The sequence below is a fragment of the Pseudomonas sp. TH04 genome, assembly GCF_016651355.1.
Classification (GTDB): Bacteria; Pseudomonadota; Gammaproteobacteria; order Pseudomonadales; family Pseudomonadaceae; genus Aquipseudomonas; species Aquipseudomonas fluorescens.
Genome location: NZ_JAEKEA010000001.1, coordinates 402,128 through 863,500 on the forward strand (window position 1 = coordinate 402,128; position 461,373 = coordinate 863,500).

Here is a 461,373-nt window from a genome sequence, read left to right on the forward strand (position 1 = left end):
CACATCGGTGGGGATTTTGGTCTGCACCTCACCCATGGCTTCGTAGTTGTAAATCGGCAAGTCACTGACCGTGCCGCCGCCTTGCGGGCCGATGACGTTGGCACACCAGCGATACTGGGCGAAGCTGTCGGACAACCGGCTGGCAAACGCAAAGGCGGCATTGCCCCACAGGAAGTCGTGGTTGCTGGTGTTCACGCTTTCGTTGTAGCGGAACTTCCTGACGGGCACCGTCTCTTCCCCGTAAGGCGTACGCAGCAGGAAGTGCGGCAACGTCAGCCCCACAAACCGCGAGTCTTCGCTCTCGCGAAACGCATTCCACTTGATGAACTGTGGGCCTTCGAACACGGCTTGCAGGTCTTTCAGGTTGGGCAGCTGGGAAAAACTCTCGACGCCAAAAAACTGCGGGCCCGCCGCTGCGATGAAGGGCGTGTGCGACATCGTCGATACGGCAGCGATGGACTGCAGCAGCTTGATGTCCTGCGAGCCAGGGTTGAACTCGTAATTGCCGATGATGGCGCCGAATGGCTGGCCGCCGAACTGTCCGAACTCTGCGCTGTAAACCGCCTTGTAGAGACCCGAGCGCGTGATCTCCGGGGCGTCTTCAAAGTCGTCCAGCAACTTTTGCTTGGACACACTGAGCATTTCCAGGCGGTTGTTTTCACGAAAATCGGTACGGTCGACCAAAAATTTCAACGAACGCCATGACGCTTCGAGTGCCTGGAAACGCTCATCGTGCAAAATAGCGTCGACTTGACGGCACAGCTTGGCGTCCAACGCTGCAATCATGTCGTCGATCAGGTTGGCACTGACTTTTTCTACCGCGCGGCTGGGTTCCAGCAACTGGGCGACAAACGCCTCAAGGCCTTGACGCGTCACCGCGTAGGCCTCGTCGCCAGGTTTTATTCGCGCGGTATGGATCAATTGATCGAGTAGCGAACCCTCCTGGTGCGTGGTAGATACTTGCGTGGCCGGGTTTTGCGTTGCTTCTTGGCTCATGGCTTTACTCCTTTTCCTCAACGCCCAGCTCACCGAGCAAGCGGGCACGCGAACCGTCGTCGCCAATCAATGCCTGTAATTCCTTACGAAAGTCGGGCACGTTGCCCAGTGGGCCTTTCAACGCCTTGAGTGCATCGCGCAGGGCGATCAACCGGCCGAGCTCCGGCACCTGCTCAACCAGGGCGTCCGGTTCAAAGTCACGAATCGATTCGAACTTCAGCGTCACCGCCAGGCGTTCGTCTGGCGTCGCGTTGTCCGAGAGGCGGTTGGCGATGGACAGTTGCAGGCTCAGGTTCTGGCCTTTGAGCACGTCGGTGAAGTTGTCTTTGTCGACGCGAATCGGTTTGAGTTCTTCGACAGGGGTCGGGTCTTCACGCAGGGTGAAGTCCCCGATCACCAGTTGCTTGAGCGGCAGCTCGACCTGTTCCTGGGCATCGCCCGTCGCAGGTTTGTAGACAATATTGACGCGCTCTTTAGGCGCGACGGAACCGTCACTTGCCATGGTGTTTCTCCTCAGTGAGCGACGCGCAGAGGCCGTCGCGTCTTGTCAGGGGTTCAGTCGGTTGGCGCGCAGGCGCTGCGCTTGCGCCAGAAACCATCGAGGTCCAGGCGTGACAGGCGCCGTGACCATTCAGACGAATTGCTGTGCTCAAGCATCATTTCCAGCAGCGGCTTGACCAACTCAGGCTCCCATTGCTCCAGATTGAGCTCGTCGGCGCGGGCCAGCAGGCCTTCGAGCGCGATACGCAGATCGGGGTGGGGGTCGAACCGATAAACCAGCACGCACTGCGAGGCGCTCAGCCTGAAACGATCGCGCGCGCTGGCGGTTTGGGCGATGCAGCGCTGCAGTTCGGCTAGCCCTTCATTCAGCCGACCGTCATTGGCCATGCGCCGAGCGTCTTCGACACAGGCCTCGATAGCATCCTTGGGAGCGGCCACGGGCGTCGTCGGTGCCAGGCTTTCCAGCCACGCGCGGGTGGCACCATCGGCAAAGGGCATGCCGTCGGCAAAGTTCAGCTCAATAACCCCGGGCAAGCGGCTGACCAGCCCGTGCACCTCGTGCGCTACGGCCTGGGCAGCAGCGCACGCACCCGCCTGTAAAAGGGCGGTGTGGCTGATGCGATTAAGGTCGAGCCAAAACGGGTAGCTGCTCAGCCGCCCCTCACAGAAGCGCGCGATATCCAGCGGCTCGGCGATCTGCTGTAAACCCAGGACACTCTCGCGCAGCGTCAGGGGCGGAGAGGGCAGGCGAGTGCTTCGACCCTCGCTGGGAGGAAGCGCTTCGACGGTGATCCAGATTGCCTGGCGATTCAGCCGATAGGTCAAGGGCAGCGCCGGGCGCTGATGCAGACAGTAGGCCTGCACCGGACGCAGCGCCTCGAACACCGTTTCTACGTTGCTGATGATGGCTTCATCATCGTCCAATGCGGTCAACCTCGGGCTGATGACACTGGGCGGGGCGCCGATTGCGAGGTCGGCGAGCGCGGGCTGCGGGGCGGGCGACGCCGAGTCCGGGGCGGGCTGTTGGGTTTGGCTACGGGTTAATTGCTCCAGGCGCCGACGGACTCTGGCAAAGCTCGGGGCCTGGTCGTCCTGCGTGCGCCAGAATGCCTCGATGGCATCCCAGTCGCTGATCAAGCGCTCAGCCGCCGGTGCGTCCAACGATTCGAAAGGCTCTGTCAGCGTCTTGTCCAGCCACTCGATCAGCCATTGCGCCTGATTGCGCCGTGCGCGCAAGCGCGAAGCGGGTGGCGTCAGGGTGTGCCAATAGAGGTCGAGCATTTCTCTGAGCAGGTGGACCCCAGCGCTTAGCCCGGCCATTGCGCGCAACCGCGTCCAGGCACACAGCAGCCATATGGCGACACTGAGGTCTTTACCTTCAGACTTGAGAATGCCCTCGCAGAGTGTCGACAACCGCTGCCAATCCACCGCTTCAAGCGCATGGATATTATTGAGCTTGTCGATCTCTGCCTGAGCCGCAGCAAACGCATCCCCGTCGCGAGGGTTGTGACCCGCCGGGTACTGCTCATTGATGGGACAAGCCCCCAACTGATCCTGGTCACCGTGCATAGTTCGTTTGCCTTCTACTGCCTGCTTAAAGGAGTCGTGCGCAGGCCCGAGGCAATACGCGAAGGGCCTGGGGCTTGACGACTAAGCAGTACCGTAGGGGATGGGGGCGAATCATCCCATCAGGTCAACACCTGAAAGCGCAGGCCAATAGTGCGCTGATTTCGGTCCGACACGGCGCCTCACGTTGGCTTCGTCTTGCCGGTCATCGCTTCGGGTGAAACCACCCACACACTGCAGGGCATTTTGTAGAGCAAATCCTCCACGGTATTGCTTTCCAATCGTTTCATGCCGCCGTGGTTGAGACGGCCCATCACAATGACGTCAATGTCATAGGCATAGGCATAACTGGAAAGCACTTTGGCCGGGCTGCCCATGATCATGCGTTGGTGTTCCGGCGCAATACCGTTGCGGTCGGCGAGCGCTTGAAAGGCCTCGGCCTGTGCGTCGAAGAGGTGCTTGATCTTGCCGGGTGAGAGCAGCATCGACGCATAATCGCAGCCGTACTGTTCAGCACTGCTGGATGAAAACTCGTGCGCATAGATCACATCCAGTTCGGCGTTGCAGGCACTCGCGAGCCTGCCGGCTTCCTGGACGAGCCGATCGTTAAAAGCTTTGTATCGATCATCTCGGTGGAACGGGTTGACCGCCGCGACGATTTTGCGTGGCAAGGCATTGGTCATATGGCTGACAAAGTGCAGGGGCACCGGGCATTCGCACAGCAGATGGATATCCAGTGGCGTAAACATCAGGCGTGAGATCAGCGAGTCATGCTCGACCGCCTTGATGAGCGCCGTTATGCGCTGCACCTTCAGGTGAATGATGATTTGCTGTAACGGCCGTTCCACCCACAGCACCTCGGTGGTGATCGCTACGCCGGTCTCGCGCAGGCTGCAGGCTTGGGCTTCAAGCCATAGACGATGCTGCTCAAGATAGCGTTGGCGCAGCTGCGTCAGCACCGGCTCCTCGAGCATGCTGACCGCCGCCAGCCCTTCCAGGTAATCAAACGCCACAATGTGCAGCGCCGCGCCCGCGGCCTTGGCCAGCGCGGCGGCGCGAGCGAATGCCGGGCTGGTTTGCAGCAGGGGCGAAACGATCAGCATGAAACGCAGTTGCTCAGACATGACAGCACTCCCGTTGATGATCACGCGCTGCAGTGTTCTTCAGGCGTTAACCTGCCGACGCGTGCAGCAGGCTGAAGTGGCAGGTATTTCAGCCGCTTTTTTTGGCCTGGTACATCGCGCTGTCTGCCTGTGCGAGGAACTGTTCAATCCTGACGCCACCCGCAGAAAACAGGCTGATGCCGACGCTGATGTACGTATTGATGCAGTGACCCTCGATCACGAAAGGCTGGTTGATCGCGGCGACCAGCTTTTCAGCCAGGGCTTCGACCTGAGCGGCTTGGTCCATGCCGCTCACGAGAATCGCGAATTCGTCGCCGCTCAAGCGACACACCACGTCGGACCTGCGCACTGACTGGCTAAGACGTTCCGCGACCGCCACCAGTAACTTATCGCCACACGCATGGCCCAGGGTGTCGTTAATGGACTTGAAGCGATCCAGGTCGATGAACATCAACGCCAGGGGCTGTTGTTGCCGAGTGGCTTGGTTGACTGCTTGAGTGAGCAGGCTGAGGAACAGGCTGCGATTGGGCAACCCCGTCAGCGCATCGTGGAAGGCCAGTTGTTGCATGCGGATGCGGTCCTCATCCGCGACCCGGAAGTTGTGCAGGACAGCGATAAAATGCGTCACCACTCCCTGAACATCGAATACCGGGGTAATGACCTGATTGACCTGGCAATTGGAACCGTCCTTGCGGCGCTCGATCAGTTCGCCCTGCCACGTCAGGCCCGCCATGATGGTCATCCAAAGCTCGCGATAAAACGTGGTGGTTTGTCTGCCCGAAGACAACAGATGCGGTGTTTGACCGATCAATTCCGCCTTGGAATAGCCACTCATGAGGCAGAACGCTCTGTTGATCCAGACGATGCACCCCGTCCTCTCGGTGATCAATACCGGGTTGGTCGCAGCGTCCAATGCCCTCACCAATAATTGTTGGTCATTTTCGATCATGGTGCCCTCCGACGGAGCCCGTCACGCGGCAAGCGCTGGTTCAGGCTAGGGCAACGGGCAGGGCGGCGATTGACCAAAGTCAACTTTTGCTGGCGCAAGCTGATAAAGATCAACTGGGTACCGAACCGGAACGCTCAACCTGAAGGCTCATTCACGTCGTGAGATGGCCGCGTGCCGAGGTGCCCCATGTTGCAGACTCAGCGTTTGTTGTTGATTGCCCCTTCCTCCATGACGCGCACAGCGGCGTTTGAGCGTGCCGCTGCCCTGGCACATGCAATGCAATTGCCATTGCATATCGTGGCGTTCGATTATTTGCAGGCACTGGCGGTGGCCGGCCTGTTTGCGCCCGAGCAGATCAGCCGGGCGCGCGAAGGGTTCCTGGAAAACCACCGCAAATGGCTCGCCGAACAAGCTGAATTGATCAGCAAGCACGGGCTGAAGGTCACCAGCGAGGTGGTGTGGGTTCATCATCCTTATGAGGAGATTTTGCATTTCGTCAACGAGATGCCGCTGGCCCTGATCGTCAAGGATGCCGAGCACGTGCCAACGCTCAAGCGCGTGTTTTTCACACCGCTGGACTGGCAATTGCTGCGCGATTGCCCGGTACCGGTACACCTGGTCACCGATGCGTACCCACCATTACCGCGCAAGGTGCTGGTCATCGTCGATGTGCTGCGCAGTGAAGACCAGGATGCGGTGTTTAACGACCAGATTGTGGCGGCTGCCAGCCAGTTGGCCGACCAGTGCCAGGCGCAACTTGACCTGTTGCACGTTTATGACTGGGCCGCGGTATACGCCACCGACATGGGGTACGGCGCAGTCCCCCTGGCCGAGGGGCTGTATGAAGCGCTGAACGAAGCGCAGCACGAAGCGTTTGCGTCCCTGGCCGAGCGTCAGGGCGTGCCACCTGACCGGTGTCACTTCATCGAAGGTTCACCGCTGCTGAGCATCTGCGACTTTGCGCGTACGCACCAGAGTGACGTGATCTTCATGGGCACGGTACAGCATTGGGGGCTGGACAAACTCTTGGGCACTACCGCCGAAAGTCTGCTGCATCAGGCGCCCTGCAGTGTCTGGGCAGTCAAACCGCCGCGGGACTGAAACACGTCGTGTGAAATGAGCCAATCCCTGCATCAGGCGTTCACTGCCCTGGCTGACCGTTACGGAGTACCGCCGCAGCGCCGCGACGTTGTGATGGGCCAGGCGGTCCCGGTGATTGATGAGTTCGTCGAACAGTTCCAGGCCGATGTGGTGGTCATGGGAACCGTTCACCGGTTCGATCTCGACCGCCTGATCGGCAGTCACACAGCGCGCGCGTTGTATTCGGTGCCGGGCAGCATTCTGGCGATCAGCCTAACGCCTTGGACGGCAGTGGGTTTGTTGATAAAGATCAGAGGCCGTGCCGACCAACGCCAGATACTGGGCCGGTACTCAACTCATTTGAACCACGGGACAACCATGAACAAATACCTTTGCACTTCATTGCTGGCACTGTCGTTGGCAATGTCTGCCGGTTGCAGTCATCAACATGCCAAAGAGCTGGAGGCTCGCCTGGATGGCGCGGAAAACAATGCTGCCAGCGCGCGACTGCGGGCGGATGAAGCCTACATCAAGGCTGAAAAAGCCGCGGCGGCAGCTGACCAGGCACAACGGACTGCCGATGAGGCCAATGCGCGGGCTATTCGGATGCTTGAGAAAGCTACCCGCAAATAAGCATCTCTGCCTGGTTTGAACCGGGACCGACTGAAACAGGGCAGGCGTATTCATGGGCACTGACTCCATGCCTGCCACCGATCACCCGACTATTTCCCGGCGCGCCCCGCGATGAGCCGTTGGCCTGAACATCGCGGGGCGGGCGATCACAAGTGCAGGCGATGAATGACCTGGCGGGAATCTTCCGGATCATGGTGTGTCTCGAACCCCAAGGCACTGGCCAGATCGCGCATTGCGGTGTTTTCGGCGGAATCGACCGAGTACATCTGGGTAAAGCCATTCCTGCGTGCCGCCTGGATCAAATGCTTCATGAGGTGTGTGCCTAACCCCAGGTGCGTCCATTCATCGGCGACGGTGATCGCGCACTCACACGTCTGTTTGCCGGTGGCCGCATAACGGCTGACGCCGATCTCGATCAATTCGCCGTTTTCATGGGTGAGCGCGACATAGGCCATGCGTTGTGCGTTATCGGTGTCCATCAACTGATCGAGCATTGCTGTACTCGGTTCATTGATCTGCGCGAGAAAGCGCATATGTCGCGACTCGGGAGACAGGCGCTGGATAAACGCGTACTCGCGATCACGATCTTTTTCCGTCAGCGGGCGGATCAGTACGTGGCGACCGTCTTTGAGCGATTCGATCCAATACTGGCCGGCCACTTTGGCGTAGATATCGACGGCGCGGTCGTTGTGTGCTTTGATAGTTTGCATGGGGTGATCCTCCATCCGGTTCCGATCGGCGCGCCGTGAATTAACCGCGCGGGCCATTCCTTTTACGTCGATGGCGCGGCGTGATGCTGATCTGGATCAGCAACCCGTGAGGCGGGCGCGTAAAGTCGTAGTAGGCGCGTCAACGCACCAGGACGATTGCGCCGTTGAATCCACCGGCGCGCAGCTGCGCCAGGGCCTGATGGGCATCGTCGAGCGCAAAGCAGGTGACATCCCAGTGCAAGGGGGTGTGCTGTTGCTCTGTGAAGAACGCGGTACCGTCGCCTCGTGAGGTTGGCCACCGAACGAATGCTGCGCTCGCCCACAGCAGCCGGTAAGGAGCGTCAGAGCGTGACAGGGCGATGGCAGCCTGCGACGAGTTGCTTGAGGCCTTCCATGTCCTTGATCTTGACGTTCCGGGCGGCGATATCCACCAGGCCCTGGTCGCGCAGGTGCGCGATGCCCCGGCAGATGGTCTCCAGGCGGAGCCCGAGGTAGGAGCCCATTTCTTCGCGGCGCATTTTCAGGACGAAGTCCCTGGAGGAATAACCACGCGCGTTCAAACGTTGCGACAGGTTAAGCAGGAAGGCGGCAAGGCGCTCATCCGAGTTCATATTGCCCATCAGCATGAGCATGGTGTGATCCCGGACAATTTCCCGGCTCAACAAGCGATTGAGATTGTGTTGCAGCGACGGCAGGCTCTGCGCAAGTTTCTCCAGTTGTGCAAAGTGAATGGGGCAGACTTCGCTGTCTTCCAAGGCAAACGCGCTGCAGGCATGTTCGTCGGCACTGATCGCGTCCAGGCCGAGCATCTCGCCGGGGATTTGAAAACCGGTGACCTGCTCGCGCCCATCGACTGACACCAAGCAGGTCTTGAATGAACCAATTCGCACGGCGTAAAGCGAGCGCAAAGGGTCGCCGGCGCGGTACAGCGCTGCGCCTTTTTTGACCTTGAAACGCTGCACGATCAGCTTATCCAGGCGTTCAACTTCATCACCGGAAAGGCCGATTGGCAGGCAAAGCTCAAGCACACTGCATTGTGAGCAGGCTGACTTGAGGCTCTGGACCTGGAGTGCACGGGTTTCGGGCATGGGTGTTGCTCCACCTGGGTATCCCCTGAGCTTAGGAGCAGGGTGCGTAACCGGGCACTCAATTTACGTCTTATCAGCGGCAAAACGACCAGTGGAGGAAAAAGCTGTACGAATGGATTGTCGTTGCATAGGTCTTGCGTGCATTTGGATAGTGGCCCTGTCCAACACTCATTCATTTGGATACAGCGGCGTCTTGGCTAGTTGATGTAAATCAACAGCTGAACGTTTCAGGCTCCCACAATCGTTCGAGGCAAATTTGCTTTGTGCATTGGGTGGAGACCTTCATGGGCGACTTTCTGAGTCAAGAAGAACTGAGCGGGCTGGATGCCTATTGGCGGGCCTCCAATTATCTGGCAGTCGGACAGATTTACCTGAAAGACAACCCTTTGCTGAAGGTGCCGCTGAGCCTGGCGCACATCAAACCGCGGTTGCTGGGGCACTGGGGCACCACGCCGGGGCTCAACCTGATCTACACGCACCTGAACCGGTTGATCAACCAGTACGACCTGAACATGCTGTTTGTGGCCGGCCCAGGCCATGGCGGGCCGGCGGTGGTCGCACAGACTTACCTGGAAGGCACCTTTACCGAGTGCTGGCCGGCGGTGGAGCAAAACACCAACGGGCTGTTGCGGCTGTTTCGGCAATTTTCATGGCCCTATGGAATTTCCAGCCATGTTTCGGCGCTGGTCCCAGGTTCGATCCACGAGGGGGGCGAACTGGGCTACTGCCTGGCCCATGCCTATGGCGCCGCGTTTGATAACCCGGACCTGATCGTCGCCTGCGTGATCGGCGACGGCGAGGCGGAAACCGGTCCACTGGCCGCCAGTTGGCACGCCAACAAATTCATCAACCCGGTGCGTGACGGGGCGGTCCTGCCGATCCTGCACCTCAACGGCTATAAAATCGCCAATCCTACGGTGCTGTCCAGAATCAGCGAAGACGAGCTGTCAGCCCTGATGTATGGCTATGGCTACGATGTGTATTTCGTTGAAGGTGATGACCCGGCACAGGTGCATCAAGCCTTGGCGCGCACGCTGCACACGATGGTGCTGAAGATTCGTGAGGTTCAGCACACGGCGCGTCAGCCGTGGCGCGCCGAAGCGCCAGAACGGCCGCTGTGGCCGATGCTGGTGTTGCGCACCCCCAAAGGCTGGACCGGCCCGACGTTTGTCGATGGCCATCGGGTCGAGGGCACGTGGCGCGCCCATCAAGTGCCACTGGCCAGCTTTGAACAGCCGGCTCACCTGCAGCAACTTGAGGATTGGCTGAACAGCTACCGACCCGCCGAGCTGTTCGATGCCAACGGCGCCGTGCTGCCCGAGATTGCTGCACTGGCCCCCACCGGCCACCGGCGCATGAGTGCCAACCCCCATGCCAATGGTGGGCAGTTATTGCAGGCGCTCGACTTGCCACAGTTTGCCGATTACGCCGTAAAAGTGGAGGTTCCTGGCAGCCTGCGTGCCGAAGCGACTCGGGTGCTGGGGCATTTTTTGCGCGATGTGATGAAAAACAATCGCAGCACTGGCAACTTCCGCCTGTTCGGCCCGGATGAAACCGCCTCCAATCGACTGGAGGCGGTCTACGACGTCAGCGCCAAGATGTGGATGGACCCGCTGGAGGCCGATGACCTGAACCTGGCGGCCGATGGCCGGGTCATGGAGATCCTCAGTGAGCACCTTTGCGAGGGATGGCTTGAAGGGTATGTGCTGACGGGGCGCCACGGCCTGCTGTCCTGTTACGAGGCCTTCATCCACATCGTCGATTCGATGATCAACCAGCACGCCAAGTGGCTGAAAACCGCTGCTGACGTGCCGTGGCGCAAACCTGTGGCCTCGCTCAACCTGCTGCTGACGTCCCATGTGTGGCGCCAGGATCATAATGGCTTCTCCCATCAGGACCCGGGCTTTATCGACCTGGTGGCGAACAAGAAATCCGACGTGGCGCGTATCTACCTGCCCCCCGATGCCAACTGCCTGCTGTCGGTGGCTGACCACTGCCTGCGCAGCCGCAATTACATCAATGTGATCGTTGCCGGCAAGCAACCGGAGTGGCAGTGGCTGGATATCGATGCCGCCCGGCGCCATTGCCAGGAGGGCATCGGCCGCTGGGCCTGGGCGTGTCGGGATGATGAGGAGCCGGACGTGGTCATGGCCTGTGCCGGCGACGTGCCGACCCTGGAAACCCTGGCGGCCGTGACCTTGTTGCGCGAGTCCGTACCGGACCTGCGGGTGAGGGTGGTGAATGTCGTGGACCTGATGGTGCTGCAACCCGCCTCGCAACATCCCCATGGCCTGTCGGATAGCGCGTTCGATGCACTGTTCACCGTCGATAAACCGGTGATATTTGCCTTTCACGGGTATCCGGCGCTGATCCATCGACTGCTGTACAAACGCACCAACCATGGCAATTTCCATGTGCGCGGCTTCAAGGAGGAGGGGGCTACCACCACCCCGTTCGACATGGTGGTGATCAACAATCTGGACCGCTACCAGTTGGCACTGGATGTGGTCGAACGCGTGCCCAGGTTGCAGGCGCAGCGACCCCTCGCGCAGTCGCGCTACTGGGCGATGATGGAGAAGCACAAGCTCTACTTGATCGAGCACGGCGAAGACATGCCGCAGGTGTTGAAGTGGCAATGGACGCCGGCGCCGTCGTGAAAGAAGGCGCTACTTGTGCTTCCAGTACTTCTGCATTTCAAGGAACAGGAACGACGCCGTCCAGGTGATCAGTACCAGGCCGGTGAGGGCTTGCAGACCGGTCAGGTACTTGAGGTTGCCTTCGGGAGTAATGTCGCCAAAACCGATGGTGGTGTAGGTCGTGAACGAAAAGTACACGCAGTCCATGAAGGAACCATCAAAATTGCCCTTCAAGTGCCCCCATGCACCGGAGCGCGTCATCAGGTAATAAGCCAGCGCGAAGCACCACACTTCGATGGCGTGGGCCAGCAGGGCGCCCAGCACACCCGCCACCACCCTGAATCGGTTCGAAATTTTGAGCCTGGGCAGCCAGTCATTCAATCGCAACAGGCATTCGTAATGGATGACCACCGCCATGATGACCACCAGCGTGTTGATCAGCGTGACAACCAGCATGGCGAGGCTCCGGGGGATTGACGCGGTCAGGCGATCAGCAGGTGATCCTCAACCCGCATGACACCCGGAACGGACCAGGCCGCACGCTCGGCAAGCTTGCGCTCGCGCCACACGTGAACCTTGCCTTCGAGCCTGACCACATCACCGTCCACTCGGACGAAAACGTTCTTGTCATCGATTTCGGCATTGCGCTTGAGGGCCTCTTCGATGCGCTGGCGGATATCGGTCACCTCGGCATTCGGGCGCAAGGCCAGCCGGTTGTTCACGCCGACCACGCCGGATAATTCATGCACCGCACGCTCCAGGGTTTCCTTCTGGTATTGCCAGTCCACGTCGCCGTCCAGGGTGATCCAGCCTTTTTGTACAGTGACTTTAATGTCGTTCTGAGGAACGTCGGCGCTCCAGTCGATGATGTTCAAGACTCGCTCGGCAAGGGTGTCGTCCGCCGTACCGGCGTGTTTGTCCAGCCGCACCTGAATTTCCTGCGCAATGGCCCGCACCCCTTTGACGCCCTTTGCCGCGCGCTCGGCATTGACTTTCTGGGGGTAACTGCTGACGTGGCCGGACAGCGTGACAATGCCGTTTTCCACCGATACCCCAATACTGGCGGCGTTGATCTCCGGATGAAATTCGAGTTCTTCCATTACGCTTTTACGCAGGCTCAGGTCGCTCATGATGTTGTCCTCGGTCGAGTTCGATGGGTATCACAGGCAGTCAGGCCCGGTCCGTGTGTTCTACGCCTGGGCGACGGAAAGTCATTGAGCTAAATCAACAAGCCAGGTGTGAGCGGCAACCGGCCGGCTGCACGGTATTTAGTTGATAAAAATCAGCGCCTGCCTTGGGTTGAACCCAATACTGAACAGACAGCGCCGCAGGGAGCCCGACCGCGACATCGGGTTTGCAGTCGAGCGCACCGCCGTTGTCAGGAGACCGCTGTAATGCCCACACTCAACCGTATTTTATTAATCGCCCCGACCGAAATGGCCCGTACTCCGGCGTTCGACCGTGCGCAGGCGCTGGCCTGTGCCACCGGAGCGTTATTGCACATAGTGGCGTTTGATTACGTCCAGGCCCTGGCGGTGGCCGGCCTGTTCGACCATGACGCCATGGCACGCGCGCGCGAGGGTTATTTACAGGTGCATCGGCACTGGCTTGAGCAGCAGGCACGCCTTGCGGGGGGCCAGGTGACCAGCGAGGTGGTTTGGGCCAAAGCCAGCCTGGAGCATGTGCTTGAGTACGTGAATGACTTCCATGCAGACCTTGTGGTCAAGGATATCCACCACGTGCCCGCACTCCGTCGGGCCTTTCATCAACCACTGGACTGGCACTTACTGCGTGACTGCCGCTCGCACCTGCATCTGGTGACCGAAGCCAGGCACCCAAGGCCCGTGAAAATACTCGCGACCATCGACCTGTCCCACCTTGAACAGTTGACCCATGGGGTCAATGAGCGAGTGCTTGACCTGGCGTCCACACTGGCGGCCTCTTGCGGTGCCAGGTTACACCTGCTGAGTGTGAGTAATTGGTCGGTGGTGGGGGAGCGGTCGATGAGTGTGCCCACGCTGACCCTGGACGACAGCCTCAGAGACGCGGTCAATGACGCGCAGGTCGAGGCATTCGAGACGCTTGCATCACGTTATGGCATTGAAGAGAACCACCGGTATCTGCTCACGGGAGTCCCTCATGCGGTGATTGAACGGTTTGCCGAGCAGAATGCGTTCGATATCGTGGTACTGGGTGCGGCCCATTCCCGTGGTGGCGGCCGGTTCAGCGGCAGCACCAGCGAACGTGTGCTCAACCACCCACCGTGCAGCTTGATGATTGTGCAGCCACTGGTCTGATCCACGCGTACAAAAAAACCTGGCCGGGTAACCGGCTAGGGGCTTAGCAATGCGACGGGCCTGGGTTCAAGTCTTCGCAGGCTGCCAGTCGGCTGGCTTGGAGCGAGAGGAAGGATGCGGGCGCAATGTGCAGATCGATGCCATGGCGAAGTCTCCACAACACAGGCGAACGTGTGCTGGGCACTAAACCACCGCGCCAAACAACGCCCCCACGGCGGCGGTAATGCCCATGGCCAACGCTCCCCACAGCGTCACGCGCCAAGCGCCTATGATGATTTTTGCCCCGCCGGCCTTGGCCGCAATGGCGCCAAGGCCGGCAAGAAAGACCAGCGACATGCCGGATATCCACGGGACTACGCTGTGGGACGGGGCGCCGAAAATGACCGCCAGGGGCAAGGCGGCACCGAGCACGAAGCTGGCGGCCGAGGCCAGCGCTGCTTGCAGCGGTTTGGCCGCGAGTGCTGCGCTGATGCCGAGCTCGTCTCGCGCGTGTGCGCCCAGTGCATCGTGTGCCATTAATTGATCGGCGACCTGATGGGCCAGCTCGGGCGATACCCCACGGTGCATGTAGATATGGGCAAGCTCGCTGTGCTCGGCTTTCGGGTTGCTGTCCAGCTCCGCCCGCTCCCGAGACAAGTCAGCCCGCTCGGTATCGGCTTGGGAGTGCACGGAAACATATTCACCCGCCGCCATGGACATCGCGCCCGCCACCAGCCCGGCAATGCCGGTAACGATCAGTGTGGAGTGGCTGGCGTTGGCGGCAGCGACGCCGATCAACAGGCTGGCCGTGGAGACGATCCCATCATTGGCCCCCAGGACAGCGGCGCGCAGCCAGCCGATCCGGTCACTGCGGTGATGCTCGGTGTGCCGGTGCATGAATTTCATGGTTTGATGGCGCTCAGGTTATTCACGGGTTTGGATTGGCGGCTCAAGCCTGCGCTTGCAGGGTGCCGCCTACAATCGAAATTTCTGTTAGTTCGTCACCGTCGCGCAGCACGAACAGTGCGTCCATCCCGCGTTCCTGTGCCAGGCGTGGGCCTTCAACTTCACCCAGCACCATCAGTGCCGTGGCCCAGGCATCAGCGAGCATGCACGAGCCCGCCACGACGGTAACCGCTGCGAGCGCGTTGCGCAGCGGTGCGCCGGTGACGGGGTTCATGGTGTGGGCGCAGGATTGCCCACTCATCTCCACCCAGTGGCGGTAGTCCCCGGACGTGGCGATGGCGGCGTCGACGAGTTCCATTACGCCCATGACTTGCCGCACGCCCCGGCAGGGTTTTTCAATGGCCACGATCCAGGGTTGGGCATCTGGCTTCATGCCCCGGGCGCGCATTTCGCCGTCAATGCCGACCAGGTAGCGGGTGATGTTTGACGCTTCCAGGCAACGGGCCAGTTCATCGACGCCAAAGCCTTTTGCGATGCCGTTCAAATCCAGGTTCAGCGGCGCCCGTTTGCGCACCCGATTGCGTTGCGAGTCCACCACCAGCGCCGCGCTGGCGGAGAGTCGCGCGCGTGGCAGTGGCATCGTGAGTGCTTGCGCGGTGATCGTCTGTTCGCCGGGGCCGAAGCCCCAGGCTTGCACCAGATCGCCGACGGCAATGTCGAAGGCTCCGCCGGATTGCTGGCTGACCCGTAACGCAGCGGCCAGCACCGTGCTCAGTTCCTTGGGCACTGGCAGCCATTCCTGCTCGGCGGCTGCGTTGAGGCGGTTGAGGTCAGAGTCGGCTTTCCAGGTAGACATTTGCCGGTCTACCCGGCTCACAGCGTGGGCCAGGCGCTGGCCGATTTCGTCGGTGTCGATGCCCGCCGCCGCATAGAACACCGCGGTGTAGCGGGTGCCCATGGTCTCGCCGTTCAGGTTGTAGCGCTGCACATCAGTAGACATCTTCACGGTAGCGTCCTTGTGCCTTGAGGGTCAGTACGCTCAGGTTCAGCGGAGCCAATATTTCATCCAGGGCCTGCATCACGCCTTTGGCCATTTCACGACTGCCGCAGACCAGCACCTGGGCGCCTTTTTCCACCAGGCGGCGCAAGGACAGTGCATCACTGCGCAGCCGGTCCTGGACGTAGCCACCGTTCTGTACCTGGGAAAAAGCCGCGCGCAATGCGGTAAGTCGCTGGTCTGCCAGGTAGCGGTTAAGTTCAGGCTCGTACAGAAAGTCCGAGGCCGGGTTGCGCCCGCCCCAATACAAATGCATCGGGTGGCGGGCAGTGTTGTTGCGAATGAAGCCCGCCAGCGGGCCAATGCCGGTACCGGCACCGATCAGGATCACCGGGTGTGCCCCCGACGCAGGACGAAACTGTGGGTTGGGCTGGATAAAGGCTTCGACCGAAGCGCCGAGGTCCAGGCCATGCAGGAGTTGCGAGCAGAGGCCTCCTTGGTGTTTGCGTACGCAAATCTCGAGCACGCCGTCCGTGGAACTGCTGGCCAGTGAATAAAAACGCGGTACCGGGCTATTCGCCGGGATAATCCCTACCAGGTCTCCTGCCTGGAAGCCCGGTAGCTCGCTGTGCGCCTTGAAGCGCAGGACGTGGGTTGGCGCATTCACTTCTTCGCCATAAACGATGCGCTCGGCCAGCTCCAGTTGATAGGTGCGCGGGGGCTCCGGTGTATGGGCCAGGGCCAAGTCATGCCCCAGTGCTGTGGCCAGGGCGTGGCCCCAGCGCGCAAATTCCTGGGAAGACTGGCGGTTGACGGTTTCCAGCCCCAGCAACGGTGAGGCACCGGCCAGTTCCAGCGCGGCCTGCACCCGATGGGCATACTGACAGAACTGTGGAAACTGGCGGTCCCCAAACCCCAGTACTGCAAAGGGCAGGCCGGGTTTGACGCCCTTGTGGTTCAGCCGTGCCAGAAACTGCGCGGCCGACGCCGGTGCATCGCCATCACCGTGGGTCGCGGTGAGGATCAACAGTCTCTGGGCGTTGCGGTACTCGCCTTTCCATTCATTCATCGGCGCGCTGTGCACGTGGTGCCCAGCCTGATGCAAGGCCGCATGTAACGTGTTGGCAAACCCCCATGTGGTGTTGTTTTCAGTGCCTACCAGAATCACGCTGTCGGCCGAGTGAGCGGGGCTGTTGTGGCGAATGTTCGGACCGGCTTTGCGACGGCGCCACCAGAGCAGGATGCCGGTCACGCTCATCAATGGCACACAGAGGGCACAGAGCCCGAGTGGCAAGCCCAGCCACCAGAGGCCTTCTGCGGTGTGGAGCTGATAGACCCATTGGTAGACGGTGTGCATGGAGTCGTGGGGTTGATAGGACAGCAGGGCGCCGCTGACCGGGTCTACGTAGCCAACACCCTGGGCCGTGCGCAACGAGAACACATCGTTTGGGTTGCCCGGGCTCGGGTAGACCAGTTCGCGCAGGTCATTCAGGTCGATGGCCTGCAAGGCCTGCAGGTTCGCCACCGGTAACGCCGGGCCGGCGCTGAGGTGGGTGGGGAAGGCCGGTTCACCCTGGCTGCCATCGGCGATCAAGCCGAAGGTCGTGGCGGCCATGTACAGCCCGCTTACGGCCGACAGCAGCAGCCCGAGCAAAGCCAGGCGCCCGACTTCCGCATGCCAGCGTTGGCTGAACGTGCCGCGCAGTGGCCGCAGCAGGTTGCGCCAGCCACCCAGGCGCCGGGCCAGCAGCAACGCGCCGGACACTGCCAGGATCAACATGAACAACGCACCGACGCCCGACACGCCATGGCCCGGTGTGCCCATGAACAGCGCGCGGTGCAAGTCTTTCACCCAGCGGGTGAAGGTGGACGGCGCGTAGGGCGCGAGGCCCTGGCCGGTCAGTGGGTCAACCGTTTCCGCCCCGGACTGGCCATCGCGGTTGTAGTAGACGATGACCGTGCCGGAGGCGGTGCGCTGGATTTGCTCCACGCCTGGAAAGTGATGTGCGACGCCTTCCGCCAACTGGCCGACATTAAGCTGGCCGGCAGCGGTGGACGTGTTGTGCAGGCGTTCGAGCGCCGGATCAACCGACAATACCGCGCCACTGATGGCCAATATCATGACCAACAGGGCGGCGATCAGACCGGGCAGCGAATGAAACTGGCGAAGCATGTTCAGCCTCCTGAAGGGGTGGGTGCTACAGGTCGTAAGTAAACGCGTTGACGTAAGTGCTGCCGGTTGCCGGCTTGCCTGATCCTTGGGTGGTCAGGGGGACGCTGATGTCGGCTCGTCCTTCACGCTGGTTCTCCACGGCGCTGTCGATTCGGATCTGATACCCGGCATCAATCAAGGTGTCAGCCAATTCAACACTGACTTTGAGGGTGCGTCCGCTGCCCACACTGGCACCGCTCACCCCATCAAACTCCCTGGGGTTCTGGCCGCTGCCGCGGGCCCAGTCAGTCAAATGCCGGTAGTACTTGGCCTTCTTGCCGGCGACCCACAGGGTTTTCTGGTACTGGCCGTTGGCATCGGTGAGGTAAATCGCCAGGTACGCATCGTTACCGTTGTAGTCCTTGAGCTGGGTCGTCAGGGTCACTTCACGGGCCTGGGCCAGCCCCGGCAAGGCAATGGCGCCGGCGAGGCAGGTTGCAGCGATGAATTTTTTCATGAGGATGTCCTGGTTGAGCGTTGTAGCGAGAGCCTGGACTTGCTGGCTGACAACAACCTGAAAGCCCGGGGAGAAATCGAAATGCTCATTCAGCACCCGGGCTGACGAGGTAGTCCCGGGCATCGCCGTCGTCGCCGAAATTGACGTGCAACGTGCGCAGACGTAGGGAGGCGGGTGCATAACGCGCCTCGATGGCGTTGCCCCTGCGGTCAGTGCCCCTGAGCGTGTAGCAACCGTCGTCGACCTTGATGCGCTGCACGCTCCAGCTGTATTGCTGCTCTACGCGTTGACGCAAGGTCTCTCGCGGTTGCCAATCGCTGACGGGCTCGCTGCAGTCGTCATCGGCCTGCACGCTACCGCTGAGCAACAGGCTCAACAGCGCGGTACGTGCAATAAATGCGGTTTTCATGATCTGTCTCCTGCCGGATAGGCCTCTGTGGCCTACCCTAAGGGGCATTCCTGACAACCAGCTGAATCTTCAGATTCACCTCAGGTCTGGCGGTTAAGGTGCTGCACGACACTCATCAGGATAGGTAGCAGATGCGGGTTTTATTGGTTGAGGATGCCCCCGGGTTGGGGGAGGCAGTGCGCGAGCAGATCGCCGACGACGGCCATGCGGTTGATTGGGTGCAGCGCCTGAACCACGCAAGCAATAGCGTGCGCACCACGCCTTATGACTTGATCCTGCTGGACCTGATGTTGCCGGACGGTCGCGGGTTGGACTTTTTGCGCGAGCAGCGCTCAGCAGGCAACGTGACCCCGGTGATTATCCTCACCGCCCAGGACCAAATATCCGATCGCATTGCCGGCCTCAATGCCGGCGCTGACGACTACTTGGTCAAACCGTTCGACCTGTTTGAACTCTCGGCCCGGGTGGCAGCCGTGGCCCGACGTTACAGCGGTAACCCCAACCCGCAGATCAAACTCGGTGAACTGCAGATCGACATGAACGCTCGCACAGTCCAGCGCGCCGGTATCACCGTGGATTTGACCGCACGTGAGTGGGCGCTGTTCGAGGCATTCGTACAGCGCCCCAATGCGTTGCTGTCGAAGTCCCAGCTCGAAGAGCGCCTGTACGCTTTTGGCGCGGAGATCGAGAGCAACACCATTGAGGTCTATATCAGTCGCCTGCGTAAAAAACTGGGACGCGACCTGGTTGAGACCGTTCGTGGCATGGGTTATCGGTTGACGCCAGTATGAAGTCGCCGATAAGCCTGCAAAAACGCCTCGGCCTGGGATTGACCCTGGGTATGACCTTGCTCTGGCTGGGAGCGACCGTCGGTGCCTGGTTGGTGGTGCAACATGAACTGAACGAGGCGTTCGACAGCGCCCTGGAAGAGACCGCGCAACGCATCCTGCCCTTGGCCGTGCTGGAGATCAGCAACCGCGAGGCGCCCCGCGAAGCACAACACGTGGCCCCCCTGAAAATGCACAAGGAATACCTGACCTATCTGGTGCGTGATGCACAGGGCCGGATTTTGATGCAATCCCACGATGCCAACCCGAAGATCTTCAACAAACATCCGGATGAAGGGTTTTCCACCACTGAAAAGTACCGGCTGTATGGGGCTAGCGCGCTACGTAAAACGCTGTTCATTGAGATTGCCGAACCGCTGGCGCATCGCCGTGAAGCGGCGCAGGAAGCCTTGTTTGCGTTGTTGCTGCCGTTGTTGGCGTTGGTTCCTATCAGTCTGTTAGGCACCTGGTTATTTGTGCGCATCAGCTTGCGCAGCGTGTTGACCTATCGCCGTGCCCTGGAAACCCGCGGGGCCGGGGATTTGTCACCGATCAACGTGACACGCTTGCCGGCGGAAATCGACCCATTGGCCGAAGCGGTCAACCACTTGCTTGAGCGCCTGCGCAAGACGTTGGAGGCCGAGCGCAGCTTTACCGCAAACAGCGCCCATGAATTGCGTACGCCGCTGGCCGCGACGTTGGCGCAGATTCAGCGCTTGCGCCAGGAAGCGCCAGAAGGCCCGTTGCGCGTGCGGGCGGCGAAGATCGAAAACGCATTGCACGATTTGGCGCGGCTCTCGGAAAAGCTCATGCAACTGGCCAAGGCCGAGGGTGGTGGGCTGTTATCCGAGGCGCCCCAGGACCTGATCCCGTTATTGGCCCATGGGGTGGACGAGTGGAACCGCAACAATGGGCAGCGAGTCCACTTGCGGCTGCCGACCCAGCCCAGTGTTTACACTGTGATTGACCCGGACGCGTTTGGCATTTTGCTGCGCAACCTGATCGAAAACGCGTTGAAGTACGGTGCCGTGGACCAACCGGTCGAAGTCAGCCTCACGGACCAGGCGCTGCTGCAGGTGATCAACGGCGGTCCGCCGGTGCCGGCGTCGGTGTTGCAACGCCTGACCGAACGCTTTGTGCGGGGTAACAGCGAAGCCAGTGGTTCAGGGTTGGGCTTGGCGATTGCCAAAACGATTGCGCTAGGGGTCAAAGCAACGTTAACCCTGGCCTCGCCCGCAACAGGCCGGGAGGAGGGGTTTGAAGTCCGCGTCCAGTTTTTTGCGCCTGCCAACGTAAACGTCGCTTGAGCCTCGACGACACGCATTGAGCGCGGGTATCAAATACGCCTTGGCTCACACCATTCGCTTTCATGGCTATCACCTTAATCAGCGCGTGTGACGGTCCAACACCGCAAACAGGTACATACCGGCCAACATGGCCAATACGAACAGGATGATTTGCGTGTGCCCGGTCAGCAGAACAGCGACCGCTGGGCCAGGGCAGATCCCCGCAATGCCCCAACCGATACCGAACACCAGGCTGCCGACAATCAAGCGGGCATCCAACGCCCTTTTCGTCGGTAACTGCAGGGCGGCGCCGAGCAAGGAATGCGTGTTCCTGCGCGCCCAATTCAGAGGGATAACCGCCACTGCGATGGCGCCTCCCATCACCAGTGCGAGTGACGGATCCCAGGCCCCGGCCACATCAAGAAAAGCCAGTACCTTGGCGGGGTTTGCCATGCCGGCCAGGAGCAGGCCAAGGCCGAAGATCAGTCCTGCAAAAAATGCGCTCAACTTGATCATCTTTATATGCCCACCACGTGACGAAGGGTGTACACCGTGGCCACGCCAGCGAACATAAAGCACACAGTTGCGGCGATGGAGCGGGGAGACAATCGAGAGATCCCACAAACGCCATGACCGCTTGTACAGCCGGAGCCGTAACGGGTTCCCAAGCCGACGAGCAGGCCCGCAATAATCAGGGCCGGCCACTCGGCCTTAATCTCGATCTGCGGCAATACGGCGAACGCCCCCCACAACAATGGCGCAATCAACAGGCCAAGCAGAAATAGCGCCTTTTCGCTCCAGCCTTCACTGCCAACATGCAACACGCTTCCAAGCAGACCACTGATACCTGCGATACGGCCATTGGCGAGCATGAACATGCTCACCGCCAGCCCTATCAAGGCCCCTCCGCCTAACGAAGCCCAAGGCGTGAAGTTGACCCAATCAATGCTCATGTTGCATCTCCTGCGCAGAAGGGCGGGTAAAGGACTTGGATCGCCGCGAGCGCGGCAGGCTGGCTGATTCGGCAATAGAATCGACCGCAGAATCATTTTGTATTTGTATAATATATATTTTTACATATTGAAAGGCCCGAGCCATGTGAAGCGGCCCGGGAAGGTCTTTTATCAGGTCAGCGTTGAAGGGATTTGTTGCGTCGGCAACGCTCTGAGCAGTAGCGCACCTCATTCCAGCAGCGAGCCCATTTCTTGCGCCAGACGACATTGAATCCGCACACCGCACAGGTTTTTACCGGGAGTTCGCTCTTCTTCAAAACGACTCCCCGGCATCGAGCCTGGCGAGCAGTGTCTGGCCACGATCCCAGAGCGCCTGTTGTTTGGGTTCAGCCATCCGGTCGAGGTTTTTGTAGACCATGCCCAGGCGCTGGTTGCTGCGCAGAAGGTCTGCGTGACGCATCAGGAAATGCCAGTAAAGCGAATTAAACGGGCAGGCGTCGTCGGTCGTGCTTTCGCTGACCTTGTACGCGCAGTTGCGGCAGTAGTCAGACATGCGCTTGATATATTGGCCACTGGCGCAGTAAGGCTTGGAGCCCAGGTACCCGCCATCGGCGTGCATGACCATGCCTAATGTATTGGGCATCTCGACCCAGTCGAACGCGTCCATGTAAATCGCCAGGTACCAGTCGCAAATCTGAGTCGGCGTGATGCCGGCCAAAAGCGCAAAGTTGCCGGTCACCATGAGCCGCTGGATATGATGGGCATAGGCGTGTTTCAAACTTTGGCCGATTGCCTGGCTCATGCAGTTCATTTTGGTGTCACCCGTCCAGTAGAACCCTGGAAGCGGCCGGCTATTGCCAAATAGATTGCCGCTGGCGTAATCGGGCATTTTCAGCCAGTAGACACCCCGTACATATTCACGCCAGCCGATGAGTTGACGAATAAAGCCTTCGGCGGCGTTTAATGGAATCCGGTGCGCCTGATACGCCGACTCGACGTCGTTGCACAGCTGACGCAGATCCAACAGGCCAATATTGAGCGCGGCGCTGATCCGCGCATGAAACAGGAAGGGGTCATCACTGGCCATGGCATCCTGGTAGTCGCCGAATGCTGCCAACCCCCAGTCGAGGAAATACTCCCACAACGCCTGGGCGTCGGCGTGTGTCACCGGGTAGTCAAAGGTGCCCAGCTCGCCGTAATGGCTGCTGAAGTTTGTTTCGACCAGGGCCAGCACCTCCTGGGTGATGGCATCCGCCGTAAAGCGCAGGGGCGAGGGGGCCCTCACATTGTTGGGCAGGGCCTTGCGGTTTTCCGCATCAAAGTTCCAGGCACCGCCAACCGGGCTGCCGTCGCCATTGAGCAGCAGAGCACTTTTGCGCCGCATCTCACGGTAGAAATACTCCATGCGCAGCTGCTTTTTGCCTTCGGCCCAGGACGAGAATTCGGCGCGTGTGCAGAGAAAGCGGCTATCGACATGCCACTCGATGGCCAGGCCGCAATCCTTGAGGGACTGTTCCAGACGCCAGTCACCGCATTCCGTCAGATGCAGCGACTGCGCCTGCAGCCGCGACTGCCAGCGCCGTAACTCGCCCGGCACTGACCCACTGTTGTGCGGATCATCGAGGCGGACGTACTGCACGCGGACGCCACGTGCTTGCAGCGCCTCGGCAAAATGGCGCATCGCGCTGAAGATCAGTGCAATTTTCTGCGGGTGATGTGGCACGTGGCTGGCTTCCTCCATCACCTCGACCAGCAAAACCGTATCGTGCTCGGCGTCCAATGCCTGCAATGAGGCCAAGTCAAAACACAACTGGTCACCCAAGACCAGGCACAGTCGCTGTGTCTTGTTCATGTGACACCCCGTACCTACCACGGCAGCCGCTCTCCGTTGTAAGCAAAAAACTCGCCGCTGTCGGCAGGCTTCAAGCTGTCAATCAGCAATAACAATTCGCGCGCCGCCGTGCTGGCGGGCCTGGCGGCAGATGCCCCGCGAAACGGCTGAGACAGGCCCGAAATAACCGTGCCGGGATGCAGGCTCAGCAAGCGCGTCTGAGGGCGGGTTCGCGCCAGTTCGATGGCCGCCGTTTTGATCAGCATGTTCAGTGCTGCCTTGGAGGCACGATAGGCGTACCAGCCACCCAAGCGATTGTCGCCGATGCTACCGACCTTGGCGCAGAGCATTGCCATTGCGCCATGAGCGTCCAGTAACGGCAGAAAATAACGCAACACCAGAGCAGGCCCCAACGTGTTGACTTGAAATACCGACTGCAATGCGTCTGCCTCAATGGCGGTGTAACTTTTTTCAGGTTTTATGCCGTCGCGATGTAGCAACCCGGTCGCCTGCACGATCAACTGGTACGGCGCTTCTTCAGCCAATGCAGCTGCCGCTGCGGCGATACTGCCGGCATCCTCCAGATTCAGGCAGGGCACACTGTTACGCCCCAGTTCACGCACGTACGCGCAGTTTGGATCCTGATTGAGCCACTCACAAAAAGCCGAGCCGAGCGCACCACTGGCGCCTATCACCAAGGCACGATAACCCTCGCCAAGGGAGTTCATCTTGAAGGAACTGTTCATTCGGCCTCTCCCACGCTCTGAAGCGATTGGTTGGTGTTAACCCGCACGCCCTATCAGTTGTAGAAACTCCTGACGCGTAGCGGAGTTGTCGCGAAAGGCCCCCAGCATCACCGATGAGGTCATCACCGAGTTTTGTTTCTCCACCCCACGCATCATCATGCACATGTGCTTTGCTTCAATGACGACCGCCACGCTGGCGGCATCGGTGGCGCGCGCAATGGCGTCGGCAATTTGCTTGGTGAGATTTTCCTGAATCTGTAAGCGGCGGGCGAACATGTCCACGACTCGCGCCACTTTCGACAGGCCCAGCACCCTTCCAGTGGGGATGTACGCGACATGCGCCTTACCGATGAAGGGCAGCAGGTGATGCTCACACAATGAGTACAGCTCGATGTCGCGGACCACGACCATCTCATCGCTTTGCGATTCGAATAGCGCGCCGTTCACCACGTTCTCCAGATCCATCGTGTAGCCATTGCACAGGTACTGCATCGCCTTGGCCGCTCGCGCGGGCGTGTCCAATAACCCCTCTCGCTCGGGGTTCTCGCCCACACCGACAAGGATTTCACGGTACTGATCGGCTAATGACGGTTTCATGTTGAGTCCTCGCAGCCATGCTGCACTTCGTGTGACGATAAACCTTGGTGTTCGGCAGGGGCGGCTGCGTACCGTCTGACGCAGATCACGGGGCATTGGCGAGTTCAGATTTGAAGCAGGCTCTGCGCCCGACCCGTGACATCGCAACGCCTGCGCGATCGGCTTGTTTCAACGTGGCGGCTTGTCGGGTGCCGATTTTGCCGCCGGCAGCGCGCAACGGTTATCGACACAGCGACGACCGCCCTCAGGGTGAGGTAACCACGCCAAATGCGGACGTAAACGGCAGAACAGGCGATAACCGAATTCAAACAGCGGGCGCAACGCGCGCCATGTCAGTGGCGCCGCCCAACCCCCCAGCCCCGCAGCTCGCCAGCTCCACAGGGTGGCGTCCAGGCCGGTCAGCCAGCGACCATCGGCGAAACGGGCATGCAGCACCGACTGCATTTGCGCGAAGGTGAACCCTAGCGCCTCGGCGTCAAACGCCACGCTGCTGATGTCAACAAACAGCAGTCGAGTGTCTGAGGCGTGCCCTTGCAGGAGCTTGATTTCGCGCGCGCACAGCGGGCAATCACCATCAAAGTACAGCGTCAGTGGCCAATGGGTTTTGTTGTACATCGAGCATGCCCGTGTATAAGTTTTGTACAAGATATGCTGAAATATACCGACTGACAATGGGCACTTTTTTTTGCTGTGCTATGGGTGAGGATGCTCAAACGCCTCGGCAAACAGGTCAGGTCGATAGCCGGCTGCGGCAAATAGATGCTCACGGGATTCGTCGATCGCCGCACGCAGCCGCTCACTGTCCACGCCCAGTACGTTGCCGCCGCGTTTGACGATGCGACCGCCGATCATGACCGTGTCAACATTGCTGCGTTCGGCCGCGTGTACCACGGTGCCGAATGCGTTGCCCGACGGGTAAAGGTTTATGTCCTGGGTATTGATAAGAATCAGATCAGCCTGTTTGCCGGGGGTCAGGCTGCCGATTTTGTCCTGTAATCCTGCACAGGCTGCGCCGTCAGCCGTGGCGGCTTTGAGCAGGCTATGAGCCGGCAGGGTCACCAGATGATGCGCTGAACCGCAGCAACGCTGCGGGTGCATGCCCATGACGCGTTGCAGGTAAAATGCCACCCGCATTTCCATAAACATATCGCCGCTATAGGACGTTTCGTTATCGACGCTCAGTCCCGGGCGGATACCGTGACGCAGCGCGGCCTGCATGGCGAACATTCCATCCTCGATGCCGTAGTGCGCATCGGAGCGCGGACATACGTTCACGCGCACACCCGCCTCGCGCAGGATTTGCCAACCTGCGTCCGGCAGTGCGGTGCAGTGGTTGAAGATGTTATCCGGCCCGAGCAGTCCTTTGCGATGCAACCCTGCCAGCTCGGTTGCCATGTCTGCGCCAAAAAATTCGGTGACGATCGGCAGGCCCAGCCGCCGGGCTTCAGCCCACAGTTCGGGTTCCAGTTGGGCCATCATGGCCAGCGAAACCAGGCTGTTGTCTGCATTTTTGAAATATTTCTGTTGCAGGCGTTCGAGGTTGCCGGGCCAGTGGGCTTTATCCCAGTCCCCGGAGACCGGCGCACCGCAGGCGTGAATCGAGCGAATACCTGCGTCAAGCAGCGCCTCGACAGCGGCATCGGAGTGCGCGCCGGTGCGGCTGTTATGGGAGTTATCAATCACGGTGGTGATGCCGGCGTCAATGCAGCCTAATGCGGTCAGCAGGTTGCCGATATACATGTCACCTGGGCGATAGAATTTGGCGAACGAGTAGTGCGTGGCGTTGCAGTAGTCCTCAAGCGTTTGCGCGTTCGGATTAATCCGGCGCAGTTGCCCCTCCCAGGCATGGCGATGCGTATCCACCATGCCTGGCATGGCAATCATGCCGGATGCGTCGATAACAATGGCGTCGTCGAGCTCAATGTGTGCCTTGATCGATGTGATTGTGCTGCCTTCGATAAGGATATCGCCGCGGGCCAGGTTGCCTGTTTCACTGTCCATGCTGAGCACAGTGGCGCCGCGGATAAGGGTGCGGGCGGCTGGCGAGGCGGGCGGCGCGACGATGTTTCGGGTATATCCAGTCATCTTCTGCTCTCCGTTTGAGTGGGGTGAACAGACGGTACGGAAAGTGATACTCCCGACAAAGACGGTTAAACTGTTTTAATTATTCAGCAAATACGAACAATACTGGCCGTTCGGCTGCTGCTGTCTTGGTTTATGGAAAAAGAATATGGACCGCATCCAGGCAATGCAGGTTTTCGTCCGTGTGGCAGAGGCGGGGAGCTTTATTCACGCGGCGCAAACGCTGTCGTTGCCGGCCTCTACGGTCACCAGCAGCATTAAGGGTCTTGAAAAATATCTGCAGGTGCGCCTGCTGAACAGAACCACGCGGCGGGTCAGCCTGACACCTGAGGGCGCGCGGTATCTGGCGCAATGCCGGGAAATCCTCGAACTGATCGAGCAGACCGAGGCCAGCCTGACGGAGTCCGCAAATCGGCCGCAGGGGCGATTGCGGGTGGATATGCCCGCAGGCATTGCGCATTTTATCGTCATGCCAAAGCTGAAAGACTTTTACACGCGGTACCCGGATATCTACCTGATGATAGGCGTCAACGATCGGCAGGTTGATCTGATTCAGGAGAACGTGGATTGCGTGATTCGGACCGGGCAGCTCAATGACTCCACGCTTGTTGCACGCCCGCTCGGCCAGTTCCGCTGGGTGACGTGTGCGTCTGCGGCCTATCTGCAAGATAACGGCATTCCGCAGACTCCGGACGACTTGTCACATCACCGGGCTATTCATTATTTCTCGGGAAACGCCAGGCGAACCGGTGAAATGTGCTTCGGCACCGGCACTGAACAAATGTCAGTCCCGGTCAGCGGCGCTGCGGCCGTCAATGAGACAGGGCTCTACATAAAAATGTGCCTTGAAGGTTTCGGCCTGGTGCAGCTCGCCGAGAGAGTGGTCTCAGAGCATCTGCGGGAAGGGCGGCTGATCGAAGTCCTGGCAGATTGGCAACCCGCGTGCGTGCCGGTGACCTTGCTCTATCCGCATCAGCGTTTTCTCTCACCGGCAGTGCGAGCATTTGCTGACTGGGTGACCGAACTGATCCGCGACGGCAACTCGGCAAGTTGAGTGCAGCGGATGGGTCACGGGTGGATAAAGCCGCACGGCCAAACATATAAGACCTTGACCTACGTGGACCCGGAAGGTGTTGCTGAGCCGGTTGCCTCGGCGGAGGATACCCGTCGAGGCAACCGGCAGTCATTCTACTGGCACCGACCTTCTTCGCTTGCTTGTCCTATCCAGGCTTCCAAGGCCTTGGCGCTCATAGGCTTGGCTATCAAGTAGCCCTGTGCTTCGGAACATCCCCACTGTATTAACAGGTCGAGGATTTCCTGGTTTTCTACTCCTTCTGCAACTACCTGGTAGCCGAGCCCCTTGGCCAGCCCGATGAGGGTTTTAACCAGTTGCTTGTCATTCTGATTGCTGCCCAACCCGCTGATCAGCGACTGGTCAAGCTTGACGGTATTGGCCGGGAGTTCTTTCAAATAAGCCCAGTTGCTGTAGCCGGTACCAAAGTCATCAACCGCTACCTCTACGCCAAACTGACGCACGCGCTCCAACTGCCGGATGACTTCGTCAGGGTCGGTCATGAGCATGCTTTCGGTAAACTCAAGTTCAAAGCTGGCGGGGTCCAGGCCGTATTGTTGAATTTCATGAATCATCGCATCGACGAATTCGGCGTTTTCAAGATCGCTGACGGTAATGTTCATCGCAATACGCAGGTGCACGCCTTGCGCTTTCCAACTAATCGCTTGCTGGATGATTGCGTTGAGCACCCACAGTCCCACGGAGGGTATGAGTGCGGTTTTTTCAGCCAGGGGGATAAATTCAGCCGGGCTGATGGGGCCCAGTAACGGGTGCGTCCAACGTAATAGTGCTTCGACTGAGTGACACTGCCCTGAGGGCAGTTTGACTTTGGGCTGGTACACCAGGCTGAACTGTTTATCGGCGCTGACCGCTTCCGGCAACGAACTCAACAACATGAACGCGCGTTGTTGAGCCGCATCAAAATGGGGTTCATAGAGCGACCATCCCAGCTTACGGTCACGGGCCTCATCCGCCGCACTGACCACCAGGCGCAGCCAGTCTTGCTGGAGCACAGCGCTGTGAATCGGCAGAACGCCAATCCCCACTTGCATGAGAATGGGGATGGCGTGGCACTCGACAGGCTTTTTGAAGTCCTTGAGGATGCTTTCACAAATGTGCTCGGCCGTCTGATCCTCCTCAAGCAGGAAACCAAACCGCGTCGGGCTTATTTTATAAAGTAGGCACTGTGGCGGTAACAGTTTTTGTAGACGCGCTTTGATTGCCAGGATCAAGTCTGCGGCAAAACTGTAGCCCAGCGCCTTTACGATATCGTTGAGGAACTTTGGCGAGACGATATCAACGGCATACACCTGGCACGCGCTGTCAGCCTTTAGCGCCTGGCGTATATCTTCCTCAAGGCGCAGTCGATTAAACAGCCCCGTGGGTTGGTCGACAAAGTTTCGAGAGCGCATGCCGCGTATGCGCATCATCACCAGTTCAGCGAAACCTTTGAGCATCTCGCTATCACGCTCACTCATCGCAGGGCGTGAGATCGTATCAATGATGCACAGGCTTCCCAGCGTAAACCCCTCTTCGGTAATCAGTGGAGTGCCCGCGTAATAGCGAATATACGGAGGCCCCGTGACCAGGGCATTGTCTGCAAAGCGCGGATCAAGAGTTGCGTCCAATACCTCCAACGGGGTGTTGTCCAGCGTCGAGTAAGCGCAGAAGGACACTTCCCGTGATGTCTGGGCTTCTTCAAGCCCTACGCGCGCTTTGAACCATTGCTGATGCTTATCAACGATCGAAATCAGCGCTATGGGGGCGTTGTAGTAAGCAGAAGCCATCTCGACGATTTTATCGAAGACAGCATCGTAATCGCTGTCAGTTGGACAAAATTTTTCGACCTCTTTAAGCCGTTCAATTTCATCCGGCGGAATAGGAGCGCCTTGGCCCATGACAATCCTCGGAATACCTGTGGTCATATACACCGTATCAGACAGTGCCATCATTATGATGTTGTTTTTTTCTATCCTCGGATAAATGAACGGTAGGCAGGCGTGCAGCCACCCATCGACCACACGGATCACTCCATGGACTGCTTTATCTTGTGACCCGGCCTGCGATAAAGGTACTTTTTACACGCCTAGCGCTTTAAGACACCGGGTGGAGCAGGGCTCCGACGTGAATAAATAAGGAGTATGAGATATGCCCATTCAATCGCGCCTCAGCCCACTGTCTGAAGCACACATGGATGAAGCACAGAGAACCGTCCTCAGACAGATCATCAGCGGCCCACGAGGCAACCTTGACGGCCCGTTTTTAGCATGGATTCACAGCCCCGAGCTTGCCGATCATGCTCAACGGCTGGGAGCGTTTTGCCGATACGGCACGCGCCTGGAGCCTCGATTGACCGAGCTCGCTATTCTGCTCACTGCCGCTTGGTGGCAGTCCCAGGCTGAGTGGCAAATTCACGAACCCATTGCCCGTAGCGCTGGCGTGCCAGACAGCGTAATAGCCTCGCTCAAACAGCAGGTATTGCCCGAGTTTCAAAGGGATGACGAGCGCATTGTGTATTGGCTTGGGAAGACCCTCTATGAATCTCGTCGTGTGGATGACGCCCTATACGCCCAAGCCGTTAGTTCGCTGGGCGAGCCAGCCGTTGTCGAGCTGATCGGGGTCTACGGGTACTACGCGTTAGTCGCGATGACGCTGAATGTTTTTGAGGTGCGTCGGGATGGCGATGTACCACTGCCATTTCCCGAATCCTAGCGGTCGCTTCGAGTGACGCGAATGGTGGGTATGAACCCGGCCGGGGGCTGACCTGAAAAAGTTCGGTTGTTGGAGTCATTAGGCGTGCCTGGCCCTTATTAAATCAGATTAATCTCGTGTATTTCTAGGCGTTCGAATATATGCGCGATCTGGATCTAGACATAGAGTTGTGTGGGGTAAAGGTGTCCTTTCGCGCCTTGGAACCACATTGTCCAACGCGATAATCATCTGGAAAGAGGCCACGCTTTGGCTGGATATGGAACGCACAAAAGCATCGTTTTTTGACTGATACACAGCAGATACTCGAAAAAGCACGAATGAGAATGAGTGGCAAATGGGAATCACTGGTATATCATGCCTCGCGAAATTCCCGGCAGGTTGACTTTCCCGTCCGCTCATCCATCAGGTCAAAAATCCATGCGTCGTACCCTGATTTCACTCTGCGTGCTTCAGTCGTTTTCCACGTTTGCCTGGGCGCAGGTTGCGAGTACCGAAAATACCAGCCTTGAACTGCAAGCCATCAATGTCACGGGCGAATCAGTCCCGGAGACGGCGCAAGGGCCGGTCAAGGGGTATCGCGCCACACGCTCTGCCAGTGCGACGCGCACTGACACCTCAATTCATGAGACGCCTCAGTCCATCAGCGTCGTGCCCAAAGACGTGGTCGAGGACATCGGTGCGACTCGCTTGCAGGAGGCCCTGGACTATGCGGGCGGCGTCGGCCGCGCGAACAACTTCGGCGGCCAGGGACTTACCAGCTTTACGGTGCGAGGCTTTACCACCGCCGAGTTCTACCGCAACGGTTTTCCGATTAACCGTGGCTATCCAAGCATGCCGGACGCCAACAGTATTGAGCGCCTTGAAGTGCTTCGCGGACCGGCGACGATGCTCTATGGGCGTGGCGATCCCGGCGGTACCTTCAATGTGGTCTCCAAGCAGCCATTGCCTGAGCGCACGGTCACATTGGGTAGCCAGCTGGATGATCAGGGTATGAAGCGCGGCACCCTGGATGCCTCCGGCCCACTGGACGAGCAAGGGCGCCTGGCCTATCGCCTCAACGTGGTAGGCGAGGGCGGTGACACCTTCCGTGACCATGTCTCAACCGAACGCTATGGGGTAACGCCGGTACTGAGTTGGCAGGTCAATGACGACACCAAGGTGATTTTCGAAGGCGACTTCATGCGCAACAATCATCCGCTCGATCGAGGCCTGACTCGTTTCGCCAACCAACGCGGCACCGCGTCCCGCGACACCTTCTGGGGTGAAAAATACGCCGGTAACCTGCACAACGATAACAACATGGCTCAGTTGCGGTTCGAGCACATGCTCAACGACAACTGGAGCCTGGGCGGCGGTTTCCAGTGGTTGGACGGTACGATGAAGGGCAATGCGGTTGAGGCCAACGGCGCTACCAGCTTGAATGCCGATGGGCGAACGCTCCAGCGCAATTTCAACTACCGCAAGTTGGACTGGACCGACAAAGACTATCAACTGAACCTGACCGGGCACTTTTCCACGGGAGCCTTTGATCACACGTTGCTGACCGGTGTCGAGTACGAAGTGTATGACTACTCGTCGATCATCCAACGCTCCAGCGGCGCGGCGGGGGCTTTTCCAATCGACATCTTCAACCCGGTCTATGGCCAGCCACGTCCGGCGCTGACGCGTACGCCTACCCACGACAAAGAAAACCTCAAAACTTACGCGGCCTTCGTGCAGGATCAAGTGGCGCTGACCGAGCGTTTAAAAGTACTCGCCGGTGCGCGTTTTGAACGCTTCGAGCACGCGTACGAATCCTACGTGCCCGGCGTGAAAAACTGGAACGCCGCCGACAACGCCGTCACTCCGCGCGTGGGTGTGATGTATGACCTCACTGACACTGTCGCGATCTACGCGGATGCCGCACGCTCGTTCAAGCCCAACACGGGCGCCAGTCGCCAAGGCGGCGGGTTCGCGCCGGAGAAGGGCAAGTCCTACGAGGTGGGTGTGAAGTGGGAAGCGCTTGACCGGCAGTTGAGTGTCGATGCGGCGATCTATCAGATCGACAAGAGCAATGTCCAGGGCGTCGACCCCGTTGATTCAGCCTTCAATGTCGCGACAGGGCAGGTACGCAGTCGCGGCTTTGATCTAAACGTGGCCGGCAACCTGACGCCCGAGTGGCGGATGATCGGCGGCTATGGCTACGTGGATGCCGCAGTGACCAAAGACACCACGGTGCGCACCGGCACGCGCCTGGCGAATATTCCGCGCAATAGCTTCAGCCTGCTCAACGTGTATGAATTTCAGGATGGCGCGCTCAAGGGATTGGGCCTCGGCGCAGGTGGAAAATACGTAGCCGAGCGTGCCGGGCAGACCGCCAACAGCACCTTCACGATGGGCGCTTACACCGTCGTCGACTTGCTCAGCTATTACAAAGTCAACGAAAAGGTCAGACTCAACCTCGACGTGAAGAACCTGTTCAACCGTGAGTACGAAGAAGGCTCGTTCCTGAACTTCTACGCTTACCCCGGTGAACCTCGTACGGTGCAAGTGGGCGTCACTTACACCCTATAGACGCAGCAATCCATCAGACCCTAGCGCTCCAGTATGGGGCGCTTGCCAGATGTTCACGCTCAGGGTTGGCGGCGTAACCTAAATCGGTGTCCAAGATAACGTGCCTTTCCACGACTACCAGCACCCATTCACAAACTGGTTACGTCCCTGCGCCTTAGCGTTGTACAAAGCCTGATCTGCTACCTCAATCAACCCTTGCAAATGCTCCAGTTGAGACCCTGTGGCTGTCGCAATGCCGATGCTCACACTTAGCCGTCCAAACGGGCTGGTGTGATGCGCAATATTTTCTTTCTTCAACAGGTCGAGAATGCGCTGTGCAACCGCTGTGGCGCCGTCACTGTCGGTGTCTGGCATGATGATGCCCATCTCCTCGCCGCCATAACGTGCGACCAGGTCTGACGGTCGCCTTAAACACGCCTCGAAAATTCTGCCAACCGTCTGCAGGCACGCGTCGCCTGCCACATGCCCGAACGAGTCGTTAAAGCGTTTGAAGTAGTCGATATCGATCATCAGCAAAGCCAGCGTCGTGCCCTCACGCTTTGCTCGCAGCGCCTCCATGGCGAGGCTCTCATCAAAACAGCGCCGGTTTGCCAAACCCGTCAAGGCATCCTTCATTGCCAGCAGTTCAAGCTGCCTGTTCGAGGAGAGCAACCGCTGCTGAGTTTCACGCAACTGATCCTCTGCCTCGGTTCGACGACGGATATCCAGGATCAAAAACCAGCCGATAATGCCGATAAGCCCCAGCAACCCCGAAACGACCACCGCCGAGAGCAGGGCCTCTGTTCGCCACGCGGCGAGGGCTTCGCGTTTACCGAGTGCCACTGTCGTGATCAGCGGCAGCCGGTCACTCTTGCGGAAGGCGTAGAGCCGCTCCACCCCGTCCAGGCTGGAGGTGAACGACGCGGTGCCGACTGACCGATCGACAAGGTACTTTGAATAGATCGGCGACGAGGAAAAGTTGCGCCCCATGTCCTGCTCGCGGAAGGGATAGCGAACCAGCAACGTACCGTCGGTGTGGGACAAGCCGATAGCACCCTCCTGTCCTACATCGATTTTTCCAAACAGCCGCAAGAAGTTTTCGATCCCCAAGGTGACTGACACGACCCCGGCAAATTCGCCGTCAGCACCATTAAACCGTCGGCTGATGGTCATCACCCACTCCCGATTAGAGCGGCTGATGATCGGTGGACCGATAAAGATCTCGGGGGATGGATCATCACGATGATGGATGAAGTAGGCTCGATCAGAGCTGTTTGCCCCGGCAGGAATCGGCCGGTTGGAGGACATTAACCAGTGCCCCTTATTATCGTAAATGGTGATACCGCTCAGCTGTGGCATCAGCGGCTCCTGGCGGCCTACCAACGCCCGCAGCCGCTGAATTTGCGCAGGTCCGCTGCCTTCGGTTTCCAGGCGTTCGACAAGCCCGAGCAACAACAGCGCGCTCTGGCGGACGATGCCTTCGGAATAAGTGGAGAGCGCCTGAGTAAGGTTCAAGCCATGGACGTTGACTTCCTCCAGTGCTCGATCTCGAGAGGCAAACACCTTCCAGACAGTCAATGACGCCAGGGAACAACCAATAACCAGCAGTAAAAGCACAACCAAGTGGGTATCACGCTTCACGTTACTACCTTATGGAAAGCACGGTTTCCATTACAGCGGATATCGGACCTGGGCGTTAGCAGCCGCCACTCGGCTTTGTATCGGCCAAGGATACAAGTAGTTATGGAACACTGCAGCAAGAGATCATGAGCGCGAAAAAGATTTTTTTCATCGCTTCATAGTGTTTAGAAGAGGGTGTTCAAACGGCTGGTAAAGAGGGGCACGCGTGTTAACACACGAGTAAGAATATGGGCACGTAACCGCGTTACCCCTGAGAACTAAAATGAGCCGTGCTATTTTGCCGCAGGCCTTGTTAAAGGGTTTTGCTCGGTATCATTATTGGTGGCCCTTCGTGGCCAAGGTCATACTCCGTGACGCGACTGCTCACCGCACACTAGAGCGTGTTGCGTCAGATATCGGCGCTTCTCAGGCAAGCGTTTTAGTGACATATCATTCAGCGCACGTTGTCGCCTGACCCTTGTTTTGACGTTGCATGCCATCGAACCTCAATGGGAATCTGCTCGGGTGATCAAACCGTTATTGTTGCTGCGCCGTCGCTTCGCCTCTATCCGCTGGCGTACTCGCATCACGCTCTGGGCCGCGGCCACCCTTGCGGGGCTGTTGGTGGTGATGTTCGCCCGCCTGGCCGACCTGGCACTGATGCAGTTTGCTCAGCAGACAACCGAGCGGCCTTGGTTGCCGTTTATCTACACACCGTTGATCGGGATGCTGGTGGTCTGGCTGACCACGCGCTTTTTTACCGGGGCCCAGGGCAGTGGTATTCCCCAGGTGATCGCAGCCACACGGCTGGCCCACCAAGGCAAACCCGTCAATCATTTGCTGTCTTTGCGTCTTGCGTTCGCCAAGATAGGTCTTGGCACGCTGGCATTGACGGGGGGCTTTTCGGCAGGGCGCGAGGGCCCCTCGGTTCAAGTGGCCGCTTCGATCATGCACTTCTTTCACCGCTACCTGCCCAATGCGCGGATTATCCGCCCCGAGGACCTGATCCTGGCCGGAGGCGCAGCAGGCATTGCTGCCGCGTTCAACACACCCTTGGCCGGCGTGGCGTTTGCGGTAGAAGAGTTGGGGCGAAAGCTGGAGACCCGCACCAGTGGCGTGTTGCTCAGCACGATCATTCTGTCGGGGATGGTCGCGATCGCGTTACAGGGCAACTACAACTATTTCGGCCACTTTGACGTGCAAGCTGTCAACCTCGATACCGTCGTTCTTGCGCTGGCGTCCGGTATCGGTTGCGGCCTGCTGGGCGGGTTGTTCAGCCGCATGCTGCTGTGGCCACAACGGCATCAGCGATTCGTCCTCTGGGAGTGGCGCCGCTTACACCCCGTCTGGTTCGCCGGTGGCTGTGGGCTGATTGTGGCCATACTCGGCTGGCTCAGTGGCGGCATGTCATTCGGCAGCGGTTACGGCATCACCTCGCAGCTTATTGTGACCGACATTGGCCTGCCATGGCATGCCCCGATCACGCGCTTTCTGGCCACCGTCGTGACCTATTTTTCTGGTATCCCCGGCGGTATCTTTGCGCCATCCCTGGCGGTAGGTGCTGCGGTGGGCGCGAATGCCGCCGACTTTTTTAACGTGGCGGCGCAACCGATGATTGCGCTCTGCATGGTCGGTTTCCTGGCCGCGGTAACCCAGTCGCCCATCACGTCCGCAATTATCGTCATGGAGATGATCGACAGCCATGGGATGGTGATCAGTCTCATGGCCGTTGCCCTGATTGCCAAAGCGGTCAGTGCTCGAATGGGGCCGGAGCTATATCAGCAGCTGGCACGCGGCTTTCTGCAAACGCCCGCCACTGCTCGGGCCGACAAGCATTAGGTTCTGGATCGGCACGATACTGCGGCTATGACCCTAGGGGGGACGAGTCGCCCCCCTCTAAAGGTTTCAGTCGAAACGGAACGAGGCGCCATAAGCTGACGCGGGCAAATGGCTTGAACCGTCACGCCGTAACCGAGAGCGGAAGGTGCCGCTTTGCGGCTGGGTTCGGTAGAGGCCACGTTTTTGCAACTCTGGAATGACCAGCTCAACGAAATCTTCAAGACTGCCCGGGCTGAGCAGCGGATTGAGCATGTAGCCGCTGGTGCCAGAAATACGCGCGTGTTCCTCAATGCGTTCGGCTACCTGTTGTGGAGTACCCACAAGGATAAGGTCACTGCCTCGGGTTACATTGGCAAAGCGCTGTTTCACATCACCGGCGGTCAACGGTTTGCCACTGCCGTCAGGCCGCATCACGTAGGAGGTCATTCCTTCGGTGTGGGTCGAAAGCGCCTCACTGTCAGCGTAACGGCTGATATCGATACCGGTGTCGCCGGCGTAGCTCACCAATTGGGCCTGCAAGTGATAGTTGCTTTGCAGCTCATCATATTTGCGCTGAGCTTCGATCTCGGTCCTGGCGGTGACAATTCGCAGCACTGTTAAAGATTTCACGTCCTCAGCCTGCCGGCCGCGCGCCTGGGCTTGAGCCCAGATTTCTTCCAGCCCCTGACGAATTTCCAGAGGGCTGGATTTGGCGATGAAGATCAATTCAGCATGCTTGGCCGCGAATTGCCGTCCACGTCCTGACCAGCCGGCCTGGATCAGTAAAGGTGTGCGCTGGGGCGATGGAGAGGTCAGGTGCGGCCCGGCCACCCGGTAATGTTCGCCAACGTGGTTGATGGGGCGTACACGATCACCCTGCGCGTAGAGCTGGCGAGTCTTGTCGGCGACCACCGCGTCGTTGGCCCAACTGCCTTCCCAGAGCTTGTAGACCACATCCATAAACTCTTCAGCGCGCTCGTAGCGATCATCGTGCTTGATCATCTGCTCCAGGCCGAAGTTGCGGGCTGCGCTGGACAGGTATGAGGTAACGATGTTCCAGCCCACCCTGCCATTGGTGAGGTGATCCAGCGTACTGAAGCGTCGGGCGTGAGTAAAAGGATGCTCGTAGCTGGTGGTCACGGTGACCCCAAAGGCTAGGTTTTCTGTCACTGCCGCCAATGCCGGTATGATCATCAACGGGTCATTCGCCGGCGCTTCCACGGCCCATTTCATCGCCGCGTCAGCGTTGCCACCAAACACGTCGTAGAACCCCAGGACGTCCCCGAAAAACAACATGTCGAGGTGAGCCTGGTCTGCAATGCGCGCCAGGTTCGACCAGTAACCCAACGAGTTGATGGCCAGTCGTTCGTCAGCCGGGTGCGTCCAAAGACTTGGCGCACCGCCACAGCCCACACTGGCTTGCTCATAGAGCGCGAACAACAGAGGTCTTGGATCTGACATGGTGGTACCTGAAAAAGAGTAAGTGGAGGAGCGTGTCACCGCTGATTCTTGAAGCCTTTACCGTAGTGGCGTTCAAGTCTGTGCTGTATCAATTCAAGCCCTATGGACAACAGCCAGTAGATGACGGCGGCGGTGGTCAGCATTTCGATGTAGCGGTAAGAAGACCGCCCATAGGACTGCGCCAGGAACATCACCTCCCAGACGCCCATCACCGAAATCAGCGATGAGTCCTTCAGCATTGAAATGAACTGACTGGTTGTCGGGGGAATGATCGTGCGCATCGCTTGCGGCAGGATAATGTGCACGAAGGTCGCCGTTGGGCTAAGACCCAGAGCCATCGCCGCTTCGCGTTGTCCGGGGGCGACAGCCAGGATACCGGCGCGAAAAATCTCACTCAGATAGGCACCATAATTCAGCGAGAGCGCAATTATCCCCGCGCTGATCGCCCCAGGTACGACGCCCAACTGCGGCAAGCCCAAGTAGATCAGCAGAATCTGGATCAGCAGCGGCGTACCGCGAAAAAAAGACGCATAGAAGCTCGCGATACCGAACGCCACTGCGCTACGTGACAGGCGTGCAAGCGCGGTCATGAAGCCAAGAAGCAGCGACAGCCAGATCGAACAGAAGCACAGAAACAACGTCAGCGCGGCACCCTGCAAGAAGCCGTTAGGCCCCAAATGCAGGCCGACCAGATTTGGCCACTTCTCCAGAATGATCGAGAACTTCAGATCGAAGCTCATGAAAAACATCGCGCACACGCCGAACAAGCCTAACCACGTCAAATACAACCGAGTGCGAAAGCCAAAGAGCTGCCTCAATCGACGCGAATCGTTTGCGGATGCGATATTTACCTTGGCTGGGAGAGGGGGAAGGGCTGTCATTGGCTGATATCAGAGCCGATCCACTTTTGCGAAATCTTGCTCAGCGTGCCGTCGGCTTTAAGTTGAGTAATCACGTCGGTGACTTTGGCATTCCACTGAGGGTCGCCTTTTTCGATGGCGACTACGTTTGGTTCGGCGTACAGCGTATCGCCCGCAATTTTGAAGCGAGGGTCCTGAGCAATTCGCTCGCGGGCAGTAATGAGGTTGGTGACCATGGCATCAAGACGCACGCCAGTACCCAGCGCTAGATCCTGGAAAGCCACTGTCTCATTGTCGTAGGGCGCCACCTGAACATTATCGAATGGATAACTCAAAGGCTTGTCCTCGGCGCCCTCGATCACCAGGTTTTTGTTCAAGTAGGCTTCGTAAGTCGACGCACTGATCACGCCAACTTTTTTGCCGGACAAGTCTTTGCTCGCCCTGATGTCGTTGTCCTTGGCGTTCACCACGATCACCGCGGGCGACTGGTAATACTCGACAGGGAAATCGAACACTTCGGCGCGGGCCTTGCTCGGGGTCATCGAGCAGACGCAAATGTCATAGCGCCCGCTCCAGCGGCCAGCAGCAATCACATCCCAGGACGGTGTTTCCAATGTGAGCTTCACTCCAAGCCGTTGCGCAACAGCCTTGGCGACATCCACGTCAAAACCGTCCAGCTGGTTCTGTTCGTTGAGAAAAGAGAAGGGTGGATAGTTTTCCATCAAGATACCGGTCAGCTCGCCTTTTTGCGTCACGCGATCCAGAACGGGGCCTGCGAAAGCCGTTGAACACGTAGCGAGCAACGCCAAGCCAAACGGTAGAAATGCCGTAGTTTTCAAAGACAAATACCCCAATCAATTCAAAAATCTGAATAGATTAAAACGCACTATAAAACACGTTTGTACTTGTTTTATGGAATAAGAGGCTTGCTTAAGGCTATATCGTAGGGCGCCGGCGCACACACCTTCAGAACTCGAGTCTCAAGGACCATGCCGTCCGAGGCTTTTCAGCGGTCGCGACAGAGTGGCGAGCGTGCTCTATCTGGAAGGTTGATTTTAGGTGCGAAGCTCGAATAATAAGCAGCCCTGGGGCGGGACGTGCAGCGCTCTAACCCAACCATACTCCACGCATAAATGGCCCCAGAGCGAAAATGGCGTTAGCATTCCGTCCATTCGGCTTAAACAGCCTGTTTTTCAGATCAGGGTCGCATCGTGGAAAAGCTAAAACGCCTCCAAAGTGGAATCGAAGGGCTCGACGCTCTGCTCAAGGGCGGGCTGGTAGCAGGCTCTTCATACATTATCCAAGGGCGCCCAGGGTCTGGTAAAACGATTCTGGCCAACCAGCTTGGGTTCCATCACGCCGAAAATGGAGGCCGGGTTTTAGTCGCAACGCTTCTGGCCGAGTCACATGACCGTCTTTTTCAATTCCTTTCGACGATGAGCTTTTTCGACGCGTCCAAGGTCGGGGCTGAAATCCAGTTTGTCAGCGCATTCGATACGCTGGAAAACGAAGGACTGGATGAAGTAGTCAAACTGCTCCGGCGCGAGATAAGCCGCCAGAAAGCTACCGTTATGGTGGTGGATGGTTTGCTCAATGCGCGCTCAAAAGCTGATTCGCACATCGACACCAAAAAATTCATCTCTGAACTGCAGGGGCACGCCGCTTTTGCGGGTTGTACCGTGCTGTTTCTGACCAGTTCCCGCCTCGACGATGGCAGCCCAGAGCACACCATGGTTGATGGCGTGATTGAAATGGGCGAGGAGCTATATGGCACGCGTTCAGTGCGTAGAATTCAGCTGCGTAAGACGCGCGGTAGCTCGGCAATGACGGGGCTTCACGAGTGTGAAATTACCGAAAATGGCTTGGTGGTTTACCCAAGGCTGGAAAGTCTCTATAGCCACCCATCCTCTCCTGATAGCGCCGACATGACGCGTATCGCCAGTGGCATTCAATCACTGGACGACATACTCGGCGGAGGCCTGCACAGTTCCAGTGTGACGCTGGTCATAGGCCCCTCCGGCATTGGCAAGACAACGCTCGGCCTCAAATTCCTGTCTGAGTCGACGGTGGAAGCGCCGGGCCTGCATTTTGGCTTCTACGAAAGCCCACAACGGCTGCGACTCAAAGGCCAATCACTGGGTATCGATATCAAAGACATGGAGGACCGTGGCGCCCTGTGCATTGCCTGGCAGCCTACGACTGAGGGATTGCTGGATGGGTTGGGCGCACGACTGCTGAGTCTCGTTGAAGAAAAGGGTATCAAGCGCCTGTTCATCGATAGCTTGAGCGGTATGAACCGCGTCACCACAAATCCGGCGCGAATTAATGACTTTTTCAGTGCGCTGATGAACGAACTGCGATCCAGGGGCGTGACGGTATTTGCCTCGTGGGAAATGCGCGATCTTTTTGGCTCCGAGGTCAGTGCACCTAACTCTGACCTGTCCAGTATCGTCGACAACCTTATGCTTATGCGGTTCTCTGAAAATCAGTCTGAACTAAGCAGGACGCTTTCCATTCTTAAAGTACGAGACAGCTCTTACGACCCTTCGCGTTTCGAGGTCGTCATTCGTGATCAAGACGTTTTCCTGAAAAAGGCTTCGAGACATGAACCATCAGTCCCCACTGAGTCATCGCCCGGTTCAGCATCTTAAGTCTTTGTGCGGGTTGAATTAACATGACCACCATCCTGGTCGTCGACGACGAATATCTGATCGCTGACATTCTCAGCTTCGCGCTGGAGGATGAGGGGTTCATGGTGGTAACGGCCAGCAATGGTCGAAAAGCGCTCGAAGTGCTCGATCGAGAGCGGCCTGCGTTAATCATTACCGACTTTATGATGCCGGTCATGGACGGCCTGGAATTCGCCACAGCCGTTCGAGCACTGCCTGGCGCGAATCACTTGCCGATCATCTTGATGAGCGGCGCTCAGGCACACATCGGTATGCAGAGATCCGATCTGTTTGATGCGGTATTGGCAAAGCCATTCGACATCGACTTGATCATTGCCGAAGTTAAAAAGCTCTTGGCTTCTGAAGAGTAGCTGTTCGATCCACCAGTGAGGGTGACTGGGGTGAATGTGGCTTCAACGCCCTCGGAGAACACCTGACGCAGTTGCTGCGGTGCACTTACCGTGCGATCAGGCGCTGGCGTTTCACTCTCTAAGTGCGCATGAGCAAACGCCGCGGTGGCAGTTGCAAAGGATGCAAGCAACGCTACGGAGCGTCAGGTTTTTTCCAAAATGAGTGGCATCTTTATTACCTCTGCTTAACGACGAGTAAAGGTTTGCTGCGAATTCGTATTCTGTATCGCTGAGGCCAAACAGGGCCCCAGCGGTTACCCACATCAAAAGTCCAGGGTAAGCCCGGCGTACAACGCGCGCCCATCACCGGGTGAGTGCAGGGACGCTTGGGCACCGTCCGGGTCGTACCAGACGTATTCGTAATAACGGTTGGTGAGGTTTTTCAACTGCAGGTCGACGCTCACTGACTCGCTCACTTTGTAGGTGGCACCGAGGTTCATCAGCACGTATCCGCCATACGTTCCTTGGGTGTTTTCTCGTTCCAGGTAGGAGTGGGTCTGGCCGTTCATCCAGGCGGTCAACTGCAAGGCAGGTGTTGCTTCATAGCTGATGCCAGCGTTGTAGAGGTGATGGGGGATATGGTCGATCTCCTGGCCTTTGCTGTTGGGCAAACTAGTACTTGGCTGGAGTATTTTCGAATACTGCCAGGAGTAGGCCATCCAGATGTCAGTGCGTTGGTCAGGGTGCAGGTTCATCTGTAAGTCGTAACCCCAACGTCGGGTTTCACCAACGTTATCTGAGTCGCCGCTCGGGTCGTTGAGGCGGCGACTGACTTCACCCGAGGCCTCTTGCTGCCAGTAGGCGATGCGACCGTCAATCCAGTCCGCCGGGGTGAACTTGATGCCGGTTTCCCAGCCTTCATTGATTGAAGGTGCCAGATCGGTATCTCTTGGCGGGATTTTGTAGGCGGCCGCGCCGGTGCCAACCTGGAAGGTACGGCCCCAGTTGGCATAAAAACTGGCCACGTCCCACGGCGAGTAGACCACACTAAGCTTGGGCTGTTTGATCAGGCCATAATCGTTGATGTCGTAGTCCAGGCCGGTCATTTCGTTGGTGAAATCACCCTGAATTTTGTCGACCCGATACGCCGGTACGATCTTCAGCGACTCGAAAGGTTTGATCTCCGCCTGGACGTAAGCGCCGTAGGTGTCGAAATCGAACTGCTGGTCGCGGGTAGTTGCCAGGCGAGCACGGTCTTTGGTGCGATAGCGTTCACTCTTGTTCTGCTGTTGTTGTACGTCTGCACCACCTTCCAAAGCGAAGTCATACAGCCAGCTAACTTCAGGTCGCCATGTCAGAGATGTAAGGGCGCCATACTGGGTTTCGTAGGCATCACGTTCCTGTTGGGCGCTCGTGCGCCAATATTGCGTCCAGCGTCGATCATCGAAGGTGTTGACGTAAGTCTTCGCTGACCACGCGAGGTTCTCAGCCACGTCTGTATCGAAATGCAGGCTGACCTGATTCATACGCCGAGTGCCCTTGTCGGTGGCGTTGAAACGGTTGGTCATGCTCGGATGATGGCGGGCGTCATCTTCGGTCAAATAGCCGGGTTCCTGAGCCTCAGCTTCGTAGTGACGGGCGATCAGGCCGATTCGGTAGCTGTCGTCATCCGGTGTGTAGAACCACTTACCAGACATCGAAAACCTGTCTGCCTGGGAATGATCCCGGTAGCCATCGGATGTTTGATAGGCAAAGAAATAGTTCTGAGTCCAGTTGCTGCTTTGCATGCCCTTGGCAAGTTGGGTTTCCTGAGTGTTGAAGCTGCCGTAACGAATCCGCGCCTTGCTGTAGTCCCCACCGGTGCGGGTCAGCATGTTGACGTTACCGGCGATGTTATTCAGACCATAGCGCGCATCACTGGTGCCTCGGACAACCTCGATGCTGTCCAGCTCCATGGGGAAAATCATGTCAATGAACGGCATGTTGCCGTCGTTGCTGTTGCTCGGAATCCCGTCGATCAACAGCTTTACGGCGTTCACTTCGCCTTCGCCGTTAAAGCCCCGGAAGGAAATTTTCCCTGAGGTCGTGCCCTGGTTGAACTCGGTGAGCATCACGCCGGGAGCTCGGCTGAACAACTCCCAGCTGTAATTGACTGGCATTTTTTCCAAGATATCGCCCCCGAGGATATCCACCGAGCTGAGTACACTGCTGGTACTCAAGGGGCCGCTGGCTGAGCCCTGAACGTTCACGGTGCCCAGCGTCAGGGTCGAGTCTTCGACTTTACCGACGTCGGCCAGCGCCGCGCACAAAGGGTCCATTGCGAATAGGCCAACCGACATCAACGGCCATAGGGAACGGGACACAGACAAACGCTTTGCAGGACGCAAAGTAAGTGAAGCAGGCATGGCACGCACTTCCTGGTGATCAAGAAACTTTAAAGGCGTCTAGCGTCCATCGAGGCCGCTAAAAGATTTAAATACGCAGCACCGGACAATGTCGCGGTGTTGTGATCAGGCGAAGGGAGAGGCGCGTGGACTTAGGCTTGGCCACCGAATCCTGGGATGGAGCGTCGGCAGTTCAGGATTGTCGAGGGACGTGTCGGATGTGTATTGCGGTAAGAAGTGGCGGTAGTAGTTGGAGGGAAGCGCTGCCATTCCCGCATGGCCACAGCAGCAATCACCGTGCTGCATAACCGTTTTTGAAGGGGCTTGCTGGACAGTCTCGAGTGTTTTCTTGAACCCGGGAGGTAAAGCTTGAGAACTACCTCCCGAGCAGAATCCCCCCCAAAGCATCAGCTGAACATCCGGCGTCTGCATAGCGCGGCTCAGCGGCATGGCAAACATGTTTAGCAACACGGCCAGGCAGGCGATCCAAGGGCTGATGCGTTTCAACGAGGACATGTGCAAGGTCAGCGTAGAGGGGCGCTTATTTAGCCGCAATTAAGGAGCGATGTAAAAGTTTCACACGTGCGCTATTTCGCCGCAGGCGCGTCATGTCGTTGCCGAGATGGCTGATGGGCTGACGAGTAGGAGGCGAGGGCGCTTGATGCCATTGCACCTTCAGGTGCCATCGAGAAAACCCGCCGAGGCGGGTTTTCCAGACGCAGTAACATTTGCCTGTGGGGCTCTGACTTACTGAGACATGTCATTCTTTTTCATATCGTCTTTTTTCATGCTGTCTTTGGACATTGAGTCCTTCTTCATCGTGTCCTTACCCATGGAGTCTTTATGCATTGCATCCTTTTTCATCGTGTCCTTTTTCATCGTATCGTGGGACATCGTGTCCTTCTTCATCGTGTCATTGCCCATCGTATCGTCGGCGTGTACAACGGCGACGCCCACTGCCAGGCACATACCTAGGATTGCAGTAGTAAACCTTTTCATAGTGAAGCTCCTTGATACTCAGGTTGCGAATAAGCGCAGCCCGGGCTGCGCAATGGAGTTGCCACGGGCGTCAGCTGCCACCGAACCAGTTGTAGCCTTGGTCTTCCCAGTAACCACCCGGGTAGGTATTAGTGACGAAAATCGCTTGAATGTGTTTTGGGTTCTTGTAGCCAAGCTTGGTAGGCATGCGCAGCTTCATTGGGAAGCCATATTCGCGCGGCAGGACGGCACCGTCGTAGGTCAGCGTCAGCAGCGTTTGAGCATGGAGTGCCGTGGCCATGTCGATACTGGTGTAGTAATCGTCGGCACATTTGAAACCGACGTACTTTGCGTCGGTATCGGCCCCGACGCGTTTTAGGAAATCACTGAAGCGCACACCGCCCCAGCGCCCGATGGCGCTCCAACCCTCGACACAGATGTGCCGGGTTATCTGGTCGCTCTGTGCCATGGCACGCAGTTCCTCAAGCTTCCAACTGCGCTTGTCGGCGACCATGCCGGTGACTTCCAATCGGTAGGTTTCTTCATCGACGACAGGCGCTTCGTCGATGCCGTAAAAGGCGTTGAAGGGGAATGGCCGCGTAATCATCGACTCAGCGTAGGTGGGGGCCATGGCGTTCGGGCTGAACAACCAGCCTTGCACCCGGTCATTGAAGCGCGACATGGAGGACAGCGCCGTTTCAACTTGATCGTTATCGGAAATGTTACATCCGGACAGCATCGCCACTCCGCCCAGGGTCAAGCTACGCAGAAGAAAGGCGCGCCGTGAGCGATCTTCGACCTGGAGCGAAATAATTTTGCGCGCATCCATCAAAATGGACGACTCATCCAGCTCTGGACTTTGTTCACGCTTCTTCATACGCGCTCCTTATGGCCGGCAATCATGGCCCATAACGTCTTTGGAACCAGTGCGACCATCACCAAATGCACTGCGATGAAAGCCACCAACAGAGACATCGCAATGAAGTGCACATGCCGAGCGCTGTCGTAGCCGCCCAGCAGTTCACGTAGTAGCGGAAACTGAACTGACTTCCACAAAACCAACCCGGAAATCACCAGAACTGCAATGTCGAGCATCACAAACAGATACGCCACACGCTGCACATGGTTGTAATGGCTTATATCGTCATGCCTCAGCCGCCCATGGAGTGCAGACCGCAGGTCATGAAAAAAGCCTTTGGGTGATACGGGAAAAAAACGTCGCGATAGGCGGCCGCTGAAAAGATTGAAAAGTAGGTAGAGAAGGCTGACTACGACCAACATCCACATTGCTGCAAAATGCCATTGCAACGCGCCCCCCAGCCAACCACCCAAGGTAATCGATGAGGGAAAATTAAAATTATAAAGAGGAGAGGCGTTATAGATACGCCATCCACTGGTGACCATTACCAACACCGCCAAAGCGTTCAGCCAATGGGCCAATCTCAACCAGGCTGGATGGCTGCTTTGCGGTGTCACAGGAGCAGCCCGGGTTGTTTCAGGTGCCGCTTGCATTGGAGGAGACTCCAAACAGGAATAACGTCATAACCATTTGATCGAGTGTAGACGCTGACTAAAAACACGACGCACCTTCGAGACGGGCGAAGCGTTCCGTACGTCCAATAGGCCTCTCAGGCAGGTGGCCTTGATCCGAAAGCTTTAATTGACCCCGACAAATTGACGGGTTGATGACAAAGCCGAACACGTTGAAGGGGGGTTCACGCTCGAAGCGGCATTCAGGGGTTTACGGCGAGTCAACATCATTTTCGTAGCCTATGTCGCCAGCCAGCTAGGCTTGTAACGTCAGAAGGGCGTTATCGATGAGGGTGCGTTTATGCCAACTGTAAAAACTGCTCTTGTACTTGCGGGTGGTGGGAGCCTTGGCGCGGTTCAGGTCGGCATGTTAAAGGCACTCGTTGAGGCTGAGGTTGCCTTCGACCTGGTGGTGGGAGCGTCGGTCGGCGCCATCAACGGTGCCTACTTCGCAGCCAGACCGAATGCCAAAGGCGTGAGCGAACTCGCGGACTTTTGGCGCGGTCTGCGTAAGTCGGATGTGTTTCCGTTCTCGGCGCTCGATACCCTCAAGGGTATTCTTAATCGACGTGGGCACTTGCTGAGCGCATCCGCATTGCATCGTTTAGTGAGCCGGTCACTGCCGGTCAAATGGATCGAAGACACCGAGTTACCGCTTTATATCGTCACCACCAATTTGCTCAGTGGTGCCGAAGAACTTCTGTCGAGTGGCAGTGCTGAGCAGGCTTTGCTCGCCAGCGCCGCAATTCCGCTTGTGTTTCCCAGCGTGCGAGTCGGAGAAAAGTTCCTGGTCGATGGCGGAGTCAGCAGCAACACGCCGATTGCCAGTGCGGTGGCATTGGGCGCAACGCGGGTTCTGGTTCTACCTACCGGATTCGGTTGTGCCTGCCCATGTCCGCCCAGTGGACTCGTTGCGCTGGCCTTGCACACGCTCAATTTGATGAGCATGCGTCAACTGGTGCGTGACATCGAGTTGTACCGCACACGCGCAGCCATCCATGTCGTCCCGCCGTTGTGCCCACTGGACGCTTCAGTGTTTGACTTCAACCAGACAGACCAATTGCTGCAGCGTGCTTATCAGTCAACCCAAGCCTGGATAGAAGAGGGCGGATTGGTTCGCGACGGGATACCCGATTCGTTACTCGCCCATACTCATCATTTTGGTAAAGAGTGATCTTCGCCTTTCAAAAGGCAGGTTTACCGATTGCCTGCGGCGGTAGATGACCCTGGCGCTGAATGGTGGGTTCACGTGCGCCGCCTTTTCACGGGATGTGGAAGGATGCGAGCCGAGATCAAAAACTGACCAGTTCTCGTTCTTCCAGTCGAGAATGCTTCCGTGCGCCTCTCTGGTCAGTGACGCTCGGAGGTGTGGAATTCGTTTTGTGGTGATCGATACAAAACCTGTGCTATGGTCAACGACAGTTCTCAAGCGCGTGCGAAAACCATGGCCCGTCCCCGTACATTCGATGAGTCGACTGTTTTAACAGCAGTCGCTGAAGCGTTCTGGACACAAGGCTATGAGGGTACCTCGACCCGAGACCTGGTCAATCGCACAGGGCTCAATCAGCCAAGCCTTTACAACGCGTTTGGCGACAAACGTAGTCTTTATCGTCGCGCCCTCGTGCACTATCTGGAGTGCAGTGTGCGTGATCGAATTCGGCGCCTTGAAGCGCTGCCAAACGCTGGAATGGCCATAACCAGGTTCTTCGCAGAAGTGTTGAATCGCACACTGAACGATCCTTTTCAACGTGGGTGTCTGCTGGTGAATTCTGCCCTCGAAGCCAATGCAGAAGACACGGATTTGCGACAGGCCGTTGCCGAAGAGTTCGAGTCCATTCGCAGTTTTTTTGAAGGCCGCTTGCAAGCCTTCCACCTGCAATCTGCCGATTTTGTTGAGATTGATGTAAAGCAGGGGGCGCATCATTTGCTCAGTGTGTTACTGGGGATTCGAGTTTTGTCTCGGATTAATCCCGACCCGGTGTGTGTAATAGACGCCATTGGTATTGCCATCAAAAGCCTTGGTCTTCCTCCCTTGGCTCTAGCGATGTTCACTGAAAACCACTGCACGGAGTCAATATGATCAAACTCTACTATCACCCGTCTCCTAACCCCGCGAAGGTTGCGCTGTTCTTGGAGGAGTCAGGCCTTGAGTACGAACTCATCCCTGTTGATACGCGCAAGGGTGAACAGCACGATCCGGCGTTTCTCAAGATCAATCCGAATGCCAAGACACCGGCTCTGGTTGATGGTGACAACGTGGTATTCGACAGCAATGCCATACTGCTCTATCTGGCTGAAAAGACCGGGATGTTCCTGCCTGCTGACAACCTCAAGGCGCGAGGTGAGATGTATTCCTGGCTCATGTTTGTCGCGACCGGCATCGGCCCGTACTCTGGACAGGCTGTTCACTTTAAGCACTTCGCCCCCGAGCCAAAAGACTACGCCGTTACCCGCTACACCTTCGAAGCCTGGCGTCACTGGACGATCATCAACGAACATCTGGCCAAACAGCCTTATATGCTCGGAAGTGAGTACACGCTGGTGGACATGGCCGTATGGGGTTGGGCGCGCGCGGTACCGTTCATCCTGGGTAATGACGCTTGGGCAAAACTTCCAAACGTAAAACGGCTCCTTGATGACATCAATGCTCGACCGGCAGCACAGCGAACTGAAGAACTGAAGACCCAGCACAACTACAAGACTGAGATGGATGCTGACGCGCGTAAAGCAATGTTCCCTCAGATTACTCAGTAGACGCGCCAGATCTTGATCGACTGGCATTGCTGGACGCCCGGCTAATGGGCAGAGATTTACTGCTCTTTAGGCATCCGGGCTACCGCACGTCACTGCCCCGTGAGTATTGGTAAAGTGGCGCACTGTGCTTGGTTAACGACTGCGGGCCCCGGAAAGGGGCCCGCACCGTATGGCCTTTACCTATCCGTTGTAGCGCGACCTAGGGTATCAAGCGCATCGCGCGGAGTTTGTCGAACACATCAAAGAACGCTTGATCGCTCGCCTGGTAGGCGGTGAAGCCCATTGCACGGCTTTTCGACATGTCAGTGACGACTTCGATGGGTCGACCTAGGTCTGCGTCGGTATGCCATGGGGAGATCAGGCGATCTATATCGGCTTCTTTCAAGCCGTGCTCCGCGACTATTTGCGTCCACGCGGCTTGGTCTTGCGCCATTTGCGTCTCAAGCGGTGAGAGTGCGGCGGGATAATCGGCAGCAGGTACGTCGAAGTATTCGGCAATTCGGCTCCACATCCATTTCCAGCGAAACACATCGCCATTAGTGACATTGAATGCCTGGTTGGCCGCAGCCGGCGTGGTGGCCGCCCACAGTTGTTGTTTCGCCAACTGCCGTGCATCCGTCATATCGGTGAGGCTGTCCCACTGCACGCTTGATCCCGGAAACACAAAAGGGCGATGGGTGTGTTTGCAGATCGAAGCGTAGACGGCGAGGGTGGTGGCCATATTCATCGCGTTGCCTACGGCAACTCCGGTGACCGTGTGCGGGCGATGAACGCTCCATGTGAAGCCGTCCTTTTCAGCCGCGGCGAAAAGTTCGTCCTCTTGGGCGTAATAGAAATTCTCGACATTCAGACGACCCTGCTCTTCGCGGAACGGTGTTTGCGCAAGGCGGCCTTTACCATAGTCTTCGAAAGGGCCGAGGTAGTGTTTCAGGCCAGTAACCAGTGCTACGTGCTCAACGCTCTTGGCTGGGCGAATGGCGGCGAGCACGTTGCGTACCATGGCGGCATTGACGCGAATGTTTTCGGCCTCCGTGGCTTGCCGTGACCATGTGGTGATGAACACATGCGTCGGTTGCAGATCCGCAAGCGCATGTTCCAGCGCCGCTGGATCTTGGAGGTCTGCCGCAATGGGGATCACACCTTGCGATGGCGACGGGTGCCGCGATAGCGCGGCGACCTGCCACGTGTTGTCGATCAGTAACTGAGTGATGGCGCTGCCGACGATGCCGCTGGCGCCAACGACCAAAGCTGTTTGGCTCATAAGTTCCTCCTAGATGTAGGTTTGGGAGTCCACCTAAGCCACAGAGGTTCAACCTAAACAGGATCGGTATGGGCGGCCGTCATAGCCTCTATTCCTGGATAAAGCGCTACATCAAAACCAGGTCCAAACGCGCAATCGAGTATCGACGTAACTTGGCTGGTCATGGGTACGTGTTTCATCCTCGCGGCAGCGCTGCCTCTCTCAAACGCGTTCTTGCGCCAGCCAGGCGCGCTGAAAATGAAGATATCTTCATCTGCTTGTAACGGGCGTGTCCGGCACCTAGCATCGTGCAAACCGAAATCATTACCATCTTCGTCGGATGCCATTATGCGTTTGTGTGACCTGCCTCACCGCCAAAAAGCTTGCGTAACCCATGTGGAAGGAACCGGCAATGCTGATCCGCTGAGTCAGCGGTTACAGGACATCGGCTTCGTGCCGGGCGAGCAGGTTACGGTGGTGGCGCGGGCGCCCTGGGGCGGTGATCCGGTGCTTATCCAGGTGGGGGGCAGCCGGTTTGCGCTGCGCCGCAACGAAGCCCAAATGATCCTCGTCGAAGTGAGCGTTTGAATGGCCACCATCCGTTTAGCCTTGGTGGGTAATCCGAACTGTGGAAAGACCGCGCTGTTCAATTTGCTGACCGGCGCCAGGCAAAAGGTTGCCAACTACGCCGGTGCTACGGTGGAGCGCAAGGAGGGTGTTGCACGTACGGCCAGTGGTCGCACATTCCGTGTGCTGGATCTGCCGGGGACTTACAGCCTGGCCTGCGTCAGCCAGGACGAACAGGTCACCTTGAACGTGCTGCAGGGCTTGTACCCCGGCGAGGAGCGCCCCGAGTTGTTGCTGTGCGTGGTCGATGCCACCAATCTGCGCTTGCACCTGCGCTTCGTGCTTGAGCTGCAACGCCTGGGATTACCGGCGGTCCTGGTCCTGAACATGGCTGACGCTGCACATCGCCGAGGTATTCGCATCGATACCGCTCGACTCTCGACCGCGCTCGGGATGCCGGTGATAGAAACGGTCGCCGTTCGCCGTGATGGTGCGCGGGCGTTGTTGAACGCGGTGGATGGCTGCGATGACATCCAACCGGCACCCGCCCCGGAGCAGGGCGCCGACTTACATGCGCGCGTGCGTGACATCCTCGAGACATGTGTGAAAACGCCGCACCTGTCCGATGCGCGTGTTGATACGCTTGATCGATGGTTGATTCACCCGGTGGCAGGGCCGCTGGCACTGGTCACCATCATGTTTCTGGTGTTCCAAGGGGTTTACCTGATCGGCAAACCTGTCACCGACTGGATCGGTGACAGCTTCAGCGCGCTGTCCGTCCTGGCTGGCACCTATCTGCCAGAGGGGCCATTGCGCGGGCTGATTTGCGATGGACTGATCAGCGGGCTGGGCACCGTGCTGGGGTTTATGCCCGAGATCCTCGTGCTGTTCTTTTTCATCTTCATTCTTGAAGAGTCTGGCTATCTGCCGCGGGCTGCTTTCATTCTGGATCGGCCGATGCGTGCCGTCGGCTTGACGGGGCGTTCGTTCATCCCGCTGCTGTCGAGTTTTGCCTGCGCGATTCCAGGCATCATCGCCGCGCGCAGTATCAGTGATAAATACGATCGGCTCACCACCATACTGGTGGCGCCGCTGATGACTTGCTCAGCGCGGCTGCCGGTCTATGCCCTGTTGATCGGCGCGGTAATTCCAGACATCCGTGTCGGCGGCGTGTTCGGCCTGCAGGGGTTAGTGTTGCTCGGTTTGTATGGCGTAGGCATCGTCGGCGCCATGGCAGTCGGCTGGGTGTGCAAGCGTTTCAGGCCAACGACCCAGCAGCAACCCATGCTGATGATGGAGCTGCCGGCCTACCGTCTGCCGCGCGCACGTGACCTGATCCAAATGCTCTGGGAGCGCGGTTACTTGTTTCTCAAGAAACTGACGGGCGTCATTCTCGCGCTCACGGTGATCATGTGGTTTATCTCGAACTTCCCCAACCCTCCGGCTGGCGCGACCAACCCGGCGATTGATTACAGCTTTGCCGGGTATTTGGGCGCTTCGCTTCAGCACGTGTTCGCGCCGTTGGGTTTCAACTGGCAAATCACGCTGGCACTGATTCCAGCGTTCGCCGCGCGCGAAACCGCAGTCGCGACCTTGGCCACGGTGTATGCCGTGGCCAATGGCGACGATCTCACCTCGCTGACCCAAACCCTGGCCGCGCAAGTGCCGCTGGCCAGCGCGTTATCCCTGATGATGTGGTTCGCCTTCGCGCCGCAATGCATGTCTACCCTGGCGGTGATCCGCAAGGAGACCGCCAGTTGGGGGCAGGTCGCCCTGGCGTTCAGTTACATGTTCGCAGTCGCCTATGCTCTCGCGTTCATTACTTATCGAATCGCAGAGGCCGCCTTATGACCCTGGGACTCATGGCTCAATATACCGTGATCGGCGTGTTGCTGATTGGCGCGGTGTTCAGTGTGTGGCGACGCTTGGCGCCCTCCAAGGCCGGAGGCTGCGCCAGCGGTTGCGGTACGTGCTCTTCCGGCTGCCAACCCACCCAACGCATCGCGCTGCGCACCCTGGATACGTCGACAATCGACGAGGCTGAGCGTAATGGCAGCCGTTCTATAACTGTGCCGTCTGACGATTGAACCGCGGCGGCTCTCCAGTGATCGCCCGGCTCAACGGCGTGCCAATCAACAGCCGTTGCGTTTCATCCAGCCTGCAAGGGTATTAAATTGCGCCGATGAACATTGGCCGAAGCTACCGATCCCCCTAGCTCAAATCATGCAGGTCTCGCCCGAGAGGCTGGCTCAACGACCACTCAGAAAACCGTACCCTCAACCCCTGTCGCTGCGGCGTGCAGCACATTGGGCCAACTGTATAGCTTTGCGCCGCTGGAAATGGTGCAAGCCTGAGCAATGGCCAAGTCATGCCGTCCGTGGAGTATTGCAAGCGCAGCACGCCATCGGACACGGTCACGCGAAGCCAAAAATCGGTTGGGTCGCCAGAAAAGCAACTGGGCGCCCAATCCGACGTGCCGTGTGTCAGCACGCTACTGATCATCGGCATGCCATCGTTATATTCAATGCCTGCTTTGAGCCAAGTCTCCTCATTGAGCCTGACCATAATGCCCGCTTGATCATAGAGCTCGCGAAAATCGGCGTTAACTCGGACTTGGGCTGTAAAGCTTGCTGAGGTTGCAAACCCTAAGAAATGTCCGCTGTCGCGTATGAATCCGTAGTGCGTTTTACGCCAGAAGTCGGTTTGGGAATCGGTAACCACCTCCAAGGTGCCGTCGCTAAAGGCTTGGCAAGAGCGCGGTTTATTCAGCCAGTCAGCCGTTCGCCAAATTGACGCTTCACTGTCCTGACTGAGCTCTGCGTTCTGCTTCCTGTCCATCATGTTACCTCGACAATTTATCGGATGGATCGGCGCTGCAATCCTGCTCTCTCTGCACTGGCTCGAAGGCCACCTGCCGAGCATCGGTGCAGGCTCAAATCACCGGGAGCGTAGACGTTGCCATTCATTCCAGCAGTCCTGCGCAATGAGGTCTGGATAGCCGCGCTCTTCTTCCATGGCTAAAGCCGTGCTGAAGGGTAGAGCGATACACGTAGATGCGTCTCGGATTTCGCAAACCTCAGCCTCGGTCAGTGGCGCGCCTTTTTTATCCTCGGCGGCTCGCAGCACTGCCGCCAGAGCCGGCACAAAGACGAGACATAGCGGATCTGCAGTCATCAGTTTCCTCCCTGAGTCGATTAGAAATTGCAGGGTTGGCCAGTGTCGGACATCAACATTACCTTGGCGTGCGAACCGCAAAGATCGCTTCGCCATTTGATCAACTGAGCGCCCAACAATCAACTTTGAACTAATCACTACGCCCGCCCCCCTAATTCTGTGCAAGTTGCCTCAAGCCCAGGCAACGCCTGGGTTACTCAATCACACACGAAGGCTTGGTGAATCATGAAAAGCGAACAAGTTGAAGGCGCTGTAGAAAAAGTTGCCGGCAAGGCGCAGAGCGCAGTGGGTAAACTCTTTGGTGATTCGAAGCTGGAAGCTGAAGGCGTGGGACGTCAAGCTGCTGGTCAGTTGACCCAAACCTATGGCGATGCACTGGACAGCGTATCGACCTTTGTTAAAGAGAAACCAGTTGCTGCAATCGCGATTGGTGCCGTCGCTCTGTTGGTTCTAGACCGTCTCTTGCGCCGCTGATTTAGCAAAAAAGGACGTTTCGACAGCGGCGTTCTTTTTGCGTTTGTCTATCGCCCGGCACCCTTGGCTCTGTCAATCAGTGGGCCTCGGGCGCGCGGGCGGTATGCACGGCTCACCTCCATCGTGCGCTGACCGCCGGTGCTAAGGTCAAGTCAGGAGAGGAGGGCGTTGAAAATTTGTGCGGGTGCTGACCGCGCTGTATTGATTTTTGGTGGGCAACCCAAGCTCACGCTGAATCAATCCCGCGTTTTTGCACGCCCGCACAGCAGTTAATTTTTCTTCAGAAACCTGAGCTCCGGACGGACTCGGTACACGCTGGTCATTTCCCATCTGCCTTGCGAAATCGGCCAGGATTTTGGGAAAGAAAACGGGCACAGTTCCTTAGCTAGATTTTCAGCGAGCGGCAAGTTATTGCGGCAAGCAGTGAATCGCCAGCGTCATAGTGGTGAAATCTTGAATGTTGCTGGCGGCAGATAATCCTAGGGGAGCTACTCCTTAAGAGATGATGATGGACACTCGACTTAGATCATTCATTCCACGATTTTGACGGCTATTCGGCCTTCGAGTCGTCCGCACCTTATGCACAGCTAAGCTCGTCACTCCGTAAAATAATCCAATAACCAGGTGCTGCCGCCAGACTGAACAGGGACAACAATCCTGAGCAGACGATTAGGAACTGGTGACCAGACTCCAGATCCAGAACGTGGCTGAAAGGGAACGTGGCACGTTATGAACCTATCTGACGTAGTACATGATTTAACATAATATACATTATGCGAACCATCCTATAAGGCCTGAGGGGCTCTGGTGGTCAGATTTGCAGGCAGGCACTGCTTCTTACGCATCACCTGGTCCAGCTTGCTGCTTGGCGATGTAACTCACGATGAATGTATCCTGCGATCCACGCTCCTTGTGATAACCAACCACGTTGGCCAGCGTCCACCTCAACATCCTCATAAGAATCGAGTCAGAAAATTTCGCGCTGTCGGACTCATACGGATACCGGCTGTTGGTGAATACATTGCGGTATCTCTCAAAGCAATCTTCTTGGCTGTCCAAGGCCAGGCTGCAACGGATCTGGTCAGGAACGGCATAAAACAGTGTCAGCAAATCATGCTTGTCAGGGTTCTTACGGTTCGTTTTGCCGAGACTCAGCAGCTGCTGGTGAGCCTTGGCAAGTGCTGCCGGATCAAGCTTATAAGTTTCGCCTGATGTCCCTGGGTTCTGATCAGGCAACGAGATGAAGCTTTTGAGCAGGATCTCCATGCCGATTGCTGCATTGACTTGTGCTACGTGCGGCAAGTGTTGAGCGTCAAGCACCTCGGCTGCTTTCAGGTAGCTATGAGCGCTTTCAATCATCCAGCCTGGGAAGTGAGCCATCGCAGTAATCCATTGCGTTATGAACCGATTTACGGGATGAGCCAAGTCTTTTGTGATTAGAGAAAACGAAATAGTATCGGCCAGACAGGGATAATTTGTGCTTCAGCGCACCGTCGTTGTTTGTTTTCAGCGCGGTAAATTGAGCGAATGAAGACTTAAAATACCGTCAACATTTCACAGTACCCTTCTCCCTTTATTATTCGATTTAATTATAACTAAACTAAATGAGTATTTAGTCGAGTTATAACCATAACCTGCCAGCATTGGCAAACGCGTATATTCCCTCCTCTACGCTATACCTACGCGCAACACGTTGAGGTTGCGTTTAAACAAGACAAAGTCGGCATCTCATATTCGCCCTCATAACGGCACTACCCGCCCAGGTTTTATCGCCAGCACACTGCACGGCGCCTGATGCAAGAGTTGCTCGGCAGTACTGCCCAACCGTTTTTTAAGCCCTTTGTGCTGCACGGTTCCCATCACGATGACATCGGTAAGATGGTCCATGGCAAACGCACAAATACTCATCAGGGGCGCGCCCTCGATGAAGTGGCGACATTCCACCGGTACGCCGTGGCGCTCACACAAGGCAGCGAATGCCTCCTGCTGAACCACGCCCAACGTGTCATAAATGCCGGTGGCCAAGGGTAGCGCGCCGTAACCCATGTCTTTTGCATACACGGCCGTCCAGTCGAACACGTGCACGACCTCCAGCCTGGCATCACACTGTTCGGCCAACTTCGCGCCGGCGTCGATGATCTGGTCGTTAAACACAATGTCCTGTTCTTCACTGCGCAACAGATCAACGATAGCCAGCACTTTGCGTGGCAGTGGGTTAAGGCTGTTAGTCACTAGATGAACCGGTGCAGGGCAATCACGCAGCAGTTGCCAGTCCAGTGGCGTAAAGAAGATACGTTTCAACACGGACTCTTCCTGAGCATCTTTGATAATCAGCGCCAGTTGTGTCTCGTTGACAAACTTCAGGATTTCTTCGTACGGGTGCTGAACCCAGATCACTTCACTTGTGGCATGAATGCCCTGCTGGCGTGCCAGTTCGGCTTGCTTCTCCAGCCACAGGCTGTGGGTCTGCAGGTACCCTTCCCTCGCCTGGCCTATTTGTTCGGGAGCGAACAGACCGGCCACCGCCAAGGCTTGTAAATAATCAAATGCGACGATATGCAGCGGCAGTTGCATGGCTTTTGCCAACGCATTCGCCCGGTCAAACGCCGCTGTTCGGATCATGGCCGCCGGGGCAATCAACAGTAATGGTGGGCAGGACATGGTGCACCGCAGGGTCATGAATAAGGCTCCAGACTGAACGGTTCCAAACCCGATAACTTGATCCTTGTCAGTTAACGTGCCGTGGGAGTCGAACCGTTCGCGAGCCAATACCGACGATACTGAGGTTCATCGACCCTCTGAGCTTCGCAAGCATGCGAAGCACCGCAAGCCCCTTCAGTAACCGCTCGCCGCCGTCATCGCGCCGCCCACGATCGCAATTCCCGAACTGCTGCCCAAGCGCGAAGCCCCGGCCTCAATCATTTTCACCGCAGTCGGGTAATCACGCACCCCACCGGACGCCTTGACTCCAACCCCGGCGCCCACGGTTCTGCGCATGAGGGCCACGTCTTCGACCGTGGCGCCGCTTCGGCTGAACCCGGTAGACGTCTTCACGAAAGCCACACCCAAGTCCCGGCAGATTTCGCACGCCTGGACTTTCTGTTTGTCGTCGAGCAGGCAGGTTTCCAGGATGACCTTCAACGTTACGGTGCCGCAGGCCTTGTGGACCAGGGCAATATCATCGCGTACCGCGTCCAGCAGCCCCTCCTTCAACCAACCGATATTGAGCACCATGTCGATCTCCCCTGCCCCGGCGGCAATCGCCCGTTCAGCCTCAAATGCCTTGGTGTCACTCAGGCCAGCGCCCAGCGGGAAGCCCACCACCGCACAAATCACCACGCTATCGTCGCTCAGGCACGACGCGGCGTAAGGTACCTGTCCCGAATTCACACACACCGAATAAAAGCCGTGTTCCCGGGCTTCCTCGCACAAGGTGCGAATCTGCTCACGGGATGCGTCGGGAACCAGCAAAGTGTGATCGATGTACTTTGCCAATGCTGTGGGTTGAAGAGTGTTCATTTAACGGCCCCTTGCCTGTATGTTGCCAATGATCGTGTGCCGCTTGTCACAGCGCTCACAAGAATGCGTTATAATAGTCACAATTAATGTTACTTATTTAACAGAAACAATCAAGCCCTGGAATACTCGTGGACAGTAGAAAAGCCGAGCGACTCAAGCTTATCCAACAAGCCTTGCAGGACCAGAACGCCATTCACTTGAGGGAAATGGCTGCGTTGCTGGACGTTTCCGAGATGACCCTGCGCCGCGATCTCAATCACTTCAGCGATCACCTGCGTCTTCTTGGCGGCTACATCACCCGGGGCGGCAGCGAGGTCAGCGAATACCGGGTCGCCGACCAGGGCACGCGTCACGTCGAGGAGAAACGCCGCATCGGCAAGCTCGCTGCCGGTTTGATACAGGCCGGTGACACAGTCTTCTTCGACTGCGGCACCACCTCGCCCTTCGTCATTGACTTCATCCCCGACGAGTTGGAGTTCACTGCCGTGTGCAGTTCGTTGAACGTGTTGCTTAAGTTGCACAACAAACCCAACTGCCACATCGTCTTGTGCGGCGGCACCTTTCACCGCAAGAACCAAGTGTTTGAAAGCAGCGCCGAAAGCAGCATTCTCGACAGCGTGCGCCTGACGTGGGCCTTCGTGACGGCGGCGGGCGTCAGTCAGGAGTTCGGTGTGACGTGCTTCAACTTCAATGAAGTCGAGGTCAAGCAAAAGGTCCTGCGCCAGGCCCAGCAACGCGTGTTGCTCGCCGACTTCAGCAAGTTCGACACGGTGCGCACCGCCCATTTCGCCACCCTGGAAGACTTCCAATACGTGGTCAGTGACAAGAAAATCCCCCGCGCCTATCAAGACGTCATCCAGGCACGCGGTGCGCAATTGCTGGTTTAACCCAACAGCCTCTGCCGTTCCTGTTCAGTCAAATAGCCGGTGGTCACGCTGAATGAAGCGCTCGCCCCGGCCGCCAGCTGCCGCACGTGACCTTTGGCTTTCTCCGCGGTGTAGCCCTCCGGCTCGCAGGTCGACGGCAGCACGAACGCAGCCACTTGCTGATCCGGTGTGTGCAGGACCCAGCGTGCAGCGTGTTCGAATTGCTCGGGGCGATAACGGGTGTAGAACGCAGCGCCGTCGGGATGCTCAAGCAGAAAGTGCGCGTGGCCGGTGGCGTCGGTGCCGACACCATCGAGGAAAAACACAATTTCAGGGTCATACAGCGCAGGCGTTTCGAGGCAGGCCAACTGGCCGGGATGCTCGGCCAGTTGCGCCATGTAGGCACTCCAGGCGGGCGTCGGCTTGACGTGGTCCGGCACGCTGGTACGCAGGCGCAGACGCTGCATGCCCAGTGGCTCGACGAACCGCGCACCGTCCACATAGGCGTAGTTCATGTGGGCCATGTACATCAAGTCCATCGGCTTGCCGGCCAGGTTCGTCACGTGCATCTCAATATCGAACAAGGCCGAATCGGCGCGCAGTGTCACGCTGGGGCAAGCCCGGTAACGATCACCGAACCCCTTGGCAAACTCATAGGAACCGCCCAGGCGCACAACGCCCTCACCCAGCTCCAGCCAGGCTGTGTCCATAGGCGCACAAGGCATTTCGCCATGCAAGGCATGCGTGTCATCCGGCGCCGGGCAACCGTTGCGCAGCAAGCCACTGTGAAACATGAAACAGCCATAAGTATCAATGACCGTCGGGCTCGGCCGGGGCTGCTCGAACAGGTTGCTCATGGTCAGGTCGCAGCCATCGAACACGGCCGACCAGATCATCTGCCCTTGATAAGGCAGGATCACCAGGCGTCCACGGCTGTTCTCCAGGCTCACAGCCAACACGCCGGACGCATAGGTCCAGGCACTGACCTTGAACGCCTCAGACTGCAAAAGGATCTTTTCCTGCTCACCAAACACCGCACGATACAGCGGGATGCGTGTGTTCATGAGGCCACCGCCGCTGCTGCGCTCGATGGCAAGGGGGCGGACTGGCGCAAGCATTTGATCGCATACATCACAATCACGATAAAGCACAGCAACGGCACGCTGTACGCCAGCTGCATGTTGCCGCCGCTGGCATCGGACAACAGGCCCTGAAAGATCGGGATTACCCCGCCACCGACAATGCTCATCACCAGCAACGACCCGCCGACGCCGGTGTCTTCACCCAGGCCATCAATGGTCAGGCCGTAAATGGTCGGCCAGCATGGGCCGAGAAAAATACTCACGCCAACCGCTGCGTACACCGCCGAAATGTTTGGCACCAGGATCGTGTAGGCCAGCAGCACAATGCACAGCACGCCATAAATCGCCAGCACCCTGGCCGGGTGCAGCCGGCGCATCAACAGGTTGGCGATCATCTTGCCGACAAAGTACGCGGCGAAGGTGGTCAGCAGAAACCATGAAGCGCTGCGTTCATTCATACCGCCCATTTGCATGGCCAGGCGAATGGTAAAACTCCACACCCCCACCTGCGCACCCACATAGAGAAACTGCGCCAGTACGCCAAACGTAAAGCGCGGGTTACGCCACAGCCGCCCCAGGCTTTGACGCAGGCTGCCAGGCTTGCTACCGGCCGGCTTATTGCCCTTGCACGCAGGGAATCGGGTAATCGCGATCAGGATAAACATCAGCACCAGAACAGCGATCATCCACTTGTACGGCAGCAGCGTGGACTGGATCATTTGCAACTGCTGCACCGCCGCCTCGGAGGCGCTCATTTGCTTCAGTTGTTCTGTGGTGGCGTCGGAGTCCTTGAACATCACGAAGCTGCCCACGTAAACCCCGGCCATTGCGCCAAAGGGGTGAAAGGTCTGCGAAATATTCAAGCGTCGCGTCCCGGTTTCCCGCGGGCCCATCAGCGTCGAGTAGGTGTTGCACGCGGTTTCCAGGAACGACAGGCCGGCTGCAATCACAAACAGTGCCAGCAGGAACATGCCGTACTTGGCGGTGGACGCCGCCGGAAAAAACAGCAGGCAGCCGAACATGTACAGCAACAGCCCGATCAGAATCGTGCTTTTGTAGCTAAAGCGCCGCACCACCATCGCGGCCGGAATTGCCACAAAAAAATAGCCCAGGTAAAACGCCGACTGCACGAAGGCGGTCTGGAAATCACTGAGCAAGAACGCTTTCTTAAAGTGTGCAATCAGCACGTCGTTCATGCTCGCCGCTGCGGCCCACAGTGCAAAGATGCTGCACAGCAGGATAAAGGCGAACCAGGGCGTGCGGTTCAGGTAGAAACCGTCGGGGGTTTGTTGCAGCGCAGGTTTGTTCATTATTGTTCTCCGGGCTGGTGGGGGTGTTACCGCTGTTGCTGGAAGCGGGCGAATGCTTCGCTGTCGGGATAGGAAGTCTGCGTACCCAGCGCCATCACCGAGCAGGCGGAATACGCCACGGCCTGTTCCATGGCCTGACGAATCCTGCCGTCGCGGTTCCAGTGTTGAATGAAGCAACCAATAAAGGCGTCACCGGCACCGGTGGTGTCACGGGCGGCAACCCGTTGGCCCGGCACCTGGCATTCACCCTCCTCGCCGATATACAGCGCGCCGTGCTCGCCAAGGGTGACAATCACGTGGCGAACGCCGCTGGCGACCAGGGTTTTTGCGGCCGCACGGGCTGACTCCGGCGAGTCCACGTTCTGGCCGGTGATCAGTGCCAGTTCCGATTCGTTGGGGATCAGGAAATCCAATTTCGCCAGGTGCTCGGCGCTCAATCCGGCCATGGCCGGTGCCGGATTGAGCAGTACCGCAATGCCATGCCGGTGAGCGAATTCGATGGCGTAGTAGACCGTCTCCAGGTTGATCTCCAGCTGCAGCACGATCAACGTGCACGCGCGCAGGTCGACTGCCGCCGCATCGATATCCGCCGGCGACAAGTGCGCATTGGCGCCTTTGACGATCAAAATGCTGTTATGGGAGTCGGGCCGGACAAAAATCGGCGCCACGCCGCTGGAAACACCAGGCACCCGCTGCACGTAACGGGTGTCGATACCAAAGCGCTGGAAGTTGGCCAGTGTGTTGTCGGCAAACATGTCGTCACCGACCTTGCTCAACATCAACACATCCGCCCCAAGCTTGGCTGCCGCCACCGCCTGGTTGGCCCCTTTGCCGCCGCAACCGAGGGCAAAGCCCGGTGCTTCCAGGGTTTCGCCCTGGCCCGGCATGCGGTCGATGTAGGTAATCAAATCCACCATATTGCTGCCGATGACTGCGATCTTGCTCATTGCTATTCCACCTTGTTGCGGCACAACCAGGCAGGTTGTGGCGCTCTTGTTTTGTTATTTAAATAACATTAGGTGTGAATATTCAATCTTTTTTTACGCCGAAGGATCAACGGAGCGCGCAAAGGCGCGGCGGCGCCCTTGGGTCGTCGCTGATTGACTTCGTCGGCGCGGCTGCAAAGCCCGGCGCCAGAAGGCTCGGGACGCAATTATGTAGCGCGTGTGTAAGCGTCACCTTGTGCCCCAGGGGAGCGCTCACTAAGCTGGCCGATCTTTTTTGATGCAACCCGGAACCACCATGTCTCGAAGTATTGCCCACCTCGCCTTGCTGCTGGGGTTGATCACCGCCATCGGCCCATTCGCCATCGACAGCTATTTGCCCGCGCTGCCCACCCTTGGGGCCAGCCTGCAGGCGTCGCCAGCGGCTGTGCAGATGAGCTTGACGGTGTTCTTCATGATCATTGGCGTGTGCCAGCTGTTCTACGGGCCCATCAGCGATGTGTTCGGCCGCAAGCCGCCGATTTATGCAGGCTTGGTGATTTTTGCCGTGGCCAGCGTCGGTTGTGCGCTGGCCCCCACGATTGAAGTGCTGATTGCCTTTCGTGCCCTGCAAGCGTTTGGTGCGTGCGCCGGCATGGTTATCCCACGGGCCATCGTCCGCGACCTGTATACCGGCCACGAAGCGGCGCGCTTGATGGCTTTGCTGATGCTGGTGATGAGTGTTTCACCGATCCTGGCGCCCTTGGCCGGCAGCGTGGTGATTTCACTGTGGAGCTGGCGTGAAGTGTTCGTCGCGCTGGGCGTCGTCGCGGTGCTGTGCCTGGTGATGACCATCGTACAACTGCCGGAAACCCATCCGGCCGAGCGCCGTTTGGGCAAGACCTTGGGCAGTGCGTTCGGCAGCTATGGCGCCCTGCTCCGTGACCCGGTATTCACTGGCTTGTCGGTGGTGTGTGGCTTTGGCCTGGCGACGTTCTTCGTGTTTATCGGCAGCGCGCCGTTCGTGTATATCGAGTATTTCGGCCTGACACCTACGCAATTCAGCCTGTGCTTTGCGGTCAATGCGGCCTCGTTCTTTGCCATGAGCCAATTGACGGCACGCCTGAGTGCGCGCTTTGGCCTGCCCCCGCTGATTCGCTGGTCGGTTGTCGGCGTTGCCGTGGTCATGACATTGCTGGCCACCTCTACGCTGTGGAGCGACAACCTGGCGCTGATGATGACCCTGCTGTTTATCGGTTTCGGTTTTCTCGGCCTGTTACTGCCGGCCGCGGGGGTGTTGTCCATGGAAGACCATGGTGCCGTGGCGGGTTCCGCGTCGGCGCTGCTCGGTGCGATCCAAATGATCACCGCCGCGGTGTCCATGACCCTGGTCGGCGTGTTCGCCGACCACACGCCGGCGCCCATGTTGGTCGGCATCGCGCTATGTGCCGTCGCCGCAATGCTGGTCACCCTGTGGACCCTGCGGCGTTTGCCGACGCACCTGGCCTGTGCAAGGCCCTGACATTGTTTTGATTGATAGCCGTTATTGGCCGGAATCCGTTCTGGGGCGGGAGCAGGCTTTATAGAATGGCGACCACACTCAAACCACCACCGATGGGTGCTGGAGGTCGTCATGCGTTACCTGCTTATTCTAATGCTGAGCATGGTCAGCACGTTAGCCGCCGCCCAGGGCGAGCCCAATCCGGGCGCTGACACACCGGCCAATCAAACCGACGATTACGCCGAAGACCTCGATATCGCCAAGGCCGTGCGTACCACCAACGCTGCATCCACCACTTGCGGCCCGGTCAAGGGCCATGTTGTGTACGTGGACAGCCGGGGCGTGCGCCACGAACTCGACTACATGCGGCTCGCAGACAGCTGCCCGCACAGTTGAGCGCGCTTACAAATCAAACCGATCCACCGCCCGCCGTCGCTCGTTGTCATCGCGCACGTCATAGCTGGCGGTCGTCTGGATATTGGTGTGATGCGCCAGTTTCTGCGCAATCGACAGGTCATGCTCTTCGATCACCCGGGTGATGAACGAACGCCGGAAATCATGCGGCATGATCTTCACGCCCACCTGTTCGCCGCGCTGACGGGCGATGTAGTAGATCGCGTGCTTGGTAATGCGTTCGCGCGTGATATGGCTGCCGCGACGGATACGATTGAACAGAAAGCTATCGTCCTGTTCGCCGTCCTTGAGGTGCGCGCGGCGAAACTCCAGCCAGGCTTGCAGCTTGGCAAACGCCCAGGCCGGCGCGTACTTGACCAGTTCCTTGTTGCCCTTGCCGATCACGCGCAAGCTGCGTTCGTCGAAGTTGACCTGCGCCAGGTCGAGGTTGACCGACTCCGACTTGCGCATGCCAGAGCCATACAACAGGCCGATCACCGCCGCATCCCGCAGGCCTTGGGGGCGCGGGTCGGCGGCGCAGACTTCCATCATTTCGCGGATCAGTGTGCGGCGCAGGTTACGGCCCTGTCCCAAACGGGTGCCGGGCGTGGCCTTGACCGAGCGCATCTTCAACAGGTGGTCCTGGCTGATCAAGCTCAGGCGCCACGCCTCGTTCATTACCCCGCGTACCGCGTTCACATACAACGAAGACGTGTTCGGCGCATAGCCGTCCTCACGCAACGCGGCGACCAGGGCAATCACCTGTTCAGGTTGCAGCAGGTGCCAGTCGATCTCGTCGAGGTTGATGTCTTCAAAACCCAGCCGGTCGGCCGCGTCCTGCAGCACGTAGCGCATGGTCAGTTGGCTGGAAGGGGCCAGACGGGTGAGGTAGAGGGTCAGCGGGTTGCGGATGGACTCAGTCAAGGTAGATCAGCCTTTGGATTAAATACCTCGACCAAGCCATTGTTTAATCGAGGTATTTAGTGAATTGGCGAGCACCGAGTCTAACGCACGACCGGCCCCTGCACAAAATCACGGGGCCGACTCGTCATCCTCTGTGGCGTTTTCCGGCTGAGGCTGGGCCTGGGATTGGCTCCATTCGGCGTCCTGTTTCTGCATCAGCCCAAACCAATGCTGGCGCATGAACGCCAGGTAGCCGTCCGGCGCCTTGGCGAAGTCACTCTCGTCGCCATAGCAGCCCGGGAGCGGCAACTCGGTGCCCTGCTCCTTGTACTGGCTGACCAGCGCCTGTTGCGCTGCAATAGAGCAGTCCGTCGGCAGCGGCATGCCACGCAGGGCGCCGGCTTCCTCGTCCCACCAGCTCGCGCCAACGCGATCGACACCGCGCAGGCGGTACTTCTGGGATTTGCCCACATGCATGATCAGCTTGAATTCACGAGGGCTGACGTCGCTGGTGCAGGTTCGCGAATAGCCCACCGTGGCCTGGGTCAGGCCATCGCCGGTCAAGTCGGTGACCTTGGTTGCCGCCATGTCAAAGTGCAGCGCTGCGTCGAATTGGCAATGCTGCACATCGTCATACAGCATCCACACGCGTTTGGGATGGTCGCCCGCCAGCAGGTATTGGGCCGCGTAGACGAAGGCCGACTGGGTGCCGTCATCGTCACGCTCACCCACTTGCTCGGCGAGTACCAACAGGTTTTTGCCTTGGCGGTCGTCCCAGGTGTAAGCGGCGACCTGCTTGCCACGCACTTCCACGCCCTCCGGTACCTGCTCGATACTTGTGAGCGCCACCCCGTCGTCGGCCCTTACGGTGGTGACACAGGCCACAGCCATCAACAATCCCAACAACGCAGGCCGCAATTGGCCGCGAAAAAGCTGCACGCTATTCATCCGAGTACCCTGGCAAGAGATGGCTTACTTTACCGGCACTTGAAGGGCATTGCAGAGAAGATTGTTGAATGACAATCGGTCGGCGGCGCAACGCTTTAAAATCCCAGCGGTTTTACCCGGTAAACCTATTGCCTGGCGCTTCAGTCACTTAGCTGAACCCTAGCTGTCTACCTGTCAAATAAACGAGTTTTTCATCCGCCTTTCATATTCGTTCAACATTTTTCCGCTTAACCTTGGCCGCAGAACTTGAGAACAAACCGCGTTTTCCCCGACTAACCTGTTGATTACGCTTTACCTTTCATCTATTTCGTCTTTAATCTGATAGCTATGGAAGAATCTGTTACCCGTCTGCAGGAAAGTCGAATGAATGCCGCAAACCCACGCTACGTTTAATCAGCCAGCGTTTATCGGACTGATTACTGCTGTTTTCACGCTTCAATTGCTCTAGCCCCGAGGTCATGAATCTTTGAAACCCTACCCTATTCATTGCGTGTCGATCGTTATCCCGGTCTACAACGAACAAGAGAGCCTGCCTGAATTGCTGCGTCGCACGACGGCAGCCTGCAAGCAACTGGCTTACGAATACGAAATCATCCTGGTGGATGACGGTAGCCGCGACAACTCGGCCCAATTGCTTGAAGACGCCGCCGCTGAAGACGGCAGCAACGTGGTAGCGGTGATCCTCAACCGTAACTACGGCCAGCATGCAGCGATCATGGCCGGCTTCGAGCAGTGCCGCGGCGAGGTGATCATCACCCTCGACGCCGACCTGCAGAACCCGCCGGAAGAGATCCCGCGCCTGGTGGAACAAGCCGCCCTGGGCTTCGACGTCGTGGCGACCGTGCGTAACAACCGCCAGGACTCGGCCTTCCGTCGCTGGCCGTCGCGCCTGATCAACCTGGCGGTGCAACGCTCCACCGGCGTGGCCATGACCGACTACGGCTGCATGCTGCGCGCCTACCGCCGCACCATCGTCGACGCCATGCTCGCCTGCCGTGAGCGCAGCACCTTTATTCCGATTCTGGCCAACGGCTTTGCCCGGCACACCACCGAGATTCTGGTGCATCACGCCGAGCGCGAACACGGCGAGTCCAAATACAGCGCGATGCGCCTGATCAGCCTGATGTTCGACCTGCTGACCTGCATGACCACCACCCCGCTGCGCCTGCTGAGCATCGTCGGCTTCAGCCTGGCGGCGCTGGGCATGCTGTTTGCCTTCGCACTGGTGTTCCTGCGATTGGTGTTTGGCGCCGAATGGGCCGGCTCAGGCATGTTTGTCCTGTTTGCCGTGTTGTTCGTGTTCACCGGTGGTCAATTCATCGGCATGGGCCTCTTGGGTGAATACCTGGGGCGCATGTACAGTGACGTGCGCGCCCGCCCGCGCTTCTTTATTGAAAAAGTGCTGCGTAACCAACCTGCAGCACCCGCTCCGGTCGTCGTGGTCGACGGCCTGACAAGTTCTCACACTTCCACTTCTCCTTCCGATCAGGTTTCGTCATGAATTCAAAAGCTGTTGTCTTCGCTTATCACGATATTGGCTGTGCAGGCATCGAAGCCCTGCTGACCGCCGGTTACGACATTGCTGCCGTGTTCACCCATGCCGACGACCCCAAGGAAAATAATTTCTACGGCTCCGTCGCTCAACTCTGTGCCCGCAACGGCATCCCGGTACACGCACCGGAAGACGCCAACCACCCGCTGTGGATCGAGCGCATTGCCAAGCTGAACCCGGATTTCATCTTCTCGTTCTACTACCGCAACCTGCTCAGCGAAGCGCTGTTGGCCACCGCCAAAAAAGGCGCGTTCAACCTGCACGGCTCGCTGCTGCCTAAATACCGTGGCCGCGCACCGGCCAACTGGGTGCTGGTCAACGGCGAAACCGAAACCGGCGTGACCCTGCACCGCATGGTCAAGCGTGCCGATGCCGGCGCGATCCTCGCCCAGGAAAAAGTCGTTATCGACCGCACTGACACTGGCCTGACCCTGCACGCCAAGCTGCGTGAAGCGGCCACCAACCTGCTGCGCGATGCCCTGCCACAACTGGCCCAAGGCAAGCTGGCGGAAACTGCCCAGAACGAAAGCCAGGCCACCTACTTCGGCCGCCGCACCGCTGCCGATGGCAAACTGGACTGGAAAAAGCCGGCTGAAGAGCTGTTCAACCTGGTTCGCGCCGTTACCCAACCTTACCCGGGCGCCTTCTGCGCCGTAGGCGAGCACAAACTGATCGTTTGGCAAGCCGACGTGGTCAAGGGCAACGAAGGCATCGCGCCAGGCCGTGTGATCAGCGTCAACCCGCTGCGCATCGCCTGCGGTGAAGATTCCCTGGTGGTCAAGTTTGGCCAGCGCAACGAAAACGGCCTGTACCTGGCCGGTCCGTCCCTGGCCGACGAGTTGGGCCTGGTAGACGGTTCCGTACTGCGCGGCGCCGAGTCCGGCCGCAAGCCACGTCGCACTCGTGTACTGATCCTGGGTGTGAACGGTTTCATCGGTAACCACCTGTCCGAGCGCCTGCTGCGTGACGACCGTTATGAAATCTACGGCCTGGATATCGGTTCCGACGCTATCGAGCGCCTGCGCAGCCACCCGAACTTCCACTATGTGGAAGGCGATATCAGCATTCACTCCGAGTGGATCGAGTACCACATCAAGAAGTGCGACGTGGTCCTGCCGCTGGTGGCCATCGCTACCCCGATCGAATACACCCGTAACCCGCTGCGCGTGTTCGAACTGGACTTTGAAGAGAACCTGAAACTGGTTCGCTACTGCGTCAAGTACAACAAGCGTGTGATCTTCCCGTCGACCTCCGAAGTCTATGGCATGTGCCAGGACCAGTATTTCGACGAAGACACCTCCAACCTGGTGGTTGGCCCGGTCAACAAGCAGCGCTGGATCTACTCGGTCTCCAAGCAATTGCTCGACCGTGTGATCTGGGCTTACGGCGACAAAGGCCTGAACTTCACCCTGTTCCGTCCGTTCAACTGGATGGGCCCGCGCCTGGACCGTCTGGACTCGGCACGTATCGGCAGCTCCCGCGCAATCACCCAGCTGATCCTGAACCTGGTGGAAGGCACGCCGATCCGCCTGTTCGACGGTGGCGAGCAGAAGCGTTGCTTCACCGACATCGCTGACGGCATCGAAGCCCTGGCCCGCATCATTGATAACGACAACGATGTCTGCAACGGCCAGATCATCAACATCGGCAACCCGGAAAACGAAGCCAGCATTCGTCAGCTGGGCGAAGAACTGCTGCGTCAGTTCGAAGCTCACCCGCTGCGCAGCAACTTCCCTCCGTTCGCCGGTTTCCGCGACGTAGAGAGCAAGGCGTTCTACGGCACCGGTTACCAGGACGTGGCACACCGCAAGCCAAGCATCGAAAACGCCAAGCGCCTGCTGAACTGGGAGCCAACCGTTGAGATGAGCGAAACCATCGGTAACACCCTGGACTTCTTCCTCAAAGAAGCCATGCTCGAAATCGCGGACAAGCGCTGATGCAGGCAGGTCTTCGCATCGACGTCGACACCTACCGTGGCACCCGTGAAGGTGTGCCACGGTTGCTGGAGTCCCTGGATGAAGCCGGGGTGAAAGCGACGTTCTTCTTCAGCGTTGGGCCGGACAACATGGGGCGCCACTTGTGGCGCCTCATCCGTCCGCAATTCCTGTGGAAGATGCTGCGTTCCAATGCCGCCGGGCTGTATGGCTGGGATATCTTGCTGGCCGGCACCGCCTGGCCGGGCAAGCCGATTGGTCGTGACCTGGGGCATTTGATGCGCCAGGCCAAGGCCGCCGGCCATGAAGTCGGCCTGCACGCGTGGGACCACCACGGCTGGCAGGCCAACACCGGGCGCTGGAGCGACGCACAACTGGTCGAGCAGATTCGTCGCGGCGTCGACACCTTGAGCGACATTCTCGGTGAACGCATCGACTGTTCTGCCGCCGCCGGCTGGCGTGCCGATGAACGCGTGGTGCAAGCCAAGCAAGGTTTCAACTTTCGCTACAACAGTGATTGCCGGGGCACCAGCCTGTTTCGACCCACCTTGGCCGATGGCAGTGCGGGCACCCCACAAATTCCGGTAGACCTGCCGACCTTCGACGAAGTCGTCGGTCCGGTGGTGGCTGCCAACAATTTCAACAGCTTTATTCTCGACCGGTTTACCGAGTCAAAGCTGAACGTCTACACGATCCACGCAGAAGTAGAAGGGATTCTGATGGCTGAAGATTTTCGCCAATTGCTCGCCCAGGCCGGGCAGCGCGGCATCGACTTCAAACCCTTGGGCGATCTGCTGCCCGCGGATGTGACCACCCTGCCCCAGCAACACCTGGTGCGCGGCGCGTTAAGCGGCCGCGAGGGATGGCTTGGAGTGCAGCAGGCATGATCCGCCGCTGGGCATTGCCCCTGCTCCTGTTGGCGTTTGGTGTGTTTTATCTGTTACCGCTGGCCAGTCATGGCCTGTGGATTCCCGATGAAACCCGTTATGCACAAATCAGCCAGGAAATGCTGCTGACCGGCAAGTGGGCTTCGCCACACTTCATGGGCATCCGCTATTTCGAGAAACCCGCCGCCGGCTATTGGATGATCGCGCTGGGCCAGGCGATGTTCGGGCAAAACCTGTTCGGCGTGCGCTTTGCATCCGCCCTGAGCACCGGGCTGAGCATCCTGCTGGTGTACCTCGTGTCTCGTCGGCTGTGGAACGACCCGCAAAAAAGCCTCGTCAGCACCGTGCTGTACATGAGCTTTGTCAGCGTGGCCCTGCTCGGCGGTTATGCCAACCTGGACCCGCAATTCACCTTCTGGGTCAACCTGACCGGTGTGGCGCTGTGGTTCTGCTTCGACAGCACCACCCGCCGCGGCCGTTTGTGGTCGTGGGCCTTGCTCGGTTTCGCCTGTGGCATGGGTTTCATGACCAAAGGCTTCCTCGCCTGGCTGCTGCCGGTGTTGATCGCCCTGCCCTACGCGATCTGGCAAAAACGCTTTCGTGAATTGCTCGGTTACGGCGTGGTCGCCGTGGTCGTCGCGATTGTGGTCAGCCTGCCGTGGGCACTGGCCGTGCACCTGCAAGAGCCGGACTACTGGAACTTCTTCTTCTGGCACGAGCATATCCAACGCTTTGCCGGCGATGACGCCCAGCATGCCGAGCCCTTCTGGTTCTACCTGCCGCTGATGGTCGCGTTCTCATTGCCGTGGATCGCGCTGCTGCCGTCCACGGTGAAACGTGCGTGGCTGGAAAAGCGCCTGCCTAAAACCGTGTTCCTGCTGTTATGGCTATTGATGCCCCTGGCGTTCTTCAGCCTGGCCAAAGGCAAGCTGCCGTCGTACATCATGCCTTGCCTGCTGCCGTTGGCCCTGCTGATGGGGTCGACCCTGAGCGACAAGCTTGCCCAGGGCCAGGCTCGCGCACTGCGCATCAACGGCTGGCTGAACCTGGGTATCGGTATCGCGGCCTTGTTGGCGATCAGCTGGTTCCAATTGAAGAATCCGGTGTACGAACGCGGTCAGGAAACCCTCAGCCTGGTGCTGGTGTTTACCTTCCTGTTCGGCTGGATTGTGGTCAACCTGCTGCAGGCCGCGCGCCCGTTGAAACTGTGGGCCGCACCGGCGATCGGCAGTTGGTTGCTGGTCGCCTTGGTGCCCGCCGCCCTGCCCCATTCGGTGGTTTACAACAAGACGCCGGATCAGTTCATCATCGACCACCTGCCGGAGCTGCAACCGACCGCCGCCCTGCTTAGCAATGACCTGGGCGCCGCGTCGGCCCTGTCATGGCGTTTGGGCCGCCCGGATGTGAGCCTCTACAACACCGTCGGCGAAGTGAAATACGGCATCGCCTACCCCGACACCGCGCATCGCAAGATCGATACCAGCGAAGTCCAGCAATGGATGAGCGAGGCGCGCAAAAAGGGGTCTGTCGGTGTGGTGATGCGGGTCAAGGGCGACGACGAGGTTGCTGAAGTGAACCTGCTGCCCCAGGACGGTAAACGCTACGAGCAAGGCAATATCGTGATCCTGATCTTCCCACAGGCTGCGCAATGATCACATTGCTTCTGCTATTGAGCGCCTGCCTGCTCACCTGTATGGGCCAGGTTTCGCAAAAGTTTGCCGTGGAAAGCTGGCGCGGCCAGCCGCACGGATGGGCGCCGAAACTGCGTTCCCCGTGGCTGTGGTCGGCACTGGTGTGCCTGGGCCTGGGCCTGTTGGTGTGGCTGCTGGTTTTGCAGCGCCTGGAGGTGGGCATCGCCTACCCGATGCTCAGCTTGAATTTCGTGCTGGTGACGTTGATGGCGCACTTTGTCTTTCATGAGCACATCGATGGCCGTCATTGGCTCGGTGTGGCGCTGGTGATCGGCGGCGTCGTACTGCTCGGGCGTCACGTATGAGCCGCGCGCAAGGGTTTGCCCTGGCCTTGGGCAGCGTCGGCCTGGTGAGCGCCGCTCAACTGGGCATGCGCTGGAGCATGACGCGCCTGCCACTGCCGGACGCCTGGCTGAGCGCGTTCAACAGCAACGCCATTGATCTGGGCGCCCTCGGCGTGGTCATCCTGGCAATCATCGCCTATGCGCTGTCGATGGTCTGCTGGCTTGGCGCGCTCAAGCATTTGCCGCTGGGTCGCGCCTATTCGCTGCTCAGCATCAGCTATGCGCTGGTGTACCTGCTCGCGGCCAGCCTGCCGGTGTTCAACGAACATTTTTCGCTTTCAAAAACCCTGGGGGTGGCGTTGGTCATCCTCGGTGTTCTGGTTATTAACTCTCGTCGTGCTAGCGTTGCAAGCCCCAGGAATGCCCCATGAAAATCAGTGTATTTGGTAGCGGTTACGTCGGTCTGGTACAGGCCACCGTATTGGCCGAAGTCGGTCACGATGTGATCTGCATGGACGTTGACAAGAGCAAGGTCGAGTCGCTTCAGAAAGGCCATGTGACGATCTTCGAACCGGGCCTGGCTGCCATGGTCAAGGAAAACCTGGAAAGTGGCCGCCTGCACTTTACCTATGATGAAAAACTCGCCGTTGAACACGGTGAAGTGCTGTTTATCGCCGTGGGTACACCCTCGGATGAAGACGGCTCGGCCGACCTCAAGTATGTGCTGTCGGTCGGTGACGCGGTGTCCCGCCATCGTGTGGAACCGGTGATTCTGGTGGAAAAATCCACCGTACCCGTCGGCACCGGCGACACCTTGCGCGCCCATATCGAAAAAAACCTGCACATCGCGGGCCGTCACCTGGAATTCGATATCGTCTCCAACCCGGAATTCCTCAAGGAAGGCACGGCCGTCGCCGATTGCCGCCGCCCGGACCGCATTATCATCGGTTGCGAACGTGAAGAAGTGCGTGAAGTGATGCGCGACCTGTATGCGCCCTTCAACCGCAACCACGACCGCATCATTTTCATGGACCTGCGCAGCGCCGAACTGACCAAGTACGCCGCCAACTGCATGCTGGCCACCAAGATCAGCTTCATCAACCAGATCGCCGAGCTGGCCGAACACCTGGGTGCGGACATCGAAGCCGTACGCCTGGGCATCGGCGCCGACTCGCGGATCGGCTACCACTTCATCTACCCGGGTTGCGGCTACGGTGGTTCGTGCTTCCCCAAAGACATGCGCGCCTTGATCCACAGCGCCAAGGAAGCCAACTGCTCCAGCGACCTGCTTGAAGCGGTCGAAGCCATCAACCAGCGCCAGAAGAGCAAGCTGTTCGAACGTATCAACGCTTACTTCAAGGGTGAACTGAAAGGCAAGACGTTCGCGTTGTGGGGCCTGGCCTTCAAGCCCAACACCGATGACATGCGTGATGCACCGAGCCGTGTGCTGATGGAAGCCCTTTGGGCCGCAGGCGCCAATGTCCGTGCGTTTGACCCTGAAGCCATGCAGGAAACCCAGCGCATCTACGGTGACGAGTCGCGCCTGACGTTGCTGGGCACGCCGGAGTCCGCCTTGAGCGGCGCCGATGCGCTGATCGTCTGCACCGAATGGCAGCAGTTCAAGGCCCCGGATTTCGACCTGATCCTCGACCGTCTGAAAAACCCGGTGATTTTCGACGGTCGCAACCTTTACGACGGCGAGCGCCTGGCGCGCAAAGGCTTCAAATACTTCCCAATGGGTCGTGGCGATTCCTGCGAGTTGCCGATCCCTCAGCAAAACTGGGTAGCGCCGGTCAAGGAAGACTGACACGTGAACAAAGCTCAACCGCCCTTGCTTACTGCAACGATCCGCAACCAGTCGCTGGGGCTTGGGCTCCTTGCGCTGGTGCTGTTTATCGTCGGCAATTGGCACCAGGCTATCATCGGGTTCGACTCGCGCTTCGTGGTGTTTGCACAAGAGATGCTGCGCCATGGGCCGAGCTTCTTTCCCACCACCTATGGCCAGCCCTACGCTGACTATCTGGCGACCTCGACACTGCTGACGTGGCTGTTGTCCTTGCCGTTCGGCCAGGTCACCAGCCTGACGGCATGGCTGCCGACGTCGATTGCGTCGGCACTGATCGTAACCCTGGTGTACCGCCTCACGGCGCCCTACTCCACGCGCTGGGGTCTGTTGAGCATCGCGATGTTGCTGCTCAGCAGCACCTTCATCAGTGAAACCCGTGCGGTGTCCCTGGACCAGATGCTCGCCGCCATCGCCCTGACGGTGTTCTACCTCGGTTATGCCCACGATCACTTCGGTGCCGCCAAGCGCCTGCATTGGTTGTTCCTGCTGGTGATTCTCGGCTTTGCAGTGCGTGGGCCAATCGGCCTGGTGATCCCAACCGGCGTGCTCTGCAGCTATTACCTGATCAATCGGCAATGGCGCCAACTGTTCACCTTTGGTGTGCTGGCGCTGGCCCTGTTGGTGGCGTGTGTCGGCCTGCTGTTGCTGCTGGCCAAGCTCAGCGGTGGCGAAGACTTCATGCAGGACGTGATCCGCATGCAGTTCCTCGGGCGCATGGACGGCACCGAAGGCTCCAGCGGCGTGTTGTATTACTTCACCAGTTCCATGGGCAACTATGCGCTGGCCTACCCGCTGGCGCTGTTGGTGCTGGTGGCGGTGGTCATCGGCGGGCGCCGCGCGCCGGACCCGGCGCTGAAACTGGTGGTGTATTGCGCAGCGGCCGGTCTGCTGGTGATGCTGGGCTTGTCGGTACCCCAAGCGAAAAAGGCGCGCTACATCCTGCCGATGCTGCCCATGGCGGCGATCATTGCGGCCTACCCGTTCCAGGTCACCCAGGGGCGGCTGTTCGCGGCGCTCCGCGGCCTGATCCTGGGCATCTGGACGCTGTTGCCGGCGCTCCTGGTGATAGGCTTGGTGGTGGCGCGCAAGCGCTACCCGGCCCAGTTGGACAACCTTGGGTTGATCTTCACGTTACTGGGCGTGCTTCAGGGGTTGGCATTGCTGTCACTCCTCAAAGCACGCCTGCGCACGCTGGGGCCCGCATTCGCGGCGGTGCTGGCGCTCTGGTCAACCTACATCGTGGTGGTCGAACCGCTGGAACGTACGCTCTACGACACCCGCACCTTTACCCTCGCAGTCAAGGCGCACATCATGCAGCAACCGGCACCGGTGGTACTGCATGGCTTGGGTAAAGACGCGAAAGCCATCAAGTTCATGGTCAACTTCAACTGCGATAAGGTCCCGCTGTTCACCCAATCGCCCGCCGATCTGGCCCCGCTGCAAGGGCCGGCCTGGCTGGTGATGAGTGCTCAGGACTTCGAAAAACTGCAAGATCCACGCTTGCGCTCGATCACACCGACGCTCAGCGGGGAGTTCGACAAAGACCCTTATGTGTTGCTGCATCTGAAGAAAGCTTCCGCGCCTTGATCGCAGGCGCTGAACGCTGTCACAGCGGTCTGACAGAAACAACGCCCACTCCTCAAAAAGTGGGCGTTTTTCGTTATTAGCGCCAGGAAAGCGCCTACGTCGCTATGCGTAAAGGCTGGTGCGCTTTGCCTTCCGATGCCTGGAACCGAAATGTAGACTCGTTCGCCAAGTGCGTTAACTATTTACTTCAGGACGCTGCCATCCCCTCTACGCACAGTGGCTGCCATTATTAAAAGGGCAATACCGTGCCAGAAGATTTGTTGCTTATTCCTGCGCCGCGGCTGGATCGGCTGATGGAGCTGCGCGACGCGCTGGTGGCGTTGAAAGGCCCATTGGCCAACAACACTGCGCTACAGGAGAACCTGCAAAGGCAGTTGTTCAATGAAGAGACCCGTACACGTGTGCTCGGGCGGATCAACCGGCCGTTCACCCAGAACACACGCTTAACCCCTTGTGGCGAGGCGTTTTAACTCACTCTTTTTGCATTCAACCTTCATTAATATGCATTGGCACCCCTGTGCTCCGGTCGGCACACTGTTAAGGGTTCCTCCCCCAACTATTGGAACGCTCAAAGGGCTTTCGCGGGAAACCTGCCAAGCCCTTTTTTTCGCCTGTTATTTACGGACTGCTCCGATGCTCGCTCGCTGGTTACCCGCTGCAATCAATACCCGCCCTGCCGAATGGAGCCGCGCCGCAATCGGCATGGCCTTGGGCACGCTCTTCAGTGTCTGGGTGTGTGCTCGGCTCTTTGGCATGGACGTCGCGCTGCACCTGCTCGGCCCCCTGGGGGCTTCCGCCGTGCTGCTGTTTGCGGTGTCGTCCGGTGCGTTGGCGCAGCCCTGGTCGATCATCGGCAGCTACTTATGTGCCGCGGTGGTGGGGTTGCTGGTCGCACGGGTGCTCGGGCGTACCCTGGGCAGCGCGTGTCTGGCGGCCGGCATGACCGTCATCCTGATGTGCTGGCTACGTTGTTTGCACCCACCGGCCGGTGGCCTGGCCATGACCCTGGTCCTTGCCGATCCGGCCTCAATCGCGCTGGGTTGGCACGAGTTGGGCCCGGTCATGCTCGGCGCGAGCGCCCTGCTCGCGTGTGCGCTGGCCTATAACAATGCCACGCGCACGCGCTATCCCAAGGGTCCAGTCGAGTCGCCTGCGGTCATCATCGGCCGTGCTGCACCGGCGCTGGACGCCTCGATCACCGCAGCCGACCTGAAACAGGCCATGGCCGAAATGGAGCAGTTTTACGACGTGCAACCTGCCGAGCTGGAACAACTGATTCACGCGGCCGAAGGCCATGCGCGGCGGCGCAGCATTGGCGAGGTGCTGGCCGGCCGAGTCGCGTGAGCTGATCTGCATAAATGCAAAAACGACCTGCATGATTCCGGGTTGTACGGGGCAAATTTGCACTGGTACGATCGCGAGAAGGTTCGTTCACGGACATCTTGATAAAGAACAATAAAAGCAGGGAGTTACAGATGACTGCTCAGGTTTCATCCGAAGCAAGCCACGCCGAGGCTCTTCAACCGGAGGGCCGCCAGCACGAGGTGCTGGCCGAGGTGCGCAACCATATCGGCCACCTCACCCTCAATCGCCCCGCCGGCTTGAACGCCATCACCCTGGAGATGGTCCGCAGCCTGACGGCGCAGTTACAGGCCTGGGCGGATGATCCGCAGGTTTACGCCGTGGTCCTGCGCGGCGCCGGTGAAAAAGCCTTCTGTGCCGGTGGCGACATCCGTTCGCTGTACGACAGCTTCAAGAACGGCGACACCCTGCACCAAGCCTTTTTCGTTGAAGAATACGCACTCGACCTGGCCATTCATCATTACCGCAAACCTGTCTTGGCGCTGATGGACGGGTTCGTGTTGGGCGGCGGCATGGGCCTGGTGCAAGGTGCCGACCTGCGCGTAGTCACTGAGCGCAGCCGCCTCGCCATGCCGGAAGTGGCCATCGGCTATTTCCCGGATGTGGGCGGTAGCTACTTCCTGCCGCGTATTCCGGGCGAACTGGGGATTTACCTCGGCCTGACCGGCGTGCAGATTCGCGCGGCCGATGCACTGTATTGCGGCTTGGCGGACTGGTCTATCGACAGCGCCAAACTCAGCGACCTCGACCACAAGCTCAATCAACTGCAATGGCAGGATTCACCGCTCAAGGACCTGCAAGGCGTATTGGCCAAACTGGCGGTGCAGCAATTGCCCGATGCGCCCCTGGCCGCACTGCGACCTGCGATCGACCATTTCTTCGCCTTGCCGGATGTGCCGAGCATCATTGAGCAATTGCAGGAAGTCACCGTCGCCGACAGCCACGAATGGGCCCTGAGCACCGTCGAGCTGATGCAAACCCGCTCGCCGCTGGCCATGGCCGTGACCCTGAAAATGCTGCGCCGTGGCCGCCGTCTGCCGCTGGAGCAGTGCTTTGCCCTGGAACTGCACCTGGATCGCCAGTGGTTCGAGCGCGGCGACCTGATCGAAGGGGTGCGGGCGCTGATCATCGATAAAGACAAAGCCCCCCGTTGGAACCCGCCGACTGTCCAAGGGCTGGACGCCAGCCATGTCGACAGCTTCTTCCGCGACTTCGTGCAGAGTGGGAAATAGGTCATGCAAGATATTGAATACACTGAAGAACAGGTAATGATCCGTGACATGGCGCGCGACTTTGCCCGTGGCGAAATCGCCCCGCATGCGCAAGCCTGGGAAAAGGCCGGCTGGATCGATGACGCTCTGGTCGCAAAAATGGGTGAATTGGGCCTGTTGGGCATGGTGGTGCCTGAAGAATGGGGCGGCACCTATGTCGACTACGTGGCGTATGCGCTGGCGGTAGAAGAGATCTCCGCCGGTGATGGCGCGACCGGCGCACTGATGAGTATCCATAACTCAGTGGGTTGCGGGCCACTTCTCAACTACGGCACACACGAGCAGAAACAAACCTGGCTGCCTGACCTTGCCAGCGGCCAAGCCATCGGCTGCTTCTGCCTGACCGAACCCCAGGCCGGCTCCGAAGCCCACAACCTGCGGACCCGCGCTGAACTGCGTGATGGCCAGTGGGTCATCAATGGCGCCAAGCAGTTTGTCAGCAACGGCAAGCGCGCCAAGCTGGCCATTGTGTTTGCGGTGACTGACCCGACGTTGGGCAAGAAGGGCATTTCCGCGTTCCTGGTGCCCACTCAGACGCCGGGCTTCGTGGTTGATCGCACGGAGCACAAGATGGGCATTCGCGCCTCGGATACCTGCGCCGTCACACTCAGCGAGTGCACCGTGCCCGAAGCCAACCTGCTGGGTGAGCGCGGTAAAGGCCTGGCCATTGCCCTGTCCAACCTCGAAGGCGGGCGCATCGGGATTGCCGCCCAAGCGCTGGGCATTGGACGGGCGGCGTTTGAGGCGGCGCTGGCGTATGCCCGTGATCGCGTGCAATTCAACCAGGCAATCATTGAGCACCAGAGCATTGCCAACCTGCTGGCAGACATGCAAACCCAGCTCAACGCCGCACGCTTGCTGATCCTGCACGCCGCGCGCCTGCGCAGTGCCGGCAAGCCGTGCTTGTCGGAAGCCTCCCAGGCCAAGCTGTTTGCCTCGGAAATGGCCGAAAAGGTCTGCTCTTCAGCGGTGCAGATTCATGGCGGGTATGGGTATCTTGAGGATTACCCGGTGGAGCGTTACTACCGGGATGCGAGGATTACACAGATTTACGAAGGGACCAGTGAGATTCAGCGGATGGTGATTGCCCGAGCACTGAAGGACTACCAGCTCTGACAGATACGCCGCTCCCACCTGTGGGAGCGGGCTTGCCCTAATGCCAGTCAGTTAAGCGAACGAAATGCTCAATGCAGCGAAGATCAAATGTGGGAGCGGGCTTGCTCGCGAAGGCGGCCTGAAGCAAACATTGATGTTGATTGACCCACCGCTTTCGCGAGCAAGCCCGCTCCCACCATGGGGTCTACCGTGTTTTTGGGGTCAGCTTACTGGTCCTTGAACTCAGGCGCGCGCTTGGCCACAAATGCCGCCATGCCTTCCTTCTGGTCTTGCGTCGCAAACGCTGCGTGGAACACCCGACGTTCAAAGCGCACGCCTTCGGACAGGCTCACTTCAAACGCACGGTTCACACTTTCCTTGACCATCATGCTGATCGGTACTGACTTGCCAGCAATCAGCGTGGCGACTTTCAGCGCCTCTTCCAGCAGTTCATCGGCCGGCACAATGCGCGCGACAATCCCGCAGCGCTCAGCTTCCACCGCATCGATAAAGCGCCCGGTCAGGCACATTTCCATGGCCTTGGCCTTGCCCACCGCGCGAGTCAGGCGCTGCGTGCCGCCCATGCCCGGCAAGACACCGAGGTTGATTTCCGGCTGACCGAACTTCGCCGTATCACCGGCCAGGATAAAGTCGCACATCAACGCCAGTTCGCAGCCGCCGCCCAAGGCGAAGCCGTTAACGGCCGCAATGATCGGCTTGCGGCGGTTGGCCACGCGGTCACTGTCGCTGAACAGGTCGTCGAGGTAGATTTGCGGGTACGTCAGCTCGGCCATTTCCTTGATGTCGGCACCGGCGGCGAAGGCTTTTTTTGAGCCGGTCAACACGATGCAGCCGATTTCCGGGTTAGCTTCCATGCTGTCGAGGGCCTGGTTCAACTCGCTGACCAATTGCGCGTTCAAGGCATTCAGCGCTTGCGGGCGATTAAGCGTAATCAGCCCGACGCGGCCCTGCACTTCGAGCAAAATGGTTTCGTAACTCATGTATTGGCTCCTTAAAGATTGCGTGAGATGACCATGCGTTGAATGTCGCTGGTGCCTTCGTAAATCTGGCAGACCCGCACATCGCGGTAGATCCGCTCCAACGGGAAGTCGTTCAGGTAACCGTAACCGCCCAAGGTTTGCAAGGCGGCCGAGCAGACTTTCTCGGCCATTTCCGAAGCAAACAGTTTGGCCATGGAGGCTTCGACCAGCGCCGGCTTGCCGCTGTCGCGCAGGGCGGCGGCGTAATGCACCATCTGCCGGGCCACCGCGATTTGAGTGGCCATGTCCGCCAGACGGAAGGCCACCGCCTGGTGTTCAATCAACGCTTTACCGAAGCTTTCGCGCTCGCGTGCATAGTCGCGTGCCGCTTCAAACGCGGCGCGGGCCATGCCCACCGATTGCGAGGCAATCCCCACGCGGCCGCCTTCGAGGTTGGCCAGGGCGATTTTGTAGCCTTCGCCCTCCTCGCCCAAGCGATTGGCGACGGGCACTTTCACATCCTCAAACAGAATCTGGCACGTGTCGGAAGCGTGTTGGCCCAGCTTGTCTTCCACCCGCGCGACCGTGTAGCCCGGCGAGTCGGTCGGCACGATAAACGCGCTGATCCCACGTTTGCCGGCTGCCGGGTCGGTGACTGCAAACACAATCACAATGCCGGCGTTCTGCCCGGAGGTGATGAACTGTTTGCAACCATTGAGCACGTAATACTCGCCTTCAAGGCGCGCACGGGTTTTCAGGCTGCTGGCATCAGAGCCTGCCTGTGGCTCGGTCAATGCGAAGGCACCGAGCATGGCGCCACTGGCCAAGGGTTTGAGAAACTGTTCTTTCTGCTGATCGTTGCCGAACTTGAGAATCGGCACGCAACCCACCGAGTTGTGCACGCTCATGATGGTCGAGCAGGCGCCGTCACCGGCGGCGATTTCTTCCAGCGCCATGGCATAGGCCAGGTAGCCGGTGTCGCAACCGCCCCACTGCTCCGGCACCAACATGCCGAAAAAGCCCAGCTCGGCCATTTCGCCGATGGCTTCCTTGGGGAAACGGTGCTCGCGGTCCCATTCGGCGGCGAACGGTTTCAGGCGTTCCTGGGCAAATTGCCGGGCCGCCTCGCTGATTTGCACTTGTTCGTCATTGGGCAGCATGTTGAGTCCTTAATACAGACATTCGACGGCCATGGCCGTGGCTTCACCACCGCCGATGCAGATGGCGGCAACGCCGCGCTTGAGGCCTTTCTGGCGCAGGGCCGAGAGCAAGGTCACCAGGATGCGCGCGCCGGAGGCGCCGATCGGATGCCCCAACGCACAGGCGCCGCCGTGCACGTTGACCTTGCTGTGGGGGATTTCCAGCTTGCTCATGGTCACCAGGCTGACGACCGCGAAGGCTTCGTTGATCTCGAACAAGTCCACCTCGCCCAGGTGCCAGCCGGTCTTGCTCATCAGCTTGCGAATCGCGCCCACCGGCGCCACCGGAAACAGCCCCGGCTCATCGGCAAAGGCCGCATGCCCGTGGATCACTGCCAGCGGCTTGAGACCACGTTTTTGCGCCTCGGACTGGCGCATCAGCAGCAACGCCGCCGCACCATCGGAGATCGAGCTGGCGTTGGCCGCCGTCACCGTGCCGCCTTCACGAAACGCCGGTTTCAGGCTGCTGATCTTGTCCAGCCTGGCCTTGGGTGGTTGTTCGTCATGCACGATGGTTTTTTGCTCTTTACCGACAGTCACCTGTACCGGGACAATCTCCGCAGCGAAGCTGCCGTCGGTAATCGCCGCTTGCGCCCGGGTCAGCGAGGCGATGGCAAACGCGTCCTGGGCTTCACGGGTAAACCCGTTGTGCTCGGCGCAGTCTTCGGCAAAGGTGCCCATCAGGCGACCCTTGTCATACGCATCTTCCAGGCCGTCGAGAAACATATGGTCGATCACCTTGCCGTGGCCCATGCGGTAGCCGCTGCGCGCACGGTCCAGCAGGTACGGCGCGTTGGACATGCTCTCCATGCCACCGGCGATCACCACCTCGACACTGCCGGCCAACAGCGCGTCGTGGGCCAGCATGGTCGCTTCCATGCCTGAGCCACACATCTTGTTCAGCGTGGTGCAGCGGGTGGCCTTGTCCAGCCCGGCACCCAGGGCCGCCTGACGCGCAGGCGCCTGGCCCAGGCCTGCAGGCAGTACACAGCCGAACAGCACTTCATCCACGGCATCGGACGCAATGCCGGCCCGCTCGACCGCCGCGCGAATCGCGGCGGCGCCCAGTTGCGGCGCGGTCAGCCCTTTGAGGTCGCCCTGGAAGCCGCCCATGGGCGTGCGCACGGCGCTGACAATAACGATCGGATCGTTCATGGATAATCCTCCTTACCTGGCAGCCATGCGCAAGGCACCGTCGAGACGGATCACCTCGCCATTGAGCATGCTGTTTTCAATGATGTGTCGCACCAGCGCAGCGTATTCGGACGGTTTGCCCAGGCGTGGCGGAAACGGCACGCCGGCGGCCAGGGAGTCGCGCACTTCGGGGGTCATGCCCGCCATCATTGGCGTTTCGAAAATGCCGGGGGCAATGGTCATCACCCGAATGCCATAGCGCGCCAATTCACGCGCGGCGGGCAAGGTCAGGCTGGCGATGGCGCCTTTGGAGGCGGAATACGCGGCCTGGCCAATCTGCCCGTCAAACGCTGCCACCGATGCGGTGTTGATGATTACACCGCGCTCACCGTCGGCATCCGCCTCGGTGTCAGCGATGGCCGCAGCGGCCAGGCGCAGCAGGTTGAAGCTACCGATCAGGTTGACGTTGATCACCTGGGCGAAGCTGGCCAGCCCGTGGGGGCCGTTCTTGCCGAGGATCTTCTCGCCGCGTACCACACCGGCGCAGTTAATCAGGCCATGTAAACCACCAAAGGCTGCAACGGTGGCGTGAACGGCAGCTTCAGCCGCGGCTTCCTGGCTGATATCCGCCACCACGCTGCAGGCGTTCTCGCCAAGCTGTTGGGCTTTGGCCGCCACGGCCTCGGCGTTCAGGTCCACCAGCATCACTTTGGCTCCGGCGGCGATGAGCATTTGCGCGGTGGCCGCGCCGAGGCCCGAAGCACCGCCGCTGACCAGGAATACCTTGTTTTCAATCTGCATCACTGTTTCCTTAAAAGTGGATCAAGCCAGTGCCGCTTGGGCCTTGGCGATTTCCTGATTACGCAAAATAAAGCGCTGCAGCTTGCCGCTCGGGGTCTTGGGCAAGTCACTGACGAATTCGATTTCCCGTGGGTAGGCATGGGCGGCCAGGCGTTGGCGCACATACAGGCGCAGCTCCTCGGCCAGTTGTGGGGTGGCGCGGTATTGCGCGTTGAGCACCACGAACGCTTTCACCAGTTCGGTGCGCTCCGGGCAGGGTTTACCGACGACTGCTGCCTCAATGACAGCCGGGTGCTCCACCAGCGCGCTTTCCACGTCGAACGGCCCCACGCGGTAACCGGAGGTGGTGATCACATCATCACTGCGCCCGACAAAACTGATGCTGGCGTCCGGGTTCAGCTCGACGGTGTCGCCACTGAGGTAGTACTTGCCCACAAAGGCTTTGGTCTTGACCCCGTCATAACCGGCAAACCAGCACATCGGCGATTGTTCACGGTCGATGGCGAGGATTCCCGGCTGCCCGGCGGGCAACTCCTGATAATCGTCATCCAGCACCACGATGCGATGCCCCGGTGAGGCAAAGCCGGCCGAGCCAACATGCACCGGGTGCGCCAGGCCATGGTGGTTGCACAACACCATGCCGAGTTCGGTCTGGCCGTAGTGGTCGTGAATGGTGACCCCCAGGTTATCGGCGAACCAACGGATCACCTCCGGGTTCAACGGCTCGCCGGCGCTGCTGACGATGCGCAGCTTGCCCTTGATCGAACGGGCGAACTGCTCACCACCGGCAATCAGCAGGCGATACGCGGTGGGAGAGCCGGTCAGGTTGGTAATCCCGTATTTATTAATCACCCGGCAGGTACTGTCGAGGGTGAACGGGCCATCGTAGAAGGTGATCGGATGGCCCATGGACAACGGCCCGGTCACGCCGAAATAGATGCCGTAGGCCCAGCCTGGGTCGGCGACGTTCCAGAACGCATCTTCGGGGCGCAGGTCCACCGCGTCACGGGTGTAGCTCTGAAACGCAACAATCGCCTTGAGCGGCACCGACAGCGCTTTCGACGGCCCGGTGGTGCCCGAGGTGAACATCAGCAGGAACGGATCATCGCCGCCCAGCAACACCGGCTCGCACACTGGGGAATAGTGGGGCAATTGGGCCCAGAAACTGTAATCTCCCCGCACAATGCCTTCACCCTTGGCCCCGGCGACCGTCACAATGGTTGGGCACCCCTGCACCTCGGCCAGCTTGGGGCGGTTGACCGCATCGGTGACCACCAGTGCCGATGCAGAGCTGCTCAGGCGATGCTCAATCGCTTTGGGGCCAAACGCGGTAAACAACGGCTGATAGACCGCGCCGATGCGCCACGTTGCCAATACCACCACCAGCAATTCAGCCGTGCGCGGCAGCAGGCCCGCGACCTTGTCACCGCGCTTGACGCCCTGGGCCTGCAGGAAATTGGCGAAGCGCGCCGCCTGCTCCTGCAACTGGGTAAAGGTGTACGTGGCGCTCTGCCCGTCCTTGCCCTCCCAGAACAGGGCGATGCGCCCCGGCAGCGCGTGCCGGTCGCAGCATTCCACGCAGGCATTGAGCGCCTGAAGATTGCCGGCCAGCGCGGCGTCGACGGTGTGCTGGTAATCGAATTCGGTCGTAGCGGCCAGGTAGTCACGCATTGCTTCAAACCCTTCTGTGTTTTTATTTTGATGACGGTTTTGAGGACAACAATCGTTGAAATAGTCGCTCTGGAGCGACGACGCAGCAATGGTCAAAGCCTTCAACTTCGCTGACTGGTTTGGCCAATCATTGATTGCGCTGATCAGCCGGTCAGTCCAAGTGATTGGACGCCCACGGCGCTTGCTTCTAACCTGATGGCCTGCGCCACCACAGAAGCCTTCCATGATCGTTCGCCCCAAACCCAACCTGCTGGGCATCCTGTTTTCCCTCAAGGGCTCGATTGCCAAGCGCATTGCCCTGCGCAGCCTGCTGGTCACGTTACTGGCCTCAGTGATCGTGTTGGTGGAAACCCTGCACCCGGCGTATTTCTCCAAGGTCAACGCCACGCCCTTCACGTTGCTTGGGCTGTCGCTGTCGATCTTCATGAGTTTTCGCAATAACGCCTGCTATGACCGCTGGTGGGAAGGCCGCAAGCAGCTTGGGCAAATGGTCATCGAGGTGCGCTCGCTGATTCGCGAAACCCAGGTGCTGGTCGATGCGCTTGAGCGCGCCGCCCTGTTGCGCGGTGTGTGCGGCTTTGCCCATGGTTTGATCGCCCGCCTGCGTCATGAAGATGAAGCCCGGGCCATCAAACCGTGGATCAGCATCGAGCAGGCGCACCCCAACCTCCCCGACCGCGTATTGCAGCAACTGGGCGGGCAATTTTCGCGGCTGGCAGAACGCGGCACGATCAGCGAGTGGCGCTACACCCAGCTGGAAACCCGGCTGGTCAGCCTGAGCCAGGTGCAAGCGTCGTGTGAGCGCATCAAAAGCACGCCGCTGCCCTTCCCCTATACGCTGCTGCTGCACCGCACTATTTACCTGTTCTGCATTCTGTTGCCGTTTGCCATGGCCGAGCCATTGGGCTGGCTGACGCCGCTGTTCACCGCCATCGTGAGCTACACCTTCTTTGGCCTGGATGAAATCGGCGACGACCTGGAGGACCCGTTCGGTTTCGATGAAAACGACTTGCCGTGCAATGCGATCGTACGCACCCTTGAGCGCGAGATTCTTGCCGCCCTCGGCGAAACAGCGCTGCCAGCTGCGCTGGAGCCGGTTGAATACGTGCTGAACTGACACGGGTTTGACACTCGCCGTGGTCTGACCGAAGCTGATGGCTTTGCGATAGCCGCCCCTGCTTTTGGACGCCTGCATGTCAAAGTCACGCCGTTACTCCATCATCGGCCTGTGCGCCCTGTTATTAATTGTGTTGGTCACCTGGTTTTTCTCCCGCTCCAGCCCAGTGGCCGTGCCGCCGGCGATTGCGCATGGCTACTCCAAAGCCTTGAAGCAGGCACGTAATGGCGAGCCGGGGGCCGCGCGAGTGCTGTATCAACAGCTCGGCCGGCCGGACCTGTCCCCCGAGCGGCGCGCGGCATTGCATGCCGAACTGCCCAATTACCCCAGCCCACAGGCGCTGAAACTGGCCGATAAAGACCTGGCCGATGAGTCTCCACTGGTCCGCGAGGCGGCCATCCACAGCATTGTCGGCCTGGTACCCAGCGGCCAACGCACGCTGTTACTCGGCCCGGTGCTGGATGACCCTGAACAAGACGTGCGCTTTGCCGCCGCGAATGCCTTGCTCGGCCTGTCGCCGGATACCCTGGGGCTGTATTTCGGGCCCTTGCAGCAAGTGCTGGATGAGTTTGTGAAAAAGCTCAAGGGCCAGCCCGAAACGGCTGAAGGCTGGATTCAACTGGCGCGCCTGTACATCCACAGCGCCTTGCTGCCGGAGGCGCAAAACGCACTGGAGCAGGCCATGCGCATGCAGCCGGACAATCTGCAGGCGGTGGTCGCACAAATCGAGCTTTTGGACAAACAAGGCAAAACCGATGAGTCGCGCCAGTTGCTGGCGCGCCAATTGGCGGCCCATCCCGAGTCGGCATACTTGCAACACGCCCTGGGCATGTGGCTCTTGCACCACGGCGAACGGCCCTACGCCCTGCTCGGTTTGTCCAAAGCGGTAGAGCTTGAGCCGGACAATCAGGATTACCGTTACGACCTCGCCACCACCCTGCACGCCCAGGAGGAATTGGAAGCGGCTCAGCGTCAGCTGGAAGAAATCATCCAGCGCCACCCGGCCAATCGCAAGGCGCGGGTGCTGCTGGTCAATTACTGGAAAGAGAGCGGCCAGTTGCAGAACGTCCAGGTGTTACTCGCCCAACTTGAGCAACAAAACCCGGATGATCCCGCCCTGCAGCAAGGCCTGTAGCCGCACCGAAAAGTTATAAAAGTTAGCCAGGCTTGTACAAATTGCGCAAAACGTTGAACCGCTACGGGCCACTACGGTCAAGTGAATATGGCGCGCCCAAGGCGGTGCGCTCCTCTACTTGTTGTACGTGACCCGAGGGCACTTCTTGTCTACATCCAAAGCGCTGTTCAGTGAAAAGGCGGCCACCGGCATCGAAGGTCTTGATGACATTCTTTCCGGCGGGCTATCGCGCAGCCACCTGTTCCTGCTGGAAGGCGAACCTGGCACAGGTAAAACCACCGTAGCGCTGCATTTTCTGCAGGCCGGCGCTAAAAACGGTGAACGCTCCTTGTACATCACCCTGTCCGAAACCGAGCGGGAGTTGCGCCAAGGCGCCGAGTCCCATGGGTGGGACCTGGATGACAATATTTGCATCTTCGAACTGACCCCGCCGGAGAGCCTGCTCGATGCTCAGCATCAGCAAAGCCTGCTGTATTCCTCCGACCTGGAGCTGGGCGAAGCCACTCGGCAGATTTTTGAAGAGGTGGAACGCGTCAAGCCGACCCGGGTGGTGATCGACAGCCTCTCGGAAATCCGCTTGCTCGCACAAAGCTCGCTGCGCTATCGCCGGCAAATCCTGGCAATCAAGCACTATTTTGTGCGCTACAACGCCACCGTGCTGCTGCTGGACGACCTGACCACCGAGTCCCTCGACAAAACCGTGCACAGCGTGGCCCACGGCGTGATTCGCCTGGAAGAATTGACCCCCACCTACGGCGCCGAGCGGCGTCGGGTGCGGATTGTGAAATACCGTGGCCAGAAATACCGCGGCGGGTTTCATGACTTCACCATCATGGGCGACGGCATCCACGTATTCCCCCGCCTGGTTGCGGCCGAGCACCGGGGCGGTTACGTACGCCAGACGTTGAGCAGTGGCATCCGCGAAATGGATGCCTTGATCGGCGGCGGTGTCGAGACCGGCTCCAGCACCCTGATCCTCGGCCCTGCCGGTACCGGCAAATCCTTGATATCGATGATCTTTGCCGCTGCCGCTGTGGCCCGTGGCGAGAAAGCCGCGCTGTTTATTTTCGACGAAGAACTGGGCCTGTTGTTCGAACGCATGAACAACATGGGTATCGACCTCGCGGCCCTGCAAGCCACCGGCAACCTGCTGATCGAACAGGTGGACGCCGCCGAGCTTACGCCTGGCGAGTTTTCCCACCGCGTGCGGCGCTGCGTCGACGAACGCGGGATCAAAACCGTGGTGATCGACAGTATCAACGGCTACCAGGCTGCAATGCCGGAAGAAAACTCACTGATCCTGCATATGCACGAACTGCTGCTGTACCTCAACCGCCGGGGCGCCGCGACCTTTATGACCGTCGCCCAGCACGGCCTGGTCGGCGATATGCAGGCGCCCGTGGACATCACCTATCTGGCCGACACCGTGATTCTGCTGCGCTACTTCGAGGCGCTCGGCAAGGTTCGCCGGGCCATTTCGATTATCAAGAAGCGCACCGGCGCCCACGAGTCGACCATTCGCGAGTATCGAATCAGCGGGCGTGGCCTGACGATCGGCGAGCCCCTCGACAACTTTCAAGGCGTACTGCGCGGCATCCCGACCTACATGGGCGCCGGTTCCCCGCTGCTCAAGGAAGACGGCGTGTGACCGGTCTTTCCCCCGTCTCCGAACGCGCAATCATCCTGGCGCCATTGGGCCGTGACAGCGCCCTGGCGCTGGCGATGCTCAACGAAGCCGGCTACAGCGGCGTGATTGCCGGCAACCTCACGGCGCTGTGCGAGGCCCTGGAGCAAGGCGCCGGCATGCTGTTGATTGCCGCTGAAGCCTTGCGCGGCGTGGATTTGCAACCGCTGCTGGAATACCTGCATGAACAACCGGCCTGGTCAGACCTGCCCATCGTACTGATGACTCACCACGGTGGCAGCGAACAGAATGGTTCATCCCATCTGAGCGGGCTGCTGGGCAATGTGACCTTTCTGGAGCGGCCCTTCCACCCGGTGACCCTGATCAGCCTGGTGAGCGCGGCCCTGCGCGGTCGGCGCCGGCAATATGACGCGCGTGACCGCCTGATCGACTTGAGCGAGAGCGAACTGCGTCTGCAACGCACGCTGGAGACCCTTGAGCAGCAGGTTGAAGAACGCACGGCGCAGTTGCGCAGCAATGAAGAAGCGCTGCGCCAGTCGCAAAAAATGGAAGCCGTAGGCCAACTGACCGGCGGCATCGCCCATGACTTCAACAACATGCTCACCGGGATTATCGGCAGCCTGGAGCTGCTGCGCAGGCGCGTTTCGCGCGGGAAACTGGATGATCTGGACAGCCTGATCGACCTCGGCGTGACCTCCGCCAACCGCGCCGCCGGCCTGACCCATCGGCTGCTGGCGTTCTCCCGTCGCCAATCCCTCGACCCCAAGCCCGTGGAGATCAACCAGTTGGTCACCTCCATGGGCGAACTGCTGCAACGCAGCATCGACGAAAGCATTAGCCTCGACATGCGCTTGGCCGACACGCTCTGGACTGCGGAGGCCGACCCTAATCAGCTGGAAAGTGCCCTGCTCAACCTGGTCATCAACGCGCGCGATGCCATGCCCAATGGCGGTCGGCTGACCGTGGAGACTACTAACCGCCACCTCGACAGTGTGTTCACCGCCGCCTACGGCACGTTGCTGCCGGGCGATTATGTGGAGCTGAGCGTGAGTGACAACGGTTGCGGCATCCCTGAAAGCGTGATTGGTCGCGTCTTCGACCCCTTCTTTACCACCAAGCCAATTGGCCAGGGAACGGGCCTGGGCCTGTCAATGATCTATGGCTTTGCCCGACAATCCCATGGCCATGTGATCATCCACAGCGAAGTCAACAAGGGCACGACCGTCAGCCTGTTTCTTCCGCGCTTTATCGGTGAAACCGTGGCGGCCGCCGCAGTTAACCCGGCGCTGTTGCCATTTGCCAATCCAGGCGAGACGGTGCTGATCGTCGAAGACGACCCGGCTGTGCGCGTGCTGGTCAGCGCGGTTCTCAAAGAGTTGGGGTACGGTTTTGTGGAAGCGGGCGATGCCAGCGCGGCGGTACCGATCATTGAGTCTGACCAGCGCATTGACCTGTTGATCAGTGATGTCGGCCTGCCCGGCATGAATGGGCGGCAACTGGCGGAAATCGGGCGGCAACTGCGCCCGGAGTTGAAAGTGCTGTTTATCACCGGCTATGCCGAGCATGCAGCCGTGCGAGGTGGCTTCCTCGACCCGGGAATGCAACTGATCACCAAACCCTTCACCTTTGACCTATTGACGGCCAAAGTGCGCGAGATGATCAAGCAATAGGGCTGCAGGGCAGCCCTGGTGCGTTTCAGGCCAGCAAACGCTGGATATGCTCTTGCAGCGTATCCAGGTCAAAGGGCTTGGCCAGGATCGGCGCATTGAGCGTGATCGGGCTGTTGCAGTCGAGAATTTCCTGCGGGTAGCCGCTGATAAAAATAACTTTCAGCTCCGGGCGCAGCATGATTGCCGGCTCGGCGATCTGCACACCGGAAATGCCACCGGGCAAACGGTAGTCCGTCACCATCAGGTCCAGGTGCGGCTTGGTCGCAAGGATTTCAAAGGCCTGCTCCCCATCGATCGCCTTCAATACCCGGTAGCCCAGGCCGGCCAGGTACTCACCCAGCACGAACATAATGGATTCGTCGTCTTCGACGATCAGTACGACATCTTGTGCATCTTCACTCATGGGAAGCCTTTGTCCGGTCAGTTGCTGCAAGTACGACCATGGGGTCACGCAGAGGTTGCGTCGAGGTGACGATTGATTTCATACCGGCGCCTCAAGCGGCAGGCACACCCGAAACAGGGCGCCCTCGCCTATACGGCTTTCGACCTCGATGGCCCCGCCATGGGCGGTTACGATCTGCTCGGAAATAAACAAGCCCAAGCCCAGGCCTGCCGCTACATGGCTGGCCGAAACACGCTCGAACTGCTGAAAAATACGCTTCTGGTTGTCTTCGCTGATACCGATGCCACGGTCACGCACTTCGACGCGCGCCTCTCCATGTTCGGTATACACCCGCACATCCACAGGGCTCTTGGCCCCGTAGCGCAACGCATTGGTGAGCAGGTTGGTCACCACCTGCTCGATACGAAACTCATCCCAATGACCCACGACGCCCTCTTCGGCCTCCAGGTGCATGGAAGAGTCCGCAGCAGCCACCTGCGGTGCGAAGTTTTGCACCAGGTTACGCACCAGGTGGGTCAGGTCGACGCGCGCGGGGCGAATCGACAGCTTGCCGGTGCGGATGCGCGACACATCGAGCATGTCTTCGATCAGGCGAATCAGGCTCTGAATCTGGCGCTCATCGCGGTCGACCATCGCGTGCATCTTGTCCAGCGTAAACGCGGCGGCGTTGTCGCGGGCCAGGTGCATCTTGCGCAGCTGGGTTTCCAGGATCAGCCCATTAAGCGGCGTACGCACTTCGTGGGCGACGATCGACATGAAGTCGTCACGCATGCGCACCGCCTGTTCCAGCTCGGCCTGGGTGGCCTGCAGGCGCGTCAGCAACAGCTCCTGCTCACGACGGCTGCGCTCCAGGGCTTCGACCTGCAGTTTCATCGCCTTGCTTTGGCGATACAGGTCCACAAACACGTTGACCTTGCTCTTGACCGCGTGGATATCCAGCGGTTTGTGCAAGAAATCGACGGCGCCGCTTTCATAGCCTTTGAAGGCATAGTTGAGTTCACGGCCGGCGGCGCTGACGAACACAATCGGGATATTTTTGGTTTTTTCAGTGCCGCGCATCAGTTCGGCCAGCTCGAAACCGTTCATGCCGGGCATCTGCACATCGAGAATCGCCATGGCGAACTCGTGCTCCAGCAACAGTGACAAGGCCTCGTCGGCGCTCAATGCCTTGAAGACCTGGCGATCCTCGCGCTTGATCAGCGCTTCGAGGGCGAGCAGGTTTTCCGGCAGATCGTCGACGATCAGCAGTTTGGCCTGGACAGTACTTAACATGGGGAAGGTTCCAGGGAAGCCAGCAATGAGCCAATCTGGCTCAACGTGAGAATATGATCAGGTGTATGCAAGGCCAGGGCCGCCAGGGGCATCACGGCGATGCGTGCTTCGGTGGGTTCTTGTACAACGGTGGTGCCACCCGATTGTTTGACGTGGGCAAGGCCTCGCGCGCCGTCGTGATTGGCGCCCGTCAACAGAACCGCCAGCAAACCGCTGCCATAGGCATCGGCAGCGGACGCAAACAAGTAATCGATGGCAGGTCGGGAATGGTGCACGCGGTCTTCCTGGCTCAGGGACAGGCTGCGGTCGTTTTCCACCGACAGGTGATAACCGGGCCCGGCGAAATACAAGGTACCCGCCGCTATCACTTCCTTATCGCGTGCCTCTTGCACTGGGATGCGCAGGCGCCGCGCAAAGACTTCGGCCAACTGACTACGGCGCTCATCCGGCAGGTGCAATACGGCAATGATTGGCACGCTGAAGCTACCCGGCAACGCGCCAAAAATATTCAGCAACGCCTCGACGCCGCCGGCGGACGCGCCGACGACGATGGCTTCAATCCCGCTGATTGGGTGGGTTGCGGCGTCGCTCATGATTTTCGGTAGATCCGTTCCTGCTTGACCAAGGGTTCGAACTGCTTGCTGTAAGCGGAAAAATCCAGGGTTTCTTTACTGCCCAGCACCAGAAAACCGCGGTGGCAGAGCGACTCATGAAACAACCCGAACGCCCGATCCTGTAATTTTTTATTGAAATAAATCAGTACGTTACGACATGAAATTAACTGAGTTTCTGAGAACACACTGTCGGTTGCCAGGCTGTGATCGGCAAAGGTGACGTTCTCGCGCAGTGATTTGTCGAAGATCGCGTAATCGTAGGCCGCCGTATAGTAATCGGCAAATGAACGCTGCCCGCCAGCCTGCTGATAGTTAGCGGTGTAGGCCCGCACATTCTCCAGGGAGAAAATGCCTTGCTTGGCTTTTTCCAGCGAGGCCGGGTTGATATCCGTGGCATAGATGATCGTGCGTTCCAGCAAGCCTTCTTCGCGCAGCAGGATGGCCATGGAGTACACCTCCTCCCCCGTGCTGCAACCGGCGATCCAGATCTTGATCGACGGGTAGGTCTTGAGCAATGGCACGACTTCCTGGCGGATCGCCAGGAAGTGCGACGGGTCGCGAAACATCTCGCTCACCGGGATAGTGAGAAATTGCAGCAACTGCATGAACGCGGCGGGATCGTGCAGCACACGCTCCTGCAACGCGGAAATGGTCGCGCAGTCAAACTGGCGCAAGGCATGGGCCACGCGGCGCTTGACGGACGCACCCGAATAGTCGCGAAAGTCATAGCTGTACTTGAGGTAAATCGCCTCGATCAGCAGGCGCAGCTCAATATCGCTGCTTTTGTCCAAAAAACTTCGCTCCACTTAAATGCGTTCCATCTTCGGTAGCCATACACGTATCAGCGAGAACAGACGGTCGAGGTCAATCGGCTTGGCCAGGTAGTCGTTCGAGCCCGCCGCGAGGCAGCGTTCCTGGTCGTCTTTCATGGCCTTGGCCGTCACCGCAATGATCGGCAGCTTCTTCCAGCGCGGGTCCTGGCGGATCAAGGCGGTCGCCTCGTAACCATCCATTTCCGGCATCATCACGTCCATCAACACCAGGTCCACATCGTCAACTTCATTGAGCCTGTCGATCGCCTCACGGCCGTTACGCCCGATCACCACCACGGCGCCCTTGTGCTCCAGGGCACTGGTCAGGGCGAAGATGTTGCGCACATCGTCGTCCACCAGCAGGATCTTGCGGCCTTCGAAGACCTTGTCGCGGCTGCGCGCGGTCTTGAGCATCTTCTGGCGGTCATGGGACAGCTGGGATTCGACTTTGTGCAGAAAGAGTGTCACCTCGTCCAGCAAGCGTTCAGGTGAGCGCGCGCCTTTGATGATGATCGAGCGCGAGTACTTGCGCAGCTCAGCCTCTTCGTCACGGGTCAGGTTACGCCCGGTGTAGACGATCACCGGCGGGAACGAACAGATGTCCTCGGTCGCCATGCGCTTGAGCAGCTCATTACCCAGCATGTCCGGCAGTTTGAGGTCGATGATCATGCAGTCATAGATGTTGGTGCGCAGCAGATCCAGGGCGGCCTGGGCGAAGCCTACGTCGGTGATTTCAATGTCATCGTCGCCGATCAAGCGGGCAATGCTGTCGCGTTGCAGGTCATCGTCTTCCACCAGCAGGACGCGTTTGACCTTTTGGGTCAATTTGGCTTCCAGACGCGCAAACACGTCCTTGAGCTCTTCGCGGGTGGTCGGCTTGACCGCATACCCGATGGCGCCCATGTGCATCGCAGCCTCGACGCGATCTTCCACGGAGATCACATGCACCGGAATGTGGCGGGTATTGGCGTGTTCCTTGAGGCGTTGCAGCACGGTCAACCCGGAATGGTCGGGCAGGCGCATGTCCAACAGGATGGCGTCGGGAATGAACTCCTCGGCCAGGCTGTAGCCTTCGTCCGCGCCATGGGCGACCAGGCAGTTGTAGCCCAGCTCATGCGCGAGGTCGAACAGGATGCGCGCAAAATTGGGCTCGTCTTCCACCACCAGAATACAACGGGTGGTAAACGGTGCCTTGTCGCGATCATCGGCAAAACGCGGGATCTGTTGTGCGTCGGCAATCGGCAGCGCAGACACCACAATCGGCTTCGGAGCAGGCGCTGCGACGACTTGGCGTGGCTGTTCAATCGGCGCGTCGTGCTCCGTGCGCTCCACATAGTGCTCCGGCAACACCAGGGTAAACACGCTGCCCTTGCCCGGCTCGCTGGTGACGCTGATGTAGCCGCCGAGCAACGTCGCCAGGTCGCGGGAGATCGACAGCCCGAGGCCGGTCCCGCCGTAGCGGCGGTTGGTCGTGCCATCCGCCTGACGGAACGCTTCGAAGATGCTTTCCTGCTGGTCGGGCGCAATGCCGATCCCTGAGTCGCGCACGGTAAAGGCAATGCCCCCCTCTGCGGCACGGGACACCGAGAGGCTGACCGCACCTTGCTCAGTGAACTTGACCGCATTCGACAGCAGGTTCTTCAGGATCTGTTCCAGACGCTGGCGGTCGGTAAACAGCATGGTCGGTGAATCTGCCTGCACTTCAACCTGGAAGCCCAACTTGCGGTCGGCGGTCAGCGGCTCGAACATCACACGCAAACCATCCACCAGGCGCGCGACGCTGGAGTTTTCCGGGCGCACCTCAAGCTTGCCGGCTTCCACCTTGGAGATATCGAGGATGTCGTTGATCAGGTTGAGCAGGTCATTACCGGCCGAATAGATTGATTCGGCGAACTTGACCTGTTCGGCGCTGAGGTTTTCCTGAGGGTTTTCCGCCAGCAGCTTGGCCAGGATCAGCGAGCTGTTCAGCGGTGTGCGCAACTCATGGGACATGTTGGCGAGGAACTCGGATTTGTACTTGCTGGAGCGCTGCAATTCGTCGGCGCGGTCTTCCAGTTCGATCTGGGCGCGGTTCAGCTCGACGTTTTTGCGGTCCATGGCATCGCGCTGCTCGGCGAGGGTTTGCGTCTGCGCGGCCAACTGCTCGTTGGTCTGCTCAAGCTCGGCCTGCTGGGTTTCCAGGTGAGCCTGGGACTCCTTGAGGATGCGCGACTGCTCTTCCAGCTCCTCGTTGGCGGTCTTGAGCTCTTCCTGCTGGACTTGCAGCTCTTCGTTGAGTTGCTGGGTTTCGGCCAGCACTTCCTGCAGGCGCTGGCGATAACGCGCAGCTTCAATGGACGTGCCAATATTGCCGGCAATCAGCTCCAGCAACTCGACATCACGCTCTTGCAGCGGGCGCAGGAAGCCCAGTTCAATGACCCCGTTGACACGGTCATCGTCGCTGGTCGGCATCACCATCACGCTGCGGGTTGCCCCCTCGCCCAGGCCCGAACTGACCTTGAAGTAGTCCACCGGCACATCGTCCAGGCGAATCAGGCGATTGAGCTGGGCGGCCTGCCCGACAATGCCCTCATCGCTGTAGATCGACTGTTCACGCTGCTCCTGTTCACGTGAGAAGCCATACGTGGCCACACGCTTGAGGCCGCCGTGTTCTTCACGCACATACAGCGCAGCCACCGCCGAGCCCATGTATTGGGCACAGAAATGCAGAATGTTGCGCCCCAACACATTGAGGCTGAGTTGCCCCAGCACCTGTTCGGCCAGTTCGGTTTGACCGTTGCGTAGCCAGGCCTGCTGTTCCAGGCGTCGGGCAATCTTCTGTTGTGACGCGAGGTTTGCGCTGTAACTATCTGATAGAGATACTAAATTCTTTCTTCCGCTGTACGCCAGGAAACCACTCAAGCCGAGCACGAAGATCAAATACAGGGTGACACTGACGACCGTCGTGCGGGTGACGTCTGCGTTGCGGGCGACACGGAACTGCTGCTCCATGTCCACCGCGTTTGCATATTCCTGGCGAATGGCGTCGGTCAGGCTCTTGCCTCGGCCAGACTTGACTGCGCCGCGGTAATCCCCGCTCTGGCGCTGCAGGTCAACCATTGATTGAGCGTACTTGTTCCATTCGACCTGCATCGACTCCAGGCGTTTGAGGCGATCCACTTGTTGCGGATTGTCTGCCACCAGTTCCTGCAGGTTACGTAAGTCGCCAATGATGCGCGGCTTTGCCACTTCATACGGGTCGAGGAAATGCTCGTCACCGGTAATCAGGAAGCCACGCAAGCCGGTTTCCAGGTCAACCGTCAGCTTGGACGACTCATTAAGGTTGTTAATGACCCGATCGGTGTGCTCAACCCACTGGATCACCGACAACAGATAGGTAATCAAGACGACAAAAAAAGCCGCGCTGAGCACGCCCACGCCCAGGGGCAAGGCCACGTTTCGGCTCAGGAGTTTACGGAAGCTCTTTTCATCGACAGACGGAGCGGGAGTCATGGGCATGCCTTGGCCAAGTGCGGAAAAAGGGGGAGTTTGCCCGAATACCATCGCCCAGGGCTACGTTTGTGCGCTGATTTGAAGCAAAAGCCTACTCATAGCAGGTGAATTTCAAGGTGATTTGGTGCGGTTGATTCAACTGATTAACACACCTCAAAACATGTTCCTACAACAAAGGAGGAACGCACGTTCATGGTTCTCGCACTCAGGACTGCGCCTCAGGAACACGGAAGATCTTTTGGAAGGCGTCTTTTCATGGCCCGCCAAGGTAATTCAAATGAACATCACCCACCTAGCACCCCAACCTGACATTACCGCCCACCGCCAAACTGTCACTGAGCCTGACATCACCCCGCAAGACGCCTCAGGCACGTCAACAGCGACACGTTCGGATAACAGCATCGCTCAGGCGCCCACCACGAGTTCCTTGCAGCGCCTGCTGGCTGACCAGGAAAACCTGAGGAGCCTCGCCCTCAGACTCCGGGGTATTCTTCCCTGGGTTAACGACGGCTTCTCAACGGCTGCCTGGTTGAACAAAAACACCCTCCCGCTGAATCCGAACTCATCCCAGGCCTTAGCGCATACAACGCCGCCAACCTTCACGAGCCTCATTACTGAGCTCGGTTATGACCTGCCGCGCACTGCGGATGAGTTCACTGCGTTGGCGCAAAAAATCGAGCAAAAAGCCTTATTGCATCCGTTGGGAGATTTAGGTGGCGCGCTGTCCTGGCCAGTCCCCCTATCGAGAGCAGACGAACTCAAGCTCGACCGCTTCCTCTCTTCCGACAATACCGGAGTGCCAGGCCTGCCGTTGCCGCGCGATGGCAAGGCGACTCTGGGTTACCTGTTGAGCGCCAGCGCGTTGACGCCAAGCGATCTGCAGGATCCGGTCAAGGCGTTACAAACATTGCTCGACACGCCCAGCGCTCAGGCGCTCGGGCACGCGATACAGGCGCACTTGGGAGGGGTGTCTTCGGACACCAGTATTTACGACTATCTATTAACCGCGATTAACGTTGGCCTTGACCCGAAATCCGCAACGATCTCGCGGGATCGTAACAATGTGGCTGATTATGACCTGGCGCACCCTGACAATATTGGACGGTTGCCGTCCTCGATTGTTGAAAGTCTGAGCCAGAAGCTTGTCTCAGACGGCAAAGCCACACAGGCAACGGCTAAACTTGCGAGCCACCTGCTGCTGGCCAGCCGGTACCCACACTTTCTCATCAAAGATATCCCTGCCAGTGTGACCTACGGCAGCACCGTCTGGACGCAACTGAGCCTTGCAGCCGCCAAGATCGAAGCGCAAACACCTGGCCGGGTGCAAACCATGACCTACGCCGAGGTATTGGTCGCAGCGGAGTCCATGCCGGCGAACAACCACGCGGTTCAGTTTGCCCAGCGCGAAGCCCTGCGAGATTGGGGCGGCAGCCAGGGCGTGCTGACGGCGCCTGACAGCGAACCTTCGGAGGCCGACATCGAAAGGGTCAGGCTCGCCTATAACGATCAGTTGACGGCGCTGCCGAACATTTCTTCGTCGATGCAGACCGCTTGGCCCAGTCGCGAGAAGATGGCGCTCAGCCTACTTGAAGCTGCGTTTCCGGGGGTTGATCCACACGTTTTTAAAGCCAGGGTTTTAAAAAGATTCTACGAAGGTGGCGGCCGCGCTCCCGGGGTTTATCCAGAGTTGCGCTCCATGCTCGATATCGTGATGGAGGGCGTAAAGCTGAAGAAAAATTATCGCTGGATCATCACCAGTAACATCGGTGTGCCGATCAACGACTTCAACAACTTAGTCCGGTCCGATAAAGCGAGCGTTGCCGACCTGTTCGACACAGCGTACGCAGAGACGAAAAGTGCCCAAGCCGATGGGCACCGCGGGATGGTCAAATACCTGATTTCCAAATTGCCACTGGCGGACCGCAGGAACCTTGAATCCGGCAAACTCGAGTTCTTCCACACCAATGACTACAAGATAGCGATGGATTTCACGTCGCCGCTCGCCTTGTCAAAACGTGGGAATACACTGCATGTAAAAACCACGCTCGCCGGTGAAGTCAATATTTACCGGATTGACACCAGCAAGGGAACTATCGAAAAAGACAACCACCTGACCCGTACATTCACCGAGCCTTACAGCGGTGAAAAACTCGATAGACGACATGCAAACACAGTATCCCGAACGACACTTCTGGCCCCCCCGTACCCTGGCAACCACGCCGACGAAAACCCCCAACCTCCTGCGATCCCCAACAGCTATGGCTCCGAACGCACCGCTTTTATTGCCGATGCTTTCCTCAAGGCTCTCGCTCTGGATAACGACGATCTACTGAACCACGCCAGGGGCGTGTCGTCGTTCGACGCAGACCGGTTGTTCAACGCGGCGATTGGTGAGTTTTTTCTCAACCTGATTCCGCTTCGGTCTGCCATCGTCAACTTCAAAAACAACAAGATTTCCGACGGGTTATTTGATCTGTTCTTCGATGTGATTGGGCTGGTCACACTGGGCTCAGGTAAAGCCGCACACGCCGCAAAAGCGCTGGGTACAGGCCTGAACGCAACCAGCAAGGTCGTGAAAACGGTCAAGTTCATTGGCACGGCCACCCTTGAGGCGCTCAATCCGCTCAGTGGTCTGGGCGACTTGGCGGTTGGCGGCGGTAAGCTACTGGGCAACAGCGTCAATTATCTATCGGCCAAAGGACGCGATGTCATCATCAAGCTCAAAGGCCTCACAGGTACATTCGATGGACTGAAAGCGGCCAGCAAAACCCACGGCGTCGCCGCGACAGGTTCCTATAAGGTTGCGGGGCAGACCATCGAAGGCGGTGCGGTATTTCATGAGGGCAAATGGTATGCCTATGACCCGATCAGCGACCGCCAATACGGTCCTGCGCTCAAGGACTTCATACCCAAAGTCGCCGCCCATGACGGGGAAGTCCGAGCGTTCACCGATAGCTGGCTGGGGAAAATGATCGGCGCCGTAGTCGCCCCTCCTGCGGTCAATGCAAATTTCCTTAAAGACTTTGTGTCCGCGTTATCCAGAGCCAAAGCAGAGGACAATGCCGCGTATATAAGGGGTCAGAACACGGGGAAACCAGACGCGATCTTTGGCTACTCCCCAGCGCTGAAAATTGATGATTTGAAGCGTCTTGCAGTCGCTGAACGGCGTACGCCGACGGAGCTCGGCAGCCTGGTCAAGCGCATAGATGAACTGCAAGCGCTGCCCGACCGATTCAAAACGGCCCGTGAAACGGCGCAACTCGTTGACGCTGATGCCTATAAGAGAGGGTATGAGGCCGGTAGCCCAGAAGGTATCAGTGGGTTCGCAGGCACGTTGACCCTGAACCAGTGCGCAGAACTGGCTATCGTGCGCGGCCGTACCCCCGAAGAGCTCGGCCGCTTGGTCAAATATATGGAAAACCGAAGAATTGCCGTCGGCCTGGAGAATTTCAGGGTATTCAACGCGGAGATAACCGCTGCGGGTGGCAAAGCAGTTCCCGTTCCGCAAGGCTTTTACCTCAGCCAGGTCTCCCTGCTGTCGGACGGCGAGTGCGCAGCGATCTCTAACGTGATGGCATCCGCCGCTGCGCACCTGAGCCCCGGCAAACAAGACGTCTTTATGAAAAACATGTATGCCGCGATGGTGCCTGCGCTGAGCCCCGGCGACATCGCTGAATTGAGAAAAATTGACCCGAACAAAGCCACCATCGAACAGCGTCGGGCAGCAGACGTCAGCAAGTTCCGCGTGCAGTTGAACCAAATGCAAGAGGTGATGGGCACCCGTTTTCATCACGGAATGCAGGCTAGACAAGTCCCCCACACTGAAATCATTGCGGAACTCGCCAAAGCGGGTAAGGCCTCGACGTCAAAAACGCTATTGATCAATGGCCCAGGGCACGGCATTACGGCCGGTTACAACGCCAAAAAGCGCGAATGGTTTTATTTCGACCCTAACTTCGGGAAAGCCACATTCACCAGCGAAGCGGCGATGAGTGCTGGGCTGGAAAGCACCTTGAATCGTGGTCTTAGTTCACAATTAATGCCGCACTTTCCAGGCACCACTCGCGACACCCCCCAGTATAAGATTTCGGTATTCGACGAAGCGAACCTGAACGCTACGCTCAGTGGTTCAGGCGTCGACGTGTCATTCCTCTACCAAGAGAATTTATTTAAAACCACCCTGTAACCCTGACTGAAGACCCAGCGCTGCCGCTGTGGCGGTGGTTTTTTCTGACGGCCATCACCTTGCGTCAATGGTGCTTCTGGAACATGCCATTGACGCCCCGCCCCTGTTGATGACAGCCGCTCGCAGGCAACGCGACATTTCCCCCCATTCCCTTCACAATGCCACAGCCTACGGAACTTGCCGAGATTGACGCGACTCATTAGAGAATGGTCTTTCAACCGCTAAAGACCTGCCCTTCCATTTTTCGGGAATTTTCACTATGTCCGCTACCTCCTCCACCATCCTTGTAGTCGAAGACGACGCCATCGTGCGCATGCTGATCGTCGATGTACTTGAAGAATTGGAGTTCACAGTGGTTGAAGCTGCAGACGCTGAGGAGGCCTTGAAAATCGTCGAAAATGCTGGCCTGGTAATTGACCTGATGATGACTGACGTGGGCCTTCCGGATATGGACGGCAAACAACTGGCGACCAAAGTGCGTGAACTGCGCCCCAGCCTGCCGATTCTGTTTGCCAGCGGCTATGCCGAAAACATTGATGTATCGCCCGGTATGCAGGTGATTGGCAAGCCGTTCTCGATCGATCAACTGCGTGACAAGGTCAAATCGATGTTGCCCGCTGCCTGAGCCGACCTCGTTCGACGCCGCCCAGCAGTGGCGGCGTTTCGCCCTCTTCGCAACACCCTGCCCGCCCCCCATAAGCCCATCCATGCATACGGCTTTCCAGCAAGGCGGGATATTACTGCCAGCTTAAAACGACGTGCGCGACCCGACATCAGAATGACTGCGATCTACTTCAGTTGAGCGTGTTTGAAGGGATTAACGTGACGTGCGGCCATTAAAAATGGAAACTCGGCGTTTTACTCTACACCGCCCTTTAAAAAGCACTCTGGAAGGACGCAACAACATGATTGGAAAACCGACGCGCCTGCTGTTGGCGAGCCTCTCGATTCTGATGAGTACCGGCGCTTGGGCCGATTTTACCGCAACCCCTGCCGAAGCCCGGGCCATCGCCAAAGAAGCCTATCTCTATGGCTACCCGGTGGTGGCGATGTACAAGAGGCTCTACACCCAGGCCGTTGATAAAGGCGGGGCCAAATTCAAGGCGCCGTTCAATCATATCGCGAGTACCGCCCAGATCTTCACGCCCAAGGACACGGCGTTCGCCACCCCGAACGCGGACACACCCTACTCGTTCGTATGGATGGACCTGCGCAAGGAACCTCTGGTACTGACCCTGCCAAAGATCGAAGACAACCGTTACTACTCGGTGCAGTTGATCGACCTTTATACGCAGAACATGGCTTACCTGGGCACCCGCAGCACCGGCAACAATGGCGGCCACTACATGATCGCCGGCCCGGACTGGAAGGGGCAGCAGCCGGTTGACATCGACCGAGTGATCTACAGCGAAAGTAACATCGCCTACGCTTTGTATCGCACGCAATTGTTCGACGACAAGGACCTGAACAAGGTCAAGCAGATTCAAAACGGCTACAAAGTGCAGGCGCTGAGCAGCTATGTAAAACAGCCCGCACCGGCGCCGGTGCCGAAGATTGAATGGCCCAAGCCTACTGCGACCATGACCGAAGGCCCGCAGCTGTTTCGCTACCTGAACTTCATGCTGGCGTATGCCGCGCCCCAGGACAGCGAAAAAGACCTGTTGGCCCGCTTTGCCAAGATCGGTATCGCGCCTGGCGCGCCGTTCAAGGCCAAGGCATTGACCGCCGAACAGCGCAAGGCGCTGGAAGATGGCATCGCCGATGGCCGGGCTGAGTTTGCGGCATTCAAAAAGGACAAGATCGACACCCATCAAGTGTCCAGCAGTGACCTGTACGGCAGCCGCGATCGCCTGAAAAATAACTACCTGTACCGCTATGCCGGGGCCGATCTGGGGATTTTCGGCAACTCCCCCGACGAGGCCATCAACCTGACCTACTCGGTTGACAGCGAAGGCAAGCCGGCCAACGGTGCGCGCCACAGCTACACCGTGCACTTCAACAAGGACCAATTGCCGCCCGCCGATGCATTCTGGTCGTTGACCATGTACGACGCGAAGACCAAGTTGCTGGCGCACAACCTCAAGAAACGCTACCTGATCAATTCGCGGATGCTGTCCGACCTCAAGCTGGACGCCGACGGCGGGCTGACCCTGGCATTGCAGCACCACGAGCCGCCCAAAGCCGAACAGAGCAACTGGTTGCCGGCCCCGCCCGGCCCGTTTTATGCCGTGCTGCGGATTTACCTGCCCAAGCCTGAAGCGGCGCAATGGACGTTGCCACCGCTGACACCGCTCAAGTAACACCCGGTGCCCGGCCGAAACCACGCTTTGGCCGGGTACGCCCCTCCTCCATGAAATGACTGCAGCCCTGACCTCACTGACGCAGGGCTTGCGAGCCTGCCTGATTCGCCGCCCTGCCCGGCTATAACAAAGCTGGCGCCGGCAATGCGTGCAACCCTCAGCGGTTCTTCAGCTTCACATAAGACTGATACACGTCTGCCGCCCAGCCATCGATGACGCTTTTAACGTCATCAGCTTTCATCACTTGAGAATCGTTGGACAACGGCTTGCCGGTGCCTTTGCGAACCACCTGCGCGAGCACCTTGCCCGTTGCGCCATCCAGAAACTGCGCCTCAGTGCCCAGTGTGGTTTCCTGGTCACGAATACCGGTTCCGGTACTCACCGCGGCCACCACCAACGCCACGGGAATGTACTCGTAAGGCTTGAGGCTTTCGGTCTTGCTGCTCACTGCGGTAATGGCTGCGCGCACCACGATCACGCCAGGGCCGGGGGCATTGGCCAACGGCATTGACCTGGTCAACTCGCGCTTGAGCGCCGCGCTGTAGTAACGGTTGATGCCGTCCAGGGTACTAGACGGGATTTTCGTAGTGGCCTGGGGTTTGGGATAGAACTGAGTGGGTTCGATATACACCGCGGTGTAGCGTTTGAGGTCCAGGTGGGGATCGACCCAGCGCATCACCTCGGCCCCCGAAGGCGACTTGGCCGCTTTCAGTTGGCTGTAGTCCGCGAGAAAACCGGAATACTCGCCCGGTTGGGGGACCTTCGAGGCGCAGCCGGACACTGCAACCGTAGCGACGCACAGCGAACTGAGCATTAGCCTTAGTTTCATCATTGAACTCCCTGGCGGTCATCGTCGAAACAACGGTCCCTAGGTATAGCTAACACGGAAGGAAATTGCTCAGCCACGTTCGCGCGGGATCAGGCTTTGTAACTGCGCAGCCAGGAAGTTGGCGTCGAAGGCGAACGTGTCCGGGTCTTTCAGGCCATTGGTTTTCTTCCATAGCCAGTCATGTTTTTCCGGCGGCAGCACCAGCGAGATACTGCCGTGCCGAGCAGCGGTCAGGCCTATCACCGAAACGTTAATCAAGCCGCCTGTGCCCATGACTTCCGGCACGAACTCGACGGCTTTGCCGGTGATCTGCACGGTGAGCTTCTCGGTCTTGAAGGTCGAGCTTTCGACCGGCAGGCTTGGGCTGCTGGCGACATAGGCTTCGCGATGGACGTCCAGCAGGCCGACGGTCTTGACCGGCTCCAGCCACTGTTCAATCTGCCCGAACAACTCACCGAGTTTTTGCGCCCAGCGTGCCGACTGCAGGTCGAATTGCTGTTTCTTGTGCGCTTCGCTATCGGCGTAGTGACGAAGCATCTCGCCCAGTTGCTGTACATCGTCCATTGCAGATTTCCTTGGGTGAGCCAGGTTGCGAAGTCAGATCATGGCAGAAGTGACGGCTTGCCGTATGGCTTAAAACTGCTCCGGTCATTTAGCCGGTAACTGCATATGACTAATCTGCAGGCGCTGAGTAAGGTAACGCGACATTCCTTGTCAGGAGCTTCGCATGCGTACCATCGGCCTAATCGGCGGCATGAGCTGGGAGTCCAGCGCCGAGTATTACCGCATCATCAACCAACGCGTGCGCAACCAGCTTGGCCCACTGCGCTCTGCGCAGGTGTTGATGTACAGCGTGGATTTCGGCCCGGTGGAACAGGCTCAGCATGCCGGCCGCTGGGATGACGCCGCGCTGATTCTGGAAGATGCCGCGCGCCGCCTGCAAGCCGGCGGTGCCGAGTGTGTGGTGCTGTGTACCAACACCATGCACCGGGTGGCGCCACGCATCGAAGCGGCGGTGTCGATTCCGTTTCTGCATATTGCCGATGCCACCGGGGCGGCGGCCGTAGCGCGCGACACGCTGAAGGTCGGCCTGCTGGGCACCGCGTTCACCATGGAGCAGGATTTCCTCAAATCGCGTCTGGCCGCCCAGGGCTTGACCGTGCTGGTGCCCGACGCGGACGAGCGCCAGGCCGTGCACCGGATCATCTATGAGGAGTTGTGTGTCGGGGTGATCAAGGCGGCTTCGCGTCAGGTCTATCAGCGCGTAATCGCGAGCCTGGCCGCACGGGGTGCCCAGGCGATCATCCTGGGCTGCACGGAAATCGGCCTGCTGATCAAGCCTGAACACAGCGACCTGCCATTGCTGGACACCACCGAGCTGCATGCGCAGGCTGCGGTGGCGTTCGCGCTGGCGGATTAAGCCGATTTGCGCAGGCGCGCCATGCTCAGGGTGTCGACAAACACACCGTCACGCAGGGCGTAATCGCGCAACCGGCCTTCGACTTCGAAGCCAAACTTGCGGTACAGGTTATGCGCCGCCTCGTTGTCGGCGTACACCGTGAGTTCGACGCGGTGCAGGTTCATCCAGTTGTCGGCTACATCCAGCGCGGCCGTCAACAACCTCGACCCCACACCCTTGCCCTGCCAGGCCGTCGCCACGCCCATACCGAATGAACCGACGTGGCTCTGGCGTACGCGCAGGTACTGCTCCATGCCGAGCTGACCAATCACCTCGCCGCCATGCATCGCCACCAGCTGTAGCCGCCGCTCGTTGTCCATCACCAGGCGCTTGCGCCAGGCCTCGATCGACTGAAAAGGCATTTGCAGCACCTGACGACACACAGCCGGTTCGTTATAGAGCGCAGTCACACCTTCAAGGTGGGCTTCGGTAAAGCGCTGGATCACGATGTGGGGTTCAGGTGTGTGCATTGTGTTTCATCCTTTGAAAGACAAGTGGCAGGCCAGTGTAGGGGCAAACCCGCGTCTCTGACGAGCGCGAAGTCCTCGCGCAAATCAGCCGGCGATGCCTGCGTCGCTACGAAAACGGTTGCACCCGGGCTGGATCGAGCCGTTGGCGCACGGGGTTGCCGATTAAACCTTGAGCGCGGCCAGCCGCCATAAGCGTGCGATGTCCGCGGCCCGCTCGCGTAACAAACGCGGCGCTTCACTGCAGGCCTGTTCCAGGCTCATCGGGCCCGAAGGCAAGGCGAAGGCGGCGTCCACACCGTGAGCGTACATTTGCTCGTAGCCCTCGCCCAGCGTGCCGGCAATCACGATCACGGGCACGTTGTGCTGGCGGGCGATGCGTGCCACGCCGAACGGGGTTTTGCCGCGCAGCGTCTGGGCGTCGAAACGGCCTTCGCCGGTAATCACCAGGTCGGCACCGCGTACGGCCTGGTCCAGCCCGACCAATTCGGCGACCACCTCAACCCCGGCGCGAAATTGCGCGCCCAGGAAGGCCTTGGCGGCGAACCCGAGGCCTCCCGCCGCGCCACTGCCCGGCTCATCGCGCACATCGTTGGGCAGCACCTTGGCGCAGTGATCGGCAAAGTGGCCGAGGGCGGCGTCCAAGTGTTCGACCTGCTGCGCATTCGCACCTTTTTGCGGGCCGAAGATCGCAGAGGCGCCGTGTGCACCGCACAACGGGTTGTTGACGTCGGCGGCAATCTCAAAACGCACGTGGGCCAGCCGTGGGTCCAGTTGTTCGAGGCTGATGCGCTCCAGCTGAGCCAAGGCCAGGCCACCGGGCGCAAGTGCCTGGTGGTGAGCGTCGAACAGTTGCACCCCGAGCGCCTGCATCGCGCCTGCGCCGCCGTCGTTGGTGGCGCTGCCGCCAATCGCCAGGATGACGCGCCGGGCGCCGGCATCCAACGCCGCGCGTATCAGTTCGCCGGTGCCGTAGGTGCTGCTGGTGCAGGCATCGCGCTGAGCCGGCGGCACGCGTTGCAAGCCGCTGGCTTCGGCCATCTCGATAATCGCGGTGTGGCTGTCGGCCAGCCAGCCCCAGTGCGCCTCAACCGCCCCACCCAACGGGCCTCGCACGGTGTGGCTGCGCAGTTCGCCATGGCAGGCGGCGAGGATCGAAGCCACCGTGCCTTCACCGCCATCGGCCATCGGGCACTGGATCAGGCGTGCCTGCGGCCACACGTGGGCCAACCCTTCGGCAATTGCCTGGGCGACGCCTTCGGCACTCAGACTGTCCTTGAATGAGTCGGGGGCGATGATGATTTTCATGGGGCTTCTCCGTTTTTTATAACGCCCATGCTGCCAGTTGGCTGCGGCAATGACGCCGGTCAGATGCACAAGGGTGAGCGAGGTTTGTTGTTCATTTCGACAAAACCTGGGGCAACAGCTGTACGCCAAGGTAAAGGGCAAGCATGCCATCGAGGGTCAGTGGGTCGACACCACTCAACTCGGCTATGCGCTCCATCCGATACCGCAGGCTGTTGCGGTGAATACCCAACGCATCGGCACACGCCTGACTCTGGCCGTCGTGTTCGCACCAACTGCGCAAGGTCGTCAGCAACTGACCGTTGGCGTCCTTGGCCAGCACTTTGCGCAACGGGTTGAGCAGTTCGTCGAGGGCGTCTTCATTACGGTGTCGCCAGAGCATCACGGGCAGGCGATAACGGTTGAGCGTCAACAACCGGGAGTGCGGAAGAATGTCGCGACCATAGGCGAGCAAATCCCCCACGCGACGGTAACAACGGCGCAACCCCGCCAAACCATCGGCCTGCCCGCCCACGGCCACTCGCAGGATATTCCAGCCGAGGCCTTCGAGCTTCTCCAGCAAGCGCAGGTTATCCACGTGCACCGCTGCAGGTCGGCACCACAGCAGGGAAAATTGCGCGCAGCTCACGCACCAACTGTCCGGGTAGCGGCTGGTGAGCCAGGTGCTCAACGCGTCCGCCGATTGGCCCACGCCCAATTCGAACAAGTACGGTGTGCGCGTCATTTGCGGTTTGAGCCCCAGCTGTTGCGCTTCATCGACCAAGCGCGGCGAGTCGCCGGCGTCGGCCAGCAGCAACGCCAGCAGATCATCACAGCGCTGGCGCCGCCATTGCTGTTCGGCTTGTTGATGACGATGGCTGACCAGCATTTCGGCGGTCATGCGCACCAACTCGGCGTAAGTACGCAGCAGCTCCGGCTCACCGGTAATGCCGAGCACGCCGATCAGCCGCTGGTCGTGCATCAGCGGCAGGTTGATGCCCGGTTGCACGCCCTTGAGGTGTTTGGCGGTCTGGCCGTCGATTTCCACCACACGACCATTGGCCAGCACCAACTGCGCGCCTTCATGACGGGTGTTGATGCGCTCCGGCTCGCCGCTGCCGAGGATCAAGCCCTGGCTGTCCATGACGTTGACGTTGTAGGGCAGGATCGCCATGGTGCGATTGACGATATCCTGCGCCAGGTCATGATCCAGCTCGAACATGGGGCTAAGTTCCTTGAAAGGCAGGGTTGTTCATCGGCACAGCGCAAAGGCTGCTTGACTGTGCGCTGGCACAAAGACAGCGCCCCGGCCGGTGGCCGAGACTCTTTGGGCGATCAACGTTACCCTCGCATCGCGAAAAATCATAATAAAGAGAGACTGCCATGTCACAGAGCGCCGCTGCCACACTGGCCACCGATGACGATAAAAACGCCATCTACAAGCGCATTACCCTGCGCCTGATCCCCTTCATTTTTATCTGCTACCTGTTCAACTACCTTGACCGGGTGAACGTTGGCTTTGCCAAGTTGCAGATGCTCGACGCCTTGAAATTCAGTGAGACGGTGTACGGCCTCGGTGCCGGGATCTTCTTTATCGGCTACGTGTTGTGCGGCGTGCCAAGTAACCTGGCGCTGACCAAGTTCGGCCCGCGCCGCTGGATTGCGTTGATGATGATCGTGTGGGGCACCTTGTCCACCTGCCTGCTGTTCGTCACGACACCGACGCATTTCTACGCCCTGCGCTTATTGACCGGTGCGGCTGAAGCCGGCTTTTTCCCTGGCGTGGTGCTGTACCTCTCGCAGTGGTTCCCGACCTTTCGCCGTGGGCGGATCATGGCCTTGTTCATGTCGGCGATTCCGGTCTCCGGCTTGCTCGGCAGCCCATTCTCCGGCTGGATCCTCAACCACTTTGCTGCAGGCCAGGGTGGCCTGGCGGGCTGGCAGTGGATGTTCCTGCTGCAAGGGGTCCCGACGGTGATACTCGGTGCACTCGCGTACTTCCTGCTCAGCGACAGCTTTGCCAATGCCCGGTGGCTCACCGCCCATGAGCGTGCGGTACTGGAAGCCGATCAGGCGACAGACTTGGCCAACAAGCCGAAAACTGCCACCGATTCGCTCGGCGCGGTGTTCAAGAACCCGGCCATCTGGGCGTTCGGCCTGATCTATTTCTGCATCCAGAGCGGCGTGTACGCGATCAACTTCTGGCTGCCGTCGATCATCAAGAACCTGGGTTTCAGCGATAACCTGGTGATTGGCTGGCTGAGTGCGATTCCGTATCTGCTGGCCGCGGTGTTCATGCTGCTGGTGGGCCGCTCCGCCGACCTGCGCAAGGAGCGTCGCTGGCATTTGGTGGTGCCGATGTTGATGGGCGCGATCGGCCTGGTGATCGCGGTGAATTTCGCCACCACCCCGGCAATTGCGATTCTCGGTCTGACCATCGCCACCATGGGCGCCCTCACCGGCCTGCCAATGTTCTGGCCGGTGCCAACCGCCCTGCTCAGCGCGGGCGCGGCGGCAGGCGGTTTGGCGTTGATCAACTCCATGGGCCAGATGGCCGGCTTCCTCAGCCCCTACATCGTAGGGTTTGTGAAGGATGCCACCGGGTCCACGGACATCGCGTTGTACCTGCTGGCGGCGGTGATTGTCGCCGGCAGCGTGCTGGCATTGCGCATGACGCGGACCTTGAAAGTCTGACGACAACACCGCCAACCTGAGCGGTGCGCCTTGCCATCGAGCCACACCCCTCAGGCCGGCTGCTGGGCCGCCGTGCGCGGCCCTTTGATCGTTTTGGTGTTGATCTCAGCCGCCACGGCGGATAAACCGCGCATGTCTGCTGTGTTTACAGCAACCCCCCGCCATCGATATCCAGCACGGCACCGGTCATAAATCCATTCTCCATGGCCAGCACATACCCCGCCGCAACTTCCTCAGCCTGGCCGACTCGCCCCACCGGCAAGCCCCCGCCAGCCTTGGCGAACATCGCCAACCGTTGCTCCTCTGCCAGGCCTGCATAAGCCGGCGTATCAATCACACCCGGGCTGATCACATTGACCCGACGTGGCGCCAACTCTTTTGCCAGTTGCTTGCCCAGCGCCTCGGTCGCTGCGTTGATGCCGGTCTTGATCAACTGGCCGGGCGCCAGTTTGCGGCCCAGTTGGCCCGAGGTCAGGCTGATGCTGCCGTGCTCAGCCAAAAACGGCAGTGCCTGTTGGATCGCCCGCAGCGCGCCCCAGAGTTTTACATTGAAGTTGTCCTGGGCTTCGGACAGGTCGGTTTCACTGAGGTTTTTGGCGCGCACCGACGGCCCGGCGGTAAAGACCAGATGATCAACGTGTCCGACCGATTCGAACAACCGCTGCAGGGAGACGCTGTCGGTGACGTCGACCGGCTCGCTGCGCACACCGTTGTCGACACTCGCGGTCAACCGGCGCCCGGCCAGCACCACCTGGGCGCCACGTGCTACGGCGGCCTTGGCCACTGCTGCGCCGATACCGCTGCTGCCGCCAATCACGATGACGGTTTTACCGTTGAGGGAGGATGTCATGAGGTTGATACCTGAGTGAGAAAGTGAGCGTTGATCTTCTCAGCTTGGCAATCGGCGAAAAATCCCGGTAAAACGACAAGATCTTTAAAGGATTTTTACAAATGAGCTCAACCCTGGACCTTGAAGTGTTTGTGCGCACCGCTGACACAGGCAGCCTCTCGGCAGCCGCGCGTAGCCTTAACCTCACGCCGGCAGCGGCCAGTATCGCCCTCAAACGCCTGGAAACCCGGCTGGGCATCCGCCTGCTCGCCCGTTCCACCCGCAGCATGCGCCTGACCGAAGAAGGCCGGCGTTATCTGGACAGCGTACGCATAGCGCTGGAAGCCTTGTCCGAGGGCGAGCAGGCGATCAAACAACAAGGCCAAAGCCTCAGCGGCCTGTTGCAGTTGGCTGCCCCCTCGGATTTCGGGCGCAATGTGCTGCTGGGTTGGCTGGATGAATTCAAACTCGAGCACCCGAACATCCGCCTGCAGTTGCTGCTTAACGACAGCAACGCCGATCTGTTCCGCGACACCGTCGACATCGCCTTGCGCTTTGGGGTGCCACGCGACTCCAGCCTGGTGGCATTGCCCGTCGTGCCCGGCCATCAGCGCATGCCTTGCGCGAGCCCTGACTACCTCGCGCGTCACGGCACACCGCGTACGCCTGCCGACTTGGCGCAGCACAGTACGTTGCGCTACATGCGTCGCGGGCAGCCAAATAACACCTGGTACTTTCGCCAAGGGGCACAGCTTCAGGCAGTTGAAGTGAGCGGGGATTACCTCAGCGACGATGGCGAAATTGTTCGCCGCTGGGCCTTGGCCGGCCACGGGATTGCGTATAAGGCCAACCTGGATATCGCCCGGGATATCAAGGCCGGGCGCCTGGTGCCGCTGCTGCCCGATTGGCAAGGTGAGCCCACCCCTTTCAACCTGATGTGCCCTCACCGCCTGCAAGTGTCGGAACGGGTCAAAGTGCTGCACCGCTTTTTACAGGAACGCTGTCAGACCTTGCTGAACACATGAAGAACGCCGCGCAGGGGTTGTTCCAGAGCCCTTGAGTCTGGTATTGCATCACTCACGTTTCCCAGCCATGAGGATCTTTGAATGATTTATCGCACATTGGGCCAGTCCGGGTTGAAGGTCAGCGCACTGACCCTGGGCACCATGATGTTTGGCGAACAGACCAGTACCGAAGACGCGCTGCGCATCATCGACAAGGCCTGGGACCAGGGCATCAACTTTATCGACACTGCCGACGTTTACACCGGCGGGCGCTCCGAGGAAATCGTCGGTGAAGCCATCGCCCGCCATCGTGCGGATTGGGTGGTGGCGTCGAAAGTCGGCATCGGCCCGTTGGACGGTTTACCCAACCGCAATGGCTTGAGCCGCAAGCGCATTTTCAACGCCCTCGAAGCCAGCCTCACCCGCCTCGACACCGACTACCTGGACATCTATTACCTGCACCGCGAAGACCACGACACGCCGCTGGAAGTCACGGTGTCAGCAATAGGCGACCTGATCCGCCAAGGCAAGATTCGTTACTGGGGCCTGTCCAACTACCGGGGTTGGCGCATCGCTGAAGTGATTCGCGTGGCCGAGCGTTTGGGCGTAGACAAGCCGATCATCAGCCAGCCGTTGTACAACATCGTCAATCGTCAGGCCGAGATCGAGCAAATCACCGCCGCAGCCGCCTATGGCCTGGGCGTGGTGCCTTACAGCCCGCTGGCGCGTGGTGTGCTCAGTGGCAAATACGCTCCGGATGTAACGCCCGAAGCCGGCAGCCGCGCAGCACGTCAGGACAAACGCATTCTGGAAACCGAATGGCGGGTTGAGTCGCTACGTATCGCCCAGCAGATTCAGCAATACACCCAAGGGCGTGGCGTGGGGATCGTCGAGTTTGCGATTGCCTGGGTACTGAACAACTCGGCGGTCAGTTCGGCGATCGTCGGGCCGCGTACCGAGGCCCAGTGGGATGCGTACACCGGGGCGCTGGATGTGAAGATCAACGCTGAAGATGAGGCGTTTATTGACTCGCTGGTGACACCGGGGCATTCGTCTACACCGGGGTTCAATGATTTAGGCCATTTTGTGTCGGGGCGGATTAGCCGATAACAACAGCCGCCGACACTCTCCAGTGTGGGCGGTGTTTTCGTTGCAGGCTTAGGGTTTTATTTCTACTTTAACGTCTAACCCATGGGCAGCCTCTCTGATGTCCTGTTCTGTCAAAGGCACTTGTTTTAATATCTTCGCGATCACGGCGGCGACAGTCCTGTAGGTGCCATAGCCAGGTACAAAGCCTTGAGCGGTAGTGGCGAACACTGTAAGCGCCTGGTCCATTTCACTTTTTGGCAGACCGAACACCTTACCGATATCATTATTTTTATTTAAAAACAGCAACACTGCATTGACTGGATTGTCCAGGCCCTGCTGAACAGTGTCGGCAGTGGCTTTATCTACACCCAGCATTTGCAAAAAAGCAGACACGCCGGTAAATGGTTTTTCGAGAAAATTGGCAACGACATTGATCACAGCACTCAGGTCACCACGCTCCCTGAAAACGAGCGCCCTGAATTGTGCCAGTGTTATTGGCACAAGCGGCAATTGACTGTGAGCACCATTTTTGAGGAAGTAAAAATTACCTCTATTGCCAGAACCCAGCAAGTTACCGTGGTAGTCGTACCGATAGACCACTTTCTCGCCATCGGGTCGTACACCACTGAAGGTAGGCTTGCCTGCATCAATCGACTCGAGTTCCTGATTAACAAGGCCATTCACAAAAATACACTGGGTGGGATTTGCGCTGAATTGATTCAGGTGTTCAAACACATTCCCAATGATCTGTTTCCCTGGGCCCATCAGCACCTTGGGGGCGCTGCCTTCAGGCGCGTAGGCCAGTGCCTGCACGGCGGCACTGACCGGTGCAGATTCTGCTTTATCTCCAAAGTGGGCAAGAAAGGCGTTAAACGTTTCAGGCTTTTTGGGTAAATCTTTCAAAAAATTATCTATTTCCCGATAACTTTTAAATTCATGATTTGACTTAAAGTCTTTCTGCTGCATCCACAGTACGAAGTTAACTTTGCCTGGCACGATAGGTTCGCGCTTGACCATGAACATATCCTTGGCCTGATGACGCCCCACATTAAACGTGTAAACCGTTACGTGGGGCTGCTTCGCGGCATCTGGCAATACCAGCGCATCAAGCAATTCTTTGCCGCCCGGCGTCAGTACGCCGCGTTCTGTATCGCTTGCCAACGATGCGGAGAATTCTCTATAAATATTAAGCTTTTTCCAGGCCGGTATATCATCCTTGGGAAATGCGTGGCTTTCGCCAAATCGACCGATAATGCCAGGCAGGCCGCTGAAAGAAGCTGGTGAGGAGCCATAATAGGGTGAGATACCGCGCATGCCGTCTACTCTCTATCAAAAGTCTAAACCATTAATTTGCTGAGCGGTTTTCCACGCGCACCGTCGTAACAGGTGCGGTGACTGACACTCAGGAAGTTGCCATTAATCCGTTGGGGTCGAGCGGTTTCCATGGCTCGCCTAAATGCAGCAGCGCTTTAGGCAAGAGAACGTTCAGCCAGGCTAACTAAACGTTGTAAAACCTATGTGATATCTGCGTAGGAGTTTGTTCCATTAAATCGGCTTAATCGTCGTGACAAACAATGTCATGCACCCTATATTCCCCCCAGATTTCCTGTCTTTTGTATCCATGGGTTTTGGCGAGGACGCTGTGTCTAAAGGTGTTGTGTTATCGGTATCGGCCTCGGTGTTATTTGCCGTGATGTATTACTTCACTTCGTTGCTCACGCCATTGAGCGGCCTGGAGATTTTCGGTTGGCGCATGTTGCTGACCATGCCCTGCATGACCGTGTTCATGATCGTCAGTGGCGAATGGCGGCGCGTGTGGGAGCTGGTGCGCAGGTTGGTGGCCAAGCCGAGGCTGATCGGCGGCGTGCTCGTGTCATCGGCCTTGCTGGGTTTGCAATTGTGGTTGTTTATGTGGGCGCCGCTTAACGGGCGCAGCCTGGATGTGTCGGTGGGGTATTTCCTGCTGCCGCTGACCATGGTGCTGACCGGGCGCCTGGTGTACGGCGAACAACTGTCGCGCCTGCAGCAGATCGCGGTTTTTTTCGCCGCGCTCGGGGTGCTGAACGAGTTGTACCAGGCCGGTGGTTTTTCCTGGGCGACACTGGTGGTGATCATCGGTTACCCGATCTATTTTGTGGTGCGCAAATACCTCACCACCGACCACCTGGGCGGGCTATGGCTGGATATGGCGCTGATGCTGCCCGTGGCCTGGTGGTTTGTGCAGCACGGCGAACAAGGTTTTGCGGTGATGGACATTCATCCCAAGCTGTATGCGTTGATTCCGCTGCTGGGGGTCATCAGTGCCTCGGCGTTGGTGAGCTATATCGTTGCCAGCCGCTTGTTACCCTTCAGCCTGTTCGGGCTGCTCAGTTATGTAGAGCCTGTGTTGCTGCTGGTGGTGGCGTTGAGCTTGGGAGAAGGCATCAAGGGCGGCCAATGGCTGACTTACATCCCGATCTGGCTGGCGGTGATGGTGCTCGTGTATGAGGGGTTCAAACACCTGGTACGCCAGCGCAGAGCGTAATTGGCAGGCAATAAAAAGCCCGCCCGAGGGTTAACCTCGGGCGGGCTTTTTTACGCTTAGTCGGCGGTCAGGACGCCACGACGCACCTGGTCACGCTCGATCGACTCGAACAGTGCCTTGAAGTTACCCTCGCCGAACCCATCATCGCCCTTGCGCTGGATGAATTCGAAGAACACCGGGCCCATCAGGGTTTCCGAGAAAATCTGCAGCAGCAGACGCTTGTCGCCTTCAATCGAGGAGCCGTCGAGCAGAATGCCGCGTGCTTGCAGTTGGTCCACCGGCTCACCGTGATTCGGCAGGCGGCCTTCAAGCATTTCGTAGTACGTGTCCGGCGGCGCCGTCATGAAGCGCATGCCGATTTTCTTCAGCGCGTCCCAGGTCTTGATCAGGTCGTCGGTGAGGAACGCCACGTGCTGGATGCCCTCCCCGTTGAACTGCATCAGGAACTCTTCGATCTGGCCGGCGCCCTTGGAGGACTCCTCGTTCAGCGGGATGCGGATCATGCCATCCGGGGCGCTCATGGCCTTGGAGGTCAGGCCGGTGTATTCACCCTTGATGTCGAAGTAACGCGCTTCACGGAAGTTGAACAGTTTCTCGTAGAAGTTGGCCCAGTAGACCATGCGCCCGCGATAGACGTTATGGGTCAGGTGGTCGATAACCTTGAGGCCGGCGCCCACCGGGTTGCGGTCGACGCCTTCGAGGAACACGAAGTCGATGTCATAGATCGAACTGCCCTCACCGAAACGGTCGATCAGATACAGCGGCGCGCCGCCGATGCCCTTGATCGCCGGCAGGTTCAGTTCCATCGGCCCGGTTTCGATGTGAATAGGCTGGGCGCCCAGCTCCAGCGCACGGTTATAGGCCTGTTGCGAGTCTTTGACCCGGAACGCCATGCCGCACACCGACGGGCCGTGCTCGGCCGCAAAGTAAGACGCGAGGCTGTTGGGCTCGTTGTTGAGGATCAGGTTGATCTCGCCCTGGCGGAACAGGTCGACGTTCTTGGAGCGGTGGGTGGCGACTTTGGTAAAGCCCATGATCTCGAAGATCGGCTCCAGGGTGCCCGGGGTTGGCGATGCGAATTCGATAAATTCAAAGCCCATCAGGCCCATTGGGTTTTCGTATTGGTCGGCCATTTTCGGCGCCTCATTCTTGTAGTGAACACACAAATAGTCAGTTGCGAGCAAGGATGAGGTGGGAGGGAGGCGCACAAGAGAGGCCCCGCACGCTGCGTGCGAGGAAGTCACCAAAGATCAGGGGGGAGCCGAGTAGCTTCATGGTTACATCAGTCTCTGACAGCCGAGGCTTGCGTGAGCGCAAGTCCATATTCTTGTATGCGTAAATCGATTCTACACAGCGTAACAGTATTTGTCCGCACTCTTATCAAATCCCCATTGGCTTGGCCTGCGCAAGGGGTTTGTTGCACAGGTATATGCCGCACAGGATCACCGCGCCGCCCAGCCCCATGGCCACGGTCAATTGTTCGCCCAGCAGTAATGCGCCGCAAATCACGGCTGTCAGAGGGTTCAGCGCAATAAACACCCCGGCACGGGTCGCGCCGATGCGCCGAATGCCGTCGTAATAGCCGATGTACGCCAGGGCTGATCCCAACACGCCCAGGTACAACAAACTCAAGACCTGCGGCAGATGCAGGCTGCCGAGCCCGGCGACAGTGAAACGCCCCATAACCAGGCTGAGGAGCGTCAGCATCAAGGTGCCCAGCAGCACTGACCAGGTGACGGTTTGCAACGGACCGAGGCTGCGATTCAGCTCACGGGAAAACAGCGAGTAGATCCCCCACCCCACGACGCAACCAATAATCAGCCCGTCGCCGCGCCAGTTGCTCGCGGTACTGTGCAGCACCTGCGGGTTGCGACTGACGATCACCACGGCCGCGCCCGCCAGGCATAAGGCGATGCCCGCGACTTTGCCGGCACTCAGGCGCTCTTTGAAGAGCCACCATCCGGCCAGGCCGATCACTGCCGGATTCAACGCCACGATCAACGACGCGCGCGAGGCGTTGACGTAATGCAGGCCATAGAAAAAACACAGGTTATAAAAAAAGATGCCAAAAAAACCCAGCACGAACAGCCGCACCAGTTGGCGAGCACTGGGTCGCGCCAGAGGGACCCGCGCGCACAGCATAAACAGCAACAGTGCCAGGCTGGCCAGGATAAACCGCAGGCTGGCGGCCAGTAACGGGTCGACCCGATCAGCCAGGTAGCGCCCGGCGACAAACGTGCCGCCCCATAGCATGGTAACGGCGGCAAGTTTCAGATAGGTCAGTCGATCGGACACGGGTTGCATGAGGATTTGCTCGGGGCACTGAAGGATTGGCGTATTCTTCGACTAATGATCGGTAATCGTAAAATGAGCCTTTACTCATGACCCTGACCCAGTTGGAAATCTTTTCGTTGGTCGCCGAACTGCAAGGTTTTACCAGTGCGGCTCACCGCCTGGGCATCAGTCAATCGGCGGTGTCGCATGCAATCAAAGCCCTGGAACAAGAGCTGGGCGTGGAATTGTTCCGGCGCCACCAGTCGTTGGTGGAACTGAGCGATATCGGCGCGCAATTACTCGGGCGCGCCCGCGCGATGCTCGGTCTGGCCAATACCTTGCAACAGGAAGCGGCCGACGCCCGTGGAATGAAACGCGGCACGCTGCGGATTGGGTCGTTCGGGCCGACGGCATCAATCCGTCTGCTGCCGACCCTCCTGCAGCAGTTTCGACAGGCTTATCCGGGTATCGAAGTGCACGTGGACGAAGGGCCCGACCGACAGGTTATCCAGTGGCTGGATGAGCGACGCATCGATGTCGGGTTCGTGGTGCTGGATCACGAACGCTTCGACACCGTGGCCTTGTTCGAGGACCAACTGGTGGCACTGCTGCCCGCCGCTCATCCACTGGCCGCCAACGCGGCGCTGCCCCTGGCAGCGCTGTGTGATGACCCGTTTATTCTCACCGAGGCCGGCTCCTCGGAACTGGTGATGCGCTTGTTCAGCGAGGCACGGTTAAGGCCTAAAGTGCGTTATCGCTGCGCCCAGCTGCTCAGCACGCTGGACGCCGTCAGCCGTGGTGATGGGTTGAGTATCGTCGCGCAAGCGTCGCTACCGGAACGCGTCGACCCGCGCTACGCTGCGCGGCCGTTGACGCCGGCGGTGCCCCGCCGGATCGGCCTGGCCGTGCTTGACCGTCGCCAATCCTCGCCGGCCACCCTGGCATTTATCGCGCTGGCGCAAAAGTGCACCGCCCCCGGACTTATCGCACTGAACGATACCCCGTCAACGCTGGCTTGAACGGCTGAGAGCGACAGAAGAAAGCATTGTTGGTGGCGCGCCTACTGTTCGCAGCGATGTTTATCGTCCCAGGATGAGAGACTCGCCACAACTGACCCAGAGGCCCGGGGCATGGGCTTTAAACAACCGAGCGCCCCAGCGCAATGCCATCTATCATCGGCATACCTCCCTGTGTTTATCGTTATTGGCTGCCCCTATGCCCCTCACCGCCAAAGGCCCAAGAAGCCGAACTGCACGCGCCCTTATCAGCGGCATCTGTGGCGTGCTCCCGGTTTTACTCGGGGTTGCGATTCTTTATTGGCAAGCCGAACGTACGCTTGAACAAAGCACGGAGCAAACCGCCCACGAAGCCGTTCGCCAATTCGACTTGATGCTCGACAACACGGCCCTCGCCGCCCGGGCCTTGCTGCCGCTGGCCGGCCAACCTTGTGACAACGGCACGCAACTGGCGCTGCGTGAGCAGGTGACGCGTCGGCCGTTTGTGCGAGCGACGACCCTGTCCTGGCAGAAAAACATCTATTGCAGCTCGTTGTTCGGCGGGACTTACCAGTCAGCGGTCAACCCGGACGATTACGTTGATGGCGTGCTGTGGTTGATGAACGGCAACCCGGTGACGCCGGACACCGCACTGCTGGTTTACCGCCTGGTCGACGGCGACAAAGCTGCATTTGCCTCTGTCGACGGCTACCACCTGACCAACGCCTTGCGCCTGATCAGCCGCTACACGTACCTGATCCTGCAAGTCGGCCCCAACTGGCTGGATGCCGACGGCAAAGTCCACAACACAGCGGTGCCGGAGTTTGCCGTGGCCCATCATCACCTGGCCTCTGAGCGATATCACTACAGTGTCGACGCAGGCATGCCCGACGGTGAGGTCTGGCGTTATATGGAAGCGCGTTACCCGGCACTGTTCAGCCTGCTGGTGTTCTTTGGCGTACTGGCGGGCATGCTCGCGCACTGGCTGCAAAAGCGCTCGTCCGCCCCCACCCACGAGCTGCAGCGCGCCTTGGGTGCCAACGAGTTCATTCCCTATTTCCAACCCGTGGTACGCGGCGATACCCATGAATGGGCCGGCTGTGAAGTGTTGATGCGCTGGCAACACCCGAAGGAAGGGTTGGTGCGCCCCGACCTGTTTATCCCGCTGGCCGAGCACTCCGGCCTGATCGTGCCGATGACCCGCTCACTGCTGCGCCAGACCGCCGCGCAACTGGCCCCGCACGCCGCGCGCTTCAGCCCGGGCTTTCATGTCGGCGTGAACATCACGGCGCACCACTGCCTGGATCTGGACCTGGTCCAGGATTGTCGGGAGTTTCTCGCCGCCTTTGCCCAAGGCCAAGTGACCCTGGTGTTGGAGCTGACCGAGCGCGACCTGATCCAGCCTACCGACATCACCCGCCGCTTGTTCGACGCCCTGCATCAACTGGGGGTGATGATCGCGATTGATGACTTTGGCACCGGCCACTCGAGCCTGGCTTACTTGCGTAACTTCAACGTCGACTACTTGAAAATCGATCAAAGCTTTGTCGCCATGATTGGCGCTGATGCACTCTCCAGGCATATTCTTGACAGCATCATCGAACTCTCCGGCAAGCTGGACCTGGGTATTGTCGCTGAGGGTGTGGAAACCACGGAGCAGTGCGAATACCTCGCGGCACAAGGTGTGGATTTCCTGCAGGGTTACCTGTTCGGCCGACCGTTACCCTGTGAAGAGTTCATTAAGTCGCTGGCCAGCCATTGAATAGCCATCTACTGCGCTCAATGAAATAATCTTATTTAAGCAACGGCGTGATTTACTCGTGCGACATTAACTACTACAATTTTTCCTGCCTGTGCTGAACTCGCAGAAAGGCCTCTTTCTTTGAGTCACCTTAAGCTCTTGGCTTACTAGCTTTGTCTGCAGTTGATATCAGCCAACTACACTATTGGAGTACAGATTTTGTCCAGACTCGCCGAATTTCGCGCAGCAGAAAAAGCCCTTCAAGAACAGCTTGCCCAGCTGGAATCACTGAAGAACGACGCCGGCCTGAAAAAAGAAATCGAATTTGAAGAAAAGCTGCAGGGCTTGATGAAGCACTACGGCAAAGGCCTGCGCGACATCATCTCGATCCTTGATCCGAACCCGGGCAAAGCCGGTGCTGCCGTGACCGCACCCAAACAGCGCCGCGCACGCGTGGTCAAGGTCTACCATAACCCACATACCGGCGAGCTGATCGAGACCAAAGGCGGCAACCACCGCGGCCTGAAAGCCTGGAAAGAACAGTATGGCGCCGCCACTGTAGATTCCTGGCTTCGCGGCTGATCGACAACGTCTGGCAAAAAGCCCCGCATTGGCGGGGCTTTTTGTTGGCGGGTTCAAAAACGAATCCAACTAACCGTTCACTTTGTTCAAAATCGATCAAAATGGATTGTTCAAAGTTTCAGACTGTCGCGCACCGAACTCACTTCGCCCCGACTCGCCTCATAGGCTTCGGCTTGCCCCGCGTATGAAAAAACATACGCTTTATCGGTATCAACCGCGCCCACCAATGTTTGTGACAATACGTGTCGCCCGTTCTCGGTAATCACGCAAGTAGTTTCCATCGCGTCAAGACCACTCAATGTGGTTGGGTGCATTTTGCTGCACACGCTTTGATAACCACTGCGGGCAAATTCTTTCTGGATGGATTTACGCATGTCCAGCAACACACCCTGAAGATTAACTTTATGCCCGGCCTCAATCGGTGTGCCGGTCAACTCCATGACCATCAAGGTATTGCCATTTTCATCATTCTTGATCGCGCGTTGCCGAGACACCGCCTGAGGGGTTGCCGGTGCCGCGTCGTCGGGCACCACCTCCTCGACTTGCCAGCCGCTGGGCCAATGAATTTCCGGGTCTGCCGCTTGCACGAACGAACTGCCCAACAGTGGACCAAACAGCACACACAACGCACTTAACAGCGGTTTACGGAATTCAATCATTACGAAAAACACCCAAGGTTCAAGCGCCAAAGTTTGACGCCCGACACCCGCAAGTCGCAAGCGCTGTGTGACCTTTTCATTTGGCGCAGCAGGCAGGCCTTGCGTATCATGGCGCGGCTGCATGGATGCTTGCCGCAAGCCAAGGGAACGCTACTCTCACTTCAAGCCGAGCTTGCCCGATTTTTTCTGGAGGGCCCATGAGCCTGCACGATCTGAACACTTTCCCGGGCGTCACCGCCCAACCCGACACCGCGACCACCCACTTCGTGTTCAACCACACCATGCTGCGGGTCAAAGACATCACCAAGTCGCTGGATTTCTATACCCGCGTCCTGGGTTTTTCCCTGGTTGAAAAGCGCGACTTCCCGGAAGCCGAATTCAGCCTGTACTTCCTGGCCCTGGTGGACAAAGCCCAGATCCCGGCAGACGCCGCTGAACGTACCCAGTGGATGAAGTCGATCCCGGGCATTCTGGAACTGACCCACAACCACGGCACTGAAAACGATGCCGATTTTGCCTACCACAATGGCAACACCGACCCTCGCGGCTTTGGCCATATCTGCATTTCGGTGCCGGATATCGTGGCGGCCTGCGAGCGCTTTGAAGCCTTGGGTTGCGATTTCCAGAAACGTTTGACCGATGGCCGCATGAAAAGCCTGGCATTCATCAAGGACCCTGACGCGTACTGGGTTGAGATTATTCAGCCGGCGCCGATGTAAACCGCCGATAGGGGCGTGCGCAGTGTCACTGGATGCCTGCCCACGCAACGCGCAAGCACAAAAAAAACCCCATGATCACTCATGGGGTTTTTTATTGGCCGGTGTGGTTTTATGCCGGCGCGGAGGTTCGGATCAAGTGATCGAATGCACTCAGGGAAGCCTTGGCACCCTCGCCTACCGCAATCACGATCTGCTTGTACGGCACAGTGGTGACGTCGCCGGCAGCGAACACCCCTGGCAGGGACGTTTCGCCACGGGCATCGACAATGATCTCGCCACGAGGCGTCAGCTCCACAGTGCCTTTGAGCCAGTCAGTGTTGGGCAGCAAACCGATCTGCACGAAGATGCCTTCCAGGTCGATGGTGTGGAACTCACCGCTGTCGCGATCCTTGTAGGCCAGGCCCGTGACTTTCTGACCATCGCCTTTGACTTCGCTGGTCAGCGCGCTGGTAATCACGTCAACGTTCGACAGGCTGTAGAGCTTGCGCTGCAACACCGCATCGGCGCGTAACTTGCTGTCAAATTCAAGCAACGTTACGTGGCTGACGATACCGGCCAGGTCGATGGCCGCTTCAACGCCAGAGTTACCACCGCCAATCACCGCTACACGCTTGCCTTTGAACAACGGACCATCGCAGTGCGGGCAGAAGCACACGCCTTTGGCTTTGTATTCTTGCTCGCCCGGTACACCCATTTCACGCCAGCGGGCGCCGGTGGCCAGGATCACGGTCTTGGACTTGAGGGTCGCACCGCTTTCAAAGCGAATCTCGTGCAAGTCACCGGCATTTTTCGCGGGGATCAAGCTGCTGGCACGTTGCAAGTTCATGATGTCCACGTCGTACTGACGCACATGCGCTTCAAGGGCGCTGGCCAGTTTCGGCCCTTCGGTCTCTTGCACAGAGATGAAGTTTTCGATGGACATGGTGTCCAGCACCTGGCCGCCAAAGCGCTCAGCTGCCACACCGGTGCGGATACCTTTACGCGCCGCGTAGATGGCCGCCGACGAACCGGCCGGGCCACCGCCGACGACCAGCACATCAAAGGCGTCTTTGGCGCTGATTTTCTCGGCGGCTTTTTCGATGCCGCTGGTGTCGAGTTTAGCGAGGATTTCTTCCAGGCCCATGCGGCCCTGGCCGAAGTTCACCCCGTTGAGGTAAACACTGGGCACTGCCATGACCTGGCGCTCATCGACTTCAGCCTGGAACAGCGCACCGTCGATAGCGACGTGGCGGATGTTCGGGTTAAGCACCGCCATCAGGTTCAACGCCTGGACCACGTCCGGGCAGTTCTGGCACGACAACGAGAAGTAAGTCTCGAAGCTGAACTGGCCTTTTAAAGCGCGAATCTGTTCAATCACTTCGACACTGGCCTTCGATGGGTGGCCACCCACTTGCAGCAGGGCCAGCACCAACGAAGTGAATTCATGGCCCATAGGGATGCCGGCGAAACGCAGGCTGATATCGGCACCCGGGCGGTTGATGGAGAACGATGGCTTGCGCGCATCATCGCCATCGGTTTTCAGGGTAATCAGCGTGGTGAGGCTGGTTACGTCCTGCAAAAGAGCAAGCATTTCCTGGGATTTCGCGCCGTCGTCGAGGGAGGCGACGATCTCGATCGGCTGGGTGACCCGTTCCAGGTATGACTTCAACTGAGCTTTAAGATTGGCGTCCAACATACGGGCGATTTCCTATTAATTCGGTTTATTGCAGACAAAAAAACGCCCGAGCGAATCTCGCCCGGGCGTTTTGAGGGCGGTGCAGCTTACTTAAGGTGCGGCAGAGCCCGCCCTGAGGTCGTTCACAGGTTTAGATCTTGCCGACCAGGTCCAGGGACGGAGCCAGGGTAGCCTCGCCTTCTTTCCACTTGGCTGGGCACACTTCACCTGGGTGAGCAGCAACATACTGAGCAGCCTTGATTTTGCGCAGCAGTTCGGAAGCATCGCGACCCACGCCACCATCGTTCAGTTCAACGATTTTGATCTTGCCTTCTGGGTCAATCACGAAGGTGCCGCGGTCAGCCAGACCGGCTTCTTCGATCAGTACGTCGAAGTTGCGGGAAATGGTCAGGGTTGGGTCGCCGATCATGGTGTACTGGATTTTGCCGATGGCTGGCGAAGTGTTGTGCCAGGCAGCGTGAGCAAAGTGAGTGTCGGTGGAGACGCTGTAGATTTCGACGCCCAGTTTCTGGAATTCGGCGTAGTTGTCAGCCAGGTCTTCCAGCTCAGTTGGGCATACGAAGGTAAAGTCAGCCGGGTAGAAGAACACGACAGACCATTTGCCTTTCAGGTCAGCATCCGACACGTCGACGAAGTTGCCGTTTTTGTAGGCGGTAGCTTTGAACGGTTTTACTTGGCTGTTGATGATAGGCATCGATGACTCTCCGTCAGGGGTTAGTAAGTTGATGAGATGAATCCTACCCACTCTTTCCGACGATGGCTCATTGGCAAACCTGATGCTGACGATTGGTTTTCGCTATCAAGTGGCGCTATTAATAGAAGAAATCTCAAATCAGCGGTTGGGTGGCCAAGGTCATGCCAAGAAAGGGCGTCGCTTCAACATAGCGCATGGCGGATTTCATGTCGCTCCAGCCGACGTAGCTCATCAACGACTTCAAGTCCCAGCCGCTGCGGTGGGCCCAGGTGGCAAAGCCTCGACGCAGTGAGTGGCTGGTGTATTGATCGGCCGCGATACCGGCGCGTTCCAAGGCCTGGCGCAGCAACGGGATGACACTGTTGGGGTGCAACCCCTCCTCGCCCAAATTGCCCCAGCGGTCGACTCCGCGAAATACCGGGCCGCGCACCAGCGCCGACGCGCTGAGCCATTCGCTATAGGCCTGCACCGGGCACAACCGCAGCAACGCCGGGGTCTGGTAGGTCTTGCCGAGGTTGTCGCGGTCACTTTTGCTGCGCGGCAGATACAGGCTGATGCCGGCGCCCGGTATGGCCTGCACATGCTCGATAGCCAGGCGGCACAGTTCATCACTGCGAAACCCGCGCCAGAAGCCCAGCAGGATCAATGCCGTGTCGCGCTTGGCGCGCAGCAATCGCGACGGGTCCTGATCAGTCCGCGCCTGAATCGCCTCTGCCTCAAGGCAGGCGACCACCTGCTCAAGGTGCTTGAGTTGCAGCGGCTCGGCCTGTTTCTCCTGCGCCGGGTGCACCGCACGAATGCCCTTGAGCACCTTGCGCACCACCGGCGCCTTGGTCGGGTCAGGGAAACCCTGGCTGGTGTGCCACTGCGCCAATGCCGAGAGCCGCAGCTTCAAGGTGTTGACCGCCAGCACCCCGGCGTGTGCCACCAGATAACGCGCCACGCTGTCGCTGGTCGCGGGCAGGAACCCACCCCAACTCACTTCAAAGTGCTCAATGGCCGCGCGATAGCTACGCCGCGTGTTATCGCGGGTGGCGGCATTGAGATAACGCTCCAGATCGCTCATGAAAAGCCTATGCGTACTGCTGACGGGTGAATTGACGCTCAATACCGCTATGACACGGGATAATACGCCAATATCCCATCTGTTGAATCATGAATTTAAACGAGATTTTATTCGTGTTACAGTATGTATCTACATAATACGTACCACAGTACTAAATCGACGGAGACTCCATGGCTCGCGGCGGCATAAACAAAGCAGTAGTTCAAACGGCACGCCTGGCGATCCTTGCCCGCGGCGAGAACCCGAGCATCGACGCAGTCCGCATCGAAATGGGCAATACCGGTTCAAAAACCACGATTCATCGTTATTTGAAGGAGTTGGACGAGAGCGAAACCCGGCTGACGATCACCGAGGCACCCATCGACGACGAGCTGGGTGAACTGGTTGCACGCCTGGCCCAACGCCTTAAAGAAAAGGCCCAGGAGCCGATTGACCTGGCGCTGGCGCAGTTCGAACAACAGAAAGCCGCCCTGCTCGCCCAGCTGCAAGCGCTAGAAGAGGCTCATAGCCAGCTCAGTCAGCAATGTGCTATCCAGGCCGCCGCCCTCGCAGAAGAAAGTGCCGCCCTGCAAACCGCGAGCACCAGCCTGCAAACCGAGCAAACCCGTAACGCCGGGCTCAGCCAGGCGTGCAGCGATTACGAATTACGCATCAACGACAAGGACGAACAAATTCGTTCGCTGGAAGAAAAACACCTGCACGCACGGGAAGCGCTCGAGCATTACCGCAATGCAATCAAGGAGCAGCGCGAGCAGGAACAGCGACGTCATGAAGGCCAGTTGCAGCAGGTCCAGGCGGAACTGCGCCAGGCCCAGCAAAGCGCCATGGTGCGCCAGGATGAGATCACCCAACTGCACCGTGACAATGAGCGACTGTTGATCGAGCACCGCGTCACGATCAAGGAGCTGGCCGCCCTGCAGGCGCAAACCCGCCAGGATCAGGCCGCGCAGCAAAAACTCAGCGAGCAGGTCAGCCTGATAGAAAGCGAGCGCACCCTGCTTCAGGAGCGCCTGCGGGTTGCCCTACTGGAGAGCCAGTCACGCCAGCAAACGCTGAACGAACACCAGATGGCGAACAAGAGCCTGGAACTGGACCTCATCAAGGCCCAGGCCAGTATCGAGGCATTGCGCCTGGCGGCCGTCGTTGCAACGACGCCAGAGGCAACGCCCGACACATGATCAGTCCGCCACAGGCGTGCGCATGGTGACGAACTCTTCCGCCGCCGTAGGATGCACGCCGATGGTTTCGTCGAAATGCTGCTTGGTCGCGCCCGCCTTGAGCGCGATCGCCAGCCCCTGAACGATCTCGCCGGCATCCGGCCCGACCATGTGGCAACCCAGGACTTTATCGGTGTCGGCATCGACTACCAGTTTCATCAGGTTTTTTTCCTGGCAATCGGTCAGCGTCAGCTTCATCGGCCGGAAGCGGCTTTCAAAGACCTGCACCTTGTGGCCCTGCTTCTTCGCGTCTTCTTCGCTCAAGCCGACGGTGCCGATGTTCGGCAGGCTGAACACCGCCGTCGGAATCATCGCGTAATCCACCGGGCGGTACTGTTCTGGCTTGAACAAACGACGGGCCACCGCCATGCCTTCAGCCAGGGCTACCGGCGTCAATTGCACACGACCAATGACGTCGCCAATGGCCAGGATCGACGGCTCAGCGGTCTGGTAAAGGTCATCCACCGTAACAAAGCCACGCTCGTCGAGGCTGACGCCGGTGTTCTCCAGCCCCAGGTTGTCGAGCATTGGGCGGCGACCGGTGGCGTAGAACACGCAATCGGCCTCCAGCACACGCCCATCTTTCAGGGTTGCCTTTAGGCTGCCGTCTGCTTGCTTGTCGATACGTTCGATATCGGCATTGAATTGCAGGTCCAGGCCGCGCTTGGTCAACTCTTCCTTCAGGTGCGTACGCACCGAGCCATCAAAACCGCGCAGGAACAAATCGCCGCGATACAGTAGCGTCGTCTGTGCGCCCAAACCGTGGAAAATACCCGCGAACTCAACCGCGATGTAACCACCGCCAACGACCAGCACGCGCTTGGGCAGTTCTTTCAGAAAGAACGCCTCATTGGAGCCAATGGCGTGCTCACGCCCCGGGATCTCCGGGATCTGCGGCCAACCACCGGTAGCGATCAAAATGTGCTTGGCGGTGTAACGCTCGCCATTGATTTCCACCTGGTGCGGGTCAACCAGCCGCGCATGCCCTTCATGCAGGGTCACGCCACTGTTAACCAGCAGGTTGCGGTAGATACCATTAAGGCGATTGATTTCACGGTCCTTGTTGGCGATTAAGGTCGCCCAATCAAAGTTCGCTGCACCCAGGGACCAGCCAAAACCGCTGGCCTGCTCAAAGTCTTCGGCGAAATGCGCACCGTACACCAACAGTTTCTTCGGCACGCAGCCGACGTTAACGCACGTACCGCCCAGGTAGCGGCTTTCCGCCACAGCCACCTTGGCGCCAAACCCTGCGGCAAAGCGCGCCGCGCGAACACCGCCGGAACCGGCGCCAATTACATACAGATCAAAATCGTAGGCCATTTCACTCTCCTCGGCAGGGCATCAGCATACCGATTTAGATGGGGCTAAAAAACGAAAAAGCCACCCTAAGGTGGCTTTCTCTTAAAACAGGTCAGGCAACCGTGAATCAGTAAGCCTTGCCAGTTTTGTAGAAGTGCTCATAGCAGAAGTTGGTCGCCTCGATGTAGCCTTCAGCGCCACCGCAGTCGAAACGACGGCCTTTGAACTTGTAGGCAATCACGCAGCCGTCTTTGGCTTGCTTCAACAGAGCGTCAGTGATCTGGATCTCGCCGCCTTTGCCTGGCTCGGTTTCTTCGATCAATTTGAAGATGTCCGGGGTCAGGATGTAACGGCCAATGATAGCCAGGTTCGAAGGTGCATCTTCCGGCGCTGGCTTTTCAACCATGTCACGCACACGAATCAGGCCATCACCAATGTCGTCGCCAGCGATTACGCCGTACTTGTTGGTTTCCAGAGGATCGACCTCTTGAACTGCAACGATGGTGCAGCGGTATTTCTGGTACAGCTTGACCATCTGGGTCAGTACGCCGTCGCCTTCCAGATTGACGCACAGGTCATCCGCCAGTACCACAGCGAACGGTTCGTCACCGATCAGTGGGCGCCCGGTCAGGATCGCGTGGCCGAGGCCTTTCATCTGGGTTTGACGGGTGTACGAGAACGAGCACTCGTCGAGCAATTTACGGATACCGACCAGGTATTTTTCCTTGTCGGTGCCCTTGATCTGGTTTTCCAGCTCGTAGCTGATGTCGAAGTGGTCTTCCAGCGCGCGCTTACCACGGCCGGTAACGATGGAAATTTCGTTCAGACCGGCATCCAGTGCCTCTTCGACGCCGTACTGAATCAGTGGCTTGTTCACCACCGGCAGCATCTCTTTAGGCATGGCTTTGGTCGCTGGCAAGAAGCGAGTGCCGTAACCGGCTGCTGGGAACAAGCATTTCTTGATCATATGAGTCCTTACAAAGGGCTGTGCGTACGGAATTCGGCGCAGTCTAATGAGGCCGCAGTCACCTTACAATGGGTCCTGCTGGCGTTGCGATGTCAACATAGAGAAAAAATGTGCGCGTAAGTTCCGCTGATCCTACAAGGGCGTTACCAACGGCACGACAAACCACGCCTTGACCCCTTTGATTAAGAGGGCTGTCAATGTTTTAGCACGCTTTTCGACGCAAGGCACTGACCTGCAACAACTTGCCCGCTCCCAGCGCGTTTGGCGCTATGATTACGCACTTGAACCACACCACGAGATTGATAGATGTCAGAACCCAAAGGCGTAAACGGCTACCTGATCACAAAGCGAGCGGACGGCTGGCACCTGATCAACTTCCACGGTGACAGCGTCGCCGGGGCATTTGCGACCGAAAGCCAGGCTGTTGCAGTCGCCGAGGTGTTCGTGGATGAAGCTGGCCACGCGTCGAGCAAAAGACCCAAGGGCAAGTAAGCCTGCAGGCCCTTTGCAAAAAGCCCCGATGATCGGGGCTTTTTTGTGATTGGCTGTACCTAGGTGGCAGTTCGCTATAATCTTGCGCAAACGCCCCACGACAGTGTCAGCGCCCTTCCAACACCCTCGACGACGATTCCACTATGAACAAGATTCTGGCACTGCCTGCACTACTGGCGCTGATGGCCGGCTGCACCACCACTTCCGATACTTACCTGAAAAATGGCGAGCAAGGCCTGACCATCGACTGCTCGGGCGAGGCCAACTCGTGGGCCAGTTGCTACGAAAAAGCCGATGCTTCCTGCGCCGGCACCGGCTACCGCATCGTCGGCACCGAAGGCACGCCTGCGTTGAAGGAAAGCGACAAGACCCTTGGCAAAGACGTGGGTAACTTCAAGAGCCGCAGCGTGGTTGTCGTTTGCAAGTAAGCCTGAGGGCTACAGGTGAATTTCTGCGAACTTGATGCCAAGGCCGCGCAGGATTTCTATCAGGTCATCCAGGCGCGCAAATGATTCGACTTCATCGTGCTCATCCACCAGGAAATAACTGCGACCGCCGCTTTTCTTGAAGAACACGATCCACTCGCCCAGGTCGGCAGGATTCTGGATGACATGGGTGGCCGAGATTTCGCCCTCGGCATGGCGGGCTGTGACGTGTTCACGTTTCATGACGATTTCCAGAAAAGACAAATGCCGCGCATTCTCAAGGCTTGCGCGGTATTTTTTTGGATTGGATAACCAACAGTTTAACGGATCTGCAAACCCCAGGGTAATGATCCTTTGTCGACGACACCTGACATCAACGCCAAAAAAAACCTGATGCCACTATCGCAGCGTCAGGCTTTTTTATCGGATTCAACGGCGTGGGTGAGCCTGAGGCTCAGCCGGAAATACACGCCTCAGCGGCTTTCTTGATATCACCCGGGCGGATCGGGACATTGGACATGCTCTCGTAGAGCTTGATGCTGCTGCCGCTGGAGCGATCTTCAATCTCGAAGATTGCCGAAGGGTCGGCCGAGAATTTCTGCGGCACAATCACCTGTATACCATCCTTATGGGGCTCGATCTGCGGCGGGCGACGGGTGTCGGCCAGCTTGCGCACCACACAGGCGGCATATTCCGGCGGTTTTTTCCCGGAAATCACCACCAACGTTGGCGGGGTCTGCTTGATATCTGCAACCGAAGCACATCCACCTATCGCCAAGGCCAGAACCAACACACTCCACTTCATACTAAAACCTCCGATAAAGACCCTACGACAGCTTAGAGAGTAAATTTCTCCCGCCAACGTAGGATTTATCTCTGAAAACTCGGTAAATAACTGTTTTAAATTGTCGAAGTCGTCGACGACGACCCGATAATAAACGCGCTGGGGCTGATAAACTCTATCTTAACCTACGTATCATTCTGATTTTTCAGAAAAAGCCCTTCTGGAGACACCCCATGAAATTCATCCACCAGCGCGAGCACCTCAACGAGGGCGACATCGTTGTCATCGAATGCTCGCAGACCTGCAATATTCGCCTGATGAGCGATGCCAATTTTCGCAGCTTCAAGAACGGCGGCCGCCACACCTACCACGGCGGTGCGTTCGACAAATTCCCGGCGAAAATTACCGCGCCCAGCACCGGTTTCTGGAACATCACCCTGGACGTGGTGACACGTCGCGCCATCAGCGTTACCCGTAAACCCGCGTTGTCCCACAAGATCCGCATCGTTCGTCGCACCAGCACCAAACTGAGCTGAGCCGAACCCTCGACAGGAAACAAGCTGTGACCACCACGACCAAATACGTCATCAAGTACAAGCTCAACGGCGAACGTCGCTTTGAGTTCGCGCAATTGCACACCAACAGTGTCGAAGAGGCCAAGCAAGCCCTGGCGAAAATCCACGATGCCAGTGACGAAATCACTGACATCAACGTGAGTAAGGCGCTGTAAACCATGCCTGGGCCGACTGCCGACCTGTTCGCCGAGGATGCGTTGCAGCAACCTGCGCGGCGCGAACAGATTGGCGAAGAGTCCTACGTACTGAGGGGCTATGCCCTGCCCTGGATTGAGCGCCTGCTGCCTGAGCTTCGCCAGGTGCTGGCCCAAGCGCCGTTTCGGAAAATGGTCACGCCCGGCGGCTTTACCATGTCAGCGGCGCTGAGCAGTTGCGGCGCACTGGGCTGGACCACCGACACGTCTGGCTATCGCTACAGCCCCCTCGACCCGCGCAGCCAACAACCCTGGCCAGCCATGCCCAGCGCGCTGCGCCAACTCGCCACACGTGCGGCAGCCGAGGCCGGCTTCAGCGCGTTTTCCCCGGATGCCTGCCTGATCAACCGCTATGTGCCTGGGGCCAAGATGTCCCTGCATCAGGATAAAAACGAGCGCAACTACGACGCGCCGGTGGTTTCCGTGTCGCTGGGCCTGCCGGCGATTTTCCTGTTCGGCGGCGCTGAGCGCAGCAGCAAGCCCCAGAAGATCGCCTTGTTCCACGGTGATATCGTGGTCTGGGGCGGCGTTGATCGCTTGCGTTTTCATGGGGTGATGCCGATCAAGGACGGCGTGCACCCGATCATGGGCCCACAACGCATCAACCTGACCTTTCGTACCGCCGGCTGATTTGACCGCAAGCTTCGGAGTGCCGAGTATCCCCGCAGCGGCTAATCTGCCCGTGATCCGTCAAGAGTGCAGGCCATGAACAACGAACATGACCCACGCTGGGCCGCCATCATCGCCCGCGATGCCAAGGCAGACACGCTGTTTGTCTACGGCGTAAAAACCACAGGCGTGTATTGCCGCCCCAGCAGCGCCTCGCGTTTGCCACGCCCACAAAACATCGAATTCTTCGACACCCCCGAGCAAGCCGAGGCTGCCGGTTATCGCCCGAGCAAGCGCGCCGCCAGCGACCAGACCCAACTGGCTGCCCACCATGCGCACTTGGTGGCGACGGCGTGCCGGTACATAGAACAGGCCGAAACGCCGCCCAGCCTGGATGAAGTCGCCCGTCTGGCCGGGCTGAGCGCCTTTCATTTCCACCGCGTATTCAAAGCCATCACCGGCCTCACCCCCAAGGGATACGCCAGCGCCCTGCGCGCGCGCAAAATACGCGACGGCCTCTTGAACGAGCACTCGGTCACTGACGCGCTGTATGACGCAGGCTTCAACTCCAACAGCCGCTTCTACGAGTCCGCCGATCAATTGCTGGGCATGACGCCGACGGACTACCGGGCCGGCGGCACTAACAGTGAGATTCGCTTTGCCGTCGGCCAATGTTCACTGGGCGCGATTCTGGTGGCACAGAGCCAACGCGGCGTGTGTGCGATTTTGCTGGGGGATGACCCGGACAAACTGGTGCGAGACCTGCAGGATCAATTTGCGCAGGCACAATTGGTGGGCGCGGACCGCCACTTCGAACAGCTGATTGCCCAGGTCGTGGGCTTTATCGAAGCGCCTGCGCTGGGGTTGGATTTGCCGCTGGACTTACGCGGTACCGCCTTTCAGGAGCGAGTATGGCGGGCGCTGCGCGATATTCCGCTGGGCAGCACCGCCAGTTATGCGCAGATTGCCGAGCGTATCGGCGCCCCCAAATCCTTTCGCGCCGTGGCCCAGGCCTGTGGCGCCAACTGCCTGGCGGTGGCGATCCCCTGCCATCGCGTGGTACGCAGCGACGGCGAGCTGTCGGGCTACCGCTGGGGCGTAGCGCGCAAGCGGCAGTTGCTGGAGCGCGAACGCCAGTAATGGCCTAGCGGATGCCGATATAAATTCGCGCCACTTCGTCTGCCTGATAGACCTCGAAGTCAGTGACAAACGCCCGCGACTCGACACCCGGTTTTTCGAAATAAGCCCAGACCTGTTGCCAGGTGGCAATGATTGCGTCCGGCATTGGCCCGCGCGCCTCAAACACCAAATACCGGCCCGGCTCGATCACCAGGCTTTCAAAGCCTTGCGCCGCTGCGGTGGAGGCAACACCCGCCATCACATCAAAAAAACCACTCGCATCCGACTCATAGCCGCTGTACACCCCGTACACCGGCGAGTCGGGGTGCTTGCCCGGAATTGCCTGGTAAAGCCCCTGCTCAAAAAACCGTTGCCACAGCGGGCCGATTTTCGCGCTCGCGGGCAGCATTTCATCGGCATTGCGGGTCCGCACTTGCAAGCCCGAGACCCTGGTTGCTGCCACGACCTGTTCCTTGATTGCTGGCAAAGCCCTCTCCTTTCAACGCTGCAATTGACGTTTACGGAATTCGGCGACTTTATGCCGGTTACCGCACAAGGCCATGCTGCACCAGCGACGCTTATGGGCCTTGGTCCGATCATAAAACCACAGCACGCATTCCGGATGCTCGCACCGCCGGATCAAATTGAAATCGCCGGCCACCAATAAATTAGCTGCAGCTTCGGCAATCGGCGACAAAAATTGCTCTGCCGTCTGCGATTTGCGTTGACGCTCCAACAGCGGCGCCCCGGACGCCGGCCAGACCAGCTGTGGATGGCTGACTGCCTTGCGCAAAAAACTGTTGAGCGCCGTGGGATTGCCGAGCTGACCGAGCTTGCGCGTCACGACGAGGTCACGGACCACCTCGCGCAACTCACGTGCGGCGGCGAGCAAGGCGCCCGCTTCAAACGCAGGCATGGCCGCTGGCTGAACCCACTCCAAACGCACTAACCAACGCTGGACGTCAGCGTCGGTCTGCCAGAAATCCCACGGCATGCCATCGATATTCGCCAGGGTATTGAGCATGTCCAACACCGGGTCATCGGCAAGCACATAGGGTTCCAAGGGTGCCGCTGGGGGCGTAGGGATGGCCATGATTCGTCCTCGTGTTCATCGCGCAATCGTAACCACTATTTTTGTGCATGGGTAGTTACATTCGACAAACAGCTAACCTGAAATATTAATTTGACAGGTTACATAATTCAGCGCAGCGTTTAAATGGTAACCCGTAATAACCACTAAACAAGTTACCTAAGGTATGCCTGCCATGTCGATCCAAGCCCCTGTCGTTCGCTACCATCACGTCGATGCCGATGGTGTGCGCGTGTTCTACCGTGAAGCCGGCGACCCGGCCGCACCGGTGATATTGCTGCTGCACGGCTTTCCCAGCTCCTCGCACATGTACCGCGACCTGATCCCGCTGCTCGCCACACGCTTCAGGGTTATCGCGCCCGACTTGCCGGGCTTCGGCTTCACCGAAATACCTGCCGAGCGCGCTTACCACTACAGCTTCGATAACCTGGCGGTGACTGTCGGGCATTTCGTCGATGCGCTGAAGCTGTCCCGCTACGCGCTGTACGTGTTCGATTACGGCGCACCGGTAGGCCTGCGGCTGGCCGTGGCGCACCCAGAACGGGTCAGTGCGCTGATCTCGCAAAACGGCAACGCTTACCTGGAAGGCTTGGGCGATGCCTGGGCACCGATCCGGGCCTATTGGGCCGAGCCGAGCCAGGCCAACCGGGACGTGATCCGCACAGCGGTGATCAGCCTGGACGGCACGCGCTACCAGTACCTGCACGGCGTGAGTGAACCGCAACGGGTTGCGCCCGAGTCCTACATGCTGGATGCGCTGTTGATGCAGCGCCCCGGCAACGCCGAGATTCAGCTGGACCTGTTCCTCGATTACCGCAACAACCTCACGCTCTATCCGGCGTTCCAAGCGTTCTTCAAAGCCAGCCAGGTACCCACCCTGGTGATCTGGGGCCAGCACGATCCGTTCTTCATCCCGCCCGGCGCCCTTGCCTACAAAAGGGATAACGCGAATGCCGTGGTCGAGCTGCTCGACACCGGCCACTTCGCTCTGGAAACCCACGCAGTGCTTATCGCTGAGCGCATTCATGCGGTGCTGGGCGAGGCGATTGACTGAAGTCGCTACACGAAATCTCGGCTTCGTCCAGTGAATAAAACAGACTGGCCGGGTGCCAAGGGCCCTGCTAAAACAGCGAAAAGACCGACGACTGCTGGAGACGCATCCCATGAGCACCTGGCCAGACACCCGAATCCTCGACCTGCTGGGCATTGAAGTGCCGATTATCCAGGCCCCAATGGCGGGTGCGACCACCACCGCCATGGTCATCGCGGCCAATCACGCAGGCGGGCTGGGCTCTGTGCCGGCGGCCGCGCTGAGTCTCGAGCAACTGCGTGAAGCCTTGAGCACCGTTCGCCAGGCAAGCTCGCGCCCGATTAACGTGAATTTCTTCTGCCATCAACCGCCCGCTGCGGATGCGGTGCGTGACCGCCACTGGAAGGCGTTGCTGGAACCTTATTACCGCGAACTCGGCGCCGATTTTGATGCGCCAACGCCCCTCTCCAACCGCGAGCCGTTCAGCGAGGCCACCTGCAAAGTGGTCGAGGAATTTCGTCCCGAGGTGGTGAGTTTTCACTTTGGCCTGCCCGAAAAAGCCTTGCTCGACCGGGTAAAAGCCACTGGGGCCAAGGTGCTGTCATCGGCCACTACCGTAGAAGAAGCCATCTGGCTGGAACAGCATGGCTGCGATGCAATTATTGCGATGGGGCTAGAGGCTGGCGGGCATCGTGGGTTGTTTCTCAGCGACGACCTCAATACCCAGATCGGGCTGATGGCACTGGTGCCGCAAATTGTCGACGCAGTGAGCGTGCCGGTGATTGCCGCTGGCGGAATAGGTGATGCGCGCGGGATTGTTGCGGCATTCGCCCTGGGCGCGTCAGCCGTCCAGATCGGCACCGCGTACCTGTTCACGCCGGAAGCCAACGTAACCGCCTCCCACCACTTTGCACTGCGTCATGCCCAAGCCAGCGAAACGGCGCTGACCAACCTGTTCACCGGCCGCCCGGCACGCGGGATCGTCAACCGCGTGATGCGTGAACTCGGCGCGATCAACCCGGCCGCGCCTGCCTTCCCGACCTCCGGCGGCGCCTTGATGCCCCTCAAGGCCAAGGATGAAGCGGGTTTCAGCAACCTGTGGTCAGGCCAGGCACTGCGCCTGGGTAAAGATCTCTCCACTTATGACCTGACGCGGCAGTTGGCGGAGCAGACCCTCGCCAAGCTCACGCGCGACTGACCTGTGGGGCAACTTTGCACTGTACCGGCAATGGCCAACCGCTATATATTCCCGTACATAGCGGTAGAGTCTTCCCCCTATAACAAGCCGTACACCGCCCAAAGGAGCTGCTTCATGATGATCCGCGCCTCACGCTTGGCCCCCACTGCCCTGGTAACCGTTATTGCCGCCCTTGCCTGCGGCTCGGCCCAAGCCGATGAAGTGCAGGTCGCCGTCGCCGCCAACTTCACCGCGCCGATCCAGGCGATCGCCGCCGACTTCGAAAAAGACACCGGCCACAAACTCGTTGCAGCCTACGGCGCCACCGGTCAGTTCTATACGCAGATCAAGAACGGCGCGCCGTTCGACGTGTTCCTCAGCGCTGACGACACCACCCCGCAAAAACTCGAAACCGAGGGCGACACGCTCAAAGGCTCGCGCTTCACCTACGCGGTCGGCACCCTGGCGCTGTGGTCGGCCAAAGAAGGTTATGTGGATGCCAAAGGCGACGTGCTGAAAAAGAATGCCTTCAAGCACCTCTCCATCGCCAACCCGAAAGCCGCTCCATACGGCCTGGCCGCCACTCAAGTACTGGCTAAAGAAGGCTTGACCGACCAGGTCAAGGACAAGCTCGTCGAAGGCCAGAACATCACCCAGGCCTATCAATTCGTGTCCACCGGCAATGCTGAGTTGGGCTTTGTTGCCCTGTCGCAAATCTACAAAGACGGCAAACTCAGCAGCGGCTCGGCCTGGATCGTCCCGGCGGCCCTGCATGACCCAATCAAACAGGACGCCGTGATCCTCGCCAAAGGCAAAGACAGCGCCGCCGCCAAGGCCCTGGTCGAGTACCTCAAGGGTCCGAAAGCCGCAGCGGTCATCAAGGCCTACGGTTACGAGTTGGCCAACTAAAATGCCGCTGTCGAGTGCCGATTTTTCCGCAATCTGGTTGACCATCAAACTGGCGTCACTGACCACCGTGATCCTGCTGGTCATCGGCACTCCGATTGCGCTGTGGCTGGCGCGCACCGGTTCGCGGTGGCGCGGCCCCATCGGTGCGATTGTCGCGTTACCGTTGGTGTTGCCACCGACGGTGATCGGTTTCTACCTGCTCTTGACCATGGGCCCCCATGGTTACTTCGGCCAGTTCACACAGTGGCTGGGCCTGGGCACCCTGACCTTCAGTTTTGCCGGGCTGGTGATTGGCTCGGTGATCTATTCCATGCCGTTTGTGGTGCAACCGTTGCAAAACGCCTTTTCTGCCATCGGCACTCGCCCACTGGAAGTGGCCGCAACGCTACGCGCCAATCCTTGGGATACGTTTTTCACGGTGATCCTGCCCCTCGCGCGCCCCGGGTTTATCACCGCGTCGATTCTCGGTTTCGCGCACACCGTCGGCGAGTTCGGTGTGGTGCTGATGATCGGCGGCAACATCCCGGATAAAACACGCGTGGTCTCGGTGCAGATCTACGACCACGTCGAAGCCATGGAATATGCCCAGGCCCATTGGCTGGCGGGCGCCATGGTGGTCTTCGCTTTCGTTGTGTTGCTGGCGCTCTATTCCAGCCGTAAAACCAAGATGGGCTGGAGCTGATCGATGATTGATGTACGCCTGAACCTGCACTATTCCGGCTTTGCGCTGGATGTCGACCTGCATGTGCCCGGCCGCGGCGTCACCGCGCTGTACGGGCATTCCGGCTCGGGCAAAACCACATGCCTGCGCTGTATCGCCGGGCTGGAGCGCGCTGAAGACGCGCGGGTCCAGGTCAACGGCGAGGTCTGGCAAGACAGTCGCCTGGGGCTGTTCGTGCCGCCGCACAAACGTGCCTTGGGCTATGTGTTCCAGGAAGCCAGCCTGTTTCCCCATCTGTCGGTACGGGCCAATCTGGAGTTCGGCTTCAAGCGCATCCCACGCAAGCTGCGCCGTGTGGACATGGCTCACGCGACCGAGCTGCTGGGCATCGGCCACCTGCTCGAGCGCCACCCGCAGCATTTGTCCGGCGGCGAGCGCCAGCGCATCGGCATCGCCCGCGCATTGCTCACCAGCCCCCAGTTGTTGTTGATGGATGAACCGCTGGCGGCGCTGGACAGCCAACGCAAAAGCGAGATCCTGCCGTACCTCGAACGCCTGCACGACGAACTGGAAATCCCCCTGCTGTACGTCAGCCATGCCCAGGACGAAGTGGCACGGCTGGCCGATCACATTGTGTTGCTCAGCGACGGCAAGGCCCTGGCCAGCGGCCCCATCGGCGAGACCCTGGCGCGCCTGGATTTGCCCCTGGCCCTGGGCGATGACGCCGGCGTGGTCATCAATGGCAGCGTCAGCGCCTATGACGCGCACTATCAATTACTCACCCTGCAATTGCCCCACAGTGCGTTGTGCATGCGCGTGGCCCATACACCTCTGGCGTTGGGCAAACAGCTGCGAATCAAAGTGCAAGCGCGCGACGTCAGCCTGAGCCTGCAGGCGCAAGAGCACAGCAGCATCCTCAACCGCCTGCCGGTGACGGTCACTGAGGAGATGTCGGCGGATAACAGCGCCCATGTGCTGGTGCGCCTGGATGCTGCGGGTACGCCGCTGTTGGCGCGCATTACGCGCTTCTCCCGCGACCAGTTGCAAGTGCATCCCGGCCAGACACTGTGGGCGCAAATCAAGGCGGTGGCGGTACTCGCATAACTTTTTTGCACGCGCGCAAAACCCTGCGGTCAATCAGTCATACCGGCCTGATCCGTTGCCAAGGAATTTGCACGATGCCCGACTCCGCCCCGACTGCCGAGCTGCCCCGCGACCTGCATTACGTTGACGACACGCAGCCCGGCATTCGCCGTAAAAAGCTGCGCGGCAAGTTCCAGTATGTCGACGCCAAAGGCCAACGCATCACCGATGCCGAGGAAATCAAACGCCTGAATGCCCTGGCCGTGCCGCCGGCCTACACCGACGTGTGGATCTGCGCCGACCCGCGTGGCCATCTGCAAGCGACCGGCCGCGATGCGCGCGGTCGTAAACAGTACCGCTACCACACGCGCTGGCGAGAGGTGCGCGACACCGACAAGTATTCGCGGCTGCAGGAATTCGGCAATGCCCTACCCAAACTGCGCAAGCAACTGGAGGCGCAAATTGCCGCCCCAGGCTTCACGCGCGAGAAAGTCCTTGCCACGGTGGTGATGCTGCTGGATGCGACGCTGATCCGTGTCGGCAACACCCAGTACGCCCGCGACAACAAATCCTATGGGCTGACCACCCTGCGCAACCGCCATGTGGACGTCAAGGGCAGCGAAATCCAGTTCCAGTTTCGCGGCAAGAGCGGCGTCGAGCATCAGATCAGCGTCAAGGACCGACGCCTGGCCACGGTGGTCAAGCGCTGCCTGGAATTGCCGGGGCAGAACCTGTTTCAGTACCTGGACGAAGCCGGCGAGCGCCACACGGTCAGCTCCCACGACGTGAATGCGTATTTGCACAGCCTGACCGGCGCCGACTTTACCGCCAAGGACTATCGCACCTGGGCCGGCACCGCGATGGCACTGGCGGTGCTGCGGGAATTGGCGTGGCAACCGGAATCCGACGCCAAGCGGCATGTGGTGGCGATGGTCAAGGATGTCGCCAAGCAACTGGGCAACACCCCGGCCGTGTGCCGCAAGTGCTATATCCACCCGGCGGTGCTCGAGCATTTCAGCCTGGGCGAACTGTCCAGCTTGCCAAAACCGCGCAAGCGCACCGGCTTGAAAGCCGAGGAAGTTGCCTTGGCGATGTTCCTCGAACAACTGGCCGCTGACTTGCCGAAAAACGCCAAGGTGGGGTAGCCTTGGCGTCCCTTCTGACTCACGGGATGACCGCCGACGTGAACAACTAAGCCTTCCAAAATGTAGCTGCAATGAGCCGCCCGGCGCGCTTGTTGGCCTGTTCGACATTTTTTTGGAGGTGCTGATGACTGACGTCAAACGGCTGCCCGTACTCGTATCCCTGCAACACGTGAGCTTCCAGTTCGCCAATGGCGAAACCCTGCTGGAAGATTTGAACCTGTCGATTGATCACACGCCCACCGGGATTGTCGGCCGCAATGGTCGCGGCAAAAGTCTCTTGGCGAAGCTGATCGCCGGGGCGCTGACGCCCTCCTCCGGCACGCTCGACCGTAAGGCCCGCGTGGCGTACGTGGCGCAAACCCCGGAGATTGAAACGGGCGCAAGCATCGCCGGTTTCACCCGTACCGCCGAGGCCCTGGCCGCGCTTGCGCGCATGGCCAGGGGCACGCCCCAGGCCAATGACCTCGAAGTGATCGACGATCGCTGGGACCTTGCCGAACGTCTGCGCGCCGCCCTTGATGCCGCCGGTTTGCAAGCACTCGGTGTTGATACCCCGGCCGATCAATTGAGTGGCGGCCAACAGGCCCGGGTCGCCGTGATTGGTGCGCTGCTGGCGGCGCCGGATCTGCTGGTGCTGGATGAGCCCACTAACCACCTCGACAGCGCCGGCCGCGACTGGCTGCTGAACCGCCTCGCCGATTGGCGTGGTGGCCTGGTGGTGGTCAGCCATGATCGGCAGTTGCTCAACACCCTGGCGCGCATCGTCGAGCTTTCGCCCCTCGGCGCACGGGTGTACGGCGGCAACTATGATGCCTATCGCCGGCAACGCGACAGCGAACACCAGGCTGCGGTTGCGGCAGTTGAGCACGCGCGCCTGGCGCGCAGCCGCGAACGCAAGCGCCTGCAAAAGGATCACGACAGCCTGCAACGCAGTGCTGCCCGCGCGCGCAAACACGCCGAGACCGCCAATGTCTCGCGGTTTACCAAAGCCCGCTGGAAAGGCGCCGCCAAGGAAATCGTCAGCACGGTACGCAGCGCACATCATGCGTATAAAAACGAGCTTGATGGGCGCGTGCGCCACGCCTACGAGCGTGTTGTCGATGAAACACCCACCCTGCTTGCGCTGCCTGGCTCGGCACTGCCCAACGGCCGACACGTACTGACAGTGGAGAACGCCCAACTGCCATGGCTCGACCCACGGCAGCCGTCTGCCTACGTCACGCTTGACCTGTCGGGCCCGGTACGCGTGGCCGTGCGCGGCCCCAATGGTTGCGGCAAATCCACACTGCTCAAACTGCTGGCGGGCCAATCGCAGCCTGTCAGCGGCGACTGTGCGGTGCACGTGCCCTGCGCGTATATCGATCAACAGCTCGCGCTGCTGGACGACCAACGCTCCCTCGTAGAGCAACTCAACCTGCTCGACACGCCGCTGGCCGAAGCGCAGTTGCGCACGCGCCTGGCCTTGCTGCAACTGGATGCGTTGCGCGTCACTCAACCCGTAGGCCGATTAAGTGGTGGCGAGCGTTTGAAGGCCGCGATGGCGATTGCCTTGTGGCGTGAAGTACCGGCGCAACTGTTGCTACTGGACGAGCCGACCAACCATCTGGACCTGGAGTCGGTGCTGGCGTTTGAACAGGCGCTGCAAGGGTTTAGCGGCGCAATAGTCGCGGTGTCCCACGACGAAGCGTTTGTGCAGGCGATTCGACCGACCCATCACTTGATCTGGCAGCCAGCGGGATGGCACCTGGAGTATGTCTGAGGTCATTGCATGCGCAATCAAAGCGCACTACGGTGGTGGCCGAATAATCTCACCGAGGAGCCCGGCCCCATGCTGCCTTCGTCCCAACGACTTTACGCCAGTGCCGCACTCGCCCATCGCCAACGCTGGCGCGGGCGCGTCGGCATGATGCTGGTGGCCAGCCTTTCCGTGCTGGCAGGCATGACCGATGCGATTGGCTTCATGGCCAGCGGTGATTTTGTCTCGTTCATGAGTGGTAACACCACGCGCCTGGCAGTGGCCATCAGCGCAGGTGACCTCGGCCTGACCGGGCGCTTGCTGTTGCTGGTGCTGGTGTTTGTGGTCGGCAACGCCTTGGGCGTGGTGGTCAGCCGGCTCAGTCGGCGGCATGCACTGCCGTTGCTAATGTGCATCGCCACCTTGTTGTGTGGCGCAGCCGTGTGGCCCTACGACAATGACTTGCCTGCGTTACTGGCGGCGATTACGGCCATGGGCATGCTCAACGCCGCAGTGGAAGAGGTCAACGGCTTGCCGGTGGGCCTGACGTATGTGACGGGCGCGCTGTCCCGCTTTGGCCGCGGGCTGGGGCGCTGGATGCTCGGCGAGCGCCGCAACGGCTGGCGGGTGCAACTGGTGCCGTGGGCCGGGATGTTTGTGGGGGCGGTGATCGGCGCGGTGCTGGAGCATCAGCTTGGCCTCAAGGCGCTGCTGGTCAGTGGCGCATTGGCCGCGTTGCTGGGGTTGGTGTCACTGAAGATTCCCAGGCGCTGGCACCTGGGCTACATGCCACGCTAGGAAGACAGGAGGCTCGCCCGACGTTTCGGCCTCGACATCCGTGTGCTGGTAAAGAGCTATCACGTCGAGCGAGCGGAAAGAATGATAAGCCAATGCCCGCCAGTTGTAGCGCCGGGCATTTCCGAATATCACTAAGGCAAAGGATTACAGACAGGTCGCGAGTGCCGCCAAACGGCGTTTAGCCGGCATCGTGTCCTCGGCCGCGTAGTACGTCACGCTGGAGCCTGCGCCAGCGACGCGCACGTCGACAAAGTAATCGCCGCCGGTGGTGTAGACGGTAAACCCACCCGCCTCAAGCGGCTCCTTGAAGCCCCCGGCGTCCACGCCGAATACCGCTTCGTCCTGCCAGCCGAACTGAATACATTGGGCAACCACCAGCGTGGCCTTGTCCGACGCCAGGGTCTTGTAGGGCTGACCTGCGCGCGCGTCTTTCATCTTCGAGCCCGCGCAACCGGACAGTGCCGCCACTACCAATGTGCCAATTACCAGCTTGTGCATGCCATCGCCTCCTTGTAAAAAATGCGACTCTACCATTAGCCAGCGACACCCAAGGATTATTCAGTCACCCTGTCGCCGACTTGCAACCTCGCTTCTACCTGGAAACCCGATGACCCCCAACGCCGAGCGCTACAACCCTTCCACCGACTACGCCGACAAGCTGGTCAGTCGCATCGGCCAGACACCTGCGTGGATCGCCAAGCGTATCGGTGTCACGGACAAGCGCATTCGCTACATTCTCGATGGCGAGCGCACCGTCAAGGGTGAGAGCACGCCGATCCAGATGACCTACACCGAGCAGTTCGCTCTGGAATGCCTGGCGGCCGAAGCCAAGGCCAGGAAGAAGCCGGTACCGGCCGCCGAATGAATTTAGTTTCACTGTGAAGGGAGCGCACACTGCCTATAGTCAGCAGGCTCATTTTTAAGAAATCTCCCTTCTGCCCGCTCTCCCGCGGGCTTTTTTTTGCTGCTGATTCAGCGCCACCAGCGAAACAGATAGAACAACGCCATGCTGAGCAGCACGGTGATCAGGACGCTGCGCGTCCAGTACATCAATGCCACGGCGCAAATACCGGCCAGCAAGTAAGGGTTGGCCGGGCTCAGGTTGAGCGTGTGATCCGCGAGGAAAATAATCGGCCCGCAAATCGCCGTGAGCATGCCCGGCACTGCAAACCCGAGAAACTCGCGCGCACCGCGGTTGAGGCGCACCGGCAGGCGTGGCTCGATAAACAGGTAACGGTTGAGAAACACCGCCAGGCCCATGGCCACGATCATGATGTAGATCATTTCAGCCCGACTCCCAGTCGTTTGCAGGCAAACCCTGCGCTCATCCCCAGCACACCGGACACCACCACCGCCGATTCCCAGTGCAGGTAACTCAACCATACCGAGCACAGCAAGGACACTGCGACGCACACCACGGTAGGCACGTCGCGCACGACGGGGGTGATTAACGCGATAAACGTCGCGGCGATGGAAAACTCCAGCCCCAATTGATCAAGGCCGGGAATGCTTTTGCCAAGCACGATGCCGGCCAGGGTGAAGAGGTTCCAGATGATATAGAACGTCAGGCCGACGCCCAGGGCATACCAGCGGTTGAAGGTCTCACGGTCATAGTGGTTGACCAGGGCGAAGAACTCATCGGTCAGCAGAAATCCCAGGCTCATGCGCCAGCGGGTATTGAGCGATGAGAGTGTCGGGCGCATGTGCATGCCGTAGAGCAAGTGCTGGGAAGTCAGCAGCAAGGTGGTCAGCACAATCGAAATCAGGCTGGCGCCACCCTTGACCATACCGATAGCCACCAACTGGGCCGCACCGGCGAACACAATGGCGGACAAGCCCTGAGCCTGCAGCGGGGTAAATTGCGCATCAATGGCCATCGAGCCGGCCAGCAGCCCCCAAGGTGCACAGGCCAGGGAGAGCGGAATAACGGCAATGGCGCCGCGTCCGAACGCGTAGTGAGGTAAGGCTGTAGGCATGGAGACGGCTCATCGACAGACAGTCGACAAGCATGCCAGCGTCATGCGCGGCCTGTCTTGAACGATCGTGCTCAGGCGAGCCTTACCAGGACCTGTTCAACCGAGTCGCGCGCTTCGCGCAGCTCATGGGCATCCTGATTAAGCCGGTGAATGGTATTGAGCAACCGTTGGCGCAGCACTTCATCACCGAGCTTTTCAACGGCGCGCATCAGGTCAAACGCGGCGGTTTCGTTGTTATCCGCGACGGCGTCGAGGGTCTTGCGCAGGTTGCGAGTGGCACGGGTCACGCGGGTTCTTCCTTCATCAGCAATGGGCAGGCACTTTAGGACATTCGTGTTTCAGTTTAATTTCAGTCACTTGTGGTTGATTTGGCGGCGTTTGATCCACGTCAAACGAATTCAGGATTTGACCTACATATATGGACATCCGTATATTCGAATAAACATATGCATGAAGACCATGAGCATGTCTGACCTCCTCTCCCCGCCCACCCTGTTCAAATGCCTGGCCGATGCTACCCGCGCACGCTTGACGTTATTGATCCTGCGCGAGGGCGAACTTTGCGTGTGCGAACTGATCCATGCTCTGGACGACAGTCAACCAAAAATCTCCCGCCACCTGGCGCAACTGCGCAGTTGTGGGTTGTTGCAGGACCGTCGCCAGGGCCAATGGGTCTATTACCGCATTAATCCAGCACTGCCCGCCTGGGTGACACAGGTGCTGGAGACTACTTTGCAAGCCAACCAGCCATGGTTGCAAAACGACGCGCTGCGTCTTGATGCAATGGGCGACAGACCACAACGGGCCAGCAGTTGCTGCTGAGCCATCGGAGCGTTTACTCATGCTTGTCGCAATTGCGATTTTTATCTTCACCATCGTACTGGTCATCTGGCAGCCCAAGGGCCTTGGGGTGGGTTGGAGTGCAACAATGGGGGCAGTCCTGGCCCTGGCCTGTGGGGTCATCAGCCTGGCTGACATTCCGGTGGTGTGGCACATCATCTGGAACGCCACCGGCACGTTTGTTGCGCTGATCATCATCAGCCTGTTACTCGATGAGGCCGGTTTTTTTGCCTGGACCGCGCTGCATGTGGCGCGTTGGGGCCGTGGGCGTGGTCGACGGCTGTTCGCCTACATGGTGCTGCTCGGCGCACTGGTCTCGGCACTCTTTGCCAACGACGGCGCGGCGCTGATCCTGACCCCCATCGTGATGTCGATGCTGCTGGCGCTGCGCTTTTCCCCGGCGGCGACCCTCGCATTCGTCATGGGCGCCGGGTTTATCGCCGACACGGCGAGCTTGCCGTTGGTGGTATCAAACCTGGTGAACATCGTTTCGGCCGATTACTTCAAGATCGGTTTCAATGAATATGCCGCCGTCATGGTGCCGGTGAACCTCGTCAGTGTGGCTGCCACCCTGGCGGTGCTGCTGTGGTTTTTCCGCCGCGACATTCCTCAGGTCTACGACCCGGCCGACCTCGAAGAACCGGCCAGTGCCATCCACGACCGCGCGACCTTTCGCGCCGGCTGGTGGGTACTGGGTATTTTGCTGATCGGCTGTTTCGCCCTGGAACCGCTGGGCATTCCCATCAGTGCGATTTCCGCCGTGTGCGCCGTATTACTGCTGGTCATCGCCGCCAAAGGCCACAAGATTTCCACGCGCAAAGTGCTCAAAGACGCGCCGTGGCAGATCGTGGTGTTTTCGCTGGGCATGTACCTGGTGGTCTACGGCCTGCGCAACGCCGGCCTGACCACCTACCTGGCGACCTGGCTCGACACCTTCGCCACTTACGGCGTGTGGGGCGCGGCCATGGGCACCGGTGTGCTGACGGCGCTGTTGTCATCGGCGATGAACAACCTGCCCACGGTATTGATCGGCGCGCTGTCCATCGAGTCCAGCCATGCGGTCGGCGTGATCAAGGACGCGATGATCTACGCCAACGTAATCGGCAGTGACCTGGGCCCGAAAATCACCCCCATCGGCAGCCTGGCCACCTTGCTGTGGCTGCATATCCTGGCGCGCAAAGGCATCACCATCACCTGGGGTTATTACTTCAAGGTCGGCATTGTGCTGACCTTGCCGGTGCTGTTGATCACCCTCGCCGCCCTCGCTTTGCGCCTGAGTATCTGAAGGAGATACCGAAATGAAAGTCCTGTTCATGTGTACTGCGAACAGTTGTCGCAGCATTCTCTCCGAAGCGGTATTCAATCACTTGGCGCCACCCGGCTTCGAGGCGATCAGCTCCGGCAGCTTCCCCAAAGGCCAGGTCCTGCCGCGCAGCCTGAGCGTATTGCAGGCGGCGGGCATCAGCACCGAAGGGTTGTACAGCAAGGGCAACGATGCCTTTGAAGGCAGCCCGCCGGACGTGGTCATTACCGTCTGCGACAAGGCTGCCGGAGAGGCATGCCCGGTGTATTTCGGGCCGGCACTGAAGGCGCACTGGGGCTTGGAAGACCCGTCCGATGTTGAGGGCGATGATCAACGTCTCAACGCTGCGTTCAGCGCAACGATGGACATCATCGCCACCCGCTGCCAGGCGTTTTTCGCGCTGCCGTTTGCCCGCCTGGGCCCGGTGGAACTGAAGGCTGAGCTCGACCGCATCGCGCGGTTGTAGGCGGAGAACCTGATGACGACGCTGCCTAACCTCGACACACGCTTGTCAACACCCCTGCATACCGGGCCGACTCACCCGCCGCGCATCCTGCTGCTTTACGGCTCTACCCGGCCGCGTTCGTTCAGCCGTTTGCTGGTGGAGGAAGCTGCGCGCCTGTTAAGCCACTTCGGTGCCGACACACGGATTTTCAACCCGTCGGGGCTGCCTCTGCCGGATGATGCCCCTAACGACCATCCCAAAGTCCAGGAGCTGTTGGACCTGATGCAATGGTCCGAAGGCCAGGTCTGGTGCTCCCCCGAGCGTCATGGCTCGATGTCGGCAGTGTTCAAGGCGCAACTTGACTGGGTGCCGCTGGCGTTGGGTGCCGTACGGCCGACCCAGGGCAAGACCTTGGCGGTGATGCAAGTGTCAGGCGGCTCGCAATCCTTCAACACCGTCAATCAACTGCGTGTGCTGGGGCGTTGGATGCGCATGTTCACTATTCCCAATCAATCCTCGGTGCCCAAAGCATTCATGGAGTTCGACGACCAGGACCGCATGAAACCCTCGGCGCTTTACGACCGCGTCGTCGATGTGATGGAAGAGCTGGTGAAGTTCACGCTGTTACTGCGCGATCGCCCGGACCTGGTAGACCGTTACTCAGAGCGTAAGGAAAGCGCTGACGAACTGTCGCAGCGCGTCAACCAACGGTCGATTTGATCGGCCCCGCCAGCGTATGCTCAAGCCCACCTCTTTACGAGCTGAATGATGAGCGCTATTCAACACGCCTGGCTGGGCAACTACGAAGTCAGCAGCACCACCTGCACCGGGCTGACCTTTGCCCGTCACAGCCATGATGAATGCGTGATCGGCGTCAACCTCATCGGTGAGGAAAAGGTCTGGCTCGATCGCCGCGAGTTCGAGGCCGGGCCGGGCACCATCACTTTGTACAACCCGGGTCAGATCCAGGGCGGCGGCGCGGCTGAGGGAGCGCCCTGGCATTTTGTCAGCCTGTATGTGACTGCCGACCAACTGGCAACTGACCTGGGGCTGTCGCACCTGGAGTTTGATCGCTCGCTCTGCTTTCAACCTGACTTGGCGCAACGCGTGGCGGCGGCCGTGAAAGGCGCCTTGAGCGGCGATGCATGGGTCCGCGAAGCCCATGAGGAAGCCCTGGTTTTACACTTGGGAGACGTGGTCGGCGTCAGCGGCGTACGCCTGCCCGGCAGCCCCCGCACCGGCAACCGCATGATCGGTCGCGCGCAGGAATTGCTCGCCGCGCAACTGCAGCAATCACTGCCCCTGGACGAGCTGGGCAATGAATTGGGGCTGTCGAAATTCCATCTGTTGCGTGCCTTTCAGAAAGAAACCGGGCTTAGCCCCAGGCAGTGGGCCATGCAACTGCGAACGTGCCGCGCCAAAGGACTGTTGCGCAACGGTGTCTCGGCCAGTGATGTCGCCCACGGCCTGGGCTTTGCCGACCAGAGCCACCTGAATCGACACTTCCGCGCCGCCTATGGCATCACCCCTGGCCGCTATCAAAGCGTGTTGAAACGCTGAACAGCGCAATCTGGTTCAAGACGCCCTGCCCGACCATCACCACACTGCTCGCCTCTTTTGAAGGAACGCGGGCATGTTGACGATCTTTTTTTACGCGCTGGTATTCGGCTTTGTGTTTTGCCTTTCGCCGGGCGCGGTGCTGGCTGAGACATTGCGCCGTGGCTTGCTCCACGGCTTCATACCGGCCCTGCTGGTGCAGATCGGCTCACTGGTGGGCGACGCGGTGTGGGCGGTGATTGGCCTCACCGGCATCGCCCTGCTGATTCAACATGACGCGGTGCGCGTGCCACTGACCATCGTGTGCGCGCTGTACCTGGCGTGGCTGGGCGTGCGCAGCCTGATCGATGCCTGGCATTTGCCCGCACCCAGCCACGCACCCGCCAGTTCCGGGTGCAACGCACTGGCAGTGGGTGCGGCCATTTCCCTGGCTAACCCGAAGAACATTATTTACTGGGGCGCACTGGGCAGCGCCTTGTCCGGCATCGTCGGCACCACGCCCAGCCACGGGCAAACCCTGATGTTTTTTGCCGGCTTCATGTTGGCGTCGGTGTTGTCATGTTTTCTGATCGCCGCGCTGGTCAATTTGTTACGCCAGAACGCATCACCGTTCTGGCAGCGCGTCAGTTATGGCGCATGTGGCTTGGTATTGATCTATCTGGCCGCTCTGGCGGCACACGGACTATGAAAGTTATATAGGTTGTAACTTCAAGGTGCGGCTTAACTGAATGAACTCTGAACACCGGATAATTTAATTAATCATGCGTTGACATTTTGTAACCGTCTGAGTAGATTGCCCCTGCCCACAACTGGGGCCTTTTTTAAACCTCACAAAAGAAGCCAATGGACACAGTATCTAGTCGCTGTCCGAGCACCGCATCAGCGGGCATCGGGCGCCAAACCCAGAATATGACAGGACTCGCCTTCCAGGTCCGGTAAGCTGCGCTAGAGCTTGATGCTCCACCGTAACTGCCTCACCGGTCGTCCGTCCGGTCCCGAGGTGTGTTATGACCTTCCAACTCATTGCTTTACCTGATGTGCGTACACTGGCCGCAGCCTTGCGCGCCAAGCTGTGCCGCGAGCCCGTCGGTTTTTCGCCGACCCGCTCGGCCTTTGCTGCACCCTCTCCCCAAGTGCGCCCGGCTCCTCCGCTGGCGCACTGGCGTGTCTGCCCTGCCAGCGGCCAATTGCTGCAGCAATGGGATCACGCCGACCCTCAAGACCCACAGAGACCGATGGTTTCCAGACTGACACACGCCGGCCTGATGCTCGGACTTTACGTGAGCACTCGCGCCGCTTAAGCCGGCTGGAAACAGTAACTTCCCAATTCATGTTCTGGAGTTCTTTATGAACACGTCCAGTAGTAGCCCGCTGCGCGTTAGTTAATTAACGCGCGTGTGGCGGGCACACTAGAAGTTAAGTAGTCACCCTATTTAAACCGATCGCGAAGTCCGCGGCTCGGCATGCTTTCGCTCGCCTGTATTCAGGTAAGTACCGGGTATGTTTTGTCGAGAATTGGCGACAGGAGTACAGACAATGAGCGCCGTAAAAAACACGCCTCTGCACAAGAAAAATGGCACCGCCGCCGACACCAAACTGTCGATGCGTGCCGCCCGTGAAGCCCAGAACGGCCTGTCGGCCACCCTTGCCAATGTGCGCGCCACCCAGGATGGTTTAACCGAACTGGATGCCTCGGCGCGTCTGCAACGCGAAGGCTACAACGAAGTGGCCCATGACAAGCCGCCTCACGCCATCGTCCAATTCCTGCAGGCACTGAACAACCCGTTCATCTACGTCCTGCTGACCTTGGGCGGCATCAGCTTTGTCACCGACTACTGGTTGCCGCTGCAGGCCGGTGAAGAAGTCGACCTGACCAAAGTCATCATCATCATGACCATGGTCTTGCTCAGCAGCCTGCTGCGTTTCTGGCAGGAGCACCGCTCGGCCAAATCCGCCGAAGCCCTCAAAGCCATGGTGCGCACCACGGCCACGGTGCTGCGTCGTGAGCAGGTCGGTGCCCAGCCGACCCTGCGTGAAGTACCGATGCGCGACCTCGTAGCGGGCGACATCGTGCAGCTTTCCGCCGGCGACATGATCCCGGCCGACATCCGCCTGATCGAGTCCCGCGACCTGTTTATCAGCCAGGCCGTGCTGACCGGCGAAGCGTTGCCGGTCGAGAAGTACGACACCCTCGGCGACGTCACGCAGAAATCCGCAATACCGGCAGCCGCCGACCAAGGCAACCTGCTGGACCTGCCGAACATCTGCTTCATGGGCACCAACGTCGTCAGTGGCCGCGCCAAGGCCGTGGTGGTCGCCACCGGGCCACGCACCTACTTTGGCTCCCTGGCCAAAGCGATCGTCGGCTCACGGGTGCAAACCGCGTTTGATCGTGGGGTAAACAGCGTCAGCTGGCTGCTGATCCGTTTCATGCTGGTGATGGTGCCGATCGTGTTTTTCCTCAACGGTTTCTCCAAAGGCGACTGGGGCGATGCGTTCTTGTTTGCACTGGCGGTCGCCGTTGGCCTGACACCTGAAATGCTGCCGATGATCGTCAGCGCCAACCTGGCCAAAGGCGCCAACGCCATGGCCAAGCGCAAAGTCGTGGTCAAGCGCCTCAACGCGATTCAGAACTTCGGCTCAATGGACGTGCTGTGCACCGACAAGACCGGCACCCTGACCCAGGACAAAATCATCCTTGAGCATCACGTCAACGCCTTTGGCCAACGTGATGATGCGGTGCTGTCCCTGGCCTGGCTGAACAGCTTTCACCAGAGCGGTATGAAAAACCTGATGGATCAGGCCGTGGTGCAGTTCTCGGCACAGAACCCGAAGTTCCAGGTGCCGTTTGCCTACAGCAAAGTCGATGAACTGCCGTTCGACTTTGTACGCCGTCGCCTGTCGATCGTGGTCAAGGATGCCGCCGGCGACCAGTTGCTGGTGTGCAAGGGCGCGGTGGAAGAGATGCTGAGCATTTCCACACACGTCATGGAAGGTGGCGATGCCGTACCGCTGGATGAGCGCCGCCGTGAAGCGTTGCTGACGCTGGCGAACGACTACAACGAGGATGGTTTCCGTGTGCTGGTCGTCGCCACCCGCAACATCCCGAAAGCATTGGCTCGCCAGCAGTACACCACGACCGATGAGCGCAACCTGGTGATCCAGGGCTTCCTGACGTTCCTTGATCCACCCAAAGAAACCGCAGGCCCGGCGATTGCCGCGCTGCAACAAATCGGCGTAGCGGTGAAGGTGCTGACCGGCGACAACGCAGTGGTCACCAGCAAGATCTGCCGCCAAGTCGGCCTTGAGCCCGGCCAGCCGCTGCTGGGCGTAGAAATCGAAGCGATGGATGACGCAACCCTGTTGCGCCGCGTGGAAGAACGCACGGTGTTTGCCAAGCTCACGCCACTGCAGAAATCCCGGGTACTCAAAGCGTTGCAAGCCAACGGCCACACCGTGGGTTTCCTCGGCGACGGCATTAACGATGCACCGGCGCTGCGCGATGCCGATGTGGGCATTTCGGTGGACAGCGGCACGGATATCGCCAAGGAATCGGCCGACATCATCCTGTTGGAAAAGAGCCTGATGGTGCTGGAAGAAGGCGTGCTCAAGGGCCGCGAAACCTTCGGCAATATCATGAAGTACCTGAACATGACGGCCAGCTCGAACTTCGGCAACGTGTTCTCGGTGCTGGTCGCCAGTGCGTTTATCCCGTTCATGCCGATGCTGGCGATCCATCTGCTGCTGCAAAACCTGATGTACGACATCTCCCAGCTGGCCTTGCCGTGGGACAAGATGGACAAGGAATACCTGGCCAAACCGCGTAAGTGGGATGCGAAAAACATCGGCCGTTTCATGATCTGGATCGGGCCGACCTCGTCGATCTTCGACATCACCACCTTTGCGCTGATGTGGTACGTGTTCTCCGCCAACAGCGTGGAAATGCAGACCCTGTTCCAGTCCGGCTGGTTTATCGAGGGGCTGCTGTCGCAAACCCTGGTCGTGCACATGCTGCGGACCCGCAAGATCCCGTTCTTCCAGAGCACCGCCGCGTGGCCGGTGTTGATGATGACCGCCATCGTCATTTGCCTGGGGATCTATGTGCCGTTCTCGCCCCTGGGCACCCTGGTGGGCCTGGAGCCGCTGCCGCTGGCGTACTTCCCATGGCTGGTCGGCACGCTGTTCGCCTACTGCTGCGTCGCCCAACTGATGAAGACGATCTACATCCGCCGCTTCAAGCAGTGGTACTGATCACCCCCGCCGTTTAAACGGTGGCGGTCGCCCGGCCGCCACCGTGCAACACAAGGACACTCACGATGCGCGTCTTGATCTGTGCAGGTCGTCATTACGCCGACACCAAAAAGTCCCGCCAAGTGCTGGACGCTTACCACCGCCTGCGCCCCGTGCAGGTATTGATTCACGGCGGCAACCAATTCCTGGGCAGCGACATCGAGGAATGGGCGCGGGAACTCGGCATCGACGTGGTGCGCTACCCGCCCAATTGGCAACGCCATGGCAAGCAGGCGGAACGCCAGCGCAACCATTTCATGCTCGTCGACAGCCGGCCCGACGTGATCATCGCCCTACCGGGTGGTGACGACACTTCGGAGTTGGTCTGCCAGGCCAAATCCAGCGGCATTTCGGTGCTGACCGTAGAAAGCTGAATTCAAGCGAGGTGCATCATGCACAAAAAACATACCCCTCAACACTCGGACGGGTTTGCCAAATATCGCGCGCGTCATTACCGCGGAGCCCGCCATACCCTGCTGCTGTTGCCACCGGCCAAGCGCCGCGCACTGCTACGTAACCTGATCTTCATCGGCACAACCCTGGGCCTGGTTTTGCTCGCTGCGTTGTTCTCCAAGGCCCAGGCGGCCGGCGGCGCCTATGTGGTCGACGACGGCGCGGTGAACGCGCCGGGCGAATGCAATGTTGACGCCTGGTACACCGCCGATCGCCACCAGGGCAACAACCATGGCCAAACCCTGAACCCGGCCTGCACGTTCAGCGCACTCCCCTCTGTGCAATGGAGCGCCGCACTGTCGCGCGCCAGCAACGCAGGCGATGCCGAGACCCAGGTCAGCCCGCAAGTGAAGGCGCAGGTGTGGTCTCAAGATGCGTTGGGGCTGCAGGTAGCCGTGTCGGCCACCAGCCATTTTGCGCTGGACCGCCACCATGCGTTCGACGGTGCGGACTTGAATGTGCCGTTGACCTGGCAACCCGTATCAGCGCTGCGCCTGAACCTCAACGGTGGCTGGACACATGCCTACAACGGCGGCGAGCAACACCATCGGCTGACGTGGGGCACCGGCTTCGAGTATGAGCTGGCGGATGCGCTGACGCTGATTGGTGAGCGCTATGGCCAGGAAGGCGGCGACCAGGCCTGGCAGGCCGGGCCGCGCTTCCATGTTGGCAAAATGGTCGACGTGGATGTGGTCGTCGGGCAAAGCCTCAGCGGGGACCGCAATCAGTGGTTGACCACAGGCGCGACCATGCGCTTCTAAGGGTTGGCCTGCTGCTCCAGGTGCAATTGCAACTGTGGGTCAAGTTGCAACTGCGCCGCCAGTTCGTCCAGGTAGGCGCGCTCCGCAGCCTGCTGATCATTGACCAGCATCACGCTGGCCAGGTAGATCTCCGACGCCAGCGCCGGGTCGTGGGCATACTCGGCAAAATCGGCTGCACTCAGGGGTTTGGCGACTTCGGCGTCGAGCCACTGTTGCAACTGCGGGTCGTCGGTATGGCGGCCGATCTCGGCGGAAATCATCTGTTGTTCCTGATCGTCGATCTCGCCGTCCGCCTTGGCGGCAGCGATCAGCGCACGTAACAGCGCATGGCTGTGGGCCTCGGCTTCCGGGCCTTGCAGTTGGTCGACCGTCTGGAAGGCTTGCTGCGGAGCGCTTGCCTGTTGGCGCTGCCACGCCTGGTATGCCTGAAAAGCCGCCATTCCCAACGATGCCAGCGCTGCATAGTTCATCCCGCCGCCACGCGCTTGCGTCGTGCCGCTGGCGGGGGCACCGCCCAACAAACCGCCAAGCCCGCCGAGCAAGCCCCCCAGACCACCGCTGGCCGGGGCATTGCCGGTGTTGTTACCTTTCAACAAACCACCCAGCAGACCGCCCAGGCCGCCTGAGGAGGTGCCGCCTGACTGCCCGGCGCGGAGCAGTTGTTCGAGTAGATCGCTGGTGTTCATCGTGTTGCTCTCCCGGAGCACAGTAGTAGCGTTCATCAACCATAGACCGCTCCCGCAGGAACACCATGACCGCCCGGCGGGCACGCTTTATCATGGCGTGATCCCGCCAAGAGAGCACACACGTGAACCGCATCGAGCACATTGCGTTGATGGCCACCTACAACCAGTGGATGAACCGCAAGCTGTATGACGCCGCGAGCACACTGACCGACGCGCAGTTGGCGGCGGACCGGCACGCATTTTTCGGTTCGATCCTGGGCACGCTGAATCACCTCGCATTAGGCGATACGGTCTGGCTCAAGCGGTTTGCCCAGCACCCGGCAGGCTTTGCGGCGTTGGCGCCGCTCAGTAGCGTGGCCATGCCTGGGGATTTGAAGCAGGTCGCCTTCGGCACGTTGCGCGAACTGTCGGACCGTCGCGCCTGGCTGGACCAACTGATCATTGATTGGGCACACAGCCTTCGCGAGCCTGAGCTGGATCATCGCCTGCACTACCACAACATGCGCGGTATGCCGGCGGACAAACCGTTCTTCAGCTTGCTCGTGCATTTTTTCAATCACCAGACGCACCACCGGGGCCAGGCAACAACGCTGCTGACCCAGGCGGGTGTGGATGTTGGTGATACGGACCTGCTGGCACTGATTGACTGATTTCAGCCGGCGCTGAACGCGGCGTAGGCCTGCATCAAGCGTGGAAAGTCTTGCGGCTCGGGCAACTGCGCAAAGCTTTCAACGGCTGGCGTGGCCGCCCAAGGCAGTTTTTCACAGGTCCAGGTTTCCATAAACGGCACATAGTCGCGGGCGTTATCCAGTAAGGTCGCCCGCACGTTGACGAACTCGTCGATGCCATGCGGGCGTGTAAACAGCCAACTCATACAATGCGGGCAGCAATAGTGACGGTCTACACCGTGCAGGCCGCCGATAACCGGGCAGCCCTGGGTGACGGTAAAGCCGGCCGCCGGAATCAGGGCGCTGAGGGAGAACGCGCTGGAGGTCATTTTCTGGCAACCGCTGCAATGGCACGCCATGGTGATCACGGGTGGCAGGCTGACGCTGAAACGCACCCGGTTACAGCGGCAACTGCCTTCCAGCGGCAGGTTTTCGACGCTCATCATTCATTCCTTTTTTATGTTTTTTGGCCTGACAGGGTAACGTGAACACGCGTAAGGGCAAAACCGAACGCTGCGCCGTACGTGGGGTCGTAACTATACGGCGCCGGGGTTCATTGCCCGGCCCCGCTTGCGCGTAGCCGCTGCTTTTGGGATGCGCGCTCCCCCATAAGAAGGAGACGCTTACATGGTCACTCACTTCAAGGTCGCCGGGCATCTAGCCTGCGGCCACCACGGCACCGACCTCCCTTCCAGCACCGAGCTGAACCGAGTCAAATGCCGCACCTGCCGTAATACCGACGCCTACAAAGAAGCCCGTCGTACCCAGCGCAACGCCGCCCGCCGCACCGCGCGCAAAGCCAAGACCTCTACGGCCATTGACTGGCGCAGTGCCTGGACGCAACGCCTGACCGACCTGCCCGGGTTGCAGCGTCTGCCACGCGGGTTCAGCGGGCAGCCATTTGTTTGATTGCTCGACTTATTCAGGTGTTGAAAAGATGTTCAACAGGTTCCCCTCAGGATCCTGAAGCAGCGCGGACGTATTGCCCCATGGCATGTTCGTCATAGGCATCACCACTGCCGCGCTGCCGACCTGAAGCACCAGCGCCGCCACATCAGCCACGTGAAACTCCAGGATCGCCGAACGATTGCTGGCGGCGACGGCCAGCCCGTTGTTATGCAGGCGGATCAAGCGTTCGTCGCTTATCGCCAGGACGACACCCTCGAAGTGAAACTCAGCGAACCCCGGTGCAAGGTGCCGGGCCTCGATGCTTGAGAGTTTTTGATAGAACTGGACGAGGGCGTCAAACTGCGCGGTAACCAGACGTACAGATGCAAATTTCATGGCCGGACCTGTGTTTAAAGTGAGCACTCACTCTAAATGAGCCGCCTACCGGTTTTTGACAGGAGTGTTTCGCGAGGTGGGAAAAACCTCGCCATAGCGCCGGGTTCCCTGTGTAGATCACTGATCTGACAAGCTTTTTCAGCTTTGCATGAGTGCAACAAACGCAGCTTTCAACCTTGCATCCAAGCGCTTGGGTCTATATATTCCCAACCCTGCTGCACCGCGCTACCGCCCGAATGGCGAAACTGGTAGACGCATGGGACTTAAAATCCCCCGCTCGTAAGGGCGTCCCGGTTCGATTCCGGGTTCGGGCACCATCCTTTGTTCTACTGACGGCCATAAATGTCCGTAGAGCCGTCTAAAACTCGCTCTCTAGCGAGTTTTTTCGTTTATAACAATCCGTCAGCTTCCAAGCGATTCCAGCGATTTCAAGGGTAATATTTTGGGTGCAGGTCAGTTCCGTAACTGGTAGTACCCTTATGTCGCGCACTAAAACTCCACTTTTCTGATGCAGCTTGTCGCACTGCCAAACCTCGAGACCGCGCCTATCAACTCTTCGATGGTGAAGGTCTCTATCTCTTAGTGCAGGCCAACTGTTGGAAAGGTTGGCGCATGCGATACGTCAAACCCGATGGCAAGGTGGTCCTAACCTCTTTCGGCAATTGAACTGTGATCAGCCAATGGATGCGCGGACCAAATGGTTAGAGGTCAAAAAGCTCCTGGCGCAATTGACCCGTACAAAACAAGCCGTCGTTATAGCGACTGGGTCGCCGTTGATGTGTTGCCACGCAGTGGGCGATGCTTGTATGTATTCAATGCGGTTTTTTCGCATTGCCAGCTACCCGCTAATGCTTTGAGAATATCCGTGTGCCTTATAGCTAGGCGGACTGAAAAAGACTAAAACCCGCCTCAAAAAAACTAACTCACTGTCAATTCTAACAGTAGAAATTATAAGATTTCCGGCGGATTCTGGATATCAACATCAAATCAAAAGCAGGATTAAAATGGCAAAGATACGTATAAGGCTTACAGTGCATATTGGGCAGGGCTATTTGTATTAGCGCCTGGAGTTGACAGTGATTGCGCCATAACAGCTTATGGCCTGGCCATAAATTAAGAGAACTTTGAAAACCACAACCACAAGTTTCAGCATTTGATCAAACCAATGAGGCACTATCATGAAATGGCCAATAGAGATCCACAACGACGATGAGTTTCAAGCTTTTATTTCGAAGAAAACGCTTCCAGTTATACTATTTTTCTTTAACGGAGCATGTGACTTCGACGGAAATGACACCTACGTAATAGATATTATCAATGCAGCCTACAATGGAAAAGCCATATATCTGTGTGTAACCGAAAACAATCTTGACCCCGCCACAATTGAATTATTCAAGAAGTACTCAATCAACAAACTACCCTCTTACGCTTTTGCTATCCCCCACCGTCCAAATGAGGTGTTCACGCTCGAGAAACCTGACTGCTTTGAACTTGGCGATTATTTAACAAGATTCTTAAGTTTTGATTATGGAACGAACTCATAATAAATGATAATGCTACCAAGCTTTACGGTTTCGCTACGTTGTGTCACCTTTTCATCGAGACCTAAAGATCGCCCGCTTGATCGGACGTACGTCGTAAATCGAGAAGTTTCGAGCCGCTGGCAACATCAGAGAACTGTTGCCAGCGATTTGATCCGAGCATTGTCAGTGGCTCAAAAAAGCAGACGTGTAGTGCTAAGGGAAAGTCTGAAGTACCCACCGGGTTTTGATGTCCTCGCTGCCCGAGGTTCAAAAAATACTGAATCGGTAAAGAACGTATACCATTGCTGCCATTCCACTCGCCCCATACAAGCCAATTGCTCAACGCCCTGCCGTTGCTCCGAAAGCACCTCCACCGCCCCCCAAAAGTTAATTCTATTACAAACCAATAAGGCGGCAGAGTTCGTGTGAATGATGCTAAAACTCTTTAGTGCAACCGTCATAACCACACCACCTTGCAACTTACCCTTTAATTTTTTTCAGCCTCTGGTTGACGCGCTTTACTTCAAAAGCCGTGGGTTCGAAGTCATCTCTGTGCCACTCCAACATATTTTCGTATTTTGGGTGGCTAGGGAATGCCATCACCTCAAGGTAATCGAATTACCCTGGCCAACCGCCAATATCCTCTGGTGGGCAGGCATTGGCATCTTAGACACAATATTGCAATTGAGAGCATGCCGCAGCAGGCAGTCTCTTTTCGACTTTAATACGGCGTTCTGAATCGCCCGAGCCACTTTAGAGATTCTCCGGAGGGCCAACTCAAAATGCTTTTGGGGCATCGAAACCTCCAACACCTCAATATTCGGACATACGACACCTCGTAAAATTGCTCATGAAACGGCTAGATGTACCAGTTTTTTTGCCATGAACCTGCGTGATTCCAAACATGCCGAGTGCCTTCAGGAAAGGATATGTTTAGTGATAAAATCCCAAACGCGAAAAATAAAAACATTAAAATTCAAAAAGTCACAGATTTTTCCAATCCAGATTTTCCACCATAAATATCAAGGGCTTGCATGATGAACTTCATGCAGGTCCTTATCTTTTCCGCTGCGCAAATCCACCCCCGCTTCGTAGCGCTTCCTCGGCGTCCTGCCGACTGAACACCCATTCCTCGCGGCGCTGGAATGATCCTGAATGACGGGTCACGGTCGCGCTTACTGGTCCAGCGCTGGCAATCATCTCGCGGCGCATGCCGATTGAATTGCGTGGGCGCGCTGACAGTCGGCAAATTCCCTCCTTGATACGTTCTTTTCAAAATTCTTACAAAATCTGTAACGCACCGCGTTGAACTAACTCTAGGTCTACAACACTGACTGACCTTTAGGAAATCCCATGCTCTCAACACGCTATTCCCGTTTTCTTCGCCAGTCGTTTGAAGTCGAATTCATGCGCTGGGTGCTGGTCTTGATATTTCTAATGTTTGGCTACACAAAATGGTTTGATTACGAAGCCCAGGCATTGGTCCCGCTGATCAGTAACAGCCCCCTCCTCGCCTGGATGTACGGCGTGTTTGGCACTCAGGGTGCAAGTTATGCGCTAGGCGCAGCTGAATGGACTATCGGTCCGGGCCTGGCTGTCGGTGCGTGGTCGCCACGGATCGCGCTGATTGCCGCCGCCGCGTCCGCGCTGACCTATCTGACAACCGCCAGCCTGCTGCTGACCACGCCGGGCGGCTGGGAGGCGTCGGCGGGTGGTTTTCCCGCCATGGGCGGCGCCAGCTCTTTTCTGATCAAGGACCTGGTGTTGCTGGCCGGTTCGTTGGTGCTGCTCAAGAACGCGGCGCAACAACTGAAAGCCTGCACCCAATAGCCTGACGCCACACAGGCCGTCGTGAATGAATTGAGACCGCGCCTGGCCACGATTGTCTAAGCTCACAGCGACTGAGGGCTAAGCCATGTGCGGAAGACTTTCACAGTATCGGGGCATTCATGACTTCGTTGCCGCGCTCAGCATGCCCAATGCACTAGCGAACAACGCCGGTGAGCAACCGATCGAGCGTTACAACGTGGCCCCGACCAACCAGGTAGCCCTGCTGCACGTCCAGGGCGAACGGCTGTTGGCCGATCCGGTGCGGTGGGGATGGCGGCCACATTGGGCAAGGGATCGCGTCACGCCAATCAATGCACGCGTCGAAAAAGTTGCCCACAGTGCGTTTTTCCGGGCGATCTGGCCGCACCGGGCAATCACGCCGATCGACAATTGGTTTGAGTGGGTCGATGAAGGTGGGCCGAAGAAACAGCCATACCTGATCCGCAGGCGCGACGGTGCGCCGGTCCTGTGTGCGTCCATTGGCCAACTGCCGGATGCCGATGAAGGTCCGGGCGAACATGACGGCTTTGTGATTATCACCGCCGACAGCGCTGGCGGGATGGTCGACATTCACGACCGCCGGCCGGTGGTGCTCACGCCGGAACTCGCGCGCGAATGGCTGGACCCGGCCACGTCAAAGGCGCGCGCCGAGCAGATGGCGTTGCACCAGGGTGAGCCCTCCACGGCTTTCGAGTGGTTCAAGGTTGACCCCGCCGTGGGCAACGTGCGCAAACAAGGGCCGGAACTGATCCGGCCAATCAGCCGGCGATAGCCTGAAGCACGCCTGGCAAGTCTGATCGGTCTTAGACCATTAACCGCAGGCGTCTACGTGCAAGCCAATGCCCGTCTGTTTGGCCATCATGGTCAACATCAATTCCGCCGCCGCCGGGTCTCCCTGATGCAGTTTATGGAATAACGCTTCCATCAGGGCAACCGTCAGAAAGTCCGCATTGGCCGGCGAATGCTCAACAAAAACCAGTCCTTGGGAAGCAAATTCACTGTTTGCGCTCGCCTCTACGCCGGCAATCAAGTCCATCGTCTGCTCAACCAACTCGTCGACACAGGACGCCAGCTTATCCGACAGATAAATAGACTCACTTTCAGTAAATTGCTGCTCCATCGTTAAGCCTCCTATTCACACCCAAGAGCCTGCGCGTTGCCCAGCCAAATGGCCGCGCCTCGAACCCTGCGGCACGCATCCTGATCGCGAGCCCGCATGTTGTCGATAGTGGGGTTTCCGGTTTTTTCGAACTCGCGCCTGACGGGCGTACCAGGGTGGTTGAGCGCCTCCAGCCCCTCGCTAGGTAATTCACGGGGTACAGGCTTCGCCTCGGGAGGCGCTGCCGGTTTAGGCAGCTCATTGATGGCCGCACCAAATCGCTGGAGTAACGGGCCCTCCGGCAATTCATCGGCGGCAACCGTGGTCGACATGAGCAACGTCAACAACGCCGTGCTGTATCCCTTAAACACTTTCAACACTTGACCCTTTGAGCGAACTGACTGAGTAGCCCGAGCTCAGCCTTCGCTGCACCCGAACAAGCAAACACTGCCCGCCCGACGGCCTGACGCCGGGTGATCGTTCGTGCGTCATGGCCGGGCGGGTAGCCGATTCTGAGCGAAACCGTTCGGCTGTGCACTTATTGAACTGTTATTGAACTGTAAATCCGCACGTCAACGGCAGCCGCTGTCGCGGCAAGCACCGTTATCGGCGTGCCACCGGCGAGCAATCACCGCGATCGGTTATGGCGGGCAGCACACGATTCAAGTTCGATATAAAACTCACCGCACCCACCTTATAAAGTCCCATAAAGCGGCGCTCGCTCATGCGCGCGCTACAACAGTTGGGCAGTTTTCAACCTGCAGTTGGGCCGGCGTCTTAATTACGCGAAACATTAGCATTAACATCTGTAACCGCAGCCGTACTATATCGAGCTTAGATAGCTCTATTTAACGCTTCCAGCGGCTTGCTTTAATAGCGCTATAAACCTTACCCTCGCGCCCCAATAAAGTCTAACTACTACCGTGCAAGCGGTGTTTTCGCACGGCGAGACGAGTCTCCATTTCAACTAGAGAAACAACACATGAACCATGAACAGTTCTCTGACGAACCTGAAGACGAAGGTTATAGTCAGCTCGAGCGTGCAGCGGCCGCCTCCCGGTGCACCTGGGTCAGCGTCATCGTCAATACCGTGCTCTCGCTCACCCAGATTGCAGTAGGCGTACTGTCAAAATCCCAGGGGCTTGTAGCCGATGGGATTCATTCACTCTCCGACTTGATCGCTGATTTTGTGGTGCTGTTCGCCAGCCATAAAGGTAAAGAGGATGCCGACGACGGTCACCCGTATGGGCACCTGCGTTTCGAGACCGCAGCCTCCATGGTGTTGGGCCTGTTACTGTTGATCGTGGGCATCGGCATGATCGTCTCCGCAGTGTTCAAGCTGCAAACCCCTGAGTCGATTCCTACGGTGCACGTTGCGGCCTTATGGGTGGCTGTTGCTGCGCTGGCGGCCAAGGAGCTGTTGTTTCGCTTCATGCTCAGGGTCGCCAAAAAAGTGAAGTCCAGCTTGCTGGTTGCCAATGCCTGGCACGCCAGGTCCGACGCCGCGTCCTCCTTGGTTGTCGGTGTTGGCATCGTGGGTAACCTGGCGGGTTACCCGATCCTTGACCCCATTGCTGCGCTTGTCGTCGGAGGCATGATCGCCAAGATGGGTGGGCACTTTACCTGGGACTCATTGCACGACCTGATGGACCGGTCTGCCGACGAGCAGGAAGTAGCAACTATTCGCGCGACGCTGCACAACACACCCGGCATTAAAGGTGTCCATGATCTACGCACGCGAAAAATGGGGGATATGATCATTGTCGACGCGCATATCGAAGTGGACGCCTCAATCAGCGTTGAAGAAGGGCATGCGATTGCAGTGTGTGCCAGAGAACACGTGATGCGTATCCCTCGCGTTTTGAACCTGATGACGCACGTGGACCCGTGGCGGCGTCCAGATCTTGATCATTAACCGGGCAAACCGATTGCCGCATAGATTATCAACAGTAGCGGCGGGTAACCCTTCACACTTCATTAAGACGCGTTAAGTTGCCCAACCAAACTTAAGCCCGGGAACCGATCTCAATTATTTTTATTCATGCGTCCGTCGATCAAAACACCTAAACATTAAAAAACCTCGCCGATAGTATGAACTCACACTGCAACTTCTTAAGGGGATCAACATGACATCGGCCATCACGGGTACGACCCACCTCACACCCGGCCAACCGGCAGCCATCAAGCCTCAAGTTCGCCCAGCCGTGCAGGCAGACAGCGACGGCGATCATGACGGCAGCACGCCAGGTGAAGTCGAACAACCCAAAGCGACCTCGGGATCGATAGGTACGCAAGTCAACACGACGGCCTGACCGTCAGCAGAAATGGACGCGGGGACTAATCCCCCTGCGCCTTTGAAGAATTTGCATCAGGGCCTGCCGCGGTAGAGAACGTATCGCCACGCAGCGCCGCAGCCGGTGCACTGAAAGCAGCTCTCGCCTGCTCACGCTGAGAAAGCCTGTCATTTTCAGGAACGTGAATGACCGTCTTCATCCCCGTATGCTAGCTGGCTAACGCCATCCAAGCGGCGCCCTGCAGAACCCGCGAACGTCAGACAACCGAAGCGAAATACCCAGCATAAAACCCTGAGTTTACTGGCCTTAACCTGAAATAAAGCTATACCTAAATTGCACTCAATCAGGGGAACATCATGCTGTGCCTTAGGTTACTTTTCTTCACTAGCCCGAAATTCCGCTCCTTTGTCAGAATTGATCAAAACGGCGTCTGCTCAGGGCTCATTCGATGCCAACAATCGCCTGGCGAATCATGGGTGGAAGTCGATGAATTCTGCTTGAGTTGGCTCGGCAAACCGCTACCGGGCCACGCCTGTCAAACAAAGCGCGCTGCATGGGTCTGATGAAGACCGACGTCGCGTGACGTTCAACGTAAGGTCTAGATGCACTAGCGCAAGATGATCCATTGAAGCGCGTCCTCAACCGATTGGCCGACGCCACCGGGCGTGACGTTGTGCCCCAGCTCGGGATAGAGCCGGTATGCAAATGCCTGGCCCTTGGCACTCATTGCGTCCAACCGCTCCATCGCCAGGAACGCCGGTGTTTGCAGGTCCTTGCCACCCAGCAGCCAGAGCCCTGGAATCGAAACCCGGGCAAGCGAGTCGCGGGGGTCCGTGTCGGCAAACGCGTAGCGGTCAGGGTCTTCAGCGATATGCGTGCGTACGTCGGTTTCGCTGTGGTTATTCCAGAAGTCCGCTTTGCCCTGCGTCAGGAACTGAAACCGCAGTTGCTCACGCGTTGTGAGCAGGGGCCCGCTGAACAACACCATGAAGCGCACGCCGGGGTTGTGTGCTGCCGCGATGGGAATGATCCAGCCAGCCTGGCTGAAACCGACCAGCCCAACCGGCAACCGACTGGCCGCCAGCGTGCTGGCTAAGGCCGCGACGGCTGCGTTCGCATCACCCGCCAACACCGTCAGGTTCGACGCATCCAGGTTGTTGGTGCCGACCTCCGGGCCTGCATAAACACCGGCAGATTGGCCGACACCCCGCTTGTCATAGGTCAACACCGCGATACCCCGCGCGGCCAATAGCGTCGCGAAGTTTGTCATGCGTTTTTCCTGCCCGGAACCGTCCACCAGGACCACGCCGGCCTTAGGATGCTCAGGCAAGAAGACCGTGCCGGCCAGTGAAATACCGGCACTGGTGAAGGTAATGTCCTGTGTTGCAAAACCAGTCGGTTCAGCCAGGGTCAAACGGGGCAACAGCACACACAGCCCAAGTAAAACACCCATGGATAGGCGCATGATTCAATCCTGAAAGGGGAACAGCCGAGTAGCGGTGGTGCTACGTTGCCATTACCCGGTTGCGATCTCGTGACGCGAGTCGTTCATAAACGCACCCGATCGAGGATTAAACGCCTATAACTGATGTGCCATCGCACAACCGTGCAAACACCCACCTATCGGAGCATCACGATGAACCCGACTAAAACCGCGCTGGTGTTAATTGAGTTCCAAAACGATTTCACCACCCCGGGCGGCGTCTTCCACGACGCCGTCAAGGGTGTCATGCACCAAACCGACATGCTGGCGAACACCGCTACCACGATCCAACAGGCACGCAAGCTGGGTGTGAAGATCATTCACATGCCGATCCAATTTGCCGAGGGCTACCCCGAGCTGACGAACCGCTCTTACGGGATTCTCAAAGGCGTGGCAGACGGCAGCGCCTTTCGCGCAGGCAGCTGGGGCGCCGAGATCAGCGCCGCGCTGCCCCGTGAGCCCGCCGACATCGTGGTAGAGGGCAAACGCGGGCTGGACGCCTTTGCCACCACCGGCCTGGACCTGGTGTTGCGCAACAATGGCATCCAGAACCTGGTGGTTGCGGGCTTCCTGACCAACTGCTGTGTCGAAGGCACGGTTCGATCCGGTTATGAAAAGGGCTACGACGTCGTCACGTTGACCGACTGCACCGCGACCTTCAGTGAGGAGCAACAACACGCTGCCGAGCACTTCACCCTGCCGATGTTTTCGCAGACGCTGAAACACACCGCGTTTCTGCACGCGTTGAACGCCATCCCGTCCTGAAATAGCGTTACGGCGGCCTCAGCCCAACGCCCGATGCAACGCATCGGGCGTTTTGTATGGCGTCGACGAGTCAATACGTGTGTTCAGCACCTACAGCATCGGCGAATGACTGACCACCCGCAGCGCCAGCCCTTCGTAGGCATCCAGCGTGATGGTGAAATCCCCCTCGGCGGTGAGATCGCCTTCAACCCGCTCATTGATGATGTCCACCACTGGCCCCGGCGCGATGTTCGGCAGGTGCAGGGTTTCAGTGATCGGTGTGGCGCCGAAGTTAAGCGCGGTGATTTGCGTGCCCTTCCCGGCCGGCAACTCGTGAACCATGATCAGCAAACCAGGATGCTCGACATCCGGCACCAGAATCTGGCGGCTGGCTGCGATCCCGTAGGCATTGCGCACCGCGAGGATTTTCTGCAGCTGTGCGGCAAATGACTCCGGGTCCTGCAATTGGCGGTTGAGGCTGCCGTACAAGGTTTTCGAACGCGGCATTTGCCCTGCGGACAGCTCGGCATCCGGGTTCAGGTCCACCAGGTCATAGGCGCCTCGATGGATCCAGCGGGTGTCCCCATCGCCCATCAAGTGCGCCACCTCATCGGCCGCCAGTGGCAACGCGCCCACCAGGTCCCAGCCGGACAAGGCAAACACCCCCGGCTGCATGGCGTTGTACATCACCAACAGCAAATGGATCTGGCGGATCTGCTGGATGTCGGCCGGCGTAATCGCCTCCAGATCACGAATGCCAAGGGCGGCGGTGATAATGCTGGCGGTGGTGCAGGACACGCCGTTGGTCACGAATTTGAGGTTATACGGCGCATGGTCACCGGCCAGGCGCTCATACATCTGTTCGCGAATATGCTCGCGCAGGATGTTGCCGGGGAACGTCTGACCTTGATAGAGGTAGCTGTCGTGGGCGTGCAAGGTCCAGAAATGCACGAGTTCCAGGGTCAGCTCATCGTGATTCTGCAACGCATGGATGAGTGAACCGGGATCGATTCCCTGGCTGTGCATCTCACGCAACATCAGGCGCAGAAACTCGGTGTCGCCCATCAGCAACGCATGCTGGTAAGCCGGCCGCGTGATGAAGTCATAGGAAAGATCGGCGCCGCCGTGAGACATGGCCGCGATGTCGTCTACGGTCAGGTTCAGCTCTTGAAAGCTGAACCCGCCCGCCTTACGGATCGCCCCGCCCAACAACTGGTTGCCGGTAATAGACAGCGGATGGCTCTCGGACCAGGCGGTGCCATCCAACTTGCGCTCCACGCCGAGGAAACCATTGGCATCGAGGCGCAGGATCTTGGCGCCCATCACATCAATGGCATGCAGGGCATCGCCGATGATCATCTGCTGCGCCGCAAACGAAGGGTCCAGCCAGTTCAGTGACGGCTGGCCTTCCTTGAAGTAATGCAGGTACACCCAGCGGCGCGGCTTGCCATCCACGCCGACGACCACCGGTGTTGCGCTCCAGTCGGTTTCCTTTACACCGGGTTCGAAGAAAATCACCCGCTGTAACTGGCCAACGATGTAATGCTTGTCGCGCAGCGCATCCACCTGCAGCGGGCTGAGGTTCTGCGCATCACGGCCCTGCGCCACTTCAGGTAGCAGCGGCCAGTCCTCTTCGCGGATTTCCACCATGTGGTACAGGCCGGGATAGTCCTCGTACGCCATCTCGGCCAGGCGAAAATCGGCGCCCTTGCCGGTATGGGAGGGAATCACGTCGTCAATGATCACCGCATTATGCGCGGCAGCCATGCGCGTCAGCGCCTGCAACTGTGCTTCGGTGCCGAGTTGCGGGTCGATGTCGAAACTGATGCGGTCGAAATTACCGTCGATGGTCGGCGTATGCCGGGTGCCGGAAAGCCCACCGGACTTTTTCAGCGGGCCATTGTGAATGCCCTGGATGCCGATCTTCGACAGCGCATGCCACAGGCTCTCATCGCCGAGCGCCTCGAGCACCGTGCCGTGCTCACGGGTCACAATCGACGCCGGGTACGCGGTAAACCACACCGACGACAACGCGGTGGCATCACGGGGCCGGGTCTGCGCATACGGCTGCTGCCACAACCGCCCCTGCCCCGAATAGAGCTTGGCCCGTTGACGCGCCGCGTTGAGCATCGATTGTTGCACCAGCCAGTTCACATGATCGTTGTCAGCCGCCGTCATAAGCCCAATACCTGTGTTCGTGAAAAGGTTACTCGTAAGCATAGGAGGGGCGACGGGGGCGATTCGTTGCATCGCAATACGTGCAACTACTCCAGCTGGCGATATTGCCTTGGCGTAAACCCGGTCAACGCCTTGAACTGGCGGGTAAATGCACTGTGGTCGGTGTACCCGCATTGCAACGCCACTTCGGTGATGGGCAGGTCGGTGTGCAGTAACCGATGCGCATGCTCCAGGCGCACTTTTTGGATCATCTGCCGTGGCGTCAGGTGGAACACCCGTTTGCAATAGCGTTCCAGCTGCGCCACGGAAATCCCGGCGATCCGCGTCAGTTCGCCAAGGGTGACGCGCCGGTTGAAATGCTCACGGATGTGCTCATCCACGGCCGCCAGACGCTGGTACGCCGGGTGCGTTTCACTGGCTGACTGAAGGTCCACCGAAATACCCGCCAAGCCAATGATCTCCCCGCGCTGGTTGTACAGCGGCCATTTATGGGTCAGGCACCAGCCGGGTTCACGGCTGCCGTAAAGATGCAGTTCCAGCTGATCTTCAAGCACAAACCCTTGCTCCAGCACGCGCCGATCCTGCTCGGTATAACCCGGACCCAGTTGAGCGGGGAACACCTCGGCGCTGGTCTTGCCGAGCAATGGTTGCAGTTGCTTGAGGCCACAGCGTTGCACCAGCGTCCGGTTGGCGAGCAGGTAGCGGGCGTCGATGTCCTTGATGAAGATCGCGGCATTGGGGATCACATCCAGCAGCGGCAACAGCTGCGCCGCTCCGGCCAATAGCTGTTCGATGCTGTGGGGACGAGCCCCCTGGAATAGGGCCGTAAACGCGCTCTGCACCATGACGTTGATTGCTCATTCATTCGTCGACGCCAGGCAGATTGCGCCATCTGCGCGGCACTGTCGAGCACCGCAAAGTGTGCTGAATTCGTCATCCATCGCCATGCAAAACATCAATCGCCGCCGCGTTCGTGGGTTCACGATAGCGCCACTGCATGCCTATCCAATAACTCACAAGAAGGCGCCGCCATGTCTGCTCAAGGCAAGTTCAAGAAACAACTTTCACTGATGGACCTCACCTTTATCGGGCTGGGCGCCATCTTCGGTTCGGGCTGGTTGTTCGCGGCCAGCCACGTGTCCGCGATCGCCGGGCCTGCCGGGATTATTTCCTGGCTGATCGGCGGTTTCGCCGTGCTGCTCTTGGGTATTGTGTACTGCGAACTCGGCGCCGCCCTGCCGCGTGCCGGTGGCGTGGTGCGTTACCCGGTTTACTCCCATGGCCCACTGCTGGGCTACCTGATGGGCTTTATCACGCTGATCGCGTTCTCAAGCCTGGTGGCGATTGAAGTGGTCGCCTCGCGCCAATACGCAGCGGCCTGGTTTCCCGAACTGACCAAGGTCGGCTCCAACGACCCGACCCCCCTCGGCTGGCTGCTGCAGTTCGCCCTGCTGTGCCTGTTTTTTATCCTCAACTACCGCAGCGTAAAGACCTTCGCCATCGCCAATAACCTGGTGAGCGTATTCAAGTTCATCGTGCCGCTGCTGGTGATCGGCGTGCTCTTCACCTTCTTCAAACCGGCGAACTTTCAGGTCCAGGGTTTTGCGCCATTCGGCTTGTCGGGCATTGAAATGGCGGTATCGGCCGGCGGTGTGATTTTTGCCTACCTGGGCCTGACGCCGATCATCTCGGTGGCCAGTGAAGTGAAAAACCCGCAACGCACCATTCCGATTGCGCTGATTCTGTCGGTGCTGCTTTCGACGGCCATTTATGTGCTGCTGCAAACCGCGTTCCTTGGGGGCGTGCCAACCGCGATGCTCGCCGACGGTTGGGCCGGGATCAGCAAGGAGCTGGCGCTGCCCTATCGCGATATTGCGCTGGCTCTGGGCGTGGGTTGGTTGGCCTATCTGGTGGTGGCCGATGCTGTGATCTCCCCCAGCGGCTGCGGCAATATCTACATGAACGCCACCCCGCGTGTGGTGTACGGCTGGGCGCAGACCGGCACGTTCTTCAAGCTCTTCACGCGTATCGACGAAAAATCCGGCATCCCGCGCCCAGCGTTGTGGCTGACCTTTAGCCTGTCGGTGTTCTGGACCCTGCCGTTCCCGTCCTGGGAAGCGCTGATCAATGTGGTGTCCGCAGCGCTGATCCTCAGTTACGCCGTCGCCCCGGTCACCGTCGCTGCGTTGCGCCGCAATGCACCGGGTATGGCGCGGCCGTTCCGGGTCAAGGGCATGGCGGTACTGGGGCCGCTGTCGTTCATCATCGCCGCGTTGATCGTGTACTGGTCCGGCTGGAGCACCGTGTCGTGGCTGCTCGGCCTGCAAATCCTGATGTTTGGGGTGTACCTGCTGTGCGCGCGCTGGGTGCCGACTGCGCACCTGAACCTCAAGCAACAAGTGCGCGCCTCGGCGTGGCTGATCGGCTTCTACGCGGTGACCATCCTGCTGTCCAAACTCGGCAGCTTCGGCGGTATCGGGGCGATCAGCCACCCGTTTGACACGCTGGTGGTCGCGGTCTGTGCCCTGGGTATCTATTACTGGGGCGCCGCCACCGGCGTGCCTGCGCACCTCGTGCGCCTGGAACACGAAGATGACGAAAGCGAAGCCGTCAGCGACCTTCATCACCACGCCTCATTGTCCCCGGCCACCCACTGATTGGAGCGTTTTATGAAACGGTTGCACGTTATCGACTCCCACACCGGCGGCGAACCCACACGCCTGGTCATGACCGGTTTTCCTCAGCTCACGGGCACCACCATCGCCGCCAAGCTCGACCACCTGCGCAGCGCGCACGATCAATGGCGGCGCGCCTGCCTGCTGGAACCGCGCGGCAATGACGTACTGGTCGGCGCACTGTACTGCGAGCCCATCACGCCGGGGGCTACATGCGGGGTGATCTTTTTCAATAACGCCGGTTACCTCGGCATGTGCGGCCACGGCACCCTCGGCCTGGTCGCCTCCCTGCACCACCTGGGGCACATCGCGCCTGGGGTGCACACCATCGACACGCCGGTGGGTCCCGTCGCCGCCACCTTGCACGAAGACGGCGCCGTGACCCTGCGCAATGTGCCCGCCTACCGCTATCGCCAGCAGGTGCCGGTGGACGTGCCTGGCCATGGGCGGGTGTATGGCGATATCGCCTGGGGCGGCAACTGGTTTTTCCTGGTCTCGGAGCATGGCCAAACCCTGCAAATGGACAATGTCGACGCCCTCACCGACTACACCTGGGCGATGCTCAAGGCCCTGGAGCACCAAGGCATTCACGGTGCAGACGGCGCGCTGATCGACCATATCGAACTGTTCGCCGACGACGCCCATGCCGACAGCCGCAACTTTGTGATGTGCCCCGGCAAGGCCTACGACCGTTCGCCGTGCGGCACCGGCACCAGCGCCAAACTGGCGTGCCTGGCCGCCGATGGAAAACTCGCCCCCGGCGCGCCGTGGGTACAAGCCAGCATCACCGGCAGCCAATTCGAAGCCCGTTATGAATGGGAGGGCGAGCGCATTCGCCCCTTCATCACCGGCCGCGCGTACATGACCGCCGACAGCACCCTGCTGATCGACGAACACGACCCTTTCGCCTGGGGCATCTGAGCCCCCGATCTATAGTCCAAGGAGTTAGCACAATGAGCGACAACATCTTTACCGGCTGCATCCCCGCGCTGATGACCCCGTGCACCGCCGAGCGCAAGCCGGACTTCGACGCGCTGGTCGCCAAAGGCCGCGAGCTGGTCGATATCGGCATGAGCGCCGTGGTGTATTGCGGTTCCATGGGGGACTGGCCGTTGCTGACCGAGGCCGAGCGCCAGGAAGGTGTGGCCCGCCTGGTCGCCGCCGGTGTGCCGACCATCGTCGGCACCGGCGCGGTGAACAGCCGTGAGGCGGTGGCCCACGCAGCCCATGCGGCCCACGTCGGTGCCCATGGTTTGATGGTGATCCCGCGCGTGCTGTCCCGTGGTGCGTCTGCAACGGCGCAAAAAGCGCACTTCTCGGCCATCCTCAAGGCCGCGCCCAACCTGCCGGCGGTGATCTACAACAGCCCATACTACGGCTTCGCCACCCGCGCTGAGCTGTTCTTCGAACTGCGCCGCGAACACCCGAACCTGATCGGCTTCAAGGAATTCGGCGGCGGTGCCGACCTACGCTACGCGGCGGAAAACATCACCTCCCAGGACGCTAACGTGACCCTGATGGTCGGTGTCGACACCCAAGTGGTACACGGTTTCGTCAACTGCAACGCCACCGGTGCGATTACCGGCATCGGCAACGCTCTGCCTCGGGAAGTGCTGCAACTGGTCGCCCTGAGCAAGCAGGCGGCCAAAGGCGACGCCAAGGCCCGACGCCTGGCGCGTGAACTGGAAGCCGCGCTGGCCGTGCTGTCGTCCTTCGATGAAGGCTGCGATCTGGTGCTGTATTACAAGCACTTGATGGTGCTTAACGGCGACCAGGGCTACGCCCTGCACTTCAACCAAACCGACATGCTCAGCGACGCCCAGCGGCATTACGCCGAGAACCAGTACACGCTGTTCCGTCAGTGGTACAGCAACTGGTCGGCCGAACAGAACCTCGACTGATCGCTTCGCGCCGCTGTGGTGCGCACAGCGGCCAACCCTTTTTTACCAGGACGACCCCATGATTCTGACGGGCAAGATGCTGATCGGTCAGCGCGCAGTTTCCGGCAATCGCGATGCGATCCGGGCCATCAACCCTGCGACCGGCACGCCAATGGAACCGGCCTACGCCGGCGGCCATGGCGAGCACGTTGAGCAGGCGTGCGCGCTGGCGTGGGCCGCTTTCGACAGCTACCGAGAAACCTCACTGGCGGAGCGCGCCGCGTTTCTTGAAGCGATTGCGGACAACATTGAAGCCCTCGGCGATGCGTTGATCGAACGCGCCGTGGCCGAAACCGGCCTGCCGCGCCCACGCATTCAAGGCGAACGCGGCCGGACGTGCGGGCAGTTGCGAACCTTTGCCCGCACTGTGCGCGCGGGTGAATGGCTGGATGTGCGCGTGGACACGGCGCAGCCGCAACGGCAGCCGCTGCCGCGTGCGGACCTGCGTCAACGGCAGATCGCGCTGGGGCCCGTGGCCGTGTTTGGCGCGAGTAATTTCCCGCTGGCGTTCTCGGTGGCGGGCGGTGATACCGCGTCAGCATTCGCAGCCGGTTGCCCGGTGATCGTCAAGGCCCACGGCGCGCATCCCGGCACCAGTGAGCTGGTCGGCCGCGCAGTGGCCAAGGCGGTTAAAGACTGTGGGTTGCCGCAAGGTGTGTTTTCGCTGCTGTACGGTTCGGGTCGCGAGGTGGGCATTGCATTGGTCACCGAGCCGCGTATCAAGGCCGTCGGCTTTACCGGTTCGCGCAGCGGCGGTATCGCGCTGACCCAGGCGGCACAGGCGCGGCCGGAGCCGATTCCGGTGTATGCGGAAATGAGTTCGATCAACCCGGTGTACCTGTTTCCTGCCGCCCTGGAGGCGCGCGCGCAACGCCTGGCCGAGGGCTTTGTGGCTTCGTTGACCCAAGGCGCCGGGCAGTTCTGTACGAACCCGGGGCTGGTGATCGCGATCGCCGGCGCGGCCCTTGATCGCTTCGTCGCCACCGTGAGCGAACGGCTCCCGGGCTGCGCGGCGCAGACCATGCTCACACCCGGCATTTTCAATGCCTACACAGCCGGTGTGCGTGCACTCGCAGAACACGCTCAGGTCGTCGCAAAAGGCTTGGCGGCCGAAGGCCCTAACCAAGGCCAGGCACAGGTGTTCATCACCCGCGCCGACGCGTTTTTAACCCATGCGCCGCTGCAAGCGGAGGTGTTCGGCGCGGCCTCCCTGGTGGTGGTGTGCGCCGACGATGCGCAAGTTCGCCAGGTTTGCGAACACCTGGAAGGCCAACTGACCGCCACGTTGCACTTGGATGAGGATGACCTGATACGCGCCAAAGCCTTGCTCCCCGTGCTGGAACGCAAGGCCGGTCGCCTGCTGGTCAACGGCTGGCCGACGGGCGTGGAGGTCTGCGACGCCATCGTCCACGGTGGCCCCTTCCCTGCCACATCCGACTCACGCAGCACCTCGGTCGGCACGGCGGCGATCCTGCGGTTCCTGCGCCCGGTGTGCTACCAGGATGTCCCGGACAGTTTGCTGCCGAGCGCGCTGCAACACGGCAACCCGCTGTTGTTGCGGCGGTTGCTCAATGGCCAGAGAGAGGCTTAGGCAATGCCTCACTCCAACTCAGCAGATATCGCGGTCATCGGCGCCGGCATCATTGGCGTCGCGTGCGCCCTGCAATTGGCGCGTCAAGGCCGCCGAGTGGTGGTCATCGACCCACAGGACCCGGGCATGGGCGCCTCCTACGGCAACGCCGGGCACCTGGCCACCGAGCAGGTCTTTCCGATTGCCGACGTGTCGATTCTCAAACGCCTGCCCGCCATGCTGATGGACCCCATGGGCCCATTGCGCCTGGACTGGAAATACCTGCCCCGTGCCCTGCCCTGGTTTGTGCGCCTGTTGCTGAACCTGCGCCCGGCGAACTATCGGCGCACGGTCGCGGGCATTCGCGCGCTGAATGAGCCCAGCCTGGGCGCGTGGCAACGGTTGCTGCACAGCATCGACCGGGCCCACCTGTTGCGCCAGGACGGCTCGTTACTGGTGTTTGAGCGCGCCGCCTCCCGTGAGGCGCTCGATGCGCTGCGCCAGCGCATGCAGCAGCAAAACGTGCCGGTGGCTGACTGGTCGGGTTCGGCTGTGCGCGCGGCGGCGCCGCAGTTGAGCGACGAGATCCAAGGCGGCTTGTTTTTCCCGGCGACCGGGCATTTTGTTGACCCGTACACGGTGGTGTGCGAACTGGTGAACGCCGCCAAGGCCCACGGCGTGCAATTTATCAAGCAGCACGTGGTGGATGGGCGGCTGGCGCCAGAGGGTGTGTCACTGCTGACCGAACAGGGCACGTTCACTGCACGCCAGGTACTGATCGCCTGCGGCGCGCACTCGGCGAAACTGACTGCGGCACTGACCGGCAAAAAAGTCCCGCTGGACACCGAGCGCGGCTACCACCTGATGTTGCCGTTTGAGCCGCACCGCCTGCCCTTTGCCGTCACCTCGTTCGAACGCAAGTTCATCATGACGCCCATGGCCACCGGCTTGCGCCTGGCAGGCACCGTCGAATTCGCCGGGCTCGATCGCCCGGCAAATATGCAACGCGCATGGCAGTTGCACCGGCTGAGCAAGGGATTGTTTCGCCACGACCTTAACGTGCAAGGCGCCACACCGTGGATGGGGTTTCGGCCATCGCTGCCTGACTCGCTGCCGGTCATTGATCGGGTGTGCAATGGCAAGGTGCTGCTTGCGTTCGGGCACCAGCATTTGGGCTTGACGCAGGCCGCAGTGACCGCGGAAATCGTCGTGCAGCTGGCAGCCGCAACGCCATCGCTATCGGGCCTGCCAGCGCTTGAGTGCTTCCGGTTGGATCGCTTCCAGGCCAACCTGCTGCGTGAGGCGTTTTAGTCACGGGCTTGGGATGCGCCCAATAGAGCATCGGCCGTCGCTTGAATCTCATCGCGCATCCACAGCTTTCCAGCCAGCCCGCCGGGATACCTTGAACGCCATAATAAGCGCCCGCCAACTGGCCGACGATGGCCGCCGTGGTATCTGCATCATCCCCCAGGTTCGCGGCCGCGAGCACGGCATCCGCAAAGCACTCGGTGTGCTGAAAACACCAGAACGCGGCTTCCAGGAGCGCTGATCCAGGCACCCGGTTATACCACTCGACTGACCGCCTCCTCCGGGGGTTGAGCGCGGCCTTTGCAAAGAATCAGATAAGTCCTGCGCGGTCTGTAGGAACGACCTCCCAGGATGCTTGCCAGTTGCAGACATCCCGCCAGCACACAGGCGCCGCGCGAAAGCGCCGGGCCGATCGCGCTCTGCGCCGGCGGCATGTCCCCCCACCCAGATGGCTGACTAAACATCAGGTGACGATTCTGACGGCCCCAACCCAAAAAGTAGCTGATAAAACCTACGCATTCATTGTGTACGAGACCGCTGTCTTGAAAAATAAGTCTTCACCTGCTTCATCCAACTGGTGCTGGGTTGGCAAGCTGACACCTCCTTTTACATTGCTGACCTCCTTGCCTCGCCAGGCCTTGATCGCTTCTTTTCTCGCGCGAATCGTCGGCCCTCTGGTGTTGGTGATAGCGCCTGCAGGGTTTGGCAAAACGACGCTGTTGATGCAGTGGCGACAAGTCCTGCTGTCAGCCTCAACACCTTCGACCGTCGCTTGGCTGTCATTGGATGAGGCGGACTGCGACCCTAATCGTTTCCTCGCCTATCTGATCCTGACGCTGGACCACGCAGGCCTCGATCTGGGCCACCTTACAGGCCTTGCCCATGCACAGGCGCTGGAAGCCCAACCGCAGCGCACGATAACGGCGTTGCTCCACGCACTGGCGCGTTCAGACCGAAAGGTCACGTTGTTCCTGGACGATTATCACGCGGTGGCAAACCCTCAACTCGACGCCATCGTGCAGGCCTTGCTGGAACAGGCTTCGCCGTGGCTCGAATGGGTTGTGTCCGCACGCCAGCGGCCCGTCTGGCCGCTGGCGAAGTGGAAAGCCAACGGCTGGGTGCACGAAGTATCCGCCCACGCGTTGACGCTCACCCCCTCGGAAACCGCAGCCATACTGGGCGCCGATATACCGGCCGCCGAACTGCACGACTTGCACGAGAGAACCGAAGGTTGGGCGATGGCCGTGCAATTGGCCAAATTGTGGCGCAGCAGTGGTGATGCATCGTTGTATGGCCTGCATGCTTTTTCGGGGCGTGTCACCGACATGGCCGAGTATTTCACGGGGCAGGTGGTACAGCGCCTGTCACCGCAGTGCCAGGATTTTCTGCGGGACATGGCGTTGCTCGAGCGCTTCAACGCCGAACTCGCCGACGCGGTACGTGGCCGCAGCGACAGTGCGCAGTTGCTGGCGCAGTTGACACACCTGGACGCCCTGCTCGTCCCCTTGGATGCCGGTCGCCAGTGGTTTCGTCATCACCGATTACTCCAGGACTTCCTCAATCAACGTATCGATGCGGGCGCAGCACGTAACATTTATAACGCCGCCGCCCAATGGCTGGCTGAAGAAAAGGACTGGGTACAGGCCATACGCTATGCGTCGCGTGCCCGTAACACCCGTCTCGCGGTTGACCTGCTGGTGCAGGCCGGCGGATGGGAGGTGGTGCTGCACAACGGCATTCGTTACGCAGAAAGCCTGCGTCAGCAATTCGATGAAAAGACGCTGCGCACCGAACCGGACCTGTTGCTGCTCCAGGCGTACTTGCACGCCAAGCTCGGCGAACACGCCCTCGCCAATCAATTGCTCGATTTGATCCGCGACCGGGTCCAGGCAGATCGACGGCTTGCGCGAGACTTTCATGTGGTACGCACGCTGGCCGATGGCTATATCGATCGATTCGATTTGCCAAGCTGCGAAAGCGCTCCAGGCGACACTATGCTCACCGCCGGTACCCTGGAATGCGCGCGTGCCTTGCAGACCCTCAAGCAGGGTCAACTGTTGCTGTCCCTGCAAGTGATTCGCTCGGCGCACCTCAAGATGCGTGTGGTCGGCAGCTCACGCGGTGAGAGTTACTGTCGCATCCACGAGGCCCAAGTCCTCGCCTTGACAGGCGATATCGCCGGGTCCGCACAGGTCGTCGACATCGCGGTGGCTATCGCCGACAGCCAGTTCGGCAGCGAGAGCTCTGTCAGAGCAGTGGCGGGCTGCCTCAAGGCGCAGCAGCTGTATTGGCAAGGTGCCTGGGCCGAATCCACACCCTGGGTTCGCGACGGTTGGGCCTCGCTCAAACAGACCGACGCCTGGCTGGATATCACGGCCGTCACCGCGGAGGTTGCCTGGCGCACTTCGCTGCGCAATCTTGGACTGCAACCGGCGTTACTCGAACTTGCGCAGGTGGCCGAACTCGCCACTGCGCGCAACTGGCCGCGGTTGACACGGCTGGTTAACGCCTGGCGAGTCGACCTTCTGGTGCAAGGCGGCGCGTTGACGCAGGCGCGGCAGGAGGCGCTGGCCAATCACCTGGAACGCGCGGCAAAGAGCCCTGATGACTGGCGCAACCATGAGGCCGCAACGTTGGCACTGGCCAGGTTACAGTTCGCGACGGGGGCATCGGCTGACGCACTCAATCACCTGCAGCGCGGCGCGCAACGCCTGCAAGAACGCGGCTTGCAGTTGCCCGCCTGGCGCCTGCAACTGCTCGCGCTGGCCGCCCAGGGCAAGGGCCGTCCACCCGAGCAAAACGCGATCCTGGCCTCGATACCCGCCCTGGCACTGCCCGGCCTGCTGCTGGAAGCAGGGCCTTGCATACTGACGGCGCTGGAAGCCTGTGCCAATACCGCCCACAACCAGCACGCGATCATCACGCGCCTGCGCGGGTGGCGCGCCCACCCGGTGCGTTCGCGCATGTCCTTCAGCGCCAAGGAAACACAGATTCTCACCTTGCTCGCCCAAGGCCAATCGAACAAAGCCATAGCCCTGGCGATGGATATTTCTGAAAACACCGTGAAGTTCCATCTCAAGCATGTGTTTACCAAGCTGTGTGTCGACAGCCGCACCGCCGCCATGGCTGCAGCGTTGCGTCTTGGGCTGCTTGACGCGCCTCACTGATCCACCAACCTACCCAGGCGGGTAGTCGATGCGCCCCAAACCTCGTCACCTACCCGCCCTGCTCATAGCCTGCGCCGCGCAGCGCGCCCTAGCATGCCTCAACACCAGCGAAAGGCTCTCGCCTGGCGCCCCTCACAACGTAAGTACAGCAGGAGATGCCCTGTGGGTATGGACGGCAAAACAGTGCGTGTGGCCACCGACGTCGGCGGTACTTTTACCGACCTCGTGTATTTCGAAAACAACCCGGCCACCGGCGAACAAACGATTCGTACGGCCAAAGTCGACACCACGCCACCGAACTTCGCTCTAGGCGTGCTCAATGTCATCCGCAAGGCTGACGTGGATTTGGCGGCCGTAGACTTCCTGGCGCACGGCACCACTGTGGTAATTAATGCCCTGACCGAACGCCGGGGCGTCAAGACAGGATTAATAACCACCCACGGCTTTCGCGATGTGCTGGAGATCGCCCGTGCCAATCGCCCGGATTACTTCAACCTGAAATGGGTAAAGCCAGCCCCCTTCGTACCGCGCTATTTGCGCCGCGAAATAACCGGACGCTTGCATACCAATGGTCAGGAGCGGCAACCGCTTGAACTGGCGCAAGTCGCCGCAATCATTGAAGCGTTCCGCGCCGACGACGTACAGGCGATTGCGATTTGCCTGCTGCACGCCTATGCCAATCCGGCCCATGAACAGGCCGTACTGAATGAAGTGCGCAGGCTCTGGCCAGACGTGTCCGTCGTCGCGTCCCATCAGATCACCCGGGAATGGCGTGAGTATGAGCGCTCCAGCACGACCGTGCTGTCCGCCTATGTCCAGCCCATCGCCGCACGCTATCTTGACGAGTTGGCCAGCGGTTTGCGCGACAGCGGCTACAAGGCCCCGTTGTACATCATGCAGTCGAACTGTGGCATCGACAGTGTGGAGCATGCGCGGGAAACGCCGATCACCATGGTCGAATCGGGGCCAGCCAGTGGCTTTTGGGCGGCTGCCGAGTTGGGACGGCTGATTGACGAACCGAACGTGCTGGGCCTCGACATTGGTGGTACCACAGCCAAATGTGCACTGATTCGCAACGGCCAAGTGTCGATCAAGACCGACTACTGGATTGAACGTAACCGGATCAACGCGGGTTACCCGATCATGGTACCCGTAGTGGACCTGGTGGAAATCGGCAACGGCGGCGGTTCGGTCGCCTGGGTGGACGACTTCGACAAACTGCATGTTGGCCCGCATTCCGCCGGCGCCGTGCCGGGGCCTGCCGCCTACGGCAACGGCGGCACACAGATCACCACCACCGATGCCAACCTGATGCTCGGGCGCATCAACCCGGATTACTTTTGTGGCGGCAACGTGGTGGCCGACCTGCCTGCCGTTGTGCGTGAACTGGACGCCCTTGGCCAACGCCTGCACTTGCCGCCGGATGAGATCGCACGCGGCGTCGTGCGCTTGGCCAACGACAACATGGTCAATGCGTTGAAGCTGGTGTCTTTGAGCCGCGGGCATGACCCGCGTGAGCTGACATTGATGGCATTCGGCGGCGGTGGCGCCATGCATGCCGTTGCACTCGCGCAAGAGTTGGGTGTGCGAAAGGTCATCGTCCCCCGCAATGCTTCGGTGTTCTCGGCTTGGGGCATGACCCTCTCGGACTTGCGACGCGACCTGTTTATCAACCGCTTTGTGCAGACCGCCCACCACGGCGAACGCCAGCAGGCTCAATTGTTTCTCGAAGAGTTGTCGGGGGCCGCCCGCGAACAGTTCGTCGCGCAAGCCATCCCCCCTCAGCACGTCGAAATCCAGATGCATTGCAAGTTGCGCTATCAAAACCAGGAGCACGCGGTCGAAGTACCGCTCGACCCGCACGAACGCATCGACACCGACTGGGCCGTGATCGAACAACGCTTTCACACGCTCTATGAGCAGCACTACACCTACGCCCTACAAGCCCCGGTGGAAATCATCGGCTTTCACCTGGTGGCCATCGCTCAAGTCGGCAAATTGGCGCCCCAGGCGCTGCCCGTCACCGGGCGCCTGATCGGTGATGCCTGCAAGGGCCAGCGACGCGTCGACTACGCCCAGGAAGGTATTCATGAGGCAAGCCTCTATGACTACGCCCTGCTTGAACCATTGATGACATTTTTCGGTCCGGCCATTGTCGAGGACGCAGGCACAACCGTGGTGGTACACCCCGGCAACCGCGTGCAGGTGGATCGTCTTGGCAACCTGCACATCATGATCAACGGCTGACGGAGTATTCACCATGCACACCCTCGATATCTTTACGCGCGACATCATCCAGAACTCGCTTCAGGCGATTGCCGACGAGATGTTCACCGCCATGCGCAAGGCTGCCATGAGCCCGGTGATCTACGAAGTGCTGGACATGGGCACAGGCATCACCGACGCGCACGGTGAGATCGCCAGTTCCGGCGCAGGCATTCCAGCCTTTGTCGGCGTGCTGGACAAAGCCGTGAAAAAAATTCGCCAGCATCATCCGTTGCCGCAGGATATTGAAGAGGGTGATGTGTTCATCAGCAACGACCCTCACGATGGTGCAGTGACTCATCTGAACGACGTGGTATTGGCCATGCCGGTGTTTGCCGACGGCCTACTGGTTGCCTGGACCGCGAACATTGCGCACTGGAACGATGTGGGCGGCCGAGTACCTGGGTCGTTATCGACGGATGCCACGGATATCTTTCAGGAGGGCCTGCGCCTGGGCTCGGTAAAGCTGATCAGCAAGGGCCAACCAATCCGTTCGGTGTTGCAGATATTGCGGGCCAACACCCGTATGCCGGACTTCATGGAAGGTGACCTTTGGGCCGGGGTCGCCGCCGTACGCGGTGGCGCCGCACGGCTGCGCGAGCTCACCGAAAAATACGGCACCGTGCTGTTTTTGCTGGCGATGAAAGACTTCATGGATTTGGGCGAAAAGATGTCGCTCAAAGCCCTGGCAACATTGCCTGCCGGGCAACTGAACCTTGAAGAGCTGCAAGACGACGGCAGCCTGTTCAAGGTTCGGATTGATATCCGCAGCACTGAGTTGGTGATCGACCTGCGGGACAACCCGGACCAGTGCCTGGGGCCGACCAACCTGAGTCGCGACGGCGCGGTGGTCGCCGCACAAATGGCGTTCAAGGCCTTGACCACGCCGCAAGGCATCACCAATGGCGGTACTTTTCGACCCCTGCGGGTACTGACTCGCCCAGGCTCGTTATTCGACGCCATGCCGCCTGCCGCAGAGGGCTTTTACTTCGAGAACCTGATTCGGGTGCACGACCTGATCCTGTGCTGTCTGGCCCAGCAGTTTCCCGATCGTTTGCCCGCCGGCAATTTCGCTTCCGTGTGCGCCACAATCATCGGCGGCGTGCACCCGGACACCGGCCGCGTGTTTACCCTGGTGGAGCCGGAAATCGGTGGCTGGGGCGCAGAACCCGGGCGCGATGGCAACAATGCGGTTTACTCCGGTTTGCATGGTGAGACCTACAACTGCCCCGTTGAAGTCTGTGAGGCGCGTTATGGGCTGTATGTAGAGCGCATGGCGCTGAATGACGAACCCGGCGGGCACGGCCAGTTCCGCGGTGGCCGCGGCGTGTGCATTGACTACCGGATTCGTGCCGATGACAGCTTCATGACCTGCGGCTACACCCGTTCGGTCATCCCGCCCTGGGGCCTGGACCAAGGTGGCGAAGGCACGCCCAATTATGTCGAAGTCATCCGCAAAGACGGTCAACACGAGCGTTACTGCATGGCCAGCGGCATTGCATTGAATGCCGGAGACCTGGTCAGAGTTCGCACCGGCGCAGGCGGCGGGTATGGCCCTGCCAGCCGGCGCGACCCGCACGCCGTTCGCGAGGACCTGAAAAATGGCTATATCGACGCTGCGACCGCCCGCTCGGTTTACGGCCTGACACTTTAGCCCCGGGGCGCCTCGAACCCACCTGACGCGCGGCTTGAAAACAACAACAAAAAAGAGAGCACAACCATGAAACCGCAACACTCATCGCGTTTATGGGTAGCGCCCGCGCTTGCCCTAATTTTGGGATTCACACCCTCGGCACAGGGCGATCAGTTCATTGGATTCGCCCAGCCGGGAATACCCGGAAAGTGGGCATTGGAATCTTTCCCCGTGTTCAATCGCACCAAGGATGGCGACGTGCGAGCGGGCAGTAATACGGTCCTGGCGTACTTCTCCGAAACCGGCTTGACCGGAACGCAGCGCGATCAGGTGCAGTTCTGGGTAGGCGCCGATGCGGGTTACACCGGCGCTAATGGCACACGCAGTAATGGTTCGTGGGGCGTCGCCTCCCCCAACCTGGGCCTGGCCTATTACTACAACGTGCTAGAACCCACCAGCCCGTATGGCTCCGACGACTTCACCACGTTCTGGGTCAACCCAACCCTTTCGCTGGAGTTTCCCAACGGCAACGATGAAGGCACGGGATATGGCGCCTTCGCCAACCGCTACGGTGCCAGCTTCAGCGTCGCCAACTACCTGCGTGTAGGGCGTTTCGCTGCCACATTCACGCCGGTCGGCATCCATTACGCCGCGCGCAATCGTCACGCTACCGACCTTGGCGACGGTGCCCCCACGCGGCTTCAAGGGGGTGTCAGCTGGTGGTTCGCAAACGTTGCGGCCGGGTATCTGGTGACCGACGACTTATGGCTCGGTGTGCATCACGCCTATCACATCAACAACCGTACGGCCTCGGACTTCAAGGAATCGCGCCAAGGCAAAATCGGCCCGGCGATGACCTACACAGGTTTCAGCAAACAGGGCTTCTTCCTGTCGACCAACCTGAACGTCGATTACTACCACAGCGACAACCTGCCCCATTCCAATAGCTTGACCATGGCGCTGGTTAAATTTTTCTAGCGCCACTCACTCGCCTATGAGGAATACCGTATGGACAGCACTCCCCCCACTCTTGCGCCCCACGACATGCCGGTCATCGTACGCTGGCTCAACCCCATCGGGTGCCCGACCTTCGACGCGCCTATCGCCGAGCTGCTGCACAGCATCAAACAACCCTCCACCGAAGTTGAGGTCGTGTCGTTCGACATGGCCTCAAGCCCCACCCACCTGGAATACCGCGCCTACGAGGCTCTCACCTATGAACGCACCGTGCGCGTTGCCCGCGATTGTGCACAGTCGGGCGTGGATGCATTGGTGCTGGGCTGCTTTTACGACCCGGCATTGGCCGATGCCCGCGAACTGTCCGGTAAGACCCTGGTCGTGGGGCCCTGCCAGGCCAGCCTGCAAGTGGCGGCGCACCTGGCGAATCGGTACTCGATCATTGTCGGGCGTACCAAATGGATTGAGCAGATGCGCAGCCTCGTCCAAAGCTACGGTGCCGGCGACAGATTGGCGTCCATGCGACCGCTGGGCATGGGCGTGGATGAGTTCCAGCTCGACCACGCGGTGACGCGCCGCAAGATCATCGAACAAGCCCGGCGCGCCGTCGAAGATGACGGCGCCGAGGCCATTATCCTGGGCTGCACCATCGAATTCGGCTTTTTTGAGGAGGTGCAGCGGGAGGTCGGCGTACCGGTGATTGACCCGGTAGTGGCGGCATTCAAAGTGGCCGAAGCCATGGCCGGAATGAAACGCAGGTTTGGCTGGCGCCCGAGCCGCGTGGGCAGCTGTGAGCCGCCACCCGAGGCCGAAATCAAACGATTCGGCTTGTTCCAGGGCCCCGCCCCCATCGGCAATCGCGTCAAAGCCTGACCACAAAAAGGATAGCCACTATGAGTGAGATTCCCTCGACGCCACACACTACAGCGGCGCTCAATCGCAACGTGGGTGATGTGTTCAGAGACGTTCCGCTAACCCGTAACCACCTGCGGTGTTGCCTGGTGTTGTTCCTGGTATTTGCGATTGAAGCGTGGGAGATGATGATCATCGTCTACACCGCGCCGCTGATTGCTGCGGATTTTTCCCTGGATGCACTCGCACTGGGCCATCTGATCGGCGCGATGTTCATCGGCATGCTGCTGGGGGCGTTGGCCTGGGGCAAGCTGGCCGAACACATCGGTCGCAAACGCGCGATTATCTGGAGCCTTGGCAGCTATGGGGTGATCTCGTTGGCCAGCGCGTTTGCACCGGACTATTCGAGCTTGTATGCCCTGCGATTGCTCTCCGGAGTTGCGGCCGTGGGCATGATAGTGGTGACATTTGCGCATTTTCAGGAGCTGCTGCCGGTACGCCATCGCGGCGCGTTGACGGTGTATCTCGCCTCGGGCTGGCCGATCGGAATGTTATTGGCCCTGGGCGCCACGGTATGGCTGATGCCATATGGTTGGCGCGCCGTTATCGTCTTGAGTTCGCTGGGCGGGTTATGGGCGATTGCCGTAGCGCGCTGGGTACCAGAGTCGCCTTACTGGCTGGCGTCAGTCGGGCGCCAGGAAGATGCCAAGGCAACAATTTATACATTGAGCCAAGGCTCGATGCTTATACCCGAGGGGTGCGAGCTGCAGGTCGATCGGACAACATCCGGGCGTCAACGCGACATGTTCACGGGCGCACTGCTCAAGGTCAGCCTGCTGCAAATAACCGTTAACTTTACATTTTCGTGGGGTTACTGGGGCCTGCAAACATGGCTGCCGACGCTGCTCCAGCAACGCGGCCTGAGCCTGCCGCAAAGCTACGGTTTTATTGCGCTGTCGGCGCTGTGCATGATTCCGGGGTACATGGCGGCGGCTTATTTGACCGCGCGGCTGGGGCGTAAAAAAGTCATCCTGAGTTTCATTGGCGCAGCGGTGCTCGCCGGGTACGGATTCGCCAACGCCCATAGCCTGGAAATGCTCTACCTGAGCAACTTCGCCCTGGCCTTTTTCAGCCTCGGTGCCTGGGGTGTATGGGGTACCTGGATTGGCGAACTGTACCCGACGGCCCTGCGCACAGCGGGCTATGGCTGTGCCATCTTCGCCCAGCGCGTGGCGAACGTGCTGGCACCCTCGCTGATCGGTGCACTGATCGCCTATGGCTCCTCGTTCAACCTGACCGCCACCATCATCAATGCGTTCCTGCTGGTCACGATGTTGCTCGCCGCGTTGATTCCCGAAACGGAAGGCGAGGCATTGCGTTAAAGCCCCCTGGCTTCACCGTCGAATCCGACTGATCCAAGCGCACGCTACTGGCATTCACGGGCTGGAATAGCAGATTGAATAGGCGCCTTAAACGGCTCCCGATATCGGTCGGGAGCCCCGGATCACCCTTGGAAACGGAGTTCCCATGGACAGCAATCCACCACCAGACCGTTTGGTTTTCCCCATGCAGCGCGGGCCTTTTCAAAACAACGGCGCCTCGCCGTGGTACTGCACGCTCAATCTTGGCACGCCAGGGCAAAGGCTGAAGTTCGCGATCGACTCAGGCACTAATATCAATTGGGTCACATCGACGCTCTGCCCGCATGATCAATGTGTCCATTTCGCGGATGGCCGTTTTGACGTTGCAGCGTCCAGCACCTTCCGTTTTACCGATTGCCTGCGTCGGCCTTACAGCTTTGGCCCATGGGGCACGATGCAGGTCGAGACGGCTTCAGACGTATTGGCCACGCCAGCCGGCGCTCGCTTGGATACCCAGCTGTTTGTAGCCGCGAACTATGCGGGTGAGCAATTCAAACAGCTCGACTGGGACGGCGCACTGGGCCTGCCTTGTAGCAGTGCGTACGTAGAAAGTCGCAACTCGTTTGTGCTCCAGTCATTGATGCGTGAGGGGCAACTGTCCCCGGCCTACCCGTTTGTGGCGTTTGACTGGAACCGTCATGAGCGCAATGGCACCTGCCAAATGGGCGCGGTTGACCCGTTAAAGACTCAGGGCCCACGCCTGTTTTTACCCTGGTCCGCCTACACCGCCTTGCCCGGGGTTGAATACATCTGGTCGACCGAACTCAAGTCTTATACCGTCGGCACAGAACAGTTGGCCGCCGATATCAAGTTCGCGATCGATTCCGGTTCTTCGCGGTTCAAGGGCGACGATACATTGATGCGCCAGACACTGGCCCGTATTGCCCAGGGAGGCGAACCTGACGTTGTGTTGGGATTTGCCGACGGCGAACTCACCTTGGGAGCCAATCTCTACAACTGCCTGATCGACGAAGGTCCGCAAAAAGGCCAGGTGCTGCCACAGTTCAATGCACTCGGCCTGACCGATCTCGTGCTGGTGGGGTCGGTGGTCATGGAGCATTGCTACACGGTGTATGAATACCAGGTGGTGCAATGCTCGAACACGGTTTACTCCCTGTCACCGGTGGGCGTCTGGCTATTCAATCGCCCGGATAGCCCGCAAATCATTACCCAATCTTCTTCGCGGCGCTTCGCCCCCGGCGAACGAACGGTGCTCGACGGCAAGACCACCCTGCTCAGGGTTGCCAGTGAAACTGTCTCGGTCGCAGGCACCTGGCAGAACGACTACGGCTCACTGATGAGCCTGAACGTCTCGGACCGGCAAGTTTGCGGCTCTTACCAATCTTCAACCGGCTCAACTGGCCGCTATGCCATCCGCGGATTTACAGCGGGAGCAGGTGCCACACGCATTAAAAACCAGCCGTTGGCATTGGCCATTGAGTGGCACGACCTTGGCGACGAAACGAGCGACCCCAGTTGGAACTGGGTCTCGGGATTGAGCGGGCAGTTGAGTACTGACGACAGAGGTGATGTGCTGACACTGTCGCACCTGCTGGTCGCATCCGGTGACTTTCCTGACCTTGCGAGCCGGGGAAACTACCTCGACAAGCTGGTGTATCGCCGAGTGGCAGAACACCCCCCAGCCACATCCTGTGAGCCTATCGAAGTGATGCCGGTCGAGAACGCGTTAGCCGGCCAATGGGTCGCCCTTGATCAAACGATCCTGTCATTGACGGTTGAGGCTGACAGCCAACATCGATTCGGGATGGTTCGAGGCTTTCTAACCACAAACGACACCGCTGTCGAACTCACCGGCTTTACCGACATCAACGCCGTCACCAGCAAGCTCGCGTTGCAATCCGTTAGTTTGACCGTAACAACTACGCAGGACGGTGCCGTCTCGACACTCTGCGGCACTTTGGATTTTGTGCAGCAAACGTTGAATCTGCTGGTACTGGCAAGCTCGCCAGTCCCGCCCGCACAGGCCTACCTCGCAACGAAAATTTCCTCGTTGAATTTCATCCGCGCTACTTCACCAGTCTCTTTTCCTTAGACGGTCTGTACCCGAAATACGCGCTATAGCACTTGCTGAAATGACTCGGTGAGACAAACCCGCACGCCACCAGCACGTCCACTTGCGACAGTTCGGTGTGCTGCAACAGGCGCCGCGCCTCGGTTACACGTAACTCCATGTAATAGCGTTGCGGTGTGGTGCCCAGTTGCTCTTTGAACAGCCGCTCAAGCTGGCGGCGCGAGCGGCCGGCGTAGACGGCCAGTTGATCGAGCTCCAGCGGTTCTTCGAGGTTGGCGTCCATCAACTTGACCACTTCGCGCAGCGGTGCGCTGACGCAGACATTTTCCGTCGGTTTGATGCGTCGGTAGCGCGATTCTTCGAAGGCGAGGATGTCTTCGATGCCTTCGACCAGCGCCTTGCCGTGCACGCCTTTGATCCAGTCCAGCGCCATGTGGAATGCACCCGACGGGCTGGAAGCGGTCAGTCGGTCGCGGTCGATCACGTAGGGCTCACTGGTGACCTGGGCGGCCTTGGACACTTCTGCCAGTGCCGGGCGATGCTCCGGGTGGATGGCGCATCGATAGCCTTGCAGCAGCCCGGCGCGGCCCAGGAACCAGGAGCCGTTCCACAAACCGGCGAGGCTCACACCCTGTTCGGCCGCGCTGCGCAACAGCTGGATGAAATCTTCGCCCGCTTTGAGCTCGGTGCGAAAGCCACCGCAGACGACCAATAAGTCCAGGTCGGGCAACACCGACAGCGCCAGGCGCGCATCGGGACGGATCACCAGGCCCAGGTCACTGATGACTTCACCGTCGCCGCAACCAAACGTACGGGTGGCGAACAGCTCGGGGCGCAGCAGGTTGGCGGTGATGAGTGTATCGAGGGTCTGGGTGAATGCGGGCAGGGAGAAGTGTTCGAGCAGCAAAAACCCGACACGCGTGACCTGCGGCGGCTGCTGGGTGTTTTCATTGAGGTAGCGCAGGTTCTTGCCTTTCATGCCACCGCTGAACTGGCGTCTTTCCATCGAGGGTTGGCCCACTCTTATTGTTGATGCAGTGGGCGCTATCTTAGGGGCAAATGCGCAAACTGTCCCGGTGCTTTGCCCGGACGGTTAATGGCTGATCTTTAGAAAACCGCCGGCCTTGCGGCCCCGCAGTCGCAGCGTTGCCGGACCATCTGATACGGTTTTTTCTTTTCTATCTGCGCCTGTATCGAAATGCCGCCGAAGCGGACAATGGCGCCATCCCGACATTCCTGTCGCTCCCCTTCCCTTCGGAGGCCTTATGACCAAGATGGCAATTTTTCTGTTCGGTTTTTTGGTGTTGACCATTGGCATTGGCTTGCTGGCGACCATCTCGCCGGTGTAACCGCGGAACCGGGCGGGCCGCTTGCGGGGGCATCGACGCAGCCGATCAACTGACAAACAGCATCGGGTACAACGACAACACCAGCAAGCCGGCCATCGACCAATTGAACACCCTTATCCAGCGTGGCTCGCGCAACACGTTACGCAGGCCGGTGCCGAAGCCCGCCCATACGCACACGCTGGGCAGGTTGACCACTGCAAACACCAGGGCAATCACCAGCACGTTGGTCACATACCCCTCAGCCGGCGTGTAGGTGGTGATCGCGCCCAACGCCATGATCCATGCCTTGGGGTTGACCCATTGAAAGGCGGCTGCGCCTAAAAAGGTCATGGGCTTGCCGTGCTCACCGCTGCTGTCGGACATGCCTCCAGACGTCGCAATCTTCCACGCCAGGTACAGCAAGTACGTCGCGCCCACATAGCGCAGTACGGTGTAGGCCCAAGGGAAGAGTTTGAACACCTCACCCAGGCCCAGGCCGACCGATATCACCAACAGCATGAAACCAATACTGATCCCCAACGCATGGGGCATCGAGCGGCGGAACCCGAAGTTCACGCCTGAGGCGAGCAACATCGTGTTGTTGGGCCCGGGGGTGATTGAAGACACGAAGGCAAACAGCACAAACGCTGACAGTAGGCTGGTAGACATGAACATGGCGCGGCATCCAAGCGGTGATGGTATGCCTGCGACAGTAGTCGGTTGCGGTCACAACCGCCCCGTACAGCTAGGGGCGGATCGAGGAATACACTTTGGCCCTAGTCAACAAGAGCCCATCCGGTTTGCCACGGGTGACGCAGTTTCAACCTGACTGGAAACGGTTCCCGATGGTTGCGCCGGGAACCGTCTATCTTGGCTGACAACACACGGGGCTCAGTTTTGTGGCCGTTGCTTGGTCGAGTCCAGCTCGGCTTTTTTACCGGTGGAAATCTCGGTGATTTGCGCGGACTTGGCGATGGCGAAATCAAACGTGTCCTGCATTTTGGCGATGGCGTCGGTCGACGTGCCGTTCAACCCACCGTTGGCGGCCCAATCGAAGTTCCACACCCCCGACAGGTTATCGGCACCGGCTACGTCGTGAGTTTCGATGGCGGTGAACACATCCGGATGGCGCTCCATGTACTTGGCAGCATCGGATACATCGGTAGGCACCTTGCCAGAGGCATTGTTGGCCAGCTGCGTCAGTTCCTGCTTGGTAATCGCTGACTTGCCGGTCTGGCGCAGGTAGTCGGCAATCACCTTGCTGGACTTGGCAATGTTCAACTTGTCATCGAACGTAGACGGTGAGGACTTTGGAGTGTTCGGCCCGCCGGCTGCGGGCGTTACGGTAGTAGACATCGGCGCTGCTCCCTCAATGGAACGAATGAAATCGTCGTGCTGACGATACCCCGACGCGGACGTTAGCATGGGCAAAGAGCCATTCCCCACGCTTCACAACATTTCACAACGGCAGGCCGGTTTTCGCAGCGCGTTCGCCGGTTTAACCAGGCTAATCAGAGGATGCGCAGTTGCTCAAGGATTTCGCCTCGCAGGATAAGGCCCTTGGGCTAGGCTGGACGCTATCAAGGGCTGCACACTCATCAACAGGGAGGCACATGATCCACATTCGTGAAGCGACCAACGCCGATATCGATACGCTGCGTGAGATCGGTTGCGAAACCTACCGCGAACACTTTTCGACGTTATGGTCTCCTGCCGGCCTGCAAGGTTTCCTCGATCCAGACTTCTCAGCCAGCGCGCTGGGCCGGTCACTCGACTTACCCGAACGCCAGCTCTGGCTGATGGCTGCAGACGAACACGGTAAGGCAGTTGGATTTGCCAAGGTCAATTGGTCAACCCCCGCGCCTTTAACCGGTGACGTGGGTGCAGAGCTGCAGAAAATCTACTTCCTGAAATCCGCCGCCGGGATGGGTTACGGAAAACGACTGTTGCAGGTCATTCGTGATAAAGCCGCCCAGCGCGGGGAACGCTGGCTTTGGCTGGACGTGCTCAAAACCAATGCACCTGCGCAGCGCTTTTACCAGACGGTTGGGTTTCAACGCATCGGCGAAATTCCGTTCAGTACGGACCTGGCTGAAATCGGTATGGTGGTGATGGCGCTTGAATTGCAGCCATAAACGGGGAAGCAAATGGAAGCATTGATCCATGGGCTCGATGGGCCCAGAACCGCTCAGCAGGAACTGTTTTACGACCTTGAAGACGCGACCGCTGTTATCGGCTGGTCGCTGGTTGAACTGACGGCCATGGCGCAAAGCGGCAGAACGCCGGATGAAGCCGTGGCGCTGATGAAAGTATGCGCGCAGTTGATCGCTCAACAGCAAAAGCTTGGCGTGTACGCAGAAGAGGTCAAGGTGCACCGTATCGTCCGGGCAGAGGCCCCGTGAACACCGGCCGGTCGCTTAGGTGATCCGCCACCCTAAAAGGAATGTATGCATGCCGTTCTCACCGCAAGAAAGCCGCGCGTTACTCGCCCTCAAGGGTGTCGGCCCCACCGTCATCACACGGTTGGAGCAGATGGGCATCGACTCACTCGACGCGCTCGGGAAATCCGATGTGAATGACATCCTGGCTCAGGTATCGGCGGCGCTCGGTTCGACGTGCTGGAAGAACAGCCCTCAGGCCCGCGCGGCGATTACTGCCGCGATAGCGCTTGCGAGGGCTCAGGCTGAAGAGGCGTGAGCGCCCCTGGGGGGCCCATGCCTGAAATGAGCGAGCCAGACGGTTGATCATGCATCATGATCGGCTACTCGATGTGATTGAGGCGTGGGTGTGGCTGGCCGAGGCTCACATGCTTGCTCGCCGGCTTATCACTTGAATTTGTCTAAACCCTCTAACCGGGCACTTATCTGCTGACAATTTTTCCGAAGGGAATCAACAAAATGTTCCACGGTAGACGATTCGGGGCGGTGCAACGGCCGTACGACACTGACACAGTAAGAAATTGAATGTGAAAAGCGACGAATCTGCAAACCTCGCCCGACATAGTCGAGGGCGGTGATCGGATTCACAATGGCAACGCCCACCCCCAGGTTAACGGTCGCACACACGGCGCTCGCGCTATGTGTCTCTACCGCGAGCCGTCTTTCAATGCCTGACTGGTGGAAGATAGCGTCCGTTTTTCTTCTGTAGGGATCATCCGCCGCAAGGTAAACAAAATTTTGCCCCTCGAAGTCTTGTGGTGTGAGGACTGTTTTCGCATTTAATTCGTGATAAGACGGTAAAACACACACCACGTCGAGGTTCAAGAGTGTTTCGATGTAGGTGCCCGGGGGTGTTTCCAGGGTTTCAGTCAACCCCAGGTGATAACGCTGAGCAGTCAGCGACTCCTCGAGGGCGGGCGATTCCTGGGGCGTGATATTGATGCTGACGCCCGGAAATTCACTGCAGAAATCCTGGCAGACCTGTGGCAACAAGGCATTCGAGAAAGCCGGTATGCACGTCAACGAAATTTGCCCTTGCCGAAAATGCCTGATGGCCTCGACGGCATTTTTCACTCGGGCTAACCCCACATAGCTGCGTTGAACTTCATCGAACAACATCAGCCCATGCTCAGTCGGAATCAACTTTGCACCCGCGCGCTTGAACAACGTCAACTGAGTCAGCGTTTCGAACCGGCTGAGCTCTCGGCTGATGGTGGGCTGCGAGGTATGCAGAAGTTCAGCGGCACCCGTCGCGCTGCCTGTCGTCATTACCGCCCAAAATACTTCCACATGGCGAAAACTGAAATTCATGAGCCAACCCGCGATGAATCGAACAAGCCATACCATATCAGAAATGAATAGCCAGCCACTAAATTGATATTTTTACTTTGTTTTTTTGCTGAGCATACTTTCCAGGTACTCGAGACTTTAATGATCAGGATGATCGCTACATGAGTGCGCTTATCGCGTCCTGAATAAAATAACCCTACAGCGAGCGGGCGATGAAATACCGGCGATTTGGACGACTGGAATGGAATGTTTCTGAAGTGGGATATGGAATGTGGGGGGTCGCGGGAGGTGAAGGGGGTTGGACCGGCTCATCCGATGTCAGCGGCATGGCGGCGTTGGAGCATTCGATTCAACTAGGCTGCAACTTTTTCGATACGGCGTGGATTTATGGTCGTGGCCACAGCGAAAAAATGCTGGGGGAAGCATTACGAAACCACCCAGGCAAAACCTTATATGTAGCCACTAAAGTCCCCCCCAAGAACCGCGAATGGCCTTCTCACCGGGGCGACCGTTTAGACCAGATTTTCCCGCCCGACCATATTGAAGAATATGTCGAGAAAAGTTTGCAGTCACTCGGCTTGGCGTCCCTGGATTTACTGCAATTTCACGTCTGGGAAGATGCGTGGGCTCATGATGAATCCTGGATACGCGTGGTGGATGACCTCAAACGGCAACGCCTGATTCGCGGCATCGGCATCAGTGTCAATCGCTGGGAACCCACCAACGTACTCGACACACTGAAAACAGGAATGATCGACGCGGTACAGGTGATTTATAACGTCTTTGATCAAGCGCCTGACGATGAATTACTTCCGTTATGCCGCGAACTGGACATTGCCGTCATCGCCAGGGTGCCGTTCGACGAAGGCTCTCTGACGGGGAATTTAACGATCGACTCAACGTGGCCTGCCGGTGATTGGAGAAGCAGCTATTTCGTGCCAGAAAACCTGGCAGCGACGGTGGCGCGGGTCGAGTCTTTGAGACGGGCTCTTCCCGCCGATACTCAGCTATCGGACGTCGCGCTGAGGTTCATTCTGTCCAACGATAACGTCGCAACGACTATTCCTGGCATGCGCTCTATTCCACATGTCGAAGCGAACATGGCGTGTTCTGACAAGGGCAAGATAGAGCCTGCGTTAATGACGCTACTACGACAGCACCGATGGGACCGTGAACCGACCGCGTGGTCGCAGTAACAGGCGTGAAGCGAAACTGTTAATAACAACAACTCTCTAAAGGACTACCGCGTGAAATTCTCGGACTTGAAAGGTAAGAAAGTTGGCATCTGTGCCTCCGGTGGCTTGGTCAGCTTATTCATCGCGCAGCGTTTGAAAGAGGAGCACGTTGACGTCGAACAGTTCATTGTCGACATTGGTCAACCGGGCGATGAAGCACACGAGTTTTGTGCAGACAACATCGAATTGATGCAGGCCGTTAATGTCATTGATTTGAAGGAAGACATTGCGCTCAGCTTTCTCCACGCTGTACGTGCCCAGGCGCAGTACGACGGTGGCTACTGGAACACGACTGGCATCGCCAGAGCCCTAACTGTTAAAGGCCTGGTTGATGCATTGCGCGAACGTCAGTGCAGTGTATTGGCCCACGGCGCCGTTCATGGCGGCAACGATGAATTCCGCTTCAATTACTACCTGAAAATGTTTGCGCCAGAGATCACGCCCTTTTCTCCCTGGGAAGACCCAACCACGTCAGATCGTTTTCGAACCCGCGTAGACATGGGCGACTTTGTTGCCGACGCCGACGAAACCATGATGCGTACGAAAGCCCATCACTCCGTTGATGCCAACGTCGGCGGTGTGTCGCATGAGAACCGCGAAGTTGAGGTGCTCTCAAATTCACCCGACATGATCAGCCCGATCATGGGCGTCAAGGTCATGGATGCGCCCGACGTGCCAGAGACTTGCAGTATCACCTTTAAGCAAGGTATTCCCGTTGAGATTAATGGTCAGTCAGTGAGTTACTACCAGGCACTCGCTGAAGCCAACAGGATCGCAGGCCGCAATGGGGTGGTCTTGAAGAACGTATTGGAAAACCGAATGAACGGCACTAAAGGCCGTGGCTTATACGAATCTCCGGGGCTGGATATGCTCGGCATCGCAGCGAAACATCTACTGCAAGCAACGGTCGACAAGGACTCGTGGGAGGTCCTGCGGTTTTTGTCACCCTTTATCGCACGTCAATCGTATGCAGGTCGTTTGTATGACCCCGCCACGCAGGCCGCATTGGCCAACGTAGCCACATTGACTGAACAGGCGAATGGCACCGTCGATGTGATCGCTTATAAAGGCAACTACATGGTTGACCGCGTACGCGAATACTCCAAGTCGCGCTTTACCGCACAGCAATTCCGTTTCGCTCATGGCGGGCAAAAGTGGATCACTGAATCCGTTTAAGCCATGAGGGGCTGACTGTCCTGGCATCCTGCACATATTGCTGAAATAAAGGTTAACTATGCAGCACAGACTAATTGTTTTGTGGGCCCCTCCACGCTCGCTTTCCACCGCATTTGTACGTGTGATCGCCGCGCGTGGTGACTTCACTATCTTGCATGAGCCTCTGTGCGATCTGTCGGCGTGTGGTATATACAGCCATCCGCAGACGGATCATTCAACTCAGACGTTGAACAATTCAACCGAGCTTTTCAATTATGTACAGGCATTGCGCGCGCAACGTGCTGTGTTCATCAAGGACACCTGTGAGTTTGACTATCGTCATCGACTGACGGGAACGTCTTATATGCGCGAAGCACAACATGTGTTCATGTTGCGCAATCCGGAAAAGGTTATTAACTCACACTACTATATTAACCCAGACCTTACCTGCAGCGAGGTGGGCTACCAACACTTGGCTGAACTCTATGATGCCGTGAAGGCGGAGTCGATACATTCGCCCTTGTTCGTTGATGCGGACGACATGATCCTGAGCCCTGAGTGTGCAATTTCGAACTTTTGCAGGGATGCTAACTTGCAACACCTGCCCGCTGCTCTCCAGTGGCAGAGCGGACACTTGGATGTGTGGGAGCGAACCCAGCATTGGCATTTGGATGCAGCAAACAGCACAGGCATTGCGCCGATCAAAAAGCAATACAGCACGCGCGTCGACAACCACCCGGTACTGCATGAATTCTACTTAGAAAATATGCCGCATTATGAGTATTTGAAGCGTGAAAGGGAGGCTGTACTAAACAAGCACCTTGGCGACCTAGGGTAACGAACGAAATGCCTATATCTGATGTGGCCTGTGACCTGACCTGGCAATTATTTCCCGTGGAACAATCTATGCGCAGCGCTAGATTGAAACAAAAACCTTGTGTGCTTTGGTTTACCGGCTTGAGTGGGGCTGGAAAGAGCACCGTGGCCGGTCTGGTAGAATCGCTGTTATTCCAGAAAGGTTACCTGACTTACGTGTTGGACGGGGATAACGTACGTCATGGGCTATGCCGTGACCTGGATTTCACCCACCAAGGGCGAAGTGAAAATATTCGACGGGTGAGTGAAGTCAGCAAGTTGCTTGCTGACGCGGGCTTAATCGTATTGACCGCATTTATTTCTCCTTTTCGACATGATCGCGCCCAGGCAAGAGCGCTGATTGGCGACAGTGATTACGTGGAAATCTTTATCAATGCCTCTTTTGATGTGTGCGAGGCACGCGATCCAAAAGGGCTCTATAAAAAGGCCAGGGAGAAACAGGTCGCCGAGTTTACCGGCATCGATTCTCCATATGAACCACCGGTACATCCCGAACTCATCATCAATACGGACACTCAAACCGCAATTGCTTGCGCTGAAAAGATTGTCAACTATTTGTACAGCACGGGTCGGTTGTTATTGGAATCAACGGATGACTGCTTATCCCGCGAGCGGGTCAGTGCACGCAGTTAAGCTCATCAATTGGAGGAAGCAAGATGGACTATTTTAATTTTGTCGACGGTCATTTACATGTGGAGCACCTTGATGTTCGTCAGATAGTCGAACAGCATGGAAGCCCCGTGTATGTCTATTCAGCACACACCTTGAAAAATCACTACACCGTGCTGAAAGATGCGTTTTCTGCCCTCTCGCCGTTGATTTGTTTCTCAGTTAAAAGCTGCAGTAATCTCAGCATCCTTAAGCTCTTGGTCGATCAAGGATCAGGGCTGGATGTGGTCAGTGGCGGTGAGCTCCACCGGGCACTGATGGCGGGAGTGACTGCGGACAAGATTGTGTTTGCCGGGGTCGGCAAGTCGCGTGAAGAAATTCGCTACGCGGTTGAAGCTGGCGTTTTCCTTTTTAATGTGGAGTCTGAAGGCGAGCTGCTGCGTCTGGATGAGGTCGCCAGGACGGCCGGTAAGCGTATAAAAGTGGCCATTCGTATCAATCCGGATGTGGCGGATGCTGGCACCCCTGAGAAAACCTCAACAGGCGGCCGCCAGACAAAATTTGGCATACCGATGGAACGCGCCTACGAACTGTTCGAGCCGAAACGTTACTCAAGCGTCGATGTCGTTGGGATCCATATTCACCTTGGATCGCCGATTCCATCAGCTCAGACCTATTTGTCTGCCATCGATAAGATCGAGGACATGATCAACCGACTTAAGGCGACTGATTGTGCGATCGAATTTGTCAACATTGGCGGAGGTTTTCCAGCGCAGTACGGGACCGAAAGCAATCCCGTTGGCTCATTAACTGAAACGGGAGCACTTATTTGTCAGCGTCTGCAAGGGCTGAAACAGCGCGGTATCCGCTTCATCATTGAACCGGGTCGTTCGATCAGCGCAAATGCCGGTATTTTGCTGACCACCGTCGAATACATTAAACAAGGCTGGGATCGAAAGATCGCTATTGTCGATGCGGGCATGAACGTACTGCTGCGGCCCACCCTGTATGGTGCCAACCATGTTATTTGGCCAACCCATTTTGAAAATTTTTCTGGCCATTGGACGGCGTTAACCCACAGCGCTCAGCAGTCCGACGCCACTCACTTGGAGGAGACCGATATTGTTGGGCCTATTTGTGAGACCGGCGATCACTTTGCATTAGGTCGAGCATTACCGGCGTTTGACAATGGCAGTGTATTGGCGATTTTTTCATGTGGTGCGTATGGCATGAGTATGGCCAGCCAATACAACTCCCGTGGGCGCCCACCCGAAGTCCTGGTTGAGGGAATCAATGCCAAGTTAATACGGACTCGTGAAACTCACGAAGATTTAGTGGCTCACGAATTATGTGGCTTGGACAACGCTTGACGCTGACGCACTGCGGCGGCTCTCTAAATAGATTGGAATGTGACCATGACTCACAACATTGCAGTAATCGTCGATGCGTATTCCACTGGCGCGAAACTGGCCGCTAAGTTTCATGCAGAGGGCGTAGCGGTCCTGCACGTCCAAAGTGCCTCGCCCATCATTGATTTTTATATCAACGATTTCAGGCCCGACGACTTTATCGCCAACGTGGTATTTAACGGTTTGGCGGAATCTCTAGTCGAAATCAATCGATGGTTGAACGGCATCAAGCCTATTTGTGTTTTGGCCGGCGCCGAAACGGGCATTGAACTTGCGGATCTGCTCGCCGGCGAACTCGGCGTGGAGGGAAACTCCACAGAGACGTCGCGTGTTCGGCGAGATAAATACGCAATGGCCTGCGCGCTTAAAGAGGCGGGGTTAGCCACACCTTATTTTCTGCGCACAGACAATTTACACACGTTGACTGAATGGGCCTCAGGCCACGGCTGGCCAATTGTGCTGAAGCCCTTAGCCAGTGCAGGTAATGACAGTGTATTTTTCTGCAATGACCGAGCCGAACTGGAAAGTGCTTTTCACTCCATCTATAACAAAGCCAACCGCTTTGGTGGGCACAATAACCATGTGCTGGCACAGACCCTTTTGAAGGGGACGCAGTACGTCATTAATAGTGTTTCAATCGACGCGCAGCATTATATTTCTGATATGTGGATCGATCGCCGCAAAGTGATTGCCGGCGCCTCAAATATTTATGATTGCGAAGAACTTCTGCCCTATGAGGGCGAGGTGCAGGCGGCTTTAGTCAGCTATATGAAAAAAGCGCTTGATGCGCTGGGTGTGCACAATGGGCCCGCTCACTCCGAAATCATGATGACGGCTGAAGGGCCGGTGTTGATTGAAACCGGCGCCCGCCTGCAGGGCGCAATGCTTGAAGAAGCGGTTATTGAGGCGCTTGGCGAGAGCCAAATCACGCTGACGATCGAACGTTATTGCCACCCTCACCTGTTCAAACGGCGTTTGGGCCAGCAGTACGTTTTATCAAAACATGTCCTATGCGTAGCGATGATCTCCGACCAGGAAGGCGTCGTTGTTGATACAACCGGCTTCGAGAGGATTCGCTCGCTTTCTTCCTATGCCTGCCATTTCCACCTGCCCGAAAAGGGCGACACGATTACACGCACCATCGACTTATTTTCGATTCCGGGCGTTGTTTACCTGAGCCATGAAGAACTCGCCGTTTTACAGGCTGATTACGCAACGATCCGTCGGCTTGAGAGTGCACACCAAGTGTTTTCTCTGAATGAGAACGTACCTGTATAAAACCGGGTTCACTCGGCCCTAGCTGAGTTGAGCGAGTACCACAACCTTTTCTCGCTTGCCGGTTGACCACTTACAGCATCTCTGACGAACGCACATAGCGCTTAGATTGTTTATACATTTCTATTTACAGGAGTATTAGATGATTATTGGTCAACGCGAGCATTCACCCCTGAGTGGCTGTCAGCCAGACAGGCTAAGTGTACTGGCGATGGTGTATAAGGCTGCACACAGGCAGGGAAGCAAAACAGCAGTCACCTGCGGTGATCAATTCCTTACTTATAATGAACTCATAGCCGCTGCACGCGCCAACGCAAAGCGTTTGCACGCCTGCGGTGTGAGCAACAAAGATATTGTGCTTTGTGCGTTACCGACCGGCGTCGAGTTACCCATTGCGTGGTTGTCTGTGATGATGACCAACGCCATTATTATTCCGGTGGATGCCAAATGGCCGGAAAATAGAATACACGCAGTCGTTGAGGCCAGCCAGGCAGCATGGGTTATCACGAATGGAGAACAGCCGGCCTTAAGAAGTGCCGGCCTGAACCTGTTTGAAATAAGACTCGACGGCACGACTGACTTAAATGCTGAAACACACGCCCAGTGTTTCTCAGACGACCTGCTCTATGGTTTCTTTACATCGGGATCAACCGGCCGCCCGAAATGCGCCTTGAATTATCATGCCGGGCTTGTGAATCGCTTTACCTATATGACCAAGCGATTTGGTGGCGGGCACACTGTCTATCAGAACAGCGCGCCGTTGTTCGACTCATCAATTTGGCAAATGCTGTGGCCGCTTACCAACGGCGGCGTGGCGGTATTGCCTAAACAGCGCGATCACTGGAATGTCGAGTCGCTGGTAGAAGAGATTGAACGTCATCACATCACGATGACTGATTTCGTACCCACCCTCTTCAAATTATTAACTCGTGCGCTGGAGAATGGGACCCTTGCCGCAAAACGCTTGGACAGCTTGCGGCATGTCTTGATCGGCGGAGAAGAGATTGACGCTGCATCCGTGCACACATTTAGGCGCTTTTTCCCACGTTGTACGGTCATCAATACCTATGGTCACACCGAGGCATCGATCGGGATGGTATTTCATGAGGTGTGCGATCACGACAATGACAAGATTCCACTCGGTCAACCTATCGATAATACGTATGTCAAAATTGTCGACGACCAGTTGAGGCCCGTGACGGATGGCGTCTTTGGGGAAATCGTTGTTGCCGGTATTTGCGTCGGAGGTGGCTACCTGAATGCCCCGGAACTGAGCGCACGATCCTTTATACGTAATCCCTTTTCAGACCTGCCTGGCGACAAGGTTTACTTGACTGGGGACATTGGCCGTATACGGCCCGATGGTTGCCTTGAATATGGCGGCAGAGCTGACGACCAAGTCAAGGTGCGCGGGGTGCGTATCGAGCTCAACGAAATAGTGTCGGCAATCAAGGCCGGCTTCGACGCCGTAAACGACGCACTGGCATTTGTCTTGCCCACTCAGCAGGGCGATGCGAGTTTGGCGCTGGTCTACGTGGCGCCACACGCATTGGATTTACAGCATGTACGACGCGAACTGGCGCGGCATCTGCCAGCGACACACATGCCACAGTTAGTGCATCACTTGAAGACTCTGCCTATTTCACCGAATGGGAAGGTAGACCGTAAACGTATAATCAATGACTTGAAAAACGATCATTCTGAAACGCTGCAACCCTGTAGCAACAGTACCCTGCTGGAAAAAATTATTGCGTGTTATCGCACCGTACTGCTGAACAATCAGATAGGGAGTGAAGACGACTTTTTCGAATGCGGTGGAGATTCGCTAGCAGCCGCTAATCTATCACTGGCATTGTGCAAGCATCTTGGAACCGATGTTCCGATGACCGCCATTTATCAGTTCGCAACGCCGTCGCAACTGGCCGACTTTATGAGCGGCTGTGAGCAAACGTTCGAAGCCACGCCAAGCGACAGTTTGGCGAGGGTCGCATTCAATAATCACCAGCCGACAGCGACAATGAGCTCGACGCTCTTATTGACCGGCTCGAGTGGTTTTGTAGGCATTCATATTCTTGCGCACTTATTAGCCACCACCCACCTGCACGTGACCGTCCTGTTACGTGGCAGCAACAGAGAAAGCGCTCTATGCCGCTTGGAGAAAGTGTTCCTGAGCGCGTTCCCTGCACGCGTATTACAACGCCAACGTATTACTGTCGTGCTAGGTGATTTGGCCTTGCCATGTTGGGGCTTGGATCCAGACGAATGGCAACATCAATGTGCTTCTATTGATGAGGTGATTCATTGTGGCGCGGCGGTCAATTTCCTGTTCCATGCCTCTCAATTGTTCTCAGCTAATGTGGGTGGAACCCAGGAACTCATCCGATTCTGTAATGAAGGTAAGGCCAAGAGGTTGCACCACATTTCATCGTTGGCAGCCAAGCTGCCAGCCGTGTCTGGCCGCGATCCGGAAGGCATTGTCTCGGCCATCGAGGCAGCAGCATTGGGTGTTACCGGGTACGGGTATACCAAATACCTGGCAGACAACCTCGTCGTTGCCGCACAGCAGCAAGGGCTGCATGCCAGGATTTATCGTGTCGATGATGTGCTGCCGTCAATGAGTACCGGCTACTCAAATGGCCAGTCCCTTTTTCATTTATTGCTTAAGCAATGCGTTCAGATGGGCGTGGCACCTGCGGGCTGCGGCAGCCTTGGCCTATTGTCAGCGGATGCGTTGGCCGAGTGGTTGTGCACGTTTGTGGGTAGCCAGGAACGGTTCCAGAGCGGAGCCCCCCTGATTGATGTTGTTGGCCAACACTATGTCGAATTTGACGACATTGTGCGCTATACCGCGCAGAGAACGGGTCGTGATATAGCCTGCGCCTCCTATACAGAATTTTTGTCGATGCTAACGCACGCGGGTCAAAGCGAAGCGACGCTGATACAGCAAATATTACCGCCCGTGAATGCTGACAAAGTGGCATTCACCAAAGCGCCCCGTTGCCTGCCAGCAGATATCCCTCAAGCTCATCTACTTACAGCGGACCTGAATAGTTTTGATGCTTTTATTCACCTGTTCAAAGCCGAACTGGATGAGCGTTCAAACAACCAATGTTGTGTGCTGAGCTAACGCGCGAAGCGTGGGCTTTAACATTCAAACGCGCTTTAACTATTTATCTGTATTTTCCAGGAGAGACCTGTGATGCGTCGCTTAATTATGATCGGTGGTTGGACAGAAATTTATGTAAAAGCCAAGGCGTGTGGCTTCCATCTGACCGTCGTACAGCAAAAAGAAGATATTACCTTCGAAGACTTTCTTATCGCGGATCAAATTATTTCCTCTCCCATGGGCGAAAAAGTAGTCGTCGACCTGGTTGAGACGCTGCACCGGCGGGAAGCCTATCACGCGGTCGTTTCCTTTCAAGAGTTTGGCCTCTTGAACGCAGCGCTGATTCAGGAACGGCTGGGCATTTTGGGCAACCCTATTGGCCCGGTTTTATTAACGCGCGACAAAGGGCATATGCGCGCGCACATGAAGGCAAACGGCATACCATCGATTCCATTCGCAACCGTTAACAGCCCTGAAGAGGTGATCGCTTTTGCACAGCAGTGCGGATGGCCCATCATCATCAAGCCGGTGAACGGTGCGGGGAGTCTACAAGTGCACAAACTGTTTTCAGAAGATGAAGTCGTGCCAGCCTATAACGCGATCAAACAGGATTTTTTGACCACCGATTTAATTAAATACGACTTTCCTGACATCGGGATCATCGCGGAAAAGTTTATCGAAGGGCCAGAAGTCAGCGTCGAGGCTATTTCCTGGGACGGTCAGCACACGATACTAGGCGTCACCGACAAAATCACAACCGGCTATCCTGGTTTTGTAGAGACCGGGCATAGTATGCCCTCGGCACTTGCCCCTGAAAAAATTGATGCCATTAAACAGCTGACCATCTCTTTCCTGACCTCAATTGGTCACCTGTATGGTCCCTCTCATTCGGAAATCATCTTTTCGGAAACGGGGCCCGTCATCGTCGAGTCTCATACACGCACGGGCGGCGACCGCATTTTTGAAATGACCGAGTTAGCGTGTGGCGTCGACATGTTTACCGCTACGCTTCAAGGCTTGTCTGGGGCATTCCCAGACATTCAAATGACTAAAACCAACGGGGCCGCTATTCGGTATCTATCGTTGCCGACTGGCCGGGTGACGAGCATTTCAGGGCTGGATACCGCTCACCAATCGCCTGGCGTCGTCAGGTGCGATATCACGGTTAAGGCGGGAGACATCTGCAAACGCCCTCAGAACTCAGATGAAAGGGCTGGGTACATTCTTGCGAACGGGGACAGTGGACCGCAGGCCATTGAAAATGTGATGCGAGCCTTAGCCAAGGTCACGGTTGAAGTGGAGCGCCTTAATGCTTAGCTTGCTCTCGCTCATTGCCGGCCGCGAATTCAGGAAATACATAGCCGCGTCGATATTAACCGCCATTGGCAGCGGCATGTATTTCGTTGCCATTTCTTGGTACATCTACACAACCTCTGGCTCCGCAATGGCAGTCGGTTGGGTGTTGATCGTTTCTTCATTGCCGGGTTTGTTGTTTTCACCGTGGATTGGGGTGCTGGTTGACCGGTGGAACGTTCGATCCATTTGCATAGTGGCCGATTTTGCGCGTGCGCTGATTTTGCTGTTCGTTGCGGTTTCGATGTACTACGGGGTATTGGGGCTCACAGCAGTTTACCTGGCGACCTTTCTGATCGCGCTGTGTGAGCACTTTTTCCAACCGGCCGTGGGGGCGTTGATACGCGATATTGTCCCGAAGGAGCGCCTGCTTGAGGCCAATGTTTCGAGCAGTATGAGCATGCAAATCGGTTTGCTCATTGGAGCAAGTATTGGCGGCTTTTTAGTTGCGCTTTTCGGCACGCAATATGTGGTAATCATTAACATCATTTCCTTTTCCATCTCTGGTGTCCTTACCCTATGGATAAAACACACGCCCGCCATCAAACATGCAGTCGAAAGGTTAGTCACGCCCGGCGCCATGAGAGAGTTTTATGACGCGATTCGCTATGCGATTGGCACACGTTTTGTAATTGGGCTGGCGCTCCAGCAGATGTTTATTTATGTAACACTTTCTGTGTGCAATACACTTCTGCCAATTTTCGCTGATAGAGAGCTTTCAGCGGGCGCCCAAGGGTTTGGGTTAATTGATGCCGTGTGGGGAATGGGTGCCATCTGTGGCGGTTTTTCACTGACCTATCTTGTGAAAAAAATACACGCTGAGTGGTTTGGCGTGTTCGGCCTGGGTGCGATTTCCTTTTTGCTGTTTGTTTTCTTGACGGCAAACAGTGTCCCTCAAGCGGCGGCGGCTTATTTCCTGTTAGGCGCATTTGTCGTCATGATTCGGGTCAATTCAGACACCCTTATTGCTACAGGCGTAGAGCCCTCGCAGTTTGGAAAAGTCAAAGCAGCCATTTCGATGTTTATCTCTTATGTGAGCCTGATTGCTTACGCCGGTGTGGGTTACCTGGGAGATATAATGTCTGTTCGTTGGATTTATTTCATATTGAGCGTAGTTATTTTATGCTCCGCGTTGGGAATGACATGGAAAAACATATTAAAAGACAGACACTTGTTATTGATGGATAAAATCAACAACGCTAATTAAACCGTCTAAAAAACTAAACCTTTAGTCTCTGGACTGGCCGCTATCAAATCGGATAATTGCACTGCGTTAATTGGATTCCGCTGCAAATACATAAGGACGGTCTGAAGTACCCACCGATTTTTGATGCCCTCACGACTTGAGGCTCAAAAAATCATAAATCGGCGAAAATCAGACCTTGCTTTTCCTTATTCCACGGTTCTTCCCTTTGGTTGCGGTAGGGATGACAGTTACTGGGCGCTTGATCACGCGAAACGGATGCTCAATCTTCGCCCGCACCTGCGCTTTCGCGTATTCGATCTTGCGTAGCATGCGCCTGATCAGACTATTTTTTGCGTGCTTTTTGTAGCGGCTTGACCGGGGCGGCAATCGACCAGGTCATCCTGCGATTCTGATGCTCTGGACTGTTGGCGCAGATTGAAAATCTGACCCACCCTGCCGATTGTAAATTGACTCAGGACGGATTGCTGTCTCTTGTCCCAACAATTGTGAATAAGCTTAGTAGCAGTGTTCCGGTTGAGAGAATATAAGTGGTGTGAGGAAAAACGAGTTTAGATTTTTAATGGTCCACTACGAAAAACCGTGTCGAGCGCAAGCAACTCGAGATTGAACGGCCGCTTCTGGCCGATTCTGTTGAAAAAGTCGACCATGGTTTCCGCAGCAGAAAAGTATGCGTTCGAGATTGAAATCTTTACTTTCGGCAGAGGCTTACGGACTCAGATTTTACGTAGCAGTGTGCAAAAAAGGTGTTTTAACCAGTCAATGACCTGGCTGTTTGGGCGAACCGACTTTTTCAACAGAATCGGCCGATTGCTGCCCGTCACAAACGGCAAAAATCGGCCAAAAGGAGCCGGTCACCGAGAAAAGAACTCCGCCGCGTTTTAATACTATCGGGCGCCCTTACCTTTGGCACGATACCGACATTAGGTTCTTCTGTGTTCGACAGAAGCGACTTTGATCAGCTCTCCACTGAGCAACTGACTTTTTGGACCGCGCACAATGATTGCCCCGGTATGGACTCCCGCTGTGCCTTGGGAGGAAGGCTATCTCACCTGCTCTGCATTGATTGGCGCCAGCCTCCTTTTCCGGTCCTTTCAATTTGTAACAACGTCCTGACGCAATTACGATAGAGTCTTTTCACACCAACAGGACTCTCCAAGCAATGGACATGCGTCGCCTTTTATCCTTCTCCTGCAGCAAAGCTATACTTCCTCTTTTCCTCGGACTGTGTTCCGGTAATGCACTGGCCAGCGGCCTCAGCGAAAGCCTGGTCTCGTGTGAGCCGTCATTTTTCAAACACCTGTATTCCCAGCGCGCCGATCTGGGGAAGACCGTCAAGCTGGCCCGCAACGATCAGCACGGCCTGGCCTGGCCGCCAGTGCTGGACCGCCGCAACTTCAACACTGCTTTCCAGCACTTCACCCCCGCTGTCGACGACCAGGGCCTGCGCCTGACTAGCTACTACGACCGGATCATGGACCTGGGCGAGCAAGGCATTTACTACTTCTGGGGTTTCGAAATCGATGCCAGCCGCGAGCAAGTCATGGCCAAGTTGCCGCATGCGGAATGGCAGGAGGCAGGCGAGTACTTCATTTCTAAACCACGGATCAAGGCGGACGCCAATTCCGCCTGGCAGAACAACCCTGCGGCGGCCTCGGGCATCGCTCCGGCGGCGGGTTCCGCGGAAAAGCTCCTGATGCTGAGCGTCGAGGACGGGAAGACCCGCCTGCTCTGTTCGTTGCAGGGCAGCGTCGATGAGCTTCTGTTGCAGCAGGAACGCCCGGACCTGGCACAGGGAACCACACGATGAGGCGCCTGCCATGCCTAGCAGCGGTATTGCTGCTGGGTGGTTGTGCCCACGGCACTGTGCCGCAGAAAGCCGTGGCCGAAGCGCCGGCCACGACGCCTGCTGGCATGTTCAAACTGCTGGAGGACGCCAAACTGGCAACCTACTTCGACGCACACTCCGTCGCCTTGTACCAGGGCAATCCGCATTTGCGCCAGTTCTACCTAATCAACAATTACCTCGGACTCGCCGCCCCTAGCGGTAAACTTCCAGAGATTCGCAGTTCGCGGGCGATCCAGGTGATCAACTGCGAGCGGGACGAAATGGCGCAGTTCGGCCGGGTTTATTTCTCCGAACCCTTTGCCCTGGGGCATGAAGTGACGCGCAAGAGCGATACTCCGCAATGGGGACCGTTGGAGCGGCAGTCGTTGATCGGGAGGTTGCGCGATTCGGTATGCAAGATCGATGCGGCGCATCTTCGGGCGGGTAATCCGGGGTAGCTGTATCTTTGCATGAGCAGGCGGCTATCACGGCGTGCCTGCTTTCAGGTGGCAGGGGTGGTGTCTTTCCTCTAAACGACGGAACTGGCCGTTTTCGGCCATTTTGCGCTGCTAGGTCCGCAGCCAATAGTAGAGGTCGTACTTCGACTTCATGTGTTGAGGATGCTGGTTATCGGAGTCGGGATCTGGAATGGCGACTCGGCGAGTCCAGAGTGGGAACCACTCACCATCCCGCACATCGCTATCGCTAACCATTCGCACATTCTTCAGCATGGTTCGCTCGCAGGCACCGAATTGGACGAAATTGACCTGCGCCTCGATCAAGCTACATCTATTCGGTCCATCCACTTGGTGAGGGTAATAGAGTTGGAACACGTCATCCTCCCAGAAACAAATTGGGCAAATATCGTATGACCCTGGGTGTTCCTCGAAGACTGCATATCCGCAGCATGGGCAGGTAAACATCAATTTTCACTTATGGGTGGCAGTCTACTCTTGGTCGATTTTAGCAACATGCTGAACGGCTGCAATGGGTCGATTGCTGCCAGTCAGGCGCAAAATTACAAGCTTTATCGGTGATGAATTGGAACTGCTGATCCTGTAAGCCAGGTATTCCTTGCCTTACAGAGCCGACCTGAAACCTGCGTACCACTCGCGTACCAACACTACTTCCACGCAGTGACACCCTGCCCCTCAAGACACACGGCAATCAGCCAAAAATGGTCGCTCTTACACCGACCCGTACATTATCGGCCAAGCGACATGGCTTCTTCGTCAAAATTGAAAGCACATGCCCGGTCGGCTAGTACAGCCGCGTCATAGTATGATTGCGGCCATCAACCATCACAGAATATGGATGTTACAAATGCGTTTACTCTTGCCGATGGCCGTAAGCCTGACCCTTATCGGCTGCGCCACTACTAAAACCGATGTTCGCAACGAAGCACAAATCAGCCAATATGACCCGGCTAACACTGCTCGCGTGCGCCTGATCACGGGCGACACCACCCATGCGGGCTTCATCAGTGGACAGACCTGCGAGGCGTTTTACAACGAGTCCCTGCTCACCAAAACACCTGAAGAAGCAGGATGGCAAACGGCGCATGTCGACTCGGCCGGACTCTACCCTTTTCGGGCGACAGACAGCCAAAACAGCGTGATTGGCATGCCTGCCAGTAAGGCGAGCAAAGCCATCAATCAGTCACCCAAGGTGTTTGACGAGCATGTCATCCCGGCCGGGAAACCCTTTATTGCAGGGTTCGCCATGGGGGGCTCGCAGATATCATGCTTTCCCGCGCCAGTCACGCTCATTCCCGACCCCGGCAAAGACTATGAAATGGAACTTCAAATTATTAAAGTCAGCACGTGGAAAGCAGGCTGCGTGATTGCCGTTCGACAACTATCCACTCAGGCCAATACCACCGTCGAAACACCATTAAGACCGCAAGTGTGTGCAAAAACACCGTCGGGCTGGTATACGGCCAACGCAGCACCTTCGCCTTAACAGTTGAGCGAATAGTCATCCCCCAAGATCTGCTGCAGCTCAAGTCGCGCAGGCTGCCATTGGCCATTCCCGGTCACTTGCTGCCTCTCGCCACCGTCCATTCTGGTCGGCAGTGTACGAGTCGGCCGATGTTTTTGAGTGGTTTAAGGTCGACGTCCCGTTGGACAACTTGAAAAACAAAGGATCCTGTTTGGTCCAGCCCGCGCGTTAGAAAAGGCCGCCGAACGCATTCTGCTCCCAGTTCATGATCACCAGTTCACCGCTAACCTCACTCCTTCCTTGTCGTTGGTTAGACGTGGTGTATCGATGTAGCGGATTTTGCCGTTCGTCCCTGGGACATGCAAACAATGTCGGTGTCTCAGAATTATCCCAATTACCGGGCCGGGCATAATCCGCAGGCATAAAAAAAGCCCCGCAAGCTCAATGGCTGCGGGGCTTTCAAGAGTGGAGGCCGAGGTCGGAATCGAACCGGCGTAGGCGGATTTGCAATCCGCTGCATAACCATTTTGCTACTCGGCCTCAAACGATCAATGTCATTAGCATCAACATTCACCGCATAAAAACTTGAGTGGGCTATAGAACCCTGCCTCTACTCTAACTCATTGAATACATTGAAGTTTTTAATGCTTCGTTGCGTTCGATGGGCGCCATTATGTACTCATTTGCTTTTTGCTGCAACCCCTTGATTTCAAAAATATTTCGTATTGGCATCAAGGGGTTGCGCACCTGCCCTACTCCTTGATGACGTGCTCATGGTACTGCGGGTCGGCCTTTATCTGGGCTTCGGTGAAGGGCAGTCGGCGCAGTTTTTTCTCGGAGAAGGCTTGAGTCTGGTCCTTCGAGTGTTTCGACGCGGGATTGCTGGATTCGGAGAATGCCAACACGCCCAGGGCTTGGGGGCCTTGGTCGTCGAAGGTGACGATTTGCAGGTAGCTGGTGCCGCTGACCACTTCACGTTTGCCGTCGGCACGCGGCACGCTTTGCATGGCGTTGTAGATGCCCAGTTGCTGCGGGCCACCGTGCATGGGGGTTTGGCCGGAGATTTGGATCTCGCCCCAGCGGCTCAGGCCGTGTGTGCTGACGTCGGCGGTGGAGGCCAGCATGGCTTCGCGCAGGGCGTTGGCGACCGGCTCGCGCTCAATGGCCAGGCCGCTCGGCGTGGTCAAGGGGTGTGCGGGGTCGAAGGCGACGCGCCAGGCGTCAGGGATTTGCTGCAGGTGTTCGACCAGGTTGATGAAGTGTACCAGACCGATACCGCTGTCGAGGTTGGCGTGCCGGTCCCAGGTTTTCAGGCCGGTGCACAGTGGTTCAAGCGCAGCCGCGTCAGCGCCCAGGTGCTTGGCGCAGAATTCAAGCAGGTCGGGCATCACCAGGCCCGCGAGGTACACCTCGTTGTCCATGACCATGTCTTGCAGGTCGGCCACGCTGATCGGTTGTTGTTCCAGGGACTGCAGGCGCTGCACGGCAAATCGCGCACGGGGGCCGAGGCCGATGTGGTCCTGGCTGATCACCGGGGAGAAACCGCTCAATGGCGCCTTGGGGTTGGCCATCCATGCCGAGTCGTTGGCATGTTGCACATAGTCGGTACGCTGCAATTGCGGCAGTTGGTCGGCCGCGAAGATGCCCGGTTGCGCCGCACGCGGGTCGATGTCCCAGGCACAGGCGCTGCGGGAGCCGTCGAGCATGATCAGTTGCAGGCCGGCGCGAGGATCGCTGCATTGCGCAAGTTTGGCAGCGCTGACGTTGGGCACCACCGACAGGTTCATGTACAGGCTCTGGCCCTGGTCATCGGCAGCCAGGGTGTTGACCCACGGGATACCTTGCAGGGTGTGCACCGAGGTTTGCAGCGCCTTGAGGCTGCCGGCGCGGTTCATCGCGTCCCACTGTTGCAGCACGCGGTCATTGCCCAGGTTGGCATCACGCAGGCTGAACGCGTAATGGTTGTCCCAGTCGAGTTTGCGGGGCCACTGCACCACCGGGCCGAATTGCGAGCTGTAGACCGTATGGCTCACACTTTTGACGCTGCCGTCGGCTTGTTTGACCTGCACCTTGACGGAGGTCTGGTCGAGGGGAATGGACTTGCCATCCAGCACATAGCGCGTGGCATCCTTGGGGTCCAGGGTGAGGCGATACAGCGTGAAGTGCTTGGAGGTATCGACCGTGTGCGTCCAGGCCACATGCTGGTTAAAGCCGATGTTGATCACCGGCAAGCCCGGCAACGCGGCGCCCATCACGTCCAATTGGCCGGGGATGGTCAAGTGCATTTCATAAAAGCGCATGCCACCGGCCCAAGGGAAATGCGGGTTTGCCAACAACATGCCGCGACCATTGAACGAACGGTCACGGCCCACGGCCACCGCGTTGCTGCCCCTGTCCAGGGTGAAGCGCTGCTGGTGGGCGGCGGCCAATTCAAACGCTTTGGTGTTGGACGGTACGCTGGCGGTGGCTTGAGGCGGTGTCGCGCCGACCAAGGCTTCGGCGAATTGGCCGACACCGCCTTCAACCAACAACCTGCGCGTCAGCTTGACCAGGTCTTCAACGTTCAAGGGCCTTACCCACGCCGCCTGGCACTGCGCCGGCGCACCCTGCTCTTTAAGGTAGCGGTTGTAGCCAGCCACATAACCTTCAATACGCTGCTGAATCTGCGGCGGCTGCGCCTTCCAGAAAGCGGCAACGGCTTGCGGCGTATTCAGCCAGGTGAAAAACACATCACTGGCGAGGTTGTTACGCGCTTCCAGGGTCGACTGGTCGGGGCCGAAAAACCGTGCGCGCTCACCGTTCACCGTGACCACTTCATTGGCCAACAGGCACAGGTTGTCCTGGGCATAGGCGTAACCGATGCCGTACCCCAGGCCGCGCTCATCCGAGGCGCGAATGTGCGGTACGCCGAACGTGGTGCGGCGAATATCCGCCGACGTCTGTGCCACTGGCTCGCGCGCCGATGCGGCAACGCTTAACCCCAGCAACAGTCCCGCCACACACGCCCTGGACAACCCGTTGGAAATAATCACGCAAACCCCACAGTCAAATTGAACACCCTCACAGGGCGCTGTGCCCCCCACGTAAGGACGCAGACAGCCAGGAATAATTTAGACGCGAGCATGTTCATTGGCGGCGATTGACGTGTGACAAACAGGATACCGACAAATTTTCTACATGAAGGACTTCATGATTTCCGTGGCTGGTTCGTCTAATTAACCAAGAGCGCCATCATTTTCCTGATCAGGCTCTGATAAGGAGTTTTTCGCATGTACAACTCGCACCTGCCCACGGACGGACCTTCACCGGCGGCCGACGCCAATTTTGGCGGCGGCGCACACGCGTTCGGCAAAGCGCCGGGCAAGCAGCCCGAGCAACAGGGCAACCAGCGTATTCGCCACTTGCTCAAGTGTTTCGGTTTGCGCACCAGCCTGATTCGGCTCAAGGTCATCGACGCCCTCCTCACCGCTGCCGACAACCAGCGCACCCTCGGCGTGCGTGGCGTGCACAGCCATTTGTTGGAGCTGGGCATCCCGTTGTCGTTTCTAAGCGTGCGTGAGGTCCTCAAGCGCCTGTGCGCCGAGGGCGTGATTACCCTCAATGCCGATAAAAGCTACAGCCTCCATGCAGAGGCCGCCAAACTCCTCAACGGGCACGCCTGACGCTCTTGGCCGAATCGCCTGGCGGACTCAGAAGTTAGGCTTGACCTTGCGACGCATGATGCCGTTGATCACCACCACAGTGACCGCCACGGCGATGGCAATGTACTGGAACGTTTTCTCGCTGATGACGCCGGTGTTCTGCAGGTAGGACAGGCCAAACATCGTCCCCAGTACCACCAGAGAAATCAGAATCGAATATTTCAAACGTTGCTTTTGGGTCATGACGGGGTCCTGAAGCTGATAAATGTATCCACTGTGTATCGCCGAGCATGCCAAGCGCATACCCGGTAACGGGGATGGCGCGGGGTCGGCAGGGTCCTATGTTACAGGCGCTGAAAATTTTTGGCTTGTTCCACGCCTGATTGAACCTGTCGGTACTTTAGAGGATTTCAAAATGCTCCGTCGAATCACCCTGCTGATTCCATTGCTGATCATGCTGAGCATGAGCGGCTGCTTCTTTTTCCCCCACGGCGGTGGCGGTGGCTGGCACGACCACCGCTATGACGATGGCCACGGCTACGAACGCCGCTGATAGCCTGTGAGTCTCGCTTTGCATTGCGCAAAGCGAGACCCTTGCCGTTCAGCCGGCGTGCACCCATCGCTGGTGCAGCCACCGCGCAAACGCATCCAGGGCAAACCCCAATAGCCCGATCAACAGCACCATCGCCATCAACTCCGAATAGGCCAGGCGATCACGCGTGTCGAGAATGTAATACCCCAACCCGGCACTGACCCCGAGCATTTCGCACGGCACCAACACAATCCACAGAATGCCGATGGCCAGGCGCACGCCGGTCAGCACATGCCCCACTACGCCGGGAATAATCACTCGCCGCAAGGTTTCCCAGCGCGTCGCACTCAGGCTTTGACTCAACTGCAGCCACCGCGGGTCCAACTGCCGCACGCCCGCGGCCGTATTGAGCATGATCGGCCACACAGCGGCAAACGCCAGCAGGAAGTAAACAGGTGAGTCACCCACGCCCATCAACATCACCACGATAGGCATCCAGGACAGCGGCGAGATCATTCGCAGAAACTGAAAGGCCGGCGTGGTGGCCGCCTCCAGGTTGCGCGAACTGCCCACCAGCAAGCCCAGTGGCACCCCCACCAGTAACGCGAGAAACAACCCGACGAAAATTCGCTTGAGGCTAACCGCGATGTGCAGATAGAGCTCACCGCGCCCAAGCAATTCCCACAGGCTGCTCAAGGTCGCCGCCAGCGAGAAACGTGCCGACAGGCCATCGGCCGCGCCAAACACCTTTACCCCCAGCCACCACAGCACCAGCAAACCTGCCAGGCCGCTTATTCCGAGCAACCAGCCAGGCCATATGACGGTTTTGCCGTTGTTCAAACGCCAATCTCCTCGTGCCGCTCGTAACCGTCCGGCAGACCGAAGGTCTGCATGCCGCCCACCGACTCGATCGCCTGACGGACAAAACGGTCGTCGACCAGGTCTTTGGCCACGAAGGCCGGGTCCAGATCGGCGAGAAAGCGCTTGTCGCCTTCGATCAACGTGTCCTTCAAGCGCCGCACCAGTTCCTCGGTGTAGCTGGGGAACGGATAAGGTTGGAAGTCGATGCGGTGCTCATCCCAGTTGGCGTGCTGGATCGCGCCGTCGGCGAGGTAAGCGGCGCGGTCGGCAGCCGCCGGCGCGAGGACTTTGCTCAATGCGGGTTCAGCATGCGGGGTGTAGCGGTTCGGGCCGTCCTTGGACAGCAGTTTCACCGCCTCTTCGCGGTTATCACGCGTCCACACCTGGGCCTTGACGATGGCATTCACCACCTTCTGCGACCATTCCGGGCGGTTGGTCAGGTCATGCTCGTGCATGAACACCACGCAGCACGCATGGTTGCGCCAGACGTCACCGGTAAATCGTTGCACGCGCCCGACCTTGAGGTTTTCCGCCAGCGCGTTGAACGGCTCGGCGACGATATAGCCATCGATGCGTTTGCTGGCCAGGGCCGGCGGCATGTCGGAAGGCGGCAGCACGATCAGGTTGACTTCATTGGCCGCAATCTCAGTACCGGCAGCACGTGCCACGGGCGTCAGGCCGTTGTCGCGGAACAACTGCTGCACTACCACGTTGTGAATCGAATACCAGAATGGAATCGCCACCGACTTGCCGCCCAGTTGCTTCACCTCGGTAATGCCTGGCGACACGGTCAAGCCGGAGCCGCCGACGTGGTTCCAGGCCACCACTTTTGCCGGGACTTTGCTGCCGTAGCGTGCCCACACTGTCATCGGCGAGAGCAGGTGAATCACGTTGACCTGCCCGGAAATAAACGCCTCGATCACCTGGGCCCAACTGCGCAACAGCACAGGGCGCTCGGCCTTGATGCCCTCGGCTTCGAACAGGCCGTTGTTGTGCGCAACCAGCAGCGGTGTCGCATCGGTGATCGGCAAGTAGCCGATCCGCACCGGAGCATCCGGCTCGCTGGCGGCGCGGGCGTGCAGGCTGCTCAACAGCGGCATGGCACCGGCGGCACTGAGCACGGCGGACAGTTTGAGAAAGTCACGGCGCGAGTGAGTGAGGTCATCCAGACACATGTGAGAACTCCGGTTGTTCAAGAGGGTTGGGTTGAGGGCGGCTCGCCTGCCGTAAGGTTTTCAGAATCTCGATACGCAGTGCGCCGATGGCCTCCACCTGTTCCTCGCGCGGTTGCGGCAGGTCGATGTGCCATTCGCCCAGGGTCCGCGCCGGGCGGTTACCCAGTAGCAGGATGCGGTCGGAAAGCAGCAACGCCTCATCAATATCATGGGTAATCAGCACCGCCGCCGAACCTTGCTCGCGGTTGACCTTGAGCAACAGGTGCTGCATGTCGGCGCGGGTGACTTCATCCAGTGCGCCAAAGGGTTCATCCAGCAGCAACACTTGCGGTTGCCGTGCCAGGCAGCGGGCCAACGCCGTGCGCTGGGCCATGCCACCAGACAACTGCGCGGGGAACTGCTGACGCGCAGGGTGCAGCCCGACCGCCGCGATAGCGTGGTCGACGCGGCGGCGGCGCTCTTCGGGACTCAGCTGCGGTTGGCGGGCGAAATCCAGGCCGAAGGCGACGTTCTTTTCCAGACTCAACCAAGGCAACAGGCTGGGGTCCTGAAAGGCTACCGCGACCCTTGGGTGCGGCCCGTTCAACGGCTCGCCCAGCACCTGCACTGTGCCGCCCTGGGGCGTCTGCAAACCGGCCAGTACGCGCAACAGGCTGGATTTTCCGACGCCACTGGGCCCGAGGATCGACACCACTTCGCCAGGCCGCAATTGCAAGTCGAACCCTTGCAGCACCGGCCCGCTGGCGTAGCCCAGGCAAATCCCCTGGGCGCTCAATACCATCGGTATCATAGATTGGCCTGTCGCTGCAACTCGGTGCGCAGTTGCACCAGGCTTGGCGTGACAATCGGCACAAAGGCCGACTCGCGCCAGCGCCGGGCAAAGCCGCTGCCGTGTGCGGTGAGGTACGCCTTGCCGCCGCTGGCCTGCAGTTCAAGTTGCACGGCGCTGGCGGCTGTTTCTGCCAGGGCAATACGCAGTTTGAACAGCGGCACCGGCTCTGCCGCAAACCGTCCGGCCAGCAACCCCTTTTTCAACTCGGTGACCAGATGGTCCAGCGTTACCCGCAAGGCCTCCAACTCATCACGCAACACCGTGCGGCTCGCGCCCAGGTGGTTGGCCACTTCCGCCAGCGAACGGCGCGCCAGACCGATGGACATGCCGCATTGCAAGCCCAGGAACGCCGGGCGTACTGCCGGCAAAAATTTGCTCGCGTCTTCATGCAGCAACCAGTCACGGCTCAGCTCGACGCCTTCCAGCCCCAGTGCCGCCGTGTTGCTCGATTGCAGCCCCATCAGCTCCAGGTCGCGGGAACGCTGCAACCCCGCCACCGAATCGGGGATCGCCAGAATAAACGGCGCGCCGCCACCGGCCTGCTCGATCGCCGCCGCCGCAACAAACCCGTTCTTGCGCAGGTTGGTCACCCAGTGCAGGCGACCGTTGAGGGTCCAGCCGTGGTCGTTCGGCTCGGCGCTGATTTGCAGCGCCTCGATCCCCGAGAGAAACTTCATTGCATTCGACAGCCCCGTGGCGCCGGCCAGTTTGCCGCTGAGCAAGTCCGGCAGTAGCTGCTCGCGCAGCCGCTCATTCGGGCTCTGCAGCAAATACTCGATAAAGGATCGCTGGCCCCAAAAGACAAATGCGGCCGCCAGGGAATGGCTGGCGACATTGGCGATGGCGTCCACCGCACCGGTTACATCGCCGCCCAGCCCGCCGAGTGCTTTCGGCACGCCGATACGTAATACATTGGCGTCTGCCAGCCGTGGCAGCACTTCCTGTGGATCGCAACTGCCCACATCCAGGGCCTGCGCTTGAACATCGAGCCAACGGCTCAAGATTGGGTCAAGCATTCGTGTTTCTCCTTGTTACTGCAGGTGGACCATCGCCCATTCAGCTTGCCGGTTTTTCCCAACGGTATTGCGCCAACTCCGGGTTCAACGGGGTACGGGCAAACACGTTAGCGAAGTTGCACAACGTTGCCAGGCTCACCCCTAAAATAACTTCCAGCGCCTGGCCATCGGAGTAACCGGCGGCACGGAATGCCTCGAAGCCGGCATCGCTGACATCACCGCGGGTGGCGATCACTTCACGGGTGAAGGCGGCGAGTGTCTCATACCGGGCATTGGGCAATTCACCGCGCTGGCGCAACGCATCAATGACGTCTTCCGGCAGCTTGGCTTTGTTGCGAGCAACGGCTGTGTGCCCGGCGACGCAGAAATCGCAGCCGTGGGTGGTGGCGGCAATCAGTTGCACCACCTCGCGGTCGGCCAGGCTCAGTTCAGACTTGGCGTTGAGGCCGGACACCGTGATATAGGTTTCCAGCGCGGCCGGTGCATTGGCCAAGACGGCGAGCAGGTTGGGGATGAAACCCGAGCCCTTGAGGGCGTTTTCCAGGAACGGCTTGGCCGCTTCAGGTGCGGTTTCAGGGGTCAGCAACGGTACGCGGGACATGGAGTGGTCTCCTCATGGGTTGATGGCTCCAGTCTGTTGGTTATAAAAAATCCCCTCAATAGGCTAAAGTAGCGATTACTTGCTCTTGAGTCTTTACGTTAGATGAATTCGTCCAGTGCTCTCGTCGATTGGTTATTAGACAGCCTCGAGCTCAACACCAGTCTGTTCCACGTTGGGCGCTATTGCGGCGACTGGCATGCAAGCACGCATGGCCTGGCCAGCGCGAGTTTCCACTTGATTGTGCAAGGCCAGTGCTGGCTGCATATCGACGGAGAATCCGCCCCCCAGCACTTGAACAATGGCGATGCGCTGTTTCTGCTGCGCGACCTTGAATATCGGCTGTCCGGCGAAGCCACGGCGCAGGGCGCGCAGGAATCTCCACGCCGTGCGATGCTGGCGCTGGATAACGAGGCCGGCGATGGCGTCGGGCTGGTCTGCGGTTTCTTCCACTTCCATTCCGGCCTGTCGGCGATGATTGTCGACACCCTCCCCGCCTGGATCATCCTGCGTGCCGGCGACCCCTCGTTGACCGCCGCGCGCAACCTGTTCGACCTGATCCTGCAAGAATGCCAGCGCACGCCCGCGCCTTCCTCGGCGTTGCTTGAACGTCTTTGCCACTTGTTGTTTCTGTATGTGCTGCGCCAGCAAGTGCTCGACAACACCGCCCTCGGTGGCCTGGCCGCATTGGGCCGGCAGCCGGCATTTGCGCACTTGCTGGAACAGCTTATCGCTCGCCCGGCTGAGGCCTGGACCCTGGAAAGCATGGCGGCCTGTACCGGGCTGTCGCGCTCGGCGTTTTTCAAGCGGTTTAACGAGCTGTGCGGCCGCTCGCCCGGCCAGGTGCTGTTGATGATGCGCATGCGCCATGCGTGCCAGCTGTTCAAGCAAGACCAGACGGTGGCGGAGGTCGCGTTGGCGGTCGGCTACCAGTCGGTGGCCGCGTTTACCCGCGCATTCCACAAAGTAACCGGGCAACAGCCGGGGGCCTATCGCAAGGCTCAGGCCTAGCGTTGCAAGCCATTGCCCGGCCGCAACGTCACTGCTGGCTTGTCTGATCCTGGCGTTGCAGGCCGGTGCCGGGCTGACTACACAGCTCGACCAACCAATCCACGAATACCCGCACCCGTTGCGACAACTGGCGGTGCGGCGGGTACAGCGCGGTGAGTGCCATGGTGGGTACTGGCAGCTGTGGCAGCACCGGCACCAGCGTGCCCTTGGCCAGTTGCTGCATGGCGTGATAGTGGGGAGCCTGGATCAGGCCATACCCGGCTTCGCACGCAGCGAAATACGCGTCGGAACTGTTGACTGCGACGACCTTCGCCAGGTTGACCACGCGCAACTCGCTGCCAACCTGAAACTCCAGGCCGAAGCGTTTACCACTGGCACTGGAAACGTATTCGACCATCTGGTGATGGGCCAGATCGTCCAGGCTCGCGGGCACGCCCATGCGCGCAAGGTAATCGGGGCTGGCCAGCGTGAGCTGATCCATCACCGCCAGGGGCCGCGCCACCAGCGACTCGTCCAGTGCCAGGCCACCGCGCAGCACGCAATCCACACCTTCACGGATCAGGTCCACCGGGCGGTCGTTAAGGCCGATTTCCAGTTCGATCTGCGGGTAGCACGCGGTAAACGTCGGCAACGCGGGGATCACGATAAGCCGGCCGATACCGGATGGCATGTCGATGCTTAACGTACCGCGCGGGTTCTGACGGCGGTTTGAAAACACCGCCTCGGTTTCTTCAAGGTCCGTCAGCAACTGCACACAGCGCTGGTAATACGCCGCGCCGTCCGGGGTCGGATTGACTTGCCGGGTGGTGCGCTGCAACAACTGCACGCCGAGGTGTGCCTCCAGTTGTTTGATCATGATCGTCACCGAGGCACGCGGCAGTTGCAGGCTGTCGGCGGCCTTGGCGAAGCCGCCCAACTCAACGATTCGGGTGAAGACGCGCATGGCGTTAAATCGGTCCAAAGCTGGGTAAACTCCAGGGATTATTTAGAAAATCATAATAGTGATAGCGGTTTTAGCCGCTTTATCCCTGAGTTGTCGAGGAGAACAATGGGCCTTTCCCATCAAGGAGCTCCCCCGATGCACACTCGTCAACTTGGCAAGAATGGCCCTCACGTCTCCGCCATCGGCCTCGGCTGCATGGGCATGACCGATTTCTACACCACCGGCAGTGATACCCAGGAAGCGCTTGCGACCCTGCACCGCGCCCTTGAGCTGGGCGTCACCTTGCTGGACACCGCCGACATGTATGGCCCCTGCACCAATGAAGAACTGATCGGCAAAGCCATCGCCGGCAAACGCGATCAGGTGTTCCTGGCCAGCAAGTTCGGCTTTGTGCGCGACCCGGCAAACCCCGCGGCACGCGGTGTGAATGGTCGCCCTGAGTACATCCGCACGGCGATTGACGGCACCTTGAAGCGCCTGGGCGTAGACACCCTGGACCTTTACTACCAGCATCGCGTGGACCCCGAGGTAGCCATCGAAGAAAGCGTCGGGGCCATGGCCGAGTTGGTCAAGCAAGGCAAGGTGCGTTACCTGGGCCTGAGTGAAACCTCGGCCGCCAGCCTGGAACGTGCCCACAAGGTGCACCCGATCAGCGCCTTGCAAAGTGAATACTCGCTGTGGAGCCGTGACCAGGAAGACAACGGTTGCCTGGAGGCGTGCGAGCGTCTGGGCATCGCCTTTGTACCCTACAGCCCACTGGGGCGCGGCTTTCTCACTGGCACCTTGAAAAGCCCGGAGGACTTCGCGGCCGACGACTATCGCCGCTCCAGCCCAAGGTTCCAGGGCGAGAACTTCGCAAAAAACCTGTTGCTGGTGGATAAGGTGCGGGCGCTGGCCGCCGAAAAAGGCGTGACGGCCGGGCAATTGGCATTGGCCTGGGTACTCGCCCAAGGCGATTACCTGATCCCGATCCCGGGCACCAAACAGCGCAAGTACCTGGAAGAGAACGTGGCGGCCGTCGACATCGTCTTGAGCCCTGCCGAATCGGCAGCGCTGACGTCGATCTTCCCCGCCGGCGCGACGGCAGGTTTGCGCTACAGCGAAGCCTCGATGAGCCTGGTGAATCAGTAGCCGGCGTGACCCGGGCGCCCGCGTGTGGGGGCGCCCGATTTTTCTTGCACCATGGTACCTAAAGGTCCGTCTTACCAAGCCGATAGCCCGATGAAGCTCTAACAAAGCCGCGTCGATAATAAACGCTTCGTAAGGACGACCTCATGCCCCCAATTCGCTCCATTCAAACCCGCTATACCCTGTTTCTGGTGCTGTTCGTCCTGGTGCTATTGGTGCTGACGGTGGTGGGTATCGGCCAGTTGGTGGCCCCCAAGCTACGGCTAACTGAAGAGCAGGTGGTGCTCAACCGCGTCGCTGAGGTGGCCGAACAGATCAAGGGCGAGCTGAACAAGGTCCAGGCCCAGCAACGCAGCATCACCCAAACCATCCCTCTGCTCGACAGCGATGCCATCGACAAAGTCCTGCCCGGCCTGGTGGACCAGTACGGCGAGCTGAAAGTATTCGGCGGCGGCATCTGGCCGCTGCCTAACCAACGTACGCCAGGGCGCAACAAGCACAGCACGTTCTGGCACCGCGATGCTTCGGGCAAGCTGGCCGTCAATACCTTCTGGAACAGCGACGCCGCGCCTAATTACTACGACCAGAGCTGGTACAAAGGCGGCCTCGCCTCGCCGCGCGGGCAATGCGCCTGGGCCGCCGCCTATAAAGACGATGCCAGCCAGGAGCCGCGTACCAATTGCGCCATGGCGATCCAGCGTGACGGCGCCGCGTATGGCGTCGCCACCATCGACGTGACACTGGGGTTCTTCAATGACCTGGTGGCCAACAAAGAGAAAGACATCGGTGGGCAGATGCTGATCGTTGAAGGCGACGGCAAGATCATCAGCAACAGTTCACGCATCAACAGCCCGGTGGTGTTGAAGAACATCAGCGAACTGGCCGGCACCTCGGCGTTTGCCGCTCAGGTCAGCAAAGCCCTCGCTCATCGCGACCAGGGGCTTCAACGCGCTGAGTTCGACAACCAGGGCGTGGCCAGCACCTTCTACCTGCGGGCGATCGAAGGCACCCCTTGGTTCCTCGCCACCGCCTTGCCGACGGCGCTGATCACGGCCCAGCGCGATGACGTGCTCGGCAGCCTGGCCATGCTGCAAATTCCCATGGTGCTCCTGCTGGTGCTGCTGGCGTTCTTTGCAATCCGCCAACTGGTGCAGCGCATGAAGACGCTGAAAACCAATATCGACGCGCTGTCTGCCGGCGATGCCGACCTGACGCGCCGCATTACCATTCGTGCCGAAGATGAACTGGGCGCCATCGGCCACTCGGTGAACCACTTTATCGTCTACTTGCAGAACATGATTGGTGAAGTCACCCAGGCCACGGGGGCCATGTCTTCGGGCCTTGAGCAACTGCAAAAAACCTCGGCGCACACCAACCAGATCCTGGTACGCCACGCCTCGGAGACCGACCAGACCGTCACCGCCATCACCGAAATGAGCTCGACCGCCGACACCGTTGCGCAAAACGCGGCGGAAACCGCCTCGTTCACCCAGCGCGCCAACGAGCACGCCGACCGCTCTCGCGTGGTTGTCGGCGAAGCGTCCAGCAGCGTCAGTGCCCTGATCGGCGAAGTCGCCAGCGCGACCCACACCGTTGAAAACATGCGCCAGGATGCTGCGCGTATCACCGAAACCCTTGGCGTCATCGGCGCGATTGCCGGCCAGACCAACCTGTTGGCACTCAACGCCGCGATTGAGGCTGCCCGCGCCGGCGAGCAAGGCCGCGGTTTTGCGGTGGTGGCCGACGAGGTCCGGGCGCTGGCCGCACGTACCCAGGCCAGCACCTCACAGATCAACGAGATGCTGGCACGCCTGACGACCGGGGTAAGTTCGTCGGTGGCCGCCATGGAAAACACCCAGGCCAGTTGCCAATCGGCGGCGGATGCTACGGCGCGGGTCAACACCGGGCTTGACGAAATGGCGGGGTCGGTCAGCCATATCAACAACCTCAGCACCCAGATCGCCACGGCCGCCGAGCAGCAAAGCGCGGTGACCGAGGAGATCAACCGCAGCATGGTGCAGATCCGACATATGGTCGACGAGTTGGTGGAAAGCGGCCATGCCACTGAAACCAATACGCAAAGCCTGTTGAATGCGAATGGCCGGGTGATTGCGCTGATGAGTCGCTTTAAAGTCCGTTGATCAATTGCCTCAGTACTCCCGTGCAAAGCGCGGGAGTCGGACTATTCTGACAGCTGCGATAGGGTGCCAATACTCGCCACACAGGAGGTGTGTCATGCACGCTGCTGAGCCTTCGGTCCGCTTGGAACAGATCAGTCAGGAATGCTTTATTCAGGCGCCTCCCGAGGTCGTCTACGACTATGTGACCCAGCCTGATCGCTGGCACGAATGGCACCCCTCTTCCCTCAGTGCCGACACCGGCACCACCGGTTCGCTTGCGGTCGGCGCGCGCTTTAGCGAAATCATCGACTTGCTCGGCGTGCGCGTCCCCATGAGTTATCGCGTGCAGGTAGCCTGCCGCCCCAGTGAATTCAAAACCGTCTTCACCTCCCTGGCCGTCGACGGCACCATTCACTATGTCTTACAGGCTGACAGCGGCGGCACCCGGTTCAAGCGCGTGTTGACCTACGAGACCGAGTTGCAGCTTGCCACCTTGCATGAACGCATGGTCGCCCTGTCAGCCATTGCGCTGGACCAGCTCAAACATCGGTTGGAAAACACTGCCTTCGTATAATTTTGAAACATTACAACCGCGTCCTGCTGGAAAAAGCAGGGAGAATGCCCGGCTTATTGCCCTGCATTCAGTGAGACATCCCATGAAAACCACCTTGCGCCTGGCCCTGCTTTCAGCCCTGTTCACCACCACCCTGGCGCAGGCCGCCGACCTGATTGCCATTGACGTCCATCGCGACGCCAACTGCGGCTGCTGCAAGAAGTGGATCAGCCACCTGGAAAGCAACGGGTTCAAGGTCAATGACCATGTGGAAGCCGACATGAGCGCCGTCAAGCAGCGCTTGGGCGTAGCGCCGCGCCTGGGCTCGTGCCATACCGCGGTGATCGACGGCAAGTTCGTCGAAGGCCACGTGCCCGCCGAGCAGGTACTGGCCCTGCGCAAGCGCGACGACTTGCTGGGGATTGCCGCGCCAGGCATGCCCATGGGTTCGCCGGGCATGGAAATGGACGGCATGAGCGATGCCTATCAAGTCATCGGCCTGACCCGGGAAGGTCAAGACGTGGTGGTGGCCGACTACCCGGCCCGTTGATTGATGCTCGCCGGTTACCTGGGGCTATTTTTCGCCGCCTTCGGTGCGGCCACGCTGCTGCCAATGCAATCGGAGGCGGTGCTGGTGGGCCTCTTGATCAGCGGGCATTACAGTGTGTGGGGGCTGCTGTGCATCGCCACCGTCGGCAATGTACTCGGCTCGGTGGTCAATTGGTGGCTGGGGCGCTCGGTTGAGCGTTTCCAGACGCGGCGCTGGTTTCCGGTCAGCCCACGGCACCTGGAAAAGGCCCGCGTGCATTACCAGCGCTGGGGGCATTGGTCGTTGTTGCTCAGTTGGGTGCCCATCATCGGTGACCCGCTGACCCTGGTGGCCGGGGTCATGCGCGAGCCCTTCTGGCGCTTCCTGCTGTTGGTTACCGTTGCAAAAGGCGCCCGCTACAGCGTGCTGGCCCTGCTGACGGTGAACCACCTGGCAGCCGCATAACCCGGCTTGAATGCCTCTGACGGATCGCTGGCGCAGCGCCGGCCTATCTCGCTGCGCTGCGTTAATCCTCGCTTAATCCCCTCGCCACAGCATCCGGACACTGTTGTTTTCGGAGCCTGACCCATGACGCTGATCCGTTCACTGTGCGCTGCCGGCCTGCTGCTGGGCAGCGCCCTTCCCGCCTTCGCGGCCAGCGAAAGTCCCGCCTACGGCCCTGAACTGCAAGGGTTTCAATACCCCTACCCGGTCGAACACTTCACCTTCGAGTCCCAAGGCAAACCGTTGCAGATGGGTTACATGGATGTGCCCGCCGAGGGCAAGGCCAACGGGCGCACGGTGGTGTTGATGCACGGCAAAAACTTCTGTGCGGCCAGCTGGGACGCGTCGATAAAAGCCCTCAGCGCCGACGGTTATCGGGTGATTGCGCCGGACCAGATCGGCTTTTGCACCTCCAGCAAGCCGGATCATTACCAATACAGTTTCCAGCAATTGGCGATCAACACCCACCAACTGCTTGAACATCTCGGCATTCAAAAGGCCACCCTCGTCGGCCACTCCACCGGTGGCATGCTCGCCACCCGTTACGCGCTGCTCTATCCGGCGCAAACCGAGCAACTGGGGCTCGTTAACCCCATTGGCCTGGAAGACTGGAAAGCCTTGGGCGTGCCCTACCGCAGCGTCGACCAATGGTATGCGCGCGAGCTTAAACTCAGTGCCGACGGCATTCGCCAATATGAGCTCAACACCTATTACGTCGGGCGCTGGAAGCCTGAATACGAGCGCTGGGTGGAGATGCTCGCCGGCTTGAATAAGGGGCCGGGGCATACCCAGGTCGCCTGGAACTCGGCGTTGATTTACGACATGATCTTCACCCAGCCGGTGTACTACGAGTTCAAGGATTTGCAGATGCCCACCCTGCTGCTGATCGGCACGGCCGACACCACCGCCATCGGCAGCGATATCGCACCGCCTGCGGTCAAGGCCAGGCTCGGTCACTATGACGTGCTCGGCAAACAGGTGGCCAAACTGATCCCCCACGCCACCCTGGTGGAATTCCCCGGCCTGGGGCATGCGCCACAGATGGAAGAACCGGCGCGGTTTCACCAAGCGCTGTTACAGGGCTTGAATGCCCTTTAATCCAACCTTTTTCGAGGCACGCGTGAATGTCGGTACAGATCGCAGTCATTGATGATTGGCAAAATGTGGCCAGTGGCGTGGTGGATTGGTCGCTGCTGGCGCCCGTCGGCGACGTGCATTTTCTTCACGACTACCCGGCGGATACCGCCACGATGGTCGAGCGTTTGAAGGGGTTCGAGGTGATTTGCGTCATGCGCGAGCGCTCCACCTTCGATAAGGCCCTGCTGCAAGGCCTGCCGAATCTGCAATTACTGGTGACTGGCGGGATGCGCAACGCCGCCATCGACATCCCTGCCGCTAAGGCCCTGGGTATCCAGGTCTGCGGCACTGATAGCTATAAACACGCGGCCCCGGAACTGACCTGGGCGTTGATCATGGCCTCTACCCGCAACCTGCTGGCCGAAGCCAACTCGCTACGAGAGGATGGCTGGCAGGTTGGCCTGGGGGGTGATCTGTATGGCAAAACCCTGGGCGTGCTCGGGCTGGGCAGCATTGGCCAGAAGGTCGCGAAATTTGCCCAGGTATTTGGCATGCGGGTGATTGCCTGGAGTGAAAACCTCACCCCTGAACGTGCGGCCGAGTCAGGCGTGACCTGGGTGAGCAAGCGTGAACTGTTTGAGCAGGCGGATATCCTCACCGTGCACCTGGTACTCAGCGACCGCAGCCGTGGCCTGGTGGATGCCCAGGCACTGAGCTGGATGAAACCGTGCGCGCGCCTGGTGAATACAGCGCGCGGGCCGATTGTGGATGAACAGGCGCTGGTGCAGGCGCTGCAAGCCGGTCGATTGGCAGGGGCCGCTCTGGACGTATATGGCGAAGAGCCGCTACCGGCCGAGCATCCGTTCCGGCGCTTGCCGAATGTGCTGGCGACGCCCCATGTCGGGTATGTAAGCGAGCAGAATTATCGGCAGTTCTATCAGCAGATGATCGAGGATATTCAGGCGTGGGCAAACGGCGCGCCCATTCGCGTGCTGGGCTGACGCACCAATCAGGTGCACACGCACCCCTATGGAGAGGGCCCTGCTCCTCTCCACACCCATCGCGCTGAGCCCCTGAATCAGCGCAGGCTGGCAAACTTGCCTATCGTTACAAGTTTTTTGTCCTACAAAATCCCCACATAAACCGTACAGCTTCTTGGATCTGGCCTAGACTCATGACCGATGGGTCCGTTCCAAAACAAAAACCCCGCAAAAAATCGAAACTTTCCAACTCTGCCGTAGGTCCAGTTTTTAAGGGAGGCGAGTGCACGCGGCTCACGCCAAATGCCCGTCCATCCAATCTTTTTTAGCAATCAGTGCAACTGGCATACGCCTTGCCAGTTTGTACAGTGCTTGTGCGCCTGGCCGCAGGATGTGGCCAATCGGAGCCGATGGCAGCGGGCCATTAGCCGACCAAATATGTGGGAGAGAACTATGATCAGTGCCGCTGTAGATACTCAGGGAGAGCGTTTTAGTCAGGTGGCAGGGGGACCGACTACGTTGGCCGACCTGCCCAATACTGTGCGGCCGATCGTGAGTCAGAACCCTAATCGCAAGAAAGTCCTGTTTGTGACCTCGGAATTTGCCGACCTGGTGAAAACCGGCGGCCTGGGCGACGTGTCCGCCGCCCTGCCCCGCGCCATGGCCCACTTGCATGATGTGCGGGTATTGATTCCGGGCTATCCGCAGGTAATGGAAAGTGACAACCCGATCCATATCATTGGCGAGCTGGGCGGCCACGCGGCGCTGCCGCCCTGCAAGATCGGGCGCATGGACCTCAAGGACGGTCTGGTCATCTACGTGTTGATCTGCCCTGAGCTCTATGAGCGTGAAGGTACGCCCTACGGCGCCAATAACGGCCGTGACTGGCCGGACAACCATATCCGCTTCGCCCGCCTGGGCCTGGCCGCCGCTGACATCGCCGCCAACCTGGCGCAGATCCACTGGTGCCCTGACCTGGTGCATGCCCACGACTGGCCTGCCGGGCTGGCGCCCGCCTATATGCACTGGCGCGGGTCGCGTACGCCAACGCTGTTCACTATTCACAACCTCGCCTATCAAGGTGTGGTCAGCCTGGCCTCCACGCCTGAGCTGGGTATTCCGCCGCATGCCCTGCAACAGGAAGGCATGGAGTTCTACGGCAAAATGTCATTCCTCAAGGCGGGCATGGCGTACTCCAGCCACATCACCACCGTGAGCGCGACCTACGCCCAGGAAATCACCACCCCGGAATTCGGCTGTGGCCTGGATGGTTTCCTGGCCAGCAAGACCCAGCAAGGTCTGCTCAGTGGCATTCCCAATGGTATCGATGAAAGCTGGGAAACCTCGACCGACACGCACCTGACCCATAACTTCAATATCGGTGACTGGGCAGGCAAAGGCATTAACGCCGCCCACGTGCGTGAACTGTTCGGCCTGGCCGACTCTACCGGTCCACTGTTCGCCGTGGTCTCACGCCTGGTGTATCAAAAAGGCCTGGACCTCACCGAAGCGGTCAGCAGCTTTATTGTCGAGAACGGTGGCCAAATCGCGATTATCGGCCGCGGCGAACCGGAAGAAGAGCAAGCCATGCGCGAACTGGCCTTGCGCTTCCCCGGCCAGGTCGGCGTGCGTATTGGCTTCAACGAAACCGATGCACGGCGCATGTTTGCCGGCAGCGACTTCCTGCTGATGCCGTCGCGCTATGAACCGTGCGGCCTGAGCCAGATGTACGCGCAACGCTTCGGCTCATTGCCGGTGGCGCGCAATACCGGCGGCCTGGCAGACACCATCGAGAATGGCGTCACCGGGTTCCTGTTCAATGAATCCACGGCGCAAAGCTACGAAGAAGCGTTGAGCCGCGCGTTCAGGGTATTTGCCAACAAAGGCCTGCTCAATGCCATGCGCAGCCGCGCCATGACTCAACCTTTCAACTGGTGCCAGGCGGTAGAACCCTACGCCGAACTGTACGAACAGCTTGTCGCCAAGGCGCTGGGGAAATCGGCTAAATAATCAAGGGAGGGCTTCATAGATGCCGTCACGGAATCTGGAAACCTGGCCCCACGGCGCAATCATGTTGGACGCGCAACACACGCGTTTTGCCTTGTGGGCGCCAGACGCGTTTTATGTCAGCGTTGAATTGGAAGACGGCAAGTCCATCGCCATGCTGCCCCAGGCAGATGGCTGGTTTGAAGTGGAGGTGAAGTGCCCGGCGGGCACTCACTACCGCTATAACATCGACGGCGAAACCGATGTACCCGACCCGGCATCCAGGGCGCAAGCCGACGATGTGCATGGTTGGAGCGTCGTCGTCGACCCGCTCGCCTATCAATGGCGACACCCTAACTGGCAAGGCCGCCCCTGGCATGAGGCGGTGATTTACGAGCTGCACGTTGGCGTACTGGGCGGGTACGCCGCTGTTGAACAGCAACTGCCGCGCCTCGCCGAACTGGGCGTGACCGCGATTGAATTGATGCCCTTGGCGCAATTCCCCGGCGAGCGCAACTGGGGCTACGACGGGGTTCTGCCCTACGCGCCGCATTCTTCCTACGGCTCCCCCGAACAGCTCAAGGCCCTGATCGACAGCGCTCACGAGCATGGCCTGGCCGTGATCCTCGATGTGGTCTACAACCACTTCGGCCCCGATGGCAATTACCTGGGCCAATACGCCAAAGGCTTCTTCCAGGAAGCGGTGCACACGCCCTGGGGCGCCGGGATTGATTTCGATCGCCGTGAGGTGCGCGACTTCTTCCTCGACAACGCGTTGATGTGGCTGTTGGAATACCGCTTTGATGGCCTGCGCCTGGATGCGGTGCACGCCATCGACAATCCGGGGTTCCTCAAGCAATTGGCACACCGCGTGCGCCAGCAGGTGGATACCGGCCGCCATGTCTGGCTGGTCCTGGAAAACGAACTCAACCAGGCCAGCCTGTTAAAGCACGATTTCAATGCGCAATGGAACGATGACTTTCATAACGTCCTGCACGTATTGCTGACCGGCGAAACCGACGCCTACTACAGCGACTTCGCCGCAAACCCGACCGACAAACTGGCGCGCTGCCTGGGCGAAGGGTTCATCTACCAAGGCCACACCACGCGCCATGGCCATGAGCGCGGCGAACCGAGTGGTGACCTGCCACCGAGCGCCTTCGTGGCGTTTTTGCAGAACCACGACCAGATCGGCAACCGCGCCTTGGGCGAACGTCTGCACCAGCTGTGCTCGCCCCAGGCGCTTAAGGCGGCGACCACCTTGCTGCTCATGTCGCCGATGATCCCCCTGATGTTCATGGGCGATGAAACCAACGCCAGCGAACCCTTTCTGTTTTTCACCGACCACCATGGCGAACTCGCGCAAGCGGTACGCGAAGGCCGGCGCAACGAGTTTGCCGACTTCGCCGCGTTTGCCGATCCGCAACGCCGCGAACGCATACCCGATCCGAATGCGCTGCCGACCTTTCGGCAATCGGCGCCCACGTTTACCGAGAACGCGCACGCCCAGCTCTACCGCCAGCTGCTGAGCCTGCGCCACCAGCATATCGTGCCGCACTTGCCGGGCAGCGTTCCCCTCGGCGCACAGGTGCTGGCTGAAGGCGCCGTGACGGCGCGTTGGCGCCTGGGTAACGGCAGCGTATTGCAAATTGACTTGAACCTCAGTGCCACACCGCTGGATCACCCCGCGCCGCACCACCTGTTATTCGAAACGCATGCTGCTGATGGGGCGCACCTGTCGCCGTTCAGCGCACGCGTCGCCTTATCCCCTGTTGGAGAGCACCCTTGAGCGAAGCGAAACTGGAAATTCTCGCCAGCCGTGCGGGCCTGGCCGTCGATTGGATCGATGCAAACGGCCGCCTGCAACATGTCAAACCCGCTGCCCTGCGTGCCGTTCTCAAAGGCCTGGGCCACCCGGCCGATACCGACGCCGAGATCGATGCCAGCCTGCTGGAACTGGAGCGGGTGCAACAAGACAAACACTTGCCGCCGCTGCTGACCGTCGACACCGGCGATGGCCTGGATCTGGCGCGCTACTTCGCCCCGGACACGCCCTGCCGCGTGAGCCTGGAGAACGGCGAAACGCTGGAGCTGCGCCTGGATGGCAACGCGGTACTGCCCGGGGTCATCGCGCTCGGCTACCACCAGGTGCATATCGACGACCAGACCTTCACCCTGGCCGTAGCCCCCACCCATTGCTACAGCGTGGCGCAAGCCACGGACAGCGAACCTGCCCGCGCCTGGGGCCTGAGTGCCCAACTGTATTCGCTGCGCCGCCTGGGCGATGGCGGCTTCGGTGACACGCTGGCCCTGGAACACCTGGCACGCAGTGCCGCCGAACGCGGCGCCGATGCCTTGGCAATCAGCCCGATGCACGCGATGTTCAGTGCCGACACAGGGCGCTACAGCCCGTATTCACCGTCCAGCCGGCTGTTCCTGAACAGCCTGTATGCATCGCCCGCCTGCATTCTCGGCGAACGCGAAGTGCGCAACGCCATAGAGGCCTGCGGTCTGGCCGATGAGCTGCACACACTCGAACAACACACCCTGATCGACTGGCCCACCGCCGCCAAAGCCAAGCAACAGCTGTTGCGCGCCTTGTATGAAGATTTCCGTCACGGTGAGCACCCACAACACGCCGACTTCCTGAGCTTTCGACAGGCAGGCGGCGAAGCCCTGGAAAACCACTGTCGCTTCGAGGCCGTGCAGGCCGCTCGCGCCGCCGCCGGGGAAGACCTCGACTGGCGGCACTGGCCCGACGCATGGCGCACCCCGCAAAGCCCGGCGCTGGCACAGTTCGCCGAGGAAAACCGCGATGAGATCGGCTATTTCGCCTTCGGCCAATGGCTGATCGCCCGCTGCCTGGAGCGCGCCCAACAAGCCGCCCGTGGCAGCGGCATGGGCGTCGGGTTGATCGCCGACCTGGCGGTTGGCGCGGACGGCGGCGGCAGTCAGGCCTGGAGCCGTCAGGATGAGCTGCTGGCCGGCCTGACGGTTGGCGCGCCACCGGACATCCTCAACCGCGCCGGACAAGGTTGGGGCATCTCCGCGTTTTCCCCGGAAGGCCTCAAACGCAACGGCTTTCGCGCTTTTATCGAAATGCTGCGAGCCAACTTCGCCCACGCCGGCGGGTTGCGTATCGACCATGTCATGGGCCTGCAACGCCTGTGGGTGATTCCGATGGACGCTTCGCCGCGTGAAGGCGCGTACCTGTATTACCCGATCGACGACCTGCTGCGGCTGCTGGCATTGGAGTCGCAACGTCACAAGGCGATTGTGCTGGGCGAGGACCTCGGCACCGTGCCCGATGGCCTGCGCGAAAAACTCATCGGCCGTTCGATTCTGGGCATGCGCGTGTTGCTCTTCGAACAAGGCCACGACGGCCAATTCAAACCCATCCTTGACTGGCCGGACAACGCCCTGGCAACCACCAGCACCCACGACTTGCCGACGCTCAATGGCTGGTGGCACAGCCGTGATATCGAATGGAACATCCAGTTGGGCCTGATCGATGCGCCGACCGTGGAGCAATGGAGCGAACACCGCCTGCGCGAACGCCAGGCACTGCGCCAGGCCTTGAGCCAGGACCCGCAGAACTTTGTCGATGAAATTCGCAATGACACGGACCACATGATTGACGCCAGCGTGCGTTACCTGGGCCACACCCGTGCGCCGCTGGTGCTGCTGCCGTTGGAGGACGCCCTGGGCGTCGAAGAACAAGCCAACCTGCCTGGCACACTTGATACGCACCCTAATTGGCGACGTCGCCTGCCGGGTGAAGCGGCAAGCCTGCTCGACAATGCAGGCGCTGCCCGCCGCCTCGAACTGCTGGCCGTCGCGCGTAACCAAGCCCGTGAGCGTGACCGATGAAAGCCTTACCCCTGCGCGCCACCCAGCGCCTGCAATTTCATAAAGACTTCACCCTCGATGATGCGGTGCCGTTGGTGCCCTACTTCGCCCAATTGGGCATCAGTCATTTGTACGCCTCACCGCTGCTCGCCGCCCGCGCCGGCTCCATGCACGGCTACGACGTGGTCGACCCGACCACCGTCAACCCCGAGCTGGGCGGCGAACCCGCTTTGCGCCGTCTGATCGCCGCGCTGCGTGAGCACGACATGGGGCTGATCCTCGACATCGTCTCCAACCATATGGCCGTCGGTGGCGCGGATAACCCCTGGTGGCTGGACCTGCTGGAGTGGGGCCGCTTAAGCCCCTACAGCGAATTCTTCGATATCCAGTGGCATTCGCCTGACCCGCTGCTCAAAGGCCAACTGCTGATGCCATTTCTTGGCAGCGACTACGGCGAAGCCTTGCAAACCGGGACCCTGACGCTGCATTTCGACGCCGCGCACGGTGCGTTCTACGTTGAGCATTACGAACACCGTTTCCCCATCTGCCCTCGCGATTACGCGGTAATTCTGGGCACCGATGCATTGCTCAAGCCGCTGTCCGACCGCTTCAATGCCCTCGCCTATCAAGACGACGCCTACGCCGAAGCGGCGTGGCTCAAGCAGGCGCTGGCCGAACGCGCCACCGCGGACGAGGTGCTGCACGCCATCGAGCACAGACTCAGCGAATTCGACGGGCGCCAGCCTGACGGCTTTGAGCGCTTGCACCAACTGCTTGAGCAACAGGCCTACCGCTTGGCCAGTTGGCGCACTGCGGCGGACGACATCAACTGGCGGCGCTTCTTCGACGTCAACGAGCTGGGCGGGTTGCGGGTCGAACGCAGCGCCGTGTTCGAAGCCACCCATGGCAAGATTTTCCAGCTGATCAGCGAGGGCCTGGTGGATGGCCTGCGCATCGACCATATCGACGGGCTGGCCGACCCACGCGGTTATTGCCGCAAGTTGCGCCGTCGCGTGGATTCGCTGTCACCCGAGCGGCACTTGCCGATCTTCGTCGAAAAAATCCTCGGCGAAGGCGAGACCCTGCGCGAAGACTGGCAAGTGGACGGCACCACCGGCTACGAGTTCATGAATCAACTGTCGTTGCTGCAACATGCGCCCGAGGGCTTCGGCCCCCTTGCCGACTTATGGACCCGCCACAGCGAACGGCCCTCGGCGTTTATCGAAGAGGCCTGGCTCGCGCGCCAGCAAATCCTCAATGGCTCGCTGGCCGGTGACTTTGAAAGCGTGGCCCAGGCCCTGCTGCAGGTAGCCCGCGATGATGTGATGACCCGCGACCTGACCCTGGGCGCGATCCGCCGCGCGTTGCAGGCGCTGATCGTGCACTTCCCGGTGTACCGCACCTACATCAGTGCCCGCGGCCGCAGCGAGCGTGACGATGTGTTTTTCCTGCAGGCACTGGCCGGTGCCCGAAGCACCTTGAGCGAAGCTGACTGGCCGGTGCTCGATCACTTGGAAAAATGGCTCGGCGGCCAGCCTTGGCGCCAGCGCCCGGTGGGCCGTGAGCGCAAGATCCTCAAGCATGCCTGCGTGCGTTTCCAGCAACTGACCTCACCTGCCGCCGCCAAGGCCGTGGAAGACACCGCGTTCTATCGCTCGGCGGTGCTGCTGTCGCGCAATGATGTGGGCTTCAGCACCGAGCAGTTCAGCGCGCCGGTGGACGAGTTCCACGCCGTCAACCAGCAACGTTTGCAGACGTTCCCGGACAACTTGCTGGCCACCGCCACCCACGACCACAAGCGCGGCGAAGACACCCGTGCGCGTCTGGCGGTACTCAGCGAATGTGCGCCGTGGTACGTCGAGCAGGTCGAGCACTGGCGCACCCTCGCGGCGAAATTGCGCGACGACGCCCAAAGCCCTTCGACCGGCGATGAACTCATCCTCTACCAAGTGCTACTGGGCAGTTGGCCGCTGGACCTCGACCTTGACGTTGAGGACTACCAGCAACGCCTCTGGCAATGGCAGCAAAAAGCCTTGCGCGAAGCCAAGTTGCAAAGCAGCTGGAGTGCGCCCAACGAGGCCTATGAACAGGCCGTCGAAGCGTTTCTGTCGCGGCTATTGCTCAGCGAGGAAGGCCACGCACTGCGTACCGCCCTCGCTACCGCCGCCCAGGCCATCGCCGCGGCCGGTGCCGTGAACAGTCTGGCGCAGTCCTTGCTTCGCCTCACCGTGCCGGGTGTGCCGGACCTGTACCAGGGTGATGAGTTCTGGGACTTCAGCCTGGTGGACCCGGACAACCGGCGCCCGGTGGATTTCAACGCACGGCAACGCGCGCTGAACACACCACCGGACATCGGCGAACTGTTGTTCAACTGGCGCGACGGGCGTATCAAACAAGCGCTGATTGCCCAGGTGTTGGCCCTGCGCAAGGCCGACCCCGAGATCTTTCGGCACGGCCGTTACACGCCACTGGAAGTCATCGGCAAACACGCGGACCACGTCGTCGCGTTCTGTCGCGAGCATCAAGGCAAACAGCTGCTGGTGGTGGTGCCACGTTGGTCCCATCGCCTGCTGGAAAATAGGCCTGAAAAGGGTCCGCAGCCCCACGTCAATGCGCAGGTTTGGGGCGATACGCGGGTGAAATTACCATTCGCCGCCACGACACAAAACTGGAAGGGACTTTTTCATACAGGCGCAGTCACACCAAACAAGGAGCTGTTGATCAGCACTGCGCTGGGGGATTTCCCGGTCAATGTCTTTATCAATCCTGATGATCAAGAAAGCTGAAATTTTCTGTGAGGAGCATTGTGATGAGTACTGAAGACAAACGCATTCGCGAGTTAGCGCATCAGATCTGGGAGTCTGAAGGCAAACCCCATGGGGAGGACGCGCGTCATTGGGAAATGGCCCGCAAGCTGGCCGAAGCCGAAGCGCTGACGCCGAGCAAGCCCAAGCCCGCCGCCAAACCGAAAACCGCCCCCAAGCCTGCGCCAAAACCCAAGCCTGCGGCCCCGGCCGCCGGCAAACCGGCGCCCCCGGCGGCTAAAAAGCCGGCAGCACCGAAGAAGCCCAAGCCTTAAGCCACTTTGTCTAATGAGCCTCCTTCCGCGTTGTCGGCGGGAGGTCATTTTCACTTTCCACTGCGTCAGCTGAACGATCGTCGGCACGGTCGCGCTCGGCCCGAAAAAAGACCCTTTGCAGGAGCAACTCAATGAGCAAGCCCGACAACACCCAACCGACGCCGGAAAACGAGCCGTCGCGGATTCGTGAAGGTTTGCCCTTCCCCCTCGGCGCCACCTGGGACGGCTTGGGCGTTAACTTCGCGCTGTTCTCGGCCCACGCCACGAAAGTCGAACTGTGCCTGTTCGACGACACTGGCGAAGTGGAACTGGAACGCATCGAACTGCCCGAATACACCGACGAGACCTTTCATGGCTACTTGCCCGACGCCCATCCTGGGCTGATTTACGGCTACCGCGTGTACGGTGCTTACGACCCGGCCAACGGCCACCGCTTCAACCACAACAAATTGCTGATCGACCCCTATGCCAAACAGCTGGTGGGCGAACTCAAATGGTCCGAAGCCTTGTTCGGCTACACCATCGGCCACCCGGACGACGACCTCAGTTTCGACGAACGCGACAGCGCGCCCTTCGTGCCCAAGTGCAAAGTCATCGACCCGGCGCACACCTGGGGCAACGACCAGCCGGTACGCGTGCCATGGGACCGCACGATCATCTATGAAACCCACTTGCGCGGCATCAGCATGCGTCACCCTTCGGTGGGCGAGTCGGTGCGTGGCACCTGCGCCGGGCTGATGGAAGAGGACGTGCTCAAGCATATCCGCCAGCTGGGCGTATCGTCGGTGGAACTGCTGCCGGTGCATGCATTCGTCAACGACCAGCACCTGCTGCAAAAAGGCATGACCAACTATTGGGGCTATAACAGCATCGCCTTCTTCGCGCCGGACCCACGCTACCTGGCCAGCGGCAAAATCGCCGAGTTCAAGGAAATGGTCGCGCACCTGCACGAAGCCAAGCTGGAGGTGATCCTCGACGTGGTCTACAACCACACCGCCGAGGGCAACGAACGCGGCCCGACCCTGTCAATGCGCGGCATCGACAACGCTTCGTACTACCGGCTGATGCCTGACGACAAGCGCTTCTACATCAACGACTCCGGCACCGGCAATACCCTGGACTTGAGCCACCCGTGCGTACTGCAGATGGTCACCGACTCCCTGCGTTACTGGGCCACCGAGATGCACGTCGACGGTTTCCGCTTTGACCTGGCGACAATTCTCGGCCGCTACCGCGACGGCTTCGACGAGCGCCACAGCTTCCTCGTGGCCTGCCGCCAGGACCCGGTGCTGCGCCAGCTGAAAATGATCGCCGAGCCCTGGGACTGCGGCCCCGGCGGCTATCAAGTGGGGAATTTCCCGCCAGGTTGGGTGGAGTGGAACGACCGCTTCCGCGACACCGTGCGCGCCTTCTGGAAAGGTGATGACGGCCAGTTGGCGGACTTCGCCGGGCGCATGACCGCCTCCGGGGAAATGTTCAACCATCGCGGGCGCCGGCCTTACAGCTCGGTGAACTTCATCACCGCCCACGACGGTTTCACCCTGCACGACCTGGTGTCGTACAACGACAAACACAACGAAGCCAACGACGAGGACAACCAGGACGGCAGCAACAACAACCTGTCCTGGAACCATGGCGTCGAAGGCCCCACCGACGACCCGGAGATCAACGCACTGCGCCTGCGCCAGATGCGTAACTTCTTCGCCACCCTGCTGTTGGCCCAAGGCACGCCGATGCTGGTGGCCGGCGACGAATTCGCACGCACCCAGCACGGCAACAACAATGCCTATTGCCAGGACAGCGAGATCGGCTGGGTCAACTGGGATTTGGACGACGACGGCAAGGCGCTGCTCAAGTTTGTAAAACGCCTGATCAAGTTGCGCATGGCCTATCCGATCCTGCGTCGCGGCCGCTTCCTCGTGGGTGATTACAACGAAGATATCGGCGTCAAGGATGTCACCTGGCTCGCGCCGGATGGCAACGAGATGAGCACTGAACAATGGGAAGACAGCCACGGTCGCTGCCTGGGTATGTTGATGGATGGCCGCGCCCAGGAAACCGGGATTCGTCGCCCGGGTGGCGATGCGACCTTGCTGCTGGTGGTCAATGCCCACCACGACATGGTGAATTTCCGCCTGCCGCCAGTGCCTGAGGGCGAGTTCTGGACCTGCATGCTCGATACCAACGACACGGCGGTGCGTGGCCAGGAACGCTTTGATTTCGAACACGAGTACGCTGTCACTGGGCGCTCACTGTTGCTGTTCGAACTGCAGCACGACGAGGTGTGAAATGGCCCTGCATGGATTCCTTCAAGGCAACCGCAGCTATGCGAATACGCAGGCGCTGGGGGCTGCCCTGAGGGCGCTTCAGGAGGAAGGCCTGGACCAACTGCCATTGCCTGGCAGCGGCCAGACGTTGGAGCGCTTCAGCCGGCTGGCACAGGTGGCAGGGCATGACCTGCGCCTGTGCAAGCTGTTCGAAGGCCACACCGATGCGTTGGCGATCATCGCGGAACTCAACAGCCCCTTGCCGCCCCTGGGCAGCGTCTGGGGCATGTGGGCCGCCGAGCCACCCACCGCCAAGGTTCACGTGCACCGTGACGGCCATCGGCTAATTGTCGACGGGCGTAAAGCCTGGTGTTCCGGCGCGGCCGTGGTCAGCCATGGCTTATTGACGGCCTGGGACGAAGACGATCATCAGCAACTGGTCGCGGTAGAAATGGACCAGCCTGGCGTGAAGGTGACGGACGAAGGGTGGAGCGCGGTCGGTATGGCGGCGACCGCCAGCGTCGAAATCGTCTTCGACTCGGCACGCGGCATCGCAGTCGGCGGCCCGGGCGATTACTTGTCGCGCCCGGGCTTCTGGCAGGGTGGCGTCGGCATCGCGGCGTGCTGGTATGGCGGCGCCCAACGCTTGGCCGAGGTGCTGCGCGAGCAATGCAGCAAGCGGCCCGAACCGCATGCCCTCGCCCATTTGGGCGCGGTCGACAGCCTGCTCAACAGTGCGGCCTGTGTGCTGCGTGATGCCGCTGAGCAGATCGACCGCGAACCTCGGGCGAATGCTCGGCCGCTGGCCCAACAGGCACGCGCCTGCATCGAAGATACCGTCGAGCAGGTGATCCGCCATGTGGGGCGCGCGGTCGGTGCGGGGCCGTATTGCAAAGACGCGCACTTCGCGCAGTTGATGGCGGACTTGCCGGTCTATGTGCGCCAGAGCCACGCCGAACGTGACCTGGCCGCCTTGGGCGAGCTGGTGCTCGAACAACCTACAGGGAGGTGGCTGTTGTGAAACCCAACCCGATCGTCGGCCAGGGTACGCCGCTGCATCAGTGGCAAGCCTCCTCTCATATGGCCGAGCTGCCACACATCAGCATTGAACAGTTGGTGCCCGCAGGGCATCGCGCTGTGATCATCGCCCCGCACCCGGACGACGAAGTGCTCGGCTGTGGTGGCTTGCTGCAGGGTTTGGCGGCGCTGGGCCGGCCGCTGCAGTTGATTTCCGTGACCGACGGCAGCGCCAGCCATCCTGGCTCCACCCGTTGGCCGGTGGCGCGTCTGGGCGTGATACGCCCGCAGGAATCGGCGCAGGCCCTGCACCGCCTGGGCGTGCCGCTGCACAGTTTAATCTGGCTGCGCGCGGGGTTCACCGACAGCAAGGTGGCGGAACGAGAAGAGGCGCTGAGTGCGTTTATCCAACGCTACCTCAAGCCCACCGATGTGGTGTTCACCACTTGGCGCGAAGACGGTCACTGCGACCATGAAGCCGTCGGCCGGGCCAGTGCAAAGGCCGCCCTCGCGGTGGGCGCAACCCTCTACGAGTTGCCGGTCTGGACCTGGCACTGGGCAACCCCCGAGGACAGCCAGGTGCCATGGCACCGTGCCCGCAAACTGCTGCTGACGCCCGAAGCGGTGGCGCGCAAGCGGCACGCGATTCACGCCTTTGCCAGCCAGTTGGAGGGTGACCCGCAAATCGGTCTTGCGCCGGTGCTGGCGCCCTATGTAGTGGAGCGCTTGCTGCAACCTTTTGAAGTGGTGTTTGTATGAGTGTGGCCACGCCGTATTTTGATCAACTGTTCGCGGGCAATGACGACCCCTGGGCCTTTCGCCACCGCTGGTACGAGCAACGCAAACGCGCGCTGACCGGCGCGCTGCTGACCCGCCCCCGCTATGCCTCGATTTTTGAACCCGGTTGCGCCAACGGCGAACTGAGTGCCGAGTTAGCGCTACGTTGTGAGCGCCTGGTGTGCTGCGACACCGCCGCTGCCGCCGTCGCGCTGGCGAAAACCCGCTTGCTGGAGTTCCCCCACGCCCAGGTCTACCAGGGCCGCCTGCCCGACCAATGGCCGACAGGCCGGTTCGAACTCATCGTGCTGAGCGAGCTGTGCTACTACCTCGACGCCGATGACTTGCACCGTCTGATTGACTGCGTCCTCGCTTCACTGACGGACAACGGGCAGTTGCTCGCCTGTCACTGGCGACCCATGATCGAGGGCTGCCCGCACACCGCCGAACAGGTACATGCGGTACTGCAACAGCGACTGGACATGCCCCACGTCGTGCACCATCACGAAAGTGATTTCCTACTCGACCTGTGGAGCCGTGACGGCACCTCGGTCGCCAGCCATGAGGGCTTGCGATGATCGGCATTCTGATCCCGGTACATAACGAAGAAGCGTTGCTGGCCGAGTGCCTCAACGCCGCAATGATTGCTGCAAGCCACCCCGGATTACTCGGTGAACCCGTGCAGATCCTCGCGGTGCTCGACAGCTGCAGCGATGGCAGTGCGGCGATTGCCCAGGCGTATCCGGTGCAGTGCCTGCCGGTACACGCGCGCAATGTCGGGCACGCGCGTGGGGTGGGTGCGCGGCATTTACTCAATCAAGGCGTGCGCTGGATTTCGTGTACGGACGCCGATAGCCGTGTCGCCCCCGACTGGTTGGTGGCGCAATTGGCGCTGGGCACCGACGCGGTGTGTGGCACCGTGACCGTCGACGCCTGGAGCCAGGGCTTCGGCCCTGCGGCGCAAATTCGCTACCACCAGGCCTATGAGGCTCGCGACGGCCATCGCCATATCCACGGTGCCAACCTGGGTATCAGTGCGGGCGCCTATGTGCAGTCCGGTGGCTTCGAGCCGCTGGCCTGCCACGAAGATGTGCAACTGGTGCGCAACCTGGAGCGGTGCGGCGCATCCATCGCTTGGAGCCACACGCCGCAGGTCACTACCAGCGCGCGCCTGGACTGCCGTGCCCAAGGCGGTTTTGGCGATTATTTGAAAAGCCTGATGCAGGCCACTTGAAAAAATCGACATTGCACGATGTAAAAGCGCCGAATCCTTGTCTATGCTGAAACCGCCTTGCTGCCATCCAGGGTTGGATGGCCGCCGTTCACCGCAGCGGAGCCTGCGGTGAAACAAGACAGCTGATTATAAGAAGTCGTCTCCGCAGAGGGCACGACCCAGCATCAATCCACAAGGACGTACTACTCATGAAGCCTGCCTCCTTAAGCGAGGGCCGTCGCGGCCCTGCGCAAATCTGGAACAGTGCGCCCCAGCTGGCGCAAATCCCCGCCATCAACCCTTCTTCACTGGTGCCCCGCGGGGCGCGAGTGGTGGTTATCGCCCCCCATCCGGGTGACGAGGTATTGGCCTGCGGGGGCTTGCTGCAACTGCTCAGCACCCTTGAATACCCCCTGCTGTTGATCTCCATCACTGATGGCAGCGCCAGCCATCCAGGCTCTAACCTGTGGCCGGCGAGCCGCCTGAGCGTGATTCGCCCGCAGGAAAGCGCCGAGGCACTGCGGCGCCTGGGGATGCCGTTACACAGCCTGAAGTGGATTCGTGGCGGCTTTTGTGACAACGCCCTCGGCGTCCGCGAGCAGCCACTGAGCCAGTTTATTGCGCGCTACCTGCAACCCAGTGATGTGGTCTTCACCACCTGGCGCCACGACGGCAACGATGACCATGACGCCGTTGGCCGCGCCAGTGCCAAAGCCTGCACACTGACCGGCGCGCGCCTGTACGAGCTGCCGGTCTGGGCGTGGCACTGGCCGGCGCGCGAAGGCTCGGTGATCCCTTGGCAACGCGCGCGTAAAATTCGCCTGGACACCTGGAGCGTCGCCCGCAAACTGCACGCCGCCCATGCGTATGCCAGCCAATTGGACGGCGACCCGGAAATCGGGCTGGCGCCGATACTCGCCCAGGATTTGCTGGAGCGCATGCGCGAGCCTTACGAAATCGTGTTCACCTGAGTGAGGCCTAGGTATCGCACTGTGAGTGATGGTGAGTGCCCACGCCTATGCCGGTTGCGGCAACATCGCTGACAGCCACCAACGCGCGTATTGCGAAGCCAAAACCAGTGCCCAAAGCTGTAGCAACATTCGCGACAGCACCTAGCGCAACGCCTGCGAGGCGATGAAGCGCTGATCGCAGCCCACGCGGGGCCCGCCGCACTTGCTCGGCGCGGGCCCCGCGGCACTGAATGCCTCGGTTGTTATCACGCCTGCCCTTCTCTTACGCTTGTGAGCACCTCAACCCGAGTCGCTATCGGAGCACACATGGACTTTGCCACCCTCTGCCTCTTCCTCCCGGCCTGCTTTGCCCTGAACATGGCGCCCGGACCGAACAATTTGCTGTCCGTCAGCAACGCCACGCGCTATGGCTATCGCACCTCTTGCCTCGCCGGCATTGGCCGCTTGCTGGCCTTCGCGGGCATGATCGCCCTCGCCTCAGCCGGCCTGGCGGTGGTACTGCAAACCTCGGAGCTGTTGTTTTACGCGCTCAAGATATTGGGGGCGGCGTACCTGTTTTATCTGGCGTTGCAGTTGTGGCGGGCTAATCCGGCGGCGCAGCCTGAAGCGGCTACGGCCAAGGTGGGATTGTGCGCACTGGCGCGTCAAGAGTTTCTGGTGGCGGCGGGCAACCCGAAAGCCATCCTGATCTTCACTGCGTTCCTCCCGCAGTTCGTGGTGCCCGGCCAACCGATCACGCCACAGTTCGCACTGCTGGGCGCGATGTTCCTGATGCTCGAATGGATCGCCATCAGCGCCTACGCCTATATGGGCCTGCACATGCGCCGTTGGTTCGCCGAGCCACGTGGCCAGCGGGTGTTCAATCGCTGCTGTGCGGGGCTGTTGTCGGCAGCAGCAACGGTGTTGTTAATGGCACGCCGGGCCTGAGCCGTATCGCCTATTACGGAGTGCGCATTGATGACCAAAACCGAACTCGCCAACTTCTACCAGGGCTACATCGCTTGCCTGAACCGTGAGGACTGGGATCGGCTGGGCCACTTCGTCCATCCGGATGTCATCTACAACGCCCGCCCGATCGGCCTCGCCGGTTACCGCGCCATGCTGGAACGGGATTTCCGTGAAATCCCCGACCTGGTGTTTCGTATCCAACTGTCGCTCGCCGACCCGCCCACCCTCGCCAGCCGCTTGAATTTCAGGGTCAGCCCCAGGGGTGAGTTTTTCGGGCTGCCGATCAATGGCAGGACGGTGAGCTTCGATGAGAACGTATTCTATGAATGCGTCGACGGCAAAATCGCGCACGTCTGGTCAGTGATCGATAAGGCTTCGATTCAGCAGCAGCTAGCTGGATAACACACCGTGGAGACCCAAAATGAACAACAAAAATACGCTGTGCCTGTGGTTCAACGGCACCGCGCTGGAAGCCGCGACGTTCTATGCCCAGACCTTCCCGGACAGCGCCGTGAAGGCAGTACACCATGCCCCTGGCGACTATCCCAACGGTAAACAAGGCGACGTGTTGACCGTCGAATTCACGGTCCTGGGCATCCCCTGCCTGGGCCTGAACGGTGGGCCGGCGTTTCCCCACACTCAGGCGTTTTCATTCCAGGTGGCGACAGATGACCAAACGGAAACCGACCGCTATTGGCACGCCATTATCCAAAACGGCGGCCAGGCCAGTGCCTGCGGCTGGTGCCAGGACAAGTGGGGTTTGTCCTGGCAGATAACGCCGCGCGTGCTGAGCGCTGCGGTGACCCATCCCGACCCGGCGACGGCCAAGCGTGCGTTTGACGCGATGATGACCATGAGCAAAATCGACATTGCCGCCATCGAGGCCGCCGTGGCCGGGCGCTGAAGGCCTGCAAAGATCGCGGGTGGGCGCGGGCTTGAGCGCTCCCACAGACATCGGCGTTCTGGCATCCTTACCGCCCCAAGTCGTCAAACGCGAGCGGTAGGCCCATGAACCACGGCGTCAAACTTGAAGCACGCACTGTCCCGGTCCCGCAGTCGATCAGCCCTGAAGCCCAAGCGACCCTGCAAAGCCTGGTTGGCGCGGACGGCGTGCCGCTCAACGCGCTGCACGCCATGCCCGCGCCCGACGACCACGACGGCTGGCGCCGCCTGCAAGCCGCCGTTGCCGAGCACTACGCCAGTGTCAACGCCGGGCAGGCGGCCGCCCTGCGCGCCAGCCTGCACACCATCACCGTAGAAAATGCCACTGTGCACGTGGCCACACCGGCGACTGAGAGTGAGTTTGCCTACATCGACCTGCACGGCGGCGCGCTGGTCTTCGGTGGCGGGGAAAACTGCCGCATCGCCGCAGGCAAGCAGGCCGATTTGCACAACATGCTCTGCTACGGCATCGATTACCGCATGCCACCCGAGCATCCTTACCCGGCCGCGCTGGATGACTGCATGGCCACCTACCGGCATGTGCTGCAGCACCACGCCGCAGAACACATCGTGATTGGCGGGCGTTCGGCCGGCGGCAACCTTGCGGCGGCCCTGGTGTTGCGCGCCCGTGATGAAGGTTTGCCACTCCCGGCGGCGCTGGTGCTGCTGTCACCGGAGGTGGACCTGACCGAGTCCGGTGACAGTTTCCAGGTCAACCGGACCGTCGACGTGATACTGCCCAACCCGTTGATGGGCACCAACCTGCTATACGCCAACGGCGCCGACCTGACTCACCCGTACCTGTCGCCACTGTTTGGCGATTTTGCACCCGGCTTCCCGCCGACCTTCCTGCAAAGCGGCACGCGGGACCTGTTCCTGTCCAACACCGTGCGCCTGCACCGCGCCTTGCGCCAGGCGCGGGTGCCGGCGGTGCTGCATGTGTTCGAGGCGATGCCCCATGGCGGTTTCATGGGCGCGCCGGAAGATGCGGAGTTGGCCGCCGAGGTCGCAGAATTTGTGCGGACGCAGCTGCAGCGGGGTTGACACATTCAGTCACACGCCCTGAAGATGGAGGCCTTATTCAGGGTGTGTTACCTCATGTCCGCATCGTCTTTCGCTAACGTTTCCGTCATTGGCTTGATTGCCAAGGCGCAAGCGTACGTTGCGCACACCCTCAAATCGAAGAAACAGTCGCTCATGTGACCGGGGCGCGCTGTCCCGTCAGATGAGCTGACTGGACATTGAGCGCAACGGACCTCCCTCCTCTTTGCACAATTGCCTAGGCCCTTCTGACGGTGACTCCAGCGGTCAACTATCAGGAGAAAGTGCATGTCATCGTTTCAAGGTATCTGGGTTCCCGTGGTCACGCCGTTTCATGACGGCGCCATCGACTTTATCGGCCTGCGCCGGCTGATCAGCCATTTGCTCGACAAGCACGTGGCCGGGATCATGGTCTGCACCACGACCGGAGAAGCCGCCTCGTTGAGTCGTTCCGAACAGCTGGCGGTGCTGGATGCCGTGTTGCAGCAGGTCCCGGCGCACCGCGTGGTGATGGGCCTGTCGGGCAACAACCAGATAGAACTGCTGCAGTTTCAGCGCGAGATCCTCACGCGCCCGGTGGCCGGCCTGCTGGTGCCGGCGCCGAGCTACATCCGCCCTTCGCAGGCGGGCCTTGAAGCGTTTTTCCACACCGTGGCCGATGCGTCCGGCGTGCCGATCATTCTCTACGACATTCCCTACCGCACGGGCGTGACCTTCGAACAGGCCACGTTGCTGAGCATCATCAAGCACCCGCGAATCGTCGCTATCAAGGATTGTGGCGGTAACCTGGCCAATACCCTGGCGCTGATCGCCAGTGGCGAGGTGGCGGTGTTGTGTGGCGAAGACATGCAGATGTTCAACGCGTTGTGCCTGGGTGCCAGCGGTGCGATTGCGGCCTCGGCGCATGTGCAGACCGCAGACTTTGTGGCGCTGTGCCAGCAGGTGCGGGATAACCAGCTCGTCGAGGCCCGGGCGACTTTTTTCACGTTACTGCCACTGATCAACACTCTGTTTATGGAGCCCAACCCGGCGCCGGTCAAGGCTGCGCTGGCCCTTGAAGGGTTAATCGGCAGTGAGCTGCGGGCGCCGATGCAAGCCGCCAGTGCACGGGTACAGCAGGCATTACGCCAGCTGCTGTAAAGAGCCGACCCGGCTCATGCGCCAAAAAAAGACATCCAGCGGACCGCCCGGTTGCGACCGGCGCGATCCCGGCCTATGTTCCAAGCCATGCTGTGCATTTCTGCTGTGCCTCCCTTACACCTAATCCGTGCCCAGGTGATGACATGCCCACGCTTTCCCGCCCCGCCGTACTGGAACTGATCGGCAACACGCCGTTGGTCAAGGTCAGCCGTTTTGATACTGGCCTGTGCACGCTGTTTCTCAAACTTGAATCGCAAAACCCTGGCGGCTCGATCAAGGACCGTATCGGCCTGGCCATGATCGACGCCGCCGAACGCGACGGCCGTTTGCGCCCCGGCGGCACCCTCATTGAAGCCACTGCCGGCAACACCGGGCTGGGCCTGGTGCTGGTGGGCCGGGCCAAAGGCTACCGCGTGGTGCTGGTGGTGCCCGACAAGATGTCCACTGAAAAAGTGCTGCACTTGAAGGCGATGGGCGCCGAAGTGCATATCACCCGCTCCGACGTCGGCAAGGGCCACCCCGAGTATTACCAGGATGTTGCCGCGCGCCTGGCCAAGGACATTCCCGATGCATTCTTCGCCGACCAGTTCAACAACCCGGCCAACCCGCTCGCCCACGAAACCAGCACCGCCCCGGAGATCTGGGCGCAAACCCAGCATGATGTGGACGCGATTGTGGTGGGTGTCGGTTCGGCCGGCACCCTCACCGGCCTGACACGCTTCTTCAAGCGGGTGCAACCGGACCTGGCCATGGTGCTGGCCGACCCGGTGGGCTCGGTCATGGCTGAATACAGCCGCAGCGGCCAGCTGGACACGCCAGGGTCGTGGGTGGTGGAAGGCATCGGCGAAGACTTCATTCCATCGATAGCCGACCTTTCCAGCGTGCGTCACGCCTATTCCATCAGCGATGAAGAAAGCTTCGACCACGCCCGCCAGTTACTCAAGGCCGAAGGTATCCTGGGCGGCTCGTCCACCGGCACCCTGCTGGCCGCCGCCCTGCGCTATTGCCGCGAACAAACCACACCGAAACGGGTGGTCACCTTCGTCTGTGACACCGGCACGCGCTACTTGTCGAAGGTCTACAACGACCAATGGATGAAGGACGCGGGCCTGCTCCAATACAAACACTACGGCGACTTGCGCGACCTGATCGCACGCCGTTTCGAAGACGGCCGGGTGATCAGCGTCAGCCCCGACGACACCTTGCTCACCGCCTTCCAGCGCATGCGCCTGGCGGACGTTTCACAGCTGCCGGTGCTGGTGGACGGCCAGCAACTGGTGGGGGTGATCGATGAGTCCGACATCCTGCTGGGCCTGCACAATGACGCCGCGGACTTCTCCATGACCGTCGCCAGCGCCATGACCGCCACCGTGCACACCCTCGCCCCCGGCGCCAGCCTCGCCCAATTGCAGGCGGAACTCGATCGCGGCCTGGTCGCCATCATCGCCGACGCGGCGGGCTTCCACGGCCTGATAACCCGCGTCGACTTGCTCAATCACCTACGGAGATCCCTTGCATGAGTCAGCCCGATAAAAGCGCCTTTGCCACCCGCGTGATCCACGCCGGGCAATCACCCGACCCGACCACGGGAGCGCTGATGCCGCCGATCTATGCCAACTCCACCTACCTGCAAGACAGCCCCGGCGTGCACAAGGGCTTTGATTACGGTCGCTCGCACAACCCGACGCGTTTTGCCCTGGAGCGCTGCGTCGCCAACCTTGAGGGCGGCAGCCAGGCGTTCGCCTTCGCGTCCGGGCTGGCCGCGATTTCCACCGTGCTGGAACTGCTGGATGCCGGTGCGCATGTGGTGTCCGGCAACGACCTGTACGGTGGCACCTTCCGCCTGTTCGACAAGGTGCGCCAACGCAGCGCCGGGCACCGTTTCAGCTTTGTCGACCTGACAGACCTGGCGGCGTTCGAAGCGGCGTTGCAGGACGACACGCGCATGGTCTGGGTCGAAACCCCGAGCAACCCGCTGCTGAGCCTCACCGACCTCAGCGCCATCGCGCGGATCTGCCGTGAGCGTGGCATCCTCTGCGTGGCTGACAACACGTTCGCCAGCCCGTGGATTCAACGCCCGCTGGAATTGGGGGTCGACATCGTGGTGCACTCGACCACCAAATACCTCAACGGCCACTCCGACGTGATCGGCGGCATCGCCATCGTCGGCCACAACCCGGCCCTGGCCGAGCGCCTGGGCTTCCTGCAAAACTCGGTCGGCGCCATCGCGGGCCCGTTCGATGCCTTTTTAACCCTGCGCGGCGTGAAAACCCTGGCACTGCGCATGGAGCGCCATTGCAGCAACGCCCTGGACCTGGCGACCTGGCTGGAACAACAGCCGCAAGTGTCACGGGTGTACTACCCGGGCCTGGCGTCGCACCCGCAACACGCGCTGGCGCGTCGGCAAATGCGCGGGTTTGGCGGGATGATTTCAGTGGACTTGAACACAGACCTGGCTGGCGCTACGCGCTTTCTGGAGAACGTCACGATCTTCGCCCTGGCCGAGAGCCTCGGCGGCGTGGAAAGCCTGATCGAACACCCGGCGATCATGACCCATGCCAGCATCCCCGCAGCGACGCGGGCGCAGTTGGGCATTGGTGATGGGTTGGTGCGATTGTCGGTGGGGGTTGAGGATGTGGAGGATCTAAGGGCCGACCTGGCCCAGGCGTTGGCGCGTATCTAACCCGATCGTCCAACCATGAATAGCCCGCTCCCACCGTTGGTTTAGCGTCAGGCTGGAGTGATGATGGCAACTGCCGGTTTGGCGTTGGCGCTGATCCAACGGCAACACTCGGTCAAGTGTGGGAGCGGGCTTGCTCGCGAAAGCGCCGTGTCAGTCAACTGATGTATCAACTGACCCAACGCCTTCGCGAGCAAGCCCGCTCCCACCGTTGGTTTAGCATCAGGCTGAGGTGATGATGGCAACTGCCGGTTTGGCGTTGGCGCTGATCCAACGGCAATACTCGGTCAAGTGTGGGAGCGGGCTTGCTCGCGAAAGCGCCGTGTCAGTCAACTGATGTATCAACTGACCCAACGCCTTCGCGAGCAAGCCCGCTCCCACCGTTGGTTTAGCATCAGGCTGAGGTGATGATGGCAACTGCCGGTTTGGCGTTGGCGCTGATCCAACGGCAACACTCGGTCAAGTGTGGGAGCGGGCTTGCTCGCGAAAGCGCCGTGTCAGTCAACTGGTGTATCAACTGACCCAACGCCTTCGCGAGCAAGCCCGCTCCCACCGTTGGTTTAGCATCAGGCTGAGGTGATGATGGCAACTGCCGGTTTGGCGTTGGCGCTGATCCAACGGCAACACTCGGTCAAGTGTGGGAGCGGGCTTGCTCGCGAAAGCGCCGTGTCAGTCAACTGATGTATCAACTGACCCAACGCCTTCGCGAGCAAGCCCCGCTCCCACCGTTGGCTTAGCGTCAGGCCGAGGTGATGGTGGCAGCTGCGAGTTTGGTGTTGGCGTGATCCAACGGCAATACTCGGTCAAGTGTGGGAGCGGGCTTGCTCGCGAAAGCGCCGTGTCAGTCAACTGGTGTATCAACTGACCCAACGCCTTCGCGAGCAAGCCCCGCTCCCACCGTTGGTTTAGCGTCAGGCCGAGGTGATGGTGGCGCGTGCGGCGTGCAGTTTTTTGTAGCTCTCGATTAAGCGCAAATGCCGGTCCAGCCCTTCCAGCTTCAGGCTGGTCGGCGTCAAGCCATGGAAGCGCACCGTGCCATTCACCGAGCCGATTACCGCGTCCATCCGCTCGTTACCAAACATGCGGCGGAAGTTGGCTTCGTAGTCTGCCAGCACCAGGTCCTCGTCCAGATGCATCTCCAGCACCGCATTCACTGCCTGGTAGAACAGGCCGCGATCGGCAGTGTTGTCGTTGTACTGCAGGAACATTTCCACGCACTCTTTGGCCTCTTCATACTGCTGCAAGGCGAGGTAGATCAGCAGCTTCAACTCCAGGATGGTCAGTTGACCCCATGCAGTGTTGTCGTCGAACTCGATGCCGATCAGGGTGGTGATGTCGGTGTAGTCGTCCAGCTCGCTTTCCACCAGGCGCTCGACCAATGCCTTGAGTTCGTCATCGTCCAGGCTGTGCAGGTTGAGGATGTCGGCGCGGAAAAACAGCGCCTTGTTGGTGTTGTCCCAGATCAGGTCGTCCACCGGGTAAATTTCCGAGTAGTCCGGCACCAGAATACGGCAGGCGGTAGCGCCAAGGTGCTCGTACACGGCCATGTAGGATTCTTTGCCCATACCTTCGAGAATACCGAACAGGGTCGCAGCTTCTTCGGCATTCGAGTTCTCACCCTGGCCCGAGAAGTCCCACTCGACGAACGCGTAATCGGATTGGGCACTGAAGAAGCGCCACGACACCACACCGCTGGAGTCGATAAAGTGCTCGACGAAGTTGTTCGGCTCAGTGACCGCGTGGCCTTCAAAGGTCGGTTGCGGCAAGTCGTTCAAGCCTTCGAAACTGCGCCCCTGGAGCAATTCGGTGAGGCTGCGCTCCAGCGCCACTTCCAGGCTCGGGTGCGCGCCAAACGAAGCGAATACGCCGCCGGTGCGCGGGTTCATCAGGGTCACGCACATCACCGGGAATTCACCGCCCAGAGACGCGTCCTTGACCAATACCGGGAAGCCCTGGGCTTCCAGGCCTTGAATGCCGGCCAGAATTCCCGGGTACTTGGCCAGTACCTCGGCAGGCACGTCCGGCAGCGCGAATTCGCCTTCGATGATTTCGCGTTTTACCGCGCGTTCGAAAATTTCCGACAGGCACTGCACCTGGGCTTCGGCCAGGGTATTGCCCGCGCTCATGCCGTTGCTGAGGTAGAGGTTTTCGATCAGGTTGGACGGGAAGTACACCACCTCGCCATCGGACTGACGTACAAACGGCAGCGAGACAATGCCGCGCGCTTCGTTGCCGGAGTTGGTGTCGAACAGGTGCGAGCCACGCAGTTCGCCGTCGCGGTTGTAGATCTTCAGGCAGTAGGCGTCGAGGATCTCCGTTGGCAGCTCATCGTTACGGCCCGGCTGGAACCAGCGCTCATCCGGGTAATGCACGAACGGCGCGTTGGCCAGTTCTTCACCCCAGAACTGATCGTTGTAGAAGAAGTTGCAATTGAGCCGCTCGATAAACTCGCCCAACGCCGACGCCAGTGCGCCTTCCTTGGTCGCGCCCTTGCCGTTGGTAAAGCACATCGGCGAGTGCGCATCGCGGATATGCAGCGACCACACGTTAGGCACGATGTTGCGCCACGAGGCGATTTCAATTTTCATGCCCAAGCCAGCCAGGATGCCGGACATATTGGCGATGGTCTGCTCCAGCGGCAGGTCCTTGCCCGCGATGTAGGTGCCCGCGTCGGAGGTCGAGCCGGGCATCAACAGCGCCTGGGCATCGGCGTCGAGGTTTTCCACATCTTCGATGACAAATTCCGGCCCGGCCTGCACGACTTTCTTTACCGTGCAACGGTCGATGGAACGCAGGATGCCCTGGCGATCCTTGTCGGAGATGTCCGCCGGCAACTCGACCTGAATTTTGAAGATCTGGTTGTAGCGGTTTTCCGGATCAACGATGTTGTTTTGCGACAGCCGAATATTGTCCGTGGGGATATTGCGCGTTTCGCAGTACAGCTTCACAAAGTACGCCGCACACAACGCCGACGAAGCCAGGAAGTAATCGAACGGACCCGGGGCCGAACCGTCGCCTTTGTAGCGGATCGGCTGGTCGGCAATCACCGTGAAGTCATCGAACTTGGCTTCAAGCCGAAGGTTGTCGAGAAAGTTGACCTTAATTTCCATGCGGGCACACCAGAATAACGAGCTAAACAAATTGGCCGCTATTATGAGGATTTTCAGCGGGAAGTCTCAGGGTTTTCAGAATTGCCTGCCGATCGGTGCTAACGTCCATCCACCTCTGATTAAAGACATTCGCCCATGTCCATCGCCGATAACCTCCTCGCCTTCACCTTCGCCGCCACCGTGCTCACACTGACACCCGGGCTTGATACCGCATTGGTATTACGCACCGCCACGGTCGAAGGCAAACGCCAGGCGCTGCATGCCACGCTGGGCATCAACGCCGGCTGTTTGTTGTGGGGCGCGGCCGTGGCCTTTGGGCTGGGCGCGTTGATCGCGGTGTCGGAGCTGGCGTACAACCTGCTCAAGTATTGCGGCGCGGCGTACCTGGCGTGGCTGGGGTTGAACATGCTGCTGCGCCCGCGCCGTTCACTGTCACCCGCCGAGGCCGACGGCAAGCCGGGTGGCAACTGGTTTCTGAAGGGCATGCTGGGCAATGTGTTGAACCCCAAGGTGGGGATTTTCTACGTGTCGTTCCTGCCGCAATTCATCCCCCAAGGGCATGCGTTGATTGCCTGGACCTTCGGTCTGGTGAGCATTCACGTGGTGCTCGGCCTGGCGTGGTCGCTGGCGTTGATTGCGGCCACCCGTCCCCTGTCGGGTTTGCTGCGTCGGGAGAACGTCATCCAGTGGCTGGACCGCACCACTGGCATGGTCTTTGTGTTGTTTGCCGCGCGCTTGGCGTTCAGCAAACGCTGAACGCGGCGGGCCGTCAGCACAGGCGGATCGACAGCTCGATGTCATCGGCAAACGGCACCGACAGGTAGCCGTTCTGCGGCGAGCGCACATGGGCCAGGTATTCCGGGCAGTAGTTGGTGTTGTCAGCCACCACCAGCGCACCGGGCCGCAAGTGTTTTTCCACGCAGTTCAGCACCTCGCCATACAGCGCCTTGGCACCGTCGAGCAGCAGCAGGTCGACCACTTCCGGCAGGTGCGTGGCCAACGTGACCAGCGCATCCCCTTCTCGGATTTCGATCAGATCACTCACGCCGCCTGCGATGAAATGCTCACGGGCCAGGGCAATCTTCGACGGCTCGAACTCGCTGCCGATCAACACTCCACCGCCGTTGTCACGCAGGGCGGCGGCCAGGAACAACGTGGACAGGCCGAACGACGTGCCGAACTCGACGATAGCCTTTGCTTGGGTGCTGCGCGCGAGCAGGTAGAGCAGGTTGCCGGTGTCGAGGGAAACCGGCAGCCACAAATCCTTAAGCATCGTGTAGAGCGCCACGTAGTCGGTTTTGCTGTGCATCAGGCGGTCGCGCTCTTCGTCGCTGACGCCGTTCAGGCTCGGGCTGGTGGCAGCGCCCGCTTGTTGGTAGAGGCGTTCGATCAAGGGCGCCAAGGGCGCAGTAGTCAGGGTGGTCATGATGGATTTCCGTGTGGTCGGGACTAGAATGCGATTAATTCGTCGCATTAAAAGTATGCGAGTGATTCATCGCCTTCGCTATTCGCGTTCGCCCCGCTGCCGGAGCCCAGCATGACAACCCGCCAGACACCGCGTATTTCCTCACGCAAACAGCCACAACAGGCGCGCTCCACCGAGCTGGTAGCGGCGATCCTTGAAGCGGCTATTCAGGTTTTGGCCAAGGAAGGTGCCTCCCGTTTCACCACCGCACGGGTGGCGGAAAAGGCCGGTGTGAGTGTCGGTTCGGTGTACCAATACTTCCCCAACAAGGCCGCAATCCTGTTCCGGCTGCAGAGTGATGAGTGGCAGCAGACCACACAGATGCTGCGCGACATTCTCGATGAAACCGAGGTGCCAGCGCTGACGCGCCTGCGCACCCTGGTGCATGCCTTTATCCATTCGGAGTGCGAGGAAGCGCTGATGCGCGTGGCGCTGAATGACGCCGCGCCGCTGTACCGCGACGCGCCCGAAGCCGCGCAAGTACGTGCAGCCGGCCAGCGCGCCTTTGAAGACTTCATGCTGCAATTGCTGCCCGACGCACCACCGGCCAGCCGCGCACTGGCGTGCGAGCTGATCCTCGGCACCCTCACTTGCGTGGGTAAGGAATATTCCGGCAGCCCACGCAGCGCCGCCGAGATTGAGGTTTACGCCGACGGCATGGCGGCGATGTTTTGCGCCTACGTGAAGTCGCTCAATCCACCCTGATTGTTTAACCCATTTATAACTGAAGGTTCACAAACGACGATTGATCGCACCGATACACGATGGGAGCATCGGTGCCCATGATTTCGCTCCTGCGCTTGATCCGTGGTCACCTACTGCCTTCCTTCCCGAAGGTGCAGGCGCGCCCCTGCGAAAACCCTCTGGTCCATATCATCCTGGCCTTCTGGGCGCTGTGGCATTGCCGCCATGCGCGCCCGCCCGACACCCGCCTCTGATTGAAGTCGAATACGCCTCGCCGGCATTCATTTATCAGAAGGATCACCCCCATGACCGCAGCCATGCGCCCCGTCATCGGCGCTGCCCAGCGCAGTGCCTCGTATTACACCGCCAGCCTCAACGACACCACTCAATACCCGACCTTGCAAGGCCAGGTCAGCGTCGACGTGGTGATTATCGGCGGCGGCTTCACCGGTGTCGCCAGCGCGGTGGAACTCGCCGAGCGCGGGCTCAAAGTGGCGATTGTCGACACCCACCGTATCGGCTGGGGCGCCAGTGGCCGCAATGGCGGGCAAGTCACCGGCAGCCTGTCGGGTGACGAAGCCATGCGCGCACAAATGCGCAAGCGCCTGGGCGATGAGGTCGACGATTTCATCTGGCACCTGCGCTGGCGCGGCCATGAAATCATCGAGCAGCGGGTCAACAGATACGCGATTGCCTGCGACCTCAAGCACGGTCACCTGCATGCAGCGATGAAACCCTCGCACCTGACCGAACTGCGCGCCTTTCACGCTGAAGCACTACGGCGCGGCATGGGCGAGCACGTCAGCCTGCTCGATCAGACGGCGGTGCGGCAGCACCTGGACAGCACGCTGTACCTGGGCGCGCTGAAAAACACGCGCAACCTGCACCTGCACCCACTCAATCTGTGCCTGGGCGAAGCACGCGCGGCACACAGCCTCGGCGCGTTGATTTTCGAGAACTCCGAGGTACTGCAAATCGTACATGGCGAGCGCCCCGCCGTGCTGACGGCACACGGCCGAATCGACGCGCGCCAAGTGCTGCTGGCCGGCGATGTGTACCACCGACTGGAACCCAGGCAACTCAAAGGCAAGATATTCCCGGCGATGGGCGGGATTGTCACCACGGCGCCACTGGGCGAACTGGCACAGCAGATCAACCCGCAGGATTTGGCGGTGTACGATTGTCGGTTCGTCCTCGATTACTACCGCCTGACGGGTGATGGGCGGCTGCTGTTCGGGGGCGGCGCCCATTATTCCGGGCGAGACTCACGCGACATCGCAGCCGAGTTGCGCCCGTGCATCGAGCGCACGTTCCCGGCACTCAAAGGCGTGGCCATCGAGTTCCAGTGGAGCTGCGCGATGGGCATTGTGATGAACCGCATCCCGCAGTTGGGCAAACTCTCCGACAACGTCTGGTACTGCCAGGGCTACTCCGGACACGGCATCGCCACCAGCCACATCATGGGCGAGATCATGGCTGAAGCGCTGACCGGCACGCTGTCAGCGTTCGACACCTTTGCCGGGTGCAAGCACATCAAGGTGCCGCTGGGCGATGTGTTCGGCAACCCGATGCTGGCGGTGGGCATGTGGTACTACCAGATGCTGGAAAAGCTGCGCTGACACACGGCGCATTCCATCGCACCGGCAATCGCTGCTATGTTTCGCTCCTCGCCAGCCCAGGAATGCGCCATGGAACCGTTAGACAGCAACGCCGCGCTGATCATCATCGACATGCAACAGGGCATGCGCGATCCCAAGCTGGGGCGACGCAACAATCCGCAGGCCGAGTTGCAGATTCAGCAGCTGCTGCACGCGTGGCGGCAGGCGCAACGCCCCATCGTGCATGTCCGGCATATGTCTCGCTCGCCGGGTTCGGTCTTTTGGCCCGGCCAGCCGGGCTGTGAATTCCAGCCCGCACTCGCACCGCTCAAGCAGGAGCACGTGCTGGAAAAAAACGTTCCGGATGCGTTCACGGCCACAGGCCTGGAGCGCTGGCTGCAGGTCCGTGCGATTAAACAATTGGTGGTCGTTGGGGTGATCACCAATAATTCTGTCGAGTCTACGGCACGCTCCGGCGGCAACCTGGGCTTTGAGGTGATAGTCGCGGCGGATGCCTGCTACACGTTTGATCAAACCGACTTGTCCGGCCGCCTTTGGCCCGCCGAGGACGTGCATGCGCTGTCGCTGAGTAACCTGGCGATGGATTACGCCACGGTTGTCGAGACAGGCGATCTGTTGGCCCGCTGTCAAGCCGGGAGAGGGAAATGAGCAAGGTTGCTGGCAAGCGAAGCGTCGTTTGAGTGCCCAACGCTCAGAACACGCCAGCGGTGACCAGCATCTCGACAAGTGCCTGCGGCCATACCGTATCCGTCGTCGATTGCAACTCGTCAGCGGACCACCAGTGATGATCCGCCATGACCTGGGCTTCCTGCACCGTCCATTCGTCTCGGGAAAGGACTTCGTTTTGCGCATGAACAACAAAATACTGCTCAATGGCTAACACGGTTTCGCCACTGGGTAACATCAGCGAAAACCGGCGGTCTGCCACCGGCGCTTGCACAGCGCTGACCACAATGCCGGTCTCTTCACGCAACTCGCGGAGTGCAGCCGCCTGGAAGGTCTCTCCCGCTTCAACACCGCCGCCGGGTGTCGCCCAGTAATTTCTGCCGGCCAGCGCCCCCTCTTTATGCACGAACCTGAAAAGAAGCACCTTTCGCGAAGGGCTGATAACCAGCAGCCGAGCGGCTTTTCGCTCACGCATGGGACGTGATTCCTCCTTCAAAAGCCTTACATACGCGTTCGCCAAGCCGCTCGACCAGCCTCACCAAATAGCCGTCCGGGTCCTGCACCAGAAACTCGCGCTGCCCCACTTCGACCTCGCCCGCCCGGTACCACACGTCCTGGCTGGCCTTGAACAACGCATAGCCAGCGGTCTCAAGCCGTTGAATCACCGGGCGTACCGCCGTGACATCAATCTGCAAGTTGATACCGCGCCCAAACGGGCGATCCAACGCAGCGGTCAGCCATTGATTGGCCTGGGGGTCGACCTGCTCAAGCATCACCTGGGCGCCATCCAGGTCGAGATAGGCGAAGCCGTCTTCCAGACGTTGATAGGCAACCTTGAACCCCAGGTACGTGACCCAGAACGCCAGGCTCTTGTTCAGATCGGTCACCATCAACTCCGGGACCAGTTTATTTCTCTTCATCATGGACCTGCTTCCATTGCGGGTTAACTCAGTCGCTGGGCAATCTTCCTGCCGGCGCTTGCACGCCGAGCTTACATGAGCCTGGCGTTGATAACCGCTGTTACGGGCCGCCTCTGTTGCGCTCCAGCACAGCGAAACCGCGCTGAATGACCTAGTGAACTTACACAACAAAAACAATTTTTGTTGTACACAAAATATCGCTAAAGATTTTCCGGGCACGCGCCGAAACAGCAGTGATAGCAAATCGCCGTACCTCGCCCGCGAGTCGACGATTTGGCCGCCCTCCCCGCTGATGGTCGTCTCGATGAAAATAAAAAATAAGCTGGTGCTCGCGTTTGTATCCGTTGCTTTTATCCCCGTCAGCGTGGTTGCAGTGATCTCTGTGGTGAACACACGGACCGAGGCCGTTGAGCAGTTCATTGATGGCAGCACCCGCGAAATACGCCAGATCGATGGCAACATCCGCCAGTTTTTCGATGGCACGATGCAGAACGTCGATCAAATGTCCGCTGATCCTGTATACACTTCCGTGAACACGCTGAAGGATTACCAACCGGCCAATGCTGCCAGCCAACCGATGCCGGCGCAGGCGCAACAGGTGATCGACCAGTTTGCCCGGTTCGGCGCCACGCACCCGTCGGCGGCGATTCTGTCGATTGGCCTGGAAGACGGCACCTACGCCAAATGGCCCGACGACCCACAGCTGGCCAAGTACGACCCGCGCGCCCGCCCGTGGTACAAGGCCGCGATGGCCTCCCCCGGCAAGACCGTGCGTACGCCCGCTTACTATTACGACAAAGATGACGTGGCGCTGGTCGGTACTGCGCGGGCGCTTCTCGACGCTGCCGGCAAAGCCAAAGGCGTGTTCGTGGTCAGCGTGTCATTAAAAAACCTCACCGAATTGCTCAAAAGCATCAAGCTCGGCGAGAGCGGCTACGTGATGTTGATCGAGGATGGCGTGGTGCTGGTCGACCCGCGTAACGCCGCGCACAACTTCAAGCCGCTCAAAGACCTCGGCGTGCCCTATGCGCAGTTGGCGGACACACCCCAGGGCTCGACCGAAGTGGTGATCGATGGCGTGCGCTATATGGCCAACGTGTGGACCTCGCCGGGCCTCGGCTGGCGGTATGTCGGGTTGATCGAATACAACGAAGTGATGGCCACAGCCACGCGCATGACCTACCTGACCACGGTGATCGTGGCGGTACTGGTGCTGATTTTCGGCTTGATCGCCGCGGCGTTTTCCAAGGTGATCGTTAAACCGATCGGCCAGGTCAGTACCGGCTTGCAGTCCATCGCCGAGGGTGAAGGCGACTTGCGCCATGAGCTGCACGTACAAGGCAAGGATGAAACCGCCGAGCTGGCCGGCTGGTTCAACAAGTTTCTCACCGCGATCCGTCAGCTGATCCAGCACATCGGTGCGGCCTCCACCAACTTGCAGGACGCGTCACGGGTCAACAGCCAAGTGGCGCACAACATGAACGAAGCCGCCGGGCGTCAGCGTGAGGCGGTGGAGTTGGTATCCACGGCCTTCAACGAGATGGTCGCCACCGCCAACGAAGTGGCGCGTTCGTGCAGCGGTGCGGCGGAATCGGCCGAGAACGGCCATCGCCGCGTGGCCGAGGGCAAGCAGCAAATCGAAGTCACCACCGACAACGTTAATCGCCTGGGCCGGCGGTTGACCGAGTCGTCCCAGGCCATGGTCGAACTGGAAGCCGGCAGCCGCAGCATCAACCAGATCCTCGGCACCATTCGCGCGATCGCCGAACAGACCAACCTGCTGGCGCTCAACGCCGCCATTGAAGCCGCCCGGGCCGGCGATCAAGGCCGTGGGTTCGCCGTGGTGGCGGATGAAGTGCGGGCGCTGGCCAAGCGCACCTCCGATTCCACCGGCGAAATCGAACAACTGCTCGGCACCCTCGGCAGCAAGACCGAGGAAGTCACGCAGAAGATGAACAGCTGCATGGACCTGTCGCGGGCCAGTGTGTCGTCCATCGAAAACGCGCGGGACAGTTTTGAGGGCATCCAGTTGTCGGTGAATGAAATCCGCGACCAGAACCTGCAGATTTCCGCCGCCGCCGAGGAACAACACAGCGTCGCCGAGGAAATCAACCGGCATATCCAGCAGATTTATGACGAGGCGCGGCTGGTGGAAAGCCTGGCCAATTCCGCCCAGGATGATTCGGGGCAGTTGGCCAAACTGTCGGAAGAGTTGAATGGCTTGGTGGGGCGGTTCAAGTCCTGACGTCATGCACCCGTTGATCAAGGACGATCATCGGCGTGGCGCATCGAACAGGGCGTTGCACGCCCACCAAGCGACCTAAGCCTGCTGTGAAACCATCCAGGTGACCAAGGCTTGCAGGCGCGTGGTAAACGCTTCGCGCTCGGCACTGGGGTTGCGCGCCTCAAACAGGAAATACGCGATCTGGATGCGCATGCTCGGGTAATGTTGCACGAACAACGCAACATGTTCTTCCAGGGTATGCGGCCAGCCTGAGGCGTCATCGGCGCGCAACGTGTGAGTGGCCCGAATCACCCGGCGTGCCGCCTCTCGCTGCAAGCGAAGACGCTCTGCCTCAGTCGCGGCGCGCGTGATGCGCGCAAGATAAGTGCTCAACACGGGTTCGAAGTCAGCATTCAAGGCCAGGGCAATTTCCCGCGAAGGCCTGAATCGTTCGAACTGCACAGAGAGGTCATCGCCCCACACACAACGGCAATGATGCTTGAGCCAGAAGCCCCATTGGTTGGTGTTCTCAGGCGCCAGCACTTCGGCGCGATACCCCAGGTCGAAGTCGATTTTGCTGACGATCGGATGTCGCTGTTCCAGCACCTGGCGCAGCGCTTCCAACGACTCAAGCACCTGCGCATCCGGCCGCTCGCCGGCTACCAGCGTGAGGTCAAGGTCCGACTCACCCGGGCGGGCGTTGCCCCTGGCCACACTGCCATACACAAAAATCGCCTCCAGCCCCAACCCGGCCTGCGAAAGGGTCGCACACACATCCGTCAGCACGGGCTGGAATTCAGGCTGAAGGGCAGCATCGCCAACGGTTTGCACAAAGCCCTGGGCATCAACACCGGTCACCGTACTCATGGGCGATGCACCTCAATCAGCAAGCCTTCCGCCTCACTCGGCGCACAGAAGTGGCGGGTGATCAGATCAAACTCGGCATCGGTGGCGGTAAAATCATGCTCGCCCCGGGCATTGCGCGCATGCAGGCGAGCACGGCAGGTGGCGTCATCCAGTTCGAGGTAATGCAGGCGATGGGGCACCTGCGCCGCCTGTGCCAGGCCCAGCAGCCATTCGCGATTGGCCAGTGTATTGGCGGGAACATCCAGCACCACATTGACCCCGGCCTGCAACAGGTTAATCACCAACGGGCCGAGTACTGCGCGAACGCGCTGGGCACGGCTTACGTAATCGGTAATCGCGCGGATCTCGCCGGGGTAAAGCTGTGCAAGCCAGTGGTCCTCGCTGAGGACGATGGCCGCGTGCTCGGCAGCAAGGGTTGTAGCCAGGGTGGATTTTCCGGAGGCGATCTTGCCGCAAAGCAGATGCAGGGTGGGCATGCGTCGGTTCCTTATGTCTGGCACGCAAGCATGGCATTTTTTCGGCCTGAGCGACCTCACCAGTGCGCATAAAGTGCCAGCGGTGCCAGGTTGGGTTGCTGATGGCCTGGGTGGAATCACACGCGGGGACTGCACCTGAACCGTGTGCTCATAATATTTGGACACGAAATACCCTGAACTATCTGACGAACGCGAGGCTCCGTTCCTATGCGCTGCCCCGACCCCTGGGGCGTTGTACAACAAGGAGCCGCCCTCACCATGACTACCCTTCCTGTCTACCGCCACTCAATCCCGGGACCGCTGCACGCGACCCTGCTGGCTGGCACCGTGCCGTTGTTTCTGGGCGCCCTGCTCAGCGACATCACCTACACCCAGACCTACCAGATTCAATGGGCCAACTTTGCCTCCTGGCTGATCGCCGGTGCGCTGGTGTTCTGCGGGCTCGCACTGTTGTTTGCGCTGGTCAATCTGGTGCGTGCCGAGCGCAAGTCGGGTCAACCGGTGGTGTATGCCCTGCTGCTATTGGCGACATGGGTACTGGGCCTGGTCAATGCGTTCCAGCATGCCAAGGACGCCTACGCCGCCATGCCGACCGGCCTGGTGTTATCGGTGGTCGTCACCGTGCTGACGATTGCCGCGACCTGGACCGGACTGCGCACAGGAGCCGCCAAATGAAAACCGCCCACACACTGACCTTACTCAGCGCTGCCCTGTTATTGACCGCCTGTGGCGGCGAAGGCGACAAGACCCAGGCCCGTGGCCCCGATCCTAAATTGCCGGAACAGCAAAGCAGCCTGTTGCCGAGCATGAAAATCGCCGAGCCCACGCCGTGGGGCACGCAAAAACCCACAGTGCCCGAAGGCTACAGCGTCACCGCCATTGCCACTGACCTGGCCATCCCGCGGCAAACCCTGGTATTGCCCAACGGCGACATTCTCGTCGCCGAAGGCCGTGGCGGCAGCGCGGCCAAGCTCAAGCCCAAGGATGTGATCGCCAGCGTGATCAAGGCCCAGGGCAACACCAAGGTCAAGGGTGGCAACCGCCTGACCCTGCTGCGCGATGCCGATGGTGACGGTACTTACGAACTGAAGACGGTGTTCGCCGATAACCTCAACGCGCCCTACGGCCTGGCCTTCGCCGACGGCAAACTCTACGTTGCCAACCAGGACGCGCTGGTGCGCTTCGACTATGCCGACGGCCAGACCAAGGCAAGTGGCCCGCCCACCACAATCACCGACCTGCCGGCGCAGATCAACCACCACTGGACCAAATCCCTGGCGGTGAGTGCTGACGGGCGCCAGCTCTATGTGGGCATTGGCTCCAACAGCAACATCACCGAGCGTGGCATGGAAGTGGAAATCGACCGGGCGATGATCTGGCAGATCGACGCAGCGACAGGCGCACACAAGCCCTACGCCACCGGCATCCGCAACCCGACCGCGCTGACCATTCAGCCGGGTTCCGGGCAATTATGGACGGTGGTCAACGAACGCGATGAACTCGGCCCGGACCTCGTGCCGGACTACCTGACCTCGGTGCGTGAGGGCGCCTTCTACGGCTGGCCCTACAGCTACTGGGGCCAGAACGTCGACCCACGCGCACAACCGCAGAACCCGGCGAAAGTCGCCGCCGCGATCAAGCCGGATTACAGCCTGGGTTCCCACGTTGCGGCACTTGGGGTGGATTTCTCGATGGCAGAAATGGGTGAGAAATTCGCCGAAGGTGTATTTGTTGGCGAGCACGGCAGCTGGAACCGCGAAAACCCGGTGGGCTACAAGGTGATTTTCGTGCCGTTCAGCAATGGCAAACCAGCCGGTGAGCCCATCGATTTCGCCACCGGTTTCCGTGGTGATGACGGCAAAACACGCGGGCGCCCCGTGGGCGTCACGGTAGACCCCAAAGGCGCGTTGATCATCGCGGATGACTTGGCCAATACCGTTTGGCGGGTGACGCGCAACCGCTGAACAAAGGCTTTGACTTGGTTGCCTGAGGCAACAATATAATTGCCCCAGGCAACCAACCGAGCATCCTCATGGCCACGCCCCTTGTAGAACGCGCCGCGATCATTCGCGGTTTCAACCGTTTTTACACCCACCAGATCGGCGTGCTGCAGGAACACCTGCTGCAAAGCGACTACTCGCTCACCGAAATCCGCGTGATGTACGAGCTGTCCTCCCGTGGTGACCTGACCAGTGCCGACCTGTGCCAGATGCTGGGTCTGGACCCGGGCTACCTGAGTCGGCTGATCAGCGGGTTCGAAAAGCAAGGCCTGATCCAGAAGGTCCGCTCCGTCACCGATGCGCGCGCGGTGCAACTGCACTTAAGCGACCTCGGCCGAACGGTGCTGGCGCCGCTGGAGCAGAAAACCCAGCAGGAAGTCATCGCGTTACTCGAAGCCTTGCCCGAGCAACAACAACGCCAACTCACCGGTGCCATGCAACGCATCCAGTCACTGCTGCAAGGCAGCGCGCCAAGCTATTTGCTGCGCGACCCGCAACCGGGCGACATGGGCCTGGTGGTGCAGCAACAATCCGCGCTGTATGCCCGCGAGTACAACTGGAATTGGGAATTTGAAGCCTTGGTGGCGGAGATCGTCGCCAAGTATCTGCGCGAGTTTGACCCGGCCTCCGAGCGCTGCTGGATCGCGGAAAAAGACGGCGACGTGGTCGGCTCGGTGTTCGTGGTGCGTCATGACGCGACCACGGCCAAGCTGCGCATGCTCTACGTGGATGCCAGTGCGCGGGGCATGGGCATTGGTCAGCGTCTGGTCGATGAATGCCTGCGTTTTGCCCGCCACGCCGGTTACCAGCGCATGATGCTGTGGACGGTTAACACCCTGATCGACGCACGCAAGCTCTATCAGAAAGCCGGATTTACCTTGGAGGAAGAAGAGCCCACGGTGAGTTTCGGCAAGGCATTGATCAGCGAAACCTGGGCCCGTGACCTGTAATGCCTTCCCGCGCCGTCACCGGCGCGGGAAGGCAGCGCTTACAGATCGGTGATTTCCTTGTGGCGTGGCACCAGCGCTTTCATCACGCTCCACGCCACCAGGTACGCCAGCGCACAGATCGCAAACATGATCATGTAGCCGGTGTGAATGTCGTTGATCGACTTGTAGTAGTCGAACACCCAGCCACCGATCTTGGTCATCACCACACCACCCAAGCCACCCGCCATGCCGCCGATACCGACCACGGAGGCCACGGTTTTTTGCGGGAACATATCCGACACGGTGGTGAAGATGTTGCACGACCACGCCTGGTGCGCCGAGGCGCCAACGCCGATCAGCAGCACCGGCACCCAGAAGCCGAGGTAACCGAACGGTTGCGCCAGCAGCACCACCAACGGGAACAGCGCAATCACCAGCATGGCTTTCATGCGGCCGTCATACGGCGCATCGCCACGGGCCATAAAGTAGCTGGGGAACCAACCACCGCCGATACTGCCGACCATGGTCATGCTGTACAGCACGGCGAGCGGCATCACGATATCCGCGCCTTTCATGCCGTACTGCGCCGCCAGGTAGGTGGGCAGCCAGAACAGGAAGAACCACCACACGCCGTCCGTCATGAACTTGCCGAAGGCGAACGCCCAGGTCTGGCGGTAAGTGAGCAATTTGAACCAGGAGACTTTTTTCGCCGTGGCCCCCACAGGCTCCGGGGTGAACGGTTGCACCGTCTGGTCGCTACGGATATAGGCCAGTTCTGCCGCCGACAAGCGTTTTTGCTGCTCCGGCTTCTGATAAAGCGCCGACCACACCGCCACCCAGACAAACCCCAACATGCCAATCACGATAAACGCGGCTTCCCAGCCCCACAGGCCGGCAATCAACGGCACGCAGATCGGCGCCAGGATTGCGCCGACGTTAGCGCCGGAGTTGAAGATACCGGTGGCCAGCGAGCGTTCTTTCTTGGGGAAGTATTCAGCGGTGGCCTTGATCGCGATGGGGAAGTTGCCCGCCTCGCCAATTGCCAATATGGCGCGAGACAGCATAAAGCCGGCAATCGACACCGGAATCACCGCCAGGCCGATTGCACCGCTGAGCGCCGCGATCCCCTGGCCCATCGGCACCGAAAACGCATGCATGATCGCGCCGGTGGACCAAATGGCAATCGCCACCACGTAGGCCGCCTTGGTGCCGATTTTGTCGACAAACCGTCCGGCAAACAGCATGGAAATCGCATAGACAAACTGGAACACCGCCGCGATGTTGGCGTAATCGGTATTGCTCCAGCCAAATTGCGTCGACAGTTGCGGTGCCAACAGGCTAAGCACCTGGCGGTCGAGGTAGTTGACGGTGGTGGCAAAGAACAACATCGCGCAGATGGTCCAGCGATAGTTGCCGACGGCCTGGCCGACGCGATGGGCGTTGAGGGGCTCATTCAAATTCATGGCATCACTTTTTATTTTTGTTAGATAGGACATACGCAGTGTCATATGTCGTCGTACAACTATAACTTTTATAGCGGGCTCCCTACGCGCTGTCAATCTGAAAGATTGCGGTTTATTGAGGCATCAGGCGTATACGCAAAGACTCAACCAGGCACGGTTGTAGGATGACAAATACGAAACACCCGGCTCGGCGCTTTGCCCGGTACGTCATCAAGCAGGCCGAAAGGCTTCAGCCCGAGCTTCTCCAGCACCCGAATCGAGGCTGCGTGATCCGGTCGCACCAGCCCGAACACCGCGGGAAAATTCAGGGTTTCGAACGCCAGCACCAGCGCATCACGCCCCAGTTCGGTGGCGTAGCCCTGCCCCCAGGCCTCGACGGCAAAACGATAACCGAGGTTGATGCGCCGCTCGGTCAGGTAATGGAGCGGCGCTACACCGCCAAAGCCAATCAGGTGGTGCGGTGCTTCGATGCGCGCAATCGCCCACCAGCCGTACCCCTCGGCGGCCCACTGTTGCAGCCAGTGGTTGAGTAAGCGCTGGGCATCCTCAAGGCTGGCCATAGGGCCGGCGGGATTGAACAGGTTGGTCTGCGGATCGCCGAAGATCGCGAACAATCGCTGCACGTCGCTCGGCAATGGTTGACGGTAGACCAGCCTCGGGGCGCTGTCGGGCATTCTGATAATTCCTGGTTTGAAGCATGAAGTTCAATGCATCTGCAAAAAAACGCAATGAGTGGTGAATTATTTGGTGTCGACTTGTATCTGAACTGACAGAGCGGTGCCATTGCAACGGTGGCACCTCCCCTGTTCAGTTTTAGAGTGGCCCGCATGAAATTACGTAAGAAAAGCGTCAAACCGATTGGATTAAAAGACATCACGATTGTCGACGATGCCAAGGTGCGCAAGGCGATCACCGCCGCCGCACTGGGCAACGCCATGGAGTGGTTCGACTTCGGCGTCTACGGCTTTGTCGCCTATGTGCTCGGCAAGGTGTTCTTCCCGGACGCATCGCCCAGCGTACAAATGATCGCGGCCTTGGGCACCTTCTCCGTGCCCTTCCTGATTCGCCCCCTGGGCGGCCTGTTCTTCGGCGCCCTGGGCGATAAATACGGACGGCAGAAAGTGCTCGCCGCCACCATTGTGATCATGTCCCTGAGCACCTTCGCCATCGGCCTGATTCCGAGTTACGCGTCGATTGGCATCTGGGCGCCGATCCTGTTGTTGCTGTGCAAAATGGCCCAGGGTTTCTCGGTGGGCGGTGAATACACCGGTGCCTCGATCTTTGTCGCCGAATACGCGCCGGACCGTAAACGCGGATTCCTCGGCAGCTGGCTGGACTTCGGCTCCATCGCAGGCTTTGTGCTCGGCGCCGGTGTGGTTGTGCTGATCTCGACGATAGTCGGTGAAGCCGATTTCGAGGCCTGGGGCTGGCGTCTGCCGTTCTTCCTCGCCCTGCCCCTGGGCATGATCGGCCTGTACCTGCGTCATGCACTGGAAGAAACCCCGGCCTTCCAGCAGCACATGGACAAACTTGAACAAGGCGACCGCGAAGGCCTGACACATGGCCCCAAAGTATCGTTCAAAGAAGTCGCCACCCAGCACTGGCGCAGCCTGCTGACCTGCATCGGTATCGTCGCGGCCACCAACGTGACGTATTACATGCTGCTCACGTATATGCCGAGTTACCTCTCGCATAACCTGCATTACAAAGAAAACAGCGGCGTGCTGATCATCATCGCGATCATGGTCGGCATGCTCTTCGTGCAACCGTTCATTGGTTTTGTCAGCGACAAGATCGGCCGCAAGCCCTTCATCATCGCCGGCAGCATCGGCCTGCTGTTGCTGGCCATCCCGGCGTTCATGCTGATTACCAGCGGCAAGATCGGCTTGATCTTCGCCGGCTTGCTGATCCTGGCCGTGGTGCTGAACTTCTACATCGGCGTCATGGCCTCGACCCTGCCGGCGATGTTTCCCACTCACCTGCGCTACAGTGCATTGGCGAGTGCGTTCAACGTTTCGGTATTGATCGCCGGCCTGACCCCGACCGCAGTGGCCTGGCTGGTGGAGAGCACCAACGACCTGTTCATGCCGGCTTACTACCTGATGGTGTTTGCCGTGGTCGGCCTGATCACCGGCCTGACCATGAAGGAAACCGCCAACAAGCCGTTGCGCGGCGCGGCGCCGGCAGCCTCGGACATGGAAGAAGCCAAGGAGATACTGCAAGAGCACCACGACAATATCGAGCAGAAGATCGAAGACATCGACGCCGAAATTGCTGCACTCGAAGCCAAGCGCCAGAACCTGGTGCAGCAGCATCCGCGCATTAACTAAACCGGACCGTGCGTGGTGGCTCGCGCCACCACGCCATTGGAGTGCTCAGCATGATTCCAAGCGTCACCGCAGCACACTCGTTACTCAGCGCCGCTGAACGCGCGGCCATCGCCGAAATCGAAGCCACCACCAGCATTCTGCAACTGGTCACCCGCCTGACCGGCATGCGCTTCGCCGGGATCGCCAAATTCACCGACCTGGAATGGGTGGTGTGTGCGGCCCATGACCCGCTGCACATGGGCATTCATGTCGATGACGTACTCGACCTGGAAACCACCTTGTGCAGTGAGTTCTGCATCAACCCGCAAACCCTGTTCATCCCCAAAGTCAGCCAGAACGGACGCTTTGCCACGCGCCCGGTGGTCAAGCAATACGCCATCGAGAGCTACGCCGGCGCGCCGATCTTCCTGCCCGACGGCCGGCTGTTCGGCGCGCTGTGTGCGCTGGATTCGCAGTCGATGCTATTCGACGACCCCAACCTGCCGGAAACGCTCAGCCTGTTTGCGCGGCTGATTGGCTGTATTTTCTTCGCTAATTTGACCGCGGCTGATCAGTGATTTTGCCGCGCAGCGTGGACATGTCACGCTTGGGCGGCGCACCGAACAGTCGGCTGTACTCGCGACTGAACTGTGACGGGCTTTCATAACCGACCTTGAACGCGGCGCTGGAGACATCCTGATGCTCATTCAACATCAAGCGCCGCGCCTCGTTCAGGCGTAACCACTTCTGATACTGCAACGGGCTCATCGCCGTCAGCTGGCGAAAGTGATGGTGAAAGGTCGCTGCGCTCATTTGCACGCGTGCCGCCAAATCCTCCACGCGCAACGGCGCGTCGTAATTGAGCTTCAGCCAATCGATCGCCTTGGCAATCCGATAGCCCTGCCCGTCCACGGCGCAGATCTGGCGCAGTCGACCGGCTTGATCGCTCTGCAACAGCCGGTAGTGGATCTCGCGCTGAATCAAGGGCGCGAGCACCGCTATCGCCTCAGGCTCATCCAGCAACGCAACCAGGCGTGCAAACGCCGCCAGCATGCCTTCGGTGACAGTGCCGATGCCAACCCCTTTCATCACCGCCCGTTGACGGGTCGGCGGCACCTCACGCTGGGCGATCAACTCGGCCAGGATGCGCAGGTCCAGCTTGAAGGTCAGCCCCAGGCAAGGTTTTCCTGGGCTGGCGGCGAGCACCTCTGAATTGGCGGGAATGTCCAGCGAGGTCAGCAGAAATCGCGACGGGTCGTACGGGTAACCCTCGCCACCGACCCACAGCTGCTTCTCGCCCTGAGCGACCAACACGACGCAGGGCTCGACCATGCACACCACCGGCGTCGCCGGCTGCTCACGCCGATAAAAACCCAGGCCGGGAATGGGCATGGGGTAGTCGCCGGGCGTTGAAACCCGCGAACCAATGGCCTGGATCAGCGCGTCCAGGGGCGATGGAGTGATGTTCATAACGGGCTCTGTCCGGTCTTCAGTGAACTTTACCTCGGGTCGCACCTGAGCGTCCTCGGCAGGTGGCAAGACTCAGAGGATCAGGCAAGTAATCCAGTGGAACGCACTACAGAAGCCCCACCCCCAGCGGGAAAATGAGTGCACCAACCTCCTCAAGGATCACTGCATGAAACGCCTCTTGCTTGCCCTGTGTGTGCTGGTCACGTCTTTTTCTTCATTGGGAGCCGATATGTCCAACGGTGCTGACAACTTCTACACAAGCGACAAGGTGACGGTACAAAAAGTCACCTTCAACAACCAATACGGCATGCTCGTTGCGGGCAATCTGTTCACCCCCAAGGGCCTTGCCTCGGGCTCAAAACACGCCGCAATCATCGTCGGCCACCCGATGGGCGCCGTTAAAGAACAGAGCGCCAACCTCTACGCGACAAAAATGGCCGAACAAGGCTTCGTCACCCTGTCACTCGACCTGCCGTTCTGGGGTGAAAGCGCAGGCCAGCCGCGCAACGCGGTGCTGCCCGACCTCTACACCGAAGCCTTCAGCGCTGCCGTGGATTACCTCGGTACTCGCCCACCGGTGGACCGTGAACGCATCGGCATTCTCGGCATCTGTGGCAGTGGCAGCTTCGCCATCGCCGCCGCCAAGATCGACCCACGCCTCAAGGCGATCGCCACGGTCAGCATGTATGACATGGGGGCGGCCAATCGCAACGGCCTCAAGCATGGGGTAACGCTGGCGCAACGCCAACAACTGCTTCTGCAGGCGGCCAACCAGCGCTATGTGGAATTCCAGGGGGGTGACACCGCCTACACCGGCGGTACCCCGTTGACCCTCACCGGCGATGCGGTGGGTGATGAGTTCTTCGACTTCTACCGCACCCCGCGCGGCGAATTTACCCCGGCCGGTGCGTCGCCGCAAACGACCACCCGGCCGACGCTGACCAGCAACGTGAAGTTCATGAATTTCTACCCGTTCAACGACATCGAGACGCTCTCCCCGCGCCCGCTGCTGTTGATTACCGGCGCTAACGCCCACTCCCGCGAGTTCAGCGAAGACGCCTACCGGCGTGCGGCCGAGCCCAAGGAATTGGTGATTATCCCGGGTGCCGGCCATGTGGATCTGTACGACCGCGTCGACCTGATCCCATTCGCCACGCTCACCCGCTTTTTCAAAGGTAACTTGAAGTAATGTCCGCTAACACTCATACGCACAGCTGGGGTGCCGTGTTCGCGATGTCACTGGCGGCATTCGCGCTGGTGGCCTCTGAATTCATGCCCGTAAGCCTGCTCACGCCGCTGGCGAGCGACTTGCACATCTCGGAAGGCCAGGCTGGCCAGGGCATTTCGGTTTCCGGGCTGTTCGCCTTGCTCACCAGCCTGATCATCGCTGCCGTTGCGGCGAAGGTTGAACGCAAACGCCTGCTGCTGGCGCTGACCGCGCTGATGATCGTGTCCGGCACCGTGGTGGCGTTAGCGCCGAACTACCTGACATTCATGCTCGGTCGCGCGCTGATCGGCGTGGCCATTGGCGGCTTCTGGTCATTATCGGCCGCTACCGCGATGCGCCTGGTACCATTGACACAGGTGCCGCGCGCGCTGGCGATCGTCAACGGCGGTAACGCGCTGGCGACGGTGATTGCGGCACCATTGGGCAGCTTTCTGGGCGGGCTGATCGGCTGGCGTGGCGCGTTCTTTTGCGTCATCCCGGTCGCCGTTGTGGCCGGCGCCTGGCTGCTGGTGAGCCTGCCTTCGCTGAAGAACGATGACAGGCGCACGACCCGCAATGTGTTTCGCCTGATGAAGAATGCCCGCGTAGCCCTGGGCATGCTGGCCGCCAGTGTGTTTTTTATGGGCCAGTTCATGCTGTTCACTTACCTGCGCCCGTTCCTGGAAACGGTGACTCAGGTCAGTCTTCCCATGCTCTCGCTGATGTTGCTGGTGCTCGGCCTGGCCGGGCTTGCCGGGACGTTCCTGATTGAGCGCTTTCTGAACAACCGCCTGTACCAGGCGCTGACGGTCATTCCATTATTGATGGCAGCGATTGCCCTGGCGCTGGTGGCATGGGGCAGTTCGCCGGCGGCGACCATGCTGTTGCTCGGCGTCTGGGGCCTGGTTGCCACCGCCGCGCCGGTGGGCTGGTGGACTTGGCTGTCGCGGGTCCTGCCTGACGATGCCGAGGCCGGAGGCGGACTGATGGTGGCGATTATCCAGTTGGCGATTGCCTGCGGCGCCACGCTCGGCGGTGTGGTGTTCGACCTGAGTGGCTACCGGGCGACCTTTGAACTGAGCGCGGGGTTGCTGGGTGTCGCCGGCCTGCTGGCTTACCTGAGTTCACGTCGGCTTACGGTGGCACGTGTGGCAACGCGCACTACCTGAAAAACTGACTCGGCGTCTTGCCAAACTGTTTCTTGAACATGCTGGTAAAGGCGCTCGGGCTTTCGTAGCCCAACTCGATGGCGACATCAATAATCTTCTCCCCCACCGCAATGCGCTCCAGCGCCAGCAGCAACCTGGCCTGTTGGCGCCACTGGCCGAAGGTCAGGCCGGTTTCCTTGCGGAACAGGCGCTGGATGGTCTTCTGGTCCAGGTCGAGGCGCTCACTCCAATCAGCGACCGTGGACGCATCGCCAGGGTCGTGTTGCAGCGCCTGGCAAACGCGGTTGATCCGTGGGTCGGCGGGCTGTGGCAGCGACAGGGGCAACGCCGGAAGAATCGCCAGCTCATCGAGAATCAGGTGCATGATCCTCGCGTCACGCGAATCCTCGGCATACGGTGGCTTCAAACTCACCGACGCCTTGATCAGCTCGCTCAGCAACGGTGAGATACTCACCGCCTTGGTCTCGGTCGGAAGGTTCGGGAAGGCATCGGGCCGCACAAACACACTGCGCATTTTCAGTGTGCCCACGCAGCGCAAAGAGTGAACTTGCCCGCTGGGCATCCAGAAGCCGCGACTGGACGGCACGGTCCACTGGTTCTGCGCCGAATGCACCACCATCACGCCCTCGATGGCGTACAGCAGTTGATGCTTTTCGTGGCGATGCTCGGGTATCACCCAATTCTCGGGATAATCAGTGGCGGAACTGATGACAGCCCAGTCGCCCTCGTCGATCTCCTGCAGAAATAAATCCAGTGGTTTGATCATTTCGCCCTTTTTGCGACAGTTGCCTCCCGAATTTCGTGAGACAGGCATTTTTGTCGAATCTAGCATAAACGCCGAAACAATTAGAAATGGACAGCCGGCATCGTACTGGCTGCCCCTGTTCGCTGCCTTGTATGGAATGCCTGCATGTCGACCCTGACCGCGTCACCCGCCGCTGCAACCACTGCGCCCCAAATAAGCCCGCTGGTCATGCGCGTTCTCGGCGCCTGCGCCCTGGCGCACATGATCAATGACCTGATCCAGGCCGTGCTGCCGTCGATTTACCCGATGCTCAAGGCCAATTACGGGCTGAGCTTCACCCAGGTGGGCCTGATTACCCTCACCTTCCAACTGACCGCCTCCCTGCTGCAACCCTGGATCGGCTACCACACCGACCGCCATCCCAAACCCTGGCTGCTGCCGGCGGGCATGGTGTGCACCCTGATCGGCATTCTGATGCTGGCGTTTGTCGGCACGTTCCCGGCGATATTGCTGGCGGCGGCGCTGGTCGGCGTCGGCTCGTCGACCTTTCACCCGGAAACCTCCCGCGTGGCCCGTCTGGCCTCCGGCGGCCGCTACGGCCTGGCGCAATCGACCTTCCAGGTCGGCGGCAACACCGGCAGCGCTTTCGGCCCGTTGCTCGCCGCGGCGATCATCATTCCCTACGGCCAAAGCCACATCGCCTGGTTCGGGCTGTTCGCGGTGTTTGCGATTCTGGTGCTGTATGGCTTGAGCCGCTGGTACCGCCACCACCTCAACCTGTTCAAGCTCAAGCAAGGCGGTAAAGCCACACACGGCTTGTCCAAAGGCCGCGTGACGTTTGCCCTGGTGGTGCTGGCGCTGCTGGTGTTCTCCAAGTACTTCTACATGACCAGCCTGACCAGCTACTTCACCTTCTACCTGATCGAGAAGTTCCAGCTGTCGGTGTCCAGTTCGCAGATGTACCTGTTCCTGTTCCTTGGCGCGGTAGCGGTCGGCACCTTTGCCGGTGGCCCTATCGGCGACAAGATCGGCCGCAAGAAAGTCATCTGGTTCTCGATCCTCGGCGCCGCGCCCTTCACCCTGGCGCTGCCTTATGTCGACCTGTTCTGGACCGCCGTGCTCAGCGTGGTGATCGGCTTTATCATCGCCTCGGCCTTCTCCGCCATCGTGGTCTTCGCCCAGGAACTGGTGCCGGGCAATGTCGGGATGATCGCCGGGATCTTCTTCGGCCTGATGTTCGGTTTCAGCGGGATTGGCGCCGCATTGCTGGGCTTGCTCGCCGATAACCATGGCATCGAGTACGTCTACAAGATCTGCTCGTTTCTGCCACTGGCGGGCATCCTCACGATCTTGCTGCCCTCGACCAAAGGCGTCTGACCGGCCGATCATCGGCTGGCTGTGTGCCATTACCCAGAATGCTCTGAAAAACCTGCGTGTGCGCTTACAATCCCGATTTTTAAGCGCACACCCAGGCAGCCCGGCACGACATGACGCTCGACCCTCCTACGATTCTGACTCTGACCATCGCGTTGGCCGCCGCTGCCGCGTTGTACCTGGCCATTGAATGGCGCAGCGTGCGCGAATCTTCCCTGCTGTTCTGGGCTGCAGGTTTTGCGACCATCAGCGTCGGCTCTACCCTGGCGTTGCTACGCGGCAGTGGCCTGTTGATGATCGGCATCTGGTTCGCCAACGGCTTGCTGGTGACCGCGCACTTTTTGTTCCTGCTCGGCGTGGCGCGTTTTACCCAGGCGCGCCTTTCACCGCTATGGCTGTTGATGCTGCTGGTGTGGCTGGGGATGCTGATGCTGCCGGTCGAGCTGCCATGGTCCAAAGCCATGCTGGCGGTGCAGTCGCTGCTGGTGGCAGTGCCGACCCTGCGCGCCAGCTTTCTGCTGCGCCCGCACGGCAAATCACTCAGCATCGGCGCGGTGCAGTTGCGCTATGTGCTGCTGATCCATGGCGCGTTTTATGTGGCCAAAGCGTTGTCAGTGATGATCCCCGGCACACTGATTGACCTGGCGGCCTTCAAGGGCGAAATCATCCAGGTGTCCCTGGTGGAAGGTGCGATGGCGATCATGCTGATCGCGCTGTCGATGACCGGCTCCGAACGCTACCGCCGCGAGCAGCAGATTGCCCGCCTTGCAGCCCGCGACCCACTGACGGCACTGTTCAACCGGCGCGCCCTGGACTTGCAGGCACCGCGCCTGCTGGCCCAGGTCTCACGCGCCCAGCCGGGCGCTGTATTGTTGATCGACATTGACAATTTCAAGCTGGTCAACGACCTCTATGGGCATACCGCCGGTGACCGCTTGTTGGTCGCCCTGAGCGAAATGATTCGCGCCGTGGTGCCCCAGGGCGCGTTGGCGGCACGCCTGGGTGGCGATGAGTTTGTAATCCTGCTGAATCAGGCCTCGACTGCGCAGATCGTCGACCTCGGCAGCCGACTGCGCGAACAGTTCCAGCAACTCGCCGCGCAGACCTTCAGTACGCCGGTACCGGTGACCTTGAGCATAGGCGCGGACCTGTTCGACCAGCCGCCGCTGAACTTATCGGCCCTGATCGAACAAAGTGACGCCACACTCTACGAAACCAAGCGCGGCGGGCGGGACAGCATGCGGCTGGTGGACCGCACCGGCGCTTTCGGCGAGAGGTCGTAATGCACCGCCACACTGCGCCGACCACGCCTTATCAGCTGATCGCCAAAGACAATGACCAGGCGCAGCTAAACCCTTGAGCCCTTGCCTATGGCAGGTTGTTTGTGTGGCAAGTCTGCTCGCCACCCTAAGCTCGCTCAGCCAAAGGGATTTCATCCCAACCTCAAGACCACCTGGGCAGCGAGCCCGAAGAGGCAGGCAACACCCACTGCATAGGCCAGCGTGCGCCAGGGCTGCAGCCCTGCCAGATACGTCACCGTGTGCGCCAATCGGGCCAGAGTAAACAGGCCAAATAGCCAGCCCGTGACACCCGGGGAACTGCCCAGCGCCACGCACAATCCACCCAACACAAAAAACAGCGGGATGTTTTCCAGGTCATTGGCCCATGCCCGTTGCGCCCTGGCGACTTGCGACAATTCCCGGGGCTGCACCCTGCGCCCGAAGAACGCCGCATCTTCACGATGAGTGAACGCCCGCCGCCGAATCCGCCAAAAACCCTGGTAGCAGGAAATTGCAAACATTTTCAGGCACAACACCAGCACGCAGCCTGCGTAGATAGCCAGCAGGTCATTCATCGCGGGCCCCATTAACGACGATATAAAGCAACGGCCCCACCGAAACAAAGACTGCCGTCAGCGCGAAATACGGCAGCACAGACACCACTGACCGCCCGCGCCCACGCGCATCCCGATACATCCATATACACGCCAGCACTGCCATCAGGTACAGGTCGATCACCACCTGCGCGGTGTCCGGCCGCGACATCAATTGCCGCCCAAAAGCCAACAGTGATTGCTCGGCGGTGAGCATCGTCGCCAGCGTATAGAGTGAAAATCCAACTAACCCGACCAGGGCAATAGAGGGTCTGTGCATGGTCTCGTCCTTGAAGTGAATGAAGCGCACGATAGTGATAAGGTCTTGGCCCTCGCAATGACCTCACAGGTTATGAACCCGCCATGGACACCACTGCCGGCGAACAGCTGCGCCAACTGCGTCGCCACGCCAAGCTGAGCCAACTGGACCTGGCCTTGATCACCGGGGTTTCGCAACGCCACCTCAGTTACCTCGAAACCGGCCGCGCCAAGCCGAGCCCGGGCACGCTGCACAATTTATTGACCGCGCTGGATGTGCCGCTTGAGCAGTGCAATCGCGTGTTCCTCGCCGCCGGTTACGCGCCACGCTACACCGCCACCCCACTCGCCTCACCGGCCATGGCCGCGATTCGCGAAGCCGTCAGCCATGTGTTGCACGCCAATAACCCGGCCCCGGCGATTCTGTTGGGCAGCGAGTGGCAAGTGCTGGCGGCGAATGCCAGTACCGGCGTTCTGTTTGAACGGGTGGGGCTTGAACCGGATGCGGCAGACGGGTTGAACCTGCTGACCACGCTGCTGCAAACCGGCGGCTTGGGCGACCACCTGATCAACGCCGAAGAGATCCGAACGCTCGCCTGGCAACGCGCCAGCCGTGAGGCGCTGGGCAATCCTGAATTGGCGCGGTTATTAGCAAGTCTGCCGACGCCCGCCAACACCGAACCGCCCGAACATATGCCGCCATTGGTGCTGACGCGTATCCGCTCACCCGACGGCGAGCTGAACTTTCTGTCGACCTTCACCACCTTCGGCATGCCTCAGGACATCACCCTCACCTCACTGCGTATCGAGCACCTGATTCCGGCTGACGCGTCCACGTGGCAAGTGATGCGCGCCGCCTACGCGGACTATACGGCGCTGGTTTTGTGAAATATCTGTCCGTAGACTGCCGCCATACCTCCCACTTGAAGGCGGCGAAAAAAACGTGATGCAAGTTACCGAAGTCTCCATTGCCCAATTGCGCGCGGCGCTTGAAGCCGGCCAGACCACTGCCGTTGAACTGGTAAACGCCTACCTGGCGCGGATTGATGCCTATGACGGCCCGCAGACCGCCACCGCGTTGAACGCCGTCGTCGTGCGCAACCCCGAGGCCCTTAAAGAAGCCGAGGCGTCCGACGCACGCCGGGCGCAGGGCAAAACCCTGGGGCCATTGGACGGCATTCCCTACACCGCCAAAGACAGCTACCTGGTCAAGGGCCTGACGGCGGCTTCGGGCAGCCCGGCCTTCGCCAAGCTCGTCGCGCAGCGCGATGCGTTCACGATCGAACGCCTGCGCGCCGGTGGCGCCATCTGCCTGGGCAAGACCAATATGCCGCCGATGGCCAATGGTGGAATGCAACGTGGGGTCTATGGGCGCGCCGAAAGCCCGTATAACGCCGACTACCTCACCGCGCCATTCGCTTCCGGCTCGTCCAACGGCGCCGGCACCGCCACGGCGGCCAGCTTCGCGGCATTCGGCGTGGCGGAAGAAACCTGGTCAAGCGGGCGTGGCCCGGCGTCCAACAATGGCCTGTGCGCCTACACCCCTTCTCGTGGGGTGATTTCGGTGCGCGGCAACTGGCCGTTGACCCCGACCATGGACGTCGTGGTGCCGTATGCGCGCACCATGGCCGACCTGCTGGAAGTGCTCGACGTGGTGGTCGCCGAAGACCCCGACACCCGTGGCGACCTGTGGCGCCTGCAACCCTGGGTGCCGATCCCGAGCGTGGCCTCGGTGCGCCCGGCGTCGTACGCCGAACTGGCCGTCAATAGCGAGGCCCTGGCCGGTAAACGTTTCGGTGTGCCGCGCATGTACATCAACGCTGACCCCGAGGCCGGCACCAGCGAAAAACCCGGAATCGGCGGGCCGACCGGGCAAAAGATCAACACCCGGGCCAGCGTCATCGACCTGTGGCATGCCGCACGCCAGGCACTGGAAGCCGCCGGTGCCGAAGTCATCGAGGTGGACTTCCCGCTGGTGTCCAATTGCGAAGGCGACCGCCCCGGCGCGCCGACGGTGTTTACCCGCGGCCTGGTGTCCAAGGCATTCCTGCACGATGAATTGTGGGAACTGTCGGCCTGGGCCTTCGATGACTTCCTGCGCGCCAACGGCGACCCCGCGCTGAACCGCCTGGCGGACGTCGATGGGCCGCAGATCTTCCCCCATGACCCGGGCACCTTGCCCAACCGTGAAGATGACCTGGCCGCCGGCATGGACGAATACGTGCGCATGGCCGAACGCGGCATTACGCCATGGAACGAGATCAGCACCGTGCCGGATGGCCTGCGTGGCCTGGAGCAGACCCGGCGCCTGGACCTGGAAGACTGGATGGACAACCTGGGCCTCGACGCCGTGCTGTTCCCGACCGTGGCCGATGTGGGCCCGGCCGATGCCGACGTGAATGAAGCCAGTGCCGACATCGCCTGGAGCAATGGCGTCTGGGTCGCCAACGGCAACCTCGCCATCCGCCACCTGGGCGTGCCCACCGTCACCGTACCGATGGGCGTGATGGCCGATATCGGCATGCCGGTCGGCCTGACCTTTGCCGGGCGGGCGTACGATGACTCGGCGCTGCTGAGCTTTGCCAGCGCGTATGAAGCCACCGGCAGCAAACGCCTGATTCCGCCGCGCACACCGCCGCTGTAGAAATTGTGGGGGCTGGCTGTGTTTCAGATCAAGCCATGTAGCGCCACAACGGCCTGAACGCGATCAACCTGGGGGAGCGGGCTTGCTCGCGAAAGCGGAGTGTCAGGCGATGCATCAGGTGACTGGCAGACCGTCTTCGCGAGCAAGCCCGCTCCCACATTTTGACTGTATTTCAAGTCGAGCTCGGTGGGAGCTGTGTTTTAGATCAGGGCATGTAGCGCCATAACGGCCTGAACGCGATCAACCTGGGGGAGCAGGCTTGCTCGCGAAAGCGGAGTGTCAGGCGATGCATCAGGTGACTGGCAGACCGTCTTCGCGAGCAAGCCCGCTCCCACATTTTGACTGTATTTCAAGTCGAGCTCGGTGGGAGCTGTGTTTTAGATCAGGGCATGCAGTGCCACAACGGCCTGAACGCGATCAACCTGGGGGAGCGGGCTTGCTCGCGAAAGCGGAGTGTCAGGCGATGCATCAGGTTACTGGCAGACCGTCTTCGCGAGCAAGCCCGCTCCCACATTTTGACTGTATTTCAAGTCGAGTTCGGTGGGAGCTGTGTTTTAGATCAGGGCATGCAGTGCCACTACGGCCTGAACGCGATCAACCTGTGGGAGCGGGCTTGCTCGCGAAAGCGGAGTGTCAGGTGATGCATCAGGTGACTGACACACCGTCTTCGCGAGCAAGCGCGCTCCCACATTTTGACTGTATTTCAAGTCGAGCTCGGTGGGAGCTGTGTTTTAGATCAGGGCATGTAGCGCCATAACGGCCTGAACGCGATCAACCTGGGGGAGCGGGCTTGCTCGCGAAAGCGGAGTGTCAGCTGATGCATCAGGTGACTGGCAGACTGTCTTCGCGAGCAAGCCCGCTCCCACATTTTGACTGTATTTCAAGTCGAGCTCGGTGGGAGCTGTGTTTCAGATCAAGCCATGTAGCGCCACAACGGCCTGAACGCGATCAACCTGGAGGAGCGGGCTTGCTCGCGAAAGCGGAGTGTCAGGTGATGCATCAGGTGACTGGCACACCGTCTTCGCGAGCAAGCCCGCTCCCACATTTTGACTGTATTTCAAGTCGAGCTCGGTGGGAGCTGTGTTTTAGATCAGGGCATGCAGCGCCACAACGGCCTGAACGCGATCAACCTGTGGGAGCGGGCTTGCTCGCGAAAGCGGAGTGTCGGGCGATGCATCAGGTGACTGGCAGACCGTCTTCGCGAGCAAGCCCGCTCCCACATTTTGACTGTATTTCAAGTCGAGCTCGGTGGGAGCTGTGTTTCGGATCAGGCCATGTAGGGCACGGCAATCAGCAGGATGGCGGTGCCGTGGGCGAGCGTCGCCGGCAACACGCCATAACGCATGCGCACCAATGCGCACGCCAAGCCTTCGATCAGGGTAAACAGCAACACCGGCCAGCCCAGTTGGGTGACGCTCAAGGCCAGGAAAGCATGACAGGCTGCGAAGGCCACGCCGCTGATCAACGCTGCCCGCAACGGTGTGACCTGCTGCTCCAGATAGCCCTGTAAAAAACCGCGAAACAGCACCTCTTCCAACGCATTGGCACCATAGGCCAACACCACCATGCCCGGCAGCCACACCCAGTAGCCGGGGATCGCGGAAGCCTCGATGCCTTGGTAAAGCCTCAGCGGCACGCCGATCAAACAGCCCACCGCCAGTGCAACAGCCAGGCCAACCGCCGGGTTGCCGATGGTCCCGCGCACCCACTGCCACAGCTCCGGCGCTATCCGTGCAAGCACAACAATCGATAGCAGCGATAAACCACCCAGCGCCGCCAACACAAAGGCATTGCCGCTGAATGCAATCTGCACCTCGCCGCTCAACGACCAGATGCCCAACGGCGTCAGCGCATCACGCAGCAACACAAATGCCATCAGCAAGATAAGGATGCGTAGCGCGGACAACGCTCTGGGCGTCAGCGCAAACCACAGGCCAAACAGCAACACGCCGGGTGCCAGGTAGCGCGCATAGTTGACCAGCACCACCCAGCCTGCGGTAATCATCAACGGTTATTCCCGCAGGTTAAGTGTGAGCAATGGCCAGCATTTCGATTTCAACCGCCGCTGATTTGGGCAGCTGCATCACACCCACCGATGTGCGTGTGTGCGCCCCGGCGGCACCGAGGATTTCATGCAGCAAGTCGGAGGCCGCATTGGCCACTTCGCTCTGCTGGTCGAAATCTTCAGCACTGCGCACGTACACCGCAATGCGCGGGATTGCCTTGACCTGATCCAGCGAACCCAAGGCCTGCTTGAGCAGCCCCAGGCAACGCAATGCGCTGATACTGGCCGCGATTTGCGCCTGTGCCAGGGTCAGGCTTTCGCCGACTTTTCCCGGCAGTACGATGGTGTCGCCGACACGCGGAATCTGGCCACTGATGTACAGGTGGTTACCGTCGCGTACCAGCGGCGTGTAGTTGCCGCCGATTTTGAATGCTTCCAATCGATAGCCGATGCGCTCTTGCGCAGCCTGGTATTTCTGATCCGGTGTCATACGCGTGAATCCTCCTGGCGACGTTGCCATTCATCCACCACATCGCCCAGCGTCTTGGGAATGTCGTTGCGAATCCAGGCCATCAACGGCCGGTCGAACTTGAACGCCGGGCCGCAGTGTTCAAGCATGAATCGGCGAACTTTTTGGGTATTTTTGTAGTGTGGCGTCACGGGGGTGGCACGGGTCATGACGCCGCTGTGCCAGTCAAAATCCATTTTGCACCTCGGCCGAGTGGTTGTTTCGCCAGTAGCATAGCGATGTGCTACTGGTGCAGGAAGCGGCACGCGAACGCCTTGACACTTATTTAATGTGTTGGGATGTCGTACGAGTCAGTCGAATTTCCATGAACCCTTTAATTCTTACCTTTTTTTGACTTATCAAAATTTCACTTTCCTTCGTTGACGAAAATATTGCATGGTTGTACGACGACTAAAGTGGTCGTAGCGCCCCCAACAACAATAAGGAAACACCCATGCCAAACGTCAAACTGCTGATCGGTTTTCTGTGCCTGTTTTCCGGGTACGTCGCAGCGGCGCCCGCCGCCGCTGAAAAGGAGGTGGCTCAAGCGGTCGACCAACTGACCCAAGCCATGCTGCACCTGGACCTCAAGACGCTGCACGCGCTGACGTCCGACAAACTCACCTACGGCCATTCCAGTGGCAAAGTGCAGGACAAGGCGCAGTTCATCGCCGATCTGGAAACCCACACCAGCGCCTTCAAGACCCTGGAAATGCAAAACCAGACCATCACCCTGGACGGCGACACGGCACTGGTGCGCAACCACTTTCACGCCCTGGCCGTGAACAGCGGCGTCGACGTGCCGACCGACATCGACAACTTTCAGGTCTGGCAAAAGCAAAAAGGCAAGTGGCTGCTGATCGGGCGTCAGGCGTACAAATACTGATGACCGCGGTGAGCCGCCCAAGCTCGGCTCACCACTGCACCACTCTGCGCACGCGCACCAGTGCCGTGCGTAGCGCCGCCATGTCCACCGAGCCCAGTGCCAGGCGCAGCGCATGCGGTACACACGCCGAGACGGCAAACGGCTCGGCGGTGGACACCGAAATGCCCTCGCGTTGCAGGGTCATGGCGACCTGATCGGCCCGCGCCTCTTCTTGCAGCGGCAACCACAAAAAATACGACGAGGGGTGGCTGATGTAATCCACCCCGGCCAACACCTGCGCGGCCAAGGCTTGTCGTGCCTGGGCATCCTGGCGCTTTTGCGCTTCCAGGCGGGCGACGGTGCCGTCCTCGATCCAGGCGACGGCAATCGCGCTCATCACCCCGGGCACGTTCCAGGTGGTGGCCATGATGGTGCGTTCAATCGCCTTTACCCATGCCGCAGGCGCCGCAACAAAACCGACGCGCAAGCCGGTGGCGACGCTCTTGGAAAAACCGCCGACGTACACCGTGCGTTCCGGCGCCAGGGCTGCCAGTGGCGGCGGTGCGTCCTCGGCCAGGTAGGCGTAGGCCGCATCCTCGATCACCATCAGATGGTGCTGGCGGGCGATGGCCACCAGTTGTGTTCGTTGCTCCAGGCTCATCACCCAACCCAACGGGTTATGCAGGGTCGGCATGCTGTACACGGCGCGCACCGGCCGCTGGCGACACAGGCGTTGCAAAGCCGCCAGGTCCGGGCCGTGGGCAGTGACCGCGATGGCGACGATTTCCAGGTGCAAGGTTTCCGCCAGCACCTTGAACCCCGAATACGTCAACGCGTCGACGGCGATCACATCCCCCGGCTTGAGCAACGCCATCATCGCCACCGCCAAACCGTGCTGGGCGCCGCTGACCACCAGCACCTGCTCGGCCTCCACCGCCAGCCCTCGGCTCACCAGATGGCGGGCCATGGCGGCGCGCTCGTGCAAACGGCCGGCATGGGGCTGGTAACGCAGCAACGCTTCCAGATCGCCCGACAACGCCAATTGGCGCAAGGCCGTGCGCAACAGCTCCGCCTGCCCCGGCAGCGACGGGTAGTTGAAGTTAAGGTCGAGCATCCCCGTCGCGACGCTCATCTGCCCACTGCCCTGCCCTGGCGGCAACGCGATCTCGCGGACAAACGTGCCACGGCCGGTTTCACCGCTGACCAGGCCCATGGCCTCAAGTTCGGCGTACACCCGGCTCGCGGTCACCAGTGCCAGGCGGTGGTCGGCGGCCAGTTGCCGGTGGGTGGGCAGGCGCGTGCCGGGCGGCAAAACCCCGCTGCGGATGTCCTCGGCGAAGGTGTCGACCAGCGACTTATAGCGGGCGCGCGGCATAGGCGGTGTATCCATGACAATTTTTTGATTGTGCTGATATTCGACCCTAGGATGCCCGTCACGCAACCCTTCCTTTCGAGCACAGCCCATGGAACGTACCTCAGCGCTCAACCCCCTCGACAGCAGCACCCAAGGGTGGATCAACGGTTTTATCGGCGTCGTGATTTTCAGCGGTTCATTGCCGGCCACACGCTTGGCGGTGATGGAATTCGACCCGGTGTTCCTGACCATGCTCCGCGCCACCCTCGCCGCCGTGCTGGGTTTATGCCTGCTGCGGCTGTTCCAGGCGAAGCGCCCCGCGCGTCATCAATGGCTGCCCCTGGTAATCGTGTCGCTCGGCGTTGTGGTCGGCTTTCCCTTGCTCACCGCGCTGGCCTTGCAATACGTCACTTCCGCCCATTCGATTGTGTTTATCGGCTTACTGCCGCTCGCCACGGCAGTGTTTGGCGTGCTGCGCGGCGGCGAGCGTCCGCGCCCGGTGTTCTGGTTATTTTCGAGCCTGGGCAGCCTGCTGGTGATGGGCTACGCCGTGGCCCAAGGCTTGAGCGCCGCCCCTGCCGGTGACGTGCTGATGCTGTTGGCGGTGTTGGCCTGCGGTCTGGGTTACGCCGAAGGCGCCAAGCTCTCGCGCAGCCTGGGTGGCTGGCAGGTGATCTGCTGGGCGTTGGTGGTGTCGCTGCCGGTGGTGGCGCCCTTGAGCCTGATCCTGGCGCCGTCGACCCTGGCCGGGATCAGCCTGCCGGCCTGGCTGAGCCTGGGTTATGTGGCACTGTTCAGCATGCTGATCGGCTTTGTGTTCTGGTATCGCGGCCTGGCCCAAGGCGGCATTGCCGCCGTCGGCCAGTTGCAGTTGCTGCAACCGTTCTTCGGGCTGGCATTGGCGGCGGGCCTGCTGCATGAGCCGGTCAGCCTGGGCATGGTGCTGGTGACGGTCGCGGTGATCGGCTGCGTGGCCGGCGCGAAGCGGTTCGCCCGTTAACGGCCCTAGCGTTGTGGCGCGACCATCTTGAATTTGATGTTGATGCCGTTGGACACCACGCTATTACCAGCCCACTCGCCCTCACCAATGTTGAAGTCGTCGCGGTTGAGGATGAACTCACCGTCGAACACGCCGATACCGCTTTGCTCCTTGAGCACGACCTCAATATTGACCGGCCGCGTAATGCCCTTGATCGTCAGGTTGCCGGTGATCCTGTAGCGGTTGTCGCCCAGCGCGCGGGCACCGTTGGATTCATACACGCCCACCGGATAGGTTGCGGTGTCGAACCACGCCGGTTGCTGCAACCGGGTGTTGGCGTCCTGGCTGCCGGCATCGATACTGGCGAGGTGGATCTTCAGCAATGCGTGCGCCGCCTCGGGCTTTTGCGTATCGAAGGTCAAGGTGCCCTCGAAGTCGCTGAAGGTGCCGTACACCCGCTGCCCGAATTGCTGGAAGGTAAAGCTGATCTGGCTGGCCGTGCGGTTGACGTCTTTGTACTCCACGGCCTGGGCATTGGAAAACCAACCCACAACCAGAGCCAGCATGACGACCGGGTGCGTTCGACGCTTCATGGAAAACTCCGCAGGAGAAAAGAACACGCGTGCTGAGCTTACACGCCACGCCATGGATGTATTCCCATCGGGCGTTTGTCCTGTTAAACAGAGTAGTCGCCCCAGCACAATAAGGACTTTGCATGCACACCCCTTCTCTGCAGGACACCACCGCCCCCGAAGGCATTTGCTACGGCTGCGGCGGCAGCAACCCGCACGGCCTGCACATCAAAAGCCGCTGGGACACCGATGGCGTCCATGTAATTGCCGAGCATCAGCCGGACGCCAAATACAGCGGCTGGCCCGACCTGGTCTACGGCGGCCTGATCGCCATGCTGGTCGACTGCCATTCCAACTGGACCGCCATGGCCTACCACTACCGCGCCGAACAACGCGCGCCCGGCAGCCTGCCGCGCATCGACTGCGTGACCGGCAACCTGGGGATCAAATTCATCAAGCCGACGCCGATGGGCGTAACGCTGAGCCTGCGCGCACGGGTCGAAGGTGACGTGGGGCGTAAAAGCCGCGTGGTCTGCGAGGTGTACGCCGGTGACGTGCTCACCGCCGTCGGCGACTCGGTGTTCGTGCGCGTCGACACCGGGCAACTGGCCGCCGCCGCCCATGGCCGCGACAGTTGATCCTGGTCTACAGTGATGACCACCGCTAATCGAGGACTGCTCCGATGACTCGTCTCACCGCGAAAGACTTTGCCCCCGAACTGCTGGAACTCTACGACGGCTACGCCCACGGCAAGCTCAACCGCCGCGAATTTCTCGACCGCGCCGCGCTGTTCACCTTCGGTGGCCTCACTGCCTCGGCGCTGCTGGCGGCCCTGAGCCCCAACTATGCGCTGGCCGAACAGGTCAAATTCACCGACCCGGACATCGTCGCCGACTACATCACCTACCCCTCGCCCAAAGGCAACGGCACCGTGCGCGGCTACCTCGTACGCCCGGCCAAGGCCAGCGGCAAACTGCCCGCCGTGGTGGTGGTGCACGAAAACCGCGGCTTGAACCCCTACATCGAAGACGTCGCCCGGCGCCTGGCCAAAGCCGGCTTCATCGCCCTGGCACCCGACGGCCTCACCTCCGTGGGCGGCTACCCCGGCAACGATGAAAAAGGCGTGGAACTGCAACAAAAAGTCGACCCCACCAAACTCATGAACGACTTCTTCGCCGCCATCGAATGGCTGATGCACCACGACAGCAGCACCGGCAAAGTCGGGATTACCGGCTTCTGTTATGGCGGCGGCGTGACCAATGCGGCGGCGGTGGCTTATCCGGAATTGGGTGCGGCGGTGTCGTTTTACGGGCGCCAACCAGAGGCCAAGGACGTGCCACGCATAAAAGCACCGATCATGCTGCATTACGGCGAGTTGGACACGCGGATCAACGAGGGCTGGCCGGCGTATGAGAAAGCGCTGAAGGCCGCAGGCACGACCTATGAGGCGTATATCTACAAAGGCGCCAATCATGGCTTTCATAATGATTCAACGCCACGGTATGACGAGGCGGCGGCGAATCTGGCGTGGGAAAGAACCCTCGGCTGGTTCCACAATTACCTGGCCTGATCACGATCTGAAAGGTGGGAGCTAACTTGCCTGCGATGGCGGTCTTCCAGTGACAAATGTGCTGGCCGGCCCGGCGTTATCGCAGGCAAGCCAGCCCCCACATTTGATCGGTGTTGCCCGCTCGCCATGCATGGTCAAAGGCCAGCAATCCATATCGCTTTAATTTGCAGGAAGTTTCCTAGACAATCCTTTGGCCTTGCGCCTGCTCACGCCACTGGCTAGCCTTCGCTCTGTCGCTGCCTATCAGCGAACAGGAGTGGAAACCTGAGAACAAGTAGGCCCCCTTATCAGGAGCTTATGTATGAGCAAAAGCCATTCGGATTCAACTCGCTTCACCCCCGACCGCAAGATCTTTGATCGCGCCCTGAGTCACTATCTGCAACCCGCTTCACCGCAATCTTTTACCGTGAATCAAGACCTAAGCTTCGAAGACGCCCTCGCCCAAATCTGCAACCTGCTGCGCTGTGCTGCGGCCACCGCTGCCGACATCACCCAAGGCCTGAGCGGCGATCAACACCATATGGCTGGCGCAACCGAACACCTGATCGACATGGCCCGCACACTTGCCGACCGCGCACTGGATTGCCTGCAGCCCAGGGCATAAGCCAGCGCCCCTGACACGGCACAAAACAAAGGTGGGAGCTGGCTTGCCTGCGATGGCATCACTTGGGTCTGTCAGAAAAACCGAGGTGTTTGCATCGCAGGCAAACCAGCTCCCACATTGGACACTCACTGTTGTCGTAAAAATAAGGGTCAGACCACGTTTAGTGCTCCGCCAGTAGACTAGTGGTCTGACCGCATTTTTTGCATCATCAAGCGCAGAGCTTGGAGTAAATTTGTGGGGATCCCTCAGGGTCAGACCACGTTTAATGCACCGCCAGATGAATAGTGGTCTGACCCTGAGGAATCCCCGATTTTTCTTACGAAAAATCAAGAAGTTGGAATTATTGAAGAAGCCTGCATGAGTCGGCAACTTGGTTTGCACCACACAAAAACAAGATCCCCGACCCATGCAAGCCATCCGATTTTTACACAGAGCGCTCGCTCAAGCACTGCCTTCAATCCATTCTCGTCGCCTGACAACACTGATGAGTTGTGTCAGTTCGTTACTGCAAGGCCGCCGCTTGACGCTGACAGCGCTCGGACGTTTTATGCCAGGTCAGGCGTACCCCAAACATGCGATCAAGCGGGTTGATCGGTTGCTGGGCAATCAACACCTCAGAGCAGAGCGCCCGCTGTTCTACTGGGTGATCCTGCGGGCGTTGCTAGGGTCGATGAAGCATCCATTAATCTTGGTCGACTGGTCCCGAATTGATGCTCCCGGCAACGCGTTTTTGTTGAGAGCCGCGATACCGCTGGCGGGGCGCTCATTTCCTATTTATGAAAGTGTTCATGAGCGCGAGGGTTGCCCCAAATATCAAAACCGCCTGCTCAAAACACTGGCTGAACTACTGCCCGATGGATGTGTTCCAGTGATGGTTACCGATGCAGGTTTCCGGCGCCCATGGATGAAAGCAGTGGCCGCGCAGGGCTGGTATTACGTGGCCCGCATACGAAATCGTGAGCTATATCGGGGTGACGAAAATGAGTGGCTACCCGTGAAAAATTTGTATGCGTTGGCCACCTCGTCACCCAAGTCGATTGGCCGGGTCGAGATGACACGTAGCGCTCCACACTTGATCGATTTGTACTGCGTGCGACATTCAGCCAAGGGCCGCAAGCATCAACGAGTGACCGGCTCAATCGCCAAAAGTAAGCTCAGCCGACAGTCAGCCAGGCGTGAACGGGAGCCATGGTTGCTTGCCAGCAATCTGAAGCAAGACGAATGGAATCCAGCAAAAATCGTAGCGATTTATAAGCGCCGTATGCAGATCGAAGAAGGCTTCCGAGATGTAAAAAGTGAGCACCTGGGATTAGGCCTGAATCTGCATCGAAGCCATTGTCCAAAGCGCATTGAGGCGCTGTTGTTGATTGCTGCTTTGGCCAACTACCTTCTCTTTTTAACAGGGCTGCAGGCACGAGAAAGCGGTTTGGAACGACGCTACCAAAGCAACAGCGTCAAAGAAAAGCGAGTGCTCTCATTGTGGCGACTAGGCTTGGAATACTGGCGAAGCTGCACAGATTTTGGAGGCCGAGGACACTTGGAAATAGTGGAGCGGGCTCTGCGTGATGAGGTGTGCCATCAAGCGCAGAGCTTAGGGTAAATTTGTGGGGATCCCTCAGGGTCAGACCACATTTAGTGCTCCGTCAGAAGAATAGTAGTCTGACCCCATTTTTCTCGGCTCTTAACTGCATTATCGACTTTTCCGTGATAGGGAGCACCTTCATAGTCCAATCGGCGCATGGCGTCTGCACTTTCGCCGGCAGCTCCTGTCGCTTTTGCACCATCAAATTATTGGAGCAAAAACCTCTCTCTTAGTTTTTCCACAACTCGGCTCATTGCTACAAGCGGGTCGACACCATCCTGAGAGTAAATACTGCACGAAGCCATATCTTCCGGATAATCAAAGTCCGCATAGACTTCCTGAAGTCTATTTATTTTATTTTCGTCACTGTCATTCGACGTATCAATACAAAGTAGAAAAGCTAAACGCCACTTTTCAATTTCGGCAAGAAGGTTCGTCATCTCCATTTGTTTTGAGACAACCTCAAGAAGTTCTTCATCGCTTAAATATTCGCCTCCAGCAATGATGGCAACGCGCTCGCTTTCGCAACCATTTAAAAGCTGATTCATGGCAAACTCAAAAATATCTTCTCGCCTTATCCAGCGCTTTCTAAATCCCAAAAAAATGGTTGACCAACAAGCCAAACCCAAACTAATCAATACACCAAGTGGGGACATTACCTTCTCCTTATTTTTTCGGAATTTGGTTAGGCAGGCCAGTTACTTGACCACCGGGAATAAAGCGCCGATGAGTCACGTTGCCTTCATCAACAATCCATTCAAAAACCCCACCAACTCCGTTATTGCTGCCTTCAATCTGCCTTAACTCTGACACCCTAACCACCTCGCCACCTGGTCCTTTGGTTGGTATCTCAAATTTAGCTGCATCACCAGCATAGTTATCAATTATGTCATTAAATCCGTGCTGGCCATCAGGAAGTTTATTTGCGCTCCCGACTCTTGGCTTCCCTATGACTGAATTATCAATTGCTTTTGAAGAAAAATAGGGGTCAGACCCTGAGGGATCCCCGATTTATCTTACCGAAAATCAAGAAGTTGGAATATTGAAGAGGCCTGCATGAGTCGGCAACTTGGTTTGCACCACACAAGAGGAAAATAGGGGTCAGACCACGTTTAGTGCTCCGTCAGAAGAATAGTGGTCTGACCCCGTTTTTCATTGGACCAAGTAAAAATTACTCTTTTCGACGATAAACGACCCTCTCAGCTTCCGACAAGCTAGGTAGGTCTTCGTTGCCGACCAAAATTTCCGACTTGCATTTTAAATTTGAGTCCTGATAAGCAGTATATTGACATATGATATCTTCGACCTCATCAATATCATCCTCTATATTTTCTTCAAGATAAAATCTAATTAACCAAACATCATCTTCACAAGACAATACCACCATCCTGAAGTTTGGAGTAACTGCCCCCAGCATCGCTTGAACAAGCATTAAGACTTGGAAATTCCAAGTTTTCAATTCAGCTTCTGCATTCATTTCTGAGTCCAATTAGGGTTAGCAGGGACAATACTTGGGCTTTTTGTACCTTTGATGATAAAGACATTAGTTGGCTGAGCGGTTATACCAACGCCAGCGTTAACGTTAGTGCCGGTTACGCCTTCAAACTTGACCACCGAAAACCCTTGAGCATTCTTACCTAAAATCTTAACCTGCCCTATGCGGTAAGCGTCTAGTACTTTTTGAGCATCATCAACGCTGCTCAAGAACCCACCGCCTCCTCGAGCTTCAAGCTCAGGAAGAATAGTGGTCTGACCCCATTTTTCTACAAAAAAACAGCGGTTAGACCACGTTTAGTGCTCCGTTAGAAGAATAGTGGTCTGACCCCATTTTTTCACATTTTTTCATAAATTACATTCCATGATGATGTTTGACATTGAGATCGTACTGCTTAAGAGTCTGCTCAAATTTAGCTCTGACCTCAGGCGTCCAGCTCTTCCAGTAGTACCCACTAAACTCATTAGCGATTACCGCCCCGTTGGGCCCTCGCCGGAAGAATAGTGGTCTGACCCCATTTTTCCTCTGCCGGTAGATTGAGCGCTTCTTGATCTTGAATAAACGTTCCCCAACTAGACTGGAGACTTCTTCGAGTAACGCTCTTCTAATCTCTCCACAGACCTTAGAACACTGCCCCCATCATCAGGAAAGAAAGTAGAGTAAACATCAGCTGCAATTTTCATCAGGGAAACGTAGTCTGGCACTGGGATACTTGAAGTTTCCACTTCGCCCAAAAAGAAACTGACCTCACTGAAATCTTCTGGATCGTCCCAGTCCTGATCAAGAGAGTAAAAAAATCCTTCACTCACAGAGAAGCCAACTCCCCGCGAAGCGTCATAGATAAACGCTGGAAAATTAGTCCTCCCCCTCGCCATAGAAGCCTCTATCAATTCGTAAAGGTCTTCATAATCCAGACCAGTTGAAGCAAATGACTCCTTTAGGCTCTCAAGCCAAGCCAAGCTAGCCATCAGTTTGTCCTCCGCGGCATAGTGATAAAGGAGTTTGTTATTTCTCCAGTCTTGCTATTACGGGGATTCCTCAGGGTCTGACCCCGTTTTTCTGCAATATTTGCAACAAAGACTCTTCATAGGAGACATCTAACTCTTCACTATAAGCGGCCATAGCAGCTTCGCAAAGCTTATCAAACTGTCTAATTGTGTCACTCACTTTTTGGCACCCACGCACCTGATCTAGGGTTACCAAGAGTTGGCACCCATACTTTTTCTACGTACTTCCCTGATACGTCAAAGCCTTTTTGGGCAAAGGCTTTTTCTGCGGCGGCCTGCGCCGCTGGACCACTCAGCGTCTGACCCATTTCTCTGACCCCATTTCTCCTTTATTTTGATGGACTTATGAAAAACGTGATCCGCTCAATGTTTTATCGAAGGGACCAGTCGTGTATCGATATAAACTTGATAACTTGTTCTGGCGCATCTTCTAAGGAAGCTCTGTAGTCCGTAACAAAACTAATCCCCGTCAATATGCTTCCGAATTTCTTCAGAAGAAAGTCATCATCCGCATCATTAAACAAAACATCAAACTCCCTTTCCAAGCTCCGAAGATCATCTCCCACGCTGACACTATTAAATCTCCCAAAATACCCTGCACCTACGGAAATTCTATAAAGCCTTCCTGCATTCTCAAAGTACAGCGAGACCACCTCATTCATAAATCGATATGAAAATAAAAGTTCATTACCAAAACCGATCCGCCTCTTAATTCCGACCCAAGAGTTATTCTTAAGGAGAATATCACGAACAGGTACTTCCGGACCGTACCACTCAACCTCCCCAACCTCTTCGCTAACATTGGAAAATGACTCACCCAAAGAAAATCCTGCTGCTGATATACCTGGAATAAGGTCAGCGTACAAATCAGGGAATAAATTTCTCATATATCAGTTCCAACCCTTCCACTCACCGCCCTCATATTTCAGACGATTTCCTTGGGTATCATAGTATTGTTGATAACGCGTAATAGTGCCTGGACTAAAATCAGGCGACGGATCAATTACCCGTATTTCTATATTTTTATTGCCAACCTTCTCAGTACTAACAAGCTTATAGTACGGACTATCACCGTGGGTTCCACCGCCCGGATGAAACTCTACCTCTTTTATTGTCGGGTGTCCTTCAACGTTAAAGACCTGTGCTTTACCTGAAGTACCAGCCAATGGTGCTTTCGGCGTAAGGCTCGCACCATCAAGCGTTAACGACTGCTTGATGTCATCAATCGACTTACCCCACATGCTCGACGGCGATTCAGCAATATTTCGAGGAATCCCTGCTTGGGCAGCCAGATCGTCTCTCAGCCCAACACGCGCAATCGCAGAAGTAGCCGGCACTTCAGCTGCGCCCGTCGCTTTTACTACCGTCAACTCAGCCTTAACAACCTTAGCAGTGACCTTTTCGACGAGCAAGGCCCCGCTTTTGAGCGCTCCCCCAACCCCCGTCCCTAGCGCCACAACGTCGCTTATCAGCTTCCCGGCTTCACGCCCTGCGTTAAACGATCCACTCGCCCCGGCTCGTTCATACTCCGATTGCAGATTGTCAATTCGTTCGATGTAGGACTGCTTCATAGTGTCCGAGACATGACCCAGCACATCCTCGCTTTCAAGCACGGACCTCAACGCCCGAAACGTCTGTATCGGGCTGCCGGCAACTTCCAAGATGCCCTTGACCGTATCAAGTAGCCCTTCCGGCACGCCAACCACTGCCCCACCCGCAAAGCTGGCGTCCTGCCCGGCGTCGATCAATTCCCACTTCGTATTGATCCTGAGTCTTTCTAGTGCATCTTCGCTTTCTGCCAGCTCTTTCGCTCTCTGAGACTTTTGATGCTCGCCCAGGTAGTTGTACTGCGTAGCATTCTTCGCGACCCAAGCCCCCTTCTCCATGGCGGCCGCATCTGCATCCTTCTGCCCCGCCGCCGCCAGCACACCGACAATCTGCGAACTCATCGTCAGCAATTCTTCATTGCCTTTGACCAGAGTATTCAGATGAGTAACCAGCGCCTCATTCGCGCCCGCAGCCAGCGCACCGGTTTTGAAGTCGCCGCCCGTAGCTTCAGCCAGCAAACCACCGACCATCGCGTGAATCGCAATTTTGGGTGCAGATCCATCGGCAACTACACCTTGGGTGTAATTACCCACCAGGTTGAAACTCGCTGCCGCCAGTGTATTGAACAGCGCGCCTTTCAACGCATCGCTAGCGCTACCGCCCTGTCCCAGCGCCTTGCCCAGCAGCATGGACGTGCCGCTTTGCAATGTCTGGTTGGCAGCAAATTTACCGACACCACTCCAAGTATTCAGCAGACCTTGCGTCGTAACTTTCCCAGTGATTGTGTTTGTTTGAGTACCCGTCCAATCACCAAAATAAGCAGCGGTCAGGCCTGCTGTAGCACCCGCAATCACATACCCCTTCATCGCATCCGAAGAAGTCACATCCTTAAGCACTGCGCCCAGGTTGCCGCGATTATTGACGACGCTGACGCTTGCGTTGGTGGAGGCTCCCGACGCCACAGCCCCAGCTACCGCCCCTGCCGTACCGCCACCCGCTGCAGCTGCCGCCATAGGCCCAACCACCGCCGCCATCACAATCGCAATAATGATCTGCGAAGCCGGCCCCAACCCCGAGTTGCTGTACTTGAAGCTGTCATGAATCTCCTTGACCTGCCTCCAGTCCACATCACCCCTTGCCTCGGCGTCCTTGATCCACGCCAACTGGGGATCAGCCTTGACCATCGCATCAATGGATTGGCTGACGGTCTGTTGATTGACCTGATTGACGTCAATCTTCAGGCCTTCGACCGCCTTGATCGCGATGCTGCCCTCGGCAACCATTTGGGTCTGGCGCAACGTCTCGTCGGTGTTGCCTTTGCCTTTGGAAGACACCCAGAAGGCATTGTTATTGCTCTTCTCATGACTCTCCTGCCGCAAATCCTTCACCGCCTCAAACGTCACCGCCCCACCACTGACAATCGCAATATCCCCGCCACTGTCGAGCTTCGCCGCTTGATACTTCTGATCCCCACCGCTCTCCAGCGTCAGGTTGCCCCCCGTCTTGATCTCGCTCCCGACATTCTTCACATCGGTCACTTCATCACGCTGGGTTTTCTTGCTGCCCCAACCGCCCTTTTTGCTCATGTCGTACAGCGAATAGTTGCTGTCTTGCGCGGCCAGCAGTTGCAGTTCGTTATCGGCATGCACGTAGGCTTCGTTGCCCGCGCTGATCTTGCTGGCGACCAGCGTCAGGTCGGTACCGGCGACAGCTATCAGGTCGCCGCCGGCTTTCAGTTCCGCACTTTGTTGGGTGACGTTGTCGAGTTGGGTGGTGGTTTTGGTGCCGCCTTTTTTGCCTTTTGAGTAGTCGTGTTGTTCGTTGGCGGCGGCGGCCAGGGTCAGGTTTTCGCCGGCTTTGACGCTGAGGTCTTTGGCGGCGCTGACGGTGCTGGCGACCACGGCGATGTCGCGGCGGGCGTCGATGGCGAGGTTACCGCCCACGTCCACGTTCGAGCCGTATTGCAGGGTGGTTTGCTCGGTGCCTTTGACGCGGCGGCGTTGGGGAAAATAGGGGTCAGACCCTGAGGGATCCCCGATTTTTCTTACGAAAAATCAAGAGGTTGGAATATTGAAGAGGCCTGCATGAGTCGGCAACTTGGTTTGCACCACACAAAAACAAGAACCCGAACCCATGCAGGCCATTCGATTTTTACACAGAGCGCTCGCTCAAGCACTGCCTTCAATCCATTCTCGCCGCCTGACAACGCTGATGAGTTGTGTCAGTTCATTACTGCAAGGCCGTCGCCTCACGCTGACAGCGCTGGGACGTTTTATGCCAGGTCAGGCGTATCCAAAACACGCGATCAAGCGAGTGGATCGATTGTTGGGCAATCAACATCTGAGAGCAGAGCGGCCATTGTTCTACTGGGTCATGCTGCGCGCATTGTTGGGCTCTCTGAAGCATCCTTTAATCTTGGTCGACTGGTCGAGAATTGATGCACCTGGCGACGCCTTCTTGTTGAGGGCTGCAGTCCCGTTTGCGGGACGCTCGTTTCCTATCTACGAAAGCGTTCATGAGCGCGAGGGTTGCCCGAAATATCAAAGCCGCCTGCTCAAAATGTTGGCCGAATTATTGCCTGATGGATGCGTCCCAGTCCTGGTCACTGATGCAGGTTTTCGTCGCCCCTGGATGAAGGCCGTAGCGGCGCAGGGCTGGTATTACGTGGCTCGCATACGAAATCGTGAGCTATATCGTGGTGACGAAAATGAGTGGCTACCCGTGAAAAATTTGTATGCGTTGGCCACCTCGTCACCCAAGTCGATTGGCCGGGTCGAGATGACACGTAGCGCTCCACACTTGATCGATTTGTACTGCGTGCGACATTCAGCCAAGGGCCGCAAGCATCAACGAGTGACTGGCTCAATCGCCAAAAGTAAGCTCAGCCGACAGTCAGCCAGGCGTGAACGGGAGCCATGGTTGCTTGCCAGCAATCTGAAGCAAGACGAATGGAATCCAGCAAAAATCGTGGCGATTTATAAGCGCCGTATGCAGATCGAAGAAGGCTTCCGAGATGTAAAAAGTGAGCATCTGGGATTAGGCCTGAATCTACATCGAAGCCATTGTCCAAAGCGCATTGAGGTGTTGTTGTTGATTGCTGCATTGGCCAACTACCTTCTCTTTTTAACAGGGCTGCTGGCACGAGAAAGCGGTTTGGAACGACGCTACCAAAGCAACAGCGTCAAAGAAAAGCGAGTGCTCTCATTGTGGCGACTAGGCTTGGAATACTGGCGAAGCTGCACAGATTTTGGAGGCCGAGGACACTTGGAAATAGTGGAGCGGGCTCTGCGTGATGAGGTGTGACATCAAGCGCAGAGCTTAGGGTAAATTTGTGGGGATCCCTCAGGGTCTGACCCCATTTTTCGTGTTAACCAACACGTTGAAACCTGAGCCACCACCCTCAAGCAGTGCCGAGCTTCCCGTCGTCATAGATGTCGGCAAGACTGCGTACCTTGGTCAAGTTGCCGGTTTGAATCACGATGGTCTTGGCAAACATATCGCCGAGGCGGGTTCTGGACTCAAGAAAAATCCACACCCAGTCGATGATCATCAGCACCCCGGCATTGCGGGTAAATGACTGAGAAATGCAGCAGCCCTCACGGGTTTTACGGTCGACGACCGCGATGCTCAGTAACCGCTTGCCCAGGCTCTGGCCATTGGGCAGTGCATCTGCGAGCAAGAGGTAGGCAAAACCTGCGAAAAACGCCGCAAGGAACCCGCCCTTGGCCGTCACGGCGGGGACGAACGCCGACAGCACCTCGGCGCTGAACTTGACGATGAAAAAGATCAGCACCGCGATGCCAGAGTCGATGATTCGGGCCAGCAGGCGACGGCCGATGCTGGCCAGAATGGTCGGCCGTTTAGCGGGGGCAATTGCGTCCATACGGTGTCACTCCGTCTTATGTAAACAGCAACAACGGCCGAGCTCTGCGCCCGGCCGCCTCAAGCGCTTTTTTAACTCACTTGCTTTCTTTTGCCACGGTACCCAACGACGCGTCCTTGACCAGATAACGGCCTTCCACATCGCTCAGCACTTTGAGGCTGTTGCGCGCCACGGCGAAGCCCATTTCGACTTCCTGCTTGAGGTAAACCACCTCACCGGCCTTGACGTTGATCGGCATGTCAGCCCAGTTTTCAGCTTTAGAACTGATCACGTGCTGACCCGGCGTCACGAAGAAATAAATGTACTGGTTACCACGGTTGTAACCCATCTCCGAGTCGGCTTCCTTGTCATCCAGGAACACGTTGAACCGCACCATCATCCCCACGTTGCTTGGGCGTACGACATACACCAGGCCTTTATCGGCGACCGCGGCCTTGGGCAACGAGTAGTTCGCCACGTCAGCCTGCATCTTCTCCACCGACGGCGTCGAGGAGCAGCCAAACAGCGTGGCCAGGGACAATACAACAGCAGCTTTGCAGAACAGCTTGATCATGTACTTCTTCCTTGTGGTGTGACGGTAGAGCGGATTGAGAGCCCCGGCGATTGGCCGGCGCGGGTTCTTTGATGCGTTTAATCATCGCCAGGGTGTCGGCCATGGGGATGAAGACGTGAAGCGTTGTGCGTGGGTCAGCACTTTGATGCCTTGCGTGGGCTTGGCCACACAACGTGATGAGGATAGTTTGGTAAAACGACACGTCCCACTCTGGGAGAACAATAGTGGTCTGACCCTGAGGGATCCCCACAAATTTACCCTAAGCTCTGCGCTTGATGTCACACCTCATCACGCAGAGCCCGCTCCACTATTTCCAAGTGTCCTCGGCCTCCAAAATCTGTGCAGCTTCGCCAGTATTCCAAGCCTAGTCGCCACAATGAGAGCACTCGCTTTTCTTTGACGCTGTTGCTTTGGTAGCGTCGTTCCAAACCGCTTTCTCGTGCCAGCAGCCCTGTTAAAAAGAGAAGGTAGTTGGCCAATGCAGCAATCAACAACAACACCTCAATGCGCTTTGGACAATGGCTTCGATGTAGATTCAGGCCTAATCCCAGATGCTCACTTTTTACATCTCGGAAGCCTTCTTCGATCTGCATACGGCGCTTATAAATCGCCACGATTTTTGCTGGATTCCATTCGTCTTGCTTCAGATTGCTGGCAAGCAACCATGGCTCCCGTTCACGCCTGGCTGACTGTCGGCTGAGCTTACTTTTGGCGATTGAGCCAGTCACTCGTTGATGCTTGCGGCCCTTGGCTGAATGTCGCACGCAGTACAAATCGATCAAGTGTGGAGCGCTACGTGTCATCTCGACCCGGCCAATCGACTTGGGTGACGAGGTGGCCAACGCATACAAATTTTTCACGGGTAGCCACTCATTTTCGTCACCACGATATAGCTCACGATTTCGTATGCGAGCCACGTAATACCAGCCCTGCGCCGCTACGGCCTTCATCCAGGGGCGACGAAAACCTGCATCAGTGACCAGGACTGGGACGCATCCATCAGGCAATAATTCGGCCAACATTTTGAGCAGGCGGCTTTGATATTTCGGGCAACCCTCGCGCTCATGAACGCTTTCGTAGATAGGAAACGAGCGTCCCGCAAACGGGACTGCAGCCCTCAACAAGAAGGCGTCGCCAGGTGCATCAATTCTCGACCAGTCGACCAAGATTAAAGGATGCTTCAGAGAGCCCAACAATGCGCGCAGCATGACCCAGTAGAACAATGGCCGCTCTGCTCTCAGATGTTGATTGCCCAACAATCGATCCACTCGCTTGATCGCGTGTTTTGGATACGCCTGACCTGGCATAAAACGTCCCAGCGCTGTCAGCGTGAGGCGACGGCCTTGCAGTAATGAACTGACACAACTCATCAGCGTTGTCAGGCGGCGAGAATGGATTGAAGGCAGTGCTTGAGCGAGCGCTCTGTGTAAAAATCGAATGGCCTGCATGGGTTCGGGTTCTTGTTTTTGTGTGGTGCAAACCAAGTTGCCGACTCATGCAGGCCTCTTCAATATTCCAACCTCTTGATTTTTCGTAAGAAAAATCGGGGATCCCTCAGGGTCTGACCCCGTTTTTCTTTTAAATAGGAAATGAGCGCCCCGCCAGCGGTATCGCGGCTCTCAACAAAAACGCGTTGCCGGGAGCATCAATTCGGGACCAGTCGACCAAGATTAATGGATGCTTCATCGACCCTAGCAACGCCCGCAGGATCACCCAGTAGAACAGCGGGCGCTCTGCTCTGAGGTGTTGATTGCCCAGCAACCGATCAACCCGCTTTATCGCATGTTTGGGGTACGCCTGACCTGGCATAAAACGTCCGAGCGCTGTCAGCGTCAAGCGGCGGCCTTGCAGTAACGAACTGACACAACTCATCAGTGTTGTCAGGCGACGAGAATGGATTGAAGGCAGTGCTTGAGCGAGCGCTCTGTGTAAAAATCGGATGGCTTGCATGGGTCGGGGATCTTGTTTTTGTGTGGTGCAAACCAAGTTGCCGACTCATGCAGGCTTCTTCAATAATTCCAACTTCTTGATTTTTCGTAAGAAAAATCGGGGGTTCCTCAGGGTCTGACCCCATTTTTCCAAACTAACGGCGATACGAGGAAATCAACGCTTTTGCAATTACACTTTCTGCCAAGGAACCAGCTTCCAACTCAGCTAACTCATCCAAGGAAATGAAATTAGCATTTAAATAATTATAGAGTCTTGTTTTTCGATCTACACCCCTCAAAGCAATAACGCCATACTCTTCGTTCGCGCTTTCATACGCAAGCCAATCAAATCTCCCATTACATATAATAATCGGATACCCAACAGTACCTTTAAAAAAATCTTCGAACCCTTTAGTTATCCAGCAAGCGTCTTTACCCGCATCACTTCCACCAATAGAGAAGCAGGAACCAGCTAACTGTTCGCCTCCTGAAAACTTTATAAAGACATCCGATTCAAAACTACAAAGGCTTTCAGAAATCAACCCCAAAAAAAGCTCATGAAAATCAAGCAGCGGTCGCTCAAAAAACCAAAATGACAGATTTTCCGCAAAATAGATATTCTTCGGTAAGTCTTTATCGAAATCAACGACACCTGACAATTTGTCGAGAAATAGAGACAATTCCAAACCTTCAATTTTCAAAACCGCCATAACTATTTCCCTGAAAATCTAATTTTTACGATTGGTTTTTTTATGCCTTCCATACTTAATGACGCTGAAGGCTGCCCGGTGGACGTTGAAGATGGATAAAATCGATATGTTTTATCACCGTTAGTTAGCACAGTGACTGAGCCATCCTTAGAAAACGTTTTCTTGTAGCCACTAGATTCAAGTGTTTTCATAGCACTTCCCTGACTAATATTTGCCTCAATCTGCCCCGCACTATTTCGGGTAGCCTTCGGTAAAAATTCAATCAGTGTAGCTTTTGGGCTTGAAGACCCAGCAGCCGATCTTCCCACTAACGCCATCGCACCGGCCACACCCAGACCAGTAAGAATATTAGCTTTCTCACCCGGCTCCAGCTTATGCCCATACATCCGATCCACCCAAGTGGTGGAAGCGTTCCAACGATCAAGATCGGCAGCTTCCTGCGGCGTCAGCCAACCCTCTTTCAGGCTCTTGGCAAACGCTACCTGTTTGTCCATCGCAAACATATCTCCCCACCCACTCGGGTTCGGGGACAGCGACATGGGCTCGCCAGGGTTACCTTGCAGCAAGCCAGGCACATCATAGGTGGTTTGTCGCAGTAACTTCAGCAGCTCCTGGGCAACCGGATCGTCCATTCGAATAGAGCTATTGACGATATCGTCTACGCAACTGCGCGTCTTGCATGACTTGATGGGGTCGGAATTTTCAGCAGACAGTTTCTCGTATTTACCCAGAATGCCTTTAAGCTTGTCTTCGCCGCAGGTCTTCGTTGCACGGCAATCCTTGATTTCCTTAAGCAGACCTTCAGCCTCAGCATGCTTGAGGTTGTTATATACAGTGGCCTGTTGGGCTACCCACGCGGCCTTTTCCTGAGCCTTTTCGTCACCACCTGCAGCCGCTGCGACCGTCATCCCCACCAACTGAGACGTCATCGCCAATAGGCGTTCATGCTGGTCTCCAGGGAAAATCTTGTCACCAACCAAGCTAATCAGCGCTTCGTTAGCACCCGCGGCCAAAGCAGCGGTGCGGAAATCTCCACCCGCCGCCTCGCCAATCAATCCGCCGACAATGGCGTGTACCGCTACTTTTGTGGAGAGGTTAGTTCCAAGAAGTGCATCACCTACCTTGTTATAAATGGCTCCGCTCAAGCCATCTGCCGCCATCCCGATTGCGGCCTGCACGACGTTATCTTTAAATTTCCCACCGTTAGCCACTGTATTCAGAGCAGAGCGTACGGCGAGTTGAGTGCCTAGGCTATCTGGCACATACCCGCCACTGATGCCTGAAACAACGTAACCCTTCAGCGCTTGACTGGATGTCACATCCTTAACAACGGCACCCAGGTTTCCCTTATTGTTTATCGCGCTGATCACTGCGCCGCTGGTTGCCGAACCAATCACGGCTGTTGCTGCAAGATTTCCCCAACCGGCACCAACGAACGTGCCCGCAGTTGCCCCGACAGTGGAGATCCCTCCTGCCGCCATGGCAGTACCGGACCCGGCCGTGGCGCCCGCGGCGCCGCCAGCCATCACGCTCCCAGCTCCCGCAGTCAATGCCGTCACGATGATAATAATCGCCAGCATCGCGCCCTGCCCAAGCCCGGAATGGCTGTACTTGAACGAGTCATGCATTTCCTGCACTTGCCGCCAGTCCACATCCCCACGCTTCTCAGCGTCTTTTAGCCAAGCAAGCTGCGGATCTGCCTTGACCATCACGTCGATGGTCTCGCTGACGGAGTGCTGGTCGATTTTCTTGATATCAATCTTCAGACCATCCACTGCCTGGATGGCTACTTTCCCCTGCGCAACCATTTGAGTCTGGCGCAGCGTCTCGTCTGTATTACCCTTACCTTTGGCACTGTTCCACGCAAGGTCACTTTTGCTCTTCTCATGACTCTCCTGCCGCAAATCCTTCACCGCCTCAAACGTCACCGCCCCACCACTGACAATCGCAATATCCCCGCCACTGTCGAGCTTCGCCGCTTGATACTTCTGATCCCCACCGCTCTCCAGCGTCAGGTTGCCCCCCGTCTTGATCTCGCTCCCGACATTCTTCACATCGGTCACTTCATCACGCTGGGTTTTCTTGCTGCCCCAACCGCCCTTTTTGCTCATGTCGTACAGCGAATAGTTGCTGTCTTGCGCGGCCAGCAGTTGCAGTTCGTTATCGGCATGCACGTAGGCTTCGTTGCCCGCGCTGATCTTGCTGGCGACCAGCGTCAGGTCGGTACCGGCGACAGCTATCAGGTCGCCGCCGGCTTTCAGTTCCGCACTTTGTTGGGTGACGTTGTCGAGTTGGGTGGTGGTTTTGGTGCCGCCTTTTTTGCCTTTTGAGTAGTCGTGTTGTTCGTTGGCGGCGGCGGCCAGGGTCAGGTTTTCGCCGGCTTTGACGCTGAGGTCTTTGGCGGCGCTGACGGTGCTGGCGACCACGGCGATGTCGCGGCGGGCGTCGATGGCGAGGTTACCGCCCACGTCCACGTTCGAGCCATATTGCAGGGTGGTTTGCTCGGTGCCTTTGACGCGGCGGCGTTGGTAGGCGTAGTCGTCCTGTTCGGTCTGGCTGGCGATGACCACGTCGCGCCCGGCGGTCACGCTGGCGTTGCCACCGGCCTTGAGGTCGCTGCCGATGTTGAGCACATCGCGCCCGGCGTTGAGCTTGAGGGTGTCGGTGGCTTCGAAGCGCGAGGCGTCGCTGGCCACGTCGTTGCGCAGTTGGTAGCCTTCGCCTTGCTGCTTGAAGGTGGTGACGGTGCGCTCGTTGAGAATGTCGCCGGTCACAGCGGTGGCGCTGATGTCGCGGGCGTTGATGATGCCGCCACGGGTGTTGCGGATCGAGTCGGTGGCGAGCATTTCCAGGCGGTTGCCGGCTTGCATCAGGCCGCTGTTGTCGATGTTGCCGGCGACCATGCTGAGGTTGTTGGTGGCGCGCAGGGTGCCGCTGTTGTGCAGGTCGCCGCCGGTGATCAGGCTCACGTCCTGGCCCTGGATCAGTGCGCCGTTGGGTGCCAGGCGGTTGTTGGCCTGGGCCAGGTAGAGCACTGGGGTGAGGACTTTTTGGCCATTGACCTCGGCTTCTTCCATCCACACGATGTCGTGGGTCAGCGCCGCGACTTGTTCGGCAGTCAGCGACACGCCGAGTTGCAGCTTGAGCGCGTCCTTGTAGCTGATGGCGTTGTCCATCAGGTAACGGAACAGCGCGTCGTCACTGGCGATGCCATCGATGTAGCGCTGGCCGGTGCGGGCCACCACGGCTTCGCGGATCAGGCGTTGCTCATAGAGACCATCGCCCAGGCGTTTCCAGGCGGTATCAGGGTTGTAGCCCAGTTTGCCCAGCAGGTAATCGGAGCTCATGAACTGCTTGAGGTCGGTGAGCGCCGGGTTGGTTTCGATCAGGTATTTGTGGCTGTTGTCGACCGCAGCGATTTGCGGCAGCCCTTGCACGCGGGTTACCGACGGCGCGCGGCTGTCCAGGTTCAGCGGGCCCTGGCCAGTGACCGCGCCGCTGAGCGGCTGGCCATCGACGCTGAAACCACGCTCTTGCACGGCGCTGTAGTCCAGCGGTTTTTCGCGGTCTTTGTCGGCAATCTGGCGGCCGCCGACGCTGAAGTCGCCATTGCCCGTGGAGGCGCTGCCGGCGCTGTCTGCCTTGGCCTGTTGGCCGCTCAAACGGAACAGGCCATTCTGGCCGGTGGGCAGGCTGAAGCCGGGCAAGGTGGCCGGGTTGACCTGGCGCTGTGCCAGGTCTGGCGGCAGTTGCGCGGTAATCGCCGGTTTCACCGTGGAGGCGAACACGTCGGAGTTGGTGTTGTGGTTTTGCGCCGGGGCCTTGATGTCGGTGGCGTTGGGGCGAATCACGCTGTTGTCGATTTTTTGCGTGGCGTTGACCGTCACCGAGCCGGCCGCCTGAATCACCGCCTGGGCAATGACGCTGCCGGCGGTCGGCACCACGTAGGTGCTGGTTTCGTAAAAGTTACCGATGCCGGCCATGATCTTGGCCAGGGTCATCTCACCTGGGCGGTAGTCGCCGGAGTTGGGGTTGTTATAGACGTTGAACTGGTTCTGGCGCTCCATGAAGGTGTTGTAGAAGCTGCGGTCACGGGTATAAAAGCCCGAATTCAGGTGCACTTCTTCGCCGCCGGCCGCACCACGGTTGGTCAGCACGTCGGTGTTGATCAGGATGTTCTTGGCGGCAGACACCGAGCTGTAGAGGTTATCGAAGGTCTGGCTGCCGACGGTCAGGTCGCCACCGGCGTTGATGAACGCCGAGGCCGAGCTGCCGACCAGCACGTCTTCGTATTTCTCTACGGAGGTGAAGTACAGCTCGCAGCCTTTGCCTTTGCAGAAGTCGTTGGAATAGATATTGAGGTTGCCCGAGACCAGTTTCTTTTGCGTGCTGAACTGGTCGCGGCGGTTGCTCAGGGTGTCGGCCAGCAGGCGCATGTTGCCGGCGCTTTCCAGGCTGCCGGAGAGGTTTTCGATCAGGCTGCTGCGCGCGCCCGCATCGTCGCGGGCAATGTCCAGGCCGCCGAGGCTGTAGACGTCGCCGTAGCTGTTGCGCACATCGTTGGCGCGCAAGGTCATGTCGTTGCCGCTGAACAGCAGGCCCCTGTCGTTGAGCAGGTGGGTGGCGTTGAGGCGGACTTTTTCCGCGCCGCCCAAAGTGCCGTAGTTGTTCAGGGTGGTGGCGTTTACCGTGAGGTCGCCGAGGGCGGTCAGGCGCCCGTGGTTGGTCAGGGTGCTGCTGTTGACCTGGGTGACCGCGCCGCCGGCAATCCGGGCGTTTTCGCCCAAGTCCATGCTGGCGCTGGTGAGGGTCATGGCGCCGAGGCTGCTGACCCGGCCGTTGCCGCTGTAGCCGCCGCTGAGCGTGAGGTTGAGGCTGCCGTCACTGGCCAGCAGGCCGTCGTTGGTCCAGGTGTCGCCCGTGCCGGTCAGGCTTTGTGCGCCCAACAATTGGCCGCTGGCGGTCTGGGTGAATTGGCCGATGTCGAGGTTCAAGCGCCCGGCCTGGATCACGCTGCTGTTGGTCCAGCTCGCTGCCTTGATGTCCAACTGGCCGTTGGTGACAAAGCTGCCGCCGGCACGGGTGACTTGATCAGACGTCAGGTCGAATTTGCCGCTGCCGGTGTGCACGATACGGCCACCGTTGTTGTCGAGGTTGCCGGCTTGCAGGTTGAGATTTTCGTTGGCACTTTCCAGCGCGCCGGAGCGGTTATCGAACAGCCCCGCCACGTTGATATCGGTGTTGCCCGCGCGGCCCATGGCGCGCAGGCTGCCACCGGCGTTGTTGAAGGTTTGTGCGGCAAGGCGCAGGGTGTCGTCACTTTCGATCAGGCCGAAGCGGTTGCTCAAGGTGCCGGTGAGGCCGAAATCGATGCTGCGGGCGCCGACCTTGCCGCCGTTGTTGGCCGCCGTGTCCTGGTTATCGAAATCGGCGGCCGTGACCTTGAGCAAGGTGTTGGCATACACGCCGCCGCCCTGGTTGTTCAGGCTGCTGGTGACAATGCGGTTTTCACCGCCCAGGGCCGACAGGTGCCCCAGTTGGTTGAGCACACCGCCCTTGGCGTCGATATCCAGCGATTGCGCCTGGGTGATGCCGCCGCCGTTGTCGAACAGGCCGCTGACCAGTTTGATCCAGCCTTTGCCGCTGTTGAGGATGCCGCCGCGGGTGTTGGCCACATTGGCCGCGTTCAGGTCGAGGTTGCCGCTGAGGCTGTCGACTCGACCGCTCTGGTTGTTGAGGGCGCCGCTCAGACGCAGCAGGTTGTCGGTCTGGCTTTGTAAGGTGCCCTGCTGGTTATTGAGGGTGCGAGCGGCAAGCTCCAGCTTGCCCTTCTGGCTGTAGATCAGGCCGTCTTGCTGGTTGTTGACGTCACCGGTCAGCAGTTTGATCAGCAGGTCTTGCTGGCTGGCGAGGGTGCCTTTACCACTGTTGTCCAAATCGCCGCTGGCGAGGGTCAGGTCGAGCCGGTTTTGGCTGACCAGTTGGCCGCCACGGTTATCGAGGCTGGCGGCGTTCAGCAGCAGCGCGCCGCCACTGGCCAGGCGCGCATTGTTGGCGTTGATCAGCGCACCGCTGAGGGTGCCTTGCAGGCTGCCCTGGCTGATCAGTTGGCCGCCGCTGTTGTCCAGGCTCTGACCGATCAGGTTGATGTTGGCCGCGCTGATCTGGCCGCCACGGTTGAGGATCTGGCTTTGGGCGTGGTTGAAACCCAGCAACTGGCTGGAGGAAATCAAGCCGTTGTTGCTGTTATCCAGGCGCCCGGCAATGCTCAGGCCTACATCGCCCTGACTGGAGATGATGCCTTGGGCATTGTTGAGGCTCGCCGCGCTGAGGGTTTGCAGGCCCTGGCTCACCAGGGCGCCCGCCGCGTGGTTATCGAGGGCGCCGCTGAGGTTGGCGTGCAGGCTGCCGTTTTTGCTCGACAGCGTGCCTTCGGCGCTGTTGTCGAGGCTGCCGCCGGCCACGGTCAAACCGTTCCAGCCGGAGATCAGGCCCTTGTTGGCGTTGATCAGGGTGTTCGCCTCGACACGCAGTTGATCGGTGCTGAGGATGGTCCCGCGATCGCTGTTGTCGATACGCAGGGCCGCCACGCTGAACCCGATATTGCTGGAAATTTCGCCCTGTTCGCGGTTGGTCAGGTTGGCCAGGCGCGCAAAGCTCAGCGGTCCTTTGGCGCTGATCAGGCCGGCGCTGTTGTCGAGGTCGCCACCTTGCAGATCGAGCGCAACGGCACGTTCGCCGATCAGGCGGCCCTGGCGCTGGATCAGCTGTTGCACCACCAGTTGCAGGTTGCCCTTGGCCGAGACTTCACCGCCAAGGCTTGAGTCCACATGCTGTCCTGCCAGGCTGAGGTAGCCCTGGCTGTTGATCAGGCCCGCAGTGTTGTCGAGGTTGGCGACGTTCAGGCTCAAGGCCTGCTGGCTGCCAATCACGCCGTTGCGGTTGCTGACATCGGCCGCCGTCAGCGTGAGGTTGCCATCACTGACCAGTTGCCCGCCCTGGCTGTTATCCAGCGCGCCGGTGCTGAGGGTTTGGCGGGTACCGGCCGAGAGCCGGCCTTTGTCGCTGTTATTTAATGCGCCGGCCGTTGCATCCAACGTGGTCGCAGCGCTGATCAGGCCCTGATCACGGTTGTCCAGGGCGCCAGCGACCTTGAGGTCCAAAGCGCCACGGCTGGCAATCGCGCCACCGGCCTGGTTATTAAGGCTGCCCGCCGCCACCTGCAAGAGGTTCTTGGCGGATACCACGCCTTCGACGCTGTTATCCAGCGCCTGGGCGATGCGCACCTGCAAGCTGTCGCCACTGATGACTTTGCCGCCACGGTTGTTCAGCGTGTCGGCCACCACCGCAAATGATTGCGTGCTGGAAAGCTCGCCGCCCTGGCTGTTGTCGACGCTGCCGAGGTTGCGCAGCAGTAATTGGCCAGGGGTGGCAATCAGGCCGTGGTCACGGTTGATCAGTTGCCCGTGGTTCAGGTCCAGGTCGATGCTGGTATTGCTGACCAGTTCGCCGCGGTCATGCTGGTCCAGCCCGTCGAGGTTTGCCTGCAGCGTGGATTTGGCGAAGATCGAGCCTTGCTGGCTGTTGTCCAGTTGCCCGGTGTTAAGCAGGATCCCGGCGTTACTGCTGATACTGCCGCGCTGGCTGTTGTTAAGGCCCGCACTGCGCAGGTCAAGCTGTTGCTTGGCGCTGATCACACCGGCCTGGCTGTTGTTCAGCGTGCCGGCATTGAGCGTTAACGCGCCGTCACTGAGTAACACGCCCTGCCCTTGGTTAAGCAGATCGCCGCTCAGGTTGATGTTCACGCCCGTTTGGCTGATCACGCGGCCGCCCAGGCTGTTGTCCAGTTGCCCGCCGTTCAATTGCAGGCTTTGGCGCGCCGCCAACAGGCCTTTGTTCTGGTTGAGCAGGCGTTGCACGGTCAGTATCAGGCCGCCGTCACCAATGACCTTGCCGCCACTGTTGGTGAGTTGATCGGCACCCAGCCGCACGCGGGCCTGGCTGGAGATTTCACCCTGCTGGTTGAGAATGCTCGGGCTGTACAGGTCGACGCCACGGGTGGCAGCGATGAGGCCGCCGTTGCGGTTATCCAGGGCGGTGCCGGTAAAACTCAGCACGCCTTCGCTGACCAATTCGCCAGCTTGTTGGTTGAGCACGCCGACGGTTGCCAGCAGGTCGCCCTTGGCGCTGATACGCCCGGCGCCGTTTTCGATTTGACTGGCGCTGAGGGTCAGGCCGCCGTCGCTGCTCAGTCGGCCGCCAGTGCTGTTGTTCAGGCTGGCCAGTTCGATGCGGGTGTTGGCCTTGCTGCTGATCACGCCCTGCTGGCTGTTGTCGACGCTACCGCCGGTAAGGGTCATCGCCCCGTCGGCAATCACCAGGCCGCCCTGGTTGGCGAGCGTATCGCCGTGCAGTACCAAGGTGTTTTTACTCGATACCAGCCCGGCCTGGGCGTTATTGAGTTGGCCGACGCTAACCTGTTGCGCGCCCTGGCTGATCAGGTTGCCTTGATTGTGGTTATCAAACAGCCCGGCAATGTTCGCGGTCAGGTTGCCCTGGCTGGCGACGGTGCCTTGGCCGCTGTTGTCCAGGCTGGCGGCCTGCAGGGTCAGCAGGCTGGTGGCCGAGAAGATCCCCAGGCGGTTGTCGATCGCGCCGCTGGCGAGCACATTAAGGTGGGCGCCCAGCAGTTTGCCGGCGCGGTTATCCAGGGTGGTGGCGGTAACGCTGGTTTGGTTGGCGGAGATTTCGCCTGCCTGGTTGCTCAGTAGCCCGGCGGTTACATGGGCCTGTTGCTGGCTGGCCAGCAAGCCGTTTTCATTGCCCACTTGCCCGGCAATCAGCGTCAGGGAATTGAGGCCGATCACGCGGCCGTTCTGGTTTTGCAGGGTCGCCGCCGTGACGTCGGTGCTGTTGTCGCTGTGCAACACACCACCGGCGCGGTTATCCAGGCCCGTGGCATTGACCTTCAGCGATGCCGTGCCCAGCACGCGGCCGCCACGGTTATCCACTTGGCCTGCGCTGACCACCGCGCTCGCGCCGCTCAACGTCGCGTTCTGGTTGTCGAGGTTGTGTGCAGCCGTCACTGTCAGGGCGCGGCTGGCAACCACGCTTTGGGTATTTTTAAGGCTGCCCGCAGACACGCTGACATCGCCATTGGCATTGCGCGTTTCATCGGCGTTGACGCCCGCTTCGATGATCCCGCTGTTGGTGACCTGGCCAGTACTGGCCAGGCTAATGCTGTCGCGGGCGGCGAGGCTTTTCTGGTTGACCAGGCCCTGGGCGCTGGTGACCTGCACGCTGCTGCCGGCGTAGACCTTGTCGGTCAGGTTGACGTTCTGCGCGGTGACCTTGATGTTGCCGGTGGCGGCGGTCTGCGCCAGGCTCAAATGCCCATTGGCATCCAACTGGATATCGCCGCCGCTGGCCGCCAGGGTGCCGTCGAGCTTCACGCCCACACCGGCTTCGGTGCCCACCAGTTTGATCGCACCGGCGTACATGCCGCCCAATGCCGACGAGTCGATTGCCAACTCCGGCTTGGCGCTGCCGTCATCGGCACGCGCCGTCGCATTCAAGGTCTGCGCGTTAACGTCGTTGCGCCCGGCGACCACGGTCAAGTTGCGCGCATTGATCTGGGCATTGATTTTGGCTGAGCGGGTGATGATTTCGAAACGGTCGACGTTGCTGGCGTTCAAGCCCTGGCCGTCGATGGTCACGGCGCCGCCATCGACCTGGTAACGGTCCAGACGGCCGTTGTCGAGCACCGGTTTGCCGGTGGTCAAGGTCACATTCGGCGTATTGATGAAACCGCAGCCGCTGCAGGTGATGCCGTACGGGTTGGCCACGATAACCTTGGCCGACTGCCCCGCCACTTCGGTGTAGCCACGCAACTGGCTGGGGCTGCCGCCGTTGACTTCGTTGAGGATGATGTTGGCGGCGCGGCCTTGCAGGTTCGGGTTGCCGAGGATGATCCCGCCCAACTGGGTCGACTGCGTGATGGCGGTGGCGTTGTTGAGGATCACGCCATTGGCGCCGACGTTGTAGTCCTTGAACTGGTTATGGGACAAACCACTGCCGTTGGGCGCGGCGATGTTCACCACGGGAACGCCATTGCCTGCCTGGCCGACGCTGGTGCCCGGTGCGCTGACGACGATGCCGTCGGCCTGAGCCAACAACGGCTGCCAGAACAATGCATTGGCCAGGATCAGCGCCAGCCCGCGTTTGGGCAGGCCGATGAACGAGTCACGGCGTTTCAGGGCAGCCGAAGGCTGGCGAGCGAGGAAGGCAAACTGGCGAACATCCATTTCAAATTCTCGATGCAACGGGGCGTTGAATTAGAGGAAAAAATCCATGCGAAAGTAGATCGGCGCTTCGCGGTCAAGCAGCGCGGCCGGTCGTTCCAGCGAGTGGGCAAAGGTCACGCTGGTGCTGACGTGCTGGCCACGGGCGAACAGCTCAAACGAATTGCTCGACACCCGGCCATGCACTTCGCGGTTGTAGCGCGCGTTACGGATAACGCCTTGGTCATAGCCGACACTGGCGCCGTATTCGCCGAACACCGGGCGCAGCCAGCCGAGCGTTACCGGGCGGCTCCAACGCAGGTCATTGCGCCAGTAGCCGCCGCTGTCACCATTGAGTTGCTGGTCCTTGAAACCGCGTACCGACGAAGAGCCACCGAGGCTCATGCGCTGCGGGCTGAACAGCACGTCTTCACTGCGCTGGCCGGTGGCCAGGCTGGTGAAACTGAAGGACTCACCCCACAGCCTGAACGGTTGCAAGTAGCTGACGGTGGCGGTGTATTTGCGGTAACGCGCATCCGGCACGCCCGGGCCGGGGTTGTGATTGCCCTGGGCGTCGAACGCGCCGGTGCCGTTCTGCATACCGACGTCGAGGTTGACGAAGGCGCTGCCAATGCGGCGCCCATGGTTGATGCCCAACTGCAACTCACTGAGGCGATTGCTGCTCTCTTTGAGGTGGTTGTCGTTGATGTAGTTGTTGGTGCGCAGGTGGGCCACGCCAACGTTCACCGAGGTTTTGCTCAGGGCGTCGCGGTGGATCACGCGCTCGGCGCGCAACTGATGGTTTTGGCTGTCGCCGGTTTGCTTGAAGTCAAAGCCGTCGCCTTGGGCCACCGAGCGATAATCGCTCTGGTTGTAGCTGTAACTGAAGTTCCACCACCCCCACGGCACGTTGTAGTAGAGCATCGCGTTTTTTGAGGTTTTCTGGTGATCGCTGATGGCGTCGTGGCCGCCGCGCAGAATCAACTGGTCGGCCAGACCCAATGGGCTGTCCCATTCAAAGCCTGTGCCCCACTGCTGCTCTCCGGTACTTTTCTGGCCATCGTTGTTGCGTGACAAACTGGCACGCCACGGCTTTTGTGGCGTGTTTTTTACCAAAACGCTACTGCCGCCCACTGCGTCGCCGGGCGCCAGTTCCATTTGCGCCTGGTTGGACGCAAGACGGTTGAGTTGATCAATGGCTTGTTCAACTTCGCGCAAGTTGAGCAAGTCGCCGCTATTACCGGGAAAGGCCATGGCCAGTTCGCGGGCTGACAACTAACTGTTGTCGACGCCTTTCAGACGTTCAAGTTTGCCTTCTACCACCAACACTTGCAGATGCCCCTTGGACAGGTCTTGTTGCGGCAAGTAGGCGCGGCTGGTGACCAGGCCTTTGTCGATGTAGTGGTCGGTAACTACCTTAAGCAAATCATTGAGTTGGGACACACCCAGGCATTGATCGATAAAGGGTTCAAGCAGGCGTTCGCGCTGAGCACCAGAGAGGCTGTCGGCGCCGTTGAGTTCGATGGTTTGGATGGGGAAGCAACGGGTGTCCACCGGAGCCACCGGGGCTGCCGGTTTTACCTCTTTGCCGGGCAATTCCTTGAGTTCTTGAAGACGTCGCTGTTGCTCTTCCAGCAGTCGGTTTTGCCGATCGCGAATCAGGTCCTGGTCGCCAGGATTGGTCGCGGCAAAGGCGCCATCAAGGGCACTGAGGCACAATAACGTCAGGCATAGAAAAGGCCGAGTCCATGGCGTTGGCAGGTGCATATCCGTTCCGTCGAAAAATGATGGCGGCAACCTAACATCGAACTTAGGAGATGCCAAGATTCCGACAAACGTGATATTCACGTTAGAATCGCTACTATCTTATTGATTTAAAAGCACTTTATTGGTTTAACACCTTGAATGCTCATTAACGTTTCAGACCAACGGCAAAGCACATCGACTTGACAGTCACAAAGTAATAAAAATTCAAATAGGACGTTGCCTAGGATTCGCGCGAAAAATCGTAAAAAACACAACCCGCAACAAACTGCTCTCCCACTGCGCGGTTGCGGCGCCTTGCCTTCAAGTGCAGAGGGGCACCCACTGGAACACCCCAATGTGTTCCAGTGCGACGTCGTAGCGTGGTTAGTGCTCCAACGCATAGCGCCGACAATGGTTGAGATAACCCTGCTCGTGGCTGCCCACCAACTGCACCACACTGGTCCATAACCACGACGGTGCATCCAGTTGTTTAGAGCGGTTTTCCTGCAATGCCGCCATCCAGTCCTTGCGCGTTTCCCGGTCCATCTGCCGGGCGTGGGCGATGCCGACGACGCGGGCCAGGTATCCGGCGGCGTGCATGGCGTCGGTCTCGCTCAGTGCATCCAACTCCAGCTTCATGTCCTGGGGCAGCAATTCACGGATGAAAAAACCGTGGTCGAGAAACCGCGTCGCCACCATGCGCTCACCCAGGCCGGGTGACAGTTGGCGTGCGCCTTCCACCACACGCCGGCCATTGTCACGCGGCATTTTCGCCCGCGCTGCGCGAGGTGCAGCAGCGCCGACGGCTTCCTTGATGTCGATCAGGCAATATTCCTGATCATCCTTGTCACCAACGCCCAGCAGCGCCGCATAGCGCTTCAAACCCAAGGAACTGCAACCCTTGACCCAATAAGCCGAGTCCAGCAGCTCAACCTTGGCGTCTTTGGGGCGGCCCTTGAGCGAGCTCACCAACTGGTGGATTTCGTCCGAAGCACAGACGGTTTCCAACGCGCTCTTTTCCGCCCGGGACAATGACCAGAAATGCTTGCCCAACGGGATGGTCGGACGCACATTTTCGATACGCTCACGCGCGAGGTTTTTCCAGGTGCGCTCCACTGCACTGCGCATGCCGGCCTTGACCTGGGACGGGCGCGGCGGCACTGCATCGGGTTTGTCTTTAAAGGCTTGCTCGTAGCCGACCATCATTTCTTCGAGCATGCGCGCGGTCGTCACCCCCGGTAGGTCCGAGCCCCGCGCGGCGGTGGCCAGGGATAAGGCCAGACGTACCAGGTCGTGGGCCGGGTTGCCGATCACGGTCTGGTCAAGGTCGCGTATGTGCATGTCAATACGGCCCTTGTTGTCGCCGGTAGGGCCCAAGTTGCCCGCGTGGCAATCACCACAAATCCAGATCGCCGGGCCGTGGGGCAAACGGCGGCCAGGGAGACTGTGCAGCCACTCGTAAAATTGCACCGTGCTGCCTCGCACGTAGGCGTGGGCGGAACGCGCCATCTTCAAGTTGCGCAATTGCGTGAGGTGGGGAATGCGGTCAGAGGGACGCGGGGTTTTCATGGATTAACTCAGTACAGGAGAAACGATAGAGCCTGGCCTCACCACGAATGTTTCATAATGTTTCAAAAATAGTCAGTTGGGTCCTCTAATTAACAACAGGGCCGCCATCACCAAAACCTACAATAGATTCGGAACACACCGACTTGCTTATCCAGCAGCCATCACCATGATCAGACACTCGTAGCGACGAGGCTGTGCAGATGGCTTGTGGTAGGTGTCAGGGGTTGAGCGCGCGCGTTGCCGAGTGCAGGCCAGTTTCAGAAAGGTGCCCTGCGACCGGCCCTGTCGGGTACTTGCACGGCCACCGTTCCGCGCAACCAGCCTTTGAACGCGAGCATTGCCGAGGTCTCCGCGCGCGATTGCAAGCGCGTCAGCCAATAACTGCCGGTGGTAATGCCCACGTCGAAAGGTTGACGAATCACATCCGTCGCCAGTTGGCGCGAGAACATCATCGCCGGCGCCAGCGCCACGCCGATGCCCTGCAATGCGGCTTCCATCATCGCCAGCGAGGAGTCGAATACGATATTGCGCGGTATCAGGGTGTCGGCAGGCAGCCCGGCTGCCTGGAACCACAGGTTCCACTCATCGGCGCGGTAGGAGCGCAGCACGGTATGTTTGAGCACATCGGCAGGTGTGTGTAATTGCTCGGCGAGTGCCGGCACGCACAACACCGTCAACGGCGCTGCCAATAATTGGCACGCCTCGGTGCCGTGCCAGGCGCCCGCGCCGAAACGGATCGCGTAATCGAGGCCTTCGGCGGCGACGTCGACGCGGTTGTTGTGGGTCGACAGGCGCAGGTCGATAAACGGGTAGCGGCTCTGGAACTCCGGCAGGCGCGGCAGCAACCAGCCGACGGCAAAGGTGCCGACCGCGCCCACGGTGAGTACTTCGCGGTAATGCCCGCCCTCGAACTGGCCCAGGGTATGTGCAATACGGTCGAAGGTCTCGCGCAACACCGGCAGCAGGGTTTCGCCCTCACTGGTCAGCATCAGGCCGCGTGGCAGGCGTTTGAACAAGGTGACGTTCAGTTGCGCTTCCAGGCTTTTGACCTGATGGCTCACCGCCGCCTGGGTCACGCACAGTTCAATGGCGGCCCGGGTAAAGCTCAAGTGACGGGCCGACGCCTCGAATGCACGCAGGGCATTGAGCGGCAAATGCGAACGCAGCATGGCTTACCCCAAATTTTTCTAATGGCAGGTGCGAGATATCATCGTTTGTCGAAGGGGCAAAATCCACTTAGATTTGCGGCGCCTGCGCAGGCCTTGATCGTCAGAGCATCATTTATAGGGAAGCGAAGCACCATGAACCACACCGTACAAAAAATGCTGATATCGGCCTTATTGCTCGGCTCCGGCACCTGCATGGCAGACGCCGACATGCGCCAGGTCATCGACACCCGCGTGGCACCGTTGATGCAGCAGCAAGGCATTCCCGGCCTGTCCATCGCCGTGGTCAACAAGGGCAAGGCGCAATACTTTAACTACGGCGTCGCGAACAAGGACACACAACAGCCGGTGACCGAGGACACCCTGTTTGAAATCGGCTCGGTGAGCAAAACCTTCACCGCCACCCTCGGCGGTTATGCCCAGGCGACCGGCAAGCTCAAGCTCTCCGACAAGGCCAGCCAGCACTTGCCCGCGCTGGCCGGCAGCGCCTTCGACCAGATCAGCCTGTTGCAACTGGCGACCTACACGCCAGGCGGCTTGCCCCTGCAGTTTCCCGACGCTGCCGACAGCGCCGAGAACATGCTCGGCTACTTCCAGCATTGGCAACCGACTTACGCGCCGGGCGCACAACGCCTGTATTCCAACCCGAGCATCGGGTTGTTCGGCTATCTGTCGGCGCAAAGCCTTGGCCAGCCGTACAACGTCGCCATGGAGAAAACCCTGCTGCCCAAGCTGGGCCTGAGCAACACCCACGTCAGCGTGCCCGCCGACAAATCCGACCAGTACGCCCAAGGCTATGACAAGCTCCAGAAGCCTGTGCGCGTGGGCCCCGGCGCACTCGACAGCGAAGCCTATGGCATCAAGACCAGCGCCCAGGACCTGGCTCACTACGTCATGCTGAACATGCACCCGCAAACCCTGGAAAAGCCGCTGCAACAAGCCATCGCGGCCACTCACGCCGGTTACTACACCGTGAACGGCATGACCCAGGGCCTGGGTTGGGAACGCTACCCCTACCCGATCAAACTGAACGCGTTGCTGGACGGCAATTCCACGCCCATGGCGATGGAACCGCACAAGGTCAATTGGCTGACGCCCGCACAGCCGCAACCGGCCAACGTGCTGTACAACAAAACCGGCTCAACCGGTGGTTTTGGAGCGTACGTGGTGTACGTGCCGAGCAAGGATATGGGCGTGGTGATTCTGGCGAACAAGAATTACCCGAATGCTGAGCGGGTCAAGTTGGCCTATACGATCTTGAGCGCGCTGGACCACTAACGCCTGGCAAAAACCAAATGTGGGAGCGGGCTTGCTCGCGATAGCGGAGTGTCAGTCGCCGAATTCATTGGCTGACACGCCCTCATCGCGGGCAAGCCCGGCTCCCACAGGGTATTGCTGCGTTAATGAGTGCTACATCCCCAGCCAGTGCGGCAATGCCAGCGAGATAAACGGCAAATAGGTGACCATGATCAGGAACACCAGCAAGATCATCAGCCACGGCATCGCAGCCCGAATGGTCTGCCCCAGCGTCAGCCCGGTCACCGCCGAGGTCACGAACAGGTTCAACCCCACCGGCGGGTGCACCAGGCCGATTTCCATATTGACCACCATCACAATGCCCAGGTGAATCGGGTCAATACCCAGCTTCATCGCAATCGGGAAGAAGATCGGCGCCAGGATCAGCACGATGGCCGACGGTTCCATAAAGCTGCCCGCCACCAGCAGCACGACGTTGACCATGATCAGGAAGCCAATCGGTGTCAGCCCTTCAGAAATGACCCAGGCGGTAATTTCCTGCGGGATTTGCTCGGTGGTCAACACATGCGCAAAGAGCATGGCGTTGGCAATGATGAACATCAGCATGATCGCCAGCCGGCCGGACTCCAGCAGCACCTTCGGGCAGTCGCGCAGTTTCATGTCCTTGTAGATGAACAAGGCGACAAACGCCGAGTACACCGCCGCCACCGCCGCCGCTTCGGTTGGGGTGAACATGCCGCTGTAGATGCCGCCGAGGATGATCACCAGCAACAGCAAGCCCCAGAAGGCGCGACGCGCACAGCTCAACCACTCACGGAACGTCGCGCGTGGCTGTGCCGGGAGCTTTTTGATGCGCGCAACGATGTAGATCGCGACCATCAGCATCAAGCCCAGCAGCAACCCCGGAATGACCCCGGCCATAAACAGCTTGCCGACCGAGGTTTCGGTGGCTGCCGAGTACACCACCATCACGATTGACGGCGGAATCAGGATGCCCAGCGTGCCGGCATTACAGATGATCCCGGCGCCGAACTCCTTGGGATAACCCGAGCGCACCATGCCCGCCACAGCGATTGACCCCACCGCCGCCACAGTGGCGGGCGACGAGCCGGACAACGCCGCAAACAGCATGCACGCCAGCACTGCGGCAATCGCCAGGCCGCCACGGATATGGCCAACACAGGCGTTGGCGAAATCAATCAGGCGTTGCGCCACACCACCGGTGGTCATGAACGCCCCGGAGAGCAGGAAGAACGGAATGGCCAGGAAGGTGTAGGCGTCCGAGGTTTCAAACAACTTGATCGCCAGCGAACTCACCGAGTCCTGGCTGAACATCAGGATCGACACGGCGCCGGACAAGCCCAGGGAAATCGCAATCGGCACGCCGAGAAACATGAACACGAACAACAGCAGGAACAAACAGAGCACGGCCATCAGTGACGCTCCTCATGGCTGCCGGCCAACTTGCTGGCCTCACCGGCCTCGTCGGCCAACCCCAACCCGACCTGGCGGTGGGTGAACAGGCGATAGAAAATTTCCAGGTAGCGGATAAACACCAAGGCAAACCCGATGGGCACGATGATCACGATATCGCCAACGTTCACGCCGTACTGGTCGAGGTCTTCGGCGCCGATATCGGCCGTCATCACCGCACTCACCCACTTGTAGCTGGCGACCATGAACAGCCCGGCGTAGGCCAGGCAGCACAGGCACGCGAGCATGCCAAGCAGGCGTTGCACCGGGCGCTTGGTCAGTTTGACCAGTGCATCAACACCCAGGTGGCCGGCGGTGCGCACGCCGTAGGAAATGCCGAAGAAAATCAGCCAGCCGAACATGGCCTTGGTCAGCGCTACGCTCCACGTCATGTCCTGGGCCCAGGTCATGGTGTGGTCACCAAGGGCATTGAAGAACGGGCTGCTGACGGCCCACTTGTCGGCCAGGGAGAAGAACAGTGTGTAGATGTTGTTGAGCATGACGTAGACGAATGTCACCAGGGTCATGGCGGCCAGCAGGAAGGCAATAAAGCCTTCCTCCAGGTGCTCCCAGACGCGCCTTAGCGTTTGCATGGCAAAACCTCGCGAAGCAGAGATAGGTAGGTGCAAGGCTCGGGGTGATCACCGGATCAACATCTGGGCGCGGGCTTGCGCGCGAATGCGGCGTGTCAGTCGCCAGTGTCTCCACTGACAGACTGCATTCGCGAGCAAGCCCGCGCTCACATGAGAACGCGGTACGGCCCTGAATTACAGGTTGGAAGCGTCCGCCGCCTTGATCAGGTCAGCCCCGATCTCGCCTTCGAACTTCTGCCACACCGGGCGCATGGCTTCGCGCCACAGTTGGCGTTGCTCGGGGGTCAGTTCGATGATTTCGCTGGTCTTGGCGTCGATGATTTTTTGCTTGGCCGACTGGTTCAGCGCTTCGGCCTGTTTGTTCACCTCGGCCGTGACCTCCAGCATGATCTGCTCGAGGGTGGTGCGGATATCCGGTGGCAGGCCGTTCCAGAACTTGGCGTTGGTAATCACCATGTAGTCGATCAGGCCATGGTTGGACTCGGTGAAAAACTTCTGCACCTCGTTGACCTTCTGGCTTTCATAGTTCGACCAGGTGTTCTCGGTGCCGTTGACGGTGCCCGTCTGCAGGCCCTGGTAGACCTCGGCGAAACTCATCTTGCGCGGGTTGGCGCGGATCGCCTTGAACTGTTCTTCGAGCACGCTGGAGGCCTGCACGCGGAACTTCAGGCCACGGGCGTCCTTGGGCTCACGCAGGGCCTTGTTCGACGATAGTTGCTTGAGGCCGTTGTGCCAATAGGCCAGGCCGAGGATGTTTTTGTCCTGCATCGAGGTCAGCAAGGCTTTGCCCTGGGCGGCCTGGAAACGGTCGACGGCGGCCAGGTTGTTGAACAGGAACGGCAGGTCGTAGATCTGCACTTGCTTGGTGTATTGCTCGAACTTGGCCAGGGACGGCGCCAGCATCTGCACATCCCCCAGCAACAGTGCTTCCATCTCCTTGCCATCCCCGAACAGCGACGAGTTCGGGTACACCTCGACCTTGACGCGGCCCGGCAGGCGTTCTTCGGCGAGCTTCTTGAACAGCAGCGCGCCCTGGCCTTTGGGGGTGTTTTCGGCGACCACGTGGGCGAACTTGATCACAATCGGGTCCGCCGCCTGGGCCAGGCCCGCGACAAACACAGTGGCGGCGCAGAGCAGCGCCCGAGAAAGCTTGAGCATGGGGAATCACCTTTTTATTGTTGTATTGCAAGGCAAGGTGCCTGATGTAATGCGTGTAGTGAATTTCGAATTTTAGATACCTGCGTTCGGCCTGGCCGAACGCCAATGCACAGCACAATGAAGCGCCACTGTGGCCGCCGGTCTCGTCAGTTAGAGCTGGGCCGCCAGCAACCTTTGCGCGCGCAGCAGCACCGGGGCATCCACCATCTGCCCATCAATCTGATAGGCCCCTGCCCCGTGCGCACCGGCGTCCACCACGCGCTTGGCCCAGGCCAGGTCTTCGGCGCTCGGTGCCAAGGCTGCATGGATCAGTGCAACCTGCCTGGGATGAATGCACAGCGCGCCGGCAAAGCCCATTTCATAGGCATGCCGAATCGCGCGACGCAAACCTTCAGGGTCGTCGATGGCCGGGTGCACACCGTCCAGCGGCGCGACCAACCCGGCCGCGCGCGAATGCACGATCAACGTCAAGCGGGCCTGGTCGAGGGCGAATTGCGCGGCCGGAGAATGGCTGCTCAGGTTCAGGTCGAGGGCCAAGTCCAGGCCGCCAAATGACAGACGCTCAACGTGCGGCGCCTGGGCGATTTCGGCCACGGCCAGCAAACCCCGGGCACTTTCGATAATGGGCCAGATGACTTTGCCGGCGGCCGCCACCACCGCCACTTGGGCGGCACTCTCTACCTTCGGCAGCAGCACGCCCGCCACATTTGCATGGGCTTTGCAGAACGCCACATCGGCGAAATGCTCGGCATGTTCCGGCGCATTAATGCGCACCCACACCTGGGCCTCTGGATGCTGTTGCAAAAACACCCCGAGGTTATCCCGTGCCTGACGCTTGAGCGGTTCTTCCACGGCGTCTTCAAAATCCACAATCACCGCATCAGCGCCACTGGCCAACGCTTTGGCAAACCGCTCCGGGCGGCTGCCGGGGACAAACAAGGCGGAACGAACGACAGGCTTTGGCATCACTGAATTCCTTATTAAATAACGCCGCGGGTACGCAGACGGTCGATGGCGTCACCCGAATAACCGAGCTGAGCGAGGATGGCCTGGCTGTGCTGACCCAGCGCCGGCACTGCATCCATGCGTGGCGTGAAGGCGGCATTACGCGCCGGCGGCAGTAATGACGGGAGTGGACCGGCCGGGCTGGCGACTTCACGCCAGCTGTCACGCGCCTTGAGTTGCGGGTGGTCCCACACGCCTTGCATGTCGTTAACCCGTGCGCTGGCGATCTGCGCATCTTCCAGGCGCTGGATCACCGCCTCGACGTCCAGCTGCGCAAAGCTGTCATGGATAATCTGGCGCAGCGCGTCGCGGTTGGCCGAACGCTTGAAGTTGGCGCTGAAGCGCTCGTCAGTCGCCAGCGATGGGGTGAGCAGCACCTTGTCGCAAAACGCCGCCCATTCGCGCTCATTCTGCAACCCGAGCATCACCGTGCCGCCGTCGCCGGTGGGAAACGGCCCGTAAGGGTAGATCGTCGAATGCGCCGCCCCGGCACGCGGCGGCTGAGGCGCGCCGTCGAACGCGTAGTACATCGGGTAGCCCATCCACTCCACCAGACTTTCCAGCATGCTCACGTCAATGCGGCTGCCCTTGCCGGTTTTACCGCGCAGCAACAACGCAGAAAGGATGCCGCTGTAGGCGTACATGCCGGCGGAGATATCGGCGATGGAACAACCGGCCTTGGCCATCTGGTCGTCGCCCGGGCCGCCGGTGACCGACAGAAACCCGCCCTCGCTCTGGATCAGCAAGTCATAGGCCTTCTTTTTCTCGTAAGGCCCACCTTCGCCATAACCGGAAATGTCGCAGACAATCAGGCGTGGAAACCGCTCCTGCAGCGCCTCGAACGACAGGCCCATGCGCGCTGCCGCACCGGGCGCGAGGTTCTGCACCAGCACATCGGCGTCGGTCAGCAGGGTTTCGAGAATATCGCCCGCCTCGTCCTGCTTGAGGTCCAGGGTCAGGCTTTCCTTGGAACGGTTAGTCCACACGAAATGCGAGGCCAGGCCGCGTACGCGCTCGTCGTAACCACGGGCAAAGTCACCGGCCCCGGGGCGTTCGATCTTGATCACACGGGCGCCCAGGTCCGCCAACTGGCGGGTGCAAAATGGCGCGGCAATCGCGTGTTCCAGGCTGACAACGGTGATGCCGTCCAGCGGTCGTTGATTAGTCATGAAGGGTCCTCAAAGCCAGTCGGCCAGGGACGCTGCGTGGCGCAGGTTCCAGACCTTTTCGATCAGTGCGTCAGCTTCGGCCGGTGTGCGCGCGCCGCTGAATTGGGTGAGGCGCTGGAACTTATCTGCCAGTTCCACACGGCTCAGCGTGTTGCCCGGGTCACCTTTGGGCTCGTCGATGGCGCCGTGCAGCGTGCGGCCGTCGACCGTGGTGACAGTCACGCGGCCCAGCCAGCGTTGCGGGTAGGCGCGGTCGACCTCGGGGTCGAGGGTCATGCTGACCTTGTCGCGAAAGGCCCAAACAGCCGGGTCGCTCAGTGCGCATTCATGGAACTCGGTCAACCCGGCCTTGCCATGCACTGCGATCAGGCCGAGCACGGTGCCCATGGAGAATTTGGCCTGGTGCACGCTGGTCGGCACGTTCACACGCCCCAGCACGTCGATGGCGCCTTGATGGACACGGGTTTGCACATGGGCGATTTGTTCGGCGCGCAGCCCGTTGCGCTGCATCACCTCCAACAGCGCGTCGGCGGCCGGATGGGTGTGGCGGCACGAGGCGTGGAACTTGAACGAGGTTTCCAGCAGCGCCCAACGGCTGCCGAGCTCGGCTGACAACTTGGCAGGCGTGGCGTCACTGGACATGCCCGCCGCCAGGCCCTGGTCGCCTTCAAGGATATTGCGCGCGCCGGTCAGCCCGTCCGCCGTGAGGTAGGCCGCGAGCAAGCCATCCGCCGCCGCTTTGGCGGTGTGCAATTGTTTGGAGTCGGCGGCGTCGCGCAGGAACTCCCACAGCCCGGCGGCCTGGGTGCCGGCAGTGCCCAGCAGGTTAATGAATTGCTCTTGGTTGAAATCCAGTAACTTGCCCACGGCGACAGCCGCGGCCAACGTGCCGACGGTGGCCGTGGTGTGGAAGATTCGATAGTGGGAACGGCCCATGAATTCACCGATGCGAATCCCCGCTTCATAACCGGCCACCGAGGCCAGGAGCAACGCGCGGCCGGATTTTCCGAGGTCTTGCGCGGCGGCTAACGCGGCCGGAAACACCACGGTCGCCGGGTGCAGCACGGAGCTGTTGTGCAGGTCGTCCTGCTCCACCAGGTGCGACGACGCCGCGTTCACCAGGGCGGCGAAATACGCGCTGCTGCTGCCACCGCTGACGATGACCTGGGCCGGGCCACGGCTCGGCCCCATCTTTTGCGCATAGCGTTCGAACAACGTAATCGGGTGCGCGCCCTTGCTCGCCAAGGCAGACGCCAGCCAATCCAGATACAGGTCTTCGGCACGCGCCAGGACGTTGTCGGGCAACTGCGCGTAGCTCAACTCGGCCAGGAATCGACACAGGGCTTGGGTGTGGCTCATGGTCCGTCCCTCAGAAGCTGCGTGGCAGTTCGAGCAGATGCTCGGCCACGTAGGACAGGATCAAGTTGGTAGAGATCGGCGCCACCTGGTACAGGCGCGTCTCGCGAAATTTGCGTTCCACGTCGTACTCGCAGGCAAAGCCAAACCCGCCGTGGGTTTGCAGGCAGGCGTTGGCCGCTTCCCAGGACGCCTTGGCGGCCAGGTATTTGGCCATGTTGGCGCTCGCCCCGGCCGGCTTGCCGCTGTCGTACTCCTCGCAGGCACGCCAGCGCATCAGGTCCGCCGCTTCGATTTCGATATGTGCTTCGGCAATCGGGAACTGCACGCCCTGGTTCTGCCCGATCGGCCGGCCAAACACCACCCGGTCGCGGGCGTAGGCACTGGCCTTTTCGATAAACCAACGGCCGTCGCCAATGCACTCGGCAGCGATCAGCGTGCGTTCGGCATTCAGACCGTCGAGGATGTATTTAAAGCCCTTGCCCTCCTCACCAATCAGGCTATCGAGTGGCAGCTCCAGGTTGTCGAAGAACAGCTCGTTGGTTTCGTGGTTGACCATATTGGCGATGGGCTGCACGGTCAGGCCGTTGCCGATGGCCTCGCGCAGGTCGACGAGGAAGATCGACATGCCTTCGGACTTTTTCTTCACCTCAGCCAACGGCGTGGTGCGCGCCAGCAGGATCATCAGGTCGGAATGCTGCACCCGCGAGATCCACACCTTTTGGCCGTTGATCACGTACTTGTCACCGCGTTTGATCGCGGTGGTCTTGATTTTGGTGGTGTCGGTGCCGGTGGTGGGCTCGGTGACGCCCATCGACTGCAGGCGCAATTCACCGCTGGCCAGTTTGGGCAGATAGAAGCTTTTTTGTGCTTCGCTGCCATGCCGCAGCAAGGTGAACATGTTGTACATCTGGCCGTGAACGGTGCCGGAGTTGCCGCCGCAGCGGTTCACTTCTTCAAGAATCACCGACGCTTGCGTCAGGCCCAGACCGGAGCCGCCGTAAGCTTCAGGGATCATTGCCGACAGCCAGCCGGCGTCGGTCAGGGCTTTGACGAAGGCTTCGGGGAAGCCTTTTTGATCGTCGATCCTGCGCCAGTAAGCGGCATCGAATTCGGCGCACAACGCGCGTACACCGTCGCGAATGGCATTGAGTTCTTCGTTGTCATTGGGGTTCATTCACGGCTCTCCGCCTGGTGTTCTTGGCTTATTCGAAGTGGATTTCAGCGGTCTGCGCCAGGCCGTCGGCGTTACCGGCCCACAGTGCGGCGACGCCCGGTTCGGTAACCCGCCCGCCGACTGCAAAGGGCTGTGGCGCGATCAGCGGGCGCACGCCTCGATAGGCAAAGCGACGCACGCTCGCGTCGGGATGCGCACGGCAAAACGCGCGCAGGCTCAGCGTGGCGATCAGCGGGCCGTGCACCACCAGCCCCGAGTAGCCTTCGGTGCCGGTGACGTAGGGGTAGTCGTAATGGATGCGGTGGCCGTTGAAGGTCACGGCGCTGTAGCGAAACAGCAGGGTGGGCGTGGGGTTGATCGACTCCTGCCATTCACCTTGGGCGAGTGCCTCGCCATTGCCCTGCTTGGGTGGCGTGGGCTCGCGGTAGACGATGTCCTGTTCTTCGCGAATGGCCAGGCGACCGTCCTGGGAATAGTCATGACGCACCGTGACAAACAGCAGCGAGCCGGTGCGGCCGGTTTTTTCTTCGACGTGGGTAATGGTCGACACGCGGCTCGCCGCCTCACCGGCACGCAAGGCATGCAGGAACTCGATACGCCCACCGGCCCACATCCGATTGCGGTTATCGGCAGCAGGCAGAAAGCCGCCACGGGCCGGGTGGCCGTCGGTGCCCAAGGCCGATTCCGGCAGCGGGTCCTGGAAAAAACACCACTGCCACAGCGGCGGTAGGTCCGCGCCGTCTTCGGGCACGGCCTCGCCGAAGGTGGCGGCAATGCGCTTGAGCAGGTTATGGCTTAAATGGTCGTGGGCGGTTTCGCTTCGGCCGATCCAATCAGTGGCGCTCATCGGGTGCAGGTCCTCGGGCAGTGGGTGTCTGCTGCGGATCATGCAAGCGCCTGCCCGTTCTGAGAATTTGCATTTCAATAAACCAGCGTTCGGTTATGCTGAACGCCACTCACAACACTGCACCTTCAGGGTGGGTGTTTATTGCGATGCGATTCGTGTACACACCGGAGCCGCCATGCACTTCGATCTCGCCGACCTGCGCCTGTTTATCCATATCGCCGAATCCCCCAGCCTGACTCAGGGCGCCAAGCGTGCGTTTCTGTCGCCGGCCGCCGCGAGCGCGCGGATCAAGGCGCTGGAAGGCCAGTTGGATACGCGCCTGTTGTACCGCGACAGCCGTGGCGTGGAAATCACCCCGGCGGGCGAACGCTTGCTGCACCATGCGCGGCTGATCATGCGCCAGGTGGATTACCTGAAAAGCGAGTTCACCCAATACGGCGTGGACTCCGCCGGGCATATCCGCATCTTCGCCAACACCACGGCGGTGACCGAGTTTCTGCCGGAAGTGCTGGCGGGCTTTTTGTCCCAGCGCCCGGGCGTGACCGTCGACCTGCAAGAGCGGCTGTCCCGCGATATCGTGCGCGGCGTGCTCGATGGCACCAGCGACATGGGCATCATCGCCGGGCCGGTGGAAGCGGCGGGCTTGCAAGTGTTGCACTTCAGCACGGATCAATTGGTGTTGATGGTGCCCGTGGGCCACCCGCTGGCCAGCCAGCCCTGCGTGACCTTGGAGCAAACCCTCGCGTACCAGCATATCGGCCTGCACGAGGGCAGCACCTTGTTGAGTTTTCTGCGTGAACACGTGGAGCGCGTGGGCAAGCACTTGTCGCTGCGTATCCAGGTGTCGAGTTTCGAAGCAATCTGCCGGATGGTCGAGGCCGGCGTGGGCATCGGCATCATTCCCGAATCTGCCGCCGTGCGGCACAGCCGCACCATGCAGTTGGTGACGGTGAAGCTGGATGAGCCCTGGGCCATTCGCGAGCGCAGTATCCTGGTGCGTGAACTGGAAGCACTGCCGGGCACCATTCGCGCGTTGATTGCGACGTTGATGCCGCAAAGCGCCTAAGCTCAACAGTCACCTTGCCCGAGGAGACGCCCATGCACCTTGAAGGATCCTGCCATTGCGGCGCGGTCACGTTCAGCCTGACCAGCCAGCACCCCTACCCCTACCAACGCTGCTACTGCTCGATTTGCCGCAAGACCCAGGGCGGCGGCGGTTATGCGATCAACCTCGCGGGGGATGCGCAAAGCCTGAAGGTTCAGGGCCGCAAACACATTTCGACCTACCACGCCCGCCTCAAACCGGATGGCGCCAGCCGCGCCCATGCCAGTACTGCCGAACGGCATTTCTGCGCGCAATGCGGCAGTGCGTTGTGGCTGTTCAGCCCGGAGTGGCCGGAACTGATCCACCCCTTCGCCTGCGCCATCGACACACCGTTGCCGGTACCGCCGCAACACACGCATTTGATGCTTGGCTCCAAGGCCCCATGGGTCGAAGTCAGCGTGCGCAAAGGCGACTTGCAGTTCGATGAATACCCCGAAGAGTCCATCGCCCAGTGGCATACGCGGTTAGGGTTGACGCGTTAACAGTCTTTGACAGTTTCCCGACAAAGCTCTCAAAGATTGTTGGCCGGCTGCGCCCTAGCATTCGAGCATCCAAACCACCATCCGGGTGCTCTTCATGTTTCGCACGTTGCGCGGTATTCCGCTCTTGGGTTGCCTGCTCGGCAGTATCGGTTGCCATGTGCAACCGCCTGCCCCGCCGCCGATTCCAAAAGGCGATTACGGCGCGATCATTCGTTACCTGCAAACTCGCATTCCCCAGGACATGGCGCGTGAAAATGTACCCGGCCTGTCAATTGCGCTGGTCAACGGCCAGGAGCTGATCTGGGCGCGAGGCTTCGGTGTGGCCGACAAGGCCCAAGGGGTGCCGGTCACACCCAATACGGCGTTTCGCGCCGGCGGCATCGCCAAGCTGCTCACCGCCACGGCAGCGCTGCAACTGGTCGAGCAACAGCGCCTGACCCTGGATGCGCCGATCCAGCAGACGCTGCGCGAGTTCTACGTGCGCTCGCGCTTTCACAGCGACCCGGCGGCCGCCGACCGTGATATCACCCTGCGTCGCTTGCTCAGCCACCAGTCCGGCTTGCCCAGCGAACACCTGCGCGACCTGCGCAGCACCTTCGCCATGGGCCAGATGCCGATGCGCGTGGCCGGCGTTTGGCTGAGCAGCCCGCCAGGCTCGCAAGTCGCCTATTCCAACCTGGGTTACTCGTTGGTCGGCGCCGCGATTGAGCGCAGCAGCGGTAAAAGTTTCGAAGCCCAATTACAACGCAGCCTGCTCAAGCCACTGGAGATGAACCAGTCGAGTTTTGTCGGCACCGGTACGCAGTTGAGCTTTCGCGCCCTGGGCTACGAAGACGGTGTACCGAGTACCGATGCACACGTGCGGGACCTCGCTGCTGGGGGGTTGTGGGCAAGCCCCAAAGACCTCAGCCACTACGTGCAGATGCTGTTCGCCCAAGGCCTCTATAAAGGTCAGCGCGTGGTGGGCAGTGCATCGATTGATGAGATGTTCACCCAGCAAAACACCGGCAATGCGCTGGATTTCGATTGCCAGATGGGCCTCGGTTGGTTTTTGGCACCGTGCGGCGATGAACCGATCGGCCCCGGTGTGCGCACCTACCAGCACAGTGGCGGCGGCGACGATTTTGCCGCGCAATTGAGCGTGCTGCCGGACCAGCAATTGGCGGTGATCATCATGGCCAATGACGGCAACGCCGAAGAACTGGTCGCCCGTATGGCCACCGAAACGCTGCGCCTGATGCTGCAGGCGCAAACCGGCCAATCCATCTGCGCCGACGACTGCCAGGCACCCGAGCATGGGCTCAAGTTACGTCACGTGCCGGCCGCCATCGACCGCAAGCGCCTGGCGGGCTTTTATGCCACCGCCTGGGGTGTGTTCCGAATCAAGGATGACCATAACCGGCTGGCTGGCGAGCTGGCCGGGTTCGACTTTGAATTGTTGCGCGATGAGCACGGCTGGCTGCGCGCGCAGAAAAAAGTCCTCGGCTTCTGGCTCAAGGACCTCGGCGAACTGGGCCGCGTGCAGTTGGACGTGGTCACCGTGCAAGGCCGCCAGATGCTCACTGCCCGTAGCCACGGCCAGCGCCTTGCCATCGGTGAACGCATCGAACCGCCGCCGTTGCCAGTGGCGTGGGCTGACACCATCGGCACCTACCAGGTGCTCAGCACCCATGAGCCCGACGCGCCGTTGAGCGGTATCAGCGTGCGCCTCGAAGAAGGCTTCCTGGTGATTCGCGGCCAATTGCACAACGAGCCGCTGACCGATTACATCCTGCTCCCCGTCGACAACGCCCACGCGGTGCTGGCCGGCAACGGCTATGGCCTGGGCGACACCGTGAGCCGCCAGGTCAACGGCCTCAGCGCTTCGGGCTACGCCTTCAAACGTACGCAATCGCCCCACAACCTCTTGAGTTTCTAACACGGAAGAACCGCCTGATGCGCCCAAAAAACCTGTGCCTGTCATTCACCTCACTGTGCCTGCTCGCCGCCGCCGACACCGCGATTGCCGAAGACTGGCAATACAGCCTCAAGGCCGGCGTGGCCAACGCGCCACGCTACAGCGGCAGCGACGAACGCATGACCGCGCCAGTGCTGGGCGGCAAAATCGTCAGCCCCTGGGGAATCTTCCTCGATACCAGCAAGGGCTTGGGCTGGGGTTACGAAGGCAATGCCCTGAGTTTCAGCGCCTATGTCGGCCCCAGTGCCTCGCGCAAGGATAAAAACCAGCGTTTGCAGGCCGGCTCCAACCGCCTCATAGGCATGGGCGAGATCAAGTCGCGCGCGCAATTGGGCGTCAGTGCGGCCTACAACCTGGGCGGCGTGATAGTCGGCGCGACCCTGGAACACGCACTCAAGGAAGATGCCCACAAGGACACCGGCAAGGCTTACACCCACCTGGAACTGAACCTGGGCACCACGCTTTATGAGGGCCGCTTCGGCTCCGTCGATGCCGGCCTCAGCAGCCACTTTGGTGACCGTGAATACCTGCAGACCTGGTATGGCGTGACCACCGGCCAGGCGGCGCAAAGCCGCTTTAAGGCCTACAAGGCCGGTGCGGGCAATATCAGCAATGGCATGAACCTGGTGTGGAGCCTGCCGATCAGTGAGCACACCCAGTTCTCGACCTTGCTGGATGTGCAGTACCTGGCCGATGCCGCGGGCAAAAGCCCGATTGTGGAACGACGCTTGCAGACGTCGCTGATAGGCATCGTGGAATACACGTTCTGATCGGGTAGCACGATAAACCTGGGGGCGCTGGCTAGCCGGCGCCCCCAGCCTGCTCACCTCAAGCCTTACTCGGCATACGCCCACGTCATCCGAAACGACGCCCCGCCCCACTCTGAATCGAGCACTTCGACCTGCCCGCCGTGCCACTGGCTGACCCGTTTGACCAGCGCCAGGCCCAAGCCGAACCCGCCCGTGCGGCGGTCGCGGCTGGTGTCCAGACGCAGGAAGGGCTCGAAGATCTTGGCGCGACCGTCCAACGGCACACCCGGGCCGTCGTCATTGACCTGCACCGCGTAACCGCTGCCGAACGCGACCAACGACACTTCCACACGGCGCTCGGCATAACGAATGGCGTTGCGCAGCAGGTTGATCACCGCGCGGGCCATAAAGCGCGGTTCGATCTGGATAAAGTCGACCTCGCACGTGCGCAACGTCAGCTGCACCCCCGCCGCTTCCGCCTCCAGGGCCACGCTGCCGATGACGCTGTCGAGCCAACTGTGGGCTTCGATATTTTCCCGGGTGACCTGGGTGGCACCGCGCTCGAGGCTGGCGTAGGTGAGCAGCTCGGAGACCATTTCTTCCAGTTCGCCCAGGTCGGCATACATGTCGGCGATCAGCTCGCGGCTCTGGCGCGGGTCGGCCTGTTGCTTGAGTTGGTCGAGTTCGAAGGACAAGCGCGCAATCGGCGTGCGCAGCTCGTGGGAGACAGCGTTGGTCAGTTCGCGCTGGTTGGCGATCAGGCTTTCGATGCGCTCGGCCATCTGGTTGAAGTGCCCGGCCAGCTCACGCACTGTGGAGCGGCGCGGCAGCAGGATGCGCGACGCCAGGTCGTTGTCACCGAAGCGTTGCGCAGCCAGGCGAATATGCTCCAGGTCGCGCCAGTGCGGGCGTACCCAGAAATACAGGACGATGGCCAGGCACACCCCGAGAAAACCGTATGCCCACATGTATAGCCATTTGGGTTCTTCGGGCAACTTGATGTCCAGCAACTGCGGGCCGTCATCGATCGTGGTCAGGAACTCCATGAAGTCGCCACGCACCACCAACTGGCCGTCCGCCAAGAGTTTTTGCTCGCGCTCGTCCAGCGCCAGGCTATCGCGCGACACCAACTTCAGGCGCAACCCGTAATGAGGCTGCAGTTCTGCCAGCCGAGCGTCCCGGGCCGGCCCTTGCAGAGGCCGCAGTTGTTCGACCAGGCCGTAAGCCGGGCCGCGCAGGGCTTCGCGGTTATACACCTCGTTGGCCTCGGGCAATAACTCGTCGAAGGTGTAGTTGACCAACCAGATTGCCCCGGCCAGACCGAGCGCCAGAATCACATACAGGCGCAGAAACAGGCGCAGCATCTAAACCTCCCACGCAAACGGATTGAACAGGTAACCCTTGCCCCAAATCGTCTTGATGCACACCGGCTCGCGCGGGTTGTCGTTGAGCTTGTTGCGCAATTTGCTGATGTAGACGTCGACGCTGCGGTTGAGGCCGTCAAACGCGATACCGCGCATGCGGTTGAGAATGTCGTCGCGAGAGAGGATTTTCCCCGCGCTGCTGGCCAACAACCACAGCAACTCGAACTCCATGGTGGTGAGGTCGATCGTCTCATCGCCCAGGCTGACCACCCGGCAACTGCGATCAATCGACAATCGACCAAACGCCAACGAACCCCGCACGGTGGGTTCGGGCACCTGGCGGCGTTGCAGGGCCCGCAAGCGTGCCAGCAATACCGGCGGCTTGATGGGTTTGATCACATAGTCGTCGGCCCCGGACTCCAGGCCCAGAATATGGTCGAGGTCATCTTCCTTGGCGGTCAGGATCACGATGGGTGTGTCGGACACATTACGAATCTCGCGGCACACGTGCAGGCCGCTCTGGCCGGGCAACATGAGGTCGAGCACGACGATTTTCGGCTTGAAGTCGAGGAATGCCGCCAGGGCCTGATCGCCGCGGTGCACCACGCGCACCTCGAAACCGTGTTGTGACAGGAAATGCGCGATCAGCCCTGCCAGCTTTTCATCGTCCTCAACGAGCAGGACTTTGCCCAGACCCAGGTTTTCCATAAATTCTCAGTGTGGATGCGCGGATTGAAGTGCGGGCATTATAGGTGGCAAGCTGGCCAACAGAAGCAACCGGCCATTACGGGCCGACGAAGCTTCATGCTTTTAAGAGTTTTTAACAAATACTCCGCAATCTTTAACGCCATTCACAGGGAGTTGTATGCGCAAGGATTACCTGGCGTTTTTTGTTTCGCTGTTCCTGTCGCGGCTAGCCGACCAGATTCTGTTGTTTATCGTGCCATTGATCGTGTTCCAGACTACCCAGAGTGTTGCCTGGGCGGGGCTGGCGTTCTTTGTCGAGTCACTGCCGCGTTACCTGGCGTTCCCGGTGTGCGGCGCCGTGTGCGACAAGTTCTCGCCGGTGCGCATCCTGCACATCAGCCAGGTTTACCGGGCGCTGGCCTGTGGGGTGGCGGTGGCGTTGTACGGGGTGTTCGACGGCATTTACTGGCTGGTCATGCTGTCGGCGCTGTGCGGGGTGCTGACCACCCAGGGCATCATGGCGCGGGAAGTACTGATGCCGCATATTTTCAAACACTACACCTACACCAAGACCCTCTCCTATTCGCAAATTGCCGATCAGAGCGGCCTGGTGCTCGGCCCATTGGTGGCCGCGCTGATGCTCGAAGTCTGGGCGTGGCACTGGGTGGTGCTGGGGGTTGCCGGGCTGTTTGTGCTGGCAGACCTGGCGATGCGGGTTTGGCAGCGCACGAGTGCGGTGACCCTGGAAACCTTCGAGCAGCATCAGGACATCTGGCTGCACCCGCTGCGCATCGCCTTCGGGCATATCCGCAACCTGGTGGAATTGAAGCGCATCATCACGCTGGCAGTGGGTGTGAACCTGATCATTGGGGTGACGCTGGCGACTTCGGCGGCGATGGTCACCGGCCAGTTTGCCGCCGGCAAGGATGCCTATGCCTTGCTGCAGGCGGCGGGCGCGGTGGTGACGATCGCCATTCTGTTTTACCTGGCTCGCGCCACACTGCCGTTGAAGGTATTGGGCGGGCTGTCGTACTCGATGATTGCCGTGGGCGCGTTGATCACGGCCATCAGCCCCGGGGTTTGGGCCTATACCGTCGGGTTCCTGCTGATCACCGGCTTCGACAAGATGTTCAACGTGTACCTGCGCAGCACCCGTCAGCGGGTGATTCCGGTACAGGACTTTGGCAAGACGGTGGGGGTTATCACATTGTTGAACAACCTCGCCCAGCCGCTGGCGGGCCTGGCTATTGCCGTGCTGGCCGCACCGTTGGGCACGCAGACGGTGATCCTGCTGTTAACCGGCATCACGGCACTGATTGGCGTGGCCGTGGCCTCAGGCTGGCACGCCACTGTGAAAGCGGAACTCGACGTCGGGTGATTCGATGAGTGCCTGCTCGGCGGCCCTTACCCGCTCGATCACCTGAGCGATGTCCTTGGCGTCACCGTACTGGTACGCCAGCTTCAAGTAACCCTGAAAGTGCCGCGCCTCGCTTTTGAGCAATCCGAAATAGAACTTGCCGAGTTCGTCGTCCAAATGCGGCACCAATGCTTCGAAACGCTCGCAACTGCGCGCTTCGATAAAGGCCCCGACCACCAGCGTATCCACCAGTTTGACCGGCTCGTGGCTGCGCACCACTTTGCGCAAACCCGAGGCATAACGGCCGGCGTGCAGCTGGCGCAGCTCGATCTTGCGCTTTTTGATCAGGCGCATCACTTGTTCGTGGTGCACCAGCTCTTCGCGGGCCAGTCGCGACATCATATTGATCAGGTCAACATGGGCGTGGTACTTGGCGATCAGGCTCAGGGCGGTGCTGGCGGCTTTGAATTCGCAGTTCTTGTGGTCGATCAGCAGGGTTTCCTGATCGGCCAACGCGGCCTGGACCCAGGCGTCGGGGGTGCGGCAGCCGAGGAATTCGTGGATTTCGGGCAGGTTCATCGGGCTCACGGGCAAAAGGATCACAAAAGGGCGCCGATTATACCGACCCCGCTGCAGACCACCAGCCGCAGGCGTTGATGTGCATCAACATGACGTCTGGCGGGCAGCAACTATAGTTGTCCCAGGCCCCTTTATTTGCGTCTCTGGAGATCCGTCCATGCAAGCCATCCGCAGCATCCTGGTGGTCATCGAGCCCGAGCATTCGGAAAGCCTGGCCCTCAAGCGCGCCAAGTTGATCGCCGGGGTCACCGGCGCACACCTGCATTTGCTGGTCTGCGACAAAAAACACGAGCATTCGGCGATGCTGAGCCTGCTCAAGTCCGGCTTGCAGGAAGACGGCTACAACGTGACCACCGAACAAGCCTGGAATGATAGCCTGCATGAAACCATCATCGATGTGCAGCAGGCCGAGGGCTGTGGCCTGGTGATCAAGCAACACTTCGCCGACAGCCCGCTGAAAAAGGCCCTGCTGACGCCGGCGGACTGGAAACTGCTGCGCTACTGCCCTAGCCCGGTGCTGCTGGTGAAAACGTCAACGCCCTGGGCCGACAAAGTCGTGCTGGCGGCAATTGATGTGGGCAACAGCGATAGCGAGCACCAGGCGTTGCACAACACCATCATCGACCACGGCTTCGACATTGCACGCCTGGCCAAGGCGCAATTGCACGTGATCAGCGCCCATCCGTCGCCGATGTTGTCGGCGGCCGACCCGACCTTCCAGCTCAAGGAAACCATCGAGGCGCGCTATCGCGAGCAGTGCAAGGCGTTCCAGGCCGAGTTCGACGTGGATGACGCGCACCTGCATATCGAAGAAGGCCCGGCTGATGTATTGATCCCCCATGCGGCACATGCGTTGCAGGCGGCGGTGACCATCATCGGCACCGTGGCGCGCACCGGGATTTCCGGGGCGCTGATCGGCAATACGGCGGAAGTGGTGCTGGATGCAGTGGAAGGCGATGTGCTGGTGCTCAAGCCGCAGGAGTTGATGGATCATCTGGAGGAGCTGGCTAACAAAGCCTGAGACAGCCCCTTAAAACGATGAGGCGCCCGTGTGGGGGCGGGTTTGCCTGCGTTAGCCATAGGTATATACGTGTTTTTTTACGGGTTGAGTGCTGTGGTTGTCGGGGGGCACGCTGCGTACATATCCGTTGTTTGGGTCACGGCCGCAATGGGTTCCGCCCTTACGGCGGGTCACTTTGGAAAAGCCCCAAAGTAACCAAAGGGCTCTTGCCCCACCACTCGGCACCTCGCCTAGGCTCGGTGTGCCCTCACGCAGGCTTTGGACCGTGGGCCGCCGCCATGGGCCATCCTTGGCCCATCGCGGCTAACCCGGCGTCCTGCCGGTTTACCCACGCTCCAAAGCCTGCGTTCGGCCAGCGTGGTTAACGGGGCGCCTAAGATCAAGATCAAAGTCAAAAGCAAAGCACGGCGGCCTGACAGCCGACCTGAGTGGTTAGATCAAAAGCACAAGCGAAGTGGTGTGTCAGTTGATGGAGTGGGTGACTGGCACACCGCATTCGCGAGCAAGCCCGCTCCCACATTTGGAACTGGGTACATCAGGCGGAGGGTGGGCTGCTCTTCGGACTGTGTTGGGTCAATCTGGGAGCTGGCATGGGGTCTGCGACTGGGTATGCCTGATGTATCGAAGCGTCTGCATCGCAGGCAAGCCAGCTCCCACAGAAAAGCAGAGCACTGCGGTGCTGGCAGCTAAACTCGGTCAACATTGTGGGAGCGGGCTTGCTCGCGAATGCGCTGGGTCAGTTACAAATAAGCCGACTGGCGCACCGCATTCGCGAGCAAGCCCGCTCCCACATTTGGAACTGGGTACATCAGGCAGAGGGTGGGCTGCTCTTCAGACTGTATTGGGTCAATCTGGGAGTTGGCATGGGGTCTGCTGCTGGATATGCCTGATGTACCGAAGTGTCGGCATCGCGGGCAAGCCAGCTCCCACAGAAAAGCAGAGCACTGCGGTGCTGGCAGCTGAACTCGGTCAACATTGTGGGAGCGGGCTTGCTCGCGGAATGCGCTGGGTCAGTTACAAATAAGCCGACTGGCACACCGCTTTCGCGAGCAAGCCCGCTCCCACATTTGGAACTCATTTCATCCGGTAAAAGTGCTGTTGCTGTGCTTTTGCTTCTACCACTCAGGTCGGCTGTCAGGCCGCCGTGCTCTGCTTTTGATCTGCTGTTGATCTTGATCTGACAGGCCCCGTTAACCACGCTGGCCGAACGCAGGCTTGAATCCGTGGGTAACCCGGCAGGACGCCGGGTTAGCCGCACTGGGCCAGGGATGGCCCATTGCGGCGGCCCACGGATTCAAGCCGGAGTGAGGGCATACCGAGCCTGGGCGAGGTACCGAGTGGTGGGGCAAAGCGTTTTTTGGTTACTTTTTTAGGCGTTTGTAAAAAAGTGACCCGCTGTAAGAGCGGAACCCATAGCAGCCGTTACCGCAGCAACGGATATGCACTCATATCTACCTAACCCCTCACAGGCTCAAAGCAACACAAAGAGTTGCGTAGATACCTATGGCCATCACAGGCAAGCCAGCTCCCCCAAATGATCGGGGTTTACAGCTTGGCGATGGACACTTCGGTCGACTTCACAAAGGCAATCACCTCGCTACCCACTTTTAATTCCAGATCCCGCACCGAGCGGGTGGTGATCACCGAGGTAACGATGCCAGACGCAGTCTGCACGTCAATTTCGGACACCACTTCCCCCAGCAGAATTTCCTTGATCACGCCCTTGAACTGGTTGCGCACATTAATCGCTTTAATGGTCATGTCGGGTTTCCTTTTGGCTGTTGGGTCAATCCGCACGAATGCGCAGGCCCTCAAAATGCGCCATTCAATTAGCGATTAAAAGGAATAAATAACTCTTTATTTATTCGATATAAATATATGCGTACTGTTCACCCGGCTACAGCGAATCAACACACTGCTGGCGCAGCTCAAGGCACTGTCCTTGACCGAGCTACAGCGGGCCCATGTGATTTAGGCCAATGTGCGACTGAGTGTCACCCAATACCGCGTCCGCGCCCGCACCTCAAACCCCAGTGTCTGGGCCAGCAGGCTGAGGATGCGGTCGGTGTCATCCAGGCGAAAGCTGCCGGTGACCCGCAGGGTTTCCAGGCTCGGGTCCCAGCGCAGCACACCGGGGCGATAACGCTCCAGCTCGCGCAAAAAATCCCCCAGCGCCTGGTTTTGCGCGGTCAAGACGCCGTCGCGCCAGTCCAGTTGCTGCGCATCGAACGGCATCCGCTCCCCAAGCCCCTGGGACTTTAATAACGCTTGCTGACCGTTGCTCAACGTCGCCAGTTGCCCGCTCACATCGCGCACCTGCACCGCGCCCTTGAGCACCGACACCCGGCAGCCGGTCGGCAACTGCCGCACACACACCTCGGCCTGGCTGACCTGGACCTGGCCGTAGCGGGTGTTCACTGCGATCAAAGCCGAGCCCGGCACACTCAGCGCCAATTCCCCTTCCACCAGCGTGATGCGCCGATGCGCGCGGTCGACATCGACGGCCGTGGCGGTATTGAGTTGCAGGCTACTGCCATCGACCAAAGGCAGGCGTTTGCGCTCGCCGGTGGCGGTGTGCAGATCGGCACGCCACGCCTCGATGGGCAACTGGCGGCTGATCAGCCACGCCGTCGGCACCAACGCTGCAACACCCAGGGCACGCTTGAGCAGTGCGCGCCGCGCCGGTTGCGGGCGGTCGAGGCTGGCCATCGCCAATGCGTGTGGCAAGTCGCTGAACCGCTGGCGCAGGGATTGGGCTTTTTGCCAGGTCTGTTCGTGTTGAGGATGGCTGTCGCGCCATTGCTGCAAGGCCGCATGGTCACGCTCGGTGGCGGCGCCGGACTCCAGCAATGCCAGCCACTGGGCGGCGGCGCGCGCGACATCGCGACTCACAGGTCCACCAGCAGGCAATGTTCGTAGGCCTGGGCCATGTAACGCTTCACCGTGCGTTCGCAAACGTCGAGCCGTTCGGCAATCTCTCGATAACCCAGGCCTTCCAGCTGGCTCCACAGAAACGCGCGGCGCACCAGCACCGGTAAACCGTCAAGCAACTCATCCAGTGCTTGCAGGGTTTCGAGCATCAGCCAGCGTTGTTCGGGTGACGGCACGCAGGCGTGCGGCAGGTTTGCCAACGCATTCAAGTACGCCTGCTCAAGGCTGCGCCGCTGATGAAAATTGACCAGCAGGCGCTTGCCGACGGTCACCAGATAGGCACGCGGTTCCTGCATCTGCGCAATGGGCTGCGCACTGGCGAGCACGCGCAAAAAGGTGTCCTGGCTCAGGTCCGCTGCATCCCAGGCATTGCCCAGGCGCCGCCGCAACCAGCTTTCCAGCCAACTGCGGTGGTCGCGGTACAAACTCGACAACGTGAGTTCGGCAGCGTGGGTCGGGGCAACAGCATCAGTCATGGCGAGCAACCTGCGCGGCGCGAGTTAATCTCAAATGAGATTAATTCTATTTAATATCGAGCCGACACACCATGTTCTTTTCAACATTGCGTTTATACGCAAGCCTCTGCGTCAAATACCTGACCGCGCCCGACCACGCTGGCAGGTGCCAACACCGCCCCCGGCGCTAACACCGCATTGGCGCCGATTCGGCACTGATCGCCGAGCAACGCGCCGAATTTATCGCACCCGGTGCGCTGCAATTGCCCGTTGATCCGCACCTGCACGTCCTTGTCCTCGCGCTCATTGCGGTAGTTGGCGACGATGCTGCCGGCCTCCAGATTGACCCCATGGCCGAGCACCGAATCGCCGACAAAGTTGAAATGCGCCAGCTTGCTGGCACTGAACACAAACGAGCTTTTCAACTCCGCACCCGGGCCGATGATGCACTGCGCATCCACCCAGCACCCGCCGCGCAGCAGAGAACCACTGGCGATAAAACAATGCGCGCCGATGATCAGTGGCCCCTTGAGCACGGCGCCGGACTCGACGGTGGCGGTACGGTGGATGGCGATTTCATCCTGAATGACGTAAGCGTCTGCCGGCAACTGCACCAGTAATTGGCGAACAATCGCCGGGGCCTGGGCCACCAACGCCCAAGGCGTCAGGTCAGCCCAAGGCGCCAACGCGGATTGGGATACGTCGGCAATGTAGTCGGTGAGTCGGATCAACGTCGAACCCTCCAGCGGTCAGAGAAGCTCGAAACGCTAGCATGGCGGACGTGAGAAACCGATCTTTACTATTTGTCTTGATATGGATATTTTATCCAAAAACGCACACAAGGTCCGCTCATGCAACTGCCTGACTACCACGACGTCATCGCTGCCGCCCAACGCCTGGCAGGCGTCGCCCATCAGACGCCGGTGTTGACTTCGCGCACCCTCGACGCCGAAACCGGCGCCCAGGTGTTCATCAAATGTGAAAACCTGCAACGCGCCGGCTCGTTCAAGTTTCGCGGCGCGTTCAACGCCCTTTCGCAGTTTGATGCGCAGCAGCGCAAGGCTGGCGTGGTGGCGTTTTCCTCCGGCAACCACGCCCAGGGCGTTGCGCTGGCCGCTCGTTTACTGGGCATGCCGGCGACCATTGTGATGCCCACCGACGCGCCTGCCGCCAAGGTTGCAGCGACCCGGGAATATGGTGCCAGCGTGGTGCTGTATGACCGTTTCACCGAAGACCGCGAACAAATCGGCCGCACCCTGGCCGTCGAACACGGCATGACGCTGATCCCACCCTACGATCACCCGCACATCCTCGCCGGCCAAGGCACCGCCGCCAAAGAGTTACTGGAATTCAGCGGCCCGCTGGACGCGCTGTTCGTCGGCCTGGGCGGTGGCGGCATGCTCTCCGGCACCGCATTATCGACCCGCGCCCTGTCACCGGATTGCCAACTGTTCGGCGTCGAACCGCAAGCCGGTAACGATGGCCAGCGCTCGTTCCACAGCGGCAGCATCGTGCATATCGACACCCCGGTGACCATCGCCGACGGCGCGCAAACCCAACACCTGGGGAACTACACCTTCCCAATCATCCGCGACCTGGTGAACGACATCCTGACCGTCTCCGACGCGCAGTTGATCGACGCCATGCGCTTCTTCATGCAGCGCATGAAACTGGTGGTTGAACCAACCGGCTGCCTGGGCCTGGCGGCATTGCGCCAACTGGGCGAGCGGTTCAAAGGCCAGCGCGTGGGCATCATCGTCACCGGCGGCAACGTGGACATTCAGCGCTACGCCGCCCTGCTCAGCGAGGCACCATGAAGATCATCCACACGTCGAAGGCCTCGGCACCGGCCGGGCATTATTCCCAGGCGATCAGCCACGGCGACACGCTGTATATCTCCGGGCAATTGCCGGTCAGCCCGGGCGGGCGTCACAACCTGTCGGCGCCGTTTGCCGAACAGGCCCAAATCGCACTGCATAATCTGTTGGCCATCCTCAGCGCCGCCGGCGGTTCGCCGCAGGATCTGGTCAAGGTCACGGTGTACGTTGCCGGAGTCGGGCACTGGCCGGCGTTCGACCGCGTTTACGCCGCCGCGCTGGGCGATCACCGCCCTGCCCGCGCGGTGGTGCCGGTGCCCGAGTTGCATCACGGTTACCTGGTGGAGATTGAAGCCGTGGCGCGCTATTTGGCGTAGGTGTAGACCGCCGCGCGCGACACGCCCAGGTGCGAGGCCACGGTTTCCATGGCCCGCCGAATGTCCATGCAGCCGGCGTCTTTGAGCTCTTGCAGCAGCACCCGCCGGTCTGCCGTCTTGAGTGCACGCGGCGTGGTTGCCAGGCGTGCGGCGAACTGGTCGATACGCGTGCGAATCAGGTCGGCGCCCGAAGGGTCGAGGGACTCGCCGGGCTTGTCACCGCTGACCGAACCGAACTGTTCGAGCATGCCCTGCAAGCCCCGGAACAACGAAAGATCGACATTCATGCACAAGGCGGCGACGTACTTGCCGCTGGCGTCCTTGATACCAATCGAGGTGCTCTTGACCTGGCGGCCATCGGCGAATTGGTTCTGGTAATTGGCGATGACCTGGGGGTACTCGGGGTCGGCAATTCGCGCCAGGCCCAACTCGGTGGCCGGGTCACCCGGCTGACGCCCGGAGAGGTTGTTATGGATCGCCAGGATCGCGTGCTGCGGGTCACGCAAGTCATGCAGCACCACCTCGCAGAATGGGCTGAAGGTCTTGCTCAAGCCTTCGGCAATCTGTTCGAGCTGGCTGATCAGGGTGGTGTCTTCGGGAGAGGTCTTGTTCATGCAAGACAACATATCCAGTCCTGGACAGGCCGTCAATTTAGCCACTGCCCCTCATTGTGGCGCTTTAATTTTGAACACCCCTGCCGCCTTGCCGATACGCTGAAAATGCAGCGCACTCTCCAGCGCATGCAACCGCGCGCCACCCGCCTGAGGGGGCGTGTCCGGGAGCGGTTGCGCGGCGGGTAGATGCTTACCCGGCGGATAGAAACCTCTGGAGGATGACGGTTGCAGGCTGTTTCAGTTCTGCGAAGATAGCCGCCCCACGGATGGCTATGCCTTCATTGACAGGAGTGAAATTCTTGACCGTCGCCGCCCTGCTATTTGCCGAAAGCTTTCCTATTGCAATCACTGACAACCTGATCAGTTCCAACCTGGCGCCCGATATACCGCCCACCACGCCGTTGACCGGCCCGGAGTTGCGCAAGGGCAATGCAGGCAAAAGCTTCCCGACAGGCTTGGCGCTCAAGGTCTGGGCATCCGAATTCGGCTTTTACTTTCTGTATGCAGGGCGCGTCGATCACGCGCGGCAACTCTTCGACAGGGTCGAACAGGTGGTCTATCGGGAACAGAAATACACCCTCGATCGCCACCAAAACATCATCGACGATGCCAATTATCATGGGCTCGACGCGAGTTTTATCGTGGTCTATCTCGACGAGGGATTCATCGCCTACGCCGGCGATGCCGACCGCCAAACCACACTGATGGGTAAAAGCTTCGGCAAAGTCCTGGTTATCGGCTCCGGGCGTGACTCGCTGATACAGGCGATGGACACCCTGGAGCGTCGCCAGACCCTGACCTTGCCCGAGCTCGAACCCGTCAACCTCGACTACGCCACCCACGCCATTGCCAACGCGCTCGCGGTAGTGGGCCGCTCAAGCGTGGAATACATGCGCGCCCACTCCGCCTTTGCACAACAGTCCACCGGTGCACTGTTCAATATTTCTTACTTTCCAAACCTCTATGGCTGGAGCGTGACGAATCCTGCACCCGGCTGGCTTGCGAACCGACTCTGCCAGATATTCACTCACAGCGACGGCACGGGCACCTACCTGACACGCCTGGTGGTGACCCGCCAGGAAGTAGGTTGCACGCACCTCGAGACGTTTTTCTTCAGCGGCCACCAGAAGCTGGACTTGGCCCAGGACGAATTCACGCTGGACTTGCGCAACCTGACACTCAGCCGGATCAGGGCCCTTTATGACGACAGTGAAAGCAGCGAAATGCCGGTCCTGGAAGAGGACCTGGCGTTGTATCAGGTCATTGTGTACGGCCAGAAAGACGCGCCGGGCATGCCACCGGCTATCAGCCACACCGTCACCTATGATTGCAGAAGCGCTAGCCTGACCATCGCCAACGTAGCCGGCGCCTTGCGCTTCACGCTGCACCAGCCGTTAATTCGCAACCTGTGGGCACGGATCAATCGGGAAACGGCATTACTGCCCACGCGAACCCCCTTGATCCTGCATCCAGGCTTGTCTACCGCCAAGCGCCGAATCTGGTTAAAGCTTGAGAACCTGCAACCCAGCGGCTCCTACAAATTACGCGGCATGAGTGCGCTATGTGCGTACGCTGCAAGCCTGGGCAAATTCAGAGTTTTCTGCCCGTCAGGCGGCAATGCCGGCCTGGCCACAGCCATTGCTGCGCGCAACCTGGGGCTGCAAGCCTGCATCGTCGTGCCCACCACCACTCCCGAAGCGACCCGAGCGCGCATCCGCCGGGCGGGTGGTGAGGTCGTGGTGCATGGCGATCTATGGGAAGAGTCCAACCAACGGGCGTTGAGTCTGGCCAGCGATTCAGACGCTTTTTATGTGCCAGCCTTCGACCACCCGATGTTGTGGGAAGGCCATAGCAGCCTGGTCGACGAAATTCTTGAAGACTGCCCGAATGTGGACAGCATCGTCAGCTCCGTCGGTGGCGGTGGTTTACTCGCAGGGATCCTGACCGGACTCGAACGGCACAAGCGCTACGACTGCAAGATAATCACCTGCGAGACGGCGGGTGCCGCCTCCTTCCAGGCGGCGATGGCGGCCGGAAAACCCGTACGCCTGCCGCGCATCGACACCGTGGCCAAATCACTGGCGGCGTCTCAAGTCGCCGCGTGGCCCGTTGAGCACATCCGCGCATTTGCCCATGAATGCGTGGTACTCAGCGACGCCGACGCAATGATGGGCGTTGCCCGTTACGCCGACGATTTGCGTCAGTTGGTCGAGCCCGCTTGCGGCGTATCGTTGGCCGTTGCGTACCTCGACCATCCGGCCATCGCCGAAGCACACGATGTGGTGATCATCGTGTGTGGCGGCGTGAGCATCACCGCCGAGCTGGTGGCGCAGTGGCAACAATCCGTCTGACTAACACCGCAGGCGTCGGCCAGCCGACGCCTGCGCTCGGCACGCTGAATCAGGCATCCTGCAAAATCAGGTCAGCGCCCTTCTCCGCCACCATCAACACCGCCGCATGGGTATTGCCCGACGTCACATTCGGAAAGATCGACGCATCGACAATCCGCAACCGGTCCAGCCCATGCACCTTCAAGCGTTTGTCCACCACCGAGACCTGCGGGTCCGAGCCCATGGCGCAGGAGCCGCACAGGTGGTAGATCGAGCCGCTGTTTTCACGGAAGTATTGCAGCATCTGCTCATCGGTCTGCACCGCCGCGCCCGGTAATACTTCAGCCACGGTGATGCCCTTGAGCGCCGGCGCCTGCATGATCTTGCGCATCAACCTGCTGCCCTGGATCACCTCGTCGATGTCCTTTTGCGTGCTCAGGTAATTGGGGTCGATGAGCGCCGCGTCCCGCGGATTTTTCGACGCGATGCGGATGGTGCCGCGGCTGGTCGGGCGGCACGGGTTGAAGCACAGCAGGAAGCCGGAGTAAGGCTCGGGCTTGAGGCTGGCCTTGTTGTTTTTCGGAATCTGGTACGACAGCGGGTTGAAATACAGCTGCAGGTTCGGGTCTTTCTGCGCGTCGTTGCCGCGAAAGAAACCACCCGCCTGATTGACACTCATGGCCAGCGCGCCTTTGCGCGTAAACAGGTACTTGAGGCCGAGCTTCAACTGGCCGAACAGCGAGCTGAGTTCGTCATTCAGCGTCGGGATATTGGCCTTGTAGTAGTAGCTGGCGCACAGGTGGTCTTGCAGGTTATCGCCCACGGCCGGCAGGTGCTTGACCAGCGGGATACCATGCTCGGCCAGCAATTGCTGGTCTGCCACGCCGGACAGTTGCAATATCTTGGGCGTGTCCACCGCGCCGGCGCACAGGATCACTTCCTTGCGCGCGGTGAAGGTACGGACCACGCCGTGCTGGGTGATGGCAATGCCGGTGGCGCGTTGCTGGTCGTCGAACAGCACGCGATCAACCAGCGCATGCAGTTCCACGGTCAGGTTCGAGCGACTGAGGGCCGGGTGCAGATGAGCAAAGCTGCTGGAGCAGCGCTCGCCCTTGCGGGTGTTGACGTCATACAGCCCGGCACCTTCGAAATTCGGGCCGTTGAAGTCGTCGCTGTGCGCATAGCCGAGCTGTTCGCAGCCCTTGAGGAACACGTCACAGATCGGATGGGTCTGGCCCTTCATCGGCGTGATGCTGATGGGGCCACTGCCGCCGTGGTACTCGGTGTCGCCCAACGGGTGGTTTTCCAGCTTGCGAAAGTACGGCAGCACGTCCTTAAAGCCCCAGCCGTCGTTGCCATTGGCGGCCCAGTCATTGAAGTCATGGGCCTGGCCGCGCACATAGATCATCGCATTGATCGAGCCCGAGCCCCCCTGCACTTTGCCCCGTGGTGCGTAGATTTCACGGCCTGCCAGCTGCTTTTGCGGCTGGCTGTAGTACATCCAGTTGAAGGTCGGGTTGTAATACATCTTGGCGAAACCGACCGGGATCTTGAACCACCAGGAACTGTCTTTGCCGCCGGCTTCCAGCAGCAACACGGAGTATTCGCCCGAGGCGGACAACCGGTTGGCCAGCACGCACCCTGCGGCGCCGGCGCCGGCGATGATGTAGTCATATGTCATGCACAATTACCGCGTTATTCGTAGTGAAGTGCCTGGCTCAGCCTTTGGCCGGCGAGGTGTCTTTGACGTCGGCCGGTGTGGCAGCCATTTGCAGGTGCAGGCGCTCGCCTGTATACGGCGTGTGCTTGCGCACCACGTCCATGTTCAGCTCTACCCCCAGGCCCGGCTCAGTGGACGGAATGATGTAGCCGTCCTCCCATTGCAGTGGCTTGGTCAGGATGTCGGCATGGAAACCGCCCCAGGTCATGATGCTTTCCTGGATCAGGAAGTTCGGCGTGCAGGTGGCCAGTTGGAAACTCGCCGCCGCGCCAATCGGCCCGTTGTATAGATGGGGCGCGATCTGCGCGTAGTAGGCTTCGGCCATGCTCGCGATTTTCTTCGCCTCCAGCAGCCCGCCGCAGCGCGCCACGTTCATCTGCAGGATCGACGCGCCGCCAGCTTGTAGCAGCTTGAAGAATTCATACTTGGTGGTCAGTCGTTCGCCCGTGGCGATCGGGATACTGGTCTTGGCCGCCACTTGGGCCATGGCCTCTTCCTGGCCAGGCGGTACCGGCTCTTCGAACCAGAGCGGGTCGTATTTCTCCAGGCGCTTGGCCAGGCGAATTGCCGACGACGGCACCATCTGCCCATGGGTGCCGAACAGCAGGTCGCACTTGTCGCCTACCGCCTCGCGGATCTTGCGGCAGAAGGTCTCGCAGCGTTCCAGCACTTCCAGGGAAATCTGGTGGCCGGAGTACGCGGTGTACGGCCCCGCCGGGTCGAACTTCACGGCGGTAAAACCTTTGTTCATGTTCTCGATGGCGCACTCGGCCGCCAGGTCCGGGTCGTCATAGTCATACTCGCCCTGGCTGTTGACCGGGTACAGGTAGGTGTAGGAACGCAGGCGCTCGTTGACCTTGCCGCCGAGCAATTCGTAGACCGGCTTGTTGGCCGCCTTGCCGATGATGTCCCAGCAGGCCATTTCCAGGCCGCTGACCACACCCATCATGGTCAAGTCCGGGCGTTGGGTGAAACCGCTGGAATAGGCCTGGCGGAAAAAGCGCTCGATATGGTGCGGGTCGTGGTCGAGCAGGTAGCGCTCAAACACATCCTCGATGATCGGCAGCATGGCCTTGGGGCCAAAGGTGGCGGCGTAGATCTCACCGACACCTTCGATGCCGCAGTCGGTCTTGAGCTTGACGAACAGCCAGTACATCCCACCAATGTGCGGCGGTGGAACGGCGACGATATGGGTTTCAAGGGCGACGATTTTCATCTCAGGCACCTGTCTGGTTGAATTTTTTACGGTTGATTCGAGCACGCAGGGTCAGGGCCGCCAGGGTCCCGAGCACGCCGACAAAAGCGATGTAGCCGAAGTACAGGTTGTAACCGGCCTTGCCTGGGTAGGTGTCGGTCAGGTAGCCATTGATCAGCGGGATAAAGGTGTCGGGTAAGTAACCCACTACCGAGACAATACCGATGGCCAGGCCAGTGATGCGCAGCGGGATGTCGCAACTGTCGAGGATCGCCCAGTACAGGCCGCGAATCGCATACGTCATCAGGCCGATGAAGATCACCGTGCCGATCAACAGGCCGAGGCTATTGAGCGCCGGGAACACAATCAGCCCGACCATGGCCAGCGTTACCAGCACCAGCGCGACGATCAGCACCGAGATATTCGAGAACTTGTCCCCCAACCAACCGCCGCCAATGCCGCCGATGGGGCGCATCCACAATTTGATGGTGGTGATGGTGCCGGCCATGACGGCGGTCATGCCGCTGCCTTGCAGGTAATCGGAGAAGCTGTAGGTGGCCCAGAACATGTGATAACCGCAGAACACAATGGCGGTCACCAGCCACAGCTCGGGGATCTTCACCAGGGTCGTGAGGTCGGCAATCAGGTTGAACTTACCCTTCTCCACCGCCGACGTTTCGGCCATGAACTTGGGGTCCTTGAGCAACACCAGCCCGCAGCCGATGGCGATGCAGATGAACGAATACAGGTAGACCACCTGTTTGAAACCTTCGGCCGCCGACTGGCTGCGGGTTTCAGTGGCATAGGCGAACAGACCGAGGGCCACGGTTGCCAATAACGCTTCAACCAGGCCGCGACCGCCATCGAGTATCCCGAAGAAACGCCCTTGCTCAGTGGGGTGGGCGATCATCTTTACGCGCTTGAGCACCGAGGCCCAGAAGGTCAGGCCGGTGGTGAGCCCCCAGCAACCGAAGATAATCATCAGGCCGGTCATCGACGGCACCGTCGAATACCAGAGGCCCAGGGCGCCGGTGGCGACCAGCGAGAAAAAGATCAAAAAGCGCGGCGGCAAACGGTCGGCCAGCCAACCGCTGGGCAGGTAGCTGAGCAAAAAGACGGTGCCGAGCATGGAGTACAAGTAGCCCAGTTCACTGTGGTTGATCTGGAACACGTCAAGCATGGTGGTCTGGTAGACCTGGCGCAGGTAGAGGATCGGGTAAATCGCCCCGGCGGCCAATACCAGCAAGAGCAATTGGAAATAGCGACTGGCGGTGTCGCTTTTTGCCGCGGACACGGCATCGAGATCCTGGGCAACGGGTGCAGGCTTGGACATCTTGATGACCTCGGACACCCACTGTGCAGGTGCCCTCATAATTGTTTTTATTGAAGGTGCAGCCGGTGTGCGTGAATCAGTACTTCATGACCACCAGACGGGTCTGGGTGAACTCCAGCATTCCGTGCTTGCCGTCATCGCCGCCCAGCCCTGAGCGTTTCCAACCGGCGTGAAAGCCCTGATACGGGTCCGCCGGGGTGCGATTGACGTACAACTCGCCGGCTTCAATGGCGTTCGCCACTTTCATCGCCGTGCGGTAGTTCTCGGTGTAGAGCACCGACGACAGGCCGAACTGATGGTCGTTGGCCATGGCCAGTGCCTCGTCGATATTGCGGTACTTGAGCACCGGCAGCACGGGGCCGAAAATTTCTTCCTGGATGATTTCCATGTCCTGGCGGCAGCCGCTGAGCAAGGTCGGCGGGTAGAAATGGCCGGGGCCCTCGGGCAGCACGCCGCCAGTTTCCAGTACAGCACCGGCAGCCACGGCGCGCTCGACCATGGCGTGGATGTTCTTTTGCGAACTGGCGTTGACCAGCGGGCCCATCAGGCTTTCATCGTTGGCCCGGTCGCCGAACTGGACGGCGCTTATCTGGGTTTTCAGTAAGGCCAGGAACCGGTCGTAGACGCTCTCGTGCACATACACCCGCTCCACCGCCGTGCAGAGCTGGCCGCAGTGGGTTGTCTTGGAGCCGATGATGGCGCTGGCAGCCTTTTCCAGGTCGGCATCGGCCTCGATGATCGCCGGGGTCTTGCCGCCCAGCTCCAGAGACGGCTTGGCGATATTGGCCTTGCAGTAATCGAGCACGATACGCCCGGCGTTCACGCTGCCGGTAAGCGTAATCAGGCCGACCGCTTTATGCGTGCAGACGCTGGCGGCGGTGGCATGGTCCATGGTCAGGATGTTGATGACACCGGCCGGAAGCCCGGAGGTGACCACGGCCTTGGCAATTTCGAACGCCGACAGCGGCGTGTTGTTGCTCGGGCGCACCACCACGGTATTACCGGCGATCAGCGCCGGGGCGACCTTGCGCAGCAAGGTGTAGACCGGGTAGTTGAACGGGATCAGGCAGGCCACGACGCCAATCGGCTCGCGTTGCAGGAACAGGTTTTCATCCGGCGTGTCGCTGGGGATGATTTCACCTTCGATGCGACGCGCCCATTCGGCGTGATAGCGAGTGATTTGTGCGGCGTAGCGTGCTTCATTGCAGGCATCGCTGACGCTCTTGCCGGACTCGCGGGCCAGGGCCGCACCGATGGCTTCGGCGTGGCTGTCGAGGGCGTCGGCCAAGGCGCGCAAGTGTTCGGCGCGTTCGATACTGGTGAGTTTGCCCCAGGTTTTCTGGGCGATGGCGGCAGCGTCGACGGCGGCAATGGCCTCATCGGCGGTGGCGGCGCTCACGTGGCCGACCAGGGATTCATTGGCAGGGTTGTAAACGGCGATCAGGGCGTCGCTGGCGGGCTCGACGAACTGACCGTTGTAGAAATTGCGCTCGAATTGCATGTGGTTTGCCCAACGTTGTTGTTTTGCGAGTGACATGCAGTTTTGTATTTGCTTGGGGGGTGTGCAAACGACTTATTGGGCGGGGTAACGTGAGGAAAACGAAGGTTACGGGTGTTCGAGTACCTATCCGTGACGGCGGTATCGGATAGGTACTCGAACTCACCCCGCCGCCGTAGAAGGCTCCAACTGCCGCTGCGCCAACCAGATTTCCTCCTGCAGCCAGCGCCCAAACACCTGCAACTGCGGCATATCCGTCTGCTCCGGCCGGGTCACCAGCCAATAGGACTGATGCCCTTCCACATGCACATTCAACACCTGCGTCAACTGCCCACTGGCCAACTCCGACGCCACCATATGCCAGTCCGCAATGGTAATCCCCAACCCATCGACCGCCGCCTGTATCGCCAGGTTGAGCAAATCAAACTCATAACCGCCCTGGGTATCGACCCCGGTAATCCGCGCCGCATCCAGCCAATGCTTCCATGTGAGATAACGCTGATCTTCACTCGCCAGCACATGCAGCAACGTCATCCGATTCAAGTCGATACCGTCCCCGCCACCTTCGCGGGCGAACAACGACGGTGTGCACACGGCGATATGCCGCTCCTGGAACAACAACGAGCTGTCCAGACCATCCCACTCACCATTACCAAAACGAATCGCACAGTCGAGGGTGCTGGTCTGTGCCAGGGTGTCCTGCATGCAGGTGGTGATGCTCAACTCCAACTCCGGGTGTTGCTCGCGCAGCCTTCCCAGGCGCGGCATCAACCAGCGGCTGGTAAAGGTCGGCGGCGCGTGGAGGTGCAGTCGGTTGGAATGGGTTTTCTGCTGAATGCTGCGCACCGTCAGCTCGATCTTGTCAAATGACTGATGCAACGCCCGCAACAACACACGCCCGGCACTGGTCAGCTCCAAATGGTGGTGACGCCGCTCCAGCAGGTGTTCCCCCAGTTGTTCCTCAAGCTGGCGGACCTGGCGACTGACCGCACTTTGGGTCACGTTCAACAGCTCGGCAGCCCGGGTAAAACTGCCGGTGCTGCCGGCAACTTCGAAGGCTTTGAGGGCATTGAGACCAGGCATTTTGCGTTTCATGGGGGGCACTCGACAGCAGCGGACAAGGAAGATTGAGCAGAGCAATGCTGCACACAACATACCTTTTTGTATTGAACCTGGGGTAGCACCCTCTGCGGCCGAAGAAAACTCGGCTAACGCCCACTGCGTCGTTTTTAACCTGAATACGTCGCTGACGAATAAATAGCACGCGTATGACGCATGCACACTAAGACAATTAAGCATTGGTCGCCCACTCACCACAAAAGTTAGTCTCTGCAACAACTCACCCATTTGCCTGACTCATCATTTAAATCAGGGCCGCGCCATGTCGAGTACGTCTGTTTCATCGCGGCGAAGTATTGCGCTGTTGGCACTGGTGTTCACCGCCTGCAACGCCACCACCCACGGTTTCAGTATTTTTCTGTATTCCGCTTTATTGCCGCAGATTCGCCAGGTATTTGAACTGAGCTACAGCCAGGCGGCGCTGATTGCCGCCTTGCTGCAGCTGTTTTATATGGGCGCGTCCATCGCCAGCGGCATTGCCGCGGCGTGGGTGACCCCGCGCACCATGGTGCGGCTGACCATGGTGCTGAGCCCGGTGTTGCTGGCGCTGGCGGTGGCGACACCCTGGGTGCTGCCCTTTGCCCTGTGCCTGGCGCTGGTGTCGGCGTGTGCGGTGTCGAACTGGAACGCGATTGCGGCACTCGCCCGCGAGGTCATCCCGGCCAGCCACCGCAGTCGCGTGCTGGGGCTGGCGTCTTCGGGGGCGGCCTTTGCGATTTGCCTGAACGGGTTGCTGATCACCTGGCTACAGGGGTTGTCGTTACGCCAGTTCTGGCTGATCTGCGCAGGCTTGACGCTGCTGGTCACGCTGCTGACGCTGTGGGCCTTGGCCCCCTACACCGAACAGGCGCCACGCGCCAGCCGGCCGCCCGCGTTCAATCAGGTGCTGAGGCAGTGGTTGAACGTGTGCCTGGAACACCCCGTGGCCATGCAGATTGTCTTGCTCAGCGGGTTTATCGGCGCAATCAGTGGGCCGTTTCTCAATTTTCTGTCGGCATTTGTCAGCGAGCGCCTGCACGCCGGCGCAGCAGTGACCGGCTCAATGTGGACGCTGATCGGCATCGGCGGCGCAATCGGCGGCCTGCTGTTGGGCACGCTGGCGGATCGCTGGGGTGCGTTGCGGGTGCTTGCGCTGAGCATCGGCGCTTTCGGCCTCGCCATGATTGGCCTGCTGTGGCATCCCAGCCTGTTGTTGAGCTGGTTGGCCGCCGGTGTGTTTGCAGTGTTCTATTTCCCCTCGTGGGGCTTGATGGCAGCTTATCTCAGCGCACGCCTCAACCCGGTGCACAGCCTGCAAGTGGTGAGCCTGAGCATGGTCAGCTATGGCTTGGCCAGCGCCTCGGCCAATGGCTTGTGCGGCTGGCTGTTGCAGGCCAGCGGCGAATTTGCCGGGGTGCATGCGTGGATCGTCGGCTGGGTGCTCGCGGGCCTGTTATTGCTCAAACGCATGGCTCGGCGAGCGACTGACGCTGCGCGGCCTGTCCAGGTACCCTGAGCGCCCCAACTGGCGCTGCAAAATCTCTACCAGCGCCGCCACTTCCGGCACCTGGCAACCGGCTGAACGCCAGAACATCAGGCGGGCCGGCGCAATCGGCGGGAAGCCTTGGCGCTCATCCAGAATCTGCCAGCCAGCCGGCACCAGGCGCCGCGCCATCACCCCAACCGACAAACCCTGCTCAATCGCAATCGCGATTCCGCGAGGACTCTGACTGGTGTACACCACCTGCCATGAACGTCCAGCCTGGGCCAGCGCCTGCACAGCATTGGCACGGAACGCACAGCCCTCGGCGTACACCGCCAGCGGCACCGACTGGCGCCCCACAGCACTCCAACTCGGCGCCGCCACCCACACCAGCGGCTCGTCGCACAGGTATTCACCGGGCTGCAGGCCGGCATGTTCGACGCCCAACACCAGGTCCAACTCGCCGCGGTGCAACCGGCTGACCAGCGCGGTGGACATCTCGCAGCAGATGTCCGGGCGCACTTGGGCAAACTGCGCCTGGAAGTCCTTGAGCATCCCGCCCAGACAGTATTCCGCGTAGTCCTCCGGCATGCCCAAGTGGATACACACCTGCTCATTGGGCAATTGCGCCGCAGCCACGGCCTCGTGGTGCAGCTTGAGGATTTGCCGGGTGTAAATCAGAAAGGTTTCCCCACTCGGGGTGAGGCCGATGGAGCGGCTAGTGCGATGGATCAGCGGCGTGCCAACAATCTCCTCCAGCCGCTGCAAGCTCTGGCTGACGGTGGACTGGGTTTTATGCAGACGCTCGGCTGCGGCTGAAAAACCCTGGCACTCGATAATTGCCACAAACACTTTAAGTAAGCTGCCATCCAGTTCGCCTGACATAACTATCGCCCCTGCCGATGGATTCGATCACAACTTGTAATTTCCACTTCAAATCGCTTTACGCAACTATCCACTCAACACAACACCCTACTTGGAGCCGTGTATGAGTCTTAAACTTGCCGATGCCGAAACCGGTGATATCAGCGACATCATTAATACTGCGCTGTATCCCATACATGATTCGGGCCATGTCCAATTACAGGCATTAATTGAACATGCCCGCGCCGAATTGGCCGAGGACGGTTGCTGCCTGCTAAAGAACTTCCTGCGCCCCGAGGTGTTGGAACAGGCGCGCCTGGAAGGCCAGGCACTGTCAGGCAAAACGTTTTATTCGGTGCGCAAGGTCAACGCCTACTTCACCGAAGACGACGCCAGCCTGCCCCAGGATGACCCGCGTCGCACGTTCATGGAGCGCACCAGCGGCTTTGTGACCCGCGACATGATCGCCCCCGACGCAATCATTCATCGCCTGTATGTCTCGCCGATGATGAAACGTTTTATCGGTGCATGCCTCGACGAACCGGAGATTTTCGAATACGCCGACCCTTTCGCCGGACTGGTCATCAACGTGATGCCCGAGGGTACCGAGCAGCCTTGGCACTTCGACACCAACGAATTCATCGTCAGCATGATGACCCAGAAGCCCGAGGCCGGCGGCCTGTTCGAATACGCGCCGATGATCCGCTCGCGCAGCCAGGAAAACCTTGGCGCCGTGGGCAAAGTCGTACGCGGCGAAGACCGCGCGCAAGTCAAGGAGCTGACGCTCAACCCCGGTGATTTGCAGATCTTCAAGGGCCGTTTTTCCGTACACCGGGTCACCCGCGTCGCAGGCGCCACCGAGCGCAACACGGCGATCTTCGCCTACTCGGAAAAGCCCGGGATCATTGGCCGCGCGCAACGCACCAAACAGCTTTACGGACGCCTGTCCGAAGCCCACCTGCAAGCCGAACGCAACCTGGTGCGCAGCGACCAGTTGCTCGACTGATTCACCCCTAAAAACCCATAAAACCGTATTTGCCCTGCGAGGAACACTCCATGAGTCTGTCTGGCCCGAACCGCAACCCCACCGACTGTGAGCCCACCTATGACGAAATCCAGCAGATCCAGCTGGACCGCCTGCAACGGGTGCGCAACGAACTGAAAAAACGCGACTACGCCGCCTGTGTTCTGTTCGACCCGACCCACATGCGCTACGCCACCGGCTCACGCAATATGCAGGTGTACTCAGCGCGTAACCCGGCGCGCTATGCTTTTATCCCGGCGGAAGGCCCGGTGGTGATCTTCGAGTTCGGTGGCTGCCTGCACCTGGCCGAAACCCTCAATACCGTGGATGAAGTGCGCCCGGCCAAGGCGATCTCCTATTACTTCTGTGAAAGTTTTCTCGGCAACGTCACCGCCGACTGGGCCGCCGAAATTGACGAGTTGGTGCGCAAGTGCGGTGGCGGTAAACGCATCGCGATTGAAAGCGCCACCTCGGCGGCGGCCTTCGAATTGCAAAAGCTCGGCTACCAGGTGTTTGACGCCCAGGAACCGTTGGAGCGTGCGCGCTGCATCAAGGTGCCCAACGAGCTGAAGATGATCCGCGCCAGCCTGCGTGCGACGGAGGCCGGAGTGCGGTTGATGGAAAGCAAGCTGACACCCGGCATCACCGAGAACCAGTTGTGGTCGCACCTGCACCAGCATGTGATCGCCACCGACGGCGACTACGTCGAGACCCGCCTGCTCTCCTCCGGGCCACGCACCAACCCCTGGTTCCAGGAATGCAGCACGCGGCCGATCGAAGCCGGTGATCTGGTGGCACTGGATACCGACGTGGTCGGCCGCTTCGGCTACTACGCGGACTTTTCGCGGACCTTCCTGTGCGGCGACCAGGCCGCCACCGCCAAGCAGCAAGAGTTGTACAAACTCGCCTATGAGCAAGTGCAAACCAACGTGGAAATGCTCAAGGCCGGACGCAGCTTCAAGGAATACGCCGAGATGGCCTGGAAGATTCCCGAGCATTACAAAAACAACCGCTACTTCGCCCTGGTGCACGGGGTTGGCATGACCGGCGAGTACCCTTACGTGGTGCACCGCGAAGACATTGACGCGCTGGGTTACGACGGTGTGTTCGAGGCCGGCATGACCATCTGTGTGGAAAGCTACATCGGCCACGACGACGGCGGCGAAGGCGTGAAGCTCGAAGAACAGATCTACATCCACGAACACGGCATCGAGTTGCTCTCCGATTATCCGTTCGACCCACGCCTGTTGCCGCGCTGAACGCGTCTAGCGCGACAGGTGGGCCTGGGCAGGACCAGTAACATGCATTTATAGAACGTTACATCGCAGAATTTGTCGTTTGTCGATCTTTGCGCAAATGACAAAACTGCGGGCATCTCTAATAAAAACAACATGAGAGTTGCCCTATGTCCTGTCCCAATGCCCACCTCCTGACTTCGTTGCGCCTTGTTCTCCTGCCGGTTTCACAGCGGTCCGTGCTGCGCCTTGGCGGCGCTTGCCATTGACCCTTGCGGTTCAACAAAAACGCATATTCGCAAGTACCGGAGAGGCTTATGAAAGAGTTGACTACCCTGGACGGCGCCGCGCCGCATCCAGCCGTAAATGACCTGTGTTCCCAAGTCCAACGTGGCGAGATCAACCGCCGCCAATTCCTGCGCACCACCGCCCTGCTGGGCATTACCGTGGCCAGCGCCAGTAGCTTTATCGGCTCGGCCTTGCTCGGCAACGACGCCCAGGCCGCCGACGCCACACCCGCCCGCCAAGGCGGCAGCCTGCGCTTTGCCTGTGCGATTCAGGAAATCCAGGACCCGATGCTGATCACCTGGATCGAAGCCTCGAACCTGCTGCGCAACTCGCTGGAATACCTGACCTGGGTCGACGCCGATAACATCACTCACCCCTACCTCGCCGAAAGCTGGAGCCCCTCCGACGACCTCACCACCTGGACCTTCAACCTGCGCCAGGATGTGAAGTGGAGCAACGGCGACAGCTTCAACGTCGACGACGTGCAGCACAACATCGAGCGCTGGATTGCCGCTGACTCCAAGTCGGTCAACCGCACCGCCTTCCAGGACATCAAGGCCTTTGAAAAAGTCAGCGACTACCAGTTCCGCCTGCAGCTCAAGCGGCCGATGTTGGCGATCCCGGAAATGCTCAACGCGTTCACCTGCGCCATCGTGCACCGCAGCTTCAAAGCCGGTGATGACTGGGCGAAAAACCCGCTGGCCACCGGGCCGTTCAAGCTGGTCGCGTTTGCGGTGAACAAACAGGCGACGTTCGCCAAGCGCGCCGATTACTGGGGTAAGCCCGCCAACCTCGACGAACTGCGCTACATCGACATGGGCACCGACGTGTCCACTCACCTCGCGGCCTTGCAAGCCGGGCAAGTGGACGTGCTGTACCGCGTGACCGTGGCCGAGCTGGACCTCGCCAAGCGCCTGCCCGGCGCGCAATTGCTCACCTGCAAATCCGCGCAAACCGTGGTGATGCGCATGGCCTGCGATCAAAAGCCGTTCACCGACCTGCGTGTCCGCAAGGCCGTGGTGTTGTGTGCCGATAACGCGCAGATGCTCAAGATCGCCTACCGCGGCATGGGCACCTTGGGCGAAGACCACCATGTGGCGCCCTCCCACCCCGAATACTTCCCACTGCCCAAACGCAACCGCGACGTGGCGATGGCCAAGAAGCTGCTGGCCGAAGCCGGCTTCCCGAACGGCATCGACATCGACCTGATCGTCGGCAACACCCAGGGCCGCTATGAACAGGACTGTGCGCAGATCCTGCAACAGAACTGCCTGGAAGCCGGGATTCGCATCAACCTCAAAGTGGTGCCGGCCGCCCAATACTGGCCGATCTGGGACAAGGCGGCGTTCAGCCTCACGTACTGGGCCCATCGCCCACTGGGCGTGATGTCCCTGGAGTTGGCCTACCGCGGCGGCGGCGCCTGGAATGAAAGCCACTACAGCGACCCGGCCTTCGATGCCGCACTGGACAAAGCCATGGGCATCATCGACCCAAAGCAACGCGCCGTGGCCATGCAAAGCGTCGAGCAGATCCTGCAGGACGCCTGCGTGATCGTGCAGCCGTTCTGGGGCGACAAGTTCACCGCCGTGAGCAAAAAGGTCCAGGGCTTCCAGGTGCACCCTTCCGACTTCTACCCGATGGGCAGCGTGTGGCTGAGCGCCTGAACTAAGGCGCGAACTCCCTGCCCGTGCGCGGGCAGGCATCCCAATATTCGTCGGAGCATGCACTCATGGCTCATTTTCTATTGCGCAAGTTACTGGCGCTGGTGGCGACCCTGCTGTCGGTGTCATTGATCGTGTTCCTGGCCCTGGAACTGAACATCGAGGACGTGGCCATCAACGTCCTTGGCCCCTACTCCGCCGCAGATCAGCGGGCGGCGTGGCTGGTGGAACATGGCTACAACCAACCGTTTGTGTGGCGCTACCTGGTGTGGCTCAAGGACTTTGTCAGCGGCGACTGGGGCACCTCGGTGTACTTTCGTGAGTCGGTGATCAAGCTGCTGCTGCCCAACCTGGCACAAACCCTGACCCTCGCCGGGCTGGCCTTGCTGGTGATGGTGCCCGTGGCATTGACCCTGGGCATTCTCGCCGGCATCCGCCAGGGCTCCGCGCTCGACCGCCTGGTGTCATTCCTGTCGATTGTCACCACGTCGATTCCCGATTTCGCCAGTGCGGTGTTCGTCTCGGCAATCTTTGTGTTCTGGCTCAACTGGCTGCCGGGTGTCAGCAGCATGAGCGACGGTTTCAGTGCGATAGAGCTGGTATTGCCACTGATGGTGTTGTGCTTGTTCGGCATCGGCTACCTGGCGCGAATCACCCGCGCGTCAATGGTCGAAGTGATGCAGTCGCCGTATATCCGCACAGCACGACTCAAAGGCGCCTCCACCGCACGCATCGTCGTGCGCCATGCCCTGCGCAATGTGCTGATCGCGCCGATCACGGTGATCATGCTGTACATCCCGTGGCTGCTGTCCAACGTGATCGTGGTCGAGGTGTTCTTTGCCTACAAGGGCTTCGGCTCGTTGCTGTACACCGCGTCCCTGAACCACGACGTGTACCTGATCGAAGCCTGCGCCATGGTCAGTGCCGTCGTGGTGGGCATCACCAAGATTTTCTCAGACCTGGCTTATACCTGGCTCAACCCGCGCATCACCCTGCGCAGCCTCGGCGGAGGTGCCCAATGAATCGCCTGCACGCCTTCAAACATCCCTTGGCCTTGCTCGGCCTGCTGCTGGTGGGCGGCTGGGTCGTGATCGCGCTCTTTGCGCCGTGGCTGGCGCCCCATGATCCGCTGGAAAGCTTTACCCCACTGCTGACCCCATTGACCAGCGGCGATAATGGCCAGCGCTTCCTGCTGGGTACCGACATGATCGGGCGCGACATTCTCTCGCGGCTGATCTGGGGCACCCGCACCGTGCTGTTCTGGTCGATCCTGGCCACGCTCACTGCGTTCGCCGTGGGCATTGCCATGGGCCTGTGCGCCGGTTACTTCAACGGCTGGGTCGATGCCGTGCTGTCGTATGTGGCCGACACGGTGCTGTCGTTCCCGGTGCTGGTGTTGTACATCGTGATCATCATTGCCCTCGGCGCATCGGCGCTGAATATCCTGATTGCGGTGACCTTCACCAGCGCCCCGGCGATTTTCCGCATCATGCGCGCGCTGACCATCGACATCCGCTCGCGGGACTACGTCCTCAGCGCCATCACTCAGGGCGAAGGTTCGCTGCGGATCATGCTGGTGGAAATCCTGCCCAACTGCGGCGGCCCGCTGATTGTCGATTTCTGCCTGCGCATCGGCTACACCGCGATCATGATCGGCGCCTTGGGCTTTCTCGGCCTTGGCCTGCCGCCACCGACCCCCGACTGGGGCGGCATGATCAACGATGGCCGCGCCATGGCCATCGCCTTCCCGCACCTGGTGATCTTCCCATGCATTGCCATTTCCACCCTGATGCTGGGCTTGAGCCTGCTGGCGGACGGCCTGGATGAAAACGCCCAACAAGGCGCAAGGAATTGAGCATGAACCCACAACCAGTATTACGGGTGCAAAACCTGTCGATCGAACTGCCCGCCGGCGCCGACCGCAGCCACGCCGTGCAAGGCATCAACCTGGAGGTACGCAAGGGCGAAATTCTTTGCGTAATCGGTGAATCCGGCTCGGGTAAGTCGGTGCTGTCGGCGGCGATCATGGGCGATTACGCCAAAGGCCTGCGGCATGCCGGTGGGGTGATCGACTTTCTCGGTGACGACATCTGCCGCCTGGACGAAAAACGCCTGCGCGAACTGCGCGGCAACCGCATTGCGATGATTTTCCAGGAGCCTATGGCGGCGCTGAACCCGGCGATCCGGATCGGCAAGCAAGTCGAAGAAATTTTCGCTATCCATGCCCCGCAAATGCCCCAGCGCGACCGTCGCGAACGCATGCTCGCGCTGCTTGAATCCACCCAGTTGCCCGACCCGCCACGTATTGCCAACAGCTTTCCCCATCAACTGTCCGGCGGCCAATGCCAGCGCGTGGTGATCGCCATGGCGCTAGCGATGAACCCCGATTTGTTAATCGCCGACGAGCCCACCACGGCCCTCGACGTGACCACCCAGGCCCAGGTCTTGAAACTGGTGCGCGAGCTGCGTGGGCGTGGCCAGCACGGCATTTTGTTCATCACCCACGACTTCGGCGTGGTGGCGCACATTGCCGACCGCATTGCCGTCATGGAAGGCGGCCGCCTGGTGGAAATCGGTGAGCGCGACCAAGTGCTGAATGCCCCGGCGCATGCCTACACCCGCAAGCTGATCGCGGCAGTACCGGCACTGCACCCGGAATTGCACACGCCGAGCGCGGATGGCGAGTTGGCGTTGCGCATCGAACACCTGACCAAGACCTACACCGTCGGCGGCAGCTCGGTGGCGGCGCTGCGCAACGTGTCGCTGAACCTGCCACGCGGTAAAACACTGGCGATTGTCGGCGAGTCCGGCTCGGGTAAAAGCACCCTGGTTAAAGCGGCCATTCGCCTGGTCGACAGCGACAGCGGGCATGTGTGGGTCGGCGACACAGATTTTCTGGCCTTGCGCGGCTCGGCCCTGGCGGCCAATCGGCGGCGTATCCAGATGATCTTCCAGGATCCCTACGGCTCGCTCAACCCACGGCACCGCGTCGGTGACATCATCGCCCGCGCCGCACAATTGCGTGGGTTGTCGGCCAAGGATGCCTGGGCCGAGGCCGGTGATTTGCTCGAACAGGTCGGCCTCAAGCGTGACGCCCTCAAGCGCAAACCGCGACAGTTCTCCGGTGGCCAGCGCCAGCGCATTGGCATCGCCCGTGCGCTGGCCATGCGCCCGGAAGTGTTGATCGCCGATGAAAGTGTCTCGGCGCTGGATGTGTCGGTGCAAAAACAGGTGCTGGAGCTGCTCGCCGACCTGCAACAGCAGTTGAACCTGAGCATCCTGTTCATCACTCACGACCTGCGTGTGGCGGCGCAGATCAGCGACCACATCGCCGTGATGCGCCAGGGTGAAGTGGTGGAATACGGCACCGCCGAACAGGTACTGCTCAGGCCACAAAACAGCTACACCCAGGCCCTGCTGGCCGCTGCGCCGGGCGCGACGCAACTACCGGCTGCCGGCCCCCCGTTGAGATTGATCCGCCCCGCAGCGCACTGAGTTGTCACCCTTTCCCTGCGTCGCAGCGTTCGCTGCGGCAACGGGCTGCTGTTGCCAAAAAATAACCAATAATGAGAGCAAAACCATGCGACCAACCCTACGTTACATCGCCCTGGTCCCTGTGCTCGGCGCCCTTGCGGCACCGGCCATGGCTTATCAGGTCACCGACAACCTCGACCTCGGCGGCGCCGTGCGTGCACGCTGGGATTATGACCCGGATCGCGACATCCAGAAGTTCGGCCTCGACACGGCCTTCCTCAGCGCCAAGTACAACTCCGACACTTGGATCGGCGAGGCGCAGTACCGGTTCTACGGGCGTTCCTACCCGTACCAGTACACCAAGAACTACGGCGATATCCAGTTCGCCAAGTTCGCCTGGGTCGGCTACAAATTCAACCCGAACCAGCAGGTGCAAGTGGGCTTGAACACGGTGCCGTTTGGTTTGCAGCCTTACTTTGGCAGCACCTTCTACGAGACCCTGGGCAACGTCATCGGCCTGGAAGACGTGCAACAGGTCGGCGCCAAATACATCCAGCAAAGCGGCGACTGGAATATCCAGGCCGGCTACTACCTGCGCCCGGCGTGGCAAGGCAAAGGCACCAGCAAGGGCGTGACCTACTCCAGCGTGATCTCCGAAGCCGACAGCTACGTGGGCGACGGCAGCAACAACCAGGAGCGCAACACCGTGGTGGTGCGGGTGGCCAAGGCCCTGGAGCTGGGCAACTGGAAATCCGAAGTCGGGCTTTCCGGCCTGACCTCCACGCTGGAAAACAAAGACACCAACGACGACGGCCGCCGCAATGCGGTGGCAATCCACTACCTGGGCAAGAACGGGCCATGGGGCGTGCAATTGCAGGCGGCGCGCCAGCAAATGTCACCGCGCAACCCGGGCACCAATAGCGTCGTCACCCTGGGCGGTTATGACGGGACGTTCAACGTGGCCAGCCGAGGCAACTTGTACGTGGCGGATTTGAGCTACGACGTGGGCGGCAAATACCTGTTTGACCAGGTCAGCGGCGTAAAGCTGTATGCCAACTACAGTGCGTTTGATAAATCCGAAAGTCAGTTCAAGACCTCGCAGCGGGTGATCCTCGGCACGTCGTTTTCGGTGAGCAAGTTGTGGGTCGCGACAGAGTGGTTGATTGGCAAGAACGATCCGTATATCGGCGGCAGCAGCTACACCGAAAGTTTGGGCGCGGGTGGCAGTAACCAGTGGGAGAATCAGCTGTATATGAACATTGGGTACTACTTCTAATCGGAGGCGATACCACTGAAGCCTTCGCGAGCAAGCCCGCTCCCACATTAGGAATGCATTCCAACTGTGGGAGCGGGCTTGCTCGCGAAGAGGCCGCTACAGGCACTATAAAAACAACCAGTGTGGAAGTCCTTTCATGCGCCAACTGCCCGCTCTCAACATGCTGCGCATCTTCGAAGAAGTCGCCCGCCACCGCAGCTTCAGCCAGGCTGCCGTGGGCCTTAACGTCACCCAAGGCGCCGTCAGCCGCCAGATCAAACAATTGGAAGACTACCTCGGCGTCGCCCTCTTCATCCGCACGCCCCAAGGCCTGTCCCTGACCGAAGCCGGCTTCGCCCTCTCCCCGCACCTGAGCGACGCCTTCGACCATATCGAGCGCGCCCTGCAAGCCGTGCGCGTACCCAACCTGCGCCAGCGCCTGCGCATCGTCGCGCCGCCGACCTGGGCCACGCGCTGGCTGTCGGCGCACTTACGACGCTTTTGCGAGCGCTATCCGGCTATCAACCTCAGCGTCACGCACCAGAACAGCCATGACAGCCTGGCAGAGATCGACTGCCGAATTCGCTTCGGCCGGGAATCAGACCCGCATTGCCGCAGCGAATTGCTGGTGATGGAACGCCACATCGCCGTGGCCAGCCCGGAGCTGTTCAGCGACGGCCAACCGCCCAACCTGCAGCGATTCCCATTGCTACACATCCTGCACGACGGCAAGCGCTTGAAGGTCTGGGAAAACTGGCTGGCTGCCATGGGCCGAGACGACATCGATGCGAGCCAGGGCCTGGAATTTAGCACCCTGGACCAAGTCATACACACCGCCCTGGCGGGCGGCGGCCTGGCCGTGATAGACCGGCAAATGATCGAGCGCGAACTGGCGAATGGCAGTTTATTGCCCATCACAGCGGTGGAAGTGATCGGCCCGTATGGTTATTGGCTGGACGTGGCAGCGGACAAGCAAGGCTTATCCAAGGTCCGATTGTTTACCGAGTGGTTGAACCGCGTGAGTAACCCTTGAGAGCGACTACATAGCCATTGTTTGGGTAATGGCGGCTACGGGCTCCATGGAAGCTGGCCTGCCTGCAATGGCATCTACTGCTTATGCCTGATGTACCCGAGGTGTCTGCATCGCAGCGGTTCGGCGGTCCGACAAGCCAGCTCCCACAAAAAAGCAGCTCTTGATCCGGACCTTGCCCTGGCTGTTGCTTCTACCACTCAGGTCGGCTTTCAGGCCGCCGTGCTCTGCTTTTGATCTGCTGTTGATCTTGATCTGACAGGCCCCGTTAACCACGATGGCCGAACGCAGGCTTGAATCCGTGGGTAACCCGGCAGGACGCCGGGTTAGCCGCACTGGGCCAGGGATGGCCCATTGCGGCGGCCCACGGATTCAAGCCGGAGTGCGGGCATGCCGAGCCCAGGCGAGGCACCGAGTGGTGGGGCAAAGCGTTTTTTGGTTACTTTTTTAGGCGTTTGTAAAAAAGTGACCCGCCGTAAGGGCGGAACCCTAAGCCGCCGTTACCGCAGCAACGGATATGCACACCAACACCCCAACACCCCCGACACCCCCAACACCCCGCTATCGCAGCCAAGCCAGCGCCCATCTTAGAGCGACGTTGTCTTACAAGCCCCCCATCAACAAGTATTTGATCTCCAGATAATCATCCAGCCCATACCTGGAACCTTCACGACCCAGCCCGGACTCCTTGATACCGCCAAACGGCGCGACTTCAGTAGAGATAATCCCTTCGTTGATACCCACCATGCCGGCCTCCAGGCCCTCAGCCATGCGCCACACCCGGCCGATATCACGACTGTAGAAGTACGCAGACAACCCAAACGGCGTGTCATTGGCGCGCTGCAGCACCTCGGCCTCATCCTTGAAACGGAAGCACGCCGCCACCGGGCCAAAGGTTTCTTCCTGGGCGATCAACATATCGCCATGGGCTTCAGTGAGGACAGTGGGTTCGAAGAAAGTGCCGCCCAACGCATGGCGGCGACCACCGCACAGCAGTTTGGCGCCCTTCTCCAGCGCATCGCCGACATGGGCTTCAACCTTGGCCAGTGCCGCCGCGTTGATCAGCGGGCCTTGTTCGGTTTCGCCGTCCAACGCGCTGCCCACGCGCATCGCGCTGACCGCCTCTGCCAGTTTGCCGGTGAAGGCCTCGTACACCCCGTCCTGGATAAAGAAGCGGTTGACGCACACACAGGTCTGCCCGGTGTTGCGGAACTTGGACGCCATGGCACCTTTGACGGCGGCCTCCAGGTCGGCATCGTCGAACACAATGAATGGCGCGTTGCCGCCCAGTTCCAGCGAGACTTTTTTCAACGTGTCGGCGGCCTGGCGCATCAGCAGCTTGCCGGTGCGGGTGGAGCCGGTGAATGACAGTTTGCGCACCACACTGGAGGCTTGCAGGGCACCGCCAATGGCCACGGCGTCACCGGAGACGATGTTGAACACACCCGCCGGAATGCCCGCCTGCTCAGCCAGCACCGCGAGGGCAAATGCCGACAGCGGGGTTTCTTCCGAGGGTTTAAGGATCATGGTGCAACCGGCCGCGAGCGCCGGACCGACTTTGCGGGTGACCATTGCCAGCGGGAAGTTCCACGGGGTGATGGCCGCCACCACACCAATCGCTTCCTTGGTCACGATGATGCGTGCATCCGCTTTGTGGCTCGGGATCACGTCGCCATAGGCGCGCTTGGCTTCTTCGCCGAACCACTCCAGAAAACTCGCGGCATAGACCACTTCGCCCATCGCTTCGGCCAAGGGTTTGCCCTGTTCCAGGCTCAGCAGTTGGGCCAGGTCCTTCTGGTGGCTGAGCATCAGGTCGCTCCAGCGCTTGAGGCGCTGGCTGCGCTCCTTGGCGGTGAGCTTGCGCCAGGCCGGCAAAGCCCGGTTGGCGGCATGGATGGCCAGGTCGGTGGCTTGCGCGCCGGCGCGCTGGACGTCTGCAATCAAGGCGCCATTGGCCGGGTTGAGCACCGGGTAGGTCGGTCCACCGCTGGACCATTGGCCATCTATGTAGTTGCCAGTACGGATCAGCGGGTTCATGCCACGGCCTCAATCAGGTTGAAACGGTCCAGGCCTGGGCGGGCCTCGCGCAGGATGCGCTTGCCGGCGGTGTAGTCGTTGATCACATCGCACGGGGTGTAGTTGCGTTCCAGTTCGTGCAACTCTTCGGCATCCAGCTGGGTGTCGAGGGCCGCGAGTGCGCTGTCAAATTGCGCGGTGGTGTCGGCGCCTACCAGCATCACATCGACACCGGGATGATTGGCGACCCAGGCCTGGGCGATCTGCGCATTCGATACACCGCGGGCGCGTGCCACGCGTTGCACCGAATGGGCAATGTCGAACGACGCCTGGTCGCTGTACATCTGCTGGGTGAAGAAGTCGGTCTGGTTGCGGGTCGACTGCACTTCGCCGGTGAGCAAGCCACGGGCCAGCGGGCTGAACACCGAGACACCCAGGCCCTGGTCGCGGCAGAACGGGATCATCTCGCGCTCTTCTTCACGGTAGGCGCAGTTCAATTGCAGCTGCATATTGATCGGCTTGACCCAGCCATTGCGCTCGCAGGCCATGAGGATCTTGGCCAACTGGCCGGTGAGCATGGTCGATACGCCGATATAACGCGCCTTGCCGGCACGCACAATGTCGTTCATCGCAGCCATGGTTTCTTCGACCGGCGTGTTCACATCGAAGTAATGCAACATGAACACGTCGACGTAATCCATGCCCAGCCGGCTGAGGGACGCGTCGATGCTGTCCAGGATGTGCTTGCGCGAGTGGCCGCTGGCGTTGATGCCATGGCGGGTGCCGTAACCGACTTTGGTGGTGACCACAATGTCTTCACGCCGTGCCACGCGCTTGAGGATGCGCCCAACCACTTCTTCACCGACGCCCGCCGAATAAAAGTCAGCCAGGTCGATGAAGTTGACGCCGTTGTCCAGAGCATGCGCGACGATCGGCTCGCTTTGCTTCTCATCAAAGATCCACGGTTTCCAATCCGGGGTGCCCATGTTCATGGTGCCCAGGCACAGGCGCGAGACTTGCAGGCCGGAGTTGCCCAAACGGATGTAGTGCATGGCAGTCTCCTCAGGCCTTGGGCGTGTAGAAAGGGTTGCTGATGTGGTTGACCACGTCGGCCAACTGCGCGGTGTACGGTGTGCCGGTCAAGGCGGCACGGATCGCGGTGCGGCAGGCGTTGTAGTTATTCAGGTAGACGGCGTCCAGGTCATCGCAGGCCGGGTTGACCCAGTTGGCGGTAACGATGGCCCACTCGTCTTCGGCTTCCGGCGGCAACGTACCGTCGAGCAAGGCTTCGAGCACCGCCTTGGCGATCCCGGCCTGGGACGCGCCCCAGGTGGCATTACCGTGCAGGTCACTGTCGATGGCGGCCTTGTTGACGTAGAGAGTCATGGGTTTGACCGGGATGTTCGGCTGGGCAATCACCATGAACGGGCAATGGCCCTGGCTTGGAGAGGCGAGGCTGTTGGCAAACGCTTGGCCGGCAGGACCATTGCGTGGGCCGATCAGGATATTGATGTGGGCAGCATTGACGCCTGGGCCTTCGAAGCCTTCGCCGATGTACAGATCAAGTGCTTTCATTTTCGCAAACGCTCGTTGTTGTTATGGGGAGCTTGTTGGCGAGTTTTAGCACTGGCCGTTGAGGCGGCCGTAACCATTAAAAGTCATAGGGCTGTGAGTTTTGCTCATGGCCCCTGCGACGATCGATGCCCGTTTGCGCCGTTGACCTGCTGTATCACACACCATATAGTGTGCCCACAAACAGAACAGACCACTACATAGTGTGCAGCATCGGTAATTACCGACCACACTACGCGCAGTATTTCAATGCCGAGTAGCCTGCAAATCGCCTATTTTTGGACGGCCTCAAACGCCGTCAGAACAGACCAGGAAGGAGTATTTCAATGCTGAGTTGGGACGAAGTCGACAACGAAGACACCGGCGCAGCGGTGATCAAAGGCGCCAACGCCGGCCATGCCAGCGAAGCCAACATGGACCGTCTCGACGGTGCCGGCGCCGCTGCCGCCCTGGAAGCGCGCAACGTGACAGCCAGTGACTCCGCCGCCATCGTGCGCGCCAAGGCCGCCCTGGACAAACTCGACGTCGCCGAAGGCCTCGCTGAGCTCGAAGGCTCCGCCGCCCGCGTCGCCGTTGACGAAAAGCGCATGATCAACTGCCGCGCCGACCTCAACCAACTCGTGCCCTTCAAGTACGACTGGGCCTGGCAAAAGTACCTCGACGGCTGCGCCAACCACTGGATGCCGCAAGAGGTCAACATGACCGCCGACATCGCGCTGTGGAAAAACCCCGAAGGCCTCACCGACGACGAACGCCGCATCGTCATGCGCAACCTCGGCTTCTTCTCCACCGCCGACTCCCTGGTCGCGAACAACCTGGTGCTGGCCGTGTACCGCCTGATCACCAACCCGGAATGCCGCCAGTACATCCTGCGCCAGGCCTTCGAAGAAGCGATCCACACCCACGCCTACCAGTACTGCATCGAATCGCTGGCCATGGATGAAGGCGAGATCTTCAACATGTACCACGAGATCCCATCGGTGGCTAAAAAAGCCGCCTGGGGCCTGAAATACACCCGTTCGATCTCCGATCCGAAGTTCGAAACCGGCACCGTCGAAACCGACAAAGAACTGCTGCGCAACCTGGTTGCTTACTACTGCGTCCTCGAAGGCATTTTCTTCTACTGCGGCTTCACCCAGATCCTGTCCATGGGCCGCCGCAACAAAATGACCGGCGTCGCCGAGCAGTTCCAGTACATCCTGCGCGACGAGTCGATGCACCTGAACTTCGGTATCGACGTGATCAACCAGATCAAAATCGAAAACCCACACTTGTGGGATGCCGAGATGAAGGAAGAGGCGACCCAGATGATCCTGCAAGGGACGCAGCTGGAGATCGAATATGCACGCGACACCATGCCCCGCGGCGTGTTGGGCATGAACGCGGCGATGATGGAGGATTACCTCAAGTTCATCGCGAACCGTCGCCTGTCGCAGATTGGCTTGAAGGAAGAGTACCCAGGCACGACTAACCCGTTCCCGTGGATGAGCGAGATCATGGACTTGAAGAAAGAGAAGAATTTCTTTGAGACCCGTGTGATTGAGTACCAGACCGGCGGTGCATTAAGCTGGGACTGATCAATGCGGATCCGCAGTTGTCACAACCCATTGACGCGCGTACCCATGAGCTGACTGCGGGTGCTCGAAATAGGGCGTTTCTAAACCGAGCCTCTCGTCGAAACGAGGCGTTTAGCGGCGCCCATGCATGAGCGTGCAACACCAAGGTATTGCCGAGACAAGACCACCCGGACGGCCTCTTTGCAGGCAGCTCCGGGTGCGTTATGCGGTGGGTGTGTCTCAGTGCCGCAGCAGTTTGCGCAGAGGGACGCCGTCTTTAAGCACCGGCGACTTGATGACGATGTAGCTGAAGTACTTGGAAATGCCGATGTTCTTGTCCAGCAGGCTTTCGACCACTTCCTGATAATGCTGAATGCTGCGCGTCATGAAGCGCACCAGGTAATCGTAGCCACCGCTGATCAAATGGCATTCGAGCACTTCATCCACCAGACGAATGTTGGACTCGAACTTGGCGAAGTCTTCCCGCTTGTGATCGCTGAGGGTGATCTCGGTAAATACCGTGACCGAATCGGTAATCTTTGCCAGGTTCAAGTGTGCCTTGTAGCTGGAAATATACCCGGCCGACTCCAGCCGCTTGACGCGTTGAAGGCAGGGACTGGCCGATAAGCCAACGGCATCGGCGAGGCTGACGTTGGTCATCCGGCCGTCCTTTTGCAGCTCGACCAGAATGCTGATGTCAATCCGGTCCAGTTTCACTAGTCCTTCCATTGCGTACCTCTTGACTGCCATTTGTAAGACAATCTTCTAGCAAAATCAGCGCCGTAAAGACAGCTGATGCTGAGCCACCAGATCCGCCATGCTGTTGATGCAGTAATCCGCCGCACACGGCGTGGGCTGTCTGGCACGCTGACGGCCAATCAAACAGCGGTCCGCCCCCCCGACTGCGCCGACAGACGCTCGCGTCACATGCAGCACAGGCTCTGCTTGCAGCGCTGGGTGATTAAGCCATTCAGGGTCTTCGGCCAGGGAGATGAAATCCTCCAGCGCGATTCCCAGGCGCTCACATAACAGGGCGCGATCTTCCGCATCGCGGTCGCCGCGTACCAGCAACCGGTAGAACTTGCGCAGGTACAGCATAGCGCCTGGCGCGTCCTCGAAAAGTGACCAGTTGCCGGCTGAACGCGCAAAACTCATGCCCTCCTCCCAACTGGCCTGCAAGCCCCAGCCCGCCGCCAGTTGGCGATGGGCAAAGCACAGCACACCACTGAAGCCTAGCTCAGCAAAGCGTGGGTAGAGCGCCGCCACCACCGTATTGTATTCGGCCAACACCTGTTCTTTTTGCGGCTGGCCGCCACGGCTGTCGAGCAACGGCTGCAAGGCCGTCCAGACGCCCGAATCCCGGTCCACCAGCACTTCGTCGCAATCAATCAGCAACGCTCGATACGTTGTCAGCCCCATGGTGGGTCAAGCCTCCAATGATGCATTTTATTCACTCGTGCTCCATAACGGCTCGCGCGGGTACTGGCTCAGTTCAAGACCCGTGCCAAAGCGCCCTGAAGAATCTGCAAGGCTTCGTCGACCTGAGCCTCGGTGGTGACCAGGGGCGCCAGGAAGCGCAATACGTTGCGGTACACGCCGCACTTGATCACCAGCAAACCACCTTTGCGCGCTTCATCAATCAGCCGCTGATTGAGGTCAGCGTCTGGTGTGCGCGCCTCGTCGTTCTTGATCAGCTCGATGGCCAGCATGAACCCGGTGCCACGCACGTCACCGATTTGCGGATGACGGCTGCGCAAGCTCAGCAAACCCTGACGCAAACGCTCGCCCAGCGTTTCAGCGCGCGCCAGCAAGTGTTCTTCCTCGAAGGCATCGATCACCGCCAGAGCCGCCGCACAAGACAAGGCGTTACCGCCATAGGTACCGCCCAGGCCACCGGGCAACGGCGCGTCCATGATCGCGGCCTTGCCGACCACACCCGACAACGGCAAGCCGCCGGCCAGGCTCTTGGCCACAGTCACCAGGTCGGGCTGGATGCCGGCATGCTGGAAGCCGAACCACTTGCCCGTGCGGCCGAAACCAGTCTGGATTTCATCGAGGATCAGCACAATGCCGTGTTTTTCGGTCAACGCGCGCAGCCCTTTGAGGAACGCCACCGGCGCCGACAGGAAACCACCGTCGCCCTGCACCGGTTCAATAATGATCGCCGCGACCCGCTCTGGTGCCACCTGGGTGGCGAGCAACTCGTCGAGTGCCGCGAGGGCCATGTCACTGGTAACGCCGCGATAGGCATTCGGATAGGGTGTATGGAACACCTCCGGTGCGAACGGCCCGAAATTCTGTTTGTACGGCTGGCTCATCCCCGTCAGCGTCGTACCGAGCAAGGTGCGCCCATGGAAACCGCCACGAAAGGCAATCACAGCCGAACGGTTGGTGTGGGCACGCGCAATCTTCACTGCGTTTTCCACGGCCTCGGCCCCAGAAGTGAAAAACGCCGCTTTATAGGCCTCCTTGCCACCGATCATTTCGCACAGGCGCTGGGCCAGGTCCAGATAAGGTGTGTAGGCGACCACCTGGAAACAGGCGTGGGAGACTTTCTGCAGTTGCGCCTGCACTGCCGCGACCACTTTCGGGTGGTTGTGGCCGATGTTCAGCACGCCGATGCCGCCGACGAAATCCAGGTAGCGCTTGCCGTCCACATCCCACAACTCGGCACCTTGGGCGTGATCGATCACCAAGGGGTGAGCAGTGACCAGCCCACGAGGCACGAATTGATCGCGCTGGCGGAGCAAATGAGGGGTTTCGTCGACTTTGCTATTCATGGCATTTCCCATCGTGAGTCCGGCAACCGGAAGGTGGTTGCGATGGTGTTCAGGTTACGACGTGTACGAAACCAACTAAGCCGAACTTGCCCCGTGAGAAATTCGGATCGACTGTTTTGCCCCTTCCTTTCAACAGATCCTGCGCCGGGCTTGAGCGATGATGAACACTCTCTTTACCCGACAGGAAATGCCCATGGCCTTGCTCTACAAAGCTGACCCGGTGCGCGGCCAACACTGGCAGGCACTGTTTGCCGAACACGCAGCGGATATTCAGTGGCGCGCCTGGCCAGAGATCGGCGCCCCTGATGAGATCGAATACCTGGCCGCCTGGCAGGCCCCGGATGATCTCGAACAGCTGTTGCCCAATCTAAAAGTGTTGTTTGCCCTGTCGGCCGGGGTCGATCAACTGGACCTCGACCGCTTACCGGCGCACCTGCCGGTGGTGCGCCTGCTGGACCCGGGCATCACCCAAGGCATGTGCGAGTACGCCAGTTGGGCCGTGCTCAGCCTGCACCGGGATATGCTGCTTTACCGCCAGCAGCAGACAGCACGCTGCTGGCAGGCGCATTTACTGCAACCCGCGGTGAGCCGGCGTGTCGGCGTGATGGGGCTGGGCACCCAGGCGCAGCAAATTCTGGCCACCCTCAAGCCGCTCGGTTTTGCCTTGTCTGGCTGGGCCCGTAGTGCCCACAAAGTGCCAGGCGTGGACTGCTACGCCGGTGAACAGCAACTGTCCGCCTTCCTCAGCCAGTGCGATATTCTGCTGTGCGTGCTGCCGCTGACGGAACAGACCCAAGGCATTCTCGACGCGCAGTTATTCGCCCAACTGCCACGGGGCGCGGCCCTGATCAACATGGGCCGTGGCGGGCACCTGGTGGAAAACGACTTGCTTGAGGCGCTGGCCAGCGGGCAGCTCAGCGGCGCGGTGCTGGATGTGCTGCAGCAAGAGCCGGCACCGGCAGATCATCCTTTTTGGGGCCACCCGCAGATCGCACTGACACCGCATATTGCAGCGATGACCCAACCACAAACGGCTTTTGGGGTGTTGTTGGAAAATATCCGGCGCCACCAGCGCGGCGAGCCGATGCTGGGTGAGGTAGATCGGCGCCAAGGGTATTAAGGGACCCGGCAATGCAGGGCATCGCCGGTTTGTGGGTACTTAGCGCAGCTTCGCCGCAATCGCCAGCCCCACATCCTGAGTCGAGCCCTTCCCGCCCAGGTCCGGGGTAATCGGCCCCTGCCCAATCACCTCTTCGATCGCCTGCAGAATCCCGTCGTGTGCCGCGAGATAACGTTCATCCCCGTTACCCAGGAAGTCCAGCATCAGCGCGCCGGACCAGATCATCGCAATCGGGTTGGCAATGTTCTGCCCGTAGATATCCGGTGCCGAGCCATGCACGGGCTCAAACAACGACGGAAACCGCCGCTGCGGATCGAGATTGGCCGAAGGCGCGATTCCGATGGTGCCGGCACAGGCTGGCCCCAGGTCGGAAAGAATGTCGCCAAACAGGTTCGATGCCACCACCACATCAAACCGGTCCGGCTGCAGCACAAACCGTGCGCACAGGATGTCGATGTGCTGCTTGTCCCAAGTCACCTCTGGGTACTTCGTGGCCATCAACGCCGTGCGCTCGTCCCAGTACGGCATGCTGATGGAAATCCCGTTGGATTTGGTCGCTGCGGTCAGCCGTTTGCGCGGCCGGGTCTGTGCCAGGTCGAAAGCGAACTTCAGAATCCGGTCCACCCCGCGACGGGTGAACACCGACTCTTGCAGCACGAACTCATGCTCGGTGCCTTCGAACATTTTGCCGCCAACCGAGGAGTACTCACCTTCGGTGTTCTCGCGGATCACCACAAAATCGATGTCTCCCGGTTTGCGCCCGGCCAATGGGCACGGTACGCCTGGAAACAGCCGAACCGGGCGGATATTCACGTACTGGTCGAAGTCGCGGCGGAACTTGAGCAATGAGCCCCAAAGGGAAATGTGGTCCGGCACTTTGTCCGGCCAGCCCACGGCGCCGAAATAGATCGCGTCGAAACCCTTGAGCTGTTCGAACCAGTCGTCGGGCATCATCTGACCGTGTTCCAAGTAGTAATCGCAGTGCGCCCAATCGAGCACTTCGATGCTTAAATCCAGCTGCCATGTCTTCGCGGCCTGCTCCAGCACCCGCAAGCCTTCCGGCAGGACTTCCTTGCCAATACCATCGCCGGCAATCGCGGCAATTCTGAATACCTTGCTCATCTAACGTGGCTCCCGCTGTCTGTGAATGACAGCCCGCCGATGTGGAAGGCTTTGACTTCAAGGTATTCATCCAGGCCGTACTTGCTGCCTTCTCGGCCCAGGCCTGACTGCTTGATGCCGCCGAACGGCGCGACTTCCATGGAAATGATGCCGGTGTTGAGCCCGACCATGCCGAACTCCAGTGCCTCACCGAACCGCCATGACCGGCGAAGGTCCTGAGTGAAATAGTAAGCGCCCAAGCCGTAAGGTGTAGCGTTGGCCAGCGCCAGGGCTTCGGCTTCATCGGTGAACCGCATCAACGGCGCGACCGGGCCAAAGGTTTCTTCGTTGGCCAACAACATGCTGGCGTGGGTGTCGCCAAGGACTGTGGGCTGGACGAATAGGCTGCTGCCCTCGGGAATCCCGCCGCAAAGCAACTGTGCGCCCTGGCTCAGCGCATCATTGATGTGCCGAGTGACTTTGTTGACGGCTGCCAGGTTGATCAGCGGGCCGATGGTGACGCCAGTGTCGAGACCATTGCCCAACTTGAGCTTGCCCACCTCTTCAACCAGCCGTTGAGCAAAGCGTTCGTAAATGCCGTTTTGCACGAGAACCCGGTTGGCACAGACACAAGTTTGGCCGGCGTTGCGGAACTTGCTGAGCATAATACCGGCCACGGCCTGCTCCAGGTCCGCATCGTCAAACACAATGAACGGGGCATTGCCGCCCAATTCCAGGCTCAGGCGCTTGATGTGTTCGGCACTCTGGCGCATCAACAGGCGGCCGACGGCAGTTGAACCGGTAAAGGAAATCTTGCGTACCGTCGGGTTGCTGGTCAGCTCTTCGCCAATGCCAGCAGGCATTCCGGTCAAGACGTTGAACACACCGGCCGGGATGCCGACGCGCTCGGCCAACACCGCCAGGGCCAATGCCGACAAAGGGGTGAGGTCGGACGGTTTGACGATGATCGGGCAACCGGCAGCCAGGGCTGGCGCGCACTTGCGGGTGATCATTGCGTTCGGAAAATTCCACGGTGTGATCGCCGCGCAGACGCCCACCGGTTGCTTGAGGGTCAGCAAGCGACGGTCGCCGCTGGGGGCCGGCATGGTTTCGCCGTAGACCCGCCGTGCCTCTTCGGCGAACCATTTGACGAAGCCGGCACCATAGCGGATTTCACCCTGGGCTTCGTTCAGCGGTTTGCCCTGCTCACAGGTCATGATCAGCGCCAGGTCGTCGAGGTTGTCGATCATGGCTTGGTACCAGCGCTCCAGCAACACGGCACGTTCGGCCGCCGGGCGTGCGCGCCAGGCGGGCCAGGCCTTGTCGGCAGCCTCGACGGCCCGGCGGGTTTCCGCGCCCTGCATGGCCGGGACCCGGGCGAGCAATTGGCCGCTGGCCGGGTCGATGACGTCCAGGGTCGCGGCATTGTCGGCGCCAATCCACTGCCCGTTCACATAGGCGAGTTCTGCCAGAAGGCTGGGGTCTTTCAAACGATTCTTGAGCATGGTCGAGTCCTGATCCGAGACAGTCTCCAGTCTAGGCAGGTGTCGCAGGTGAGGATGCTGAAAGCGTGCTTCCAGCAGTGTCGCGTGCTGAAAATCAACCCGCGACGGCAGGCTCTACCAGCACGCGCCTAGCCTTTCAACGAACCCAGCAACCCTTGCAAAAAGCGCTCGCCGGCTTCCATCTGGCTGATCTCGACAAACTCATCCGGCTTGTGCGCCTGCTCGATGGAGCCCGGCCCGCACACCACCACCGGCACATCCAGACGCTGCTTGAACAGGCCGCCTTCAGTGCCGAACGAGACTTTCGAGGTGCCCGTGTCCGGCGCCGCAAATTGCTTGAGGAAGCGCACTGCTTCGACACTGGGGTGCGTGTCGAGACCCGGGTAGACGTTGACGGTTTCAATTTCGATGGCCGCCACGCTGGAGAGCTTCTGCGCCTCACGCACGATCACTTCAGCGCGCTCGTGCATCTGGTCCAGGAACTGATCGAGGTCGTCTGCCGGCAGGTTGCGCACCTCAAAATCCAGGGTGCACAGGTTGGGCACGATATTGAGCGCCTTGCCGCCGACAATCTGCCCGACATGCACGGTGCTGTAGGGCACGTCGTAGTCGTTGTCCTGGGCGCCGTGGCGTTGCAACTGCTGCTGGCTCTCGCGCAGGGCGCCGATGAAGTCACAGGCGACGTGGATCGCATTCACTGATCGCGGCGCCAGCGATGAATGGGCTTCCAGGCCGCGACAGTAAGTGCGGTAAGAGCCTTTGCCCTTGTGGCCCAGCACAAACTGCATATTGGTCGGCTCACCGATCATGCACAGAAACGGGCGCACCGGCGCCAGGTGCAACACGTCAAGCAAGCGTCGCACGCCCACACAACCAATCTCTTCATCATGGGACAACGCCAGTTGTAACGGGCGGCTCAGGCGATGATCCGCTGCATCGAGCATCGCGTCGATGGCCAGGGCGATAAAACCTTTCATGTCACAACTGCCGCGGCCGTAGATACGCCCGTCCTGCACAGTGGCGGCGAAGGCGGGAAAGGTCCAGGCCTGCCCCGCCGCCGGCACTACGTCAGTGTGCCCGGACAGCAGCACGCCGGGCTGGTCTTTGGGGCCGGTGCTGGCAAACAGGTTGGCCTTCTTGCCGCTTTCGTCGCGTACGATCAACGACTCGATGCCCTTGGTCGCTAACAGCTCGCGTACGTAGTCGATCAGGGCCATGTTCGACACCGACGACACGGTGTCGAACGCCATCAGCTGTGTGAGAATCTCGAGAACGCGCGGTTTCATGAGGCCTGGCTCCGTTGTGCGGCAAGGTGGGCAAAGCGGGTGATGGAGAATGGCTCGATCGGGGTGCTGGTGCTGCCGGTACTGAGCAATTCGGCCATCACATCGCCGACCCCTGGGCCCAATTGGAACCCGTGGCCACAAAAACCAAAGGCGTAGAACAGCCCATCGACGGTTCCGCTGGGGCCCATCACGGGCAACGCGTCTGGCAGGTAGCCTTCAATGCCGCTCCATACGCGGATGATGTTGAGGTTGCCGACACCGGGCAGCAGCCGGCGCATCTGGTTGACCTGGTTGAGAATACTGCGCGGCTCGACCTGAGCACGACGGTTGAGCATGTCCGGCTTGCTGCGGTAACCGCCGCCGATAACGATATTGCCACGGGGAATCTGGCGGAAGTAAATCACTTCCTCAGGGATCTTGGTGTACACGCCGATCACGGTCGGCAACGCATACGGCACCGGCTCGGTAACGGCCATTTGCGGGCCATGGGTATCCAGCGGCACCGGTTCGCCGAACTGCGCCGAGAGTTTCTGGCCCCAGGCACCGGCAGTGATCAACAACTGCGCGGCATGGAACTGGCGGCCGTCGGTGGTGGTGACGTGAAAATCGCCGCCTACCTTCTGGACCTCGGCGACCTCAGTGCGCTCCTCAATCTGCGCACCCAGGCGCCTCGCCGCGCGGGCAAACGCCGGTGCGGCCAAACGCGGGTTCGCATGACCGTCGTGGGGCGCGTAGGAGCCGCCCTTGACCTGCGCGCCAAGAAAGCCGAAGCGTTGGCGCAGTTCGGCGCCGCGATAGATTTTCAGGTCCAGTTGCGCCGCTTCAGGTGCGGCAGCGTAGGCCTCAAGTTCAGCAATTTCATCTTCTCGATAACACACGCGCATGTGCCCGCTGGCGATGAATTCCAGGTCGTCGTCGATCAGTTCGGGCAAACGTTTCCACAGCGCCCAGGAACGGTTGGCCAGGGCCAATTGGCCGAGGAAGCGCCCTTGCCGCCGCACGTTGCCGAAGTTGACGCCGCTGGCGTATTGGCCGATCTGATCGCGCTCCAGCAGGATTACCGATTGGCCACGACAGCGCAAAAAGAAGGCGCTCGCCGCGCCCATCAGGCCACCACCCACAATCACCACGTCTGCTTTTTGCACGCTCATGGAGCGACCTCCTCGGTGAGCATCGACAACGGTTTGACGGGTGCCTGGCCACGCTGGCGGCCCACCTCCCGAACCTGTACGCCAGCAGCGGCCGCGATCACTTCCGCCCCCGCCTGGGAGCAATAACGGCCCTGGCAACGGCCCATGCCAACCCGACTGAACGCCTTGGCGCGGTTCACTTCACAGGCGCCTTTTTCACTGACTACGCGACGTAAATCGCCGGCGCTGATCATCTCGCAGCGACACACAATCGCACTGTCGGACAGGGCCTTGGCCTGTTCGCTGGGCCAGGGGAACGCCTGCGCCAACCCAAGGCGAAACTGGTCCATCACATCCAGCGCCAGGCGTTGCGCGTCGCGCAGCCCTGTATCGAAAGGGTGTTTAAAATCCTCCAGCAAGGTCAGCGCCACCAGTCGCCCGGCGTGCTCGGCCGCATCGGCGCCGCGAATTTTCGAACCGTCGCCGGCCGCGTACACACCCTTTACGGAAGTGCGTCCGGCTTCATCCACCGACAGCCACCATTGGCTTGAAGGCTCATCGAACGCCATCTTGCAGCCGGCCAGGTCGCCCAGTTGGGTTTCCGGGCGCAAGTGATAACCGAGCGCCACAGCGTCGGCCTCCACGGTCAGGGTTCGCCCGTTGGCGGTGTTGAACCGCACACCACTGACGCCGCTTGCGGCATCGCCCAGGACCTGCAACGGCTTGATACCCAGGTGCACCGTGACCTTTGCCCGGTACAGTTGCGCCAGCAGCTTGATTCCCGTGAACAGCAAGCCGGGGCGCGCCAGCAGCTTGGGCAGAGCCTTGATACGCAGGCGCATCGGCGACGTATCCAACACCGCCGCCACCGTCGCGCCCGCCTTTACGTACTGGCTGGCGACCAGGTACAGCAAAGGCCCGCTGCCCATGAACACCACGTTGTGGCCAATCGATACCGCCTGGTTTTTCAGCGCGATCTGCGAACCTCCGAGGCTATAGGTACCCGCCAGTTGCCAGCCCTCAATGGGCATCAAGCGGTCGGTAGCGCCAGTGCAGAGGATCAACGCGTCGTAATCCACCGTACTATGGCGGCCCTGGCTGACGCAGCACAATTGCCCCGGCGTGAGGTTCCACACCAACGTGTCGGGGCGGTAATCAATCGCGCCGCGCAGGCGATCGAAACTCTGGTGCAAGTCCTGGGCCTTGGCGGCTTCGCTGCCGTACAACGTCGTATAGTCGCGAGTAAACCCTTCGGGTTGGCGGCGATAGATTTGCCCGCCGTCGCGGCGATTTTCATCGATCAGGATCGGTGTAATGCCGGCGCTCACCAGCGTCTCGGCGCAACGAATGCCCGCCGGACCCGCGCCCACGATGACTACCCGTGCAGTGGCCATTTCGCCTCCGGTTGTGTGGTGACAATATCCAGGCCCTCGCGGACCTCATTAGAGCAGGCACGCAAGCGTTCGCCGCTGCGGGTCCACACCCAGCAGTCCTGGCACGCCCCCATCAGGCAGAAGCCTGCGCGACGGCCGGTGTCGAACTCCGACTGCCGCAACGTGCTGCCCTGCGTCAGCAAGGCGACCATCAACGTGTCGCCCTGCAAAGCCTCGATGGGTGCGCCATCCACGGTCAGGCTGACCGTCGGCCGCGCCTGTTCGGCCAACCTCACAAAACGCCCTTTCATGCATAGGCTCCCAACGTCATGGTGTTAATACCCTGCTGAGTGTTCAGCAATTGGGCCGTGTCGTGATGGCAGAGAATTTCACCACCGTTCTCCAGGCTGCGGCGGCTCGGCGCGGTGAGGTTGCACAAGCCGTCGACCCGCACCGGGCAGCGATTGAGGAACGTACAGAGTTCCGGCACATTGGCGCGCGCGCCAATGGGGGGCAACGCGCCACCGGAGGCGCCGCAGGTTTCCAGCCAACCTTGGCGCAGCTCAGGTACCGAGTGGATCAACACGTCGGTGTAGGGATGAAACGGCGGCTCGGCAAACGACTGGCGGCTGCCGGCCTGAACCTTATGGCCGCTGTACATCACCACAATGTCGTCGCACAGCGCACGTACCGTGGAGATGTCATGGCTGATAAACAGGTAGGAAACGCCAAGCTCCTGACGCAAGTCGCGCAGCAGTTCGAGAATCGCCGCGCCCACCACGGTGTCGAGGGCCGAGGTCACTTCATCGCAAAGGATCAGGTCGGGCTTGGCGGCCAGCGCCCGCGCCAGGTTGACCCGCTGCTTCTGCCCTCCAGACAGCTCATTGGGGCGCCGCTCGGCCATTGCGCGGGGCAGGCGCACCAGATCGAGCAGTTCGCCAATCCGCGTTTGCAACGCCGCGCCTTTGAGGCCGAAATACATCTTCAGCGGCCGACTGAGTATGGTCGCCACGCTGTGCATGGGGTTCAGTGCGGTGTCGGCATTTTGAAACACCATTTGAATCCGTCGAAACTGCTCGGGGCTGCGCTCGGACAGGCTGCCACCTAAGGGCTGGCCATCGAATGTCAGCCCGCCGAGGGCCGGGGTCAGCAGCCCCGCAACCACGCGGGCCAAGGTGGACTTGCCGGAGCCCGACTCGCCGATCACCCCAATGGCCTGGCCGCGTCGCACGGTAAGGTCTATGTCTTCGAGTACCCGGATCGACGGCATGCCTTGCAGGTTCTTGTTGCCGTAGCCGGCGGTGAGGCCGCGGATGGTCAGCAGCGGTACATCTTCGGCAATCCCGCACGGCGGACGGATGGTGGTGTCAGGGCGCGCGGCTGCCAGCAGGCTGCGCGTGTACTCATGGGTCGGGGCTTTGAGCAGCGGCGCCGTGGCGCTCTGTTCGAAGATCTGCCCACCATTGAGTACCACGATCTGGTCAGCCATTTGCGCCACCACGGCCAGGTCGTGAGAGACATACACGGCCGTGGTACCCCGCTCGCGCACCACCCGCTTGAAGGCGCGCAGCACGTCAATCTGGGTGGTCACATCGAGCGCCGTAGTGGGCTCGTCGAGCACCACCAGAAGCGGGTCGCTGATCAGCGCCATTGCCGCCATCACCCGTTGCAGTTGCCCACCAGAGACCTGATGCGGATAGCGTCGGCCGATGCGCTCCGGGTCGGGCAGCGCCAAGTCGCGGAACAGCCCGATGGCTCTGGCTTGCAGTTCGGCCCGAGTGCCCAGGCCATGGATCAACGCGCCCTCCACGACTTGGTCGATGAGTCTTTTCGCCGGATTGAACGCCGCCGCAGCGCTTTGCGCGATGTAGGACACCCGGTTGCCACGCAGGCCTTGCAGCTGCTTTTCGCTCAGGGCACGCATGTCGTGCTCACCGACTTGCACAACTCCGCCGGATAAGCGACAGCCCCGCCGCGCGTAACCGAGCAGCGCCAGGGCGATGGTGGTCTTGCCCGAGCCGGACTCACCGATCAACGCCAGCACTTCACCTTTTTTCAGGGAAAAACTCACGCCTTTGACGATTTCAACCTCGCCACGCTCGCCACAGGCGACCACCCGCAGGTCTTCAACGCGAATCAATTCACTCATTTCAATGGCCTCCCATACGTCGACTACGCCGGGACGACAGATGGTCGATCAGCAAATTCACACCAATGGTCAACGTACCAATGGCGAGCGCTGGAATGATGATGGCCAGCGCGCCCTGGTTGAGGCCGCCGATGTTTTCCCGTACCAGGGAGCCAAGGTCCGCGTCTGGCGGTTGCACGCCCAGGCCCAGAAAGCTCATGCCGCTGAGCAACAGCACGATGTAGCCGAAGCGCAACCCCAGATCGGTCAATACGGGGTTGAGCATATTCGGCAGGATTTCCATGCACGCCACGTATAACCGGCGCTCGCCTCGGGTACGGGCGACTTGCACGTACTCAAGGGCTTCAATGTTGACCGCCATGCTGCGGGCGACGCGAAACGCACCCGGGATATAGCTGATAACGGCGGTGCAGATCAGCAGCGTCACTGACGACCCAAAGGCCGAGACCATGATCAGTGCAAGCATTTTGCTGGGGATCGAAATGAACGCGTCCATGATGCGGCTGATGACTTCGTCCAGCCACTTGGGTGCGACCACCGACAACAACGCAGAACCGGTGCCCAGGGCGCTGGCCAGTAACGCCGCGACCAGCGCCAGCCCGACGGTGAACCGGGCGCCCACCAACACCCGACTAAGCATGTCGCGGCCCAGGTAATCGGTGCCAAACGGGTGGGCGAGGCTAAAGCCTTCGAAGATGTTATCGGACACCACTTCACCCACAGGGTGTGGCGCCAGCCAGGGGCCAAACAGCGCCACCAGCAACCAGGCCACGCACACCAATGCTCCCACCAGCCCCAACCACGACGGAGCGCTGGAGACTTTGGCGAGTGCCAGGGCTGAGGACACAGGCTTTGACTTGGCAATGAGATTGTTCATTGGTTTCTCAGCCTCGGGTTGGACAGGATTGCGCAGAGGTCGGCGAGCAGCACCAGGCCCAGGTAGGCCGCGCAGAACAACATGGTGCAAGCCTGCACCAGCGCCATGTCGCGGTTGGTCACGGCGTCGACCATCAAGCTGGCAATGCCGGGGTAGTTGAAGATGGTTTCGACGATCACCACCCCGCCCAACAGGTACGACAGGCTCAGGGCGATGGCATTGGCAATCGGGCCGATGGCGTTGGGCAAGGCATGGCGCAGCACAATACGTATGGGGCTGACGCCTTTGAGGCGCGCCATTTCGACGTAGGGGCTGTCGAGCTGATCGATCACCGCAGCGCGCGTCATGCGCGCCATTTGCGCGACGATGACGCAACACAGCGTCATCACCGGCAAGGCATAGGTACGCATGAATTGCAGGGGTGAGGTAATGTCGCTGGCATACGACAGTGCCGATAACCAACCGAGGTTGACCGCGAAAATCAGCACGGCCAGGGTTGCCACCAGAAACTCCGGCACCGCAACCATCGCCAGGGTGACAAAGCTCAGGCAGCTGTCGATGCGCCCACCCCGGCCCATCGCCGAGCCGATGCCCAGCACCAGCGCCAACGGCACCGAAACCAGCGCCGTGACACCCGCCAACATCAGGGTGTTGGGCACTCGTCCCGCCATCAATTCACCCACCGGCATCGCATTGGACACCGACACCCCCATGTCGCCGGTGAGCAGGCTCATCAACCAGTGCAAGTACCGCAACACACCAGGCTGGTCCAACCCCAGTTTCAGGCGCAGCGCCGCCACCTGTTCAGGGGTCGCGAACTGGCCAAGGGATTGTTGTGCAGCATCCCCCGGCAGTACTGCCGTGATCGCAAAAACGACCATGGACACGATCAACAAGGTCACCGCACCGGCACCAAAGCGCCGGCAGATCAACCACAGTGTATGGCTATTCATCGCACTGCCCTCCTCAAGCGTCCAACCACACCTGCTCGGCGAACATGTAACCCATGAAACCACCCAGCGGGTTGGTGTCGTAGCCTTTGATGCGCTGGTCGACGCCGTCGATGTTGCTGATAAATACCGGCACGCCGATGCCACAGTGGTCGTGAACCAGGGTCTGCATGTCGCCATACATTTTGGCGCGCTTGGCGTCGTCGGTCTCGCCACGTGCCAACATCAGTAACTGGTCGAATTGATCGTTCTGCCAGCCGGACTCGTTCCACGGCGCCTTGGACTGGAAGAATTGCGAAAACATCACGTCGGCATTCGGCCGAGGGTTGATGTTGCCGAAGCTCAAAGGGTGCTTCATCCAGTGGTTTGACCAGTAGCCGTCACTGGGCAGGCGGTTGACGTCAAGCTTGAGCCCGGCCTGTTTCGCCGACTGCTGCAACAGCACGGCGATGTCCACCGAACCGGTCGCAGCGGGTGACGCCATCACGGGCATGGTGATGCTTTCCATACCGGCTTTCTTCAGCAGGAACTTGGCTTTTTCCGGGTCGTAGACCGTCTGCGGCAAGTCGCTGTTGAAGTAGCGCGAGCCCGGTGCAATCGGGTGATCGTTGCCGACCACGGCAAAGCCACGGAACACTGCGGACTTGACTTGCTCACGGTCCAGCAGCAGCTTCATCGCCTGGGTGAATTCCGGGCTTTTGCCGGGCAACTGATCCTGGCGGATGATCAAGTCAGTGTAGTTGCCGGACGGCGCATCCACGACCCGGTGTTTGGCACTGGCAGCGATACGTGTGGTGGAACGTGGGTTGACCTCGTTGATCATGTGTACGTCGCCCGACAGCAGCGCGTTGACCCGCGACGGCTCGTCGGCGATAGCGATGAATTCGATTTCGTCCAGGTACGGCAAGCCCGGTTTCCAGTAGTTCTTGTTGCGCACGGCAATCGAACGCACCCCCGGTTTGAATTCACCCACGGTGAACGGCCCGGTACCGATGCCTTTATTGAAGTCGGTGGTGCCCTCAGGGACGATCAACAGGTGCGACACCGCCAGGATCGACGGCAACTCGGCGTTTGGCGCGCTGAGGCGAATCTGCACTTCGCTCGGGCCGCTGGCCTTGATCTCTGCGAACTGCTCCATCAACGGCATGACCTTGGAACCAGTGAGCGGGTCCTTGTGCCGGTTCAGGGTGAACACCACGTCGGCAGCGCTCAGCGTCTTGCCGTTGTGGAAGGTCACGTCTTTGCGCAGGGTGATGGTCCACAGGGTGGCGTCGGTATTCTCGATACGCTCGGCCAACTCCAATTGCGGCACCAGGTGTTTATCGAATCGGGTCAGGCCGTTATAGAACATGTAGTGGCGCGCATAGTCGGTAGACAGCGCGCCCTTGGCGGGGTCAAGGGTATCGGCGGTAGACGTGGACATACCGGCGACACGAATCTTGCCCCCCGGCTTGCCTTTACCTGCGACAGGCGCGTCATCGGCAAACACCTTACCGGCGGCGCTGAACAGACTGCCGGCACCGGCGGCGGCCACACCCGCAACACCGAGCATTTGCAGGGCATTGCGGCGCGACATACCACGGTTGAGACTTTCGAATACCCGCAGGCTCTCCTGGCCGGAGATCAGCTCGGGGGTGTTTTTGTTGTCAGTCATATCAAAGCTACCTGTCGATAATCGGAAGAATCGAGTGCTCACGGATGTCCGGAGCGTCCTGAAAAAACAAACGACGGTGACGCAACAACGGCAACTCAGTGCAAATAATCCTGGAAGCGGTAATAGGCACCCACGAACGGCAGGAACCAGGGTTTGCCGAAGTGCCCGGGAATCGCCGGCCATTCGAGCTCACGCCAGGGGTTGGCGGCTGCGTTGCCAGCCATCACCTCTGCCATCACCTGGCCCATGTGCACCGACATCTGCACGCCATGGCCGCTGTAGCCCATCGAATGGAACACCCCGCCATGCTGGCCTGCGCGGGGCAGGCGATCGGACGTCATGTCCACCAAACCGCCCCAGCAGTAGTCGATCTTCACGCCCGCCAACTGCGGGAACATGTTCAACATCGCGGCGTGCAGCACCTTGCCGCTCTTGGCATCGGAGACGCTGTCCGACATGGCGAACCGTGCCCGACCGCCAAACAGCAAGCGGTTGTCCGGCGTCAGGCGAAAATAGTTACCGATCATGCGGCTGGTCACATAGGCCCGATGCTGTGGCAGCAACTGGTCGATCAGGGCCTGGGACAAGACTTCAGTGGCGATGACAAAACTGCCTACCGGGACAATCCGCCGGCGGTACCAGCCGAGGTCGCCATGCTGGCAAGCACCGGTGGCCAGCAAGACTTGCCCGGCATGCAGCGAGCCCTTGGCGGTAGTGACTTGATAGCCGCCCGCCTGGGCCTTCCAGTGGTTGACCTGGGTGTGCTCATAAATCATTGCGCCACGCCGCACGGCCGCTTCGGCCAAGCCGACACCAAAACGGCCGACATGCATTTGCACACCGTTGCGTTGCAGCAAACCGCCATGGAACTGCGCCGAGTTGACTTCAGCGTGCGTCTGTTCGGCGCTGAGCAACTCGACATCGGCGTCGACCTCCTGGCGAATCAGCTCACAGGTGCGTGCAAGTCCTTCGTAATGCAGGGGCTTGGCCGCCAACTTGAGCTTCCCGTTGCGCACCAGGTCACAGGCGATCCCTTCCTGCTCGACCAGCGAAACCACCGTCTGCACCGCACTTTCATAGGCCTGGTAATAAGCACGCGCCTTGGCGGCACCGAGGCTGGCGTGCAACCCGGCATAGTCCTGGGCCACGCCGGTATTGCACTGCCCACCGTTGCGCCCCGAGGCTTCGCCGATCACCCGGCCGGCGTCCAGCACGACCACACTGGCGCCATTACGCGCCAACGCCCGCGCCGCCGCCAGGCCGGTGAACCCTCCACCGACCACGGCTACATCGACCTGCTTGGGCAAGTCGCCCAGCCGGGCCCTGGTAAACGCCGGTGCGGTGTCGAGCCAATAGGATTCACTGCCCATGTCTTACCCCTTGGTGTGCTGTTACAGACCGACCAACGCTGGCAGCCCGCCGATATCGGGGATCTGCTGGTAACCGTAGAACGCATTGCCGGGCACTTCATGGCCACGGGCAACGAACGCCTTGTTTTTGATCTTCATGTCATGGGCCGGCATCAGGTCATAACGGAAGCTCGAAGACACATGCAAGATGTCTTCCGGGCCGCAGCCAAGGTTGTCGAGCATGAATTCGAAAGCGGCCAGGCGCGGCTTATAAGCCTGGGCCTGTTCGGCAGTGAATACTTTGTGGAACGGCGCGCCGAGCTTGTCGACGTTGGACATGATCTGGCTGTTGCTGGCATTGGAAAAGATCACCAGGGGGATCTTGTCGGCGATCTTCGACAGGCCGGCCGGCACGTCCGCATGAGGGCCCCAGGTCGGCACGGCGTCGTAATACAGTTGGCCTTCCTCGCGATACTCGATACCCCAGCGCTTGCAGGTACGGGCCAGGGCCGTCTTGAGGATTTCGTCATACGGCCTCCAGTCGCCCATCACCTGATCGAGGCGGTAGGCCGAGAAATCCTTGACGAACTGGTCCATCTGCTCTGGGGTGATGCGGTCGGCGAAAATTTCGCGGGTCATGGTGCCCATATGAAAGTTGGTCAGCGTACCGTAGCAGTCGAACGTAATGAATTTGGGGCGAAGAAAGCTCATTGAGTGCGGTCCTGAAGTTCGTTGATTGTGACAAGCGTTCGCTGCCCTGGTGGCACGTCGGCCTCGTTGCAGCACAGCTTCATTACACCACTGTGAAATCAGCATATGACGTCTAAAACGACCTGCGCTCAATACAAACCACCGTTTTGGTGGCTGGCCTCAGCAGAGTTTGCGGTGCGCGCCAGGCTTGGGCAGGCCCCGCTTTTATGCGCTTTTATGGGCCTTTGGGGGTAACGAGGCTCAAGAAAGGGCATGGCGGGCAGCAGTCACTGTGCTGCAAGCAGTATTTTGTGCGGTTGGCCGATCACGCGCGTCAGCGAATGGACAGTGCGCTATAGAGAAGAGCGCAAGCCTGCGCCGATACCAGCCGCTTCGCCCCTGAATTCCGGCCGGCCGCGCCTGGAAAAACCCCTGGCATTTGCTGCTGACCTCGCGACGCAATTAAGTAGTAACTGTGGTGATGTGGGGTGCCGCACACGGAATCTGCCGAATATTCCAGGCCCTCTTGCCAGCCTGTATGGCAGGTGGGATACAGACGCGCTCATGATGCAAAAAACAACCTTCCATGGAGACTCGCCATGTCCGCCCTGCCACACCCTGCTTATGTCTACCGTCCGATGACGGTCGCCGACCTGCCGGCCGCCCATGCCTTATCGGTCATGCTCAAATGGCCCCACCGCCTGGAAGACTGGGCGATGTTGCAACGGGTCAGCGACGGCTTCGTGGTGCTGGACGGCGAGCGCCTGATCGGCAGCGCCTTCACCTGCCCTCAGGGTGATTACGCAACCATTGGCCTGGTGATCGTCAGCAATGACTACCAAGGCCAGGGCATTGGACGCCGCTTGATGGAAAAGGCGCTCGACGCCTGCCAGGCGCGCACGCCGATTCTCAACGCCACCCTCGCGGGTGCGCCACTTTATGCAAGCCAGGGGTTTGTCGAGTTTGGGCAGGTGCAGCAGCATCAAGGCCAAGTGCGCGTGCCCGCCCTGGAGGGCCTGGACGCTGGCGAAACCTGCCGTGCGTTACGCGCCGATGACCATGCCACGCTGTTGGCCCTCGCCAATGCCGGCAGCGGCCTGGACCGCCGTGAAGTGTTGCCGGAACTGCAGGTAGAGCACGCCATGGGGATTGAGCGCGAGGGCAAGTTGCGCGGCTTTGCCCTGCTGCGCCCCTTTGGTCGTGGACGCTGCATCGGCCCGGTGGTGGCAGAAAACCTCGAGCAGGCAAAACACCTGATCAGCGAATTACTGGCGCGGGTACCGGACGCCTTCGTACGCATCGATATCCCCGCCGATTGCGGCCTCAGTGACTGGCTCGAACAAGCCGGTTTGAAGCACATCGACACCGTCACCCAGATGGCCAAGGGCAAACCGCCCCAGGCCAGCCAAGGCGTACACCCTTTTGCGCTGATCACCCAAGCGATCGGCTGATTTTCCTTATGGAGCAGTGCCCATGTCATCTCCCCGTATCCTGCTGTTGGCGCGCGCCGACGGTAGCCGCGTTACCACGCCGTTGAACACGGCTGCCCTGAGCGCGCTCGATCCATTCGGCGATGCGCGCCAACTCGCCTGGCTGGGCGACGATGGGGTGTCCGCCGGCTTGGTGCAGTTCAGCGGCGACGCCGCGATCGAAGACTTCCCCCACAGCGAGACGCTGGTGGTTCACGCCGGCCATGTAGTGCTGCACACGGCAGACCAGCACGTAGACCTGAAGGTCGGCGACAGTGCCGTGATCGGCCGTGGCACACGCCTCTCGGTGCAGGCGAGCGCGGGCAGCCGATGGGCGTTCTGCGCTGTCGACCTGGCCGATGCCCCCCGGCAGCACGGCTTGACGTGGCTCGACCCGCGCGCCCTGCTCAACCCCTCTGCCGCACCGGAACCGCAAATCCTGATCGGCCCTCCCCCACAGTGCCGGGCGCTTAATCTGTTTGATGATGCCAGCACAGAACTGCGCGTCGGCATTTGGGACTCGACGCCCTACGCCCGGCACGGCCGCCCGCACAAACTGCATGAGTTGATGTATCTGCTTGAAGGTAGCGTCACCCTGCAAGATGCCGAGGGTGGCGAGGTGACGATCAACACCGGTGACACGGTGTTTGTGGCAAAAGGCGCGCCGTGCGCTTGGACCAGCACAGTCTATGTACGCAAGGTCTATGCAGTGAAGTGAGCCGGCATGTTCAGTCGGTTGTCAGGTTTTCAACGCGTCTTCCAGAAAAGCCACCAAAGCCTGCACACGCGAACTGCGCAGTTTGCGCGAAGGCACCAGCAAGTTGACCGGTGCGCTGTCGAAGCTCCACTCCGGCAGTACCCGTATCAGGCTGCCGCTGGCGATTGCATCACTGACATCCCACTGCGAACGCAGCACCAACCCCAAGCCTTGCTCGGCCCAACGCCGGGCAACGCTTCCATCATTGCTCAACAATACCGGTTCGATGCGTAGGGTTTTACGCGCCTGCCCCTTACGCATATGCCAGAGCGTGACATCCTCATCATTTTCACGGATGCAAATGCAGCGATGGGCAGCGAGCTGGTCTGGCGACACCGGCACACCCTGTTCGTGCAGATAGGCTTCGCTGGCGCATAACCATCGCTCGTTTTGCGTGAGCTGCCTGGCCGTCCACAGGCTGTCGTTGAGGTGGCCGATGTGAATGACTGCGTCGCTGTCATGGCGATCAGGCCAGGGTGTCTCGCGCAAATCCAGGTGCAGGCAAAGCTGCGGATGCAGCCTTGCAAAACGTGCCAACAATGGTGCAATGCGCTGTCGACCATAGCCAAACGGGGCCGCCAACCTCAATGTGCCAACCAGCCTTTCGTCCTTTTGCTTGAAAGACTCTGGAAGCGACTCCAGTTGTTCCAGCAAGACCGCACTCTCGCGCGAGAACCGCTCACCATCGGCCGTCAGGCTGAGCCGCCGTGCGTCGCGGTTAGCCAGGGTCAGCCCCAGCAGCGCCTCCAGTTTACGCAGGCGCATGGAAAGCGCCGGAGGTGAAACATTCAGGGCTCTGGCAGCGGCACTCAGCGACTCAGAGCGGGCAAGCGTAACTGCCAGGCGCAGGTCTTCGATGGAAATCATTCAATTTTACTTAATGATTGATGATTTCTCATTGAACCACAGGTTAACGATAGCTGAGTAGAGTGCAGCCTGTACCCAGCCACTTGAGTTCTGCCATGTCAACGCCGATTGCCTCTCTCGACACGCCCGTTGCGCTAGTCGATGTCGCGCAAATGCAGCGCAATATCCAGCGTATGCAGCAACGTATGGACACCCTCGGCGTACGTTTGCGCCCGCACATCAAAACCAGCAAGTGCCTGCCCGTCATCACGGCACAGATGGCTGCTGGCGCCCGCGGTGTCACGGTTTCTACCTTGAAGGAAGCTGAGCACTGTTTCGCGCAAGGCATCAGTGACGTGTTCTATGCCGTTGCAATAGCCCCGGGCAAATTACCCGCGGCACTAGCCCTCCGGCGCAAAGGCTGCAACCTGAGCGTACTCACCGACAGCGTCGCAGGCGCTCAAGCGATCGTCGACTTTGCACAGCAGCACGACGAACGCTTCGAGGTGTGGATTGAAATCGATTGCGACGGCCATCGCTCAGGCCTGGCCGTTGAAGACAATGCGCTGGTAGCCGTCGCACGCGCCCTGAGCGAAGGCGGCATGCAACTGCGCGGCGTGATGACCCACGCGGGGTCCAGTTACGAGCTGGACCGCCTCGAAGCCCTGCAAGCGCTGGCGGAACAGGAACGCTTACTCTGTGTACGCGCCGCCGAAATAATCCGCGAAGCCGGCTTGGCATGCCCCGAGGTCAGCATCGGCTCCACCCCCACAGCCCTCTCGGCACTGAACCTGGACGGCGTTACTGAAGTGCGGGCAGGCGTCTATGTGTTCTTCGATCTGGTCATGCACAACATTGGCGTGTGCCGGGCAGACGAGTTGGCGTTGAGCGTCCTGACCACCGTTATTGGCCATCAGCAGGATAAAGGCTGGATCATCACCGACGCAGGCTGGATGGCCATGAGTCGCGACCGTGGCACACAACGTCAGCGCCAGGACTTTGGTTATGGACAAGTGTGTACCGAAGCGGGCGACTGGATCGAAGGCGCGCTGGTCACAGGGGCCAATCAGGAACATGGCATCATCACCCTCGGCACCCCGAGTGCTGACATGGTCGGGCGCTTCCCTATTGGCAGTCGTCTGCGCATTCTGCCCAATCATGCCTGCGCCACCGGCGCGCAGTTTCCGGATTATCACGCCCTTGACGTCGAGGGCGCCGTACACACATGGAGTCGCCTTCATGGTTGGTAGTCTTAAGGTGATGCGTATTGCTCTCGACCACAGTGAGGCGCCCTCATGAAACCGCAAAAAAGCGATGTATTGATTATCGGCGGCGGCATCATGGGGTCGGCGTCAGCGTTTTTTCTCAGCCGGCGTGGACACTCCGTCACCCTGCTGGAGCGTGATCAGATTGGCCAGTACGCCAGCGGCGTGAACTTCGGCAACGTGCGGCGCCAGGGGCGTTACCTGGGGCAGTTGCAACTGGCTAACCGCTCCTTTGCCTTGTGGAAGCGCCTGCCGGAGCTGATCGACGACGACCTTGAGTTCATCGCCAGTGGCCATATGCGCGTGTGTTACCGCGAGGACGAGATCGCTGAGCTGCAAGCCTACGCCGAGGCTCCCGAGGCCCGTGAGCTGGGTTTGCAGATCCTGACCGGCAAAGCCTTGCATACCCGCTTTCCGTTCCTGGGCCCGGAAGTCAAAGGTGGCTCCTACGCCCCTCACGATGGCCACGCGAACCCACGCCTGGCGGCGCCGGCGTTTGCCCGGGCGGCCAGGCGCCTGGGTGCGCGGATCGAAGAGCGTATCGAAGTCATCGAGGTGCAGAAAGTGGGCGGTCACTTCCACGTCACGACCACCGATGGCCAACGCTTCGTCGCCGAGCAACTGCTGATCACCGCGGGCGCGTGGGCCGCCAAACTGGCTGAGCAATTCGGAGAACCCGTACCGCTGGAACCCAATGGCCCGCAGATGTCGGTGACCGAACCGGTTCCTTACGCCTTGCCGACGGTGATCGGCGTATTTACCAAGATCAAGGAAGAGGTGATCTACTTCCGCCAGATCCCGCGCGGCAACATCATCATCGGCGGCGGCAACCGCTGCACCCCGGACATGCTCAACCGGCGCGCCTTCTTCAAGCCCGAAAGCCTGCTCAACCAGATGCGACAAATGCGCCGCCTGCTACCGGGCGCCGAGAAGCTGAACATCATCCGGGTATGGAGCGGCATCGAAAGCTACACGCCGGACTCTCTGCCGGTCATCGGCCGCAGCGGGGCCGTCGATGGCTTATTTTATGCGTTCGGCTTCTGTGGTCATGGTTTCCAGCTTGGCCCGGGCGTCGGCGATGTGATGGCCGAACTGATCAGCACCGGCAGTACCAGCACCTTGATCAGCCCATTCGATATCCGCCGGTTCACGAACCCCAGCGCGATTGAAATGCCGTTATCGGCAAGCCTCCTCAACACAGGCAAACTTATATGAGTCGCGTGCCAAAACGCCCTGACTGCCCGACCCAAAATCCTCAACTTCAAGGAGGTTGCATGTCCGTAACGTCAGGCTCTACCTATCGGTACCGTGCTGTTACCGCGGCGGATATGCCCGCAGCACACGCGCTCTCGGCCCACCTGAAATGGCCTCATCGAGAAGCAGACTGGGCCATGGTGCAGCGCACATCGCAAGGCTTTGTCGCCGAGCATAAAGGGCAGTTGGTGGGTGTCGCGTTCACTTGCCATCAAGGCGCTTACTCGTCCATCGGCCTGGTGATCGTGAGTGATGAGCACCAAGGAAAGGGGATCGGGCGTCAACTGATGAACCTGTGCTTGGCAGCCACTGCACCACGCACGCCGATTCTCAATGCCACCGAGTCGGGCGCACCGCTCTACGCAAGCATGGGGTTCGTCGACTTCGCGCGTATCCAGCAGCATCAAGGGGTGCCACAGGCGCCTGAGCAGATGCCTTTGATCAAGGGCTCGCAGTGTCGTGCATTGCATCCTGCGGATTACCCTCGGCTGATTGAATTGGCCAATGCGGGCAGTGGCCTGGACCGCACAGCGGTGCTCAATGATTTGCTCCCGATGGCCGAGTCTGTGGTCGGTATTGACGTGGATGGGGAACTACAAGGCATTGCCCTCCTGCGTCGCTTTGGCCGTGGCCATATCATTGGACCGGTTGTTGCAAAGAGCCAGGAGCAAGCCCAACACCTGATTACCCACCTGCTGCGGTTGATACCTGGCGCCTTCGTGCGCTTCGACATTCTTGCCGATTGTGGGTTGGCCGTCTGGCTGGAGCGTCTGGGGCTGCCATGCGTTGATAGAGCGCCGCGGATGGTTCTGGGCGCGCCCCCGAAATCAATCGACGGGGTCAGCCAGTTTGCTCTGGTTACCCAAGCAATCGGCTAGCGATCCCGGCGGGCCGCAAGCGTTTTATACGGTGCAAAAGGCTCCGTTGCATTAATGCAAAGTAAGCCCGCCAGATACAGCAGAATATCCCTTGCAGACGCGAACAACGGCATATTTTGCAGGGCCGTTTTGTTAGCTTATTAAGACGACACGGCCCCAAGCATTTACGGGGCGCTACAGCGACGCGCTTGTTCGCAGCGCCTATTACCGCTCTAAGGAGCTAGTTGGATGACCACGCAATCTTCGAATAGCCATGGCGTTGATCCGCAAACCTCTCTCATGTTTTATATCAACGGCCGTTGGTGTTGCCCGGCGATCCCAGCCAGTTTGCCGGTGGTCAATCCTGCAAGTGAAGAGGTTGTTGCACAGGTCGCCCGCGGATCTACCGAAGATGTCGATCGGGCAGTGGCTGCGGCGCGTGCGGCATTTCCTGGTTGGTCTGCTTCCTCGACAGCAGCGCGTGCGCGTGTGCTTGGCAAGCTCTACGAGCTGATCCTCGAACGAAAAGAGCTGCTTGCCCAGGCCCTCTCTCTCGAAATGGGCGCAGCCATCGGTTTCGCCCGGGCGATGCAAGTTCCACTGGCGGCCGAACACGTGCGTGTCGCGCGTGACCTGCTGTCCAGCTATCGTTTCCAAACGGTTGAAGGCGGCACCGCGATTGAACGCGAACCCATCGGTGTCTGCGGCCTCATCACGCCGTGGAACTGGCCGCTTTATCAAATCACCGCGAAAGTCGCCCCGGCGATAGCTGCCGGTTGCACAGTGGTGTTGAAACCCAGCGAACTGTCCCCCCTGAGCGCCCTTCTTTTTGCCCAACTGGTACACGACGCAGGCCTCCCGCCCGGTGTCTTCAACTTGGTGAACGGAAGCGGCTCCGAGGTCGGCGCGGCCATGGCGGCGCATGCCGATATCGATATGATTTCAATCACCGGCTCTAACCGCGCTGGCGCACTGGTTGCGCAAGCGGCGGCGCCCACGGTGAAACGCGTTACACAGGAGTTGGGAGGCAAGTCCCCAAACCTTCTGCTGCCCGACGCCGATTTCGCCAAAGCCGTGCCCTTGGGGGTGATGTCTGCATTTCGCAACGTAGGGCAATCCTGCAGCGCGCCGACAAGAATGATCGTTCCAAAAAACCGCCTGGCAGAAGTTGAGTCGCTGGCTGCGGCAACCGCCAATGCAATCATCGTGGGTGACCCGCAATCGGAAGACACGATACTGGGCCCCATTGCCAACGAGGCACAATTCAATCGCGTTCAAGCCATGATCAAGCTGGGCCTGGACGAGGGTGCAAAACTGGTTTGCGGTGGGCCAGGACGCGTGCCGGGTTTTGAGAAAGGCTTTTTTACCCGACCGACTGTTTTCTCCGAGGTGGACTCTGCAATGCGGATCGCTCAAGAGGAAATTTTTGGTCCCGTGTTGTGCATCATTGCGTATGAGACGGTCGATGAGGCGGTCGCTATCGCAAACAATACGATCTATGGGCTGGGCGCCCATGTTCAGGGGCAGAACCTTGATCTTGTACGGGCTGTTGCCTCTCGCATTCGTGCAGGTCAAGTGCACCTGAACTACCCCGCGTGGAATCCAATGGCGCCCTTCGGTGGCTACAAGCGCTCGGGCAATGGTCGAGAGTACGGTGTACACGGCTTTGAAGAGTACCTTGAAACCAAAGCTATCATTGGATTTGGTGAGGCGTGAGTCACCGACGTTTCAAACAGCGGCCGGCTGCCGCTCTTTTTTCCCCCTAAAAAAACTCAATCTAGGTTGTTCAGTAGGTACTCAGGTCATTTTGAGAAGCGCTTTCAAGACAGCCACCTTTGGATTCCCTAAAGTGAAATGTGGGGGCTGGCCCAATTTGTCACACAGCATTGACGCGTTGTCACGATGAGCTGACAGACAGATCTGGAAATAAGCTGGCTGATAATTCAGGCCCTTCATTTACCTGCAGCACTGAGGAGAACAGCCAAGCCGTACACTTGAAGGTTGAAAGTCCGCAACATTGCTCGCGAATGCAGTCTGTCAGTCAATAAATCAGCTGACGGATTCAGCGCATTCGCGAGCAAGCCCGCACCCACTTTGGTGTGCGCCAGTCAGCCAACCCAGGACGCATCCCGCTCCGTCTGCAAGCCATAGCGTGCAATCGCTTCCTGGCACACCCGCACCTCCAGGGTTCCCTGCTCCACCAGCGCCGTCAGCGCCGCCAGCACAATGTGGTGCCGATCGACCTCAAAGAAATCACGCAACGCCGCCCGAGTATCACTGCGACCGAACCCATCGGTGCCGAGCACGGTGTAGCTGGCGTCCAGGTACGAAGCGATCATCTGCGGCACCGCGCGTACATAGTCGGACACCGCAATCACCGGTGCGCCGTGGGGCAAGCAGTCCTGGACATGGCTGCAACGCTTGGCGGCCTGCGGGTGCAGGCGATTCCAGCGCTCGACGTCGCGCGCTTCGCGCGCCAGCTCGCTGAAACTGGTGACGCTGAACACCTCGCTAGCCACTTGCCAATCCTCGGCCAACAACTGCGCGGCTGCCTGGGCCTCACGCACCAGGGTGCCGGAACCGAGCAAGCGCACCTGAGCGTCGACACCGCCCTCCAGGCGATACATGCCCTTGATGATCGCCGCCTCTACCCCTGCGGGCAGGCTTGGTTGCGGGTAGTTTTCGTTCATCAGGGTGACGTAGTAGAACTCGTCCACGTCGTGTTCGAGCATCTGGCGCATGCCGTGGTCGAGAATCACCGCGAACTCGCCGGCAAACGCCGGATCGTAGGCGCGGCAGTTGGGCACGGTGGCGGCGCTGAGATGGCTGCTGCCGTCCTGGTGCTGCAACCCTTCGCCACCCAAGGTGGTGCGCCCGGCGGTGGCACCGAGCAGGAAGCCACGGGCACGTTGATCGGCGGCAGCCCAGATCAGATCGCCGACGCGCTGGAATCCGAACATCGAGTAATAGATGTAGAACGGCAACATGCGCAGGCCATGCACCGAATAACTGGTGGCCGCCGCCACCCAGGAACTGATGGCGCTGGCTTCGCTGATACCCTCCTCCAGAATCTGCCCGTCGGTGGCTTCGCGGTAGCTGAGGATCGAGCCGATGTCTTCTGGCTCGTAACACTGGCCGACACTGGAATAGATGCCAATCTGCTTGAACAGGTTGGCCATGCCAAAGGTGCGCGCCTCATCGGCGACGATCGGCACAATACGCGGGCCCAGGGCCTTGTCCTTGAGCAGGTTGGTGAGCATGCGCACGAAGGCCATGGTGGTGGACATTTCCTTGCCCGCCGCCAACGTGGCGAAACCGGCGTATGCCATCACCGGGGGTACGTTTACCGGCGCTGCGCGTTGGCTGCGGCTGGGCACATAACCGCCCAGCGCATGGCGACGCTCACGCAGGTAGCGCAATTCAAGGCTGTCATCCGACGGTTTAAAGAAACTCAGCGATTCGGTCTGCGCATCCGACAGCGGCAGCTGGAAGCGATTGCGAAAGGCCAGCAGCGCCTCGCGATCCAGCTTCTTCTGCTGGTGAGTGGTCATCTTGCCCTGCCCGGCTTCGCCCATGCCGAAGCCCTTTTTGGTCTGGGCCAGGATGACCGTCGGCTGGCCTTTGACGCGGCGCGCGGCGTGGTAGGCGGCGTGGATCTTGACCATGTCGTGGCCACCGCGCTTCAGGCGGTCGATCTGTTCGTCGCTCATGCCCTTGACCAGTTTGGCCAGAGACGCACTTTGGCCGAAAAAATGTTCGCGGTTATAGGCGCCGTCTTTCGCGGCGAACGTCTGGAATTGCCCGTCGACCGTTTGCGACAGGGTATTGACCAGTGAGCCGTCGCTGTCCTTGGCGAGCAAGGCATCCCAGTCGGAACCCCACACCAGTTTGATCACGTTCCAGCCGGCACCGGCAAATAACGCCTCCAGCTCGTCGATGATGCGACCATTGCCGCGCACCGGGCCGTCGAGGCGTTGCAGGTTGCAGTTGACCACCCAAGTGAGATTGTCCAGGCCTTCGCGGGCGGCCAGGGTCAGGGCCGACATGCTTTCCGGCTCATCCATTTCGCCGTCACCGAATACGCCCCACACGTGGCGGTCGGTGGTGTCCAGCAAACCGCGATGCTGCAGGTAACGCATGAATCGCGCCTGGAAAATCGAACTGATCGGGCCGATGCCCATGGAACCGGTGGGGAACTGCCAGAAGTCGGGCATCAACCACGGGTGTGGGTAGCTGGAGAGCCCGCGCGCGCCGGCTTTTGGTGCTCCGATCTCTTGCCGATAGTGGGCCAGGTCGTTTTCGCTCAAGCGCCCTTCGAGAAAGGCACGCGCGTAAATACCGGGCGCAGAATGCGGTTGGTAGAACACCAGGTCGCCGCCGAACCCATGGTTGCGGGCGCGAAAGAAGTGGTTGAAGCCGACTTCGAACAAATCCGCCGCACTGGCGTAACTGGCGATATGCCCACCAAGTTCGCCATACGCCTGGTTGGCCCGCACCACCATGGCCAGGGCATTCCAACGCACCAGCGAGGCCACGCGCTCTTCGGTGGCGAGGTCGCCGGGAAAGGCCGGCTGCTGCTCGACGCTGATGCTGTTGATATACGGCGTGCCGTGGCGCGGTTTCCAGTCGATAGCCGGGGCGCTGCCTTCACGTGCCAGCAGGTCGAGAATCTGCCGCGCCCGCGCCGGACCGGCATTGGCCACCAGCGACGCCAGAGCGTCACGCCATTCGTCCTGTTCTACTTGATCCACAGCCGTGTGACTGACTGCACGCGCGAAACCGTTCATGGGCACCTCCGGGCTTTTTTTCCAGTTTATGTCGGTGCCAGAGGTTTTTTTGACTGTTATCCGCCGTGCGCTTGCGCACTTTGAGCATGAATCACTGCCAATCCGCTTTTTTCCAGCACGTTGTGCTGAAGCCCCCTGAAACCCGTAACTGTGTTTAAAATGCCGCCCGCTCAAAGAACGACGCTGAATGATGAACCCAGACGCACTCGCTACCTTGCACGCCCATTTGCTCACCGCCCTGGCCAGCGCACCCGCTGAAACCCGGCGCTTGTTCCACGGCCGTGGCCGCTGCTGGCCGGGCCTGGAACAACTGACGGTGGACTGGCTGCAAGGCGTGGTGCTGGTTGCCCTGTTCAAAGAAACCGCGCATCTGGAGGCTTTGAAGCAGCACCTGTTGCAAATTGATTGGGCGCAGTTCGGTGTGCATACGGTCGCCCTGCAACACCGCTACCTGCCGCAGAGCACCACCGAATGGCTGGTGGGCGCTGCGATTGATGAGCTGACCATCACCGAAGGCGGCCTGCGTTACCTGATCGACCTGGGTAAAAAGCAGAACAGCGGGCTGTTCCTCGACATGCGCTACGGCCGCAACTGGGTCCGCGAGCAGGCCAAGGGGCAGCGCGTGCTCAACTTGTTCGCCTACACCTGTGGGTTTTCGGTCGCTGCCATCGAAGGCGGCGCGGACCATGTGGTGAACCTGGACATGGCCCGTGGTGCCCTGAGCCGCGGGCGCGACAACCATCGCCTGAACGGTCACGACCTGAGCAAGGTCAGCTTTCTGGGCCACGACTTGTTCAAGTCCTGGGCCAAAGTCACCAACAGCGGCCCTTATGACCTGGTGATCATCGACCCGCCCTCCTTCCAGAAAGGCAGCTTTCTACTGACCAAGGACTACCAGCGCGTACTGCGCCGCCTGCCGGATTTGCTCACGGCGCAAGGCACGGTATTGGCTTGCATGAACGACCCGGCCTTCGGCGAAGACTTCCTGATTGACGGCGTCACCCGCGAAGCACCGGGCCTGCGCTTCATCGAGCGGCTGGAGAACCCACCGGAATTTGCGGATATCGACCCACAAAGTGGTCTGAAGGCACTGGTGTTCCGTCAGGGCTGATGCCGAAACGTCTTACGCTTGCTACGCTAAGTGATACGCCGGGCAGGTGAACCTTATCCCTCTCTTCCCGGTCGATACCTGCATTCCCTGGCCAGACTCGACGGCGTTACGTTGTCGGCTGCCCCGTTTCACCTTTTGGAGAACCGCCCGTGATATCGACCCTGCATGTAGCCAGACTCAAAGCCTGGGGCGCCCACGGCTTTACCGCCACCGGTGTGGTATTGGCCTTCCTGGCCACCCTGGCACTGCTGGAAAACTCACCCAAGGCTTGCCTGCTTTGGCTGGGCCTCGCGCTGGTGGTCGATGGTGTCGACGGCTCGCTGGCGCGCCGAGTGAATGTCAGCACGGTATTACCGAGCTTTGATGGCTCGGTGCTCGACCTGGTGATTGATTACCTGACCTACGTGTTTATTCCGGCACTGTTTATCTACCGCTATATCGACCTGCCGGACTTTACGCACCTGTTCACGGTCTCGGTGATTCTGGTGTCGTCGTTGTTCTGCTTCTGCAACGTGAATATGAAGAGCAAGGACAACTACTTTGTCGGCTTCCCCGCCGCGTGGAACGTGGTTGCCCTGTGCGTCTACATCATCCAGCCGCAAGCCTGGGTCACCTTGCTGACCGTGATCGGCCTGGCGCTGTTGACGGTGACACCGATGAAGTTCCTGCACCCGTTCCGGGTCAAGCGGTTCATGCCGATCAACATCGCGGTCACCACCATCTGGTTGCTGTGCAGCTTTCTGATGGTCGTGGATTATCCGAATACCAACCCGTGGACGTTCGGGTTGTGGTCGCTGATGTCGGCTTACTTCCTCGGGATTTGTGTGTGGCGCACCGCGCTGGAATGGTTAGGCACACACCGTTAATAAAGTGGGCAGGATTTAAAAGGTGGGAGCGGGCTTGCTCGCGAAAGCGGTGGATCAGTTACAGATGTGTTGACTGATACTCCGTTTTCGCGAGCAAGCCCGCTCCCACATTTGGTTCTGCCTTGATCAGACAGGTAAGATACTGGCCTTCGGTACAGCCCTTTCGCTGCGCCCTGCCAATAATAAGCCCTGCCCATGCCCTTCGAACTCAGCGTTGACCTGACCACCCTCGCCATTCTCGCCGTCGTTGCCTTCATCGCCGGTTTCATCGACGCCATCGCCGGCGGCGGCGGCCTGCTCACCACGCCGGCCTTGCTGACCGCCGGCATGCCGCCACACCTGGTACTGGGCACCAACAAGCTGAGTTCGACGTTCGGCTCCGCCACCGCGAGCTTCACCTTCTACCGGCGCAAACTGTTTCACCCGCGCCAATGGGTGCACGCCATCGTCGGCACCCTGATCGGGGCCCTGGCCGGTGCGGTGGTCGCCCACTACCTGCCCGCCGAAACCCTGAACAAAATGCTGCCGGTGATCGTGTTCGGCTGCGGTGTGTACCTGCTGTTCGGCGGCACGCCCAAGGCGCCGCTGGATGCCGATGCACCCATCAAGAAGAAATGGCAGTCCACCCAAGGCTTCGGCCTGGGCTTCTACGATGGCGTGGCCGGCCCCGGCACGGGCGCGTTCTGGACGGTGAGCACAATGCTGCTGCACCCGATCGACCTGGTCAAAGCCAGCGGCGTGGCGCGCAGCATGAACTTCGTCAGCAACGCGGCAGCGCTGTCGGTGTTCATCTTCAACGGTTCGGTGGACTGGATCGTCGGCCTGGCGATGGGCTTCTCGGTAATGGGTGGCGCGTTCTTTGGCGCACGCAGCGCGATCAGCGGCGGCGCCAAATTCATTCGCCCGGTGTTTATCACCGTGGTCCTCGGCCTGACGGTGCGCCTAGCCTGGCAGCACTGGTTCAGCGTGGCCTAAGCGTCGGGCCAGGTAGAGGTCGATCAGGTAACGCGCAATCGAGCGTGACGCCGGCAATGGCGGCAGGTCGTGGATGTTGAACCATTGCGCGTCTTCGATCTCATCGGCCTGGGGCACGATGTCACCGCCGGCGTACTCGGCATGGAACCCGAGCATCATCGAGTGTGGGAACGGCCAGCATTGGCTGCCCATGTACTGGATATTCTTGACCTCCACCTGCACTTCTTCGCGGACTTCGCGAATCAGGCAGTCTTCAGCGGACTCACCCGGCTCGGCAAACCCGGCCAGGGTGCTGTAGACACCGCTGACAAAGCGCGGCGAGCGGGCCAACAGAATCTCGTCGCCACGGGTCACCAGCACGATCATGCTCGGCGAAATCCTCGGGTAGCTGCGCAGGTCACATGCCTGGCAATACATCGCCCGCTCCCGTGGCACCTGGACCATGGCCTGGCCGCAACTGCCGCAAAACCGGTGCTCCCGGGCCCAAGTGCCAATCTGCGCGGCGTAACCCAACACTTTGTACAGCGTGTGGTCGCCTTGCAGCATGAAGCCGCGCAAGCCCTGCCAACTGCAACCCGGCACATCACTGGCCGAGTTGAGTTCAAGCAAGTACACCGGTTCGCCATCGAGGTGGCCGATGCCATGTTCGGCGAATACCGAAAGGTCCTGGCGCTTGAGCCATTCCCTGGGGAATAGCGGGCCGTTGGTGTCATGCAAAAAGCCTTCGCGGCTGCGGGCGACGGCCCAGCCGCCTGGGGCGTCGTTGTCGAGCAGCGTTGTGGTAATCCAGCCTGGGGTCATGTCGGTCAATCCACGAATTCGGGTTTCTGCTTGCTCATGTGGGCCGCGATGGCCACACGCAGGTCGTTGGATTGCAACATAGCCGAGTTCCAGGTGGCAACGTATTCCAAACCATCATTGACCGTATGGTCGCGCATGTAGCTGATCATGGCCTTGGTGCCGGTCACGGCGATCGGCGACTTGGCGGCGATTTGCCGGGCGATGTCCATCACGCCGGCCAACAGGCTTTCCTGATCGGCATACACCCGATTGACCAGGCCGATGCTGCGCGCTTCCTGCGCGCCAAACTGACGGCCGGTATACGCCAGTTCACGCAACATGCCGTCGCCGATGATGCGCGGCAGACGCTGCAAGGTGCCGACGTCGGCGGCCATGCCGATGTCGATTTCCTTGATGGAAAACTGCGCATCCTCGGCGGCGTAACGCATGTCGCAGGCGCTGATCAGGTCGATAGCGCCGCCAATGCAGTAGCCGTGGATCGCCGCCAGTACCGGTTTGCGGCAGTTGTCGACGGCGTTGAACGACGCTTGCAGTTCCAGGATCTTGCGGCGCAGCAGGCGTGCGTTGCGGCCTACGTCCTTGCCGAAGGCATTGGCCACCGAGGCGAGCATCATCAGGTCGATGCCCGACGAGAAATGCTTGCCGGCGCCGCTGAGCACCACGGCGCGCACCGCGTCGGTGTCTTCGACCCACTGGAAGATGTCGATGATTTCGGTCCAGAACGCCGCGTTCATCGCGTTGATCTTTTCCGGGCGGTTGATCTGCACATGGGCAACATTGCCGGTAATTTCGACGAGGAAGGCTTGGTATTCGGACATGGCAGTGATCCCTGACTGGCGAGTGATAAGGCCCGAACTATAACAAGGGAGCGCGACGGCGCATCGGCCAAAAACGGGACTGGCAAAGGTAATGAAAGGGTGTGGGCGGCAGGTTCACGCAGCGCCGATACATTTCATCCCGAAAGCGCGCCATATCGGCTATAAATCAGGGCCCTTGCCTGGAGCCGTGTATGCCGACCACGTTGCGTTCATCGTTGATGCTGGCCCTGGTGGTCGTGCTGACCGGGATCGGCGCGGGCCTGGGCGGCATGCTCCTGGCGTTGCTGCTGCATGCCATCCAGCATTTGGCCTACGGTTACAGCCTCGACAGCCTGCTCAGCCATGAAACCTTTTTATGGGGCGTAACCGCTGCGCCGCCGGAACGCCGCCTGTGGGTGCTGATGGTGTGCGGCGTGGTGGCCGGGTTGGGCTGGTGGACGATTTATCGCTACGGTCGCCCGCTGGTCAGTATCAAGCAGGCGGTCTCTCCCAGTATGCCGAGCATGCCGCCCAAGACCACCCTCGCCCACAGCGTGCTGCAGATCATCACCGTGGCCCTTGGCTCGCCACTCGGGCGTGAAGTGGCGCCGCGTGAAGTCGGCGCGTTGGCGGCGACGTGGTTGTCGCAACGTGCGCGACTTGAACCGGACATGCACCGTTTGATCGTGGCGTGCGGTGCGGGCGCCGGGCTGGCGGCGGTGTATAACGTGCCGTTGGGCGGTGCGATATTTGTGCTGGAAGTGCTGGTGGGGGCATTCAGTTGGCCGGCGGCGGTGATTGCCCTGACGACTTCGGCGCTGGGCGCGGCCGTGGCGTGGATCGGTTTGGGCGCGCAATCGCAATATGAGGTGCCGCATTTTGTGCTGAGCCCGGCATTGATCGCCTGGGCGCTGGTCTGCGGGCCGGTGTTTGGCGTGGCCGCCTATGGCTTTACCCGCCTGACCGGCGCCGCCAGGGCCAATGCCGCGCGCGGCTGGCGTTTGCCGGTGTTGTCGGTAATCAACTTCACGATTATCGGTGGGCTGGCGATGCTGCTGCCGCAGATACTCGGCAATGGCAAAGGCCCGGCGCAATTGGGTTTCGACAATGAACTGAGCATCGGCCTGGCCGCCATTCTGCTGCTGGTCAAGGTACTGATCACCGCCAGCAGCCTGCGCGCCGGGGCCGAAGGCGGCCTGCTGACGCCGGGCCTGGCCAACGGCGCATTGCTGGCGATCATCCTCGGCGGTGGTTGGAGCCTGCTGTGGCCCGGCGTGCCGCTGGGTGCGTTTGCGATCATCGGCGCGGCGGCGTTCCTGGCGGCCAGCATGAGTATGCCGTTGACCGCGATTGTGCTGGTGGCGGAATTTACCCGCATCGACCATGACTTTCTGGTGCCGATCATTCTCGCCGTGGTGGGTGCAATGTGCGTGAGCAAGCTGTGCCAACGTCGCGGGTAAGTCCCGGTAAAAACGCTGGAAAAAAGCTCGCCCAGGCGCCATTCTTCGCGCTTTAAGCCGCCCACCAGCGGCGCTCGACGCTCAAAGGAAATGCCATGCACGCCCAACCTCTCGCCCCTGCCGATTTCGAATTCATCGACGACACCTTGCTCAAGTACGGCGACGATCACTCGGTGCTGAACCTGGCCGAACTCGACGGCTACTTCACCGCGCTGGTGTCCAGCCCGGCTCAAGTGGAAGTCGCTGAGTGGTTCCCGGCGATCTGGGGTGGGCAGAACCCGGCCTGGGAACAGGTTGAAGAGGCCCAGCGCTTCCTCGAACTGTGCGTGCGCCATATGAATAGCCTGGCGGCGCAACTGGCAACCGACGCGCACACCTTCAAGGCCCGCTTTGATGACACCGAACATCTGGGCCAAGCCGTCACGCTTGCCGAAGAATGGTGCTTTGGCTATATCCGCGGTGCCGCGATTGGCAACTGGCCGGAACTGCCCGCCGAACAGGCCGCGCAGTGGGAGAAAATTTCCTGGTGCGCCGAGCAGGATAACTTCGAGTTGCCGGCGGACCTGGATGTAAACGCCCATCAACAGCGGGTCAGCGAAATCGAACCGGCCGCGCGGGCGTTACATGATTACTGGTTGAGCCAACGTTAATCGGGCTTATTTGAAGTCCAGGTCAAACGCCTGATAAAACGCGTTGCCGGTGTTGGCCACGATCCACATCAACACCACCACGTGCCGGCCCTTCTTGCCTTTAGGCAGGGTGACCTGGTGTTCGACCTTGGCTTTCATTTCGCCGGAGTGCTGGTAGTAAGGCACTTGGGTGTAGAAGTCTTCAAAGAATGGCTTGGCCTCCAGTTGAGCGCGGCTGATGCGCTGCTTGGGGTCCCAGCCATCCTTGGTGATCAACCAACGATAGCCACGGGTGACGTGGGCGGCGGTGTATTCCCACTGCACCTTGAACACCTGGCCCGCCTCGACATTCAGCAACGGCCAGTTAAACGGGGTATTGAGCTTTTTGCTCATTTCCTCGTCGGTGAAGTTAATACAGTCACGGTCGTCGGTTTTACCGCCGCTCAGGATATGCCCATCGCCAGGTGGCGTGACGCTGGGGTCATCGGTTTCATAGGGAGCAGGGAACGGCCCGGCGGTGAGTGCCGGGAAGTTCTTGCCACCTTCCATCTCGTTGACTTGCCAGTTGCCCAACAGCCCGCGTTCGACTGCCACGGAACCACGGCTGGCCGGTGTCACAACGCGACCATGTCTGAGTTGAGTCTCGGGTTTGTTCATTTCATTCACTCCTTGATTGAATAAGCCCCGTCATGGGGCACGCTTCGAACTTACCTCGCTGCGTTTTATTGTCCAGCCGACGCTTCTCTCGGAAACGTCATACTTCGCCTGCGTTTCGCGGAGTAAAGGCCTTTGTCCTGCATCAATTTTGTCACTTGTCCTATTCGGTAACGCGCGGTACGGCTACACGCTGAGGCAGGGATAAGTCGCCAACTCGACGCCAATGCAGGGAGTGTCGGCCTGTTGGCGCGCAAGATCGAAGTGGCGCGCCAGGTCGCCGACTGCAGCGCTACCCACCGCCAGGTGAATCGGCTGATGGCGCCGTAATACGCGCCGTACAACGATCCCTGCTCGACAAGCGTGGCGTGTTTGGCTGATTATTCGGTCCGTCCGTCGCGCCACTGCGCACCACCTTGCCTTGATCAGGAGCCTTGTACCTTGAGTTCGCAGAAAACCGTGACCGTTACACCGCCTAATTTCCCCCTGAACGGCAAGGTCGCGCCGCCCGGCTCCAAATCCATTACCAACCGTGCCCTGTTGCTGGCAGCCCTGGCCAAGGGCACCAGCCGCCTGAGCGGCGCGTTGAAGAGTGATGACACCCGCCACATGTCGGTGGCCCTGCGCCAGATGGGCGTGACCATCGACGAGCCGGACGACACCACTTTCGTGGTCACCGGCTCAGGTAAACTGCAATTGCCCACGCAACCGCTGTTTCTCGGCAATGCTGGCACCGCGATGCGTTTTCTCACCGCGGCGGTGGCGACGGTCGAAGGCACGGTGGTGCTGGACGGCGATGACTACATGCAAAAACGCCCGATTGGCCCGCTGCTGGCGACCCTTGGCCAGAACGGTATCCGCGTCGACAGCCCAACCGGTTGCCCGCCAGTGACCGTGCATGGCGTGGGCAAGGTCAAGGCCAAACGTTTTGAAATCGATGGCGGCTTGTCCAGCCAGTACGTATCGGCCCTGCTGATGCTTGCCGCATGCGGCGAAGCGCCGATTGAAGTGGCGTTGACCGGCAAAGACATTGGCGCCCGTGGCTATGTGGACCTGACCCTGGACTGCATGCGCGCGTTCGGCGCTCAAGTGGAGGTGGTTGACGACACCCGCTGGCGCGTCGCCCCGACCGGCTACACCGCCCATGACTACCTGATCGAACCCGACGCCTCCGCCGCCACCTACTTGTGGGCCGCTGAAGTGTTGACCGGCGGCCACATCGACATTGGCGTCGCCGCGCAAGACTTCACCCAGCCGGACGCCAAGGCGCAAGCCGTGATTGCCCAGTTCCCACACATGCCGGCCAGCGTCGTTGGCTCACAAATGCAGGACGCGATCCCGACCCTCGCAGTGCTGGCCGCATTCAACAATACTCCGGTGCGCTTCACCGAACTGGCCAACCTGCGCGTGAAGGAATGTGACCGCGTACAGGCGCTGCACGACGGCCTTAACCAAATCCGCCCAGGTTTGGCGAGCATCGAAGGTGACGACCTGCTCGTCGCCAGCGATCCTGCGTTGGCCGGCACCTCGTGCACCGCGCTGATCGACACCCACGCCGACCACCGCATTGCCATGTGCTTTGCGCTGGCAGGCCTGAAGGTCTCCGGGGTGCGTATTCAAGACCCGGACTGCGTCGCCAAGACCTACCCTGAATACTGGAAGGCCCTGGGCAGTCTTGGGGTTGCGCTGAGCTACTGATCCAACGCGTCGGCATGGGGAGGGAGTGATCATGACAATTCGCCAACCCTGCCCACCCGGCGTGTGTGTCTGCGATCGCGAACAACTGCTGCAAGCCCCTGACGCCGACCTGCGCGTCCTCAGCCTGACGCGTCAGGAAGAGAAAAAGCTGATCGAACGCCTTGAAGACCTCAAAAGCCTGCAGGACCTGGAGCACATGCAACAGCGGATGTACGAGCTATTGGGTATCCGCGTGCATGTCGCGCCGGGGCACACCGAGGTGAAGAGCATGCGCGGGATTCTGATCACCCTCGATGAGCTGCCCGGTATGTGCCGTAAAACCCGGCAAGCCATCCCGGCGGCGATTCGCAGAGGCATGGAAAAACGCCCGGAAATTGCCTACCGCCTGCTCGACGCCCACGATTTGTTCCGCGAAGGCTGACTACCCGGCGACCGTCTCGTTTGCAAACAGGCCCTGCCCTAGCGCCTTCGCCGTGTGCAAATGCGCCTGCGCCGTGCCGCTTTCCGACTCCAGCAGCAACTTCGACGTCACCACCTGTGCGCCGCAGTAATCAAAAATCCCGTAGTCAATCTGCGTGCGCATCGCCTTGGCATAACCATGTCGTTCAAACGCGCTTGCGTCCGCTGCGCCAACTGCCAGCAGATGCACCTGCAAATGCCGCAGTTTTTTCACCACGGGGCTGTCCGGGCCGTAATCAATCGCCCAGCCGTTGACGAACACCCGGTCGACCCAGCCTTTGAGCAGGCCCGGCAGCGACCACCAATAGATCGGAAATACCAGCACCAAGGCATCCGCGCGGTCGATACGGGCCTGTTCGGCAAGCACATCAGCGGGCGGTTCGGCGTGCGTGCGGTGAACCCGATGGTCGGCGGCGGTGTAGCGCGGGTCGAAGCCTTCGGCGGCGAGGTCGGCGATCTCGTACGTATGGCCGGCCGCAGTCAGCCCTGCCGCCACTTGCACGGCGAGGCTGTGGGTCAGGGATTTGGGGTCGTGGTGGGCAACAACGAGCAGTGCGTGCATGACATTGACTCCGTTTCAGTTTAGTCTGCGCTTAAGCTACTTTTAGTAAGTTACGACCCTTAAGTTACTTTTGGTATATAAGTATGTCAAGCGATGAATCCCCTGCCCCTCGTCGACGCCTTGCACGCGAAGATCGCCTTCGCCAATTGCTGGACGTGGCCTGGCAACTGGTCAGCGATGAAGGCACCGAAGCCCTGACCCTTGGCCGCCTGGCGGAACTGGCGGGCGTGACTAAACCGGTGGTCTATGACCATTTCGTCACCCGCGCCGGATTGCTGGCGGCGCTTTACGAGGACTTCGACAGGCGCCAGAACCAGGTGCTGGCCGATTCCCTGGACGCCAGCGCCGCAACATTGGCGGACCGGGCGTGGGTGATTGCCTCGTCCTATGTCGATTGCGTGTTATTGCAAGGCCGGGAAATCCCCGGCGTGATTGCCGCCTTGAGCAGCTCGCCGGAGCTGGAAACCCTCAAGCGCAAATACGAGGCGATCTTCCTCGATAAATGCCGGGACGCCCTGGCGCCGTTCGCCGCCGGCGCCACTGTTTCCCAGGCGGCCATGCGCGCCATGCTCGGCGCGGCGGAGGCCTTGTCCCATGCGGCGGCCAGTGGCGAGATCAGCCGCGAAGAGGCGCAGCAGGAGTTGCTGGCGACGATTCTGGCGATGGTCAACCGGGCGCGCGCTTGAATCATTCTTGACGCCGATGCCGACGGCTACAGCGTGATGACCCGCGATGACGGCAGCCAGCCAGCAACGGGCGCGTGACCACGCCCGGCGATCTGACGCAGCAATAAAAAAACCTCCCTTGGGAGGTTTTTTGCTTCAGGCCTGGTGTTCACTTACAAACCGCTGAACCTTGCGTGTCAGCTGATCAAGATGCCGATCGCGCTGCTTCTCGGCGTCGACCATGGCACGCTTGCCGTGCTTTTGCAGCAGGTAGGTATGAATCTGCCGCACCTCCAGCGAGCTGTATATCGCTGCCACGTCCAGCACCGCCATCAAGCCATCCGTGCCGTAATCGCGTGTGTTCATCAACACCTGAGTGCCCCGCGCGCCGCGTACCTGAAAGCCCATGGCGGCGAAGGCCGGCACCTTTTCCACGGCACACGCCAACTCGGCATGGGGATAGCGTGCCAATACCTCGCGCATCATCGCGCGCGCCACCCCCTGACGCCGGAAACCTGCCTGCACGGCCATGAAGGCAATACCGCAGGCCTGCGGATCATCCTTCACGGGCAGGTACAGGCAAAAGCCGATCAGCTGCTCCTCCTCCATCGCCACAACTAACTCAACCGCAACCCCTTTGGACCCATCCAGTGCCTCCAGGTACAGGTGCACCTCAAAACCAATGGCGTATTGATAGATGTTGTAGAGCAAGTTACTCGGTGCCAGCGCAACGCTGCTGATGTCGGTGAGGTTGTCCACCACCATCTGCAGGATCTGGCTGTTGATCGACTCGGGGCACGGCGCGGTATAGCGGGTAAGGCTGAACATGCAAATTCCTGGGGGTTCGCGTCAAGGCAGCCGCGATTGTACCTGCTGCGGCCGGTTCAGTGCCCGCACACCTCACGCAAACAACCACGCAGCCAGCGATGGGCGAGGTCGCCATCCAGGCGTGGATGCCAGAGCATGGACAGGGTAAATGTCGATAGTGCCAGCGGCAACGCGAAGCTATACAGACCCGCGCGCTGATTGGCGGTGTAGCGCTCGGGCACGCTGGCGATCAGGTCGGTGTCGCGTGCAAGGGCGATGGCCGTGGCAAACCCGGCGACGATGGTGCTGATGTGGCGCTTGAGGCCTTGGGCGTCGAGCGCGTCGTCGACCTCGCCACGGTCCAACCCGCGCCGTGACATGTAGACATGCTGGCCCTCGGCAAAACGCTCGGCGCTGAACGCGCCATGGCTCAGCGGATGACCGCTGCGCACTACGCCGACCAGGCGATCGCGAAACAACGCCTGGGTCAGCACCTCGGGGCTGGCCGTGGCGTCGACCACGCCGATGGCCAGGTCTACGCTGGCATCGCGCAGCAAGGCATTGTCCTTGTCCGTCTTGTTGACGAAGCGCAGCCGCACGCCGGGCGCCTCCTGGGCGATGCGCGCCAGCAACGCCGGGCCAAGATTTTCGACAAATTCTTCGCTGGAGCGCAGCGTGAAGGTGCGCACCACCTGGCGCATGTCCAGGGATTGCGCGGGCCGCAGCACCGCCTGGGCGTCTTGAACCAAGCGGCTGACCTGTTCACGCAGCGCCAGCGCACGCGGGGTCGGCACGAGACCACGCCCGGCACGCACCAACAACGGGTCGCCGGTGGTTTCACGCAGCCGTGCCAGCGCACGGCTCATGGCCGACGGGCTCAAGCGCAGGCGCTTGGCGGCCAGCGCGACGCTGCCTTCGGTGAGCAACACATCCAGGGTAATCAGCAAGTTCAGGTCGGGCATTGGCGCTCCTTATCAGGCGTTGGCTGCAGGTATTAGCTGCAACCCATGCGTCTTCCGCCATGTTAGGCGACGACGTAGATTTGTGACAGCAGCGTTCACTCAAGGAATCCTCCATGCACACCTCTTCTCGCGGCGCTCTTGTCTGCCTGTCCCTGTCCATGTTGCTGGCCTCGCTGGGGACCAGCATCGCCAACGTCGGCTTACCGGCGCTGGCGCACGTCTTCAATGCATCCTTCCACGCGGTGCAGTGGGTGGTGCTCGCGTACCTGTTCGCAATCACCGCAGTTATCGTCAACGCCGGCCGCCTGGGGGATCGGCTCGGCCGCCGTCGGTTGTTGCTCAGCGGTTTGCTGCTGTTTGCCGCTGCGTGCGCGCTGTGCGCTGTCGCACCGTCATTGCCATGGCTGATTGGCGCACGCGTCCTGCAAGGCTTGGGTGCAGCGGTGATGATGGCGATGACACTGGCGATGGTCGGCGAAACCGTCTCCCGAGAGCGCACCGGCCGCGTGATGGGCTGGCTGGGCACGATGTCGGCCGTCGGCACCGCCATGGGTCCCAGCGTCGGCGGGATGCTGCTCAGCCTGTGGGGCTGGCGTGCGCTGTTTCTGGTGGGGGCGCCGTTGGGCATGTTGGCCGCGGCCCTCGCCTTTCTTTATTTGCCGGCTGATCGGCAGGCCCCAGCGGCCACCTCGGGCGATGGGTTCTGGCGGCCATTGAAGGACCCGGCGTTGCGCGCAGGGTTGGCAATGAGTGCGTTGGTGTCGGCGGTGATCATGAGCACCTTCGTGGTCGGGCCGTTCTATCTATCCCGTGGTTTGGGGCTGGATGCTGCCTGGATGGGCCTGGCAATGGCCGTCGGGCCTTGTGTGTCGGCGCTCAATGGCCTACCGGCAGGCCAGCTTACCGACCGGCTGGGCAGCCAGCGCATGACCCGCGCGGGCTTGGGCGTCATGGGGCTCGGCGCGCTGTTGCTGGCAGTGGCTTCGGGCTTGATCGCCTACCTTGGCTCACTGATTCTACTGACCCTGGGCTACAGCCTGTTCCAGGCCGCGAACAACACCGCGGTGATGAGTGATGTCGAGCCCGCACGCCGTGGCACGGTCTCCGGCCTGTTGAACCTGTCACGCAACCTCGGGCTGATTTTCGGTGCCTGGGCGCTGGGCGCAGTCTTTGCCTGGGCCAGCCCCGACGTGCCCCATGCGACCGCGCAAACCGTGGCTAATGGCCTGCACGTAACCTTCGGCGTGGCACTCGCGCTGATCGTCACTGCGAGCACCTTTGCCTGGCGCCGCAATAGCGCCGAGAACTGCCCGCAGAACGTCCGTTGAGGCAAAAAAACAAAAAAGGCGTTGCGCCAGACCGGGTTACATCGCGCATCATGGGCACTTTCAAGCTCAAGGGTAACGTCCATGCGCGTGCTGTCATTGATGATGGGTCTTACGACGCTGGCCGCCAGTCTGGCGTTCTGCGCCAGCGCGATGGCGAATGAAGAAAGTCAGTTAGTGCAACAGATCAACGAATACCGCAGCCAGGTACAGCGCTGTGGTAACCAGGGCTCCCAAGAGCTGCCACCGTTGGCCAGCGACACGCGGCTGGTGCTGCCGGCGACCAATGTCGGCGACTTGCAGCAGGCGCTGGCGCGGGCCGCGTACCCGATGGTGAATGTGCAAGCCATCAGCCTCTCAGGCCCCAAAAACGCCGACGCGGCCATGAAAGCGGTGCGCGAAAGTTTCTGTCGCGTGGTGCTCGACCCGCAATTTGTCGATATCGGCGTGAGTAACAGCGGCCAGGATTGGCGCATCGTGCTGGCCCGCCCGCTGTTGTCCAGCGGACTCGGGGATTGGCAGACCGAAGGCAAGCAAATCCTCAACCTGGTCAACGCCGCCCGGGAACAACCACGCCAGTGCGGCACCCAGGCATTTACCGCGACCACACCGCTGTCATGGAACGACGCGCTGGCCAATGCCGCCAACAGCCACACACGCAATATGGCCAACGGCAATTTCTTCGACCACTTGGACCATGACGGCCGCACACCCGGCGACCGTGCGGAACTGTCCGGTTATATCGCGAAGAACATCGGCGAAAACATTGCCGCCGGCCTCGATACCCCACGCAAGGTCGTGGACGGCTGGCTGGCCAGCCCGGGCCATTGCGCCAACCTGATGAACCCGCAATTTCGCGAGTTGGGGGCAGCCTATGCCATGGATCCGAAGAGTGACGCGGGGATTTATTGGACCGCAGTGTTCGGCACGCAATAGCCTGCTGGGGGCGCCTCTGCGCCGGGTAGGTCGATCGGTTCAATGGGGTGGAACATCAAATTGCCATCCCCGCGCTGATTCCGCTGAACTGGCCGCAGGGATTCCGGTCTGTAGCTGGATGCGCTGATATAATCAGCGCTCCCCCTGAAGACCGTGGCAATAAGGTATCCACCCAATGATGAATTGGCTGCAAGGCAGCAGCGAGATGGCTGAGCGCGTCCGTCAGCATGATTGGGCCAGTACGCCGCTCGGCGAGCTGGAGCAATGGCCCGACGTACTCAAAACCACGGTTGCGCTGTGTTTTGCCTCAAGCTTCCCCCAGTCCATCATCTGGGGCCCCCACCTGATCACGCTCTACAACGATGCGTTTATTCCTATTCTTGGCGATAAACCTGATTCGCTTGGGCGGGCGTTCAGCGAAATCTGGCGTGAGGCGTGGGATGACATCGGCCCTATCGCCAACGCCGCCTTTGAGGGGCACCCGACCTACATCGAAAACTACCCGTTGGTGGTTGAGCGTGGCAATGGCCCGGAGCAAGCGTACTTCACGTTTTGCTACAGCCCTGTGCGTGACCCGCAAGGCCGGGTCGTGGGCATGCTCGACACCGTCACCGAAACCACCGCGACCGTATTCCTCTCTCGCCGCCTGGCCGTATTGGATGCAATTGGCAGCGCCGTGACCCACTGCAGCGATGCCGAAGCCATCATGACCACCACCACGCGTCTGTTGGCCGAACACCTGCAGGTGTCGATTTGCGCCTATGCCGATATGGAGGCCGATGAAGACGGCTTCACCATTCGCGACAATTGGTCGGCGCCGGGCTCGCCCAGTATCGTCGGCCGTTACAGCCTGGCAGCGTTCGGCGAGCTGGCCGTAAGCCGCCTGCGCGCAGGTGAGCCGTTTGTGATTGGCGACAACCGCCTGGAAATGCCCGCCGAGGTGTCCGCTGTCTTTCAGGCACTGGGCGTCACGGCGACTGCGTGCTTCCCGCTGATCAAGAACGGCCGCCTGACCGCGCTGATGGCCGTGCACCACAAATTCGCACGCGTGTGGTCGCCGTATGACCTGGCACTGGTGGGTGAAGTCACCGAGCGCTCCTGGGCCCATATCGAACGGGTGCGCGCCGACGCCGCCGTACGCGAGGGCCTGGCCGCCATTACCGAACTGAACGCCACCCTGGAGCAACGCGTTGAAGAACGCACCAGCGCCTTGACCCAGGCCGAAGCCGCGTTGCACCAGTCCCAGAAGCTCGAAGCCATCGGCCAGCTGACCGGCGGTGTGGCCCACGATTTCAACAACCTGCTGACGATCATTCGCTCTTCGGTGGACTTCCTGCGCCAGCCGGGGTTGTCCGAAGAACGCCGCCAACGCTACATGGGCGCCGTGTCAGACACCGTCGAACGCGCCAGCAAGCTCACCAGCCAACTGCTCGCCTTCGCCCGCCGGCAACCGCTCAACCCGGAAGTCTTTGACGTTGGCCAGCGGGTCAAGAACATCGGTGAGATGCTCGAAAGCGTGACCGGTGCGCGCATTCAGGTGCAGGTCCAATTGCCGGAACAGGCTTGCTATGTGTGCGTCGACTCCAGCCAATTTGAAACCGCACTGATCAATATCGCGCTCAATGCCCGCGATGCCATGGAGGGTCAAGGCACCCTGACCCTGCGCGTGGCGAGTGTGGCGGCGCTACCGCGCATCCGTGGCGATGCACACGCACACCAGCCGTTTGTAAGCATTGCGCTGGCCGACACCGGCAGCGGCATTGAAGCCGACGCCGTCGAGCGTATTTTCGAACCATTCTTTACCACCAAGGCCGTGGGTAAAGGCACTGGCCTGGGGCTGTCACAGGTGTTCGGGTTTGCCAAGCAGTCCGGAGGCAACGTCGATGTCACCAGCACCCTCGGCCAGGGCAGCGTGTTCACCCTGTATTTGCCCGAGGCGCAGCCTGTGGCCGGGCAGCTCGGCCCAGCCGAGGAAGCCCCCAGCCCGGCGTTTGACACCACACTGCGGCATATCCTGATCGTGGAAGACAACCTCGAAGTGGGCCGTTTTGCCAACCAGATCCTGCAGGACCTGGGTTACCAGACCACGTGGGCAACCGACGCCGAACAGGCACTGGCGCTGGCCGGTCCGGACGTGAGCGGGTTCGACGCGATTTTTTCGGACGTGGTAATGCCCGGCATGACCGGCGTGGCAATGACCAGGCTGCTGCGCCAACGGCGCCCCAACCTGCCGGTGGTACTGACCTCGGGCTACAGCGAAGAGCTGGCCGACAGCGCCTACGAGGGCATCGAGTTCCTGGCAAAGCCCTACTCGGCCGACCAGGTGGCGCGCGTACTGGCCAGGTCGATGCGGCGAGACTGAACCCTACTCAGCCCGCCTACTCCGCCACCACGACCTGATTGCGGCCCATGGCTTTGGCGCGATACAGCGCTTTGTCGGCGCTGTTCATCAGGCTGTGCAGGTCCTGATCGGGGCTGCGGGTGGTGGCCACCCCCAGGCTCGCGGTCAGCCCCTGTACCGGCTCGGAGGCCAGGCCGGCAATCGCGGTGATCAATTGTTCGGCAATGCCCTGTGCAGTCTCCAGTGTCGTATTGGGCAACAACACGGCAAATTCCTCGCCGCCAAGCCGACCATACACGTCGGCCTGGCGAAACGACGCGCTGATCACCCCGCCAACCTGGCGCAAAACCTGGTCGCCGGCCTGGTGGCCGTAGGTATCGTTGATGGCCTTGAAGTGGTCCATGTCCAGCATCAGCGCGCTCAGCGGCTGTCGGTGTTGGCGACACTGCGCATACAACAGGTGGGCATGTTCAAAAAACGCGCGACGATTCATCAACCCGGTGAGCTCGTCAGTCTGAGCGGCGCGTGTGGAAATGGTGTGGGCGCGCTCCATTTGCCGGGTCAGGCGAAACGCTTTTTCGAGGGCATCCGACAGTTTGCGCGTGGCGCTGACCACGAAAGTCGAGAACACCAGCACTGCAATCGCCACGCCCACTTGCATGGGCGAGGGCTGAAACAGTAACCACAGCGTGCTCGGCAATAACACCAGAGACATGGAGCCCAACGTCATATAACGGTAGGCCGAATAACAGGAGACCGCGCTGACCGACATACCCACGGCAAATAGAATCACCAACACTTGGGACACACGGTCGTCCGGCGGCATGACAGCCAATGCGCCAATGCCCCAGGTCGCGGCGGAGAGCATCAACGTCACCCAGTAGCGGCGCTCCCAACGCGCCGGCGTACGCAGACTGTTCGCGCAACGAAACCAGTCCATGAACATCTTCAGCCGTAGCAGTGACGTCACCCCCAGCACCACCAGCCAGGTGCGCATGACCGTGTGATCAAACCGGTCCCAGCACAGCCAGCAGAGCATGCCGGCGCCCAGGTAACTGCCGAAAATGGCAGCGAACGACTGGCGAAACAGCTGGTGCAAACGGTCAGTTCGCACCTGCTCTTCGATAAAACAATCCTGGTCCTGCCCAAGCCCAAGGCCATTCATGAAATACGCCTGCTTCAACTGCCGCAACAAAGGTGCCATTGTGGCACCCTGCCAGTACCCCGGACAATAGAATCCGGTTGCTAGAGCCTTTAAAGCGCTTCCGGGCGCAAAATCAGCACACCCAATGGCGGCAAATTCAGCGACAGCGATACCGGCTGCCCATGCTGCGGTTCATCCTGGGTAAACACCTCTCCCCCATTGCCGTAATTGGAGCCGGCGTACGTGTCGGCATCGCTGTTGATCACCTCGCTCCAGCGCCCGGCAAACGGCACCCCTACCGAATACGCCTCACGCGGCACCGGGGTGAAGTTGGCGACCACCAGCACCGGTTTGCCGTCCTTGCTCCACCGCAACCAGGCATAAACGCTGTTGATTGCGTCGTCGCCAATCAGCCATTGGAAACCTTGAGGCGCATCATCCTGTTCGTGCAGCGCGGGCTCTTCACGGTAGAGGCGGTTGAGGTCGCCCACCAGCTTTTGCACGCCCCGGTGCTCGGGGTACTGCAGCAGGTACCAGTCCAATTGCTGGTCGTGGTTCCACTCGCGCCATTGGCCGAATTCGCAGCCCATGAACAGCAGTTTTTTACCCGGGTGCATCCACATGAAGCTCAGGTAGGCGCGCAGGTTGGCAAACTTCTGCCAGCGATCACCGGGCATCTTGTCGATCAACGAGTGTTTGCCGTGCACCACTTCATCGTGAGAGATCGGCAGGATAAAACGCTCGGACCAGGCATAGACCAGGCCGAAGCTCAGCTCATTGTGATGATGGGCGCGGTACACCGGGTCTTGCTGGATGTAATGCAGCGAATCGTGCATCCAGCCCATGTTCCACTTGTAGTTGAAGCCCAACCCGCCTTGCTGGGTGCCCTGGCTGACACCGGGCCATGCCGTGGATTCTTCGGCAATCACCAACGCACCCGGCGCTTCGAGGGCGACCACATCGTTCAGATGACGCAGGAAGTCGATGGCTTCGAGGTTCTCACGACCGCCATAGCGATTGGGCACCCACTCGCCGGCTTTGCGCGAATAGTCGCGGTACAGCATCGACGCCACCGCATCCACACGCAAACCATCGATATGGAAGTGTTTAAGCCAATGCAACGCCGAGGCCAGCATGAACCCGTGAACTTCAGTGCGGCCGAGGTTGTAAATCAGCGTGTCCCAATCCTGGTGGAAGCCTTCCAGCGGGTTGGCGTATTCGTACAGCGCGGTGCCGTCGAACTGCGCCAGACCATGGGTATCGGTGGGGAAATGCGCCGGCACCCAGTCGAGGATCACGCCGATGTCGGCCTGGTGCAGGGCATTGACGAAAAACCCGAAGTCTTCCGGCGAACCGAAACGCGCAGTCGGTGCGAATTGCGACAACGCCTGGTAGCCCCAGGAGCCACCAAAGGGGTGCTCCATGATCGGCATCAGCTCGATATGGGTGAAACCCAATTGCTGTACATACGGAATCAAGCGTTCAGCGAGTTCGCGCCAGCCGTACTGACGGGACACTTCACCAGCCTCATCCAGCTCGCACTGCCAGGAGCCTACGTGCAACTCGTAGATCGACAACGGCGCAGTGGGCTTTTGCTTGTCGGCCCGCGCCTGCATCCACGCGTGGTCTTGCCAATCCACCTGCAACGGCGCGGCGACTTTCGAAGCGGTGTCCGGCGGCAGTTGAGTCGCCAGCGCCATCGGGTCGGCCTTCAGCGGCAAAATCCCGTTGGCGCCAAGGATTTCGTACTTGTAGGCCGCGCCTGGTTGCAGGCGCGGGATAAAGATTTCCCACACGCCGGAGGGGTGACGCAAGCGCATCGGGTGGCGACGACCATCCCAGATATTGAAATCGCCCACCACCGACACACGCCGGGCATTCGGCGCCCAGACGGCAAAGCGCACGCCCGGTATGCCATCGACACTGGTCACCTGAGCACCCAGGCAGCTGCTGAGGTCGCGGTGATTGCCTTCGGCAAACAGGTACAGGTCCATTTCACCCAGGAGCAACTGGTTGAAGCTGTAAGGGTCTTCGGTGATCTGTTCACCGCCGGCCCACTGGATTTTCAGCAGGTAGTCCTGGCGGGTGTTGAAGTGCCCGACAAACAAGCCCGGCACCTGGGTCGCATCCAGGCTGCCGATCGGCTCACCGCTGTCGCGTGCCAATACCTGGACGCTCAAGGCCTCCGGCAAAAAGGCGCGAATGAACTGGCCATTTTGCTCATCGTCGTGCGGGCCGAGAATCGAGAATGGATCGTGGTGCTCGGCGCGTACCAGGGCTTCAATGTCCTTGGGTGCCGGCATGGCAGTCAATTTCGGTTGCAGCGGTTCTCTATGTGTAAAACTCATGACGTCTCCCCACCGCGTGCAGTTTTCGATATAGGTGTAAGCCCGCTGAGCAGGCCGTGTAAACCTTGTAGCGGCACCGGCAACCAGGTCGGGCGGTTTTCCGCTTCGTAAGCCACTTCGTACGCGGCCTTCTCCAGGCTGAACAACGTCAGCGCGGCACTCTGGCCGTCGGCCTCCTGCCAGTCATGCGCCAGTGTAGACGTAGCCTGATGATAAGCCTGCGTAAAAGCCGCACGCGCTTCACTCAGGTATCGATCCGTCACACGCTTGCGGGCAGTGTCCGCCTCGGGCGAATGATCCACCCCTTGCACATTCAGGGCCATCGCCGCGGCGTAATCAAACGAGCGCAGCACGCCACTCACATCTTTGTAGGGGCTGTGCTTGCCACGTCGTTCATGCAACGGCCGCGCCGGTTCCCCTTCAAAGTCGATCAGGTAAGCATCGCCCTTGACCACCAGTACCTGGCCCAGGTGCAAGTCACCGTGGACACGAATCCGCAGCCCGCCGGCCGTGGCTTTCGCCAGGGCCTGCACGTGACTGCCAATGGCTTTTTTGTGTGCCAGCAACTCACTGACCAGCGCCTGATCGGCAGGGTTCAATTGGTTTTGATGAAGGTTGAGCAATTGCAGCGCACGCTCGATCTGTGCCCCGACATCCTTGGCCCAGGCTTGGGTATCCTTGGCCGTCGTGACTTCAGGCTTGAAGTCTGCATTGGCAGTTTTCGCTGCCAATACCGCGTGCATTTCACCCAGGCGCCGGCCGAGCAACGCGGCGAAGTCGGCCAGTTCACCCAACGCGTTGTAGTGCTGTTCCTGCTCGGAAATCGCCTCTGCGAGTTCGTCGCGAATCGCGCGTTCGAGGTTGTTCTGGGTCCAGCTCCAGGCGTCGCCCTGGTTGCTCAGATAGCCCTGGGCAATCATCAGCAGGTTGTCCTGCCCTGCGCTGTCGTGGCGAATCATCGAGCCCAACAGCGGCGAAATGTTCGGATACCCGGCTGCGGTCAGGTAAGCGCTCATTTCCAGTTCCGGATGCACCCCGGCGCTGACTTTACGGATCAGTTTGAGCACCAGACTCTCGCCGACCACCACCGAACTGTTGGACTGCTCGGCGGCCAGGTAGCGCACTTGCGACTCGTCGTTCAATGGCAGGTTGGCCAGGTGCGAAGTGGCCTCAAAGCGCAAATCGCCGTTGTCGGTCGTCAAGACCGTGCCCGCCTGCAGGGCCTTGATCACGGCGCGAATAAAGTGCTCAAGACTGAACGCATCGGTCACCAGGCCGACCTCGCGGGCGCGCCGTACACGGGCCAGGGCCAATTGCTGGGGCAACGCGCTGGTGAACTGGTCTTCACCCAGGAAGCCGAACGGCAGCTGATAGCGGCTGACCTGGCCGCCACTGCTCACCTCCAGCTCACTGAGCAGCACCGGATGCTGTGGATCGCCAAAGCGCACACCGTAGGCAATCCGCACGCTGTCGATGGCCGTGTCCTTGCCGGCGAACCAGCGCCGCTTAGGCAGCCAGGCCGGCAGCGAGGTATGCTCCAGCGTGGTGCGGCACGGTTCGTCGAGTAACTCTTCCATACGTTTTTTCAATACCAGGGTAGTGAAGTCAGGGATGCTCTGGGCAGGCTCGACGTGCCAACTCGGCATCTGGTTTTCCGCGGCGAGCACGAACCAGTAGAAGCCGTACGGCGCCAGGGTCAGCAGGAAATTCAGCTGGCCGATGGGCGGGAACGCGTTACCGCCGAGCATTTCCACCGGCACCATGCCCGCAAAGGCTGACAGGTCCAGCTCAGCCGCCTGGGCACTGCGCGACACGTTAGCCACACACAGGATGAGCTCGTTGCGCCCGTCTGACCCGGTGTATTCGCGGGTATACGCCAGAATGCGGCGGTTGCTCGGCGAGAGCATTTTCAAGCTGCCGCGGCCAAAGGCTTTGGACTGTTTGCGCACCGCCAACATGCGGCGCGTCCAGTTCAGCAGCGAATGCGGGTCCTGGGCCTGGGTTTCGACGTTTACCGACAGGTAGCCGTACTGCGGGTCCATGATCGGCGGCAGCACCAGGCTGGCCGGGTCGGCGCGGGAGAAACCGCCGTTACGGTCGATCGACCACTGCATCGGCGTGCGCACGCCATCACGGTCGCCCAGATAGATGTTGTCACCCATGCCGATTTCGTCGCCGTAATACAACGTCGGCGTGCCGGGCATCGACAACAACAGGCTGTTGAGCAGTTCAATGCGGCGGCGGTCGCGCTCCATCAGCGGCGCCAGGCGCCGGCGGATGCCGAGGTTGATGCGGGCGCGACGATCAGCGGCGTAGTAGTTCCACAGGTAGTCGCGCTCTTTGTCGGTGACCATTTCCAGGGTCAGCTCATCGTGGTTGCGCAGGAAAATCGCCCACTGGCAATTGGCGGGGATCTCCGGGGTCTGGCGCAGAATATCAGTGATGGGGAAGCGATCTTCCTGGGCCAGCGCCATGTACATGCGCGGCATCAACGGGAAGTGGAAAGCCATATGGCATTCGTCGCCGTCGTCGCCTTTTTTGTCACCAAAATACAACTGGGTGTCTTCCGGCCATTGGTTGGCTTCGGCGAGCAGCATGCGGTCGGGGTAATGGGCGTCGATCTCGGCGCGGATCTGCTTGAGGACGTCGTGGGTTTCCGGCAGGTTTTCGTTGTGGGTGCCATCGCGCTCGATCAGGTACGGAATCGCGTCCAGGCGCAGGCCGTCAATGCCCATGTCCAGCCAGTAACGCATCACCGACAATACCGCTTTCATCACTTGCGGGTTGTCGAAGTTGAGGTCCGGCTGGTGGGAATAGAAACGGTGCCAGAAGTACTGGCCGGCCACCGGGTCCCAGGTCCAGTTGGACTTTTCGGTGTCGAGGAAAATGATGCGCGTGCCGTCGTATTTCTGATCGTCGTCCGACCACACATAGAAGTCCCGCGCGGCCGAACCCGGCTTGGCCTTGCGCGCCCGCTGGAACCAGGGATGCTGGTCGGAAGTGTGGTTGATCACCAGTTCGGTGATCACCCGCAGCCCGCGTTTATGTGCCTCGCTGATAAAGCGCTTGGCGTCGGCCATGGTCCCGTAGTCGCTGTGCACACCACGGTACTCGGCGATGTCGTAGCCGTCGTCGCGGCGTGGCGAGGGGTAAAACGGCAACAGCCAGATGGTGTTCACGCCCAGGTCGGCGATGTAATCGAGCTTGGCAATCAGGCCGGGAAAGTCGCCGATGCCGTCGTTATTGGAGTCGAAATAGGATTTAACGTGTACCTGGTAGATCACCGCGTCCTTGTACCAGAGCGGGTCTTTGATAAAGGTGGCAGCCTTGGGTTTCTTCGCCATTGGAAACTCCTGAAATGCTTGAACATTGACCTGAAGGGGCGGGTTCGAGGCGGGCGCTGGCGGGCCTGCGATAGTCGCGTGTCAGGCAATCAACGTGTCACTGATAAACGGCTATCACCGGCAAGCCAGGTCGCACATTTGATCCTCATCGATGTGAGGATCAGGCTCAGTTCAGGATGGAGTGATTCTCCAGATACCAAACGGCATCTGCGGGTCAAGCCGCGTCCACTGGGTCTTGCCGTACCAGGTCCAGCGGTGGCCGCTCATCAAGTCTTCGCCTTGGGTCTGGGCATCATCGGGCAAGCCCATTTCCCACAACGGCAACTCAAAATGCGCCTCTTGGGCGTTGAATGGGTCGAGGTTGACGGCGACCAGAATGAAATTGCTGCCGTCTTCACTGCGTTTGCCGAAGTACAGGATGTTGTCGTTCCAGGCGTTGTACAGCTTCAGCCCCAAGTGCGTGTGCAGCGCGGGGTTCTGCCGGCGAATACGGTTGAGCTGGGCGATTTCGGCAATGATATTTCCGGGGGCGGTGTAGTCCCGTGGGCGGATCTCGTATTTCTCTGAATCCAGATACTCTTCCTTGCCCGGGACCGGTGCCGCCTCGCACAGCTCAAACCCCGAATACATGCCCCACAGGCCCGAGCCCATGGTGGCCAGCGCCGCGCGGATCAAAAAGCCCGGGCGGCCGGACTCATGCAGGAAGCCTGGGTTGATGTCCGGTGTGTTGACGAAGAAGTTCGGCCGGTAGCATTCGCGCCACGGCGACTCGTTCAACTGCGCGAAGTATTCACTCAACTCGGCCTTGGTGTTGCGCCAGGTGAAATAGGTGTAGCTCTGGGAATAACCGACCTTGCCCAGGCGCGCCATCATCGCCGGCGTGGTGAAGGCCTCGGCCAGGAAGATTACGTCGGGGTGCTTGGCGCGCACATCGCTGATCAACCATTGCCAGAACGGCAGCGGCTTGGTGTGTGGGTTGTCGACACGGAAGGTCTTCACGCCCTCTTCCACCCAGCCCACCACCACGTCGCGCAACTCGGTCCACAGGCTCGGAATCGCGTCAGCCGCATAGAAGTCGACGTTGACGATGTCCTGATACTTTTTCGGCGGGTTTTCCGCGTATTTGATCGTGCCGTCCGGACGCCAGTTGAACCAGCCCGGATGCTCTTTGAGCCACGGGTGGTCCTGGGAACACTGGATGGCAAAATCCAGCGCGATTTCCAGGCCATGGTCGGCGGCGGCCTTGACCAGGCGACGGAAGTCGTCACGGCTGCCCAATTGCGGGTGGATGGCGTCATGACCGCCCGCCTCGCTGCCAATTGCGTAGGGGCTGCCAGGATCCTCCGGGCCCGCCGTCAGGGCATTGTTCTTGCCCTTGCGATGGCTGCGGCCGATAGGATGGATCGGCGGAAAATAGAGGACGTCGAACCCCATGTCGTGGATCATCGACAAGCGTGAGTGCACATCGTTGAAGGTGCCGTGGCGTGCCGGATCGTCGGTGATCGAGCGGGGGAACAGCTCGTACCAACTGGCAAACTGTGCGGCGCTGCGCTCAACGTCAATCGGGTAGGCGGGGCTGATGCTCAGGTAGGCGCGGTGGTCGGCCTGGGTCATCAGGTGTGCACTTTCTTCGTGCAGGAACTGCGCAACCTGCTCGGTTTCCAGCCGGCCTGCAAGCTCGTGGTGCAACAACATCAAACGATCGCGCAATTCGTTGTCACTGCGTTCAGCCGCTTGCAAGACCAGGCTGCGGCCCTCCTGCAACTCCAGGCTGACGGGCACCCCGGCCTCATGTTTCTTGCGCAGTTCGTAACAGAAGCTGGCGAAGGTATCGATCCAGGCTTCGATGCAATATTCGTGAAGGCCTTGCTGTGCAACGGTAAACGCGCCTTCCCAGCCATTGTTGCCGACATCGGTCATGACCACGCTGTGCCAGCTTTCATCCTGCAGCGGGCGCCAGCGGATCAGTACGGCGAGCTTGTCATGGCCGTCGGCGAACACCTTGCTGGTAACGGTTACCCGCTGCCCAACCACAGTTTTTAAGGCGAATTCGCCGCCGTCGATTACCGGGGTGGTGCTTTCGATAGCGATCCTGGGCAACAGCAACGCCTGGGACAGCGGCAATGGTGAATGGTCTGGAGCCAGTGTTTCAGCAGTCATCGAGCATCTTCCCCTTACGCCCTGTGGACGCTCTTTGCTTGATCCGAATTCTGATACGGCGACGCTCTCCCTGAGCAGGGCCGTAATAGGTCCGAGCCTGTGGCCAGGTGAAAAGTTCAGGTGGATATGCCGCCATTGGGCGGGGAATCAATTCTCCCCCGCGGTTGTCCACCGATAGAGCAAAGCACAAAGGAGGCCACACCGATGAATATCCCGATCCCGGCTGAAACGCCTGACCCGAATATCGACAACCCGACCCTGCCGCCCAGCGAACCGCAACCGATTCCGGAGAAAGAGCCGCCGGAAAACGAACCGCCGCCCGTGCAAGAGCCGCCCACCACTGTGCCGCCGGTCATCGTCTGAAATAAACCTGGCGAACACGCACTTGCCCGCAATCAAGCACTTTGCGGGCAAGCACTACAGACACTTCCTACGAACGGTAAAGACAGCTCTTAACTCTACGCCCCTCCTCATCATCAGAAAATCTGCTCGCGTGGACCTCGCCCTTGCTTCTGTTTGGCGCGGTCCCCTTCAATCACAACGCGAGTGCTGACTATGTCGATAACATCGTTGCCCCCCCAGGCTCCCCTGCCAATGCTGTCGAACCCCAACCCGACGGGCTCAAATGATCCCGCACCCAAACAGCCACCCGAGGGGCTTCAACGCGACAGCCTCAATAATCCCCGCAAACCGCTGCACAACGAAACGCCTGAAAGCCCCCTGACCGCCGAGACGCCGACAACGTCGGAACCTTCGCCAGACGTCATCGCCAAGATGAACAGAATCACCGAACTGTTAAGCCCGGACAGTCTCATCCAGATGATGCGCGATCCATACGCCAGGAACACTGCGCAGAGCCTCAAGGACATGCGGGAGTTGTTGAGCGAGGAATCACTTAACACCCTGACCAGTGACCCTGCCGAGATGTCACGTTTGCGGGATAACATCGGCCAGTTATTAAGCGAAAAACACATCCAGGCCAGACAGGCTGAAGCCGCAGTGATCCCAAACCCCAACCTGACGCAAGAAAGGATCCGGGAACGCACGCGCAAGGTCGACCCCACAGAAAGCTACGTGGCTTACAAGCAAATCGAAACCGAAAGGCAACAGGAGCATGCCAATGCTCAACAGCGCATCCGGCTGAGCACCCCGCTCAGCAAAAACCTGATGGCTATTGGCAAGCCATTTCAGAACGCCGAGACCGACCGCAACCCAGCGGCAAAATCGAAACCCCTGCAACCCAAGGAGGACAGCACGCCCTCCGGCATCGACAAAAACCCCGCGGATGCCAACACCGGAGCCTCAGCCGACGCCGTCACCAAAATGAACAGAATCAACCACCTGCTAAGCCGCGACAGCCTCATCCAGATGCTGCGCGAACCGGATTCCGAGCAAACCACGCAGCGCAAAACCGAGTTGCAGGAACTGTTGAGCGAGGACTCGCTTAAAACCCTGGCGACGGATCCCGTAGAACTGGCCAAGCTGAAAAACACCATCAGCCAAATCTTCAGCGAGACCCATCTGCAAGCCCTGCAACGCGAGGCCGATGCCATGCCAACGTCAGCGCCGCCGAAGGCCGAGACCGACAGCAACCCTTCGGCAAAATCGAAAGTCCTGCAACCCAAGGAGGACAGCCAGCCCTCCAGCATCGACGAAAGCCCGGCGGACGCCAACACCAAAGCCTCGGCCGACGCCATCACCAAAATGAACAGAATCAACCACCTGCTAAGCCGCGACAGCCTCATCCAGATGCTGCGCGAACCGGGTTCCGAAGAGACCGCACAGCGCGGAGCCGAACTGCAGGAACTGTTGAGCGAAGACTCGCTTAAAACCCTGGCGACGGATCCCGCAGAACTGGCCAAGCTGAAGAACACGATCAGCGAAACCTTGAGCGAGGCCAGCCTGGAAGCCCTGAAACGCGAGGCTGCGACCCTTCCTGGGTCAGCGCCGCCGACTGCACAGGTGCACAAGGACGCGCCGCAGCCCGAGACCGACTCATCCGCCGAGCTTGCCCCCGCAGATCCGGGCAATACCGCGGTGCCCCGCCCTGCAGGCACGCCGCAGATTTTCAGCTACAACGACCTCAGCGCGAACCCTGGGGCGGTGATGAGCTTTACCTCAGGCACAGACAAGATCGATCTGAGCGGCATTCGCACGCAACTGGGTGAAAAGCCGTTGCCATTGGTCGAGCGTTTCTCCGGCGTCAGTGGCGAGATGACGATTAATTACTACGCGGGCAGCAACACCAGTTTCGTGACGATTTCGCGCAAGCCGGGTGAACCACCGTTCGAACTGAAGGTATTGGGCGAAGTGCGCTACCGGGACATCCAGGCCTGATAGCCACTCACTCGTCCTTTTCCAGCCGCTTGACGATCATCGGCATCACGCTGAACACCGCCAACGCGAGCAACGTACTGAGCACCGCCGTCGATTCACGCCCCAGCCCCGCTGCCACACCAATGGCAGCGGTCATCCACAACCCGGCGGCGGTGGTCAGGCCTTTGACGTGCTGGCCTTCTTCATCTTCCTTGCCCTTGAGAATCGTCCCCGCCCCGAGGAAACCAATCCCCGCAATGACGCCCTGCAGCACCCGGCTCATGGCATCGGCCTGGCTACCCGACATCTGCGGCACCAACACAAACAATGCGGCCCCCATTGCCACCAGCATATGAGTGCGCACACCGGCTGCCTTGCCCTTATGTTCACGCTCAAAACCCAGAATGCCGCCCAGGACCGCGGCGATCAGCAGGCGCACGGTAATCTGAGTGAGCTGCCGTGCATCACCGATATCGGCGAACTCGGCGTGCAGGGTTTGCAAGACTTCTTGCCACCAGGCGTCCATGAATGCGCTCCTTTGTCAGGGTGGGTAAAGATTGCCGTCAAAGCATGGACAGCAGCGACCGCCAGTCAGTTGCCTGGAACGCCTGGCAACGCCGTGCACCCTAACGATCACCAGCCTTTGCAAAGGAGATCAGCATGCCAGTCCGTATCGAACATCAGACGTGTTATTTCAAGGTCAACGACGATGGTCAGGAACAGAGTTTGCCGGCGGGTGAAGTCACGGTCAGCACGGATGTTGGCAAGTCCATGTCCTACGTGGCCCTGAGCGGCGAGCAGATTTACATCACCGAAGCGGAGGCCGACGCGCTCACAGTGGCCGGTGCAACCGATGGGCGCCAGCACAAGAAGGTCACCGAGCCTGGTTCGGCGATTTAATTGATCTGTATCAGCGCACGCTCAATACTGCTGCACCCTAGGCGCCATGGCGTGCAGCAGATTGTCGCAGGCGCGCGCAAAAAGCCCATCTGATCCGCTTTTTATCGCCACACCTGAGTCTGTTATGCAAACAGCTCGGCGCTCATAGTTCATCGGCCTGATGGAGGCTGATGAGCGAACGACCATGAGCGAAAGAATCCCAACCGTGGAAACCTTTGAGCCACTGCACCCAAAGAAGGTCAAGGCCAAATCCAGTGACAACCTGATCCATACCCGTAGCTTCAGCGGCCTGTACCGCACCTTGCGCGTGAGTGGCGCCGCTGTGCTGTTCCTGGCGTTTTTTGGCACCGTGTGGCTGAACTGGGGTGGGCGCCAAGCCGTGCTTTGGGACTTGGCGGAAAGCAAATTCCACATCTTCGGCGCGACTTTCTGGCCCCAGGATTTCATCCTGCTGTCGGCGCTGCTGATCATCTGCGCCTTCGGTCTGTTCGCGATAACCGTATTTGCCGGCCGCGTATGGTGCGGCTACACCTGCCCGCAAAGCTCGTTTACCTGGCTGTTCATGTGGTGCGAAAAGGTCACCGAAGGTGAGCGTAACCAACGCATCAAGCTGCAAGCGGCGCCGTGGAGCCTGGCCAAGCTCGCGCGGCGTTCGGCCAAACACACCCTGTGGCTGGGCATCAGCGTACTGACCGGGCTGACCTTTGTCGGCTATTTCACCCCCATCCGGCCGTTGGCTACCGAGCTGTTGACCTGGCAAATGGGCGGCGTGAGTCTGTTTTGGGTGCTGTTTTTCACCGGAGCCACTTACCTCAATGCCGGCTGGCTGCGCGAAGCGGTGTGCATGCACATGTGCCCGTATGCACGCTTCCAAAGCGTGATGTTCGACAAAGACACCTTGACCATTTCCTACGACACGGCGCGCGGCGAACAGCGCGGGCCGCGCAAGCGCGACGCCAGGCCGGCCGACGTCGGCCTGGGTGATTGCATCGACTGCCAATTGTGTGTGCAAGTGTGTCCCACCGGTATCGATATCCGTGACGGTCTGCAAATGGAGTGCATCGGCTGCGCGGCGTGCATCGACGCCTGCGACTCGATCATGGATAAGATGGGCTATGCCCGTGGCCTGGTGAGCTATACCTCCGAACACCAACTGCAAGGTGGCAAAACCCGCCTGCTCAGGCCGCGGCTGATCGGCTACAGTGCCGTGTTGCTGGTAATGATCGCGGCATTGGTGGTGGCCCTGGTGGAACGTCCGATGGTGTCGCTGGACGTCACCAAGGACCGCGGCATGTTCCGCGAAAATAGCCAGGGCTTGATTGAGAACATCTACAGCCTCAAGGTCATCAACAAGACCCAGCAGCGCCAGGCCTATCGCCTGGAACTGGTCGACGCTGAAGGCTTCCAGTTGCAGGGCAAGACCGAGATCAGCCTCGCGCCGGGCGAAATCAGCGATATACCGGTGTCGGTCGCTTTACTGGCCGACAAGCCGGCGAGCAGTTCGCAAACCCTGCGATTCAAGGTGACGGATGTGGACGAGCCCTGGATCTACAGTGCCGCCGACAGTCGCTTTGTGGCACCGATTAACCGCTGAGGTAGAGCGGAATATGCCCAGACTCAACGGCGCAGGCGGGCTTGCTCGGCGTGTACCCACTGAAAATTGTTTAAGGCTCCGATGAAACGCTACGAAAAATTCGCCGATGACATCGCAGAACTGATCCGCTCCGGCGTCCTCGGGCCCGGCCAGCGGGTGCCGTCGGTGCGCTACGCGAGCCAGACCTACGGCGTCAGCCCGTCCACGGTGTTCCAGGCCTACTACCTGCTGGAGCGCCGTGGCCTGATCCGCGCACGGCCGCGTTCCGGCTACTTCGTCAACACCCATGCACCGAGCCCGTTTTCCGAGCCTGTGGTGAGTGAGCACGTGCATGAGTCCACCGAAGTGGATGTGAGTGAGCTGGTATTTTCGGTGCTCGACTCCATCAAGGACCCCACTACCGTGCCTTTCGGCTCGGCCTTCCCCAGCCCGATGCTGTTCCCGCTGCCCCGCCTGGCCCGCTCCCTGGCCAGCGCCAGCCGCGAGATGGACCCGCGCCTGGTGGTCACCGACATGTCGCCGGGCAACCCCCAACTGCGGCGACAGATTGCCCTGCGCTATATGGTCGGCGGCCTGATGCTGCCCATGGAAGAGCTGCTGATCACCAATGGCGCCCTGGAGGCGCTGAATTTGTGCCTGCAGGCCGTGACGGAACCGGGCGACCTGGTGGCCATTGAAGCACCCGCGTTTTATGCCTGCCTGCAAGTGCTGGAGCGGCTGAAGCTCAAGGCGGTGGAAATTCCCGTGCACCCGCGCGACGGCATCGACCTGAACGCCCTGGCGAAAAGCCTGGAACGCTACCCGATCAAGGCTTGCTGGACCATGACCAGCTTTCAGAACCCGATGGGCGCGACCTTGCCGGAGGCGAAAAAACAGGCATTGGTGGAACTGCTGCGCACCCATCAAGTGCCGCTGATCGAAGACGATGTGTACGCCGAGTTGTACTACGGGCAACACGCGCCAAAGCCGGCCAAAGCGTTCGACACCGAAGGGCTGGTGATGCACTGCGGCTCGTTTGCCAAAAGCCTCGCGCCGGGCTACCGCGTCGGCTGGGTGGCGGCCGGGCGCTTTGCGCAAAAGGTCGAGCGGCTGAAGCTGATGACCTCGTTATGCCCGTCAATGCCGGCCCAGGCAGCCATTGCCGACTACTTGCAACACGGTGGCTATGACCGGCACTTGCGCAAATTGCGTTACGCGCTGGAGGAACAACAAAGCGCCATGCTGGCCGCGATCGCGCGTTACTTCCCGGCACAAACGCGGGTCAGCCAGCCGGCCGGCGGTTATTTCCTGTGGCTGGAATTGCCGGAGCAAACCGACTCGTTGAAGCTGTTCCAGATGGCCCTGGCCCAGGGCATCAGCATTGCGCCGGGGCCGATCTTCTCGGCAACCCAGCGCTTCAGAAATTGCATTCGCCTGAACTACGGCAGCCCCTGGACCGAGGCGTCGGAGAAGGCCATGGAGACATTGGGGCGGATTGTACGCTCGTTTTAAACTGGAACTCAGATAAAGGAAAAACCACCTACAACGGCGCGCACGTTCCAGCAAAAGTGTGTGTCCTTGATCTCAACCAACAGGTTTATTTCCATGTATATGTCTGTCACTTCCGCGGTCCTAAGGTTACCGTCCATCCCACCCCACTACATGCGTGCAGAGGAACAAAAACACCTGCGCGAGATGACGGGGCCTGTTAGCCGCTCAGCAGTAGATCACCGTTCGGCAGACCGGATCATCGAACAAAGTGCGGTAACCCGACGCTTCCTGGATGGCCGCGAACATTACCTGGTGGGCGATGACCTCAAGTTGCAGGTGGGCGATTGGACCAATGCCAATCCTGCCCCGCAAGCAAGGGCCGATGCGGCCTACAACCTGGACAAAGTATTACGCTTTATCGACAACGTGGATGATCGAAGCCTGAACGCAAGCGTCAGTCGCAATGGGCAGATCGACGGGTTTTCCGAGAGTGGCTACAGCTACGTGGACAACTCCGAGGCCAGCCTGCTCAGACGGTTTTCCTGGTACGGGTATGAAGAACTGCGCCACCAGCCCACCTGATGACGCGGTACGTTAACGGCCGCCGGCCAAATCCACGAATGTCCCAGTGGCGTAGGAAGCCTTATCCGACAACAACCAGATAATCGCTTCCGCCACCTCATCCGGGCGCCCGCCACGGGCCATGGGGATACCGGACTCCAGCTTGCTGACCCGGTCCGGGTCCCCGCTCAAGGCGTGAAAGTCGGTAAAGATATAGCCAGGGCGCACCGCGTTGACACGAATCCCCTCACCCGCCACCTCTTTGGACAGGCCAATGGTGAAACTGTCCAAGGCACCTTTGGAGGCGGCATAGTCGACATATTCACCCGGCGCACCCAGGCGTGACGCCGCCGACGACACATTGACGATACTGCCGCCCTGCCCGCCATGCTTGGGCGACATGCGCAGCACCGCGTGCTTGGCACACAGGATCGGCCCCAGCACGTTGGTCTTGATGGTTTTCAGGATGCGAAACTCAGACATCTCGTCGACCCGCGACTTATGCCCGACAGTGCCGGCGTTGTTGACCAGGGCGGTGACACGCCCCAATTCAGCATCCACACGGCTGAACAACGCGATCACTTCATCTTCGATGCTCACATCGGCACGCACGGCAATCGCCTGCGCACCCAGCGCGCGGACCTGATCCAGCATGCGCTGGGCAGCGGCTTCATCGGACTGGTAGTTGAGGCAAATGCGATAGCCCTGGCGAGCGGCCAGCAACGCGGTCTCGGCGCCGATACCACGGCTGCCCCCGGTGATGATGAGGACTTTGTCCATGCGTGCGGTCTCCTGAGTCAACCTGATCGTTAGGGTTGGCCCCAAGAATACCCGTCACCCAGTGCTTTTGTCAGGCGTTAACGCCTCTTCGGCGCGCTGGATGTCGGCCATGAAACCCTCCGCCGGCAACGGGTGGCCCAACAAATAGCCTTGCAGGGAATTACAACCCAGGCGGGTCAGGAAACTCTGCTGCACATCGGTCTCCACACCTTCGGCGACGATTCGCAGCCCCAGCGCCTGGCCGAGCGCCACAATGGCCGAGACGATAGCGGCATCATCGCTGTCGTGTTCCAGGTCGCGCACGAAACCGCGGTCGATCTTCAACTCGTTGGCCGGCAGGCGCTTGAGGTACATCAGGCTCGAATACCCGGTGCCAAAGTCATCAATGGACAGGTCGACGCCCATGTCCGCCAGTTGCTGCAACACCATCATGCTCGCATCGGCATCGCTCATGGCGGTGGTTTCGGTGATTTCCAGGGTCAGGCTGTTGGCCGGCAACTGGTGACGGTCCAGGGCTGAAGCGACACTTTTTACCAACCCGGCATGGCAGAACTGCAACGCCGACAGGTTGACCGCAATGCGCCAGTCTTCATAGCCCTGCAGGTACCACAGGCGCATCTGGCGGCAGGCTTCGTTCAGCACCCACTCACCGATGGGAATAATCAAGCCGGTCTTTTCCGCCAGTTCGATAAAGGTGGCCGGCAGCATCAACCCCTGCTGCGGATGCTCCCAGCGCAGCAAGGCTTCAGCGCCAATCGCAATACCGCTGAGCGCATCAAACTTGGGCTGGTAATACAATCGAAACTGCTCGTGCTCAACGGCGTTGCGCAGGTCTTGCAACAACTGCAATTGCTTGCGCGCGTTGGTGTTCATCGACACATCGAAGAAGCTGTAGCCATTCTTGCCCATACCCTTGGCGTGGTACATCGCGGCGTCGGCATTCATCAACAGTTCTTGAGGGGTGTTGCCGTTGCCCGGAAACAAGGCAATGCCGATGCTCGCGGAAATATTCAGCTCATGTTCGGCGACCTTGAACGCACGATTGATCAGCCCGACCTGACGTTCGGCCAGGCCCATCGCATCATCCGGCTGCGTCAATTGCACCAGCAGCACAAACTCATCGCCGCCGATACGGGCCAGGGTGTCCTGACTGCGCAGGTCCTCGCGCAGACGCAGGCCCACCTCCCGCAGCAACTGGTCGCCCATGTGGTGGCCAAACGCATCGTTGACGGGCTTGAAGCCATCCAGGTCGATAAACATCAGGGCAAAGCACCCGCCCTGCTCCTTCACTGTCTGGATGGCTTGTTGAATACGGTCGGCGAGCAAGGTGCGGTTCGGCAGGCCGGTGAGCATGTCATGCAGGGCCAGGTGGGTCAGTTCCTGGTTGGCCAGGGTCAGGGAGTCGGCCAGAACGGCGGTGCGCGCTTCGAGGCGGGCATCCAGCAGCGAGGTCAGCAGCGCGATGATCAACACCGCCAATGACGTGATCAGCACCAGGTTATCCAGGCCCTTGCCGCTCAGGCCGGTCAGCGCGGCGCCACAAAAACTGTCGTCGGCAAAGCGTGCTGCAGCCATGCCGGTGTAATGCATGCCTACGATTGCAATGCCCATGATCACCGCAGCGCCCCCGCGTGCCAAGCGCACGTAAGGGGTGTTGCGCCGCAGGTTGAAGGCGATCCACAGGGCAGCGCCAGAGGCGACTACCGCAATCAGCAACGAAGCGCCGAACAACGTGGGGTCGTAGTCGATACCCGGGGTCATGCGCATCGCCGCCATGCCGGTGTAGTGCATGCTGCTGATGCCCGCCCCCATGATCAGCGCACCAAACGCCAGCTGCCACGCAGGCAAGCGGGCCTGACTGACCAGCCATAGTGCGAAGCCGCTGGATAACACGGCGATCAGCAGCGACAGCGCGGTAATCCCCAGGTCAAACCCGAGGGCGAACGGCAGGCGCAACGCCAACATGCCGATAAAGTGCATGGACCACACGCCTGTGCCCATTGCCAATGCGCCACCCGTCATCCACACATAAACCGCGCGCCCCTGGGCGGTCGCGAGGCGGCCGGCCAGGTCCAGCGCCGTGTAGGACGCCAGGATCGCGACGAACAGGGAGATCACGACCAGAGAGGGGGAATAGCTACCGATCAGCATGGGCTTTCTCAAGACTGACGGGCGTGGGACGCCCGTGCCAGGTGGCAAAGCGGGCGATTGTAGCGAGAATAAATCTTGGCGAGTTGATTAATTATCAGAAGGCCAGCATCGGCGTTTTGACGTCAATCCAATGGCTGTAAAGCGCCGGTTTCAGTGGGGTTGGCGTCACTCCTTATTGGCTATCGAGGTCACCCCGTCCCATCCACCGCCCAACGCAGCAATCAGTTGCACACTCGCCACCAACCGCGTTTGCAACAGCGTCAGCACCGTGCGTTCGTTACTCAACGCCGTCGCCTGCACGGTCACCACATCCAGGTAGGCAATCAGCCCGGCCTTGTACTGGTTTTGCGTCAACCGCAACGACTCCCGCGCCGCGTCCAGGGCTTCATTGCTGACAACGGCCTCGTCCTCCAGCACCTTCAACTGCACCATGTAGTTTTCCACTTCGCGAAAACCATCCAGCACCGTCTGGCGGTACTTCGCCACCGTCTCGTCATACGAGGCCTCCGTTCGGTCGACTTCCGCCGAACGCTGACCACCGTCAAACAGGGTCATCGCCAACTTCGGCCCCACTGACCAGAAACGGTTCGGCAAGCTGATCCAGTTGGCGTAGGTGCTGCTGGAATACCCCCCCGCCAGGCTCAAGGTCAAGTCTGGATAATAAGCCGCCTTGGCCACGCCAATATTGGCGTTGGCGGCGATCACCGAACGTTCGGCCGAGGCGATATCCGGGCGACGTTCCAGTAATTGCGACGGCACGCTGACTGGAATTTGCGGCAGTGCGGGGATGTCTTTACTGACCGCCAGATTGAAGTTGGCCGGCGCCTCGCCAATCAATACGGCGATGGCGTTTTCCAACTGGGCACGTTGCCAGATCAGGTCGATCAGGCTGGCCTGGGTGGTCTTGAGCTGGGTTTGTGCCTGAGCAATCGCATCCTTGCCGGACACACCGGCGCGGTACTGGTTTTCGGTCATTTGCAGCGAACGCTGGTAGGCGTCCAGCGTGGCTTGCAACAAGCGGGTCTGTTCATCCATGACGCGCAGTTTCAAATAGCTTTGCACCAGCTCGGACTGCTGGCTCAGGCGCATCGCCGCGAGGTCCGCCGAGCTGGCCTCGGCCGTGGCTTCATTGGCTTCCAGGCCGCGGCGCAACTTGCCCCACACATCCGCTTCCCAACTCACGCCCAATTGCGCGTTGAGGGTGTCGCGAATACCACTGCTGGAACTGCTCAGGCTGGCACTGCTGCTGCCGGTCCCCTGGCTGGCGCGGGTCTTGCCGACGCTCAGGTCCACGCTCGGGAAAAACGCCCCGCGGGCGCTGCGCACCTGGGCCTGGGCCTGACGGAAGCGCGCTTCGGCCTGGGCGACGGTCTGGTTGGCATTATTGAGGCGTGTCACCAGCTCATTGAGCTGGCGGTCGCCATACAACTCCCACCAGGCGCCGCGAGCCAGGGAGTCACTGGGCGTGGCCTGACGCCAGCCCTGGGCTTCCTTGAATTGCACCGGTTCGATGACCGCCGGGCGCTGGTAATCCGGGCCGATGGCGCACGCGCTGAGCAGCGCGCCGCACAGCACCAGGCTGGCGACGCGGGAACCACGCGGCATACTCATGGCCAATTTGGCAAACGTTGAATCGGTCATAGCGCAGTGTCCAAGGCAGCATCAGTACGCACACCGCGCCAGGCATTGAAGCGGTGGCGCGCGCGGTCAAGATAGAGGTAAACCACCGGAGTGGTGTAAAGGGTCAGGATCTGGCTGAACACCAGGCCGCCGATAATGGTCAGGCCCAGCGGCTTGCGCATTTCCGCGCCGTCGCCGGCGCCGAGCAGCAACGGCAAGGCGCCGAGGATGGCGGCAAGCGTGGTCATCAGGATCGGTCGCAAGCGCAACAGGCAGGCGCTGCGAATGGATTCCAGCGGGCTCATGCCGTCATGACGTTCCAGTTGCAAGGCCAGGTCGATCATCAGGATCGCGTTTTTCTTCACCACCCCGATCAGCAGGAACAGCCCCAGCAGGGAAATCAGGCTGAATTCGCCCCCCAACAGGTAGATCGACAGCAACGCGCCCACACCGGCCGATGGCAAGGTCGAGAGGATGGTCAGCGGGTGAATGTAGCTTTCATACAAAATGCCCAGCACCAGGTAAACCGCCACCAATGCCCCAAGGATCATGAACGGCTGGCCTTTCTGGGTCGCCGCAAACGCATCGGCGGTACCGGCCATCTTGGCGATCACGTCTTCGGGCAAGCCCACTTTGGCAATCGCGCGCTCAATGGCGGCGGTGCCCTGCTCCACCGTCACCCCAGGGGCCATGTCGAAGGCAATGTTTTCCGAAGCGAACTGGCCTTCATGACTGACGCGGTCGTCCGCCAGGCTGTTTTCGTAATGGGCAATGGTCGACAACGGGACCCGCGCGCCGGTGGACGTAATCACCTGCATCTGGTTCAGGGTAATCGGGTCCTGGGCGTATTTCGGGTTGACCTCCATCACCACCTGATACTGGTTGAGGCTGTCATAAATGGTCGAGATCTGCCGCTGGCTGTAGGCGTTGTTCAGCACCGCCGTGACCATGTTCATGTCGATACCCAGGCGCTTGGCCTGGTCGCGGTCGACCACCAGCGTCACCTGCGCCGCACCCCGCCCTTCACGGGCGTCGATGGCGGTCAGCTCCGGCAATTCGCGCAGCGCGGCGACCACTTTCGGGTACCACAGGCGCAGCGCGGCCAAGTCACCGCTTTGCAGGATGTAGGAGTATTGCGCACTGGTCTGATCGCGACTGCCGCCAAATTGCAGGTCCTGGTCGGCCATGAGGAACAAGCGCCCGCCCGGCACCAGTGGCACGTCCTTGCGCAAACGCTCGATCACCGCCTGGGCCGAGATCTTGCGTTCGGCGATCGGCTTGAGGCGCACCAGCATCACCGCGTTGTTGGTGCCGTTGTTGCCACCGATAAAACCGGCCACGCTGAGCACCGCCGGGTCCTTGAGGACCGCCTTGCGGAACGTCTCCATTTTCGGCTGCATCACATTGAATGACAGCCCATCGTCGCCACGCACAAAGCCGATCAACTGGCCAGTGTCCTGCTGCGGCATAAAGGTTTTTGGCACCACCACATAGAGCGCGACGTTCACGCCCACGGTAATGAACAAGCTGAGCAGGGTCAGGCGACGGTGGCGCAGTACCCAGTCCAGGCTGCTCGCATAGGCTGCGACCATGCGGTCATTGACTTGCTGGCTCCAGCGCTGCAAGCCGGTCATATGCCCCTTGATATGGGGCTTGAGCCAACGGGCACAGAGCATCGGCGTCAAGGTCAGCGAGACGATCAACGAGACAATGATCGCGGCCGACAAGGTGATGGAAAACTCACGGAACAGGTTGGTGACAATGCCGCCCATAAACAGGATGGACAGGAACACCGCTACCAGCGATACGTTCATCGACAGCAAGGTAAAGCCGACTTCCTCGGCGCCCAGGTAGGCCGCCTTCATGGGCGGCACCCCCTCGTCGATGTGCCGGGAAATGTTCTCCAGCACCACGATGGCATCGTCCACCACCAGGCCGGTGGCCAGGATCAGCGCCATCAGCGAGAAGTTGTTCAACGAGAAGCCGAACAGGTACATCACCGCAAAGGTGCCCACCAATGACACCGGCACCGCCAGGGTCGGAATCAATGAAGCGCGGAAGTTACCCAGGAACAGGTAAACCACCAGCACCACCAGGGCCACGGCAATCAGCAAGGTCATCTCGGCTTCATGCAAGGTCGCGGTGATCACCGGCGAGCGGTCCATGGCCAGGTTGAGTTTGACGCTGGACGGCAGCACCGCCTGCAGGGCCGGCAACTGTGCCTTGATTTGTCGGACCGTCTCGATGATGTTGGCGCCGGACTGGCGGTTGATCACCAGCAACACCGCCGAATCATTGTTGAAAAAGCCACTGTTGTAGCGGTCTTCCACGCCGTCACTGATCGTGGCCACGTCGCCCAGGCGCAGGGCCGCGCCGTTCTGGTAGCGAATCAGCAGCGGTTCGTAGTCCTTGGCCTTTTCCAATTGGTCGTTGGCCTGGATCTGCCAGTTGCGCTCGCTGTCTTCCAGGGAACCCTTGGGCCGCCGCTGGTTGGCATTGGCGATGGTGTTGCGCACATCGTCCAGGGCCACGCCGTACTGGTCGAGGGCCTTGGGTTCAAGCTCGATGCGCACCGCCGGCAAGGAACTGCCGCCGATCTGCACTTCACCCACACCCGGCACCTGGGACAGGCTTTGCGAGAGGATGGTCGACGCCAGGTCGTACAACTCGCCCTTTTTGAGCACGTCGGAGGTCAGCGAGAGCACCATGATCGGTGCCTGGGACGGGTTGATCTTCTTGTAGGTCGGCATGCTGCGCATGCCACTGGGCAACAGGTTGCGCGACGCGTTGATCGCCGCCTGCACTTCCCGTGCGGCGCCGTTGATATCACGGTCGGAATCAAACGCGAGGATCACCCGCGTGGAGCCCTGGCTCGACGAGCTGCTCATAGTGGTAATGCCGGCAATCGCGCCGAATGAGCGCTCCAACGGCGTGGCCACGGTGGACGCCATGACCTCGGGGCTGGCGCCGGGCAAGCTGGCCGAAACCACGATCACCGGAAAGTCGATCTGCGGCAGCGGCGATACCGGCAGCAAGTTGAAGCTGACGCCGCCGAGCAACAGGATCGCCAGGCTCAGCAGCATGGTTGCTACCGGGCGGCGAATAAACGGTCCGGACAGGTTCATGACTCAACCGGCTCCAGGCTTTGCGGCTCTTTGCGCCAGCGCCGGCCAAGACGGTCGAAGTACAGGTAGATCACCGGCGTCGTGAACAGCGTCAATACCTGGCTTACCAACAAACCGCCCACCATCACCAGGCCCAGAGGCTGGCGCAGTTCAGCGCCGGAACCGGTGGCCAGCATCAAGGGTACGGCACCAAACAACGCTGCCAGCGTGGTCATCAGGATCGGCCGGAAACGCAACAGCGCCGCTTGATAGATTGCCGTCTGCGGGTCGAGGCCCTGGTTACGTTCGGCGTCGAGGGCGAAGTCGATCATCATGATCGCGTTCTTTTTCACGATACCAATCAGCAAAATAATGCCGATGATCGCGATCATGCCCAGGTCATTGCCACTCAGCAGCAACGCCAGCAAGGCCCCCACCGCCGCCGACGGCAAGGTGGAGAGGATGGTGATCGGGTGGATGTAGCTCTCGTACAGCACACCCAGCACGATGTACATGGTGACCACCGCCGCCAGGATCAGCAGCAAGGTGCTCGACAGTGACGCCTCGAACGCCTGCGCCGCCCCTTGGAACTGGGTCTGCACGCCTATCGGCATGCCGATGTCTTTCTGGGTCTGGTTGATCAGCTCCACACCTTTGCCCAGCGCGACGCCGGGGGCCAGGTTGAATGACATCATCACCGCCGGGAACTGGCCGATATGCGCGATCGCCAACTGCGCCTGACGCTGTTCTACGTGGGCCAGGCTCGACAGCCGCACCTGGCCGCCGTCAGTGGTTTTCACGTGGATCTGGTTCAGCGCGGCAGGCCCGAGGGTTTCACCGGATTGAGCCTGCAGCACCACGCGGTATTGGCTGGCCTGGGTGTAGATGGTGGAAATCTGTCGCTGGCCGAAAGCGTCATACAGCGCATCGGTGATGGTCGACACACTCACCCCCAGGCGTGAGGCCGCATCGCGGTCGATGACCAGGAACACCTGCAACCCCTTGTCTTGCAGGTCGCTGGCGACGTCGGTCAGTTCCGGCAACTGGCTGAGGGCGTGCACCAGTTTGTCGCTCCACAACGCCAACAGCTCGGCGTCGGGCGACGACATGCTGAACTGGTACTGGGTGCGGCTCACGCGGTCTTCAATGGTCAGGTCCTGCACCGGCTGCATGAACAGGCGGATACCCACCAGCTTGTCGATTTCCGGCTGCAAGCGCGTAATCACCTGGGCTGCGCTCAAATCGCGCTGGCCGTGGGCCTTGAGGTTGATCAACAGGCGCCCGCTGTTGAGAGTGGCGTTATCTCCATCCACACCGATGTAGGAGGACAGGCTTTCAACGGCCGGATCGGCCAGGATCACCTTCGCCAGCTCCTGTTGACGCTGGCTCATGGCGGCAAATGAAATTGACTGTGGCGCTTCAGAAATCCCCTGAATCACCCCGGTGTCCTGCACCGGGAAAAACCCCTTGGGCACCACCAGGTACAGCACCACGGTCAGGCCCAGGGTAGCGATGGCCACCAGCAGGGTCAGCGGCTGGTGCTTGAGCACCCACTGCAACTTGCGACCGTAGGCTTCGATCAACCAATCGATCCAGGCGCCGCTGGCCTTGTAGAAACGGCTTTGTTCGTCTTCCTTCGGCTCGCGCTTGAGCAGCCGCGCGCACATCATCGGCGTCAGGGTCAGCGAGACCACCAGGGAAATCAGGATCGCCACCGCCAGGGTGATGGCGAACTCGCGGAACAGCCGCCCGACCACATCGGCCATGAACAGCAGCGGGATCAATACCGCGATCAACGACAAGGTCAGGGAAATCAGCGTGAAGCCGATCTGCTTGGCACCCTTGAGGGCCGCCGTCAGTGGCGTATCGCCTTCCTCGATATAACGCGAGATGTTCTCCAGCATCACGATGGCATCGTCCACCACAAAACCGGTGGCGATGGTCAGGGCCATCAGCGTCAGGTTATTGATGGAGAACCCCGCCAGGTACATCACGCCGAAGGTGCCCACCAGCGACAACGGCACGGCGATCGACGGAATAATGGTCGCGCTGACACGGCGCAGGAACAGGAAGGTCACCATCACTACCAGTGCAATGGCGATCAGCAGTTCATGCTGTACGTCCTTCACCGACGCACGAATGGTTTGAGTGCGGTCGGTGAGTACCGTCACGTCCAGGCCGGCCGGCAGGTTGTCGGTGATGCTGGGCAGCAACGCCTTGATACGGTCAACCACCTCAATCACGTTGGCGCCCGGCTGACGCTGGATATTGAGCAGCACGGCCTGGTTTTCGTTGGCCCAGGCGGCGAGGCGTTCGTTTTCTGCGCCGTCGACGATTTGTGCCACGTCTTTAAGGCGCAGCGGTGCGCCATTGTTGTAGGCCAGGATCAATTCGGCGTATTGCTGGGGCGACACCAACTGGTCGTTGGCGTCGAGCATCGATACCCGAGTCGGGCCATCGAAGTTGCCCTTGGGCTGGTTGACGTTGGAGGCGGCAATCAGGGTGCGCACGTCCGACAGGTTCAAACCATTGGCGGCCAGGGCCTCGGGGTTGACTTTGATACGCACGGCCTGGCGCTGGCCACCGGCGATGCTGACCATGCCGACGCCGCTGATCTGCGCAATCTTTTGCGCCATACGCGTGTCGACCAGGTCATTGAGCTTGGGCAGCAACATGGTCTTGGAGGTAATCGCCAAGGTCAGCACCGGGGTATCCGCCGGGTTGACCTTGTTGTACACCGGCGGCGCCGGCAAATCCTTGGGTAGCAGGTTGGTGGCGGCGTTGATTGCAGCCTGCACCTGCTGCTCGGCGACATCCATATTGATATCGAGGTTGAAGCGCAGGGTCAGCACCGACGCCCCGCCGGAGCTGGTGGACGCCATCTGGGTCAGGCCGGGCATTTGCCCGAACTGACGCTCCAGCGGTGCCGTGACCGCGCTGGTCATCACATCCGGGCTGGCGCCGGGGTACAGGGTCATCACCCGGATGGTCGGGTAATCCACTTGCGGCAAGGCCGATACCGGCAGCAAGCGATACGAGATGATACCGGCGAGGACAATCGCCAGCATGCTCAGCGTGGTGGCAACCGGGCGTAGGATAAACAGCCGCGACAGGTTCATGAACCGACCTTTTGCGCCTTGCCGGTGTTAGCCCCGGTCTCCCCTTTTGCTGCGGGTTTGCCTTGCAAGTGTTCGGTCGGCGTGGTCTGTACGTCGCTGCTGTCGTTGACCACTTCGATTTCACTGCCGTCTTTCAAGCGGTCGGTGCCTTCCAGCACCAAACGGTCGCCGGCCACCAGGCCTTCCTTGATCACCGTGTTGTCGCCATCGGTGTCACCGATCACGAGGGGCTGAACCTTGACCTTCTTGTCGCCATCGAGCTTGTAGACGAAGGTGCCGTTATTGCCGAACTGAATCGCCGCGGAAGGTGCGAGCACGACGTTATGCAGGGTATCGGCCAGCAGGTGCACGTTGACGAACTGGTTGGGGAAGAGTGCCTGGTCCTTGTTATCGAAACGGCCCTTGAATTTCAGGGTGCCGGTGGTGACGTCGATCTGGTTGTCGAGGCTCTGCAACACGCCGACAGCCTGCTTTTTCACGTCGCCACGGTCCCAGGCTTCCACGGGCAGCTTGTTGCCGGCGTGATAACGGCTGAGCACGGTGTCCAGCGTGTTTTCCGGCAAGGTGAACGCCACGCTGATCGGCTGGGTCTGGGTGATCACCGCGAGGAACGTGGTGTCGTTGGCGGCGACCAGGTTGCCCACATCGACCTGACGCAGGCCGACGCGGCCGCTGATCGGCGCGCGAATCTTGGTGAATTCGAGGTTGAGCTTGGCGTCATCCACCGCGCCCTGGTTGGTCTTGACCGTGCCCTGGTACTGCATGACCAACGCTTCGGCGGTGTCCAGGGTCTGTTTGGCGATACTGTCCTGGGCATACAGGTCGCGGTAGCGCTGTACATCAACTTGTGCATTTTTCAGCTGAGCCTGGTTCTGCAACAGCGTGCCTTGGGCCTGCAGCAAAGCGTTCTGGTAACTGCGCGGGTCGATTTCCGCCAGCAAGTCACCGGCCTTGACCATCTGCCCCTCTTCAAAGGCGATCTTCACCAGCTCACCGCCCACCCGGCTGCGTACATTAATGGTGTTGAGCGCGGTCACCGTGCCCAAAGCCTTGTAGTACACCGGAAACTCACCCAGCACCGCCGGCGCCACGCGCACCGGAATCGGCCCGGTGGAACCGCCGAAGCCCGGGCGCATCATCCCCGACTTGCCGGCATGCCCGGCCGGCTTTTTCTCGGCAGTATCCTTGGTGCTGCCGGGCCAGAATTTCCAGCACAGGCCGGCGATAACCAGCAGCACGAGCAGGCCAAACAGCCAGCGGCGGGAGTTGCGGGGGGAGGATTGCATGGATTGATCAACCATTGGGCGCGAGAGCTTCTTCTTTGGGAGGCTGAAAGATAAGCACTGGAGCGCATTAAGAAAAGCGCCTTTACCGGCTATTTACCTTGGGCTTACAACTTTTAACTTCTGACCTTAGTCCGTTCGCTATTTCATTAAACCGCTGACGGGTAAATAAAAACGGCCTGGACTAGGCCAGGCCGCAATCATGTATCAAGCGTGTTACTGCAAAACGACAGTAATGCGCTGAAACAGTTACTTCAAAACAGCCAGGGCGGCTTCGTAGTTCGGCTCTTCACCGATTTCGCTGACCAGCTCGCTGTGCAGCACGTTGTTGTTTTCATCCAGCACGACAACTGCGCGTGCGGTCAGGCCTTGCAGCGGGCCGTCGGTCAGAGACACACCGTAGTCAACGGCAAAGTGGGCGTCGCGGAAATCCGACAGGCTCAGCACGTTGTCCAGGCCTTCGGTGCCGCAGAAACGCTTCTGGGCAAACGGCAGGTCGGAGGAGATGCACAGCACAACGGTGTTGTTCAGGGTGTTGGCTTCGGCATTGAACTTGCGCACCGAGGTGGCGCAGGTCGGGGTGTCGACGCTTGGGAAGATGTTCAGCACTTTGCGCTTGCCGGCGAACGTTTCCAGGGTGGCCTGGGACAGGTCAACGGCGGTCAGGCTGAACGCTGGAGCAGGGGAGCCGGTCTCCGGTAATGTACCTTCAACCTGGACAGGGTTACCACGAAGGGTGACTTGAGCCATGAACGGAATCCTTATACTGGGTTTGATTGAACGAATTCGAGAGCCCGAAGTTAACCACAAACTGAGGAGGCTACCTACCGCCAGACATAAATTCTCATAGCGCGCCAAGGACACGGGCCTATGGTTTAATTGCGCGCTTTTCGCACGCCCCTCAAGGAATCCGTTGTCGATGAATCAGCCCGCCACCAAAGTCCTGGTCATTGGTTATGTCTGGCCGGAGCCGCGTTCCTCGGCGGCCGGCGGGCACATGATGCAGATTCTGCAGAGCTTTCTGGACCACGGCTGGGACATTACCTTCAGCAGTCCGGCGACCGTAGGCGAGCACAAGGCCGACTTGCCCGCGCTGGGCATACGCGAATGCGCCATTGAACTCAATAACAGCAGCTTCGACGACTTTATCCGCGAACTGGCCCCGGATATCGTGCTGTTCGACCGTTTCATGATGGAAGAACAGTTCGGCTGGCGCGTGGAGAAATGCTGCCCCGATGCTGTGCGCGTACTGGAGACGTCTGACTTGCAAAGCCTGCGCGACGCCCGTCATCAACGTTTCAAGGATCACCTGAAAGCCCATCCCGACAGCGATGACTTTACCGCGCTGTTCCAGCCGGCGCTGGCGCAGGAATTCCAACTGATGGCCAACACCGACGTGGCCAAGCGCGAGATCGCCGCCATTTACCGCTGTGACATCAGCCTGATGATCTCCGACGTGGAAATCCGCCTGCTCACCGAGCAATTCAATGTGCCAGCCGCCCTGCTCCACTGGTGCCCATTGATGCTGCAGCCCCCCACCGAGGCCTTTGCGCCGTTTGAAGACCGTGCGCATTTTCTTAGCATCGGTAACTTTCGCCACGCGCCCAACTGGGATGCGGTGCTATGGATGAAGAACGGCGTCTGGCCCTTGATCCGCCAACAACTGCCGGGCGCCCAGCTGCATATCTACGGATCGTACACACCGCCAAAGGCGACTGCGTTGCATAACCCGGCGCAGGGTTTTCATGTGATGAACTGGGCTGAAGATGCCCTGCAAGTGATGTCGGCTGCACGTATCTGCCTGGCACCCTTGCGTTTCGGCGCCGGGATCAAGGGCAAACTGGCCGACGCGATGCTGTGTGGCACGCCGAGTGTGACCACCCCCATCGGTGCCGAAGCGATGGGCGACGGCCACGCCTGGCCGGGCGTGATCGAACCGAGCGCGCCAGCCCTGGCGGCGGCCGCCATCGCTCTGTATCAGGACCGTGAGCGCTGGCGCCAGGCCCAGGAACAAGGGCGCCAGCTGCTTGCCCGGCGCTACGATCAAACGGTCCATGGCCCGGCACTGGTGGAATGCCTGGAGCACTGTCGCCGCCATCTGGCGGCCCATCGGCGGGACAACTTCACCGGTAGCATGCTGCGCCACCACGCGCATAAAAGTACCCAGTACATGTCGCAATGGATCGAGGCAAAAAACCGCACGGTATAAACACCGACGCTGGCGAGGTCGCGCGCAAGGGGGCATTATCCTACGCAGCAACCACAATAAAGCGACGGCAGCATGACCCGAGCAACGCGAATCACCGACCCTTCCTACGAGCTGATGGACGATCACAACGGTCTGTCCATCATCTATCGCCAACACGGCTTCCCCTGCCCGCTGGTGCGCTGGCATTTCCATAAGGAATACGAACTGCACTTGATCGTCGCAAGTGCTGGCAAAGTGTTCATCGGCGACTACATCGGCAACTTCTATCCCGAAAGCCTGTTCCTCACCGGCCCCAACTTGCCTCACAACTGGATCAGCCAAGTGGAGGACGGTGAGCGGGTGCCCAAGCGCGACATGCTGGTCAATTTCACCGACGAGTTGTTCGAGCATGGCAGCCACATTTTCGCCGAACTCAAGACGCTGACGCCGTTATTGGAGCGGGCTCAGTACGGCATCGAGTTTCGCTGCAAAAAGACCATCGCCCAGGCCATGACCTTGATGCAGCGCATCGAGGAGGCCCAAGGCATGGCGCGCCTGGGGCACTTCTTTATTTTGCTGGAAGTGCTGAGCGCGTGTGAGGACTACCAATTGCTGTCCGGCGCGACCACCCTGCAATGGGCCGACGAACACAGCATCGACCGCACTAACCGCGCGGTGGACTACATCTTTGCGCACTACGCGCGGGAATTGTCGCTGGAGGAAGTCGCGGAACACCTGGGCATGAAGCCAACCTATTTCTCGCGTGTGTTCAAACAAGCGACGGGGCGCACGTTTATCGAGTTTGTTAACCGACTGCGTATCAGCAAATCCTGTGAGCTGCTGGCCGATGGCGATAAAGCGGTGACGGACGTGTGCTTCGAGTCGGGCTTCAACAATATCTCCAACTTTAACCGGCGCTTTCAGCAGCTCAAGGGTATGACGCCGTCCCACTACCGGCGCCTGGCTGTGCAGCGCCTGACCGAGCAGAACCTGGGATAGTTGGACGTCAGGTCTTACCGTTCATGCAATGCACCCACCTGCTGCCCCTCACTGTGCTCTATGGAAAACATTGCATTACATCCGGCAACACTGGCCGGTGAACTTCTACACGCCCAATACCAATAATCCTACGGTTTGTTCGAGATAGGTTTCCACGAACTTATCCGCCCTGTACGCATTAGATAACGACTGCGTATCAGGTCATATCTCGCACCGCTTAGGAAAACTTTCTTATGAGAATCGAGCCATTACGCTCCAGCCTGTCTCACGCTTTCGTCAGCCCTACACAACCCCAGTCCGACGTTACCCCTATTGATCATGCGCGGACTAAACGTGACAGCCTGGTGGTGGATCTGACCACTCAACAGATCGCAACCCGATTGATCAGAGCAGGCGATACCGCCCTCTGCGCCCTGTATAGCGCCGCATTGATGGACCAGGTCATTGCCGATCCCACCGGAAAGAAACGCTCACGGGAGACCCGCGTCATTTCCGATATTCCGCCCTTCTCGACATTCGGTAGAGCCTGGGCGCAGCTTGCCCACGCCATTCAAAGCGAGCCGTTTGCAGGTTTCGCCAGGCAACACAAAATTGATCCATCAACCCTTATCTTGAACACGCAGTCAGGATGGACGCTTGATTGCATTGCTGACGGTCAACCTCGCAGTTTCAGCAAATACTCTGCGGGCTATGAGCAGGCCACCGCAGCGGTCACCGCCGCCGCTCGGGCGTTCCACTCGCCACCAAGAACAACGCTGAAATACACCGGCGCGAACCTTGCGCCTGCCGAGGTAGTAGGCAACTTCTACGGCGCGCGCCAAGACGCCACCCCAGCGGACGTCCTCCACTCTATCGCGCTGCTGCAACAAAACGACGCCTTCGATGCACTGCGTGAACCCGACGCCAAAGCACCCGCGTTCAACCGCCCCGCGTATTCGCACATCCGACAGCAACAACGTGAAGCGATAGAAGAGGTTGCAGGGGAAATCGCATTGAAACCCGAGCTTCTTTCCGCGTCGCAACACGCGCCCACGCCGTCGGTTGCGGAGGCTGATCGGCAAATGGCGAGAATGTACGGCAGCGCCTTGTTAAGTCTCAGACCCGAAATGGCGCGTTTCGGCAACGGCCCACGCACCGGCTTTTTAATGTCTGAGATACCTGAACACTCCACCCTGGGGCAAACCCTGCGCAACACCAGCGTGCCGCCTGGCAAAGATGCGCAGATCAGCCTTGCCTGGATCACCAGCTTTTACGCCGAGCCAGGTAATGACGACACGTTGGTGGGCGTGCTCGCACAAGCCTCAACGCTCGCTCGCAACGGCTTTCAGGCGCTGAACGCGTCCACCCCTCCCACCGACATGCGTTCACGCGCGGTCCAGCAACGCCAACGCGCCGCTATCCAGAAGCTCAAAGCCCCCAACGCCACTCCACCTACCGAGTCTGCGCCACCGCCTGACACACCCAACCCACCCGTCAACCCGCTGGCCGCTATCGCACGCCGACAGTTTGCGGGTGAGCCCAACCTGTTCTCGGTAGTCGCACGCCTGCTCAGTGAGAGGATCAAGCAGGCCGCCCCCGCGTTGGACGTCGACGTAAACCAGATCGCCATCGAAATGCCCGACGTGGACAACCCAGGAGCACTCAAGCGAATCCCCTTGATGACACTTGCCCTGGACTATCTGGCGGGCGGCGATGCCCCAAGTCTCACCGCCAGTCATAGAGCGTTTGATACTCGCCCGGATTTGCTGGCAAGGACTGGCAACGCTGGCGACGTCCCACTGGCCCTCGACCCGTCCGCCCTGAGCGACGTCATCGGCAGCCTGCCGGCCCAACTGAATCAGGCCTTCGAGGCGGATTCGCGTGAATACTGGGACAAGCAGGCCTTCAGCGCGCCAACCAATGCCGACAGCGTTTTCACCGGCAGCCACCGTGATGTGGTCAAACGTATTTTGCGCAGTAACCTGCAACTGGCCAGCCTGAAACAACCCGGACTGGATGAGGCGCAACGGGAAACCATCGACATGGTCGTCAGGCATCCCGAAGGCTCGACACGCCCCGCCCCGCTTGACCCCAATTCATCCGGAGCCACCGTCTATACCCTGGCGGGCTCAACAGCGAACATGGTGATTCATCGCTACTTGGCGGACTCAAATCGCGCCATTCTCTTATTGGTGGAACCCAGCGGGAAAATCACGCCTTATAACACCTGGGACGCTATCGAAAAGACGCAAGCGGTTCGCCAGGCACTCGATGGCAATCTGTTCGATGCCCAGGCTGACGCCCTTATCAAACACGCTCAAGGCGATAGCCTGCTAACCCCGCCACCCGGCACAAATAACCCGACGCACACAACGAACCCACTGCCTGACTGGCTGGATAGCGCCGACGAAGCGCAGCGATTTGTGATGCATGAGCTCAGCCAGGGCCTGGCGAGCTTCCTGCAGCGTCACAAAGGCCAGGCGTACAACAGCGACATCAAGGACATCCGCACGTTTGCGCAGCAACGATTTGACCTGTTACCGCCAAACAAGCATCTAACGCCGCACGCCGCCGAAGATCTTGAGGTGGTCTTTAAAGTGCCTTACGGGACGCAGCGCTCGGGTTTTATTGATCGCCAAACCATGAGCCTGACTGACATGCTGCTCAACAACCTGTCGGGACTGCCGAACGGCCAAATAGAGGTGTTTTTCAAGACAGGACTCAAGGATGAAAACGGCGATGAAATAAAAGTCAGAGTGCCCGCACTTGAGAAAGAAGGTGTGCTCAAGCAGCTGATTACAGACCTCGATATCGGCAAAACCTACCCTGCATTACTCAAGGAAAAACTCCTCGACAACCCCACTGAAATGGCCGCGCGTCGATCATTGTTTGCCCAGCAAGTACCAATCGAACTGCAGCTCAAGGCGCTGGAACTGAGCATCAAAAAGCAAGCCGGTTTCAACGCCACAGGGTTCCGATACATCCAGGAAATACTCAAGCCGGGGCCTGGCCCCAGGATCGTCGACGCCAAGGAGATCGTCATTCGACCGTTGGCCTTTGATAACAAGGCGCAAGGCACCACCGATGTGGTCGAAGGTGCCTACCTGATCGAACCCAAAGACAGCACGAGCGGTCCGCATATTTTGTACCGCCCGCTGATGGCAGATGCCCCTCTGCTGCAATTTCCTACTCGCCAGGCACTGCTGGAAGCCCTGCAGCAGCCGGGCAAATTGCAAAACGACACCCTTGCGTGGTTGCCTGACGAAACGACTCGACAGCTCTACCGCGGCAACGGTTTTAAACACCCCAACCTGGTGATATTCGGGTTCAACCTGGGCTCCGTTTCCGCCAACGAGACGATCCCGTTGGCCGTGGACACGCGCCTGCAGCAAACGCTGCAAGACGGGAAGTTGATGGAATACCTGTACGAAGCCAACGCCCAGAACTTGATCACCCTCGCCGGACAACACTCGACATCCGACGCAAAAAGCCGCTGGCAGTCGCTCAAGACCGGGGGGTTCCTGCTACTCAATGCGCTGTTGCCAGCACTACGCGGCCCGGGTGCAATCCTCGGCCTGGCGTTGCAGGCTGAGGGCATCATCAACGACCTGGAGACGCTGCGCGATGACGACTCGAAGAATAAACAGGCGGCGCTGACCGATCTGTTGGTCAACCTGGCGACGTTGTTGATCCATTTCAAGGCGCGATCATTGTCCGAGCCCTCCAACACGCACTCAGCAATACCGATAACCGAGGGCACACGGTTGATCGATGGTGCTGTGCCACCCACCCCACCTCCACAGCGCTTTCGAATGGGCGGCCCACTGGAACAAATCACCCCGTTGGACGGGGAGATCCAAACCAACGTAGATACTTACAACCGTAAAGGCCAAGAAGTAAAGCGCCTGAACATTATTGGCCATGCGGCTGACCCTGAGGGCGAGCAAGCCGCGAGGATTGTAGGCGAAGGCGATAAACTTTACACGGCGGAAGATATTAATAATGAACTCATCGCACGAGGCATTGATATTCGAAACTACGCGGAAGTGCGCCTCCTCGTCTGTTACTCATCCAAAGGCGGTGAAAACTCCCTGGCGGCACAGCTGCACGCTCTGACTGGAGTTCCCGTCAAAGGCTATGAACGTACGGTAGAGCTGGGATACGCTACCCGCGACGGCGGGATAGATCCGGAAGACATATACAAAACAGCGCTCAATAAATTTCGTGCCAAGTACCCCAGGTTCTCTGAAGCTGACAAAAAAGAACTCGCAGAAATAGAACTAAACAACAAATTAAAAGACATTGATCTTTTTATTAACGTGGAAAAGAAGACCGGTAAAAAAGTCAGAGTGAACTGGGGAACGCTAGCAGCTCCGATCTGGGAGGAGGTGGAAGTCGATTACCGCCCCAAGCGTTTCGGCCCCCCGAAGAGGCGGCTAGCGACTGGCCCTGTCGACGTTCAGAGCACGTCTAAAGAGCTGCGCAATATAGGTGAATATAAAGATTTCAAGGAACTGCCCACGCCTGAAAAACTGGCAAACAGCATTGCTTTTACAACGTCGGATGACGGCCAGTATGAATATTTTCTGGACCGACCGGAGGGCAGTAAAGAAGTCAGATTAAATATTGTTGGGCATGGCGACAAAGGTGGCGCCACCTTCAAAAGTGACTTAAAAGGCGCACAATCCTATTCGCCCGAAGCATTCGCCAAATTAATTGCACCCACGCTGAAAAATACCGGTGCTACCCAAATCAGGATGGTCAGTTGTAGGTCCGCCAGTACAGGCTTCTCTGAAGCGTTATCAAAACTCTTGAACGTTCCTGTGAAGGCGCCCGTTGGTACAGTCACACAGTTTGAAGTCATGAAAGACAGGTACTGGATTTTAGAGAAGTTCCCCAACCCACGTCGCCCCCACGACCACGAGTGGAAGACCTTTACACCGACTTCACCGGCTGCGTAAACAGTCAGCGTCCCGGTGACTCGGGACGCGCCCGCTTTAAGCCTTTGGCGGACTTTGAAGACGTTTGCCCGGCCCCTCTATTGAGGCTGACACCGCCGAGTTTTATTACACACAGCGGGAAACTCCGCAACCCAACGAGGTCGTTTTCAAAAAGTGCACGTCTGCTCAAACACCGACGATCAAAGATTACCGGGACACCCTCAGTCGGACAGTCCGCGATCCACACGGCATGCCGTACGTCGACTGTGCGGCGGTGCTTTTCGCCAAACGTCGGTAAACCGTTTCAGCCGCCCACGCAATGAGTGCAAAAAAGTATCAGTCCCAGTGCGCCCAAGGATTTGTCACACGCCCATTTCAACGCTGTAATCAACGCACACTCTTCCTGACCGTCTGTAGGAAGACACAACAACAATAACTGTCCTTCTGTAGCCCTCGGGCGCGGAAATGGAGTGCGCGATGAAGTTCACAGCAAAAGCTCTGCTTGCCTGCACCTGCATGACCCTCAGCGCCGTCAGCCTTGGCGCGCAAACCCTGACCATTGCCACAGTCAACAACAGCGACATGATCCGCATGCAAAAGCTCTCGAAAACCTTCGAGACCGAGCATCCGGACATCAAGCTGAACTGGGTGGTGCTCGAAGAAAACGTGCTGCGCCAACGCCTCACCACTGACATTGCCACCCAGGGCGGACAGTTCGATGTGCTGACCATCGGCATGTACGAAGCTGCACTCTGGGGCGCCAAGGGCTGGCTGGAGCCGATGAAGGACCTGCCAGCGTCCTACGACCTCGACGATGTATTCCCTTCTGTGCGTGACGGCTTGTCGGTAAAAGGCGCGCTGTACGCCCTGCCGTTCTATGCCGAAAGCTCGATCACCTACTACCGCACCGACCTGTTCAAAGACGCCGGGCTGAGCATGCCCGAGCACCCGACCTGGACCCAGATCGGCGAATTCGCCGCCAAACTCACCGACAAGAGCAAAGAACAATACGGCCTGTGCCTGCGCGGCAAAGCCGGTTGGGGCGAGAACATGGCGCTGATCACCACCCTGGCCAACGGTTACGGTGCGCGCTGGTTCGATGAGAAGTGGCAGCCGGAATTCAACGGCCCAGAGTGGAAGGACGCGTTGAATTTCTACGTCGACAACATGAAGAAATCCGGCCCACCGGGTGCTTCCAGCAACGGTTTCAATGAAAACCTGGCGCTGTTCAACAGCGGCAAGTGCGCGATCTGGGTCGACGCCAGCGTCGCCGGCTCGTTCGTGACCGACAAAACCCAGAGCAAGGTCGCCGACCATGTCGGCTTCACCTTCGCCCCACACGAGAAGACGGACAAGGGCACTTCGTGGCTGTACTCCTGGTCCCTGGCGATCCCGACCAGCTCCAAAGCCAAGGACGCTGCCAAGGTGTTCACCAGTTGGGCCACATCCAAGGAATACAGCCAACTGGTCGCCAAGACCGACGGCATCGCCAACGTACCGCCAGGTACGCGCAAATCGACCTACAGCGACGAGTACATGAAGGCGGCGCCGTTCGCCAAAGTGACCCTCGAATCGCTGAAAGTCGCCGACCCGACCAAACCGACCCTCAAGCCAGTGCCGTATATCGGTATCCAGTTGGTGACCATTCCCGAGTTCCAGGCGATTGGTACCCAGGTCGGCAAGTTCTTCTCGGGCGCGCTGACCGGTCAGCAAACGGTGGATCAAGCCTTGACTGCCGCGCAGACCACCACCGAGCGTGAAATGAAGCGGGCGGGTTATCCCAAGTAAAGCAGGCTAGCCCCTGTCAATGTGGGGACCCGTTTCATGTGGGAGCTGCTTTAGCTGGGAGCTGGCTTGCCTGCGATGCAGACATCTCGGTCTGTCAGTTAAGCCGAGTGGATGCCATCGCAGGCAAGCCAGCGCCCACAAAAGCCCGCGCCCACGTTGACCGCGCTTCGACTCTCGTTCTGCATGTACCTGACTGGTTCTGACCCTATGAATACCAACGCTGCCCAAGTGCAAACCGCCCCGCAGGAAACGCCGCGCAAAAGCCGCCTGGCCAACCCCGGCTGGTTCCTCGTCAGCCCCTCGGTGGCCTTGTTGCTGCTGTGGATGATCGTGCCGCTGGGCATGACCCTGTACTTTTCACTGATCCGCTACAACCTGCTCTACCCTGGCGAAAACCAATTCGTGGGGCTGGAGAACTTCACCTACTTCATCACCGACTCGGGCTTCCTGCCCGGCGCCACCAACACGCTGTTGCTGGTCGGCAGCGTGTTGCTGATCAGTGTGGTGTTCGGCGTGCTGATCAGTGCGTTGCTTGAGGCGAGTGAATTCTTTGGTCGCGGCGTGGTGCGGGTGTTGTTGATTTCGCCGTTCTTCATCATGCCTACCGTCGGTGCGCTGATCTGGAAGAACCTGATTTTCCACCCGGTGTCGGGCGTGCTCGCCGCCGTGTGGAAGTTGTTCGGCGCCGAGCCCGTGGACTGGCTGGCGCACTACCCGTTGCTGTCGATCATCATCATTGTCTCGTGGCAATGGCTGCCCTTCGCCATCTTGCTGCTGATGACCGCCATGCAGTCCCTCGACCAGGAACAAAAGGAAGCCGCACGCCTGGACGGTGCCGGCGCCATCGCGATCTTCTGGCACCTGACCCTGCCCCACCTGGCCCGCCCGATTGCCGTGGTGGTGATGATCGAGACGATCTTTTTGCTCTCGGTGTTCGCCGAAATCTTCACCACCACCAACGGTGGGCCGGGCTACGCCTCGACCAACCTCGCCTACCTGATCTACAACCAGGCGCTGGTGCAGTTCGACGTGGGCATGGCCTCGGCCGGCGGCTTGATTGCCGTGGTCATCGCCAATATCGCGGCGATCATCCTGGTGCGGATGATCGGCAAAAACCTGACTGACAAGCCTTGAGGGCCGCGCCATGACGCTTCAACAATCCCGCCGCCTGCAAAGCCTGTTGCTCGGCACCCTGGCCTGGGCCATTGCGATCCTGATTTTCTTCCCGATCTTCTGGATGGTACTGACCAGCTTCAAAACCGAAATCGACGCGTTCGCCACGCCGCCGCAGTTCATCTTCACGCCGACGCTGGAGAACTACCTGCACATCAACGAGCGCAGCAACTACTTCGCCTACGCCTGGAACTCGGTGGTGATTTCATTCAGCGCCACCGCCCTGTGCCTGCTGATCTCGGTGCCGGCCGCGTACTCCATGGCGTTCTACGAAACCCAGCGCACCAAGGGCACGTTGCTGTGGATGCTGTCGACCAAAATGCTGCCACCCGTGGGCGTGCTGATGCCGATCTACCTGCTGGCCAAGAGCTTTGGCCTGCTGGATACGCGCATTGCACTGATCATCATCTACACCCTGATCAACCTGCCGATTGTGGTGTGGATGGTGTACACCTACTTCAAGGACATCCCCAAAGACATCCTCGAAGCCGCCCGCCTGGACGGCGCCACGCTGTGGCAGGAAATGGTCCGCGTGCTGCTGCCGATTGCCAAGGGTGGCCTGGCCTCCACGGTGTTGCTGTCGCTGATCCTGTGCTGGAACGAGGCGTTCTGGTCGTTGAACCTGACCTCGTCCAGCGCCGCGCCCTTGACCGCACTGATCGCCTCCTACTCCAGCCCCGAAGGTTTGTTCTGGGCCAAATTGTCTGCCGTCTCGACCCTGGCCTGTGCGCCGATCCTGATTTTTGGCTGGATCAGCCAGAAACAGCTGGTGCGCGGTTTGTCCTTCGGCGCCGTGAAATAACGGCTGTTCTCTAACAAAAACGAATTTAGACGTGGAGGCCCATCCCATGGCCAACCTGAAAATCAAGAATCTGCAAAAAGGCTTCGAAGGCTTTTCCATCATCAAGGGCATTGACCTGGAAGTGAACGACAAGGAATTCGTGGTGTTCGTCGGCCCATCCGGCTGCGGTAAATCGACCCTGCTGCGTTTGATCGCGGGCCTTGAAGAAGTCACCGAAGGCACCATTGAACTCGATGGCCGCGACATCACCGAAGTCACCCCGGCCAAGCGCGACCTGGCGATGGTGTTTCAGACCTATGCGTTGTACCCGCATATGAGCGTGCGCAAGAACATGTCGTTTGCCCTCGACCTGGCCGGCGTGGACAAGAAGCTGGTGGAAAGCAAAGTCAGCGAAGCGGCGCGCATTCTCGAACTCGGCCCGTTGCTGGAGCGCAAGCCCAAGCAGCTGTCCGGCGGCCAGCGTCAGCGGGTGGCCATCGGCCGCGCGATCGTGCGTAACCCAAAGATCTTTCTGTTCGACGAACCGCTGTCCAACCTCGACGCCGCCCTGCGCGTGCAGATGCGCCTGGAACTGGCGCGCCTGCATAAAGAACTGCAGGCGACCATGATTTACGTGACCCACGACCAGGTCGAAGCCATGACCCTGGCGGACAAAGTCGTTGTGCTGAACAGCGGCCGTATCGAGCAAGTCGGCTCGCCGCTGGAGCTGTACCACCAGCCGGCCAACCTGTTTGTGGCGGGGTTTCTCGGCACGCCGAAAATGGGTTTCCTCAAGGGCAAGGTCACCCGTGTTGAGGGCCAGGGCTGTGAGGTACAACTGGACGCCGGCACCCGGATCAGCCTGCCGCTCAGCGCTGCCAGCTTGAGCGTGGGCAGCGCGGTGACCCTGGGCATTCGCCCGGAACACCTGGAAATAGCCGCGCCCGGCCAAACCACGCTGACTGTCACCGCCGACGTCGGCGAACGCCTGGGCAGCGACACCTTCTGCCACGTCATCACCGCCAACGGCGAGCCATTGACCATGCGGATTCGCGGCGACATGGCCAGCCAATATGGTGAAACGCTGCACCTGCACCTGGACCCGGCGCACTGCCATCTGTTCGACACCGACGGCGTGGCCGTGGCCCGACCACTGCGCGCTGCCGCCTGATTTCGCGAGATATGTGATGAAACTGAATAAACAGAACCTCACCCAACTGGCGCCGCACGTGAAAATCCCGGCCTACGCGATTGCCAGCACTACGCAGGGTATCGCCCATATCGGCGTCGGCGGTTTTCACCGTGCGCACCAGGCGTATTACACCGACGCCTTGATGAATACCGGCGCTGGCCTCGACTGGAGCATCTGCGGCGTCGGCCTGCGTGCCGAAGACCGCAAGGCCCGCGACGACCTGGCCGGCCAGGATTACCTGTTCACCTTGTATGAGTTGGGCGATACCGACGACACCGAAGTGCGGGTAATCGGTGCCATCAGCGACATGCTGCTGGCCGAAGACGGCGCTCAAGCGCTGATCGACAAGCTGGCCAGCCCCGAGATTCGCATCGTCTCGCTGACCATCACCGAGGGCGGCTACTGCATCGACGACAGCAACGGCGAATTCATGGCCCACCTGCCGCAGATCCAGCACGACCTGGCGCACCCTGAGTCACCGAAAACCGTGTTCGGCTTTATCTGCGCGGCGCTGACCAAACGCTGCGCGGCCGGCACTGCGGCCTTCACCGTAATGTCCTGCGATAACCTGCCGCACAATGGCGGGGTCACGCGCAAGGCGCTGCTGGCGTTTGCTGCCCTGCACAACGCTGAGCTGCATGACTGGATCAAGGCCAACGTCAGTTTCCCGAATGCCATGGTCGACCGCATCACGCCCATGACCAGCACCGCCCACCGTCTGCAGTTGCACGATGAACACGGCATCGACGATGCCTGGCCGGTGGTGTGCGAACCCTTTGTGCAGTGGGTGCTCGAAGACAAATTCGTCAACGGTCGCCCGGCCTGGGAAACGGTCGGCGTGCAGTTCACCGATGACGTCACGCCCTACGAAGAGATGAAGATCGGCCTGCTCAATGGCAGCCACCTGGCCCTGACCTACCTGGGTTTTCTGAAGGGTTACCGGTTTGTTCACGAGACCATGAATGACCCGCTGTTCGTCGCCTATATGCGCGCCTATATGGACCTGGACGTCACGCCCAACCTGGCCCCGGTGCCGGGCATTGATTTGACCCAGTACAAGCAGACCCTGGTGGAGCGCTTTTCCAACCAGGCGATTGCCGACCAGTTGGAGCGCGTGTGTTCCGATGGCTCGTCGAAGTTTCCCAAGTTCACCGTGCCGACCATCAATCGTTTGATCGCGGATGGGCGTGAGACGGAGCGTGCCGCACTGGTGGTGGCCGCGTGGGCGTTGTACCTCAAAGGTGTCGATGAGAATGGCGTGGCCTACACGATTCCGGACCCGCGGGCACAGTTCTGCCAGGGTCTGGTCAGTGATGAGGCATTGATCAGCCAACGGTTACTGGGCGTTGAGGAGATTTTTGGCACGGCTATTCCCAAGTCAGCGGAGTTTGTGGCAGCGTTCGAGCGGTGTTATCAAAGCCTTCGAGATCAGGGCGTGACGAAGACCTTGGAAGGTCTGCTCGCCAAGCTTAACTGACTAAACCGGATCAACATGTGGGAGCGGGCTTGCTCGCGAAAGCGGTGAGTCAATGAAGAATAAATTGACTGAAACACCGTATTCGCGAGCAAGCCCGCTCCCACATTGATCACACTTTCAATCCCACAACACTGCTGAGCACGCCACCATGACCCAGCAAAACCTCTACCTCGGCATCGACTGCGGCACCCAAGGCACCAAAGCCATCGTCCTCGACGCTTCCAGCGGCAAGGTGCTGGGCCTGGGCGCTGCCGCGCACACGCTGATCAGCGGCGCCAATGGCCGGCGCGAACAACACCCAAAGGAATGGCTGGACGCCTTCACCGAGGCCACTCACCGCGCCCTGCAACAGGCGGGCGTGGATGGCCAGGATATCCTCGGCATCGGTGTCTCCGGCCAGCAACACGGCCTGGTTTTGCTGGATAGCCAAGGCCAGGTGTTGCGCCCGGCCAAACTCTGGTGCGATACCGAAAGCGCGCCGGAAAACGATCGCCTGCTGGCGTATTTGGGTGGCGAGCATGGCTCGCTGGAGCGCCTCGGGGTGGCGATTGCACCGGGTTACACGGTGTCGAAGCTGCTCTGGACCCGCGAACACCACCCGGACGTGTTCGCCCGCATCGCCCATGTCCTGCTGCCCCACGACTACCTCAACTACTGGCTGACCGGCCGTGCCGTCGCCGAATACGGCGATGCGTCAGGCACCGGCTACTTCAACGTGCGCAGCCGTGAATGGGATGTGGCACTGCTCAAGCACATCGACCCGAGCGGCCGCCTGCACGCGGCGTTGCCGGCGTTGATCGAAGCGCATCAGCCGGTTGGCACGATCCTGCCCGCCATCGCCGAGCGCCTGGGCATCAACCCGAACGCCAGCGTCTCCAGCGGTGGCGGCGACAATATGATGGGCGCCATCGGCACCGGCAATATCGCCCCCGGTGTCATCACCATGAGCCTGGGCTCATCCGGCACCGTGTATGCGTTTGCCGACCAGCCGAATGTCAGCCCGCAGGCATCGGTGGCGACCTTCTGCTCCTCCAGCGGCGGCTGGCTGCCGTTGATCTGCACCATGAACCTGACCAACGCTACCGGGGTGATTCGCGAGCTGTTCGACCTCGACCTGGCGGCGTTCAACGCATTGGTCGCCCAGGCCCCGATCGGCGCCGATGGCGTGAGCATGCTGCCCTTCCTCAACGGCGAACGGGTGCCCGCCCTGCCCCACGCCACGGGCAGCGTACACGGCCTGACCATGACCAACCTGACCCGCGCCAACCTGTGCCGCGCAGTGGTCGAGGGCACCACCTTCGGCCTGCGGTATGGCCTGGACCTGTTGCGCCAGACCGGCCTGCAAGGCCAGAGCATCCGCCTGATCGGCGGCGGCTCGAAAAGCCCGGTGTGGCGCCAGATGGTTGCCGATATCATGAACACCGAAGTGGTCTGCACCGAACAGAGCGAAGCGGCGGCCCTCGGCGCGGCGATCCAGGCCGCCTGGAGCCAGTCCGGCGAGCCCCTGGCCAGCCTGTGCGACAAATGCGTGAGCGTCGATCTGGCCAGCCGTACGCTGCCGTCGGCCGACCATGTAAGCGCCTATCAACACGCCTACGAGCGCTATCAACAGCTCGTGGCAAGCCTTTAAGAGCGAACGACTATGTATCTGGTGTGTGGCGAAGCGCTGTTCGATTTTTTCAGCGAAGAGGATGCCAGCGGGCAGGCCTCCAAGGTCAATTACAAAGCGATTGCCGGCGGGTCGCCGTTCAACGTCGCGGTTGGGTTGCGTCGCCTGGGCATTGAGGCCGGGCTGTTCGGCGGGTTGTCCACCGACTTCCTTGGGCGCCGCTTGCTGCAAGTGCTCAGGGACGAAGGCGTGAGCGAGCAATTCCTGGTGGAGTTCGCGGCGCCGACCACGCTGGCAATGGTCGCCGTGGGTGCCAATGGCTCGCCGCAATACAGCTTTCGCGGCGAAGGCTGTGCTGACCGCCTGCTGGAGGTCGCGCACCTGCCGACACTGGGCGACGAGATTCGCGGGCTGCACATCGGCTCGTTTTCGCTGGTGGTGCAGCCGATTGGCGACACATTGCTGAGCCTGGTCAAGCGCGAAAGCGGCAAGCGCCTGATCAGCCTCGACCCCAACGTACGGCTGAACCCGCAGCCGGACATCCAGCTTTGGCGTGACCGCGTGGCCGAGCTGGTCAAGCACGCCGACCTGATCAAAGTCAGCGATGAAGACTTGCACCTGCTTTACCCCGATCAGTCGCCGGAAAGCGTGCTGCACGGCTGGCTGCAACACCGCTGCCAACTGGTGTTCCTCACCCGTGGCGGCGACGGCGCCAGCGTCTTCAGCCGCCAGCACGGCACATGGTCGGCACCGGCGGTCAACGTGGTGATGGCCGATACGGTAGGCGCCGGGGATACCTTCCAGGCGGCGTTGATTGCCTGGTTGACCGAGCAGCAGCTGGATTCGGTGGAAGGCCTGCACCAGCTCACCCGTGCGCAGATCGACAGCATGCTGGGTTTTGCGATCCGTGCCGCCGCCCTGACCTGCAGCAAGACCGGGCCGGACCTGCCGTATCGCAACCAGCTCGGCTGAACACACGTTCATGAAGGTTTTGTCAGTTAGGCCGACATTAATCCAAGGTTAATCCCGCGCGTTGATCGTGAACGTGACCGCACTCACCGCCCTGCGGGGCACGTGCGGCCGCCGGTGCATCGTGTGGATGCGCCCGCGAACGACTTGCGGAGAACCCTCATGAAACTGCGTACCTTGGTTTTTACCAGCACACTGGCCCTGGCAGCGGTCTCGGGCCTGGCCCAGGCTGACACCCAGCAAGCCGCCGGCAAGCCGGTGCCCTATCAATACGGCATGCCCTTGAACATCGACAAGGTGATCGCCATGCACGAAACCGACACCCATGAGTGCAAGGTCATCAATGCCGATATCAAGTTCGTCGATAAAGCTGGAAAAGTCGAAGATGTGGGCTATCGGAAGATGTCCGAAGCCTGCGACTTTCAGAATTGAGCCGTTGAAAGGCACGCGACAAGCCCGCGCACAAACGCGTAATCTTGCGGGCTTGTCACCAGGCTGAAAGGATTCGCCATGCCGTTGAGTTTCCGCACCCTCGCCACCTTTACCGCCCTGTTGTGCTTCACCCTTGCCCTGCTCTGGGGGTTACGCCCGGGCCTGCTGCTGTGGCTGTGGAGCGTTGAGTACTCCAGCGCTACCGGCCTGGTTGCACGCCGCAACGCTGCGTTGTTCCTGGCCATCGGTATCATGTTTTATCGCGCACGCCATGCCCCCTCTGACGCGACACGCCGTGCCCTGACGAGCGGGTTTGCCACCGGCTGTCTGGTACTGGCAGGGTTGGGGCTAAGTGAATGGATCAGTGGCAATGCAGGCCCTGGCATCCTGCTGGCGGTGGCCACAGAAACCGTACTGGGCCTGGCGTTTATCCAGGCCCACAGGTCTTCGGTAATTCAACCTCAAGCGACAGGCTAGTAATAACCGCGCGCGCCGACTCTTTGCAGTGCGGGTGTATGGGTATGCTTGAGGTCTTCACGCAACCCGCTGATGAGATTGCAAATGGCCCGACTGCTGTCGAGTTTATCGGCGTTGATGCCTTTGACTTCCAAATCCACGCGGTCGCGGTCGCGGTCGTCATAGACCTTGATCGTCAGCGACGCATCTTCGGCTTTGGTGCATTCACACCGTTTGGGCAGGAAACTTCCTTCAATAATGCTGCGAAGTTCTAATTCCGAAAGCATGGCCAACCTCTCCTTTTATGAGACTGCCAACAAATTATTGTGTATCCGGCAGACGCTTGCCTGCCACGCCTTACCGACCCTGGAAGGCGCTTACATTCACCAGCCTACTCGGCAAACCGGAGTCTTGTTGTAACTTTTCCTCATAAGTGGCGGGCCGGTTTATATAAGTCGGTTGCCTCAGGGCAAATTATCGTCGAACAGCGTCGATTAAACGTTTATGCACTAACTTGCACCTTGTGCCGCCACTCTTTCAGCAACATGTCGCAAACTATCAAAGTTGATATTGGCCCCGGAATTCACCGCCACCAGGGTCTGCCCGCGCATGCCGTGTTGCCCCACATAGCAGCAAATGCCCGCTACCGCCAGCGCGCCAGAAGGCTCGGTGATGGAGCGCGTGTCGTCGTAGATCAATTTGATGGCACTGCACAATTCGTCGTTACTGACGGTGATGACCTCATCCACCCAGTCGCGACAGATCTCAAAGCCGAAGGCGCCGATCTGCGCCACAGCGGTGCCATCGGCAAACCCGTCGACACTCGGCAGCACCACGCGCTCACCCGCGCGCAGGGCCGCCAACAGGCAGCTGGAGCCTTCGGGCTCGACGCCGACGATGCGCACCTCGGGTCGCAGGTATTTGACGTAAGCGGCAATCCCGGCGATCAGGCCACCGCCGCCCACCGGCACAAAAATCGCATCCAGCGGGCCCTGTTGCTGGCGCAATAGTTCCATGGCCACAGTGCCTTGGCCAGCGATCACGTCCGGGTCGTCAAAAGGTGAGACAAACGTGCACCCCGAGGTTTCGGCCAATTGCAGCGCATGGGCCAGGGCAAACGGAAAGCTCTCCCCGTGCAGTACCGCCTCGGCCCCCCGCGAGCGCACGCCCAGCACCTTCAACTCCGGCGTGCTGCACGGCATGACGATACGGGCCTTGATCCCCAGCTCCAGCGCCGCCAGCGCCACGCCTTGCGCATGGTTACCGGCCGATGCCGTCACTACACCGCGGGCTTTTTGCTCAGGCGTCAGTTGCACGAGCTTGTTGTAGGCGCCACGAATCTTGAAGGAGAAAGTCGGTTGCAGGTCTTCGCGCTTGAGCAGTACCTGGTTGCCGAGCAACGCGGACAGTGCGGGGGCGACTTGCAACGGGGTACGCACCGCCAGGTCGTAGACCGGGGCGGCAAGGATCTTTTTCACGTAGTGCTCAAGCAGTCCGGGGTCGGCGGTGTGGGTCGCTGTGCAGGTGCTCATGGGTGTCTCCTGGCGTTTTGTAAAGGGCGCTGGAGACGGAAAAACAAAACCCGCCTCTAGGGCGGGTTTGGGTGCAGCCGTGCGCTATCCCGCCAAATGAGGAATGGCGGTAATAATGCTTGGCTGGCTGCGG

The 461,373-nt window shown here is 59.7% G+C and carries 405 protein-coding genes, 2 tRNA genes and 14 pseudogenes (1 of these 421 running past the window's edge); 225 read left to right on the plus strand and 196 right to left on the minus strand.

The window, feature by feature from the left end; genetic code table 11:
• From tssC to JFT85_RS01700, 5 genes are all read right to left on the minus strand, one after another.
• Positions 1-996: the 5' portion of a type VI secretion system contractile sheath large subunit gene (gene tssC / locus JFT85_RS01680; protein WP_053256093.1), read on the minus strand. It extends 492 nt beyond the left edge of the window; only the first 996 of its 1,488 coding nucleotides appear in the window; the start codon lies at positions 994-996; its stop codon lies off the left edge, out of view.
• 4 nt (positions 997-1,000) lie between these two features.
• A complete protein-coding gene (gene tssB, locus JFT85_RS01685; RefSeq protein WP_053256092.1) occupies positions 1,001-1,498 on the minus strand; it encodes a type VI secretion system contractile sheath small subunit in 498 nt (165 codons plus the stop codon).
• A gap of 53 nt (positions 1,499-1,551) precedes the next feature.
• The gene (gene tssA, locus JFT85_RS01690) at positions 1,552-3,066 is read right to left on the minus strand and encodes a type VI secretion system protein TssA (RefSeq protein WP_201228973.1); all 1,515 of its coding nucleotides are present in this window, start codon (positions 3,064-3,066) and stop codon (positions 1,552-1,554) included.
• 179 nt (positions 3,067-3,245) lie between these two features.
• Positions 3,246-4,187 carry a universal stress protein gene (locus JFT85_RS01695; RefSeq protein WP_201230860.1) on the minus strand — a complete coding sequence of 314 codons (942 nt, stop codon included), beginning with the start codon at positions 4,185-4,187 and terminating at the stop codon, positions 3,246-3,248.
• Between the two features lie 88 nt (positions 4,188-4,275).
• The gene (locus tag JFT85_RS01700; RefSeq protein ID WP_201228982.1) at positions 4,276-5,136 is read right to left on the minus strand and encodes a diguanylate cyclase domain-containing protein; all 861 of its coding nucleotides are present in this window, start codon (positions 5,134-5,136) and stop codon (positions 4,276-4,278) included.
• A gap of 186 nt (positions 5,137-5,322) precedes the next feature.
• On the opposite strand from JFT85_RS01700, the gene JFT85_RS01705 reads away from it, so the two are divergent.
• The 3 genes and pseudogenes from JFT85_RS01705 (at position 5,323) to JFT85_RS01715 (ending at position 6,849) form a co-directional block, all read left to right on the plus strand.
• Positions 5,323-6,237, plus strand: coding sequence for a universal stress protein (locus tag JFT85_RS01705; RefSeq protein WP_078828331.1), 915 nt, complete (start codon positions 5,323-5,325; stop codon positions 6,235-6,237).
• 12 nt (positions 6,238-6,249) lie between these two features.
• A pseudogene (locus JFT85_RS01710) lies at positions 6,250-6,486 on the plus strand (universal stress protein); the annotation flags it as partial.
• Positions 6,487-6,594: 108 nt separating this feature from the next.
• Positions 6,595-6,849 (plus strand): Lpp/OprI family alanine-zipper lipoprotein, encoded by a 255-nt coding sequence (locus JFT85_RS01715; RefSeq protein WP_053256518.1) that lies wholly within the window; start codon positions 6,595-6,597, stop codon positions 6,847-6,849.
• A 146-nt stretch (positions 6,850-6,995) separates the two neighbouring features.
• On the opposite strand, the gene JFT85_RS01720 is transcribed toward JFT85_RS01715, so the two are convergent.
• From JFT85_RS01720 to fnr, 3 genes and pseudogenes are all read right to left on the minus strand, one after another.
• Positions 6,996-7,559, minus strand: coding sequence for a GNAT family N-acetyltransferase (locus JFT85_RS01720; RefSeq protein ID WP_201228984.1), 564 nt, complete (start codon positions 7,557-7,559; stop codon positions 6,996-6,998).
• Positions 7,560-7,698: 139 nt separating this feature from the next.
• Positions 7,699-7,896 (minus strand): annotated as a pseudogene (locus tag JFT85_RS28580) (alcohol dehydrogenase); the annotation flags it as partial.
• Between the two features lie 4 nt (positions 7,897-7,900).
• Positions 7,901-8,647 carry a fumarate/nitrate reduction transcriptional regulator Fnr gene (gene fnr, locus JFT85_RS01730; protein WP_053256085.1) on the minus strand — a complete coding sequence of 249 codons (747 nt, stop codon included), beginning with the start codon at positions 8,645-8,647 and terminating at the stop codon, positions 7,901-7,903.
• Positions 8,648-8,931: 284 nt separating this feature from the next.
• On the opposite strand from fnr, the gene JFT85_RS01735 reads away from it, so the two are divergent.
• Positions 8,932-11,304 carry a phosphoketolase family protein gene (locus JFT85_RS01735; RefSeq protein WP_187601730.1) on the plus strand — a complete coding sequence of 791 codons (2,373 nt, stop codon included), beginning with the start codon at positions 8,932-8,934 and terminating at the stop codon, positions 11,302-11,304.
• A gap of 9 nt (positions 11,305-11,313) precedes the next feature.
• Here JFT85_RS01735 and JFT85_RS01740 read toward each other — a convergent pair whose 3' ends face one another.
• On the minus strand, positions 11,314-11,739 hold the full coding sequence (locus JFT85_RS01740; RefSeq protein ID WP_069551604.1) for a potassium channel family protein: 426 nt from the start codon (positions 11,737-11,739) through the stop codon (positions 11,314-11,316).
• A gap of 26 nt (positions 11,740-11,765) precedes the next feature.
• A complete protein-coding gene (locus JFT85_RS01745) occupies positions 11,766-12,413 on the minus strand; it encodes a BON domain-containing protein (RefSeq protein ID WP_201228988.1) in 648 nt (215 codons plus the stop codon).
• Positions 12,414-12,677: 264 nt separating this feature from the next.
• Between JFT85_RS01745 and JFT85_RS01750 the strand changes: the two genes are divergently transcribed.
• A complete protein-coding gene (locus JFT85_RS01750; protein WP_201228990.1) occupies positions 12,678-13,580 on the plus strand; it encodes a universal stress protein in 903 nt (300 codons plus the stop codon).
• 183 nt (positions 13,581-13,763) lie between these two features.
• On the opposite strand, the gene JFT85_RS01755 is transcribed toward JFT85_RS01750, so the two are convergent.
• From JFT85_RS01755 to JFT85_RS01775, 5 genes are all read right to left on the minus strand, one after another.
• Positions 13,764-14,465 carry a VIT1/CCC1 transporter family protein gene (locus JFT85_RS01755; protein WP_053256080.1) on the minus strand — a complete coding sequence of 234 codons (702 nt, stop codon included), beginning with the start codon at positions 14,463-14,465 and terminating at the stop codon, positions 13,764-13,766.
• Positions 14,466-14,508: 43 nt separating this feature from the next.
• A complete protein-coding gene (locus JFT85_RS01760; protein ID WP_064452428.1) occupies positions 14,509-15,465 on the minus strand; it encodes an FAD:protein FMN transferase in 957 nt (318 codons plus the stop codon).
• The gene (locus tag JFT85_RS01765) at positions 15,455-17,635 is read right to left on the minus strand and encodes a PepSY domain-containing protein (protein ID WP_053256078.1); all 2,181 of its coding nucleotides are present in this window, start codon (positions 17,633-17,635) and stop codon (positions 15,455-15,457) included. The genes JFT85_RS01760 and JFT85_RS01765 overlap by 11 nt, the downstream gene beginning before the upstream one ends.
• A gap of 25 nt (positions 17,636-17,660) precedes the next feature.
• Positions 17,661-18,131, minus strand: coding sequence for a DUF2271 domain-containing protein (locus JFT85_RS01770; RefSeq protein ID WP_053256077.1), 471 nt, complete (start codon positions 18,129-18,131; stop codon positions 17,661-17,663).
• 85 nt (positions 18,132-18,216) lie between these two features.
• Positions 18,217-18,540 carry a PepSY domain-containing protein gene (locus tag JFT85_RS01775; RefSeq protein ID WP_201228992.1) on the minus strand — a complete coding sequence of 108 codons (324 nt, stop codon included), beginning with the start codon at positions 18,538-18,540 and terminating at the stop codon, positions 18,217-18,219.
• Between the two features lie 131 nt (positions 18,541-18,671).
• Between JFT85_RS01775 and JFT85_RS01780 the strand changes: the two genes are divergently transcribed.
• Positions 18,672-19,331, plus strand: coding sequence for a response regulator transcription factor (locus JFT85_RS01780; RefSeq protein WP_053256075.1), 660 nt, complete (start codon positions 18,672-18,674; stop codon positions 19,329-19,331).
• Entirely contained in the window at positions 19,328-20,674 is a 1,347-nt protein-coding gene (locus JFT85_RS01785; RefSeq protein WP_201228994.1) for a sensor histidine kinase, read from the plus strand. Before JFT85_RS01780 ends, JFT85_RS01785 begins: the two co-directional genes overlap by 4 nt.
• A gap of 78 nt (positions 20,675-20,752) precedes the next feature.
• On the opposite strand, the gene JFT85_RS01790 is transcribed toward JFT85_RS01785, so the two are convergent.
• From JFT85_RS01790 to JFT85_RS01825, 8 genes are all read right to left on the minus strand, one after another.
• Positions 20,753-21,169, minus strand: a complete 417-nt coding sequence (locus JFT85_RS01790; protein ID WP_187601733.1) for a DUF6691 family protein — start codon at positions 21,167-21,169, stop codon at positions 20,753-20,755.
• Between the two features lie 2 nt (positions 21,170-21,171).
• Complete coding sequence (locus JFT85_RS01795) at positions 21,172-21,606, minus strand: YeeE/YedE family protein (RefSeq protein WP_053256072.1); 435 nt, start codon at positions 21,604-21,606, stop codon at positions 21,172-21,174.
• Positions 21,607-21,782: 176 nt separating this feature from the next.
• Complete coding sequence (locus JFT85_RS01800) at positions 21,783-21,923, minus strand: DUF2256 domain-containing protein (protein ID WP_073637509.1); 141 nt, start codon at positions 21,921-21,923, stop codon at positions 21,783-21,785.
• Positions 21,920-23,458 carry a cryptochrome/photolyase family protein gene (locus JFT85_RS01805; RefSeq protein WP_201229002.1) on the minus strand — a complete coding sequence of 513 codons (1,539 nt, stop codon included), beginning with the start codon at positions 23,456-23,458 and terminating at the stop codon, positions 21,920-21,922. The genes JFT85_RS01800 and JFT85_RS01805 overlap by 4 nt, the downstream gene beginning before the upstream one ends.
• A gap of 14 nt (positions 23,459-23,472) precedes the next feature.
• Positions 23,473-24,183, minus strand: coding sequence for an SDR family NAD(P)-dependent oxidoreductase (locus JFT85_RS01810; RefSeq protein WP_069551612.1), 711 nt, complete (start codon positions 24,181-24,183; stop codon positions 23,473-23,475).
• A 36-nt stretch (positions 24,184-24,219) separates the two neighbouring features.
• Positions 24,220-24,780 carry a GTP cyclohydrolase I FolE gene (folE, locus tag JFT85_RS01815; protein ID WP_053256069.1) on the minus strand — a complete coding sequence of 187 codons (561 nt, stop codon included), beginning with the start codon at positions 24,778-24,780 and terminating at the stop codon, positions 24,220-24,222.
• A 168-nt stretch (positions 24,781-24,948) separates the two neighbouring features.
• Complete coding sequence (locus JFT85_RS01820) at positions 24,949-25,395, minus strand: thiol-disulfide oxidoreductase DCC family protein (protein WP_069551613.1); 447 nt, start codon at positions 25,393-25,395, stop codon at positions 24,949-24,951.
• A gap of 78 nt (positions 25,396-25,473) precedes the next feature.
• Positions 25,474-26,865, minus strand: coding sequence for an amidohydrolase family protein (locus JFT85_RS01825; protein ID WP_201229010.1), 1,392 nt, complete (start codon positions 26,863-26,865; stop codon positions 25,474-25,476).
• Positions 26,866-27,010: 145 nt separating this feature from the next.
• Between JFT85_RS01825 and JFT85_RS01830 the strand changes: the two genes are divergently transcribed.
• The gene (locus JFT85_RS01830) at positions 27,011-27,916 is read left to right on the plus strand and encodes a LysR substrate-binding domain-containing protein (RefSeq protein ID WP_069552105.1); all 906 of its coding nucleotides are present in this window, start codon (positions 27,011-27,013) and stop codon (positions 27,914-27,916) included.
• Between the two features lie 134 nt (positions 27,917-28,050).
• Here JFT85_RS01830 and JFT85_RS01835 read toward each other — a convergent pair whose 3' ends face one another.
• Positions 28,051-29,832, minus strand: a complete 1,782-nt coding sequence (locus JFT85_RS01835; RefSeq protein WP_069552163.1) for a sensor domain-containing phosphodiesterase — start codon at positions 29,830-29,832, stop codon at positions 28,051-28,053.
• A gap of 250 nt (positions 29,833-30,082) precedes the next feature.
• Between JFT85_RS01835 and JFT85_RS01840 the strand changes: the two genes are divergently transcribed.
• On the plus strand, positions 30,083-30,646 hold the full coding sequence (locus JFT85_RS01840; protein WP_073637506.1) for a carboxymuconolactone decarboxylase family protein: 564 nt from the start codon (positions 30,083-30,085) through the stop codon (positions 30,644-30,646).
• A gap of 417 nt (positions 30,647-31,063) precedes the next feature.
• Positions 31,064-33,199, plus strand: coding sequence for a TonB-dependent siderophore receptor (locus JFT85_RS01845; protein WP_187601738.1), 2,136 nt, complete (start codon positions 31,064-31,066; stop codon positions 33,197-33,199).
• Between the two features lie 114 nt (positions 33,200-33,313).
• Here the strand turns inward: JFT85_RS01845 and JFT85_RS01850 are convergent, their stop codons facing one another.
• Positions 33,314-34,819, minus strand: coding sequence for a sensor domain-containing diguanylate cyclase (locus JFT85_RS01850; RefSeq protein WP_053256063.1), 1,506 nt, complete (start codon positions 34,817-34,819; stop codon positions 33,314-33,316).
• A gap of 504 nt (positions 34,820-35,323) precedes the next feature.
• Between JFT85_RS01850 and JFT85_RS01855 the strand changes: the two genes are divergently transcribed.
• Entirely contained in the window at positions 35,324-36,637 is a 1,314-nt protein-coding gene (locus JFT85_RS01855) for a chloride channel protein (RefSeq protein WP_201229012.1), read from the plus strand.
• A 66-nt stretch (positions 36,638-36,703) separates the two neighbouring features.
• Here the strand turns inward: JFT85_RS01855 and JFT85_RS01860 are convergent, their stop codons facing one another.
• The 3 genes from JFT85_RS01860 to JFT85_RS01870 are packed head-to-tail and all read right to left on the minus strand — an operon-like array spanning position 36,704 to position 39,659.
• Entirely contained in the window at positions 36,704-38,077 is a 1,374-nt protein-coding gene (locus tag JFT85_RS01860) for an LLM class flavin-dependent oxidoreductase (RefSeq protein ID WP_069552117.1), read from the minus strand.
• A 35-nt stretch (positions 38,078-38,112) separates the two neighbouring features.
• Complete coding sequence (locus JFT85_RS01865; protein WP_053256060.1) at positions 38,113-38,958, minus strand: amino acid ABC transporter permease; 846 nt, start codon at positions 38,956-38,958, stop codon at positions 38,113-38,115.
• A complete protein-coding gene (locus JFT85_RS01870) occupies positions 38,955-39,659 on the minus strand; it encodes an ABC transporter substrate-binding protein (RefSeq protein ID WP_256556250.1) in 705 nt (234 codons plus the stop codon). Before JFT85_RS01870 ends, JFT85_RS01865 begins: the two co-directional genes overlap by 4 nt.
• A 486-nt stretch (positions 39,660-40,145) precedes the next feature.
• On the opposite strand from JFT85_RS01870, the gene JFT85_RS01875 reads away from it, so the two are divergent.
• Positions 40,146-41,588 (plus strand): ATPase domain-containing protein, encoded by a 1,443-nt coding sequence (locus tag JFT85_RS01875; RefSeq protein WP_167422780.1) that lies wholly within the window; start codon positions 40,146-40,148, stop codon positions 41,586-41,588.
• A gap of 23 nt (positions 41,589-41,611) precedes the next feature.
• Positions 41,612-41,977: a response regulator gene (locus tag JFT85_RS01880; protein WP_053256058.1), complete on the plus strand. Its 366-nt coding sequence runs from the start codon at positions 41,612-41,614 to the stop codon at positions 41,975-41,977.
• Positions 41,978-41,991: 14 nt separating this feature from the next.
• Here JFT85_RS01880 and JFT85_RS28385 read toward each other — a convergent pair.
• The 6 genes and pseudogenes from JFT85_RS28385 to JFT85_RS01910 form a co-directional block, all read right to left on the minus strand.
• Positions 41,992-42,147 (minus strand): annotated as a pseudogene (locus JFT85_RS28385) (hypothetical protein); the annotation flags it as partial.
• Between the two features lie 132 nt (positions 42,148-42,279).
• Positions 42,280-44,295, minus strand: coding sequence for a TonB-dependent receptor (locus tag JFT85_RS01890; protein WP_446739709.1), 2,016 nt, complete (start codon positions 44,293-44,295; stop codon positions 42,280-42,282).
• Positions 44,296-44,466: 171 nt separating this feature from the next.
• The gene (locus tag JFT85_RS01895) at positions 44,467-44,856 is read right to left on the minus strand and encodes a DUF2946 domain-containing protein (RefSeq protein ID WP_073637496.1); all 390 of its coding nucleotides are present in this window, start codon (positions 44,854-44,856) and stop codon (positions 44,467-44,469) included.
• A gap of 231 nt (positions 44,857-45,087) precedes the next feature.
• On the minus strand, positions 45,088-45,339 hold the full coding sequence (locus JFT85_RS01900; RefSeq protein WP_069552119.1) for a pentapeptide MXKDX repeat protein: 252 nt from the start codon (positions 45,337-45,339) through the stop codon (positions 45,088-45,090).
• 70 nt (positions 45,340-45,409) lie between these two features.
• Entirely contained in the window at positions 45,410-46,195 is a 786-nt protein-coding gene (locus JFT85_RS01905; protein WP_073637494.1) for a molybdopterin-dependent oxidoreductase, read from the minus strand.
• On the minus strand, positions 46,192-46,830 hold the full coding sequence (locus JFT85_RS01910) for a cytochrome b/b6 domain-containing protein (protein WP_069552121.1): 639 nt from the start codon (positions 46,828-46,830) through the stop codon (positions 46,192-46,194). Before JFT85_RS01910 ends, JFT85_RS01905 begins: the two co-directional genes overlap by 4 nt.
• A 319-nt stretch (positions 46,831-47,149) precedes the next feature.
• Between JFT85_RS01910 and JFT85_RS01915 the strand changes: the two genes are divergently transcribed.
• The 3 genes from JFT85_RS01915 to JFT85_RS01925 all read left to right on the plus strand — a co-directional run bounded on the left by JFT85_RS01915 (position 47,150) and on the right by JFT85_RS01925 (position 49,602).
• On the plus strand, positions 47,150-48,022 hold the full coding sequence (locus tag JFT85_RS01915; protein WP_069552122.1) for a patatin-like phospholipase family protein: 873 nt from the start codon (positions 47,150-47,152) through the stop codon (positions 48,020-48,022).
• A 270-nt stretch (positions 48,023-48,292) separates the two neighbouring features.
• Positions 48,293-48,928: a TetR/AcrR family transcriptional regulator gene (locus JFT85_RS01920; protein ID WP_073637724.1), complete on the plus strand. Its 636-nt coding sequence runs from the start codon at positions 48,293-48,295 to the stop codon at positions 48,926-48,928.
• Positions 48,925-49,602, plus strand: coding sequence for a glutathione S-transferase family protein (locus JFT85_RS01925; protein ID WP_069552124.1), 678 nt, complete (start codon positions 48,925-48,927; stop codon positions 49,600-49,602). The genes JFT85_RS01920 and JFT85_RS01925 overlap by 4 nt, the downstream gene beginning before the upstream one ends.
• Before the next feature lie 199 nt (positions 49,603-49,801).
• Here JFT85_RS01925 and JFT85_RS01930 read toward each other — a convergent pair whose 3' ends face one another.
• Entirely contained in the window at positions 49,802-50,863 is a 1,062-nt protein-coding gene (locus tag JFT85_RS01930; protein ID WP_069552125.1) for an SDR family oxidoreductase, read from the minus strand.
• Positions 50,864-51,190: 327 nt separating this feature from the next.
• Between JFT85_RS01930 and JFT85_RS01935 the strand changes: the two genes are divergently transcribed.
• From JFT85_RS01935 to JFT85_RS01945, 3 genes are read left to right on the plus strand one after another with little or no spacing between them, the layout of a single operon-like run.
• The gene (locus tag JFT85_RS01935) at positions 51,191-51,430 is read left to right on the plus strand and encodes a FeoA family protein (RefSeq protein ID WP_053256056.1); all 240 of its coding nucleotides are present in this window, start codon (positions 51,191-51,193) and stop codon (positions 51,428-51,430) included.
• Entirely contained in the window at positions 51,431-53,260 is a 1,830-nt protein-coding gene (gene feoB / locus JFT85_RS01940) for a ferrous iron transporter B (protein ID WP_187601741.1), read from the plus strand. It abuts the gene before it with no gap.
• An 11-nt stretch (positions 53,261-53,271) separates the two neighbouring features.
• Complete coding sequence (locus JFT85_RS01945; protein ID WP_201229018.1) at positions 53,272-53,496, plus strand: FeoB-associated Cys-rich membrane protein; 225 nt, start codon at positions 53,272-53,274, stop codon at positions 53,494-53,496.
• 124 nt (positions 53,497-53,620) lie between these two features.
• Here JFT85_RS01945 and JFT85_RS01950 read toward each other — a convergent pair whose 3' ends face one another.
• Together JFT85_RS01950 and JFT85_RS01955 are read right to left on the minus strand one after the other, a co-directional pair.
• Positions 53,621-54,247: a DUF1349 domain-containing protein gene (locus JFT85_RS01950; RefSeq protein ID WP_083272196.1), complete on the minus strand. Its 627-nt coding sequence runs from the start codon at positions 54,245-54,247 to the stop codon at positions 53,621-53,623.
• A gap of 99 nt (positions 54,248-54,346) precedes the next feature.
• The gene (locus JFT85_RS01955) at positions 54,347-54,583 is read right to left on the minus strand and encodes a hypothetical protein (protein WP_078828351.1); all 237 of its coding nucleotides are present in this window, start codon (positions 54,581-54,583) and stop codon (positions 54,347-54,349) included.
• A gap of 225 nt (positions 54,584-54,808) precedes the next feature.
• Here JFT85_RS01955 and JFT85_RS01960 point away from each other — a divergent pair, with 225 nt between their 5' ends.
• Entirely contained in the window at positions 54,809-55,057 is a 249-nt protein-coding gene (locus JFT85_RS01960; protein WP_053256053.1) for a CsbD family protein, read from the plus strand.
• Positions 55,058-55,894: 837 nt separating this feature from the next.
• Here the strand turns inward: JFT85_RS01960 and JFT85_RS01965 are convergent.
• The 3 genes from JFT85_RS01965 to deoC form a co-directional block, all read right to left on the minus strand.
• The gene (locus JFT85_RS01965; protein ID WP_069552145.1) at positions 55,895-56,437 is read right to left on the minus strand and encodes a hypothetical protein; all 543 of its coding nucleotides are present in this window, start codon (positions 56,435-56,437) and stop codon (positions 55,895-55,897) included.
• A gap of 360 nt (positions 56,438-56,797) precedes the next feature.
• Positions 56,798-57,718 (minus strand): universal stress protein, encoded by a 921-nt coding sequence (locus JFT85_RS01970; protein ID WP_069552169.1) that lies wholly within the window; start codon positions 57,716-57,718, stop codon positions 56,798-56,800.
• 174 nt (positions 57,719-57,892) lie between these two features.
• A complete protein-coding gene (gene deoC / locus JFT85_RS01975) occupies positions 57,893-58,576 on the minus strand; it encodes a deoxyribose-phosphate aldolase (protein ID WP_201229021.1) in 684 nt (227 codons plus the stop codon).
• A 128-nt stretch (positions 58,577-58,704) separates the two neighbouring features.
• Here deoC and deoR point away from each other — a divergent pair, with 128 nt between their 5' ends.
• Positions 58,705-59,463 carry a DNA-binding transcriptional repressor DeoR gene (deoR, locus tag JFT85_RS01980; RefSeq protein WP_053256015.1) on the plus strand — a complete coding sequence of 253 codons (759 nt, stop codon included), beginning with the start codon at positions 58,705-58,707 and terminating at the stop codon, positions 59,461-59,463.
• Here deoR and JFT85_RS01985 read toward each other — a convergent pair.
• Genes JFT85_RS01985 through rbsK form a run of 3 tightly spaced genes read right to left on the minus strand, consistent with a single transcriptional unit; the run spans position 59,460 to position 62,781 of the window.
• A complete protein-coding gene (locus JFT85_RS01985) occupies positions 59,460-60,506 on the minus strand; it encodes an aldose 1-epimerase family protein (protein WP_069552147.1) in 1,047 nt (348 codons plus the stop codon). The genes deoR and JFT85_RS01985 overlap by 4 nt on opposite strands.
• On the minus strand, positions 60,503-61,834 hold the full coding sequence (gene fucP / locus JFT85_RS01990; protein WP_201229023.1) for an L-fucose:H+ symporter permease: 1,332 nt from the start codon (positions 61,832-61,834) through the stop codon (positions 60,503-60,505). Before fucP ends, JFT85_RS01985 begins: the two co-directional genes overlap by 4 nt.
• 26 nt (positions 61,835-61,860) lie before the next feature.
• A complete protein-coding gene (gene rbsK, locus JFT85_RS01995; RefSeq protein WP_201229034.1) occupies positions 61,861-62,781 on the minus strand; it encodes a ribokinase in 921 nt (306 codons plus the stop codon).
• A 295-nt stretch (positions 62,782-63,076) separates the two neighbouring features.
• Here rbsK and JFT85_RS02000 point away from each other — a divergent pair, with 295 nt between their 5' ends.
• Both JFT85_RS02000 and JFT85_RS02005 read left to right on the plus strand, forming a co-directional pair.
• On the plus strand, positions 63,077-64,279 hold the full coding sequence (locus JFT85_RS02000) for a multidrug effflux MFS transporter (RefSeq protein ID WP_053256011.1): 1,203 nt from the start codon (positions 63,077-63,079) through the stop codon (positions 64,277-64,279).
• Between the two features lie 111 nt (positions 64,280-64,390).
• Positions 64,391-64,654 carry a DUF2790 domain-containing protein gene (locus tag JFT85_RS02005; protein ID WP_201229036.1) on the plus strand — a complete coding sequence of 88 codons (264 nt, stop codon included), beginning with the start codon at positions 64,391-64,393 and terminating at the stop codon, positions 64,652-64,654.
• A 6-nt stretch (positions 64,655-64,660) separates the two neighbouring features.
• Here the strand turns inward: JFT85_RS02005 and JFT85_RS02010 are convergent, their stop codons facing one another.
• Together JFT85_RS02010 and JFT85_RS02015 are read right to left on the minus strand one after the other, a co-directional pair.
• Complete coding sequence (locus JFT85_RS02010; protein ID WP_201229039.1) at positions 64,661-65,575, minus strand: site-specific integrase; 915 nt, start codon at positions 65,573-65,575, stop codon at positions 64,661-64,663.
• A 108-nt stretch (positions 65,576-65,683) separates the two neighbouring features.
• Positions 65,684-66,502: a M949_RS01915 family surface polysaccharide biosynthesis protein gene (locus JFT85_RS02015; protein WP_201229041.1), complete on the minus strand. Its 819-nt coding sequence runs from the start codon at positions 66,500-66,502 to the stop codon at positions 65,684-65,686.
• A gap of 466 nt (positions 66,503-66,968) precedes the next feature.
• Between JFT85_RS02015 and arnC the strand changes: the two genes are divergently transcribed.
• The 12 genes from arnC (at position 66,969) to JFT85_RS02075 (ending at position 80,032) form a co-directional block, all read left to right on the plus strand.
• Positions 66,969-68,003, plus strand: a complete 1,035-nt coding sequence (arnC, locus tag JFT85_RS02020; protein WP_053256007.1) for an undecaprenyl-phosphate 4-deoxy-4-formamido-L-arabinose transferase — start codon at positions 66,969-66,971, stop codon at positions 68,001-68,003.
• Positions 68,000-69,991 carry a bifunctional UDP-4-amino-4-deoxy-L-arabinose formyltransferase/UDP-glucuronic acid oxidase ArnA gene (gene arnA / locus JFT85_RS02025; protein WP_053256006.1) on the plus strand — a complete coding sequence of 664 codons (1,992 nt, stop codon included), beginning with the start codon at positions 68,000-68,002 and terminating at the stop codon, positions 69,989-69,991. The genes arnC and arnA overlap by 4 nt, the downstream gene beginning before the upstream one ends.
• A complete protein-coding gene (gene arnD, locus JFT85_RS02030) occupies positions 69,991-70,875 on the plus strand; it encodes a 4-deoxy-4-formamido-L-arabinose-phosphoundecaprenol deformylase (RefSeq protein WP_053256005.1) in 885 nt (294 codons plus the stop codon). Before arnA ends, arnD begins: the two co-directional genes overlap by 1 nt.
• Positions 70,872-72,527, plus strand: a complete 1,656-nt coding sequence (gene arnT, locus JFT85_RS02035; protein ID WP_201229043.1) for a lipid IV(A) 4-amino-4-deoxy-L-arabinosyltransferase — start codon at positions 70,872-70,874, stop codon at positions 72,525-72,527. The genes arnD and arnT overlap by 4 nt, the downstream gene beginning before the upstream one ends.
• Positions 72,524-72,871 carry a 4-amino-4-deoxy-L-arabinose-phosphoundecaprenol flippase subunit ArnE gene (gene arnE, locus JFT85_RS02040; RefSeq protein ID WP_053256003.1) on the plus strand — a complete coding sequence of 116 codons (348 nt, stop codon included), beginning with the start codon at positions 72,524-72,526 and terminating at the stop codon, positions 72,869-72,871. The genes arnT and arnE overlap by 4 nt, the downstream gene beginning before the upstream one ends.
• A complete protein-coding gene (arnF, locus tag JFT85_RS02045) occupies positions 72,868-73,281 on the plus strand; it encodes a 4-amino-4-deoxy-L-arabinose-phosphoundecaprenol flippase subunit ArnF (protein ID WP_053256002.1) in 414 nt (137 codons plus the stop codon). The genes arnE and arnF overlap by 4 nt, the downstream gene beginning before the upstream one ends.
• On the plus strand, positions 73,278-74,657 hold the full coding sequence (locus tag JFT85_RS02050) for a UDP-glucose dehydrogenase family protein (protein ID WP_053256001.1): 1,380 nt from the start codon (positions 73,278-73,280) through the stop codon (positions 74,655-74,657). Before arnF ends, JFT85_RS02050 begins: the two co-directional genes overlap by 4 nt.
• Positions 74,658-74,660: 3 nt before the next feature.
• Positions 74,661-76,283 (plus strand): glycosyltransferase, encoded by a 1,623-nt coding sequence (locus JFT85_RS02055; protein WP_201229045.1) that lies wholly within the window; start codon positions 74,661-74,663, stop codon positions 76,281-76,283.
• A 281-nt stretch (positions 76,284-76,564) separates the two neighbouring features.
• Positions 76,565-76,753 (plus strand): type VI secretion system contractile sheath small subunit, encoded by a 189-nt coding sequence (locus tag JFT85_RS02060; protein WP_262385171.1) that lies wholly within the window; start codon positions 76,565-76,567, stop codon positions 76,751-76,753.
• Between the two features lie 163 nt (positions 76,754-76,916).
• Complete coding sequence (locus JFT85_RS02065; RefSeq protein WP_053255999.1) at positions 76,917-77,627, plus strand: HPP family protein; 711 nt, start codon at positions 76,917-76,919, stop codon at positions 77,625-77,627.
• A gap of 131 nt (positions 77,628-77,758) precedes the next feature.
• Positions 77,759-78,877, plus strand: a complete 1,119-nt coding sequence (locus JFT85_RS02070; RefSeq protein WP_053255998.1) for an enoyl-CoA hydratase/isomerase family protein — start codon at positions 77,759-77,761, stop codon at positions 78,875-78,877.
• Between the two features lie 3 nt (positions 78,878-78,880).
• Complete coding sequence (locus tag JFT85_RS02075) at positions 78,881-80,032, plus strand: acyl-CoA dehydrogenase family protein (protein ID WP_201229048.1); 1,152 nt, start codon at positions 78,881-78,883, stop codon at positions 80,030-80,032.
• Positions 80,033-80,238: 206 nt separating this feature from the next.
• Here JFT85_RS02075 and JFT85_RS02080 read toward each other — a convergent pair whose 3' ends face one another.
• The 5 genes from JFT85_RS02080 to JFT85_RS02100 are packed head-to-tail and all read right to left on the minus strand — an operon-like array spanning position 80,239 to position 85,796.
• The gene (locus JFT85_RS02080) at positions 80,239-81,012 is read right to left on the minus strand and encodes an enoyl-CoA hydratase (RefSeq protein ID WP_201229050.1); all 774 of its coding nucleotides are present in this window, start codon (positions 81,010-81,012) and stop codon (positions 80,239-80,241) included.
• Positions 81,013-81,023: 11 nt separating this feature from the next.
• Positions 81,024-82,151 (minus strand): acyl-CoA dehydrogenase, encoded by a 1,128-nt coding sequence (locus tag JFT85_RS02085; protein WP_053255995.1) that lies wholly within the window; start codon positions 82,149-82,151, stop codon positions 81,024-81,026.
• A 9-nt stretch (positions 82,152-82,160) separates the two neighbouring features.
• Entirely contained in the window at positions 82,161-83,345 is a 1,185-nt protein-coding gene (locus tag JFT85_RS02090; RefSeq protein ID WP_053255994.1) for an acetyl-CoA C-acyltransferase, read from the minus strand.
• Between the two features lie 12 nt (positions 83,346-83,357).
• Positions 83,358-84,125, minus strand: a complete 768-nt coding sequence (locus JFT85_RS02095; protein WP_201229052.1) for an SDR family NAD(P)-dependent oxidoreductase — start codon at positions 84,123-84,125, stop codon at positions 83,358-83,360.
• A 21-nt stretch (positions 84,126-84,146) separates the two neighbouring features.
• The gene (locus JFT85_RS02100) at positions 84,147-85,796 is read right to left on the minus strand and encodes an AMP-binding protein (protein WP_201229054.1); all 1,650 of its coding nucleotides are present in this window, start codon (positions 85,794-85,796) and stop codon (positions 84,147-84,149) included.
• 223 nt (positions 85,797-86,019) lie between these two features.
• Between JFT85_RS02100 and JFT85_RS02105 the strand changes: the two genes are divergently transcribed.
• The 4 genes from JFT85_RS02105 to JFT85_RS02120 all read left to right on the plus strand — a co-directional run bounded on the left by JFT85_RS02105 (position 86,020) and on the right by JFT85_RS02120 (position 91,363).
• On the plus strand, positions 86,020-86,913 hold the full coding sequence (locus tag JFT85_RS02105; RefSeq protein WP_187601975.1) for a bestrophin family protein: 894 nt from the start codon (positions 86,020-86,022) through the stop codon (positions 86,911-86,913).
• Between the two features lie 76 nt (positions 86,914-86,989).
• Positions 86,990-88,048: a tetratricopeptide repeat protein gene (locus JFT85_RS02110; protein ID WP_069552162.1), complete on the plus strand. Its 1,059-nt coding sequence runs from the start codon at positions 86,990-86,992 to the stop codon at positions 88,046-88,048.
• Between the two features lie 145 nt (positions 88,049-88,193).
• Positions 88,194-89,696: an ATPase domain-containing protein gene (locus JFT85_RS02115; protein ID WP_053256507.1), complete on the plus strand. Its 1,503-nt coding sequence runs from the start codon at positions 88,194-88,196 to the stop codon at positions 89,694-89,696.
• Positions 89,693-91,363: an ATP-binding protein gene (locus JFT85_RS02120; protein ID WP_053255990.1), complete on the plus strand. Its 1,671-nt coding sequence runs from the start codon at positions 89,693-89,695 to the stop codon at positions 91,361-91,363. Before JFT85_RS02115 ends, JFT85_RS02120 begins: the two co-directional genes overlap by 4 nt.
• Before the next feature lie 25 nt (positions 91,364-91,388).
• On the opposite strand, the gene JFT85_RS02125 is transcribed toward JFT85_RS02120, so the two are convergent.
• The 5 genes from JFT85_RS02125 to JFT85_RS02145 form a co-directional block, all read right to left on the minus strand.
• Positions 91,389-91,766 carry a response regulator gene (locus JFT85_RS02125; protein ID WP_201229057.1) on the minus strand — a complete coding sequence of 126 codons (378 nt, stop codon included), beginning with the start codon at positions 91,764-91,766 and terminating at the stop codon, positions 91,389-91,391.
• Positions 91,767-91,844: 78 nt separating this feature from the next.
• A complete protein-coding gene (locus tag JFT85_RS02130; RefSeq protein WP_069551860.1) occupies positions 91,845-93,038 on the minus strand; it encodes a hybrid sensor histidine kinase/response regulator in 1,194 nt (397 codons plus the stop codon).
• Positions 93,032-93,631 (minus strand): chemotaxis protein CheB, encoded by a 600-nt coding sequence (locus JFT85_RS02135; RefSeq protein ID WP_053255988.1) that lies wholly within the window; start codon positions 93,629-93,631, stop codon positions 93,032-93,034. Before JFT85_RS02135 ends, JFT85_RS02130 begins: the two co-directional genes overlap by 7 nt.
• The gene (locus JFT85_RS02140) at positions 93,628-94,458 is read right to left on the minus strand and encodes a CheR family methyltransferase (RefSeq protein ID WP_169875446.1); all 831 of its coding nucleotides are present in this window, start codon (positions 94,456-94,458) and stop codon (positions 93,628-93,630) included. The genes JFT85_RS02135 and JFT85_RS02140 overlap by 4 nt, the downstream gene beginning before the upstream one ends.
• Positions 94,459-97,956 carry a response regulator gene (locus JFT85_RS02145; protein ID WP_069551861.1) on the minus strand — a complete coding sequence of 1,166 codons (3,498 nt, stop codon included), beginning with the start codon at positions 97,954-97,956 and terminating at the stop codon, positions 94,459-94,461.
• 277 nt (positions 97,957-98,233) lie between these two features.
• Here JFT85_RS02145 and JFT85_RS02150 point away from each other — a divergent pair, with 277 nt between their 5' ends.
• The 3 genes from JFT85_RS02150 to JFT85_RS02160 all read left to right on the plus strand — a co-directional run bounded on the left by JFT85_RS02150 (position 98,234) and on the right by JFT85_RS02160 (position 104,442).
• Entirely contained in the window at positions 98,234-102,142 is a 3,909-nt protein-coding gene (locus JFT85_RS02150) for a hypothetical protein (protein WP_201229060.1), read from the plus strand.
• A gap of 259 nt (positions 102,143-102,401) precedes the next feature.
• Positions 102,402-102,767 (plus strand): response regulator, encoded by a 366-nt coding sequence (locus JFT85_RS02155; protein ID WP_069551863.1) that lies wholly within the window; start codon positions 102,402-102,404, stop codon positions 102,765-102,767.
• 280 nt (positions 102,768-103,047) lie between these two features.
• Complete coding sequence (locus JFT85_RS02160; RefSeq protein ID WP_053255984.1) at positions 103,048-104,442, plus strand: DUF1254 domain-containing protein; 1,395 nt, start codon at positions 103,048-103,050, stop codon at positions 104,440-104,442.
• A 157-nt stretch (positions 104,443-104,599) separates the two neighbouring features.
• On the opposite strand, the gene JFT85_RS02165 is transcribed toward JFT85_RS02160, so the two are convergent.
• Positions 104,600-105,271 (minus strand): DUF3313 domain-containing protein, encoded by a 672-nt coding sequence (locus tag JFT85_RS02165; RefSeq protein ID WP_053255983.1) that lies wholly within the window; start codon positions 105,269-105,271, stop codon positions 104,600-104,602.
• A 69-nt stretch (positions 105,272-105,340) separates the two neighbouring features.
• Positions 105,341-105,835: a hypothetical protein gene (locus JFT85_RS02170; protein WP_069551864.1), complete on the minus strand. Its 495-nt coding sequence runs from the start codon at positions 105,833-105,835 to the stop codon at positions 105,341-105,343.
• 163 nt (positions 105,836-105,998) lie between these two features.
• On the opposite strand from JFT85_RS02170, the gene JFT85_RS02175 reads away from it, so the two are divergent.
• Positions 105,999-106,691 (plus strand): aspartate/glutamate racemase family protein, encoded by a 693-nt coding sequence (locus JFT85_RS02175; RefSeq protein ID WP_069551865.1) that lies wholly within the window; start codon positions 105,999-106,001, stop codon positions 106,689-106,691.
• On the opposite strand, the gene JFT85_RS02180 is transcribed toward JFT85_RS02175, so the two are convergent.
• From JFT85_RS02180 to JFT85_RS02190, 3 genes are all read right to left on the minus strand, one after another.
• Positions 106,688-107,200: a GNAT family N-acetyltransferase gene (locus JFT85_RS02180; RefSeq protein ID WP_053255980.1), complete on the minus strand. Its 513-nt coding sequence runs from the start codon at positions 107,198-107,200 to the stop codon at positions 106,688-106,690. The two genes, JFT85_RS02175 and JFT85_RS02180, sit on opposite strands and share 4 nt — an antisense overlap.
• A gap of 162 nt (positions 107,201-107,362) precedes the next feature.
• Positions 107,363-108,505 (minus strand): glycerate kinase, encoded by a 1,143-nt coding sequence (locus tag JFT85_RS02185; protein WP_201229063.1) that lies wholly within the window; start codon positions 108,503-108,505, stop codon positions 107,363-107,365.
• 91 nt (positions 108,506-108,596) lie between these two features.
• On the minus strand, positions 108,597-109,703 hold the full coding sequence (locus tag JFT85_RS02190) for a sugar diacid recognition domain-containing protein (protein ID WP_053255978.1): 1,107 nt from the start codon (positions 109,701-109,703) through the stop codon (positions 108,597-108,599).
• 161 nt (positions 109,704-109,864) lie between these two features.
• Between JFT85_RS02190 and JFT85_RS02195 the strand changes: the two genes are divergently transcribed.
• The gene (locus JFT85_RS02195) at positions 109,865-111,175 is read left to right on the plus strand and encodes an MFS transporter (RefSeq protein ID WP_078828365.1); all 1,311 of its coding nucleotides are present in this window, start codon (positions 109,865-109,867) and stop codon (positions 111,173-111,175) included.
• A gap of 145 nt (positions 111,176-111,320) precedes the next feature.
• Here JFT85_RS02195 and JFT85_RS02200 read toward each other — a convergent pair whose 3' ends face one another.
• On the minus strand, positions 111,321-112,025 hold the full coding sequence (locus JFT85_RS02200; RefSeq protein WP_069551868.1) for an SDR family oxidoreductase: 705 nt from the start codon (positions 112,023-112,025) through the stop codon (positions 111,321-111,323).
• Between the two features lie 101 nt (positions 112,026-112,126).
• On the opposite strand from JFT85_RS02200, the gene JFT85_RS02205 reads away from it, so the two are divergent.
• Positions 112,127-113,029, plus strand: a complete 903-nt coding sequence (locus tag JFT85_RS02205) for a LysR family transcriptional regulator (protein ID WP_069551869.1) — start codon at positions 112,127-112,129, stop codon at positions 113,027-113,029.
• Positions 113,030-113,110: 81 nt separating this feature from the next.
• A complete protein-coding gene (locus JFT85_RS02210) occupies positions 113,111-114,118 on the plus strand; it encodes an aldo/keto reductase (protein ID WP_201229070.1) in 1,008 nt (335 codons plus the stop codon).
• Positions 114,119-114,166: 48 nt separating this feature from the next.
• On the opposite strand, the gene JFT85_RS02215 is transcribed toward JFT85_RS02210, so the two are convergent.
• Complete coding sequence (locus JFT85_RS02215; protein WP_201229072.1) at positions 114,167-115,411, minus strand: hypothetical protein; 1,245 nt, start codon at positions 115,409-115,411, stop codon at positions 114,167-114,169.
• A gap of 328 nt (positions 115,412-115,739) precedes the next feature.
• Here JFT85_RS02215 and rarD point away from each other — a divergent pair, with 328 nt between their 5' ends.
• The gene (gene rarD / locus JFT85_RS02220; protein WP_201229074.1) at positions 115,740-116,621 is read left to right on the plus strand and encodes an EamA family transporter RarD; all 882 of its coding nucleotides are present in this window, start codon (positions 115,740-115,742) and stop codon (positions 116,619-116,621) included.
• A 56-nt stretch (positions 116,622-116,677) separates the two neighbouring features.
• On the opposite strand, the gene hppD is transcribed toward rarD, so the two are convergent.
• Both hppD and JFT85_RS02230 read right to left on the minus strand, forming a co-directional pair.
• Positions 116,678-117,754, minus strand: coding sequence for a 4-hydroxyphenylpyruvate dioxygenase (gene hppD, locus JFT85_RS02225; protein WP_053255972.1), 1,077 nt, complete (start codon positions 117,752-117,754; stop codon positions 116,678-116,680).
• Positions 117,755-118,001: 247 nt separating this feature from the next.
• Complete coding sequence (locus JFT85_RS02230) at positions 118,002-118,925, minus strand: DMT family transporter (RefSeq protein WP_201229076.1); 924 nt, start codon at positions 118,923-118,925, stop codon at positions 118,002-118,004.
• A gap of 77 nt (positions 118,926-119,002) precedes the next feature.
• Here JFT85_RS02230 and JFT85_RS02235 point away from each other — a divergent pair, with 77 nt between their 5' ends.
• The 3 genes from JFT85_RS02235 to JFT85_RS02245 all read left to right on the plus strand — a co-directional run bounded on the left by JFT85_RS02235 (position 119,003) and on the right by JFT85_RS02245 (position 122,213).
• Positions 119,003-119,914 (plus strand): LysR family transcriptional regulator, encoded by a 912-nt coding sequence (locus JFT85_RS02235; RefSeq protein ID WP_053255970.1) that lies wholly within the window; start codon positions 119,003-119,005, stop codon positions 119,912-119,914.
• A 196-nt stretch (positions 119,915-120,110) separates the two neighbouring features.
• On the plus strand, positions 120,111-121,652 hold the full coding sequence (locus tag JFT85_RS02240) for an EAL domain-containing protein (RefSeq protein WP_053255969.1): 1,542 nt from the start codon (positions 120,111-120,113) through the stop codon (positions 121,650-121,652).
• A 198-nt stretch (positions 121,653-121,850) separates the two neighbouring features.
• Positions 121,851-122,213, plus strand: a complete 363-nt coding sequence (locus tag JFT85_RS02245; RefSeq protein WP_053255968.1) for a histone-like nucleoid-structuring protein, MvaT/MvaU family — start codon at positions 121,851-121,853, stop codon at positions 122,211-122,213.
• A 110-nt stretch (positions 122,214-122,323) separates the two neighbouring features.
• On the opposite strand, the gene JFT85_RS02250 is transcribed toward JFT85_RS02245, so the two are convergent.
• Positions 122,324-122,872: a DUF4946 domain-containing protein gene (locus tag JFT85_RS02250; protein WP_053256504.1), complete on the minus strand. Its 549-nt coding sequence runs from the start codon at positions 122,870-122,872 to the stop codon at positions 122,324-122,326.
• Between the two features lie 197 nt (positions 122,873-123,069).
• Between JFT85_RS02250 and gloA the strand changes: the two genes are divergently transcribed.
• Complete coding sequence (gene gloA, locus JFT85_RS02255; protein ID WP_053255967.1) at positions 123,070-123,591, plus strand: lactoylglutathione lyase; 522 nt, start codon at positions 123,070-123,072, stop codon at positions 123,589-123,591.
• Positions 123,592-123,700: 109 nt separating this feature from the next.
• On the opposite strand, the gene ahpF is transcribed toward gloA, so the two are convergent.
• From ahpF to JFT85_RS02270, 3 genes are all read right to left on the minus strand, one after another.
• A complete protein-coding gene (gene ahpF, locus JFT85_RS02260; RefSeq protein ID WP_053255966.1) occupies positions 123,701-125,266 on the minus strand; it encodes an alkyl hydroperoxide reductase subunit F in 1,566 nt (521 codons plus the stop codon).
• Positions 125,267-125,396: 130 nt separating this feature from the next.
• Positions 125,397-125,960: an alkyl hydroperoxide reductase subunit C gene (gene ahpC / locus JFT85_RS02265; protein WP_053255965.1), complete on the minus strand. Its 564-nt coding sequence runs from the start codon at positions 125,958-125,960 to the stop codon at positions 125,397-125,399.
• 133 nt (positions 125,961-126,093) lie between these two features.
• Entirely contained in the window at positions 126,094-127,026 is a 933-nt protein-coding gene (locus JFT85_RS02270; protein ID WP_073637453.1) for a site-specific integrase, read from the minus strand.
• A 170-nt stretch (positions 127,027-127,196) separates the two neighbouring features.
• Here JFT85_RS02270 and JFT85_RS02275 point away from each other — a divergent pair, with 170 nt between their 5' ends.
• Positions 127,197-128,204, plus strand: coding sequence for a DNA-binding protein (locus tag JFT85_RS02275; RefSeq protein WP_073637452.1), 1,008 nt, complete (start codon positions 127,197-127,199; stop codon positions 128,202-128,204).
• On the opposite strand, the gene gorA is transcribed toward JFT85_RS02275, so the two are convergent.
• On the minus strand, positions 128,205-129,563 hold the full coding sequence (gene gorA, locus JFT85_RS02280) for a glutathione-disulfide reductase (RefSeq protein ID WP_201229078.1): 1,359 nt from the start codon (positions 129,561-129,563) through the stop codon (positions 128,205-128,207).
• A gap of 106 nt (positions 129,564-129,669) precedes the next feature.
• Complete coding sequence (gene galU / locus JFT85_RS02285) at positions 129,670-130,509, minus strand: UTP--glucose-1-phosphate uridylyltransferase GalU (protein WP_053255961.1); 840 nt, start codon at positions 130,507-130,509, stop codon at positions 129,670-129,672.
• A 306-nt stretch (positions 130,510-130,815) separates the two neighbouring features.
• On the opposite strand from galU, the gene JFT85_RS02290 reads away from it, so the two are divergent.
• Positions 130,816-131,001 carry a hypothetical protein gene (locus JFT85_RS02290; protein ID WP_053255960.1) on the plus strand — a complete coding sequence of 62 codons (186 nt, stop codon included), beginning with the start codon at positions 130,816-130,818 and terminating at the stop codon, positions 130,999-131,001.
• 143 nt (positions 131,002-131,144) lie between these two features.
• Positions 131,145-131,429, plus strand: coding sequence for a hypothetical protein (locus JFT85_RS02295; RefSeq protein WP_053255959.1), 285 nt, complete (start codon positions 131,145-131,147; stop codon positions 131,427-131,429).
• A gap of 9 nt (positions 131,430-131,438) precedes the next feature.
• Here the strand turns inward: JFT85_RS02295 and JFT85_RS02300 are convergent, their stop codons facing one another.
• Positions 131,439-131,669, minus strand: a complete 231-nt coding sequence (locus tag JFT85_RS02300; RefSeq protein WP_053255958.1) for a hypothetical protein — start codon at positions 131,667-131,669, stop codon at positions 131,439-131,441.
• Positions 131,670-131,880: 211 nt separating this feature from the next.
• Entirely contained in the window at positions 131,881-132,231 is a 351-nt protein-coding gene (locus JFT85_RS02305) for a hypothetical protein (protein ID WP_053255957.1), read from the minus strand.
• Between the two features lie 212 nt (positions 132,232-132,443).
• Between JFT85_RS02305 and JFT85_RS02310 the strand changes: the two genes are divergently transcribed.
• The 4 genes from JFT85_RS02310 (at position 132,444) to ada (ending at position 134,728) form a co-directional block, all read left to right on the plus strand.
• Positions 132,444-132,746 carry a DUF1883 domain-containing protein gene (locus JFT85_RS02310; RefSeq protein ID WP_003173824.1) on the plus strand — a complete coding sequence of 101 codons (303 nt, stop codon included), beginning with the start codon at positions 132,444-132,446 and terminating at the stop codon, positions 132,744-132,746.
• A 26-nt stretch (positions 132,747-132,772) separates the two neighbouring features.
• A complete protein-coding gene (locus tag JFT85_RS02315) occupies positions 132,773-132,940 on the plus strand; it encodes a hypothetical protein (protein WP_096236871.1) in 168 nt (55 codons plus the stop codon).
• A 3-nt stretch (positions 132,941-132,943) separates the two neighbouring features.
• Complete coding sequence (gene alkB / locus JFT85_RS02320; RefSeq protein ID WP_187601959.1) at positions 132,944-133,609, plus strand: DNA oxidative demethylase AlkB; 666 nt, start codon at positions 132,944-132,946, stop codon at positions 133,607-133,609.
• A 75-nt stretch (positions 133,610-133,684) separates the two neighbouring features.
• Entirely contained in the window at positions 133,685-134,728 is a 1,044-nt protein-coding gene (ada, locus tag JFT85_RS02325) for a bifunctional DNA-binding transcriptional regulator/O6-methylguanine-DNA methyltransferase Ada (RefSeq protein ID WP_201229080.1), read from the plus strand.
• A gap of 4 nt (positions 134,729-134,732) precedes the next feature.
• Here ada and JFT85_RS02330 read toward each other — a convergent pair whose 3' ends face one another.
• Positions 134,733-135,194: a GyrI-like domain-containing protein gene (locus tag JFT85_RS02330; RefSeq protein WP_053255954.1), complete on the minus strand. Its 462-nt coding sequence runs from the start codon at positions 135,192-135,194 to the stop codon at positions 134,733-134,735.
• 12 nt (positions 135,195-135,206) lie between these two features.
• The gene (locus tag JFT85_RS02335) at positions 135,207-135,800 is read right to left on the minus strand and encodes a CGNR zinc finger domain-containing protein (protein WP_069551879.1); all 594 of its coding nucleotides are present in this window, start codon (positions 135,798-135,800) and stop codon (positions 135,207-135,209) included.
• A 172-nt stretch (positions 135,801-135,972) separates the two neighbouring features.
• On the opposite strand from JFT85_RS02335, the gene JFT85_RS02340 reads away from it, so the two are divergent.
• The 8 genes from JFT85_RS02340 (at position 135,973) to JFT85_RS02375 (ending at position 144,335) form a co-directional block, all read left to right on the plus strand.
• Positions 135,973-136,851, plus strand: a complete 879-nt coding sequence (locus JFT85_RS02340; RefSeq protein ID WP_139372227.1) for an alpha/beta fold hydrolase — start codon at positions 135,973-135,975, stop codon at positions 136,849-136,851.
• A 109-nt stretch (positions 136,852-136,960) separates the two neighbouring features.
• A complete protein-coding gene (locus JFT85_RS02345) occupies positions 136,961-138,025 on the plus strand; it encodes an NAD(P)H-dependent flavin oxidoreductase (RefSeq protein ID WP_078828372.1) in 1,065 nt (354 codons plus the stop codon).
• A gap of 114 nt (positions 138,026-138,139) precedes the next feature.
• Positions 138,140-138,913, plus strand: a complete 774-nt coding sequence (gene modA, locus JFT85_RS02350) for a molybdate ABC transporter substrate-binding protein (protein ID WP_053255950.1) — start codon at positions 138,140-138,142, stop codon at positions 138,911-138,913.
• A gap of 1 nt (position 138,914) precedes the next feature.
• Complete coding sequence (gene modB, locus JFT85_RS02355; protein WP_053255949.1) at positions 138,915-139,595, plus strand: molybdate ABC transporter permease subunit; 681 nt, start codon at positions 138,915-138,917, stop codon at positions 139,593-139,595.
• Between the two features lie 3 nt (positions 139,596-139,598).
• Positions 139,599-140,678 (plus strand): molybdenum ABC transporter ATP-binding protein, encoded by a 1,080-nt coding sequence (gene modC / locus JFT85_RS02360; RefSeq protein ID WP_073637448.1) that lies wholly within the window; start codon positions 139,599-139,601, stop codon positions 140,676-140,678.
• A gap of 74 nt (positions 140,679-140,752) precedes the next feature.
• On the plus strand, positions 140,753-141,802 hold the full coding sequence (locus JFT85_RS02365) for a DNA topoisomerase IB (protein ID WP_069551883.1): 1,050 nt from the start codon (positions 140,753-140,755) through the stop codon (positions 141,800-141,802).
• A 124-nt stretch (positions 141,803-141,926) separates the two neighbouring features.
• Complete coding sequence (locus JFT85_RS02370) at positions 141,927-143,561, plus strand: ABC-F family ATP-binding cassette domain-containing protein (protein WP_201229082.1); 1,635 nt, start codon at positions 141,927-141,929, stop codon at positions 143,559-143,561.
• A gap of 69 nt (positions 143,562-143,630) precedes the next feature.
• Positions 143,631-144,335: a YoaK family protein gene (locus JFT85_RS02375; protein WP_053255945.1), complete on the plus strand. Its 705-nt coding sequence runs from the start codon at positions 143,631-143,633 to the stop codon at positions 144,333-144,335.
• 144 nt (positions 144,336-144,479) lie between these two features.
• On the opposite strand, the gene JFT85_RS02380 is transcribed toward JFT85_RS02375, so the two are convergent.
• Positions 144,480-144,833, minus strand: a complete 354-nt coding sequence (locus tag JFT85_RS02380; protein WP_201229084.1) for a hypothetical protein — start codon at positions 144,831-144,833, stop codon at positions 144,480-144,482.
• A 109-nt stretch (positions 144,834-144,942) separates the two neighbouring features.
• On the opposite strand from JFT85_RS02380, the gene JFT85_RS02385 reads away from it, so the two are divergent.
• Positions 144,943-145,200 carry a hypothetical protein gene (locus JFT85_RS02385; protein WP_053255943.1) on the plus strand — a complete coding sequence of 86 codons (258 nt, stop codon included), beginning with the start codon at positions 144,943-144,945 and terminating at the stop codon, positions 145,198-145,200.
• A gap of 107 nt (positions 145,201-145,307) precedes the next feature.
• On the opposite strand, the gene JFT85_RS02390 is transcribed toward JFT85_RS02385, so the two are convergent.
• From JFT85_RS02390 to JFT85_RS02400, 3 genes are all read right to left on the minus strand, one after another.
• Positions 145,308-145,619 carry an AzlD domain-containing protein gene (locus tag JFT85_RS02390; protein WP_053255942.1) on the minus strand — a complete coding sequence of 104 codons (312 nt, stop codon included), beginning with the start codon at positions 145,617-145,619 and terminating at the stop codon, positions 145,308-145,310.
• A complete protein-coding gene (locus tag JFT85_RS02395) occupies positions 145,616-146,311 on the minus strand; it encodes an AzlC family ABC transporter permease (RefSeq protein WP_053255941.1) in 696 nt (231 codons plus the stop codon). The genes JFT85_RS02390 and JFT85_RS02395 overlap by 4 nt, the downstream gene beginning before the upstream one ends.
• 71 nt (positions 146,312-146,382) lie before the next feature.
• Positions 146,383-146,598 carry a hypothetical protein gene (locus JFT85_RS02400; RefSeq protein WP_053255940.1) on the minus strand — a complete coding sequence of 72 codons (216 nt, stop codon included), beginning with the start codon at positions 146,596-146,598 and terminating at the stop codon, positions 146,383-146,385.
• 178 nt (positions 146,599-146,776) lie between these two features.
• Here JFT85_RS02400 and JFT85_RS02405 point away from each other — a divergent pair, with 178 nt between their 5' ends.
• The 10 genes from JFT85_RS02405 to JFT85_RS02450 all read left to right on the plus strand — a co-directional run bounded on the left by JFT85_RS02405 (position 146,777) and on the right by JFT85_RS02450 (position 155,960).
• On the plus strand, positions 146,777-147,133 hold the full coding sequence (locus tag JFT85_RS02405; protein WP_053255939.1) for a metalloregulator ArsR/SmtB family transcription factor: 357 nt from the start codon (positions 146,777-146,779) through the stop codon (positions 147,131-147,133).
• Positions 147,134-147,152: 19 nt separating this feature from the next.
• The gene (locus tag JFT85_RS02410) at positions 147,153-148,436 is read left to right on the plus strand and encodes an arsenic transporter (protein ID WP_053255938.1); all 1,284 of its coding nucleotides are present in this window, start codon (positions 147,153-147,155) and stop codon (positions 148,434-148,436) included.
• Between the two features lie 13 nt (positions 148,437-148,449).
• A complete protein-coding gene (locus JFT85_RS02415; RefSeq protein WP_053255937.1) occupies positions 148,450-148,920 on the plus strand; it encodes an arsenate reductase ArsC in 471 nt (156 codons plus the stop codon).
• Positions 148,921-148,929: 9 nt separating this feature from the next.
• Entirely contained in the window at positions 148,930-149,619 is a 690-nt protein-coding gene (gene arsH, locus JFT85_RS02420) for an arsenical resistance protein ArsH (protein WP_371850835.1), read from the plus strand.
• 48 nt (positions 149,620-149,667) lie between these two features.
• Entirely contained in the window at positions 149,668-150,459 is a 792-nt protein-coding gene (locus JFT85_RS02425) for an AraC family transcriptional regulator (RefSeq protein ID WP_069551888.1), read from the plus strand.
• A gap of 73 nt (positions 150,460-150,532) precedes the next feature.
• Positions 150,533-151,144 carry a LysE family transporter gene (locus tag JFT85_RS02430; RefSeq protein ID WP_069551889.1) on the plus strand — a complete coding sequence of 204 codons (612 nt, stop codon included), beginning with the start codon at positions 150,533-150,535 and terminating at the stop codon, positions 151,142-151,144.
• A gap of 319 nt (positions 151,145-151,463) precedes the next feature.
• Entirely contained in the window at positions 151,464-151,757 is a 294-nt protein-coding gene (locus tag JFT85_RS02435; protein WP_083272188.1) for a hypothetical protein, read from the plus strand.
• A 235-nt stretch (positions 151,758-151,992) separates the two neighbouring features.
• Positions 151,993-154,707, plus strand: coding sequence for a magnesium-translocating P-type ATPase (gene mgtA / locus JFT85_RS02440; RefSeq protein WP_201229086.1), 2,715 nt, complete (start codon positions 151,993-151,995; stop codon positions 154,705-154,707).
• A 65-nt stretch (positions 154,708-154,772) separates the two neighbouring features.
• Positions 154,773-155,120, plus strand: coding sequence for a DUF2493 domain-containing protein (locus JFT85_RS02445; protein WP_201229088.1), 348 nt, complete (start codon positions 154,773-154,775; stop codon positions 155,118-155,120).
• 18 nt (positions 155,121-155,138) lie between these two features.
• A complete protein-coding gene (locus JFT85_RS02450) occupies positions 155,139-155,960 on the plus strand; it encodes a hypothetical protein (protein ID WP_201229090.1) in 822 nt (273 codons plus the stop codon).
• On the opposite strand, the gene JFT85_RS02455 is transcribed toward JFT85_RS02450, so the two are convergent.
• Positions 155,957-156,646 carry a DUF533 domain-containing protein gene (locus JFT85_RS02455; protein WP_201229092.1) on the minus strand — a complete coding sequence of 230 codons (690 nt, stop codon included), beginning with the start codon at positions 156,644-156,646 and terminating at the stop codon, positions 155,957-155,959. The two genes, JFT85_RS02450 and JFT85_RS02455, sit on opposite strands and share 4 nt — an antisense overlap.
• A gap of 122 nt (positions 156,647-156,768) precedes the next feature.
• Between JFT85_RS02455 and JFT85_RS02460 the strand changes: the two genes are divergently transcribed.
• Positions 156,769-157,296 carry a DinB family protein gene (locus JFT85_RS02460; protein ID WP_073637443.1) on the plus strand — a complete coding sequence of 176 codons (528 nt, stop codon included), beginning with the start codon at positions 156,769-156,771 and terminating at the stop codon, positions 157,294-157,296.
• A 2-nt stretch (positions 157,297-157,298) separates the two neighbouring features.
• Here the strand turns inward: JFT85_RS02460 and JFT85_RS02465 are convergent, their stop codons facing one another.
• Entirely contained in the window at positions 157,299-157,757 is a 459-nt protein-coding gene (locus tag JFT85_RS02465; RefSeq protein ID WP_053255929.1) for a GFA family protein, read from the minus strand.
• 184 nt (positions 157,758-157,941) lie between these two features.
• On the opposite strand from JFT85_RS02465, the gene JFT85_RS02470 reads away from it, so the two are divergent.
• Positions 157,942-158,223: a hypothetical protein gene (locus JFT85_RS02470; RefSeq protein ID WP_053255928.1), complete on the plus strand. Its 282-nt coding sequence runs from the start codon at positions 157,942-157,944 to the stop codon at positions 158,221-158,223.
• A gap of 9 nt (positions 158,224-158,232) precedes the next feature.
• On the opposite strand, the gene JFT85_RS02475 is transcribed toward JFT85_RS02470, so the two are convergent.
• Positions 158,233-158,598 (minus strand): glyoxalase, encoded by a 366-nt coding sequence (locus JFT85_RS02475; protein WP_073637441.1) that lies wholly within the window; start codon positions 158,596-158,598, stop codon positions 158,233-158,235.
• Positions 158,599-158,828: 230 nt separating this feature from the next.
• Between JFT85_RS02475 and JFT85_RS02480 the strand changes: the two genes are divergently transcribed.
• From JFT85_RS02480 to JFT85_RS02495, 5 genes and pseudogenes are all read left to right on the plus strand, one after another.
• Positions 158,829-158,915 (plus strand) — tRNA-Leu (locus tag JFT85_RS02480).
• A 162-nt stretch (positions 158,916-159,077) separates the two neighbouring features.
• Positions 159,078-159,323, plus strand: a pseudogene (locus JFT85_RS28390) (integrase arm-type DNA-binding domain-containing protein); the annotation flags it as partial.
• 453 nt (positions 159,324-159,776) lie between these two features.
• Positions 159,777-160,142: a hypothetical protein gene (locus JFT85_RS02485; RefSeq protein WP_201229094.1), complete on the plus strand. Its 366-nt coding sequence runs from the start codon at positions 159,777-159,779 to the stop codon at positions 160,140-160,142.
• Between the two features lie 1,332 nt (positions 160,143-161,474).
• Positions 161,475-161,951, plus strand: coding sequence for a YkgB family protein (locus tag JFT85_RS02490; protein ID WP_201229096.1), 477 nt, complete (start codon positions 161,475-161,477; stop codon positions 161,949-161,951).
• 85 nt (positions 161,952-162,036) lie between these two features.
• Positions 162,037-162,723 carry an SOS response-associated peptidase family protein gene (locus tag JFT85_RS02495; RefSeq protein ID WP_169875467.1) on the plus strand — a complete coding sequence of 229 codons (687 nt, stop codon included), beginning with the start codon at positions 162,037-162,039 and terminating at the stop codon, positions 162,721-162,723.
• 39 nt (positions 162,724-162,762) lie between these two features.
• Here JFT85_RS02495 and JFT85_RS02500 read toward each other — a convergent pair whose 3' ends face one another.
• Positions 162,763-163,071, minus strand: a complete 309-nt coding sequence (locus tag JFT85_RS02500) for a hypothetical protein (RefSeq protein ID WP_169875468.1) — start codon at positions 163,069-163,071, stop codon at positions 162,763-162,765.
• A 961-nt stretch (positions 163,072-164,032) separates the two neighbouring features.
• Between JFT85_RS02500 and JFT85_RS02505 the strand changes: the two genes are divergently transcribed.
• Positions 164,033-164,965, plus strand: a complete 933-nt coding sequence (locus JFT85_RS02505; RefSeq protein ID WP_053255922.1) for a cation diffusion facilitator family transporter — start codon at positions 164,033-164,035, stop codon at positions 164,963-164,965.
• A gap of 211 nt (positions 164,966-165,176) precedes the next feature.
• Positions 165,177-165,362 (plus strand): hypothetical protein, encoded by a 186-nt coding sequence (locus JFT85_RS02510; RefSeq protein ID WP_104814072.1) that lies wholly within the window; start codon positions 165,177-165,179, stop codon positions 165,360-165,362.
• Positions 165,363-165,951: 589 nt separating this feature from the next.
• Here JFT85_RS02510 and JFT85_RS02515 read toward each other — a convergent pair.
• Positions 165,952-166,809, minus strand: coding sequence for an alpha/beta hydrolase family protein (locus JFT85_RS02515; protein WP_201229098.1), 858 nt, complete (start codon positions 166,807-166,809; stop codon positions 165,952-165,954).
• 171 nt (positions 166,810-166,980) lie between these two features.
• On the opposite strand from JFT85_RS02515, the gene JFT85_RS02520 reads away from it, so the two are divergent.
• A complete protein-coding gene (locus JFT85_RS02520) occupies positions 166,981-167,592 on the plus strand; it encodes a cysteine hydrolase family protein (protein ID WP_053255920.1) in 612 nt (203 codons plus the stop codon).
• A 90-nt stretch (positions 167,593-167,682) separates the two neighbouring features.
• Here JFT85_RS02520 and treS (JFT85_RS02525) read toward each other — a convergent pair whose 3' ends face one another.
• Together treS (JFT85_RS02525) and JFT85_RS02530 are read right to left on the minus strand one after the other, a co-directional pair.
• Positions 167,683-169,749, minus strand: a complete 2,067-nt coding sequence (treS, locus tag JFT85_RS02525) for a maltose alpha-D-glucosyltransferase (protein ID WP_053255919.1) — start codon at positions 169,747-169,749, stop codon at positions 167,683-167,685.
• Positions 169,750-169,835: 86 nt separating this feature from the next.
• Positions 169,836-170,594: an AraC family transcriptional regulator gene (locus tag JFT85_RS02530; protein WP_053255918.1), complete on the minus strand. Its 759-nt coding sequence runs from the start codon at positions 170,592-170,594 to the stop codon at positions 169,836-169,838.
• A gap of 186 nt (positions 170,595-170,780) precedes the next feature.
• Here JFT85_RS02530 and JFT85_RS02535 point away from each other — a divergent pair, with 186 nt between their 5' ends.
• Genes JFT85_RS02535 through JFT85_RS02555 form a run of 5 tightly spaced genes read left to right on the plus strand, consistent with a single transcriptional unit; the run spans position 170,781 to position 177,245 of the window.
• A complete protein-coding gene (locus tag JFT85_RS02535) occupies positions 170,781-172,406 on the plus strand; it encodes an APC family permease (RefSeq protein ID WP_201229101.1) in 1,626 nt (541 codons plus the stop codon).
• A 12-nt stretch (positions 172,407-172,418) separates the two neighbouring features.
• Positions 172,419-173,345: a 4-hydroxyproline epimerase gene (locus JFT85_RS02540; RefSeq protein WP_069551903.1), complete on the plus strand. Its 927-nt coding sequence runs from the start codon at positions 172,419-172,421 to the stop codon at positions 173,343-173,345.
• A 32-nt stretch (positions 173,346-173,377) separates the two neighbouring features.
• Positions 173,378-174,325, plus strand: coding sequence for a dihydrodipicolinate synthase family protein (locus JFT85_RS02545; protein ID WP_201229103.1), 948 nt, complete (start codon positions 173,378-173,380; stop codon positions 174,323-174,325).
• Positions 174,326-174,383: 58 nt separating this feature from the next.
• Positions 174,384-175,955 (plus strand): aldehyde dehydrogenase (NADP(+)), encoded by a 1,572-nt coding sequence (locus JFT85_RS02550; RefSeq protein WP_201229106.1) that lies wholly within the window; start codon positions 174,384-174,386, stop codon positions 175,953-175,955.
• 3 nt (positions 175,956-175,958) lie between these two features.
• On the plus strand, positions 175,959-177,245 hold the full coding sequence (locus tag JFT85_RS02555) for an NAD(P)/FAD-dependent oxidoreductase (RefSeq protein ID WP_201229108.1): 1,287 nt from the start codon (positions 175,959-175,961) through the stop codon (positions 177,243-177,245).
• Here the strand turns inward: JFT85_RS02555 and JFT85_RS02560 are convergent.
• A pseudogene (locus JFT85_RS02560) lies at positions 177,242-177,474 on the minus strand (ADP-ribosylglycohydrolase family protein); the annotation flags it as partial. The gene JFT85_RS02555 and the pseudogene JFT85_RS02560 sit on opposite strands and share 4 nt — an antisense overlap.
• Before the next feature lie 490 nt (positions 177,475-177,964).
• Here JFT85_RS02560 and JFT85_RS02565 point away from each other — a divergent pair.
• The 7 genes from JFT85_RS02565 (at position 177,965) to JFT85_RS02595 (ending at position 189,590) form a co-directional block, all read left to right on the plus strand.
• Positions 177,965-180,409: a LuxR C-terminal-related transcriptional regulator gene (locus JFT85_RS02565; RefSeq protein WP_242486514.1), complete on the plus strand. Its 2,445-nt coding sequence runs from the start codon at positions 177,965-177,967 to the stop codon at positions 180,407-180,409.
• 168 nt (positions 180,410-180,577) lie between these two features.
• Positions 180,578-182,656 (plus strand): hydantoinase/oxoprolinase family protein, encoded by a 2,079-nt coding sequence (locus JFT85_RS02570; protein ID WP_053255911.1) that lies wholly within the window; start codon positions 180,578-180,580, stop codon positions 182,654-182,656.
• Positions 182,657-182,669: 13 nt separating this feature from the next.
• Complete coding sequence (locus tag JFT85_RS02575; protein WP_187601945.1) at positions 182,670-184,328, plus strand: hydantoinase B/oxoprolinase family protein; 1,659 nt, start codon at positions 182,670-182,672, stop codon at positions 184,326-184,328.
• Positions 184,329-184,523: 195 nt separating this feature from the next.
• The gene (locus tag JFT85_RS02580; protein WP_232005419.1) at positions 184,524-185,285 is read left to right on the plus strand and encodes a hypothetical protein; all 762 of its coding nucleotides are present in this window, start codon (positions 184,524-184,526) and stop codon (positions 185,283-185,285) included.
• A 30-nt stretch (positions 185,286-185,315) separates the two neighbouring features.
• A complete protein-coding gene (locus JFT85_RS02585) occupies positions 185,316-186,137 on the plus strand; it encodes an aspartate/glutamate racemase family protein (RefSeq protein ID WP_201229110.1) in 822 nt (273 codons plus the stop codon).
• 20 nt (positions 186,138-186,157) lie between these two features.
• Entirely contained in the window at positions 186,158-187,498 is a 1,341-nt protein-coding gene (locus tag JFT85_RS02590) for an MFS transporter (protein ID WP_201229112.1), read from the plus strand.
• Between the two features lie 145 nt (positions 187,499-187,643).
• Positions 187,644-189,590: a pepsin-like aspartic protease gene (locus tag JFT85_RS02595; protein ID WP_201229114.1), complete on the plus strand. Its 1,947-nt coding sequence runs from the start codon at positions 187,644-187,646 to the stop codon at positions 189,588-189,590.
• Here JFT85_RS02595 and JFT85_RS02600 read toward each other — a convergent pair.
• From JFT85_RS02600 to JFT85_RS02610, 3 genes are all read right to left on the minus strand, one after another.
• Positions 189,565-190,548, minus strand: a complete 984-nt coding sequence (locus JFT85_RS02600) for a GlxA family transcriptional regulator (RefSeq protein WP_201230864.1) — start codon at positions 190,546-190,548, stop codon at positions 189,565-189,567. The genes JFT85_RS02595 and JFT85_RS02600 overlap by 26 nt on opposite strands.
• Before the next feature lie 415 nt (positions 190,549-190,963).
• Entirely contained in the window at positions 190,964-191,572 is a 609-nt protein-coding gene (locus JFT85_RS02605) for a LysE family translocator (RefSeq protein WP_053255904.1), read from the minus strand.
• A gap of 216 nt (positions 191,573-191,788) precedes the next feature.
• Positions 191,789-192,253, minus strand: a complete 465-nt coding sequence (locus tag JFT85_RS02610) for a hypothetical protein (protein ID WP_053255903.1) — start codon at positions 192,251-192,253, stop codon at positions 191,789-191,791.
• 257 nt (positions 192,254-192,510) lie between these two features.
• On the opposite strand from JFT85_RS02610, the gene JFT85_RS02615 reads away from it, so the two are divergent.
• From JFT85_RS02615 to JFT85_RS02630, 4 genes and pseudogenes are all read left to right on the plus strand, one after another.
• A complete protein-coding gene (locus tag JFT85_RS02615; protein WP_201229116.1) occupies positions 192,511-193,032 on the plus strand; it encodes a GNAT family N-acetyltransferase in 522 nt (173 codons plus the stop codon).
• A gap of 12 nt (positions 193,033-193,044) precedes the next feature.
• On the plus strand, positions 193,045-193,299 hold the full coding sequence (locus tag JFT85_RS02620; protein ID WP_201229118.1) for a hypothetical protein: 255 nt from the start codon (positions 193,045-193,047) through the stop codon (positions 193,297-193,299).
• 49 nt (positions 193,300-193,348) lie between these two features.
• Positions 193,349-193,594 (plus strand): Pathogenicity locus, encoded by a 246-nt coding sequence (locus JFT85_RS02625; RefSeq protein ID WP_053255900.1) that lies wholly within the window; start codon positions 193,349-193,351, stop codon positions 193,592-193,594.
• A gap of 25 nt (positions 193,595-193,619) precedes the next feature.
• Positions 193,620-193,730 (plus strand): annotated as a pseudogene (locus JFT85_RS02630) (IS5/IS1182 family transposase); the annotation flags it as partial.
• Here the strand turns inward: JFT85_RS02630 and JFT85_RS02635 are convergent.
• Positions 193,723-194,646 (minus strand): LysR family transcriptional regulator, encoded by a 924-nt coding sequence (locus JFT85_RS02635; protein WP_053255899.1) that lies wholly within the window; start codon positions 194,644-194,646, stop codon positions 193,723-193,725. The pseudogene JFT85_RS02630 and the gene JFT85_RS02635 sit on opposite strands and share 8 nt — an antisense overlap.
• Positions 194,647-194,837: 191 nt before the next feature.
• Between JFT85_RS02635 and JFT85_RS02640 the strand changes: the two genes are divergently transcribed.
• From JFT85_RS02640 to JFT85_RS02680, 9 genes are all read left to right on the plus strand, one after another.
• Positions 194,838-195,821 (plus strand): aldo/keto reductase, encoded by a 984-nt coding sequence (locus tag JFT85_RS02640; protein WP_053255898.1) that lies wholly within the window; start codon positions 194,838-194,840, stop codon positions 195,819-195,821.
• Between the two features lie 51 nt (positions 195,822-195,872).
• A complete protein-coding gene (locus JFT85_RS02645; protein ID WP_201229119.1) occupies positions 195,873-197,036 on the plus strand; it encodes an argininosuccinate synthase domain-containing protein in 1,164 nt (387 codons plus the stop codon).
• Positions 197,037-197,094: 58 nt separating this feature from the next.
• Positions 197,095-197,853: a sulfotransferase-like domain-containing protein gene (locus JFT85_RS02650; protein WP_141125161.1), complete on the plus strand. Its 759-nt coding sequence runs from the start codon at positions 197,095-197,097 to the stop codon at positions 197,851-197,853.
• Positions 197,854-197,861: 8 nt separating this feature from the next.
• Positions 197,862-198,524, plus strand: a complete 663-nt coding sequence (gene cysC, locus JFT85_RS02655; RefSeq protein WP_053255895.1) for an adenylyl-sulfate kinase — start codon at positions 197,862-197,864, stop codon at positions 198,522-198,524.
• Between the two features lie 23 nt (positions 198,525-198,547).
• A complete protein-coding gene (gene lysA, locus JFT85_RS02660; RefSeq protein ID WP_201229120.1) occupies positions 198,548-199,870 on the plus strand; it encodes a diaminopimelate decarboxylase in 1,323 nt (440 codons plus the stop codon).
• 45 nt (positions 199,871-199,915) lie between these two features.
• The gene (locus JFT85_RS02665) at positions 199,916-201,187 is read left to right on the plus strand and encodes an ATP-grasp domain-containing protein (RefSeq protein WP_053255893.1); all 1,272 of its coding nucleotides are present in this window, start codon (positions 199,916-199,918) and stop codon (positions 201,185-201,187) included.
• Positions 201,188-201,326: 139 nt separating this feature from the next.
• On the plus strand, positions 201,327-204,311 hold the full coding sequence (locus JFT85_RS02670; protein ID WP_201229121.1) for an amino acid adenylation domain-containing protein: 2,985 nt from the start codon (positions 201,327-201,329) through the stop codon (positions 204,309-204,311).
• Between the two features lie 72 nt (positions 204,312-204,383).
• The gene (locus tag JFT85_RS02675) at positions 204,384-205,607 is read left to right on the plus strand and encodes an ATP-grasp domain-containing protein (RefSeq protein ID WP_201229122.1); all 1,224 of its coding nucleotides are present in this window, start codon (positions 204,384-204,386) and stop codon (positions 205,605-205,607) included.
• Positions 205,600-206,850, plus strand: coding sequence for an MFS transporter (locus JFT85_RS02680; protein WP_053255890.1), 1,251 nt, complete (start codon positions 205,600-205,602; stop codon positions 206,848-206,850). Before JFT85_RS02675 ends, JFT85_RS02680 begins: the two co-directional genes overlap by 8 nt.
• 234 nt (positions 206,851-207,084) lie before the next feature.
• Here the strand turns inward: JFT85_RS02680 and JFT85_RS02685 are convergent.
• Positions 207,085-207,247 (minus strand): annotated as a pseudogene (locus tag JFT85_RS02685) (IS5/IS1182 family transposase); the annotation flags it as partial.
• Between the two features lie 762 nt (positions 207,248-208,009).
• On the opposite strand from JFT85_RS02685, the gene JFT85_RS02690 reads away from it, so the two are divergent.
• Entirely contained in the window at positions 208,010-208,657 is a 648-nt protein-coding gene (locus JFT85_RS02690; RefSeq protein WP_069553843.1) for a hypothetical protein, read from the plus strand.
• The gene (locus tag JFT85_RS02695) at positions 208,654-209,133 is read left to right on the plus strand and encodes a surface-adhesin E family protein (protein WP_015371096.1); all 480 of its coding nucleotides are present in this window, start codon (positions 208,654-208,656) and stop codon (positions 209,131-209,133) included. The genes JFT85_RS02690 and JFT85_RS02695 overlap by 4 nt, the downstream gene beginning before the upstream one ends.
• Before the next feature lie 111 nt (positions 209,134-209,244).
• Here JFT85_RS02695 and JFT85_RS02700 read toward each other — a convergent pair whose 3' ends face one another.
• A complete protein-coding gene (locus JFT85_RS02700) occupies positions 209,245-209,598 on the minus strand; it encodes a CPCC family cysteine-rich protein (protein ID WP_074594262.1) in 354 nt (117 codons plus the stop codon).
• Between the two features lie 400 nt (positions 209,599-209,998).
• Between JFT85_RS02700 and JFT85_RS02705 the strand changes: the two genes are divergently transcribed.
• Positions 209,999-210,637: a hypothetical protein gene (locus JFT85_RS02705; protein ID WP_201229124.1), complete on the plus strand. Its 639-nt coding sequence runs from the start codon at positions 209,999-210,001 to the stop codon at positions 210,635-210,637.
• A gap of 207 nt (positions 210,638-210,844) precedes the next feature.
• Here JFT85_RS02705 and JFT85_RS02710 read toward each other — a convergent pair.
• The 3 genes and pseudogenes from JFT85_RS02710 to pvdQ form a co-directional block, all read right to left on the minus strand.
• A pseudogene (locus tag JFT85_RS02710) lies at positions 210,845-210,940 on the minus strand (DNA adenine methylase); the annotation flags it as partial.
• A 142-nt stretch (positions 210,941-211,082) separates the two neighbouring features.
• Positions 211,083-211,156 (minus strand) — tRNA-Cys (locus JFT85_RS02715).
• Positions 211,157-211,368: 212 nt separating this feature from the next.
• Entirely contained in the window at positions 211,369-213,648 is a 2,280-nt protein-coding gene (gene pvdQ / locus JFT85_RS02720) for a bifunctional acylase PvdQ (RefSeq protein ID WP_201229126.1), read from the minus strand.
• A 237-nt stretch (positions 213,649-213,885) separates the two neighbouring features.
• On the opposite strand from pvdQ, the gene JFT85_RS02725 reads away from it, so the two are divergent.
• On the plus strand, positions 213,886-214,278 hold the full coding sequence (locus tag JFT85_RS02725) for a fe2+ zn2+ uptake regulation protein (protein WP_187601935.1): 393 nt from the start codon (positions 213,886-213,888) through the stop codon (positions 214,276-214,278).
• A 27-nt stretch (positions 214,279-214,305) separates the two neighbouring features.
• On the opposite strand, the gene JFT85_RS02730 is transcribed toward JFT85_RS02725, so the two are convergent.
• Positions 214,306-214,500, minus strand: coding sequence for a hypothetical protein (locus JFT85_RS02730; protein WP_053255884.1), 195 nt, complete (start codon positions 214,498-214,500; stop codon positions 214,306-214,308).
• A 172-nt stretch (positions 214,501-214,672) separates the two neighbouring features.
• Between JFT85_RS02730 and JFT85_RS02735 the strand changes: the two genes are divergently transcribed.
• A complete protein-coding gene (locus JFT85_RS02735; protein WP_167422764.1) occupies positions 214,673-214,810 on the plus strand; it encodes a hypothetical protein in 138 nt (45 codons plus the stop codon).
• 48 nt (positions 214,811-214,858) lie between these two features.
• On the opposite strand, the gene JFT85_RS02740 is transcribed toward JFT85_RS02735, so the two are convergent.
• From JFT85_RS02740 to JFT85_RS02760, 5 genes are read right to left on the minus strand one after another with little or no spacing between them, the layout of a single operon-like run.
• Positions 214,859-215,608: an ABC transporter permease gene (locus tag JFT85_RS02740; RefSeq protein WP_201230865.1), complete on the minus strand. Its 750-nt coding sequence runs from the start codon at positions 215,606-215,608 to the stop codon at positions 214,859-214,861.
• Positions 215,609-215,625: 17 nt separating this feature from the next.
• A complete protein-coding gene (locus JFT85_RS02745) occupies positions 215,626-216,825 on the minus strand; it encodes an ABC transporter substrate-binding protein (RefSeq protein ID WP_201229128.1) in 1,200 nt (399 codons plus the stop codon).
• Positions 216,812-217,615 carry an ABC transporter ATP-binding protein gene (locus JFT85_RS02750; protein ID WP_201229130.1) on the minus strand — a complete coding sequence of 268 codons (804 nt, stop codon included), beginning with the start codon at positions 217,613-217,615 and terminating at the stop codon, positions 216,812-216,814. Before JFT85_RS02750 ends, JFT85_RS02745 begins: the two co-directional genes overlap by 14 nt.
• Positions 217,612-218,673 carry an acyl-CoA dehydrogenase family protein gene (locus JFT85_RS02755; protein ID WP_201229132.1) on the minus strand — a complete coding sequence of 354 codons (1,062 nt, stop codon included), beginning with the start codon at positions 218,671-218,673 and terminating at the stop codon, positions 217,612-217,614. Before JFT85_RS02755 ends, JFT85_RS02750 begins: the two co-directional genes overlap by 4 nt.
• A 40-nt stretch (positions 218,674-218,713) precedes the next feature.
• A complete protein-coding gene (locus tag JFT85_RS02760) occupies positions 218,714-219,274 on the minus strand; it encodes a carboxymuconolactone decarboxylase family protein (protein ID WP_053255879.1) in 561 nt (186 codons plus the stop codon).
• A 102-nt stretch (positions 219,275-219,376) separates the two neighbouring features.
• Here JFT85_RS02760 and JFT85_RS02765 point away from each other — a divergent pair, with 102 nt between their 5' ends.
• Positions 219,377-220,282, plus strand: a complete 906-nt coding sequence (locus JFT85_RS02765) for an AraC family transcriptional regulator (RefSeq protein WP_201229134.1) — start codon at positions 219,377-219,379, stop codon at positions 220,280-220,282.
• 28 nt (positions 220,283-220,310) lie between these two features.
• On the opposite strand, the gene JFT85_RS02770 is transcribed toward JFT85_RS02765, so the two are convergent.
• Complete coding sequence (locus JFT85_RS02770) at positions 220,311-221,243, minus strand: LysR family transcriptional regulator (RefSeq protein WP_069552436.1); 933 nt, start codon at positions 221,241-221,243, stop codon at positions 220,311-220,313.
• Positions 221,244-221,360: 117 nt separating this feature from the next.
• On the opposite strand from JFT85_RS02770, the gene JFT85_RS02775 reads away from it, so the two are divergent.
• The 26 genes and pseudogenes from JFT85_RS02775 to JFT85_RS02895 all read left to right on the plus strand — a co-directional run bounded on the left by JFT85_RS02775 (position 221,361) and on the right by JFT85_RS02895 (position 250,029).
• The gene (locus JFT85_RS02775) at positions 221,361-222,356 is read left to right on the plus strand and encodes an aldo/keto reductase (RefSeq protein WP_069552437.1); all 996 of its coding nucleotides are present in this window, start codon (positions 221,361-221,363) and stop codon (positions 222,354-222,356) included.
• Between the two features lie 143 nt (positions 222,357-222,499).
• A pseudogene (locus JFT85_RS28635) lies at positions 222,500-223,633 on the plus strand (HAMP domain-containing protein); the annotation flags it as partial.
• 342 nt (positions 223,634-223,975) lie between these two features.
• A pseudogene (locus JFT85_RS28640) lies at positions 223,976-224,494 on the plus strand (methyl-accepting chemotaxis protein); the annotation flags it as partial.
• A gap of 94 nt (positions 224,495-224,588) precedes the next feature.
• Positions 224,589-225,047 (plus strand): SRPBCC family protein, encoded by a 459-nt coding sequence (locus tag JFT85_RS02785; RefSeq protein ID WP_053255874.1) that lies wholly within the window; start codon positions 224,589-224,591, stop codon positions 225,045-225,047.
• A gap of 82 nt (positions 225,048-225,129) precedes the next feature.
• The gene (locus tag JFT85_RS02790) at positions 225,130-225,576 is read left to right on the plus strand and encodes a DUF411 domain-containing protein (RefSeq protein ID WP_053255873.1); all 447 of its coding nucleotides are present in this window, start codon (positions 225,130-225,132) and stop codon (positions 225,574-225,576) included.
• Positions 225,577-225,579: 3 nt separating this feature from the next.
• Positions 225,580-226,020, plus strand: coding sequence for a YqaA family protein (locus JFT85_RS02795; RefSeq protein ID WP_073637413.1), 441 nt, complete (start codon positions 225,580-225,582; stop codon positions 226,018-226,020).
• A gap of 123 nt (positions 226,021-226,143) precedes the next feature.
• Entirely contained in the window at positions 226,144-227,157 is a 1,014-nt protein-coding gene (locus tag JFT85_RS02800; protein ID WP_201229136.1) for an alpha/beta fold hydrolase, read from the plus strand.
• 26 nt (positions 227,158-227,183) lie between these two features.
• Positions 227,184-228,137, plus strand: a complete 954-nt coding sequence (locus JFT85_RS02805; protein ID WP_201229138.1) for a D-2-hydroxyacid dehydrogenase family protein — start codon at positions 227,184-227,186, stop codon at positions 228,135-228,137.
• A gap of 432 nt (positions 228,138-228,569) precedes the next feature.
• Complete coding sequence (gene glgA / locus JFT85_RS02810) at positions 228,570-230,126, plus strand: glycogen synthase GlgA (protein ID WP_078828405.1); 1,557 nt, start codon at positions 228,570-228,572, stop codon at positions 230,124-230,126.
• 19 nt (positions 230,127-230,145) lie between these two features.
• Positions 230,146-231,891, plus strand: a complete 1,746-nt coding sequence (gene treZ / locus JFT85_RS02815; protein ID WP_201229140.1) for a malto-oligosyltrehalose trehalohydrolase — start codon at positions 230,146-230,148, stop codon at positions 231,889-231,891.
• Positions 231,888-233,972: a 4-alpha-glucanotransferase gene (gene malQ / locus JFT85_RS02820; RefSeq protein WP_053255867.1), complete on the plus strand. Its 2,085-nt coding sequence runs from the start codon at positions 231,888-231,890 to the stop codon at positions 233,970-233,972. Before treZ ends, malQ begins: the two co-directional genes overlap by 4 nt.
• A complete protein-coding gene (locus tag JFT85_RS02825) occupies positions 233,969-236,737 on the plus strand; it encodes a malto-oligosyltrehalose synthase (RefSeq protein ID WP_201229142.1) in 2,769 nt (922 codons plus the stop codon). Before malQ ends, JFT85_RS02825 begins: the two co-directional genes overlap by 4 nt.
• Before the next feature lie 23 nt (positions 236,738-236,760).
• The gene (locus JFT85_RS02830; RefSeq protein WP_053255865.1) at positions 236,761-237,030 is read left to right on the plus strand and encodes a DUF2934 domain-containing protein; all 270 of its coding nucleotides are present in this window, start codon (positions 236,761-236,763) and stop codon (positions 237,028-237,030) included.
• Positions 237,031-237,161: 131 nt separating this feature from the next.
• Positions 237,162-239,318 (plus strand): glycogen debranching protein GlgX, encoded by a 2,157-nt coding sequence (gene glgX / locus JFT85_RS02835; RefSeq protein WP_053255864.1) that lies wholly within the window; start codon positions 237,162-237,164, stop codon positions 239,316-239,318.
• 1 nt (position 239,319) lies between these two features.
• Positions 239,320-240,318 carry an acyl-CoA dehydrogenase family protein gene (locus tag JFT85_RS02840; RefSeq protein ID WP_073637407.1) on the plus strand — a complete coding sequence of 333 codons (999 nt, stop codon included), beginning with the start codon at positions 239,320-239,322 and terminating at the stop codon, positions 240,316-240,318.
• On the plus strand, positions 240,315-241,073 hold the full coding sequence (locus JFT85_RS02845; protein ID WP_053255862.1) for a PIG-L deacetylase family protein: 759 nt from the start codon (positions 240,315-240,317) through the stop codon (positions 241,071-241,073). The genes JFT85_RS02840 and JFT85_RS02845 overlap by 4 nt, the downstream gene beginning before the upstream one ends.
• Positions 241,070-241,669: an SAM-dependent methyltransferase gene (locus JFT85_RS02850; RefSeq protein WP_053255861.1), complete on the plus strand. Its 600-nt coding sequence runs from the start codon at positions 241,070-241,072 to the stop codon at positions 241,667-241,669. Before JFT85_RS02845 ends, JFT85_RS02850 begins: the two co-directional genes overlap by 4 nt.
• A complete protein-coding gene (locus JFT85_RS02855) occupies positions 241,666-242,325 on the plus strand; it encodes a glycosyltransferase (protein WP_053255860.1) in 660 nt (219 codons plus the stop codon). Before JFT85_RS02850 ends, JFT85_RS02855 begins: the two co-directional genes overlap by 4 nt.
• Before the next feature lie 188 nt (positions 242,326-242,513).
• Complete coding sequence (locus JFT85_RS02860; protein ID WP_053255859.1) at positions 242,514-243,275, plus strand: PIG-L deacetylase family protein; 762 nt, start codon at positions 242,514-242,516, stop codon at positions 243,273-243,275.
• Between the two features lie 306 nt (positions 243,276-243,581).
• Entirely contained in the window at positions 243,582-244,202 is a 621-nt protein-coding gene (locus JFT85_RS02865; protein ID WP_201229143.1) for a LysE family translocator, read from the plus strand.
• A gap of 30 nt (positions 244,203-244,232) precedes the next feature.
• A complete protein-coding gene (locus JFT85_RS02870) occupies positions 244,233-244,625 on the plus strand; it encodes an ester cyclase (protein WP_201229145.1) in 393 nt (130 codons plus the stop codon).
• A gap of 19 nt (positions 244,626-244,644) precedes the next feature.
• Positions 244,645-245,127 carry a VOC family protein gene (locus JFT85_RS02875; RefSeq protein WP_078828408.1) on the plus strand — a complete coding sequence of 161 codons (483 nt, stop codon included), beginning with the start codon at positions 244,645-244,647 and terminating at the stop codon, positions 245,125-245,127.
• 104 nt (positions 245,128-245,231) lie between these two features.
• Positions 245,232-246,209: an alpha/beta hydrolase gene (locus JFT85_RS02880; protein ID WP_201229147.1), complete on the plus strand. Its 978-nt coding sequence runs from the start codon at positions 245,232-245,234 to the stop codon at positions 246,207-246,209.
• 285 nt (positions 246,210-246,494) lie between these two features.
• Positions 246,495-247,346 (plus strand): 4-hydroxy-tetrahydrodipicolinate synthase, encoded by an 852-nt coding sequence (dapA, locus tag JFT85_RS02885; protein ID WP_201229149.1) that lies wholly within the window; start codon positions 246,495-246,497, stop codon positions 247,344-247,346.
• Positions 247,347-247,489: 143 nt separating this feature from the next.
• Positions 247,490-248,866: a pyridoxal-phosphate dependent enzyme gene (locus JFT85_RS02890; RefSeq protein ID WP_201229151.1), complete on the plus strand. Its 1,377-nt coding sequence runs from the start codon at positions 247,490-247,492 to the stop codon at positions 248,864-248,866.
• The gene (locus JFT85_RS02895; protein WP_078828411.1) at positions 248,863-250,029 is read left to right on the plus strand and encodes a cystathionine gamma-synthase; all 1,167 of its coding nucleotides are present in this window, start codon (positions 248,863-248,865) and stop codon (positions 250,027-250,029) included. Before JFT85_RS02890 ends, JFT85_RS02895 begins: the two co-directional genes overlap by 4 nt.
• 908 nt (positions 250,030-250,937) lie before the next feature.
• Here the strand turns inward: JFT85_RS02895 and JFT85_RS02900 are convergent.
• The gene (locus tag JFT85_RS02900) at positions 250,938-253,136 is read right to left on the minus strand and encodes an OsmC domain/YcaO domain-containing protein (protein WP_201229153.1); all 2,199 of its coding nucleotides are present in this window, start codon (positions 253,134-253,136) and stop codon (positions 250,938-250,940) included.
• 135 nt (positions 253,137-253,271) lie between these two features.
• Here JFT85_RS02900 and JFT85_RS02905 point away from each other — a divergent pair, with 135 nt between their 5' ends.
• Complete coding sequence (locus tag JFT85_RS02905) at positions 253,272-253,892, plus strand: LysE family translocator (RefSeq protein ID WP_053255849.1); 621 nt, start codon at positions 253,272-253,274, stop codon at positions 253,890-253,892.
• A gap of 13 nt (positions 253,893-253,905) precedes the next feature.
• Here JFT85_RS02905 and JFT85_RS02910 read toward each other — a convergent pair whose 3' ends face one another.
• Complete coding sequence (locus JFT85_RS02910; RefSeq protein ID WP_073637402.1) at positions 253,906-254,562, minus strand: O-methyltransferase; 657 nt, start codon at positions 254,560-254,562, stop codon at positions 253,906-253,908.
• 111 nt (positions 254,563-254,673) lie between these two features.
• On the opposite strand from JFT85_RS02910, the gene JFT85_RS02915 reads away from it, so the two are divergent.
• The 4 genes from JFT85_RS02915 to JFT85_RS02930 all read left to right on the plus strand — a co-directional run bounded on the left by JFT85_RS02915 (position 254,674) and on the right by JFT85_RS02930 (position 257,552).
• A complete protein-coding gene (locus JFT85_RS02915) occupies positions 254,674-255,306 on the plus strand; it encodes a TetR family transcriptional regulator (RefSeq protein ID WP_201229162.1) in 633 nt (210 codons plus the stop codon).
• 77 nt (positions 255,307-255,383) lie between these two features.
• Positions 255,384-255,539 (plus strand): hypothetical protein, encoded by a 156-nt coding sequence (locus JFT85_RS02920; protein ID WP_167422766.1) that lies wholly within the window; start codon positions 255,384-255,386, stop codon positions 255,537-255,539.
• Positions 255,540-255,590: 51 nt separating this feature from the next.
• Complete coding sequence (locus JFT85_RS02925; protein ID WP_201229164.1) at positions 255,591-256,904, plus strand: NAD(P)/FAD-dependent oxidoreductase; 1,314 nt, start codon at positions 255,591-255,593, stop codon at positions 256,902-256,904.
• 69 nt (positions 256,905-256,973) lie between these two features.
• On the plus strand, positions 256,974-257,552 hold the full coding sequence (locus JFT85_RS02930) for a cysteine hydrolase family protein (protein ID WP_073637400.1): 579 nt from the start codon (positions 256,974-256,976) through the stop codon (positions 257,550-257,552).
• 43 nt (positions 257,553-257,595) lie between these two features.
• Here the strand turns inward: JFT85_RS02930 and JFT85_RS02935 are convergent, their stop codons facing one another.
• The gene (locus JFT85_RS02935; RefSeq protein WP_078828419.1) at positions 257,596-258,045 is read right to left on the minus strand and encodes an NUDIX hydrolase; all 450 of its coding nucleotides are present in this window, start codon (positions 258,043-258,045) and stop codon (positions 257,596-257,598) included.
• Positions 258,038-258,493 carry a bleomycin resistance protein gene (locus JFT85_RS02940; protein WP_053255842.1) on the minus strand — a complete coding sequence of 152 codons (456 nt, stop codon included), beginning with the start codon at positions 258,491-258,493 and terminating at the stop codon, positions 258,038-258,040. The genes JFT85_RS02935 and JFT85_RS02940 overlap by 8 nt, the downstream gene beginning before the upstream one ends.
• Positions 258,494-258,794: 301 nt before the next feature.
• Between JFT85_RS02940 and JFT85_RS28645 the strand changes: the two are divergent.
• Positions 258,795-259,880, plus strand: a pseudogene (locus JFT85_RS28645) (cache domain-containing protein); the annotation flags it as partial.
• A gap of 87 nt (positions 259,881-259,967) precedes the next feature.
• Entirely contained in the window at positions 259,968-260,735 is a 768-nt protein-coding gene (locus JFT85_RS28650) for a methyl-accepting chemotaxis protein (protein ID WP_371850842.1), read from the plus strand.
• Positions 260,736-260,810: 75 nt separating this feature from the next.
• Here the strand turns inward: JFT85_RS28650 and JFT85_RS02950 are convergent, their stop codons facing one another.
• Together JFT85_RS02950 and JFT85_RS02955 are read right to left on the minus strand one after the other, a co-directional pair.
• Complete coding sequence (locus JFT85_RS02950; protein WP_069553489.1) at positions 260,811-261,581, minus strand: nucleotidyltransferase domain-containing protein; 771 nt, start codon at positions 261,579-261,581, stop codon at positions 260,811-260,813.
• Positions 261,578-262,057: an AAA family ATPase gene (locus JFT85_RS02955; protein ID WP_201229166.1), complete on the minus strand. Its 480-nt coding sequence runs from the start codon at positions 262,055-262,057 to the stop codon at positions 261,578-261,580. Before JFT85_RS02955 ends, JFT85_RS02950 begins: the two co-directional genes overlap by 4 nt.
• A gap of 258 nt (positions 262,058-262,315) precedes the next feature.
• Here JFT85_RS02955 and JFT85_RS02960 point away from each other — a divergent pair, with 258 nt between their 5' ends.
• The 3 genes from JFT85_RS02960 (at position 262,316) to JFT85_RS02970 (ending at position 265,007) form a co-directional block, all read left to right on the plus strand.
• Positions 262,316-262,732: a DUF2231 domain-containing protein gene (locus JFT85_RS02960; RefSeq protein ID WP_053255838.1), complete on the plus strand. Its 417-nt coding sequence runs from the start codon at positions 262,316-262,318 to the stop codon at positions 262,730-262,732.
• On the plus strand, positions 262,729-264,021 hold the full coding sequence (locus JFT85_RS02965; protein WP_053255837.1) for a PQQ-dependent sugar dehydrogenase: 1,293 nt from the start codon (positions 262,729-262,731) through the stop codon (positions 264,019-264,021). Before JFT85_RS02960 ends, JFT85_RS02965 begins: the two co-directional genes overlap by 4 nt.
• 68 nt (positions 264,022-264,089) lie before the next feature.
• Positions 264,090-265,007, plus strand: coding sequence for a bifunctional helix-turn-helix transcriptional regulator/GNAT family N-acetyltransferase (locus JFT85_RS02970; RefSeq protein ID WP_069553490.1), 918 nt, complete (start codon positions 264,090-264,092; stop codon positions 265,005-265,007).
• A gap of 38 nt (positions 265,008-265,045) precedes the next feature.
• On the opposite strand, the gene JFT85_RS02975 is transcribed toward JFT85_RS02970, so the two are convergent.
• On the minus strand, positions 265,046-266,449 hold the full coding sequence (locus JFT85_RS02975) for an MFS transporter (RefSeq protein ID WP_201229168.1): 1,404 nt from the start codon (positions 266,447-266,449) through the stop codon (positions 265,046-265,048).
• Positions 266,450-266,592: 143 nt separating this feature from the next.
• Positions 266,593-267,123 (minus strand): GNAT family N-acetyltransferase, encoded by a 531-nt coding sequence (locus JFT85_RS02980; protein ID WP_053255835.1) that lies wholly within the window; start codon positions 267,121-267,123, stop codon positions 266,593-266,595.
• A 153-nt stretch (positions 267,124-267,276) separates the two neighbouring features.
• On the opposite strand from JFT85_RS02980, the gene proP reads away from it, so the two are divergent.
• Together proP and JFT85_RS02990 are read left to right on the plus strand one after the other, a co-directional pair.
• Positions 267,277-268,779, plus strand: coding sequence for a glycine betaine/L-proline transporter ProP (gene proP / locus JFT85_RS02985; RefSeq protein ID WP_053255834.1), 1,503 nt, complete (start codon positions 267,277-267,279; stop codon positions 268,777-268,779).
• A 50-nt stretch (positions 268,780-268,829) separates the two neighbouring features.
• Positions 268,830-269,336 (plus strand): GAF domain-containing protein, encoded by a 507-nt coding sequence (locus tag JFT85_RS02990; protein WP_169875499.1) that lies wholly within the window; start codon positions 268,830-268,832, stop codon positions 269,334-269,336.
• On the opposite strand, the gene JFT85_RS02995 is transcribed toward JFT85_RS02990, so the two are convergent.
• Positions 269,311-270,228, minus strand: coding sequence for an AraC family transcriptional regulator (locus tag JFT85_RS02995; RefSeq protein ID WP_201229170.1), 918 nt, complete (start codon positions 270,226-270,228; stop codon positions 269,311-269,313). The two genes, JFT85_RS02990 and JFT85_RS02995, sit on opposite strands and share 26 nt — an antisense overlap.
• Positions 270,229-270,394: 166 nt before the next feature.
• Between JFT85_RS02995 and JFT85_RS03000 the strand changes: the two genes are divergently transcribed.
• Both JFT85_RS03000 and JFT85_RS03005 read left to right on the plus strand, forming a co-directional pair.
• Positions 270,395-271,417, plus strand: coding sequence for an alpha/beta hydrolase (locus JFT85_RS03000; RefSeq protein WP_201229172.1), 1,023 nt, complete (start codon positions 270,395-270,397; stop codon positions 271,415-271,417).
• A complete protein-coding gene (locus tag JFT85_RS03005; RefSeq protein WP_201229174.1) occupies positions 271,417-272,604 on the plus strand; it encodes an MFS transporter in 1,188 nt (395 codons plus the stop codon). Before JFT85_RS03000 ends, JFT85_RS03005 begins: the two co-directional genes overlap by 1 nt.
• Here the strand turns inward: JFT85_RS03005 and JFT85_RS03010 are convergent.
• Positions 272,597-273,418: an AraC family transcriptional regulator gene (locus JFT85_RS03010; RefSeq protein ID WP_053255829.1), complete on the minus strand. Its 822-nt coding sequence runs from the start codon at positions 273,416-273,418 to the stop codon at positions 272,597-272,599. The genes JFT85_RS03005 and JFT85_RS03010 overlap by 8 nt on opposite strands.
• A gap of 96 nt (positions 273,419-273,514) precedes the next feature.
• On the opposite strand from JFT85_RS03010, the gene JFT85_RS03015 reads away from it, so the two are divergent.
• Together JFT85_RS03015 and JFT85_RS03020 are read left to right on the plus strand one after the other, a co-directional pair.
• Positions 273,515-274,726 carry an MFS transporter gene (locus tag JFT85_RS03015; protein ID WP_201229176.1) on the plus strand — a complete coding sequence of 404 codons (1,212 nt, stop codon included), beginning with the start codon at positions 273,515-273,517 and terminating at the stop codon, positions 274,724-274,726.
• 110 nt (positions 274,727-274,836) lie between these two features.
• Complete coding sequence (locus JFT85_RS03020; protein ID WP_201229178.1) at positions 274,837-276,006, plus strand: GGDEF domain-containing protein; 1,170 nt, start codon at positions 274,837-274,839, stop codon at positions 276,004-276,006.
• Between the two features lie 149 nt (positions 276,007-276,155).
• Here JFT85_RS03020 and JFT85_RS03025 read toward each other — a convergent pair whose 3' ends face one another.
• A complete protein-coding gene (locus JFT85_RS03025) occupies positions 276,156-276,578 on the minus strand; it encodes an MAPEG family protein (protein WP_053255826.1) in 423 nt (140 codons plus the stop codon).
• On the minus strand, positions 276,571-276,876 hold the full coding sequence (locus JFT85_RS03030) for a DUF2834 domain-containing protein (protein ID WP_053255825.1): 306 nt from the start codon (positions 276,874-276,876) through the stop codon (positions 276,571-276,573). The genes JFT85_RS03025 and JFT85_RS03030 overlap by 8 nt, the downstream gene beginning before the upstream one ends.
• Positions 276,877-276,959: 83 nt before the next feature.
• On the opposite strand from JFT85_RS03030, the gene JFT85_RS03035 reads away from it, so the two are divergent.
• Positions 276,960-277,742, plus strand: coding sequence for a helix-turn-helix domain-containing protein (locus JFT85_RS03035; RefSeq protein ID WP_201229180.1), 783 nt, complete (start codon positions 276,960-276,962; stop codon positions 277,740-277,742).
• A gap of 55 nt (positions 277,743-277,797) precedes the next feature.
• Complete coding sequence (locus tag JFT85_RS03040) at positions 277,798-279,498, plus strand: amidase (protein ID WP_053255823.1); 1,701 nt, start codon at positions 277,798-277,800, stop codon at positions 279,496-279,498.
• A gap of 1,267 nt (positions 279,499-280,765) precedes the next feature.
• Here the strand turns inward: JFT85_RS03040 and JFT85_RS03045 are convergent.
• The 3 genes from JFT85_RS03045 to JFT85_RS03055 are packed head-to-tail and all read right to left on the minus strand — an operon-like array spanning position 280,766 to position 282,208.
• A complete protein-coding gene (locus JFT85_RS03045) occupies positions 280,766-281,503 on the minus strand; it encodes a CPBP family intramembrane glutamic endopeptidase (protein WP_201229181.1) in 738 nt (245 codons plus the stop codon).
• 19 nt (positions 281,504-281,522) lie between these two features.
• Positions 281,523-281,993: a RidA family protein gene (locus JFT85_RS03050; RefSeq protein WP_053255821.1), complete on the minus strand. Its 471-nt coding sequence runs from the start codon at positions 281,991-281,993 to the stop codon at positions 281,523-281,525.
• The gene (locus JFT85_RS03055) at positions 281,990-282,208 is read right to left on the minus strand and encodes a DUF6434 domain-containing protein (protein ID WP_053255820.1); all 219 of its coding nucleotides are present in this window, start codon (positions 282,206-282,208) and stop codon (positions 281,990-281,992) included. The genes JFT85_RS03050 and JFT85_RS03055 overlap by 4 nt, the downstream gene beginning before the upstream one ends.
• A gap of 257 nt (positions 282,209-282,465) precedes the next feature.
• Here JFT85_RS03055 and JFT85_RS03060 point away from each other — a divergent pair, with 257 nt between their 5' ends.
• Positions 282,466-282,897 carry a nuclear transport factor 2 family protein gene (locus JFT85_RS03060; protein WP_069553704.1) on the plus strand — a complete coding sequence of 144 codons (432 nt, stop codon included), beginning with the start codon at positions 282,466-282,468 and terminating at the stop codon, positions 282,895-282,897.
• Between the two features lie 28 nt (positions 282,898-282,925).
• On the opposite strand, the gene JFT85_RS03065 is transcribed toward JFT85_RS03060, so the two are convergent.
• Complete coding sequence (locus JFT85_RS03065; RefSeq protein WP_073637386.1) at positions 282,926-284,251, minus strand: aminotransferase-like domain-containing protein; 1,326 nt, start codon at positions 284,249-284,251, stop codon at positions 282,926-282,928.
• An 88-nt stretch (positions 284,252-284,339) separates the two neighbouring features.
• On the opposite strand from JFT85_RS03065, the gene JFT85_RS03070 reads away from it, so the two are divergent.
• Positions 284,340-285,230 carry a DMT family transporter gene (locus JFT85_RS03070; RefSeq protein ID WP_187602325.1) on the plus strand — a complete coding sequence of 297 codons (891 nt, stop codon included), beginning with the start codon at positions 284,340-284,342 and terminating at the stop codon, positions 285,228-285,230.
• 5 nt (positions 285,231-285,235) lie between these two features.
• Here the strand turns inward: JFT85_RS03070 and JFT85_RS03075 are convergent, their stop codons facing one another.
• Positions 285,236-285,802: a YceI family protein gene (locus tag JFT85_RS03075; protein ID WP_187602326.1), complete on the minus strand. Its 567-nt coding sequence runs from the start codon at positions 285,800-285,802 to the stop codon at positions 285,236-285,238.
• Positions 285,803-285,924: 122 nt separating this feature from the next.
• On the opposite strand from JFT85_RS03075, the gene JFT85_RS03080 reads away from it, so the two are divergent.
• The 4 genes from JFT85_RS03080 (at position 285,925) to JFT85_RS03095 (ending at position 289,555) form a co-directional block, all read left to right on the plus strand.
• Positions 285,925-286,419 (plus strand): PaaI family thioesterase, encoded by a 495-nt coding sequence (locus JFT85_RS03080; protein WP_053255815.1) that lies wholly within the window; start codon positions 285,925-285,927, stop codon positions 286,417-286,419.
• A gap of 44 nt (positions 286,420-286,463) precedes the next feature.
• The gene (yghX, locus tag JFT85_RS03085; RefSeq protein ID WP_201229183.1) at positions 286,464-287,351 is read left to right on the plus strand and encodes a YghX family hydrolase; all 888 of its coding nucleotides are present in this window, start codon (positions 286,464-286,466) and stop codon (positions 287,349-287,351) included.
• A 301-nt stretch (positions 287,352-287,652) separates the two neighbouring features.
• On the plus strand, positions 287,653-287,955 hold the full coding sequence (locus JFT85_RS03090; RefSeq protein WP_187602329.1) for a DUF6124 family protein: 303 nt from the start codon (positions 287,653-287,655) through the stop codon (positions 287,953-287,955).
• Positions 287,956-288,361: 406 nt separating this feature from the next.
• Positions 288,362-289,555: an IS4 family transposase gene (locus tag JFT85_RS03095; protein WP_201229185.1), complete on the plus strand. Its 1,194-nt coding sequence runs from the start codon at positions 288,362-288,364 to the stop codon at positions 289,553-289,555.
• A 188-nt stretch (positions 289,556-289,743) separates the two neighbouring features.
• Here JFT85_RS03095 and JFT85_RS03100 read toward each other — a convergent pair whose 3' ends face one another.
• The 6 genes and pseudogenes from JFT85_RS03100 to JFT85_RS28585 all read right to left on the minus strand — a co-directional run.
• Positions 289,744-290,193, minus strand: coding sequence for a DUF2247 family protein (locus tag JFT85_RS03100; protein WP_053255813.1), 450 nt, complete (start codon positions 290,191-290,193; stop codon positions 289,744-289,746).
• Between the two features lie 515 nt (positions 290,194-290,708).
• Entirely contained in the window at positions 290,709-291,014 is a 306-nt protein-coding gene (locus JFT85_RS03105; RefSeq protein WP_053255812.1) for a hypothetical protein, read from the minus strand.
• Complete coding sequence (locus tag JFT85_RS03110; RefSeq protein WP_155512284.1) at positions 291,011-291,241, minus strand: hypothetical protein; 231 nt, start codon at positions 291,239-291,241, stop codon at positions 291,011-291,013. Before JFT85_RS03110 ends, JFT85_RS03105 begins: the two co-directional genes overlap by 4 nt.
• 363 nt (positions 291,242-291,604) lie before the next feature.
• Positions 291,605-292,000: a hypothetical protein gene (locus tag JFT85_RS03115; protein ID WP_053255811.1), complete on the minus strand. Its 396-nt coding sequence runs from the start codon at positions 291,998-292,000 to the stop codon at positions 291,605-291,607.
• 410 nt (positions 292,001-292,410) lie between these two features.
• Complete coding sequence (locus JFT85_RS03120) at positions 292,411-292,926, minus strand: hypothetical protein (protein ID WP_053255810.1); 516 nt, start codon at positions 292,924-292,926, stop codon at positions 292,411-292,413.
• Positions 292,927-292,929: 3 nt separating this feature from the next.
• Positions 292,930-295,590, minus strand: a pseudogene (locus tag JFT85_RS28585) (DUF637 domain-containing protein); the annotation flags it as partial.
• A 130-nt stretch (positions 295,591-295,720) separates the two neighbouring features.
• On the opposite strand from JFT85_RS28585, the gene JFT85_RS03130 reads away from it, so the two are divergent.
• Complete coding sequence (locus JFT85_RS03130; protein ID WP_069553850.1) at positions 295,721-296,890, plus strand: IS4 family transposase; 1,170 nt, start codon at positions 295,721-295,723, stop codon at positions 296,888-296,890.
• Between the two features lie 97 nt (positions 296,891-296,987).
• Here JFT85_RS03130 and JFT85_RS03135 read toward each other — a convergent pair whose 3' ends face one another.
• From JFT85_RS03135 to JFT85_RS03175, 9 genes and pseudogenes are all read right to left on the minus strand, one after another.
• On the minus strand, positions 296,988-297,470 hold the full coding sequence (locus JFT85_RS03135; RefSeq protein WP_069553853.1) for an RDD family protein: 483 nt from the start codon (positions 297,468-297,470) through the stop codon (positions 296,988-296,990).
• Between the two features lie 76 nt (positions 297,471-297,546).
• On the minus strand, positions 297,547-297,939 hold the full coding sequence (locus JFT85_RS03140; RefSeq protein ID WP_169876735.1) for a DUF2846 domain-containing protein: 393 nt from the start codon (positions 297,937-297,939) through the stop codon (positions 297,547-297,549).
• 362 nt (positions 297,940-298,301) lie between these two features.
• Positions 298,302-299,471 carry an IS4 family transposase gene (locus JFT85_RS03145; protein ID WP_069553850.1) on the minus strand — a complete coding sequence of 390 codons (1,170 nt, stop codon included), beginning with the start codon at positions 299,469-299,471 and terminating at the stop codon, positions 298,302-298,304.
• Between the two features lie 133 nt (positions 299,472-299,604).
• Positions 299,605-299,973: pseudogene (locus tag JFT85_RS03150) on the minus strand (IS4 family transposase); the annotation flags it as partial.
• A 133-nt stretch (positions 299,974-300,106) separates the two neighbouring features.
• Positions 300,107-300,661 (minus strand): hypothetical protein, encoded by a 555-nt coding sequence (locus JFT85_RS03155; RefSeq protein ID WP_069553838.1) that lies wholly within the window; start codon positions 300,659-300,661, stop codon positions 300,107-300,109.
• Between the two features lie 2 nt (positions 300,662-300,663).
• Entirely contained in the window at positions 300,664-310,965 is a 10,302-nt protein-coding gene (locus JFT85_RS03160) for a two-partner secretion domain-containing protein (RefSeq protein ID WP_201229187.1), read from the minus strand.
• A gap of 30 nt (positions 310,966-310,995) precedes the next feature.
• Positions 310,996-312,708: pseudogene (locus tag JFT85_RS03165) on the minus strand (ShlB/FhaC/HecB family hemolysin secretion/activation protein).
• A gap of 363 nt (positions 312,709-313,071) precedes the next feature.
• Positions 313,072-314,256, minus strand: coding sequence for a DUF2252 domain-containing protein (locus tag JFT85_RS03170; protein WP_053255809.1), 1,185 nt, complete (start codon positions 314,254-314,256; stop codon positions 313,072-313,074).
• 257 nt (positions 314,257-314,513) lie between these two features.
• Positions 314,514-315,425 carry a LysR family transcriptional regulator gene (locus JFT85_RS03175; RefSeq protein ID WP_201229189.1) on the minus strand — a complete coding sequence of 304 codons (912 nt, stop codon included), beginning with the start codon at positions 315,423-315,425 and terminating at the stop codon, positions 314,514-314,516.
• Between the two features lie 132 nt (positions 315,426-315,557).
• On the opposite strand from JFT85_RS03175, the gene ampC reads away from it, so the two are divergent.
• Positions 315,558-316,700, plus strand: coding sequence for a class C beta-lactamase (gene ampC, locus JFT85_RS03180; protein WP_201229192.1), 1,143 nt, complete (start codon positions 315,558-315,560; stop codon positions 316,698-316,700).
• A 132-nt stretch (positions 316,701-316,832) separates the two neighbouring features.
• Here ampC and dctM read toward each other — a convergent pair whose 3' ends face one another.
• The 8 genes from dctM to JFT85_RS03220 form a co-directional block, all read right to left on the minus strand.
• The gene (gene dctM, locus JFT85_RS03185) at positions 316,833-318,113 is read right to left on the minus strand and encodes a C4-dicarboxylate TRAP transporter large permease protein DctM (RefSeq protein ID WP_053255806.1); all 1,281 of its coding nucleotides are present in this window, start codon (positions 318,111-318,113) and stop codon (positions 316,833-316,835) included.
• Positions 318,113-318,745, minus strand: a complete 633-nt coding sequence (locus JFT85_RS03190; protein ID WP_053255805.1) for a TRAP transporter small permease — start codon at positions 318,743-318,745, stop codon at positions 318,113-318,115. Before JFT85_RS03190 ends, dctM begins: the two co-directional genes overlap by 1 nt.
• Positions 318,746-318,919: 174 nt before the next feature.
• Positions 318,920-319,903 (minus strand): TRAP transporter substrate-binding protein, encoded by a 984-nt coding sequence (locus JFT85_RS03195; RefSeq protein WP_201229194.1) that lies wholly within the window; start codon positions 319,901-319,903, stop codon positions 318,920-318,922.
• Between the two features lie 150 nt (positions 319,904-320,053).
• Positions 320,054-320,869: an HpcH/HpaI aldolase/citrate lyase family protein gene (locus JFT85_RS03200; RefSeq protein WP_053255803.1), complete on the minus strand. Its 816-nt coding sequence runs from the start codon at positions 320,867-320,869 to the stop codon at positions 320,054-320,056.
• 14 nt (positions 320,870-320,883) lie between these two features.
• Positions 320,884-322,077: a CaiB/BaiF CoA transferase family protein gene (locus JFT85_RS03205; protein WP_201229196.1), complete on the minus strand. Its 1,194-nt coding sequence runs from the start codon at positions 322,075-322,077 to the stop codon at positions 320,884-320,886.
• A gap of 9 nt (positions 322,078-322,086) precedes the next feature.
• Positions 322,087-323,436, minus strand: a complete 1,350-nt coding sequence (locus tag JFT85_RS03210) for an MmgE/PrpD family protein (RefSeq protein ID WP_201229198.1) — start codon at positions 323,434-323,436, stop codon at positions 322,087-322,089.
• A 10-nt stretch (positions 323,437-323,446) separates the two neighbouring features.
• The gene (locus JFT85_RS03215) at positions 323,447-324,610 is read right to left on the minus strand and encodes an acyl-CoA dehydrogenase family protein (protein ID WP_053255800.1); all 1,164 of its coding nucleotides are present in this window, start codon (positions 324,608-324,610) and stop codon (positions 323,447-323,449) included.
• 28 nt (positions 324,611-324,638) lie between these two features.
• Positions 324,639-325,457: an FAS1-like dehydratase domain-containing protein gene (locus JFT85_RS03220; RefSeq protein ID WP_053256499.1), complete on the minus strand. Its 819-nt coding sequence runs from the start codon at positions 325,455-325,457 to the stop codon at positions 324,639-324,641.
• 175 nt (positions 325,458-325,632) lie between these two features.
• Here JFT85_RS03220 and JFT85_RS03225 point away from each other — a divergent pair, with 175 nt between their 5' ends.
• The 4 genes from JFT85_RS03225 to JFT85_RS03240 all read left to right on the plus strand — a co-directional run bounded on the left by JFT85_RS03225 (position 325,633) and on the right by JFT85_RS03240 (position 329,771).
• Entirely contained in the window at positions 325,633-326,523 is an 891-nt protein-coding gene (locus tag JFT85_RS03225) for a LysR family transcriptional regulator (protein WP_053255799.1), read from the plus strand.
• 32 nt (positions 326,524-326,555) lie between these two features.
• Positions 326,556-327,044: a GFA family protein gene (locus JFT85_RS03230; protein ID WP_201229200.1), complete on the plus strand. Its 489-nt coding sequence runs from the start codon at positions 326,556-326,558 to the stop codon at positions 327,042-327,044.
• 94 nt (positions 327,045-327,138) lie between these two features.
• A complete protein-coding gene (locus JFT85_RS03235; protein ID WP_201229202.1) occupies positions 327,139-328,962 on the plus strand; it encodes a serine hydrolase domain-containing protein in 1,824 nt (607 codons plus the stop codon).
• Positions 328,963-328,979: 17 nt separating this feature from the next.
• Positions 328,980-329,771, plus strand: coding sequence for a MipA/OmpV family protein (locus tag JFT85_RS03240; RefSeq protein ID WP_053255796.1), 792 nt, complete (start codon positions 328,980-328,982; stop codon positions 329,769-329,771).
• 65 nt (positions 329,772-329,836) lie between these two features.
• On the opposite strand, the gene JFT85_RS03245 is transcribed toward JFT85_RS03240, so the two are convergent.
• Positions 329,837-331,114, minus strand: coding sequence for an ATP-binding protein (locus tag JFT85_RS03245; protein ID WP_053255795.1), 1,278 nt, complete (start codon positions 331,112-331,114; stop codon positions 329,837-329,839).
• Entirely contained in the window at positions 331,115-331,822 is a 708-nt protein-coding gene (locus tag JFT85_RS03250; RefSeq protein WP_053255794.1) for a winged helix-turn-helix domain-containing protein, read from the minus strand.
• Between the two features lie 157 nt (positions 331,823-331,979).
• On the opposite strand from JFT85_RS03250, the gene JFT85_RS03255 reads away from it, so the two are divergent.
• On the plus strand, positions 331,980-333,179 hold the full coding sequence (locus tag JFT85_RS03255) for an MFS transporter (protein ID WP_201229204.1): 1,200 nt from the start codon (positions 331,980-331,982) through the stop codon (positions 333,177-333,179).
• Here the strand turns inward: JFT85_RS03255 and miaE are convergent.
• Entirely contained in the window at positions 333,135-333,737 is a 603-nt protein-coding gene (gene miaE / locus JFT85_RS03260) for a tRNA-(ms[2]io[6]A)-hydroxylase (protein WP_069553463.1), read from the minus strand. The genes JFT85_RS03255 and miaE overlap by 45 nt on opposite strands.
• 157 nt (positions 333,738-333,894) lie before the next feature.
• Here miaE and JFT85_RS03265 point away from each other — a divergent pair, with 157 nt between their 5' ends.
• A complete protein-coding gene (locus JFT85_RS03265; protein WP_053255791.1) occupies positions 333,895-334,758 on the plus strand; it encodes a universal stress protein in 864 nt (287 codons plus the stop codon).
• Positions 334,759-336,303: 1,545 nt separating this feature from the next.
• Here the strand turns inward: JFT85_RS03265 and JFT85_RS03270 are convergent.
• The 4 genes from JFT85_RS03270 to JFT85_RS03285 all read right to left on the minus strand — a co-directional run bounded on the left by JFT85_RS03270 (position 336,304) and on the right by JFT85_RS03285 (position 338,875).
• Positions 336,304-336,519 (minus strand): TOBE domain-containing protein, encoded by a 216-nt coding sequence (locus JFT85_RS03270; RefSeq protein WP_003173733.1) that lies wholly within the window; start codon positions 336,517-336,519, stop codon positions 336,304-336,306.
• A 210-nt stretch (positions 336,520-336,729) separates the two neighbouring features.
• Positions 336,730-337,650 (minus strand): FecR domain-containing protein, encoded by a 921-nt coding sequence (locus JFT85_RS03275; RefSeq protein ID WP_201229206.1) that lies wholly within the window; start codon positions 337,648-337,650, stop codon positions 336,730-336,732.
• Positions 337,647-338,165: a sigma-70 family RNA polymerase sigma factor gene (locus tag JFT85_RS03280; protein WP_053256254.1), complete on the minus strand. Its 519-nt coding sequence runs from the start codon at positions 338,163-338,165 to the stop codon at positions 337,647-337,649. Before JFT85_RS03280 ends, JFT85_RS03275 begins: the two co-directional genes overlap by 4 nt.
• Before the next feature lie 92 nt (positions 338,166-338,257).
• A complete protein-coding gene (locus JFT85_RS03285; protein ID WP_053256255.1) occupies positions 338,258-338,875 on the minus strand; it encodes an LpxA family transferase in 618 nt (205 codons plus the stop codon).
• Between the two features lie 120 nt (positions 338,876-338,995).
• Here JFT85_RS03285 and JFT85_RS03290 point away from each other — a divergent pair, with 120 nt between their 5' ends.
• Together JFT85_RS03290 and JFT85_RS03295 are read left to right on the plus strand one after the other, a co-directional pair.
• On the plus strand, positions 338,996-339,961 hold the full coding sequence (locus JFT85_RS03290; protein WP_053256256.1) for a threo-3-hydroxy-L-aspartate ammonia-lyase: 966 nt from the start codon (positions 338,996-338,998) through the stop codon (positions 339,959-339,961).
• Positions 339,958-340,338 carry a RidA family protein gene (locus JFT85_RS03295; RefSeq protein WP_078828171.1) on the plus strand — a complete coding sequence of 127 codons (381 nt, stop codon included), beginning with the start codon at positions 339,958-339,960 and terminating at the stop codon, positions 340,336-340,338. Before JFT85_RS03290 ends, JFT85_RS03295 begins: the two co-directional genes overlap by 4 nt.
• Here JFT85_RS03295 and JFT85_RS03300 read toward each other — a convergent pair.
• Positions 340,326-340,952 carry a helix-turn-helix transcriptional regulator gene (locus JFT85_RS03300; RefSeq protein ID WP_053256258.1) on the minus strand — a complete coding sequence of 209 codons (627 nt, stop codon included), beginning with the start codon at positions 340,950-340,952 and terminating at the stop codon, positions 340,326-340,328. The two genes, JFT85_RS03295 and JFT85_RS03300, sit on opposite strands and share 13 nt — an antisense overlap.
• A 1,418-nt stretch (positions 340,953-342,370) precedes the next feature.
• Here JFT85_RS03300 and JFT85_RS03305 point away from each other — a divergent pair.
• The gene (locus tag JFT85_RS03305) at positions 342,371-343,303 is read left to right on the plus strand and encodes a pyridoxal-phosphate dependent enzyme (protein WP_338124744.1); all 933 of its coding nucleotides are present in this window, start codon (positions 342,371-342,373) and stop codon (positions 343,301-343,303) included.
• A gap of 49 nt (positions 343,304-343,352) precedes the next feature.
• On the opposite strand, the gene JFT85_RS03310 is transcribed toward JFT85_RS03305, so the two are convergent.
• From JFT85_RS03310 to JFT85_RS03330, 5 genes are all read right to left on the minus strand, one after another.
• Complete coding sequence (locus JFT85_RS03310; RefSeq protein ID WP_069553517.1) at positions 343,353-344,963, minus strand: GMC family oxidoreductase; 1,611 nt, start codon at positions 344,961-344,963, stop codon at positions 343,353-343,355.
• 37 nt (positions 344,964-345,000) lie between these two features.
• Positions 345,001-346,218 (minus strand): mandelate racemase/muconate lactonizing enzyme family protein, encoded by a 1,218-nt coding sequence (locus tag JFT85_RS03315; protein ID WP_053256260.1) that lies wholly within the window; start codon positions 346,216-346,218, stop codon positions 345,001-345,003.
• 1 nt (position 346,219) lies between these two features.
• Positions 346,220-347,530 carry an MFS transporter gene (locus tag JFT85_RS03320; protein WP_069553523.1) on the minus strand — a complete coding sequence of 437 codons (1,311 nt, stop codon included), beginning with the start codon at positions 347,528-347,530 and terminating at the stop codon, positions 346,220-346,222.
• Between the two features lie 76 nt (positions 347,531-347,606).
• On the minus strand, positions 347,607-349,031 hold the full coding sequence (gene aldA / locus JFT85_RS03325) for an aldehyde dehydrogenase (RefSeq protein WP_053256261.1): 1,425 nt from the start codon (positions 349,029-349,031) through the stop codon (positions 347,607-347,609).
• 159 nt (positions 349,032-349,190) lie between these two features.
• Entirely contained in the window at positions 349,191-350,123 is a 933-nt protein-coding gene (locus tag JFT85_RS03330; RefSeq protein WP_053256262.1) for a LysR substrate-binding domain-containing protein, read from the minus strand.
• 286 nt (positions 350,124-350,409) lie between these two features.
• On the opposite strand from JFT85_RS03330, the gene JFT85_RS03335 reads away from it, so the two are divergent.
• Positions 350,410-351,642, plus strand: coding sequence for an MFS transporter (locus JFT85_RS03335; RefSeq protein ID WP_078828168.1), 1,233 nt, complete (start codon positions 350,410-350,412; stop codon positions 351,640-351,642).
• Here JFT85_RS03335 and JFT85_RS03340 read toward each other — a convergent pair.
• Positions 351,580-352,494 (minus strand): LysR family transcriptional regulator, encoded by a 915-nt coding sequence (locus JFT85_RS03340; protein ID WP_069553514.1) that lies wholly within the window; start codon positions 352,492-352,494, stop codon positions 351,580-351,582. The genes JFT85_RS03335 and JFT85_RS03340 overlap by 63 nt on opposite strands.
• A gap of 103 nt (positions 352,495-352,597) precedes the next feature.
• Between JFT85_RS03340 and JFT85_RS03345 the strand changes: the two genes are divergently transcribed.
• From JFT85_RS03345 to JFT85_RS03380, 8 genes are all read left to right on the plus strand, one after another.
• Positions 352,598-353,479, plus strand: a complete 882-nt coding sequence (locus JFT85_RS03345) for a HalD/BesD family halogenase (protein WP_053256265.1) — start codon at positions 352,598-352,600, stop codon at positions 353,477-353,479.
• 50 nt (positions 353,480-353,529) lie between these two features.
• A complete protein-coding gene (locus tag JFT85_RS03350; RefSeq protein WP_053256266.1) occupies positions 353,530-354,756 on the plus strand; it encodes a M24 family metallopeptidase in 1,227 nt (408 codons plus the stop codon).
• A gap of 293 nt (positions 354,757-355,049) precedes the next feature.
• Positions 355,050-356,684, plus strand: coding sequence for an ABC transporter substrate-binding protein (locus JFT85_RS03355; protein WP_053256267.1), 1,635 nt, complete (start codon positions 355,050-355,052; stop codon positions 356,682-356,684).
• A gap of 65 nt (positions 356,685-356,749) precedes the next feature.
• Positions 356,750-357,703, plus strand: a complete 954-nt coding sequence (locus JFT85_RS03360; protein WP_053256268.1) for an ABC transporter permease — start codon at positions 356,750-356,752, stop codon at positions 357,701-357,703.
• Entirely contained in the window at positions 357,700-358,536 is an 837-nt protein-coding gene (locus JFT85_RS03365; protein ID WP_053256269.1) for an ABC transporter permease, read from the plus strand. The genes JFT85_RS03360 and JFT85_RS03365 overlap by 4 nt, the downstream gene beginning before the upstream one ends.
• 2 nt (positions 358,537-358,538) lie before the next feature.
• Positions 358,539-360,176, plus strand: coding sequence for a dipeptide ABC transporter ATP-binding protein (locus tag JFT85_RS03370; RefSeq protein ID WP_053256270.1), 1,638 nt, complete (start codon positions 358,539-358,541; stop codon positions 360,174-360,176).
• 85 nt (positions 360,177-360,261) lie between these two features.
• A complete protein-coding gene (locus tag JFT85_RS03375) occupies positions 360,262-361,431 on the plus strand; it encodes a hypothetical protein (RefSeq protein ID WP_053256271.1) in 1,170 nt (389 codons plus the stop codon).
• Between the two features lie 136 nt (positions 361,432-361,567).
• The gene (locus JFT85_RS03380; RefSeq protein WP_053256272.1) at positions 361,568-362,443 is read left to right on the plus strand and encodes a LysR substrate-binding domain-containing protein; all 876 of its coding nucleotides are present in this window, start codon (positions 361,568-361,570) and stop codon (positions 362,441-362,443) included.
• Positions 362,444-363,043: 600 nt separating this feature from the next.
• On the opposite strand, the gene JFT85_RS03385 is transcribed toward JFT85_RS03380, so the two are convergent.
• Genes JFT85_RS03385 through fae form a run of 3 tightly spaced genes read right to left on the minus strand, consistent with a single transcriptional unit; the run spans position 363,044 to position 366,031 of the window.
• A complete protein-coding gene (locus JFT85_RS03385) occupies positions 363,044-364,477 on the minus strand; it encodes an NAD-dependent succinate-semialdehyde dehydrogenase (RefSeq protein ID WP_053256273.1) in 1,434 nt (477 codons plus the stop codon).
• A complete protein-coding gene (locus tag JFT85_RS03390) occupies positions 364,474-365,508 on the minus strand; it encodes an aldo/keto reductase (RefSeq protein WP_053256274.1) in 1,035 nt (344 codons plus the stop codon). Before JFT85_RS03390 ends, JFT85_RS03385 begins: the two co-directional genes overlap by 4 nt.
• Before the next feature lie 10 nt (positions 365,509-365,518).
• A complete protein-coding gene (gene fae / locus JFT85_RS03395) occupies positions 365,519-366,031 on the minus strand; it encodes a formaldehyde-activating enzyme (RefSeq protein ID WP_053256275.1) in 513 nt (170 codons plus the stop codon).
• Between the two features lie 323 nt (positions 366,032-366,354).
• On the opposite strand from fae, the gene JFT85_RS03400 reads away from it, so the two are divergent.
• Positions 366,355-367,605, plus strand: a complete 1,251-nt coding sequence (locus JFT85_RS03400) for a ribonucleotide-diphosphate reductase subunit beta (RefSeq protein WP_187517342.1) — start codon at positions 366,355-366,357, stop codon at positions 367,603-367,605.
• Positions 367,606-367,824: 219 nt separating this feature from the next.
• On the opposite strand, the gene JFT85_RS03405 is transcribed toward JFT85_RS03400, so the two are convergent.
• From JFT85_RS03405 to gabT, 3 genes are all read right to left on the minus strand, one after another.
• Positions 367,825-368,313, minus strand: a complete 489-nt coding sequence (locus tag JFT85_RS03405) for an Lrp/AsnC family transcriptional regulator (protein WP_003174918.1) — start codon at positions 368,311-368,313, stop codon at positions 367,825-367,827.
• A 45-nt stretch (positions 368,314-368,358) separates the two neighbouring features.
• Entirely contained in the window at positions 368,359-369,003 is a 645-nt protein-coding gene (locus JFT85_RS03410) for a 2-haloalkanoic acid dehalogenase (protein ID WP_053256276.1), read from the minus strand.
• 68 nt (positions 369,004-369,071) lie between these two features.
• On the minus strand, positions 369,072-370,364 hold the full coding sequence (gabT, locus tag JFT85_RS03415; RefSeq protein ID WP_053256277.1) for a 4-aminobutyrate--2-oxoglutarate transaminase: 1,293 nt from the start codon (positions 370,362-370,364) through the stop codon (positions 369,072-369,074).
• A gap of 193 nt (positions 370,365-370,557) precedes the next feature.
• Here gabT and JFT85_RS03420 point away from each other — a divergent pair, with 193 nt between their 5' ends.
• A complete protein-coding gene (locus JFT85_RS03420; RefSeq protein WP_053256278.1) occupies positions 370,558-371,484 on the plus strand; it encodes a 2-hydroxyacid dehydrogenase in 927 nt (308 codons plus the stop codon).
• A 39-nt stretch (positions 371,485-371,523) separates the two neighbouring features.
• Here JFT85_RS03420 and JFT85_RS03425 read toward each other — a convergent pair whose 3' ends face one another.
• The 12 genes from JFT85_RS03425 to JFT85_RS03480 form a co-directional block, all read right to left on the minus strand.
• Positions 371,524-372,606, minus strand: coding sequence for a tartrate dehydrogenase (locus tag JFT85_RS03425; protein WP_201229208.1), 1,083 nt, complete (start codon positions 372,604-372,606; stop codon positions 371,524-371,526).
• The gene (locus tag JFT85_RS03430; protein WP_053256280.1) at positions 372,603-374,090 is read right to left on the minus strand and encodes an NAD-dependent succinate-semialdehyde dehydrogenase; all 1,488 of its coding nucleotides are present in this window, start codon (positions 374,088-374,090) and stop codon (positions 372,603-372,605) included. The genes JFT85_RS03425 and JFT85_RS03430 overlap by 4 nt, the downstream gene beginning before the upstream one ends.
• Before the next feature lie 128 nt (positions 374,091-374,218).
• A complete protein-coding gene (gene argE, locus JFT85_RS03435) occupies positions 374,219-375,376 on the minus strand; it encodes an acetylornithine deacetylase (protein ID WP_053256281.1) in 1,158 nt (385 codons plus the stop codon).
• On the minus strand, positions 375,373-376,527 hold the full coding sequence (locus tag JFT85_RS03440; protein WP_053256282.1) for an NAD(P)/FAD-dependent oxidoreductase: 1,155 nt from the start codon (positions 376,525-376,527) through the stop codon (positions 375,373-375,375). Before JFT85_RS03440 ends, argE begins: the two co-directional genes overlap by 4 nt.
• Positions 376,524-377,900, minus strand: coding sequence for an FAD/NAD(P)-dependent oxidoreductase (locus JFT85_RS03445; RefSeq protein ID WP_187601518.1), 1,377 nt, complete (start codon positions 377,898-377,900; stop codon positions 376,524-376,526). Before JFT85_RS03445 ends, JFT85_RS03440 begins: the two co-directional genes overlap by 4 nt.
• A complete protein-coding gene (locus tag JFT85_RS03450; RefSeq protein WP_053256284.1) occupies positions 377,882-378,190 on the minus strand; it encodes a (2Fe-2S)-binding protein in 309 nt (102 codons plus the stop codon). The genes JFT85_RS03445 and JFT85_RS03450 overlap by 19 nt, the downstream gene beginning before the upstream one ends.
• A complete protein-coding gene (locus JFT85_RS03455) occupies positions 378,187-380,028 on the minus strand; it encodes an ABC transporter ATP-binding protein (RefSeq protein WP_201229210.1) in 1,842 nt (613 codons plus the stop codon). Before JFT85_RS03455 ends, JFT85_RS03450 begins: the two co-directional genes overlap by 4 nt.
• Position 380,029: 1 nt before the next feature.
• Positions 380,030-380,905, minus strand: coding sequence for an ABC transporter permease (locus JFT85_RS03460; protein WP_053256286.1), 876 nt, complete (start codon positions 380,903-380,905; stop codon positions 380,030-380,032).
• Positions 380,902-381,858, minus strand: coding sequence for an ABC transporter permease (locus JFT85_RS03465; protein ID WP_073638427.1), 957 nt, complete (start codon positions 381,856-381,858; stop codon positions 380,902-380,904). Before JFT85_RS03465 ends, JFT85_RS03460 begins: the two co-directional genes overlap by 4 nt.
• 13 nt (positions 381,859-381,871) lie before the next feature.
• The gene (locus JFT85_RS03470) at positions 381,872-383,509 is read right to left on the minus strand and encodes an ABC transporter substrate-binding protein (protein WP_053256288.1); all 1,638 of its coding nucleotides are present in this window, start codon (positions 383,507-383,509) and stop codon (positions 381,872-381,874) included.
• Between the two features lie 95 nt (positions 383,510-383,604).
• Positions 383,605-384,879 (minus strand): NAD(P)/FAD-dependent oxidoreductase, encoded by a 1,275-nt coding sequence (locus JFT85_RS03475; RefSeq protein ID WP_078828159.1) that lies wholly within the window; start codon positions 384,877-384,879, stop codon positions 383,605-383,607.
• A gap of 21 nt (positions 384,880-384,900) precedes the next feature.
• Positions 384,901-385,569 (minus strand): haloacid dehalogenase type II, encoded by a 669-nt coding sequence (locus JFT85_RS03480; protein ID WP_053256290.1) that lies wholly within the window; start codon positions 385,567-385,569, stop codon positions 384,901-384,903.
• 578 nt (positions 385,570-386,147) lie between these two features.
• Here JFT85_RS03480 and JFT85_RS03485 point away from each other — a divergent pair.
• Both JFT85_RS03485 and JFT85_RS03490 read left to right on the plus strand, forming a co-directional pair.
• Positions 386,148-386,999: a GNAT family N-acetyltransferase gene (locus JFT85_RS03485; protein ID WP_053256291.1), complete on the plus strand. Its 852-nt coding sequence runs from the start codon at positions 386,148-386,150 to the stop codon at positions 386,997-386,999.
• Positions 387,000-387,021: 22 nt separating this feature from the next.
• Positions 387,022-387,735 (plus strand): cupin domain-containing protein, encoded by a 714-nt coding sequence (locus tag JFT85_RS03490; RefSeq protein ID WP_053256292.1) that lies wholly within the window; start codon positions 387,022-387,024, stop codon positions 387,733-387,735.
• A 21-nt stretch (positions 387,736-387,756) separates the two neighbouring features.
• Here the strand turns inward: JFT85_RS03490 and JFT85_RS03495 are convergent, their stop codons facing one another.
• Positions 387,757-388,641 carry a LysR family transcriptional regulator gene (locus tag JFT85_RS03495; RefSeq protein ID WP_053256293.1) on the minus strand — a complete coding sequence of 295 codons (885 nt, stop codon included), beginning with the start codon at positions 388,639-388,641 and terminating at the stop codon, positions 387,757-387,759.
• A 95-nt stretch (positions 388,642-388,736) separates the two neighbouring features.
• On the opposite strand from JFT85_RS03495, the gene JFT85_RS03500 reads away from it, so the two are divergent.
• From JFT85_RS03500 to JFT85_RS03515, 4 genes are all read left to right on the plus strand, one after another.
• Positions 388,737-389,870 carry a DSD1 family PLP-dependent enzyme gene (locus JFT85_RS03500; protein WP_053256294.1) on the plus strand — a complete coding sequence of 378 codons (1,134 nt, stop codon included), beginning with the start codon at positions 388,737-388,739 and terminating at the stop codon, positions 389,868-389,870.
• Between the two features lie 45 nt (positions 389,871-389,915).
• Complete coding sequence (locus JFT85_RS03505; RefSeq protein ID WP_053256295.1) at positions 389,916-391,100, plus strand: NAD(P)/FAD-dependent oxidoreductase; 1,185 nt, start codon at positions 389,916-389,918, stop codon at positions 391,098-391,100.
• A 59-nt stretch (positions 391,101-391,159) separates the two neighbouring features.
• Positions 391,160-392,017: a GNAT family N-acetyltransferase gene (locus JFT85_RS03510; protein ID WP_053256296.1), complete on the plus strand. Its 858-nt coding sequence runs from the start codon at positions 391,160-391,162 to the stop codon at positions 392,015-392,017.
• A gap of 228 nt (positions 392,018-392,245) precedes the next feature.
• Positions 392,246-393,712 (plus strand): aldehyde dehydrogenase family protein, encoded by a 1,467-nt coding sequence (locus JFT85_RS03515; RefSeq protein ID WP_201229212.1) that lies wholly within the window; start codon positions 392,246-392,248, stop codon positions 393,710-393,712.
• A gap of 392 nt (positions 393,713-394,104) precedes the next feature.
• Here the strand turns inward: JFT85_RS03515 and mdeB are convergent, their stop codons facing one another.
• Complete coding sequence (gene mdeB, locus JFT85_RS03520) at positions 394,105-396,783, minus strand: alpha-ketoglutarate dehydrogenase (RefSeq protein ID WP_201229213.1); 2,679 nt, start codon at positions 396,781-396,783, stop codon at positions 394,105-394,107.
• Positions 396,784-396,973: 190 nt separating this feature from the next.
• On the opposite strand from mdeB, the gene JFT85_RS03525 reads away from it, so the two are divergent.
• From JFT85_RS03525 to JFT85_RS03535, 3 genes are all read left to right on the plus strand, one after another.
• Positions 396,974-397,894 carry a class I SAM-dependent methyltransferase gene (locus JFT85_RS03525; RefSeq protein ID WP_053256533.1) on the plus strand — a complete coding sequence of 307 codons (921 nt, stop codon included), beginning with the start codon at positions 396,974-396,976 and terminating at the stop codon, positions 397,892-397,894.
• Positions 397,895-398,043: 149 nt separating this feature from the next.
• Positions 398,044-398,760 carry a phosphatidylcholine synthase gene (pcsA, locus tag JFT85_RS03530; RefSeq protein WP_053256299.1) on the plus strand — a complete coding sequence of 239 codons (717 nt, stop codon included), beginning with the start codon at positions 398,044-398,046 and terminating at the stop codon, positions 398,758-398,760.
• 195 nt (positions 398,761-398,955) lie between these two features.
• Positions 398,956-399,735 carry a TSUP family transporter gene (locus JFT85_RS03535; protein ID WP_053256300.1) on the plus strand — a complete coding sequence of 260 codons (780 nt, stop codon included), beginning with the start codon at positions 398,956-398,958 and terminating at the stop codon, positions 399,733-399,735.
• Here JFT85_RS03535 and nudC read toward each other — a convergent pair.
• Both nudC and JFT85_RS03545 read right to left on the minus strand, forming a co-directional pair.
• Positions 399,703-400,536 carry an NAD(+) diphosphatase gene (nudC, locus tag JFT85_RS03540; protein WP_064452210.1) on the minus strand — a complete coding sequence of 278 codons (834 nt, stop codon included), beginning with the start codon at positions 400,534-400,536 and terminating at the stop codon, positions 399,703-399,705. The two genes, JFT85_RS03535 and nudC, sit on opposite strands and share 33 nt — an antisense overlap.
• 5 nt (positions 400,537-400,541) lie before the next feature.
• On the minus strand, positions 400,542-401,354 hold the full coding sequence (locus tag JFT85_RS03545) for a crotonase/enoyl-CoA hydratase family protein (RefSeq protein ID WP_201229215.1): 813 nt from the start codon (positions 401,352-401,354) through the stop codon (positions 400,542-400,544).
• Between the two features lie 191 nt (positions 401,355-401,545).
• On the opposite strand from JFT85_RS03545, the gene JFT85_RS03550 reads away from it, so the two are divergent.
• Both JFT85_RS03550 and JFT85_RS03555 read left to right on the plus strand, forming a co-directional pair.
• Positions 401,546-402,793, plus strand: a complete 1,248-nt coding sequence (locus JFT85_RS03550) for a chloride channel protein (protein WP_201229217.1) — start codon at positions 401,546-401,548, stop codon at positions 402,791-402,793.
• Positions 402,794-402,888: 95 nt separating this feature from the next.
• Positions 402,889-403,443 (plus strand): UPF0149 family protein, encoded by a 555-nt coding sequence (locus JFT85_RS03555; protein ID WP_201229219.1) that lies wholly within the window; start codon positions 402,889-402,891, stop codon positions 403,441-403,443.
• 6 nt (positions 403,444-403,449) lie between these two features.
• On the opposite strand, the gene JFT85_RS03560 is transcribed toward JFT85_RS03555, so the two are convergent.
• Positions 403,450-404,079: a lytic polysaccharide monooxygenase auxiliary activity family 9 protein gene (locus tag JFT85_RS03560; protein ID WP_069553046.1), complete on the minus strand. Its 630-nt coding sequence runs from the start codon at positions 404,077-404,079 to the stop codon at positions 403,450-403,452.
• A 438-nt stretch (positions 404,080-404,517) separates the two neighbouring features.
• Between JFT85_RS03560 and JFT85_RS03565 the strand changes: the two genes are divergently transcribed.
• The gene (locus JFT85_RS03565) at positions 404,518-405,774 is read left to right on the plus strand and encodes a 3-phosphoshikimate 1-carboxyvinyltransferase (RefSeq protein WP_053256306.1); all 1,257 of its coding nucleotides are present in this window, start codon (positions 404,518-404,520) and stop codon (positions 405,772-405,774) included.
• Between the two features lie 31 nt (positions 405,775-405,805).
• A complete protein-coding gene (locus tag JFT85_RS03570; protein WP_053256307.1) occupies positions 405,806-406,195 on the plus strand; it encodes a hypothetical protein in 390 nt (129 codons plus the stop codon).
• On the opposite strand, the gene JFT85_RS03575 is transcribed toward JFT85_RS03570, so the two are convergent.
• Positions 406,196-406,795: an NAD(P)H-dependent oxidoreductase gene (locus JFT85_RS03575; protein WP_201229221.1), complete on the minus strand. Its 600-nt coding sequence runs from the start codon at positions 406,793-406,795 to the stop codon at positions 406,196-406,198.
• A gap of 83 nt (positions 406,796-406,878) precedes the next feature.
• On the opposite strand from JFT85_RS03575, the gene JFT85_RS03580 reads away from it, so the two are divergent.
• A complete protein-coding gene (locus tag JFT85_RS03580) occupies positions 406,879-407,481 on the plus strand; it encodes a TetR/AcrR family transcriptional regulator (protein ID WP_201229223.1) in 603 nt (200 codons plus the stop codon).
• 135 nt (positions 407,482-407,616) lie between these two features.
• On the opposite strand, the gene JFT85_RS03585 is transcribed toward JFT85_RS03580, so the two are convergent.
• On the minus strand, positions 407,617-408,288 hold the full coding sequence (locus tag JFT85_RS03585) for a GNAT family N-acetyltransferase (protein WP_053256310.1): 672 nt from the start codon (positions 408,286-408,288) through the stop codon (positions 407,617-407,619).
• A gap of 56 nt (positions 408,289-408,344) precedes the next feature.
• Entirely contained in the window at positions 408,345-409,229 is an 885-nt protein-coding gene (locus tag JFT85_RS03590) for a LysR family transcriptional regulator (protein WP_201229225.1), read from the minus strand.
• A gap of 113 nt (positions 409,230-409,342) precedes the next feature.
• Between JFT85_RS03590 and JFT85_RS03595 the strand changes: the two genes are divergently transcribed.
• From JFT85_RS03595 to JFT85_RS03605, 3 genes are all read left to right on the plus strand, one after another.
• Positions 409,343-410,557 carry an MFS transporter gene (locus JFT85_RS03595; RefSeq protein ID WP_201229227.1) on the plus strand — a complete coding sequence of 405 codons (1,215 nt, stop codon included), beginning with the start codon at positions 409,343-409,345 and terminating at the stop codon, positions 410,555-410,557.
• A gap of 81 nt (positions 410,558-410,638) precedes the next feature.
• Positions 410,639-411,490: a CAP domain-containing protein gene (locus JFT85_RS03600; RefSeq protein ID WP_053256313.1), complete on the plus strand. Its 852-nt coding sequence runs from the start codon at positions 410,639-410,641 to the stop codon at positions 411,488-411,490.
• A 175-nt stretch (positions 411,491-411,665) separates the two neighbouring features.
• Positions 411,666-413,852 (plus strand): response regulator, encoded by a 2,187-nt coding sequence (locus JFT85_RS03605; RefSeq protein ID WP_201229229.1) that lies wholly within the window; start codon positions 411,666-411,668, stop codon positions 413,850-413,852.
• A gap of 16 nt (positions 413,853-413,868) precedes the next feature.
• On the opposite strand, the gene JFT85_RS03610 is transcribed toward JFT85_RS03605, so the two are convergent.
• From JFT85_RS03610 to JFT85_RS03625, 4 genes are all read right to left on the minus strand, one after another.
• Positions 413,869-415,035 carry a GGDEF domain-containing protein gene (locus tag JFT85_RS03610; RefSeq protein WP_073638438.1) on the minus strand — a complete coding sequence of 389 codons (1,167 nt, stop codon included), beginning with the start codon at positions 415,033-415,035 and terminating at the stop codon, positions 413,869-413,871.
• A gap of 50 nt (positions 415,036-415,085) precedes the next feature.
• The gene (glgB, locus tag JFT85_RS03615; RefSeq protein ID WP_201229231.1) at positions 415,086-417,323 is read right to left on the minus strand and encodes a 1,4-alpha-glucan branching protein GlgB; all 2,238 of its coding nucleotides are present in this window, start codon (positions 417,321-417,323) and stop codon (positions 415,086-415,088) included.
• Positions 417,320-420,667 carry a maltose alpha-D-glucosyltransferase gene (gene treS, locus JFT85_RS03620; protein ID WP_201229233.1) on the minus strand — a complete coding sequence of 1,116 codons (3,348 nt, stop codon included), beginning with the start codon at positions 420,665-420,667 and terminating at the stop codon, positions 417,320-417,322. Before treS (JFT85_RS03620) ends, glgB begins: the two co-directional genes overlap by 4 nt.
• Before the next feature lie 171 nt (positions 420,668-420,838).
• The gene (locus JFT85_RS03625) at positions 420,839-422,827 is read right to left on the minus strand and encodes an alpha-1,4-glucan--maltose-1-phosphate maltosyltransferase (RefSeq protein ID WP_201229235.1); all 1,989 of its coding nucleotides are present in this window, start codon (positions 422,825-422,827) and stop codon (positions 420,839-420,841) included.
• A gap of 204 nt (positions 422,828-423,031) precedes the next feature.
• Between JFT85_RS03625 and JFT85_RS03630 the strand changes: the two genes are divergently transcribed.
• On the plus strand, positions 423,032-423,190 hold the full coding sequence (locus tag JFT85_RS03630) for a hypothetical protein (protein ID WP_167422759.1): 159 nt from the start codon (positions 423,032-423,034) through the stop codon (positions 423,188-423,190).
• Between the two features lie 231 nt (positions 423,191-423,421).
• Entirely contained in the window at positions 423,422-425,164 is a 1,743-nt protein-coding gene (locus JFT85_RS03635) for a M10 family metallopeptidase C-terminal domain-containing protein (RefSeq protein WP_201229237.1), read from the plus strand.
• A gap of 7 nt (positions 425,165-425,171) precedes the next feature.
• Here JFT85_RS03635 and JFT85_RS03640 read toward each other — a convergent pair whose 3' ends face one another.
• On the minus strand, positions 425,172-425,669 hold the full coding sequence (locus JFT85_RS03640; protein ID WP_053256320.1) for an MgtC/SapB family protein: 498 nt from the start codon (positions 425,667-425,669) through the stop codon (positions 425,172-425,174).
• A 134-nt stretch (positions 425,670-425,803) separates the two neighbouring features.
• On the opposite strand from JFT85_RS03640, the gene JFT85_RS03645 reads away from it, so the two are divergent.
• From JFT85_RS03645 to JFT85_RS03660, 4 genes are all read left to right on the plus strand, one after another.
• Positions 425,804-426,043 carry a DUF3203 family protein gene (locus JFT85_RS03645; RefSeq protein WP_053256321.1) on the plus strand — a complete coding sequence of 80 codons (240 nt, stop codon included), beginning with the start codon at positions 425,804-425,806 and terminating at the stop codon, positions 426,041-426,043.
• Positions 426,044-426,227: 184 nt separating this feature from the next.
• Entirely contained in the window at positions 426,228-427,637 is a 1,410-nt protein-coding gene (ccoG, locus tag JFT85_RS03650; RefSeq protein ID WP_078828149.1) for a cytochrome c oxidase accessory protein CcoG, read from the plus strand.
• An 81-nt stretch (positions 427,638-427,718) separates the two neighbouring features.
• Entirely contained in the window at positions 427,719-429,128 is a 1,410-nt protein-coding gene (mapR, locus tag JFT85_RS03655) for a GntR family transcriptional regulator MpaR (protein WP_053256323.1), read from the plus strand.
• Positions 429,129-429,311: 183 nt separating this feature from the next.
• Entirely contained in the window at positions 429,312-429,689 is a 378-nt protein-coding gene (locus JFT85_RS03660; RefSeq protein WP_053256534.1) for a hypothetical protein, read from the plus strand.
• Between the two features lie 12 nt (positions 429,690-429,701).
• On the opposite strand, the gene JFT85_RS03665 is transcribed toward JFT85_RS03660, so the two are convergent.
• The 7 genes from JFT85_RS03665 to tpx all read right to left on the minus strand — a co-directional run bounded on the left by JFT85_RS03665 (position 429,702) and on the right by tpx (position 442,475).
• Positions 429,702-430,448 carry an SDR family oxidoreductase gene (locus JFT85_RS03665; protein WP_053256324.1) on the minus strand — a complete coding sequence of 249 codons (747 nt, stop codon included), beginning with the start codon at positions 430,446-430,448 and terminating at the stop codon, positions 429,702-429,704.
• 54 nt (positions 430,449-430,502) lie between these two features.
• Entirely contained in the window at positions 430,503-432,599 is a 2,097-nt protein-coding gene (locus JFT85_RS03670) for a putative bifunctional diguanylate cyclase/phosphodiesterase (protein ID WP_053256325.1), read from the minus strand.
• 165 nt (positions 432,600-432,764) lie between these two features.
• A complete protein-coding gene (locus tag JFT85_RS03675) occupies positions 432,765-434,240 on the minus strand; it encodes an efflux transporter outer membrane subunit (protein ID WP_073638443.1) in 1,476 nt (491 codons plus the stop codon).
• Entirely contained in the window at positions 434,237-437,344 is a 3,108-nt protein-coding gene (locus JFT85_RS03680; protein ID WP_169876416.1) for an efflux RND transporter permease subunit, read from the minus strand. Before JFT85_RS03680 ends, JFT85_RS03675 begins: the two co-directional genes overlap by 4 nt.
• Positions 437,341-440,442 (minus strand): MdtB/MuxB family multidrug efflux RND transporter permease subunit, encoded by a 3,102-nt coding sequence (locus JFT85_RS03685; RefSeq protein ID WP_069553204.1) that lies wholly within the window; start codon positions 440,440-440,442, stop codon positions 437,341-437,343. The genes JFT85_RS03680 and JFT85_RS03685 overlap by 4 nt, the downstream gene beginning before the upstream one ends.
• Entirely contained in the window at positions 440,439-441,743 is a 1,305-nt protein-coding gene (locus JFT85_RS03690; RefSeq protein WP_053256329.1) for an MdtA/MuxA family multidrug efflux RND transporter periplasmic adaptor subunit, read from the minus strand. Before JFT85_RS03690 ends, JFT85_RS03685 begins: the two co-directional genes overlap by 4 nt.
• A gap of 231 nt (positions 441,744-441,974) precedes the next feature.
• Entirely contained in the window at positions 441,975-442,475 is a 501-nt protein-coding gene (gene tpx / locus JFT85_RS03695) for a thiol peroxidase (RefSeq protein WP_053256330.1), read from the minus strand.
• A gap of 169 nt (positions 442,476-442,644) precedes the next feature.
• Between tpx and JFT85_RS03700 the strand changes: the two genes are divergently transcribed.
• From JFT85_RS03700 to JFT85_RS03755, 12 genes are all read left to right on the plus strand, one after another.
• Positions 442,645-443,934: a glycosyltransferase gene (locus JFT85_RS03700; RefSeq protein WP_053256331.1), complete on the plus strand. Its 1,290-nt coding sequence runs from the start codon at positions 442,645-442,647 to the stop codon at positions 443,932-443,934.
• A 72-nt stretch (positions 443,935-444,006) separates the two neighbouring features.
• On the plus strand, positions 444,007-444,912 hold the full coding sequence (locus JFT85_RS03705; RefSeq protein WP_053256332.1) for an AraC family transcriptional regulator: 906 nt from the start codon (positions 444,007-444,009) through the stop codon (positions 444,910-444,912).
• Positions 444,913-445,145: 233 nt separating this feature from the next.
• On the plus strand, positions 445,146-449,852 hold the full coding sequence (locus tag JFT85_RS03710) for a dermonecrotic toxin domain-containing protein (protein ID WP_201229239.1): 4,707 nt from the start codon (positions 445,146-445,148) through the stop codon (positions 449,850-449,852).
• Positions 449,853-450,308: 456 nt separating this feature from the next.
• Entirely contained in the window at positions 450,309-451,619 is a 1,311-nt protein-coding gene (locus JFT85_RS03715) for an ABC transporter substrate-binding protein (RefSeq protein WP_069553207.1), read from the plus strand.
• Between the two features lie 207 nt (positions 451,620-451,826).
• A complete protein-coding gene (locus JFT85_RS03720) occupies positions 451,827-452,753 on the plus strand; it encodes a carbohydrate ABC transporter permease (RefSeq protein ID WP_053256335.1) in 927 nt (308 codons plus the stop codon).
• Between the two features lie 10 nt (positions 452,754-452,763).
• Complete coding sequence (locus tag JFT85_RS03725; protein ID WP_005788583.1) at positions 452,764-453,594, plus strand: carbohydrate ABC transporter permease; 831 nt, start codon at positions 452,764-452,766, stop codon at positions 453,592-453,594.
• Between the two features lie 46 nt (positions 453,595-453,640).
• Positions 453,641-454,744, plus strand: coding sequence for an ABC transporter ATP-binding protein (locus tag JFT85_RS03730; RefSeq protein ID WP_053256336.1), 1,104 nt, complete (start codon positions 453,641-453,643; stop codon positions 454,742-454,744).
• Between the two features lie 16 nt (positions 454,745-454,760).
• Positions 454,761-456,242: a mannitol dehydrogenase family protein gene (locus JFT85_RS03735; RefSeq protein ID WP_201229241.1), complete on the plus strand. Its 1,482-nt coding sequence runs from the start codon at positions 454,761-454,763 to the stop codon at positions 456,240-456,242.
• Positions 456,243-456,390: 148 nt separating this feature from the next.
• Complete coding sequence (xylB, locus tag JFT85_RS03740) at positions 456,391-457,872, plus strand: xylulokinase (protein WP_201229242.1); 1,482 nt, start codon at positions 456,391-456,393, stop codon at positions 457,870-457,872.
• A gap of 12 nt (positions 457,873-457,884) precedes the next feature.
• Positions 457,885-458,823, plus strand: coding sequence for a carbohydrate kinase family protein (locus JFT85_RS03745; protein ID WP_078828144.1), 939 nt, complete (start codon positions 457,885-457,887; stop codon positions 458,821-458,823).
• Between the two features lie 159 nt (positions 458,824-458,982).
• The gene (locus JFT85_RS03750; RefSeq protein WP_073638450.1) at positions 458,983-459,252 is read left to right on the plus strand and encodes a DUF2790 domain-containing protein; all 270 of its coding nucleotides are present in this window, start codon (positions 458,983-458,985) and stop codon (positions 459,250-459,252) included.
• A 78-nt stretch (positions 459,253-459,330) separates the two neighbouring features.
• Positions 459,331-459,729 (plus strand): hypothetical protein, encoded by a 399-nt coding sequence (locus JFT85_RS03755; protein ID WP_078828143.1) that lies wholly within the window; start codon positions 459,331-459,333, stop codon positions 459,727-459,729.
• On the opposite strand, the gene JFT85_RS03760 is transcribed toward JFT85_RS03755, so the two are convergent.
• Together JFT85_RS03760 and ilvA are read right to left on the minus strand one after the other, a co-directional pair.
• The gene (locus tag JFT85_RS03760) at positions 459,726-459,995 is read right to left on the minus strand and encodes a DUF1652 domain-containing protein (RefSeq protein WP_053256342.1); all 270 of its coding nucleotides are present in this window, start codon (positions 459,993-459,995) and stop codon (positions 459,726-459,728) included. The two genes, JFT85_RS03755 and JFT85_RS03760, sit on opposite strands and share 4 nt — an antisense overlap.
• A 222-nt stretch (positions 459,996-460,217) precedes the next feature.
• A complete protein-coding gene (gene ilvA / locus JFT85_RS03765; protein ID WP_201229244.1) occupies positions 460,218-461,240 on the minus strand; it encodes a threonine ammonia-lyase, biosynthetic in 1,023 nt (340 codons plus the stop codon).
• Positions 461,241-461,373 lie beyond the last annotated feature (133 nt).

Bases quoted from the DNA above. Each gene is read 5' to 3' on its own strand.
- JFT85_RS02125 (WP_201229057.1), bottom strand. From the start codon at position 91,766: ATGAGTGAAGATGCACAAGATGTCGTACTGATCGTCGAAGACGACGAA.
- JFT85_RS02830 (WP_053255865.1), top strand. From the start codon at position 236,761: ATGAGTACTGAAGACAAACGCATTCGCGAGTTAGCGCATCAGATCTGG.
- JFT85_RS03345 (WP_053256265.1), top strand. From the start codon at position 352,598: ATGAGTCTTAAACTTGCCGATGCCGAAACCGGTGATATCAGCGACATC.
- JFT85_RS02980 (WP_053255835.1), bottom strand. From the start codon at position 267,123: ATGCCCGACAGCGCCCCGAGGCTGGTCTACCGTCAACCATTGCCGAGC.
- JFT85_RS02935 (WP_078828419.1), bottom strand. From the start codon at position 258,045: ATGCGTGAGCGAAAAGCCGCTCGGCTGCTGGTTATCAGCCCTTCGCGA.
- JFT85_RS03580 (WP_201229223.1), top strand. From the start codon at position 406,879: ATGTCAAGCGATGAATCCCCTGCCCCTCGTCGACGCCTTGCACGCGAA.
- JFT85_RS03155 (WP_069553838.1), bottom strand. From the start codon at position 300,661: ATGGCGGTTTTGAAAATTGAAGGTTTGGAATTGTCTCTATTTCTCGAC.
- JFT85_RS01745 (WP_201228988.1), bottom strand. From the start codon at position 12,413: ATGAGCGACCTGAGCCTGCGTAAAAGCGTAATGGAAGAACTCGAATTT.
- mapR (WP_053256323.1), top strand. From the start codon at position 427,719: ATGAAACGCTACGAAAAATTCGCCGATGACATCGCAGAACTGATCCGC.
- JFT85_RS03370 (WP_053256270.1), top strand. From the start codon at position 358,539: ATGAACCCACAACCAGTATTACGGGTGCAAAACCTGTCGATCGAACTG.
- JFT85_RS02515 (WP_201229098.1), bottom strand. From the start codon at position 166,809: ATGCGCCTATCCATGGGTGTTTTACTTGGGCTGTGTGTGCTGTTGCCC.
- JFT85_RS02550 (WP_201229106.1), top strand. From the start codon at position 174,384: ATGATTCTGACGGGCAAGATGCTGATCGGTCAGCGCGCAGTTTCCGGC.
- JFT85_RS02825 (WP_201229142.1), top strand. From the start codon at position 233,969: ATGAAAGCCTTACCCCTGCGCGCCACCCAGCGCCTGCAATTTCATAAA.
- arnT (WP_201229043.1), top strand. From the start codon at position 70,872: ATGATCCGCCGCTGGGCATTGCCCCTGCTCCTGTTGGCGTTTGGTGTG.
- JFT85_RS02130 (WP_069551860.1), bottom strand. From the start codon at position 93,038: ATGTTAAGTACTGTCCAGGCCAAACTGCTGATCGTCGACGATCTGCCG.
- JFT85_RS02955 (WP_201229166.1), bottom strand. From the start codon at position 262,057: ATGCCCACCCTGCATCTGCTTTGCGGCAAGATCGCCTCCGGAAAATCC.
- JFT85_RS03220 (WP_053256499.1), bottom strand. From the start codon at position 325,457: ATGAGCGCCACTGATTGGATCGGCCGAAGCGAAACCGCCCACGACCAT.
- JFT85_RS03405 (WP_003174918.1), bottom strand. From the start codon at position 368,313: ATGGAAGGACTAGTGAAACTGGACCGGATTGACATCAGCATTCTGGTC.
- JFT85_RS03685 (WP_069553204.1), bottom strand. From the start codon at position 440,442: ATGAACCTGTCGCGGCTGTTTATCCTACGCCCGGTTGCCACCACGCTG.
- modA (WP_053255950.1), top strand. From the start codon at position 138,140: ATGATGATCCGCGCCTCACGCTTGGCCCCCACTGCCCTGGTAACCGTT.
- JFT85_RS03670 (WP_053256325.1), bottom strand. From the start codon at position 432,599: ATGCTGATCGGTAGCTATTCCCCCTCTCTGGTCGTGATCTCCCTGTTC.
- JFT85_RS03050 (WP_053255821.1), bottom strand. From the start codon at position 281,993: ATGACACCGGATCAGAAATACCAGGCTGCGCAAGAGCGCATCGGCTAT.
- JFT85_RS01805 (WP_201229002.1), bottom strand. From the start codon at position 23,458: ATGAACAAGACACAGCGACTGTGCCTGGTCTTGGGTGACCAGTTGTGT.
- JFT85_RS03365 (WP_053256269.1), top strand. From the start codon at position 357,700: ATGAATCGCCTGCACGCCTTCAAACATCCCTTGGCCTTGCTCGGCCTG.
- JFT85_RS03460 (WP_053256286.1), bottom strand. From the start codon at position 380,905: ATGAACAATCTCATTGCCAAGTCAAAGCCTGTGTCCTCAGCCCTGGCA.
- JFT85_RS03205 (WP_201229196.1), bottom strand. From the start codon at position 322,077: ATGACTAATCAACGACCGCTGGACGGCATCACCGTTGTCAGCCTGGAA.
- JFT85_RS03625 (WP_201229235.1), bottom strand. From the start codon at position 422,827: ATGACTGCTGAAACACTGGCTCCAGACCATTCACCATTGCCGCTGTCC.
- nudC (WP_064452210.1), bottom strand. From the start codon at position 400,536: ATGACCCCAGGCTGGATTACCACAACGCTGCTCGACAACGACGCCCCA.
- JFT85_RS02005 (WP_201229036.1), top strand. From the start codon at position 64,391: ATGCGTTACCTGCTTATTCTAATGCTGAGCATGGTCAGCACGTTAGCC.
- JFT85_RS02180 (WP_053255980.1), bottom strand. From the start codon at position 107,200: ATGCACACACCTGAACCCCACATCGTGATCCAGCGCTTTACCGAAGCC.
- JFT85_RS02905 (WP_053255849.1), top strand. From the start codon at position 253,272: ATGTCCATCGCCGATAACCTCCTCGCCTTCACCTTCGCCGCCACCGTG.
- JFT85_RS03030 (WP_053255825.1), bottom strand. From the start codon at position 276,876: ATGCACAGACCCTCTATTGCCCTGGTCGGGTTAGTTGGATTTTCACTC.
- JFT85_RS03250 (WP_053255794.1), bottom strand. From the start codon at position 331,822: ATGGAAAACCTGGGTCTGGGCAAAGTCCTGCTCGTTGAGGACGATGAA.
- JFT85_RS01750 (WP_201228990.1), top strand. From the start codon at position 12,678: ATGCCCACACTCAACCGTATTTTATTAATCGCCCCGACCGAAATGGCC.
- JFT85_RS01775 (WP_201228992.1), bottom strand. From the start codon at position 18,540: ATGAAAACCGCATTTATTGCACGTACCGCGCTGTTGAGCCTGTTGCTC.
- JFT85_RS02370 (WP_201229082.1), top strand. From the start codon at position 141,927: ATGACTGACGTCAAACGGCTGCCCGTACTCGTATCCCTGCAACACGTG.
- JFT85_RS03675 (WP_073638443.1), bottom strand. From the start codon at position 434,240: ATGACCGATTCAACGTTTGCCAAATTGGCCATGAGTATGCCGCGTGGT.
- proP (WP_053255834.1), top strand. From the start codon at position 267,277: ATGAAATTACGTAAGAAAAGCGTCAAACCGATTGGATTAAAAGACATC.
- JFT85_RS02175 (WP_069551865.1), top strand. From the start codon at position 105,999: ATGCGTACCATCGGCCTAATCGGCGGCATGAGCTGGGAGTCCAGCGCC.
- JFT85_RS02510 (WP_104814072.1), top strand. From the start codon at position 165,177: ATGACATCGGCCATCACGGGTACGACCCACCTCACACCCGGCCAACCG.
- JFT85_RS02665 (WP_053255893.1), top strand. From the start codon at position 199,916: ATGACTCACAACATTGCAGTAATCGTCGATGCGTATTCCACTGGCGCG.
- tssB (WP_053256092.1), bottom strand. From the start codon at position 1,498: ATGGCAAGTGACGGTTCCGTCGCGCCTAAAGAGCGCGTCAATATTGTC.
- JFT85_RS02490 (WP_201229096.1), top strand. From the start codon at position 161,475: ATGCTCTCAACACGCTATTCCCGTTTTCTTCGCCAGTCGTTTGAAGTC.
- JFT85_RS02565 (WP_242486514.1), top strand. From the start codon at position 177,965: ATGCAGTGGCGACAAGTCCTGCTGTCAGCCTCAACACCTTCGACCGTC.
- JFT85_RS02795 (WP_073637413.1), top strand. From the start codon at position 225,580: ATGCTCGCCGGTTACCTGGGGCTATTTTTCGCCGCCTTCGGTGCGGCC.
- JFT85_RS01880 (WP_053256058.1), top strand. From the start codon at position 41,612: ATGACCACCATCCTGGTCGTCGACGACGAATATCTGATCGCTGACATT.
- JFT85_RS02170 (WP_069551864.1), bottom strand. From the start codon at position 105,835: ATGGACGATGTACAGCAACTGGGCGAGATGCTTCGTCACTACGCCGAT.
- ahpF (WP_053255966.1), bottom strand. From the start codon at position 125,266: ATGTTGGACGCCAATCTTAAAGCTCAGTTGAAGTCATACCTGGAACGG.
- JFT85_RS03535 (WP_053256300.1), top strand. From the start codon at position 398,956: ATGCCCTTCGAACTCAGCGTTGACCTGACCACCCTCGCCATTCTCGCC.
- JFT85_RS01970 (WP_069552169.1), bottom strand. From the start codon at position 57,718: ATGTCCTGCCCACCATTACTGTTGATTGCCCCGGCGGCCATGATCCGA.
- JFT85_RS02940 (WP_053255842.1), bottom strand. From the start codon at position 258,493: ATGATGAAGAGAAATAAACTGGTCCCGGAGTTGATGGTGACCGATCTG.
- JFT85_RS03420 (WP_053256278.1), top strand. From the start codon at position 370,558: ATGGCCTTGCTCTACAAAGCTGACCCGGTGCGCGGCCAACACTGGCAG.
- fae (WP_053256275.1), bottom strand. From the start codon at position 366,031: ATGAAAGCACTTGATCTGTACATCGGCGAAGGCTTCGAAGGCCCAGGC.
- JFT85_RS03000 (WP_201229172.1), top strand. From the start codon at position 270,395: ATGAAACGCCTCTTGCTTGCCCTGTGTGTGCTGGTCACGTCTTTTTCT.
- JFT85_RS02270 (WP_073637453.1), bottom strand. From the start codon at position 127,026: ATGAGCGATCTGGAGCGTTATCTCAATGCCGCCACCCGCGATAACACG.
- JFT85_RS02075 (WP_201229048.1), top strand. From the start codon at position 78,881: ATGCAAGATATTGAATACACTGAAGAACAGGTAATGATCCGTGACATG.
- JFT85_RS01925 (WP_069552124.1), top strand. From the start codon at position 48,925: ATGATCAAACTCTACTATCACCCGTCTCCTAACCCCGCGAAGGTTGCG.
- JFT85_RS02200 (WP_069551868.1), bottom strand. From the start codon at position 112,025: ATGACATCCTCCCTCAACGGTAAAACCGTCATCGTGATTGGCGGCAGC.
- JFT85_RS02670 (WP_201229121.1), top strand. From the start codon at position 201,327: ATGATTATTGGTCAACGCGAGCATTCACCCCTGAGTGGCTGTCAGCCA.
- JFT85_RS02310 (WP_003173824.1), top strand. From the start codon at position 132,444: ATGAAATTCATCCACCAGCGCGAGCACCTCAACGAGGGCGACATCGTT.
- rbsK (WP_201229034.1), bottom strand. From the start codon at position 62,781: ATGAGCAAGATCGCAGTCATCGGCAGCAATATGGTGGATTTGATTACC.
- JFT85_RS03115 (WP_053255811.1), bottom strand. From the start codon at position 292,000: ATGGCTAGCTTGGCTTGGCTTGAGAGCCTAAAGGAGTCATTTGCTTCA.
- JFT85_RS02680 (WP_053255890.1), top strand. From the start codon at position 205,600: ATGCTTAGCTTGCTCTCGCTCATTGCCGGCCGCGAATTCAGGAAATAC.
- JFT85_RS03350 (WP_053256266.1), top strand. From the start codon at position 353,530: ATGAGTCTGTCTGGCCCGAACCGCAACCCCACCGACTGTGAGCCCACC.
- tpx (WP_053256330.1), bottom strand. From the start codon at position 442,475: ATGGCTCAAGTCACCCTTCGTGGTAACCCTGTCCAGGTTGAAGGTACA.
- JFT85_RS03510 (WP_053256296.1), top strand. From the start codon at position 391,160: ATGTCCGTAACGTCAGGCTCTACCTATCGGTACCGTGCTGTTACCGCG.
- JFT85_RS02380 (WP_201229084.1), bottom strand. From the start codon at position 144,833: ATGCACAAGCTGGTAATTGGCACATTGGTAGTGGCGGCACTGTCCGGT.
- JFT85_RS03375 (WP_053256271.1), top strand. From the start codon at position 360,262: ATGCGACCAACCCTACGTTACATCGCCCTGGTCCCTGTGCTCGGCGCC.
- JFT85_RS03400 (WP_187517342.1), top strand. From the start codon at position 366,355: ATGCTGAGTTGGGACGAAGTCGACAACGAAGACACCGGCGCAGCGGTG.
- JFT85_RS03300 (WP_053256258.1), bottom strand. From the start codon at position 340,952: ATGAACAAGACCTCTCCCGAAGACACCACCCTGATCAGCCAGCTCGAA.
- JFT85_RS02915 (WP_201229162.1), top strand. From the start codon at position 254,674: ATGACAACCCGCCAGACACCGCGTATTTCCTCACGCAAACAGCCACAA.
- JFT85_RS02745 (WP_201229128.1), bottom strand. From the start codon at position 216,825: ATGTGTCTGGATGACCTCACTCACTCGCGCCGTGACTTTCTCAAACTG.
- JFT85_RS03225 (WP_053255799.1), top strand. From the start codon at position 325,633: ATGCACTTCGATCTCGCCGACCTGCGCCTGTTTATCCATATCGCCGAA.
- JFT85_RS02290 (WP_053255960.1), top strand. From the start codon at position 130,816: ATGTCAGAACCCAAAGGCGTAAACGGCTACCTGATCACAAAGCGAGCG.
- JFT85_RS02050 (WP_053256001.1), top strand. From the start codon at position 73,278: ATGAAAATCAGTGTATTTGGTAGCGGTTACGTCGGTCTGGTACAGGCC.
- JFT85_RS02540 (WP_069551903.1), top strand. From the start codon at position 172,419: ATGAAACGGTTGCACGTTATCGACTCCCACACCGGCGGCGAACCCACA.
- JFT85_RS03010 (WP_053255829.1), bottom strand. From the start codon at position 273,418: ATGCCTGTCTCACGAAATTCGGGAGGCAACTGTCGCAAAAAGGGCGAA.
- JFT85_RS03745 (WP_078828144.1), top strand. From the start codon at position 457,885: ATGTATCTGGTGTGTGGCGAAGCGCTGTTCGATTTTTTCAGCGAAGAG.
- JFT85_RS03485 (WP_053256291.1), top strand. From the start codon at position 386,148: ATGTCCGCCCTGCCACACCCTGCTTATGTCTACCGTCCGATGACGGTC.
- xylB (WP_201229242.1), top strand. From the start codon at position 456,391: ATGACCCAGCAAAACCTCTACCTCGGCATCGACTGCGGCACCCAAGGC.
- JFT85_RS03280 (WP_053256254.1), bottom strand. From the start codon at position 338,165: ATGACTGATGCTGTTGCCCCGACCCACGCTGCCGAACTCACGTTGTCG.
- JFT85_RS02785 (WP_053255874.1), top strand. From the start codon at position 224,589: ATGCACGCTGCTGAGCCTTCGGTCCGCTTGGAACAGATCAGTCAGGAA.
- JFT85_RS03665 (WP_053256324.1), bottom strand. From the start codon at position 430,448: ATGGACAAAGTCCTCATCATCACCGGGGGCAGCCGTGGTATCGGCGCC.
- JFT85_RS01985 (WP_069552147.1), bottom strand. From the start codon at position 60,506: ATGAACACACGCATCCCGCTGTATCGTGCGGTGTTTGGTGAGCAGGAA.
- JFT85_RS03145 (WP_069553850.1), bottom strand. From the start codon at position 299,471: ATGCAGGCCATTCGATTTTTACACAGAGCGCTCGCTCAAGCACTGCCT.
- JFT85_RS02195 (WP_078828365.1), top strand. From the start codon at position 109,865: ATGTCACAGAGCGCCGCTGCCACACTGGCCACCGATGACGATAAAAAC.
- JFT85_RS03410 (WP_053256276.1), bottom strand. From the start codon at position 369,003: ATGGGGCTGACAACGTATCGAGCGTTGCTGATTGATTGCGACGAAGTG.
- JFT85_RS03465 (WP_073638427.1), bottom strand. From the start codon at position 381,858: ATGAATAGCCATACACTGTGGTTGATCTGCCGGCGCTTTGGTGCCGGT.
- JFT85_RS03715 (WP_069553207.1), top strand. From the start codon at position 450,309: ATGAAGTTCACAGCAAAAGCTCTGCTTGCCTGCACCTGCATGACCCTC.
- JFT85_RS02965 (WP_053255837.1), top strand. From the start codon at position 262,729: ATGAAAACCGCCCACACACTGACCTTACTCAGCGCTGCCCTGTTATTG.
- JFT85_RS03515 (WP_201229212.1), top strand. From the start codon at position 392,246: ATGACCACGCAATCTTCGAATAGCCATGGCGTTGATCCGCAAACCTCT.
- alkB (WP_187601959.1), top strand. From the start codon at position 132,944: ATGCCTGGGCCGACTGCCGACCTGTTCGCCGAGGATGCGTTGCAGCAA.
- JFT85_RS02240 (WP_053255969.1), top strand. From the start codon at position 120,111: ATGCCCCTCACCGCCAAAGGCCCAAGAAGCCGAACTGCACGCGCCCTT.
- JFT85_RS02150 (WP_201229060.1), top strand. From the start codon at position 98,234: ATGAACATCACCCACCTAGCACCCCAACCTGACATTACCGCCCACCGC.
- JFT85_RS02875 (WP_078828408.1), top strand. From the start codon at position 244,645: ATGAACAACAAAAATACGCTGTGCCTGTGGTTCAACGGCACCGCGCTG.
- JFT85_RS02445 (WP_201229088.1), top strand. From the start codon at position 154,773: ATGCGCGTCTTGATCTGTGCAGGTCGTCATTACGCCGACACCAAAAAG.
- JFT85_RS03360 (WP_053256268.1), top strand. From the start codon at position 356,750: ATGGCTCATTTTCTATTGCGCAAGTTACTGGCGCTGGTGGCGACCCTG.
- JFT85_RS02100 (WP_201229054.1), bottom strand. From the start codon at position 85,796: ATGCGTGACTACCTGGCCGCTACGACCGAATTCGATTACCAGCACACC.
- JFT85_RS01945 (WP_201229018.1), top strand. From the start codon at position 53,272: ATGGCTCAATATACCGTGATCGGCGTGTTGCTGATTGGCGCGGTGTTC.
- JFT85_RS03330 (WP_053256262.1), bottom strand. From the start codon at position 350,123: ATGAAACGCAAAATGCCTGGTCTCAATGCCCTCAAAGCCTTCGAAGTT.
- JFT85_RS02605 (WP_053255904.1), bottom strand. From the start codon at position 191,572: ATGTTCATGTCTACCAGCCTACTGTCAGCGTTTGTGCTGTTTGCCTTC.
- JFT85_RS02015 (WP_201229041.1), bottom strand. From the start codon at position 66,502: ATGAATAGCGTGCAGCTTTTTCGCGGCCAATTGCGGCCTGCGTTGTTG.
- JFT85_RS02000 (WP_053256011.1), top strand. From the start codon at position 63,077: ATGTCTCGAAGTATTGCCCACCTCGCCTTGCTGCTGGGGTTGATCACC.
- folE (WP_053256069.1), bottom strand. From the start codon at position 24,780: ATGAAACCGTCATTAGCCGATCAGTACCGTGAAATCCTTGTCGGTGTG.
- JFT85_RS01820 (WP_069551613.1), bottom strand. From the start codon at position 25,395: ATGTACAACAAAACCCATTGGCCACTGACGCTGTACTTTGATGGTGAT.
- JFT85_RS02975 (WP_201229168.1), bottom strand. From the start codon at position 266,449: ATGAATTTGAATGAGCCCCTCAACGCCCATCGCGTCGGCCAGGCCGTC.
- JFT85_RS02345 (WP_078828372.1), top strand. From the start codon at position 136,961: ATGAGCACCTGGCCAGACACCCGAATCCTCGACCTGCTGGGCATTGAA.
- JFT85_RS02505 (WP_053255922.1), top strand. From the start codon at position 164,033: ATGAACCATGAACAGTTCTCTGACGAACCTGAAGACGAAGGTTATAGT.
- JFT85_RS02855 (WP_053255860.1), top strand. From the start codon at position 241,666: ATGATCGGCATTCTGATCCCGGTACATAACGAAGAAGCGTTGCTGGCC.
- JFT85_RS02925 (WP_201229164.1), top strand. From the start codon at position 255,591: ATGACCGCAGCCATGCGCCCCGTCATCGGCGCTGCCCAGCGCAGTGCC.
- JFT85_RS02895 (WP_078828411.1), top strand. From the start codon at position 248,863: ATGAGTCAGCCCGATAAAAGCGCCTTTGCCACCCGCGTGATCCACGCC.
- JFT85_RS02610 (WP_053255903.1), bottom strand. From the start codon at position 192,253: ATGTCTACTACCGTAACGCCCGCAGCCGGCGGGCCGAACACTCCAAAG.
- JFT85_RS01700 (WP_201228982.1), bottom strand. From the start codon at position 5,136: ATGATCGAAAATGACCAACAATTATTGGTGAGGGCATTGGACGCTGCG.
- JFT85_RS03725 (WP_005788583.1), top strand. From the start codon at position 452,764: ATGACGCTTCAACAATCCCGCCGCCTGCAAAGCCTGTTGCTCGGCACC.
- modB (WP_053255949.1), top strand. From the start codon at position 138,915: ATGCCGCTGTCGAGTGCCGATTTTTCCGCAATCTGGTTGACCATCAAA.
- JFT85_RS03500 (WP_053256294.1), top strand. From the start codon at position 388,737: ATGTCAACGCCGATTGCCTCTCTCGACACGCCCGTTGCGCTAGTCGAT.
- JFT85_RS03315 (WP_053256260.1), bottom strand. From the start codon at position 346,218: ATGAAAATCGTCGCCCTTGAAACCCATATCGTCGCCGTTCCACCGCCG.
- JFT85_RS28650 (WP_371850842.1), top strand. From the start codon at position 259,968: ATGAACGAAGCCGCCGGGCGTCAGCGTGAGGCGGTGGAGTTGGTATCC.
- JFT85_RS02900 (WP_201229153.1), bottom strand. From the start codon at position 253,136: ATGGAAATTAAGGTCAACTTTCTCGACAACCTTCGGCTTGAAGCCAAG.
- JFT85_RS01695 (WP_201230860.1), bottom strand. From the start codon at position 4,187: ATGTCTGAGCAACTGCGTTTCATGCTGATCGTTTCGCCCCTGCTGCAA.
- JFT85_RS03090 (WP_187602329.1), top strand. From the start codon at position 287,653: ATGAGCAAAAGCCATTCGGATTCAACTCGCTTCACCCCCGACCGCAAG.
- JFT85_RS03705 (WP_053256332.1), top strand. From the start codon at position 444,007: ATGACCCGAGCAACGCGAATCACCGACCCTTCCTACGAGCTGATGGAC.
- ada (WP_201229080.1), top strand. From the start codon at position 133,685: ATGAACAACGAACATGACCCACGCTGGGCCGCCATCATCGCCCGCGAT.
- JFT85_RS03480 (WP_053256290.1), bottom strand. From the start codon at position 385,569: ATGAGCTTTCTTCGCCCCAAATTCATTACGTTCGACTGCTACGGTACG.
- JFT85_RS02790 (WP_053255873.1), top strand. From the start codon at position 225,130: ATGAAAACCACCTTGCGCCTGGCCCTGCTTTCAGCCCTGTTCACCACC.
- JFT85_RS01715 (WP_053256518.1), top strand. From the start codon at position 6,595: ATGAACAAATACCTTTGCACTTCATTGCTGGCACTGTCGTTGGCAATG.
- argE (WP_053256281.1), bottom strand. From the start codon at position 375,376: ATGAAACCGCGCGTTCTCGAGATTCTCACACAGCTGATGGCGTTCGAC.
- JFT85_RS01755 (WP_053256080.1), bottom strand. From the start codon at position 14,465: ATGAAATTCATGCACCGGCACACCGAGCATCACCGCAGTGACCGGATC.
- fnr (WP_053256085.1), bottom strand. From the start codon at position 8,647: ATGCCCGAAACCCGTGCACTCCAGGTCCAGAGCCTCAAGTCAGCCTGC.
- JFT85_RS01870 (WP_256556250.1), bottom strand. From the start codon at position 39,659: ATGGAAAACTATCCACCCTTCTCTTTTCTCAACGAACAGAACCAGCTG.
- JFT85_RS02065 (WP_053255999.1), top strand. From the start codon at position 76,917: ATGCTCGCTCGCTGGTTACCCGCTGCAATCAATACCCGCCCTGCCGAA.
- JFT85_RS01900 (WP_069552119.1), bottom strand. From the start codon at position 45,339: ATGAAAAGGTTTACTACTGCAATCCTAGGTATGTGCCTGGCAGTGGGC.
- JFT85_RS03065 (WP_073637386.1), bottom strand. From the start codon at position 284,251: ATGCCGCGCGCCCGCTATAAGTCGCTGGTCGACACCTTCGCCGAGGAC.
- JFT85_RS02110 (WP_069552162.1), top strand. From the start codon at position 86,990: ATGTCAAAGTCACGCCGTTACTCCATCATCGGCCTGTGCGCCCTGTTA.
- JFT85_RS01960 (WP_053256053.1), top strand. From the start codon at position 54,809: ATGAAAAGCGAACAAGTTGAAGGCGCTGTAGAAAAAGTTGCCGGCAAG.
- JFT85_RS02840 (WP_073637407.1), top strand. From the start codon at position 239,320: ATGGCCCTGCATGGATTCCTTCAAGGCAACCGCAGCTATGCGAATACG.
- ahpC (WP_053255965.1), bottom strand. From the start codon at position 125,960: ATGCCTATCATCAACAGCCAAGTAAAACCGTTCAAAGCTACCGCCTAC.
- arnD (WP_053256005.1), top strand. From the start codon at position 69,991: ATGCAGGCAGGTCTTCGCATCGACGTCGACACCTACCGTGGCACCCGT.
- JFT85_RS03585 (WP_053256310.1), bottom strand. From the start codon at position 408,288: ATGTTCAGCCTTACCCGCTATACCGCGCCGTGCCCCGAGTCGATCAAC.
- JFT85_RS03605 (WP_201229229.1), top strand. From the start codon at position 411,666: ATGATGAATTGGCTGCAAGGCAGCAGCGAGATGGCTGAGCGCGTCCGT.
- JFT85_RS01720 (WP_201228984.1), bottom strand. From the start codon at position 7,559: ATGCAAACTATCAAAGCACACAACGACCGCGCCGTCGATATCTACGCC.
- JFT85_RS02435 (WP_083272188.1), top strand. From the start codon at position 151,464: ATGACCTTCCAACTCATTGCTTTACCTGATGTGCGTACACTGGCCGCA.
- JFT85_RS03525 (WP_053256533.1), top strand. From the start codon at position 396,974: ATGAACCCAGACGCACTCGCTACCTTGCACGCCCATTTGCTCACCGCC.
- JFT85_RS02620 (WP_201229118.1), top strand. From the start codon at position 193,045: ATGGAAGCATTGATCCATGGGCTCGATGGGCCCAGAACCGCTCAGCAG.
- JFT85_RS02705 (WP_201229124.1), top strand. From the start codon at position 209,999: ATGCGTTTACTCTTGCCGATGGCCGTAAGCCTGACCCTTATCGGCTGC.
- JFT85_RS03035 (WP_201229180.1), top strand. From the start codon at position 276,960: ATGGACACCACTGCCGGCGAACAGCTGCGCCAACTGCGTCGCCACGCC.
- aldA (WP_053256261.1), bottom strand. From the start codon at position 349,031: ATGCAATTCGAGCGCAATTTCTACAACGGTCAGTTCGTCGAGCCCGCC.
- JFT85_RS01835 (WP_069552163.1), bottom strand. From the start codon at position 29,832: ATGGGCCAAGGCGCTCCTATTCCGCCGGATGAAATTGAACGGCTTAAA.
- JFT85_RS02920 (WP_167422766.1), top strand. From the start codon at position 255,384: ATGATTTCGCTCCTGCGCTTGATCCGTGGTCACCTACTGCCTTCCTTC.
- JFT85_RS02650 (WP_141125161.1), top strand. From the start codon at position 197,095: ATGCAGCACAGACTAATTGTTTTGTGGGCCCCTCCACGCTCGCTTTCC.
- JFT85_RS02765 (WP_201229134.1), top strand. From the start codon at position 219,377: ATGAATTCGTCCAGTGCTCTCGTCGATTGGTTATTAGACAGCCTCGAG.
- JFT85_RS01915 (WP_069552122.1), top strand. From the start codon at position 47,150: ATGCCAACTGTAAAAACTGCTCTTGTACTTGCGGGTGGTGGGAGCCTT.
- JFT85_RS02415 (WP_053255937.1), top strand. From the start codon at position 148,450: ATGAAAGTCCTGTTCATGTGTACTGCGAACAGTTGTCGCAGCATTCTC.
- JFT85_RS02210 (WP_201229070.1), top strand. From the start codon at position 113,111: ATGATTTATCGCACATTGGGCCAGTCCGGGTTGAAGGTCAGCGCACTG.
- JFT85_RS03215 (WP_053255800.1), bottom strand. From the start codon at position 324,610: ATGAACCCCAATGACAACGAAGAACTCAATGCCATTCGCGACGGTGTA.
- JFT85_RS02700 (WP_074594262.1), bottom strand. From the start codon at position 209,598: ATGTTTACCTGCCCATGCTGCGGATATGCAGTCTTCGAGGAACACCCA.
- JFT85_RS02190 (WP_053255978.1), bottom strand. From the start codon at position 109,703: ATGTTCGAGCTGGATCATGACCTGGCGCAGGATATCGTCAATCGCACC.
- JFT85_RS03640 (WP_053256320.1), bottom strand. From the start codon at position 425,669: ATGGACGCCTGGTGGCAAGAAGTCTTGCAAACCCTGCACGCCGAGTTC.
- deoC (WP_201229021.1), bottom strand. From the start codon at position 58,576: ATGAACACTCTTCAACCCACAGCATTGGCAAAGTACATCGATCACACT.
- miaE (WP_069553463.1), bottom strand. From the start codon at position 333,737: ATGAACCTGCCCGAAATCCACGAATTCCTCGGCTGCCGCACCCCCGAC.
- JFT85_RS03730 (WP_053256336.1), top strand. From the start codon at position 453,641: ATGGCCAACCTGAAAATCAAGAATCTGCAAAAAGGCTTCGAAGGCTTT.
- JFT85_RS03190 (WP_053255805.1), bottom strand. From the start codon at position 318,745: ATGCAAACGCTAAGGCGCGTCTGGGAGCACCTGGAGGAAGGCTTTATT.
- modC (WP_073637448.1), top strand. From the start codon at position 139,599: ATGATTGATGTACGCCTGAACCTGCACTATTCCGGCTTTGCGCTGGAT.
- hppD (WP_053255972.1), bottom strand. From the start codon at position 117,754: ATGGCCGACCAATACGAAAACCCAATGGGCCTGATGGGCTTTGAATTT.
- JFT85_RS02450 (WP_201229090.1), top strand. From the start codon at position 155,139: ATGCACAAAAAACATACCCCTCAACACTCGGACGGGTTTGCCAAATAT.
- JFT85_RS02585 (WP_201229110.1), top strand. From the start codon at position 185,316: ATGGACAGCACTCCCCCCACTCTTGCGCCCCACGACATGCCGGTCATC.
- JFT85_RS02520 (WP_053255920.1), top strand. From the start codon at position 166,981: ATGAACCCGACTAAAACCGCGCTGGTGTTAATTGAGTTCCAAAACGAT.
- gabT (WP_053256277.1), bottom strand. From the start codon at position 370,364: ATGAATAGCAAAGTCGACGAAACCCCTCATTTGCTCCGCCAGCGCGAT.
- JFT85_RS02805 (WP_201229138.1), top strand. From the start codon at position 227,184: ATGTCGGTACAGATCGCAGTCATTGATGATTGGCAAAATGTGGCCAGT.
- JFT85_RS03060 (WP_069553704.1), top strand. From the start codon at position 282,466: ATGCCAAACGTCAAACTGCTGATCGGTTTTCTGTGCCTGTTTTCCGGG.
- JFT85_RS03160 (WP_201229187.1), bottom strand. From the start codon at position 310,965: ATGGATGTTCGCCAGTTTGCCTTCCTCGCTCGCCAGCCTTCGGCTGCC.
- JFT85_RS03385 (WP_053256273.1), bottom strand. From the start codon at position 364,477: ATGAACCCGCTGATCCGTACTGGCAACTACATAGATGGCCAATGGTCC.
- JFT85_RS03055 (WP_053255820.1), bottom strand. From the start codon at position 282,208: ATGGATTTTGACTGGCACAGCGGCGTCATGACCCGTGCCACCCCCGTG.
- JFT85_RS02960 (WP_053255838.1), top strand. From the start codon at position 262,316: ATGACTACCCTTCCTGTCTACCGCCACTCAATCCCGGGACCGCTGCAC.
- JFT85_RS02640 (WP_053255898.1), top strand. From the start codon at position 194,838: ATGAAATACCGGCGATTTGGACGACTGGAATGGAATGTTTCTGAAGTG.
- JFT85_RS01765 (WP_053256078.1), bottom strand. From the start codon at position 17,635: ATGCTTCGCCAGTTTCATTCGCTGCCCGGTCTGATCGCCGCCCTGTTG.
- JFT85_RS03130 (WP_069553850.1), top strand. From the start codon at position 295,721: ATGCAGGCCATTCGATTTTTACACAGAGCGCTCGCTCAAGCACTGCCT.
- JFT85_RS01810 (WP_069551612.1), bottom strand. From the start codon at position 24,183: ATGAACAGTTCCTTCAAGATGAACTCCCTTGGCGAGGGTTATCGTGCC.
- JFT85_RS02305 (WP_053255957.1), bottom strand. From the start codon at position 132,231: ATGAAGTGGAGTGTGTTGGTTCTGGCCTTGGCGATAGGTGGATGTGCT.
- gloA (WP_053255967.1), top strand. From the start codon at position 123,070: ATGAGCCTGCACGATCTGAACACTTTCCCGGGCGTCACCGCCCAACCC.
- JFT85_RS02995 (WP_201229170.1), bottom strand. From the start codon at position 270,228: ATGAACATCACTCCATCGCCCCTGGACGCGCTGATCCAGGCCATTGGT.
- JFT85_RS02530 (WP_053255918.1), bottom strand. From the start codon at position 170,594: ATGGTGCAGAGCGCGTTTACGGCCCTATTCCAGGGGGCTCGTCCCCAC.
- feoB (WP_187601741.1), top strand. From the start codon at position 51,431: ATGGCCACCATCCGTTTAGCCTTGGTGGGTAATCCGAACTGTGGAAAG.
- JFT85_RS02165 (WP_053255983.1), bottom strand. From the start codon at position 105,271: ATGAAACTAAGGCTAATGCTCAGTTCGCTGTGCGTCGCTACGGTTGCA.
- JFT85_RS02615 (WP_201229116.1), top strand. From the start codon at position 192,511: ATGATCCACATTCGTGAAGCGACCAACGCCGATATCGATACGCTGCGT.
- JFT85_RS01905 (WP_073637494.1), bottom strand. From the start codon at position 46,195: ATGAAGAAGCGTGAACAAAGTCCAGAGCTGGATGAGTCGTCCATTTTG.
- JFT85_RS01845 (WP_187601738.1), top strand. From the start codon at position 31,064: ATGCGTCGTACCCTGATTTCACTCTGCGTGCTTCAGTCGTTTTCCACG.
- mdeB (WP_201229213.1), bottom strand. From the start codon at position 396,783: ATGAACGGTTTCGCGCGTGCAGTCAGTCACACGGCTGTGGATCAAGTA.
- JFT85_RS03630 (WP_167422759.1), top strand. From the start codon at position 423,032: ATGAATATCCCGATCCCGGCTGAAACGCCTGACCCGAATATCGACAAC.
- JFT85_RS03390 (WP_053256274.1), bottom strand. From the start codon at position 365,508: ATGCACTACATCCGTTTGGGCAACTCCGGCCTGCAAGTCTCGCGCCTG.
- JFT85_RS02230 (WP_201229076.1), bottom strand. From the start codon at position 118,925: ATGCAACCCGTGTCCGATCGACTGACCTATCTGAAACTTGCCGCCGTT.
- JFT85_RS01890 (WP_446739709.1), bottom strand. From the start codon at position 44,295: ATGTCGGTTGGCCTATTCGCAATGGACCCTTTGTGCGCGGCGCTGGCC.
- JFT85_RS03680 (WP_169876416.1), bottom strand. From the start codon at position 437,344: ATGAACCTGTCCGGACCGTTTATTCGCCGCCCGGTAGCAACCATGCTG.
- JFT85_RS03495 (WP_053256293.1), bottom strand. From the start codon at position 388,641: ATGATTTCCATCGAAGACCTGCGCCTGGCAGTTACGCTTGCCCGCTCT.
- JFT85_RS02535 (WP_201229101.1), top strand. From the start codon at position 170,781: ATGTCTGCTCAAGGCAAGTTCAAGAAACAACTTTCACTGATGGACCTC.
- JFT85_RS02575 (WP_187601945.1), top strand. From the start codon at position 182,670: ATGCACACCCTCGATATCTTTACGCGCGACATCATCCAGAACTCGCTT.
- arnA (WP_053256006.1), top strand. From the start codon at position 68,000: ATGAATTCAAAAGCTGTTGTCTTCGCTTATCACGATATTGGCTGTGCA.
- JFT85_RS03595 (WP_201229227.1), top strand. From the start codon at position 409,343: ATGCACACCTCTTCTCGCGGCGCTCTTGTCTGCCTGTCCCTGTCCATG.
- JFT85_RS02070 (WP_053255998.1), top strand. From the start codon at position 77,759: ATGACTGCTCAGGTTTCATCCGAAGCAAGCCACGCCGAGGCTCTTCAA.
- glgB (WP_201229231.1), bottom strand. From the start codon at position 417,323: ATGAGTTTTACACATAGAGAACCGCTGCAACCGAAATTGACTGCCATG.
- tssA (WP_201228973.1), bottom strand. From the start codon at position 3,066: ATGCACGGTGACCAGGATCAGTTGGGGGCTTGTCCCATCAATGAGCAG.
- JFT85_RS02160 (WP_053255984.1), top strand. From the start codon at position 103,048: ATGATTGGAAAACCGACGCGCCTGCTGTTGGCGAGCCTCTCGATTCTG.
- JFT85_RS02750 (WP_201229130.1), bottom strand. From the start codon at position 217,615: ATGATACCGATGGTATTGAGCGCCCAGGGGATTTGCCTGGGCTACGCC.
- JFT85_RS01740 (WP_069551604.1), bottom strand. From the start codon at position 11,739: ATGCTGGTTGTCACGCTGATCAACACGCTGGTGGTCATCATGGCGGTG.
- JFT85_RS02485 (WP_201229094.1), top strand. From the start codon at position 159,777: ATGAAATGGCCAATAGAGATCCACAACGACGATGAGTTTCAAGCTTTT.
- JFT85_RS02625 (WP_053255900.1), top strand. From the start codon at position 193,349: ATGCCGTTCTCACCGCAAGAAAGCCGCGCGTTACTCGCCCTCAAGGGT.
- JFT85_RS03470 (WP_053256288.1), bottom strand. From the start codon at position 383,509: ATGACTGACAACAAAAACACCCCCGAGCTGATCTCCGGCCAGGAGAGC.
- JFT85_RS03455 (WP_201229210.1), bottom strand. From the start codon at position 380,028: ATGAGTGAATTGATTCGCGTTGAAGACCTGCGGGTGGTCGCCTGTGGC.
- JFT85_RS02990 (WP_169875499.1), top strand. From the start codon at position 268,830: ATGATTCCAAGCGTCACCGCAGCACACTCGTTACTCAGCGCCGCTGAA.
- ilvA (WP_201229244.1), bottom strand. From the start codon at position 461,240: ATGAGCACCTGCACAGCGACCCACACCGCCGACCCCGGACTGCTTGAG.
- JFT85_RS01930 (WP_069552125.1), bottom strand. From the start codon at position 50,863: ATGAGCCAAACAGCTTTGGTCGTTGGCGCCAGCGGCATCGTCGGCAGC.
- JFT85_RS02155 (WP_069551863.1), top strand. From the start codon at position 102,402: ATGTCCGCTACCTCCTCCACCATCCTTGTAGTCGAAGACGACGCCATC.
- JFT85_RS02725 (WP_187601935.1), top strand. From the start codon at position 213,886: ATGTACAACTCGCACCTGCCCACGGACGGACCTTCACCGGCGGCCGAC.
- treS (WP_053255919.1), bottom strand. From the start codon at position 169,749: ATGACGGCGGCTGACAACGATCATGTGAACTGGCTGGTGCAACAATCG.
- mgtA (WP_201229086.1), top strand. From the start codon at position 151,993: ATGAGCGCCGTAAAAAACACGCCTCTGCACAAGAAAAATGGCACCGCC.
- JFT85_RS03025 (WP_053255826.1), bottom strand. From the start codon at position 276,578: ATGAATGACCTGCTGGCTATCTACGCAGGCTGCGTGCTGGTGTTGTGC.
- JFT85_RS03635 (WP_201229237.1), top strand. From the start codon at position 423,422: ATGCTGTCGAACCCCAACCCGACGGGCTCAAATGATCCCGCACCCAAA.
- JFT85_RS03170 (WP_053255809.1), bottom strand. From the start codon at position 314,256: ATGAAAACCCCGCGTCCCTCTGACCGCATTCCCCACCTCACGCAATTG.
- JFT85_RS02105 (WP_187601975.1), top strand. From the start codon at position 86,020: ATGATCGTTCGCCCCAAACCCAACCTGCTGGGCATCCTGTTTTCCCTC.
- JFT85_RS03320 (WP_069553523.1), bottom strand. From the start codon at position 347,530: ATGTCCAAGCCTGCACCCGTTGCCCAGGATCTCGATGCCGTGTCCGCG.
- JFT85_RS03100 (WP_053255813.1), bottom strand. From the start codon at position 290,193: ATGTCCCCACTTGGTGTATTGATTAGTTTGGGTTTGGCTTGTTGGTCA.
- JFT85_RS02880 (WP_201229147.1), top strand. From the start codon at position 245,232: ATGAACCACGGCGTCAAACTTGAAGCACGCACTGTCCCGGTCCCGCAG.
- JFT85_RS02405 (WP_053255939.1), top strand. From the start codon at position 146,777: ATGTCTGACCTCCTCTCCCCGCCCACCCTGTTCAAATGCCTGGCCGAT.
- ccoG (WP_078828149.1), top strand. From the start codon at position 426,228: ATGAGCGAAAGAATCCCAACCGTGGAAACCTTTGAGCCACTGCACCCA.
- JFT85_RS02455 (WP_201229092.1), bottom strand. From the start codon at position 156,646: ATGAACACCAGCGATCTACTCGAACAACTGCTCCGCGCCGGGCAGTCA.
- JFT85_RS02775 (WP_069552437.1), top strand. From the start codon at position 221,361: ATGCACACTCGTCAACTTGGCAAGAATGGCCCTCACGTCTCCGCCATC.
- JFT85_RS03450 (WP_053256284.1), bottom strand. From the start codon at position 378,190: ATGAAAGGGCGTTTTGTGAGGTTGGCCGAACAGGCGCGGCCGACGGTC.
- JFT85_RS03475 (WP_078828159.1), bottom strand. From the start codon at position 384,879: ATGGGCAGTGAATCCTATTGGCTCGACACCGCACCGGCGTTTACCAGG.
- JFT85_RS03235 (WP_201229202.1), top strand. From the start codon at position 327,139: ATGTTTCGCACGTTGCGCGGTATTCCGCTCTTGGGTTGCCTGCTCGGC.
- dctM (WP_053255806.1), bottom strand. From the start codon at position 318,113: ATGGCCGTGCTCTGTTTGTTCCTGCTGTTGTTCGTGTTCATGTTTCTC.
- JFT85_RS02235 (WP_053255970.1), top strand. From the start codon at position 119,003: ATGACCCTGACCCAGTTGGAAATCTTTTCGTTGGTCGCCGAACTGCAA.
- JFT85_RS03545 (WP_201229215.1), bottom strand. From the start codon at position 401,354: ATGTCCGAATACCAAGCCTTCCTCGTCGAAATTACCGGCAATGTTGCC.
- JFT85_RS02850 (WP_053255861.1), top strand. From the start codon at position 241,070: ATGAGTGTGGCCACGCCGTATTTTGATCAACTGTTCGCGGGCAATGAC.
- JFT85_RS02930 (WP_073637400.1), top strand. From the start codon at position 256,974: ATGGAACCGTTAGACAGCAACGCCGCGCTGATCATCATCGACATGCAA.
- JFT85_RS03200 (WP_053255803.1), bottom strand. From the start codon at position 320,869: ATGCCAAAGCCTGTCGTTCGTTCCGCCTTGTTTGTCCCCGGCAGCCGC.
- treZ (WP_201229140.1), top strand. From the start codon at position 230,146: ATGCCGTCACGGAATCTGGAAACCTGGCCCCACGGCGCAATCATGTTG.
- JFT85_RS01780 (WP_053256075.1), top strand. From the start codon at position 18,672: ATGCGGGTTTTATTGGTTGAGGATGCCCCCGGGTTGGGGGAGGCAGTG.
- JFT85_RS02865 (WP_201229143.1), top strand. From the start codon at position 243,582: ATGGACTTTGCCACCCTCTGCCTCTTCCTCCCGGCCTGCTTTGCCCTG.
- lysA (WP_201229120.1), top strand. From the start codon at position 198,548: ATGGACTATTTTAATTTTGTCGACGGTCATTTACATGTGGAGCACCTT.
- JFT85_RS02910 (WP_073637402.1), bottom strand. From the start codon at position 254,562: ATGACCACCCTGACTACTGCGCCCTTGGCGCCCTTGATCGAACGCCTC.
- JFT85_RS03335 (WP_078828168.1), top strand. From the start codon at position 350,410: ATGTCGAGTACGTCTGTTTCATCGCGGCGAAGTATTGCGCTGTTGGCA.
- JFT85_RS03105 (WP_053255812.1), bottom strand. From the start codon at position 291,014: ATGAATGCAGAAGCTGAATTGAAAACTTGGAATTTCCAAGTCTTAATG.
- treS (WP_201229233.1), bottom strand. From the start codon at position 420,667: ATGGCGAAGAAACCCAAGGCTGCCACCTTTATCAAAGACCCGCTCTGG.
- JFT85_RS02335 (WP_069551879.1), bottom strand. From the start codon at position 135,800: ATGGCCATCCCTACGCCCCCAGCGGCACCCTTGGAACCCTATGTGCTT.
- JFT85_RS01770 (WP_053256077.1), bottom strand. From the start codon at position 18,131: ATGAAAAAATTCATCGCTGCAACCTGCCTCGCCGGCGCCATTGCCTTG.
- JFT85_RS03310 (WP_069553517.1), bottom strand. From the start codon at position 344,963: ATGACATATGACTACATCATCGCCGGCGCCGGCGCCGCAGGGTGCGTG.
- JFT85_RS01840 (WP_073637506.1), top strand. From the start codon at position 30,083: ATGCCCATTCAATCGCGCCTCAGCCCACTGTCTGAAGCACACATGGAT.
- JFT85_RS03355 (WP_053256267.1), top strand. From the start codon at position 355,050: ATGAAAGAGTTGACTACCCTGGACGGCGCCGCGCCGCATCCAGCCGTA.
- cysC (WP_053255895.1), top strand. From the start codon at position 197,862: ATGCCTATATCTGATGTGGCCTGTGACCTGACCTGGCAATTATTTCCC.
- JFT85_RS03610 (WP_073638438.1), bottom strand. From the start codon at position 415,035: ATGGCACCTTTGTTGCGGCAGTTGAAGCAGGCGTATTTCATGAATGGC.
- galU (WP_053255961.1), bottom strand. From the start codon at position 130,509: ATGATCAAGAAATGCTTGTTCCCAGCAGCCGGTTACGGCACTCGCTTC.
- JFT85_RS01860 (WP_069552117.1), bottom strand. From the start codon at position 38,077: ATGTCAGATCCAAGACCTCTGTTGTTCGCGCTCTATGAGCAAGCCAGT.
- JFT85_RS03550 (WP_201229217.1), top strand. From the start codon at position 401,546: ATGCCGACCACGTTGCGTTCATCGTTGATGCTGGCCCTGGTGGTCGTG.
- JFT85_RS02375 (WP_053255945.1), top strand. From the start codon at position 143,631: ATGCTGCCTTCGTCCCAACGACTTTACGCCAGTGCCGCACTCGCCCAT.
- JFT85_RS02860 (WP_053255859.1), top strand. From the start codon at position 242,514: ATGAAGCCTGCCTCCTTAAGCGAGGGCCGTCGCGGCCCTGCGCAAATC.
- JFT85_RS02475 (WP_073637441.1), bottom strand. From the start codon at position 158,598: ATGAAATTTGCATCTGTACGTCTGGTTACCGCGCAGTTTGACGCCCTC.
- JFT85_RS03095 (WP_201229185.1), top strand. From the start codon at position 288,362: ATGCAAGCCATCCGATTTTTACACAGAGCGCTCGCTCAAGCACTGCCT.
- JFT85_RS03560 (WP_069553046.1), bottom strand. From the start codon at position 404,079: ATGAACAAACCCGAGACTCAACTCAGACATGGTCGCGTTGTGACACCG.
- JFT85_RS03690 (WP_053256329.1), bottom strand. From the start codon at position 441,743: ATGGTTGATCAATCCATGCAATCCTCCCCCCGCAACTCCCGCCGCTGG.
- JFT85_RS02500 (WP_169875468.1), bottom strand. From the start codon at position 163,071: ATGGAGCAGCAATTTACTGAAAGTGAGTCTATTTATCTGTCGGATAAG.
- JFT85_RS03255 (WP_201229204.1), top strand. From the start codon at position 331,980: ATGCGCAAGGATTACCTGGCGTTTTTTGTTTCGCTGTTCCTGTCGCGG.
- JFT85_RS03135 (WP_069553853.1), bottom strand. From the start codon at position 297,470: ATGGACGCAATTGCCCCCGCTAAACGGCCGACCATTCTGGCCAGCATC.
- JFT85_RS03445 (WP_187601518.1), bottom strand. From the start codon at position 377,900: ATGGCCACTGCACGGGTAGTCATCGTGGGCGCGGGTCCGGCGGGCATT.
- JFT85_RS01865 (WP_053256060.1), bottom strand. From the start codon at position 38,958: ATGACAGCCCTTCCCCCTCTCCCAGCCAAGGTAAATATCGCATCCGCA.
- JFT85_RS02205 (WP_069551869.1), top strand. From the start codon at position 112,127: ATGAGCTCAACCCTGGACCTTGAAGTGTTTGTGCGCACCGCTGACACA.
- JFT85_RS03340 (WP_069553514.1), bottom strand. From the start codon at position 352,494: ATGTCAGGCGAACTGGATGGCAGCTTACTTAAAGTGTTTGTGGCAATT.
- JFT85_RS03490 (WP_053256292.1), top strand. From the start codon at position 387,022: ATGTCATCTCCCCGTATCCTGCTGTTGGCGCGCGCCGACGGTAGCCGC.
- JFT85_RS03230 (WP_201229200.1), top strand. From the start codon at position 326,556: ATGCACCTTGAAGGATCCTGCCATTGCGGCGCGGTCACGTTCAGCCTG.
- JFT85_RS02465 (WP_053255929.1), bottom strand. From the start codon at position 157,757: ATGAGCGTCGAAAACCTGCCGCTGGAAGGCAGTTGCCGCTGTAACCGG.
- JFT85_RS01935 (WP_053256056.1), top strand. From the start codon at position 51,191: ATGCGTTTGTGTGACCTGCCTCACCGCCAAAAAGCTTGCGTAACCCAT.
- glgX (WP_053255864.1), top strand. From the start codon at position 237,162: ATGAGCAAGCCCGACAACACCCAACCGACGCCGGAAAACGAGCCGTCG.
- JFT85_RS03570 (WP_053256307.1), top strand. From the start codon at position 405,806: ATGACAATTCGCCAACCCTGCCCACCCGGCGTGTGTGTCTGCGATCGC.
- JFT85_RS03245 (WP_053255795.1), bottom strand. From the start codon at position 331,114: ATGCTGCGCCTGTTTCTGCGCCTGTATGTGATTCTGGCGCTCGGTCTG.
- JFT85_RS03645 (WP_053256321.1), top strand. From the start codon at position 425,804: ATGCCAGTCCGTATCGAACATCAGACGTGTTATTTCAAGGTCAACGAC.
- JFT85_RS03140 (WP_169876735.1), bottom strand. From the start codon at position 297,939: ATGCAGGCTGACGTGGCGAACTACTCGTTGCCCAAGGCCGCGGTCGCC.
- JFT85_RS03660 (WP_053256534.1), top strand. From the start codon at position 429,312: ATGACGGGGCCTGTTAGCCGCTCAGCAGTAGATCACCGTTCGGCAGAC.
- JFT85_RS02275 (WP_073637452.1), top strand. From the start codon at position 127,197: ATGGCTCGCGGCGGCATAAACAAAGCAGTAGTTCAAACGGCACGCCTG.
- JFT85_RS02425 (WP_069551888.1), top strand. From the start codon at position 149,668: ATGAGCGCTATTCAACACGCCTGGCTGGGCAACTACGAAGTCAGCAGC.
- JFT85_RS03290 (WP_053256256.1), top strand. From the start codon at position 338,996: ATGCAACTGCCTGACTACCACGACGTCATCGCTGCCGCCCAACGCCTG.
- JFT85_RS02950 (WP_069553489.1), bottom strand. From the start codon at position 261,581: ATGAGTACGGTGACCGGTGTTGATGCCCAGGGCTTTGTGCAAACCGTT.
- JFT85_RS01705 (WP_078828331.1), top strand. From the start codon at position 5,323: ATGTTGCAGACTCAGCGTTTGTTGTTGATTGCCCCTTCCTCCATGACG.
- JFT85_RS03575 (WP_201229221.1), bottom strand. From the start codon at position 406,795: ATGCACGCACTGCTCGTTGTTGCCCACCACGACCCCAAATCCCTGACC.
- JFT85_RS01950 (WP_083272196.1), bottom strand. From the start codon at position 54,247: ATGGACAGGAAGCAGAACGCAGAGCTCAGTCAGGACAGTGAAGCGTCA.
- JFT85_RS02090 (WP_053255994.1), bottom strand. From the start codon at position 83,345: ATGAACGATCCGATCGTTATTGTCAGCGCCGTGCGCACGCCCATGGGC.
- JFT85_RS01825 (WP_201229010.1), bottom strand. From the start codon at position 26,865: ATGACTGGATATACCCGAAACATCGTCGCGCCGCCCGCCTCGCCAGCC.
- JFT85_RS03755 (WP_078828143.1), top strand. From the start codon at position 459,331: ATGCCGTTGAGTTTCCGCACCCTCGCCACCTTTACCGCCCTGTTGTGC.
- JFT85_RS01955 (WP_078828351.1), bottom strand. From the start codon at position 54,583: ATGACTGCAGATCCGCTATGTCTCGTCTTTGTGCCGGCTCTGGCGGCA.
- JFT85_RS02365 (WP_069551883.1), top strand. From the start codon at position 140,753: ATGCCCGACTCCGCCCCGACTGCCGAGCTGCCCCGCGACCTGCATTAC.
- JFT85_RS02690 (WP_069553843.1), top strand. From the start codon at position 208,010: ATGGACATGCGTCGCCTTTTATCCTTCTCCTGCAGCAAAGCTATACTT.
- JFT85_RS03075 (WP_187602326.1), bottom strand. From the start codon at position 285,802: ATGAAGCGTCGAACGCACCCGGTCGTCATGCTGGCTCTGGTTGTGGGT.
- JFT85_RS03080 (WP_053255815.1), top strand. From the start codon at position 285,925: ATGCACACCCCTTCTCTGCAGGACACCACCGCCCCCGAAGGCATTTGC.
- dapA (WP_201229149.1), top strand. From the start codon at position 246,495: ATGTCATCGTTTCAAGGTATCTGGGTTCCCGTGGTCACGCCGTTTCAT.
- arnE (WP_053256003.1), top strand. From the start codon at position 72,524: ATGATCACATTGCTTCTGCTATTGAGCGCCTGCCTGCTCACCTGTATG.
- JFT85_RS03210 (WP_201229198.1), bottom strand. From the start codon at position 323,436: ATGAGCCACACCCAAGCCCTGTGTCGATTCCTGGCCGAGTTGAGCTAC.
- JFT85_RS03045 (WP_201229181.1), bottom strand. From the start codon at position 281,503: ATGATTACCGCAGGCTGGGTGGTGCTGGTCAACTATGCGCGCTACCTG.
- JFT85_RS02215 (WP_201229072.1), bottom strand. From the start codon at position 115,411: ATGCGCGGTATCTCACCCTATTATGGCTCCTCACCAGCTTCTTTCAGC.
- JFT85_RS03700 (WP_053256331.1), top strand. From the start codon at position 442,645: ATGAATCAGCCCGCCACCAAAGTCCTGGTCATTGGTTATGTCTGGCCG.
- JFT85_RS02300 (WP_053255958.1), bottom strand. From the start codon at position 131,669: ATGAAACGTGAACACGTCACAGCCCGCCATGCCGAGGGCGAAATCTCG.
- JFT85_RS02735 (WP_167422764.1), top strand. From the start codon at position 214,673: ATGCTCCGTCGAATCACCCTGCTGATTCCATTGCTGATCATGCTGAGC.
- JFT85_RS02145 (WP_069551861.1), bottom strand. From the start codon at position 97,956: ATGACTCCCGCTCCGTCTGTCGATGAAAAGAGCTTCCGTAAACTCCTG.
- JFT85_RS02545 (WP_201229103.1), top strand. From the start codon at position 173,378: ATGAGCGACAACATCTTTACCGGCTGCATCCCCGCGCTGATGACCCCG.
- JFT85_RS02295 (WP_053255959.1), top strand. From the start codon at position 131,145: ATGAACAAGATTCTGGCACTGCCTGCACTACTGGCGCTGATGGCCGGC.
- JFT85_RS02675 (WP_201229122.1), top strand. From the start codon at position 204,384: ATGCGTCGCTTAATTATGATCGGTGGTTGGACAGAAATTTATGTAAAA.
- JFT85_RS02600 (WP_201230864.1), bottom strand. From the start codon at position 190,548: ATGAAAGGCAAGAACCTGCGCTACCTCAATGAAAACACCCAGCAGCCG.
- JFT85_RS03195 (WP_201229194.1), bottom strand. From the start codon at position 319,903: ATGCTCAAGCTTTCTCGGGCGCTGCTCTGCGCCGCCACTGTGTTTGTC.
- JFT85_RS03015 (WP_201229176.1), top strand. From the start codon at position 273,515: ATGTCGACCCTGACCGCGTCACCCGCCGCTGCAACCACTGCGCCCCAA.
- JFT85_RS03720 (WP_053256335.1), top strand. From the start codon at position 451,827: ATGAATACCAACGCTGCCCAAGTGCAAACCGCCCCGCAGGAAACGCCG.
- JFT85_RS03505 (WP_053256295.1), top strand. From the start codon at position 389,916: ATGAAACCGCAAAAAAGCGATGTATTGATTATCGGCGGCGGCATCATG.
- JFT85_RS03175 (WP_201229189.1), bottom strand. From the start codon at position 315,425: ATGCTGCGTTCGCATTTGCCGCTCAATGCCCTGCGTGCATTCGAGGCG.
- JFT85_RS02095 (WP_201229052.1), bottom strand. From the start codon at position 84,125: ATGCAGATTGAAAACAAGGTATTCCTGGTCAGCGGCGGTGCTTCGGGC.
- JFT85_RS02185 (WP_201229063.1), bottom strand. From the start codon at position 108,505: ATGAAAATCATCATCGCCCCCGACTCATTCAAGGACAGTCTGAGTGCC.
- JFT85_RS02080 (WP_201229050.1), bottom strand. From the start codon at position 81,012: ATGAGTTACGAAACCATTTTGCTCGAAGTGCAGGGCCGCGTCGGGCTG.
- JFT85_RS03440 (WP_053256282.1), bottom strand. From the start codon at position 376,527: ATGAGCGTGCAAAAAGCAGACGTGGTGATTGTGGGTGGTGGCCTGATG.
- JFT85_RS02470 (WP_053255928.1), top strand. From the start codon at position 157,942: ATGGTCACTCACTTCAAGGTCGCCGGGCATCTAGCCTGCGGCCACCAC.
- ampC (WP_201229192.1), top strand. From the start codon at position 315,558: ATGAACCACACCGTACAAAAAATGCTGATATCGGCCTTATTGCTCGGC.
- JFT85_RS02890 (WP_201229151.1), top strand. From the start codon at position 247,490: ATGCCCACGCTTTCCCGCCCCGCCGTACTGGAACTGATCGGCAACACG.
- JFT85_RS02635 (WP_053255899.1), bottom strand. From the start codon at position 194,646: ATGAATTTCAGTTTTCGCCATGTGGAAGTATTTTGGGCGGTAATGACG.
- JFT85_RS02760 (WP_053255879.1), bottom strand. From the start codon at position 219,274: ATGTCCCGCGTACCGTTGCTGACCCCTGAAACCGCACCTGAAGCGGCC.
- JFT85_RS02410 (WP_053255938.1), top strand. From the start codon at position 147,153: ATGCTTGTCGCAATTGCGATTTTTATCTTCACCATCGTACTGGTCATC.
- JFT85_RS02590 (WP_201229112.1), top strand. From the start codon at position 186,158: ATGAGTGAGATTCCCTCGACGCCACACACTACAGCGGCGCTCAATCGC.
- JFT85_RS03070 (WP_187602325.1), top strand. From the start codon at position 284,340: ATGGAACGTACCTCAGCGCTCAACCCCCTCGACAGCAGCACCCAAGGG.
- JFT85_RS03005 (WP_201229174.1), top strand. From the start codon at position 271,417: ATGTCCGCTAACACTCATACGCACAGCTGGGGTGCCGTGTTCGCGATG.
- JFT85_RS01790 (WP_187601733.1), bottom strand. From the start codon at position 21,169: ATGATCAAGTTGAGCGCATTTTTTGCAGGACTGATCTTCGGCCTTGGC.
- JFT85_RS03760 (WP_053256342.1), bottom strand. From the start codon at position 459,995: ATGCTTTCGGAATTAGAACTTCGCAGCATTATTGAAGGAAGTTTCCTG.
- JFT85_RS02595 (WP_201229114.1), top strand. From the start codon at position 187,644: ATGGACAGCAATCCACCACCAGACCGTTTGGTTTTCCCCATGCAGCGC.
- fucP (WP_201229023.1), bottom strand. From the start codon at position 61,834: ATGAACAAACCTGCGCTGCAACAAACCCCCGACGGTTTCTACCTGAAC.
- JFT85_RS02870 (WP_201229145.1), top strand. From the start codon at position 244,233: ATGACCAAAACCGAACTCGCCAACTTCTACCAGGGCTACATCGCTTGC.
- JFT85_RS02970 (WP_069553490.1), top strand. From the start codon at position 264,090: ATGGCCACGCCCCTTGTAGAACGCGCCGCGATCATTCGCGGTTTCAAC.
- gorA (WP_201229078.1), bottom strand. From the start codon at position 129,563: ATGGCCTACGATTTTGATCTGTATGTAATTGGCGCCGGTTCCGGCGGT.
- JFT85_RS03240 (WP_053255796.1), top strand. From the start codon at position 328,980: ATGCGCCCAAAAAACCTGTGCCTGTCATTCACCTCACTGTGCCTGCTC.
- JFT85_RS02395 (WP_053255941.1), bottom strand. From the start codon at position 146,311: ATGCCTACAGCCTTACCTCACTACGCGTTCGGACGCGGCGCCATTGCC.
- JFT85_RS02135 (WP_053255988.1), bottom strand. From the start codon at position 93,631: ATGAGCGACGCCGCAACCCACCCAATCAGCGGGATTGAAGCCATCGTC.
- JFT85_RS01895 (WP_073637496.1), bottom strand. From the start codon at position 44,856: ATGTCCTCGTTGAAACGCATCAGCCCTTGGATCGCCTGCCTGGCCGTG.
- arnF (WP_053256002.1), top strand. From the start codon at position 72,868: ATGAGCCGCGCGCAAGGGTTTGCCCTGGCCTTGGGCAGCGTCGGCCTG.
- glgA (WP_078828405.1), top strand. From the start codon at position 228,570: ATGATCAGTGCCGCTGTAGATACTCAGGGAGAGCGTTTTAGTCAGGTG.
- JFT85_RS02695 (WP_015371096.1), top strand. From the start codon at position 208,654: ATGAGGCGCCTGCCATGCCTAGCAGCGGTATTGCTGCTGGGTGGTTGT.
- yghX (WP_201229183.1), top strand. From the start codon at position 286,464: ATGACTCGTCTCACCGCGAAAGACTTTGCCCCCGAACTGCTGGAACTC.
- JFT85_RS02340 (WP_139372227.1), top strand. From the start codon at position 135,973: ATGTCGATCCAAGCCCCTGTCGTTCGCTACCATCACGTCGATGCCGAT.
- JFT85_RS01795 (WP_053256072.1), bottom strand. From the start codon at position 21,606: ATGAGCATTGATTGGGTCAACTTCACGCCTTGGGCTTCGTTAGGCGGA.
- JFT85_RS01735 (WP_187601730.1), top strand. From the start codon at position 8,932: ATGGGCGACTTTCTGAGTCAAGAAGAACTGAGCGGGCTGGATGCCTAT.
- JFT85_RS03600 (WP_053256313.1), top strand. From the start codon at position 410,639: ATGCGCGTGCTGTCATTGATGATGGGTCTTACGACGCTGGCCGCCAGT.
- JFT85_RS01760 (WP_064452428.1), bottom strand. From the start codon at position 15,465: ATGTCTACTGATGTGCAGCGCTACAACCTGAACGGCGAGACCATGGGC.
- JFT85_RS01785 (WP_201228994.1), top strand. From the start codon at position 19,328: ATGAAGTCGCCGATAAGCCTGCAAAAACGCCTCGGCCTGGGATTGACC.
- JFT85_RS03710 (WP_201229239.1), top strand. From the start codon at position 445,146: ATGAGAATCGAGCCATTACGCTCCAGCCTGTCTCACGCTTTCGTCAGC.
- JFT85_RS03430 (WP_053256280.1), bottom strand. From the start codon at position 374,090: ATGCTCAAGAATCGTTTGAAAGACCCCAGCCTTCTGGCAGAACTCGCC.
- JFT85_RS01830 (WP_069552105.1), top strand. From the start codon at position 27,011: ATGGACCGCATCCAGGCAATGCAGGTTTTCGTCCGTGTGGCAGAGGCG.
- JFT85_RS03735 (WP_201229241.1), top strand. From the start codon at position 454,761: ATGAAACTGAATAAACAGAACCTCACCCAACTGGCGCCGCACGTGAAA.
- JFT85_RS03295 (WP_078828171.1), top strand. From the start codon at position 339,958: ATGAAGATCATCCACACGTCGAAGGCCTCGGCACCGGCCGGGCATTAT.
- JFT85_RS02800 (WP_201229136.1), top strand. From the start codon at position 226,144: ATGACGCTGATCCGTTCACTGTGCGCTGCCGGCCTGCTGCTGGGCAGC.
- JFT85_RS01920 (WP_073637724.1), top strand. From the start codon at position 48,293: ATGGCCCGTCCCCGTACATTCGATGAGTCGACTGTTTTAACAGCAGTC.
- JFT85_RS02755 (WP_201229132.1), bottom strand. From the start codon at position 218,673: ATGCTTGACCCAATCTTGAGCCGTTGGCTCGATGTTCAAGCGCAGGCC.
- JFT85_RS02085 (WP_053255995.1), bottom strand. From the start codon at position 82,151: ATGCTGCCCAATGACGAACAAGTGCAAATCAGCGAGGCGGCCCGGCAA.
- JFT85_RS03270 (WP_003173733.1), bottom strand. From the start codon at position 336,519: ATGACCATTAAAGCGATTAATGTGCGCAACCAGTTCAAGGGCGTGATC.
- JFT85_RS02390 (WP_053255942.1), bottom strand. From the start codon at position 145,619: ATGATCTACATCATGATCGTGGCCATGGGCCTGGCGGTGTTTCTCAAC.
- JFT85_RS02430 (WP_069551889.1), top strand. From the start codon at position 150,533: ATGTTGACGATCTTTTTTTACGCGCTGGTATTCGGCTTTGTGTTTTGC.
- JFT85_RS02555 (WP_201229108.1), top strand. From the start codon at position 175,959: ATGCCTCACTCCAACTCAGCAGATATCGCGGTCATCGGCGCCGGCATC.
- JFT85_RS02570 (WP_053255911.1), top strand. From the start codon at position 180,578: ATGGACGGCAAAACAGTGCGTGTGGCCACCGACGTCGGCGGTACTTTT.
- JFT85_RS01965 (WP_069552145.1), bottom strand. From the start codon at position 56,437: ATGGCTCACTTCCCAGGCTGGATGATTGAAAGCGCTCATAGCTACCTG.
- JFT85_RS02730 (WP_053255884.1), bottom strand. From the start codon at position 214,500: ATGACCCAAAAGCAACGTTTGAAATATTCGATTCTGATTTCTCTGGTG.
- JFT85_RS03265 (WP_053255791.1), top strand. From the start codon at position 333,895: ATGCAAGCCATCCGCAGCATCCTGGTGGTCATCGAGCCCGAGCATTCG.
- JFT85_RS03425 (WP_201229208.1), bottom strand. From the start codon at position 372,606: ATGAGCAAGGTATTCAGAATTGCCGCGATTGCCGGCGATGGTATTGGC.
- JFT85_RS03750 (WP_073638450.1), top strand. From the start codon at position 458,983: ATGAAACTGCGTACCTTGGTTTTTACCAGCACACTGGCCCTGGCAGCG.
- JFT85_RS03555 (WP_201229219.1), top strand. From the start codon at position 402,889: ATGCACGCCCAACCTCTCGCCCCTGCCGATTTCGAATTCATCGACGAC.
- JFT85_RS02385 (WP_053255943.1), top strand. From the start codon at position 144,943: ATGACCCCCAACGCCGAGCGCTACAACCCTTCCACCGACTACGCCGAC.
- JFT85_RS03120 (WP_053255810.1), bottom strand. From the start codon at position 292,926: ATGAGAAATTTATTCCCTGATTTGTACGCTGACCTTATTCCAGGTATA.
- JFT85_RS03590 (WP_201229225.1), bottom strand. From the start codon at position 409,229: ATGCCCGACCTGAACTTGCTGATTACCCTGGATGTGTTGCTCACCGAA.
- JFT85_RS01910 (WP_069552121.1), bottom strand. From the start codon at position 46,830: ATGCAAGCGGCACCTGAAACAACCCGGGCTGCTCCTGTGACACCGCAA.
- JFT85_RS03020 (WP_201229178.1), top strand. From the start codon at position 274,837: ATGACGCTCGACCCTCCTACGATTCTGACTCTGACCATCGCGTTGGCC.
- JFT85_RS02495 (WP_169875467.1), top strand. From the start codon at position 162,037: ATGTGCGGAAGACTTTCACAGTATCGGGGCATTCATGACTTCGTTGCC.
- JFT85_RS02250 (WP_053256504.1), bottom strand. From the start codon at position 122,872: ATGATTGAATTCCGTAAACCGCTGTTAAGTGCGTTGTGTGTGCTGTTT.
- JFT85_RS03380 (WP_053256272.1), top strand. From the start codon at position 361,568: ATGCGCCAACTGCCCGCTCTCAACATGCTGCGCATCTTCGAAGAAGTC.